The organism is Streptomyces sp. NPDC039736 (assembly GCF_055596485.1).
In genome coordinates this window covers 353,874-742,084 of the sequence record NZ_JBVIUQ010000004.1, presented here as the reverse complement: position 1 = coordinate 742,084, position 388,211 = coordinate 353,874, and the positions used below count along the sequence as shown (strand labels likewise).

The following is a 388,211-nucleotide window of genomic DNA, read 5'->3' as shown; positions in this document are numbered from 1 at the left end:
ACGCCCGGTTACATTCCGAACCCGGAAGCTAAGCCTTTCAGCGCCGATGGTACTGCAGGGGGGACCCTGTGGGAGAGTAGGACGCCGCCGAACAAGTTTTGATACGGGAAAGCCCCGCACCAGTCATGGTGCGGGGCTTTTCTGCGTTCACGGGTAATAGGGAACCTTCTCGGGTATCCCCGTCCGTCGGTTCTCCGGGAAATGGCAAAGTCCTAGAGACGGCCCGCAGCCTTCAGTGCCAGATAGGCGTCGGCCAGAGCAGGGGCCAGCTCGTCGGGGGTGGCATCGACGACCGTGACGCCGTATCGCCTGAGCTTCTCGGCGGTTTGCTCCCGCTGTTCCTGGGACTGGGCACCGGCAGCGGCCTCGTACACGGAATCCACGGAGCCGCGAGCTGCGGCCATTTCCGCAATGCGGGGGTCGGCCACGGAGGCGACCACGACCGTGTGGCGCTTGGTGAGCTGCGGCAGGACCGGGAGCAGGCCCTCCTCCACAGGCGCGGAGTTGATGCCGGTGAGGAGCACGACCAGAGAACGGCGGGGAGCGCAGGCGAGGACGGCGGCGCTGAGGCCGCGTGTGTCCGTTTCGACGAATGCGGGTTCCAGCGGCGCCATCGCGTTGACCAGCGCGGGAAGGAGCTCACCCGAGGAGCGGCCCTGCACCTGGGTGCGGATGCGGCGATCGTGGGCCAGGAGGTCGACCCTGTCGCCGGCCCGGGAGGCGAGGGCCGCCAGCAGGAGAGCAGCGTCCATGGAAGCGTCGAGCCGGGGGACGTCGCCCACGCGGCCGGCGGACGTGCGGCCGGTGTCCAGGACCAGGAGGATGTGGCGGTCCCGCTCGGGTCGCCAGGTGCGTACGGCGACCGAGTTCTGGCGGGCGGTCGCGCGCCAGTCGATGGAACGGGTGTCGTCGCCGGGAACGTAGTCGCGAAGGCTGTCGAACTCAGTGCCCTCGCCACGGGTCAACACGCTGGTACGGCCGTCGAGTTCACGCAACCGGGCCAGCTTCGACGGGAGGTGCTTGCGGCTGGCGAACGAGGGCAGGACGCGGACGGTCCAGGGGACGAGGTGACTGCCTTGGCGTGCGGCGAGTCCCAGCGGACCGTACGAGCGGACGGTGATGCGGTCGGCTTGGCGGTCACCGCGACGGCTGGGGCGCAACTCCGTTGTGAGACAGCGGCGTTCACCTGCGGGAACGGTGAACTCGTGGCGGGATGCCGCGGCCTCGGTGGCGGGGGGCCGGCTACTGGGCGGCCAGGCGTCGCGCAGGTGGGCGCGCAGGCGTCGGGGGGAGGGGTTGGTGACGGTCAGTTGGACGGTGGCGGTTTCGCCGAGTCGAACGGATGTATCACCAGATCGGGTGAATTGGAGCTTTCGCACTGGCGCGGCCAGTGCGAAGTCGCACAGGATTGCGAGTGTCAGGGGTGCATTGACCGCGAGGATTCCTGACCAGCTCGGCGCGAGGATGCCGACGGGAAGTGAGCCGAGGGCCGCGAGCAGGGCGGTTCGTCCGGTGAGGGCCATGAGATCGTCGCCCGTCTCAGCGAGGGACGGGGACGTGGGAGAGGACGGAGGTGATGACGGAATCGGCGGTGACGCCTTCCATCTCTGCTTCGGGGCGGAGTTGGACGCGGTGACGCAGCGTCGGGAGGGCGAGGGCCTTCACGTCGTCGGGGATGACGTAGTCCCTGCCGGTGAGCCAGGCCCAGGCGCGGGCGGTGGACAGCAGGGCGGTGGCGCCTCGCGGGGAGACGCCGAGGGTCAGTGAGGGGGAGGTGCGAGTGGCACGGCAGATGTCGACGACGTAGCCGGTGATCTCAGGGGAGACCGAGGTCTTGGCGACCGCGGACCTGGCGGCTTCCAGATCGTCGGGGCCGGCGACGGGACGTACGCCCGCTCCCTTCAGGTCCCGGGGGTTGAAGCCTTCGGCGTGACGGGTCAGGACGTCGATCTCGTCCTGGCGGCCGGGGAGGGGGACGGTGAGTTTCAGGAGGAAGCGGTCCAACTGGGCTTCCGGGAGAGGGTAGGTGCCCTCGTACTCGACGGGGTTCTGGGTCGCTGCGACGAGGAAGGGGTCGGGCAGGAGGCGGGGCACGCCGTCGACCGTGACCTGGCGTTCCTCCATCGCTTCGAGGAGGGAGGACTGGGTCTTGGGGGGCGTGCGGTTGATCTCGTCGGCGAGGAGGAGGTTGGTGAAGACGGGACCGGGCTGGAAGGAGAACTCGGAGGTGCGCGCGTCGTAGACCAGGGAGCCGGTGACGTCGCTGGGCATCAGGTCGGGAGTGAACTGGACGCGCTTGGTGTCGAGTTCGAGAGAGGCGGCCAGGGCGCGGACCAGGAGCGTCTTGGCGACGCCGGGGACTCCTTCGAGGAGGACGTGGCCGCGGCAGAGGAGCGCGACGACGAGGCCGGTGACCGCCGGGTCCTGGCCGACCACGGCCTTGGCGATCTCGGTGCGCAGGGCCTCCAGGGAGGCGCGAGCGCTGTCGGGGGTCTCGGCGGGGATCTCTGCGTGCTGGGCGCTCATGAGGCGCGGACCTCTCTTTCGAGGGCGTCGAGTTCGTCGGCCAGGTGGATGAGGCCGGCGTCATGGGACGGGACGGGACCGAACAGGAGGGATGCGAGGTCCCTGTCGGAGTGCGGCAGGCGTGCGGAGACGGCGGGCAGGAGGGCCGTCGCGGCGTGGGAGTGGGCGGTGGGGACGCCCAGGAGGGAGGAGAGGCGGGTGCGGGTCGCCGAGCGGAGGGCGGAGGCGGCGCGGTCGCGGGCGTTGGCCCGACGGTAGAGGCGGGCGCGACCCTCGGTGGTTTCGGAGGCGCGAATGGCGACGGGCAGGCGCTCGGTCACCAGGGGGCCGAGGCGGCGGGCCCGCCACAGGGCGGCGAGCAGGGCGGCCAGGGCGAGTTGGGCGGTTCCCCAGATCCAGCCGGGCGGGACCTGGGACAGGAAGCCGCCGGTGGTGTCGTCGGACGCGGGGCGGCCACCGGTGGCGGAGGGGTCGTCGAGCGAGGGGAGGTACCAGGTCAGACGGGGGCGGGAGCCGAGGAGTTGGAGGGCGAGGGAGGCGTTGCCCTGTTGGGCGAGGCTCTCGTTGAGGAGGAAGTCGGGGGCGCCCAGGAGGACGGTGTCGCCGCCGGCGGGGGTGTTGAGGCGGAGCAGCGAGGCGCGGCCGTCGACCGGATAGCAGGCGTCCGGGCGGCCGGAGCCGGGGAGGGAGGCTGTGGGGGAGTAGAGGTGGCCGCCCAGGTCGGCGGAGCCGGCGGCGGTGGCGGCGGGCAGGGTGCAGCGGGGGGCCAGGGCCTCGACCGGTGCGGGCTGCGGGGCGACGCGTACTCCTGGGGCCAGCGCGGAGAGGGCGGTGGAGGAGGGGGCGATGAGGACGGTGCGGCCGCCCGAGGGGGAGGTCGCCTGGTGGAGGCGGCGCTGCTGGGCGGCGGTGAGGAGGTTCGGGGAGGTGACCAGGAGGGTGGTGTCGGGCCCCGCTGTGGACGTGGCTTCGGCGAGGGTGGCGACGACGCGGGTGGGGACGCCGCGCTCCTTGAGGAGTTCCGCGACGGCGCGAGTGCCGGCGGGGGCGGCGGAGCGGGGGTCGAGGACGCCGTGGCGGGAGCCGGACTGCAGAGCGGCGAGGACGATGCCGGTGAGCAGGATCAGGGCCAGGGCCAGCAGGGGGCCACGGGCGCGGGCCCAGAGCTGGCCGGTGGTGGGGGAGATCGAGGTGGCGGGCGGCGCGGTCGTCACAGGGCGGCCCACTCGGAGGACGGGGGCGGGGTGTCGGTCAGGGAGGGCCTGGTGCGTTCCAGATCGAGGTCCAGGTCGCGCAGGCGCAGGTATGCGGCCTCGTCGGCGGTGCGGTCGCCGTAGGTGACGTCGTCGAAGGAGCGGGCGGCGGCGTGCAGGCGGGCGGCGTGGTCGGGCAGGGTGCGGCCGGCCTCCGCTGCGGCTTCGTCGGCGGTGCGGCCGGGGCGCGGGTCGAGGAGGGCGCGTTCCTCCAGGGAGCGGACCACGGCGCGCATGCGCTCCTGGACGGCGGGGTTCCAGCGCTGGGCGGCGGCGTGGGCCTCGGCGGCGGCGCGGTGTTCGGCGGAGCTGCGCGGGCGGTCGTCGAAGAGGGAGGCGGGGGAGGAGGGAGTACGGGTGGGAGTGCCGAGGCGCCACCACAGGCCGGCCAGGAGCAGGACGACGACCAGGGCGATGACGGCCAGGCCGAGCGGGCCTCCGGGAGTCGCCCCGGAGGCCGCGTGGAAGAGGTCGCCGATCCACTCCCAGAAGCGGTCGAGGGCCCGCTGGAGGGGGTTCGGGTCGTGCTCGTGGTACGCGGGCTCGGACAGTTCGCGCTCCGCCGCTTCGCGGGCGGGCAGGCGCGGGATGTCCAGGGGCGGATCGTCGCCCGTGCGTGTCCGGAGCCGGACCGTGGCAGTGTCCCCCGTCACCGGCACCGCCGCATCAGCTCCCTGGGGTCTGGTCGGCCGAGTGCTCCGTGTCGTAGCCGGAAAGGCCCGCGGCGCGGGCGAGGTCCAGGTCGAGGGCCTCGCGGCGGATGCGCTGGTCGATGTAGAGGAGTACCGAAACGCCCGCGGAGATCGGGTACGTGATGCAGGCGGCGATCACCGCGCCGACGCCGCTGATGATCAGGAACGCCCAGCCGAACTCCGCGCTGGCGCCCTTCATCAGGCTCTCCAGGCCGCCGCCGTCCGCGAGCAGGGCCAAGAAGGTGAACACCATCACGATGAGCATCGAGACGACGGCCGTCAGCACGGCCGTCAGGAGCTGGATGCCGAAGACCCGCCACCAGGAGCCCTGCACCAGCTTCGCGGAGCGGCGCAGCGATCGGCCGATCGACTGACGTTCCAGCATCAGGGCAGGCGACGCCAGCGAGAAGCGCACCCACAGCCAGATCACAAGGATGGAAGCCGCGAGCACGCCGAGCGCGGAGAGCAGCGCACCGCCGACCGACCCGAGCAGCAGACCCGGCAGGGCGGCCACCGCCAGGATCGCCATGGAGCCGACGGTCAGCAGCAGAGTCAGGCCCAGCAGGGGCAGCAGACGGGGCTTGGCCTCGCGCCACGCGTCGCCCAGCGACACCGGGCGGCCCAGCACCGAGCGGCTGACCACGACGGTCAGCAGCGCCGTCGTGAAGAGGGTGCCGATCGCAGTGATCAGCAGGGTGGGCACCGTGGAGAACAGCTCGGCCTGCGCGGCCTCCACACTCTGGCGCAGCGCCTCGTTCACGTCGGCCCCCGGGTCGGCCGTGGTGGCCGGGGGCGTCGGCAGGACGAACCGCTGCAGGAGCATGACGGCGATCTGGACGAGCACGGCGACGACCACCGTGACGCCCAGCACCGTCCGCCAGTGCGCGCGGGCCGTGGACACCGAGCCGTCGAGGATGTCGCCCAGGCCCAGCGGACGCAACGGGATCACCCCCGGCTTGGCGGCGGGCGGGGGACCGCCCCAGCCGCCGGGACCGGGAGCTCCCCAGCCACCGCCCCGCGGGGCGCCGTTCCAGCCCTGCCGGGGCGGGGTCTGGGCGTGGCTGCGCGGTGCGGCGGAGCCCGGCGCGGACCACTGGCCAGCCGGCGGCTGCTCCTTCGACCACTTCGATCCGGAGGGCTCGGAAGGCATGGACTCGGGCGCCCCGTCGGCGGGCCCGGTCCCACCGGAGTTCTCCGGGGGACGGCCGTCGGAGGGGGCGGGTCCGGGCGAGGCCCAGCCCGGAGAGTCGTTCATCGTCGCTCCTTCACGGTGCCGGACCGCGGATGCGGCGGCTGGTTGCCAGCCATCGTGCCATGGGGGGTGTCCCCGTGGACCTGCCCCCGTCCTTCCTTACTGCCCTCCGCACCTTCAATTACCGGGGTCCCCCGGGGCAGACTGGGCGGATGGCTGATCACGACGCGCACAGCACGGTGGGCGCAGAACCGCCCACGCTGCCCTCGCTTCGATGGGAGGAGCCCCCCGAGGGCCCGGTCCTGGTGCTCCTCGACCAGACCCGGCTGCCGGTGGAAGAGGTCGAACTGGTCTGTACGGACGTGCCGGCGCTGGTGGGGGCCATCCAGCGACTCGCCGTGCGGGGAGCCCCGCTGCTGGGCATCGCCGGGGCGTACGGAGTGGCGCTGGCCGCCCGGCGGGGCTTCGACGTGGAGGAGGCCGCCGGGCAGCTCGCGGGGGCGCGGCCCACCGCCGTCAACCTCGGGTACGGGGTGCGGCAGGCGGCCGGGGCGTATGCCGCCGCGCGCGAGAAGGGGCTCGGCGAGGAAGGGGCGGCGCAGGCCGCGCTGGACGCCGCGCGGGCACTGCACCGGGCGGACGCCCTGGCCAGTGCCGCCATGGCCCGGCACGGCCTCGCCCTGCTGGACGAGCTGCTGCCCGGCGGCAGCCACCGCGTCCTCACCCACTGCAACACCGGGGCGCTCGTCTCCGGCGGTGAGGGCACCGCGTTCGCCGTGGCGCTGGCCGCGCACCGGCAGGGGCGGCTGCGGCGCCTGTGGGTGGACGAGACGAGGCCGCTGCTCCAGGGCGCGCGGCTCACCGCGTACGAGGCGGCCCGGCACTCCATGGCGTACACCCTGCTGACGGACAACGCGGCGGGCTCCCTGTTCGCGGCGGGCGAGGTGGACGCCGTACTGATCGGGGCGGACCGGATCGCGGCGGACGGTTCGGTGGCGAACAAGGTGGGGAGCTATCCGCTGGCGGTCCTCGCCAAGTACCACCATGTGCCGTTCGTCGTGGTCGCCCCGCTGACCACGGTCGATCCGGCGACGCCGGACGGTGCGGCGATAGAGGTGGAGATGCGTTCCGGGCTCGAAGTGACGGAGTTCACCGGAGGGCTGCCGGCGGCGGGCGCGGAGGGGGGCGGCGGGCACGCCGTGGCACCGCTCGGGACCCAGGCGTACAACCCCGCCTTCGACGTCACACCGCCGGAACTGGTGACGGCGCTCGTCACCGAGGAGGGGGTCGTGTCACCGGTGACCGGGACCGCTCTCGCGGAGCTGTGTGCCAGGTCACCACGGACAGCGATGAGCTAATGGGATGATGGCGTTTATGAAAGGTCGCGTTCTCGTAGTTGACGACGACACCGCACTTGCCGAGATGTTGGGCATCGTGTTGCGTGGAGAAGGTTTTGAGCCGTCGTTCGTCGCCGACGGCGACAAAGCGCTGGCTGCGTTCAGGGAGGCGAAGCCCGATCTGGTACTGCTGGACCTCATGCTGCCCGGACGGGACGGCATCGAGGTGTGCAGGCTGATCCGGGCGGAGTCCGGAGTGCCGATCGTCATGCTGACGGCGAAGAGCGACACCGTGGACGTGGTGGTGGGCCTCGAGTCCGGCGCCGACGACTACATCGTCAAGCCGTTCAAGCCCAAGGAGCTCGTCGCCCGGATCCGGGCGAGGCTGAGGAGGTCGGAGGAGCCCGCGCCGGAACAGCTGGCCATAGGTGACCTGGTCATCGACGTCGCCGGGCACTCGGTGAAGCGGGAGGGGCAGTCGATAGCGCTGACTCCGCTGGAGTTCGACCTGCTGGTCGCGCTCGCCCGCAAGCCGTGGCAGGTGTTCACGCGTGAGGTGCTGCTGGAGCAGGTCTGGGGGTACCGGCACGCCGCGGACACCCGGCTCGTCAACGTCCACGTCCAGCGACTGCGCTCGAAGGTCGAGAAGGACCCCGAGCGCCCCGAGATCGTCGTGACCGTGCGCGGCGTCGGCTACAAGGCCGGACCGAGCTGACATGAACCGTGGCAGTGCTGCTCCGAAGCCCGGGGAGCCGGGAAGCCGTACGGAGCGGGCTGCCGCAGCGGACCGCCCCGCGCGGGGCCCCAGGAAGGACCCCCCGCCGGGCGTCTCCGGCCACCCGGGACGCCGTACGTCCCGGGCCGGCCGGCTGCGCGAAGGCGGCCGGCTGCTCCAGGACGCGGCCCCCGGCGGCCCCGTCCTGCGTCTCGTCGTACGTCTCGTACGACGGCCCCTGCTGCCGGCGATACGGCTGTGGCGGCGCAACATCCAGCTCCGCGTGGTCGCCACGACGCTGCTGATGTCCCTCGGGGTGGTGCTGCTGCTCGGCTTCGTCGTCATCAGCGCGGTCAGCAACGGACTGCTCAAGTCCAAGGTCGAGGCCGCCCAGAACCAGGCCCGCGGCGGTTTCGCCGTCGCCCAGGAACGGGCCAACGCGCCCGCCGACCCCGGCGGCAGGGACGGCGGGGAGAGCGACAACGCCGGGCGCAACGCCGCCAACTGGCGCTCCGACCTGGTGGAACAGCTCGCCAGCGGCGGCCAGAAGGCATTCAACGTGGTCGCGCTCAGCGTCGCCAACGACGCGTCCGAGAGCCAGCGCGGCCCGCGCGCCTCCGGCGGCGTCGACCCCCAGGCGAGCGTGCCGCAGGAACTGCGCGAATCCCTCGACCGGGACTCCGAGACCTACCAGGTCAACTGGCGCATCGTGTACAGCAACGACGCCCAGCCCTCCGAGCCCGGCCTGGTCATCGGCAAGCGGCTCAACGACATCAGCGGCAGCCCGTACCAGCTGTACTACCTCTTCCCGCTGACGCAGGAGGAGGCCTCCCTCAAGGTCGTCACGAACACCCTGCTGACGGCGGGAGTGTTCGTCGTCGTGCTGCTCGGGGCCATCGCCTGGCTGGTCGTGCGCCAGGTCGTCACCCCGGTGCGGATGGCCGCCGGCGTCGCCGAGAGGCTCTCCGCGGGACGCCTCCAGGAACGCATGAAGGTCACCGGCGAGGACGACATCGCACGCCTCGGCGAGGCCTTCAACAAGATGGCGCAGAACCTCCAGCTCAAGATCCAGCAGTTGGAGGACCTGTCGCGGATGCAGCGGCGCTTCGTCTCCGACGTCTCGCACGAGCTGCGGACGCCGTTGACGACGGTACGGATGGCCGCCGACGTCATCCACGACTCCAAGAGCGACTTCGACCCGGTGACGGCGCGCTCCGCCGAACTGCTGGTCGGACAGATCGACCGGTTCGAATCGCTGCTTGCCGACCTGCTGGAGATCAGCCGCTTCGACGCCGGAGCCGCCGCGCTGGAGGCCGAACCGATCGACCTGCGCGAGGTCGTACGGCGCGTGATCGACGCGGCGGAACCGCTCGCCGAGCGCAAGGGCACCGTCGTCCGGGTCGTCGGCGACGAGCAGTCCGTGGTCGTCGAGGCCGACGCACGGCGCGTCGAGCGGGTGCTGCGCAACCTCGTCGTCAACGCCGTCGAGCACGGCGAGGGACGCGACGTGGTGGTACGGCTGGGAGCGGCGGGCGGCGCCGTCGCCGTGGCGGTACGGGACTACGGCGTCGGCCTGAAGCCCGGCGAGGCCACCCGCGTCTTCAGCCGCTTCTGGCGGGCCGACCCGGCGCGGGCCCGCACCACGGGCGGCACCGGGCTCGGCCTGTCCATCGCCGTGGAGGACGCCCGGCTGCACGGCGGCTGGCTCCAGGCGTGGGGCGAGCCGGGCGGCGGATCGCAGTTCCGGCTGACCCTGCCGCGCACCGTGGACGAGCCCCTGCGCGGGTCGCCCATCCCGCTGGAGCCGGAGGACTCGCGCCGGGCACGCGCCCGGTTGGCGGAGGCGGAGCAGGCGGCCGGGCGGGACGCCGCGAACGCGCGGATCCCCGTACAGCAGACCGGGGAGCGGCGGGGCGGGCCCCTGCCCGCGCCGCGGACGGCGGCCGTCCCCACGGACCCGACGGCGCTGCCGGGCAACGGCGCGCGGGTCGTGTCGCGCAGTCTGGGCGACGAGGCACAGGACGGGCGCGCCGGGGCGGAGAACGGCGCCGGGGCCGAGGACGGCGCCGGGGGCGGCGGACCCGGCGGGAGCGGACCGCGCGACAGTGCTGCGGACGGCGCTGCGGACGGCGCTGTGACCGGGAAGGCGCGCGAGGGCCGCGGCAGCGCTGCGGACGGCAGCGGGCGGGACGTGCGCGGTGGGCGCGACAGTGGCGTGGACGACGGCGACGGGGATGCACGCGGAGGGCGCGACAGCGGTCACCGGGCGCCCCGCGACAGGGACCGGGAGGACAGCCCGCGTGGGCGTTGAGGGGCACAGCCGCAGCAGGAAACACACGAACACGAGCCGGACCGTCCGGGCACGCGGGCTGAGGGCGGTCGCCCTGGTCGCCGGCGCGGGCCTGCTGCTGACCGCCACCGGCTGCGGGTCCATGCCCGACCACGGCAACGTGCAGGAGGTCAAGGCGTCACCGCAGGTCGACACGCAGGTCCGCGTCTACAGCGTGCCGCCGCGGCCGGGGGACGCGCCCCGGGCCATCGTCGACGGGTTCATGGAGGCCATGACCAGCGACGACCCCGGCTTCGACACCGCGCGCAAGTACCTGACCCGCGAGGCGTCGAAGACCTGGAACCCCGGCAGCACCACCATCCTCGACGGCGCGGTGCCGAACCCCGCGGACACGACGTCCGGGCACGACGGCGGCTCCCGCACCTTCCGGATCTCCGGGGAGCGGATCGCCGAGCTCGACAAGCAGAGCGCGTACACACCGCACACGGGGGCGTACGAGCAGACGCTGCGCCTGGTCAAGGAGAAGGGGCCGGGCAAGAAGGACAGCGCGGAGTGGCGCATCGACAGCCCGCCGCAGGGACTGGTGCTCGGCGAGTCGGACTTCCAGCGCATCTTCCGGTCGGTGAACAAGTACTACTTCGCCTCCACGGCGGGGGAGTCCAACCTGCTCGCTCTCGTCGCCGACCCCATTTACGTACGCAAGCGCACCGATCCGCAGACCCGGCTGGACCCCGTGGCGCAGGCGGTGAAGGCGGTCATGGACGGGCCGTCCGCCTGGCTCAGGAAGTCGGTCCGCTCGCGCTTCCCCACGAAGTCGGCGCTCAGGAACGGCACCAAGTCGCTGCCGATCGGCGACCACAACTCGCTGAAGGTGCCGCTCAACCCGGAGTCGGCGAACGCCGTCAACCAGAAGATGTGCACGGACATGGCGGCCCAACTGCTCTTCACGTTGCAGGACCTGACGTCCTCGACCCGGGTCGACCAGGTGGAGATGCAGCGGCCCGACGACTCGCCGCTGTGCAAGCTGCACAAGAACAACGCCGCCGACTACGTGGCGGGCGGCGTCGTCGCGGCGGCCAGCTACCAGTACTTCCTGGACGGCGAGCGTCGCCTCGTGCGGGTGCGCAGCACCAGTGAGAGCGGGCCGGCGGAGCCAGTGCCGGGAATCGGCGAGCAGAAGCTGACGGTGCGGTCGGCGGGGATCTCGCGGGACGAGACCGTCGCGGCGGCGGTCTCGGACAGCGGGCACGAGATGTACGTCGCGCCGATGACGGCGGGCCGTGACGACTACCGGACGCCGTACCGCAGCGAAAAGGGAGCCAGGGAGACGCTGTCCGCGCCGAGTTGGGACGGGATGGGCGACCTGTGGTTCGCCGACCGGGACCAGCGGCGGCCGCGCGTGGTGCGGCTGGTGGACGGCGGCGGCACGGCGCAGGAGGTCCAGGTGGAGAGGCTCGGCGACGGGTACGTGGACTCGTTGCGGGTGTCGGCGGACGGGGTGCGGGTGGCGCTGCTGATCGTCGAGAAGGGCCGCAAGACGCTCAAGATCGGACGGGTGGAGCGCACCAGGACGGCCGCGGGCGAGAAGGTCATGATCGTGGGTCTGCGGCCCGCGGCCCCGCAGATGGAGGACGTGACGGCGATGTCCTGGGCCGGACAGAGCCGGCTCGTGGTGGCCGGGCGCGAGGCCGGGGGAGTGCAGCAGATGCGGTACGTCCGTACGGACGGCTCCAGTTCGGCGGAGGGGCTGCTGCCCGGCGCCAACCAGGTGACGGCGGTCGCGGCGTCGGACGCCGAGGGGGCGGCGGTGCTGGCGCAGACGAAGGAGGACGGCATCGTGCGGCTGCCGCCGGGGGCCAACTGGAAGACGCTGGTGAAGGTGGGCTCGATGCCGGTCTACCCGGGGTAGCGGCGGAAGGTTCCTCCGGGGCGCGCGCGTGCCTCGGTGGCCGGTGACGGTGTCGGTGACGGCGGGCTCGACCCCTGGTTTTCCACAGGGAGTTGGGCCCGCCGTCGTGTGTTTTCCACAGGGGTGGCGGGAGGGTGGGGGCCCCGGCACAGTGGGGGCATGAAGCGATTACGGGGAGTTTGGCGGGAATTCGCCGCTCTGGTCCTGCCGGTGGCCTGCGCGGGCTGCGGCAGACCGCGGGAGCCGTCAGCGGTGTGCGCGGAGTGCGCCGAGCTGCTGCACGGGGGCGGGCCGGGGCGCGTACGGCCCTCGCCGCAGCCGCCGGGGCTGCCGGTCGTGCACGCGGCGGCCCGGTACGAGGACGCCCCGCGGGCGGTGCTCCTCGCGCACAAGGAGCGCGGCGCGCTCGGCCTGGCGGGCGAGCTGGGGCGGGCGTTGGCGGGGGCGGTGCGCGGCGCGGTGGGGGAGGTGGGGGCGGGGTGGGGGTGGGGTGGGGAGGGAGGGGAGGGGGAGCCCCCGGGAGCGTATCCCCCGGGCAGTTGGGTAAGTGCACCCCCAGTGGACGCGACGCAGGAAGTGGTTCTGGTGCCCGTGCCGTCCGCGCGGCGTTCGGTCGCCGTGCGGGGGCAGGACCCGGTGCGGCGGATCGCCTTCGCGGCAGCGGGTGAGCTGCGGCGGGGCGGGTTGGTGGCCCGGGTGGCTCCGGTGCTGCGGCAGTGCCGTCCGGTGGGCGACCAGGCCGGCCTGACTGCCCGCGAGCGGCTGGCGAACCTGTCCGGCGCCCTGGAGGCGGTCCCCGGCGCCGAGAGGCTGCTCACGGGCCCCCGGGCGGGTTTCGAGGACGTCTTCCGAGAGGTCCCGGCGGGTTCCCGGCCGGGCTCCGACGCCGGAGACGCCCCGGCGGGCGTCCGGGAGACCGGCCCGGCAGGCGCGGGGGCGGGTGTGACGGTGGTCCTGGTGGACGACCTCATGACCACCGGCGCCTCGCTGGCCGAGGCGGCGCGTGCGCTGCGGGCCTGCCGTGGTGCGTACGACAGGCGTCGGAGAAGACCCGGAAGGCCGGGGGAGTACTTACGTACCTCTGGGGGAAGGCCCGGCAATAGCGGATTCCCGACGATCGCGGCAGCGGTTGTCGCAGCTCCGCCGAAATCTTTCGAAATAAACTGGAACTGAGCGGGAACGTGCATCGTTGCAGGTAGCGAGAGGGAAAAACCACCTGAACGGAGGTACGCGCCGGTAGCGGGTGCCGATACCCCACCGGGCGGGCTATGTTCATAAGTGAGGAATGGCGGTCGCTGTGCCTCACTTATTGCACTGCCGTGCTGGTTTTCCCTCGCGCCCCGAAAATTGGAGGGTGTGGATCTTCCCCACGGGGGAGGAGGAGAGGAAGTCGCCTAGTCCGAGACTCCGGGACTGATCCGGAGTCTGGTGCAAAAAGGGAGACGCTCCGCAGCGAGCGGAGCAATCCGGGAACGGAGTTCTGCGTGGACATCGTCGTCAAGGGCCGCAAGACAGAGGTACCCGAGCGGTTCCGCAAGCACGTGGCGGAGAAGCTCAAGCTGGAGAGGATCCAGAAGCTCGACGGCAAGGTGATCAGCCTCGACGTGGAGGTGTCCAAGGAGCCCAACCCGAGGCAGGCGGACCGGTCCGACCGTGTGGAGATCACGGTGCACGGACGCGGTCCGGTGATCCGGGCCGAGGCGTCGGCGGGCGACGCGTACGCGGCGCTCGACCTGGCGACCGGCAAGCTCGAAGCGAGGCTGCGCAAGCAGCACGACAAGCGGCACACCCGCCGCGGCACCGGCAGGCTCTCGGCCGCCGAGGTCGGTGCGGCGGTACCCGACGCGGCCGTCATCGACGGCGACGGCCAACTCGTCGTGGACCACGGCGAGTCGGACGACGGTGTGCCCACCAAGAAGATCGGTTCGATCGAGGTGCAGGGCGAGGGACCGCTCGTGGTCCGCGAGAAGACCCACGTCGCCGCCCCCATGTCGCTCGATCAGGCGCTGTACGAGATGGAACTGGTCGGACACGACTTCTATCTCTTCGTCGACGCGGAGACCAAGCAGCCCAGCGTCGTCTACCGGCGACACGCGTACGACTACGGCGTCATCCACCTCGACACCGACCCGCTGGCGGAGTCCGAGGTCGGCGGCGCGGGCGGCGCACTCGGCGGCTGAGCGCCCCGCGGCGGCGTGCGGTGCGCCGCACCCCGCCTGAAGGTGGTGTCCCCGGAGGGCGTTCGCGCCCCCGGGGACACCGGTGCGTGCACCCTGAAGCGAGTCCTGAAGCGACCGTTCCGTCGCCGGGGCATGGAATCATGGCACCGCAAGTCAAGAAGTGCTCTGCGGACCGTGGTTGGCGCAGCACACGAACTTCGGGCCATGGCCTCAGGGGGAGGAACGATGGCGGACAGCTTCGGTCCGGTGCACGGCGGCGACTACGCACGGAATCTCGACCGCGGACCCGGGTCCGGACCGGGCCCCGGCCGTGACGGCGACCCGGACGAGGGCGCGTTCCGCAAGGAGCCGATCAGGGTGCTGGTGGTGGACGACCACGCGCTCTTCCGGCGCGGACTGGAGATCGTCCTCGCCCAGGAGGAGGACATCCAGGTCGTCGGTGAGGCCGGGGACGGCGCGGAGGCCGTGGACAAGGCGGCCGACCTGCTGCCGGACATCGTGCTGATGGACGTGCGGATGCCCCGGCGCGGCGGCATCGAGGCGTGCACCTCCATCAAGGAGGTGGCCCCCAGCGCGAAGATCATCATGCTGACGATCAGCGACGAGGAGGCCGACCTCTACGACGCGATCAAGGCGGGGGCGACGGGTTACCTGCTGAAGGAGATCTCCACGGACGAGGTGTCCACGGCGATCCGGGCGGTGGCCGACGGGCAGTCGCAGATCAGCCCCTCGATGGCGTCCAAGCTGCTCACCGAGTTCAAGTCGATGATCCAGCGCTCCGACGAGCGCAGGCTGGTGCCCGCGCCGCGGCTCACCGACCGGGAGCTGGAAGTGCTGAAGCTGGTGGCGACCGGGATGAACAACCGGGACATCGCCAAGGAGCTGTTCATCTCGGAGAACACCGTGAAGAACCACGTGCGCAACATCCTGGAGAAGCTCCAGCTGCATTCGCGCATGGAGGCCGTGGTGTACGCGATGCGGGAGAAGATCCTGGAGATCCGCTAGAGGCCCCCTCGCGGTCTCGGGCCCTCCCGGGGGTCCTCTCCTCGCCGGTCCCGGGCCCTCCCGGGGGTCCTCTCCTCGCCGGTTCCGGACCCTTCCGGGCGCTCTCTCGCGGTCCCGGTCCCCTTCCAGGAGCTCCCCCTCCGGTGCTACGCGTCCAGCGCCGCCCGCAGCGGGGCGTGCAGTTCCGGGGGTGTCGTGCGGTCCAGGCGGATCTCCGTGCAGCCGACCCAGGACGCCGCCTCCCACAGGGCCCTGGCCATGTCCGGGACCGCCTTCGCGGACTCCAGCGAGACCTGCTTGGCCACCAGCACCGAGCCCTCCCGGGCCGGGTCCACGCGCCCCAGCAGCCTGCCGCCCGCCAGCAGCGGCATCGCGAAGTACCCGTGGATCCGCTTGGGCCGGGGGACGTACGCCTCCAGGCGGTGCGTGAAGCCGAAGATCCGTTCCGTGCGCGGCCGGTCCCAGATCAGTGAGTCGAAGGGCGACAGCAGGGTCGTGCGGTGCCGTCCGCGCGGGACCGCGGCCAGGGCCTGCGGGTCCGCCCAGGCGGGCCTGCCCCAGCCCTCGACCTCGACCGGCACCAGGCCCGAGTCCGCGATCACCGCGTCCACCTGGGCGTTCTTCAGCCGGTGGTAGTCGGAGATGTCCTCCCGGGTGCCGACCCCCAGGGAGCGGCCGGCGAGGGCGACCAGGCGTCGTACGCACTCCGTGTCGGAGAGGTCGTCGTGCTGGTGGGCGGCGGGGACGGCGCGCTCGGCCAGGTCGTACACCCGTTTCCAGCCGCGCCGCCGTGTGCACACCACGTCGCCGTGCATCAGGGCGCGCTCGACGGCGACCTTGGACTCCGACCAGTCCCACCACTCGCCGCCGTTCTTCGCGCCGCCCAACTCCGTCGCCGTGAGCGGGCCTTCGGCGCGCAACTGCTTGATCACGCGCTCGTACGCGCCGTCGGTGAGCTCGTGGTGCCACTGCGGGCGGGCCCGGTAGGCACGGCGGCGGAACGCGAAGTGCGGCCATTCCTCGACGGGCAGGATGCAGGCCGCGTGCGACCAGTACTCGAAGGCGTGCGCGGGCTCGCCGTCGGGGGACCAGTAGGCGTCCTCGACCGTGCGCCGGGGCACCGCGCCCAGGCGGGCGTACGGAATCAGCTCGTGCGACCGGGCCAGCACGGAGATCGTGTCGAGCTGCACCGCGCCCAGGTGGCGCAGCACGCCCCGCACCCCGGCCCGGCGGTCGGGAGCGCCCAGAAGTCCCTGGGCGCGCAGGGCGATCCGGCGGGCTTCGTCGGCGGAGAGGGCGACCGATGCGGGCGGCTGGAAGGTCATGACGGAAGACTAGAGGGCGGCACTGACATCGCGGGCGGGCGGCTCCGGCGCGGGCAGGTAGGGGTGCGGGGCGGGCAGCCCCAGGTCCGAGGGGAGCAGCGAGGCGCTCCAGGCGTCGCGGGTGGTCCCCTGGTGGAGGATGGCCGCGCGCCGCACGCCCTCCATGGTGAAGCCGAGCCCGAGGGCGAGCTCGCGCGAGGGGTGGTTGCCGACCAGGGCCTGCCAGCAGAGCCGGTCCACGGGCTGCGTCGTGAGGGCCCAGCGGACGGCCGCGCCGGCGGCCTCGCGGACGTAACCCCTCCTGCGGTGTTCGCGCACCGCCCAGAAGCCGAGCTCCCAAGTGCCGGGTTCCTGGAGGACGCCGATGCCCACCGCGGCGAGCAGCGGCCCGCCGCCCCGGGGGCGCACCGCGAAGTGGAAGCCGGTGCCGGTGCGCAGGCCCCGGGCCGAGATCTGCTCGACGAAGTACACCGCGTCCTGGCGTCCGTACGGGGAGGGAAGGGTCACCCAGCGCTGGATGTCGGGGTCCTGCGCCGCGTGGAACACCTCGTCGGTGTCCTCGGTGGCGAAGGGCCGCAGTTCCAGCCGTTCGGTGTGCAGCGCGAAGGGTTCCATGCACGGATTCTGGTCACCGTGCGCACCGGGGGCGAACACTTTTCGAGTGCTGCCCGGCACCTTCGGGACGCGCGGGGCGTTCACCATGTTGACGCCGGTGCGCCTTCGCGGCGGCGGACCTCCCGGGGCGGCTTGGTCCTCGCTTACGATGGCCGTTGCGGTGGGGCCCGCCTGCCGTGCCCGCGCCAAAGTCAGTACCGACCCACACAGTCACACCGACCCAGTGCACAGGCCCGACCGGCAAGGAGACCAGCCTCAGTGTCCGTCTTCAACAAGCTCATGCGTGCAGGCGAAGGCAAGATCCTGCGCAAACTGCACCGCATCGCGGACCAGGTCAACTCCATCGAAGAGGACTTCGTCAACCTCTCCGACGCCGAGTTGCGCGCCCTGACCGACGAGTACAAGCAGCGTCACGCCGACGGCGAGAGCCTCGACGACCTGATGCCCGAGGCCTTCGCGACCGTCCGCGAGGCGGCCAAGCGCGTCCTCGGCCAGCGTCACTACGACGTCCAGCTGATGGGCGGCGCGGCCCTGCACCTCGGTTACGTCGCCGAGATGAAGACCGGTGAGGGCAAGACCCTCGTCGGCACGCTTCCCGCGTATCTGAACGCACTGTCCGGCAAGGGCGTGCACCTGATCACCACGAACGACTACCTCGCCGAGCGTGACTCCGAGCTGATGGGCCGGGTGCACAAGTTCCTCGGCCTGGAGGTCGGCTGCATCATCGCGAACATGTCGCCGGCCGAGCGCCGCGCGCAGTACGCCTGCGACATCACGTACGGCACGAACAACGAGTTCGGCTTCGACTACCTCCGCGACAACATGGCCTGGTCGCAGGAGGAACTGGTCCAGCGCGGCCACAACTTCGCGATCGTCGACGAGGTCGACTCCATCCTCGTCGACGAGGCCCGTACGCCGCTGATCATCTCCGGTCCCGCCGACCAGGCCACCAAGTGGTACGGCGACTTCGCGAAGCTCGTGACCCGCCTGAAGAAGGGCGAGCCGGGCAACCCGCTGAAGGGCATCGAGGAGACCGGCGACTACGAGGTCGACGAGAAGAAGCGCACCGTCGGCATCCACGAGCCGGGCGTCGCCAAGGTCGAGGACTGGCTGGGCATCGACAACCTCTACGAGTCGGTCAACACCCCGCTCGTCGGTTACCTCAACAACGCGATCAAGGCCAAGGAACTCTTCAAGAAGGACAAGGACTACGTCGTCATCGACGGCGAAGTCATGATCGTCGACGAGCACACCGGCCGTGTGCTCGCGGGCCGCCGCTACAACGAGGGCATGCACCAGGCGATCGAGGCGAAGGAAGGGGTGGACATCAAGGACGAGAACCAGACCCTCGCCACGATCACCCTGCAGAACTTCTTCCGCCTCTACGACGGCCTGTCCGGCATGACCGGTACGGCGATGACCGAGGCCGCGGAGTTCCACCAGATCTATAAGCTGGGCGTCGTGCCGATCCCGACCAACCGGGACATGGTCCGCATCGACCAGTCGGACCTGATCTACCGCACCGAGGTCGCCAAGTTCAACGCGGTCGTCGACGACATCGCCGAGAAGCACGCCAAGGGCCAGCCGATCCTGGTCGGCACCACGTCCGTCGAGAAGTCCGAGTACCTCTCGCAGCAGCTCTCCAAGCGCGGCATCCAGCACGAGGTGCTCAACGCCAAGCAGCACGACCGGGAGGCGCCGATCATCGCCCAGGCCGGCCGCAAGGGCGCCGTGACCGTGGCCACCAACATGGCCGGCCGCGGTACGGACATCAAGCTCGGCGGCAACCCGGACGACCTCGCCGAGGCGGAGCTGCGCCAGCAGGGCCTGGACCCCGAGGAGCACATCGAGGAGTGGGCGGCCGCGCTGCCCGCCGCCCTGGAGCGCGCCGAGGCCGCCGTGAAGGCGGAGCACGACGAGGTGAAGGCCCTCGGCGGGCTGTACGTCCTGGGCACCGAGCGGCACGAGTCGCGCCGCATCGACAACCAGCTGCGCGGCCGTTCCGGCCGTCAGGGCGACCCGGGCGAGTCCCGGTTCTACCTGTCGCTGGGCGACGACCTGATGCGTCTGTTCAAGGCGGCCATGGTCGAGCGCGTCATGGCGATGGCCAACGTTCCCGACGACGTGCCGATCGAGAACAAGATGGTCACCCGTGCCATCGCCTCGGCGCAGTCGCAGGTCGAGCAGCAGAACTTCGAGACCCGCAAGAACGTCCTGAAGTACGACGAGGTCCTCAACCGGCAGCGCGAGGTCATCTACGGCGAGCGCCGCCGCGTCCTGAAGGGCGAGGACCTGCACGAGCAGATCAAGCACTTCATGGACGACACGATCGACGCCTACATCCAGGCCGAGACCGTCGAGGGCTTCGCCGAGGAGTGGGACCTGGACCGCCTGTGGGGCGCGTTCAAGCAGCTCTACCCGGTGAAGATCACGGTGGAGGACCTGGAGGAGGCCGCGGGCGACCGCGCGGGGATCACCGCCGAGTTCATCTCGGAGTCCATCAAGGACGACATCTACGAGCAGTACGCGGCCCGCGAGAAGCAGCTCGGCTCGGAGATCATGCGCGAGCTGGAGCGCCGCGTGGTGCTGTCCGTGCTGGACCGCAAGTGGCGTGAGCACCTCTACGAGATGGACTACCTCCAGGAGGGCATCGGTCTGCGCGCCATGGCGCAGAAGGACCCGCTGGTGGAGTACCAGCGCGAGGGCTTCGACATGTTCAACGCCATGATGGACGGCATCAAGGAGGAGTCCGTCGGCTACCTGTTCAACCTGGAGGTCCAGGTGGAGCAGCAGGTCGAGGAGGTCCCGGTGCAGGACGGTCCCTCGCTCACCAAGGAGGACGCGGTGCCGGCCGGAGCGTCGCGCCCGGAGATCCGCGCGAAGGGCCTGGAGGCCCCGCAGCGGCCGGACCGGCTGCACTTCTCCGCGCCGACCGTGGACGGCGAGGGCGGCGTCGTCGAGGGCGACTTCGAGAACGCCGGCGCTGACGGCCCGACCCGCTCGGAGTCCGACGGCCTGACCCGTGCCGAGCGCCGCAAGGCGCAGAAGGCCGCGGGCGGCCGTCGCCGCAAGAAGTAGCCTTCGCCGTCGCGCCGCCGGGCGCGCGCTCCTTCCGGGGGTGCGCGCCCGGCGGCGTTTCCCGGTGGGCCGGGGCGGTCGGTCGGTGTTCTCCGGCGCTCTGGGGCGGCCGGCCGGTGTTCTCCGGCGCGCCGGGGCGGGCGGGTGGTGCTTCCTCGGTGTGCTCGGGTGCCGGCGGTGGGCTCAGACCCGCGCGGGGGCCCTCTCGCCGCCCAGTTCCAGGGCGGTGCAGCGCCAGCGCCGGTCGGGGCTCTGCTCCAGCCGGTAGGCCATGGCGCGCACCTGCTCGCCCGCGCCGATCCCGGCGCACGCCTCGATGACGCCGGGGCGGGGGCTGAAGCCGCGGCAGTGCCGCACGACGGGGCGCGGGCCCCGGGTGCGGAAGGGCGTCCGGGGCGCGAGGTCGACGAGCTGGTCGTAGGCGTCGCGGAACATCAGGTTCAGCATGCTGTGCGCCGGGCGCTGTCCGCTGAGCACCGCGAGCAGGAGTTCCGCGAACTGCTGCTGAGGGGTGCGCGGGGTGCGCGGCCGGGTGCGGACGGCGGTGCCCGTGCCGGGGCCGCGTGAGTCGCGACGGGCGGCGCCGGGCCGGGTCGTCGTGCCGTGCATAAAGATCGCCCCGCTCTGCCTGGCCGGTGTGGTACCCGGCGGTAACTTCTGGTGAAGGATCTTGTACGGTGCCGGACCGCGCGGTGGCAAGTGGCGTCCGCACCGCCCGCGCGCGGTCCGCCGAACCACCCATCAGGGTGAGAGCACGCCCCGGCGCCGGGACGGGCCCGGGGCCGCGCGGCGCGGGGTGGACGGCCGTGCGGGGGGACCGCCGCCCCGATGGGGGACCCGGAACGTACCCTGGAGGCCCTGCTGAAGCCCTGTCGAGAAGCCCTTCCGGCCGGGGAAGCGACGACGAAAGCGGCACCGATGCGCCTCTACGTACCTACGACACTTCCTGGACTGGCCGCCGCGTACAAGGCCGGCGAGCTGGGGCCCGGTCCGCTCGTCGCCTACGCGGTGACGCCGGGCCTGCGCGAGTGGTACGTCTCGGACGACATGGAGGAGCTGGAGTACGCGGCCCTGGGGCGCGCGGCCGCCGCCTCGCTGCGGCTGGTCGCCGGGGACCCGGCCGCCGAGCGGCGCCGGGTCGTGGTCGCCGTGGACGTGGCGGACCACCTGGTGGTCGTCGACCCGGACGGGCGGGGCATGGACGCCGGGGCCATCGGCGAGGTGCGTGTGGAGGGGGCCGTACCGCTGAAGAAGGCGGCGGCCGTGCACGCGGACGCCGACGACGCGCGGGACGACGTGACGGCCGCCGCCGCCGCGCTGGGGGCCGCGGACCTCGGCGACGACGACGCGCAGTTCGTGGTGGACGGGGCGGAGGACCACGAACTGCTGTGGTTCGGGGTGCAGGAGATCGCCGGGCTCATCGGCTGAGCAGGGCGGGAAGCCGGGGAGCCGGGCCGGAATCCGGCGGGAGTTCCAGGTCAGTGGCTTTGTCAGTGGCGGTGGGTAACGTTCTTTCATGAGGACGCACCTGGTCTGGGACTGGAACGGCACACTGCTCGACGACATCACCGCGGTCGTCGGGGCATCCAACGCCGCGTTCGCGGAGATCGGCCTCCCGGCGATCACCGTGGAGCGCTACCGCGAGCTGTACTGCATACCGATCCCCAAGTTCTACGAGCGGCTGATGGGCCGGCTGCCCACCGACGCGGAGTGGCTCGTCATGGACGCCGCCTTCCACCGCCACTACGTGGAGCTGCGGGCGGCCTGCGGGCTGACCGACGGGGTCGAGGAGATACTCACCGGCTGGGGCGCCGCCGGGCGCAGCCAGTCGCTGCTGAGCATGTACGGGCACGACGAGCTGCTGCCGGTGGTGCGCGGCTACGGCATCGAGCGCCACTTCGTGCGGGTCGACGGCCGCACGGGCCCCTCCGGCGGCACCAAGGCGGCGCACATGGTGCGCCACCTCGCGGCTCTGGAGGGCGTCGACCCGTCCCGCGTCGTGGTCATCGGCGACGCCGTCGACGACGCCCTGGCGGCGGCGCACGTGGGGGCGGGCGCGGTGCTCTACACGGGCGGCTCGCACAGCCGGGCCGTGCTGGAGGCCGCCGGGGTGCCGGTGGTGGACTCGCTGGCGGACGCGGTGCGCATCGCGCAGGACCTGGCGGCCTGACGAGGGGCCGCAGGCCGTACGGCGGGAGGTGTACGGCCCCCGGCCGGCGGGAGGCGCAGGGCAGGGACCGCAGGGCCGGGTGCCGTACGGCGGGAGGCGTAGGGCCGGGGGCCGCACGGTCGGCGATCCGTACGGCCGACGGCCCGTACGGGCGCCGTGTCCGGTCGTACGGCGGCGCCCAGGTCGCCGGGGCCTTCGTCCGCGGCGCGGCCAGGAACTCGTGCGGCCCGGGGGCGCGGCTCTTGGCGAGGGGGCGTGCGCGGGCCGGGTCCCGCCGCCGTGAGCACCGGTGCGTACGGGGCCCCTGTGCCGGAATGGACAAAACGTCGACCTTCTCCGCACTTTGTCCAACGTCCCGCGAATAACGCCTGCCGCCGAAGGAGGGATAGCCTGGTGCCGTGATCAGCGCGATACGACGCCTCGGGGGCGGTGCAGCCCCCGGCCTTCGCCCGGCGCACCACCGTGCCCGGGCCTTCGCTGATTCTCCGACCCCGGACACAAGACCGCACACGCCGAAAACGGCGCACGTCGGCACGGGCGTCATCGGTTACCCATTTCCCGGCACACCGTCGACAGCGACCGGAAACCCCGTGTCGCGGCGCTGTGTCATCTTCACCACCTACGTCACGCAACGGCGCGCGACAGGAGCCAGAGGACATGCAGACCAAGCTGGACGAAGCCAAGGCCGAGCTGCTCGCACGGGCGGCCCGGGTAGCTGAGAACAGCCCGGCGGGGGGACTAACTCCGACTGGGTCCGAGGGCGAAGGGGCGCCCGACCAGGACGCACTGCTCGCGTATCTCCAGCGCTACTACCTCCACACGGCGCCCGAGGACCTCGGCGACCGTGACCCGGTCGACGTCTTCGGAGCGGCGCTCTCGCACTACCGGCTGGCGGCGAACCGCCCGCAGGGCACGGCGAACGTACGGGTGCACACCCCGACCGTGGAGGAGAACGGGTGGACGTGCAGTCACTCGGTCGTGGAAGTCGTGACGGACGACATGCCCTTCCTCGTCGACTCGGTGACCAATGAGCTGTCCCGTCAGGGCCGGGGCATCCACGTGGTCATCCACCCGCAGGTTCTGGTCCGCCGGGACGTGACCGGCAAGCTCATCGAGGTGCTCGCCAAGCAGATCACCGGTGAGCTGCCGCACGACGCGATCGTCGAGTCGTGGATCCACGTCGAGATGGACCGCGAGACCGACCGCGGCGACCTCAAGCAGATCACCGCCGATCTGCTGCGCGTGCTGTCCGACGTCCGCGAGGCCGTCGAGGACTGGGAGAAGATGCGCGACTGCGCGCTGCGCATCGCCGACGGGCTGCCGGGCGAGCCCAAGGCCGCCGACCTCCCCGACCAGGAGGTCGAGGAGGCCCGCGAGCTGCTGCGCTGGCTGGCCGCCGACCACTTCACCTTCCTCGGCTACCGCGAGTACGAGCTGACCGGCGAGGACTCCCTCACCGCCGTGCCCGGCACCGGCCTCGGCGTCCTGCGCTCCGACCCCCAGCACCACGAGGACGACGAGACGCACCCCGTCTCCCCGTCGTTCTCCCGGCTGCCCGCCGACGCCCGCGCCAAGGCCCGTGAGCACAAGCTCCTGGTGCTCACCAAGGCCAACAGCCGCGCCACCGTGCACCGCCCCTCGTACCTCGACTACGTCGGGGTGAAGAAGTTCGACGCCGACGGCAACGTGGTGGGCGAGCGCCGCTTCCTCGGCCTGTTCTCCTCCGCCGCGTACACCGAGTCCGTACGGCGGGTCCCGGTCATCCGGCGCAAGGTCGCCGAGGTCCTCGAAGGCGCCGGCTTCACCGCCAACAGCCACGACGGCCGCGACCTGCTCCAGATCCTGGAGACCTACCCGCGCGACGAGCTGTTCCAGACCCCCGTCGACCAGCTCCGCTCCGTCGTCACCTCGGTGCTCTACCTCCAGGAGCGCCGCCGGCTGCGGCTGTACCTGCGCCAGGACGAGTACGGACGCTACTACTCGGCGATCGTCTACCTGCCGCGCGACCGCTACACCACGGCCGTGCGGCTGCGCCTGATCGACATCCTCAAGGAGGAGCTCGGCGGCACCAGCGTCGACTTCACCGCCTGGAACACCGAGTCGATCCTCTCCCGGCTGCACTTCGTCGTCCGCGTCGAGCCCGGCACCGAGCTCACCGCCCTCACCGAGGCCGACGTCGAGCGCATCGAGGCCCGTCTCGCGGAGGCCGCCCGCTCCTGGTCCGACGGCTTCGCCGAGGCCCTCAACGCCGAACTCGGCGAGGAGCGCGCCGCCGAACTGCTGCGCCGCTACGGCCACGCCTTCCCCGAGGGCTACAAGGCCGACCACTCGCCGCGCGCCGCGGTCGCCGACCTGGTGCACCTGGAGCAGCTCACCCAGGGCGTCAAGGACTTCGCGCTGAGCCTGTACGAGCCGGTGGGCGCCGGCCCCGGCGAGCGCCGCTTCAAGATCTACCGCACCGGCGAGCAGGTCTCCCTGTCCGCCGTGCTGCCGGTGCTCCAACTGCTGGGCGTCGAGGTCGTCGACGAGCGTCCGTACGAACTGCGCTGCGCGGACCGCACGCACGCCTGGATCTACGACTTCGGGCTGCGGATGCCGCAGCTCCCGGGCGGCGGCGACTACCTCGCCGACGACGCCCGCGAGCGCTTCCAGGACGCCTTCGCCGCGGTGTGGACGGGGGCCGCCGAGAACGACGGCTTCAACTCGCTGGTGCTGCGCGCCGGGCTGACCTGGCGGCAGGCCGTCGTGCTGCGCGCGTACGCGAAGTACCTGCGCCAGGCCGGTGCCATGTTCAGCCAGGACTACATGGAGGACACCCTCCGCAACAACGTCCACACCACCCGGCTGCTGGTCTCCCTGTTCGAGGCGCGCATGTCGCCGGAGCGGCAGAAGGCCGGCACCGAGCTCACCGACGGACTGCTGGAGGAGCTGGACGGGGCGCTCGACCAGGTCGCCTCGCTGGACGAGGACCGCATCCTGCGCTCCTTCCTCACGGTCATCAAGGCGACGCTGCGGACCAACTTCTTCCAGCGGGCGGACGACGGCAAGCCGCACGCGTACGTGTCGATGAAGTTCGACCCGCAGGCGATCCCCGACCTCCCCGCGCCGCGTCCGGCGTACGAGATCTGGGTGTACTCGCCGCGCGTGGAGGGCGTGCACCTGCGCTTCGGCAAGGTGGCCCGCGGCGGTCTGCGCTGGTCGGACCGGCGCGAGGACTTCCGCACCGAGGTGCTCGGCCTGGTCAAGGCGCAGATGGTGAAGAACACCGTCATCGTGCCGGTCGGCGCCAAGGGCGGCTTCGTCGCGAAGAACCTCCCCGACCCGTCGGTGGACCGCGACGCGTGGCTGGCCGAGGGCATCGCCTCCTACCGGACGTTCATCTCGGCGCTGCTGGACATCACCGACAACATGGTGGCGGGCGAGGTCGTGCCGCCGCGCGACGTGGTCCGGCACGACGAGGACGACACGTACCTCGTGGTCGCCGCCGACAAGGGCACCGCGACGTTCTCCGACATCGCCAACGAGATCGCGATCGCCTACGACTTCTGGCTCGGCGACGCCTTCGCCTCGGGCGGCTCGGTCGGCTACGACCACAAGGGCATGGGCATCACCGCCCGCGGCGCCTGGGAGTCCGTCAAGCGGCACTTCCGCGAGCTCGGGCACGACACCCAGTCCGAGGACTTCACGGTCGTCGGCGTCGGCGACATGTCGGGCGACGTGTTCGGCAACGGCATGCTGCTGAGCGAGCACATCCGGCTGGTGGCCGCGTTCGACCACCGGCACATCTTCATCGACCCGACCCCGGACGCGGCCGTCTCCTACGCCGAGCGCCGGCGTCTGTTCGAGCTGCCGCGCAGCTCCTGGGCCGACTACAACACCGCGCTGCTCTCGCAGGGCGGCGGCATCCACCCGCGCAGCGCCAAGTCCATCCCGGTGAACGCCGCGATGCGCGAGGCGCTGGGGCTGGCGGCGGGCGTCTCCAAGATGACCCCGGCCGACCTGATGCAGGCCATCCTCAAGGCGCCGGTCGATCTGCTGTGGAACGGCGGCATCGGTACGTACGTCAAGTCCTCCGCCGAGTCCAACGCCGACGTCGGCGACAAGGCGAACGACGCGATCCGCGTCAACGGCGAGGACCTGCGGGTCAAGGTCGTCGGCGAGGGCGGCAACCTGGGCGCCACCCAGCTCGGCCGCATCGAGTTCGCCCGCGCGGGCGGCCGGATCAACACCGACGCCATCGACAACAGCGCCGGCGTGGACACCTCCGACCACGAGGTGAACATCAAGATCCTGCTCAACGCGCTGGTCACCGACGGCGACATGACGGTCAAGCAGCGCAACAAGCTGCTCGCCGAGATGACCGACGAGGTCGGCGCCCTGGTGCTGCGCAACAACTACGCGCAGAACACCGCCCTGGCGAACGCCGTCGCCCAGTCGCCGTCGCTGCTGCACGCGCACCAGCGCTTCATGCGGCGCCTCACCCGGGACGGCCACCTGGACCGGGCGCTGGAGTTCCTGCCCAACGACCGGCAGATCCGGGAATTGTTGAACAATTCCAAGGGGCTGTCGCAGCCGGAGCTGGCCGTCCTCATGGCGTACACGAAGATCACCGTCGCGGACGAGCTGATCTCCACCGGGCTGCCCGACGACCCGCACCTGCGGGTGCTGCTGCACGAGTACTTCCCCGCGCCGCTGCGGGAGAAGTTCGCCGAGCAGATCGACGCGCACGCGCTGCGCCGCGAGATCATCACCACGGTGCTGGTCAACGACACCGTCAACACCGGCGGCTCGACCTTCCTGCACCGGCTGCGCGAGGAGACCGGCGCGTCCATCGAGGAAGTCGTACGGGCGCAGTTCGCGGCGCGTGCGATCTTCGGCCTCAGCGAGGTCTGGGAGGCCGTCGAGGCGCTCGACAACCAGGTCGCGGCGGAGGTCCAGACGCAGATCCGGCTGCACTCGCGGCGGCTGGTCGAGCGCGGCACCCGCTGGCTGCTGGGCAACCGGCCGCAGCCCCTGGAGATCGGCGAGACCGTCGAGTTCTTCCGGGCGGGCGTGGCACGCGTCTGGGACGACCTGCCGAAGCTGCTGCGCGGCGCGGACCTGGAGTGGTACCAGGGCATCCTGGCCGAGCTCACCGGCGCCGGGGTGCCGGAGGGCCTGGCGCTGCGCGTGGCGGGCTTCTCCTCGGCCTTCCCGATCCTCGACGTGGTCGCCATCGCGGACCGGCTCGACAAGGACCCGATGGACGTCGCCGAGGTGTACTACGACCTCGGCGACCGGCTCGGCATCACGCAGCTCATGGACCGCATCATCGAGCTGCCGCGCGCCGACCGCTGGCAGTCCATGGCCCGCGCCTCCATCCGCGAGGACCTGTACGCCGCCCACGCCGGCCTGACCCAGGACGTGCTGTCCGTCGGGAACGGCAGCTCCACCCCGGAGCAGCGCTACAAGGCGTGGGAGGAGAAGAACGCGGCCCTGCTGGGACGCGCGCGGTCCACCCTGGAGGAGATCCAGGGCTCGGACGACTTCGACCTGGCCAACCTGTCGGTGGCGATGCGCACCATGCGCACGCTGCTGCGCAACCGGGTCTGACGCCTGGACCGAAGGGGCCCGCCTCCCGGTGGCGGGCCCCTTCGGGCTTTCTAGGACGCGGGCCGGGCGACCGTCGACGCCCACAGCCGGCGGCAGGCCAGCAGCGCGGCCGCCACCAGCAGTCCGTTGCGCACGAGCATCAGCAGGCAGCCGTACACCGTCCCGGTGGTCACCTGCCCGTACGCCAGGGGATACGCGAGGGTGCTCACGAAGCACGCCAGCAGCAGGAGCTTCACCACCGGGCGCAGCACGCTCTCGCGCAGCGTCATGCACACGGCCGACAGCCCGATCAGCCAGATCATGTACTGCGGGCTGATCACCCGGCTGGTGACCACGAACAGCAGCACCGCGCACAGGGCCGCGTCGCACGCCGTCGCCGCGTTCCAGCGCCGCGCCCGCACCCGCCACAGCAGCAGCCAGCCGAACGCCAGCACCGTCAGGGCCAGGGAGGCGTGCGCGACGGTGGACACGTACGGGCCGAGGTACTCCATCGCGCCGTAGCGGTACTCGACCCGGTACGCCCCCTCGTACGGTGCGCCGACGAGCCGGGCGAGCGCCAGCGCGGTGCCGCCCAGCGACTCGATCTGCACCCCCCGGTTGCCCTGCTGGCGCAGGAAGTCGAAGGTGTGCGAGAACGCCAGCGCCAGCACGCCCAGGAGGGCCGCGGCGGACACCGCGGCCGATCCCCAGGCCGCCCGGGTGGTGCGTCCCCGGGGCGCGCCCAGGAGCGCCAGCGCCGGCCACACCTTCACCAGGGCGCCGACGGCCGCCAGCGCCCCGGCCGCCACCGGCCGCCGGCGCAGGGCGAGCAGCGCGAGGACGGCCAGCGCGGTCACCTGGACGTCGTAGCGCACGAGCGGCACGTGCAGCAGCAGCGGCAGCCCCGCCACCCACACCCACGCCCCCGCCAGACGGCCCTGCCGGCGTCCCGCGCGCACCAGCGCGGCGGTGACCACGGCGTCGACGAGCAGGGTGAGCGCGACGAACGCCTGGAAGTAACTGAGCCCCGGCACCAGTGCCGGTGACAGGATCACCAGGGCGGCCCCCGGCGGGTACTGCCACATCACGTCGTCCAACGGGAAGGCGCCGGAGAGCAGTTGCTCGTACCAGGTGCGGTAGATCCGGTGGACCTCCCCGTTGATGCCGTCGCCGACCCGGCCGAACACCTCCGAGACCAGCAGGACCTGGAGGGCGCGGGTGAGGATCCACACGACGGCCGGACGGACGGGCGAGGACCCGCGAGGGGCCCCGGGGGCCTGCGGGGCGGCCGGGGTGCTGGGGGCGAGCTGCGGGGACGTCATCGCCGGGATTTTAGAACGCCCGTGCCGGAAATCCCCGCCACCCGCCGCCGAGCCGTGAACGCCGTCACCAGGAACGGCACGGAGTCGGCGGCATGGTCCGTGGCGCCCATCGGATCGCCGAGGGCAGGAAGACAGGAAGACACCCACATGGATGACCTCGCGAAGGCCGCCGTCGCCGCGCTCAGCGGGTGAATCGGCAGGTCACGCGCGGCAGATGGGGTAAATCGAGGGTGAGCGACGCGCACACCGGGCGGACGGCAAGAATGGGGGCGCCGTCGTGTGCGGCATCCTCCATGAGTTGACGTCACAGGGAGAGAACCATGCACCAGTCCGCTTACGACCAGATGGCGCTCTGCGTGAAGGAGTACATGCCCCTGACCAAGCGACACCGTGTCGTCGACCTGGGGTCGCGGATCTCGCCGGGGCAGAGCCTCACCCACCGGGCCCTGTTGGCGGACCACAAGGTCGACTACGTGGGCATCGACGTCCTCGACGGGCCGAACGTGGACCGGGTCATGACCGACCCGTACCGCATCCCGTTGAAGTCCCGCAGCGCCGACGTCGTCATCTCCGGCCAGGCCTTCGAGCACATCCCGTTCTTCTGGGCCTCCATCATGGAGATCGGCCGGGTGCTGCGGCCCGGCGGGCACGCGTTCATCACCGCGCCCTCGCGCGGCAACGCCCATGACGCGCAGGACTGCTGGCGCTACTACCCGGACGGCTTCCGGGCGATGGCCGCGTACTGCGGACTCGAACTGCGCGAGGCCTTCACCGACTTCCCGCCCATGAAGGGCATCCGGCACGACTACCAGGCCATCGACGCCAAGCACGCCTACTGGGGCGACTCCGTCGGCGTCTTCCGCAAGCCGCGCCAGGCGCCGCACCTGCCCTACCGGATCTCGCGGGCGATCGTGCGCGAGGTGACGATCCGCTGGGCCAACCACATCGGCGGCGTCGAGGGCATCCCCGTCCCGGGCGCCCACCCGGACCGCAAGCTGGCCGGGCGCCCCAAGCAGGTGCCGGCGCCCGCCGCCGAGCCCGTGCAGTAGCCGCCCCGGGCCGCCGGGCGCGCCCCGCCCGGCGGTCACCCGGATGCCCGCACGTCGCATCCGGAGGCCGCCCACCGGCCCGTTGCAGGGTGACGGGGACATCGAATTCCTCCGGAGGGCGACCCCGCATGGCCACCGCATCCCCCACGGCCTCCCGCACCGTGCCCCCCGGCCCGCCCCCCGCGGCCCCCCGCCCGCCCCGGCCCGCCGGGACACGGCTGCCCCGGCCGCCGGACCTGGTGCTCGCCGGCTTCGTCTGCTTCCTGATGTGCGTCGCCTGGCGGCTGCCCTGGCTCGGCGACCTGGGACAGCACGCCGCGGTGATCGAGCGGCTCACCCAGGACCTCACGGACCCCGGCAGCCCCCTGGTGAAGCGCCCCGGCGACAGCAGCCCGTACTACACGCCGTACACCGTCCTGGCGGCCCTCCTCGCGCGCCTCACCGGCCTGTCGGCCTTCGCGACGCTGAGCGTGTGCGCCGGCGTCAACGGCCTCGCCCTCGTCGTCGGGCTCCGCTGCTTCGTGCGGACCTTGTCGCGGAGCCCCTGGGCGCCCGTGTGCGCCGTCCTGTTCATGGTCTTCCTGTGGGGGACGCACCTGTTCCTGTGGAGCGGCCACACGTCCCTGTCGGCGCTGTGCCTGTCCCTGTCGTATCCGTCCACCTTCGCCTTCTCGCTCGGGCTGTACCTGTGGGCGCGCCTGATGCGGGCGACCCGCGGACGCGCCGGTGTGCGGCACTGGGCGCTCACCGGGCTGCTCACCGGCACACTGGTGCTCATTCACCCGGTCATGGCGATGGGGGCGCTGATCGGCTGCGCGGCCGTGTGCGCCGGTACGGTGCGCGGGCGCGGTCGGCACACCCTCGCGCGCGGTGCCGCGGCGACCGCCGGCGCGGTCCTCCCGCTGCTGCTGTGGCCGTACGGGAACGTCCTGTCGGTCCCCGACTCCTCGGCGCTGGACCACTTCCACGTCTCCGCCTACCAGGCCGTGCCCGAGCGGTACGGGCTGGCGCTGCTCGCCGTGCCCGTGCTGCTGCTGCGCCTGCGGCGCTCCCGGCGCGACCCCCTGGTGCTGCTGTGCCTGGGCACCGCGGCCGTCGCCGCCGCCGGGTGGTGGACGGGGCACTACACCTGGGGGAGGGTGCTGCCGTACCTCATGCTCGGGCTCCAGTGCGCCCTCGCCGTGGAGGTGTGCGCACCGTGGCCGCGCGCGCGGGCCGCGAGGACGGGCCGCGCCCTGCTCGCCGCCCTGCTCGCCGTGGCGCTGCCGCTCGGCGCGTGGGCGCAGGCGGGGACGCTGCTCCACCTGCTGCCCGCCGGGGCGCTGCCGCGCGCGTTCACCGCCCGGGTGCAGTTCCTGCCGACCTGGCCGGGGTGGGAGTGGGCGATGCGCCATGTGCGCCGGGGCGACGTGGTGTTGACCAACCACTACCTGGCGTCGCGGATGCTGCCCGGCTACGGCGCGTATACGGTGATGCCCGCCTGGCCGCAGCCGGAGATCCCGGCGGCGGAGAGCGCACGCAGAGCCACCGACGTGACCCGCGCGCTGAATGGCCGAACAGATGCGTTTCTTCGCCGAAAAGCCGTGTGCGGCGCTAAGGCCGACTGGCTGCTGTTGACCTGGAACCAATCAATTCCCCCTGGTCAGGGCTTCTTTACCGTGGCCACAGGTCCGGACAAGTCACGTCTCGTACGGGTGGATCTGCACTGTTGACGCACATAGGACATGTGTCCGGATTCTGACGGGACAGAGGCGCACGACACTATTTCCGCGTACTGTCCGTGCGCATGGTATGGCGTAACGCCGTGAATGGCGTCCTTCAGCAACTGACCGGCTACCAGCTGCGACGCGTCCCGGTTCCAGGCCAACGTCCCCGCCCGGGGGCCCGCCCCGCGGCGTCCGTCCCGGCCCCCGCGCCCAAGCCGCAGACCAGCCCCAAGCCCAAGGTCCTCGAACTGCCCGCCGACTACGACGACGGGGCGAAGGAGATCATCCGTGCGGTGAAGCCGTACTCGATGACCTCTCCCGAGCGGCTCAACGCCTTCATCCTGGCCACCCGGCACGTCGTCAAGCACGACATCCCCGGTGCGATCGTGGAATGCGGCGTGTGGCGCGGCGGCTCCATGCAGGCCTGCGCCAAGACCCTCCTCGCCGAGGGCGTCGAGGACCGCGAGCTCTACCTCTTCGACACCTTCGAGGGCATGACCCCGCCCACGGAGGAGGACAAGCGCCTCGACGGCAAGTCCGCCGCGCAGCTCCTGGAGGTCTACGGCAAGGACCGTCCGATCTGGGCCGTCGCCTCGCTGGACGACGTCAAGTCCGGTTTCGAGAAGGTCCCTTACCCGGCCGAGCGGCTGCACTACGTGCAGGGCAAGGTCGAGGACACCGTTCCCGAGCAGGCCCCGGAGCAGATCTCGATCCTGCGTCTGGACACCGACTGGTACGCCTCGACGAAGCACGAGCTCAAGCACCTGTACTCGCGTCTGGTGAGCGGCGGCGTGCTGCTCATCGACGACTACGGGTACTGGCAGGGCTCGCGGCAGGCCGTCGACGAGTTCCTGGAGGAGACCGGCGAGCAGTTGCTGCTGCTGCGCATGGACGAGGGGCGCATCGCGGTCAAGCCGTAACCGCGCGCAGGACCGGATCGGCCGTGGGGCCCGGCGGACGTCCGCCGGGCCCCGTCGTGTCCGCGCGCCCGGTTCAGCGCAGCTCCGCCGGGAGCAGGTCCGCGACGGCCTGCGCGGTGGTCCTGGCGTCCTGCTGGGCGGGCAGCACGGAGTCGGGGCGGGCCGGGTGGCCCGCGCCGGGGAAGCCGCTGCCGGGTGTGCTGCCGGGTGCGCTGCCGGGCGCGGGGGCCGGAGTGCGGTCCTTGAGCGGTACGCAGTGGGGCAGGCCCCCGGTCTGGCCGAGGAAGACACGGCGGACCACGCGCTCCGCCGCGTGCCCGTCGTCGTACGGGCAGAACCGGGCGCGGAAGGCCGCGCGCAACTGCGCCGAGCGGGAGCCCCGCCAGTGGCCGCTGCGGAAGATGTCGATCAGCTCGTCCTCGGTGCGGGCGACCGCGCCGGGCGGGAAGGCCCGGATGTCGAAGTACGTGCCGCGGGCGGCCTCGTAGGCCTCCAGGTCGTCGATGTGCAGGACGATCGGGCGGTCGAGGTTGGCGTAGTCGAACATCAGCGACGAGTAGTCCGTGATCAGGGCGTCCGAGGCCAGGCAGAGCGACTCGATCGAGTGATGTTCGCTCACATCGACGATGCGGGCCGAGCTGTGGGAACCCGGCCGGTGCAGCGGACCGTTGGCGAAGTAGTGGGCACGGGTCAGGATCACGTGCCGGGGCCCGAGGGACCGGGCGACGCGTTCGAGGTCGAGCGTCAGGCGCTGGGTCCGCCGGTAGTCGCGGTGCGTCGGAGCGTAGAGGACGGCGGTGGAGCCTTCGGGGATGTTCAGCGAGGCGCGGATGCGGGCGACGTCGTCGGCCGTGGCGCTCTGGAAGACGTCGTTGCGCGGATAGCCGTGTTCCAGGGTCGTGTAGGCGGAGGGGTAGGCCCTTCCCCAGACGAGGGAGGAGTGGCGGTTGGAGGACAGCAGGTAGTCCCACTTGTCGGTGTTCGCGAGCAGCTTCTCGAAGTCCATGGCCGCGGCGGGGCGGTCCTGGAGGTCGAGGCCCATCGACTTCAGCGGAGTGCCGTGCTGAGTCTGGAGGAGGACCTGGCCGGGGCGCTTGACGAGACGGTGGTCGAAGTTGACGTTGTTCACCAGGTACTTGGCGCGGGCCAGCGCGCTCCAGTACGCGGCCGAGCCGGGACGCAGCCGGCGGGTGCCGACGGGCACGGTGTGGGCGTGCGCGGGACCGGTGATCCACGCGGTCCTTACGTGCGGGGCGAGTTCGCGGACCTTCGCCTCGATCGCGGCGGGGTTGCAGGAGTAGCCGCGGTTCCAGTACGCCGCGAACACCGCCTGGTTCTCGCGGACCGGCAGCCGCAGTTGGACGCGGTAGTGCAGTCGCATGGCGGCCGACCGCAGGACGCGCAGCAGGGCGCGGGCGCGGGAGCCGACCGTGCGGCGGACGGTCTGGACGACGGCGAGCAGGCGGTACGTGCGGTGGCTGCCCCGCCGGACGAGCGCCTGCCGCAGCCGGGTGCGGGTCGAGGGCGGGGCGAAGCGCGGGGCGGCGGGGGCGGTGGTGCTGCGGAAGGCGGCGGCCGGCCCGACGGCGCCGGGCCCCGGGGCGGCGGCCAGGCGCAGGGCGGCCGCGTCTTCGGCGGCGGTGCCGGGGACGGTATGCGGGGATGTTCGGCGGGAGCGGGGGGAGGGGGGCGCGGGGGACGCGGGGGTGTTCGGGGTGGTGCTGGCGGTGAATGCGGTGCTGCCGGTGAGGGGGGTGTCACCGGTGAGGGAGATGCCGGTGAGGGGGCCGGTGCCTCCGAGGGGACCGGTGCTGTCGGCCGGGAGCGGGGCCGGGGCCTCCGCGCCGGGGCGGAGGCCGGCGGCGGCCTCCGAGGGCCGAGGGGTGGCCGTACGGCCGGAAGCCGGAGCGTCCGACCCGGGTGAGCCGGGGGCCTGCGCACCCGTGACCGAGGCCGCCGCTGCGTCCGCGCCCGGTCCCGCCTCCGCGCCCGTACCGGCGCTGCCGCTGCCGCTGCCGCTGCCACTGTCGGCGGAGGCGAGGCGGCGGGCGGCGGCGGCCGCCGCGCGGCGGGCGGTGGCGGCCAGGGTCGCGGCCCGGCGGGCGGCGGGACGGCGCTTGCCCGGGGCTGCGGGACGGGTGCCCGCGTCCGACCCGACGGAAGCCGAGCCAGATCCGGCGGAGGCCGAGCCCGTGCCGGTGGAATCCGACTCTGTGTCGACGGAGGCCGACCCCGTGCCGGCACCGGAGTCCCCGGCTGCCGGGACCTCCGCGGCCTCCGCGGCTCCCGTGCGCTCCACGGCCCCCGGGACCTCCACGGCCCCCGGTACCTCCGTGCCCTCCGCGGCCCCGGCGCACTCCGCCCGTTCCGGTGCCCCCGCCCGGCGGGCCGCCGAGCTGCGGGCGGCGATGCCGCGGGGGTGGGCGGGGAAGCGGGAGGTGCTGTCCGGGGTGCGGTACCGGCGGCAGTGGGCGCGGGCCCGCCGGAAGAACTCCGGGCGGCTGCCCCGGGGAAGCCGCCCCGGGCGGCTGAAGACCGTGCCGAAGTGGTCGATCATGCGGCGGTAGACGACCGGCCGCCAACCCGCCAGCTCCGGCCGGGAGTCCAGGAAGGCGAAGACCCGGTCGTACTGGTCGAACAGGTCGAAGTGCCGGCGGGAGGCGGTGGAGAGGATGTTGCCCCGCCGGCGCTGCCGGTGGTGCACGCACACCTCGTCCAGCGTGGCGACGGTGGCCGCCGACAGCAGGACCGGGTAGGTCCAGGGGGTGTCCTCGTAGTGGCCGGGCGGGAAGGTGAGGCCCTCGCGCTCGACGAAGTCCCTGCGGTACGCCTTGTTCCAGGCCACCATCAGGACCCGCAGGAGGCCGGGGCGGTCGGAGAGGGGGAAGGGCGCCGGGCCCTCCTCGTGCAACTCCCTGCTGAGCTGGTTGCGTTCGACCTCGCCGGTCCAGTACGTACGGGCGTAGTCGAAGACCAGGACGTCGGGCGAGTCCGTCTCCTTCAGCCGGTCCGAGACGGACTGGAGGGCGCCGGGCACCAGGGTGTCGTCGCCGTCGAGGAAGAGCAGGTAGTCGCCGCGGGCCTGTGCCATGCCGAGGTTGCGGGCGTTGCCCAGACCGCCGTTCCGCGCCGCGTGCAGGGGGCGTACGCGCGGGTCCCGGGCGGCGTACTCGTCGATGAGGTCGCCGCACGCATCCGGCGAGCAGTCGTCCACCGCGATCAGCTCGAAGTCGTCGAAGGACTGGGTCAGCACCGAGTCAAGGCACTCCTCCAGATATTCCTGGACCTGGTAAGCGGGCACGATCACGCTGAACCGGGGCACGGCACATCCATGGGGTCGACGCGGGCAGGACCGGCCGCGCCCCGACAGCGCGGGCAGGCCGTACGCCCGGCAACGGACCGCGCGCGAAGCGGGTTACGCCGGATGCGGCATACGGGGGAACTTTCCACCGGAGCCGACACGAACGGGTGGTTCTTCCGCCTCAAGGGGCTGACACAGAAGGGTGGTTCGGCCGTGAAGGCCGAACCACCCCTGTCACACGCGTACTTGCCGTGCCCTACTTCACCGCTCCCGCCATCACCCCCGACACGAACTGCTTCTGGAAGGCGAAGAAGACGATCAGCGGGATGACCATCGACACGAAGGCGCCCGGCGCCAGCACGTCGATGTTGTTGCCGAACTGGCGGACCTGCTGCTGCAACGCCACCGTGATCGGCGGATTCGTGGCGTCCGCGAAGATTAGCGCGATCAGCATGTCGTTCCACACCCACAGGAACTGGAAGATCCCCAGCGACGCGATCGCCGGGCCGCCCAGCGGCATGACCACCCGCGTGAACAGCCTGATCTCGCCCGCCCCGTCGAGCCGCGCCGCCTCCAGGAGTTCACGCGGGATCTCCGCGAAGAAGTTCCGCAGCAGGAAGATCGCGAAGGGGAGGCCGAAGGCGACGTGGAAGAGGACGACCCCGAAGGTCGTCTCGAAGATGCCGACCACGCCGAACAGCTTCGCCACCGGCACGAGTGCCACCTGCACCGGCACCACCAGCAGCCCCACGACCACCATGAACCACCAGTCGCGGCCGGGGAAGTCCATCCACGCGAACGCGTACCCGGCGAGCGCGCCGATCACCACCACCAGCACCGTCGCCGGAACGGTGATCAGGGCCGTGCTGAGCAGGGAGTTGAGGACGGTCTCGTTCTGCAGGATCGACGAGTAGTTCTGGACGGTCAGCTCGGCGGGCTTGGTGAAGACCTGCCACCACCCGCTCGCCGCGATGTCCGCCGGGTCGCGCAGCGAGGAGATCAGCAGCCCGATCGTCGGCATCAGCCAGAACAGCCCGACCACGATCAGGAAGACCCGCATCACCCCGCCGCCGGCCGCCGCCGCGATCCGCGCCGCAGGGGACCGCTTCGCCCTGACGATGTCCGTGGAGTGCGTCATCGGCCCTGCTCCTTCCGCATACGACGGATGTTGAAGAGCATCACCGGGATCACCAGCAGCAGCAGGAACACCGCGATGGCACTGCCGATGCCGAGGTCCGCGTCGGTGCCGAACGACGACTGGTACAGCTGCAGGGCGAGGACGTTCGCGTCGTCCAGCGAGTTGCCGGGCGCGATGATGAACACCAGGTCGAAGATCTTCAGGACGTTGATCATCAGCGTGACGGTGACCACCGCGAGCACGGGTGCCAGCAGCGGCACGGTGATCCTGCGGAACACCTGCCACTCGTTCGCCCCGTCGACCCGCGCCGCCTCCAGCAGTTCACGCGGCAGACTCGCGAGTCCCGCAGCGATCAGCACCATCGCGAATCCGGCCCACATCCACACGTACGAACCGATGATGGCCGGGGTCACCACGTTCGGCCCGAGCCAGTCGACGCCGTTGTACTGCTCACGGAAGTTGCTCGCGGGCAGGCGCAGTTCGGCGCCGTCGGCCTTCGCGGAGAGCGAGAAGGCGCCGTCCGCCGCCGCCTTGGTGGAGTCGACGACCCTGCCGTCCTTGACCGCCTCGATCGTCAGTCCGCCCAGCCCGGACTCCTTGCTGTCGATGACGTTCGGCTTGCCGCCGCCACCGCGCGTGAAGTCCAGCCACGCCGTGCCGGTGACCCGGTCGGGCGCGGTCGCGGGAGCCTTCGCGAGCTGCGCGTCCTTCGGCATCTGGGCCGGGGCGACGCCGATCAGCGGCAGGTTGACCTGCTGTCCGAGCCGTACCGGCTCCTTGGTGACGTACGCGCCGCCGCCGGCGGCCTTCAGCGGATGCACCGGCAGCGGACGGGCCCTGGGATAGGTGGAGGACTCGGCGAAGGTGTCGTGGACGCCCACCCACACCGCGTTGGCCACGCCCCGGTCCGGGTCCTGCTCGTACACCAGCCGGAAGATGATGCCCGAGGCGAGCATCGAGATCGCCATCGGCATGAAGACGATCAGCTTGAACGCCGTTCCCCAGCGCACCCGTTCGGTGAGCACCGCGAAGATCAGTCCGAGGGCGGTGGCGACCGTCGGGGCGACGACCACCCAGATCAGGTTGTTCTTGATCGCGGTCAGGATGGTGTCGTCGGTGAAGAGGCGGACGTAGTTGTCGAGACCGGCGAAGCCGGTGCCGGCCTTGTCGAAGAAGCTGCGGTAGACGGAGAACCCGATCGGGTAGACCACGAGCGCGCCCAGCAGGATCAGCGCGGGCAGCAGGAAGCCGAACGCGATGATTCTGCGTGTGCCGGTCACGCTCTTGCGTTTGCCGGAGGTGGCGGGGGGCGGCGTCACGCTCGCCGCGCCCCCCGCTGTCGCTGCTTTCACGGCGTCAGTTCTTGTACGCGGCGGCCGCTTCGGTCTCCAGCTTCGCCTGCGTACCCGCGATGTCCTTCGGGTTGCGCACGAAGTCCTGGAGGATCTTCCACTCGCCCTTGCCGGGCGTGCCGCCGAACGACTGCGGCGCCTGGTCGGACATGTCGAAGCGGAAGTCGTCGCCCGCGCCGATCAGGGCCTTGGCGATGTCGCGCAGGGTGTCGTTGGGGTACGCCGACATGTCCACCGACTTGTTCGGCGAGATGAAACCGCCCGCGCCCGCCGAGATCTTCGCCGATTCGGTGGAGGCCAGGAAGGTCATCAGGGCCTTCGTCGCCGGGGTGTCCTTCAGCGCCACCGCGACGTCGCCGCCGGTCACCACCGGGGACTTGGCGCCGACCGCCGGGAAGGGGAACACCTTGGCGTCCGTGCCCAGCTTCGCCTTCGCCTGCTCGATGTTGACGGCCACGAAGTCGCCCTCGAAGACCATCGCGCCCTTGGGGGCGTCACCGGCGAAGGTGTTCTCCACCGACTTCGGGAACGCCGTGCCCACGGCCCCCTTCGAGCCGCCGACCAGGTAGTTCTCCTTGCCGAAGAGCTCCGCCATGGTGGTCAGCGCGTCCTTCACGGACGGGTCGGTCCACTTGATCTTGTGCTGGGCGAGCTGGTCGTACTTCTCCGGGCCTGCCTGCGAGAGGTAGATGTTCTCGAACCAGTCGGTGAGCGTCCAGCCGTCCGAGCCGCCCACCGAGACCGGGGTGACACCCGACTGGGAGATGGTCTCGGCCGTCGCCAGGAAGTCCTTCCAGGTCTTCGGCTCGGCGGCCCCCGCGTCCTCGAAGGCCTTGGTGTTGTACCAGATCAGCGACTTGTTCGCGGCCTTGTAGTACACCCCGTACTGGGTGCCGTCGACGGCCGCGATGTCCTTCCAGCCCTTGGAGTAGTTCTTGTCCAACTGAGCCTGGGTGCCCGCGTCGACGGGCTTGAGCCACTTGTTCGCGACGGCCTGCTTGAGCGCGCCCGGCTGCTGGAGCAGCGCGACGTCCGGGGGAGTGCCGCCGGAGATCTTCGAGCCGAGGTAGGTCAGCATGGCGTCCTGGGTCGGCACGTAGCTGACGGTCGCGCCGGTGCGCTTCTCGAACTCCTTGAGCACCTTCTGGAAGTTCTCCGCCTCGGCGCCCGTCCACACGGCGATGACCTGGAGTTTCTGGCCCTTGAGGTCGGGGAGCTTCAGCGCGTCGGCGGGCGGCTGCTGGGCCCCCGTGCCGCCCGACTCCTTCGGGTCCTTCGTGGCGCCGCCGTCGCCGCCGCAGCCGGTCAGGGCCAGTGCGCCCGCCGTCGCCGCGGCGAGAAGGATACGCCGGGTCCGCTGTCGCTGCGGACCTGTGAACATGCCTCGCTGTTTCCGCTGGTGCAGAGTTGTGCGCATTACCGCCCCGTCTCTCCCGTGCACGTACGACCGGCCGAGCGCCGCTCTTTCACTGTCCCGTGGACTTCTTTCCCGTGGGTCAGTCCTACGCCCGGCGGTGGTGGCCCGCAATAGTGCCTTCGGTGTCAACTCGGCTTTCGTTGTGGCCTCGTGACGTGCGCTTCGCCTGTGGTGCGGATGTGCGGAGAAGGGACTGCGGGGGTACGGCGGAGGGCTTCGGAAATCTTCCGGGGTACGAAGGAGGACGGCTTCGGGGCCGTCGACGGGAACGCAAAGGGGCTCGGCGCCCGCACGGCGGATGCCCGGGGTTCCCCGGTACATGCGCACGGTCCGCCGGAAACGCGGGAGTCGCGGCCCGCCCGCCCGCGCACTGCTCCGGGCCCGGGGGCGCGCGTACCGTCCTGTGCCCCGGTCAGCGGGCCCCCTGCGGAGACGCCAGCGGCGGCAGGGACGGGGCTTTGACCGTGCGCGCGGCCCGGTCCAGGGCGCTGGCCAGCAGTGCCAGGTCGGTCGGCCCGTTGCCCAGCTCGCGCACCGGGCGACGGGCCGGCGGGTCGCCCATCCGCTCCCACTCCAGCGGCACCACGGTCGGCCGCTGCGTCGCCGTGCGCGGAATGCGGCCCGTGACCCGGCCGCCCTGGAACGGCGTCACCGAACCGTCCGGGTACAGCAGCCGGCCCCGCCCCGGCGCGGGCTCCTCGGGCGCGGGCGCGGCGGGCGGCGGGTCGAGGACCACCCGCAACAGCCGCTCGCCGCGGGCCAGTTCGGTGTCCGCCGTGCGGTCCGGGCGTGCCGAGGCCGCCACCAGGTGCACCCCGAGCCGCTCCCCGTGCCGGGCGACCGCCTCCAGGGCCCGCACCACGGACCCCGCCGAAGGCCGCCCCGTACTGCCCAGCGCGGGCGCGACCAGCGCGTCGAAGTCGTCGACCAGCACCACCAGCCGGGGCAGTACGGACGGCCCGCCCTCGGCCTGCCGCGCCTGCCGTTCCCGTTCCCGCACGGCGGCGGGCCGCAGCCGCAGCGTCCCGGTGCTCGGGGCCTCTATGTCACCGGCACCGGTGCGCTGCGCGCCGATGTGGGGTTCCTGCTGACCGGGGCGCACGGGGGCCTGCGCCGTCCCCTGCGCGCGCGCCGCCGGCACGGACGGCACCGCCTGCTCCGGGCCCCGCCCGGCGTGCCGGTCCGCGAAGTCCAGCCCGCCCAGCACCTCCTCGCGGCGCTTCAGCTCCGCGCCCAGGGCCTGCGCGAACTCCCGCATCCGCACCGGGTCCGAGGCCACCAAGTGCGTCGAGACGTGCGGCAGTTCGGTGCAGGGCCGCAGGCCCTCGCCGCGCTCGCCGCCCGCCCCGTCGACCAGGATCAGCCCCAGCCGGTCCGGCCGGGCGGCCGCCGCGAGGGAGGCCGCCGCCGAACGCAGCAGTTCGGTGCGGCCGCTGCCCGCCGGGCCCTCGACCAGCAGGTGCGGCCCGTCCAGCGCCAGATCCGCGCAGACCGGCCCGCGCGGACCCGCGCCCAGCACCGCCCAGGCCCGCGTCGCCCCGGGGACCTGCTCGTCGTCGGCCGCCGCCGCCCACCGCGCCATCAGGGACGCGGGAGTCGCCCTGGCCAGCCCCAGCTCGTCCAGCAGCCGCGACGTCGGCGGCAGCGTCGCCGCCGACAACCGCCCCGCAGCCCGCCCCTGCCCCGGCGGCCCGCCGGGCCCGAGGTCGGCGGCGTCCGTGCGCAGCGGGGCCAGCGCCCGCGCGAAGCGCTCCGCCCAGGCCGCCGAGACCGCGTCCACCGCGCCCAGCGTCCCGTGCCCGGCGCTGCGCCCGCCCGCCGTGCGCAGCACCCGCACCGCCGTGGCCACGTCGCCGCTCAGCAGCGCCACCGCCCCGCACTCGCGGAACGCGGGCGCGCTCGCGCACGCCAGGTCATACGTGGTCTCCACCGGCGACAGCGGGGACGCCGCCGGGGTCTCGGCCAGGCACAGCACGTGGATGCCGTGCGCCGCGCCGTGCGCCGCGAGCCGGGCGGCGGCCTCGCGCAACCCCGCCGAACCGGGGTCGCCGTCCATGACCACCACCGTGCGCGGCGCGTCCGCCTCCAGCGGCCCCTCCTCCGTACGCCGCGCCAACTCGGCCACCCGCGCGGCCGCCTGGTCGCGGTCGTAGGCCAGCAGCAACCGGCAGTCCTGCCCGTGCGCCGGGCGCAGATGCGGCAGCCAGCCCAGCCAGCCCCACTCGCGGGTCCGCTCCTCGTCGGGCCGGGAGCGGTCCGCGCTGATCAGCACGATCTCCAGGTCGGTGGGGGAGTGCAGCGCGGCCAACTGAGCCACCACCGAACGCGCCAGCCCGGCCAGCCGTGCCCGGGGCCCCGCGAGCCCCAGCGAACCCGCCTCTTTGAGGCTCACCGTCACCGGCACCGACGGCAGCAGCCCCGCGCCGTCGGGCGCCGGCCGGTCGGCGGTGCCCAGGCGCACCACCAGCGCCTCGGGGTGCGCGGGCCCGCGCTCCCACAACCGGGGGCCCGGCTGGAGCGCGGTCAGCAGCAGCGCCGCCGCGTCCGGCCAGGGGTCGGGCACGGCGTGGGCGGGGACGGGCGCGGGCTGCGCGGGGGCGGCGGCCGGGGCGTGCGGAGCCGTCGGGGCGGGCGGCTCGTCCGCGTAGTCGTGCGTCGCCTCCCGGCCCCCGGCCAGGCGGCGGGCCCAGCCCCCTATCCCGCCGCGCCTGCGCGGTTCCTCCCGGCGGGCCTGCGCCTCCGGCCCGCCCCGGGCCGTGCGGTCGCCGCTGTCGATGACGCGTCCCGCGCCGTGCGTCCGGTCGGGCGCGTCGGCGAAGGGGCTCCGGCCCTGGTGGGGGGCGGAAGACCGGGGGGCGGGCGCGGTGTGCCGGGAGGCGTCGCCGTGACCGCCGGGGGCACCGGGACCGCCGGGGGTGTCGTTGTGGTGGTCGTACGGTCCGGGGTCAGGGGTGCTTCCCGCGTGCCCGTACGCCCCCTGCGCGGGCACCGCGGCCTGCGGCGGGGCCGCGTCGGCCGGGGGCCGCCCGCTGACCCGGTGGTGCGGGGCACCGCCCCCGTACCGCCCGGCGGCCGGGGCGGGCGGGGTGCGCGGCACCCGCAGATGGCCCTCGCCGTCCGGGGCGGTGGGCAGCGCCCCGCCGTGCGCGCCCGGCGGGGCGAGCCGCAGGGCGGACTCGCCGACCCGCAGCAGCGCGCCGGGGGCCAGCCGTACGTCCCGGCGGCCGACCTCGCGGCCGTCCAGCGTCGTGCCGTTGGTGGAGCCGAGGTCGGCGACGGTGACCCGGCCGTCCTCGGCGAGCGTCACCGTGCAGTGCAGCCGGGACACGTCCGGGTCGTCCAGCGGCACGTCCGCGTCGGCGGAGCGGCCGACCCGGATCGGCCCGCCGTGCAACAGGTGCACGCCGCCCGCGTCGGGGCCCGCCACCACCTGGAGCTGCGTGAGGTCGGACAGCTCGGGGGCGTCCTCGTCGGCGGGCGCCTGGAGGGAGAGCACCGCCCCGTCGACCAGCGGCGGCTCGCCCAGGGCGCACCGTTGCGCGTCCAGGCGCTCGCGCCCGGCGTACACCACCACCGCGCCCGTGGTCTCCGAGCCGCCCGGCCCCTGCACGGCGGCCGCGAGCCCGGAGGCGACGGCGGCCAGCGCGGTCCCGGCGGGGGCGGTGACGAGCACGTCGCAGACCGCCGGGCCGGCTCCGGGCACCGGGGATCCCGGCACCGGCGCACCCGGCACCCGCGCTCCGGACACCGCCGGCGCTCCGGGCGCTCCCGGCGCGGGGGCGCCCTGCGGGGCGGTTCTGCTCTGGCCGCTGCGCGGCGCGAGGACGGTCAGCCGGATCTGCATCGCGTCAGCGGTCCCTTCTGCGCGAAGCGCCGGCGAAGGGCCGCCGGGAAGCCGCGCAATCCGCCGCCCCCGCGAGGTCCCCCCACCCGGCGCGGACGCGTCGTCCGGTACAGGTCGGCACCCACCGTGGGGTGTTGAGGGCTTCGTGCGCCCTCGCGTACCCCAGAGGTCTGTGCTGATGGCATCCTCGCACCTGCCACTGACAACCTGCCCGCCGCCCGCCCCCAAGTGATCTTGAATGGTCGGCTGTGGGCGCAAAAGAGCCTGTATGGGGCAGGCTCGGACAGGGCGCGCGGAACCCGGTCCACGCGGCCGGGGCGGCCCGCCGAACGGCGGTGACGCACCCCGCACGGGCGTGCGGCAACCATCGGCCCGGCGGGCGCGTCTTTCCCGGGAACACGTGTACGGAGCGACTTCCGCCCCCGATCCGACGGACGCGACGCGTGTTCGGCCGGTGCCCCGTTCGGCGGCACTACAGTTGGGCAACCAGAAAAGCGGAAGGCCGGGCGGCCGGAACACCGGCGGCCCGCACAGGAACCACGATCAGGTCAGTCACCGACCAGCAGGGAGTGCATGACGTGCGGCCGGTAGGCAGTAAGTACCTGCTTGAGCAGCCGCTCGGGCGCGGCGCCACGGGCACCGTCTGGCGCGCCCGCCAGCGGGAGACGGCGGGCGCCGAGGCGGCCGTCGCGGGCCAGCCCGGAGAGACCGTCGCGATCAAGGTCCTCAAGGAGGAGCTCGCGAACGACGCGGACGTGGTGATGCGCTTCCTGCGCGAGCGCTCCGTGCTCCTGCGGCTCACCCACCCCAACATCGTGCGCACCCGCGACCTCGTCGTGGAGGGCGACCTCCTCGCCCTGGTCATGGACCTGATCGACGGCCCCGACCTGCACCGCTACCTCCGCGACAACGGTCCCCTCACCCCCGTCGCCGCCTCCCTGCTCACCGCGCAGATCGCCGACGCGCTCGCCGCCAGCCACGCGGACGGCGTCGTGCACCGCGACCTGAAGCCCGCGAACGTGCTCCTGGACGAGCGCGACGGCGCGATGCACCCGATGCTCACCGACTTCGGCATCGCCCGCCTCGCCGACTCCCCGGGCCTCACCCGCACCCACGAGTTCGTCGGCACCCCCGCCTACGTCGCGCCCGAGTCCGCCGAGGGCCGCCCGCAGACCTCCGCCGTCGACATCTACGGCGCGGGCATCCTGCTGTACGAGCTGGTCACCGGCCGGCCGCCGTTCGCGGGCGGCACCGCCCTGGAGGTGCTGCACCGGCACCTGAGCGAGGAGCCCCGGCGTCCCAGCACCGTCCCCGAGCCCCTGTGGACGGTCATCGAGCGCTGCCTGCGCAAGGAGCCCGACGAGCGTCCCAGCGCCGAGAACCTGGCCCGCGCCCTGCGCGTCGTCGCCGCCGGCATCGGGGTGCACTCCACCTCCGCCCAGGTCGAGGCGGCCCTGGGCGTGGGCGCCCTGCTCGCCCCGGACCCGGCCCCGGCGCCCGTCCCCGACACCGGGGCCGGCGCGTCCGGCGACGCGGAGCCGACGCAGGTGCTGCCGAGCAACGCGGGCTCGTACGACCCGGGCGCCGCCACCAGCGTGCTGCCCTCCACCGGCGCTCCCGGCGGCCCGCACGGCGGCGCCGACCCCACCGCCGTCATGCCCCCGGTGCCGCCGCGCCCGGCGGGCGCCCCGGCCGGCGCCGGACCCGAGGACCCGCACCCCTGGCAGAGCCAGCTGCGCGCCGCCCGCGATCGCAACGAGCAGACGCAGATGCAGTACCTGGACCCGGACCAGGACCCGCTGCGCCGCCGCCCCCAGCGCCAGCCGCAGCGCGACCGGCAGGGCCAGGGACAGTACGGCCAGGGACAGGGTCAGGGGCAGTACGGCCAGGGTCAGGGCCAGCAGGGTCCGTACGGACAGCAGAACCAGGGCGGTTACGGCTATCCGCAGCAGCAGCCCCAGCAGCGCCCGCCGCAGCGCCCCCAGCCGCAGCAGAACCACGCCCCCCAGCGCCGCCGGCCCCAGGCGCCGCCCCCGCAGCAGCAACAGCAGCGGTACGCGCCGCAGCCGCAGCAGCCCCCGGCTCCGGCTCCGGCCCCGGCCCCGCCCGCCCCGCGCGAGCCTCGCCCGCCGAGGGAGCCGCGCCGGCGCAGCGCCAACCCGATGCGCATCCCGGGGCTCGGCTGCCTCAAGGGCTGTCTGTTCACCGTCGTGCTGCTGTTCGTCGCGGCCTGGCTGATCTGGGAGCTGACCCCGCTCCAGGAGTGGATCGGCACCACGAAGGGCTTCTTCGCGCAGCTCGGCGACTGGTGGGACAGCGCCGTGAAGTTCTTCAACGACCTCGGTGGCTCCACGCCCTGAGGGGCGGTGAGCAAGGAGACATGTCGACTTCCGGGGTGCGTTTCGTCCCCGGAAGTACGGAATGACGTCGTACAGGGGCCATCCTGTGCACTCAACGCTTCGTCGGCGGCGTACTTTGAGGACCGACGCCAGCCGCTGAGGGAGCAGTCTTGGCACGGAAAATCGGCAGCCGGTACACCGCCCACCAGATCCTCGGGCGAGGCAGCGCGGGCACGGTGTGGCTCGGCGAGGGACCCGAGGGGCCCGTCGCCATCAAGATGCTGCGCGAAGACCTCGCCTCCGACCAGGAGCTGGTCGGCCGCTTCGTCCAGGAGCGCACCGCCCTGCTCAAACTGGACCACCCCCATGTGGTCTCGGTGCGCGACCTCGTCGTCGACGGCAACGACCTCGCCCTCGTCATGGACCTCGTACGGGGAACCGACCTGCGCACCCGCCTGGACCGCGAGCGCAGGCTCGCCCCCGAGGCGGCCGTCGCCATCGCCATCGACATCGCGGACGGCCTGGCCGCCGCGCACGCCGCCCAGATCGTGCACCGCGACGTCAAGCCCGAGAACGTGCTCCTGGACATGCAGGGACCCCTCGGCCCCGGCGGTGCGCACCCCGCCCTCCTCACGGACTTCGGCGTCGCCAAGCTCATCGACACCCCGCGCCGCACCAGGGCCACGAAGATCATCGGCACGCCGGACTACCTGGCCCCCGAGATCGTCGAGGGCCTGCCGCCGCGCGCCGCCGTCGACATCTACGCGCTCGCGACCGTCCTGTACGAGCTCCTCGCGGGCTTCACGCCCTTCGGCGGCGGCCACCCGGGCGCCGTGCTGCGCCGCCACGTCACGGAGACGGTGGTTCCCCTCCCGGGCATCCCGGAGGAGCTGTGGCAGCTCATAGTGCAGTGCCTCGCCAAGGCCCCGGCCTCCCGGCTGCGCGCCTCCGAGCTGGCGGCCGGCCTGCGCGAACAGCTCCCCTCGCTGGCCGGGATGCCGCCGCTGGACGTGGACGAGCCGGAGTCGGAGGCCTCCGTCCCGACCGTCTCGATGACGTACGAGGACGAGGCCCCCGCCCCGGAGCCGGTACGCCGCAAGGGGGCCGTGCCGCTGGTCCCCGGCGGGTCCCTGGACTCCTCCAACCGCGACACCCACACCTCCATGCGCGTGCCCGCGCCGGACGAGCTGGCGGGCGGGCCGCTGGGCACCGCCCGGGTGCCCCGCGCCTCCGGCGACCGGCGCCCCGGCTCCGCGCGGCACCGCTCCGAGGTGCGCCGCCGCCGCCTCATCATGACCACGGCGGGGGTCGCCCTCCTCGCGGCCCTCGGCGTGGGCGGCTGGCTCGCCGTCACCTCCTCCGACGAGGACCCCGCGCCGCCGCCCACGCACTCCTCCCCGGCCCAGCCCTGAGCCGCGCCCCGGACCCTTCGCGGGGACCCGGGGCACGGCTGAGCCGGTACCCGTTAGGCTGGTGCACGTGGCAGTCGTCGATGTATCCGAAGAGCTGAAGTCCCTCTCCTCGACCATGGGGTCGATCGAGGCCGTCCTGGACCTCGAAAAGATGAGGGCCGACATCGCCGTGCTCGAAGAGCAGGCCGCGGCACCGTCCCTCTGGGACGACCCCGATGCCGCCCAGAAGATCACGAGCAAGCTCTCCCACCTCCAGGCCGAGCTCCGCAAGACCGAGGCCCTGCGCGGCCGCATCGACGACGTCGCGGTCATGTTCGAGCTCGCCGCCGACGAGGACGACGCGGACGCCCTCGCCGAGGCCGAGAACGAGCTGGTCTCCGTGCGCAAGGCGCTGGACGAGATGGAGGTCCGCACCCTCCTGTCCGGCGAGTACGACGAGCGCGAGGCGCTGGTCAACATCCGCGCCGAGGCCGGCGGCGTCGACGCGTCCGACTTCGCCGAGCGGCTCCAGCGCATGTACCTGCGCTGGGCCGAGCGGCACAACTACGCCACCGAGGTCTACGAGACCTCCTACGCGGAGGAGGCGGGCATCAAGTCCACCACCTTCGTGGTGAAGGCGCCCTACGCCTACGGCACGCTCTCCGTCGAGCAGGGCACGCACCGCCTGGTGCGCATCTCCCCGTTCGACAACCAGGGCCGCCGCCAGACCTCCTTCGCGGGCGTCGAGGTCCTGCCGGTGGTCGAGAAGACCGACCACATCGACATCGACGAGACCGAACTGCGCGTGGACGTCTACCGCGCGTCCGGCCCCGGCGGCCAGGGCGTCAACACCACCGACTCCGCGGTGCGCCTGACCCACATCCCCACCGGCATCGTCGTCTCCTGCCAGAACGAGCGCTCCCAGATCCAGAACAAGGCGAGCGCCATGAACGTCCTGCAGGCCAAGCTCCTCGAGCGCCGCCGCCAGGAGGAGCAGGCCGCCATGGACGCCCTCAAGGGCGACGGCGGCAACTCCTGGGGCAACCAGATGCGTTCGTACGTCCTGCACCCCTACCAGATGGTCAAGGACCTGCGCACGGAGTTCGAGGTCGGCAACCCGCAGGCGGTCCTCGACGGCGAGATCGACGGCTTCCTGGAGGCCGGCATCCGCTGGCGCAAGCAGCAGGAGAAGTAAGAGACGGCACAACGCCGACGAAGGCGCCGGGCCCGCACGGGTCCGGCGCCTTCGCGCGTTGCGCGGCGGGCGCCGTACATGTCACAGCCCGGTGTGCATCTCCCGGGCAAGTGCCCGTATAACCGGGCATCGCGCCCGGAACGTTCTTGACGCCCTTCTCGCGGCTGGGGGAGTGTGGCGGGCAGCATGCGTATGTCTGGGGCGGGTGTGAACGGGGGCCCGTGGACGGGCCCTTGAGGGGCGGTCCGGTGAAGTGGCGTCCCCGCCAAGGCCGTTGCCCCTGCATGGCTGCTCCAACGACTCGATTTCCAAGAGCTCGCCAGCTACTGGGGGTAGCAACCAGATGACCAACAAGATGCGGGTGCGTGTCGCGCGGATCGCCGCAGGCGCGGTGGTCGCCGCCGGAGCCTCGCTGACCGTCGCGGGCGTCGCCCAGGCCGCGGGATCCGGCGGTGCGCCCAAGGAGAAGGTCGGCGTCCAGCTCGACACCGGTGTGGTGCAGGCCGACGCCGGCGTCGACGCGGCCGACCCGGGCGGCAACGCCGCGGGCGACCCGGCCGCCGCCGGGGGGAACGCCGCGGGCGACCCGGCCACGGCCGGAGGCAACGCCGCGGGCGGCGCCGACCCGGGCGGCAACACGACCACGAACGGCGGCCCGACCACGACGGGCGGTCCCACCACGACGGGCGGTCCCACCACCACGGGCGGACCGACCACGACGGGCGGCCCCACCACCACCGGTGGTCCCACCACGACGGGCGGCCCCACCACCACCGGCGGCCCGACCACGACCGGCGGTCCCACCACCGGCGACCCGACCACCACGGGCGGCCCCACCACGGGCGGCCCCACCACGGGCGGCCCCACCACGGGTGACCCGACCACGACCGGCGGTCCCACCACGGGCGGTCCCACCACCGGCGGACCCACCACGACCGGTGGCAGCACCGCCGGCGGCCCGACCACGACCGGCGGCACCCCCACCACGGGCGGCACCACGGAAGGCAAGCCCTCCGGCGGCAACACCACGGGGGAGACCCCCACCACCGGCGGTACCACCGGCGGCGAGGACCCCTCCACACCGCCCACCGACCCGACCACGGGCGGCAGCGGCACCGACGCGGGCACGGGCACCGGCACCAACGCCGGCACGGGCACCGGCACCGGTGACAACCTCGACGTCGACTCCGTCGCCAACCGGCCCGTCGAGCAGGCCACCCCGAAGGACGAGCTGGCCGCCACCGGCGCCGGTGACACCACGCTCCTCATGGTCGGCGCCGCGACGATGATCGCCGGCGGCGTCGCCTTCCGCTTCCTGCCCCGCCTGGGCGGACGCACCCCCGCGGCCTAGATCCGGCCCTCGGCCGTACGCGCGCGGAGCACCGCCCGTACGCACGGGGCGACAGCACGAAGGAGAGGGGCCTGGGACGCCGTCAAGCGCCCCGGGCCCCTCTCCCTCGTTCTCCCTCGTGTTCCCCGTACCGTACGAACTCTTACGCGGCCTGGTGGGCCAGCAGGGCCATCGCCGCCACCAGCACCACCAGCAGCGCCAGCAGCGTCGCGGGATTGAGCTGAGCGAACGGGCCCTCGCGCTGCTCCAGGCGCTGCCTGCTCGCCCGGCAGGTCGCACAGCGGCCCTCGGCCACCGGCCCCGCGCAGTTCGCGCACACCAACCGGTCATAGGTCATGCGCTGTCCTCCTCCGGTCACCGGCCGCACACTCCGCGCCACCTGGATGCACATCCCGAATACTTCGCGTTCTCTCCCCCTAACGCACGGGGAAACGCATCCGTTCCCCTCCACTGTGCCAGCCGCCCGCCCGACGTGCGCGGCCCGGGTGCAAAGGGACGGCCCACGGGCACCCGCAGACACCCACGGGCACCACCGGACACCCCACGGTCACCCGCTGCCGCTCCGCAAACCGGAGCAAACCCCTCATCGCGGGGAAGCAGCCTGCACGGCCGGGGCCGGGTCGCGTATGGTCACGCACACCTACTCCCGGCGACCGTGGTGCACCTGTGATCCGATTCGACAACGTGTCCAAGTCCTACCCGAAGCAGAACCGCCCCGCCCTGCGGGACGTCTCCCTGGAAGTCGAGAAGGGCGAGTTCGTCTTCCTGGTCGGTTCCTCGGGTTCCGGCAAGTCCACCTTCCTGCGGCTGCTGCTGCGCGAGGAGCGCGCCAGCCAGGGGCAGGTGCACGTCCTGGGCAAGGACCTCGCGCGCCTGTCCAACTGGAAGGTGCCGCAGATGCGCCGCCAGCTCGGCACCGTCTTCCAGGACTTCCGCCTCCTGCCCAACAAGACGGTGGCCGAGAACGTCGCCTTCGCGCAAGAGGTCATCGGCAAGCCGCGCGGCGAGATCCGCAAGGCCGTCCCCCAGGTGCTCGACCTGGTCGGCCTCGGCGGCAAGGAGGACCGGATGCCCGGCGAGCTCTCCGGCGGTGAGCAGCAGCGCGTGGCCATCGCGCGGGCCTTCGTCAACCGTCCGATGCTGCTGATCGCGGACGAGCCGACCGGCAACCTCGACCCGCAGACCTCCGTCGGCATCATGAAGCTGCTGGACCGCATCAACCGCACCGGCACCACTGTGGTGATGGCGACCCACGACCAGCAGATCGTCGACCAGATGCGCAAGCGCGTCATCGAACTCGAGAAGGGCCGTCTCGTACGCGACCAGTCTCGCGGCGTCTACGGCTACCAGCACTGAAAGGACGCCGATGCGCGCCCAGTTCGTCCTGTCGGAGATCGGTGTCGGTCTCCGCCGGAACCTCACGATGACCTTTGCCGTCATCGTCTCCGTCGCTCTCTCCCTGGCACTCTTCGGCGGTGCCCTGCTGATGCGCAACCAGGTCAGCGAGATGAAGAGCTTCTGGTACGACAAGGTCAACATCTCCATCTACTTCTGCAACAAGAACGACGCCGAGACCGGCGTGCCGCAGTGCGCCAAGGGCGCCGTCACGGCGGAGCAGAAGCAGCAGGTCAAGGCCGACCTGGAGAAGATGGACGTCGTCGAGAGCGTCTTCTACGAGGACGCCGACCAGGCGTTCAAGCACTACAAGGAGCAGTTCGGCGACACCGCGATGGCGAACGTCATCACGCCGGACCAGATGCAGGAGTCCTACCGGGTCAAGCTCAAGGACCCGCAGAAGTACAAGGTGGTGGCCACCGCCTTCCAGGGCAGGGCGGGCGTGCAGTCCGTGGAGGACCAACGCTCCATCCTGGACCAGCTCTTCGAGCTGATGAACGGCATGAACGTCGCCGCGCTCTTCCTGATGGGGCTGATGCTCGTCATCGCGCTGATGCTGATCGTGAACACCGTGCGGGTCTCCGCGTTCAGCAGGCGGCGCGAGACCGGCATCATGCGGCTCGTCGGCGCGTCCAGTTTCTACATCCAGGCGCCGTTCATCATGGAGGCCGCCGTCGCCGGCCTCATCGGCGGCGTGCTCGCCTGCGTCCTGCTGGTGCTCGGCCGCTACTTCCTGATCGACCACGGCCTCGCGCTCGCCGACAAGATGGAGTTGGTGCAGTTCATCGGCTGGGACGCGGTGATCACCAAGCTGCCGCTGGTGCTGGCGATCAGCCTGTTGATGCCGGCGCTCGCCGCGTTCTTCGCGCTCCGGAAGTACTTGAAGGTGTAACCCGGGCACCTTCCGGCGCCCCCCGAACCATGTGCCCCGTACGGCATCCCGCCGTACGGGGCACGGCGTTTGTCCTAGACTTCTCGCCATGCCAGGCCCGGAATTCGGTATCCGGCCCCGCGGCCTGTGCCGCGGGGCAGCCCTGACCTTGGTCTTCGCGGGGGCGCTGGCCACCGTCTCGACGACCGGTCCATGGGTGTACGACGACGAGCCGCAGCCCGCTTCCGCGGTGCGGCCCGCCACCGCGCACGCGTCCCGCGGCGAAGCCGCCCGGGCGTCCGCGGACGCGGTGGCCCGCGCGGCGGCCGACGCGGTCGCCGACGGCAAGTCGGGCAAGAAGGCCGCCGAGGCGGCGGTCAGCCGCAGCGGCGACCGGTGGGGCGCGGTCTACGGCCCGGCGGAGTACGAGGACTTCGAGCAGTCCCTGGACGGCGAGTACACGGGCGTCGGCCTGGTCGCCAAGCGGTGCGCCGACGGCCGTGTCCAGGTCGAGCGGGTGCGCCCCGGCGGCCCTGCCGCGCGGGCGGGCCTGCGGCGCGGGGACGCGCTGCGCGGCATCGACGGCCGGGCGGTGGACCGCCGTCCGGTCACCGAGGTGGTCGCGCTGCTGCGCGGCGACGGCCTGGGCGCCGCGGCGGGCACCCCCGTACGCATCACGCTCCAGCGGGGCGCGAAGGTGTGGACGCAGGAGGTGCGGCGGGCGAACCTGCCCACCGACGCGGTCACCGTGGAGAACCTCGCCGACGGAGCGGTGCTGATCAAGGTGACGTCCTTCACCCGGGGCTCCGGGCAGCGGGTGCGCGAAGCCGTGCGCGGGGCCCCCGCGGGCAAGGGCGTCCTGCTGGACCTGCGCGGCAACGAGGGCGGGCTGGTCGACGAGGCCGTCACCGTGGCCGCCACCTTCCTGGACGGCGGGCTGGTGGCGACGTACGAGGACCACGGCAGGCAGCGGGCGCTGCACGCCGAGCGCGGCGGTGACCTGGCGCGACCGCTGGTCGTGCTCGTCGACGGCGGCACGATGAGCGCCGCCGAGCTGGTGACGGGCGCGCTGGCGGACAGGGGCCGGGTGCTGACCGTCGGCTCGCGGACCTTCGGCAAGGGTTCGGTGCAGAAGCCGCGCCGGCTCGCCGACGGCTCGGTCGCCGAACTGACCGTCGGCCACTACCGCACTCCCGCCGGGCGCGATCTGGACGGCCGGGGCATCACACCCGACCTGGTGGAGACCGAGCGGGCCCGGGAGCGGGCCGAGGCGGTATTGAGTGGCCTCCAGGGGGGCTCGTAGTGCGAAAATGACCGCACTATGGCAAAGGAAAAGGACCCCAAGCGCAAGATCATCGCGCAGAACAAGAAGGCCCGGCACGACTACACCGTCCTCGACACCTACGAGTGCGGGCTCGTGCTGATGGGCACCGAGGTGAAGTCCCTGCGGCTCGGCAGGGCGTCGCTGGTGGACGGCTTCGTGCAGATCGACGGCGGCGAGGCCTGGCTGCACAACATCCACGTTCCGCTGTACTCGCAGGGCACCTGGACCAACCACGCCGCACGGCGCAAGCGCAAGCTGCTGATGCACCGGGCGGAGATCGACAAGCTGGAGTCGAAGTCGAGCGAGAGCGGCCACACGATCGTTCCGCTCGCCCTGTACTTCAAGGACGGCCGGGTGAAGTGCGAGATCGCGCTCGCCAAGGGCAAGAAGGAGTACGACAAGCGGCAGACGCTGCGCGAGAAGCAGGACACGCGGGAGACGAACCGCGCGATCGCGGCGGTCAAGCGCAAGGAGCGCGGGTACCTGTAGCGGGTGTCCGGCGGGTACGGGCGCCGGTGGCCCGCGCCCGGCGGGAATTGACTGGCCTTGCCGGACGTCGGTCACGTACGATGGCTACTGCACCCCACTTGGTGAGGGGCGCACCTTGAAAAATCAACATGGGGATGATCGGTTTCGACAGCGGATGTCGAAGCAGGGGAAGCGTGTCGAGGAAGCGGCAATGATCTCGTAAACCATATGTCGCAACCAATAATCGCCAACACCAAGCGCGATTCCTTCGCCCTCGCTGCCTAAGTAGCGACTTGCGAAGTGTCAGCCCGGGGGTGATCCCGACCCGGATCCTGGCATCATCAAGGGATCTAAACTCACCGTCCCGGTCACGGGGACGGTGAGGAAACCAAACAGTGACTGAGCCCGTCGGAGACTTGTCTGCGTGATCTCCGGGGCCGAGAAAATCGCAGCAGACTGCACACGGAGAAGCCCTGATTCTGCACCGTTGGACGCGGGTTCGATTCCCGCCATCTCCACAGTTCCCATGTGAGGCGAAGGCCCGGCTGCTTGAGGCAGCCGGGCCTTCGTCGTGTCCGGACCGGTCCGCCCGGCGGGCGCGGAGCGGTGCGCGGGGTCGCGTGAGGCTCGCCATAGGGGGCGGCGCGGGGCCCTCGGGGGACGCGCTGTCGTATGCGTCACGTGATGTCTTATCTGCGCTAGAGATTGGGGGTAAATGGGTCTAATCGGACTCGGAACGATCCATTCCGGCTCGGGATATGTCATTGATGTGTGACAAGAGTGCACTCGCGAGAAGTGCTGTCACCCGCGTGCGCTACATTCGACGTCCGGGTGCAGTGTGATAGGGACGCTTGGACGGGTGGGGGCCCGGGCCGATGACGGATCCTGCTGGTCGCGCGCGCCCACCGATGAGCCAGTCAGTGGGGGATGTGCGAAGAGCCGTGAAGAACACTCCTGAGGGTGCCCAGACCGGGCAGACCCGCCAGATACGCCAGATACGCAACGCCGACGACCGGACGATGCAGCTCGACTCCGTCGGGCCGCACCTCGGCCAGCGTCGGCACGACCCTCCGCCGCTGCCCGAGCTGTCCACGGAGAGCCCCGACGGTCCCGTCTTCGTCGACGAGAGCGGCCGGCGCGGCAAGAAGCTCCGCAGGATCGGCTGGGTGCTCGGCGCGATATGCGCCTGTTACGCCGCGATGCTCATCGTCTCCCTCATCGGCGGCAACTCCCTCGCCCCGGGGCTGCCGATACCGGACTTCGCCTCCGACAAGACCGCGGAGAAGGTCAAGTCCGAGCCCGACCCCACCCCGTCCGTGCCCAAACCGGACGGCGTCCCGCCGGTCAGCGGCAACGAGGTCCCCGACGGCACCCAGCAGACCACCGGTGCCACCACCGGCAAGGTCCCCGCCGGCGGCACCAAGAAGGACGAGCCCAAGGACCCGAAGGACCCCACGAAGAAGCCCCCGGCCAAGGACCAGCCCGAGAAGCCGGGCGGCAACCAGCCCGGCGGCACTCCGGGCGGCACTCCCGGCGGCACTCCGGGCGGCAACCAGCCCGGTGGCACCCCGGGCGGCACTCCCGGCGGCACGCCGGGCGGCGATCCCGGCGGCACCCCGGGCGGCACTCCCGGTGGAACCCCCGGCGGCACTCCGGGCGGCACTCCCGGTGGAACCCCCGGCGGCACTCCGGGCGGCACTCCCGGTGGAACCCCCGGCGGCGACCCCGGCGGCACCCCGGGCGGCGTCGACGCCGGAGGCAACACCACCGACCCCAACGTTCCTGACCCGGTCGATCCGGCGAAGTAGAAGGCACGGCACGTAGATGTCCAACCCTCGCAGGCGTTCCTCCCAGGGCGCCCGCCGCTCCGCCGCGCGCGCACGCACGCCGCGCAACCGGCGGCGCTGGTTCCCCATGCGGTATCTGTTGCCGTCGCTGGTCCTCGTCGCCCTGATGGCGATGCTGCTGCTGCGCGGCTACGTACACAACGAGATCGACTCGGACCAGACCGGCGCCCGCCCGCCGGTCGACCAGGGCACGGTGCCGGAGGTCATCCGCAAGGGCGGCCCGGTGCTCGACACCCGGGACCCGAAGAAGCCCGAGGCGCGGCACGTCAAGGACAAGCACGTCGTCATCACCTTCGACGACGGCCCGGACCCGAAGTGGACGCCGAAGGTACTGGACAAGCTGAAGGAGTACGGCGCCCACGGCGTCTTCTTCGTCGTCGGCTCCAACGCCACCCGCTACCCCGAACTCGTCAAGCGCATCGTGGACGAGGGCCACGAGCTGGGTCTGCACACCTGGAACCACCCCGACCTCTCGTACAAGACGCGCGACGGCATCGACTCGCAGTTCTCGCGCAACCAGCTCGCGATAGCCGGCGCGGCCGGGGTGCACACCTCGCTGTTCCGGCCGCCGTACTCCTCCTTCGCCTACGCCTTCGACGACGCGAGCTGGCCGGTCGCCAAGTACGTCGGTGAGCTCGGCTACCTCACCGTCGTCAACGACACCGACTCCGAGGACTGGAAGCGGCCCGGCGTCGCGGAGATCATCAAGCGCGCCACGCCCAAGACCACCAAGGGCACCGTCGTGCTGATGCACGACTCCGGCGGCGACCGCACGCAGACCATCGACGCGCTGGACCAGTTCCTGCCGGACATGCAGAAGCGCGGCTTCAAGTTCACCAACCTCACCGAGGCGATGGGATACCCCTCCGCCCACTCCCCGGTGACCGGCGTCGAGCTGTGGAAGTCCAAGGCGTTCCTCGCCGCGATCACCGTCTCCGACGGCATCACCGACGTCCTGACCTACGGTCTGGCGCTCGTCGGCTCGCTCGTCATCGCGCGCTTCGGCCTGATGCTGATCCTCTCCTTCGTGCACGCCCGCAAGGTGCGCAAGCGAGGGTTCCGCTGGGGGCCCGAGATCACCAGACCGGTCACCGTGCTGGTTCCCGCGTACAACGAACGCGAGTGCATCGCGAACACCGTGCGCTCCCTGATGTCCAGCGACCATCCGATCGAGGTCATCGTCATCGACGACGGCTCCACGGACGGCACCGCCGACATCGTCGAGCAGATGCGCATCCCCAACGTCCGGGTGGTCCGCCAGCTGAACGCGGGCAAGCCCGCCGCGCTCAACAACGGCATCCGGCACGCGCGGTACGACATCATCGTGATGATGGACGGCGACACGGTCTTCGAGCCGTCCACCGTCCGCGAGCTGGTCCAGCCCTTCGGCGACCCGCGCGTCGGCGCGGTCGCGGGCAACGCCAAGGTCGGCAACCGCGACTCCCTCATCGGCGCCTGGCAGCACATCGAGTACGTGATGGGCTTCAATCTGGACCGCCGCCTGTACGACATGCTCGGCATCATGCCGACCATCCCGGGCGCGATCGGCGCGTTCCGCGCGGAGGCCCTGCACCGGGTCGGCGGCATGAGCGAGGACACCCTCGCCGAGGACACCGACATCACGATGGCCTTCCACCGCGAGGGCTGGAAGGTCGTGTACGCGGAGAACGCGCGCGCCTGGACCGAGGCGCCGGAGTCCGTGCAGCAGCTGTGGTCGCAGCGCTACCGCTGGTCGTACGGCACCATGCAGGCGATCTGGAAGCACCGCCGCGCGATCATCGAGAAGGGCCCCTCGGGCCGCTTCGGGCGCGTCGGCCTGCCGATCGTCTCGCTCTTCATGATCGTGTTCCCGCTGCTCGCGCCGCTGATCGACATCTTCCTGATCTACGGCCTGGTCTTCGGCCCGACCGGCAAGACCGTCATCGCGTGGTTCGGCGTGCTGATGCTCCAGGTGGTCTGCGCGGCCTACGCGTTCAGGCTGGACAAGGAGAAGATGACGCACCTGCTGTCCTTCCCGCTCCAGCAGATCCTGTACCGCCAGATCATGTACGTCGTCCTGCTCCAGTCCTGGATCACCGCGCTCACCGGCGGCCGGCTGCGCTGGCAGAAGCTGCGCCGCACCGGTGTGGTCGAGGCGCCGGGGGCCCTGCCGGGCCAGCGGCGCGAAGAGGAGAGGTGGCCGGTCGGATGAGCCACGGTTATCCGGGCCCGAACGGCAGCAACTACCCCGAGGAACAGGGGTACGGCCCCGAGTACGACGCGGACGGCTTCCCGCTGCCGCAGCAGTCCGGCGGCCCCGCCCCCCAGCAGGGCGGCGGCTGGCCGACGGTCCGCAACAACCCGGGGCCCGCACTGCCCTCGTCCTCCTACGGCCAGGGCCAGACCTCGGGCTACCCGCAGGCCTACCCGCAGACCGGCGGCTACCAGCAGCAGCCCCAGCAGGGCGGCTGGCCGCAGCAGGGCGGTTACGCCCGGCAGGGCAACGCCGGTTACGCGGAACCCGGTTTCGCCGGGCCCGGCTCCGGGGACGCCACCACGGCGTACCCCTCGGCCGGTGACGGCTACGGCGTTCCCGGCGTCCCGGGCGTGTCCGGCGGGCGCCAGGAGGAGACTCCCGCGTTCGCCAGGTCCGCCGTGGGCGCGCCGACCCGCCAGCAGCCCGCCTGGGGCCGCGACGGGACGGCCGAGGACACGTACGGACCGGAGACGTCCGCCTGGCCGGAGACGGCGGGGGAGGACGGCCTGGACCTGAAGAAGTCCCCCGAAGGCCCCGAAGGGCCGCAGGGCCCGGAGGAGGCCCCGGAACCGGCGGCGCCCAAGAAGGGCGGCCGCGACCGCTACCTGGACCTGCTGCGCTCCGTCGCGCTGGTCCGCGTCGTGCTCTTCCACGTCTACAACCAGGCGTGGATGACGATCGTCTTCCCGTCCATGGGCGTGATGTTCGCGCTGGCCGGCTCGCTGATGGCGCGTTCGCTGGGCGCCAGGTCCGCGGGCCAGGTCATCAAGAGCCGCATCCGGCGACTGATGGTGCCGGTGTGGGTGTTCGCGATCGTCACCCTCGCGCTGATCTTCAACGGCGGGTGGAAGCCCACCGCCGGCGAGGACGGCGAGTCCATCATCTGGTGGTGGGTCAGGCTCGCCTGGTGGTTCGTGCCGGTGGGCGCGGCGAGCGGTCCCGCGGAGGTCGGCTCGCCGGGCGGTCTGCTGGACGTCAGCTGGGCGGCGCAGACCTCGGGTCCGCTCTGGTACATCCGGGCGTACCTGTGGTTCGTGGTCCTGTCGCCGCTGATGCTCAAGGCGTTCAAGAAGCTGCCCTGGGTGTCGATCCTGGCGCCGCTGGTGCTCTCGGTCGTCATCGGCATGGAGTGGTTCGCCATCCCCGGTGAGACCGGCAACGCCATCAAGGACTTCACGACGTTCGCCTCCTGCTGGATGCTGGGCTTCGCCCACCACGAGGGCACGCTCAAGAAGCTCAAGGCGTACATGATCCCGTCGTTCGCGGCGGTGCTGATGGGGCTCGGCCTGTGGTGGGCGGGGACGCATCCGGGCGAAGTCCCCTGGAACTTCGACGAGATCGCTCCCGCCAACGCCCTGTGGTCGCTGGGCTTCTGCGCGGTCCTGCTGCACTACTCGCCCTCGTGGCAGGAGCTGCCGGGCAAGCTCAAGGGCTTCGACACCCCGATCACCCTGGCCAACAACCGGGCCGTGACGATCTACCTCTGGCACGAGATGGCGATCATGCTGGCGATCCCGATCATCGACCAGATGTGGTCGCTGGGGTCGCTGCCGGTGGTGGGGGAGCTGATCAACTCCAACCTCGGCAAGCTGTACCAGGTGCTGATGTTCATCCTGGCGTGGCCGTTGATCGCGGCGGCGATCGCCGGGTTCGGCTGGGCGGAGGACGTCGCCGCCAAGCGGAAGCCGAGGCTGTGGCCGAACGGGGCCAAGAAGAAACCCCGGGCCTGATCCCCCCCCGCTGTGCGCGCAGTGCGCTCGCCCGTCCCCGTCGCCGGGGGCGGGCGGGCGCTGCTGCGTACGGGGGCGGGGCGGTCGTTCCGTGCGGGTGCGCGGTGGCCGGCCGCGCGGTTCCCCGCGCCCCCGGGACGCCTCCCCCCGCCCGGTACGGGCATCGCGGCCCGTGCGGCGGCCGAAGGGCGGTACCGGGGCTTCCGGTCGGGCGCGGGGGCGGGCACTCTGGAGGGATCGGGAAGCACCGGCCACCCCCGGGAGGGCATCGGCATGGGCGCGAACGGCACCGGCACAGGGTCCACCGGAACACGCCCCTCCTGGTGGTTCGACTCCGGACGGGTCTGCCTCGACCTCCTCGCCACCTGCGCCCGGGGCCGGGAACTGCTTCCCGGCGCGGAGGAGTTGGCCCGGTGGGCCGCGGGGGCCGGGCTGGTGCCCGCCGGGACCGCCCTGCCCGCCGACCCTGCCTGGGTGCCCCGCTTCCACCGCCTCCGCGCCCACGTCGCCGCCGTGCTCGACGGCGACCGCGGCCCCGCCCTCGACGCGGTCAACGCCCTCGCCGCCCTGCCCCCGCCCGCCCCCCGCGCCGTCCGCGCCCCCGACGGCTCCCTCGCCTGCGTCCTGGCCGCCGAGCCCCGCTGCGAACAGCTCCTCGCGGTGCTGGCCCGGGACGCCGTCGTGCTGCTCACCGACCCCGCCGCCCGGGCCCGCCTGCGCCGCTGCGAGGGCGACACCTGCGACCGCGTGTACCTGGACACCTCCCGGGGCCGGCGGCGCCGCTGGTGCTCCAGCGAGACCTGCGGCAACCGCGAGCGCGTCGCCCGCCACCGCCGCCGGGCCGCGGTCCCGGCGGCGCCGGCCTGAGCGGTCGTACGAGAAGAATCTCGCGCCCCCGTTGAGTCGCGCGCACCCGCCCGTCCGTATGGACCGTCGAGGAAGGCGTGACAGGGCTCGACCGGGAGGTGGCAGGTGCGCGAGGATGCGGCCGTGGCCGATGACCGTCCGCGGCGCCGGGCGCGGCACCGCGGCACCGGACGGAGCGTCAGCAGCCCTTCCCCGGAGGAGGAGTTGATGCGCTCGCTGTACCGCGAGCACGCCGGTCCGCTGCTCGGGTTCGTGCTGCGGCTGGTCGCCGGCGACCGCCAGCGTGCGGAGGACGTCGTGCAGGAGACGCTCATCCGCGCCTGGAAGAACGCCGGCTCGCTCAACCGGGCGACCGGCTCCGTCCGCCCCTGGCTGGTGACGGTCGCCCGTCGCATCGTCATCGACAACCACCGCAGCCGGCAGGCCCGGCCGCAGGAGGTCGATCCGTCGCCGCTGGAGGTCCTGCCCGCGGAGGACGAGATCGACAAGGCGCTGTGGTTGATGACGATCGGCGACGCCCTCGACGACCTGACGCCCGCCCACCGGGAGGCGCTCGTCGAGACCTACTTCAAGGGACGTACGGTCGGCGAGGCGGCCGAGATCCTCGGCGTGCCCAGCGGGACCGTGCGCTCCCGGGTCTTCTACGCGCTCCGCTCGATGAAGCTGGCCCTTGAGGAACGAGGTGTGACGGCATGAGCGCACAGGACGGCGGCGCACGCGACGGCGACTCGGTCCACGACGCCGTCGGCGCGTACTCCCTCGGCGTTCTGGACGGGCCCGAGGCCACCGCCTTCGAAGCCCACCTCGCGGTCTGCGGCCACTGCGCCGCCCAGCTGGCGGACCTCGCGGGCATCGAGCCGGTGCTCGCCGCGCTCGCCGGACCCCCGGGCCCGCCACGGGAGCCGGCGCCGCCGGGCCCCGCCCTCCTGGCGAACCTCCTCGACGAGGTCGCCGGGCGGCGGGAGCGGCAGGCCCGCCGCAGGCGCCGCGGGCTGCACCTGGCCGCGGCCGCCGCCGCGGTGGTGATCGGCGGCGCCGGCGTCGCGGTGCTCGCCGCGGACGGCGGCCCGCCCGCCGTGACGGCCCTGCCCGGCCCGCACCCCACCAGCCCCGCCGAGGACGCCTTCCACCACCGCATGACGCACAAGAAGCAGGCCACCGACCCCGTCACCCGGGTCACCGCCGTCGTCGGCACCGAGCGGAAGGGCTGGGGCACCGACGCCGTGCTGGAGCTCAAGAACGTCAAGGGGCCCCTGAAGTGCAGCCTGATCGCCGTCTCCACCAAGGGCGAGGAGCAGGTCGTGAGCAGTTGGTCCGTCCCGAAGTGGGGGTACGGCGTCCCCGACAGCCCGCACGAGGCCGCCCGCAGCCCGCTCTACGTGCACGGCGGCGCGGCCATGGACCCGGGCGAGATCGACCGCTTCGAGGTGCGGACATTCGACGGCAGACCGCTGGTGAAAGTCGAGGCCTGACACAGCGGTCCCCTTCGCGTACGGTGGACGGCTGCCCAGTGCACGTCAGAAGGGGGCCTCGGTGGCCGCGCAGGATGCCGCTGTCGATTCGGTCCGCGACCGTGAAATCGGCGTGGAACAGGATCATCTGGATCAGGTGTACCGCCGTCTTGAGGAGAAGATCCACGAGGCCGAGTTCCTGATGAACGACGCCGCCCAGCGGGGTCAGGTCGGCACGCCCGGCGCGCTCGCCGAGCGCGACGCGCAGGTCTTCCGGGCGGGGGTGCACCTCAACCGGCTCAACAACGAGTTCGAGGACTTCCTCTTCGGCCGGATCGACCTGCTGCACGGCAAGGACGGCAAGAAGGGCCCCGACGGCGCGTTCACGTCCGTCGAGCCCGCCGACGACGCCGTACGCGAGGACCTGACCGCCGACATCGGCGAGACCCTGCACATCGGCCGCATCGGCGTGCTGGACTCCGACTACGCGCCGCTGGTGATCGACTGGCGCGCGCCCGCCGCCGCGCCGTTCTACCGCTCCACGCCCAAGGACCCGGGCCGGGTGGTGCGCCGCCGCGTCATCCGCTCCAAGGGGCGTCAGGTCCTCGGCGTCGAGGACGACCTGATGCGGCCCGAGCTGACCGCGCACCTGGACGGCGACAGGCTCGCCGTGGTCGGCGACGGCGCGCTGATGGCCGCCCTCGGGCAGGCCCGCAGCCACACCATGCGCGACATCGTCTCCTCCATCCAGGCCGAGCAGGACCTCGTCATCCGGGCCCCCGCAGCCTCGGTCACTGAGGTCGCGGGCGGCCCGGGCACCGGCAAGACCGCCGTCGCCCTGCACCGCGCCGCCTACCTCCTCTACCAGGACCGCAGGCGCTACGCGGGCGGCATCCTGATCGTCTCGCCGACCCCGCTGCTCGTCTCGTACACCGAGGGCGTGCTGCCCTCGCTCGGCGAGGAGGGCCAGGTGGCGATCCGGGCGCTGGGCTCGCTCGTGGACGGGGCCGAGGCCACCACGTACGACGAACCGGGCGTCGCCCGCGTCAAGGGCTCCTCCCGGATGCTGAAGGTGCTGCGCAACGCCGCGCGCGGGGCGCTGGAGTCGCCCGGCGCGCCCCGGGCCGAGGAAGCGGGCCAGCTCTCCTTCGGCGACCCGGAGGAAGAGCCCCCGCAGGCGGTACGGACCGACCTGCTGCGCGTCGTGGCCTTCGGCGCGCGCCTGGAGCTGGAGGCGGGCGACCTCCAGCGCGTCCGCAACACCGTCCTGTCCGGCACCGCCCCGGTCAACCTGCTGCGCCCGCGCGCCCGCAAGCTCCTGCTGGACGCGCTGTGGGCCAAGTCCAACGGCCGCGCCCGCTACACCGACCCGGAGCTGGCCGCCGAGCTGCGCTCCACCTTCGACGACGACGTGTCCAACGAGGACTCCTTCCTGGCCTTCCTGGACGCCTGGTGGCCGGAGCTCACCCCGCGCGGGGTGCTCGCCGAGATGGCCGACGAGAAGCGCCTCGCCCGCTGGGCCCGCCGCGTCCTCAACCCGCGCGAGGTCCGCCAGGTCGCCCGCTCCCTGCGGCGCGAGGAGCTCTCCGTCCACGACGTGGCCCTCCTGGACGAGCTCCAGCTCCTGCTGGGCACGCCCGCGCGCCCGAGGAAGAAGCGCGAGTACGACCCGCTGGACGCGCTCACCGGCCTCGAGGAGCTGATGCCGCAGCGCGAGGAGACCCAGTGGGAGCGCGCCGAGCGGCTGGCCGCCGAGCGCACCGAGTACGCGCACGTCATCGTCGACGAGGCGCAGGACCTCACCCCCATGCAGTGGCGCATGGTCGGCCGGCGCGGGCGCACCGCGACCTGGACGATCGTGGGGGACGCCGCCCAGTCCTCCTGGACCGACCCCGCCGAGGCCGCCGCCGCCCGCGACGAGGCGCTGGGCTCGCGCCCGCGCCGGAAGTTCGAGCTGACGGTCAACTACCGCAACCCGGCCGAGATCGCCGAGCTCGCGGCGAAGGTCCTGGCGCTGGCCGCGCCCGGCATGCGCTCGCCGCGCGCGGTGCGCTCGACGGGCGTGGTGCCGCGCTTCGTGGCCGTACGGGACGATCTCGAGTCGTCGGTGCGGGAGGAGGCCGGGCGGCTGCTGGAGCAGGTGGAGGGCACCGTCGGCGTCGTCGTCGCGATGAACCGCCGCGCCCAGGCCCGGCGCTGGCTCGCCGGTCTGGGGGAGCGGGTGGTAGCCCTGGGCAGCCTGGAGGCCAAGGGGCTGGAGTACGACGCGACGGTCGTGGTGTCGCCCGCGGAGATCGCCGAGGAGTCCCCGGCGGGGCTGCGGGTGCTGTACGTGGCGCTGACGCGCGCGACGCAGCAGCTCACGGTGGTCTCGGGGAAGCGGGACGCCCCCGACGGGAACGGGGTTCCGGCGCTGCTGCGGGACTGAATCACAGTCAACCGCTCCGTCGGGAATCACTTCCCGGGAGGGTTTGTTAGTCTCGAATGTGACACCGGCTCGATCCAAGCCCCCGGGCCCAACCTTAGTCGCTTCGAGCGACCACTTGCCGCGAGGCGAGCATGGCGGGCCGGTGTCGCCCTCGTGCATGAAGAAGAGGTCCGGAGCGCTCGTGCGAGCGCTCCGGACCTCTTCTGTTTGGGTTCTGTTCGGGGCCCGACCGGGTTCCCGTCCGGAGTGCCCGTGGAGGATTCCTCCATGCCTTTCGGGGGTTCCGCCAGGGAAGTGTTTCTCGTATGGTGGAAAACAGTTTCCGAAACGGGAGCACCCATTAACCGGTACCCGCCGGTAGGTGCGACGATCGGACCACGCTGCCCGGTTTCGGAACCGGGCGGCGTAGCAATGAAGCTAGGGAAAGCAGAGGAAGTCGGCCATGGCAACGGCGCCCAGCGTCTCGTACTCGATGACGGTCCGGCTGGAGGTCCCCGCGAGCGGGACCTCGGTCAGCCAGCTCACCTCGGCCGTCGAAGCCTCCGGCGGCTCCGTGACCGGCCTCGACGTCACCGCGTCCGGCCACGAGAAGCTGCGGATCGACGTCACGATCGCAGCCTCCTCCACCTCGCACGCCGACGAGATCGTCGAGAAGCTGCGCGGCGTCGACGGGGTCGTGCTCGGGAAGGTCTCCGACCGTACGTTCCTGATGCACCTCGGCGGCAAGATCGAGATGGCGTCCAAGCACCCCATCCGCAACCGTGACGACCTCTCGATGATCTACACGCCCGGCGTCGCCCGGGTCTGCATGGCCATCGCAGAGAACCCCGAGGACGCGCGCCGCCTCACCATCAAGCGCAACACCGTCGCGGTCGTCACCGACGGCTCCGCCGTGCTCGGCCTGGGCAACATCGGCCCGATGGCGGCCATGCCCGTGATGGAGGGCAAGGCGGCCCTCTTCAAGCGCTTCGCCGACATCGACGCCTGGCCGATCTGCCTGGACACCCAGGACACCGACGCCATCGTCGAGATCGTCAAGGCCATCGCCCCCGGCTTCGCGGGCATCAACCTGGAGGACATCTCCGCGCCGCGCTGCTTCGAGATCGAGGCCCGGCTGCGCGAGGCCCTGGACATCCCGGTCTTCCACGACGACCAGCACGGCACCGCGATCGTGGTCCTCGCCTCCCTGACGAACGCGCTGCGGGTCGTCGGCAAGTCGATCGGCGACGTCCGCGTCGTCATGTCGGGCGCGGGCGCGGCGGGCACGGCCATCCTCAAGCTGCTCATCGCGGCGGGCGTCAAGCACGCCGTCGTCGCCGACATCCACGGCGTGGTGCACGCGGGCCGCGAGGACCTGGTCTCCGCGGACGCTCCCGGGGCCGGCGGCGCCGCGCTGCGCTGGATCGCCGACAACACCAACCCCGAAGGGGTGACGGGCACCCTCAAGGAGGCCGTCGTCGGCGCCGACGTCTTCATCGGCGTGTCGGCCCCCAACGTCCTCAACGGGGACGACGTGGCCGCCATGGCGGAGGGCTCCATCGTCTTCGCGCTGGCCAACCCCGACCCGGAGGTCGAGCCCGCGATCGCCCGTCAGACGGCGGCAGTCGTGGCCACCGGCCGCTCGGACTTCCCCAACCAGATCAACAACGTGCTGGTCTTCCCCGGCGTCTTCCGCGGCCTGCTGGACGCGCAGTCGCGGACCGTCAACACGGAGATGATGCTGGCCGCCGCGGCCGCCCTCGCCGACGTCGTCACCGAGGACGAGCTGAACCCGAACTACATCATCCCGTCCGTCTTCAACGACAAGGTCGCGGGGGCCGTCGCGGGCGCCGTCCGCACCGCCGCCAAGGCCGCGGGCGCCACTGTGACGGGTCCCACGTCCGCCTGACGTGCGGCGCGTCGCGGGTCGCGGCACATCCGGGGCACCTCTAGGGTGGCGGGCTATGAGCCTGCGGAACCCGGTCGCCCCGGGGGCCGCGGCCCGTAAGCAGTCCGCGACAGGGAAGTCGACGGAGCGTCACGACACGAGGCAGTGACGCTCTCCAGGTGGCCTTCGGGTGACTCCGCCGGGTGCCGGATTGGCTTTCCCGCCGCTGGTGGGGGCAGGATGCGTAACCGGGCGCGAGGGTCTGAGCACCAGACCCGGTCCGGGGACTGTCCTAGAGCCCTGGCAGCATCGGCTTCGCTGTGCCCCAACACGCGGCTCCGCCGCGTGGCACGCCTCACAGGCAAGAAGAACACGGGAGTAACAACATGAACCGCAGTGAGCTGGTGGCCGCCCTGGCCGACCGCGCCGAGGTGACCCGCAAGGACGCCGACGCCGTGCTGGCCGCGCTCGCCGAGACCGTCGGCGAGATCGTCGCCAAGGGCGACGAGAAGGTCACCATCCCCGGCTTTCTGACCTTCGAGCGCACCCACCGTGCCGCTCGTACCGCTCGTAACCCGCAGACCGGCGACCCGATCCAGATCCCGGCCGGCTACAGCGTGAAGGTCTCCGCGGGCTCCAAGCTCAAGGAAGCCGCCAAGGGCAAGTAACACCGCCAGGCGACACAGGCTGAACCTTTCAGGGGGCGGCCGTCCGGAATACGACGGACGGGCGCCCCCTGTGGTGTGTCCGCGCGTCCTGCGGGGTTCCCGCGCTCCGTGGCACCGCCTACGGGGTTCCCGCGATCCGTACGTCCTCCAGGGAGGCGTAGAGGTACGTCCTGGGGCCCGGCTCGATCCCGGGGACCGACGGGACCGCCAGCAGCCCGCAGCCGGCCGCCAGGGCCGCCTGCGCGCCCGTGGGGGTGTCCTCCACGGCCAGGCAGTCCGCCGGGTCCGCGCCGAGCGCCCGGGCGGCGGCCAGATACGGGTCCGGGTGGGGCTTGCCGCGCCCGGTCTCGCCCTGGGCCACCGACGCCGCGAAGCGCTCCGCGCCGAGCCCCTCCAGCACCAGGTCGGCGACCTTGCGCTCGGAGGCGGTGACCAGGGCGACGGGGACGCCCAGTTCCGCGGCCCGGTCCAGGAGCCGCAGCGCCCCCGGCTGGACGCTCACCCCGGCGGCCACCAGCGCGGTGAACTCCCGGTCCAGGCGCCCGGCCGTGCCGAGGACGCCGTGCCGGTCGGCGAGGAGGGCGGCCGCGGTGTCGATGGCGGCCCCGGCGAAGGGGGCCAGGGCGTCGGGCGTCGGCTCGACGCCGTGCTCCGTCAGCAGGGCGGCGACGACCGCCAGCCACTGGTGCTCGGTGTCGACGAGGGTGCCGTCCATGTCGCAGAGCAGGGCGGCGGGGCGGGCGAGCGCGGGCGGGTTCATGGGCGGCCTCGGCCTCTCGGGTTCGGTGATCGGTGCGCGCAGTGTGCCGGGCCCACGTGAACACCTGGTGGGCGCACGGGACGGGACAGACGGAACAAGGGGCCGGCCGCCCGGGCCCCGCCGGCCCCGCCGGACGTCTCGGACCCGCCCGGTCCGCCCGGAACGTGCGCTCTCGGAATCCGCCCGGTCCGCCCGGGGCGTGCGGCCCCGGACCCGCCCGGTCCGCCCGGGACACGTGCACCGGGTACTGACACGCCGACGGGGGCGCCCCCCGCGCGATGGCGGTGGGCGCCCCCGGTGACGTACGGGACGATCCGTCAGACGAGCGCGCCGCCCGGCAGTTCGACCTTCGCGCCGAGCTTCTCGAGCTTGTCCATGAAGTTCTCGTAACCGCGGTTGATCAGGTCGATGCCGTGCACGCGGCTCGTGCCCTGGGCGGCGAGCGCCGCGATCAGGTACGAGAAGCCGCCGCGCAGGTCGGGGATGACCAGATCGGCGCCCTGGAGCTTGGTCGGGCCCGAGACGACCGCCGAGTGCAGGAAGTTGCGCTGCCCGAAACGGCAGTCGGAGCCGCCCAGGCACTCGCGGTAGAGCTGGATCTGCGCGCCCATCTGGTTGAGCGCGGAGGTGAAGCCGAGGCGGGACTCGTAGACCGTCTCGTGGACGATGGACAGGCCGGTGGCCTGGGTGAGGGCGACGACCAGCGGCTGCTGCCAGTCGGTCTGGAAGCCCGGGTGGACGTCCGTCTCCAGGGCGATGGACTTCAGCGCGCCGCCGGGGTGCCAGAAGCGGATGCCCTCGTCGTCGATCTCGAAGGCGCCGCCGACCTTGCGGTAGGTGTTGAGGAAGGTCATCATCGAGCGCTGCTGGGCGCCGCGCACGTAGATGTTGCCCTCGGTGGCCAGCGCCGCCGACGCCCAGGAGGCCGCCTCCAGGCGGTCCGGGAGGGCCCGGTGGGTGTAGCCGTCCAGCCGGTCGACGCCCGTGACGCGGATGGTCCGGTCGGTGTCCATCGAGATGATCGCGCCCATTTTCTGCAGGACGCAGATCAGGTCTTCGATCTCCGGCTCGACGGCCGCGTTGGAGAGCTCGGTGACGCCCTCGGCGAGGACGGCGGTGAGCAGCACCTGCTCGGTGGAGCCGACCGAGGGGTACGGGAGGCGGATCTTGCAGCCGCGCAGCCGCTGCGGGGCCTCCAGGTACTGGCCGTCGGCCCGCTTCTCGATGGTCGCGCCGAACTTGCGCAGCACCTCGAAGTGGAAGTCGATGGGGCGGCCGCCGATGTCGCAGCCGCCGAGACCGGGGATGAACGCGTGGCCCAGACGGTGCAGCAGCGGGCCGCAGAAGAGGATCGGGATGCGCGAGGAGCCCGCGTGCGCGTCGATGTCGGCGACGTTCGCGGACTCGACGTGGGAGGGGTCCAGGATCAGTTCGCCCGGCTCCTCGCCGGGGCGGACGGTGACGCCGTGCAGTTGGAGGAGCCCGCGTACGACGCGTACGTCGCGGATGTCGGGCACGTTGCGCAGTCTGCTCGGCCCGCTGCCGAGGAGGGCCGCGACCATCGCCTTGGGGACGAGGTTCTTGGCGCCGCGGACGCGGATCTCGCCCTCCAGCGGAGTGCCGCCGTGGACAAGCAGTACATCGTCAGTGCCGGTCATGTATCTCGCGTTCCGGAATCGTCGGGCAGGGGGCCAAGAGGAAAGGGTAATGGGCTGATGCCCCGGTTCAGCGTGTGCGAACGCGATGGACGTAGGTCATGAATTCGCCACAACACGTTCTGTTTTCCGTGCATCAGCGGAGGGTCACGGTTCAGTTGTGTGCGGTGGTGCGCGCTCCCGTTGCTGCCGTGCGCCCTGAGCTGGGGACCTGTCGGGCGCCGACGACTCCCCGCGCGGGACGAAACTGCGGGATCATGTGGCGCATGACGGAGGTGTCCTCGCTCACAGGGCGGCTGCTGGTGGCGACCCCGGCACTCGCGGACCCGAATTTCGACCGTGCCGTGGTGCTGGTCATCGACCACGACGACCAGGGCTCGCTCGGCGTGGTGCTGAACCGGCCCACCGCGGTGGGCGTCGAGGAGATCCTCGCGCCCTGGGCCGGGCTGGCGGGCGCGCCCGGGGTGGTCTTCCGGGGCGGCCCGGTCTCGCAGGACTCGGCGCTGGGGGTGGCGGTGGTGCCGGGGGCGGACCCGGCGGGGGCCCGGGCGGGGGCGTGGGCGGGGGGCGGCCCCATGGGGTGGCGGCGGGTGCACGGGGCGATCGGCCTGGTGGACCTGGACGCGCCGCCGGAGCTGCTGGGGGCGGCCCTGGGGTCGCTGCGGATCTTCGCCGGGTACGCGGGGTGGGGGCCGGGCCAACTGGAGGAGGAGCTGGGCGAGGGGGCCTGGTACGTCGTCGAGTCGGAGCCGGGGGACGTGTCCTCGCCGCGGCCGGAGGGGCTGTGGCGGGAGGTGCTGCGGCGGCAGCGCAGCGGGCTGGCGATGATTGCGACGTATCCGGACGATCCTTCGCTGAACTGAACGCGGGTGCGTGGGTACCCTTGGGTGCCATGAGCACTCTTGAGCCCGAGCCCGAGCGCGGGGCAGGTACGGGGACACTTGTCGAGCCGGTTCCGCAGACGTCGCGCGGCGACGGGGACCACGAGCGGTTCGCCCACTACGTCCAGAAGGACAAGATCATGGCGAGCGCCCTGGAGGGCACTCCCGTGGTGGCGCTCTGCGGCAAGGTGTGGGTCCCGGGCCGCGACCCGAAGAAGTACCCGGTCTGCCCGATGTGCAAGGAGATCTTCGAATCCCTTGGCGACAAGGGTGGCAAGGGCGGCAAGGACGGCAAGGGCGACAAGAAGTAGCCCCGGAGTCCTGCCGGATTCTTTTGCCCGCGGGGCCCCCGGGTCCCGCGGTGCTGTTGTGGGAGGGCAGCCCCCTCGTGGTGCGTTGACGCGCGCCGCGAGGGGGCTGTTCTGCGTTCTGAGCCGTTCGGAGCTGTCCGGAGCCGTCCGGGGGTGCGCTTCGGGGCGTGCGGGGCCGTTCGGAGCCGTTCGGGGGTGCGTTTTCGCGGCGGCCGGGGCGTTCGGAGGTGCCTTCGGAGCCGTTCGAGGGAGCCTGCCGAGCCCTTCGGATGTGTCTGGCGAGGTGATCGAAACCGTTCGGGGGTTGTTCACGGTCCGGGTGCCGCCTACTCTCCTGCCTGTTGTGTTGTGCAGTACGAAACGTGCGTTGCGGAGAATGCAACGGCGCTTACTCGACAGGGGTTTCCGTACATGAAGCGCATCGTCCGAACGTCCCTGCCCGCGGCGGCACTTGTCCTGAGCGGTGTGCTGGCGGCGAGCGCCTGCGCACCGCAGACCTCCGGCGGGGGCGGCGCCAAGAGCGACGAGAAGAGCGGCACGCTGAGGGTGTGGCTGTTCCAGGAGGTCGGCAACGACCCGAAGAAGAAGGTCGTCGACTCCGCCGTCGCCGCCTTCGAGAAGGCCCACGCGGGCACGGAGGTCGAGGTGGAGTACATCCCCGTCGACACCCGCGCCCAGCGCATCAAGGCCGCCTTCAACGACCCGAAGAGCGCCCCCGACGTGATCGAGTACGGCAACACCGACACCGCCGGGTACGTCCGCGACGGCGGACTCGCCGACGTGAGCGCCGAGTTCGGGGCGTGGAGCGAGGCCAAGGACACCGACCCGACGGCCAGGCAGTCCGTCACCGTCGACGGCAAGGTCTACGGGTCGCCGCTCTTCGTGGGCGTGCGGGCGCTGTACTACCGCACGGACGTCCTGAAGGAGGCCGAGGTGGACGTCCCGACGACGCAGGCAGAGTTGATCACCGCCGCGAAGGCGCTGCACAAGGCGAAGCCGGACATGTACGGGCTGGCCGTGGGCGGCGCGTACACCTACGGGGCGATGCCCTTCGTGTGGGCGAACGGCGGTGAACTCGCCACCGGCAGCGGCTCCTCGTACAAGGCGGCCATCAACAGCGAGGCCTCCCGCAAGGGCATCGCCGCGTACACCTCGCTCTTCGGCGACGACAACTGCCCGGCCGCCAAGTGCGCCAAGATGGGCGGCAACGACGTCATCACCGCCTTCGCCGCCGGCAAGGCCGCCATGGCCGTCGGCGGCGACTTCAGCCACGCGGCCGTGGAGGCGGGCCCGGCGAAGGGCAAGTACGCGGTCGTGCCGCTGCCCGGCGTCGAGAAGGGCTCCGTGGCGCCGGCGTTCGCGGGCGGCAACAACATCGGCGTCCTCAAGTCCAGCCCCCGCCGCACGCTGGCCGTCGACCTGATGAAGTCGCTGACCTCGAAGAAGACCCAGGGCGAACTCTTCGACGCGATGGGCTTCCTGCCGACCTTCAGCGACGTGCGGGCGGCGGCGGCGAAGAAGGAGCCGTTCGTCGAGCCGTTCGTGAAGACGCTGGACGCCGGAACCAAGTTCGTCCCCGCGTCGCCCGGCTGGGGCCAGGTCGACGCGTCCCTGGTCCTGCCGACGATGTTCCAGCAGATCGTCAGCGGCAAGAGCGACGTCGTGAAGGCGTCCGACGAGGCGGCGAAGAAGATGGACGAGGCGTTCGGAGCGGCCGCCAAGTGAGCGCCGCACCTGTGACCGCGCCCCCCGTGGAGAAGCACGGGGCGCCTTCGACGGGGCGTGGCGGGGGCGGACCCGCGCGCGGGCGGCGCCCGTCGCCGCGCGGGCGCGCCGGGTGGACGCCGTGGCTCTACCTGGCCCCCGCCCTGGTCGTCCTGGCCGCCCTCCTGCTCTACCCGATCTACCAACTTGGCCTGATCTCGTTCCTCGAATACACCCAGGCTCAGGTCAGCGGTGGCGAACCGACCACCTTCCAGGGCTTCGGCAACTACTCCGCCCTCTTCGGCGACGGGCAGTTCTGGCAGGTGCTGGGCGCGACGGTGGGCTTCGCCGCCGCGTGCGTCGTGACGACCCTGGCGGTGGGGTGTGCGCTGGCCGTACTGCTGACGCGGGTGCGGGCGCTGCCCCGGCTGGCGCTGATGCTGGCGGCGCTGGGGGCGTGGGCGACGCCCGCGATCACCGGGTCCACGGTGTGGGTCTTCCTCTTCGACCCGGACTACGGGCCGGTCAACCGGCTGCTGGGCCTCGGCGACTTCTCCTGGACGTACGGCCGCTACAGCGCCTTCGCGCTCGTCCTCCTCGAAGTGGTCTGGTGCTCCTTCCCGTTCGTGATGGTCACCGTGTACGCGGGCATCCGGGCGATTCCGGGGGAGGTGCTGGAGGCGGCGGCGCTGGACGGGGCGTCCCAGTGGAAGATCTGGCGGTCCGTCATGGCGCCGATGCTGCGGCCGATCCTGGTCGTGGTCACCATTCAGTCGATCATCTGGGACTTCAAGGTCTTCACCCAGATCTACGTCATGACGGGCGGCGGCGGCATCGCCGGCCAGAACCTCGTGCTGAACGTGTACGCGTACCAGAAGGCCTTCGCCTCCTCCCAGTACAGCCTCGGCTCGGCGATCGGCGTCGTCATGCTGCTGATCCTGCTGGCGGTGACGCTTGTGTACTTGCGGTTGATGAGGCGTCAGGGGGAGGAACTGTGAGCGCGGTGGACGGGGTTTCGCTGAGGGGGCGCCTGCGGGTGCGGCGGCCGTGGCGGCTCTTCGCCGAGGCGTCGGCGCTGCTGGTGGCCGTGGTGGTGGCGTTCCCGCTGTACTGGATGGTGCTGTCGGCGTTCAAACCGGCGGGGGAGGTGCAGTCGACGGAGGCGAAGCCCTGGACGCTGGCGCCGTCGCTGGACTCCTTCCGGAGGGTGTTCGCACAGGAGGACTTCGGGCGGTACTTCCTCAACAGCCTGCTGGTGGCGGGGTCGGTGGTGGTGCTGTCGGCGCTGATCGCGTTCCTGGCGGCGACGGCGGTGACCCGGTTCCGCTTCCGGTTCCGCACCACGCTGCTGATCATGTTCCTGGTGGCGCAGATGGTGCCGGTCGAGGCCCTGACGATTCCGCTCTTCTTCCTGATGCGGGACTTCGGGCAGCTCAACACGCTGGGCTCGCTGATCCTGCCGCACCTCGCCTTCTCCCTGCCCTTCGCGGTGTGGATGCTGCGGGGGTTCGTGAAGGCGGTGCCGGAGGCGCTGGAGGAGGCCGCCTACCTGGACGGGGCCTCCCGGACCCGCTTCCTGTGGCAGATCCTCTTCCCGCTGGTCTTCCCGGGCCTGGTGGCGACGAGCGTCTTCTCCTTCATCTCGACCTGGAACGACTTCCTCTTCGCGAAGACCTTCCTGATCAGCGACGTCTCGCAGTCGACGCTGCCGATGGCGCTGCTGGTCTTCTTCAAACCCGACGAGAACGACTGGGGAGGGATCATGGCGGCCTCGACGGTGATGACGGTCCCGGTCCTGGTCTTCTTCGTACTCGTACAACGCCGCCTGGTCTCGGGACTGGGCGGGGCGGTCAAGGACTGAACCGATGTCCCGGGCGGGACTGATGGGAGTGATGGGCGTGACGGACCAGATACCGGTGATTCCGGCCCCGGCGACGGTGGAGCGGTCTTCGCCGGAGGGCTTCGTACGGCTGGACGCGGCGGCCACCGTGCACGCGGCCCCCGGCACCGAGGGCACCGCTCGCTGGCTGCGCGGTGTGCTGGGCGCGGCGTTCGGCCTGCCGCTGGACCCGGCCGGGCGTGCCGAGGACGCGGTCGTACGGCTGGCGCTCGACGCGTCGCTGGCGGCGGAGGCGTACCGGCTCGACATCGGCCCCGACGCGGCCGTGCACCTCACCGGCGGCGGCCCGGCCGGCGTCTTCTGGGGCGCCCAGACGCTCCGGCAGCTCCTGGGGCCGGAGGCGTTCCGCAGCGCGCCGGTGACGGCGGGGCCGACGGGGCTCGCGGAGCCGGCGGGGCTGGCGTACCAGCGCATCGAGGACGCGCCCCGCTTCGGCTGGCGCGGCATGATGCTCGACGTGGCCCGGCACTTCATGCCGAAGAACGACGTCCTGCGCTACCTCGACCTGCTGGCCGCGCACAAGCTGAACGTCTTCCACTTCCACCTCACCGACGACCAGGGCTGGCGCATCGAGATCAAGCGCCACCCCCGCCTGACCGAGGTCGGGTCCTGGCGGCCGCGCTCCAAGTGGGGCCACCGGGCGTCCGAGTCGTGGAACGACACCCCGCACGGCGGCTTCTACACCCAGGACGACATCCGCGAGATCGTCGCCCACGCCCACGCCCGGCACATCACCGTCGTCCCCGAGATCGACATCCCGGGCCACTCGCAGGCCGCCATCGCCGCCTACCCGGAACTCGGCAACACCGACGTCGTCGACACCTCGGCGCTGGGCGTCTGGGACACCTGGGGCATCAACCCCAACATCCTCGCCCCCTCCGACCGTGTGCTGCGCTTCTACGAGGAGGTCTTCGAGGAGGTACTCGCCCTCTTCCCCTCGCAGTTCGTGCACATCGGCGGCGACGAGGCCCCCAAGGACCAGTGGAAGCGGTCCCCGGCCGCGCAGGCCCGGATCGAGGCACTCGGCCTGGCCGACGAGGACGAGCTCCAGTCCTGGTTCGTCCGGCACTTCGACACCTGGCTCACCGAACGCGGCCGCCGCCTGATCGGCTGGGACGAGATCCTGGAGGGCGGCCTCGCCCCGGGGGCGGCGGTCTCCTCCTGGCGCGGCTACCAGGGCGGCATCGCCGCCGCCAAGGCCGGCCACGACGTGGTGATGTGCCCCGAGCAGCAGGTCTACCTGGACCACCGTCAGCACGACGGCCCCGACGAGCCGATGCCCATCGGTTACGTCCGCACGCTGGAGGACGTCTACCGCTTCGAGCCCGTCCCGCCGGAGCTCTCGGCCGACGAGGCCCGGCACGTCCTGGGCACCCAGGCCAACGTGTGGACCGAGGTGATGGAGAACCGCGCCCGGGTCGACTACCAGGTCTTCCCCCGCCTCGCCGCCTTCGCCGAGGTGGCCTGGTCGTCCCTCCCGGCCCCCGCCGAACGGGACTTCGCCGCCTTCGCGTCCCGGATGACCGCGCACTACGCCCGCCTGGACGCCCTCGGCGTCGACTACCGGCCGCCCACCGGGCCCCGGCCCGAGCAGCGGCGCCCCGGAGTGATCGGACGCCCGATCGAGGGGTCGCCCCCGAACGTGTGAGCCGCACGGGCGGCGGCGCGTCCTGCGCGCCCGGCCCCGGGACCGTTCCCCGCGACCGTCCCGGGGCCTTCGCCGTGCCCCCGTCCCCGCCTTCCGCCACGCCGCGACCCGTGCCGGGGCCCGGCCCGGCCGGCCGTGCGGCGACGCCTCGAACAGCACCCCGAACGCCGGCCCGAACCACGCCCTGAACAGTGCAATGTTGAACAACAGCCGTGAAGGCTGCGGTGCGGCCCGAACGATCCAAAACACCCCGTTCCGGTCAATCCGGCCCGGGCGGGAGGAGCGGGTCAAAGGGGCGACGTGCCTGCGCACCGGGCGGGAAGTCCTCGGGCGGACCCTCGCGTCGGGCCGATTCGAAGATGTGCCAGAGTTGCCACCTCCGGGCCGGGAGCACGTACCGTACGGCGCAACAAGGCGGGAGACCGGGAAGGGGCAGCTGGGTTGACCACGCACGCACCGCAGGCGGCGCACTCGGTGACGCTGCCTGCCTCGCTCGACGAGGCGGTGGCGGCTCTCACCGCCATGCCCGCCGCCGTGCCCGTCGCGGGCGGCACCGACCTGATGGCCGCCGTGAACTCCGGGCACCTGCGCCCCTCCGGACTGGTCGGCCTCGGCCGGATCAGCGAGATCCGGGGCTGGCAGTACCAGGACGGGCACGCCCTCCTGGGCGCCGGTCTCACGCACGCCCGGATGGGCCGCCCCGACTTCGCCGCCCTCATCCCCGCCCTCGCGGCCGCCGCCCGCGCGGCGGGCCCGCCGCAGATCCGCAACGCCGGAACCCTCGGCGGCAACATCGTCACCGCCGCCCCGACCGGCGACTCCCTTCCGGTCCTGGCCGCCCTGGAGGCGACCCTGGTCGTCGCCGGTCCCGGCGGTCAGCGCGACGTCCCGGTCTCCCACCTGCTGGCCGGGCGCGCGATGCTGGAACCCGGCGAGCTCATCGCCTTCGTCCGCGCGCCCCTGCTGCACGCCCCGCAGGTCTTCTTCAAGGCCACCGGACGCACCGGCCCCGGCCGCGCGACGGCCTCCGTCGCCCTCGTCCTGGACCCGGCCCGGCGCGGCGTGCGCTGCGCGGTGGGCGCGATCGCGCAGATGCCGCTGCGTCCGCTGGAGGCCGAGGCGTGGATCGCCTCGCTCATCGACTGGGACGGCGAGCGGCGCCTCGCCCCGGAGGCCTGCGAGGCGTTCGGCGAGTACGTCGCCGCCGCCTGCATTCCCGACCCGCCCCAGCCGACCGACGGGACGGAGGCGCCGCCGCTGGCCCCCGCCGTACTGCACCTGCGGCGCACGGTCGCCGCGCTGGCCCGACGAGCACTGGGGAGGGCGCTGTCGTGACGGACAACACCGAGCACACCGAGCGCGCGGAGCACACTGAGCACGCGGGCTACGCCGAACGCGCGGGGTACGCCGAACAGGCGGAGCACGCCGAGCAGGCGGGGGAGCCGGGGAACGCCGGCGGGCCCGACCATCGGACGCCGCACGCCCCGGCGCTGGGCCTGGTCTCGCACGGCTGGCAGCCGACGCCGCAGAGCGGGGAGTACGACGCCGACGCCACGGCGTTCGTCCAACTGCCCGAGGGCTTCGACCTCGGCCGCACCGGCACCCCGCTCGCCGCGCCCGGCCACGACTACGTGCCCCCGCACATCACGGCCCCCCTGGAGACCGGGACCTGGAACGTCCACCTCCATCAGGACCCGCCGCCCTACCAGGACCCGCTGCCCTACCAGGGGCCGCAGGACCGGGGCACGCAGTCCTACGGCACGCCGCCCCATGGCGTACCGGGGTACGAGGCTCACGGCGCGCAGGAGGCTCCTGGGGTTCAGCCCCACCAGGCACCGGCCGCTTCCGGCTGGCCCGAGGCGGGGCACGACGCCGGTGCGACCAGTCAGTGGAACTTCACCGAGACCCTCGGCCCGTCCTCCTCCCCGACCGCCGCGGGGGCCGCCGCTCCCGGCCGGGTCTCCGCGAACGACGGGATCGGCTCCGCCACCGACGGCACCGACGGCGTCGGCACCGCTGCCGGCGCACCCACGGGCCAGTGGGCCGTGCCGTTCACGGGCGAGGACTCCCGGGACGACTCGGGCGAGTACCCGGCGTTCGGGACCGTCCCGCCGACCACGGAAGCCGAGGCCGAGACCGCAGCCGCAGCCGGGGCCGCGACTGCACCGCACGCGCCCGGTGAGCCAGGCGCACCGGCCGGCCCCTCGGACCACCCGGCGGGGCCGCACGCCCAGGCAGGCCCGGCCCCCACGGCCGCTCCCGTCCCCCCGGCGACGCCCTGGCAGATGCCCGGCACCCCCGCGACCCTCCCCGGCGGCGCCCCGGCGCCCTGGGCGATCCCGCCCGTCCAGCCGGCCGGTACGACCGAACCCTCCTCGGGCGACGGTGCGCACCTCGGCGACGGCGCCCGCGCCACCGATGCCGCACCCCTGGGGAACGGTGCGCACCCCGGCGACGATGCCCGCGCCACCGATGCCGCACCCCTGGGCGACGGTGCGCATCCGGCCCAGGAGGCCCCCTTCGACGGTCCCCAGGAGCCCGCGTTCGGCACTCCCGCCGCGGGGACGCCCCTCCCGGCCCCGGACGCCTTCGCCCCCGACGCGGAGGCCGACGCCCCCGGTCCGGCCGAGACCCCCGACGCACCTGCGACGGAGCCCGCCCCGGAGGCTCAGGACACCGCCACCGAGCTCGGGGGCGCCCCCGGCGACGGACTTCCCGCGGACGAACTCTCCGTGGAAGGACTTCCGGGGGACGGACTCCCCGGCGACGGCACCCCCGCCGACGTTGACCCCGCTGACGGTGACCCCGCCCCCTCCGCTTCCGAACCGGCCGCCGAGGCAGCAGCCCACGATGCCGAAGGAGCCGCCGCGCCCGAGGCGGCCCTCGCGTCCGAGGCGGCCCTGGCCCCCGAAGGAGCCCTCGCACCCGAGGCCGCCCCGGACCCGAACTCGGCGGACCTCCCGGACCTCCCGGGCTCGCCGACCGCTCCGGCCGACGACCCGGAGGCGGCCCCCGCAGCCCTTCACGAGGCTCCGTCCGGTGACGCGCCGGCCGCGGCCCCGGAGCCCGAGACCGGTTACGGCGCCGAGCCCGCCCCGGACTCCGGCCTCGTGGCCTCCCCGGAGGCGGCCTTCGCCCCGTCCTACGCCGCCCCGCACGAGCCCCCGCCCTTCCACGACGCGCCCAGCGAACACCCCAGCGCCTCCTACGTCCTGCGGGTCAACGGCGCCGACCGGCCCGTCACCGACGCCTGGATCGGCGAGTCGCTCCTGTACGTACTGCGCGAGCGTCTCGGCCTGGCCGGAGCGAAGGACGGCTGCTCCCAGGGAGAGTGCGGCGCCTGCGCCGTCCAGGTCGACGGACGCCTCGTCGCCTCCTGCCTGGTGCCGGCCGCCACCACCGCCGGCTCCGAGGTCCGTACCGTCGAGGGGCTGGCCGCCGACGGCGAACCCTCCGACGTCCAGCGGGCCCTGGCCAACTGCGGTGCCGTCCAGTGCGGCTTCTGCATCCCCGGCATGGCGATGACCGTCCACGACCTCCTCGAAGGCAACCACGCGCCGACCGAGCTGGAGACCCGGCAGGCCCTGTGCGGCAACCTCTGCCGCTGTTCCGGCTACCGGGGCGTCCTGGAGGCCGTACGCGACGTCGTCGCCGAACGCGAAGCCGCCGCCGAGGCCGCCGCCACCGGTCACGCCTCCGACGAGGCCCGCATCCCGCACCAGGCGCCCCCCGGCGCGGGCAGCGCCCAGCACACCCTTCACCACCCGCACGACGGAGGCATGGCGTGAGCAACGACGCGGCCACCGCGACCGCAGCGCTCGGCGGCACGCAACAGGAACAGCCCGCCCACGGACTCGGCGCCTCGCTCCCCGCGGCCGATGCCCGCGCCAAGACCGAGGGCACCTTCCCGTACGCGGCCGACCTGTGGGCCGAGGGCCTGCTGTGGGCGGCGATCCTGCGCTCGCCGCACGCGCACGCCCGGATCCTCTCCGTCGACACGACCGCCGCGGCCGCCATGCCCGGCGTGCGCGCCGTCGTCACCCACAGCGACGTACCCGGGGACCCGCACTACGGCCGCAAGGTCATCGACCGTCCGGTCTTCGCCTACGACCTGGTCCGCCACCACGGCGAGCCGATCGCCGCCGTCGCCGCCGACCATCCCGACACCGCCCGGCTGGCCGCCGCCGCGATCGCCGTTGAGTACGAGGTCCTCGAACCGGTCACCGACCCCGAGCAGGCCTTCGCCGCCGAACCCCTGCACCCCGACGGCAACCTGATCCGGCACATCCCCCTCAGCTTCGGCGACCCCGAGGTCACCGGCGAGGTCGTCGTCGAGGGCCTGTACCGGATCGGCCGTCAGGACCCCGCCCCCGTCGGTGCCGAGGCCGGGCTCGCCGTGCCGCGGCCCGACGGCGGCGTCGAGATCTACACCGCCTCCACCGACCCGCACACCGACCGCGACCTGGCCGCCGCCAGCTTCGGCCTGGACCGCGAACGCGTGAAGATCGTCGTCACCGGTGTGCCCGGCGCCACCGGCGACCGCGAGGACGCGGGTTTCCAACTCCCGCTCGGCCTGCTGGCCCTGCGCACCGGCTGCCCGGTCAAGCTGGCCGCGACCCGCGAGGAGTCCTTCCTCGGCCACGCCCACCGCCACCCGACCCTGCTGCGCTACCGCCACCACGCGGACGCGGAGGGCCGCCTGGTCAAGGTGGAGGCCCAGATCCTGCTGGACGCGGGCGCGTACGCGGACGACTCGTCGGAGTCCCTGGCCGCCGCCGTGTCCTTCGCCTGCGGCCCCTATGTGGTCCCGCACGCCTTCGTCGAGGGCTGGGCCGTCCGCACCAACAACCCCCCGTCCGGCCACGTCCGCGGTGAAGGCGCCCTCCAGGTGTGCGCCGCCTACGAGGGACAGATGGACAAGCTCGCCGCGAAGCTGGGCCTGGAGCCCGCCGAGCTGCGCATGCGCAACGTCCTGGCCACCGGCGACCTGCTGCCCACCGGGCAGACCGTCACCTGCCCCGCCCCCGTCGCCGAACTCCTGCGCGCGGTACGGGACTTCCCGCTGCCCACCCTCCCCAAGGACTCCCCGGAGGAGGGCTGGCTGCTGCCCGGCGGCCCGGAGGGCGCGGGTGAACCCAGTGCGGTGCGCAGAGGCGTCGGCTACGCCCTGGGCATGGTGCACATGCTGGGGGCCGAGGGCGCCGACGAGGTCTCCACCGCCACCGTGAAGGTCCACGACGGCATCGCCACCGTCATCTGCGCCGCCGTCGAGACCGGCCAGGGCTTCACCACGCTGGCCCGTCAGATCGTCCAGGAGACCCTGGGCATCGACGAGGTGCACGTGGCCTCCGTCGACACCGACCAGCCCCCGGCCGGGCCGGCCACCCACGGCCGCCACACCTGGGTCTCCGGCGGTGCGGTCGAGCGGGCCGCCAAGATGGTCCGCACCCAGCTCCTCCAGCCGCTGGCCCACAAGTTCGGCATGTCCACCGAACTGCTCTCCATCGCCGACGGCAAGATCACCTCCTACGACGGCGTCCTGAGCACCACCGTCACCGAGGCCCTGGACGGCAAGGAACTGTGGGCCACCGCCCAGTGCCGCCCGCACCCCACCGAGCCCCTGGACGACACCGGGCAGGGCGACGCCTTCGTCGGACTCGCCTTCTGCGCGGTGCGCGCGGTCGTGGACGTCGACATCGAACTCGGCTCCATCCGGGTCGTGGAGATGGCCGTGGCCCAGGACGTCGGCCGGGTCCTCAACCCGGCGCAGCTCGCCGCCCGCATCGAGGCCGGGGTGACCCAGGGCGTCGGCGCCGCCCTGACGGAGAACCTGCGCACCCCGCGAGGTCTGGTGCGTCACCCCAACCTCACGCACTACGCCCTGCCGACCTCCCTGGACGCCCCGGACATCCGGATCGTCAAGCTGGTCGAGGAGCGTGACGTCGTCGCACCGTTCGGCGCCAAGGCTGCCAGCGCGGTGCCCGTCGTGACCTCGCCGGCCGCGGTCGCCTCGGCGGTGCGGGCCGCCACGGGCCGACCGGTCAACCGGCTGCCCATCAGGCCCCAGGCGGCCGTGAGCAACCCGTAGTCGTGGAGCCGCGCGGGTGACCGGACCGAGTACCGGTCACCCGTGTCGGCCTGACCGCCGGTATTCGCTCCGGCCCGCCCGTCGGCCACCTGTGCCAGGCCCGCCTGCCGGTCACACGCTTCCGGGCCGTCCGCCGGTCGTACGCTTCCGGCTCGTCCGCCGGCAACCCGCGCCCGGTCCGCCTCGTGCGGGCCCGAGCCGCCTCGTGCGGGCCCGAGCCGCGTCGTAACTCATGAGACGCGTACGGCAGTTCTGGATACGGTCCTTTCATGGTCGATTCCACAATGGCAGAACTGGACTCCGCCGTCGTTCTCGTGACGGGTGCGATGGCCGCGGGGAAGTCGACCGTCGCCCAGGCGCTCGCCGAACGGCTGCCCCGCGCCGCCCACGTCCGCGGGGACGTCTTCCGGCGGATGGTGGTGACGGGGCGCGTCGAGATGACCCCCGACGCGGGCCAGGAGGCGCTGGCCCAACTCCGGCTCCGCTACCGGCTCTCCGCCGGCACCGCCGACGCGTACGCGTCGGAGGGGTACACCGCGGTCGTGCAGGACGTCGTCCTGGGGGAGGAACTGGAGAGGTACGTCGGTCTGGTGCGCACCAGGCCGCTGTACGTCGTTGTCCTCGCCCCGGACGCGGATGCCCTCGCCGCCCGGGAGGAGGGCCGGGCGAAGACCGGGTACGGCGAGGGCTGGACCCCGGCGCTCATGGACCGGGGTATGCGGGAGACCACCCCGAGGATCGGGTTGTGGCTGGACTCGTCGGGTCTGACCCCCGAGGGCACGGTGGACGAGATCCTGGCGCGGCTGGACGAGGCGCGGGTGAGCGGGGCGCGGCCGAGCGGGGCGCTGTCGAGCGGGGCGTAGAGCCTCGGGGGCTCTGCCCGTTTTCCCTATGCAGTTCACAAGGAACTGGTCGCCACAGCGACTCCGCACCGACATCCACGGCACCGACATCCGTGCGTGGAAAAGAGTGTTGCACCCGGGTCTGACAACCGGCCTCTCACTGGCTCGGCACCTGGTCCTGCACCGTTTTTGGCACGCGTCCGCTCTTCTCCGCCCTCCGGAGCACCGCCTGCGTGGCCCCTTGCCGCCGCCCAGTGGTCCACGCCACCATGCGGAGCGCGACACGACGTGCCGGCGGGACGGGAGAGGCGTGAGGGACTTCATGGGTGAGAAGCATGCGGTGGACGGGGTGGACACGGCGGGCGGGGCGGGTGAGGTCCGTACCAGGAGGAGCCCAGAAGCGGCTCTGAGCCGACGAGAGCTGGGTTTCCTCGCAGGCGCGGGGCTCGCGAGCCTGGCCCTGCCGGGGTCCGCGTACGCGGAAGCACCCGCTCCGACCGGTCTCACCGCCGGTTTCGCCAGTTCCGCAGGTCCCGCAGGTTCCGCCCGCTCCTCCGACTCCGCCCGCTCCTCCGACTCCGCCCGCTCCTCCGACTCCGCCCGCTCCTCCGACTCCGCCGGCTCCGACGGCCCCGCCCCCACCGCGCTGCGGGCCGCGTTCCTCGGCACGTACACCACACAACCCGGCGGCGGCACCGGCATCGGCCTGGCCACCTACCGGCCCGGCCGGGGTGAGCTGGCCTCGACGGGCGTGTTCCCCGGGGTTGCCAACCCCTCCTACCTCGCCCTTTCGCCGGACCGGCGCACGTTGTACGCCGTCAATGAGCAGACGGAAGGAGCCGTCACCGCCGTCCGTGTCGGTCCCGGCCGCCCGCCCGAGCTGCTCGGATCCAGGCCGGCGGGCGGAGCGGACCCGTGCCACCTGTCGGTGCACGGAAGGTTCCTGCTGAGCGCCCACTACACGAGCGGCAGCATCTCCGTGCACCCCCTCGGACGCGACGGGGCGCCAGGGGCGGTCAGCGACGTCGTACGGCACGAAGGCTCCGGACCCGACCCGGAACGGCAGGAAGGTCCCCACGCGCATCAGGTCGTCACCGACCCGGCGGGCCGGTACGTCCTGGCCGTCGATCTCGGCACGGACACCGTGCACACGTACCGGCTCGACGGCCGGAAGGGGACGCTCCGTGAGACGAGCCGCGCTTCGCTGCGGCCCGGCGCGGGTCCGCGTCACCTGGTCTTTCATCCGTCGGGGAGGTACGTCTACCTCGTCAACGAGCTCGACAGCACTCTCGTGGTGTGCGCGTACGAACCCCGAACCGGAACGCTCACCCCCGGAAAACGACAGCCGACCCTCCCGCGCGGAACAGCGCTCAACGAGCGCAATTACCCAGCCGGAGTGATCATTTCGGCGGACGGGCGCTTCGTGTACGTGTCCAACCGGGGCCACGACAGCATCGCCGCATTCGCGGTCCGGCGAGGCGGGGCCGAGCTGCGTCCCCTTTCCCTGACGCCTTCCGGCGGTTCGTACCCGAGGCACATCGTCCTCGACCCGACGGGTCGGCTGCTGTTCGCGTCCAACCAGAAGTCGGGAAAGGTGACGACTTTTCGCGTGGACCGGGAGACGGGGCGTCTGAGCTCTGCCGGCGCGGCTCTGGAATTGCCTGTTCCGGTCTGTGTACTGCCGCTCTGAGCAAGGGATTTGGGGTGCTCGCGGTCGATTGTCAGTGGCGGCGTCTAGTCTTTTTCGTACGCGGAGATCCTGCGCGGGAAAGCCAGTGAGGGAGGTGCGGACAAGAGGCCGTGATCGGAATCGAACCGACGTAACTCGCTTTGCAGGCGAGCCCCTGAGCCACTCGGGCACACGGCCGTGTGCGGAGCAGGCTCACGGAGGAATCGACGTGGCGCCGACTGCTCCCCGGAGAGCGTGTTCCTTGGCAACTCCAGAACGGTAGAACGGAAAGGGAAGCCCCCTCAAGGGGCGTCGGCAGCGTGCAATACGACTGCCACATCCCGTTCACAGAGCGCTGTACGCATCGCCGGGAGGCGGCGGTCGGGTCGGCCGTGAGGTCAGCCGTGCTCCGCCCCGCCGGAGGGCGGCCGGTCCTACGACCAAGGGCGGACCCCGGTTACCTCCTGGAGACAGGGGTCCATGCCGGGATTGGCCCTTACCCTGAGGCCATGACCGTGCTGGGGCCCCGCGACGCCGATGTCGCACCGACCGACACTCCCGACACCCCCTACGAATCGCCTTCCGGCACGCCGACGACATCCAAAGCGACAGCCGCCGGGGCACGCACCGACGGGCCTGGCACTCCCGCGATGGCGGCCGAGGCGTCCCAGGAGCCGGGGGACGCCGCCGGGGCGATGCCGGGGGGCTCGCCTGCCGAGGGCGTTGGGGTCGGGCCGATCGGGCGGGCCGGGCCGAACGGGTCAGTCGAGACGGCCGGATCGGATGGCTCGGCAGGTTCGGATGGCTCGGCAGGTTCGGCCGGGGCGAGCGCGCCGGCCTCGCCATCCGTGCCTGAGGGGGTGCTGGGCAAGACGCACCGGGCGCTGAGCATCGGCATCGTGTCGGTCGTCCTGCTCATCGCCTTCGAGGCGACGGCCGTCGGTACGGCGATGCCGGTCGCGGCGCGTGAGCTGCACGGCATTCCGCTCTATGCCTTCGCGTTCTCGGCGTACTTCACCACCAGCCTCTTCGCGATGGTGCTGTCCGGTCAGTGGGCCGACCGGCGGGGCCCTCTCGCACCCCTGACCACAGGCATCGTGGCGTTCGCCGCAGGGCTGCTGCTGTCCGGCACGGCGCAGTCCATGCTGCTGTTCATTCTGGGGCGGGCCGTCCAGGGGCTCGGCGGCGGACTGGTGATCGTCGCCCTGTACGTGGTGATCAGCCGTGCTTATCCGGAGCGGTTGCGACCCGCGATCCTGGCCGCGTTCGCCGCGAGCTGGGTGATCCCCTCGGTCGTCGGGCCGCTCGCCTCCGGGGCGATCACGGAGAACCTCGGCTGGCGCTGGGTGTTCGTCGGCATTCCGGCCCTGGTGGTGTTCCCGCTGGCGCTCGCCCTGCCGGCGATCCGGCGGATGGCCGCCGGGCCCGCCGACCCCGAGGCGCCGGTACCGCCCTTCGACCGCAAGCAGATCCGGTTGGCGCTGGGTATCTCGACGGGTGCCGGACTGCTCCAGTACGCGGGCCAGGACCTGCGGTGGCTGTCGCTGCTGCCCGGTGCGGCGGGAGCCGCGCTGCTGGTGCCAGCGGTCCTCGGGCTGCTGCCCAGGGGCACCTACCGGGCGGCACGCGGGCTGCCGTCGGTGGTGCTGCTGCGCGGGGTCGCTGCCGGCTCGTTCATCGCGGCGGAGTCGTTCGTGCCGCTGATGCTGGTGACCGAGCGGGGGCTGTCGCCGACGATGGCGGGGTTGTCCCTGGCGGTGGGCGGAGCGACATGGGCCTTCGGATCGTTCGTCCAGTCGCGGCCGCGCATGGAGCCCTACCGGGAGCGTCTGGTCTCGTTGGGCATGGTGCTGGTCGCGGCGGCCATCGCGGCTGTGCCGACGGTTCTCCTTCCGGGGGTCCCGGTATGGGTCGTCGGGGTCGCGTGGGGCTTCGGGTGCTTCGGGATGGGCATGGTCATCGCCTCGACCAGCGTCCTGCTGCTGAAGCTCTCCGCCCCCGAGGAGGCGGGCAGCAACTCGGCCGCCCTCCAGATCTCCGACGGCCTGTCCAACGTGATGCTGCTGGCGGTCGGCGGTGCGGTCTTCGCCGGCCTCGGCGGTGGTTCGGTGGCGGCGCACTCCACGGTCGTGGGCGCGGCCGGGGGCTCCCACCCGACGGCGTTCGCCGCGGTGTTCCTGCCGATGGCGTGCGTGGCGCTGGTGGGGGCCTGGGTGGCGACGCGGCTGCGCGAACGGGACGCCGCGTAGGGCCCGGCGGGCCTGCGGCGTATGCCCTGCCAGGACGTTCTCGGCCCAGCCCGGATGTCTTGGCGGCGCGACACCGACCCGAACATTCTGGCGGCATGACACCGGCCCGCCTGGACCGGCGGGTGTGGGGGTCGGGGGCGGCTCCGGAGTGGGCCGGGAGGGGCAGTGGCGGGTCCCGGGCAGGGTCGGCAGGTCCGCAGGCCGGCGGCGGCCCCGGGACGGGCCGGTGGCGGGTCCGGGCCGGGCTGGTCGGCGCGGAGATCGGTGGCGGGTTCCGGCTGGCCGGGCTGGGCCGGCTCGCCGGCAGGTCGGCAGTGGGACCGGTCCTACCTGTCGGGCCAGGTTGTGAGCTGGGTCCCACGGAGGCCGTCCGGACGTGCTCGCCGCACGTTGCGGGTGGAGCGCCGGTAAGGTGGCCCGGTTGTCGTACGGGCCCCGGAAGTCATCCGGCCGGTTCTCCGCGGCAACCGCCACGTACCCGACGCTGCGACCGGAGACCGTGACTACTACCACCTCCCACCACCTCTCACCCGCCTTTCCCGGCCGTGCTCCCTGGGGCACCGCCAACAAGCTGCGAGCCTGGCAGCAGGGGGCGCTGGAGAAGTACATCCAGGACCAGCCGCGCGATTTCCTCGCGGTGGCGACGCCCGGCGCCGGCAAGACGACCTTCGCGCTGACGCTCGCCTCGTGGCTGCTGCACCACCACGTGGTGCAGCAGGTCACGGTGGTCGCCCCGACCGAGCACCTGAAGAAGCAGTGGGCGGAGGCCGCCGCCCGGGTAGGGATCAAGCTGGATCCCGAATACAGTGCGGGACCGCTCAGCAAGGAGTACCAGGGCGTCGCGGTGACGTACGCCGGCGTCGGCGTACGCCCGATGCTGCACCGCAACCGGTGCGAGCAGCGCAAGACGCTGGTGATCCTCGACGAGATCCACCACGCCGGCGACTCCAAGTCGTGGGGCGAGGCGTGCCAGGAGGCCTTCGACCCCGCGACGCGCAGGCTGGCGCTGACCGGCACTCCCTTCCGGTCGGACACCAACCCGATCCCCTTCGTCCAGTACGAGGAGGGGAACGACGGAATCAGGAGGTCCTCGGCCGACTACACCTACGGCTACGGCAACGCGCTGGCCGACGGCGTCGTGCGGCCCGTGATCTTCCTCAGCTACAGCGGCAACATGCGGTGGCGGACCAAGGCGGGCGACGAGATCGCGGCGCGGCTCGGCGAGCCGATGACCAAGGACGCCATCGGGCAGGCCTGGCGGACGGCCCTCGCGCCGACAGGCGAGTGGATCCCGAACGTCCTGGCCGCCGCCGACAAGCGCCTGACCGAGGTCAGGAAGGGCATCCCGGACGCCGGCGGACTGGTGATCGCCACCGACCAGGACTCGGCCCGCGAGTACGCCAAGATCCTGAAGAGGGTCACTGGCGAGAAGCCCACCGTGGTCCTCTCCGATGAGAAGGCGGCGTCGAAGAAGATCGACCAGTTCAGCGCGGACGAGTCCCGCTGGATGGTCGCGGTGCGCATGGTGTCGGAGGGCGTCGACGTGCCGCGCCTCGCGGTCGGGGTGTATGCGACGACCATTTCCACACCGCTGTTCTTCGCGCAGGCCGTCGGGCGTTTCGTGCGGTCGAGACGACGGGGCGAGACGGCGTCGGTGTTCGTGCCGACGATCCCCATGTTGCTCGACTTCGCGAACGAGATGGAGGTCGAGCGCGACCACGTCCTCGACAAGCCCAAGAGCGGCAGCGAGGAGGAGAACCCCTTCTCGGAGGAGGACAAGCTCCTCGCCGACGCGGAGCGGCTGGAGGACGAGGAGACCGAGGACCAGTTGCCGTTCGAGGCGCTGGAGTCGGACGCGGTCTTCGACCGGGTGCTGTACGACGGGGCCGAGTTCGGGATGCAGGCGCACCCGGGGAGCGAGGAGGAGCAGGACTACCTCGGGATTCCCGGCCTGCTGGAGCCGGACCAGGTGCAGCTGCTGCTCCAGAAGCGGCAGACCCGGCAGATCGCGCACAGCCGGCAGAAGCCCGCCGCCGAGGCCGACCTGCTGGAGAAGGCCGCCGAGGCCAGGCCGGTCGTCACCCACAAGCAGCTGCTGGAGCTGCGTAAGTCGCTGAACACGATGGTCGGGGCGTACGTCCATCAGAGCGGCAAGCCGCACGGTGTCATCCACACCGAGCTGCGCCGGGTCTGCGGCGGCCCGCCGAGCGCGGAGGCGACGGCCGGACAGCTCAAGGAGCGGATCAAGAAGGTCCAGGAGTGGGCCACCCGGATGCGGTGAGACCCGCACCCGCACCCGCACAAGGGAGACAGGGGAGAGGGCGAGGCCTCGGGAGCGACTGCGGGCAGGCCCCCGGGAACGGCCGAGAACGGGTCCCCGGGAATGGTCGAGGGCGGGACGCATGGTTGAGGGCGGGACGCCGGGAACGGCTCCGAGCAGGCTTCCGGGGAACGGCGTAGGGCGGGTCCCCCGGAAGGACTGCGGGCAACGGCGCAGGGCGGGTTCTCCGGGAGGACTGCGGGCGGGATCCGGAGCTGTGCGCGTTCCGGGTCCCGCCCTGCCGTCCCGCAGGACGGGATCACGCCCGAGGGGCGGCCCCCACGGTCGGCCCTCGGCGTGTTCGTCACACTATTGCGCTGGTCAGCGCGGGTATATGCCCGAAAGTCCTACCCGTCCATGACTTTGGACCCGAGCCGTTCCTCCGGTGCTCTCCGCTGCTCTCCGGTGGATCGCGGACGGATCTCGGCGGGTTCCCGAAGGGGCCTTGGAGTGTCCCGAGTGGGTCCGCACCGGCCCTCGGAGGGCCCCGGGTGGGGGATTGCGGCGGGTTTCGGCGGTTCGGGGCCGGAGGTGCGGAGGGGGCAACTCCCTTTCCGCGCCCGGATTCTGGACGAGGTCTTCCGCTGAGCGGAGTGGATCGCTACCTTTCCGGCAACGCATAACGCCCCGTGGCAGCGCCGCCTCGGAGCGCAGCCGGTGCCAGGGCCTGCCGGCGGCCTCTGCGCGCGTTGCCGACGGAACCGGTGACGAGCTCGATGCGCAGGAGGACCGCCCGCACTCACCACGGAGGAGTGGGCGTCGTGACCGCGGAGACTTCCCAGACGCTCGACAGAGGACTACGGGTCCTCAAGCTGCTCGCCGACACGGACCACGGTCTGACGGTCACCGAGCTGTCCAACAAACTCGGTGTCAACCGCACCGTGGTCTACCGGCTGCTCGCCACCCTGGAACAGCACGCCCTCGTACGCCGTGACCTGGGCGGTCGTGCCCGGGTGGGCCTCGGGGTGCTGCGACTGGGACGGCAGGTGCACCCCCTGGTGCGGGAGGCCGCGCTGCCCGCGCTGAGGTCCCTCGCCGAGGACATAGGGGCCACCGCCCACCTCACCCTCGTCGACGGCGCGGAGGCCCTCGCCGTCGCCGTGGTCGAGCCGACGTGGACGGACTACCACGTGGCCTACCGGGCGGGCTTCCGCCACCCGCTCGACCGGGGGGCGGCGGGGCGGGCGATCCTGGCCGCCCGCCAGAGCGTCCTGATCGAGCCCGGCTACACCCTGACCCACGGCGAGCTGGAGGCCGGGGCGAGCGGGGCCGCCGCACCGCTGATGGGCGTCACCGGGGTGGAGGGAAGCGTCGGGGTCGTCATGCTCTCCGATTCGGTGCCCGAGCGTGTGGGGCCCCGGGTGGTCGACGCGGCCCGCGAGGTCGCCGACGCGCTCAGGTAGGGGGCCCGACTGGGGGCGGGCCCAGTAGGAGGTGGGCCGGCAGGAGACGGGCCCCGTAGGAGACGGCCCGGCAGGGGAGGGGCGTGCGGGGCGGCCGATAGATTAAGGGCGTGCTCCCTCTTCTCTCTCGGCTCTCCCGCAACAGCCGTCTCGCCCTCTGCGCCCTGCCCGTCGTCGCGCTGCTGGGGGTGGCGGCCCTGGCACCGCTGCCGTTCGCGGTGGCCCAGCCCGGGTCGGCCACCGATGTCCTGGGCAAGGACAGCAAGGGCCGCCCGGTCATCAACGTGACCGGGGTGCCGGCCCGGGAGACCGAGGGAAAGCTGCGGATGACGACCATCGTGGCGACCGGCCCCTCCATCGACCACCGCTTCGGCGACCTGGTCGACGCCTGGTTCCGGGACGACCGGGCGGTCATGCCGCACAGCGTGGTCTACCCGGTCGGCGGTGACGACAAGGAGATCTCCGAGTACAACCAGGGCGAGATGGTGAAGTCGCAGAACAGCGCCGTCTCCGCCGCCCTCGGCTACCTCGGGGACAAGGGGAGGGGCGCCAAGGTCACCCTCAACCTCGCCGACATCGGCGGACCCAGCGCGGGGCTCCTGTTCACCCTCGGCATCATCGACAAGATCGACGGGAACGGCGCGGGCGGTGACCTCACCGGCGGCCTCGACGTCGCCGGTACGGGGACCATCGAGGCCGACGGCACGGTCGGCCAGGTCGGGGGCGTACCGCTGAAGATCAAGGGCGCGAAGGCGGACGGCGCGACGGTCTTCCTCGTACCGAAGGCGGAGTGCGAGCAGGCGGCGTCCGACCTGCCGGACGGCATGCGCCTGGTGCCCGTGAGCACCCTTGACGACGCGGTGTCCTCGCTCAGGGAGCTGGCGAAGAAGGACGGGGCGCGGAAGGTGCCGAGCTGCTGACCGGAGCCGCCGCCGGGTCTGCCTCCGCCGTTCCCGTCGGGCCCGCCCCCGGATTCGCTTCCGCCGTACTCGTCAGACCCGCCGCCGGACTCACCCCCGCCGTATTCGTCAGACCTGCCCCGGACTCGCCTCCGCCGTTCTCGTCAGGTCCGTCCCCGGACTCGCCCCCGCCGGCCCCTCCGGGGTCGGTGTGTCGTCCATGGTGCGCCAGGACGGGAAGACCAGTGGGCTCAGCGTCGCCAGGAAGTAGAGCCCGCCGACCAGCAGCAGCGCCGTCCTCAGGCCCGCGCCCTCGACCAGGAAGCCCGCCGTCAGGCCGCCCAGCGGGATCGTCAACTGGCAGCCCGCCATGATGATGCCCGAGACGCGAGTGCGCAGTTCCAGGGGTACGCGCTCGAAGATGACCGTGGACAGGATCGGGTTGAGCGTGCCGACCAGCAGCCCGCCGAGCGCCAGGGTGACCGCCAGCGGCAGCGTGCCGTCCGTCAGCGCGGCGACCAGGAAGCGCGGCACCTCGCCCACGACGAACGCCGCCGTGAAGACCGCCCGCCGCGAAAAGCGGTGCCCCACCGCCCCGTACAACAAGGCCCCCAGCAGCGCGGCGCCGCCGAACAGGGCGCTCAGCAGGCCGAGTTGAGCGGCCCCACCCAGGTTCTCCCGGGCGTGCACGGGGAAGAGAACCGAACTCCAGGACTGGTTCAGCCCGTTGGTGAGCATCACCATCAGGACGACGGCCGTCAGCAGCCCGCCGGAGGCCACGTACGCGTACCCCTCCCGCAGGTTGCGGCGGTACGTACGGAAGGAGGGCCGGGCCGTCGACCGCATCGGCTCCGCCGCCCGCACCCCGCGCACTCCGGCCGCGACCAGCGCCGCCGAGACGGCGAACGTCGCCCCGTCCAGCAGCAGAACGGCCTCCGCGCCGAGCACCGCGATCAGCACCCCGGCCAGTGAGGCACCGGCCATCCGGGCTCCGCTCGACGCGGCCTCGAAGAGGGAGGCGGCCCGCGCCAGGCTCGTCCCGGCGTGTTCGGCGAGGTCGGGAACGAGGACGGAACGCGAGGTCATCCCGGGCGTCGCGACCAGCCCGCCGAGCGCCATCAGGGCGCACAGCATCCAGAACTCCAGCACCCCCGCGTAGTGCAGCACGGGGATCGCGGAGACCGTGAGGCCGCAGATCAGATCCGTGACGACGCTGGTGCGTCGCCGTCCGAACCGGTCGATCAGCGGCCCGCCCACCAGCGCGGCCACCACCACCGGCAGCGTCGCGCAGAACGCCACCACGCCGGCCCGGCCCGCGCTGCCGGTGGTCTGGAGCACGAACCAGGGCACGCCGATCAGGGTCAGCGAGTTGCCGGCGGTGGAGACGGTGTGCGCGGCGAGGAGGGCGCCGAGGGGCCGCCGGTCGGGCCCGCCGCTCGCGCTCGGGGGAGCGCTCACGAGACGCGGGCCGTACGGAGCCGGGCGTCGTCGGCGGTACGGACGAGACGCAGCCCCAACTCGACCAGTGCCCAACCCAGTTGGGTGCGCACATCGCGGTGGCCCGGGAGGCCGGGGTGCTGGGCCTCGGCGGCCCGGCGGTGGGCGCCGGCCTCGCGCCGGAGGTCGGCGGAACGGGCGTGGTGCAGGCGGTGGAAGGTGTCGGGGTGCATGGCGGTGCTTCCTCTCGGTCGTGGTGGTGCCGGGGGAGGGGGAGGCCGTGCTGTGCGGGTCATGAGGGTGCGCCGGGTCGGCCGGTGGCGGCGGGCATGCCGAAGCGACCGGTGGCGGGTGCGGAAGGTGCGGTGGGTGCGGAAGGCGCGGTGGGTGCTGAGGGTGCCGGGTGCCGTCCCCGGGGAGTCTCAGGTCCTGGGCAGGGGGAACCCGTGCAGGTGGAACCGGTACTGCCGGGTGCCTTCCGGCAGGTCCTCACCGTCGTCCGCAGGGCGGTAGCTCTCGATCAACTGGTTCAGACGGGCGTTCAGTTCGCGTGCCGACTCCGGGGTCATGGCCATGGTGAAGTCGCTCATCTCGGTGGACCGCCGCCATTCCTCCGGCCAGTCGCGCGAGGTGGCGATCCAGGTGCTGAGTTCCTGCGTGTGCTGGTTGGCGACCTCGTGCACGAAGAGATCCGCCGCGCCGCGCACCGCCGGGTCCGGGCTGTTGGCCAGCGAGGAGTCGAAGGTGGTCCCGTCGTGGCTGGCCCGCCACCAGCGCTCGCGGCCCTTGCCCCGCTCGGGGGCGTCCTCCACGAAGCCGTACGCCGCCAACTGGCGCAGGTGATAGCTGGTCGCCCCGCTCGACTCGCCCAGTTTCTCCGCGAGTTGGGAAGCGGTGGCCGGTCCGGTCAGCCGCAGGGCGCGCAGGAGCTGGATGCGCAGCGGGTGGGCGAGGCCGCGCAGGGTGCGGGCGTCGAGGGCGTGAATCCTCCGCTCGGTGGTCGGCTCCGGCGAGGCAGATGCGGACGTGGGAGCGGGGGCGTTCGCACCCTCAGGAGTGCCGGGGGAGTGGGGGGCGTCCGGAGCGTCGAGTTCGGGCATGCCTCTACCGTAAAGTTGCAAAGAACCCCTTGCAAGGGTTTTTCTGCAACTACTTCTTTGCAACTCGGCCTCTGTCCTCGAAGGGCCGGGTCAGGTCAGCCCGGACGCCTGCTCCACCAGCGGGATGATCCGCAGCGGAACGGGATTCTCCATGACGATCGCCGTGGAGGCCCGAACGATCCCGTCAAAACCCACCACCCGGTCGATCACCCGCTGAAGATCCGCGTTCGAGCGCGCGACCAGCCGGCACAGCATGTCCCCGTGCCCGGTCGTGGTGTGCAGTTCCAGCACCTCCGGCACCGAGGTCAGATGGGCCCGTACGTCCGCCCCCTGCCCCTGTTTGATCTCCAGTGTCGCGAACGCCGTCACCGGGTAGCCGAGCGCCGCCGGGTCCACGTCGGGGCCGAACCCCCGGATGACGCCATTCGACTGAAGCCGGTCCATCCGCGCCTGTACGGTCCCGCGCGCCACCCCGAGCCGCCGCGACGCCTCCAGCACGCCGATCCTCGGCTCGCGCGCCAGCAGCACGATCAGCCGCCCGTCCAGTTCGTCCACTGCCATGCCCGCCCCCGGGGGGTTGTGGTCCTGTGCGAAGTGCCCGGCCATCCTGGCCTGCCGCCGGGCGGATCGGCCAGTCGGCACGGGTGCTGTGCGTGTTGACGGTGGTCATCCTGTACAGATAGCCCGCCCTTACCCGCTCACTGCTGAGCACATTGTCCAGTGTTTGTGCGAACTATTGCGCACCTTGCGAAGTGGCGGGACGCTCCCCCCATGACTGAGACCACGACTGAGCCCACCGGGCACGCCACCCCCACCACCGCGCGCGAGGCCGACCCCTTCCCGGTCAAGGGAATGGACGCGGTCGTCTTTGCCGTCGGCAACGCCAAGCAGGCCGCGCACTACTACTCGACCGCCTTCGGCATGAAGCTCGTCGCCTACTCCGGACCGGAGAACGGCAGCCGCGAGACCGCCAGTTACGTCCTCACGAACGGTGCGGCCCGCTTCGTGTTCACCTCCGTCATCAAGGCGGCCACCGAGCACGGCCGCTTCATCGAGTCCCACGTGGCGGAGCACGGCGACGGCGTCATCGACCTCGCCATCGAGGTCCCGGACGCCCGCGCCGCGTACGCCTACGCCACCGAGCAGGGCGCCACCGGCCTCACCGAGCCGTACGAGGTCAAGGACGAGCACGGCGTGGTCGTGCTGGCCGCCATCGCCACGTACGGCAAGACCCGCCACACCCTGGTCGAGCGCAAGGGCTACGACGGCCCGTACCTGCCCGGCTTCGTCACCGCCTCCCCGATCGTCGAGCCCCCGGCCAAGCGCACCTTCCAGGCCATCGACCACTGCGTCGGCAACGTCGAGCTCGGCAAGATGAACGACTGGGTCGGCTTCTACAACAAGGTCATGGGCTTCACCAACATGAAGGAGTTCGTGGGCGACGACATCGCCACCGAGTACTCCGCTCTGATGTCGAAGGTCGTCGCGGACGGCACCCTCAAGGTCAAGTTCCCGATCAACGAGCCCGCGATCGCGAAGAAGAAGTCGCAGATCGACGAGTACCTGGAGTTCTACGGGGGCGCGGGCGTCCAGCACATCGCCCTCGCCACCAACGACATCGTCTCGACGGTGCGCACCATGCGTGCGGCCGGTGTCGCCTTCCTCGACACCCCCGACTCGTACTACGACACGCTCGGCGAGTGGGCGGGCGAGACCCGGGTGCCGGTCGAGACGCTGCGCGAGCTGAAGATCCTGGTGGACCGGGACGAGGACGGCTACCTGCTGCAGATCTTCACCAAGCCGGTCCAGGACCGGCCGACCGTGTTCTTCGAGATGATCGAGCGGCACGGGTCGATGGGGTTCGGCAAGGGGAACTTCAAGGCGTTGTTCGAGGCGATCGAGCGTGAGCAGGAGAAGCGGGGCAACCTGTAATTCCCCTGCGGGGCCGGCATCTTCCCCTCGCGGCCCCTCATTCCCGGTGGCCCCACGGACCTGCCCCGTGGGGCCACCGCCCGTCCCCTCCCACGCCCGCCGTCCCGTGCAGCGCGCTCCCTGCGTCACCCCGCCCCCGAGCCACCGCAGCCGCCCTGCCTCCCCCGTCCCCTCGGACTTCCCCCTCAGCCCTCTTGGGCGACGGGGCCGCCCCAAGGGGGCGAGGGGGGTACCCCCTGCTCGAGCGAAGCCGAGAGCTTGGGGGAGGGCGGGCAAGGGGGCGGCCCCTCCCGCTCCCGGCCCACCCGGGTGCCGCCCCCTACGTAAGCGCCTGCACCGGCTGCGCGACCCCGCCCAGGCCGAGAGCTCAGCCCCGGCATTGGGCCAGACAGCCCCCTCCTGCTCAGGCAGAGAGGCCCCGGACCCGCCCCTTTCCCTAAAGCGCTCGCCGCGCGGCTGCCGCCGGTTCCCGTGCAGGAGCGTCGTGGCTGGTCGCGCAGTTCCCCGCGCCCCTGAAGGGGCACCACCCCCGGTGGGAAACGTGCGGGAGCGTTGCTGGCTCCTCGCGCAAGCCCCCGCCCCCGAGCAGGGGAAATCAGCGCCGCCGAGGCCCGTTCGACGTCGCGCGTGAGCCGGAAGTGCCGGCCGACGGCGACTTCGCCCGGTACCCCCACACGTTCCGCGGACCGCCCTCCACCGGCTCCCCGAGCCGGTCCAGGGCGGTCCGGGCGCGCGGCGCCCACAGCGGGGAGAACGCCGGGTGCACCCGCAGCGCCTCCGTCACGTGCCTGCGGGCCGCCCCGTACTCGCCCAGCGCCCGCTCGATCTCCCCCCGGTGATAGAGGAACAGCGCGTTCCGCGCCCCCTCCTTCACCGCCCTGCGCGCGTACTCCAGCGCCGCCTCGTCATCCCCCGTACGGTGCAACGCCCACCCCAGCGCATCCGCCACCTCCGCCCCCGGATGCCGCGAGAACTCCTCCCGCAGCAGCTCCACCGCCGTCTCCGCGTCCCCGTGATCGGCCTCCAGCCGCCCCAGGACCAGGTTCCCGCGCACCCCCTGCCTGCGGTTCCACTCCACCTGCGCCCGCGCCACCCCGTACTGCGGGTCTCCGTCCCCCGTCGCCGCCTCCAGCAACTCGCCGAGTTCCAACGCATATTCGGGCCTCGGCAGGCGGACGAGCGCCGACTTGTACGCCTTCACCGCCTCCGCCGTGCGCCCCAGCGCCGCCAGCGCCCTGGCCCGTCCCGCGACCGCCGCCCCCTGCCCCCGCTCGATGCCCAGCGAGGCGTCGTAGTACCCGAGCGACTCCGTCACATCGCCCCGCTCCCACGCCAACTCGCCTGCCCTGCGGAGCTGTTCCGCCTTCTGCGGTCCGCCGTCCGCCGCGGCCACCGCCTCCGTCGCCAGTACGGCCGCGTCCTCCCGCCAGCCCTTGTCGCGGTACGTCTGCGCCGTCCAGCCCAGCGCCGCGGCCCCGCCGCGCCTCTCCATCAGCTCCTCGGCCGTGCGCGTCGCCGCCTTCGTGTCACCGAGGCGGCCGTACGTGTCGATCAGCAGCGGATACGTCTCCCACGCGTCCGGCGTTCGTTTCCGCACCGCCTCCGCCGCCCGCCCGGCCGCCGCGAAGTTCCCCCGGGCGTGGTCGAGTTCCGCCATCGCCAGCAGCGCCCGGACGTTCCCCCGCTCCGCCGCCCGCACCTTCAGCGAGTGCCGCAGCGCACCCTCCGCCCTCGGGTAGTACACGGCGTCCGCCGTCCGCACCCCCCGCGCCACCAGCGCCGCCCCGAGCTCCGCCCAGGCCCCGTCGTCCCGGGGACGCGCCCGCGCCCGCGCCTGGAGCCCCGCCAGCGCCGCCGCCGACCCGGGCGCCCCGGCCGCCGGCCTCGGCGCGGGCTCCTCCTCGGGCTCCGCCCCCAGCACCACCACAGCCCCGGCCGCCAGCACGGCCACCCCCGCCGCCGCCCCGATCCGCCGCCCCCACCGCCCGCCCCGCCCGCGCCGCGGCGCGGTCCCGCCGGTACCGCCCGACCCAACACCCTGCTCCGGCTCCCTGGCATCCATGCCGCCACCATGCGCCAGTACGACGAGCACACCCGCGTACCCCTCTCCGTTCCGCAGACGGGTTCACACCGATGGCCCCGAGTGCCAGGCTGGCCCCATGCCCCTGGACGATCTTCAGGCCCTGCTCCGCGCCGGCCTCCCCGACGACGCCCTGGTCACCGACCCCGACGTCGCCGCCTCGTACGCCCACGACATGGCCGGCTTCTGCGCGGCGGGCACCCCCGCCGCCGTCGTCCTGCCCCGCACCGTCGAACAGGTCCAGCACGTCATGCGCACCGCGACCGCGCTGCGCGTCCCCGTCGTCCCGCAGGGCGCCCGCACCGGTCTCTCCGGGGCCGCCAACGCCACCGACGGCTGCATCGTGGTCTCCCTCACCCGGATGGACCGCATCCTCGACATCAGTCCCGTCGACCGCGTCGCCGTCGTCGAACCCGGTGTCGTGAACGCCGTCCTCTCCCGCGCGGTCGCCGAGCACGGCCTCTTCTACCCGCCGGACCCCTCCAGTTGGGAGACCTGCACCATCGGCGGCAACATCGGCACCGCCTCCGGCGGCCTGTGCTGCGTGAAGTACGGAGTCACCGCCGAGTACGTCATCGGCCTGGACGTCGTCCTCGCCGACGGGCGGCTGCTGCGCACCGGCCGCCGCACCGCCAAGGGCGTCGCGGGCTACGACCTCACCCGGCTCTTCGTCGGCTCCGAGGGCAGCCTGGGCATCGTCGTCCGCGCCGTCCTCGCCCTGAAACCCGCCCCGCCCGTCCAGCTCGCCCTGGCCGCCGAGTTCCCCTCCACGGCGGCCGCCTGCGCCGCCGTCTGCGCGATCATGGAACGCGGACACGCGCCCTCGCTGCTGGAACTCATGGACCGCACCACCCTGCGCGCCGTCAACGCCATGGCCCGCATGGGCCTCCCCGAAACCACCGAGGCGCTCCTCCTCGCCGCCTTCGACACCCCCGACCCGGCCGCCGACCTGGCCGCGCTCGGCGCGGTCTGCACCGAGTTCGGGGCCACCGAGGTCGTGCCCGCCGACGACCCGGCCGAGTCCGAACTCCTGCTGAAGGCGCGGCGGTTGTCCCTCACCGCCCTCGAAGCCGTCAAGTCCGCCACGATGATCGACGACGTCTGCGTGCCCCGCTCGAAACTCGCCGCGATGATCGACGGCACCGCCGCCATCGCCGAGAAGCACGACCTCACCATCGGCGTCTGCGCGCACGCGGGCGACGGCAACACGCACCCCGTCGTCTGCTTCGACGCCGCCGACGCGGACGAGTCCCGCCGGGCCCGCGAGTCCTTCGACGAGATCATGGCGCTCGGTCTGGAACTGGGCGGCACCATCACCGGCGAACACGGCGTCGGCGTCCTCAAGAAGGAGTGGCTGGCCCGCGAACTCGGCCCGGTCGGACTGGAGATGCAGCGTGGCGTCAAGGCCGCCTTCGACCCGCTGGGCATCCTCAACCCCGGAAAACTGTTCTGATCCGCACGGACCGGACCCGATGACCACCGGGCGCGACAGGGACCGGACCCGGTGGCCGCCGGGCGCGACCCCGACGGCCACTCCCGCCACCTCGTCATCCACCCCGACGTGACCGATCAGCCCTCCCCCTCCTGCTGCGCGGTCGCCAACAGCTCGGCCAGCGCGTCGTCCAGGCCGAGCTGCCCCCGCTCGCTGCCCAGCGGCACGACGTCGAGCGTCCGCTCCACCCAGGCCGACACGGCCGGCGACGACGCCTCGAGCAGCGCGTCGCCGTCCGGCGAGGCCAGTGCCAGACACACGACCGAACGCCCGTCGACCTTGGTCGGCCAGATCCGGACATCTCCGTGTCCGCAGGGCCGAAAGACCCCGTCGACCAGCAGTTCACGGGCGAACGTCCAGTTGACGGGGTAGTCCGAACCGATGTGGAACGTCACATGCGCGGCGTACGGGTCACTCGTCCGGTAGACCAGCCGTGCCGGTACGGGGATGGTGCGTTCGGGGGACAGAACGAGGTTCAGCTCCAGCTCTCGTTCCACGACGGTGTGCTGCACGGGGTTCCGCATGGGGACGCGCTTCCTTTCCGGTACGGGGCCCAGGGGCGGGCCGTACAAGGTGAGAGCGCGCACTCCGCTTCCCATTACGCGACTTCGGCGAAAGTTTTTCCCGACGACCGGCAATGACCGGAAAGTGGTGCATCCGGGCGGAGCGGCCCGGTGGCGGGCGGCCGTCTGGTAGATGTGGACCCCGGAAATCAAGACAACGAGGCCACTCACAGATACGGGACACGGTGATGAGCGCCCCCACACCGGCCAACGGCGAGAACGCACCCGGCCACGGCTTCTATCCCGACCCGTCCATCCCCGGCTACGTCCGTTACTGGAACGGCAGTTCCTGGGTGCCCGGCACCAGCCGCCCGGCCCCCGCGCCCGGCGAGCCGATGCCCGTCCCGCCCCCGGGCGCCGTCCCCGTCGCCTCGCCCGCGGCCTCCGCCGGCCTCCCCGACCTGGCTCAGGTCCCGGCCCCCGCCCCCCGGATGGAGGAAACGGGCCCCTTCCCCTCGGCGACCGAGGAGCCGGGCCCTTACCGTTCCGCCGTGGGCGAGCCGGGCCCTTTCCGTTCGGCCGTGGACCGGCGGGGCCCCTTCCCCTCCGCGGCCGAGGAGACGGGCCCCTTCCCCTCCACGGCCGAGGAAGCCTTCCGTTCCCCCGCGAACCGGAGAGGCCCCTTCCGGTCCGCCCCGGACGAGACCGGCCCCTTCCCGCCCGCGGTCGAGGAAACCGGCCCCTTCCCGCCCGCGGTCGAGGAGACCGGCCCCTTCCCGCCCGCGGTCGAGGAGACCGGCCCCTTCTTCTTCGACGAGGACGAGCAGCCCGCCGCCCAGCACCCGGCCCGCCCCGCGTCCTCCTCCCCTTCCCCGTCCACCCGGCCCGCCGCCACCGGTCCGGCCCGTGAGACCCCGCCCGGCGCCGGCCACGAGGTCCAGGTCCGCCGCGCCCCCGAGTCCCCGGTCGCCTGGCAGGCCGACACCTCCCGCCAGTCCGGCTTCGGCGGCGACCACGACCGCCGGGTCTCCTGGGGCTCCCCGTCCGACGCGGCCCCGGCGGCCGCCGCTCCCGCCGCCTCCTCCGGTACGTCCCCCACGCGCCCCGCGTCCGGCGCCTCCCGCCCCGCCGCGCCCCTCACTCCCGCCCAGGACCGCGCCCCCGGCCCCCGCGACCCCCGCACCCCGGCCGACGCGCTCCCCGCCCGCGCGGAACGCCCCGCCCTGGAGCCCACCCCCGCCGCCGAACCCGACGGGCGGCGGGGCCGCCCCCAGGGGGCGAGCGGGGCATCCCCCGCACAGGCTGAACCGGGTCCTCGGGGAGGAGGGGCCGAGGGAGCGCCCCTCGCCTCCCCCCGCCCCGCCCCGGAGAACGCCGCACCCCGGACCCCGGCCCCCGCGCCCGCCCCCACCCAGGCCGCCCCCTCCCGCGACGGCACGATGACCATCCGTTCCGTCACCCCCGACACCCGCCCGCCCGCGCAGACCGCCCCCGCCCCCCGGGGCCCCGCCGCAGGACAGGCCCCGGCCGGGTCGCAGGCCCCGGCCCAGTCGCAGGCCCAGACCCGCGTCGCCCCCTGGAAGCCCCCGGTCGAGGACCCCTTCACCCGCGCCGCCCGCGAGCAGGGCAACGCCCGCCCGGCCGGCCTCGGCCGCCGTCTCGCCGCCCGCCTCCTCGACACCCTCGTCCTCGGCGCCGCCGTGGCCGCCGTCGCCGTGCCGCTGGTCACCCGGGCCGTCGACCACATCGAGGAGAAGATCCGCGCCGCCAAGCTGTCCGGCACGACGGTCACCGTCTACCTCCTCGACAGCACCACCCTCGGCATCCTGGGCGCCGTCCTCGGCGCCTTCCTGCTCCTGGGGCTGCTCTACGAAGCGGTCCCGACCGCCAAGTGGGGCCGCACGCTGGGCAAGAAGGTCTTCGGCCTCCAGGTCCGCGACATCGAGGAGCACGAGCCGCCCCGCTTCGGCGGTGCCCTGCGCCGCTGGCTGGTGTACGGGGTGCTGGGCGTGCTCGGCATCGGCGTCCTCAACGTGCTGTGGTGCCTCTTCGACCGCCCCTGGCGGCAGTGCTGGCACGACAAGGCGGCCCGCACCTTCGTCGCCGGCAGGCCGGGCAGGCCGGGCGGCCGCTGAAGAAGTCCCCCCGCCGGCCCCGCCCGTCCCCCGAACGGCGTCCGACCCGTTGCGGGCCCCGGACGCCGGGGGTCGACTGCCGGTATGAGCACCGACCAGCCGCCGCCCGGCGTGCCGCCTGAGAACGACCCGTTCCGGAAGTACCCGCCACCCCCTCCGCAGGGCGGCGCCGGCAGCCCGTACGACCAGGGAAACGCCGGCAGCCCGTACGACCGGGGCGGCGCCGGCAGCCCGTACGACCGGGGCGGGAACCTGCCCCCGTACGGCGGCGGCCCCTATGACGGCGGGGCCGGCGGTTTCGGCGGCGCCGGTGGCTACGGCGGTGCCGACCCGCTCGCCGGGATGCCCCCGCTGGCCTCCCTCGGCAAGCGCTTCGTGGCCCGCCTCATCGACATGCTGATCGTCGGCGTCCCGATGGGCCTTCTGGGCATCCCGTTCGGCTCCTACGAGCGGGTCACCGAGACCACGGACGACTTCGGCGACACCTTCACCCAGGTGACCTCCGGCAAGAGCCTGCTCTGGTCGGTCGTCGTCATCGCCGTCTACCTGGCGTACGACACGATCCTCACCGTGAAGAACGGCCAGACGATCGGCAAGCGCGTGATGGGCCTGCGGGTCGCCGTGCTGAACGACGGCCGCACCCCGACGACCGGTGTGGCGCTGCTGCGTGCCGCGGTGCTGCTGGTACCCGCGCTGGTCTGCTGCTACTGCCTGTGGTGGCTGGTCAACCTGGTGATGGTCGCCGTCGACAAGCCCTACCGGCAGGGCCTGCACGACAAGGCGGCGAAGACCGTCGTGGTCACCACCGCCTAGTACGAGGTGCGGAGGGCGTCCCCTCCGGGCAGCCTCCCGCGTCTAACCGCGCAGCGAGTGCTCGCCCACCGGGGCCGCCGAGGGGCGTGCGCGCGGACCGGGGACCCGGACCTCGCCGTACGCCTCGGTGGCGGCGGGCGCGGGACCGGCGACGGTCGTGCGCGCCGCCGCCGCGGTTTTCCGGGCCCCCCGCGCCCCCGGCATCGGCACCGTCATCGCCACCAGCACCCCCAGCCCCAGCGCGGCACACGCGATGACCGCGACCCAGGCCCCCGACGTGGTCTGCGAGAGCAGCAGCATGGCGAGGGTGGAGAGCACGGTCGTGAGGGCGCCGTACGCGCACTGGGCGACGGTCGGCGTCGTGAGCTGGATCCGGTGCGGAGTCTGGCGCGTGAGCTGCATGGCAGTTCCGTCCTCGGAGCACGGGGGGCGGGGTCGCGGGGTCCGGGCTGACCCTACGACCATGAGGTTCCCTCGTGGAACGTCAAGTAAGCGTGACCTCACACACGGTGCCGGTGCATGGGGGGCGCACGGTGTCATGCGCCCGTCCGCCCTGTGAGACGCGAGCGCCGGTACGGCCCGGGCCGCCCGGCCGCCTCCCCAACTGCCTAGCGCTTACATCCATTTGATGTCAAGGACTGTCTTTTCTTCGCCAACTCCGGTCGAATGGCGTCACTTGTGACGCGCGCCGCGAACGGTACCCCTCCTACCCCATCGGGATCGGCCGGCGGCCGCGGGGGAGGAACCACCAAGTGAGCAGCAAGAGACAGGTCTTCCGCGGCACCGCGATACTCGCGGCCGTCGCCGCGACGGCGGCCACCGCCTCGGTCCACGCCACCGCGCGGGCCGACGAACGGACACCGGCGCCCATCGAGCGCCAGGACCCGGCGCACACGGAGACCGGCAAGGGCCAGGGCAGCGGCCACGACCACGGTCACGGCGGCAAGGGCCACCTGATCGACGGCCCCTTCACCGCCCAGCAGGCCCAGCAGCGGCAGACCGCGCTGGAGCAGGTGCTCAGCGGCAGGGCCAGGACCGAGAAGCGCGGCAGCTCGCAGGTCGTCAAGCTCGGCGACAAGAAGTACGTGGAGCTCGGCCGCGAGCGCACCGACCAGATCTTCACCATCCTGGTCGAGTTCGGCGACAAGGTCGACAACACGACGATGTACGACCCGGACGGCGACGGCCCCAAGCCCCCCGTCCCCAAGTACGGCGGGACGCCCGGCCCCCTGCACAACCGGATCCCGGAGCCGGACCGTACGAAGGACAACTCCACCGCCTGGAAGAAGGACTACAACCAGGCGCACTTCCAGAACCTGTACTTCGGTTCCGGCAAGGGCCCCGACGGCAAGCCCGTCGACTCCCTGAAGACCTACTACGAGAAGGCCTCGTCGGGCCGCTACTCGGTCGAGGGCAAGGTCACCGACTGGGTCAAGGTCGAGTACAACGAGGCCCGTTACGGCTCCAACTACTGCGGCAGCGACAACTGCCCCAACGTCGAGGACCTGGTCCGCGACGGCGTCAACGCCTGGGTCGCCAAGGAGAAGGCGGCCGGGAAGACGGACGCGCAGATCAAGGCCGACCTCGCCAAGTACGACCAGTGGGACCGCACCGACCACGACAACGACGGCAACTTCAACGAGTCGGACGGCTACATCGACCACTTCCAGGTCGTGCACGCCGGTGAGGACGGCTCGGCCGGCGGCGGCGCACAGGGCGGCGACTCCATCTGGGCGCACCGCGGCTACGCGTACAGCCGCGACGACGGCGAGACCGGCCCCGGCGGCTTCAAGGCGGGCGGCGTGCCCGTCGGCGACACCGGCATCTGGGTCGGCGACTACACCGCGCAGCCCGAGAACGGCGGCCTCGGCGTCTTCGCCCACGAGTACGGCCACGACCTGGGCCTGCCCGACCTCTACGACACCACCAACCAGGCCGAGAACTCGGTCGGCTTCTGGTCCCTGATGTCGGCGGGCTCCTGGCTCGGCACCGCGAAGAACGAGATCGGCGACCTCCCCGGCGACATGACCGCCTGGGACAAGCTCCAGCTCGGCTGGCTGAAGTACGACAAGGCGAAGGCCGCCACGACCTCCCTGCACAAGCTGGGCGTCTCGGCGTACAACACCGAGAACCCGCAGGCCGTCGTCGTCGAACTCCCCAAGAAGAACGTCACCACCGAGGTGGTCGCGCCCGCCGAGGGCAGCAAGCAGTGGTGGTCCGACTACGGCGACAACCTCTCCAACACCCTCTCCCGCGACGTGGACCTGACCGGCAAGAAGTCGGCGTCCCTGGAGCTCAAGGGCTGGTGGAACATCGAGAAGGACTACGACTACCTCTACACCCAGGTCTCCACCGACAACGGCGCGAGCTGGAAGACCATCGACGGCAAGGCCGACGGCCAGACCATCCCGCGCGACGGCGGCGACAAGCCGGCCCTGACCGGTGACTCGACCACGTACAAGAACCTGGTCTACCCCCTGGACGCCTACGCCGGCCAGAAGATCGGCATCCGCTTCCGCTACAAGACCGACGGCGGCGCGGGCGGCAAGGGCTTCGCGGCCGACGCGATCACGGTCAAGGCCGACGGCGCGGCCGTGTTCACCGACAACGCCGAGACCGAGGGCGACAACGGCTGGACCGTCCGCGGCTTCTCCAAGGTCGGCGCCTCGATCAACGGCGACTACCCGCAGTTCTACCTGGCCGAGAACCGCCAGTACGTCTCGTACGACAGGACCCTGAAGTCCGGCCCGTACAACTTCGGCTGGCGCAAGGCCGGCGACCCGAAGTACAACTGGGTCGAGCACTACGCCTACCGTCCCGGCCTGATGATCTGGCAGTGGGACACCTCGCAGCGCAACAACAACGTCTCCGAGCACCACGGCAAGGGCCTGCTGCTGCCCGTCGACGCCAACGCCAAGCCCCTGAAGTGGGCCGACGGCAAGCTGCTCAGCAACAAGATCCAGCCCTACGACGCCGCCTTCTCCTGGTGGCCCTCGGCCGGCTTCACCCTCCACAAGCAGGGCGTCCCCACCAAGATCCCCGGCCACCTGGGCACCCCGGTCTTCGACGACCGCAAGGGCACCTACTGGTACAAGGAGAACCCCACCGGGAGCGTCCAGACAACTGACACCAACACCCGGATCTCCATCGTCAGCCAGCCCCTGGACGGCCGGACGATGACCATCCTGGTCGGCAAGAGTGGTCGCTGACGACGACTTTTAGGCCATTCCCCCAGGTCAGAGCATGATCGGCCGTCGCCCCTCTAGCGGGCGGCGGCCGATCACGTTTAGATGCCTCTTACGTACTCGCTATTGACGCGACGTCTTACGGACTTCCTCTCCGGGGTCCTGCGGCGTCGCACGGGGGAGTGTTCGACATGTCCGCAGGAGGTTTCAACAGACTTCCGAACGGGAGCGTGGTGGTGGCCCTGACCCTGCCGCGCCCCGGTCCCTCCGGCACCAAGGTCCGCATCCTGGTCCTCGCCGCGAACCGCGCGAGGGCGCTGACGAGGCTGCGCAACCTCGGCCTCCGCGCCGTCTACCTCCGCGGCAACACGGAACCCCCCACCCCCGACGAGATCACCGCCGTCCTCCACCACCCCGACGGCCTCCTCTGGCGCACGGCCCCCCAGTCCCGCCAGGAACTCTGGCACCCGATACGCAGCCTGATGCGCCCGGCGACCTGAGCCCCGGGTAGCGGACTCAGACCACCGGCTTGCCCGTGAGGGTCACGCCGGCGTCCCGCAGCTCCGTCAGGGCCTGCTCCGTGGTCGTCGCGGAGACGCCCGCCGTCAGGTCCAGCAGGACGTGGGTCGTGAAGCCCTCACGGGCCGCGTCCAGGGCCGTGGCGCGGACGCAGTGGTCGGTGGCGATGCCGACCACGTCGACCTCCGTCACGTCGTGGGAGCGCAGCCAGTCGGCCAGGCCGACGCCGTTCTCGTCCGTGCCCTCGAAGCCGCTGTACGCCGCCGAGTACGCCCCCTTGTCGAAGACGGCGGCGATCGACCCCGAGGCCACCGCAGGGGCGAAGTTCGGGTGGAAGCCCACGCCCTCCGTGCCCGCGACGCAGTGCACCGGCCAGGAGTCCACGTAGTCCGGGGTGGGGGAGAAGTGGGCGCCCGGGTCGATGTGGTGGTCACGGGTGGCGACCACGTACCGGTAGCCCGCCTGGGACTCGCCGACCAGGTCGGTGATCGCGGCGGCCACGTCCGCGCCGCCCGCGACCGCGAGGCTGCCGCCCTCGCAGAAGTCGTTCTGCACGTCGACGACGATCAAGGCGCGGTGCATGTGTCTTCCTCACGTGGTGGGGCGGCGGAGTGGCGTACTCCCGCTACCGAGGGTAGGGATCGCGGCCCGCCCGCGGGAGGGGGCGTCCGCGGGCGGCCCGGGTCAGACGTACTCGGTCGGGATCACCGGCTCGCCCCGGGAGAGCTGCACCGAGGACATGGGGAGGGCTCCGCGCGCCGCCGTGTGGCGGGCGCGGGCCGCGTCCAGGGGCTCGCGGGCGACGACCTCGCCGGAGCGGACCAGTTCGACCTGGAGCCGGTGGTCGGCCAGCTCCGCCGGGACCGTCCCCGTGCCGATGACCTCGGCCTCCGCGATGCCGTACGCGTCCGGGCGGCGCGCCGCCCACTTGCGGCCGCCGCGCGAGGACTTCGCGCCCATCGACTTCTTCGCGACGGGGATCAGGGGGTCCTGGGGGTCGGCGGACCGGGCGCGGGCGACCAGTTTGTAGACCATCGAGCAGGTGGGGTGGCCGCTGCCGGTGACCAGCTGCGTTCCGACGCCGTACGCGTCCACCGGCGCCGCCGCGAGCGAGGCGATGGCGTACTCGTCCAGGTCGGAGGTGACGACGATCCTGGTCTTGGTCGCGCCCAGCTCGTCGAGCTGCTGGCGGACGCGGTGGGCGACCAGGAGGAGGTCGCCGGAGTCGATGCGTACCGCGCCGAGGTCGGGGCCGGCGATCTCGACGGCCGTACGGACGGCCTCGGCCACGTCGTACGTGTCGACCAGCAGCGTCGTGCCGCTGCCGAGCGAGTCCACCTGGGCCCGGAAGGCGTCGCGCTCGGTGTCGTGGAGCAGGGTGAAGGCGTGCGCGGAGGTGCCGACCGTGGGGATGCCGTAGCGGAAGCCCGCCGCCAGGTCCGAGGTCGAGGCGAAGCCGCCGACGTAGGCGGCGCGCGCGGAGGCGACGGCGGAGAGCTCGTGGGTGCGGCGGGCGCCCATCTCGATCAGCGGGCGGCCGCCGGCGGAGGCGGACATCCGGGAGGCCGCCGCCGCGATCGCCGAGTCGTGGTTGAGGATCGAGAGGATGACCGTCTCCAGGAGCACGCACTCGGCGAAGCTGCCCTCGACGCGCAGGATCGGCGAGCCCGGGAAGTAGACCTCGCCCTCCGGATAGCCCCAGATGTCCCCGTTGAAGCGGTACGAGGCCAGCCACTCCAGGGTCGGCTCGTCGACGATGCCCTGCTCGCGCAGGAAGGCGAGCAGGTCCGCGTCGAAGCGGAAGTTCTCCACGGCGTCCAGCACCCGGCCCGTACCGGCGACCACGCCGTAGCGGCGGCCGGAGGGGAGCCTGCGGGTGAAGACCTCGAAGACGGAGCGCCGGTCGGCGGTGCCCGCGCGCAGGGCCGCCTGGAGCATGGTCAGCTCGTACTGGTCGGTGAAGAGCGCTGTCGACGGGACGTCCACCGGCAGGCCGAGATCCGCTGTGTTCATACGACGGATGCTACCCCTGATCTCGTCAGAGTGACGAAATCTAAGGACGGAAGTGGGGCCGTTTGTGCGACGGGCCCGGTGCGGTGGCAGCATGGGAAGGGTGAGTGTCGCCCCCGTAGAGATCGAACGCCCCGAGTCGGCCGAGGAGACCTTCCTGGTCCCCGAGCCGGACACCCCCTGGGTGACCCTGGTCCACAACGACCCGGTCAACCTGATGAGTTACGTGTCGTACGTCTTCCAGACGTACTTCGGGTATTCCAAGGAGAAGGCGAAGAAGCTGATGCTCGACGTCCACCACAAGGGGCGCGCGGTCGTCTCGGCGGGCAGCCGCGAGGAGATGGAACGCGACGTGCAGGCGATGCACGGGTACGGACTGTGGGCGACCCTCTCCCAGGACCGCGGCTGATGGCCGGTTACTTCGAGGCGGTCCCCGGCGGCGGCGCGGCCATCGCCCTGGACACCGTCGAGACCTCCATCCTGCGCTCGCTCGCCGTGCAGCTCCTGGAGATGATCGGCCCCGGCGACGAGCCCGTCGAGGGCGCCGACCCGCTCGCCGCGCTCTTCGCGGAGGGCCCCAGCGAAGCCCCGGCCGACCCGGCGCTGGCCCGGCTCTTCCCCGACGCGTACGCCGATCCGCGCGGCGAGCCCGACGAGGAGGCGCGGGCCGCCTCCGCCGAGTTCCGCCGCTTCACCGAGAACGACCTGCGCACTCGCAAGCGCGAGGACGCCCTGTCCGTCGTGCGGAACCTGGACGCGCTGGCCCCGGCGGCGGGCGAGCCCGCGCTCGTGCTGAAGCTGGCCCCCGAGGAGTCCCGGCGCTGGCTCGGGACGCTGAACGACCTCCGCCTCACCATCGCCTCCCGCCTCGACATCACCGACGAGGACGAGAGCGAGGAGCTGTACCGGCTGCCCGACGAGGACCCGCGCAAGCCGATGGTGATGGCCTACCTGTGGCTGGGCGGGATGCAGGAGACGCTCGTCGAGACGCTGATGCCGTAGCCGCACATCGAGGCCGTATCAAGGGCTGGACAGTACGTGTTCGCTCAGCGGACGCTCAAATCCGAATAACGGTTAGGTCAAACTCCCCTGCACGCTTTGCCGTCGCAGGGGAGTTTTGTCCGCTTTTCCCTGTGCAATAGGGCACAAAGCGACGAACGATCACCTCCGCGTCCGTGATAAATCTGCACGACCACCCACGGACGCCACCCCTGTCCCGTGGGGGCGCTCACGCCGGCCGAACCCGGCGATGCACTCCATCCAACATCCGGGGGCACCCGCCCTGACTCAAGGATCGTCACAGTCGGTCCGAGCCGCGCACCGCGTGCGAGAACGGCCGGATCGCATGGAGAAAGGCGCACGATCATGACCTCAGTGCAGGTCGACAAGAAGCACGGCGACGGCAGTGGGGCCGAGGGCACGGGCGCGACCGAGGACGGCTCGGGCGAGGGTTACCAGCGAGGACTCGGCGCCCGCCAGATCCAGATGATCGCCATCGGCGGCGCCATCGGAACGGGCCTCTTCCTCGGCGCGGGCAAGGGCATCTCCAAGGCCGGCCCCAGCCTGATCCTCGCGTACGCCATCGCGGGCCTGGTCATCTTCTTCATCATGCGGGCGCTCGGCGAGCTGCTCATGTACCGCCCGGTGTCGGGCTCCTTCTCGGAGTACGCCCGCGAGTTCCTCGGCCCCTTCTTCGGGTTCGTGACCGGCTGGACGTACTGGCTCTTCTGGGTCGTGACCGGCATCACCGAGGTCACCGCCGCCTCCGAGTACATGCAGTACTGGACCAAGGACGCCACCGGCTGGATCAACCAGCCGCAGTGGGTCTTCGCCCTGATCTTCACCGTGATCCTCTTCGGCGCGAACCTGATCTCGGTCAAGCTCTTCGGCGAACTGGAGTTCTGGTTCTCGATGGTCAAGGTCACCGCCATCATCGGCATGATCCTGATCTGCGCCGGCATCCTGACGATCGGCTTCTCCGACGCGGGCGACACCGCCTCCGTCTCCCTCCTGTGGTCCGAGGGCGGGTTCTTCCCCAAGGGCGTCGGCTCGACGCTGATGACGCTCCAGATGGTGATGTTCGCCTTCCTGGCCGTCGAGCTGGTCGGGGTGACCGCGGGCGAGTCCAAGGACCCCAAGACCGTCCTGCCGAAGGCCATCAACACCGTCCCGTGGCGCATCGCCGTCTTCTACGTCGGCGCGCTGATCATGATCCTCTCGGTCGTCCCGTGGACGCACTTCCAGCCCGGCATCTCCCCGTTCGTCGCGGCCTTCGAGAAGATGGGCCTCGGCGTCGGCGCGGCGATCGTCAACTTCGTCGTCCTGACGGCGGCCCTGTCCTCCTGCAACTCGGGCATGTACTCCACCGGCCGCATGCTGCGCGACCTCGCGCTCAACGGCCAGGCCCCGAAGTTCTTCACCAAGCTGACCAAGCGCGGGCTGCCGCTGGCTGGCACGTCCTTCTCGGCCGCGCTGATGCTGGTCGGCGTGTGGATCAACTACCAGTGGCCGGGCGAGGCGTTCGACTACGTCGTCTCCTTCGCCACCATCTCCGGCATGTGGGCCTGGATCATGATCCTCTGCTCGCAGATCAGGTACCGCCGGATGTCCGACGCGGGCCTGCTGCCCAAGTCGTCCTTCCGGGCGCCGGGCGCCCCGTGGACGAGCTGGTTCGCGCTGGGCTTCATCGGCCTGGTGATCGTGCTGATGGGCATCGACGAGGACGCCCGGATCTCGCTGGTCTGCGCGCCGTTCTGGGCGCTGCTGCTGGGCGTCTCGTACCTGGTCATGAGGGCCCGGAACCCGGAGAAGTTCGCCGCCAAGAAGTAACCCCGTCCAGCATGCGGTCCCGCTCGTACCACCCCTCGGTACGGGCGGGACCCTTTGCTTATCCTGGCCGCATGCTGACCATTTCCCGGACCGTCTACGACCAGATCGTGGCCCACGCGCGCGCCGACCACCCCGACGAGGCGTGCGGCGTGGTCGCCGGTCCCGAGGGCACCGGCCGCCCCGAACGCTTCGTCCCGATGCTGAACGCGGCCCGCTCGCCCACCTTCTACGAGTTCGACTCGGGCGACCTGCTGAAGCTGTACCGGGAGATGGACGACCGGGACGAGGAACCGGTGATCGTCTACCACTCCCACACGGCGACCGAGGCGTACCCCTCCCGCACGGACGTCACGTACGCGAACGAGCCCGGCGCGCACTACGTCCTGGTGTCGACGGCCGACGCGGACGGCCTCGGCGACTTCCAGTTCCGCTCGTACCGGATCGTGGACGGGGTCGTCACGGAGGAAGAGGTCGAGGTGGTGGGGTAGCGGAGCGCCCGTCAGTAGTGGTGCCGGGCCTTGAGGATTCTGACTTCCTTCTCGTCGACCCGGTACACCAGCCTGTGCTCGTCGTCGATCCTGCGTGACCAGTAGCCGGAAAGGTCGGCCTTCAGCGGCTCCGGCTTGCCGATGCCGCTGAAGGGGTCACGCTGAATTTCGTTGATGAGGCGAGCAATCCTCCGGGCGGCCTTGAGGTCCGCCCCGAGCCAGTACTGCAGGTCTTCCCAAGCGCCGGGTGAGAAGTGGACGCTCCTCACTCCTCTCCGCCGGTCATGGCGCGGAGCTCGTCCATATTCCGGATGACGCCGGGCTCCCCGGACCGATCCCAGGCGACGGCCTCCATGAGGCGACGCGCGTTCTCCGGGGAGCGCAGCAGGTAGACCGTCTCCTGCCAGGAGTCGTAGTCGTCGGCCGACATCAGGACGGCGTCCCCGGCCTTGGACGTGATGCGCACCGGGTCGTGGTCGGTGTTGACACGCTCTATCAACGGAAACAGGGTCTTCCGGGCCTCGCTGGCGCTGATGGACATGGCGCATCCCATCCTTTCAGGGTGAACTGCCAAGGTACCCGTCTGGTACCAGGTTCCGGTACCGGAGCCGGATGGGCGGCCCGTCCCGCCCGGGTGAGACACTGTGCCCGACTTGGGCGGCAGGACCCAGGAAGCCGGTGCGAATCCGGCGCGGTCCCGCCACTGTGACCGGACGCCACCCGCGTCCGGGAGCCAGGAACTGACCTGCCGCCTCACCATCCGCACCAGGGGACGAGGAAATCCCCGGAGGAGGCCTTCCGCATGCCCGTCCGCCGTGCCCGCACCGCCCTCGTCATAGCCGCGGTCCTGCTGCCGCTCACCGCCTGCGGAAGCGGGCAGCAGGGCCGCGGCCAGGACGAGCCGCAGGCCGCGTCCGCCAAGGGCTTCCCGTACACCGTCGAGAACTGCGGGGTGAAGACCACCTTCACCAAGGCCCCCGAGCGCGCCCTGCCCATGAACCAGCACGCGACGGAGGTCCTGCTGGAGCTGGGGCTGGCGAAGTCCGTCACCGGCACCGCCTACCTGGACGACAAGGTCCTCCCGAAGTACGCCGCCGACTACGCGAAGATCCCGGTCGTCGCCGAGGAGTACCCCTCCAAGGAGAAGCTCCTCGCCGCCGACCCCGACTTCGTCTACGGCGGTTACGCCTCCGCCTTCGACGCCAAGCAGGGCCGCAGCCGCGAGGACCTCGCGAAGTCCGGCATCCGGACCCGCCTGAACATCGAGTACTGCACGAAGGGCTCCAGCGCGGTCGACGACATCTACCGCGAGGTCGCCGAGACCGGCCGCACCTTCGGGGTCGGCGAGCGCGCCGACACCTGGGTAGCCGCCGCCAAGAAGACCGTCGCCGACACCGAGGCCCGGCTCAAGGGCGTGCGGCCGGTCAGCGTCTTCGCGTACGACAGCGGCGACAAGACCGCCTCCACCACCGGCGGCAAGGGCATCGCCAACGAGATGATCACCCGTGCCGGCGGCAGGAACGTCATGGCCGACGTCCCCAAGTCCTTCACCGACGCCTCCTGGGAGCAGGTCGTCACCCGCAAGCCGGACGTGATCATGATCATCGACTACGGCTCGACGACCGTCGAACAGAAGAAGAAGCGGCTGCTGGAGGACCCCGCGCTCCAGGACGTCCCGGCGGTCAGGAACAAGAAGTTCGCGGTCATGCCGCTGTCCGAGCTGGTCGTCGGCGTCCGGGCCCCCGCAGCCATCGAACGGCTCGCCCGCCAGCTCCACCCCGAGCTCGCGAAGTAGCGCAAGCCGTGAGCTGCAAGACCCCGCCCGCCCGCGGGCCGCTGCGCTACACCCTCGTCCTCGCGGTCCTCGCCGCCGCCCTCGCGGCGGCGATGACCGCGGGGCTCGCCCTCGGGCAGGTCCGCATCCCGGCGTCCCAGGTCCTCGACATCGTCACCGGGAACGCCGGCCCCAGCCCCTTCCGCACGATCGTCCTGGACGTGCGCATGCCGCGCGTCCTGCTCGGCGCGATCGTCGGGGCCGGGCTCGCCGTGGTCGGCACGGTCCTCCAGGCCCTCGTCCGCAACCCGCTCGCCGACCCGTACCTGCTCGGGATCTCCTCCGGGGCCTCGGCGGGCGTCGTGCTGGTCATCGTCTTCGGGCTCGGCAGCGGGCTCGGACTCGCGACCACCGTGACCATGCCCGCCGGCGCCTTCGCGGGGTCGCTGCTCGCGCTCGTCCTCGTCTACGCGCTGGCCCGGCGGGGCGGGCAGATGACCGGGACCCGGCTGGTGCTGGCCGGGGTCGCCGTCGCGTACATCCTGTCGGCGCTGACCAGCCTGATCATGGTGACCTCCGCGAAGCGCGAGCACTTCCAGGAGGCCATGTACTGGACGCTGGGCGGGCTCGGGAGCGCGCGGTGGGACGCGCTGCCGCTGCCCGCCGTGGTGCTCGTGGCCGGGACGGCGCTGCTCGTCGCGCTGGCGCGTCCGCTCGACCTGATGCTGGTGGGGGAGGAGGGGGCCACCGTCCTCGGACTCGACACCTCGCGCTTCAGGGCGGGCGTCTTCGTGCTGACCTCGCTGGTCACCGGGGTGCTGGTGTCGGTGTCCGGGGCGATCGGGTTCATCGGGCTGCTGGTGCCGCACGCGGCGCGGATGCTGGTGGGGGCCTCGCACCGGACGCTGCTGCCGGTCGTCGCGCTCGCCGGGGCCGCCTTCCTGGTCCTCGCCGACCTGGGAGCGCGGGTCGTCGCCGAGCCGCAGGACATCCCGGTCGGCATCCTCACCGCCCTGATCGGCGGGCCGTTCTTCCTGTGGCTGCTGCGGCGGAGGCCGGAGGGGGCGCCCTCGTGAGGGCGGGGACGGGGCGCCGTTCCGGCCGCCGTGCGGGGCGGCCCTCCCCTCTCCCGTCCCTTGACTGACGCGCCTGCCGCGTAGCGGTGAGCGGTTCCCCGCAGGGGAGCGGGCGACCGGTCGCGCGGTTCCCCGCGCCCCGAGAGCACTCCCCGCGCCCCGGGGAGCCGCCGAAGCCGTACCCCCCCCCGACGATTCCGAAGGAGCCCCCATGAGCCACCTCCGTACCGAAGGACTCTCCTACGGCGTCGACGGCCGGCACCTCGTCGACGCCGTCGACATCGAGGCCCGCCCCGGCGAGACCGTCGGCCTCGTCGGGCCCAACGGCAGCGGCAAGACCACCCTGCTGCGCTGCGTGTACGGCACCCTCGCCCCCACCCACGGCCGCGCCCTGCTCGACGGCGAGGACCTGCGCACCATGGGCGCCAAGAAGCGCGCCCAGCGGCTCGCGACCGTGCCGCAGGACGGGCAGACGGTGTTCGAGCTGACCGTCCGCGAGGTCGTCGCCATGGGCCGCTCCCCGCACAAGAAGTTCTGGGAGGCCGACACCGCCGCCGACCAGGAGCACGTCCGCCGGGCCCTCGACCGGGTCGGCATCGGCGCGCTCGCCGACCGCGCCTTCCCCTCCCTCTCCGGCGGTGAGCGCCAACGCGCCCTCGTGGCACGGGCGTTGGTGCAGGAGCCCGCCCTCGTCGTGCTCGACGAGCCGACCAACCACCTCGACATCCGCTACCAGCTCGAAGTCCTCGGCCTCGTACGCGCCATGGGCACCACCAACCTCCTCGCCCTCCACGACCTCAACCTCGCGGCCTACTACTGCGACCGCCTCTACGTCCTCGACGCCGGCCGCGTCGTCGCCGACGGCACCCCCGCGGAAGTCCTCACCCCCGACCTCCTCAAGCGGGTCTACGGGGTGAACGCCGAGGTCAGCACGCATCCCACCACCGGCGCGCCCACGGTCGTCTACCTCCCGCCATCGCGCTGAAGTCCGCCTGGCGGACGCATTCGTCTCGGCAGGCGAGATCACATGCCGGGATCCGGGCCGGGAATCTATACGATGACCGCATGGTTGCCCACGACGTGACAGCGAAGACGACGCCGAGCACAGTGCTGCTCGTGGCGCGCCTGCACGTCGACCTGTGCCGGCTCGACAGCGCCATCTGTACCGCCGCCTGACCCGCACCGACGCCACACCGAGACGTACGCCCCCCGCGCGGGGGACGAGAATGCCGCGCGCCCTTCCCGCCGACGTACCCGCGTCCACGTACGCACGCACTCCCGAACAGGAGCCCACGCCATGGCCATCGAGGTCCGCATCCCCACCATCCTCCGCACCCACACCGACGGCGCGAAGGCCGTCGAGGGCAACGGGGCCACCCTCGCCGACCTCTTCGCCGACCTGGAGACCCGCCACACCGGCATCCAGGAGCGCATCGTGGAGAAGGACAAGGGCGAGCTGCGCCGCTTCGTCAACGTCTACCTCAACGACGAGGACGTCCGCTTCCTCGACGGCATCTCCACCAAGCTCGCCGACGGCGACAGCGTGACGATCCTGCCCGCCGTCGCGGGCGGCTCCCGCTGACATGCGGTACGACTCCCCGCTCGCCGCCGTCGGCAACACCCCCCTGGTCCGCCTGCCGCGCCTCTCGCCCTCCGACGACGTCCGCATCTGGGCCAAGCTGGAGGACCGCAACCCGACCGGCTCGATCAAGGACCGCCCCGCGCTCCACATGGTCGAACAGGCGGAGAAGGACGGGCGGCTGACCCCCGGCTGCACGATCCTGGAGCCCACCAGCGGCAACACCGGCATCTCGCTGGCCATGGCCGCGAAGCTCAAGGGCTACCGCATCGTCTGCGTGCTGCCCGAGAACACCTCCCAGGAGCGCCGCGACCTGCTGGCCATGTGGGGCGCGGAGATCATCTCCTCCCCGGCGGCGGGCGGCTCCAACACGGCCGTCCGCGTCGCCAAGGAGCTGGCCGCCGAGCATCCGGACTGGGTGATGCTCTACCAGTACGGCAACCCCGACAACGCGGGCGCCCACTACGCCACCACCGGCCCGGAGATCCTCACCGACCTCCCCTCGGTCACCCACTTCGTCGCGGGGCTCGGCACCACCGGCACCCTCATGGGCGTCGGCCGCTACCTGCGCGAACACAAGCCGGACGTGAAGATCGTCGCCGCCGAGCCGCGCTACGACGACCTCGTGTACGGCCTGCGCAACCTGGACGAGGGCTTCGTCCCCGAGCTGTACGACGCCTCCGTCCTCACCACCCGCTTCTCCGTGGGCTCCGCCGACGCGGTCACCCGCACCCGGGAACTCCTGGCGCAGGAAGGCATCTTCGCGGGCGTCTCCACGGGCGCGGCCCTGCACGCCGCGATCGGCGTCGGGAACAAGGCCCGCAAGGCGGGGGAGAGCGCCGACATCGTCTTCGTCGTCGCCGACGGCGGCTGGAAGTACCTCTCCACCGGCGTCTACACGGCCCCCACCACCGAGGCCGCCATCGAGACCCTGCACGGCCAGCTCTGGGCCTAGGGGTCTTCGTACGGTACGAGGAGGGGCCCGCGCCGAATCCCACGGCGCGGGCCCCTCCTCGTACTCCCACGGCGGTCAGCGCACCGGTGCCGACCCCGCCCGCGCACCCTCCGCGGCCACCGTGGGCGGCACGTCCGGTGCGGGACCGCCGACCCTGCGGCGCAGGCGCTGCGGCATCCTCCGGTTCAGCCACTGCGCGGCGGGCTCCTCCACGTACCGGAACAGCGCCCACGACAGCGCGATCACCACGACCGCGCAACCGATCATGTCCAGCAGCACGCTGTTGTCGTCCCCGGCCCGGCCCCACGCGTAGGTGGCCAGGCGCGAGATGGAGTGGTGGATGAGGTAGAAGCCGTACGACCAGGCGCCCAGCAGGATCAGCGAGGGCTTGTTCAGCACCCCGCGGTGGCCGTTCACCTCCCGCTGCACGAACGCCAGGATGATCAGCATCGACAGCACGGCGATGACCGGCCGGATCGTGTAGTCGAGCTGCGCGACGACCGGCGCCGGCAGGTTGGCGCGACCCGTGTAGTACCCCCACACGTACAGCGCGAGCAGCACCACGGGGACGAACGGGCGCATCGGCAGCCGCCAGCCGCGCCGCACGGCCAGCGCGACGGTCATGCCCAGCAGGAACTGCGGCAGGTAGACGAGCGGGTTGCGCATGATCCAGCCCTCGAAGGAGGGCTGGAAGGTGGCCGCCGCCCACCAGTTCACCGCCCACATCCCGACCAGGCCGGCCGCCGTCGCGAGCGCCAGGGTGCGGGTGCGGTGGCGCACCGCGATGCGGGCGGCCAGCGGGAACAGGGCGTAGAAGAGCAGCTCGACGCTGAGCGTCCAGGTCACCTCGTTGCCGGGCAGGGTGGGCGTCACGCCCGGGAACCAGGTCTGCACCAGGAACAGCGAGGCGATCACGCTCGGCCAGTCGACGTGCTCGTGCGCGGCGACGTAGTAGGCGTAGAAGCCCAGGACCGCCGCGGCCAGCGAGGCCGGCCAGATCCGGGCCATGCGCCGCCAGTAGAACGCGACCGGATGCTCCTGCGGCTTGAACACCCAGGTCAGCAGGAAGCCGGAGAGCACGAAGAAGAAGGTGACCCCGTGCCCGCCGATCATCGAGTACGGGAAGATCGCGGGCGCCGTGCCGTAACCGGTCTTGTTGCCGAGACCCGTGAAGTGGTGGGCGAACACGGCGAACGCGGCGAAGAATCTCAGGCTGGTGAGGGAGTCCAGCCGGTTCGGCAGCGCCGAGGAACGGACGGCCGACCGGAACGGGGCGGGGACGAGGCCGGGGCGTGGAGCGGTGAGCGTCGCAGTCACAGGCTTCTCATGGCGTCGGGGGCGGGGGGCGGGCGCCGTGCGGAGCGGCAGCGGTCGAGGCGGTCGGGGAGGGCCGGTCGGCCGACCGGGCTCTTGCCCGCCTGTCCGGACCTGTCCGTACCTGTCAGGCCTGGCCAGGTGGGACACCTGTCATGACGTCTGCCGCACGTGCACAACGCCACGGTTGGGGACGAGGCTACCGGGGCGGCAGAGGTGTTCACTCACGCGAGTGAACTACGGGAACGCACGTGCGCTTCGGCCTTCCGGCGGCGGGTGTGCCGGGGACGCGCGCACCCGCCGCCGATCCGGCACGGACCCCGTGCCCTGTCCCGGGACGCCCGGGTGGCGGACCCGGTGTGCGCCCCGCCCTGGGACACCGGGCGGCGGACCCCGCGTGTGCCCCGTCCTGCGAAGCCGGGTGGCGGACCCGCTGCGCCCTCCTAGGACGCCAGGTGACGGACCTGGTCCCACACCGTCGGGTCCGCGACGCCGACCCGGCGGCGGAAGTCCTCCAGTGCGACGTCCCGCAGCTCGTCCGTCTCCAGGAAACTGGGGCGGCCCTGGGCGTCGCCCACCGAACCCGGCGGCAGCGGGATGACGCCCTGCCGCTCGTGGTGCCACTTGCTGGTGATCTTCGCGACGAGGACGTCGTCGCCGCGCACGCCCAGCACCAGGCACGGGCGGTCCTTCGACCCCGGCCCGTCCTCGTACGGCACGTCCGCCCACCAGATCTCACCGGGCTGCGGCAGCCGCTCGGGCCGTCTGCCGGGCCTGCGCCGGGGGCCCTCCGGCCTGCCCGGCGGACGGGTCCGGCCGCCGGGCCGCCTGCCGGGCCTTCGGCCTCGGCCCCAGCCGTCGGACAGCGCGGCCATCAGTGCCAGCACGACCACGCCGAGCAGCGCCAGCCACCACGAGGTATCCATACCCCGACGCTACCGGCCCCCTCCGGCCCCGGCACGCCTCCACCCCCCTGTCGCCTCCGCCCCCTGCCCGCCCCCCGCCCGCCCCCCGCCCCCTCGAACGCCCCACCTCCCCTCCTCTTCCTCCCGGCCCCCCGAGCAGCGACCCGCCCTCCCCTCCGTGCCCCCGTTCCCCGGCGGCCCGAGCGCCCACCGCCCCAACACCGCCCTCCGCGCCCCCAGTTCACGCCCCCCGAACCGGTGACGCCCCAGGTGAGTTGCCCCACAACGGCACACGGCCGAGGAGCGAGCACCCTTCCCGCGCCTTACGCTCGAACCCATCCCGCACCTCCCGCCCGCACCCACGGAGGCCCCGCTCAATGAAGCTCACCGTCGTCGGCTGCTCGGGGTCGTTCCCCTCCACGGAATCGGCCTGTTCGAGCTACCTCGTCGAGGCCGACGGCTTCCGGCTGCTGCTCGACATGGGCAACGGCGCCCTCGGCGAGCTCCAGCGCCACATCGGTCTGTACGACCTGGACGCGGTCTTCCTCAGCCACCTCCACGCCGACCACTGCATCGACATGACGGCGTACTTCGTCACCCGGTACTACCGCCACGACGGCGGCATGGCCCCCGCCCTCCCGGTGTACGCCCCCGAAGGCGCCGAGGAACGCCTCACCACGGCGCACGGCGCGACCCCCACCCCCGACTCCATGAGCCGGGTCTTCGACTTCCGCACCCTCAAGTCCGGCAGCTTCGACATCGGCCCCTTCACCGTCCGCACGGAACAGGTGCGCCACCCCGTCGAGACGTACGGCATCCGGCTGGAGCACGGCGGCCGCACCCTCACGTACTCCGGCGACACCGGCCCCTGCGAGGCCCTGCACGAGCTGGCCGCCGGCGCCGACCTGCTGCTGTGCGAGGCGTCCTTCCTGGACGGCAAGGAGGACATCCCCGACCTGCACCTCAACGGCCGCGAGGCCGGCGAGCACGCCGCCCGCGCGGACGTCGGCCGGCTGGTCCTCACCCACATCCCGCCGTGGACCGACGAGGAGCAGAACCTCGCCGACGCCCGCGCCGCCTACCCCGGTCCCGCCGAGGTGGCCCGCCGGGGCGCGGTCTACGAGGTCTAGCGCCGGGAACGACACGAAGAAAGGGCCCCGGAACCGATCCCTCGGTTCCGGGGCCCTTCGTCAGGCGTGGTGCGGGCTACTTGGCCTCCGCCTTCTGCAGCTCCGCCAGCTCCTCGTCGGACTCGCGGCCCGGCGTCGGAATGTTGAACTTCGTGATCGCGAAGCGGAACAGGAAGTAGTAGACCACCGCGAAGCAGAGGCCGACCAGGACCAGCATCCAGGGCTTGGTCGCGATGCCCAGGTTGAGCAGGAAGTCGATCGCGCCGGCCGAGAAGCCGAAGCCGTCCTTCATGCCGAGCGCCCAGGTCAGGGCCATCGAAACACCGGTCAGCACCGCGTGGACCGCGTACAGCGCCGGGGCCAGGAACATGAAGGTGAACTCGATGGGCTCGGTCACACCGGTCACGAAGGCGGTCAGCGCCAGCGAGAACATCATGCCGCCGACGATCTTGCGGCGCTCGGGGCGGGCGCAGTGGACGATCGCCAGGCAGGCCGCCGGGAGGGCGAACATCATGATCGGGAAGAAGCCGGTCATGAACTGACCCGCGTTCGGGTCACCCGCCAGGAAGCGGGCGATGTCGCCGTGCTTGCCGTCGAACTCGCCGGCCTGGAACCACGGGAAGGAGTTCAGCAGGTGGTGCATGCCGACCGGGATCAGCGCACGGTTGGCGACACCGAAGATGCCCGCGCCGACCGCGCCGGAGCCGACCAGCCACTCGCCGAAGTTGTGCAGCGCCGAGCCGAGGACCGGCCAGATGTAGCCGAAGACGATACCGACGACCAGGCCCGCGAAGGACGAGAGGATCGGGACCAGCCGGCGGCCGCCGAAGAAGCCCGCCCAGTCGGGCAGCTTGGTCCGGTAGAACTTCTGGTACAGCAGGGCCACGATCAGGCCCATCACGACGCCGCCGAGCACACCGGCGTTGACCGGGGCCTCGTTCATGACGATCTTGCCTTCGACGACCGCGGCGACCTTCGGCAGGTTGCTGTCGGTGAAGGTGGCGAGCACCTTCTGGAAGACCAGGTAACCGGCGACGGCGGCCAGCGCGGTCGAGCCGTCCGACTTCTTCGCGAAGCCGATCGCGATGCCGACGGCGAACAGGATCGCCATGTTGCCGATGATCGCGTCGCCGCCCGCGGCCATGAAGGTCGCGATCTTGTTGACGAACGCCCCGAAGGACTCACGGCCGAGCATGTCGGGCTGGCCGAGGCGGATGAGCAGCGCGCCGGCGGGCAGCACCGCGACCGGCAGCATGAGGCTGCGGCCGATGCGCTGCATGACCGACATCACGCCCGCGCCCTTCTTCTTCTCGGCCGCGGGGGCGGCGGCGCTGGCCTTGGGCATCTGATCCTCCAGGGGGGCAAGGCGCCGCCAGGGGACAGGAAAGAAGAGGGGACGGCGGCGTCTCCGGGGGTACGCGGCCCGAGGACTTCGGGGTCGCGTGGTCTAAACCACTCAGTGGTTTAGACCAGTTGTAACACGATGAGGGCGAGATAAGGAACCGCCGATTCCGGGGAGCCCTCCATAGCGCAAGAAAGCAGACAAAAGCCCCCGGACCGCAAGGGTCCGAGGGCCTGGGGGAGGAGGGGAGGAAGCCCCTAACCCGTTGCCATGTGCAGTTACTTGGCCGGTGTCCGCGGCGGGTGCGCCGCCGTGGTCACTTCGTGTTCTCCTTCTCCAGTTCCTCCTCCAGCTCCTCGGGCTCGCGGCCCGGGGTCGGCAGGTTGAACCTGGTGATCGCGAACCGGAAGAGCACGTAGTACACGACCGCGAAGCACAGTCCGATCGGGATGATCAGCCAGGGGTTCGTCGCCAGCTTCCAGTTGAGCAGGTAGTCGATCAGCCCCGCCGAGAAGGTGAACCCGTCCTTCACTCCGAGCGCCCACGAGACCGCCATCGACACACCCGTCAGCACGGCGTGGATCGCGTACAGCACCGGGGCGATGAACAGGAACGAGTACTCCAGCGGCTCCGTGATGCCGGTGACGAACGACGTCAGGCCCACCGACAGCATCAGACCGCCGACGGCCTTGCGCCGGTGCGGCTTGGCGCAGTGCGCGATGGCCAGCGCCGCCGCCGGGAGGGCGAACATCATGATCGGGAAGAAGCCCGTGGTGAACTGGCCCGCCGTCGGGTCGCCCGCCAGGAACCGTCCGATGTCCCCGTGCGCCTCGGTGCCGTCCGGCTTCTCGTAGCTGCCGAACTGGAACCAGATCGGCACGTTCAGGAACTGGTGCAGGCCGATCACCAGCAGGGCGCGGTTGGTGACGCCGAAGATCCCCGCGCCGATCGAGCCGAGCCCGATCATCCAGTCGCTGAAGCTCTCCAGCGCGTTGCCCACCGGCGGCCACACCCACAGGCACACCACGGCGAACAGGACCGCGACGAACGACATGATGATCGGCACCAGCCGCCGCCCGTTGAAGAAGCCCAGCCAGTCGACGAGCTTCGTGCGGTGGTACTTCTGCCAGAAGTACGCGGCCAGCAGCCCCATGACGATGCCGCCGAACACCCCCGGATTCTGGTACGTGAAGGCGCTCACCGTGCCGTCCGCCGCCTGGCACCCGGTGGCCGCGGCCTTCGCGCCGTCCACGCAGTCCTTCGGGAACTGGCGCAGCACGTTGTAGTACACGAGGAAGCCCGCCACCGCGGCCAGCGCGGTCGAGCCGTCCGCCTTCTTGGCCATGCCGATCGCGACACCGATGCAGAACAGCAGGGGCAGCCCGATGTTGGCGTCCAGCAGGGCGCCGCCCGCTCCGGCCATCACCTTGGCGACGTTGGTCCACCCGAGCCCGTCGTCGCCGAAGACGTCCGGCTGGCCCAGCCGGAGCAGGATTCCCGCCGCGGGCAGGACCGCGATCGGCAACTGGAGGCTGCGGCCCATCTTCTGGAGCCCCTGGAAGAGGCCGTTCCACCACTTCGGCGACGATGCCGTCGTGCTCTGCACACTCATGGGCGTCCTCCCGGAACAAGCCGACCTGCACGGGTGTTGCACACTGGTGTAGACCAGTTGCGATACGGTCCCCGGAGTACGACCGACCACGCACCACCGGTGATCGTCATCTTTCGTCACCGCCCGCACGTGCGCCCGAGAAGTTGGGCCAACCGTGGGTTAACGTGACAAAGCGGCCAACGCTGGGCCGACGCAGCGTGACGCAGCGACCTGTGACCACTCAAGGAGAAACACCATGGCCACCAAGGCTGAGAAGATCGTCGCCGGGCTCGGCGGGCTCGACAACATCGAAGAGGTCGAGGGCTGCATCACGCGCCTGCGCACCGAGGTCGTCGACCCCGAGCTCGTCGACGAGGCCGCGCTGAAGGCCGCCGGCGCCCACGGCGTCGTCAAGATGGGCACCGCCATCCAGGTCGTCATCGGCACCGACGCCGACCCGATCGCCGGCGAGATCGAAGACATGATGTGAGCCGCTGAACTCCTCGCCGTGAGGGCCCGTTTCCAGCCACGGAAACGGGCCCTCACGCATGCGCGGAACAGCCCCCTCACCCGCACCCACTAGGCTCGGCCCCATGTCTCGAATCGACGGCCGCACCCCCGAACAGCTCCGCCCGGTCACCATCGAACGCGGATGGAGCAAGCACGCCGAGGGCTCCGTCCTCGTCTCCTTCGGCGACACCAAGGTCTTCTGCACCGCCTCCTTCACCGAGGGCGTCCCCCGCTGGCGCAAGGGCAGCGGCGAGGGCTGGGTCACCGGCGAGTACTCCATGCTGCCGCGCGCCACCAACACCCGCGGCGACCGCGAGTCCGTCCGGGGCAAGATCGGCGGCCGCACCCACGAGATCAGCCGCCTGATCGGCCGCTCCCTGCGCGCCGTCGTCGACTACAAGGCCCTCGGCGAGAACACCGTCGTCCTGGACTGCGACGTCCTGCAGGCCGACGGCGGCACCCGCACCGCCGCCATCACCGGCGCCTACGTCGCCCTCGCCGACGCCATCGCCTGGGGCAAGTCCAAGAAGCTCGTCAAGCACAACCGCCAGCCCCTCACCGGCACCGTCGCCGCCGTCTCCGTCGGCATCGTCGACGGCGTCCCCCTCCTCGACCTCTGCTACGAGGAGGACGTGCGCGCCGACACCGACATGAACGTCGTCTGCACCGGCGACGGCCGCTTCGTCGAGGTCCAGGGCACCGCCGAGGCCGAGCCCTTCGACCGCAAGGAGCTCAACGCCCTCCTCGACCTCGCCGCCGGCGGCTGCGCCGACCTCTCCGCGCTCCAGGCACGCGCGCTGGCAACCGTGGACACCCCCGACGCGTCCTGACAGGTACGGGCGTACGGCCTCAACCCCGTACGCCCGTCCAGCCGCCGCAGTCCCTCGGGGGAGGAACCGCTTCCATGCAGTCGTACGCACGCCGCACCGCCCTGGCCCTGGCCGCCACCACGCTCACCCTCGGCGCGCTCACCGGCTGCGAAGCCGTGAACAAGGTCCTGGACTGCGCCGGCACGGCCGCCACCATCGCCGCGAGCGTGGACCGCCTCCAGACGGCCGTCTCCAACGCCGCGAACGACCCGCTCGCCTCCCAGCAGGCCCTCAACGACATCGACCGCGAGCTGAAGTCCCTCGGCGACAGGACCGACAACGCGGACCTCGCCAAGGCGGTCAAGGACCTCGGCACCGGCGTCGACAACGTCCGCAAGGCCGTCGACGGCGGCGACCCGACCCCCGACCTCACCCCCGTCACCAGCGCCGCGGGCGAGATCGGCAAGATCTGCACCCCGTAACTTGGGACGCATGACGACCCGCCTCATCCTCGCCACCCGCAACGCGGGCAAGATCACCGAACTCCGCACGATCCTCGCGGACGCGCAGCTCGGGTACGACCTGGTCGGCACGGACGCCTACCCCGACATCCCCGACGTCAAGGAGACCGGCGTCACCTTCGCCGAGAACGCCCTCCTGAAGGCCCACGCCATGGCTCGCGCGACGGGCCTGCCCGCCGTCGCCGACGACTCGGGCCTCGCGGTCGACGTCCTGCACGGCGCCCCCGGCATCTTCTCCGCCCGCTGGTCCGGCACCCACGGCGACGACCGCGCCAACCTGGACCTCCTGCTGGCCCAGCTCGCGGACATCGGCCCCGGCCACCGCGCCGCCCACTTCGCCTGCGCGGCCGCCCTCGCCCTCCCCGACGGCACGGAACGCGTGGTCTCCGGCACGATGCCGGGCACCCTGCGCTACGCCCCGGCGGGCACGAACGGCTTTGGCTACGACCCGATCCTCCAGCCGGACGGCTACGACATCACCTGCGCCGAACTGACCCCCGCCGAGAAGAACGCCATCTCCCACCGCGGCAAGGCGTTCCGGGGACTGGTCCCGGTGCTGCGGGAGTTGTTGGGCTGAGCGGCTTGTCTGCTGGTACGCCGAAGGGCCGCCCGTACCCGACGAGCGGCCCTTCGTGCTGTGTGCGGCCGGGGGGACTCGAACCCCCACGGGTTTTACCCCACTGGGACCTAAACCCAGCGTGACTGCCAATTCCACCACGGCCGCCTGCGCGCCCCCATCGTAAGGTGCGCGCACCGCCGGGCGGTGCGGACCGTCAGAACTTCGGCTCGCGGGCCTGGGCCTCGACCAGTTCCGCCGCCTCCTCCTTGGTCCCGACCGAAGGGGGCGAGCCCTCCAGGGGCTGCTGGGCGGTCTCCTTCATGCAGGCCACCGCGATGATGCCGACCAGGGCCGCCGCCATCGAGTAGTAGGCCGGCATCAGGTTGTCGCCGGTCCAGGCGATCAGGCCGGTGACCACCAGCGGCGTCGTGCCGCCGAAGATCGAGGCGGAGAGGTTGTAGCCGACCGACAGGGAGCCGTACCGGACCGGGGTCGGGAAGAGGGCCGGGAGGGCGGCGGACATCGTGCCCAGGAGGCAGACCAGGGAGAGGCCCAGCATCAGCAGGCCCCCGACGACCGCCGGGATGCTGCCCTGGCCCAGCAGGAGGAAGGCCGGCAGGGAGAGGACGAAGAAGCCCACCATGCCGGTCATCAGGAGCGGCTTGCGGCCGAAGCGGTCGCTCAGCCTGCCGACCTGGCTGATGATCACCATGAGGAAGGCCATGACGGCCAGGAGGATCAGGAGGCCGTGGGTCTCCGAGTAGCCCAGCTCCTTGGAGAGGTAGGTGGGCATGTAGGAGAGCAGCATGTAGTCGGTGATGTTGTACGCGCCGACCAGGCAGATGCAGAGGATGAGGGTGGGCCAGTAGTCGCGGAAGATGCGGCCGAGGTCGCCCTTGGTGGACTTCTCGACGGCGTCGGCGGCCTCCGAGGCGCGGGCGTTCTCGGCTTCGAGCTTCTGGAAGGCCGGGGTCTCGTCCAGCCTCATCCGCAGGTAGAGCCCGATGAGGCCCATCGGCGCGGCGACGAGGAACGGGACGCGCCAGCCCCACTCGCGCATGACGTCGTTGCCCAGGAGCGCGGTCAGCGCCGTGACCAGGCCGGCCGCGCCGACGTAACCGGCGAGCGTGCCGAACTCCAGGAAGCTGCCGAAGAAGCCGCGGCGCTTGTCGGGCGCGTACTCGGCGATGAAGGTGGACGCGCCGCCGTACTCGCCGCCGGTCGAGAAGCCCTGGAGCATGCGGAAGAAGATCAGCAGGATCGGCGCCCAGACGCCGATGGAGTCCCAGGACGGGATGAGGCCGATGGCGAGCGTGCCGACCGACATCAGGATCATCGTGAGGGCGAGGACCTTCTTGCGGCCGATCTTGTCGCCCATCGGGCCGAAGAACATGCCGCCGAGCGGCCGCACCAGGAAGGCCACCGCGAAGGTCGCGAAGGAGGAGAGGAGCTGGGCCGTGTCGTTCCCGGACGGGAAGAAGACCTGACCGAGGGTGACCGCCAGGTAGGAGTAGATGCCGAAGTCGAACCACTCCATGGCATTGCCGAGGGAGGCGGCCTTCACGGCTCTCTTCACGGCCGCTTCGTCGGTGACGGTGATGTCGGAGCGGCGCAGCGGCGGGTTCCTGCGGCGGTTCAGGGCGCGGAAGAGGACGCGGTGACGCTTGACCGCCTCGGGGTCCTCGGCCCGGTGGGGGGCGGTGGGCGTCATGGTCGGGTCCTCCTGGGGCAGGTGATGCGGGTGGTCCAGGAGGTACGTCTGCGCGATTGCGCCGGGGGCAAACAAAAATCCCACCGCCCGGCGGTGGGATTTCCATCACGCGGTTCTTACACAGGGTGATAAGGGTCAGATCTTCAGGTCCTTCATGATCTTCGCGACATGGCCCGTGGCCTTGACGTTGTAGAAGGCGTGCTCGACCTTGCCGTCCTCGTCGACGACGACGGTGGAGCGGATGACGCCGGTCACCGTCTTGCCGTACAGCTTCTTCTCGCCGTACGCGCCGTACGCCTCCAGCACCGTCTTGTCCGGGTCGCCGACCAGGGTGACCTTCAGGGACTCCTTCTCGCGGAACTTCGCGAGCTTCTCCGGCTTGTCGGGGGAGACGCCGATGACGTCGTACCCGGCGGCGGCCAGCACGTCGAGGTTGTCGGTGAAGTCGCAGGCCTGCTTGGTGCAGCCGGGGGTCAGGGCGGCCGGGTAGAAGTAGACGACGACCTTGCGGCCCCGGTGGGAGGCGAGGGAGACGTCCTTGCCGTCGGCGTCGGGCAGGGTGAAGTCGGGGGCGGTGTCGCCGGGCGCGAGGCGCTCGCTCATGAGGACTCCCGGGAGGGGGTAGGGGGCGGGTGACTGCTTGAGCGTAATGGGGGTGCCGATGGGTGCGAGCGCCCGGGAGCTGACAGACTGTCGTGACGGATTACCGGACCGGACCACGGAGGCGGCGCAGTGTCGGAAGCCAGGACCCCTGCGCAGATCGAGGCGGACATCGTCCGCAGGCGCGACCAGCTCGCTGTGACGCTGGACGAGATCGGTGTACGGCTGCACCCCAGGACCATCGTGGGGGACGCCAAGGCGAAGGCGAGGTCGGCTGTCGACGAGACCGCCGGGCGGGCGTTCGTGGCCGTGAACCGCAAGGTCACGGAGGTGCGGTCGCAGTTCGTGGACGCCGACGGCGCGCCCCGCGTCGACCGGCTGGTGCCGGTGGCGGTGGTCGCGGTGGCGGTCGTGGGGCTGCTGCTGGTGTCCTCGCGCCGTCGTAAGGGCTGACCCGCTCTCGGCCGGCGCCGGTCCGCAGAGGTAGGTTCGTGGCGTGAGCGAGAAGAACCAGCACGACGACAAACTGCCCATCCGGATGCTGCACGACCGTGTGCTGGTCTCCTCGGACACCCCCGAGGGCGAGCGCCGTTCGGGCGGCGGCATCCTGATTCCGGCCACGGCGGCCGTCGGCAAGCGCCTGGCGTGGGCCGAGGTGGTCGCCGTCGGGCAGAACGTGCGGAGTGTGGTGCCCGGCGACCGGGTGCTGTACGACCCGGAGGACCGGGCCGAGGTCGAGGTGCGCGGCACGGCGTACGTGCTGATGCGCGAGCGCGACCTGCACGCGGTGGCGTCGGAGCGGGTCTCCGAGGACGCGACGGGGCTGTACCTGTAGAGCCGTACCGCTGGAGCCGTACTTCCGGAGCCGTACCTCCAGAACCGTGCGCCGAGGGCCTGGTGACCGTTGTCACCAGGCCCTTTCGCATGCCCTTTGCTACCGTGGAGGGACCCCGACGAGACGCGCCGTACCGGGACGGGCCCTGGGCTCATCGCAAAGACGACGCACCCGTGAGTTGTTCCGCGTTCTCGTTCTCGGAGGTGCTGTCATGGCATGGGTCCTGTTGGTCGTCGCCGGTCTGCTCGAAGTCGCCTGGTCGATCGGGATGAAGTTCACCGACGGGTTCACCCGGCTGTGGCCGAGCGTGTTCACCGGCGCCGGGATCGTCGTCAGCATGCTGCTGCTCTCGCAGGCCGCCAAGACGCTGCCCATCGGCACGGCGTACGGCGTGTGGGTCGGGATCGGTGCGGCCGGTGCGGCGGTGGTCGGGATGATCGTGCTGAACGAGCCCGTCACCGCCGCCCGGATCTTCTTCGTCTGTCTGCTGCTGGTGGCCGTGGTCGGCCTGAAGGCGACCTCGGGGCACTGACGTCAGCGCGGCGGCGCGTTCCCGTCGGCCGCCGGGCGGCGGCCCTGTTCGCCGCCGCCGATCAGGCCGCCGACCGGGTCGGGGATGCCGCCGTCGCCGCCCCCGTTGTCGCCGCCGCCCTGGTCGCCGCCTCCGTCGGCGGCGGCGCCGCCGACGTTGCCGCCGGTCGGACCGCCGCCGGTGTCGTTGCCTCCGTCGGCGGCCGCACCGCCGTTGTCGCCGCCGCCCTGGTCGCCGCCGGTGGCCGCCGCGCCGCCGGTCCGGCCGCCCTGCTGGCCGCCGTCCGCCGCCGCGCCGCCGTTGTCGGTGCCGGGCCGCTGTCCGCCCGTGTCCTCGCTCGGCGGGGGCGCGACGGGCGGTGCGACCGGCGGCGGGACGACCGGGGCCTCGGAGCCCGCCTCGACCTCCAGGTCGAACTCCTTGGCCTCCTTGTCCTCGAGAGCGGCGGCCGTGTACTGCGCCCAGGTCTCGGCGGGCGCGCCGCCGCCGTTGATCCGGTCCTGGCCGAGCGCTCCGTACAGCGGCTTCTGGACGGCCGTGTCGGGGTCGGCCCCCATGACCGCCACGACGGTCGCCAGGTCCGGGGTGTAGCCCGCGAACCAGGCGGCCTTGTCCTCCTCGGCGGTGCCGGTCTTGCCCGCCGCCGGGCGTCCCGCGGCCTTCGCCGCGGCGCCCGTGCCGCCGTCGACGACGCTCCGCAGGATCGAGGTGGTGGTGTCGGCGGCGGTCCGCGAGACGACCTGCTTGGTCTCCTGCTGGGGCAGGGGCAGGTCCTCGCCGTTCTTGGAGATCTTTTCGACGAGTGAGTACGTGCCGCGCTTGCCGTGGTTGGCCAGGGTGGCGTACGCCTCGGTCATGTCGAGCACGCTCGCGGTGGCGACGCCGAGCGCGATGGAGGGGTACGCGTTCAGCTCGGGCGTCTCCTCCGGCAGGCCCAGCGCGACCGCGGTCTCCTTGACCTTCGTGGGGCCGACGTCCACGGCCAGCTGCGCGTACACGGCGTTCACGGACTTGTCGGTGGCGGTGCGCACGGAGATGTTCCCGTACGACACGTCGTCCTCGTTCTCGGGCGCGAAGGGGATGGCGCTGCCGACCACGGGCCGCCTGTTGGTGCCGTCGTACACGGTGTTGGGGGTGATGGGCGTCCCGGCCTGGGTGGTGGAGCCGTTCTCGACGGCCGCGGTGAAGACGAAGGGCTTGAAGGTGGAGCCGACCTGGAAGTCGCGCCGGGTGGCGTTGGAGACGTACTGCTTGGTGTAGTCGATGCCGCCGTACAGGGCGACGACCTTGCCGGTGACCGGGTCGATGGAGGCGCCGCCGACGCGCACGTTGCGGTCGGCCCTGCGCTTCGCGGCGTCGGCCTTCTTCATGACGTTGTCCTCGACCGCCTGCACGAAGGCGTCCTGGCGGGGCTTGTCCAGGGTGGTGGTGATGCGGTAGCCGCCGGAGTTGAGGGTCTCGTCGTCGATGACCTTGTGGGCGGTCAGGTAGTCCTCGACGGCCTGCACGATGTAGCCGCGCTGCCCGGAGAGCCCGGCGGCGGGCCTGGCCTGCTGGGGCTGCGGGAACGTGATCTTCGTCCGGGCGGCCTGCTTGAGCCAGCCCTCCTTGACCATGCCGTCCAGGACGTAGTTCCAGCGGCCGAGCGCCTTGCCCCGGTTCTCGGGGTGGGTGGCGACGTCGTAGGCGTTGGGGGCGTTGAGCAGGGAGGCCAGGTAGGCGCCCTCGGGGGCGCCGAGCTGCTCGATGTCCTTGCCGTAGTAGGCCTGGGCGGCGGCCTGGATGCCGTAGGCGTTGCGGCCGAAGTAGCTGGTGTTGAGGTAGCCCTCCAGGATGTAGTCCTTGGACTTCTCCCGGTTGAGCTTGATCGCGATGAAGAACTCCTTCACCTTGCGGGTGACGGTCTGTTCCTGGGCCAGGTAGTAGTTCTTCACGTACTGCTGGGTGATGGTGGAGCCGGACTGCTTGCCCTTGCCGGTGGCGGTGTTCCAGGCGGCGCGGATCATGGCCTGCGGGTCGACGGCGGGCTCGCCGTAGAAGCCGCGGTCCTCGGCGGCCAGGACGGCGTGCTGGATCGCCTTGGGGACCTGGGAGAGCTGGACGTTCTCCCGGTTGACCTCGCCGTCGCGGGCCAGCGGGGTGCCGTCGGCGTACAGGTAGACGTTGGACTGGGCGGTCGCGGTGTCGTTGGCCGCGGGGATCTTGACCATGGTGTAGCCGGCGACGAACGCGCCGCAGAGCAGCACCGCGACGAGCAGGAACGCGGCGAGCAGCATCCGCCAGGTGGGGAGGAGGCGCCGCCAGCCGGTGCGCCGGGGGCGCTTCTTCTTGCCCGGGGCGTCCTCGGGAGCGTCGGGGCCCGGCCCCCGATCCGGGTCCGGGTCCGGGACGGAGGGGTCCCGGGGGGCCCAGCCCGGCTGCTGCTGCGGCTCGTCGCTCATGCCTGTGGAGACTCCTCGGACGCGGCCAGAGGTTCACACTCCGGCATAACGGTGTCGTGTCGGGCGATTCGCATGTTCTCCCATGAAACACCGTGTTCCACCGCGAATCCCACTCGTCCTCACGGGGGGCGAGTAATCGCTCGCGGGCGGTGACCCCGTTGGGCTAGGGTCGTGCGCTTCGGTGCCGGGCGGCCTGCGGTGAGCCAAGTGGCACAACGAGCGAGGGGGTGGGGAGGTGCGGGTGCGCTCGCGGCTGTACGCACTGGTGGCCGCCGGCGGGTTCCGCCGGTACGCCACCTACCGCGCGGCGACCTGGGCGGGGGTCTTCACCAACACCGTCTTCGGCTTCATCCTCGCGTACACGTACACGGCCCTGTGGACCCAGCGTCCGCACCTGGGCGGCTACGAGCTCCCCCAGGCCCTCGCGTACGTGTGGATCGGCCAAGCCCTGCTGGCCGCGGCCTCGTTGATGGGCGGCGGCTTCGAGAACGACCTGATGGAACGCATCCGCACCGGCGAGATCGTCACCGACCTCTACCGGCCCGCCGACCTCCAACTCTGGTGGCTGGCAGCCGACTTGGGCCGCAGCGCCTTCCAGCTCCTGGGACGCGGCGTGGTGCCGATGGCGGTCGGCTCGCTCGCCTTCGAGGTGGCCGTGCCGTCGCCGTGGTGGCGCTGGCCCGCCTTCCTGGTCTCCGTCTTCCTGGGGTTCGTGGTGAGTTTCGCGCTGCGCTACCTGGTGGCGCTGAGCGCGTTCTGGCTGCTGGACGGGGCCGGGGTCAGCCAGCTCTCGTGGCTGGCGGGGATGTTCTTCTCCGGGATGCTGCTGCCGCTCAACCTCTTCCCCGGAACGCTGGGCGAGGTGGCGCGGGCGCTGCCGTGGTCCGCGCTGCTCCAGGTCCCGGCGGACGTGTACCTGGGGATGCGCTCCGGATGGGACCTGCTGGTCGCGTACGCCTTCCAGGCGGGCTGGGCGGTCGCGCTGTTGACGGTGGGGCGGCTGCTGCAGGCGGCGGCGACCCGGCGGGTGGTGGTGCAGGGTGGCTGAGGAACGGCTGGTGCCCGCGCGCGGGCGGGCGGCGCTCGCGCGCGACGGGTTCCGTGCGTACGGGCTCATCGCGATGATGTGGATCCGCTCCACGATGGCCTACCGGACCTCCTTCGCGCTGACGACCGTCGCGCACTTCGCGGGGACCGGACTCGACTTCGTGGCCGTGCTGCTGATGTTCGGGCACGTGGAGCGGCTCGGCGGCTTCTCCCTGGGCGAGGTGGCCTTCCTGTACGGGGTGGCGGGGGCGGCCCTGGGGATCGGCGACCTGGCGATGGGCACCATGGGCCGGGTGGGCCAGCGGGTCCGCGACGGCACGCTGGACACGCTGCTGGTACGGCCGGCGCCGGTGCTGGCGCAGCTCGCGGCGGACCACTTCGCGCTGCGCAGGATCGGCCGGATCACCCAGGGGCTGGCCGTGCTGGCGTACGCGATCACACAGTTGGACGAGGTGGAGTGGACGCCGCTGAAGGCGTTGCTGGTACCGGTGATGATGCTGAGCGGCGGGGCGATCTTCGCGGCGCTGTTCACGATGGGCGGCGCGTTCCAGTTCCTGGCGCAGGACGCGGCGGAGGTGCAGTCCGCGTTCACCTTCGGGGGCAACACGCTGCTCCAGTACCCGCCGACGGTCTTCGCGAAGGACCTGGTGCGCGGGGTGACCTTCCTGCTGCCGCTGGCGTTCGTGAACTGGATTCCGGTGATGTACGTGCTGGGGCGGCCGTATCCGCTGGAGGTGCCCGGGTGGTTCGCCTTCCTGTCGCCGGTGGTGGCGGTGGGGTTCTGGGTGGCGGCGGGGCTGTTGTGGCGGCTGGGCCTGCGGTCGTACCGCAGTACGGGGAGCTGACTTCGGGTGGAGGCGGGATGGATCTCATCGAACTGGACAACGTCGAGAAGGTCTTCGACGTACGCCGCAAGAAGGGCTTGCTGCGCAGGGAGAAACGGCAGGTCAGGGCGGTCGACGGGATCAGCTTCACGATTCCGCGCGGTGAGGTGGTCGGTTATATCGGCCCCAACGGGGCGGGCAAGTCCACCACCATCAAGATGCTCACCGGCATCCTCACCCCCAGCGGCGGCCGGCTGCGGGTCGCGGGCATCGACCCGGCGCGGGAGCGCACCCGGCTCGCCTCCCGGATCGGGGTGGTCTTCGGACAGCGCACGACGCTGTGGTGGGACCTGCCGCTGAAGGACTCCTACCGGCTGATGCACCGCATGTACCGCATCCCGGACGCCCGGTTCGCGGCGAACCTGGCGCGGTGCGTGGAGCTGCTGGACCTCGCCGAGCTGCTCGACGTTCCGGTACGGCAGCTCTCGCTCGGGCAGCGGATGCGGGGCGACATCGCGGCGGCGCTGCTGCACGACCCCGAGGTGCTGTACCTGGACGAGCCGACGATCGGACTCGATGTCGTCTCCAAGTCCAAGGTCCGCCAGTTCCTGCGGGACCTGAACGCGGAGCTGGGCACGACGGTGCTGCTGACCACCCACGACCTGACCGACATCGAGCAGCTCTGCAAGCGGGTGATGGTCATCGACCACGGGCGGCTGATGTACGACGGGGCGCTCGCCGGGCTGCACGAGGTGGGGGAGAGCGAGCGGACGCTGGTGGTGGACCTGGAGCGGGAACTCCCGCCCCTGGTCACGCGGTTGGCGCGGGTGGTGAAGGTGGAGGGCCCGCGGCAGTGGCTCGCCTTCCCGGCGTCCGTTTCGGCGGCCCCGCTGGTGGCCGAACTGGCCGCCGCGTACCCCTTGTTGGACCTGTCGGTGCGCGAGCCGGACATCGAGGCGGTGATCGCGAAGATGTACGCGGGCGGGGCGGACGGGGCGCGGGGAGCACGGCTAACCTGACCGGTATGACGAGTGCTGGGGACCACCACCTGCCCGAACTGCGTTCCGAACTGCGGGCTTCCGACGCCGACCGCGAGCGGGTGGCCGAGGTGCTGCGCGAGGCCGTCGCCGAGGGGCGGCTCGACATGGAGGAGTTCGACGAGCGTCTCGGCGCGGCGTACACGTCCCGTACGCAGGGGGAGTTGCAGGTGCTCGTACGGGACCTGCCGGCCGCCGCCGGGACGGCGCCGATGGTGCTTCCCGGGGAGCGGGGGGACGCCTCCCCGGCGTCCTGGGCCTCGCGGATCGGGGTTCCGGCGACCTCGAAGGGGGCGTTCGCCTTCTGGGGCGGCTTCAAGCGGTGGGGGCAGTGGAGCGTGCCGCGGGTCTTCACCTCCTTCGCGATGTGGGGCGGCGGGGAGATCGACCTGCGCGAGGCGCGGTTCGCGGAGCGCGAGGTGACGATCCGGTGCGTCACGATCATGGGCGGCATCGTGGTGAAGGTCCCCAACGACCTGCACGTGGAGGTGCGGGGCGTCGGCATCATGGGCGGCTTCGACGACAAGGCCACGGGCGAGGGCACACCGGGCTCCCCGCGCGTGACGGTGACGGGCTTCGCCCTGATGGGCGGCGTGGGCGTCGAACGCAAGCTCCGCCGCGCGGAGAAGGAGAGGCTGCGGGGGGAGCGCCGCAAGGAACTCTAACGGGGGTTCGCTGCCGCGGAGGCCGGGAGGGCTGCCGACGACACCCCCCTCCCGGCCTCGGGCTCCCCACCCCGTCCCTCCTGGGCCAACGCAGCCGCCCTCGCCCCGTCCCCTTGGCCCCCTTGGCCTCCTTGGGCGACGGGGCCGCCCCATGGGGGCGAGGGGGGCACCCCCTGCTCAAGCGAAGCCGAGAGCTTGGGGGAGGGCGGGCAAGGGCGTGGCCCCTCCCGCTCCCGGCCCACCGGGTGCCGCCCCCGCCCCAGCGCCTGTGCCGGGTACGCTCCTCCGCCAAGGCCCGGACCCCTGCCCCGATACCGGACGCGTCAGCCCCGCCCGGCTCGGACAGAGCGGCCCCGGACCCTTCCCCAAGCTCTCGACTCCGTTCGAGCAGGGGAGACCCCGTCCTTTCCCTGAAGCGCTCGCCGCACGGCCGCCTCCGGTTCCCGTGCAGGAGCGTCGTGGCTGGGCGCAGTTCCCCGCGCCCCCGGCGGGGCGCATCGCCGGACAGGAGCCGTGCAGGCGCGTCGTGGCTCAGCGCGCAGTTCTCCGCGCCCCTGAACAGGGCTCCGCCCCCGGGCGGGCCCCGGGCCGGGAGGTCAGGAACGTAGCGGCGAAGTCTCCGGGCGGCCCGCCCGCAGGGTCCGCCAGTCCAGCGTCAGCCCCATCCGCCGATACCCCGCATCGCTCGGATGCAGATGGTCCCCCGAGTCGTACACCGCCGCCATCCGCACCCCCTCGACCCCCTCCCCCCGCACCGCCCGGTCGAAGTCGACCACCGCGTCGAAGACCCGCCCCGCGCGGATCTCCGCGTTCACCGCGCCCCGCACCGCCTCCCGCTCCCAGGTCCACGCCGGATGCCCGCCGAAGGGCAGCAGCGTTCCGCCGATCACCCGCTGCCCCCGCGCGTGCCCCTGCCGCACCAGCTCCCGCAGCCCGGCCACGATCCGTCCCGCGTCCCGCTCGTGCGGCGGCGCGATGATGTCGTTGATCCCCAGCAGCACCACCACCGCCTTCACCCCCGGCCGGCCCGCCGCGTCCGCCTCGAAGCGGGTCAGGCCCCGCGGGCCCCGGCCGTCCGTCAGGAGCCGGTTGCCGCTGATGCCCTGGTTGAGGACGCCGTAACGCGGCGCCCCCGGCTCCGCCCGCAGCCGGTCCGCGAAGACGTCCGGCCAGCGGCGGTTCGCGTCCACCGTCGACGTCATGCCGTCGGTGATCGAGTCGCCGAACATCACCACCGCCCCTTCGGCGTCCGCGTTCAGCACGTCCACGCCGGTCAGGTAGCGCCAGTTGTTCGTCCGCGTCCGGTACCCGGCGCCGGACACGTCCTCGGTGTGGTCGCCCAGCGCGCTGTACCCGGTCTGCTGGGCGTGCGGGTGGTACGTCACCGAGCCGCTCGGCTGCGGCGAGTAGGTCGTCACCAGCAGGTCCCCGTCGTACGGCACCCGGAGCGCCGTCCGGTCGCCGACCACGCTCCCGCCCGCCGGGACGGTCACGGACGGTTTCCCCCCGAAGGTGACCTGCCGCATGGTCCCCGGCGCGGCCGCCGGAGCGCCCTGCTGGGCGGCCACGGCCACCGAGGCGTGCGATATGAGGAGCGGCCGGTCCCCGAAGCGGTTCGAGAGGGTGATGCGGGCACTGGTGCCCCCGATGCTGGTGTGCACCACGTTGCGTACGGAATGACCGGCCAGCCCTCCCGCGGTCCGCGGCTCGGGGCCCACCGGGGAGGCCGCCCACGTCCCGATCCACCGCTCGGAGCCGGCGGGCCGCGACCCGGCCCCGCCGTGCTGCCCGGCGCGCGCGGAGCCGTCGCCGACGAGACCGGTGAGGGCGAAGATGCCGCAGGAGATGAGCACGACCACTGCCGCCAGAGCGGCCAGCAGGGTGCAACCGTGGCGCCGGGTCATGCTGGTGGGCACTCCTCGTATCGCTGTCCGTACGTTCGTGATCTCCGCACGGTTCGTGCGGTTCGTGCGGGATCGTCCGAGCACCATGATGCGGTACGCCGACGAGGACCGGGAGGTCGGGAACTCGGCGCGCGTTCCGGGAGTAGGACAGGTAAGGACGGTACGGGGGAGTCTTCGGGTACGGAGGTCTCCCTCCGCCCCGCGGGGCCGCGCCCCGCGCGTACGCGGGCCGGGACACGGGAACCGGAAGCAGGACGGCAACGGGCCGGGACGGCGAAGGGCGACGGACGAAGCGCATGGACGAACGCAACGACAACGGGCGGACGGAGCCCGCACGGGCACCGGGGAGCGGCGCTTCCCGGACCGACGGGCCTGCCCACGCCACCCCGCCCGCCGCTCCGCCCCCCACTCCCCGCCAGCCCTTCGCGTTCAGCGAGGCGGACGCGGAGAAGCAGCGGGGCGTACGCCGCATGAAGGCGACGGCGACGGGTCTGCTGCTCTTCGTCGCCCTGGTCTACGTCCTGGCCAAATGGGCGCAGCACAGCGGGCTCGGCGGCTGGGCGGGCTACGTCGCGGCGGCGGCGGAGGCGGGGATGGTGGGCGCGATGGCGGACTGGTTCGCCGTCACGGCGCTCTTCAAGCACCCGCTCGGCCTCCCCATCCCGCACACCGCGATCATCCCCACCAAGAAGGACCAGTTGGGGGTGTCCCTCGCGGACTTCGTCGGCGAGAACTTCCTCTCCGAGGACGTCATCCGCGCCCGCCTCGCCCCCCTCGACCTGGGCGGCCGGCTGGGTGCCTGGCTGGCCGATCCGGCGCACGCCGACCGGGTCACCGAGGAACTCGCCACGGCGCTGCGCGGAGCCCTCACCGTCCTGCGCGACTCCGACGTGCAGGCGGTCGTGGGCGAGGCCATCACCCGCCGCGCGGAATCGGCCGAGATCGCCCCGGGCCTGGGCAAGGCCCTGGGCAAGGCCCTGGACAAGGTCGTCGCCGACGGCGCCCACCACCGCGCCGTGGACCTGATCTGCACCCGCGCCCACGACTGGCTCGTCGAGCACGGCGACTCGGTCATGGACGCGGTCCAGGGCGGCGCCCCCGGCTGGACCCCACGCTTCGTGGACCGCAAGATCGGCGACCGCGTCTACCGCGAGCTGCTGCGTTTCGTCACCGAGATCCGCGACATGCCCACCCACCCGGCCCGCGGCGCCATCGACCGCTTCCTCGCCGACTTCGCCACGGACCTGCAGTCGGACTCCGAGACCCGCGCCCGCACCGAACGCCTGAAGTCCGACATCCTCAACCGCCCCGAAGTCCAGGACGTGATCGCGTCCGCCTGGTCCGCCGTCCGCGCGATGATCATCGCCGCCGCCGACGACGACCGCTCGGAACTGCGCCTGCGCGTGCGCGCCTCCCTCATCTCGCTGGGCACCCGCCTGGCCACGGACGACCGCCTGCAACGCAAACTCGAAGGCTGGGTCGAAGGCGCGGCGGTCTACGTCATCACCACCTACCGCTCCGAGATCACGTCCCTCATCACCGACACCGTCGCGGGCTGGGACGCGACCCACACCTCCCGCAAGATCGAGGCGCACATCGGCCGCGACCTGCAGTTCATCCGCATCAATGGAACGGTGGTCGGCGCGCTGGTGGGGCTGGTGATCTACACGGTCTCCAAGGCATTCGGAGCCTGACCCCGCCGCCGGCGAGGCCGGGCCGGGCGCCCCTCGCTCACAACCGGGCGTCCCTTACTCACAGCACCGACGGCCCCGGGTCGCGGCCCACGAAGCGACGGCGACCCCGCCCGCCACCGCGAACACGGAGGGCCACGCCCCGACCTTCTTCGCCAGCGGATGCGACCCGGCGAACCCGGCGACGTACAGCCCGGTCAGCCCGGCCGCGACCTTCCCCCCGGCCTCCTGCTGCCACTGCCGCGCGGCCACGGCCCCCGCCGCCGCCAGGGCCACACCCCCGAGCGGCCGCTTCTTCGTCCACCGGGCCACCCCGTACCCACCGACGAGCCCGGCGGCGGCGACGAGGGATGCGGGCACCTTGACCATGACTTCTGCCTCCAGCTGTGACACGAACGTGTGTACTGCGAGGCTAACGGGACCCCCGGCCGGGCCGCCCGCACCCCCGTCCCACGACCGCATCACCGGCGTCCGGGAGCACCGCGCACACCCGCGGGGCTCGGCACGGGACGCGCCCCGGCCGGTGCAGGATCGGCGCATGCAGAACACCGCGAAGTCCCGCGCCCGCTTCCGCAGGCCGCTCGCCTTCGGAACCGGCCTGGCCGCCTCGCTCGCCGCCTTCGCGTTCGCGCCCGGACTCCCCGGGGTGATCGACGCGGGAGCGCTGGTGGTGTCCGCGGGGGCGGGGGCGCTGACGGCATGGGTCTGCGGGCGGCGGTTCGGTCCGCACCGCTGAGCCGTACCCGCCGCCGTGCGACGCCGTGCTCCTACCGCTCGCAGGCGACCCCGTCGCCGTCGCGGTCGAGGTGGGCGCCGAAGCCCGGCTGGCCCGTGCGGATCGGGGCGGCGCCGGCGGCGCGTACGGCGGCGCAGTTCTTGTAGGTGAAGCCGGTGCCGGTGCCGCCGGAGGCCTTCTTGGGCGTACCGGCCGCGCCGGACCCGTCCGTCGTCCGGGCGGGCTTCCTGAGGGGCTTCTTGGTGGGCTTCTGGGCGGGCTTCTTCGCGGAGGAGGGCGCGGGGGTGTTCATGGTGACGCGTACGACGGCCGTGCCCTCGACGGGCTTGGCGCCGACGGGCTTGCCCTTGAACTCCTTGACCTTCACCTCGTACATGAAGTCGTCCTCGCCCACATAGGCGGCGGACGGCGTGTACGTGACGCGGGTGCCGTCGACGACGGCGGACCCGTGCCGGGGCTTGCTGTGCAGGGTGAGCTCGTACCCGGACTCGTCCACAGCGCCGAGGAAGGGCGCGGCGGGCGTGCCGGCCGGGGAGAGGGTGTCGTTCTTGAGCACGTCGACGACGACCTTCTTGCCGCCCTCGGTGTCGTCGGCGTCGTCGACGAGCTGCATCCAGGGCGGCCCGGCCTTCGCCGCCTGCGCGACGACACCGTCACTGGTGCCCGCGGTGGGCTTCGCGGCGCCCGCGTCCTTCTCGCAGGCGACCAGGGCTGAGGCCATGCCCATGACAGCTCCACCGACGACCACGGACCGCCGAAGGGCGGCACCTCTCACCCACTGCATGTGCCCCCCAGGGCATTCGATCCGGAACGCGGTATTCGTCCGGAGGTTCGAAAGCGAATCAAGAGGCTGATGATGACAGTGTGACGGGGGCGCGGGCAGGGCCGGGGCGGCTCAATGACCGAAAGTCGCCGCTCGAAACCCCCAAAAAGGACACCCGCCCCCTTCGCTCTCCCCTCCCGACCGCGCTCCCGCAACCCCGGCGGCACGATTTCTCGCCACTGGGGCCGCGAGGCCGATGGGCCACCGGGACGTGCGAGACCTTCAGGGCCTGCATACGGCCCACGCGGGCCACGAAACCTACGTGGCCCGCGTCGGGCCGACCCCGCCGGTACTACTACTCGCAGCCGACCCCGTCCCCGTCGCGGTCGAGGTGACGCCCGTACCCGGGGTCGCCGCGCCGGATGGGCGCGGCACCGGCGGCCCGCACGGCGGAGCAGTTCTTGTACGAGACACTCCCGCCGCCCCCGGACCCACTGCCGCCGGAAGCCGACCCGCCGCCGGAAGCGGACCCGCCCCCGGACCCACTCCCGCCACCGGATCCGGTCCTCCCCTCATTGGCCTCGCAGCCGACCCCGTCCCCGTCCCGGTCGAGGTGCGGCCCGTACCCGGCCTGCCCCTCCCGGATCGGCGCGGCCCCGGCCGCCCGTACGGCGGAACAGTTCTTGTAGGACGCCTTCACTGGCGGCTTCTTGGGCTTGGCGGGAGTCTTGACCGGTGCGGGCTTGGCCGCGGCCACCTGCAACCGCACGACCGCCGTCCCGCTCACGTCCTCGGCGCCGCCCGCACCGTCGACGGTGACCTTGTACGTGAACTCGTCCTCGCCGCCGAACCCCGCCTGCGGCGTGTACGTGAAGCTGTTCCCGCCGGCCCCGACCACGGCGGTCCCGACCTTGGGCGCGACCTCCACCGCCAGCGTGAACTTCCCCTTCCCCACGGCTTCCTTGAAGGCCTCGGCGGCACCGCCCGCCGCCTTGAAGGTGTCGTTCACCAGCACATCCACGACCACCGGCCGGACACTCTTCACGCTTGCGGTGTCGTCCACGGCCCCGACCACCCCGGCCGCGGCCGCGGTCTCGCTGGGCGACGGCGTCGCCGTCACGCTCCCCGTCGCCGTCGGCGTGGACACACCCCCCACCGGCTTCGCGCCGACCGCACTGCCACCCCCGCACCCGGCCAGGGCCACCGCCGCCACGACGGCGACGGCACCCCCCACCGCTCCACGCTGCCGCACCCCACCTGCACGTATCCCGAACAACATGAGCCCCCCAAGGCACCAGAAACAACCGAGACGCCGATGATGACAGTGGTGTGGAGGCCAGGTGCCCACACTGTGAACACTTGGCTTGAAGCAGCCGTTTGGCTCGCGCAAGGCCTCTTGTCCGGCACCTCGCCGGCCTTGCTCGGCCTCACCTCATGCCTCTTGTCCCGATTCACGCCCAAGCCTCATCTGCAGGGCTTCTCGTGGCCCTCCTTGTGGAGCGCTGCGACGGACCCGCCGGAGCGGTGGAACGACGCGTCGAAGCGCCTGCCGTCGCTTTCGATACTCAGGACCGTGCCGCCCGGGGCGTGGACCAAGGAAATGTTTGAGTGGCTCTCGACCGGGACGGTGACGCTGTACTCGACGAGCTCTGTCGGCTCCTCCGACTTTGCGAGCATGCAAATAGGCCTTTCTAGTAAATATACTACTTAATGTAGTTTTCTAGGCGAAAAGTAAGTATGTCCATATTTTCTCTCCTAGAACTCCTGTCTACAAGATCTCAGTTCGCGTCCACCTTCTGGTCGCTGTGTGGTGCCCGGGAGGTATCTTGGTGAAGTTTCTTGGGGCGAGACCGTACGCCTGTACGGGCGTTGTGGGTAGCGAGAAACCCCTTCAAGGCACTGATGCGAGTCGGTTTGATTGACTCTGCGGGTCGGTAAATGCATTTATGTCTGCTTTGCGTGCCACTTAAAGCGTGAATTTTTGATTCTTTGCGACCGGTGAAATTTGATCTGTATGATTTGTAACCGCATCGGCGAGAGGAGTGGCACGTGCCGCAGGACTTTGCGGACTGGTTGACTGGGATGCTGCGTCAGAGGCGGATGTCGCAGAAGGATCTGGCGCTCCGCCTGGGAGTTACTCCTGCGGCCGTGAGTGCCTGGGTGAAGGGGCGAGCCGTACCGCGGTACGAGAAGATCGAGGCGGTGGCGGAAGCGCTCGGAGTCGCCGTCGAGGACGCGGTCAGTCGTCGTACGCCTGAGAGTGCACCGTCGGATCTCGGGTGGACCTTTCAACCCGCCCCGGTCGACGGCAGTAGGACCGGTGGAAACGCGGCCGCGTACGCGTTCGCTGCCAACCTGGAGGTTCTCGCCCGCGAAGCCACGCAGAACAGCCTCGACGAACGGTACGACGGGGACGCCCCGGTCACCTCCCGTTTCGTTCTTCACGAACTCACTGGCAGGCACCTCGAAGACTTCCTGACCGCTCTCCGTTGGGGGACGATCGAGCCGCACCTGCGAAGTGCTGCCGATCGGCGACAGAAAGCGGGACGCGTACTCCTCGACGGCCTGGCCGAGTTGGAGCGGACAGGGCGACTGGTACTCCTCAGGATCGACGACTACAACGCTCACGGCCTCACGGGGCCGGAGTACGGGGACGGTCGATTCGCCCGCGTGATGCGTAGGACTCTGGACAGTGGCAAGGCAGGTGCGCAGGGCGGTTCGTACGGCCTCGGCAAGGCCGCCCTGTGGGCAGCGAGTCGTTTCGGGCTGGTGCTGGTGAACAGCACCTTGTCCAAGGAACAGGACGGTCGCCACGAGCGTCGCATGGCCGGTAGGCTCGAACTTCCTTGGCACAGCCTTGGCGACGTCGAATTCGCCGGACCTGCGTGGTTCGGAGTTCCGGATCCGGAGCGCGACGGTGTTGCACGTTCCTGGTGGGCCGACAACACGACAGCCGAGAGCCTCCACCTCGAGCGGGTGGATTCGTCGCCCGGCACCTCGTTCCTGGTGGTTGGTGCCTATGACGGTTCCGGGGACACAGAGGATCTTGAGGAGTTGTACGAACAGCTGACCACGGGGGTCGCCGGCAATTTCTGGGCCTCAATGGTGGGCGGCGAGCGGAACGGGCCCTTGCTACGAGCTTCGGTGGCAGCCTGGCGCAATGGGGAGATGGTCAAACCCGAGCGTCTTATCGATCCGCACTCCTATGAGCCGGCACGCTCGCGCGCGGTGAAGGCCTTCCTTGATGGACGCACCACTTCCACGCTCACCTCGCGCGAAGACGTGTTGCAGGAGACCGTGACGCTGAAGCTGCCGGCGCGCAAGGCGCGGGAACTCGCAGCCGGCCCACGGGCCGAGTCGCACGAGGCGGTTCTTCTGATCACCCCGACCCGTGACGACGATCCGAGGCCCGACCAAATCTCCTACATGCGAGCCACTCGCATGGTGGTCAGGAACAAGAAGGTCAGTGACCTTCCCTTGGGGCATCGACGGTTTCAGGCGGTCCTATTGACCGGTGTTGCCACAGGCCGCGAGTCCGCAGATGCGGTGGAGGCCGAGGAATTCTTGCGGACGGCCGAGCCCCCGGACCATAACGACTGGACGAGCACCGAAGACCTCACCGCCACTTATGTGCGCGGAGCCCGTCAGAGCATCCTCAACTTCAAGCGGGCTGCCGAACAGGCCGTACGCGACCGGCTGAAGGGGCAGCAGGAGGAGAGCGATGCCGACGAGGGACCGCAGGTGTTGCGGGACCTTCTGACGCTGGACTCTCCGGCGAAGAACAGGACCCAGGGATTCCCCGTGGTGCACGCCGTCCAGGGGGAAGTGCTGACCAACGGTGCTTGGAGCGTCCGGGTGGTCGTCAAGCTTCCCGTCAGGGAAGAGCCCTGGGTGATCGCTCCCGTCGCCCGGTTCGTCGTGCGATCCGGTTCCAACATCCCTGTCGAGTGGGCGGGAACCCTGGTTCCCGAACGGGCCTGCGAGTTGACGAAGAAGGGAAATCTGGTCATCCGGGATGGTGCCACGAGGGCAATCTTCAGAGGTGTCACGGACGTGTCCAGCCATCCGGTGGCGGCGGGCATGTCGTGTATCGAGGTGGACGTGCCCAGGGCCAAGGAGACAGTCGAGTGAAAACGGCATTTCCGTATCCGATTCTGGTCGGAGACGTCAAGCTTGTCGCGGACAAGGTGTGGGTGGACAATCATCCCTTCGCTTTCGAACTCGTCTCCGACGAGGAAAAGATGATTGCTCTGCACTCCGTGAAGCGGGACTGGGAAGAGATTCGGGTGAAAATCTCGGTCGAGGTGGACCCGGAAGAGCTGGCGGCGGGACCGTGGAAGAATCCGCACTGCATTGCGATCGTGCGTAATCGAAAGACCAATGTACGGTTGTCTTTTCCGCTCGACCTAAATTCTCCTGGTTGCTGGAGCGGAGAGGTCGAGCTGCGTCGGGGCGAGCATGTGGGCAGTTGCAGCATCGACGCCTGGGTCGTGGCGGAGGTGTCGGGTCTTGAGGGACGCTTCATTGGGCGAGCCGATTCGGCGTGGAGCGCCGACCTCGAAGCGAAGGAGCCCGTGCGGCAGAAGAGTATCAAAACACTCTGGCGTGACTTTGTGACTCATTCTGCTCTTGTGGAATTCCGCGACGATCCCTGGATGTTGGATGCCGAGGCCGGAGAGCCGGTTCTTTACCTCAATTCCTCGCTCGAGGGATTCAGGGCGGTCATGGACAGTCCGTCGAGTGCTGAGCAGAAACTCGTGCGGGACGTCCTGGCGAACCAGATCGCTTCCGAGGTCTGGTCGGCAATGTTCGGAACAGCCCTGTACGCAAGTGCGGTTGAGGCAGGCGAACCACGGTGGCCGGGGGGCTGGCAGGAGGACGTTCTGCGTCGCATGTTGCCCGATTTTTTCCCCGACGTCGCACCGGACGAGGCGCTGGTCGAGCTGGTCGGCCGCCGGCAGCGCGGCGAAAGTGGATCGGATCTGCACGCGCGACTGATGCACGCGGCGAGTCTGCGGTCCAGGAAACAAAGGGCGGTGACGGACGCCGTGCGCACTTTGGGGCGAATGGCCGAGAAGGACAAGGAATCATGAGCAGAGCGGAAAGAGTGGATTTTGCGCCCCGTTTGGGACGCCTGCCTGACGCCGTCGCCGCGCGAGCGATCACCCCCCGTGTTCTCCAGGGGTACGAGACGCTCGTTCCCTCTGCTTTCCGGGAGAAGGTGGAGGAACCCGTTGATGTGAGCGGGCGCTGGGAAGCCCGGCCCGTTCGGGACTTGCTGGACGAAGCCATGCGCAGATTCGCCGTGACACCGACCGCGAGCGATGCCTGGCTGGCCCCCCGACTCCACTACACCCTCCGGCTGACACGTGCCGAAGCTTCGGACACGACGGTGTGGAATTATCTCGGGCTGTGTCTGGCACCGGATTTTGTCCGGTGGCGGTGGGGGCGAGGGGAAGAGAGAAAGGCAGTGGGACAGGCCGCTCGATTCGCGGGACGCTGGGATCTCCAGTGTTTCGCAAGACTTTGGTGGGCCGCAGAGCTTTTCCGCGACGGAAAGAATTACGCTCCGGTCGAGTTGGCTTGTGAGAACCAGGATATTTTGAATACGGTCCTGCGGCAGCAGATGATTCAACATCGGCCTGTGGCACAGGCCCTTTTGAGATTGACGAAACGTGGATCGGTCCGCACCGGGCGGGACGTCAACGCCGCAGCGTCCGCAGCCAACGCAGCAGCAGCCACGGTGGTGTACGAAGTCATTGCACCCGACGAACTGCCGGACGCCGAGCTGTACCAGGAATGGGTTCTCAGCGCGGGCGAAGGATCGGGTGTGCAGTTCGAAACCTTGCCGGAAGGTCCGAACGACGGAAGTGTTTCCCACCAGTCGGCAGAGACTCTGACCGATTGGTTCGAGAGGCTTTTCGCCGATGCTCCTGTGCGTGGCAAGTCCTCCGAGCAGGAGGAGAATTGGGCGGGGACAGGCACGTAATTTCGGCTCAGTACGCCTTTTCTGTCAGTCGCTCGTAGATGGCCTGGGCCAGCGCACGGCCCAGGCCGATCGGAACAGCGTTTCCGATCTGCCGCGCAATTTGGATCTTGCTGCCGAACCACTTGAAGTCCTTGGGAAACCCCTGGATGAGCGCGGCTTCGTAATGCGTAATGGGTCGATTTTCCGTCGGGTGGAGGTAACGTCCCTTCTCCGGCTTGTAGAACTCGGTACGGATGGTCACGGAGGGGCGCCCCTTGTGCATGCGTCCCATCACATCTCCCGAACCGGAGTTGTGGCTGTCCCAGCTGACCGTCGAGAGTTCGACGGTCTCACCGTTGATCTTCGCCGTTTTCCCTCGGAGGTCGTGACGATTGCCGCCGGCGGGAATCTCCTTGTAACGCGCCTTTGACAGGTCGGTGGGGGTGCGTCCGATGTGCAGATCGGTTGTGGTGTAGGGGCCGGGAAGCTCGACATCGAGGGGGGAGCCGGTCCGCTTCGGCAGATCGGTGACAGGGGCGTCCTTGGGGGTGATGTCGAAGACGACTTCGTCGACAGCCACCCATTCTTCCAGGGCAGGCGTGCTGCCATCGACCTGGCTGTCGAGGGTCGGCTGCAAGGCCGACGGGTTCCGCGAATGAGTCGGTGCCGGGTGTTCCAGCGGGTCACCAAGATCCTTGCGGGTGGCGATGACGATGGCGCGCCTGCGTGCCTGCGGTACCCCGTAGTCCGCAGCGTTCAGGATTTTCCAGCGCAGCGAGTAGGCGGAGAGCTCCCCACCGTCCTCGGTGGCACTCTTCAGGTCCTCGAACTGTTGCGATTTCAGGAAGCGGTCCACGTTCTCGAGTACGAAAATTTTCGGCTTGATCGTCGTGACCACCCGCATGTACTCGCGCCACAGAGAGTTCCGTGGGTCATCGGCATTGGGTGCCCGATTGGCCCTGTTCAGCCCGGAGAAGCCCTGGCACGGGGGGCCACCCATGACTACGTCCACCTGGTTTTCGTAGGGGGTCGCATCCCAGTGCGTGATGTCGACGTGCGCCACGTGGGAGGAACCGAAATTTGCCGCGTACGTCGCGGCTGCGGCGGCATCGAACTCGACCGCTGCCACCGATTCGAAGGGGGAGGACCCCTCACCGTTCGGCTCATAGGTGCGGAAGCCCGCAGAGAAGCCACCCGCGCCTGAGAAGAGGTCGACCACCTTGATCTTGGGATCCGTCACTGAGGGTCCTTGGTGGTCTTGGTCGAGGTGGTGGCCATGGTGACAGAGTCTACTGTGCGGCGGCCGGGCCGAACGGAACGGCCTGCGCGTACTCGATCTGCTGTCTCTGCGCCAAGAGCCCGGACAACGCTTGTCAGGCGTCCGTCTGTGACTGCTTCAAGGCGGCCAGGATCCGGTGCCCCAGGGCGGTGGCAATCGGCGGTGGAGTCGTCTGACTGATCTGGCGGTACGCGGAGGTCTTCCGGCCGCAGATCTGCCAATCCGCCGTAAATCCCTGCAATAGGGCGACTTGGGGAACGGTGATCTTTGCCAACCCGTACTTCGGTTCGATCTCACGGTTCAGCCTGAAGTCGGGGCCGGGAACGGTGTCGCCCACGGTCCCGCCGTGAATCCCCCAGCGGGCCCAGATGGCCTTGGCGCGACTTGCACCGAGGTCGGCCCCGCCCCGCCCGGTCGCACCGCCCATGATCAAGGGAGCCGGCTCCGAGGCCTGAGCAGCCCAGGAAGCGGCTTCGGGCCAGCCCGCGGACGCCATGGTCTCGTGCAACGTCTCACCGAGAGTCGGGCAGGGGGCGGGATCGGCCGTCGGCCATACGAAGTGCTTCAGGTCCTCGGGGCTCATCGCGACCATGAATCCGTGACTGCGGTGCTGCGGAACTCCGAAGTCGGTGGCGGTGAGCACCGCCGTAGCCAGTTCGTAGCCGAGGTCCTTGACGGACTCCTTCACAGCTTGACGTTCGGTTGCGAACTTCGGCGTGCGCAGAAAGGTGGGGATGTTCTCAAGGAGCAGTACCCGGGGCCTGATGTAGGACGCCATGTCCAGAGTGGCCCGCAGCATGTCCCGACGGTCGGCCGTGGCGAGCTGCTTGCCCGCGATGCTGTAGGGGGAACGGGGCAGGCCGCAGCTCAGCACATCGGCGTGATCCAGAGGGGAGTGATCGGCGGGGTCGAGCTCCTTCAGGTCGGCCTGGAGCGTGTACCAGTCAGGACGGTTTGCGGACAGGGTCGCGCAGCTGTCCTTGTCGATGTCCACGGCGGCGACGATGTGGAAGCCCGCCCGCTCCAGCCCGAGGGCCTGCCCGCCCACCCCTGCGCACAACTCAACGACGCTAAAAGGCTTTTCCTGCATATGGCTGCCCCTCCCATGAAGTACTCATGTTAAGGGATCACCGATGTGCTCCCAGGGTCGTACAGTCCTGTTCGTCCTGCCGTACGACCCCGGTCGACCGGCCCTACTCCTCTCGGGAGTCGATGGTGGTGAAGCGGACGACCTGGCCGTCATGGCTCCGTGCAGAGGCGGGTGCCACGAAAGTAAAGGCCATGACCAGCTTGGCCGGGTCGATTCGACCGGAGGCCTCGAGCTCTGGACGGTGTTCGGGCTCCACGACCGGGTAGAGCGAAATCACTCCACGTCGTTCGGAGACGAATTGCTCGGTGGTGGCGTTTCCGCCGTACGGCAACGCACCTGCGATGCGAAGGGCAGGCGCGCGGTGTTTCGGCTCGCTGATGGCACCGAAGACCGCACCCCGTCGACGTGTGCGGCCGAACCAAGAGAAGGTTCGTGAGCCGGATCCGAGCGGGATCCGCCTGCTGCCGGTTGCATGCTGCGGTGCGAGGACCACCCAGTCGTTCACCTTGGCCGGACTGGAGGAGGTGATCTCCTCCAGATAGGAGAGGTGCGGGACGAACCGCCCTGGGGCGTCCCACGTCAAGGTCTGGAAGATCTCGAGCATGTCCTTTGCGGAAACAAGGCCGGCGTGGGCATGGAAGCGGTGCTCGACAGAGGACTCGTCGAACTGGTACGCAAAGGTGCTCGTGGACGCAGAGAGTGACTCGAGGACGGGGGACCACAGGTCGGTGTTGCCGCGCAGTGCGGTGGCGCTCGAAGGGTAGGCGCTCGGCTCCTCCCACTTGCCGGCGGATCGGATCTCGACCAACCGTGCATTGTGCATCTTGTTTGTGCTCGCTGGTTTCAGCCATGCGAGATGCTGGGAGACCAGTGGCGGAATCCGGGCCGGCGTTACCTGAGGTTTTCCGTCGACGAGGACGGAGTACTGCTGGAGCTGTTCGCGGAATGTCTCTTCGTCCCGGCAGATGGCCTCGAAGGCTTCGTAGAGATCGATGTCCTTGGCGCCCATCGACTCCTGCCGGCCGAGATACAGGCGTACCAGATCCTGGTACCCCTTACGAAATCCGAACCAGCGACCCATCTGCATCAGAGTGGAGGCGTTGTTGGTGCGACGCCGGTAGTAGGTGACCGTGAGGCCCTCCACGGTGAATCCCCGGGCGAGCTTCTGTCCTCCGATGAGGATCTTCCAGATGGGACGCTTGTCGAAGTCGGCGTCGCCCCCGGCCTTGAGGTCGACGTCCCCGTTGACGACGATGATCGGTTGGTCGTCCCCTCCGATACGGATCGCGGCTGCTCCCACGTACGGGGACAGATCGTCGTAACTCGAAGGGACGGCGAATCCGTCGGCACGGACCCGTGAGACCGGCTCCAGGTCGGTGTCGAAGAGCTTCCGCAGACGATCGTGTCCGGAGGGGCCCGTATAGCCCGACGACCACCACAATTTGTTGATTCTGCCGTGCAGTTCCCGGTGGTCCGCCGTCCTGACGGATTCGTGAACGAGCATGGTGTGGTGTTGGAAGAATCGGTCTCCCAAGCCGTTCGCTTCTCGGTACAGTTTCATCGCGGCGGTCAGAACGAACATGTCCATTGCCTTCTGAAGGGCCGTGTCGTCCTCGTCCGATTCCAAAAAGATGTCCCGTACGTGGGCTTTCTCGTTGGAGTTCCCGAAGGTGCGGTCCTCCAGTGGAACTGGCGAGTCCAAGTCGTGGAAGTCCTGCACGCCCATGTAGCCGACAGGACGCGGCAAGGAGACGATGAAATCCTTCGGAAAAATGTCCTCGGCGTCACTGGGGTCGATGAAGACATTGGCGAAGGGCGTCGCAGTGTAACCAACGTACTGTGCGCGGGGAAGCAGGCGCAGGAGTTCGGAGATCTTCTCGTTGATGGCGGTCCGCTCAGCGTCCGGTTTTCCGCGGTCGGCCGTGTTGACGGATGCCTCGTCCGACTCGTCGTCGATGATCAGAACCGGAATCTCCGCCAGCGGAGTCTTGATCTTGTTGAGGTCCTTGACCAGTTTGGCCAACACCGACTTGTTCTTCTTCACCACCATCAGACGCGCCGAGGACCGGTGCAGATTCCTGGGGTCGTAGAGCGGGAGAGCCGGTTCCTGCTTCTCGAACTCGAGGGCGACGATTCCCTGGAGCAGACTTTTGTAGTCGTTGTCCCTGGTGGTCATGCGAACGATGTCGAAACCCCCGAGCGCCGATGGCAGACCACGGTGAGAAAGGAACTTCCCTTTGGCCCAGGCAGGGTCGTCCGCATAGTCCGATTCATACTCGGCAGCCCCACGCAGGATGTTCTCGCGGCCGACGAGCTCCATGTCGAGGCGCCGCTGAGTCTGAGCGCGCAGCAGATTCAGCGTGCCACCCAGCACGATGACCAACCGGTAGCCGGCGTCCACGGCCTTGGCGATCACACCGGTGAAGTTGGCGGTCTTGCCCGACTGCACGTACCCGACCACAAGGCCCTTGGACTGGTAGGCGCTTTCGGACGTCGGGTCGGCGAGACGCTCGACCACGCGGTCCGACGAATCGTCCAGGGCGGCCACCGCCGATTCCGGCCAACCCTTTTCCGAAAGGTGGCTGCGGTATGCGGGCCAGTACCAACTGCGACCCTGCAACGTCTGAGGGGTGTACCAGGGAGAGAATTCCTCACTGATCACGATCGGCCCGGTGCTCCGAGGGACGGGGATCAGGGAGTTGATGATGCTCTGTGTGCTCTCGGACAGGTCAAGAAGCCCGAACACCTCGCTCCGACGCGCATCGGAACGAGCCTCGGTAGACGACCAATTCGGTCTGTCCGCGTAGTCCCACATCGTGAGCTGCTTCCGCCACAGTTCTACCAGTTGGTCGGTTGCGTGCGCAGTGTTGAGGAAGACCCGGAAGTCGGACTCGCTGGCGAACAGGTCGGCCCCGGGGCCTTCCTCCTCGGACTGGTAGGACAACGCGCGGACGAGATTCTTCGGGCGATTGGCCATGCCGGCGAGAGCCGAGGCATGCAGCGTGAGCCGGACTGCGGAAGTGACGTTCATTCGTGGTCCTCGGGCTTACGGGAGACGGAGATCGGCCAGCGCACCCGGTGGGCAGGGGTCCGGCGTGAGGCCGGTCAATTCCAGCGTGTAGTCGACATGACGAACATGCTCCCGAAACGGGGCTGGGACGGAGTTGATGTCGAGCCGGGGGAACGTGTCGTTCACCTGGAACAGGGCCGGTGCGGAGCGGATGTGCCACCTCTCGTCGTCGGGGAAGTCCGGGTTCCAGCCTGCCGCAGCCAGTATGCGATCCAGCCGGTCCACCGATGCGGGAGCATGTTCGGCAACGTCGTGTCGCACCGTCCGGACGCAGTCGTAGAGTGTCCTGCCATCGGTCCCGCCACGAGTGAATTGCAACGAGACCATCCACAGAGGGCGATCGGCGGTCGGGGTCAACTGGGCCAACCCGTGTACCGTGTGCCGCCGCTGGTCGGAGGAAGTGGACTTCACCTCGGCGTCGAAGCCCGGCAGGCCGAAGTCGTGTTCCTCACGGTCCGAGCCCTTCCAGGCATCCAAAGCGGTGGACCACCCATACGTTCTGGAGATCGAACCGAGAGCGGCGATCTCTCCCATGAGCCCGATTCGTCGCTCGGCGCTCAGAGCGCGGGGCCGTCCGAGCAGGGTGCTCCAAGCCCGTACGGTCTCACTGAACGCCTGTTCCAGGGTGCGGTCGTGAGCGACCATGCGTCCTGCCACGGCATTGAGCAGGTCATGGAAGTCGCGGACGAGATCTTCCTGAGTGGTCCGAATACGGGCCATACGCAGCCCTCGTTCCACGATCTGATCGATTCGGATCATAGGGAGCGGTGAGAGTGGAGGCCGGTGCCGTCTGTCGAGTTCGACATGCAGTGCGATTTCCCGTCCGCCGTCACTCACTACGTAGGAGACCTCGGGATGGGCGGACGGTGCTGACAGCCGGTAGGACGTGGACTGGCCCACACCGAGGAAATGCTCGACGGAACTCCAGGGAACGTGGGGTTCGTCATTCACCGTCAGCCACCCGATCCAGTTCCGAACGGGCGGCAGACACGAGAATGGCCTGCCACAATTGCAGGTTGTCCTTTTCCCTGCTCCCGCTGTACTCCTTCTCGAAGACCTGGTGAAGGAGTATGTACATCAAGGATTTTATCAGCGGGGCATCGTTCAAGCCGCCTTGTCGACCGCCGAGGATAGCTGCGCGATAGTGCTGGTTCAGCACGATCGCGCGTCCTTCGCGTTCGATGTCGAAGAAGACCTCGTTTTCAAGCTTTTTCCAATGGATTGAAATCGGGTCCTCGCCAGGGGCGACGGGCAGTTCTTCGACCACGGTTTCCCGTACGGCCGGATCGATTCCTTCGCCTGGAGGAATCACCGGTTTGCGAGTGGTGCCGGAGCGCCTGCGAGCGTCGCGATAGACACCCTCGGCAGCGGCCAAGTAGTCGAGGAAGCGCTCGCCGGAAGGGGCGACCGCGTCCTCCAGGGCAGAGGTGAACTCGGGCGAGGCTTCGACACCGGACTTCTTCACTGTCAGACGGAATACGGCGTCTGCATCGTCCGGGAGGTCCACTGCGATGCGCGCGAGCGACAGATGTTGTTCCGGTTGGCGGAAGTTGTTCCAACCACCGGCCTGAACGAGACGGCCATGGCGGTAAAAGTAGAAGCCCTGACGGTCCATGACGGAGCCCACAGCTTTGTACTCGTCGAGGTTGGACTTGGGCGGCCAGACATGGGAGTCGAGGATCACCTCGCCGATGGAAGGAAGCTGGGCGACGAACTTCTTCGGGTGGTCCGAGCTGCCGGAAACCGGGTAACCGAAGGGATCGAGCGGCTCGACCCCGAAGTTCATGTAGACGGTCCTCGTGCGTACGTCCTCGACCGCAATGGTGATGTTGAAGTCGTCACGGGCCAGGAACCGATGCAGGTGGAGGCCGAGGTGCAGACCCAACTTGTTGATGGTCCGATGCAGGTAGCGGTCCGTCTGCCCACCACCGCCGTGCTTGGGGAAGTTGTTCACCCCGTCCCATCGAACGACGGTGCCCTGCCAGGCGATGGGGCGGTTGTTGTCATACCTGTCGATGAGCTCCTGTGCGTAGACCGGGTCGACGATGTCGCACTGGAATCCGGAGAGGGCCCGTTTCATCACCCAGCGGCGACCGACGGAGCGAGTGCGCTTGGTCGTGCTGACGACGGTGACGGCGGACGCGTGACTGAGCGACGCCGACTTGAGGCCGGTGCCGAACATCCCTAGAGCCGTCGGAGCGTAGTCGCGTCGACCGCCGACCGTCATGGCGACATCGAGGGCGGTGTCGTCCATCCCCTTGCCGTCGTCCACGACCAGAAGGCTCACCAGTTGGTCTCCGTCCCGCAGGAAATGGATGACCACGTCGCGGGCCCCGGCGTCGATGGAGTTGTCCACCAGGTCGGCGATGGCTACCTCGAAGCCGTATCCCTGACTGCTGAGCGCCTCCATGTACCGCGCGTCGGGTGGGAGGGTCTTGCTTCCCGCGACAGGGACCTCGAACTGCCAGTCTTGTGTCATTTCCTCGCCTCGGTGACCAAAGGGTTCTCGCGCTGATCAATGGTGACCGTAGTGCAGGAGCAAGACAAAGGGACGGGGATCAGTCACATGGCTTGGGGGACTCCGCAGGATGGTGCGGAGCGCGTCCCAACGACTCCCTGACGCGTGACACCTCTTCGGCGACGGTCTCGGGGAGTTCGTGCTCCCAATACCGCAGTACGGTCCAGCCCGCCGCTCGCAGGTGCTCGGTCGTCTCCCGGTCACGCGCCATGTTCTTGTCGAGCTTGGTGCGCCACCACTCGGCGTTCGACTTCGGGCGGGTGGCGTGTTCGGGGCAGCCGTGCCAGAAGCAGCCGTCGAGGAAGACGGCGATCTTGGCGGGGCCGAAGACGATGTCGATGGTCCGGCGGGGCTTTCCGGGGACCGGGACATTGACGCGGTAGCGCAGGCCTGCGGCGTGGAGGAGTCTGCGGACCGCCAGCTCGGGGGTGGTGTCGCGAGAGCCCTGACGGCTCATGCGGGCGGAGACCGCGGGGGAGGAGGGGACGGGATCGGGCACGGGAGCATTGTGCCGGTGGGCGGCCCCGCGCGCGCAGCGGGGTGGGGCCGCCCCGGCGGCCGGGGTCAGACCGCTTCCGGCGTCCCGTGGCAGCTCCGGTACGTGTCGCCCGAGCCGCACCAGCAGTCTGTCGTCGCCGTCGGGGGCCACGGGAGGGCGCGGCCGCGGGCGGCGAGGGTGGTGGCGTATTCGGCGAGGAGGGAGGGGGAGTCGGGGGAGGTGCGTTCGGAGGCGGCGAAGGCCTCGTAGGAGGGGATGGAGCCCGTGACGATGCCGAGGTTGGGGGTGCCGGCCGCGGCGAGTTCGCGGAGGGAGGACTCCAGGGCGGACAGGTGCTCGGTGTGCGTGGCGGGGTACTCGGCGGCCAGGGCGGGGTGGGCGGCCAGCAGCTCGGCGTACTCCGCGGCCGGCCAGTGCAGCAGGGCGACCGGGAAGGGGCGGGAGAGGGCGGCGCGGTAGGAGCCCAGTTCCGCCTGGAGGCGGGTGATCTCGGCGCGCAGTTCGGCGGGGTCGGAGGAGCCCAGGGCCCACAGCCGCTTCGGGTCGTGCAGCTCGTCCAGGGGGACCGGGCCCGGGTTGACCGTGTCCGCGAGCGCGTCCCAGCTGTCGTGCGCCTTGCCGAGCATCCGGCGTACGCGGTGGCGGCCCGTGAGGAGGGGGCGAGTGGAGTACTGGACCTCTTCGGCGGGGTCGACGAGGAGGGTGAGGGCGGTGGTGTACGCCTCGTGGGCCTGAGGGAGTTCGTCGTGGTTCTCCAGCGCCTCGGCCAGGACCACCCAGGGCTGGGGGGTGCGCGGGGCCGAGGTGCGGATGCCGTCGATGATCGCGCGGGCCTCGGCCTCGTGGCCGTACTCCCATAGGTTGGCCGCCTTGAGGGCCTTGATGAGCGGCGTGCCCTCGGGGGAGGGCGCGGTGAGGAGCTGGTCGTAGAGGGTCGCGGCGCGGGCGCGGGCGCGGTCGCCGGCGAGCTCCAGGTGGGCCGCTGCTTGCAGGAGCAGGGGCTCCTGGTCCTCCGGGTACTGCGCCGCGGTGCGCAGCAGACGCTCGGCTTCGGTCGTGTGGTCGGCGGGCGAAGGCGTGTCGGGGCGCATGGGGGACACCGTACTGCGGTAGGGGGCGCGGGTGAGAGGGAGCTGCGCGGGCGGGTTCGGGGCGGGAGCGGGGGTGTGCATGCCGGGAGCGTTCCCCGGTGGGGAGGCGGCGGAACGTGGTTTTCGGGGTGGTGAGTTGCGGGGGCGGGGGCTATCTTGCGGGGCGGTTGTGGGGGCCCGTCCGGGTACGGGGGCGGGTGCGTGGACCGGTTCGCGTGTGGGTGCGGGTACGGGTTCGTGGACCGGTTCGCGTCCGTGCACGGGTGCGGGTTCGTGGGCCGGTGCGCGTACGGGAGGGCCGGTGCCTCCGGTGACGGGCAGGGACCGCTCCCTGCGGAGGGGGCGGGCCGGTGCATCCGGTACGGGCCGGCCCGCCCCCTGCGGAGCCAGCGGGCCGAGGCGTGGTGAGCCGGGAGGCGGTGGGGTGCGGGTGAGGAGCCGGGGGCGGCCCGCGTCGGGGGTCAGGGTGCCGGGCGGGGGCCGGCCGGTGCCGGGGGTGCGGGCGGGGAGGGGGGCCGCCCGGCGGGGAGGGGGCCGTCCCGGGCGGCGTACCGGACTCGCCCGGTGCCTGTGGGGTGCCGCCGAGGCCGTCGTCACCTGCGGGGTCGTGCTGCTGCTCCTCGTCGTGCACCAGGTGTGGTGGACGAACCGGGAGGCCCGGGCCGGGGCCCAGGAGGCCGTACGGTCCCTCGTGCGGGAGTGGGAGGACCCGGACGGCGGGGCGCCCGCCCCGGAGGGTCCGGGAGAGCAGGCACGTCCGGAACTCCCCGGGGACCTTCCCGAAGACCTCCCCGGCGGCCCTCCCGAGCAGACCGCTCCCGGCGGCCGGGCCGCCCCCCGCCCCCACCCCGTCGGCAAGGTCCCCCAGCCCCCCGACGCGCCCCGCTGGGACCAGGCGTACGCGGTGCTGCGCATCCCCGGGCTCGGCGTCGTCGCCCCCGTCGCCCGGGGCGTCGCCAAGCGCGGGGTCCTCGACAAGGGGTACGTCGGGCACTACCCCGGCACCGCCCTACCCGGCCGGGCCGGGAACGTCGCGCTCGCCGGGCACCGCAACACCCACGGCGAGCCCTTCCGGCGCCTCGACCGCCTGAGGAAGGGCGACGAGGTCGTCGTCGAGACGCGGGACGCGGTCCACACGTACGTCGTCAGCGGCGGCGTCCCGCAGACCTCCGCCCGGGACGTGGGCGTCATCGCCCCCGTGCCGCGCAGCGCGGTGCATCCCGGGCGCGGCTTCAGCGAGCCCGGCCACTACCTCACCCTCACCACCTGCACCCCCGAGTTCACCTCGACGCACCGCCTGGTGATCTGGGCGACGTTGGCCAGGACGACGCCGAAGTAGCGGCTAGGGTCACCCGCGTGGCGAGTGACGATCATCGTGAAGAAGGCCCGGGAACCCGGCGCGGGCGGCCGCAACTGCTGTGGCTGGCCGTCCCCTACGTCCTCCACCTCGGCGCGCTGCCCCTGGTGAACCGGGTGCGGCCCGTCGTGTTCGGGCTCCCCTTCCTGTTCGTGTGGCTGCTGGGAGCGACCCTGCTCACGCCCGTCGCCGTGTGGCTGACCTGGCGGGGGGACCACAGGCGATGAGTTCCGCAGCGGTGGCGACCTCCGTCTTCGGCGTCTTCATGGCCGCGACGGTCGGGCTCGGCCTGCTCGCCGTGCGCGGTCGCGGGGGCGGTCAGGGAGGGCTCGCCGAGTGGTCGGTCGGCGGGCGCAGCCTCGGGGCCGTCTTCATCTGGGTGCTGATGGCCGGCGAGGGCTACACGAGCTTCAGCTATCTCGGCGCCGCGGGCTGGGGGTACAACTACGGGGCTCCCGTGCTGTACGTCGTGGCGTACATGTCCTGTGGTTACGCGGTCGGTTATGTCGTCGGGCCGATGCTGTGGAGTTACGCGCGCAGGCATTCCCTCGTCGGCATCACGGACATGGTGGCCCACCGGTACGGAAAGAAGTGGGCCGGGGCGCTCGTCGCGATTCTCGCCTCCGTTTTCCTGCTGCCGTACATCCAGTTGCAGATCACCGGAATGGGGGTGGTCGTGTCGACGATTTCGTACGGCACCATCAGTCTCGACTGGGCGTACTTCATCGGCTTCGCGGTGACCGTCGGGTTCGTGGTCGTCAGCGGGCTGCGCGGAAGCGCCTGGGTCTCCGTGCTGAAGGACGTCCTGGTGATCCTCACCCTCGGATTCCTGGCCGTTTACGTACCCCTCCACTATTTCGGCGGATACGAGAACTTCCTCGACCGGATCGTGACCGAGAAGGCGGACTGGCTCACGCTTCCCGGGCACGGGGAGAGCGGGTTCGGGCAGTGGTGGTTCATCACCACGTCGTTCCTGAACTCGCTGACGGTGGTCATCTTCCCGACCACCGTGGCCGGATATCTCGGCGCGAGGTCCGCCGACGGCCTGCGGCGCAACGCCATGTGGCTGCCCGCCTACAACGTGCTGCTCTTCGTGCCCATGCTGCTCGGCATGGCCGCGCTCTTCGTCGTCCCCGGGCTGACCGGCGCGGACTCCAACCTCGCCCTCTTCAAGCTGGTCGTCGACTCGCTGCCCGCCTGGCTGGTGGGGGTCGTCGGGGTCGCCGCCGCCCTCTCCTCGATCGTCCCGATGGCGGTGTTCATGCTGGTCATCGGCACGATGTGGGGACGCAGCGTGCTCGGGCCCATGCCCCGGTGGCGGGGGCGGGAGAAGACCGCGTCGCAGATCGTGGTGGTCGTCGCCGGGACCCTCGCGCTGGTCCTCACGTACACCGCGCCCACCACGCTCGTACGGCTCTCGCTCATCTCGTACGAGGGGATGGCCCAGCTCCTGCCCATGCTGCTGCTGGGGCTGCTGTGGCGGAAGATCACGCTCGCCGGGGCGCTCAGCGGGCTCGTGGTGGGGGTGGGGGCGGTGTGCGCGCTGGTGTTCACCGGGAACGACCCGCTGTGGGGGACCAACGCGGGAATGGTGGCGCTGGCACTCAACCTTCTGGTCGCGCTCGCCGTCTCCTACGGTGGGTCGGCCGACAGCGACGGCCGGCCCGACGACCAGGTGCTCGCCCGCGACCCGCTGGCGGAGCCACTGGCCAAGGACGCCGGACCCGTGGCACGCTGAGCCGCACCGTACGAGGAACAGAAACACCGTACGAGGAACAGAAAGAGGAGGGGTGGGAGTGGTCGGGAACGTGGCGCGTGCGCGCGGTGCGCTGCTGATGTTCTTCCTGCTCGCCCAGGTCCTCTTCGACCTCGGCGGCTTCGGCTTCGCGGGCGCCGTCGCGCTCGCCGCCACCGCCACCGCGGGCGCCGCGCTCATCGCCTGCGCGCTCCTCGCCGGGCGCACGGCCCCCGCCGTGCCGCGGACGAAGGTGCGCACCGCCCTGCGCGACCGGGAACGGCGCACCGCCTTCCTCGCCCAGCGCGACCCCGACGCGGCGGGCCGGGCCCGCCCCAGGGCGCCGGGGCAGCTGTCTCCGACGGCCGCGTAGGGGACTCGTACACACACCGCCCGATCCGTGAGAGCCCCCTCGTGGGCCGTCTGCCGACGCGCGCTTTCGCGCGCTTCTCATCCTCGGTACGACGAGACCCCCGGAGGGCTCTTTCCGTGTTTTCCCTTTTCGCTTCCCTGGTCGAAATCCTCGCCCGCGTTCTTGAACCGCTGTTCGCCGCATCGGCGACGGCCGCCGCCATCGTCGTCTTCACGATGCTGGTGCGCATCGCCCTGCATCCGCTGTCCCGCGCCGCGGTGCGCGGTGAGAAGGCGCGGCAGGCGCTCGCCTCGAAGGTCGCCGCGCTGCGGAAGAAGCACGCGAAGGATCCCGAGCGGATGCAGAAGGCGATTCTCGCGCTGCACGCGGAAGCGAAGGTGTCGCCGTTCTCCGGAATGCTGCCGATGCTGGTGCAGTTGCCGGTGTTCTTCGTCATGTACCACGTCTTCTCGTCGGCGGAGGTCGGCGGAGAGGCGAACGAACTGCTCGGGCACCGGCTTCTCGCCGCGCCGCTCGGCTCGCGGTGGAGCGACGCGCTGGCGCACGGCGGGGTGTCCGGTGCGCAGGGGCTCGTCTACCTCGCGCTCTTCGCGGTGATCGCGGGGGTGGCGACGTGGTCGTTCCGGCGGGCGCGGCGGAACGCGGCGGCTTCGGAGTTCGCGCAGATGGCGAGCGCGTCCGGGGGGACTCCGGGGGCCGGGATGTTCAAGTGGCTGCCGCTGCTGTCGTTCGGGACGGTCGTCACGGCGGCCATCGTGCCGCTGGCGGCCGGGCTCTACCTGGTGACGACGACGGCGTGGACGGTCGCGGAGCGGGCCTGGCTGCAACGGGAGCGGCCCGTCGCGGGTGCCGCTTCGACCGGATGAGGGCTGTTTCGCGGTGTATGGGCGGTCGGTCCAGTCGGTGAACGAGGGCTTGCGGAGCGGGCGTCGACCTTGGAGGATCGAACAATTCTCCGGTGGCCGGGCCGCGGCGTGCGAGCGGTCGGGTTGGGCGCGACCTTCGACCACGAGGAGATCGTCAGTATGAAGCTGCTGCGTGTGGGGCCCGTCGGTGCGGAACGTCCGGCGTTGCTCGACGAGGACGGCGTGACCGTACGGGACCTGTCCGGGGTCGTGACGGAGATCGACGGAGCCCTGCTCGCCGACTCCGCCGCGCTGGAGCGTGTCCGCGCGGCCGCGCGGGCGGGAACGCTGCCCGTGCTGGACACGGCCGGACTGCGGATCGGGGCGCCGCTGGCGCGGATCGGCAAGGTCGTGTGCGTCGGGCTGAACTACTTCGACCACGCGAAGGAGGTCGGGGCGGAGATTCCGGCGGAGCCGATCCTCTTCCTGAAGGCCCCCGACACGGTCGTCGGCCCGAACGACACCGTCCTGGTGCCGCGCGGCAGCGTGAAGACGGACTGGGAGGTCGAGCTGGCCGTCGTCATCGGGCGGACCGCGCGGTACGTGGAGAGCGCGGAGGCCGGTCTGTCGTACGTCGCCGGGTACGCGACCTCGCACGACGTGTCCGAGCGGGAGTGGCAGATCGAGCGGGGCGGGACCTGGGACAAGGGCAAGAACTGCGAGACGTTCAACCCGCTGGGGCCGTGGCTGGTGACGGCGGACGAGGTGCCGGACCCGCAGGGGCTGACGGTACGGCTGTGGGTGAACGGGGAGCTGAAGCAGGACGGGACGACGGCGGAGCAGATCTTCGGGGTGGGGGAGGTGGTGCGGTACGTGTCCCAGTTCATGACGCTGTACCCCGGGGACGTGATCAACACGGGGACGCCGGCGGGGGTGGCGATGGGGCAGCCGGAGCCGAAGCCGTTCCTCCGGGAGGGGGATGTGGTGGAGCTGGAGGTCGGGGGGCTGGGCCGCCAGCGCCAGTCCCTGAAGGGCGCCTGAGGCCCCTGCGGGGGTGCCTGGTGCCTCGCCAGGGCGCGGGGCCCGCACACTTCTCCTCCGGGGGGCGCCCCGTTCAGGGGCGCGGGGAACTGCGCGACCAGCCACCCACTCACCCGCACGGGAACCGTTCCCCTTGGCCGCGCGGCGAGCGCTTTAGGGAAAGGGGCGGGTCCGGGGCCTCTCTGCCTGAGCTGGGCGGGGCTGAGGCGTCCGGTACGGGGCTGAGCTCTCGGCCCTTGCGGAGGAGCGTGCCCGGCACAGGCGCTTGCGCGGGGGCGGCACCCGGGTGGACCGGGAGCGGGAGGGGCCGCCCCCTTGCCCGCCCGTTCCGCCCCCTTGGGGCGGCCCCGTCGCCCAAGGGGGCGGGGGAGTGGGGGGAGGGGCGGCCCCGTCGCCCAAGGGGCGGGGGTGGCAAGGTGGCTGCGAAAGCCCAAGGCGGCGGGGGTGGCAGGGTGGCTGCGAAAGCTCAAGGGGGCGGGGGTGGAGCAGGAGCTGCGTCGATCGAAGGGGCTCGGGGGTGGGGCCCAGAATCCCAGGGGTCCCGGGCCCAGGAGCCCGAGGGGGCCCCGGGTCCCCGGGGCTCAGGGGAGAGGGACCACGGTTCCCGTCGTGGCCGAGTGCCTGGCCGCCTCCAGGACCGCGAGCGTGCCCGCCGCCTCCCCCGCCGTGACCGGCGGCGCCCCTCCGCTCAGGAGAGCCTGCGCGACCCCCGCGTAGTAGGCGCGGTAGTCACCCGGGACGGTGGGGACCGGCGTGCCGCCCCCCGTGAGCGGGGACTCCCCGGCGCCCAGCCGCCCCCAGAGTTCCTCGGGCTCCTCGCCCCACGCCTCCGGGTCCGACGGCCGCCTGCCCTCCCGCAGCGCCGCCTCCTGCGGGTCGAGGCCGTACTTCACGTACCCGGCCCGTGATCCGAGGACCCGGAAGCGCGGCCCGAGCTGGGCCGTCGTCGCGCTCACGTAGAGGTGGGAGCGGACCCCGCCCGCATGGGTGAGCGCGATGAAGGTGTCGTCGTCCGCCGCCGCGCCGGGACGGCGGACGTCGGACTCCGCGTACACCTGGGTGACCGGACCGAAGAGGGTGAGCGCCTGGTCGACGACGTGGCTGCCCAGGTCGTACAGGAGCCCCCCGATCTCCGCCGGGTCGCCGGACTCGCGCCAGCCGCCCTTCGGCTGCGGCCGCCACCGCTCGAAGCGGGACTCGAAGCGCTGTACGTCGCCCAGCTCGCCCTTCTCGACGAGTGCGCGCAGGGTGAGGAAGTCGTTGTCCCAGCGGCGGTTCTGGAAGACGGAGAGCAGCAGTCCCCGCTCCTCGGCGAGCGCGGCCAGCTCGCGGGCCTCGGCCGCCGTGCCGGCGAGCGGCTTGTCGACGACCACCGGCAGCCCCGCCCCCAGGGCGGCCCGCGCCAGCGGTACGTGCGTCTTGTTCGGGGTGGCGACGACCACCAGGTCCAGCTCGGCGGCCCGCGCCCACACCTCGTCCGGCGAGCCGGCGAACGAGACGTCCGGGAACTCCTCCCGGGCCTGTGCCCTGCGCTCCTCGTTCGAGGTGACGACCGTGTCGAGCACCAGGCCCTCGGTCGCCGCGATCATCGGCGCGTGGAACACGGAACCGGCCAGCCCGTATCCGAGCAGTGCCACTTTCAGGGGTGCGGCGGAAGACGGATCGGACGAGGTGGGAGCAACTGTGGACGTCATGGTTTCCACTTAAACAACACGCCTGGACAAGTGCAAAAAGGACCCGGAACGCCTCCTCGGGTTCTTCAGGGTTCCGGGCTGCCGCACGAGACGTCTCTCCGCTATTCACACGGGCGGAAAATAGGCTGATGGAGGGGCTTTCGCCCCGAATTGGGCCATACGGGTGTGTGGTGCTGTGAGCGCCGGCCGCCGACGGGGCAGGTACACCGAGGCATGCCCGACCCCCGGGACCGGACCGCGCGCACGCGACCGTCCGCTCCGCCGTCCGGCCCCGCGACCAGAAGGACCCCGCCCATGCGACTGCGTGACGCACTCGTCCTGACAGTCGCCGCCGCCACCCTCGCCGCGGCACCGGGCGCGATCGGGTCCGCCGCCGCCCTCCCACCGCGCCCCCACCCCCAGGAAGCCGCGGCCCCGAGACTCCTCGCGGCCGGTGCGCGGCCGACCGCCACCCCCGTCTGCGGCGACCCGGGCAGCGCCGGCTTCCCCCTCACCACCCGCATCCACCGGGCCCCCGCCGCCTATCGCGCCGGCGGCGACAGCGCCGCCTGGGACCTGGACCTCGCCAACACCACCGACAGGCCGTGCGCGGGCGTGCACCCCGTACTCGTCCTCGTCGACGAGGCCCGCACCCTGCGCCCCGAACACATCGCCGCCGCCTTCCACGCGGACGGCGCCTGGCACCGCGTCCCCTTCGTCCGCACCGACCACGACGAACTCATCGGGGTCTTCGCCGAGGACCTCCCCGGTTTCGCCGTGGGGCCGGGAGGGACGCACACCGTACGGGTGCGGCTCGGGTTCGCCGAGGGGGCGCGGGCCACCGGCGTCGTCGCCAACGCGGCGATCGTGCAGCGCGACGGCGACGACGGCGACTGGGTCGGTCAGTCCGACGACTACCGGTTCGCCGTCACCGACTCGCCCGAGCCCGAGCAGGAGCAGGAGCAGGAGCAGGAGCCCGAGCAGGAGCAGGAGCCCGAGCACGAGCAGGAGAGCGGTGACGCGGCGGACGCCGACAGCGTGCGCCGGCTCGCCCAGTCGGGTCCGGGCCCCCTGCTCGGACTCGGGGGCACCGCCGTCGCCCTCCTCCTCGGCGGCGGCGCGCTCGTGGCGGGTTCCCGCCGGACGCGCGCACCCGCGCGGCGCTGAGCAGCCGCCCCCGCCGCCCGCCGCCCGGTCGCCCTGCCGTCCCCGCCGCCCGGCGGCACGGCTCCCCGTACACCGTCGTCTGCGACGATCCCTGTCGTGGACTACCCGAACACGCACCACCAGGACCCCGGCGCGCCCGTCCGGTCCGGCATCCCGGAGCACGGACGCATCCCCAAGTACTACGCCGTGAAGGCCCGTCTCGCCGAGCTGCTCGGGGAGTTGGCCGAGGGCGAGCCGCTGCCCACCGAACGCGACCTCGCCGTCCGTTACGAGGTCGCCCGGGACACCGTGCGCCAGGCCCTGCGCGAACTGCTGCTGGAGGGGCGGGTGCGCCGGCAGGGGCGGGGCACGGTGGCCGCCGGTCCGAAACTGGAGCAGCCCCTGGCGTTGGCCAGTTATACAGAAGGCGTACGCCGGCAGGGCCGCCGCCCGGGCCGCAACCTGATCGGCCTGGAACGCTTCCCCTGCCCCGCCGCCCTCGCCCCGGACGTCGGCGTACGGCCGGGTGCACCGGTCTGGCACCTGGAACGGGTGCTGCTCGCCGACGACGAGCGGGTGGGGCTGGAGAGCTGTTACGTCGCGGTGGAGCGCGTCCCGCGTCTCGACGTGGACTTCGCACCCGACTCCTCCTTCTACGCCTACCTCGGCGATGAGGTCGGGATCGGCCTGGGGAAGGCGGGGGAGCGCATCGAGACCGTCCTCGCCACCCCGCGCGAGGCGCTGCTGATCGGCACCCCGCCCGCCCTGCCGATGCTGCTGCTGCACCGGTGGACGCGCGACGTGACGGGCCGGCCGCTGGAGCGGGTGCGGACGCTCTTCCGGGGCGACCGGTTCAGCTTCTCCACCCAGCTCGGCGGCTAGCGGGCCGGGGTGGCGCGGCGCGGTGACCCCGAGGCGTTTCGATAACGGAAACATAACGGGTCTGAGCCAGCCTTGGGGGGCTGTTCACCATGCCGTTGCCGGGCGGATTCGGCCGCGTCACCCGTCCCGAGGACCGTGGCGGCCGTGAGAGTCATAGTCGTTGGAGCCGGCGTGGTGGGAACCATGCACGCCTGGCACGCAGTGGAACGCGGCCACGAGGTCGTACAGATCGAGCGCGAGAGCGAGGCACGCGGCGCGAGCCTGCGCAACTTCGGCCAGATATGGGTCAGCGGGCGGGCCGGTGGCGAGGAACTCGACACCGCGCTGCGGGCCCGCGAACTGTGGGAGGGCATCGGGGCCCGCGTCCCCGGCCTGGGCTTCCGGCCCAACGGGTCGCTCACCCCGGTCCGCACCGAACTCGAACTCGCCGTGGCCGAGGCGGCGCTGACCCGCGACGACGCACCGGCGCGCGGCTACAAGCTGCTCACCGCCGACGAGGCGCGGGGCCTCAACCCCGCCCTGCGCGGCGACTTCCGCGCCGCCCTGTGGTGCGAGCGGGACGCGGCCGTCGAGCCGCGCACCGCGCAGCTCGCCCTCAAGGAGGCCCTGCTGGCGTCCGGGCGGTACACCTTCCTCGGCGGGCGTGAGGTCCGTGAGGTGGTCGGCGACGCCGCCGTCCGCGACGACCACGGCGACGTGCACCGGGGCGACGCCGTCGTGCTCTGCACCGGCGCCTGGCTCGGCGGACTCGTCCGCGAGCTGGCCCCCGAGCTGCCGGTGCGCCGGGTGCGCCTGCAGATGATGCAGACCGAGCCCCTCGGCGAGACCCTCACCACCTCCGTCGCCGACGCGGACAGCTTCCGCTACTACCCGGCGTACGCGGGCGGCGCCCTGGACGCCCTCAACGCCGGGCAGGACCAGACGCCCACCGCCGCCGCCCACAGGATGCAGCTCCTCATGGTGCAGCGCCGGGACGGCGGACTGACCATCGGCGACACCCACGAGTACGAGCACCCCTTCCGCTTCGATCTGGAGGAGGAGCCGTACGAGCACGTCGCAGCCGTGGCGGAGAGCTTCCTGGGCCGTCCGCTGCCGAGGATCCGACGGCGCTGGGCCGGGGTGTACGCCCAGTGCGTCGACACCGGCCGCGTCGTGCACCGGCAGCAGGTGCGGGGCGGCGCCTGGCTGGTGACCGGGCCGGGCGGGCGCGGGATGACCTGCTCGCCCGCCATCGCCGAGCAGACCGCGAACGAACTGGGCTGGTGACGGGAAACATGAGCAGCAACCGCGTGAACCTCGTCGTACTCGACATGGCCGGCACCACCGTCGCCGACGGCGGCCTGGTCGAGCAGGCCTTCGCCGCGGCCGCCGAGAAGCTCGGCGTCGTGGCCGGGACGGCCGACTTCGACAGCAAGCTGGACTACGTCCGCGCCACCATGGGCGAGTCCAAGATCTCCGTCTTCCGGCACCTCTTCGCCGACGAGGCGAAGGCCCAGCGGGCCAACACCGCTTTCGAGGAGGCGTACGGGGACCTGGTCGACGGCGGCCGGATCGCCGGCCTCCCCGGGGCGCGGGAAACCGTCGAGCAACTGACCGCCGACGGCCGCACCGTCGTCCTGACCACCGGGTTCGCCCGGGTCACCCAGGACGCGATCCTCACCGCGCTCGGCTGGCAGGACCTGGTGGAACTCACCCTGTGCCCCGCCGACGCCGGCGGCCGGGGCCGCCCGTACCCGGACATGGTGCTCACCGCGTTCCTGCGCACCGGCGCGGTGGCGTCGGTCGCCGACGTGGCCGTCGTCGGCGACACCTCGTACGACATGCTCAGCGGCACACGGGCCGGGGCGGGCGTCGTCGCCGGGGTGCTGACCGGCGCGCACGGCCGCACCCGCCTGGAGGCGCACGGGGCCGGTCACGTGCTCGGCTCCGTCGCCGAACTCCCCGGCCTGCTCGCGGAGCTGGGACGATGAGCAGCGGCATCCGCTTCGACGCGGTGTCGGTGGCGTACGGGAAGAACGTCGTCCTGGACCGCCTCGACCTGACCGTCGAACCCGGCGAGGTCATGGCGCTGCTCGGGCCCTCCGGCTCCGGCAAGACCACCGCGCTGCGGGCGGTCGCGGGCTTCGTGAAGCCGGCCTCCGGGCGCGTCTTCATCGGGGACCGGGACGTCACCGCGCTGCCCCCGTACCAGCGGGGCATCGGGATGGTCGTCCAGAGCTACGCGCTCTTCCCGCACCTGCGGGTCGAGGACAACGTGGCCTTCGGGCTGAAGGCGCAGAAGGCCGACAGGGCCGGGATTCCGGCGCGGGTCGCCGAGGCGCTGGAGATGACCGGGATGGCGTCCTACGCCCGGCGCTACCCCCGGGAGCTGTCCGGCGGCCAGCAGCAGCGCGTGGCGATCGCACGGGCGTTGGCGATCCGGCCGGGGGTGCTGCTGCTGGACGAGCCGCTGTCGGCGCTGGACGCGCAGCTCAGGTCCGGGATGCTGGCCGAACTGGCCCGGCTGCACCGGGAGTTGCCGGACGTGTCGATCCTCTACGTCACGCACGACCAGGTCGAGGCGCTGACGCTGGCGGACCGGATCGCCGTCATGGACAAGGCGCGGCTCCAGGACTGCGGAACCCCGCAGGAGCTGTACCGGCGGCCCCGGACGGAGTTCACGGCGTCCTTCGTGGGCAACGCGAACCTGCTGCCGGTGGAGGTGGGCCCGGGGGGAGTCCGCTTCGACGGGATCGAGCTGACGGTCGACACCGGGAGCCTGTCGGCCGGGACCACGGCCACGCTGTGCGTCAGGCCGCACCTGGTCGGGCTCGGGGAGGGGCCGAACGCCCTGCGCGGGACGGTCGGCGAGGTGCAGTGGCGGGGGTCCACGCACCGGCTGTACGTGGACGTCGCCGGGGGGCGGCACCGGGTCAAGGCGGATGTGCGGGAGCTGCGGGAGACACCGGCGCTCGGGTCGGACGTGGTCCTCCACTTCGCGGCCGAGGACGCGGTGCTGCTCGGGGCGGGGGTGTCCGGTGGCTGAGGTCGACGTGGACCGGGGCCCGGCCCCCGCCGCCCCGGCGGACGGCCGGACCGCCCCGGGGGCGCAACGGCAGGGCGCCCGGACGGTCTCCGGCGAGGCCGCGTCCCCCCGTACCGGGACGGCTCCCGGGGAAGCCGCACCTCCCCGCACCGGTGCGCCTCCCGGCCCGCCCCCGCGCACCTCGCGCGGTGTCCCCCGCTGGGTGTGGGCCCTGCCGCCGGTGGCCGTGCTGGCGCTGGTGTTCCTGTACCCGCTCGCCCTCGTCGTGCGGCAGTCGTTCACCTCGGACACCGGCGAGGTCTCCCTCGCCCCCTACGGTGACGTCTTCGCCTCCGAGGCGTTCCGGGAGGCGTTGACCACCACCGTCTGGCTCGCGCTCGGCGCGACCGTCGGATGCCTCGTCCTCGGCTTCGCCCTGGCGCTGGTCATCGCCTTCGTGCCCTTCCCCGGCGGGAAGGCCGTCGCGAAGTTCATCGACGTGTTCCTGTCCTTCCCGTCCTTCCTCATCACGCTCGCCCTGCTGTTCGTCTACGGCACCGTGGGCATGGCCAACGGGGTCTGGACCGGGGTGACCGGAGCCGCCGAGGGGCCCTTCCACTTCCTCACCACCCCCTGGGGCGTCCTCCTCGCGGAGATCACGTACTTCACGCCCTTCGTGATGCGCCCGCTGCTCGCCGCGTTCTCCCAGATCGACCCCGCGCAGCTGGAGGTCGCCTCCTCCCTCGGGGCGCGGACCTGGCGGATCGTGCGGCAGGTGATCCTGCCCGAGGCGCTGCCCGCGCTCGCCGCCGGCGGAGCGCTCGTCCTGGTGATGTGCCTCAACGAATTCGGGATCGTGCTCTTCACCGGGGCGAAGGGCGTGACGACCCTGCCGATGCTCGTCTACGGCAAGGCGATCCTGGAATCCGACTATCCGGCCGCCTGCGTGGTCGCCGTCGTCAACATCGCGATATCCGTGGGACTCTACGGAACGTACCGGGTGGTGAGCCGTCGTGTTGGTGCATAGCCGCACCGGGAAATGGGCGACCTGGGCCGTCTTCCTCCTCCTCTTCCTCCCGCTGTTCGCCCTGCCCCTGCTGGTGATCCTCGCCGCGTCCTTCGCCACCCACTGGTCCGGCGCCTTCCCGTCCGGGCCGACCGTCGAGAACTACGGGGCGGCCGTGCGCGGCGAGTCCCTCCAGGCGCTGACCACCAGCCTCGTCACCGCGCTCGCCGCCAGCGTCCTCGCGCTGGTCCTCGGGAGCTGGGCGGCGCTCGCCGCCGCCTCCTTGCGGAAGGGCGGGAAGCGGGTCCTGGACGCCCTGTTCATGCTGCCGGTCGCGGTGCCGTCGGTGGTCGTCGGACTCGCGGTGCTGGTCGCCTTCTCCCAGCCGCCGTTCCTGCTCAACGGCACCCGCTGGATCGTCATCCTGGCGCACACCGTTCTTGTCACGGCGTTCGCCCACCAGTCGGTCTCGGCCGCGATCGTACGACTGGACCCGATGTACGAGCAGGCCGCCGCCTCCCTGGGGGCCCGGCCCGCGTACGTCCTGTGGCGGGTGAAGCTGCCGCTCCTGCTGCCGTCCCTGAACGCGGCCGCCGGACTCTGCTTCGCCCTGTCCATGGGCGAGCTGAGCGCCACGATGATGCTCTACCCGCCGGACTGGATGCCGCTGCCGGTGCAGATCTTCACCGCCACCGACCGGGGCTCCCTCTTCGCCGGATCGGCCGTCGCGGTCGTCCTCATGGGCACCACGCTGCTCGTCCTGCTCGCGGTCTCCCGCATCCGCACCAAAGCCTCCTTCCGCTGAGCCCTCTTCCGCCGACCCCTGCCCTGGAGACACGAAACGCCATGCACCGCACCCTCAAGCCGCTCGCCGCCGTCACCGGCAGCCTCGCCCTCGCCGCCTCCCTCTCCGCCTGCGGCGGGTCCTCCGCCGCCTCCTCCGACGAGAAGACCGTCACCGTCTACAGCGCCGACGGCCTCAAGGGCGAGAAGGGCGACGGCTGGTACGACAAGGTCTTCAAGGACTTCGAGAAGAAGACCGGCATCAAAGTCAAGTACGTGGAGGGCGGCTCCGGCGAGATGGTGCAGCGCGCCCTGCGCGAGAAGTCCAACACGCAGGCCGACGTCATCGTCACGCTGCCGCCGTTCATCCAGCAGGCCGACTCCAAGGGGCTGCTCCAGGCGTACAAGCCCGTCAACTCCGACATGGTCGAGCCCGCCAACAAGTCGGCCGACGGCAAGTGGACCTCCGTCGTCAACAACTACTTCGGGTTCATCAAGAACAAGAAGGAGCTCCCCGGCGACAGCCCCGAGACCTGGCAGGACCTCCTCGACCCCAAGTTCAAGGGCAAGATCCAGTACTCGACGCCGGGCGTCGCGGGCGACGGCACCGCCGTCGTCATCAAGGCCATGCACGACTTCGGCGGCAAGGACGCCGCGATGGCGTACCTGAAGAAGCTCCAGGCCAACAACGTCGGCCCGTCCTCCTCGACCTCCAAGCTGGCGCCCAAGGTCGACAAGGGCGAGATCCTGGTGGCCAACGGCGACGTGCAGATGAACTTCGCGCAGTCCAAGTCCGCCCCCAACCTGGGCATTTGGTTCCCGGCGCGGGCGGACGGCGTCAAGCCCACCACCTTCGCGCTGCCGTACGCCGCGGGTCTCCTCGACAAGGCCCCGCACGCCGAGAACGGCAAGAAGCTCCTCGACTTCCTGCTGTCCGACGCGGCCCAGCAGGAGGTCAGCTCCATCGGCGGCGGCTTCCCGTCGCGCGCGAACGTCCAGCCGAACGACGCCAACGCCCGCGCACTCGGCCGGATCCTCGACGGCGTCGACGTCTTCACTCCGGACTGGGCCGACATCGACAAGAACCTCAAGGAGTACGTCGACGCCTGGAAGACCGCCACCGGCAGCTGACCCGGACGCCGTCGGCAACCGTCCGGCCGCGCTCCGCCCCGAAGGTCCGGACCCGGCCCTCTGATCACACAAAGGTAACGGGTCTGGTCCAGACCCTCACGCCCCCGGAGGAGCCCCGACGCCCCGGGGACGGTGCCTCGCCCCCGCCCCCTGCTCCCCGCCCACGCGCCACCCGTCTCCCTGGAGAAAGACATGCCCCGAGGCATCCCGCGCCGCGCCGTCCTGCTCGGCGCCGCCGCCGTCGCCGCCACGGCGGGCCCGCTCGCCGCCACCGCCCGGGCGGCCGCCGCCGAGTCCGCCGCCCGGGCGGCCAGGACCCCGAAGGTGCTGGTCATCGGCCTGGACGGGGCGATGATCCGCCGGATCAAGGACGCCGACACCCCGCACCTGGACGCGCTGATGGCCGCCGGGATCACCGCGCCCTCCAGCATCTACAGCAACCCGATGGCGCCGACCTCCTCCGGTCCCGGCTGGACCACCCTCATCACGGGCGTGTGGCCGGACAAGCACAAGGTGGTCGACAACGACTTCACCGGCCACGACCTGGCCCGGTACCCGGACTTCCTGACCCGCGCCGAGACCGCCGATCCGGCCCTGAAGACGTACGCGGTGGCGTCCTGGAACCCGGTCACCGACGTCATCTTCTCCGCGAAGGTCGACCAGCGGGTCTCCACCCCGTCCGCCGAGTACGACACGGGCACCACCCGGCGCGCCGTCGCCCGGGTCGCGACCGACGTCGACGCGGTCTTCGTGCACCTCGACAACGTCGACCACGCGGGCCACGGCCACGGCAGCGCCAGCCGGCAGTACCTGGACGCGCTGCACGCGGCCGACACCCAGGTGGGCGAGATCCTCACCGCCGTGCGGTCCCGTCCGACGTACGCCGGCGAGGACTGGCTCGTCATGATCACCGCCGACCACGGGCACACCGCGGCCGGCGGCCACGGCGGCGACAGCTGGGACGAGCGCCAGACCTTCCTGATCGCCACCGGCGCCGGCCTGCCCGCCGGCGTCACCCGCCACGACGTGAGGATGCCCGACGTCGCCGTCTCCGCCCTGCACCACCTGGGCGTCGCGATCAGCCCCACCTGGAACCTGGACGGCCGCCCCGTGCAGCAGCCCGTCCCCGATGCCTTCGACGCGCTGCGCGGCTCGCTCCGCCAACGCGTGGACGAGACCGGGATCGGCACGGACGTCCTCGGCTTCACCCATGTCGCGCCCAGCGGCTGGTCCGTGGACAACTCCCGGATGGGCACGGGCGGCGTCACCGAGTGGCGCGGCTGGTCCTTCACCACCGACGAGTTCTGGACCAGGGCCGAGAAGGGCCAGCAGCGCGAGCTGAACGTCCGGGCCCGCAACGTCTTCGCGGTCTGCGACGGCGACGAGTGGGCCGACAAGACCTTCACCGGCGCCTTCGACTCGACGCTGGTCAGCCCGGAGTTCCCGGTGACCCCGGGGGCGTCGGCCACCCTCACGTACACGACGTACTACCGCCACGAGTCCCCGCAGCGGGCCGAGGTCCTCGTGGCCTATGGCGACGCGGCCCCGGTCGCGGTGAAGACGTACACCGCCGACACCCCGTCCCGCGTCGAGAGGATCACGCTCCGGGTCCCGGCGGGCGCCACCACCGCTCAGGTCCGCTTCCGCTACACCGGCGGCAACAACTGGTACTGGACGATCGACGGCGTCTCCGTCACCGCCTGAGACTAGGCTGGGGGCGTGCACAGGGTTGTGCGCGCCCCTTGTCTCATGTGTGTACGTACGGCGGGAGTCCCACCAGATGGCAGAGCGCAAGCCGATCGAGTCCTGGCTCACCGACATGGACGGAGTCCTCATCCACGAGGGCGTCCCGATCCCCGGCGCCGACGCCTTCATCCGCAGGCTCCGCGACACGGAGAAGCCCTTCCTGGTCCTGACGAACAACTCCATCTACACCGCCCGTGACCTGCACGCCCGCCTCGCCCGGATGGGCCTGGACGTGCCGGTGGAGAACATCTGGACCTCGGCGCTGGCCACCGCGCAGTTCCTGGACGACCAGCGCCCCGGCGGCACCGCGTACGTCATCGGCGAGGCGGGCCTGACCACCGCCCTGCACGACATCGGGTACGTCCTCACCGACCACGAGCCCGACTACGTGGTCCTCGGCGAGACCCGTACGTACTCCTTCGAGGCCCTCACCAAGGCGATCCGCCTGATCAACGGCGGCGCCCGCTTCATCTGCACCAACCCCGACGAGACCGGCCCCTCCGCCGAGGGCCCGCTGCCCGCCACCGGCGCCGTCGCCGCCCTGATCACCAAGGCGACCGGCAAGAAGCCGTACTTCGCGGGCAAGCCCAACCCGCTGATGATGCGCACCGGCCTCAACGCCATCGGCGCGCACTCCGAGACCAGCGCCATGATCGGCGACCGGATGGACACCGACGTGCTGGCCGGTCTGGAGGCCGGGATGGAGACCTTCCTGGTCCTCACCGGGCTCACCGGCAAGGACGACATCGACCGGTACCCGTTCCGGCCGTCCTGGGTGGTCGACTCGATCGCGGACCTGGTCGAGCGCGTCTGAGCCGGCCCCCCTTATCACCCGCGGGGGCCCGTACGGCGCAGTGACGGGCCCCTGCGGATGCGCAATCACCCCTATGCGTGGATCTTCTGAAGTACCAGGAGGTTCACTATGCGCTCAGCACGACTCACCCTGTGTGCGGGTGCGGTGCTCGCGGCGGTACTCGCCCCCGCGCCCATCGCCCTCGCCGCAGCCGGACCGGCCGCACCCGCGCCGGCCGCCGTGGCCAACAATGACGAGTCCCACGGCACCGTCACCGTCACCCCGTCCACCGTCGCGGCCGGCGGGGAGGTGGATCTGCGGGTCGACGTGTGCGAGGGCAGGAAGGCCATCGGCACATCGGAGGCGTTCTCCTCGCCCGCCCACTTCAGCCCCGCCGCCGACGGCGGTCTCTTCGCCGAGGCCCACATCCGCTCGGACGCGAGGGGCCGCGACTACGGCATCACCGTCAAGTGCAAGGACGGCTCCGGCTCCGCCAACGGCAACGTCACCGTCGTGCACCACCGGGTCGACCCGACCGCCCCGGTCCGCGCGGGCGGCGGCGGCACCGCACTGGCCGCCGAGTCCGCGGGACCCGGCACCCGGCACACCCTGATCGGCCTCGGCCTCGCGGGTGCGGCGGCGGTCGCCGTCGCGGCCCGGTCGGCGCGCAAGCGCCGCAACGGCACGCACTGACGGCGCCGGGAACCCGGGACCGTCCGTCCCTCGACACGCACAGGGGAGTGACATGACCACCGACCGAGCGCCCGGCAAGGGCCGCGCCCTGACGGGCACCGCCTGGGCGGTGCTGCTCCTCGGACTGTGGCTGTGGGGCCGCGACATCACCGACGCGCCGGGCGGCCGGGCCGCACCGACCACCGGTGACGTGGCCGCGGTGGGACGCCCACTGCTGCAGGTCGAGCTCCCCGAGGCGCACGAGCCGGTCGCGGGCGTGCGCCCGGCCCGCGTGGAGATCCCCTCGCTCGGCATCACCGCCCCCGTCAGCGCCCGCGGGCTCGACGCGACGGGGGCGGTCGATCCGCCGCCGTACGACCGGCCCCGCGAGGTCGGCTGGTTCCGGGACGGCGCCCGCCCCGGCGCGAGCGGGGTGGCGCTGATGGTCGGGCACGTGGACACCCGGAGCAAGCCGGCCGTCTTCTACGGCCTCAGCTCCGCCCGCCCCGGCGAGCGGGTCGAGGTCACCGCGGCGGACGGCTCCGTGACCGAGTTCACCATCGACGACGTCCAGGTCTTCAGCCGGGACAGGTTCGACGCGAAGAAGGTCTACGGCCCCCGCGAGGACGGCCGCGCCGAGCTGCGGCTGATCACCTGCGGCGGCACCTACGACCACGAGGCCAAGCACTACACGGCCAACGTGGTCGTCTCCGCCTACCTGACGGACGCCGCGGAGGCCCCGGCCAGGTCCTGAGCGCCGCCGGGGGAACCCGCCCCCCGCCGCCACCGCCGCCGTTCGCCGCGGGCACCTGGCCCGGCCGACTGCTCGCTCCCCCCGGAGCTGTCGGCCGGGCCGGTCCTCGACCGCGTGCGCACGAACTGCGGGAGAAGCCCGGCGCCGACGCGGGAGGCCGGGTGGCAGAGCCGACTCGGATGCCCGGGCCGGGGGCCGGGGCCGCATTCCCACTGTAGAGCGGCCAAGTCCCGTTCTCCAGAGGGCTTCTGACGTGAAGTCACGGAAAGGCCGCGGGGCGTGTCCCGGGCCGCGGGTCCGGCTGCCGCCGGGTCCGCCGCGCGGGCCCGCGCCGCCGCCGCGTGCCCGGGGCGGGCCACCGGGCCGAAGAAGCAGGTTGCGCGGGGTGCGCCGGCGTCCGTACGAACGGGAACGCACCGAGTGGGGCACACGTTCCATGTGGAAGGATTGGATTCGACCGGCTGTGTCCGGGCAGGGGCGGCTGGGGGGCTGCCTCGGGAACTTCTTTCATCTTCGAGACAGTCAGTCACTTTGAGACGTTCATTCATTTCGAGCAGTCACTTCGAGACGGTCAGTCCTCGGCAGGCGCCCAAGGGGGAGTCGATGTACGGCAGTAACAACGGACGTGTGCGCACACTCGGGGCGGTGGCGGTGGGGGCCGCCCTGCTCCTGACGGGCTGCACCTCGGACGGCGGCGGCGACGCCGGGGGCGCCGGCGGCGAGGCCCCGATCACGCAGCTCCCCAAGGGCGACGACCCGTACTGGGTCAATCCGCAGGCCAAGGCCGCCAAGGCGCTCGCCGAGGAGGGCGACCCGGCCAAGAAGGAACTGATCAAGAAGATCGCCCAGCAGCCGGCCGGTGAGTGGCTGATCCCGGAGAACGCCAAGGAGCAGGCCCAGGGCTTCACCGAGGCCGCCGCCAAGGCCGACCGCGAGGCCATCCTCGTCCTCTACAACATCCCGCACCGTGACTGCGGCCAGTACTCCGGCGGCGGCGCCGCCGACGGCAACGCGTACCGGAAGTTCGTCAAGGAGGTCGCCGAGGGCATCGGCGACCGCCCGGCCACCGTCATCCTGGAGCCGGACGCGGTGCTGCACATGGTCGACTCCTGCACCCCGGGGAAGTTCCACGAGGAGCGCTACGACCTCCTCAAGGGCGCCATCAAGACCCTCAAGCAGCAGCCGAAGACCAAGGTCTACCTGGACGCGGGCAACGCGGGGTGGGGCAAGCCGGACCAGATCTTCGAGCCGCTGAAGTGGTCGGGCGTCGACCAGGCCGACGGCTTCTCGGTGAACGTCTCGAACTACTACACCACCGAGGCCAGCAAGAAGTACGGCAAGGAGCTCTCGGCGAAGGTCGGCAACAAGCCCTTCGTGATCGACACCAGCCGCAACGGCAACGGCCCGTACACCAAGGGCGACCCCAAGGAGCGCTGGTGCAACCCGCCGGGACGCGCTCTCGGCGAGGCCCCCACCACCGAGACCGGCGATCCGCAGGTGCACGCCCTGCTCTGGGTGAAGCGCCCCGGCGAGTCCGACGGCACCTGCAAGGGCGGCCCGGAGGCCGGCCGCTGGTACGGGGACTACGCGCTGGGCCTGGCCAAGAACGCCAAGTAGGTCCCGTACGGGAAAGCAGCCGGGAAGCAGCCGGGAGAACAGTAAGGGGCGCCCTCCAGGGAGGGCGCCCCTTACGCGTGCCTACTGCCGGATGCCTACTGGACGTCCACCCAGACCGCCTCGGAGGGCGTGCCCTGGTCGTCCGTCACGAAGAGCATGTAGTACCCGGAGGGCACCAGCGCGCGGTTCTTCGGGACGGTGACGGAGACGCCGTCGGCCGTCTTCTTGAACTCCAGCGCGATGCTGCGCTGGTCCATGTCGGTCATGTGCGTCACCGCGCTCGGCCGCATCAGCTTCGCCGTCTTGATGGACGAGGCCTGCGCGGACTTGAAGGTGGCGGTGGCGCCCCGCTTGATCTCCTTGGGTCCTTCGGTCAGCTTCGGCCGCGAGTCCCGGTAGAGGTAGGGCGGGGTGTAGATCTCGATGCGCTGCTCGAAGACGCCCGGCCGGGTGTTGGCCTTGTCCGAGAACAGGGAGTCCGAGCCCGCGCTCATCACCCGGCCGTCGGGCAGCAGCACCGTCTGCGAGTGGTAGTTGCGGCCCACGTTCGGGTCGGCGACCTGCTTGAACTTGTTGGTCTTCGGGTCGTAGATGCGCGCCTCCTTGACGTTGGAGTCGCTGCGACCGCGGTAGTCCTCCGAGCCGCCGGACACCAGCACGGTGTCGTCGGGCAGCAGGGACGCGCTCGGGTACCGGGTGCCCTTGGCCAGCGAGGGGCCGTCCTTGAAGGCCGGGTTCGGCTCGGTGGCGTCGACCAGGCGGGTCTTCTCGCTGGACTTCTCCGACTCGCCGACCCCGCCGCCGCCGATGACCATGAACTTCTGGTCCTGCGCCGGGGGCAGCATGACCGAGGCCGAGGTCTCCAGCTGGTCCGGGTCGCTCATGCCCGGGATCTTCTGGAACTTGTTGTTGGACAGGTCCCAGATGCCGGGGTCACGGCCGACGTCGGCCGGGCCGTATCCGGCGTTCGAGCCGGTGTAGATCAGCTTGCCGCTGCCCAGCAGGAAGAGCGACGGGTACGTCGGCAGCCGCCGCTCGAAGCCCGTGTACTTCCAGGTCTTCGTCTTCGGGTCGTAGATCTCGTCCTTGCCCGGGACGATCTGGCCGATGTCGTCCAGGCCCGAGGTGGCCAGGACCTTGCCGTCCTTGAGCGTGGTGAGCGAGGGGTACCAGCGGGCCTCGTTCATCGGGTCGACGGTGATGTACTTCTCCGCCACCGGGTCGAACTCGTAGGCCTCCCGGATGCCCTGGAAGTCCTTCTTGTCCAGCGCGAGCTTCTCGGCGACGCCGTAGGTGTTCTGGGCTTCCTTGCCGGTCAGCGAGGGGATCGCGTAGTTGTCCTGGGCGCCCGACTCGTACTGCTTGCCGGACTGCTGCGCCTCGACGTAGGTGCGTCCCAGGCCCGCCTCGGTGCGCAGGAACTTGCCCTTGTTGGGCCCGGAGGTGGCGAAGACCTTCTTGGCCTTCTCCACCAGGACCGGGTCCTTGGAGACGAACGTCTTGCCGTTCTTCTTGCCCTTGAAGACGGTCCCGGCGGGGATGGTGATCGGCTTGTCCGGGTTCTCGTTGTGCACCACCATCAGGCCGCCGGCCTTGGTGACGTCGCCTTCGAGCTTCTCGTACCGCTTGGTGCCGCCGGCGACGAGCAGCTTGCCGTCGCCCAGCTGCGTGTGACCCGAGCAGAACATGTCCTTCGGGGTCTTGATCATCTTGTACGTGTTGTTCTTCGGGTCCCACAGGACCGACTCGAACTTGCCCGCGTCGAAGTTCTTCTGGTTGTTGCCGGAACCCGCGATGAGCAGGACCTTGCCGGTGTGCAGCAGTGCCGAGTGAATCGTGTTGATCTTGAACTTGGTCGGGACGTCCAGGAAGTCCCAGTGTCCGTTCTCCGCCTTGTACTCGGGGCGGTTGATCTTGTACTCGTGGTACTGCTCCGACCCGAAGCGGTACAGCGCGGGCCCGTTGAACGCCGCCACGGCGACGACCACGGCCGCCGTGATGGAGAGTCGCTTGGCCCGGCGGCTCGGACGGAAACTCATTTCTTACGTCCCCCAAGGGAAGAAATCTGCATGGTCTGGTCGGCCGGGGCCCAGCTCGGCCGCTGCTGCGGTGCGTGGCCGCCGTCGCCGTACTGACCCGGGTACTGACCCTGGTTCTGGCCCGGGAAGGCCTGCTGGTCGCCGTACTCCGGGGCGCCGCCCGCGGAACCGGGACCCTGCTGCGGGCCGGGCCTGCCGTTCTTCTTCTCCATCCGCATGCCGATCCGCCAGGCGATGATCGGCGCCGCCGTGACGAGCATGGCGAGCGTCGCCCAGGTGACCATCGCCGGGTGCGAGTGGCCGCGCCAGAACGAGACGCCGATGGAGCCCGCGAAGATCGCGATGAAGAACAGGTGGATGCGGAAGGTGCCGAAGAGGGTGTCGGGGCTGGCCGACTCGCCCTTGGGCGTCACCACGAAGCTGGACTTGCGGCGCAGCACGGAGTCCATGAGGGCGCGCGCGTACAGCGGCGCGGACATCGCGGACATCGCCATGCCGGCCAGACCGCCGGAGCCCTCGGGCTCGTGCGGGGAGACGTTGTGGCGGCGGTTCCAGATGTAGAGGCCGACCTGGAGGGCCGAGGCGTTGCCGTACAGCATCATCCAGATGACCGGGTCGATCTGGACGCCCGAGGCGCCCATGCCCAGGAACAGCGCACAGGAGAGCGCGGCCAGGATCCAGTTCATGGCGGACATCGGGTAGAAGATGATCATCATCGTGTAGTTGAAGAGCTTGCCGGGGGGAAGCGTGCCCCAGCCCCTCCAGTACTGCTTGAGGATCGTCTCGTAGGTGCCGCGCGACCAGCGGAGCTGCTGGGTGAAGAAGTCCGTCCAGGCGGACGGGCCCTCGCCGACGGCCAGCACGTCCGGGGTGTAGACCGAGCGCCACTTCTTTCCCGTCGCCGGGTTCTTGGCGCGGTGGATCTCGAAGCCGGTCGCCATGTCCTCGGTGATCGAGTCGTACAGACCGCCGATCTGCTTCAGCGCCTTGATGCGCACGGCGTTGGAGGTGCCGACGAACATCGGCGCGCCGTAGCGGTTGCCCGCGCGCTGGATCAGGGCGTGGAAGAGGAACTGCTGCGACTCGGCGGCCTTGGTGACGAAGGAGTCGTAGTTGCCGTAGACCTGCGGGCCGATGACGAAGCCGACGTCCGGGTCGCGGAAGTAGCCGAGCATGCGCTCCAGGTAGTTCGGGAGCGGGATGTGGTCGGTGTCGACCGAGGCGAAGTAGTCGTAGTCGTCGCCGTGCGCGTCCAGCCACGCGTTGTAGTTGCCGTGCTTGGTCTTGGCGCGGTGCGGACCCTTCTTCTGGTTCCACTTCGCGACGCCCTTGCGGGAGAAGTGGTGCACGCCGAGGCGCTCGCAGACGGCCTTGACCTCGGGGTCGTCGCCCTCGTCGAGCAGCCAGATGTGCAGCAGGCCCCGGTGGCGGATCTTGACGGCCGCCTCCAGGGTCTTGGTGACCATCTCCAGCGGCTCCTTGCCGGGCACGAAGGAGGTCATGAAGGCGACCCGGGTGCCGGACTCGGGGACGACCGGGATCGGGTCACGGGCCACCAGGGTGGCGTGCGCGTTGGAGATCACGTTCATCGTGCGGAAGAGCTCGATGAGGCCGATCGCCACGAGCATGACGACGTCGAGCGCGCGCAGCAGGTCGTCCTGCAGGTTCGGGTCGCGGTCGGTCCAGTGGCCCGGCTGCATCAGCCAGATGAAGAGACCGAGGGAGAGCAGCGGGGCGGCGCCGAGGAGGAGCGCGGCACGTATGCGGTGCGGCTCCTGGGAGATCAGCGAGCGGTACTGGACCTTGTACGGCCTGGAGGGGTCCGGCTGGGTCAGCGGACCGGCCAGCCGGCTGTAGTGCTCGTAGTCGTACTTGGGCAGCGCCTTCTGCTGTCGGCGCCCCTGTCCGCCGGACGGAGGCGGCGGAACCCGCAGCTGCGTCGTCTGGGTGGGGTCGTGGGTAGGGTCGTGGTACTGCCCGGCGCCGCTCGGCGTCGACGTCATGAGTCATCCCCCCGCACGCAAGACTGGCTGCGTGAGTTCGTAGGTCTCTTCGCTCGCTGGCGGTCCCCCTCGACCGTCCCGAACGCATCCATGGGCAGGCCGCCATCACCACAGACACAGGACGACAACCTTCCGGTTGCATGATGCCCGCCCTGACATCGGTCGGCGAAAGGGGCCCCTCTCCATTCTGGGGGAGGGGCACGCTGACGCGTCCCGCATGGCCCGGCCGTCCCCCCGTCGGCTGTCCGAGCCTCAACTCGGCGAACCGTCCGCCCCATTGGAGCCACTGGCTCCAGGATAGATTCCCCGACTCTTCATGTGATCGCAAGGGTCGCTGATCGCACGGGTCGCCGGGACCCGGGGCGGGCCCGGGGAGGGCCCGGACCCGTGGGAACGACCGAGACCCTCCCACCGGTGGTGGGAGGGTCTCGGTTGCGCGTGCGCCGCCAGGGACTCGAACCCCGGACCCGCTGATTAAGAGTCAGCTGCTCTAACCAACTGAGCTAGCGGCGCCTGCTGACATCGAGAACTCTACCGGATGTTCGAGAGTGGTTTGAACCAGCGAGTGTCCAGGATGTCTTTCATGAGATATTTCACTCCGTCAAGATGCGGTATGTCCGGGCAGTTGGGACACTCGGCGTGTGATCCAGTTCGAGGAAATTCAGCCCGCCGCCGACTGCCCCTGCGCCGGATGCGCCGCCCGTCGGCGGGAACGCCGGTCGGGCGGACCTTGTGCACGTGACGGGGGTCACGCCGCGCGGACGGCGCTGGTACTGGTCACCGCGGCCGGAGCGGTGCTGGGCGGCGGGGGTGCGGCCGGGGCCGCACCGTGGACGCCGGCGGCGACGGAGCGGGTTCCCCACGACCAGCGTGACAAACGCGACAGAAGTCATAAAAGCAACCACCACGACCACGGTACGCACCGGACCGAGCGGGCCGAGGAGAGGCGGGCCGGGGAGGAGCGGGCCGGGGCGGCCGAACGGGCGGAACGGCGGAAGGGCGGCCGGGCCGAGCGGCGGAAGGACGGCCGGGAGGCGCGCGACGTGCCCGTTCCGCAGGGCCGCACCGCTCCCCTGTACGGCGGTTCCGCTTCCGCTTCCGCTTCTGCCTCCCGGGTGCCCGGGGCGACAGGCACCCCCGGCCCCTCCGGGGTGGCCGCCGCGCCGAAGCTGAAGCCCGCCACCCGGGCCCAGATCATCAAGCGCGCCCAGACCTGGGTGGCGGCCGGAGTGCCGTACAGCATGGACAAGTACTGGAGCGACGGCTACCGGCAGGACTGTTCGGGGTACGTCTCGATGGCCTGGGGACTGCCCGGCAACGAGTGGACCGGCAGCCTCGCCCAGTACGGGGTGCGGGTGCCCCGCGACCAGCTCCAGCCCGGTGACATCCTGCTCTTCCACAACACCAGGGACCCGCACGACGGCTCCCACGTCACCATCTTCGGCGGCTGGACCGACTACACCCACGACCACTACCTCGCCTACGAGCAGACCCGCCCCAAGACCCGCCACCAGGCCACCCCGCTCGGCTACTGGAACAACGCGGACCGCTATCTGGCCTACCGCTACAAGGGCCTCGTCGGCGGCGCCCAGGTGCAGGGGGCTCCCGGCGCCCCCGTCTACCCGGGCGCGCGGTACTTCCGGCCCGGCCAGTCCAACGCGTACGTCAAGCAGCTCGGGCAGCGGCTGACGGAGAAGGGCTTCGGCCGGCACTACACGGTGGGCCCCGGGCCCCGCTGGACCGAGGCCGACCGGCGCAACGTCGAGGCGTTCCAGCGGGCCCAGGGCTGGCGGGGCGCGGAGGCCGACGGCTACCCGGGACCGGAGACCTGGCGGCGGCTGTTCGCCACGACGGCGACGACGGAGGGTGCGCGGTGACGACCGATTCCACGAGTACGAGTACGGGAACGGAGGCGGCCGGCGTGGTGAGCGCCGCGAGCCGCCACTCGGTGATCAGGAACGAAGCCACCACCGAGATCCCGGTGCACCTGCTCTTCCGCGACGAGACGGAACGGACGGGCGCGCCCGCGCCGCGCGCCGCCGGGACCGCGGACCGGGTGCCGGTGGAACGGCCGGGACCGGCGGGCCCCGGCTGGGCGGCGGTCGCCGTGGGGCTGGCGGCGCTGGCCGGGTGCGCGGCGGTGCTGTGGTGGGCGGGGCTCGCCCCGGGGCCGGTGCGGGGAGTGCTCGGACTGCCCCCGCGCCGTTACGACGGCATGGGAACCGCCGCGTGGGGGGCGCTGGCCGGGCTTTTCGTGGTCGGGCTGGGCGCGTTCGGCGGGCTGACCCGGGGGAGGGAGGGGCAGGCGTCCGTGCTCACCCTCTTCGGGGCGTACCGGGGGAGCGTGCGGCGCACCGGGCTGATGTGGCTGAACCCGCTGCTGGTGCGCCGCCGGGTGGACGTCACGCTCAAGCACTGGCGGAGCGAGCCGCTGCCGGTGGCCGACCGCAGCGGCATTCCGCTGCGGGTCGTCGTGCTGGTGGTGTGGCGGGTCGCGGACACCGCGCGGGCCACCCTCGCGGTGACCGACCACGCCGGGCACCTGCGCGGCCAGGTCGAGGCGGGGCTCGCCCGGGTGTTCTCGCGGCTGCCCGCCGACGCGTTCGGGACCAAGGGGGGCGGCGAGGTGCGCACCGTGCGGGACGCGGCGGCGGTCGGGGACGCGCTGACCCGGCAGGTGGCGGCGCGGGCGGCGGCGGCCGGGATCGAGGTGTTCTCGGTGCAGCCGCTGCGGATCGAGTACGCGCCGGAGGTGGCCGAGACGATGCGCCGCAGGAGGTTCGCCGCCCTGGACGCGGCGGACCGGGAGCGGGCCCTGGCGGGCGCGGTCGACGCGGTGGAGGACACGGTGCGCGGGCTCACCGGGCGCGGGCTGGTGGGGGAGCTCGACGCCTACGAACGCCACGCGCTCGTCCGGGAGTTGACGGTCGCGTACCTCGGCGGGAGGTAGCACGGGAGGCGTCGGTTCCGGACGAGTTCCGGCAAGTCTCCTCGAGTTCGGACATTGGTCTGGACATGTCCAACTGGCGTCCCTACATTGGGCCTTGGTCTAGACCGCAATCCCCAAGGCCGTCATCCTCAGCAGTGCCACGCGCGCGTGTCCGTACCTCCTGTACAGCTCACAGAGCCCCCCCACGTTCTCCTGGAGCGATCATGCGTAAAAGGGCACTCAGTGCTGCCGTCGTAGGACTCGCCGTCGCGGGCAGCGCCGTGCTGGCCACCGGCAGCGCCACCAGCCACGGGTACACCGACTCACCCATCAGCCGGCAGAAACTCTGCAGCAACGGCACCGTCAAGAACTGCGGCTCCATCCAGTGGGAGCCGCAGAGCGTCGAGGGCCTCAAGGGCTTCCCGGCGGCGGGACCGGCCGACGGCCGGATCTGTGCGGGCGGCAACAGCCAGTTCGCCCAGCTCGACGACCCGCGGGCCGGCGCCTGGCCGGCCACGAAGGTGACCGGCGGGCAGGGCTACTCCTTCCGCTGGCAGTTCACGGCGCGGCACGCCACGTCGGACTTCCGGTACTACATCACCAAGCAGGGTTGGGACCCGAACCGGCCGCTCACCCGGGCCTCGCTCGACCCGCAGCCGTTCCTGAACGTGCCCTACGGCGGCAAGCAGCCGCCCGCGACGCTGACCCACCAGGGGACGATCCCCGCCGGCAAGTCGGGCCGGCACGTCGTGCTGGCGGTGTGGAACGTCGCGGACACGCCGAACGCCTTCTACGCGTGCTCGGACGTGCAGTTCTGATTCGTCGCGGCACCGGGCGCACGTCATCTCGCGTGCGTCACCCGGAGCACGTGCGGGCCGCCCCCGGAACCGACCGGGGGCGGCCCGCCCCGTTTCCGGCCCCTTCCCCGAAGCGTTCGCCGCGCGGCCGGTGCACGGTTCCCCGCGGGCGCGTCGTGGCTGGTCGCGCGGTTCCCCGCGCCCCTGAAGGGGGCGCGGCCCCGGGCCTCCGCGTGAGGAGCTGTCGTCCGGCCGGTACGCTCGGGGGCGTACGCGATCGGTCCCGGAGACCAGTGACCCATGAACATCCTTCTCACCGGCGGCGCCGGCTTCATCGGCTCCGCCTATGCCCGGCTCCTGCTCGGCGGGCGGATTCCGGGGCGTGAGCAGGACCGGGTGACCGTGCTCGACCTGCTCACCTACGCCGGACGCCGCGACAACCTCCCCGCCGAGCACCCGCGCCTCACCTTCGTGCACGGCGACGTCTGCGACCGGTCCCTGCTGCTTGACCTCCTCCCCGGGCACGACGCCGTCGTCCACTTCGCCGCCGAGTCCCACGTGGACCGCTCCATCGACTCCGCCGCCGCCTTCGTCCGTACGAACGTCCTCGGCACCCAGACCCTCCTCGACGCCTGCCTGCGCACCGGCGTCGGGCCGGTCGTCGTCGTCTCCACCGACGAGGTCTACGGGTCGATCGACCACGGGAAGTGGACGGAGGAGTCCCCGCTCGCCCCCAATTCCCCGTACGCCGCGTCCAAGGCGAGCGGGGATCTCGTCGCCCGCGCCTACGGGCGTACGCACGGACTCGACGTCCGGATCACCCGGTGCTGCAACAACTACGGGCCCCGCCAGCACCCCGAGAAGCTCATCCCGCACTTCACCTCCCGCCTCCTCGCCGGCGAGAGCGTCCCGCTGTACGGCACCGGACGAAACGTCCGCGAGTGGCTGCACGTCGACGACCACGCGCGGGCGGTGGACCTGGTGCTGGCCAAGGGAGCCCCGGGGGGCGTCTACAACATCGGAAGCGGGGACGCCCTGACCAACGCCCGGCTGGCCGCCCTGCTGGTCGAGCTCACCGGGGCCGACCCGGGCCTGGTGCGGCGGGTGGCGGACCGCAAGGGGCACGACCTGCGGTACGCGCTCGACGACAGCCGGATCAGGCGGGAGCTGGGGTACGCCCCCGAGATCCCCTTCGTCGAGGGCCTCGCGGCCACCGTCGACTGGCACCGGGCCCACCCCGCATGGCGGTAGGCGGAGCCGGCGGACGGCGACGCGAGGAGGCCCGGTACCGAATGCGTTCGGTACCGGGCCTCCTCGTCAAGTGCGCCGCCAGGGACTCGAACCCCGGACCCGCTGATTAAGAGTCAGCTGCTCTAACCAACTGAGCTAGCGGCGCTTGACTCATCAATCGTACCTGGTCCGAGCGGGTGCTCGCGACCACGGGCCCGCCGGCGGCTCAGAGGGAGAGTGAGAGCGCCATCGGGGTCGCCCGCCGGTTCAGCGCGTCCGCCGCCTGGCGCAGGCGGTGCGCGTGCTCCAGCGGGAGCGAGAGGGCGAGGCAGCCCACGGCGGCGCCCGCCGTGAGGGGGACCGCCGCGCAGACCGTGCCCAGCGCGTACTCCTGGATGTCCAGCACCGGAACGGTCGGGGGCTGGGCGTCCAGCGCGGAGAACAGCACGCGTTCGTCGGTGATCGTGCGGGAGGTCAGGCGGGCCGTCCGGTGCCGGGAGAGGTGGTCGCGGCGGCCGTCCCGGTCGAGCTGGGTGAGCAGGCACTTGCCGACCGCGCTGGCGTGCGCCGAGGAGCGGAAGTCGACCCACTCGTTGACCTTGGGGGTCAGCGGGCCCTCCGCGACCTGGGTCACCTTGATCTCGCCGTCCACGTAACGCCCCAGGTATATGGCCGCGCCCACCGAGTCGCGGAGCTGGTCCAGGGCCTGCTGGAGCCGCTGCTCGACCAGCTCGCGGCGGGTGGTGCCGGGCGTGCCGACGAGTTCGAGGGCCTCGCCGGACACATAGGCGCCGTCGGCGAGCTGTCCGACGTACCCCTCGCGGCGGAGCATCAGCAGCAGGGGGCGCAGTTCGGCGGGGTCCAGGCCGGTCTCGCGGGCGATGCGGTCGGCGGTGGTGCCGCCGCCGTGCCGGGAGACCGTCTCCAGTACGCGCAGGGCGTGCCGCACCTGGCGTTGCGGGCTCTGCGGCGTGGTCGGCTCGGGCTTCAGCGCCACGGTGTCCCCCTACGGCAGGTGAGGTATGGCTGCGGGTCGGCTGCGGCTGCGTCGGTCGTGCGTCGTCACGCGCCACGATAGCCGCCAACCACCGCCGACGGGACGGGGGTTGACAAATTGACTCCGGGAGGCGTGGCGCGGTCACCCCGGTGACCTGCGGTGCGCTGCTCCTGGCATATGCCGGAGGCAGATCACGATTTCGGGCGGAGGGGGACGCGCGAGGGTTCCGAGGGGGCCCTTCCCGGCCAGGAAGGAGTCCTGCACGCCGGGCGCGCATGCGGCGTGAGGGCTCGGGCACCCGAACTCAGCGCCGCAGCAGGGAAGTTGAACGGCGCGCGCCGTGCCGCCGACCGCCTCTGGAGGAGCTCGCGATGTCCACCGCGTACCCCGATGCCCCCGACACGTCCGAGGACGGATCCGACCTGGGCTTCGACTGGGAGGCGGAGCGGCGGTGGAGCGACAACATGGGGGTCCTGCTGGGGGTCGTGGCGGGACTCTGCGTCCTGGCCGTCGTGTTCGCGGCGCTGTTCCTGGACCTCGCGTACGTGGTGGGGTTCAGTGTCGGGGCGGTGGTCCTGTGGGGCGGGTGCGCCTGGGCCGGACGGCGCCTGCGGCACAGGTGGAGCGAGGAGATGGGGGTGCCGCCCGCCGCGGTGCCGGTGCTCTCCCGCCGCCTGGCCAAGGAGCGCATCCCGCAGTCGGCGCGGGCCCGCGCGGCGATGGCGGTGCTGGCGCGGCGGACCGTGCCGAACCCACTCATGCTGAAGTGGCTGTACCCGGTGATGATCGCCCTCTTCCTGCTGAGCGCCGTATTCCGGGGCCTGGACGGGGAGTGGGCGTGGATGGGCTACTGGCTCGCCATGGCGGCCGTGCAGGTCGCGGCCTGGATCTCCGTGCGCCGCGCACGCGGGCGGGCCCTGCGCGTGCTGGCGGAGCTGGAGGGGGCCCGCTGACGGCGGGCGGACACGGGTCCGCCCGGCGCCGGTTCCCGCCCCGGCCGGCTCACGGCCCGACCGGCACCGCCCGGACCCACGCCCTGGCCGGGTCCACGTACCCCGTCACGGACAGCCCCGCCTCCTCCAGCGCCGCCTCGAACTCCGCGTCCGTCAACGCGCACGACAGGTAGGTCTGCGTCCACTTCGCGTCGGGGTACGTGTACTCGCACAGCAACTGCCGCGCCCCCGGCCGCCCGACCCCCTCCGGCGGCCGGGACGACGAGATCCGGATGAGCCCCTCGCCCTCCCGCCGCTCGTACGGCAGCTTCGCGTCCTGCTCGGCCGGCTTCCGCTGGATCACCACGACCCCGCCCTCGGCGACGTGCCGCCGGCAGGTCCGCAGGATCGCCTCGCGCACGCCCTCGGTTCCCGCGTGCACCAGGAAGGAGGCGAGCAGGACGACGTCGAAGCGCTCGACGCCGCCCGCCCCGCCCAGCTCCAGGTCCTCGATGGAACTGCGTACGGTACGCACGCCCGGCAGGGCCTCCCGCACGGCGGCGAGCATCTCCGGCGACTCGTCCACGGCGGTCACCTCGAACCCCAGCTCGATGAGCGGCCGGGTCAACCGGCCCACCCCGCAGCCGAGTTCGAGCAGCCGCAGCCCCCGGGTCCGCTCGCCGACCGCCCGGGCGATCCACTGCGGCTCGTCCCTGACCCCGATCCGCCGGTACAGCTCCACGGCGCACCCGTCCGGGGTGATCGCCCCGGGTCCGGTGCCCTGGTATCCCTCGCGCACGATGTGGTTCATGGGGCGCATCGCAGCACGGCGGGCGCGGTGGGGGAAAGGCGTTCTCCAGCCGTTCGGAACAGCTCCGGGAACCCGTTCCGCCCGAGGGGCCGGTACGGCTGATCTGCGCAGGTCCGCCAAGGGGTGGGGGGCCGGTGGAGCAATCGGGGGAACGGTGTCGGTCGGGCGTGCGTGGAGAATCCTGCCGGCGATCGGCGGCGGGGCGGTGCTGCTGGTCGTCGCCGCCCTGCGGCTGCACACCCAGTTGACCGGAGTCGAAGGCTCCCTCACCGGGGTCCGCTGCCAGGGCTCCGACACGTCCGACAGGGACGACCCCGCCTACACGTGCGCGGGTTCCTTCCACCCGGCGGACCGCACCTTCTTCATCCCGTACCTGGAGGTCGGCACGACCTTCCCGACGGCGAAGCCGCAGGAGCCGGTCACCGTGCTCGTGGACGGCCCCGGCGCGGACACGGCCGTCGTCCCCGGCAAGGAGGCGTGGCTCCCGCAGGGCCTGGCGGGCCTGGTGCTGCTGCCCGCCGGGATCTTCATGGCGGTGCGCGGCGGAGGGCGGCGCATGCCCGAGGTGGCCTGAACCCGCCCCCGCGCCGCCCGCGCGGATGACCACGTGGTGGGAAATCCCGGCGCAGGCCGTGCCCCCGGGCCCGCTCATTCGTCAGGCGGGGTAGGCGACATTCTCGTGTGGCCGCCCGACCTGGACATGGGGAGCAGCACCGTGAAAACCGTTGACACCGAGCAGACCGTGGTGAACCGGGCCGGCGGCGCGACCGGCCGCTTCCGGAACGTACCGCGTCCGCACCCGAGGAACCCCCGGCCGCGCCGCGCCCCGGTGCTCGCCGTGACGGCCGCCGCCACCGCCTCCTCGGTGCTCGCCGCCGGAGTCGCGGCCGCCCCCGCGCAGGCCGCCCCCGTGCCCGCCGTCGCCGTCGGAGCCCCGGCGGCCGCTCCCCGGGCCCCCGCCGTCACCGCCAGGGGCGCCTTCCTGATGAACGCGGGAAGCGGCCGGACCCTCTACGCCAAGGCCGCCGACAGCCGCCTGCCCACCGGCTCCACCACCAAGATCATGACGGCGAAGGTGGTCCTGGAGTCCAAGGGCCTCGACCTCGATTCCAAGGTCGTGGTCCAGAAGGCGTACAGCGACCACATCGTCAAGAACACCGCCTCGTCGGCCCGCCTCATCGTCGGCGACAGGGTCACCGTCCGTCAGCTCCTGTACGGGCTGATGCTCCCCTCCGGCTGCGACGCCGCGTACGCCCTCGCCGACACGTTCGGTACGGGAAAAACCCGCGAGGCCCGGGTGAAGTCCTTCATCGGCAGGATGAACGCCTCCGCCCGCTCCCTCGGCCTGAAGAACACCCACTTCGACTCCTTCGACGGACTCGGCGGCAACGGCAACTACTCCACCCCCCGCGACCTCACCCGGCTCGCCGTGAGCGCGATGAAGAACACCACCTTCCGGGCGGTGGTCGCCACCAGGTCGACCACCCAGCGCACGGTCACCAAATCCGGCGGCCGCCGCGACATGAAGTGGACCAACACCAACCCGCTGCTCGCCAGTTACCGCGGCACCCTCGGCATCAAGACCGGCTCCGGGCCCTCCGCCAAGTACTGCCTGGTCTTCGCCGTCAGGCGCGGCTCCACGACCCTGTACGGAACCGTCCTCGCCGCGTCCTCCGACGTGAACCGCGCCAAGGACGCCGGCAGGCTCCTCGACCACGGCTTCAAGGGCTAGCCGCCCCCCTGGCCTCAGACCCCTGCCGCTCCCGCCACCCCCGCCCCGTACAGCGCGTGCGCCACGCGCAGGACCAGGGCGTCGTGGTGGCGGGCCGCGACCAGTTGCACCCCGACCGGCAGACCGGCGGCGTCCGTCCCGCAGGGGACCGTCGCCGCGGGCTGCTGGGTGAGGTTGAAGGGGTACGTGAACGGGGTCCACCCCGTCCACCTGCGCTTCCCGAGCCGCCGCGGCACCTCCGTCCCCGCCTCGAAGGCCGTGACGGGAAGGGTCGGGGTGACCAGCACGTCGTACGTCCGGTGGAAGGCGCCCATCCGCCGCCCCAGCTCCATCCGCGCGTCCACCGCCGCCAGGTAGTCGAGGGCGCTCATCCGCGCCCCGGCCCCGGCGATCTCCCGCAGCCCCGGGTCGAGCGCCTCCCGCTGCTCGCGGTTCAGGCGCTGCGCCACCCGGGCCGCGCCGCTGAACCACAGCACGTGGAACGCCTCCACCGGGTCCGCGAAGTCCGGGTCCGCCTCCTCCACGTACGCGCCGAGCGAAGCCAGCGCCGCGACCGCGTTCCGCACCCGGGCCGCCACCTCCGGGTGCACGTTGACCTGTCCGCCCAGCGTGGCGGAGTAGGCGACGCGCAGGCCCCGTACGCCGTCGTCCAGGCCGGTGCGCACCCCGTCGTCCGTCACCGGGGACTGCGACCAGTCGCGGTGGTCCGCCTCCCCGGCCATCACGTCCAGCATCAGCGCCGCGTCCGCCGCGTCCCGCGTCATCGGCCCCGCGTGCGTGAGCGTCCCGAAGGGGGAGGACGGATAGAGCGGGACGCGGCCGTGGGTGGGCTTCATGCCGAAGACGCCGCAGAACGACGCCGGTATGCGGACCGAGCCGCCCCCGTCCGTGCCCACCGACAGCGGTCCCGCCCCCGCCGCGACCGCCGCCGCGCTGCCGCCGCTGGAACCCCCTGCGGTACGGGACGGGTCGTGCGGGTTGCGGGTGATCCCGAAACGGGGGGAGTCGGTGACGCCCTTCCAGCCGAACTCCGGTGTCGTCGTCTTGCCCACGAACACCGCCCCGTGCTCGCGCAGCCGGGCCACCGAGGGGGAGTCCTCGTCCCACCTCCCGTCGGCGGACGTGGAGTACGAACCGCGCAGCGTCGGCGTGCCCCGGGTGAGGAGGAGGTCCTTGACCGTCACCGGCACCCCGTCCAGCAGCCCCTGCGGCTGCCGCCTGCGCCACCGCTCCTCCGACGCGCGGGCCTGGGCGAGGGCGCCCTCCCGGTCGATCGACACGAAGGCGTTCAGCGCGGGCTGGATCTCCTCGGCCCGGTCCAGGACGGCCCGGGCGGCTTCGACGGGCGACAGCTCCCCCTTCTCGTAGGCGGCGAGGAGCCGACGGGCGGTGAACGCGGTCAGGGCGGTCGGTTCAGTGGGTTCCGTCATGCAGGGGGACGTACCCAACATTCTTGTCGACTACATTCGGAAGCGGCTTCCCGGCCGCCCACAGGTCGAACAACTCCAGGAACTGGCGGGCCAGTTCGTCACGCCGTCCCACCACGTCCCCGCTCATGTGCGGCGAGACCACCAGCCCGGGGGCGTCCCACAGCGGGCTGTCGGGGGGAAGGGGCTCCCGCTCGAAGACGTCGAGTGCGGCCCCGCCGATCCAGCGCCTGCGCAGCGCGGCCAACAGGTCCGCCTCCACCACGAGTTGACCGCGCCCGACGTTGATGAAGTACGCGCTCGGGCTCATCGCGCCGAATGCCCGCGCGTCGAACATCCCCCGTGTCGTACCGGTGAGCGGCGCCGCCGCCACCACCCAGTCCGCGCCGGCGAGCAGCGGCAGGAGGTCCTCGGGTCCGTGCACCCCCGCGCGGGCCGTGCGCCCCGTCAGCGCCACCTTCACCCCGAGGCCCTTCAGGGTGCCGGCGACGGCCCGCCCGACCGGGCCCGCACCGACCACCACCGCCCGCGTCCCGGCCACCCTGCGGGTCTCCCGGTGCTGCCAACGACGCCCGCGCTGCGCCTCGTCGGTGCCGCGGAAGTCCTTCGCCGCGGCCAGGACCAGCCCTGCCACGTACTCGGCGATCGGCGTCTCGAAGACGCCCCGCGCGTTCGTCACGACCGTGTCCGACGCGGTCAGCTCCGGGCACATCAGGTGATCCACCCCGGCGCTCGCCGTGTGCACCCAGCGCGGCCGCGCACCGGGCCCCGGCCAGGCGCGCCGTACCGCGTCCGAGAGGAAGTCCCACACCAGCACGGCGTCTGCCTCGGGGAGCCAGCGGGCGAACGTCGCCTCGTCGCCGTGCAGGACGCGGACCCGTCCGGTGAGGCTGCCCAGGCGGGGCGGCGGCTCGGCGTCCAGCACGAGAAGGGTCACGTCGCGCGCGCCGGGCGCGGGGGCCGCGTCGTTCACAGCTGTCATGGCGGAGGAACCGTTTCGTCGCGTCCGGCTTGCACGGATGGCGTACGGATCGACCACACCCGTACCCGCACTCCACGGTCGCCGACACCCGGCGTCCCGTCCTGGCGGTCACCTGTTCCGCACCGGCCGTACGCCCTCGCCGGGGCCGCGAGCCCAGCCCCGTGCCGGACGCTTCAGCCCGTGCCGCTCAGGCAGGAGAGGCCCCGGACCCGCCCCTCTCCCCGGAGCGCTCGCCGCGCGGCTGCCACCGGGTCCCGTACGGGAGCGTCGTGGCTGGTCGCGGAGTTCCCCGCGCCCCCGAAGGGGCGGTGCCGTCCCGCGGCGGGGAATATCCGGAGTCGGCCTCCTGTTGGCCGGGGGACGACGTTCGAACGAACCGCCCCGCACCCCGCAGGAGGAACCCCGGTGGAAACCGCCCCCCACCCCGTCCGCGCCACCCCCCAGGGCTCCGCCCCCACCCCCCTCTCCGTCCTCGACCTCGCGACCGTCGGCGTCGGCAGCACCCCCACCGCCTCCCTCCGCACCAGCGTCGAGATCGCCCGGCTCGCCGAAGCCCGCGGCTTCCACCGGTACTGGGTCGCCGAGCACCACTCCATGCCCGGCGTCGCCAGCTCCTCCCCGGCCGTGATCCTGGCCCACCTCGCCGCCCACACCACCCGCATCCGCCTCGGTTCCGGCGGCGTCATGCTCCCCAACCACGCCCCGCTCGTCATCGCCGAGCAGTTCGGGACGCTGGAGGCGATGGCCCCGGGACGGGTGGACCTCGGCCTCGGCCGCGCCCCGGGCACCGACGGAGCCACCGCCGCCGCCCTGCGACGCACCCAGAACCCCCACGAGGGCGCCGACGAGTTCCCGCGGCAGCTCGCCGAGCTGACCCGCTTCCTCGAGGACGACTTCCCCGACGGGCACCCCTACTCCCGCATCCACGCCGTCCCCGGCCCGGTGCAGGGCCACGGCAACACCCCCCAGATCTGGCTCCTCGGCAGTTCCGGCTTCAGCGCCCGCCTCGCCGGCACCCTCGGCCTGCCCTTCGCCTTCGCGCACCACTTCTCCGCGCAGAACACCGTCCCCGCCCTCGACCTCTACCGCGAGTCCTTCCGCCCGTCGGAGGTCCTGGACGCCCCGTACGCGGTGATCGGCGTCTCCGCCCTCGCCACCGAGGACGAGGCCGAGGCCCGCCGCCAGGTGCTCACCGGCGCGCTCAACATGCTCCGGCTGCGCACCGGCAGGCCCGGCCTCATCCCGACGCCGGACGAGGCCGCCGCGTACCCGTTCAGTTCGCTGGAGCGGGAGTTCGTGGACTCCTGGCTCGGCAACGTCGTCCACGGCACCCCCGACGCCGTGCGCGCCGGACTCGACGACCTCGCCAAGCGGACCGGGGCCGACGAGCTGATGCTCACCGCCAACGCCCACACCGGCGCCGTCCGGCTGCGTTCGTACGAGCTGATCGCCGACGCCTACGGACTGCCCCGCGACTAGCCCCGCGCGGTCAGCATCGCCGCGATCCGGTCCGGCGTCGCCGGGCGCGAGTACAGCCAGCCCTGGCCCGTGTCGCAGCCGATGCGGCGCAGCCGCGCCGCCTGGCCCGCCGTCTCCACGCACTCCGCGGTGACGGTGAGGCCCAGGCGGTGCGCGAGCTGCACCAGCGCCTCGACGATCGTCTCGTCGGCCGGGTTGGGGTGCGCCTCGTCCTGGAAGCCGCGGACGAAGGAGCCGTCCAGCTTGAGGACGGAGACCGGCAGCCGGCTCAGGTAGGCGAGGTTCGAGTAGCCGGTGCCGAAGTCGTCGATGGCGATGAGGACGCCCATGTCGCTCAGCGCCTGGAGCGCCTGGAGCGGCCGGCCCGCCGAACCCATCACGGCCGATTCGGTCAGCTCCAGTTGCAGCAGACCGGGTTCGAGGCCGGTCTCGGCGAGGATCTCCGCCACGTCCGCCACCAGGTCGGAGTCCCAGACCTGCCGCACCGCCACGTTCACCGACACGAACAGGGGCTCCGCCTCCGGGTGCTCCAGTTGCCACCGCCGCGCCTGCCGGCACGCCGTGCGCAGCACCCAGCGGCCGAGGTGGACGATCGATCCGTCCTCCTCCGCGATGCCGATGAACCGATTCGGCGCGAGCGTCCCGAACTGCGGATGCCGCCACCGCACCAGGGCCTCCACTCCCCGTACGAGCCCGCCCTCCAGGTCCACCAGCGGCTGGTACTCCAGGACGAACTCGCCCCGCTCCAGGGCCGGGCGCAGCGTCGAGGACAGGGCCTGGCGGGTCATCCGGTGCGCGTTGCGCTCCGGGTCGAAGAGGGTCCAGCGGCCCTTGCCGTCCGCCTTCGCCCAGTACAGCGTCGTGTCCGCCGCCTGCATCAGGCCGGTCGCCGTCGTGCCCACCGCCGGGCGCTCCACCACCCCGATCGACGCCGACACCGACAGCCGCTGCCCCGCCAGGTCGAAGGGCTGCTGAAGCGCCGTCAGGACGGTCTGCGCCAGCTCCGCGAGCTGGTCCGTCCCCGTCGAGTCCTCCACCAGCAGCGCGAACTCGTCGCCGCCCAGGCGCGCCACCAGATGGCCGCCCCCGGGGCCGTACCCGTTCTGCTCGGCACACCGCGTCAGCCGCGTCGCGACGGCGGTGAGCAGCCGGTCGCCGACCCGGTGGCCGAGCGTGTCGTTGACCGCCTTGAAGCCATCCAGGTCCAGGTAGCACAGCCCGACCCGCCCGGTCCCGCCGCGCTCGTACGTCGACGCCTCCAGCGCGGCCGACAGCCGCTCGAAGAACAGCGCCCGGTTGGGCAGCCGGGTCACCGGATCGTGCATCTGGAGGTGCCGGAGCCGCGCCTGCAGCTCGCGCCAGTCGCTGATGTCGGACACCGACAGCAGGACGTTCGCACTGTCCGGTACGGGTGCCAGCGCGACCTCCACCCAGAGGGCGTGCCCGTCGTGGTGCTTGAGGCGGCGCGTGCAGCGGAACCGGGGGCGACGGCCGTCCAGGACCTCCCGGTACGCCTGCCAGGTGCGGGCGTCGGAGGCCAGGTCCACCAGGTCGGCGGCGTCCGTGCCGTTGAGCTGCGCCGGGTCCGCGCCGAGCAGCGCGCCCAGCGCGGCGTTCGCGGCGACGACCGTGCCGCGCGGGGTGACCAGAGCCATCGCGGCCTGTGCGGCCCGGAAGGCGGCCCGGTAGTCGCGGGCCCCCGCGTCCGTCCGCGGATGGGGCTCCAGGGGGAGCCCGAGCAGCCCCTCCGGATCACTCACCAGCACGCCCGCCCTCTCACTCTCCGTAACGAACGCTGGGGCGAGTGAGGCGGAAGGGGCGAGGTCGGGCCCACAGCCGGACTCTTCGGGATTTCCGCTCACCGTGTGCTCCCGCAGGGCGATTGAGTCGTACAGGTGTCGTCGCGTGATGTCAGGGGTCCTGATGGTCGGCGTTGCCGGGGGCGGAACGGACGAAGGGTGATCGCAGGGGACCGGGGGGATCGGACGAGGAATCCACTGCCCTGGAACGGATTCCGCGCGGGAAAGTGTGCCGATCATAGAGGCTGCCGTGAGGGCCGATCCAGCTCTGTGCCCGCGTTATCGCCGTCCGGTACGGACCCGCCGCCCGCCCCGCGCCCTCCGGCTGATCGTTTCTGCACGGGTCTGCCTTGACCTGCCGCCCTCCTGACCATTTGTGACTTTCCGTGAGGTGTCGGAGTGTCGCGGCAGGTTGCCCCGGGCACTCGAGTGGCGCACCGTAACAGGGCATACCCTCCTCAAACCCCACATTGTGGGCGAGATGTCCCGAATTCCACCGCGGAGGACCCGGAGGTCGATGTGCAGGACGAGTTGACGCCCGGCGCAGCCGAGCCCTCCCGGGCCGGCGCCACGGACCACCGGGCGGCAGACGCCGCACTCTCCTCCGCACATCCCGGGGCCGGGGCCGGGCCCGCGCCCAGAAGCGAGACCGGGGCCGGGTCCGGCGGCGAGACCAGGGCCGGGGACGCGGACGGGGAGCAGGGCCGGGGTCCGGGCCCGGCCGCGAACCGGCAGCGGGGCCGGGACGGCGGCCCGGGAGCGGGCCGGGGTGCGGGCCAGGGGCGGGGTCCGGGCCGGAACGGGAGGCGGCGCCGGGACCGCGCGCACGGGTGGTCGCGGGTGCGGCTGCGGGGTTCGGCCGCGTTGCTGACCGCGCTGGCCGCCCTCGTCGCCACCGGGCTCGTCGCCGGGCCCGCCGCCGCCGACGACCGGCAGTCCGGGCGGTGCGCCCTGCCGCGCACCTCCGCCCACCACTCCCTCGGCGTCGACACCTGGAACGAGGACTACCCCCGCCCCGCCCGGTCCCTCGACGCGGTGATGATCTTCCTGTCCTTCCCCGACTCCGAGCCCCTGCTCACCCCGCGCGAACTCGCCTCCGACCACTTCCCCGCCACCAGCGACTTCTTCCGCCGCGCCTCGTACGGCAAGTTCGCCCTGCGGCCGCACCCGCTGCCGGGCTGGGTCCCGATGCCGGCCGACTCCACCTCGTACGCGATACAGCGCGACTGGAGCGCCGAGAACCGCACCGCCTATCTGCGGGACGCGGTGGCCGCCGCCGACTCCCGGGTCGACTTCTCGCAGTACGACATCGTTTACCTGGTCGCCGACCCGGACGCCCCGGGCGTCGACTCCGACGCGACGAAGGTGGTCAACTTCGACACTGCGCTGCGGGCCGACGGCACCGACATCCGGCGCGTCGTCACCGTCTTCGAGAAGCACCCCCCGGACCGCCACGTCCTCGCCCACGAGACCGGCCACGTCTTCGACCTGCCCGACCTCTACCACCGCCCCTCCGACGGCAAGGGCGACTGGGACACCCACGTCGGCGACTGGGACCTCATGGGCAGCCAGTTCGGGCTGGCCCCCGACCCCTTCGGCTGGCACAAGTGGAAGCTGGGCTGGCTCGACGCCGGCCAGGTGGAGTGCGTCCCGTGGGGCACCACGAGCCGCTTCACCCTCGACCCGCTGTCCGCCCCGCCCCCGGCGGGCGGCCAGCGCGGCAACGCGCGCCTGGCGGTCGTCCGTACCGGAGAGAACACCGCTCTCGCCGTGGAGGCCCGCGACAGCACCGGCAACGACCGGGGAGCCTGCTCCGAGGGCGTCTTGATCTACCGGGTGCGCAACGGCACCGCCTCCGGCGGCGGCCCCATCGAGGTCGTCGACACCCACCCGCGCACCGAGGCCTGCTGGGACAGCTCGGTCTACCCGCCGCTCGCGGACGCGCCGCTGGGCGTCGGCGAGCGGTTCACGGTGGCGCCGGAGGGAGCGCGGGTGGAGGTGGCCGAGCGGACCGGGTCGGGCGGGTGGACGGTGCAGATCACCACGGGCTGAGCCACGGCGATCCGTACCGGACGCGAAAGCCCCGTACCGGACACGAGGGAGCCCCGTACCGGACACGAGAAAGGCCCCCGAGCCGAAGCTCGGGGGCCTTTCCTGTCGGTGCGCCGCCAGGGACTCGAACCCCGGACCCGCTGATTAAGAGTCAGCTGCTCTAACCAACTGAGCTAGCGGCGCCTGCTGACGTCGTAGACATTAGCACCCTGATCGGCGGGGAGAAAAATCGATAACCGCGAGGCCCGCACACACGCCCAGAACAGCACCTCAGGACCCGGCAGCCAGGGGTGCCGCACGTCGGGCGCGACCACCCAGCGCGGCTCCTTCTCCGCCGCCCCGGGCCGCAGCGCCGGCACCGTCACCGCGTCGCCCGCCCCGTGGCACAGGAGCGGCGGTACGGCGTCCGCCCGCCGCTCCCACGCCAGCAGCGCGGGCAGCCGCTGGGCCGTCCCCGGCGCGGCGAACAGCAGCATCCGCCCCCGCTGCCCGGCCACCGGACCCGACCCCGGCCCCTCCGCCCACAGCGCGTCCAGCATCCGCCGCCCGAACACCGCCGGCACGTTCACCACGTCGAAGACCCTTCCGCAGGGCAGCACGGCCGGGGCGCCGGGCCGGGACTCCCAGGCGGACAGGGTGCTGCGCGGATACGCGGTCGCGGACACCAGCCAGGCGGCTCCGGCGTTCGTGACACGGTCGAGGGGCGGGGACGTGGGGACGGGGGCGTGTGTGGTCATACGCCCAGGTGTACTGGCGGTAAGCGCACCGTTTCCGAGAGTTGTCGGAAACGGGGACAGCGGGGCGGACGGAGGCGTATCTTGCCCGCCCGCACAAGGCGGCGGCATATGCCTCGCACGCGTGTTCCTGCGGCGGCCGGTCCGCGCGGGGCCCGCCGCCTACGTCACGGGCCTCTCGCGCAGCAGCCCCCGCCCGAACTCCACCATCTTCTCGGCGTAGTCCTCGGTCCACCCCGCCCGCTCGGCGATGTCCCCCACCGCCAGCCGGTCGAACCGCTTCGGGTCCGCGAGCTGCGCCGCCGCGACCGCCTGGAACTCCACGGCCCGGTCCGTCGCGGCCCGGAACGCGTGCGTCAGCTCGGTCGCCCGGGCCAGCAGCTCCTTGGGGTCCTCCATCGACTCCAGGTCGAAGAAGTGGTCGGGGTCGGCGGCGGCCTCGGCAGGCTCGAAGAGCAGCGGTGCGGGACGCAGCCGCCGTTCGGTCCGCTCGGTTTCCGCCATGTGCTTCCTCCTGATCGGGCCGTCCAGGGGTCGGACGGCCACCCTCCATTGTCCGGATGCGCGCAAGTACGCCTCGGGCGCCCACCGCACCCGGCGCCCGGCACGGTCCGCCGTCACGGCGCCCGCCGCACCCGGCGCCCGGCGCGGTCCGCCGTCAGGGCGTCCACCGCACCCGGTGCTCGCCCAGGTGGGCCAGCACCGAGTGGTTCGCCTCCCACCCGTCCGGGAACTTCACCGTCACCCCCAGTTGCACCGGCTCCGTCGAGGGGTGCTCGTCCAGCAGGTCCGTCACGCCCTCCCGGCACACCACGACGCACGCGTGCCGGTGCCGGGAGGCCAGGACGCACAGGCGGCCCGTCTCCAGGTGGAAGGCCGTCGCGTCCGGCCGGCCCGACAGCGGGTGCAGGACGACCGTGACGTCGAACTCCCGCCCCTGGAGCCGGTTCGCGGTGTCGACCGCGACCCCCGTCACCCCGAGTCCGGCGAGCGCCGCCCGTACCGCGGCCGCCTGGTCGCGGTGGGCGGTGCCGACCGCGACGCGGTCCGCCGTCAGCGGGGCGGGCGTCTCGGAGCGCTCGCTGAGCGCGGCCCCGCCCCGGTCCAGCAGACGGCGCACCACGGCCGCGACGGCCCCCACCGCCTCCGGGTCCGTGCGCGGGGTGTGCCGGGCGGGCAGCTCCAGCAGCCCCCACCCGGAGTGCGCGGCCTCGTCCACCACCCGGTCCACGGCCGACCCGTCCGACGGCACCCCGAAGGTGAGCCTCCGGTCGCCCGGGCCCGTACCGCTGCGGAAGGGCGTGTACGGGTAGAACGCGTCCGAGACGAGCGGCGCGGCCGACGCGGGCAGCCGCCAGGACACCGGCAGCCGGTGCTGCGGCAGCTCCGGGTTGTGCGCGAGGAGCGTGGAGACCGCGCTCGCGGACGGGTCGTACGACAGCCCCGCCCACTGCTCGGCCCCCACGATCGAGAACGGGTCGAGCTGCCCCGGGTCGCCCACGAACAGCGCCCGCTCGAACAGGCTCGCCACCGCCAGCAGCGCGTCCGACCGCATCTGGTACGCCTCGTCCACGATCGCGTGCCGCCACGGCTCGACCCCCTTGACGTGCGCCCACTTGGCCGCCGTCGAGATCACCACGTCCAGCCCGGCCAGATCGGCCGCCTTCGCGGACTTCTTCACCTGGGGGAGGTCGTCCAGCGCCTTGTCGTACGGGTCGGGGTCGGAGCTGTGCAGCCGCCCCACGGGGAGGCCGGGGCGCTTCTCGGCGAGCCGCAGCACGAGGTCGTCCACCTGGGCGTTGGTCTGCGCGACGACCATCAACGGTCGCCCGGCGTCGGCCAGTTCGAGTGCGGCGCGCACCACAAGCGTCGACTTCCCGGCCCCGGGCGGCGAGTCCACGACCACGCCCCGGTGGGTGCCGTGCAGGGTGTCGTGCAGGATCGCGGCGGTGGCGCGCGCGGCCTCGGCCCCGGGGTCGAACCCGGTGCGGTCGCTGGAGTCGGGGGAGTGGTTCATGGCTCTTCCTCGGGAGGGGCGGGGCGGGGGCGGCGGAACGGGGCGGGAGGCGGGGCGACGCGGACGCACCCGGCCGCGACGCACCCGTACGGGAACCGCGCGTGCTGACGCGGGCTCAGGTGGCGGGGCGGCGCCGGTGACTCCTCGCCCGGACCGGCCGGACCCGCCCGCCCGGCACCGGGCGGACCGGCACTCCTGTCCGCCCCCACCGCCCCCGCCGGGTCACAGCAGGTCCTCCGACGTCACCGGATCGGGACGCTCCGCCAGGACCACGCCGTCCGGCGCCGCGTCCGGGGGGCCGCCGTGGGTCCAGGGGGTCTCCTCCGGGTCGGGCAACCGGGCCCCGCCGCGCGGCTCGTGCTCGAACAGGGTCCAGCAGATCCGGTCCCCGGCCTCCGGCACGGTCCCGGGCGCGGGCTCCTTGCCGCGCCCCATCCCGTTGACGACGCGCAGCACGAGCCGCCCCCCGTCCGCCCGCCCCACGAACTCCGCGGCCTGCGCCTTCCCCTCCAGCGACCGGTACACCTTCTCGCCGCCGCCGAGCTGCGGCAGGTCGTCGGTGGTGACGGTCACCAGCGGCCGGGGACTGGGCCGCCTGCCCTCGCTCCAGCTCATCTCCACCGCCACCACCTCACTGGTGAACGCCTCCCCGGCCAGCCGCCGCGCCGCCATCGCCAGCGGGTCGTCCAGCGCCTCCTGGGCCTCCAGCCGGGCCTGCTCGGTCTCCCGCGAGGCCAGCTTCTGGGCGGCCCCCACCGCGCTGTCCCGCCGGGGCTGCGGCGGCTCACCGGCACGCACCCGGTCCCGGTGGGAGGTGTACGACCACCGGTCCCGCGTCCAGCGCTCGCCCGCCCGCACCCCCTCGGGCAGCCGCCGCATCACGTCCAGGGCCTGCCACACCGCGTCCCAGGTGGGCCGCAGCTGCGCGGCCAGCAGTTCCCTGATGCGGCGCTCGGCGGCGGCCAGTTCGCCCAGCCGCTCGTCGGCCGCCCCGCCGTCCTCGGCGGCGGCCAGCCGCTGCCGGGCCAGGTCGTAGGCGTCGATCGCGGGCGCGAGCAGCGCGTTGTCGAAGGCGGGATCGGTGGCGGGCCCGGCCGGCGGGCACACCAACTGCCCCGCCGCGTCCCGCCCGTTCTCGGCCCGCAGCGCGGCCTCGGCCCCGCTCCACCCCTCGGGCGGGTCGATCCAGGCGAGCAGCGCACCGAGGTGCTGGTCCTCCAGGTTGCTCTGCCCGGTGGCCCAGTGCCGCCCCAGGAGGTCGGTGGCGGACAGCAGCAGCGAGGACCCGGGCACCCGGGCGCGCTCCCCGTAGTGCGTCAGCCAGCGGCCGAGCAACGGAATGTGCGGCGGCGCGGGGTAGGGCGTGTCCGGATCCTGCTCGGCGGTCCGCCGGAACCGCGTCGACCGCCCGAGCAGCCGCACGTACGCGACGCCCGCCCGGCTGGGCACGACGATCTGCGGCGCGTCCCGGCACAGCTCGACCTCCACCGTGACCCGCTTCCCGGTCTCCGGGTCGGTCTCGGTGCGCTCGGCGGGCTCGACGTCGTCGGCACAGGAGTCCAGGTACGGCAGGACGGTTCCGGCCAGCTCGGCGAGGAACGCGAAGCGCAGTTCCCGGTCGCGCGGCTGCGGGACCGTCAGCAGCCGGGGGCTGTCCCGGTCGGTCCCGACGAGCGCCCCGAGCGGGGCCCCGGCCTCACCGGCGGTGGTCAACGGGACGAGGACCAGGGGCCGGTGGGACAGATGCCGGTGCCGGACGGTGGCGAGCGGCTGCGCCCGTCCGCTGCGGGCCGCTTCGAGCCGGGCGAGCGTGGTGATGAGGGACATGGGAGTGCGGTGCCTGGTTTCTAGTCGGTACGGAGACGGGTGCGGGGCCGCGCCCCGCCGGGGGGCGCGGGGGCGAGCGGTCGTGTCCGGGGCCGGGGCCTCACACGCCCGCCCCCGCCGGGGCCGCCGCCCCGCCGAGGGCCTCGGCCCGCAGCGCCGCCGCCCGGCGCAGCGCGGCGACCGTGGGGTCGGCGGGGTCGCCGGCCCGTCCCTCTGCCGCGTCCAGCACCGCCGCGACCGTCGTCAGGCCGCCCAGTTCGCCCCGCACCCCCCGGCCCAGCGTCTCCACCGCCCCGGCCTCCCGCGCCCGCTCCCGGCAGTGGAAGGCCAGTTCGCACGCCGACAGGCACTCGGGGGCGTAGGCGGCCTCCACCGCCTCGACCGCCGCCGCCAGTTCCGACGGCTCCTTGGACGGGTCGAAGGTGGTCCCCGGCGGAAGGGCGGACGCCAGCTCCGCCACCCCGCGCATCCGCCGCAACTGCCGCACGGTCACCGAGCGTTGCTTGCGCACGTCGACCAGTGAGGCGGTCGGCAGGTTGGAGAAGTCCTTCGGGCACACCAGCAGCACCCGGTGCCCGACCTCCGCGCCCGCGACCCGCTCCGCGATCCGCTCCAGCGCCAGTACGTACACCGCCGCCTGCCGGGCCGCCGCCCCCACCTTCGCCGGGTCCGCCGAACCGTCCAGCATCGGGAAGGACTTGATCTCCACGACCGTCCACCGCCCGTCCGGGTGGACGACCACCGCGTCCGGCTCCAGATAGGCGGGCGTGCCCGCCACCTCCAGCGCCAGCATCGGATGGTCCAGCAGCGTCCAGGTCTTCTCGGCCGTCGCCTCCCGCAGGGCGAGCGCGGTCCGCGCCGTGCGCCCCTCGGGGCCCGCCGCCGACACGTCGGGCGTGCGCGCGGCGGCCGGGTCGTCGGCGCCCAGCAGCCGCAGCAGTTCCGTGCCCCCGTCGGACTTCACCCGCGCCTCGAAGGCGTTCCCGCGCATGAAGGCGAACTGCGACTGCCCGTACGCCGCGGGGGAGCCCAACGCCTGTGCCAGGGCGGTCTTGTTCACCCCCGCCCCGTCCAGCAGCGCCCGCCGTTCGCACCCCGGGTTCGCGGCCAGCGCCGCCAGCGCGCGGGCGTCCATCGGGTGCGGCGCGACGGCCGGGCCTCTCAGCTCGGCGAGTCTCTGACGTACGGGAACGGCAGCCGCGCCGGAAGCCGGAACGGCCGTTTCACGACGTGCGTGCGGAGGCTGGGGATCGGGTCCGCTGCCCAGGGTTGCGTTCACCCTCGGAAGTCTCCCATCCGCCACTGACAACACCCCCGCACCGGCCCTCCCACCCCGTGAGCGATGATGGAACCGGCCGGCCCCAATCCGGCTCGTACGCCGCAAACAGGGAGAGATCGCCATGGCACCCCGCATCCTGCTGGCCCGGCACGGTCAGACGGAGTGGTCGCTGTCCGGCCAGCACACCGGCCGGACCGACATCCCGCTCCTCGACGAGGGCCGCGACGGTGCGAAGTTGCTGGGCGAGCGACTGCACCGCGCCCCCTGGAACGGCCTGCCCGACGTCGAGGTCCGCACCAGCCCCCTGCTGCGCGCCAGCGAGACCTGCGCGATCGCGGGCTTCGGCGAGCGCGCCGAGAACTGGGACGCGCTCATGGAGTGGGACTACGGCGCGTTCGAGGGCCTCGCCCCGGACGCGATCCAGGCCCGCCGTCCCGGCTGGCAGGTCTGGCGCGACGGCGCCCCCGACGGCGAGACGCTCGCCGACGTCACCGCCCGCGTGGACGAGGTGATCGCGTGGGCCCGTTCCGCCGACCGCGACGTCCTGGTGTTCGCCCACGGACACGTCCTGCGCGCCCTCGGCGCCCGCTGGCTGGGCCTGGACGTCGGCTTCGGCGCGCACCTGCGCCTCGACCCGACCTCGCTGTCGGTCCTCGGCTGGGCGTACGGGGAGCCCGCCGTCGAGCGGTGGAACGACACCGGCCACCTGGACGCCCGCCGCTGAGCCCGGCATCCGCTCAGATCCGCCGCACCGTGTTCGCGTGCCGGGCCAGGAACGCCCCGATCACCGGGGAGCGACGGTGCGGCAGCAGCGTCCGGATGGTCTGCGCGAGCATGGTGTGCACCCGCGAGGACTGCACCTGATCCAGCAGGTCCAGCACCTTCTGCCCGACGGCCGCCGCCTCGTCCGGCACCCCCGACCTGGCCAGGTCGTCGGCCAGTTCGGCCTGGTAGAGCGCCAGGTTGCGGGCGAAGTGCGGGTCCTGGAGGGCGGCGGCCCGGTGCGCGAACCGGGCCGCCCTGCGCCAGTCGCCCAGCGCCGACCAGCACTGCGCCTCCAGGCCCGCCAGCTCGGCCGCCCCGAAGAAGCTCATCCACTCCGGGTCGTTCTCCGAAGCGCCGCACTGGAACAGCGACTTCGCCCGGACGAGCGCCTCCACACAGCCCGTGCGGTCGCCGAGCGCCGCCCAGCCGGCCGCCTCCCGCAGCGTCAGCAACGACATCAGCCGCATAGAGCCGAGCCCGCGTGCCGCCCGCTGCCCGGCCTGCGCCGCCCGCAGCGCCTCCCGGGGCCGGCCCGCGTCCCTGGCCAGGAACGACGTGTTGCAGAAGGCGTGCGCCTCCAGCGCCGGGTCCCCGGCCATCCGGGCCGTCGCGAGCGCCTCCGCGTAGTGCGAACGGGCCTCCTCGAAGCGCCCCGAGTCGTGCGCCAACCAGCCCACCGACAGGGCCAGTTCCCCGGTCCCGGTGTGCAGGCGGTCCGACACCGCGCGCCGCACCGTGCCCGCGTCCAGCAGGGCGTACGCCGCCTGGAGCGGCTTGCCTGCGTGCCGGTACAGGGCGTCCGCGCCGTGCCGGTCGTCCAGCAGACGGATCTGCCGCACCGCCTCCTCGACGGCGGCGGCCTCGGCCGTGCCGGCCTGCCGGACCCCTCTGCCCGTGGCCGCCCGGGCCCGGTCCAGCGGGCCGAGCGGACCCAGCGGCCCCAGGGCGGCGGTGGCCGCCACCGTGGCGGACCCGTGTGCGATGAACGCGCGACGCAGCACGTCGCTCTCCTCGTCGGTATGGGACGGATGGGGTGGACGAGCACCGGGCACCGAAAGACGTGCGGCAGGATCCGCGTCGGGCGTACCGGGGTGCGCCGGCAGGCCGGTGCCTCCGCGCGCCCCGCGTCCGCGCACCTCCTCCCGGGCCGTGAACCCCAGGTCCGTCAGGGCCAGACCGGGGAACATGTGCAGGAACACCCGCTCGTACGCGTAGTTGGGGCAGCGGATCTCACCCGCCTCCACCCGTCCGATGTACCGGGCGTCGCACGCCACCTGTTCGCCGATCTCCCGGGCCGCGCGCCGCACCGCGGCGGCGAACTCACCGGGCGAGCGGTGTCCCCGCAGGGCCCGGAAGACGAGGTTGGGCTCGCCCCGCCGGGGGAGGGGCCCGGGACGCGCGGACGCGGTGGGCCGACGATTCGCCGGTGACGACGCCATGGCCACGCCCTCTCGTGCGGATGGTGCCGTGGTGCTCTCCGGGACGGATGTGCTCGCCCCGGACGGGGCACGAACGTACCGGCTGTGACGGGTCGGACACACGGAGTTCGCTGACAAACCGGAAATCTCATCCACGATCTGCCATGAACTGCCATCCTTTGCGGCGGCGCGTTGCCGTAGCCGTTGACGCCGTCGCGGCGTTGACAGGGAACGGAGGGGGTGCGGCTCCCTCCCGAACGAGGAGAGTTCCCTTGTTGGAGGCCGGCATGGAGACCGTTGTTCCGGATGCTTCGGGGCCCGCTGAGGGGCGCGCGGGCCGTACGGGCGCCCCGGACGCAGCGGCACAGCAGTGGCCGGGCCCGCGGCCCGGCGCGGCTCCCGGGGCCGAGCCGCTCGACCTGGTCACCGTGCCCGCGCGGCAGGGCCTGGAGGCGGTGGACATCCTGCGCAGGGCGTCGGCGGTGTCCGGCGAGGTGGGACCCGTGCTGCACGACGGGCCGTGCGACACGGTCGGCTTCCTGGTCCCGCCGGGGACGGCCGACGGCTGGGACATGCCGGGCAGCGCGTGCACGCAGACGCTCGGGCGCGGGATGTCCCTCGCCGTCCCGGCCCCCGGGCAGGAGCCGGCCCCGGCCCCCGCGCACGTCCCCGAGCCGCCCGTCACGGGCACCGGCTGGCTGCTGCCCCCCACGGACGCGGTCCCGGTCACCGACCCGGACGCGCTGCGCCGGGCCCTGGGCGAGGCGGCCCGCCTCATCGAGGCCGCCGACCGCTGCCGCTGAACCCCTCCCGCACCGGGCGGGAGCGCGGCCCCCGGCCCGGGTGACGCGCCCGCACCCCCGGAGGGACGCATTCCGCGCGGGGGCGGGGGCGCCGGGCGGCGTCGATACTGGGGGCGTGGCCAAGAAGAACTCCCCGAAGTCCCGGGCCCGCGGGACCGCCCCCGACGCCGTCGTCGAGAAGGTGGACGGCGGTCTCGCCGAGCTCATACCCGACCGGGACCGCCCCCGCTCCTGGACCCTGCTCCTCGACGGCGCCCCCCAGTCCCACGTCGACCTGGACGACCCCGCCCGCCTCGACTTCGCCTACCAGCGCCGCCTCGGCCACGTGGTCGACCTCGTCGCCCCCGCCAAGCAGCCGCTGACGGTTCTGCACCTCGGCGGCGGCGCCTTCACCCTGGCGCGGTACGTCGCCGCCACCCGGCCCCGTTCCACCCAGCAGGTGGTGGAGATCGACGTGCCGCTCGCCCAGTTGGTGCGCAGGGAACTCCCGCTGGACCCCGGGGCCCGCATCCGGGTGCGGGGGGCCGACGCCCGCGAAGGGCTTGCCAAGGCCGCCGGCGGGTGGGCGGACCTCGTGATCGCCGACGTGTTCAGCGGGGCCCGCACCCCCGCCCACCTCACCAGCACCGAGTTCCTGGCCGACGTGCGACGCGTGCTGAAGCCGGGCGGGCACTACGCCGCGAACCTGGCCGACGGGCCGCCGCTCGCCCATCTGCGGGGGCAGATCGCCACCGCCGCCGCCCTCTTCCCGCAGCTCGCGCTCGCCGCCGACCCCGCCGTGCTGCGCGGCAAGCGCTTCGGGAACGCCGTGCTGCTCGCCTCCGCGTCCGCGCTCCCCGTCGCCGAGTGGACCCGGCGGGTCGCCACCGACCCCCACCCGGGCCGCGTCGAGCACGGGCGCGACCTCGTCGACTTCACCGGAGGGGCCGCCCCGGTCGTGGACGTGAGCGCCCAGCCCTCGCCCGCACCCCCGTCGTCCGTCTTCAAGTGACCCTGGCGCACGTGACGCGACGGACTCCTGAGGCGGACGTCAAGCCTCCGACGCCGCGCAACCACCCCCGTACGGCTAGGACTTGACGACCTCCACCAGCGGCGGGTGGTTGTGCCACGAGCAGAAGACCGACAGCCGGGCCGTCCCCGCGGTGAACTCCACCCGGATCCAGGACGGGTTCTTCCACACCTGCATCGCCCACCCGGAGTTCGGAGTCGCCGACTCCAGCGTCGCCGAGTCCGCCTCCAGGGAGAACAGCACCCGCCCCGCCTCCGTGTTCACCGGCTTCAGCCGGCCGGAGGAGGAGGAACCCGCCGGCGGGGAGGGCGGCGCGGGGGGCTTCGGGCTCTTCCGGGCGGCGGGCGGAGTGCGGCGTTCCGGCGGCCGGGACGGCGTCCGCCGCGCGGCGGACGGCTCCGAGGGGCGGTGCGTGGAGGAGGACTGCGGGGGCGCGACCTCGGCCAGGCTGCCGCGCTCCGGGGCGGCGCCCGGGATCGGCAGGGCGCGCGGCGGGTCGTACGCCGTACCGGACATCACCGTGTGCACGCCCCACCACGACAGGGTGACCGCGGCCCCGGTGGCCAGCAGCCACGCCCCGGTGTGCAGGAGTCCTCGTCGCATCCGTGTCATCCTGCACCACGCGTCACCCGGCCCGCGGCAGGGGGGCCGCGCACCGGGTCACGGGGCGGTCGCGGCCGCCGTCCCTGGGGGCGTCCGGCGGACGCCGATGGCGTACGGTGCGGCCCATGGCAAGTGTGCTCGTGGTCGAGGACGACCAGTTCGTGCGCTCCGCCCTCATCCGGCACCTGACCGAGGCGTCCCACACCGTGCGGAGCGTCGGAACGGCCCTGGAGGCGTTGCGCGAGGTCGCCCATTTCCGCTTCGACGTGGTCGTACTGGACCTCGGACTGCCCGACCTGGACGGGGCCGAAGCGCTCAAGATGCTGCGCTCGATCACCGACGTACCGGTGATCATCGCGACCGCGCGGGACGACGAGGCCGAGATCGTACGGCTGCTGAACGACGGCGCGGACGACTACCTGACGAAACCTTTCTCGGTCGAGCACCTGTCCGCCCGCATGGCCGCGGTGCTGCGCAGGTCGCGTTCCTCCGCGAGCGCCGAGCCCGCGCCCAGCGTGCTGCGGGTGGGCGCGCTCGCCATCGACCCGCTGCGCCGGCAGGCCGAGCTGGACGGCGTGCGCCTCGACCTGACCCGGCGGGAGTTCGACCTGCTGACCTTCCTCGCCGGGCGGCCCGGCGTCGTGGTGCCGCGCAAGGAACTCCTCGCCGAGGTCTGGCAGCAGAGCTACGGCGACGACCAGACCATCGACGTGCATCTGTCCTGGCTGCGCCGCAAACTGGGCGAGACCGCCGCCAACCCCCGCTATCTGCACACCCTTCGGGGGGTCGGCGTCAAACTGGAGCCTCCCGCGTGAGGTGGGCGCTGGTGAAGGTCTGCCTGGCCGTCACCGCCATGGTCGTGGTCGCCTTCGCGGTGCCGCTGGGCCTGGTGGTACGGGAGATGGCCGGCGACCGCGCCATCACCGGCGCCGAGCGGCAGGCCGCGTCCATCGGGCCGACCCTGTCCATCACCACCGACAGCGGGCCGCTGGAACGGGCGATGGCCATCACCGAGCCCGGCAGCAGGGGCTGGATGGCCATCCACGTCCCCGCGGTGCGGGAGGCGGGCCGGGTGGTGCGCCCCGAACAGGAGATCGGCACGGGCCGGTCCTCCGCCGAGGACGTCGCCGCCACCCGGCGCAGCGGACGCGCGTACACGGCCGCCGTCCCCGGCGGCTCGGTGCTCCTCCAGCCGACGGCGCTGGCCGGCGGCAGCATCGCCGTCGTGGAGGTCTTCGTCCCCGAGTCGGACGTCAGCAACGGCGTCGCCACGGCGTGGCTGGTACTGGCGGGCGTCGGTCTCGCACTGATCGTCGGATCGGTGGCGGTCGCGGACCGGCTGGGCGTACGGATGGTCCAGCCCGCCCAGCGGCTCGCGGGCGCGGCGCAGGACCTGGGCGAGGGGAAGCTCGGCGCGCGGGTGCCGGAGGAGGGGCCGGCCGAGCTGAAGTCGGCCGCCGTCGCCTTCAACTCCATGGCCGACCAGGTCGTACAACTGCTGGAGAACGAGCGGGAGCTGGCCGCCGACCTCTCGCACCGGCTCCGCACCCCGCTCACCGTGCTGCGGCTCAACGCGGCCTCGCTCGGGGACGGCCCGGCGGCCGACCAGACGCGGGCCGCCGTCGAACAGTTGGAGCGGGAGGTCGACACCATCATCCGCACCGCGCGCGAACACCGCCCGCGGACGCTCCCGGTGGGGGCGGGCGCCGGGTGCGACGTCTCGGAGGTCGTCCGGGAGCGGATGGAGTTCTGGTCGGCGCTCGCCGAGGACGAGGGCCGCGAGGTGCGGCTCGCCGGTGTGGACCGTCCGGTGCGGATTCCGGTCGCCCGGCCCGAACTGGTGGCGGCGCTGGACGCGCTCCTGGGCAACATCTTCCGGCACACGCCCGAGGGCACGCCCTTCTCCCTCGACGTCCACAACGGGGAGGACGCGGTGATCGTGCTGGTCTCGGACGCGGGCCCCGGCATCGCCGACCCCGAGGCGGCGCTCGCCCGCGGCAACAAGGGCGACCGGGCGGGCTCGACGGGCCTGGGCCTGGACATCGTCCGCCGGGTGGCGGAGTCGACCGGGGGCGACCTGCGGATAGGCCGCTCCGTGCTCGGCGGTACCGAGGTCCGCATCTGGCTCGCCCTGGGAACGGGGCGCGGACCCCGCTCCGCCCGGCGCGGGCACCGGGTGGTGCGCCGCGCCTCCCGGCTGCGGCGGCGGGGAGTCGCCGGGCCCCACTGACCCGGCACGGGGCCCGCGCGGGGGCGGCCGTGGCCTTCGTCCCGCGCGGGCGCGCCGTTCCCGCACCCCCCGTCGGCCTGCCCGCCGGGAAGCCGTCCCCGTCCCGCTCGCCCGGGCCCCGTACCGGACGCGTCACTCCCGGACCGGCGGCGGCAGCACCCCCGTCCGTGCCAGCTCCCCGTACCAGCGCGCGCTCGCCTTCGGCGTCCGCTTCTGGGTGGCGAAGTCCACGTACACCGCGCCGAAGCGCTTGCTGTAGCCGTACGACCACTCGAAGTTGTCCAGCAGCGACCACAGGAAGTAGCCGCGCACGTCCGCGCCGACCGCCAGCGCCCGCCGCACCGCCTCCAGATGGGCGTGCAGGTAGGCGATGCGCTCCGGGTCCTGGACCGTGCCGTCGGCCTCCGGCTTGTCGTCGTACGCCGCCCCGTTCTCGGTGATGTACAACGGCACCCCCGGTGCTTCCCGCCCGTACTGGACGAGGAGTTCGTACAGCCCGGACGGGTCGATGGACCAGCCCATCGCGGTGCGCTCGCCCGGCGGCTGGTGGAAGGCGACGGAGTCCGCGCCCGGCCAGGGGGAGTGGTCGCTCGCCCCGTGGCCGTCCGAGCGCGGCACGTCGCCGCCGGGGGCGTGCGAGACGAGCGCCGGGGTGTAGTAGTTGATGCCCAGCCAGTCCAGCCGCTGCCGGGCCAGCTTCGCGTCGTCGCGGCCGACGAAGGACCAGTCGGTGATGCCGGCCGTGTCCGCGAGGAGGTCGTCGGGGTAGGCCCCGTGCAGCAGCGGGCCCGTGAAGACCCGGTTGGCGAGGGCGTCGATGCGGCGGGCCGCGTCCACGTCCGCCGCCGACGACGGGTCCAGCGGGCGTACGACGCTGGGGTTGAGGCTGATCCCGATCCTCGCCCGCGCCGGGAGGCGGGAGCGCAGCGCCTGGGCGCCGAGGCCGTGCGCGAGGTTGAGGTGGTGGGCGGCCCGCAGGGCGGCGAGGGGCTCGGTGCGGCCGGGCGCGTGCACCCCGGACCCGTAGCCCAGGAAGGCGCTGCACCAGGGCTCGTTCAGGGTGGTCCACAGGTCGACCCGGTCGTCCAGGGCCCCGGCCACCAGGTCCGCGTACTCCGCGAACCGGTACGCGGTGTCCCGCTCCGGCCAGCCGCCCGCGTCCTCCAGTTCCTGCGGGAGGTCCCAGTGGTAGAGGGTGACGGCCGGGGTGATGCCGTGCTCCAGGAGGTCGTCGACCAGGGCGCGGTAGAAGTCCAGGCCGCGCTGGACGGCCGGGCCCCGGCCGGTCGGCTGCACGCGCGGCCAGGAGACCGAGAAGCGGTAGGCGTTCAGGCCCAGGTCCGCCATCATCGCGACGTCGTCGGCCCGCCGGTGGTAGTGGTCGCAGGCCACGTCACCGGTGTCGCCGTTCTCGGTGCGGCCGGGGGTGTGCGAGAAGCGGTCCCAGATGGAGGGCGTGCGGCCGCCCTCCGCCGCCGCCCCCTCGACCTGGTAGGCGGCGGTCGCGGACCCCCACAGGAAGCCGGACGGAAAGCTGCCAGAAGACCTGTCAGAAGACATGGTTCAACTCCGTTGGAAGGAAGGGGTGGTGGGGGCGCGGCGGGCGGCTCAGCCCTTGACCGCGCCCTGCATGATGCCGCCGACGATCTGCTTGCCGAACAGCACGAAGGCGATCAGCAGCGGCAGCGTGCCCAGCAGCGCGCCCGCCATGATCACCGACTGGTCCGGGATGAAGCCCCGGCCGAGCCCGGTCAGCGCCACCTGCACGGTCGGGCTGCCGTTCTGGGTGAGCGCGATGATCGGCCAGAAGAAGTCGTTCCAGGCCATCACGAAGGTCAGCATCCCGAGCACGGCCATCGCCGGTCTGGCCGCCGGGAAGACGATGTGCCACATCACCCGGATGCTGCTCGCCCCGTCCACCCGGGCCGCCTCGATCAGCTCGGTCGGCAGGGCCTCCGTCAGGTACTGCCGCATGAAGAACACCCCGAAGGCGCTCACCAGCGTCGGCAGGATCACGGACTGGAGCTGGTCGGTCCACTCCAGCTTCGCGATCATCATGTACAGCGGTACGACGCTGAGCTGCGGCGGCACCATCATCGTGCCGATCACCAGCAGCAGCAGCAGGTTCTTGAAGCGGAACCGCAGCTTGGCGAAGGCGAACCCGGCGAAGGTCGAGAAGAGCACCGTGCCCGCCGCCACCGAACCCGCCACCACCGTGGTGTTCAGCAGCGCCGTGCCCATGTTGGCGTCGGTCCAGGCGATGCCGAGGTTCTTGAACAGGTTCCCGCCGAACCAGAACGGCGGCGGGGTCTGCGCCAGCCGGGTGTTGTTGCGGGACGCGGCGATTGCCGTCCACACCAGGGGGAACAGCGAGCCGAGGGTGAAGACGACCAGGATCGCGTACGTCAGCTTCCCCGCGTACCGCTGCCGCCCGGCCTGGTGCACCCCGCGCGCCCCGCGGGCCCGCCCCGGTTTCCGGTCACCGGTCTTCCGCACCTCTTCGCGTACGGCCGTCGCGCTCATGACCGGCTCCCCTTCTCGCTCTTGGTCAGACGGCGCGAGATCAGCCAGTTGACCACCCCGATCAGCACCAGGATCAGGAACATCGTCCAGGCGATGGCCGAGGCCCGCCCCAGGTGCAGGTTCACCCACCCCTGCTCGTACAGGTACAGGCCCAGCGTCTGGAACTGGTGCTCCGAACCGCCGGTGGCCCCCGCGCTGCCGCTGAACAGCAGCGGCTCGCCGAAGAGCTGCGTGGCGCCGATGGTGGAGACGACCACCGTGAACAGGATCGTCGGCCGCAGCGACGGGATCGTCACATGCCGGAACTGCTGCCAGCGCGAGGCCCCGTCCAGCTCCGCCGACTCGTACAGGTCGGGCGAGATGGCCTGCATCGCGGCCAGGTAGATCAGCGCGTTGTACCCCGTCCAGCGCCAGATGACGATGGTCGAGACGGCCAACTGCGAGGTCCAGTCGCCGTTCTGCCAGTCGACCGGGTCGATGCCGACCATCCCGATCGCCCAGTTGATCATTCCGTAGTCGCGTCCGAAGAGGAGCACGAAGACCAGGGTGGCCGCCGCGACGGACGTGGCGTACGGAGTCAGCACCGCGACCCGGAAGAACGACGAGCCGCGCAGCTTGAAGTGCAGCAGATGGGCGATCCCCAGGGCGATCACCAACTGCGGGACGGTGGACAGGATGCCGATGGTGACGGTGTTGCCGAGCGCGTTCCAGAAGAACTCGTCGCTCATCAGCCTGCTGAAGTTGCGCAGGCCCACCCAGTTCATGTCGGTCGGCGCGGTCAGCTCCACCTGGTGGAGCGAGGCCCAGCCGGTGTAGAGGAGCGGGAAGAGGCCGAAGGCGACGAAGAAGACGAAGAACGGCGCCACATAGGCGTACGGACTGAACTTCATGTCCCACCGGTAGCGGCGGCTGCGCCACGCGCCGCGCGCACCGGCGGACTTCGCGGCGCCCCGCCGGGCGGCCCCGCCTTCCGCCCCCTCGGGGGAGGGGGAGGACGGGGCCTGGACGGACTTGATGCTCGGGCTGCTCATCACAGGTGTCCGCTCACTGGTCCAGTGCGTTGTCGATCGCCTTCACCGCCGCGTTCCAGCCGTCCTCGGACGAGCGGCCCTTCTGGTCGACCTGGAGCATGCCGATGTCCGCGAGGTTCTGCGCGATGACGAGGTCCTTGGGGCCGAGGATCTGCACCGGCACGCCCTTGGCGGCGGCCGAGAAGATCGTCCCGATGGGCGCGTCGTTGAAGTACGCGTGCTTGGCGCCGGACACCTCCGGCATCGTGTACGCCGCCTGGGCGCTCGGGAAGCTGCCGCGCTCGGCGAAGAACTTCGCCTGCTGCTCGGGCGCGGTCAGCCAGGCGGCGAGCTTCGCCGCCGCCGCCTTGTTCTTGCCCGCCTCGGGCACGGTCAGGAACGCCCCGCCCCAGTTGGAGGGCTTCGGCGCGGCCGCCACGTCCCACTTGCCCTTGCCCGCGTCGCCGGCCTTGTCCTGGATGTAGCCGAGCATCCACGGCGGGCAGGACACGGTGGCGAACTGGCCGTTGGCGAAGCCCTGGTCCCAGCCCTTCTGGAACTGCTGGTGCTTGGCCGTCAGGCCCGCCCCGGCGGCCTCCGCCGCGATGTCCCAGGCCTCCTTGACCACCGGGTTCGTCTTGTAGACGACCTTGCCGTCGGCGTCGTAGTACCGCTGCTCGGAGCCGCCCGTGACGGCCGCCATCAGCCCGGCCGCCGAGTCCAGGAACTTCGTCCCGTCCGGCGCCTTCGCCTGGTACCGCTTGCCGACCTCCAGGTACTTCTTCCAGTCCCCGGCCCACAGCTTGCCGACCGCCTCGCGGTCCGTCGGCAGACCGGCCTTCTCGAAGAGGTCCTTGCGGTAGCACAGGCCCATCGGGCCGACGTCGGTGCCCAGCCCCACCGTCTTGCCGTCCTTGCTGGTGCCCTGCGCCCACTTCCACGGCAGGAAGGCGTCCTTCCGCACCCCCGCGACCTTGCCCAGGTCCATCAGCTTCGCGGACTGGGTGGCCGTGATCTCGGCGATGTTGTTGATCTCGACGGCCTGGATGTCGGAGAGGCCGCTTCCGCTGGTCAGGTGATTGAGCAGCTGCGGGTAGTAGTTCTCGTTGCGCTCGATGGAGTTCTGCTCGATGACGACGTCCGGGTTCTCCTTCATGTACTGGTCGTACAGTCCGGCCTCCTTCAGGCCGAAGGCCCCGAAGACCCCGACCTTCAGTACGGTCTTGCCCTTCTGCCCGGCGGCCGAGCTGCCGGTGCCCCCGGCGGGGCCGGGGTCGTCCGACGCGCAGCCCGACAGCAGCGCGCCGCCCAGCAGCACGGCGGCGGACGTCCACGCGACGGCGGTCCTGGAGCGGTTCCTGCGTAGAGCGGTGATCCTGGTGATCTGCATTGCGTCCTCCTGAAGCCCGACGGGTCAGGTACGGTGGGAGCGCTCCCACGGGTGATGTGTTGAAGGTTCGCGGCTCCCCCCGGGGGTGTCAAGGCAACGGACAGAGAGACTTGGCGTCACAACCGTGCGGACACGTCCTACCATCGGGCGTCCGGTACGCGCGGACGGGCCGGGAGGGGTCGATCAATGGCGATACGGGAAACGGGCGGCCGGAACGCGGCACGCGGCACACGCGGCGGCCGCCGCCCCACACTGGAAGAGGTCGCCGCACGGGCGGGCGTCGGCCGGGGCACGGTGTCCCGCGTGGTCAACGGCTCGCCAAGGGTCAGCGAACGCACCAGGGCCGCCGTCGAGGCCGCCGTCGCGGAACTGGGCTACGTGCCCAACCGGGCGGCCCGCGCCCTGGCCGCCAACCGCACCGACGCCATCGCCCTGGTGGTCCCCGAGGTCGAGAACCGCTTCTTCGCCGAGCCGTACTTCTCCGACATCCTGCGCGGCGTCAACAGCGCCCTGGACGACACCGAGATGCAGCTCCTGCTCACCATCGTCGGCAACGACCGCGACCGCGCCCGCCTCGCCCACTACCTGGCCGGCCACCGGGTCGACGGCGTCCTGGTCGTCTCGCTGCGCGCCGACGACCCGCTGCCCGACCTGCTCGCCGAACTGGGCATCCCGGCCGTCATCAGCGGCCGCCGCTCCGCCGCCGAGCCCCTGCCGTGGGTGGACGCCGACAACGTCTCCGGCGCCCGCCAGGCCGTCGCCCACCTGGCCGCCCGGGGCCGCCGCCGGATAGCCACCATCACCGGCGGCCTGGACATCTACGGCGCCCAGTGCCGGCTGGCCGGCTACCGCGACGGCCTCGCGGAAGCGGGCCTGGTCGCCGACGAGGCGCTGATCGCCCCGGCCGACTTCACCGAGGAGGGCGGCCGCCGCGCCATGGAGACCCTGCTGGGCGTCACCCCCGCCCCCGACGCGGTCTTCGTCGCCTCCGACGTGATGGCCGTCGGCGCCCGCCAGGTCCTGCGCGAACACGGCCTGCGGGTCCCCGAGGACCTCGCCATGGTCGGCTTCGACGACACGTCGATCGCCCGCCAGATGGACCCGCCGCTCACCAGCGTGCGCCAGCCCATCGAGGAGATGGGCCGCCTGATGGCGGTCACCCTGCTCTCCGAGCTGGCCCGCGCCTCGCTCCCGGTGGGCGTCCCGCGCCCGCCGCAGCCGCAGTTGTTGCTCCCGACGGAACTGGTCGCCCGCACCTCGTCCTGAGCGGCCGGCCCGGAGAACGACCAAGGCCCCGATGCGAGGAAATCGCATCGGGGCCTTGACCCTTCAGGGTGAGTGACGGGACTTGAACCAGTTTTGTGACCCATTCTTGACCTGCGGCGATGCCCAATACTCGGACATTCGGGTGCAGTTCGATGTCGGTCAGTGCTGGTTCGTGCTGCTTGACGCGGCCATCTGTTCCCGTGGGAACAGTCCCGATAGCAAGATCATAAGCCACCGCAGGGGTGAGTGCAAAGCACCCCAACCGCCGAACGCAACAGTGCCCCCGACTGATCAGGTCGAGGGCACAGTGCACCTCACCGGACCGCCTGGGGAGCAGGTGCCGGGAGGTAGTCAGCGGAGTGGGGGATGAGGGTGCTCCTATCCGCTCCTGCGGCGAGCACCCGTACAACCACTCGGAAGGGTGAAGAACTGTTTGACCTATTTCCACATCGCGAGAAGTGCTGTAAACGCTACAGACTTTTGATCTTGCGCTCGATGGCATTGACGGGTGCCACCCACCGAAAGGCCCGACTGGGTACTCACCCGACGCCAGGCCATCGGCGACAACATCCGCGCCGCCCGCCGCGCCGCCGGCCTCACACAAGAGGAAGTTGGTCTCCGGACGGGTATCGAGCGCAACAACATCAACCGGATCGAGCGGGCCCATGTCAGCGCCCGCCTCGACTCCCTGCTCCTCATCGCCGAAGCGATCGGCGTCCCGCTCGCCGACCTCGTCCGGTAGGCCGGCGGTCCGCAGGAGGTCGGCGCTGCGAACCGCCGGGGTACAAGGGCTACTCCTCGGGCTCGTCCGGGGGAGCCGCAGGGGTGAGGTCGTCGGCGGTGATGGGGTCGCCGTTCCACAGCAGCGTCACCCCGTGCTCGTCGCAGTACGCGCCGGTCTCGTCTTCGTCGGGGAACTGGTGGCCATTCCCGGCACGGCTCGGGCACCGCGTCATGATGCCTCCGGGTTGCTCACCAGGATTCGGCGCCCACTGACCGCCGCGTACGTCGCCTCGCCGCGCTCATTGCAGTACTGGGTCTGCCAGTACCGTTCGTGGTCGCCCATATCGAGCAGCAGCGCCACGGAGAACGCTTCGGACACCTGACCTGGCCGGACAGGCCGCGACCAGAACAGTGCGCTGCTGGACGTGGTGCGACCGGGGTGCGGCAGGATCAGGTGCTCGTCGGGCGGGACGAACGCGCCGAGCCCGTCAGGGTCGCAGCGCTGGTACCACTTCGGACCCGTCGGCCGGATGAGCGCGAGGTACCAGCCGGCGGCCGGGGCGCAGACGACGGCCCCCTCCATGAACCGGTCGAGGTACCGGGCGACCGCGCGGGGGTCGGCAGTACGAGCAGCCGCGTGCACCAGGGCGGCGGGCATCCGGACGGCGTCGTACTCGACCCCCAGGCCCGGCCAGACGTGCTGGCCGGTCGGCCAGCCCCCGGCCTGCGCGCGGGCGGCGTCCCCGTGGCCCAGCAGCCAGGCGGCGGCGGAGTCGGCGGTAGAGGTAGGCGTGCTGAGAAGGGTGGTGGTGGTCATGCTGCCCGCACCCCCCACGGCCGGGTGGCGTCCCACGCTGCCATCAGCCGCTCGCCCTCCGAGCACTGCGTGCCCGCCATACACGTGGCGCACGCGCACCCGTGGCCCATCAGCGCGTCGTACTCCGGCGGGATCTCGGCGCGCTCCAGGATCATGCGGTGCTCGGCATCCATCACCCGCACCGCCCCTCTGCCAGGCGGGTAGCTCCGACCGCGACCAGCTCGTCCACGGCCACCCGCTCGCAGAGCCGGCCCGGGGTGTCTGGGGCGACGGCCCAGTGCAGTCCGGGCGGGCCGAGCTGGTCGACGCGCGGGACGGCGAGGTACTCGCCGATTCCCAGGCACCTGCGCACACGCGTAGGACGCGGGACGGGGCCGCCGGGTTCGACCAGGGCGTACAGCCAGGCGTCGCCGTCGTAGATCACGGGCCCGGCGAGCAGCCCGGGCAGCACGCGGCGGATCACGTCCTGGTTGTTGGTTTCGAGTGCCGCGTGCATGACGTCGGTGGGGAAGCTCACCGCGTCGAAGTGGACGCCGAGCGGCAGCATTGCCATCCTGCGCTCCGCCCACTCCTGGTGAGCGGTCGCCGGATCGGTGTGCGCGCGGGCCAGCCACTCAGCGACGGATGTTCGGCTGTCGGATCGGGTGTGCACGGGGGCCGCCTCTGCGCTCGTAGTTCGCCGGTGGTCTCCCATCGTGATGCCGACAAACGTCCCATTGAAGGCCGTAAAGAGGACGTCTATAGGACTTCAAAGGGCCTTACCTTCACCCGGGTTGGCATCTACCGTGGAGGTAGGAGCTACCTGGAGGTCTGCATGCCCCGCCCCAACGGCAACACCGCGCTGAAGGCCGCCCGCGTCGCCGCCGGGTACGCCACCCAGCAGGCGCTTGTCGACGCACTCAACGCGGCAGGCCCGCGACTTGGCCTCGGCCACCTGGAGATCAGCCTCCGACAGGTACGCCGCTGGGAATCCGAAAAGCCACCGTGGCCACAGGCCCACTACCAGCGCGTCCTACAACACGTGCTGGGCAGCACGAGCATGGCAGACCTCGGCTTCAGCCCCGCATGGGGAGCAGCCTCCTCGGAGGACATCCCTCGCGGTTCGCTGCCCGTCGTCGGCGGAATTGGCCCGGCCCCACTTCCTCTCCCCAGCGGAGCTGGAGGATTCCAGCCAGACAGCGTCGCTGCGGACTACGCCCTCATCACCGCCAGCCACCGGCGTCTCTACTGGACCGTGCAGCCCACCCAGATGCACCCCACCGCCGTCGAGCACACGAGGCTGGGCACGGCCCTGATGTCGGAGACCGCCGGCCGCGCGCGCATCACCCTCGCACGCGCCCTCGCCGAGTCCGGCCTGATGGCCGGACGCATCGAGTTCTTCGACCTCCAGAACCCGGACGCCGCGGGCGACACCTACGTCCGCGCGCTCCAGGCTGCCGCTGAGGCGGACGACACGCTTCTCGGGTCAGCGATCCTCGCCCACACCGCGTTCATCCCCGGGTGGGCTGGCGACCGTCCCACGGCGCAGGAGCGGATGAGAGCGGCGCGCTCCTACGCCCGTCGCGGATGCCCGTCGAACGAGTTCCTGGCCTGGCTCGATGCCGTCGAGGCGGAGTGCGAGACGAGGTGCGGGCACCCGCGCACGGCTCTGGCCTTGATCGACCACGCGGAGACGATCCTCGCCGCGGAGAGCGAGCACCGGTCGCCCGAGTGGATGGACTGGTTCAGCCCCGCCCGCTTGGCCGCGTTCAAGGGCAACACCCAGCTCAAGGCGGGGATGTTCGCGCAGGCGCGGCAGACGCTCGTCGAGGTGCTCCACGATCTCCCGCCGGACGCGGGCAAGCAGCGCGCCGTGATCCTCGGAGACCTCGCCGCAGCATCCGCGGGGGAGCGGGAAATCGAGGCCGCGTGCGACTGGGCGAAGCAGGCCCTGGGGCAGCTCTCCGTCACCTGGTACGCGACCGGGATGAACCGGGTTCGCGACGTACGGAACACCCTTCAGCCGTGGAGCGACCACCCGTGCGTCGTCGAACTGGACGACGCGATGCACGGGTGGCGGGCAACCGTCAGTGCGCTTCAGCGTTGAACTTGGCGACCAGATCGGGGAGTTCGGTGAGGCTGTCGACGCGGAACGTCGGCAGCCTCTTCGCCTCGTCGGTGTTCCACTGGATCGTGGCCCACGGGCCCCGGTGGACGAGCGCGGTCGGCATGCCTGCGGCGACGGCCGGGCGGAGGTCGTTGTCGACGCGGTCGCCCACGTAGAGGATCTCCTCCGGGGCGAACGGGACGACCTCGGCGACGCGTTCGAAGAAGAGCGGATCCGGCTTGGACGCGCCCCAGTCGTCCGAGGTGCCGATCAGGTCCACGTCCTCGGTGAACAGGTCCCGGAGGATGCCGCCGGCACGAACGGTCTGATTCCCGGCGATGCCGAGCCACAGGCCCGCTTCGCGCAGCGCTGCCAGCGCAGGGCGCACGTCCGGGTACAGGTCGGACTCGTCGAAGTGTTCCGGTTGCCCGGCATCCGCACGGGCCTGACGCTGCTCGTACAGGTCGAACCCGGGCTGAAACTCTTGGAAGGTCTCCCGGTAGTCCCGGCCCTGCGCGATGACCGCGCCGAACATCGCCGCGAACGTGTGCCGGGGAACGCCGAGCCAGTCGGCCCATGTGCCGTACTCCCGCGTCTCGTCGACCAGGCACTCACCGACGTCGAAGACCACTGCGCGAATCATGATCGGAAGGATAGGCCGGGGCCCGGACATGACGAAAGCCCCCTCCCGCCCGAAGGCGAGAGGGGGAACGTCAGACTCCAGTGCGGTTGTACTCGTCCACCCGGTCAGGCGGCGCCGGCGGCTCGATCCTGTGCTCCCGCATCTGCCCGGTGAGCTGAGCCACGTACCAGCTGAATGACCGCACGAGCGAGGTCAGGCTGTCGATTCGCCGATCGGCGTGATCTACCCGCCGCTCCAGGTTCTCCCGGATCTCCCGGAACGACGCCAGATCCGCCTGCCGCTGAGCAGGCTCCGCAGCCACCGCCGCGGTCATCCGCTGAGCCTCCGCCGTGGTGCGGGCCGCGGCCTTCGTCGCCCGCGCCGCGAACAGCCCGGCGCCGAGCAGCGCGACCGCCCCGAGCACGGAGCCGATGATGCCTGCCGCTATGCCCCATCCACCTGTCATCTACGGCGCTCCCTCCGCGCGAGGTGCGGCACGGAGTGCTCGGGCACCGTGGAGATCCACAGGATGAGTACGACGTGGCCGATCGCGTACCAGGCCGCGATGGCCAGGCCGCGCGGGTACTCCCCGATGAACGCGCCCCACGCGAAGGCGGCGCCCCATACGAACGGGGGGATCAGGGCTGCGACGAACCCCCACCCGTCGCGGCCGATGCGGAGCCACGCGCATCCGAACGTGATGGTCCCGCAGATGATCCATACCGAGGACCAGCAGCGGATGTCCGCCCACCTGGTCAGCAGTCCCAGCCCGACTGGGTGGGGGTCCGGCTGAAGCGCGTACCCGAGGCCGAAGCTGATTTTCGCCAGGCCGAGGATGATCAGTGCGGCGCCCCGGCGGCCCACCGTTGCGTGCATCCGCCGGACCGCCAGGCGCAGCACTCAGGCCGCCTTCACCACGCTCGACTGCTCGATGCGCAGGTGAGCAATCGGCGCAGTGACCTGCGGGCGGACGACGAACAGGGCGATCGCGCCCTCGATGGCGATTGCCCACAGAGTCTGCTGCTCGACAGACATGTCCCGGCCGAGCGCCAGGTAGAGCGCGACGCCGGCATGGCCGAGGTTCACGAGCGCCGCGAACGCGGCACCAGTGCGGAGGATGAACGCCTCTGCCACGGCGACGATGCAGGCGAGGGCCACCATGACCGCGGTCTGGAGTTCGACCGAGAGGTCGAGACCGTAGGCGGCGCCGAGCTTCAGGGTGATGGCGATGAACGCCAGGATGACGACGGGTTCGCGGCCGAAGATCTTCATCGGGGCGTCCTCACTTCAGCTTGATGGTCTGGCCCGGCGTGATGACGTCCGGGTCCTTGATCTTGTTGAGCGCGACGAGCGCCTGCACGGTCGTGCCGTACCGTCGCGCGATCGCGCCGAGAGTGTCGTTGGAGCGCACCGTGTACGTACTCGGCGCGGACGGGCGGCCCTTCAGCCGGTCGGCGACGTTCTCCCGGAAATCCGCCAAGTCCTCGAAGGGCTTGCCGCGCGGGTCGACCTTGTCGTCCGACCACTCCCGGTGCCCGATCACCGACCGGGCCGACCACCCGTGCGCCCGGCACACCGCAGCCGCGGCACGCTCCATCGCCTCGACCTGAACCGCTGGCCACGGGTCCCGGCCGTCGCCGAGGTTCTCGCACTCGAACCCGTAGAAGCGGGCGTTGCCGTCGACACCATCCGCGTTGCCCTTGGTCGGCGCGGGCGGCCGGCCGCCGTAGTCCTCCGCGATCACCCGAGCGAGCACGCGAGGATCCCCACCGCCGGCGTGGTTGGTGCGCCCGTACCCGACGACGTGAACGACGCCGTCCTTCGTGATGACGCCGTGGCACAGCGGGCCTTGCAGCCCGGTGTACCCGGTGCGGCACATCGCCACCGGGTCGGTCGGCCGCTTCGTGACGGTGTGGTGGATCATCACCCCGTTCACCGGCCCCCACGGGCGGCCGGACGCGGTGCGGGTGTGGTGCTCGGCGTCGCCGACCACGCGCACGGTGAGGCCCTCGGCGCGTAGTGCTGCGACGAAACGCGCGAAGGACAAGGGAGCGGCCATCAGACGCGCTCCGGCCAGTGCCAGGAGCCGCCCTCGTACGAGCCGTCGCCCTTGGGCTCACCATTGGTCACCTCGCGGTTGAAAAACATGCCCTCCGGGTTAAGCACCGCGAGATCCACGAGGAACGGCCCGTGCACAGCGGTGATCACGGCGGCCCGACACTGCGAGCTGTACTCGCCGCCGGGTGTGCCGTAGCTGACGTAATGGACGATCCGTCCTACAGACGGGTGATCGGACATGGTGCCTCCAGACATGACGAACGCCCCGGCCGGATCGGCTCGGGGCGGGAAGAGGTAAGGGTGGGTCAGGCGGCTTCGTAGGTGATCTGGAGACGGATCGACGCGCCAGCAGCCCACGAGTACGCGGGCGGGTTGGCGCCCGGGCCCGCCAGGGCCATGTCGCTCTGGCGGATGATGAACGCCCCGAGCAACGTCGAGCTGGGCTGGATGATGCACATCATCGCCCGCCACGCGCTGCCGTCACCGGGGCTGAACCGGCCCGTCCCCTGCCAGCCGCCCGGCGCGAGGGCGCCCGCGGAACTGGTCACCGGCAGCGACGCCGAGATCGACCCCGTGCCCAGGGTGCTGCCCGTCCCATACGCGAGGCACGCGATCACCTCGATGGTGTCGCCGATACGAGCCCACCGGCCCGTCGAGACGGACGCCCCCAGGGCCGTCAGCCCCGTCCACGCCGGCGCGTACGGGGTCCACACCCCGCTGATATCGGCCAGCCGCTGCGCGGTGATGCGCTGCCCGGCCAGCCACGGCGCGTACGCCACAGATGCCTCCTCAGAGTGCGGTGATCGAGGGCTGCGCGAGACGCACGTCCGTGCCCGCGGAATGGGCCTTGACGATGCCGTTCGCCGAGCGAGCCACGGTGAACCGCTGCGGCGAGACGACCTCGAACTGGTCGTACCGCAGCGACGGGTTGACGTTGGTGATGCCCGCGAACGCGGACCCGGTCAGCCCGACAGCGCCGGCCGGAATGGTGTTCGCCACGATGGTCTCCGTCAGATGCCACACCAGCGGCTCCGCCGTACCCACCGGCCAGACCCGCATCTGGATCTGGTGGCCGGCCAGCACCACACGCACTTCGAACTCGTCGCCCGCGGTGTACGTGTACGGCAGGCTCTGCGTGCCGCCGACCTGGGTGGTGTCCCGGGAGACGGACGCGGACATCGCCCCCGCGAGGCCGAAATGAACGCGGGCCCGGTAGTACGTCGTGCCGTTGACGTACCGCAGGAGCACCGCAGGGATCATCGACGCCCCCGTAGCGACCGCGGAGACGGACATCCGTACGCGGACCTCGCAGTCCCCGAGGTCGCCGTCGGTGACCTGGAACCGCACCGTTCCCGGGTTCGCGGGCAGAGCGATCACCCCGCGCGCGCCGTCCACGGACCGGTCCGCCGCCACCCCGCCGGTCTCCGTCCAGGCCCGCCCGGAGAGCGACGTCCCCCACGTGCCGGTCGCTGTCCGGCCGAACACGTCCCAGTTCCACGGCTCGATCCCCGCCGCGTCCACCACCTCCCCGCCGACAAGGACGTCCACCGGCAGTTCGACCGGCATGCCGCCCGGGAGCGCCGGCCGGAGGGTGAGGTGATCCGCCCACAGAATGTCCGTTGACGGTGGGAAGTTCGGCACGGTCGCTGCGAGGTTGCCGGACACGGCGCCTACGGGCGCGGTCGCTGTGAGCTCGAACCACGTCCAGGTGAACGCTGTGACGGCGACATCATTCGAGGACGTCGACAGGTAAACCGACCCGGCGGAGAACCAGTTCAGGTTCAAGGCCACCGTCCGGGATCGTGCACACCGAAGCCACCCGGAGATGACGTACGACTGGCCCGACGTGACAGGGATCTGCACGGACGCGATGTTCGGGTACTGCGCCACGCCGTTCGGTACGAGCTGCCCCGACCACTCGCCCGTCGTTGGCGACGGCAGCGGTGTCCGTACCCGCGTCAGGGTGCCGCCGTCACCGCTCCACCCCGCCAGGTCCTCCTCGAAACCCGCGTTGGCGGACACGGGCGGCGACGCCTGCACCCATTGGGGGCCGACCGTGACGGCCACCGGCAGGCTCGTCGCTGAAGCCGTCACCGGCGCCGCGAGCACGCTTCCGTCGGTGTCCGCCCGGCCCACGGTCGGGTTGTCGACCTCGCCCACCGTCCACGGCGCGCCCGGCGAGCAAGTGAGCACGACGTCCCAGGTGCGGACGCCGATCTCCTCCCGGTAGCCCTCCACGATCAGGTCCAAGGTGCCGCCGCCCACCCACATGGGCGCGTGGATGATCCGCACCAGGTCCCCGACGTCCAAGGCGAGGACGGCCGGGATCAGGTGCGGAACGGCGTGCAGTTGGACGTGCACCGTCGGGACCCGGACCCCCTCCACGGTGCCCAGGTAGAGCCGCCACGCCGCCTGCTGGGCGGCCTGCTCGTCCTCGTACAGCGACAGGGTCACCGACTCGTCGTACAGCCCCACACCGTCGGGCGGCGGCTGCACGGACAGCGGCCCCGACTCCAGCACCACCCGGGCAGCGCTTCCGCCCTCGCGGGTGACGGTGATGTCGTTGCGCAGGCGGGAGTCGTCCTCCACCGGCTCCAGCGGCGGGGCGACCTCCCGCTCCGTGTAGTCCAGGACCAGGGCGGGCGTCTGCCCGTAGAGGCTGGCCCGGTCCCGGTAGCGCAGTCCGAGCCGGTCGCGTTCCTCGTACAGGACACCGCCGTCCGACTCGGCGCACTCTTCCAGCAGCTCCAGGATGGTCGCAGGGCGCTGCGGGCCCAGTCGCTCAGACGAGATGGTCGTGTCCCCGTCGTAGACGCGCAGCGGCAAGGCCTCCTCCCAGGCAAGTCGCTCCAACCGGTTCAGAGCGGTCTCGCCCTGGTAACCGTCGTCGGCCCCGTCGTAGATGGTCACCCCAGGCCGTGGTGGGAGCGGGGTGGCGGTTCCGGTGACACCGGTCCACACGCCGAGGTGCCCGAAAACGAGGCCGTCGGCCCACGCGCCCCAGGCTGCGCTGACCCCGACGGCGCGGCCCTGCGCCCCGGTGTAGGTGGCGCGGACGTAGGCCCAGGCCCCGGTGACGACGTCGCGCCAGGCGGCGACCAGGTTCATGGTGGCGCCATCCATGGCGGTGTAGAACTGGACTCGGTTCCACCCGGCGGTGAAATACGCCAGCGCGGCGGGGTCGGCGTAGTTGGCGAACTGCAAGATTTGGTCGTCGGCGTCGCGGATCTCCACCCGGATGCCGCCGGTCCCGACCTTGAGGACGGCCCACGCCATCCCGGCGCCGGTGACCTGTACGCGGAGCATCTCCTGCTGGGCGGCGGGCAGGGCGGTGAGCCGGTAGGCCATCTCCACGTGCCAGCCGGTGCCCGAGCCGGGCACCCGGCCGGAGAACGCTGCGGCCGCCCCCGCTTTCGGGAGGGCGGCGGAGCCGAGGAGCGAGTCCTCCGCCCCGAACTCCACCCCGCTGATCCGAAGCGGCAGTACGCCGGCGATCGGCGAGTACGCCTGGGTGGCGTTCCGTGCCTCCTCCAGCGGCCAGTACGCCGTCGGGTTACCGGACGGGACGCGGCGCCGGAGGGTGCTGTCGAGCGGCTTCTTGCCCTGTCCGTACCGGCGCAGGATCCCGGACGCGGTGACCGGCACCCACGCCGACTTGCCGGACGTGGTCCAGCGCGGCGGCCATGCCGACACCTCGCCCAGAACGCGGACGCTGCGGTTGGTGATCTCGGCCGGCGCCGTGACGCTCCACGCGCGGCCGGCGGCGTCCGTGAACGCCGTGGCACCGGGGGTCAGCGGGCGCAGGTCAGGGTTGGCGACCACGGTGCCGTCGATCCCGGAGCGGAGCTCCATGCGGTGCATCTGCCCGTCGAACCCGATCATCTGGAGAGGGGCCGTGCCCGCGTGGATGGAGGTCACGCCTGCTGCGGAGAAGGTGCTGATCAGGGTCCAGGGCCCGTCCAGGCTGTGGGCCCAGTAGAAGCGCGCCGTGAGCCCGCCCGCCCCGTTGTCGACGTCTAGGGTGACCCGTACGGCCGCGCGGCGGGGCAGGGACGGCATGCCCGTGTTCACGAAATAGTTCGTGATGCCGTTCGTGGACCACTGGAACTGTAGGAAGCGGCCGTTCGCGAGCAGCAGGTAGCTGCGCTGATTGCCGATGCTGTCCCACTTGTACGCGATGTACCGCACCCCCGACTGGTCCCAGTCGAAGGTCACTTCCGCCCGGATGTCGAGGTCCCCGGTGATGTCGAGGGCGGCGGCATCAGGTGTGGTGGCCGCTGCGACGAGCGACCCGTCGAGCTGGAGGTACGACTCGGGCCCGGGGACGCTCACCCGGAGCGGGGTGTTGCGGCCGATGAGCCCGTAGTACGGCGACAACGGGTTCCTCGGGCTGTACTTCCCGTCGAGGTTGTTCAGCGTCATCGTGCACTTCGCCGGGTCCGTACGGGCGCCCTGGTCCGGGCGCCCGCGGTCGTGCGTGATGACGTCCCGGAGCAGCACATCGGACGTGATGTCCGTCCAGGTGTCGCCCACCTGCATTTCGATGCGGGTGCCGAGCGGGTCGGTCGGGAACGCCACGGTTACCCCCTCCTGCCGAATGCGGTCTGGACGTCGCCCCGGCCGTCGTTGGCGACGATCGTTCGGATGATCTTCTTGACCGCTTCGGGCCCGGCCACCTCGATACGGACGGTGACGGATTGCGATCCGGACGCCGATCCGGACGATCCGGATCGGGTTCCACCTGCGGTGATGCCGATCTGAGCGGACCCGGGGGACACCAGTCCGGCCATGGTCCGGTCCACTGCGGACTGTCCGGACTCGATGCCGGACACCACGCCGGCGGGAATCCACCGGCCGACTTCGCGCGCCATGACCTTGGACGGGGAGGCGATGCCGAGCGCCTTCGCGATCGGGCCGGGGATCAGGTTGCGGGCCCAGCCCATCAGGGTGTCCTTCAGCCAGCCGCCCATCGACTTGATGCCGTTCCACAGGCCGCGGACGATGTCCATGCCCTTGTTGTAGAGGAGCGAGCCTAGGTTCCCGAGGGCCTTCACGATGCGGCCGGGGATGCCGTGCGCCCAGATGATGAACTGGGCGGCCTTCGTGATGGCCGCGATCTTGAACCGCTCGAACGCGGTGCTCGCCGCCCGCCACAGCGTGGCTCCCAGGCCGGAGATCGCGCCCCAGATCCGGCCGGGCAACCCCGCCACCCAGACGACCATCTCGACGAACTTTCGGACGAGCCAGTCCTTCGCGTCACCCACCCAGCCGCCGATCTTGCCAGGGAGCTGGCCCAGCCATTCGATCGCCGCGAGCACCCCATCGACTGCCCACTTCGTAGCTGCGGTGATCGCACCCCAGACGGTAGACCAAAGGGTTTGAAACCAATTCGTTTTGGTGGCAATCAGTACAATCACCGCGATCACGGCGGCGATGGCAATCACGATCCACGTGATCGGGCTGGCCAAGAAGGCGCTGTTCAGGAGCCACTGAGCCGCTGCCCAGATCTTCGTGGCACCGGCGACGACCGCCCCGTACAACGCCCAGAGCTTCATGCCGATGACGATCGCCGCGATGGCCTGCGCCAGGCCGTTCACGACCCCCGGAGGCAACGCGTTGACGATCTCCGCCAGTTTGAGGGCGAGCATCGTCGTGATACCGATCAGCGGCGCCAGCGCCACGATCACCGACAGCGCCGCACGCGCGAGCGTCCCGAGAGTGGCCCCGCCCTGCCGGGCCAGCTCCATGAACTGCCCGAATCCGGTACTGCCCTTGAGGCTCGTGCCCCAGGCGGCGAACGCCCCGGTCATCGAGACGAGGCCGCCCGTGACTCCCGCCGACGCCGGGGCGAACGCGGCGAGGAGCCCCCCGAACCCGACGGCCAGGTTCTTGATGACCGTGAGAAAGGAATAGAGGGCCTTGCCAGCGCCGGCAGCCATGGTCTCGGCCCACGCCTGGATCCCGCCGCCGTCCACCCCGGCCTGGATGTCGCCGATGAACTGCTTGAACGCGCCCGCCGCCGCCTGGACGAACGGAGTCAGCGACGGGAGCAGCGACCGCAGGAGCGTCAACCCGTCGGTGAGGACCGGCATTGTCGTGTCCGACAGGCCGTCCGACCAGTCCTTGTACGCGCCCTTCAGCCCCGCGAACGCCTTCGCCGTAGCCTGCGTCGCCGGCGGCAGCCCCGCCATCTGCGCCTCGGCCGCCGCGTCGGCCTCCTTCGCGGCCTTCGACGCGGCGGCGACTTCGGTCAGCGCCTGCTTGTACGCCTTCCCGCCCTTGGCCGCCAGCTTGGAGGCCATCTCCTTCTTGAGGAGGACCTTCTCGTGCGCGTCGTCGGCTGCCTCCGCCGCCTCCGTCGCTGAGGCGACGTCTTCCATCTGCGGTTTCACCGCCGCGGTGAAAGCCTTCACCGCGATACCCGCGCCCACCGCACCGGCGGCGAGACCACCGAGCGCCGTCGTCATCGCGGCGGCGGCGGGGACGCCCGCTCCGAGCGCCAACCCCGCCTTCCCCGCCACGAGGAGACCAGCGCCGGCGGCGCGCGCACCTTCGGCGATGTTGTCGCCGTACGCCCGCCGGGCCAGGCGGCCCGCCTGGAAGAACGCAGCGCTGATGTCGCTCAGCCGGCTGCTGGTCGTGCGCTGGAGGTCGGCCATCTGCGCGCGGGCAGCGCCGACGCCCGCACTCCACCCGCCGTCCTCGGCACGGATGACGGCGACGAGCTCCCCCAAGTTGAGGGCCATGGTGCACCCCCTCGGGTCTCGCTAGCGCGCTGTGGAGTTGTCAGGTGGTGCGAAGTGCCGGCTGAGCCGGGTGTCCGAGCTCAGCAGGCCGAGGATGCGCAGCCGCAGCCACCGCCAGGAGCGGGCGCGGAGGATGCCGCTGTCGACGTCGATTCCGTACGTCTCGTGGAGGTCCGTCTCGATGAGCCCCCACTGCTCCAGCAGCGCCGACCACGTCAGGTCCGAGCGGCCCTGCGGGCGCGACTGGTAGCCCGCGGGGTACTCGTACCACTCTGCGAGCCCCGTGACGGGGTCGATTTCGCCGCACGGGATGAGCTGCGGCGCTCCGCCCTGTTCGGGGCCTGCTGAGGGTCCCCGTCCGCCTCCCAGAACGCCTCGGCGGCGGGCAGCCCCTGGGAGATCCAGATCACTGCGGTGAGGGCGACATGGCGCAGGCGGGGCCACGCGAGGTGCTGCACGGCCTCTTCGTATGCGGTCCCGAGGGCTACTCGGTAGAGGTCCATCTCCGCAGCGTCATCGAGAACTTCGGCGTCCGGCTCGGCTCCGGAGGCCGCCATCCGTAGTCCGGTTTCCATGAGCTTCTCAACGCGGAGGCCATCCTCGGCGGAGCACGGGGGGATGTGGAAGGTACGGATCTGCCCGTCCACACAGCGCACGGGCAGGTCGAGGGAGTCGCCGAGGAACTCGTCCAGGACCTTGAAGTTGCCCGCCATCAGGGGGTCACCGGGTTCGTGATCGGGGTGAGCGGGCCCGTGCCGACGAGCGTCACCTGCACCTGGTCGAGGTCGGTCGACTCACCGCCCTGCGGCTCCCACTTCGGCAGGGCCCGGCCCCGGTACGCCTCCGGCAGGCCGTTCCTGTCGAAGAAGCGGACGTCGACCTCCGAGGCGTCGCCGTACGCGAAGGCGGCCAGCCGGACGGCCTCGTGTACCGGGCTGTACGAGGTGCTGTCCTTCGAGACCTTGCGGTTGAACGTTGCTTCGACCTCCCACTCCTGGCCGGTCTTCGTGTTCTCCTTCCACCCATCGGTGTCGTAGGTGGTGCTCTCCTCGTGGTTGGGGTCGGCCGTCCAGGAGAACTCGGTGATCGCAGGCCACAACTGCCAGTCTGGTGCCTCGTAGGTGGCCATGTTGAGTTCAATGCGCCAGCGGCGCGCGAGCGCAGTGACAGGGGTAGGCGTCGACATGACGACCTCCTATTCGTACAGGTGAGACGCGGGCCTGCTGACCCGCGCGTAGTAGTTGGCGGCCAGCTCCATGCGCCCGTGCGCGTCCTGGCCCATCAGGTCCTGCGACTGCCGCCACAGCAGCGCCACCCAGACGCCGCCGAGGCTGAGGGACTGCCGGTTGTGGAGCAGGTCGAAGACACCGTCCGCGAGGTCGGTGACGGCGCGTGGGTCACGGCCGGCGCGCATGCGGATCTGGATGCCGGTGACCGCGTCGGAGAGGTCGCCGTCCTCGACCGGGTAGGCCGTCAGGCACATGGCCCGGTCGGGGGTGTCGGGGAGGACGGAGACGGTGATGCCGGTCTCGGCCGGGGTGTAGATCCCCGACGGCCGGTAGGTGCCGAGGCCTGCGTCCGCGAGGAGCTGGGCGAGGCCGCCGATGAGGTCGTTGGTGTAGCCCACCGGTCACCTCCGAGACGAGAAGGGGCGGGCAGATGATCAGCCGCGGAGCCAGCGACGCAGGCCCACAGCCATGAGCTGGAGCATCACGTCCCGCTCGCTGTTCATGGGCCGTTCCAGGTACTTCGCCGTCCGGCCGGGCAGGTGCTTCCAGGTCAGTTCTTCGTGCTGGCGGACGGCGTAGACGGTGTCGAAGCTGATCGCCCCGTTGAGGCCGTCGATGTCGACTCGGCCGGAGCGCTCCAGCGTCCCCTCCTCCAGCGGGATCAACTTCTTGGCCTCGCCCAGAGTGTGCTCCAGCGCCCGCTGGAGACCCTCGGACGCGAGCCGGCGCCCGCGTGAGCCCCATAGTCGATCGCCCTGCCAGGACATGCGCGTGTACTGCGTCACTTGAGCTGCACCTCCAGGTGATCAGGGGTCGGAAGCCCGCTGCCATCCCGCCGCAGGGCTGCGATGACGGTGGTCTGGCGGCCGTCGGGGAGGCTGACGCGCGACCCCGGCGGGGCATGGGCCCCCAGCGGGGCGTAGGCAGTCGAGGACGAGGTGATCTGTTCGCCGCCGGGGCTGCGCACCATCCGGGTCTGCTCGTCGAGGAAGCAGCGCACCACCACCGGGGGCCCGTACTGGGGCCCGTACGGCCCTTGCCCCAGCAGCGGTTCGATGGTCACCTGGTGTCGCATGAAGCGGCGCGGCATGGCACCCATCAGCAACTCCAGCCGGTCGTAACGGTGTAGTGGAAGTCCTTGTGCAGCAGCGCCGCGAGCGCCCGGTAGACGCGCTCGGGTACGTAGGTGGGCCCGGACCGGTCCGCGCCTGCCCCGTACTGGAGCGACACCGACCCGATGCTGACGTTCTGCACCGGGCCCGTGGTGTCGGCGTCCTCACCGACCTCGCCCCAGTACTCGACCACCGCGCACGTCGCCTCTGCGAACGCCGCGGCGACTGTCGGATTCGTGGGGCGGGCCGCGTCGTCGACGGCGTACCAGGCGCCGCGCAGCACCTGCGAATCGAGGAGGGTTGTGGCCCGCTCCAGGAGCCGGTCCGCGTCCAGCGGCGGAGCCTTGTGCAGGTAGTTCGCTAGCTGGGTGCTGGTGGCGTACGAGCGCCCGCCCGCGCGCGGGCCCGGTGCCGGACCGACTGCGACCTGCTGCCCTTCCACGGACGCCCCGGTCCCGGTCACCGCCCAGGCGAGCGTCCACACCCCGGCCACCGTGTACACCACCGGCGCCGACCACGTCGCCCCGCCGTCGGCCGTCGTGACTACCGGCATCGACGCCGTACCGTCCGGCGCGTACACCGTGAGCGTCGCCGCCGTGGTGGCGTCGTACGGGTCGACGCCGAGGGTCGCGGTGACCCGGTCACCGGCATCGGGCATGTCAGCCTCCGTCCGTCGTACGGGTGGTGAGGGTGGGCCCGGCGGTGCCGAGCGTGAGCCGCGGGCCCGTGGTGGACGCCACGAGGTGATCGGCGGGACGCTGCCGCACTCCGACCAAGGCCAAGGCCGTGCTGGTCTCGACCGCCGGGCCGAGGCGGGCGTACGGGCCGATCCGTGCGGCGCTGATCTCCACGGCCGTGCCGAGGAGTTGCCGGCGCACCCTCCCGAGCGGGCGGGCCGTCTCGACCGACGCCGCCGGGACGAGGGTGTCGGCCGCGCTGCCTTCGAGGAGGAGAGCGGTGCTCGTCTCGGCTGCTGTACCGAGCTGCTGCGCGGACGCCCCCACGAGCGGCTGGCCGGCCGCCGTCTCCTGTGCGGTCGGCAGGGGGCGTGCCCTGCGACGGCCGAGCGGCAGTGCTGCTGTTGTGTCAGCGGCTGTACCGAGCGGCCGCACCTTGGCCCGGCCGAGCCCCAGGGCTTCATCGACGACTGGGGCGAGGGCGAGGTTGGCCCGCTTCGCGCGCCCGAGTAGGCGCGCGCTGCTGGTCTCGTCCGCTCGCGGTATGTCCGTCGACGACGTGGCGGACAGCGGGCGCGCCTGTGCTGTCTCCTCTGCGGTGGTGAGGGAGCGCCGCTTGGCCCTGCCGAGCGGGCGCGCGGTGTCCGTCTCGGGCGCCGTGTCCGCCGGGCGCACGGTGGCCGCGGTGAACGGCTGCGCGGCGGCGACTTCCACGCTGAGGCCCAGCAGGCGCGCCTTGACCCGGCCGAGTGGCCGCGCCGCCTCCGCCTCCGCCGCAGGGAGAACGGCTTTCGACTTCCGGCGGAGCAGCGGCTGCCCGGCGTCGACCACGGTCGAGGTCTCGGCCGTCCGCCGCTTCACCCGCCCGAGCGGGCGCGCGGTCTCCATCTCCGTTGCTGGCGCGAGCGCCTTCCGCTTGCCACGGCCGAGCGGCTGCGCTGTGTCCGTCTCCGTACCGCGGGCCAGCGCGCGCGTCTTGGCCCGGCCGAGCGGGCGCCCCGTGTCGGTCTCCACGACCGTGGTCAGCGCGGCCGCCGTACCGGGAGTGGCGTTGAGGTCGTTGAACTCCGCGACGTCGGGGGTGCCGCCGTCGCGGTGCGCGATCAACTGGAGTTGCAGGTTCGTGTTGCCCACCCAGGCCGGGGATGCCTCGGTGTGCCGGGTCACCCATGCCAGGCCGTCCGCGCTGGTGTCCCAGTACAGGGTGCCGCCGGTCTCCCGGATGCGGAGCCAGGCGTGGTCCGTGGGCGAGTACGCGAGGGTGGCCTGCCCCGGGTCGCCGTATCCGACGCGGGCCGCCATGACCAACATGCCGGTCGCCGCGTTCACCTCGAAGATCGCATCCGTGCCGAGCGTCGCCGTCTGGATAAGCACCTGCGCCCACGCCTCAGCGACCGCACCCCCGGCGGCCGGCGGGTAGACCCGTACGCGCACCGACGACTCGCGCAGCCGGTACGCGTCCGCGGACGCGAGCGCGTTGTAGCCGGTGGTGCAGGCGACCTGTGCCCGGCCGCCGGCCTCCGCGAAATTGCCGGGGTCGTAGGCGTCGGGCCACAGCACCGGGTCGACCACCCCGTCGTCGAACCGGTCGACGAGGGTCTCGATGGGGGAGCCGACGAACGCGGTGAGCGGCTGTGCAGCCGTCGTCTCCACGGCCGTCCCCAGGGCGACCGTGGTCACCGGCACTGTCTCGACCAGGGCCCACAGCGTGGATACCCGCCGCACCGTGGCCTGGGAGACGTTCGCCCGGTAGCCGATCTGCGCGGTGTCGAGGAGCGCCGTCGTCCACGGGCCGCCCGCCTGCGGGTCGGTGTACGAGGTGAGCTGGTGAATGTACGGTGCCGCCGACTTGTGGGTGGCCCACCCGTTCAGGGCGACCGACACCGACGCGGACTCCAGAACGGTCCCGGCGGTCTGGCTCTTGATCCGGTAGACCAGGCTCGCCGCTGTCGCCGCGGTGGAGCCGACCCGGCCGCCGACCGCGACGAGGGTGACCCGCTGCCCGGACACCCCGGCCGCTGCCGTGGAGCCGAGGTTGAAGTCGTCGATGGCCGTCGTCCCGGCCGCAGCGGTCGAGTTGTAGGTCGTCGCGTCGTCCGGGGTGGTCTCGCTGACCCGCTGCCAGTTCGACGTGCCGCCGACGGTGGTCGTCCACCCGGTGTTGTCGCCCGCGCTGTCGGGGCGCAGGTGGACCACGTTGCCGGGGCCCGGCAGATCGTTCTGCACGGTGCCGGCCGTGCTGTTGACGGCGATGTCGTCGATGTACATGTCCAGGCCGCTGACGGTGCTGGACGCGCCCGCGCGGATGCGGGAGAACCCGTTGATGTTGGAGCAGGTGGCCGAGGATTGAAGGACGCCGTCCAGGTACAGCTTGAAGGGGCTCACGAGGGACCCGGCGGTGGCCGCGATGTCCTCGTAGTCCAACTCGACCCGATACCAGCGGCCGAGCGTCAACGGGGCTGTGGGCGTCCCGAGATCCAGCCCGGTCTGCCCATCGTGCAGAGTGAGCGCGCCGGCGGCCGTCAGCCGCAGCAGGCCAGGGAAGTACGAGTTCTGGCCGATGCTGTAGATCGTCACCGTGGCGCTGGGAAGAGCGTCCACCCGCAGGTACACGCGGTGGAGGGTCCGCATGACGACGCCGGCCGTCAACTGGTGCTCGAAGTAGGCGCTGGCCGCGGTCGGCTGGACTCGCATGGACGCCGCGCCCGCGCGTTTCACCGTGGTGGAGATCGTCGGCGCCCCGGTCACGATGGCCACCTCGACGCCGGCGGTCATCGACTGGGACTCGAACCCGCACGTCCACAACCGGGCCATCGGGCACCTCCTGCCGGTCGGGTCAGGTCGCGGAGGACGCGCGCGCGAAGTCCGCGATCGTCAGCGTGAAGTCCGACCCGTCGGGGGTCATCGTCACGTCGTGCTTGCTGATCGGGATCAGGTCCGCGTCGGTGCCGCCGGTGGTGTCCGGGTCGTAGCAGATGACCACCGCGCTGATCGGGTTGCCGGTGGCGGCCGTCCACGTGATGTCGGCCGCGTCGATGTTCACGCGGTCGTTCGCGTTGTCGACGGTGACGGTGACCCCGGACAAGGTCTTGCGGCCCATGGTGACCTGCTCGTTCGACGCGCCCGCGAGGAGCGCGGCGAGGTCGGCGTAGTCCCGCATGACCGCGTCCGTGACGATGCCTGCGGTCTCGATGGGGACGGCGATCAAGGCGTCGTTGGTGGCGGGCAGCCCCGCCAGGTAGGCGATGCGCCCGAGGGCGGTGTTGAAGACGATGTTCGCCATCGCGGCGTCCTTTCAGGAGGGGCCCCGCGCCCCGGCCGCACTCCTGCGGCCGGGAGCCGGACATGAAGAAGGGGAGGCCGCAGCCTCCCCGCACGCGCGCCTGCGGTTATGCGGACGCGCCGATGATGACGATGTCGTACGTGACCGCAGACCCGGCGGCGCTGTTGGTGACCTTCAGCAGGTCGCCCGTACTGGCCGTGACGCCGTAGCACGTCGGGTCGGCCACCCCAGCGGCCAGGGCGAGCGAAGCACCGGGACGAAGGGTGATGGTGCCCGTGGCGTTGAGCATGGTCGCCCACGCGTTGGTCGACGCTGCGCCCACCACCACGTTGTTGGTATTCGCGGCGGCCGCACTGATGAACAGGCCCTTGATCCGGGCGAACGTGATCGCGGCCCCGAACGCATCGAGGAGCACCCCGGCCAAGTCGAGATCCTCGGTGGCCGAGGCAGCCAGGGTGCGCCGGTCGGAGAACACCTTGTCGGCCTTGCCCGCCCCGGTGCCCGACGCGAAGGCGGACACCTTGCGTACGGCCAGCGGGGCGGTGCCCGTAGTGAGGTCCAGCGCGGTTGACAGCTCGGCGTTCGCGGCGATGGAGATGCTGCTGGTAAGCGGCATGATGACCTCCGGTCAGGTGGCGATGACCAGCGGAACCTGGCGCTTGAACGCCGGGCTTGCGATGGTCACCGGAGCGGTGCCGGTCAGAGACGACCCGGACGTCTGCGCCAGGTTGCTCTCCCCGGTGAGGAAGGGCTTCGCGCCCGTGCTCCCCACCAGAGTGGGCACGGTACTCGCCGTCACGGACAGCGCCGCGTAGTAGATCCCCGACCGAGTGATCCGCTGAGGTGTCGCCAGGGCGAACGTCTTGGCGGAGTCCGCCGCCCACGCCTCAGCGGTCTTGTCGGCCGACTGCGCCATCAGCGCGCCGGCCCCGTTGTAGAGCGCGGCGAACTGGTTCGTCAGGGTGGCACCGGCCGTACCTGCGGAGAGGAACGTCAGGTTTGAGATGAGGTCGCCGTCCTGGAGGTACAGGGCGACGGAGCACATCACCCCGGTCGCCGCGGCCGGGACGTCGTCCAGGCCCACGCGGGGTAGGTTCGCCCGGTGGAAGGTGACGTCCGGATCGGGGCGGCCGGCGGAGTTGAACCAGCCGAGGTCATTGCGGGGGTTGCCCTTGAAGGTGCCGAGGAGCGTCATGCCGACTGTCCCTTCGCGTCGGTGGCGCCGCTCTGCGGCACGGGGGTGGTCTTCCGCTCGTAGGCGGCGATCTGCTTGCGGTCCTTGCCTGCGGCCTCGGCGGCCTTCACGCGCTGGACCTCGTTGTCGTCGGCGCTGTCGAGGTAGGCGATGACCTCGTCCTGGCCACGCTTGGACGGGTCGAAGTCGACCGGGGTGACCGGCGGCCCGTCGGCGGTGCCGAGCCCGAAGCCGACCGAGGGAGCGGCGCCGTGGCCGAGGTTGGTCAGCGCCTCGTCCGCGTGCGTGCCGGACGCGGCCTGGGTGTGGTTCTCGGTGACCTCGTCGGTGGGGAAGACGCCGTAGGACTGGCGGCGGAAGTACTCGATGGCCGCGCGGCCCTCCTTGGTGGAGTCGTCGACGTAGCCGGTGCCCTTGTTGAAGGAGACGCCGACAGCCTCCCCGGTGTAGCTGCGGACGGGGGCCTCAATCCGGAACTTGTTCATGCTGATCACCGCACCTTCACGTTACGCAGGACGCCGCAGGACTTCGTGTTGCGCAGGACGGCCGCCACCGGGCCCATCTCGACTTCGCCGGATTTGACGGCGCCGGGCTGGGTGAAGTCGGGCAGGTATGTCTCGACGAGCGGGGCGCCGGCCATCGAGGCACCGTGGAACGCGTCCAGGCCGAGGCTGACGGCGTAGATGTCGGTCAGGCCGGTGATGACGCCGCCCGCGCCTCCACCATCGGTGTCCGCGGAGCGGATGGGGATGATCGGAGCGGCACCGTCGGCACGGTCGCCGAGGTCGACGAGCGCCCAGTCGCCGTAGCGCTCGACGAGGACACCCAAGTCGTCGCGCTCCGAGGTGAACTGCGATGCGCGCCGGGCCAGGGCCTTGATGCGGGCGATGGACTTCGTGTTGCCGAGGATCGCTTTGACGCCGGGCGGAATGGATCCGGCCGCACCGGTGTCCCCGGAGCCGGTCTGGGAGCCCATGATCCGCGAGAGGAAGTCGTCGAACGCGTCGAACGCGCTCATGGCGATGTCCTCGCTGTTCACCGTCGCCGGAGACCAGTCCAGGTAGCCGGTGGCTACGCCCTCGTTCAGCGGCAGGTACTCGGTGGACTGTCCGGTGAGGGCCTTGTCGAGGCCGTCGAATCCGGCGTCGTCCACAGCGGTGTCGCCAAGGATGAGTTCCTGCTGGAAGCGGGTCCGCATCGAAGTGAGCTTCTGCGCGAGCTGGAAACCGATCTCGTTCGACGCGGCCGGGCCGAGACGGGCGAGCTTGCGGTCGATCGTGAACGCGCCGCCCAGGGGGTGGAGCTCCACGCTCTTGCGCTCGCGGGACGCCTGGTTGGGGACGTATTCCTCGTTGAACCGGCGGAACGCCGCCGCGGACGGAGCGAGGAGCCGGGTGTAGCCGTAGGTCAGGGAGCTGTCTCCCGTGCCCGGGGTCGCGGTGTCGTCCCACACGAAGTTGTTGAACAACCACGAGTTGCGGCGGAGGTTGTCGATGACGGCGAAGTCGATGTCCGCCTGGGTGTTGAGCTGCGCCTGAGCGAGCGTCACGGGCATGGGTTACTCCTGGTGGTGTCAGGTTTGGTAGTGGTGTGCGATCGCCCCGGACAGGGAGCCGGTGCGGCGCTTCGCGGTGTCCTCGCCGGTGCCGCCGGAGAGGTCGGTGCCGCTCTTGCCGGCGGTCTGCGCGGCGAACACGGCGGGGTTGTCCTTCACGGCAGCCTTGATGGCGTCGTCGAGTGCGGAAGCGAAGGACTTCGCGGCCGGGTCGAGGTCGGCGATCTTCTCCCGGAAGCTGACGGAGTCGAGGAGGGCTGCGGCCTTCGCGCCGTGCGTCTCGGCGCGCTCGCGCACGGCGTCGCGTACGGTCAGCTCGCGCAGCCGCGCGTCCCGCTTCTCGATCTCGGCCTGGGCCTCCTGCGCGGCGGCCGTGCGGCCTGCCTTCTCCGCCTCGGCTACGGCCTTCTCCTGCTCGGTCATGCTCGCGGCCCGCAGCTTCTCCAGCTCGGTGGCCGCGCTGTTGTTGGCCTTGGCCCGCTTCTCCCACTCGCGGGAGTGGGCGAGGATCTCCTTGTACTTCGCCTCCCAGTCCGTCCCGCTGCTCGCACCGGATCCGGACTGCCCGGATTCCGTTGCGGACTGCTGTCCGCCCTGGTCACTGGCCTTGCCGGAGGAGTCGGATCCGGGCTGTCCGGACTCGCCGGACGGGGATGCGGATTCGGATCCGCCGCCGTCCTCGCCGCTGCCACCCGCGATGGGGTGAATCGGTGCGCCGTTGCGGCGGTAGCCGAGCACGTCCAGCGGGGAGTGTGTCGCGAGGGGGTGCGTGAAAGGGACGTTCATGGGTGTCTCCCGTTTCGGGTTGCCCGGCTGCCGTGCGGCGCCGGAAGTCTCGGTTCAGCGGGCAGAGGTGATCTGCTCGCGCTGAGGCTTGCGCTTGAGGGCGTCGTGGGCGGCGACATGCTCGCGGGCCTTCTTCTGCCACTCGCGGACCTTCGCCCCCGCGGCCTTGCGGGCGGGCTCATCCACGGCCGCCGCCTGCCGGCGCTTCCAGGCGCGGATGTTCCGCTCGATCGCACGCTGGCGCTGGGTGTCCTCATACGTGGTGCCGGGCGTCTCGTGGCGCGGTGGGCGCGTGGTCACACCCGGCAGGTACGCGGACTCGGAGTGGCGGCAGTTCGGGTGGAACAGGCCCTTCTGGCGGGCCTCGGCGAGCGACCCGGCCACCTGCACCGTCACCATCCGCGTGGGCGCGAACAGCCCCCCGTTCTGGATCGCGTGCTCGGCCTGGATCGTGCGTACTCCGGTCTCCGGGCCCAGCGTGAGCACCTTGCCCTCCCACACCGCGCACAGCGGGCACTCCAGCGGCGCATCCGACACGATCACCAGACCCACCCGGATCTCCGCCAGGGTGTCGATGTGCCCGTCGATCGCGGCGCGGGCGGTCACGGACCGCACGGCCATCTCGGCGTAGGAGGCCATGTCCCATGAGCGGCCGGCCTTGTCGACGAACCCGGTCACGCCCTTCTTCGCGAACTCGTCCAGCGCGCGCTGCGCGGCCTGCCGCCGGGTGAGTCCGCCCAGGAGCACCACCCCGGACACCCGGGTGATCACCGAGCGGAACACGTCCAGGACGGCGCGGGTGATGCGGAGGTAGAGGGGGCGGGTGTCGCGGGCGTACGACAGGGCCAGCCGGTCCACGGCGGGTGCGTTCGGCAGGGCCCGGCGGGCGGCCAGTTCACGGCCGATGTCGAGACCGCCCATCTCCGCGACAGCCGCCTGCCGTCCCCGGGTGTACGCCTCCATGAGCGCTGCGGCTACCGCCCCGGTCGCATCCTGCTCCAGCGCCTGGGCGATCTCCTCGACAGCCCGGCGCAGATCGCCGACCGCCGCGAGCTTGAGTTCCGCCCACCGGGGGCTGTCGATGTCCTGCGCCAGGGCGCGCGCGAGGTGGCCCAGGAGGGCGTACTCGGCCTCCTCGTACAGCTCACGCACCTTCGCCGCGAGGTCCTCCGCCATCGCTGGGGAAACCGGCATAACCGTCCTCCCCTTCCGCCCCGGTCATCGCCGGGTCTGCGACAGCACGGCCGGACTCCGCCAGGACCCGGTCGACCTCCTCGCGCTGGGCCCGCTCGTCCAGGTCCGGGCGAGTGAGAGCAACGAGGGTCGCGGTCGACGCGGCCTCGGCACGCCGCAGCAGCTCCGCGGTCTCGGCGAGGGTCTTGATGTCGTCCTGCACGCTGTCCTGGAACGCCACATCCGGCCGTACGACCTCGACCGCGGGCGCGCCGCGGAACAGGCCCGAGGCCAGCAGCATCAGCCACGACTCGGTGATGTCCGCGATACCCGGTGCGGCGAGTTCGGCTTTCCGGGCCCGGGTGGTCATGCTCCGGGCGGTACGGGCCTTGATCTCGGTCGCGGTGACCGCCGCACCGTCGCCGTCGTCGCCGAACGTGCCGCCGGAGTAGCCGGCGTTGCGGATGACCTTCCCGGTCCAGTCCTCGATGGTGGCCCGGTGCTCCTCGTGCCGGATCTTGAACTGGCTCAGGGTGATGCCCTGATCGCCGGTGGGCGGCATGTTCAGCGCGGAGAACACCTCCCGGTCCTCCCATACGGAGCCGCTACCGGGGCCGTTGGAGTAGAGGAAGCCGGCCGGGACGATGATCCTGGACTTCGCGAGGCGGATGTCCCGCATCCAGGAGGTGTACGCCTCGTCGATCGCCGAGAGCAGCGGTTCCGCACCCTGGTAGTCCGAGGTGCCCAGCCCTGCCGCGCCGGGGATGTCGACCCAGTCGGGGGCGTCCATCGTGTTCGGCAGGTAGGCGACGAGGAGCCGCTGCTCCATCCCCGCCGGGAGAACCCGGGCGGGCAGGAGTGACCTGGTGGCCGCGAAATCGGCGAGCGGGCGGGGCTTGCCGAGGTTGTCCTCCGTGCCCTCGTACACCCCGTGCAGGACTACGCCCGGCTCGTGCCGCTCCAGGTGCCGGATGACCCTCTGCCCATCGGTCTCCAGGACTGTCCAGAACGTGATCGCGCGCAGCTTCTCCCCGTGCGCGAACTCCGGCACCCCGGCATCGGCGCGGACGCGGCCGATCCACGGCAACGGGCTGATGGCGTCGTCCCACACGATCCGCAGGTAGGACCCGCCGAGAGCGGCCCCGGTCTCACCGGCGGCGATCAGAGTGCGCTTCAGCCCGGTGTCGAGGAGGTTCTCCAGCACGGCCTGGGTGCGCGGGTCCTCGACCTTGAGGGCCGGCGGTTCGGAGTACAGCAGGTCACTGCTGGTGCGGGCGATGTCCCGGGCGAGCGGCATCAGCAGGTTCGCGCGCTTCTCACCGAGCGGGGTGGGCTCGCCCCAGAACCAGCGGGACATCCGACCGACGACTCCGCCCCGGTACTGCGAGGGCCGGGTGGCGGTCCCGAACCGGGCCTGGTCGCGATGCCGGTTGCGGTAGCGGTAGGCGAGGCGGTCGGGGTTCGAGGCGAGCCAGGCGGACCAGTCGGCCATGTCGGACTGGATGGCGGGGTGGATGGGCGGCCACCTGGTGCCCTTGTCAGGCAGGGGCATCATCCACCTCCTCGTCGGGCGTCTCGATGTAGTCGGCCGTGGCGCGCAGCAGCCCGGCGAGGGCGGGCCGCACATCGAACTCGTCCTGGGGGACGGCCGGCGTCGGGTCGCCGCTGAGACGGAGACGGACGGGGACGTCGAGGGTGCCGATCTCGCACTCATCTCCGTCCTCGCCGACGCGCAGGAAGACCGGCAGGGGCACGGTGGCGGGCATCAGGCGGCCTCCTCCATCTCGGTGCGCAGCAGCCCACGCCACTCGTACGCCGAGGAATGCAGGGCGTACCGCAGGGCGTCCACGCTGTGGTCGTCGCGCTTCACGGGCTTGTCTTCTCCGCGCTGCGCGGCCTGCTCGTCCCAGGCGTACGACGGGATCTCGGAGAGGAGCCCTTCGCACGAGCGGTGGACGGACAGCAGGCCGGCGCCGAGGGCGACGCCGACGCTGCGGATCCCGTTCAGCACCTCGTTGTTGGCCGTGGCGACGCCGGGCACGCCGTCCGACCACAGTTGCGTGGTGAAGGACGCGGCACTGGGGTCTACGAAGATCCATTCCGGGCGTACTCCCCGCTCACCACCATGCCGGTACGAGCTGAGCCACTCCTGCACTGCTCGGCTGTACTGGGCGTCGGTCATCTGGCGGTGAGACTTCCGGGAGTCGTACCGGTACTCCGAGGCCACATAAAGGCGTTGGTCCACACCGATGCCCAGGAGCAGCGCGGAGAACGGGTTGACAGTGCCGTAGTCCACACCGACGCACATCCACCGCTGCATAGCCGGGAGGATGTCGACGACGTGTTTCGCGTCGTCCCACGTGTCGAAAACGACGCCCTCGGCCAGGCACCACTCACCGAGGATGAACCGCCGGTACCACAGGCCCGTGTACTGCGCCTTGAGGCGGCTGATGAATCCGGCGTCGAGGCTGGGGTTGTCGTCCATGGTGAAGTGCCACGACGTCAGCCCGACCTCGCCGGCCTTCAGCATGAAGTCCTTGCGGAGCCAGTGGAACGGCCCGTCAGGGTTCGTCGTGGCGAGGAGCTTCGACTGGCTGCCGACCCGCAAGCGGGAGAGCAGCATCATCCAGAACGACTGCGGTACCAACGTGGCTTCGTCGACGTAGGCGAGGGCGATCGTAGAGCCGCGGATACGGCCCTCGGCCCTGCTGTCGGACGCGCCGATCAGATGGACGGTGCGGCCCAGGACGACTGCGGTGGTCGACCCGGTGGTGTGGTGGACGTGGCGAGCGAGCGGCCCGAAGAGGTGCGTGGACTGGAGCGGGTCGAAGATGTTCCGCTCGATCGTCTGCAATGTGCGGCCCACGACGACGATCAGCCCGTGATCGGGGGCTGTGGTGATGCCGATCAGGAACGCGACGATGGACGCGATGGTCTTGCCGCTGGAGACCGCACCGGACCACAGGGCCAGAGGTGCGTCCTGCGCCTCCACGATGGACGCGATCTGCTTCGGGGACAGCGGGAGGCCGAGGTCACGGAGCATCACCGGCCCCCTCGTCCACGGCAGCCTGGTGCTGCTCCCGGTAGATCGTGTTCAGCCCGGTCAGGAGCTGGCCGACCATGCTGCGCGCCTCGTCGGCGCCGCCGTCGTTGTCGACGGCCTCCAGGCGGGCGGCGGACGCGGTGGCCCCGCTGATCGCGGCCACGAGCGCTTTGCGGTCGTGTGCCGGCAGCCGGTCTGCCTGGTAGCGGACGGGCTTGCCGACGGACACTTCGACGAGGTCGTACGGTCCTGTCTGGCGGAGGTAGGCGAGTTCGTCCTCGGCGACGTCGTAGAGGCCCTCGATGATCGCCGCGCGGCGCGCCTTGGCGTCGATGACGCGGGCCTGGGTGGCGACGGCGGTGGCGGTGCGGTCGAAGTCGAGGCCCATGTCGGCTGCGAGGACGCTGATCGTGCGGGGTGAGCGCCCGAGCCGGCGGGCGATCTCGTTGCGGCCGTGGCCCTCGGCGTGGAGGCGGCGGACGTCGGCACGGGTTTCGTCGGTGACCGGGCGTGCCTTCTTGGCGGGCATGGGCACCTCCTGGCGTGCGAAGGCCCGGCCGCGCGCGGGTGAAGGCAGCGGCCGGGCCGGTATGGGGGGATCCGTCAGCGGCGCCGGAAGACGCAGATGAGGGCGGTGCGGTCACCGGAGAGTGCCTTGCCCTCGGCGGCGGCCATGTTGCTGAGGGTCCAGCCCTGCCGCTCGATGGCTTCGATCTGCTCGCCGACGCCGGACATGAGGCCGGTGCTGCGGTGGGTCGAGTTCGCCTCAATGATCTTGAAGGTGAGGATGAATCGGCCGGCCTGGTACGCGTCCGCGGCGACCTTCTCGGCGCTGTCGGCCTTGGCCTGGTTGATGAACCCCATGGTGTGACCCCTGTGTTGTGGTGACGGTGGGGTCAGCGTGGCAGGAAGGCCCGCGCCGGGGGCGGGTGTTGCGGTCCTGTGACATGCGTCAGCCCCGCGCGGTGGCGGGGCTGTTGTTTCCGGGCACGCCGGATCTGCGGCTCATGATGGGGCATGATCGGCCGGAACGCAACTACGGACGTAGTGGCTACGCGAATGGCACCTGGAACTCGGGCGGGTCGCACAGCTCGACGTCGTTCCTCTTCAAGCCGCGGCGCTGTAGCAGCGCCGCGAGGCTCTCCTCGGACAGTGCTAGGTGATCGGAGTCGTACAGGAACCCGAGCCACTCCCCGGTGGATATCACGCGGACGTGCTTCGTCGAAGCGGTGTTGCCCTCGTAGGTGCCAACCGTGTCGAGGGTGTACCCGGTGCCCTTCACCACGTTGGCAGCTCGTTCGCCAAGACCTTCCAGTTCCTCCTGAGTGGGCCTTCCGTCCCAGTGGAAGTACGCGGCGATGACGTTGTCTCCACGATCCGCCGCGTGCTCGGCGGAGATGCGCGCATCGGCGAGCGCGGTCAGTGCATCCTCGCGGCGGTCGACGGGACCGGACAGCAGGGCGAAGGGAGTACCTCGGACGTCCATGGGATGAGGCTACGGCGGTGGCCGGCTGGCGTCTTGGGAACGTGACAAGGCCCCGTCGCGACGGGGGTGTTCCGCGGCGGGGCCCTGAGGCCAGTGTGATGGTGCTACCCGACTTCGTCTTCGAGTCCGAGGATCTCAGTCAGCCGAGACATCGCTTCGAGCGCACGCTCCTGATGTGCAGAGATGATCCGCTCGCGGTCCGCCGGGGGCAGAAGAGGGTCAACCTGGGTCATGAGGTTCACGTACTCGTGGGCGATCTGGACGTTCAGGTTGGCGAGTTGCGCGGCCTGGCGATGGACGGGGTCGTCGGGGTTGAGGTTCGCCTCGAAGAGGTTGAGGGCGTCTTCGAGGACGGAGACTCGATTCTGGCTGAGAGTGCCTGGCGAGGGTCGCTTGTCCATACCTCAGTGTGGCGGGTCAGTGGCCGCAGTGAGGGCGGGTCCACCATCCGCAGCTCTCGCAGAAGTCGAGTTCGATGACAGCCAACAGGTAAGTGATCATGCTTTGTTCACCCCCTCGCCGTGCCAGCGGACGGTGTGCCGGTGGGGGTTCCCCGGGTCGTCTCGGATCTCGTAGGAGCGGCCTGTAGGTGTAGGTGTAGGAGTCCCTGTAGGCGGTTCCTGACCTGCGGTTCCTACACCTCCTACGGCACCCGGGGGAGGGTTCGGAGAAGGGGCGGGGAGGGCGTCCAGGCGGACCCCTGTGGAGGGGCTGCGGCCGGGCATCCGGACGCCGTCGACTACGGGCACGCCCACGTTGCCGCACACCCGGCGCACGTCCGCCGAGGACCATGGGCTCTTGGTCGCTTCGGTGAGGTGCTCGGCGAGGACGGTCAGGTGCGCGCCCTTCCCATCGCCGATCGCTGCGTGCAGGTGGTCGATGAACTCGCACGCCATGAGCGGGGCGGGGCCGTCGGCCGTCGGGGCTTCCGGGGCAGCGCTGGCCGCAACGGGAGGCTCGGGGGTGTCGCTGCGGGGCTGGTTGTGGCTGCGGTACGCGGCGATGCACCATCCGATGGTGACCGGCCAGAGGAGCCACGCGAGGCGGTCGGAGTGCTGTGCGAGGGACCCGAGGAGTCCGCCTCCGACCCGGCGGACGACCAGGGCGAGGACCAGGAGGATCCCGGCGCGGAGGCACCACTCCCAGCCGCTGGCCGCGCCCAGCCAGCCGCGGATGCCGCCGGCCCACCGGCGGACAACCTGGGCGCTGCGGCGTCCGAGGGCCCAGCAGAGGTACCCGGAGCCGCGTCCGATGCGCCGGCAGGCCGTGCGGAGCCACTGGGTGGTCGTCACACCAGCCCCCCAAGGTCGCCCGTGGTGATTGAGGTGATCGCCCATGCGCCGACCGAGTTCGCCCCGGGGACGACGAGGTCGCCGACGATGGCGAAGATCCCGGTGCCGATCGCGAGGAGTGCCCCGCAGAACACCCCTTTCTTGAACTTGCCTTTCGAGTCCTTGGGGAACTTCTTGCGCATCAGGAACAGGACGAAGACGAGGACGACCACGACGATGGCCCCGTTGCCGTCGAGACGAGGAGCGGATGAGGCGGCGACGGTGGAGGGGCTCTGGCCGGTCATCCAGGACATGACGAGCCCGCCGAGACCGTTGCCGCCCCAGCGCAGTACGCCGGAGGCGTAGCCGAGGAGGCCGGCGGGGCAGGCGACCATGAGGGTCCCGAAGGTCATGCCGAACCAGAACGGGATCAGGGCCTTCGGGTCCTTGGCTTTTCCTCCGCCGGGGGGTGCTCCGGCTGCCGCTGCGCCGCCGCGCCACCAGGTGATGTGCTCGACGGTGAGGAGCCCAACGCCGAGGGCAAGCCCGGCGCTTGTGACGGTGTAGGCGGCCATGCCGTCGAGGCCGGCCGCGAGGGTGACGGTCATGGGCGTACTCCCGTCAGGACGTAGACGACGGTGAGGAAGGGCAGGGCGACGGCGGTGGCGATGAGTGCGGACCACAGCAGCGTCCGGGCGGCGGCGGCGCGCACCTTCGGGAGCCACAGCTCGTCGGCGGCCCCGGCCGCGGCGACGCGGTACACCTGGTCGGCGAACGTCAGGATCGCGAGCGGGATCAGGGCGATTACCCAGGCCCCGGCGAGTCCGGCCTCGTCGCGGGCGGCGCCGAGGACGTTCGTCCACCAGGTGGTGACCGGGGATCCGGCGAGGATGCACAGCGCGTTGTAGAAGGGGCGGCACTTGGTCCACCACGCCGGGCCGGGTTCCGGCTCGGGTACGGCGGGCAGGCCGGTGAAGACGTAGTGCGTGTGGAAGTGAACTTCGCGCGTGGGCGTGGGCGGCACGGCTGGCGGTGCGGCAGGCGGTGGGGCGGGGCGGGGCCAGGCGGCTGGTGGCGTTGGGGGAGGCGGGGGCGGGGCGGTGGGTTTCGGGGGGGCGGGCAGGGGGTGGCCGGCGGGGATGATCCGGGTGGGGGTGATTGGGTCGGTCACCACTGGCTCCCGAAGATCAGGGCGATCAGCAGGGCGACGAGAACGGCGCCGATTGCGGTGTCGCGCCGCTTCTGGGAACGGGTGATGAGGGCGACGATCAGGGCGAGGAGCCCGGCGCCGAGGTACAGGTAGATCATGTGTGGCTCCAGAGGAGAACGCCGACGATCGTGCCGAGGGTGAACCCGGCCACGGCCGCCATGCCGTGAAGCGTGTAGCGGAGGCGGCCGCGAGGATGGGTGGCGACGACGCCGAGTGCGGCGAGGATCGTGAGCGCGGGGAAACCGATCAGGGCAGCGAGGGCCATCACGCGCCGACCTTCAGCGCGCGGACGTACCGCTTCACGGTGTCGGGGGAGACGGCCTTGCCGAGGGCATCGCTGGCGCACCGGCGGATCGTGTCCTCGTCGCGGAGTCCGCTGTCCCACGCGGTCCGGACCGCGTCCTTCGTGGTCAGCGCCCCGGAGACGAGGGGGAGGATGTCGGCGTCCGGATCGTCCGCGGACTCGTCCGACCGGTCCGGATCGGCGTCCGGGCTGGTCCGGAGTGCTGCGGCTTCGGCGGCGATCTGGTGCTCGGCGCGGAGGAGTTCGCGGCGGACGGCGATCATCGCGAGGCGCCCGCCGGACTCGGCGCGCTCCTGGGTGACCCACTGCTGGGTGCGGGGGTCGAGCGGGGTGGCGTGCTGGCTGAGGACGATCGCCCACAGCCCTTTCGCGAGCCCGGACACGGCTGCGCCGACGATGCCGATCGCGAGTACGCCAGCGAGGTGGCCGTGCGCGGCGACGGCGCCCATGGCGAGGGCGAGGGCGACGTACCCGGCGCGGCGGGGCAGGGTGGCGCGCTTCGGGTCGTAGCGGGCGAGCCACTCGGCGGCCAGGCAGGCGATCCACGCGAGGTCGAAGACCACCGCGGCGGCGTACGCGGCCGGCGCGATGGTGACGCGGGCGAGGAGGTCGCCGATGGACGCGGTGGACCAGGTGACCGAGGCGACGAGGACGACGGCCGCGGCGATGGTGAGGCCGGTACGGACGAGCTGATCCCAGTCGCGCGGGGGTTCCGGGTGGACGATCTCGTACTCGTCGTCGACAAGGCGGGTCTTCCCGTTGACGGTGTGCGGGACCTTGCGGGTGGCGATGGTGGTGCGGGTCTTCACGGAGCAGCTCCGGGAGGAGAAGGGGCCGGACCGCTGCGGCGGGCGGCCCGGCCGGGTGGGTCAGCGGCGGCGGTCGGCGCGGGCCTGCTGCTTCGCGGACGTGGTCCGGTCGGCGGCCCCGGCCTCGTAGTCGCGGCGGCACGCGGCCGGCGTCGCGGGCTCGTCGGCGGTGGTGTTCGCGCGAAGGCGGCGGTCGGGCCGCTCGTCGGCGCTCACCGGGCCGCCTCGGTGATGGAGTACGTGGCCTTGTCGAGGACGAGCGCGTACTCGCCGCGGGTGGTGGGCGTCCAGATGCGCGGGGCGACGTCGAGGATCTCCGCGACCCCGGTCGTCGCGGTGGCGCTGGCCGCGTTCGCGAGGGCGAGCCGTCCGGCGTCGTCCAGGGGGTCGCCGGGGTGCTGGCGGCACATGGTCGCCATGGTGGCGAGCGCGGCCCGGACACGGTCGCGGGATGCCGGCGACGCGGCGTGGACGCGGCGGAGCCCTTCATCGGGCTGGGTGGCACAGATACGATCGGTCACGGTCATCTCCTGGTCAGGTCAGGTGGTGGCTGGCCCCGGCCATGTGGCGTCGCAAGCGCCGGCCGGGGCCGTTCTTGTTGTTGCCCGATCCAAGGTAGCGACTTCCTAGCCATATGGCTAGGAAGTCAGAGAGAATGGTGCCCATGGCCGAGGCCGAAGGAGGGCCGGACATGGTTTCGTTCCGCGAGCTCGCGCGTCGGCTGGTGGAGGACGGCGTCGTCGCCTCCATCAGTCACCAGCGGGTGTCACAGCTCCACCGGGAAGACCCGGACTTCCCCGCCGTCGTGCCGGTGGGCCGATCGAAGGCGGTCGACTACCGGCTCGCGCGCCCGTACTTCGCGGCGCGGAAGTCACGGCAGGGGGAACGTACGGACCTCAAGGACCGACCGGTCGGGTAGACGCCCGTGCACGCGCGAGGCCCCCGCCGGGTCGTGGCGGGGGCCTCGCGCTGTGCAGATACGATCCGCCGGTGGCTATCGAACTCTCTGAAGACCTGATCGAGCTGGAGCGCACCGCCTGGGCGGAGATCCAGGCCGGCACTCTCACTCTGGCAACCGCGGTCGCGGTTCACGAAGCGACCGTCGCGCACGCTGAAGCGACGGAGCAGCCGCGCATCAAGGTCGAGCAGGAGCTGAAGCGACGCGTCCGCCACCCAGCCCCCGAGGCGTAGCTGTCCGGGCTCGTCCGGGGCGGCGGCGGGCGCACGGACGGAGCCCCGATACCTACGCGGCCGCGCTCTCGCCGTCGGTCCACTGGGATCGGCACCCTGAGCACGATGCGCGAGCGCCCTGCATCGTTACCTGCCCGCCGCACCGCGGGCACGGGAGCGCGAGGGTGAGCCCGGCGTGGACGCCCTTGTCGAGGGCCTGCTCCGCTCGCCACAGCGCAGTGCGCACGTAACCGCGGACGATCTCGTGGTCGGCTTCCTCAAAGAACCGGAACGGGCCCGGCTGCCCGGCCTCGCGCGCGGTGAGCCAGCTCATCGCAGTCTCCATCGGGAGCGGGGCGCCGATGGGCCACCGGCGCGGGTCGGCCGCATCGCGCGCCGCCTCGGCCTTCCGACGCGCGGCCTTGCCGGGCGGCAGGGCGAGCCCGTGGGGTGCGGCGAGGATCGGGGCGACCTGGACGCGGGAGGCGATCACGTCGGCGCAGTCCCGCATGTCCACGGTGATGTCCTGCATGGCGGCGAACACGGTGAGGTCGAGGGGAATGGGCCGCTGTCCGATCTGGTCCGGCCGGCGCTCCAGGGCGCGGAGGCTGGGGGTTGGGTCGTCGTCGGGGTCGCGGGTGTCGGCGAGGTGGTGGCGGATGCCGACGCCGTACCAGGAGCGGTTGGTGCCGATGGTGAGGCTGTCGTTGAGGTCGGCCCAGCGGAGGGTGAGGAGGTGGAGGGCGGCGCGGGTGGTGGTCATCGTGGCTCCTGGGGTGCGGGGCGGTACGGTGATCAGCACTGGTGGGGCGTGCCTGGTCTGGGGAGACGAGAGGCGCGCCCCTTCTGCGTGTTTAGCGGCGGTGGCGTGGCGGCGGGCCGTAGGGGGACTGCCAGGCGGGCCGGTCGGAGCGGACGAGCTTGCCCTGCTCGTCGACCAGCCCGGATGTCTGCACCGCGCGGGCGAACGCTGTGAGGGCTTCACCCGCGGTCCGTACGGCCTGCTCGCAGTTGCGGACCATCTGCTCGATCACCGCTTTCGTGGCGGCCTGCCGGTCGGCTGTGGCCGCCGGAACCTGGGCGAGGGCTGCCCGGAGCGGTTCAATGTCGGGCTCGATCTCGATGGACGTGACGCCGTCGACTGTCTGCCATGCGCCCGTCTCGTCCTGGATCTGGAGGACGGTGTCTGGGCCGTGGAAGGTGGTGGGTTGGCTGCGCATGGCGTCCACGCTGACGGTCCAGTCGCTGACTGCGTCGTCGATCTGGGTCAGGATGTCGTTGGTGCGGGCCATGGGTCAGTCCTCCGTCGTCTCGGCGGCCGGTGCGCCCTCGCAGCGCCCGGTGTACGTGTGGCCCTCCGCGCACGCGGGCCCGCAGTGCCGGGCCAGGTATTGGGTGTGGAGGCGGATGCGCCGGTACTTCTCCTCGGTGCTGTGCCCGTCCCACTTCGCGCGCGGGTCGTCCGCCGTCGCGAGGGGCACGTCCGTGAAGAGGTCGGCGTCCCGCGGGTGGATGTGCCAGGACGCCTGCCGGCCGCCGATGGTCAGGTAGGCGATGTGCCAGCCGGGCTCGTCGACGTCGGAGGCCGGCGCGAGGACCGCGCCGTCGGTCATGGCGGCGAGGAGCGCGACGAGGTGGGCGCGTTCCCGGTAGACGGTGTCCCGCTCCCCGGCCGCAGTCCCGGCCTGCTGCTCCCAGTACTTCGCGGCCTCCGCGAGCTGGCCGCGGGACGGCTTCTCGAAGGGCCGCCAGTGGTCCGGGGGTTCGGCTACGAGGGGTACCTCTGCCCGTTCAGTGACAGCGTGTCCGTCGGGGCCGGCGTAGAAGTGGCCCGTCTCGTCGCGGACGAAGATCTCGTAGTGCAGGACCCGGGTCCCGTTCGGGGTGGTGCGGATGGTGATGTCGGAGTCGCGCGGGACGTGGTTGGGGTTGACGTGGTTGGCCTGGAGCCAGGCGGCGGTGGTCTCGCGGTAGGTGTTGGCGGTGGCCACGGTCAGCGCTCCATGTAAGTCGGGGAGTTGGTCTCTTCGGTCCCTGCCGCGGTGGGCGGGTTGATGGCTTCGGCCCACTCGTAGTCGCAGCGGTCGCAACTGCGGGTGAGCTGCTCGCCGTGGTGCGCGATGTCCTTCCACTCGGTGCGGGCACCGGCGTTGGAGCACTTGGGGCACTGGGCGTAGTCGCCGGAGAACGGCGGGAGAGGGTCAGGCACGGCTGGTCTCCGTGGGGCCGGTGAGGATCACGTGCTGGCCTTCGACGCAGTGCGAGGACACACACTTGCTTGCGCTGGCGGTGTCGGGCGCTGCGGATGCGTGTTCAGCGCGCTGCTCCGCGGCGAACGCGCGGCCGCGCTCGTCAGCGGCCAATTGCGCGGCGGCGAGGAGACGGCGCTCGGCCTGCTCGGCGCGCCCCTGCTCGTGGGTGAGGCCTGCGAAGAGCTGCTTCACTTCCGCGCGAAGCACCGCGGCCTCGGCGGGGAGAAGTCGGCCTTCGGCGGCGCGGTCGACGAGGTGGAGCAGCCGTTCGGCGGTGGGCTCGGTCATGCTGCTCGTTCCTTCCGAGCGCGGGTGGATCGGCCGCTGTACCAGGGGAGTGCCAGGCCGTCGTTCTCTGTGCGGGGCACGAGGTGTACGTGGAGGTGGAACACGGACTGGGTTGCTTCCCGGCCGCGTGAGGTGATCACGTTCATGGGCCGATCCGTCCACCGCATGAGCTCTGCCGCTCGGCGGGAGGTGGCTGCGTAGACCTCGGGGTTCTCGGCGAAGTCGCGCACGTGCACCTTGGGCACGATCAGGCAGTGCCCTTCGGTGATCGGGCCGCGCGGTGCGAAGGCCACTGCGTCGTCCCAGGTGTCGGGGTCGACGATCCATTTGGCCTCGGCTCGGCCTGCGATGATCTCGCAGAACGGACACGGCTGCTCGGTCATGCTGCTCGGTCCTTCCGGGCGCGGGTGGCGCAGGTGGCGGTGTGGCTGTCGCCGAGGGAGGTCCAGAACCCTTCGCAGCACGCGGCGTCGAGGTCGCACATCGCGGTGTCCATGCCCGCGGGGCAGGAGGCGGCGTGCACGGACTGGGTCTCGCCCCACGGGATGCAGCACGCGGTGAAGACGCCGTCCCCGGCGTCGGCCGGGCGAGCGACACGTTCGGCTGCCTCGGCGCGCCGACGGGCGAGGAGGTGGGAGTCCCTGCTCTGGGCGGACGCCCCGACGAGGAACATCGCGATCGAGCCGCAGAGGACTGCGTGCCAGGGGAGGCCGGAGCGGACGCAGGCGACGGCGGAGAGGCCGCAGCCGGCGGCGAGGGTGGCGAGGAGGGTCTGTGTGCGGACGTACGGGGTCATCGGTGGCCTGCCTTCCAGCAGTTGGGGCAGATGTCGCGGCCCTTCGGACGGGTGTGCCAGCCGTCGGGGCGGCGGAGGCGGCGGAGTTCGGTGACGGTTTTCGCGAACGGGTGGGTGATCTCCGCGCCACACTCCGCAGGTCCGTCGCACTGGATCGCGGGGTAGTTGTCGGCGGTCATCGGCGGTTGTCCTTCCAGATCAGCACGAGGGCGAGGGCCGTCCCGAGGAGGAGGAGGACGAGCGCGCCGATCGCGAGCAAGGCGAAGGCGGTCAGCGGGTCGATCACCGGTCCTCCTTGGTCGTGCGGGTCCAGGGCAGGGGCGGCGCGAGGTGGCCGCAGATGTGCAGTGCGCAGAGCACCATGACCGCGCCGGCCACGAGGACCGGGCCCGGGGCGGGTAGCGAGGCGAGGGTGTGGAGGAGCGCGTCGAGGGCGGTGGTCACGAGGTGCTCCCCTCGGCGGTGTCGGCCAGGCGGCGGAGCTTCTTCAGGGCGGCCTCGTCTTCGTCGGTGAACTCGTCGCCACGCGAGGCCATCTGCTCGGCGGCCAGGTCGAGGGCGAAGGAGAGGAACTGCCGCTCGGCGTCGGTGAGCCCGGCGACCCGGTCGGCGGCCGCGGGCTCGGCGGTCGGCGGGACGAGCGCGTCGTGCAGCTCGGCGAGGCGCTTGTCCCACCAGCGGGTGATGATCGTGCCGAGCGGGGGCGGCCCGGCCTGCACCCACTGCTCGTACAGGGCGGTGACGCGGGCGACGTCGGCCTCGGCGGACTGGTGGAGTCCGGCGAAGACGCGGGCGGTCGTCTCCAGGTCACCCGGCACCGACGCCAGGGCGGTCATCGCCGAGTCCAGCAGATCCCGTACGAACGGCGTCTCCTCGGCGGCGGTCAGCGCGTCGGCGTGACGGCGCAGCGCGTAGGCCGCGGGGTCGGGGATGTTGGCGTCCCAGCGGGCAGCGAGGGTGTCGGCGTGGTGGGCGAGAAGCCCAGCCATCTGGGCTCGGTTGAGGGTGACGCGGTCGGCGGGCTGCTCGGGCATGTGCTGCTCCTCGGTGGTGGGTGGTGCGAGGGTGAAGTCATCGGGGCTGGCGTTGGCGGCGGTACGGACGGCTGCGACGAGGTGGGCGAGGACGGCGCCGAAGTCGGTCACTGCTGCTCCTCGGGGTGTTGCGGGGGTGGGGCCGCGGTGGTGGCCGGCCCCACAAGGACGGACAGGTCAGGCGTTGGGGTGATCGCCGCCGACGTCGGACAGCAGGACCGTGAGGTCCTTCATGCCGCCGGGGCCGAGCTCGTTCGCGGCCGTCATGGCGTTGCGCGTCCAGTCCGCGAGCGGCGCGACCTTCTCCGCGGCCAGGAGAGCGGCCTGCTCCGTCTCGAAGCTGGCCAGGGCCGCACCTTCGTGGTGCGCGAGAACCCACCGGTACGTGGAGCCAGTGCTGACCCCGTCAGGGATCTTGTAGACGTGGAGTCCGGGCAGGGGCTCGGTGGCGGTGACGGTGGCCGGGCCTGCGTTGGTGGGGATGGTGATCTCGGGCATGTGGGTCTCCTGGTGGTGTGGGTCGTAGCGCGCGGGGCCGGCGGGAACCGGATGTCCGCGGTCAGGCGGCGTCGTGTGGGTGGGTGCCTGTGGTGGGGTCGCAGCCGAGATGTGTGGTGTAGCCGCGCTTGGCCCAGTCGGTGTTGAGGGGGCGCGCGCATTCGTCACATACGGGGCTGGTGTTGCTGGGGGATTCTTCGTGTTCCCCCACACCTCCCCCCTCCCTAGAGGGGGAGCGGGGGGAGGGAGTTTTTGATGGGCCATCCCCCGGACCTCCCCCAAGGCTTGGGGGGAGGTCTGACCTGGGGTTTTGTTGGAACTCCCCCGAACTCCCCCCTTGATCGTGGGGGAGTTCGTGTTCAAGATCGCGGGGGAGGTTCGGGGGGAGGTCATTTCGGGCGTCGTGGAGCTCGTCGAAGGAGCCCCTCCGCTTGCGTGCCCGGACGGCTTCCTCGATCTTGTCCTTGCGCATCTGGATGCCTCGCTCGCGGCACCACTCAATGACGCGGGGGCTGCCCCAGCGGATGTCGACGCGGTCGGTGTCGAGGCGGCGGATGAGCCACTCCGGGGTGCCGATCGCGGGGACGTTGGGGCGTGCGTCGCGGGATTCCAAGACGACGGAGGTGACGGGCCGGCCGTCGGGCTTGTGCTCACCGTCGAGGGTGACGACCTTGAGGCCGAACTGGAGGTCGGTGCCTTCCTCGGAGTCCTTCTGTTTGCCGACCTTCATGGTGACGACGATGTTGCGGGCGTTGTCGCCCTTTTTGGAGACGTGCATCTCCGACTGCAACGCACCCTTGGCGGCGGAGGCCCCGCGGCCGTGTTCGCCGATGTGGCCGGTGTGGTGGATGAGCAGGACGCACGCTTCGGTGGCGCGGCGGAGGTCGTCCATTCGCTCGATGACGATGCCGAGTTCGGTGTTGGAGTTCTCCTCGACGCCGACGGAGACGCGGGCCTGGGTGTCGATGACGATCATCGTGGGGCGCAGGCGGCGCATGGCCTCGATCAGGACGTCCCACTCGGGGCCGCGGGCCTGGACGGGGCGGGGCAGGAAGAGGACGTTCTTCATCTTCATGCCGTGGTGTTTCTCCCACGCGCGCACGCGCTGGCGGATGCCGCGGGCGCCTTCGGCGACGAGGTAGACGACGGTGCCCTGTCGTACGTACTGGCCGTGCCACTTCTTGCCGGTGCCGACGTGGGCCGCGATGTCGATGGTGACGAACGACTTCATGTGCCCGGACGGGCCGATGATGCGGGCCAGGGTGTCCAGGTGGAGGAGGTCCCCGACGAGGGGCTCCAGGGTGGGCATGTTGTCGAGGCTGGACGCGTCGAGGAGTTCGGCGAGGAGGGCGTCCGCGGGGTCGCCGGAGCGGCCGGCGGCGCGTTCCTTCTGCCGGGTGAGGTAGTCGTCGATGAATGTGACGACGCGACCGGGTTCGGCGTCGTGGGCGGTGGCGGTCTGGACGATGCGGCGGCCGAGGTCGGCCTCTGCGCGGAGTTCAGCGCGGGCCCGGACCTGCTCGGCGTAGTACTGCGGGGCGCCGGACGCGTAGTCGGCGAGGTGGTTGACGTACGGGGCGCCGCCCGCGCGCTTGAGTTCGTCGCGCTTTTCCAGCTCCAGTTGTACGGCGAGAGGGTTGGTGGGCTGGCCGTCGTCGTAGAGGCGTCCGAGGGTGTCCCAGACCAGTTCGTGGGCGGGGTGCTCGAAGTCGCTGCGGTCGAGGGTGGTGCGGAGGGTGGGGATGTGGTGGGCGTTGTGCATGCAGTCGCCGAGGACGTACCGCTCGGCGTCGAGGTGTTCGGGGCCGTGCGGATCCGCCGAGTCGCGCGGGAAGGGGCGGACGTTCTCCACGTGCAGGGCTCCGATCAGAAAAGGGTGGTGGGCTCGGCCGGTGGGCACTGGTGGTCGGTGACGTGGGGGTGGGGGCAGTCCGGGGGGTGCCAGGTGCCGGTCCAGCGGAGGCGGGGCGGGGTGTGGGGGCCCGCCCGGTAGAGGCACCAGATCAGCCGGTTGGGACCGCGTAGGGCGGCCTGTTCGGCGGGGGTGAGCGGCCGCAGGTCGGCGGTGACGGTGAGGGCGGCGGTGCGGCCGACGAGCTGGGTGAGGGTGGGGGCGCGGCAGGCCGGGCAACGGGCGCTGTCCGGCCTGCGCGCCCCGCCCATCAGGCGCTCCGCTGCTCGGATTCGAAGAGGGTGCCGCCGGAGGTGCGCCGGTCGTACATCTCCCGCTGGAGGCCGCGGAGTCGGCCGCCGCTGATCTCGTCCCCGGCGACCTCGATGGAGGTGATCCTCACCTTCACGGAGGGGGCCTTGTCCTCCTCGGGGCCGGGCTCGGTGCGCTCGACGTGGGACAGCTCGACGACGGCCATCCACCGGCCGGCGCGCTGCTTGAACATCTGGGTGGCGAAGGGTTCGAGGGCTTCGGCGACGTCGGTGAGGACCTTGGAGTCGACCTTGACGTCGGCGTCGATGTGGAGGGTCATGCGGCGTGTGCTCCTTGCTGGGCGGGGTGCCCCGGGCAGGTGGCCCGGTGGGTGTGGCGGATGGTCTGGACGAACGCGGTGACCGCGTGGGCGCCGGAGACGGGGCCCTCGGTGGTCTCGCAGAGCAGGCACTCGTACTTCGCGGCGGGCTTCTCGATCCACCGGCCGTCGCGGATCTGCTGGCCAAGGCGGACGGTGAGGGCTCCGGTGATGGTCCTGCCGTCGGGCAGGGGGTAGGCACTCACCTCACGCCCCCGGCGAGCTGAGCGGCGGCCTGCTCGCCGAGGAACCGGGTGTAAGCCGGTGGGATGGCCTCGGTGAGTTCTTCGTGGACGTCGGTCCAGTCGATACCGAGGGCCGCCTGCATCTCGGGCACGGTGGCCTTCCCGCCGCCCTTGCCGTACACCGCGAGGTATTCGCCCTCGTGGAATTGGCCGTGCCTCCAGCCGCGGACACGCCCCTTGTGCGGGGTGTGGGGCAGGCCCATGGGGGTCCAGCCGTGGACCTCGAAGCGGCGGTGCCGCAGGATCGGCAGCCCGAACTGGGTTCCGCACAGGACGATGTCGGGCCGAGCGGCCGAGGTTTCGATCACGAAGGGGCGGCCGGTAGCGAGCATGGCCGCACGCCCGGCTGGCAAGAGGTTGGCGTACTGGTCTCGCAGGTGCGCGTTGGTTCCCCGGGTGATCGCTGCGTCGTACTGGCACGGCCACGAGGCGTGGAGGAAGTCGTACCGGTGGCCGTGGGCGGTGACGTACTCGATGGCGTCGGCCTGGACGAAGTCGTACGGGTAGCGGGGGCGCGGGACGATGTCGACGCCGGTGATGTCGAAGTAGTCCGCGTAGCCGGCTGCGGCGCCGCCAGAGCAGCAGCAGAGGTCAAGGAGAGTGGGCTTCATGCTGCCACCGCCACGACGTCGGGCCACTGGCACTTGGTCAGGACGGCGGTTTCCCGCTCTGGCACCGCGGCGAGCGGGTGGCCGAGGTGGTGCAGCCCCATGGCCATCGCGGTGTACGCGTCGGCCTGGTCGTAGCGGCCGACGCCCTCGGTGTGGTGGCCGAAGCGCTCGGCGACACCAGAGCGGACCTCGCCCTTGGTCGCGTTGCCGCGCCCGGCCGCGTACAGCTTCAGGCAGGACGGCGGGACGACGCCGTACGGGATGCGGTGCCGGTAGCAGTACTGCCGGATGAGGACGCGGAGGCCGGCGAGGTCTTCGTGTCCGGCGAGGGCGCCGTGTCCGTAGGAGGGGCCCTCCATGACGACGAGGTCCGCCTGCTTGATGTAGTCGCCGACGGCCATGGTGAGGAAGTGGAGCCGGTCGTCGCCGCGCCGCTTCGTACGGACGATCTCCGACCACCCGGCCCCGGCGACGCCGGTGCAGGTGAGGGAGAGGTCGAGGCCGATGACGAGGGGGGTGGGCCCTGCGGCCGGGCGGGGGGACAGCCCGGCCGCAGGAGTCGTGACGTCGAACAGGGTGGTCACAGGGCGCCGCCCTTGACCTTGTCGGCCCGGCGTTCCTGCCAGGAGGTGCCGAGATCGAGGTCCGGGTGGTCGAGACCGACGGCCATGTCCAGGCGGGCCTGAAGCGCGCGGCACCGGCGGTCGGCGGCGGCCAGATCGCGGCGCAGCCGTACGACCGCGTACGCGAGGCGCGCGAGGCGCTGCTGGTACCGGGACAGGGCGGCGGTGTACCGGCGGGCGTCGAGGTCGGCATGCCCGGCGACCGTCGACATGCTGGAGACGGCGGCGATCCGGTGCGCCTTCTCGACGTCGCGCTGCTCGACGAGGCGCTCGACTCGCGCCTCCAGCTCGGCGATGCGACGAGTTCGTGTGCTGAACATCAGTTGCCTCCAGCCTGGTACGGAATCAGGGGCCACTCGGTGCGGACGCCGTCGGCCTGGTGCTCCTTACCGGGCGTGCGCCGGAAGTGGTCGGCGAGGCTTTCGGCCTGCTCGCGCGCCCAACCGACCTGCGCGGCGTGCACCTCGTCGAGGCTCTTGCCGCCGATCTGCTGCTTCGTCGACGCGATCCGCCACGCCACCCGGCACGCAGCGATCGCGTCGGCGTCCGCCGAGTGCGCACCGTCGAGGCGAACCTGGTAGGTGCGGCAGAGGTCTTCGAGCTTCCGTCCGCCGCGCCGGTACCGATCGACGGCCTTGTCCAGCACCCGCGGGTCGATCACACGGAGCTCGTCACCGACTCGGTCGGCCAGCGGCATCACCCGGTGCCGGCGCGCCTCGCGGTCGAGGAGGGTGAGGTCGAAGCTGGCGTTCATCGCGACGATCGGGATCCCGGAGAGGACGACCTGCACGAGGGCGGCCACCACCTGCTCGACGACCTGCCCGACGGGCTGACCTTCGGCGCGGGCCTGCTCGGTGGTGATGCCGTGGACCTTCGCGGCGCCCTCGGGGATGTCCACCCCGGGGTCGGCGAGCCAGGTCGCGGACTGGGTGGGGTGCTTGCCGCCGCACTGGACGACGCACGCGGTGACGATGCGGTCCGACTCGACGTCGATGCCGGTGGTTTCCAGGTCGAAGCCGCACATGCGGCCGAGGTGCCAGCTCATGCGCGGGCCCCCTTCAGCGAAGCCAGAAAGCGGCGGAGCGCGGCTGGCGGGGCGGTCGCGGGGAGCTGGCCGCCGTTGGTGCGGGCGAACTCGGACTCGACCTCGTCGGTGGTCATGCCGTGGGCTCCGGCGGCGGCGATGATCTGGAACCAGATCGCCTCGACGTCGTCGTCCTCGACAACCTCCGCCTCCACGGCGCCGTCTTCGTCCGGCACCTGCTCCGGTACGGCCGGGGCCGGGGGCACGTTCGGTGTCGGCTTCGGCTTCAGCGCCTCACCGCGTGCGGTCAAGGTCGCGGCGAGTGCCTCGTCCATGTGCCCGGCGGCCACGGCCTGCCGGTACAGGTCCGCGACCGCACCGGACGTCGTGGCCACAGCAGCGAGTGCGGCGTAGTCCGGGCGCCCGCCGGTGATCGCGACGCGCTCCGGCCCGGACGCGACCGCCGGGGTACCCCCGTTGATCTTTCCGGCCATCAAGGCGGTCGGGGTGATCTCGACGTCCAGGGTGGGGACCATGAACCGGGCCGGGCCTTCGTCGCGCTGGACGAGCTTCTCCTCCATGCCGAGCCACCCGGCGACGTATCCGCCGGCCTGCGCCAGCAGCTCGGCGGCGGGCGGGAGGGTGACCGCGGCGTGGTACCCCTTGGAGACGAGCAGCCACTGGCCGAGCGCGGGGACGTCGCGGAGCATGACGTTGACCCGGGTGGTGATGGCGCACTGCCGGTTGTCGGGGTTGCACATGCACGGCTTGTCGCTCTTGTGCTCGGTCTGTCCATCGCAGCGGCGCAGGCACTTCGACCCGGCGTACAGCTCGTACCACTGCGACACCGCGTCCCGTGGCGGGATCAGGACGGGCAGCCGGTTGGTGGTGGAGAACACCTCGAACTCGGAGGGCCCGCCGTTCGCGGGGGTCCAGGGCTTGACCTCGCCGCCGTACAGCTCGGCGACGGTTGCGAGGATCTCGCGGGACGCCGAGGTGAAGCGGAAGTGGTTGAGCTTCTCCGGACGGAGGATCGGCTTGCCGGTCTTCTGCGAGACGCGGCCGGTGTCCACGGCGCGCCCGAGGCGGATCTCGCCGAGCTGACGCATCCGCATCTGGAGGTCCAGGATGGGCATCAGACGGCCCTCTCTTCAGTGGTGGGGAGGATGAGTGCTTCACCTACGACGGACTTGGCCAACACCCGCTGGAACTCGGCGACCTGCTGGACGTGGAGGAACGCCTCGTACACGTCGTCGCCGCACTTCAGTGGCATCGGCCGGTAGCCCTCCGGCCGGAGGTGAAGAACGATGCCGACGCTGTGCGCCAGGGGCATGGGGATCTGCGTCCCGTCCCGCAGCCACGCCACTTCAGCCCGCCGGTACGCGGACATCTGCGCCCCCGCTTCGGGGTAGACACCCTTCTCGTCGAGCTCGCCGCCGGTCTTGGTGTCCCCGATGAACAGCGTGTCGGCGGGGAGGCCGAGCACGGCAGCGATGCGCGGGGAGCGGAACAGGAAGTCGAGCTTCCCCGCCCATCCGTCGGTGAAGTTTCCGACGGTCATCTCCGATGCCTCGAAGGTGACGTCCCACTCGGCGACGAACCGGAGGAAGTTCTCCAGGTACGGGGCCATCTGCTCGTCGGACAGGAGCGCCTCGGGGAGCGGGTTGCCCAGGACGTGGGCTTCGACGAGGTCGTGGACTGCTCTACCGATTTCGCCGCGCTCGTCCTTCTTGCGGGTGTGGCCCTTGCGGAGCCAGTCGTAGGCGGCCTCCTTGTCCTCGGTGCGCAGGGAGGCGCGGACGAGGGCGGGGAGAGTGGCGAATGCGTCGGCGGCGGTGAGATTGGCGGCCCAGAACACGAGTTGGGGCTTGGGGAAGCCCTGGCCGAGGATGGTGGTGACGCGGCGGAGCTTGATGTCCGTGCCGGGCACGCGGTACCAGCCCTGTGAGGGCTTGGGAATGCGGTCGGCGCCGGTGGGCGCGGGGGCCGGAGGCTTGCGCCTGCGGCCGGCGGCCGGGGCCGAAGCCCCGGCCTGCACGGTGGTCTGCATCAGGCGTCCGCCTTCGCATAGTTCGGGGTGTACGACCGGCGCCCGGCACGGTCGTGCTCGATCAGGTAGCCGATCGCGGCCAGGTGCTGGAGTGCGTGCCGGGCGGCGAGCCGCGTCACCCAGGGGTCGACCTCGGCGGCCAGCCAGTGGTGGGCCTTGCCGGTGGTCCACTCGCCGCCGGCGCCGAGGATGTGGTCGGCGAGACGGCCGAGCCGCTCGTCCACGTCCTTCTCGGGGAGCAGCCAGCGGCCGACCTTGGCCCGGGTCTCCGGGTCGAGGAGCAGGGCGACCGGGGTTCCGTCCTCGGCGATGCACCCGATGGTGAGGAGGGGCTCCTCCTCGAGTGCGGGCTCAATCGCGGTGTCGAAGCGGGACACCACCAGAGGAGTGGCCGTCGCGGCCGAAGCCGTGGCCTTCTCCTCGGCGAGCCGCATCTGAAGCCGGTCCACCTCGGCACGGAGCCGTGCCAGCTCGGACAGCCCGGTCTCGTTGTCGCGAACGGCGCCGCGGCTGAGCTTGTCGGCCATGCTTCCGACGGCTCTGGCTGCGGCCCGGTTCTCACGGTTGGAGACCCCGTACTCAAGGGCCTTCTTCGTGAGCCACGCGATGGTCTGCGCGTCGCGCTCGGCGATGACCTCGGCGCGCAGCATGGCCACGTGGTCGTGGTCGTCGCGGGTGCAGCCCACGGCGATTGCCTCGATCAGGTGCTCGGCGGCGCTCATGCGGCACCGTCCTCGTCCACCGGCGGCATCCCACGTGCAGCCCGATACTCGGCAATCGCAGCAGAGCAGCAGTAGGGCTCGCCCTCGGCGCTGTACCGGTCCTGCCGATTCGCAGCAACGGCCGCCTTCTCGGCGGTCAGCGCGTCGTACGTCAGGCCGCACAGGGTGCAGATGGTGACCTCGTCGCCAGTGAACGCGATGTCGATCCCGTTGCCCCACATGTCGCGGATGAACTGCTGCACCGCAGGCATGATCTCGTCGCGCAGCGTCGCCGTCTCGGACGCGTGGTCGGCAGGCGTCCAGTGGCGACCGGAGCGCGGGGTGATGACCAGCAGGCCGTTAATTTCCACGGTCTTCTTCACGCGACACCGTCCAGACGCTGCACGGCCTTCGGCTGGCCGATCTCCTGGAGCCGGTTCGCGAGCCGCAGCACCTGCACCCCGTACACCGGGATGCGACCGCCGTCGACCAGCTCGGCGAGAAGGGTCTCCACGCAGGTGTCCCGCTGGTGCCCGGCATGCGAGTCAGGCCCCTGATGGCCGGCCGACCGGTCCAGCCCGGCGATGTGCCGGAGGTCGTCGAGGACCGACTGCCCGTCCTCCTCGGCCGCGTGGGCGAGGGAGACGATCAGGGTGTGGAGGTAGTGCGAGATGTCGAGCGTGGCCCCGGCGGGGATCGCCTCGACGTGGATGCGGAACGGTCCGTCCACGGTGGGCATACGGTCCTCGGTCATCGGTTCCCCCGGTGGGTCATGTCGTAGTGGGTGTCGTCGAGGCCGAGCGCGCAGAACGCGACGAGCACGGCCAGCGACACGACGGCGAGGATCTGGAGGACGATCACGAGGCGTCACCCCGCTGACGGGCCAGCAGCTCCCGGAGCCTGGCCACCCGCGGGCTGAGCTCCTCCGCGCTGACGGCGGCCATGCGCTGATGGAACTCACAGACGGGGCACGGCATGTCGTGCTCGTGGCCCGCCCCGCAGGTCCCGCAGGTCTGGATCGGCGACGGGGTCACGGCCTCCAGCTCGGCGACCCGGGCCCGCAGCGCGGCCAACTCGGCGCCGGTCTCCGGGTCCTGGAGGAGCTGCGCCGAGTCCAGCGCGCACGCGATCCCCGCGGCCGTCTGCCGGCCCTGCTCCATCGCGGCCTGAATCACGCCGGCCGCGCTGTTCACACGGTGCGCGTTCACGCGGTCACCGCCGTCGGCACCCCGGACCACGCGTGGACCTGGACTCCGGAGACCACGCCGTCGGCGCGGACCTCGGGACGGCCGTCGGCACGCATGGTCTCGGACACGACGAGCTTGAAGGTCTCGCCGAAGAGGCGGACCGCGTCGGGCTCCTCGAAGAAGTGGAGCATCAACTCCAGCCGGTTCACGGACCACGGCATGCAGCGCGTCTCTAGCGCGGTCGGGATGACCGGCGAGGCGCTCATGATGTGCTCGGCGACCGACAGGGCGGCCATGTGCCCGTCCCGTTGGGCGGTCTCCGTGGAGACCTCGCTGACGGGAGCGACTAAATTGATCGTCACGGTGTCCTCGCTTCTGCAATGGGTGAGGTACTGCCGAGGGGCTGCTGTGGACCTGGACCGTCCGCGCGGCCCCGACTTCGTGGTGGATCAGGCGATGCGGACCGGGGCGCCCCGGGGCGGCAGCGGCTTGAGCTGCGCCAGCGGGTGAGCGGCGGTCGTCGCGGGAGCAGCAACGGTGAGGGCGAGCGGCCCGGACGTCGGCTCGTGGTGGAACAGCTCGTCGATGCGGTCGAGGTCGGCGTCCGTGAAGGTCACGACACGGCCGCGCTTCGAATGCGGGAGCTTCTTGATGTGTCGGCGGAGCCACGTCTCCTCGACGCGGAGGATGGCGGCCGCCTCGGGGTAGGTGTGGCGCTTCATGCCGGTACCGCTTCCGGGTCGTACGCCGGAGCGGGGACTGCGCGGCCGACCGGCGCCCAGAGGACCAGATGGTCGACTCCCAGCCGCCTGGCAATTGCCAATGCCTCGGTGTGCGCGGCGGTCTTCCGCTCTCCGGTGCGCAGGTGCCCGATCTTGCTCGGGTGCACTCCCGTGGCCTCGGCCAGTTCTCGGACGCTGATCTCCGAGCCGTCACCGGTTCGCTCCATGAGGAGGACCAGCAGGTCAGGGCTGACGAGGAGATCACGTTCCTCAATGGCAGGCATGTATCACCTCCGTGAACAGAGTGTGCGTTTCTGTGAACAAGAGCGACAGTACACCGCCGTAGACGAACTGTCTACGTGCGTGAACAAGCGACGCGAATGCGCCTCACACCCCGTGCGCTCTATCGCACCCGGGGCGTTTCCGTAGACACTTTGTCCGGGGGCGTGGACAGGCGGGTGCGATGATCAGGGCGTATATGCAGGACGCCCCACGCGCCACGTAGACACCAGTCGTGCGACAGGGGAGCGAGCAGGCAGGATGAGCCTCATGGCTGAGCAGGTACAGAGGACGCAATTGGGTGACCTGGTACGCCGTCGTCGCGCCGAGCTGGGCATCAGTCTTCGCGCAGTGTCGGAGGGAGCGTTCGACCGGCAGACGGGCGAGCAGGCCAAGTACGGATGGATCTCCAAGCTGGAGAACGGCAAGCCGACGGACGCCCCATCGGCGCCGATGCTGAGGGCGCTCGCGGCCGGCCTGGAGTTGCCGCTCAGGGTCGTGCAGGAAGCGGCCGCGGCGCAGTACCTCGGCATGGGGGAGGTGCGTTCCGAAGACGGGACGGCGCGGCTGCTGATCGCCCGAATCGAAGAGATGGACCCGGAAGACGTACGCCAGTTGGCCGCCATTGCGGAAACGTTCGCAACTCGGGGCAAGGGTTAACCCTGCGTCAGGGCTGATACTACTTTTGACTACTTACGGGTTAACCCTGGTCACGATGTGGTCCGTGTGGCAACGTAGTTGATCCGCCTGGGGGGCGAATCGGTAGGCTCAGTGCATCCGTGCGCTCGAACAAGCGCACGATTATTGATGCACCCGTGCAAGGGGGCTCGATGGCGGACAGCACGCAGGCTCACGTACGTATCGAACTCGTCGACACCCTGCCAGGTGGACGGACCTGCTTCCCAGCAGAAAACGATCAAGGCGAGTTCACCTGGCTGATCCTCCGCTCGGAGATGACCGAGCGACTGGCCGACGAGATGGCCGAGTACCTGAACTTCCTCGTCGGTGAAGCCCGGCGGTGGACGCAGAACTGGGACGGCCCCGCGGGGGAGCCGCCCCAGATCAAGAGAGCGTCGTAGCCGCCGGATCACACCACCCGCCTCAGCCCAGACCCCGCTGGGGCGGTACCCATCGCAGCCTCGACCGCCGCCGTGATCTCTCCGTCCAGGGCGCGTACGAGGTGTCCGTACCGGTCAACTGTCGTTGTGATCGACTCGTGGCCCAGCCGGATCTGGATCGCCGGAAGCGGGATGTTCGCGCCGATCAGCCACGACACGTGAGTGTGCCGCAGGTCGTGCAGGCGCGGCTTCTTCGTGAGGCCCTTCTTCGTGGCCTCCTTGATCGCCCGCTCCCACTTCCGGTGGTAGAAATTGGAGTGCCGCCACGCCTTGCCCTGGCCGCCACGGAAGATGAAGTCCTCCGGGCCCCGGCCGGCCATGTGCCTGCGCAGCATGTCCATCTGCGCCGCGGTCAGGGCCAGTACCCGGCGGGCCTTCTTCGTCTTGGGTGGGCCGATCTCGAAGGTGTTGTCCTCCTGCCGCTTCCATGCGCGCTGGACGCTGACGGTCCCGGTGCGGAGGTTCACGTCCCGCGTCTGAAGTGCAGACGCTTCGCCCCAGCGCATGCCGGTGCCCACGAGCCAGTCGCAGAGGTCGGCCGCGGCCGGGTCGAACTCGCGCATCTCGCCGACGATCCGCGCGTACTCGTCGTGCTCCAGGAACGTCATCTCCTCCTCGGTCCCGGAGTCCGTGCGGGGAAGGCTGGTCTTCGCGCACGGGTTGGTGGCGCGGATCGGTGGCGTCGCGTCCAGCGCGGCCTGGAAAATGCACCAGAGGAGCCCGTGGCGGTTGGCGATGGACTTGGGGCTGGCCTTGCGCCACAGGGTCCGTGAGGGGTCGTCAGGGTCCTGGACGGTGGTCTCCTGCGCGCGGACCCAGTCGGTCACGTCGTCCTGCGTCACGTTGCACAGGGTGGCCGGCGCGCGGGCGCCGGAACGGTCGGTGTGGACGAGGCCGCCGTACGTCATCACGGACCCGTCGCGTCGGGTGTGTGTGGCCGGCGCGAAGTGGTTGTTGATGTCGCGCTTGTAGTCCTTGCGGGTGCGCTCGTCGATCCCGGTGAGCCGGTCGGCGTAGCGGTGCGCCCACTCCGTGAAAGGGACGTCGTCGGGGTTGGTGTCTGGCTCGACGAAGCCGCGCCCGCGTACCCAGCCGTGCGGCCAGGTGCCGCCATGGGCCTCGACGAGCTTCTTGAAGGACTCCGCGGAGTCGATGTCCCCGAAGCGCTCGGACTGCCAGGCGCCGCCCTCGCGCCACTTCACCTGGAAGGTGCTGTCGCCGCCCTTCTTGGGGCGTTTCACGATGCTTGCCATGGGGCGAGAGTAGGACTCAGATCACATGATCGGTTCCCGTTGTGTTCCCAAGACCCGAAAACAGATCAAGGGCTGACCTGTTTTACGAGGTCAGCCCTTGATCATTCAGGGTGAGTGACGGGACTTGAACCCGCGGCCACCTGGACCACAACCAGGTGCTCTACCAACTGAGCTACACCCACCATGACCGGTCTTCTTGCTGCGTTCTTCCGACCGGCTGAGAAAAAGTGTACAGGGTTCGCGGGGGTGCTCGCGCCCAGGTTTTCCGGGGCCCGCGGCGGGGCCCCCTCAACCTCCTACTTGCCCCCCTCACCAGGGATGACGTACTTGGCCGCGATCTGCTTCGCGGTGTCCGAGTCCGGTCCCGGCCGCGGTACGAAGACCGCCTCCCGGTAGTAGCGCAGCTCCGCGATCGAATCGCGGATGTCGGCCAGCGCCCGGTGGTTCCCGTTCTTGTCCGGACTGTTGAAGTACGCCCGCGGGAACCAGCGCCGCGCGAGCTCCTTCACCGAGGACACGTCGACGATCCGGTAGTGGAGGTAACCCTCCAGCTCCTTCATGTCCCGCGCCAGGAAGCCGCGGTCGGTGCCCACGGAGTTCCCGCACAGCGGGGCCTTCCCGGGTTCCTTCACGTGCTCCTTGACGTACGCGAGGACCTGCTCCTCGGCGTCGGCCAGCGTCGTCCCGCCCGCCAGCTCGTCCAGCAGCCCGGAGGAGGTGTGCATCTGCCGCACGATCTCCGGCATGGTCTCCAGGGCGGCGTCCGGCGGGCGGATCACGATGTCCACGCCGTCGCCGAGCACGTTGAGCTCCGAGTCGGTGACCAGTGCGGCCACCTCGATAAGTGCGTCGTCCGTCAGCGAGAGCCCGGTCATCTCGCAGTCGATCCACACCATGCGATCGTTCATGCGCCTCACCCTACGGGGCGCCCGGACCTCCCGGGACTGCGCGGTGCGCCCCGGGCCCCGCCGGGCCCGCCCCGGCGGAGGCGGACCGGAGGCGGACCGGGGACGGGCCCGTACCGGGCCCGCCCCCGGCCTCCGCCGTGTCAGCCGCGCCGGGCGTACGCCTCGGGCTTGCCCGGCTCGGACGCCGCGGCGGAGGCCCCCAGGGACAGCGAGGCCGAGGCGGCGGCCGCCCGCCGCACCTGCTGCGGCACGGCCTCCGTGAGGGGCGCGCCCAGCGACACCGCGTCGCCCGCGGGCCGCCGGGCCCGGTAGGCGGCCCGGTACGCGGCGGGGGAGGACCCCAACTGCCGCCGGAAGTGCCCGCGCAGCGCCACCGGAGAACGGAACCCGCACCGCCCGGCGACCTCGTCGACCGAGTAGTCGGAGGTCTCCAGGAGCCGCTGCGCCTGGAGCACCCGCTGGGTGATCAGCCACTGCAGTGGAGCGCTCCCAGTGAGCGACCTGAAGCGCCGGTCGAAGGTCCGCCGGCTCATGTACGCCCGTGCGGCGAGCGTCTCCACGTCGAACTGTTCGTGCAGGTGCTCCAGTGCCCAGGCGACGACCTCCGCGAGCGGATCCGCCCCGATCTCCTCGGGTAAAGACCGGTCGAGGTAGCGCTCCTGACCGCCGGTGCGCCGGGGCGGCACGACCAGCCGGCGCGCCAGCGCGCCCGCGGCCTCCGTTCCGTGGTCCGTGCGCACGATGTGCAGGCACAGGTCGATCCCGGCGGCGGTGCCCGCCGACGTCAGCACGTCGCCGTCGTCGACGAACAGCTCCCGCGGATCGACGTGCACCGACGGATAGCGCTTGGCGAGCGTCGGCGCGTACATCCAGTGCGTGGTGGCGGGCCGGCCGTCGAGCAGGCCGGCGGCGGCGAGCACGAAGGCCCCCGTGCACAGCCCGACGATCCGGGCGCCCTCCTCGTGCGCGCGGCGCAGCGCCTCCAGCGCCTCCGCCGGCGGCGGCGAGGTGATGGAGCGCCACGCCGGCACGACGACCGTTCCGGCGCGGCTCATCGCCTCCAGGCCGTAGGGCGCGGAGAGTTCGAGTCCCCCTGTGGTCCGCAGGGGTCCTTCCTCGCCGGCGCACACCAGCAGCCGGTAGCGCGGAACGCCCGCGTCCTGGCGGTCGATGCCGAACACCGAGAGCGGAATGGAGCTCTCGAAGATGGGCCCCCCGCTGAAAAGCAGCACCGCTACGATCTCCCGGCGGCGGCGCCCGGAGAGCTTCCGGGCGGCCTCCGGCGGTGCGGCCAAGTCCTGGCTCATGGCGCTAAGCCCCCCTCGCTGGTCGCGGCTCCCTGTTCGTGACGGGCCTGTCGCTCCTGCACACTGCTCCTCGAAGTCGCAGTCCCTCTAGGTCCTGCACGGTTCCCCCGCCGTCGAATAACCCATGATCGAATCTACTGTGTTGCATGGCGCCGCCGTGACAAGTTCCCCGAGCGCCGCTATGTCGACATGGCAACTTGGCGTGAAGCATTCGATCAGGAAGCGTTCCACTCCCGAGCGCCGCAGGGAAGTGCGCCTCTCACTCATGGCCCGTCCCCGTAGGGTGCGCGGGCCGCCTGCGGTCCTTTCTTCCCTGGTGGCACCAGGGTTGGCGGGCCATTTCGCCAAGGGTACGGATGGCCGGAGAAGTTGGCTGAAAAACTACGGGCGCGCATGTGCGATCCCGTCACTCACCCGACGCACGAGCCCGCTCAGAGGGCGGGATTCCGTTGATTCTTCACGCATTGTTCTCGATGCGGGCTCGAGTGGATCTCCAGTGGAACTCGGCTGGGACTCGACCGAAACCAGGCTGTTGGGCAGACGTCCGCCGGACAGCTCCTACCGGCCGCCGCGATGCGCCCCGGAGCCGGTGCGGCTGTGCCGTCCGCGGTGGGTGCCCGTCTGGAGTTCCTCGGCCGCCGCGCGGGCCGCGAGCCGCTCGGAGCGGCGCAGCAGGAACCGGCAGACGGCGGTGACTCCGCCGAGCCCCACCGCCGCGAGCGCGGCACCGCCGGGCGGGGCTCCGTACCCGAGGAGGACGAGGGGGACGAGCAGACAGCTGAAGGCCGCCCAGCGGACGAGATCCGCCACCGAGCGGGAGACGGCCGCCGGTGAGGAATCCGTACCGGCGGACCAGTGGTCCCCCGGGGGGCCGGAGGGCGCGTGCGTGGCGTGGGGGATGTGAGGGGAGTGGGAACTGCGGGGATCGTGGGTGTCGTGGGACACATGCGTTTCGTGCGCGCCATGGGGGCCGTGGGCGTCGTGGGGCGCATGGGTTTCGTGCGTGCCGTGGGCCCGGTGCGTCCCGAGCGCCCTGTGCGTCCCGTGCGCCGTGTGTGTCCCCTGCGCCCCCTGCGCTCCGTGGGAGGGGTCGTACGGAGAGGGGAAGGGCAAGGGGCCGGGCACGGGGCGACCTCCTCCGGGGAGCGGGGCGGAGCCTGACCAACGAACGGGTCACCCGTACGGTCACGTTCCGCGGCGTCCGTACGGACCAGCGGCAGACGCCTGTACGGGGCAGCGGGCATTGCGGTACGGCCCCACGTCGTGCATGCTCCAGGAACCCCGCGGCCAAGTGGGGGCTGGGCAGTGGAGGAGTGCGGTCGTACCCTTGGGGGTATGGGCCCGGGAAGACGATTCCCGGACAGCTCCGCCGCCGCGGGGCCGCCGCCCGTCCCGCCGCACCAGTTGTTCCGCCGTCCCTTCCACCCGCTCCTTATGTCAGCTCCCTGAGGATTCAGACGCCGAGACACCGATGGCCGGTCACGAAACTCCCGAACCCGCGGACCGCAAGCAGGTCGCCGATCCCCGCGCCGAGCACGGCGCGGAACGCGGCGGCGACCTCTACGCGCTGGCAGAGCCGCGACACTCCTGCGATCCCGCCTTCCGGCACGGTGTCGTCGTCGGCTTCGACGGCTCCACCTCCAGCGAGCGGGCCCTCGCCTACGCCATCGGCATGGCCCGCCGGCTCGGCCAGGGGCTGATCATCGTCCACGTCGCCAACCGGCTGCCGACCACCGTGTGGGCGGGCTGCGAGCCCCCGGTCTTCGTGGACGTCCCCGACCACCGCACCGAGGTCCTCGGACTCGAACTGGCCTGCGCGGACTACCTCGCCGAGGTGCCGTGGATCCTGGTCGAGCGGGGCGGCGACATCTGCCACGAGCTGGAGGAGGTCGGCCGCGAGTACGAGGCCGACGCGATCGTGGTGGGCTCGACCCAGGGCATCGTCGGGCGGCTCTTCGGCTCGGTCGCGGGACGGCTGGCCAAGCGGGCGCAGCGGCCGGTCGTGGTCATTCCGTGACGGTTCCTCAGGAGGCGTCCCCTGCCCGGCGGTCGGCGGCTCCCCGCCCTTGACGGCGTGCGGCGGTTCCTGCGACCTGCCGCCCTATGAAGGAGCGGAAGGGCCCCGTACGGCCGCGGTGGCGGCGTACGGGGCCCTTCTTCGTACCGTGTGCCGGGACTACTCGACGGTGACGGACTTCGCCAGGTTGCGCGGCTTGTCGATGTCGCGGCCCATCGCCAACGCGGTGTGGTAGGCGAGGAGTTGCAGCGGGATGCCCATCAGGATCGGGTCCAGCTCCGGCTCGTTCTTCGGGACCACGATGGTGTGGTCGGCCTTCTCCTGCTCGCGGTGCGCGACCGCCAGGATGCGGCCGCTGCGGGCCTTGATCTCCTCCAGGGCGGCGCGGTTCTTCTCCAGCAGGTCGTCGTCGGGGACGATGGCGACCGTCGGCAGGGCGGGCTCGATGAGGGCGAGCGGGCCGTGCTTGAGCTCGGAGGCGGGGTAGGCCTCGGCGTGGATGTAGGAGATCTCCTTGAGCTTCAGGGAGGCCTCCAGGGCGACCGGGTAACCGCGCACGCGCCCGATGAACATCATCGACTGGGCGCCGGCGTACGCCTCGGCGATCTCCTTGACCTTGTCCTCGTCGGCGAGGATCTCGGAGATCTGCTCGGGCAGCCTGCGCAGGCCCTCGATGATCCGCTTGCCGTCGGAGACCGACAGGTCGCGGATGCGGCCCAGGTGCAGGGCGAGCAGCGCGAAGGCGACGACGGTGTTGGTGAAGCACTTGGTGGACACGACGCAGACCTCGGGCCCGGCGTGCACGTACACGCCGCCGTCGGCCTCGCGGGCGATCGCCGAGCCGACCACGTTGACGACGCCGAGCACGCGGGCGCCCTTGCGCTTCAGCTCCTGCACGGCCGCCAGCACGTCGTACGTCTCACCGGACTGGGAGACCGCGATGTAGAGGGTGTCGGGGTCCACGACCGGGTTGCGGTAGCGGAACTCCGACGCGGGCTCGGCGTCGGCGGGGATGCGGGCCAGGGACTCGATGAGCCCGGCGCCGATCAGACCGGCGTGGTACGACGTGCCGCAGCCGAGGATCTTGATCCGGCGCACCCCGCGGGCCTCACGGGCGTCGAGGTTGAGGCCGCCCAGGTGCACGGTGGAGAAGCGGTCGTCGATGCGGCCGCGCAGCACGCGGTCCACCGCGTCGGCCTGCTCGCTGATCTCCTTGTGCATGTACGTGTCGTGGCCGCCCATGTCGTACGACTCGGCCTCCCACTCCACGGTGGTCGGCGTCGAGGAGGTGGTCGAGCCCTCGGTGGTGTACGTGCGGAAGTCGTCGGCCTTCAGGGTGGCCATCTCGCCGTCGCCCAGGGTGACGATCTGGCGGGTGTGCGAGACCAGGGCGGCGACGTCGGAGGCGACGAACATCTCCTTCTCGCCGATGCCGAGGACGACCGGGGAGCCGTTGCGGGCGACGACGATGCGGTCGGGGAAGTCGGCGTGCATCACGGCCAGGCCGTAGGTGCCCTCGACGTGGCGCAGCGCCTCGCGGACCTTCTCCTCCAGGGTCTCGGCCTGGGCGCGGGCGATCAGGTGCACGACCGTCTCGGTGTCCGTGTCGGAGGCGAAGACCACGCCGTCGGCGAGCAGCTTGGCGCGCAGGTCGTCGGCGTTGTCGATGATGCCGTTGTGGACGACGGCGACCTTGGACTCGGCGTCCAGGTGCGGGTGCGAGTTCTCGTCGGAGGGCGCGCCGTGGGTGGCCCAGCGGGTGTGCGCGATGCCGGTGGTGCCGGCGAAGCGCTTGGGGACCTTGGCCTCCAGGTCGCGGACCCGGCCCTTGGCCTTGACCATCCGCAGGGCGGGGGCCTTGGGGGTGTTGATCACGACGCCCGCGGAGTCGTAACCCCGGTACTCCAGGCGCTGGAGGCCTTCGAGCAGCAGGGGCGCGACGTCACGCTTGCCGATGTAACCGACGATTCCACACATAAAGGTCTGTTCCTCCGAGTTTCAGGGGTGCTGCTCAGCCGTAGACGATGCGCCGGAGCTGGCGCAGCGAGAGCTCCGGGGGAGCGACCGCGCGGTGCGGCAGCTCGGCGGCGATCCGGTCGAAGATCTCCGTGTTCACGAGGCCGCCGGACTGGAGCTCGCGGTGGCGGCGGCGGACGAACCCCTCGGTCGTCTCGTCGAAGTACGCCAGCACGTCGAGCACGACCCGGGCCGCCTCACCGCGCGGCAGGGCGGTGGAGCGGACCAGATGGTCGACGAGATCGGCGTGGGAGTAGGACGACTCCGCAGGCGTACGGCGTTCAAGCACCTGTCGATAGTGGGGGAGCGTGTCCTCTTGTGCAAGAATCCTGCCCGATATCGGGCAGGATTCTTCTTGATCGCGCTACGTTTCTCCCTTGGTCTGGACCTTGACCCCCTCCGGGAGCGGTCACAGCCGCTTCAGGACCGCCTGCTTCGCCAGCGTGAACTCCTCCTCGGTGAGGATCCCGGACCGGTGCAGCTCGCCCAGTTCCCGCAGCCGGCGCAGCAGGACGTCGTGGTCCTCGGCGGCGGGCGCCGCGTCCCGCGCGGCGGCCTCCAGGGCGGCGGGCGTCTCGGGCGCCGTGTCCTCGGCCGCGTGCGGGTGCGGCATCCGGGCGGCCACGGCCGCCGCGGCCAGTGCCATCAGGGGGTCCTTCTTGAAGCCGTACACCTCCACGGCGAACCGGTCGAGGCTCGCCCGGAGCGCCGGCGGCGACTGGGCGGTGCGGAAGCGCAGGTACCCCTCCTCCAGGCCCATGGCGGGCAGCCACTCCACGGCCAGCACGTCCTTCAGGGCGATGGTCTGCGGGCCGCCGGAGGACTTGGCCTCGTCGGTCTTCCAGTTCCACTCCAGCCGGACCGTTTCGCCGTCGAAGGTGAGCACGCCGTCGCCCGCGCCCACGGTCAGCGGGACGTGCGGGCCGCGCAGGAGGTAGCGGTCCACCGGGCCCTTATCGACCTGCTCCAGCAGCAGGGCGTTGCGCACCGCGTCCACGAAGTACTCGGCGGCGCCCTGGAGGTCCTTGCCGACCGTCAGCAGGTAGGGGTTCGACACGTCGTCCAGCCGCCCGCCCGTGATCTGGGTCAGCGCGCACGCGCCCTCGCGCATCCGCAGCTTCAGCCGCCCGGTCTTGCGCCCCGGTTCGAAGGAGGCGCCCGCCAGCGCCTCCAGCGGTACGACCACCTCGCCCAGCGTCCGGCGCAGCAGGCCGACTCCCTTGTCGCCGCTCGGCTCGATCCGGACCGCGTCGCCGTCGAAGGTCCAGGTGCCGTCTTTCGAGAAGATCTCCGCCATCGCCATACGGGGGATTCTCCCACCGGGCGGATTGGGCCAGTGGTGTGGGGAATTGGTCTACACCCTTGACCCGGGGTGAGGGGGCGGGTAGCCATGAATCCTGCCAGACACGTGCCACGTACATGCCACATCCGCGATGCCCGTCGAAGGGACGCTTTGTGAGACACCGTCGTACGCTCCCCCGCCTGCTCGCCCCGATGCTGCTGGTCGCCGTCGCGGGCACGGCCGCCGTCGGCGCCGCGCCCGCCCCCGGGGCGGCCGAGCCGCCCCGCCCGCTGGGCCAGATCGTCCCGGCCCCGTCCGAGGTGCGGCCGGGCGGCCAGGCGTACACGATCGACCGCGCGACCGACATCCGGGTGGGCCACTCCCGGGAAGCCCGCCAGGTCGGCGAGGCGCTCGCCCGGGTGCTGCGCCCGTCCACCGGCTACCGGCTGCCGGTCACCTCGCGCGAGGGCCACGGCGGCATCCGCCTGAAGCTTGCCGACGAGAGGTCCCTCGGCGACGAGGGCTACCGCCTGCAGTCCGGCCGCGGCGGCGTCACCATCACCGCCCGCAGGGCCGCGGGCCTCTTCCACGGCGTCCAGACGCTGCGGCAGCAACTGCCCGCCGCCGTCGAGAAACCGACGAAACAGGCCGGGCCCTGGCAGGTCGCCGGCGGCACGATCAAGGACGTCCCGCGCTTCGCCCACCGGGCGGTGATGCTCGACGTCGGACGCCACTTCCTCTCCGTGGAGCAGGTCAAGCGGTACATCGACCAGGCCGCGCTCTACAAGATCAACACCCTGCGGCTGCACCTCACCGAGGACCAGGGCTGGCGCATCGCCGTCGACTCCTGGCCGAGGCTGGCCACGTACGGCGGCTCCACCCAGGTCGGCGGCGGCCCCGGCGGCCACTACACCAAGGCCCAGTACAAGGAGCTGGTGACGTACGCGGCCTCCCGCCGGATGGACGTCATCCCCGAGATCGATATGCCCGGCCACACCAACGCGGCGCTCGCCAGTTACGCCGAACTGAACTGCGACGGCGTCGCGCCGCCCCTCTACACGGGCACCGAGGTCGGCTTCAGCAGCCTGTGCGCGAGCAAGCCGGTCACGTACCGGTTCATCGACGACGTGGTGCGGGAGATCGCGGCGATCACCCCGGGCAGGTACCTCAACATCGGCGGCGACGAGGCGCACTCCACCAGTGACGCCGACTTCGCCAAGATCATGAACCACGCGCAGAAGGTGGTCGGCAAGTACGGCAAGAAGGTCATGGGCTGGCACCAGCTCGTCGGCGCCGACCAGGTCGAGGACAAGGTCGTCCAGTACTGGGGCTACGACAAGACGAGTGCGGCCGAGCGGCAGAAGGTCGTGGACGCCGCGAAGGGCGGCACCCGGCTGGTGCTCTCCCCGGCCGACCGCAGCTACCTGGACATGAAGTACCACAAGGACACCCCGCTCGGCCTGAAGTGGGCGGGTTACGTCGAGGTCCGGCGCTCGTACGACTGGGACCCCGGCACCTACCTGGCGGGCGCGCCGGAGTCCTCGGTGCTGGGCGTGGAGGCCCCGCTGTGGACCGAGACCCTCGCCACCAGCGACCAACTGGAGTTCATGGCGTACCCGCGGCTGCCCGGTATCGCCGAGCTGGGCTGGTCGCCGAGGTCCACGCACGACTGGGAGAAGTACCGGCTGCGGCTGGCGCAGCAGGGGCCGCGCTTCGACGCGCTCGGCATCGACTACTACCGGTCGGCGCAGGTGCCGTGGCCGGCGCGGTGAGGTGATCCCGTACGGGGGGAGGGGCGCGCCGGGACCGTCCGGCGCGCCCCTCCCTGCTCATGGGGGTTACGACACCTCGTGCTCGGAGGTGGCCTCGCGGAGGCCGTCCTCGGTGAGGCCCTGGCGCCAGTAGCCGGTGAAGGTGATGCGGCGGCGGTCGACGCCGCGGTCGTTGACGAAGTGCCGGCGCAGGGCGCGCACACAGGAGGCCTCCCCGGCGATCCAGACGTACGGGGCGCCGGGGGCGTCGATGCCGGCGGCGGCGATCGCCTCGACGGGGGCGGGGGCGTCCTCGTCCCGGACCAGGTAGGTGATCTCGGCCCGGTCGGGCGCCGTCAGCTCCATGGCGTCGCCCCGGTGCTGGACGGTGATCCATGCCTTGACGGGCAGGTCGGCGGGGAGCTGCTCCAGGGCGGCGGAGGCGGCCGGGAGCGCGGTCTCGTCCGCCCAGATGACGACGTGGCCGGTGTCGTCGGCGGGCCGGAACCGCACCCCGGTGTTGTCGGCGGCGGTGGGGCCGAGGACGGCCACGCGCTGCCCGGGCGCGGCCTGCTGTGCCCAGCGGCAGGCGGGGCCGCCGTCGGGGTGGAGGGCGAAGTCGATGTCCAGCTCGGGCCCTGCGGGGCCGTCGCGGTGGGCGCGGGCGGTGTAGGAGCGCATGACGGCGCGTATGCCGTCGGGCATGTTCCGGTACGAGGTGAACCAGTCGGGGTCGGTCTCCGCGGGGAGGGCGGGCTCGTCCTGGCCGGGGTGCGGGAGGAAGAGGGAGAGGGACTGGTCCCGGCCACCGGAGACGAAGCCGCTGAGCCCGGGTTCGCCGTGACCGCCGAAGGTGACGCGGAGGAGGGAGGGGGAGAGGGGGGCGGTGCGCAGGACGCGGAGCGCGAAGAGACGGAAGGGGACGGTCACGGGGGCCTCCTGGCGGTGTACGGGAACCGGCCGGAGGCTACCCGGCCGGGGGTGACGCCCCTTCAGGGGCGCGGGGAACTGCGCGACCGGCCACGACGCTCCCGCGGTGAACCGGAGGCAGCCGCGCGGCGAGCGCTTCAGGTGGAGGGGCGGGTCCGGGGCCTCTCCCGCGTGAGCAGAACGGGGTTGACGCGTCCGGTGCCGGGGCTGGGCTCTCGGCCTTGGCGGAGGAGCTTGCCCGGCACCGGCGCTTGCGCGAGGGGCGGCACCCGGGCGGGCCGGGAGCGGGAAGGGCGGCCCCGCCGCCCAAGGAGGGCTGGGGCGGCGGGGGACGGCTGCCCGGAGGGCATGCCGTCGCGGGCGCGAGCAACCACGACGTGCCCGCACGGGATCGAGGTCACGGCCGTGTCCGTGCGGGGCGAGGCCCGAGGGCGGTACCCGGCGTCGGGGACGTTCCGTCAGGAGACCTTCTTGGCGGATTCGATCGCCTTCGCCAGGTCCTCCAGGACCGGAGCGCACTTCGCGTAGGAGTAGATCGGCTCCGTCACCCGCGGGACGACCTGCCCCGCCTTGACCGCCGGCAGCCCCGCCCACGTCGGCTTGTCCGCGATGTCCTGGGGCTGGAGGACCGCCGACCGGTTGTCCATCATGATGATGTCGGCCTGGTACTTCCCGACGTTCTCCCAGCTCAGCGCCTCGAAGAAGCCCGCCTTGTCCACCTTCGGCTCGACGAACCGCACGCCCAGTTCCTGGAAGTACAGCGTGTCCGCGCTCATCTTGGCGAGGGAGACGTAGAACAGCTCGGCGGAGGCGGAGCCGATCAGCACCTTCACGTCGGGGTGCGCCTTGGCCGCCGCCCGCAGCCGCGCGGCGGCCTTCTCGAAGCGGGACTTCGCCGCCACGGTCTTCGGGGCCTTCAGGTCCGCGCCCAGGGACGCGGCCAGGGCCGCCCGGCGCGCGAGGGCCTTCTCCATGTTGGTCTGCGAGGCCCACAGCGCGACCTGCGGAGCGAGCGAGGCGATCTTCGCGGCGGACTTCTCCGGCACGTACCAGAGCTTGTCCTTCTCCCACATGTCGGAGATCAGCAGCTCGGGCACCAGCTTGGCGTACTTCTCCACGTCGAACTCGCCGAAGGTGTTGCCGATGATCTCGACCTTGGAGATGTCCAGGTCCCCGGCCTGCACGTCGGCCTTGCCGTCCTTGCCCCTGGTCGGGCCGAAGACGCCCTTGACCTCGACGCCGTAGTCGTGGAGGGCGGCGGCCATGCCGGTGAAGGCGACGATGTTCCTGGGGAGGGACTTCGTCCCGGCCTTCGTCCCGCGGTCGTCGGTGAAGGACCAGGGGCCGGACTTCTCGCCCGCGCCGGTGCCGGACGCACCGCCGGAGGACTTCCCGCCGCACGCGGCCAGGGCGGCGCCGACGCCGAGCGCACCGCCGACGGCGAGCAGACCGCGGCGGGTGGGACGGGAAGGACGGGGCGAGGGGGACGAGGAGGACATGGCGGAGTCTGCTTTCGTACGGGCGAAACCATGGACGACGGAACCGGAACCGGGAAGTCCAGGTCAGGTTAGCCTAACCTTCCAAGATCCCCGGGCCCGTCCGCCTTCCGCCCGTACGAAAGCATCCGAAAGCCACCGAAGAGCCACGCGTCAGGCAGGCAGGCCCAGCTCCCGCGCGATCAGCATCCGCTGCACCTCGCTGGTCCCCTCGCCGATCTCCAGGATCTTGGAGTCCCGCCACATGCGGGCCACCGGGTACTCGTTCATGAAGCCGTACCCGCCGTGGATCTGCGTGGCCTCCCGCGCGTTGTCCACGGCGACGGTGGACGAGTACAGCTTCGCGATGGCCGCCTGCTTCTTGAACGGCTCGCCGTTCACCAGCCGGGAAGCCGCGTCGTACCAGCCGATCCGGGCCATGTGCGCCCGCATCTCCATGTCGGCGATCTTGAACTGGACGGCCTGGTTCTCGCCGATCGCCCTGCCGAAGGCGTGCCGCTCCTTCGCGTACCGCAGCGACTCGTCCACGCACCCCTGGGCCAGCCCGGTGGCGAGCGCCGAGATGGCGACGCGGCCCTCGTCGAGGATGCGCAGGAACTGGGCGTACCCCCGGCCCTCCTCGCCGAGCAGGTTCCCCGCCGGGACCCGGACGTCGGAGAAGGACAGCTCCCGGGTGTCGGACGCGTTCCAGCCGACCTTGGAGTACGGCGCCGCGACCGTGAAGCCGGGGGTGCCGGAGGGGACGATGATCGAGGAGATCAGCGGCTTGCCGTCGGGCTTGCGGCCGGTGACGGCGGTGACCGTGACCAGGGCGGTGATGTCGGTGCCGGAGTTGGTGATGAAGCACTTGGAGCCGTTGATCACCCACTCGCCCGTCGCCTCGTCCCGGACGGCCGTCGTCCGGGTCCCGCCCGCGTCCGACCCGCCGTCCGGCTCGGTCAGCCCGAACGCGCCCAGCGCCTCCCCGGCGCACAGCCTCGGCAGCCACTCCCGCTTCTGCTCCTCGGTGCCGAACCGGAAGATCGGCATCGCGCCGAGCGAGACACCGGCTTCGAGGGTGATGGCGACGGAGGAGTCGACCCGGGCCAGTTCCTCCAGGGCGATGCCGAGGGCGAGGTAGTCGCCGCCCATGCCGCCGTACTCCTCGGGGATCGGCAGGCCGAACAGGCCCATCCGGCCCATCTCGCGGACGATCTCGTACGGGAACTCGTGCCGCTCGTACAGGTCGCCGATCTTCGGGGCGACGACGTCGTGCGCGAACTCCTCGACGGTGCGCCGGAGTTCTTCGTGCTCGGGGGTCAGGCGGTGGTCCATCGTCAGTCCTAGGGGGTGTCAGTCCTGGTGGGACAGGGCGCGAACGGTGCGGGACGGGCTGGGTCGGCCCAGGTGCTCCGCCATCCACCCGCTGGTGGCGGTGAGGCGGGAGAGGTCGACGCCGGTGTCGATGCCGAGGCCGTGCAGCATCCACACCAGGTCCTCGGTGGCGAGGTTGCCGGTGGCGGACTTCGCGTACGGGCAGCCGCCGAGCCCGCCGGCGGAGGCGTCGACGGTGGTGACGCCGTGCCGCAGGGCGGTCAGGGTGTTGGACAGGGCCTGGCCGTACGTGTCGTGGAAGTGGACGCCGATGCGGTCGGTGGGCACCCCGGCGGTGTTCAGGGCGGTCAGCAGGGAGGCGACCTGGCCGGGCGTGGCGACGCCGATGGTGTCGCCGAGGGAGAGCTCGTCGCAGCCCATGTCGATCAGCGCCCGGCAGACCCGCACGACCTGTGCCTCGGGCACGGCCCCTTCCCAGGGGTCGCCGAAGCACATCGACAGATAGCCCCGGACCCGCGCCCGCTCCGCCTTCGCCCGGGTGACGACCGGCTCGAACATGGCGAGCGCCTCGTCGACCGTACGGTTCAGATTGGCCTTCGCGAAGGACTCGGTGGCGCTGGCGAACACGGCGACGTGCCGCGCGCCGAGTGCCAGCGCACGGTCGAGCCCGCGCTCGTTGGGGACGAGGACGGGCAGGTCGACCGTGTCCCCGAGGTCGGCCAGCAGCGGGAACAGGTCCTCGGCGTCGGCGAGTTGGGGCACCCACTTGGGGTGCACGAAGCTCGTCGCCTCAATGGTGGTGAGGCCGGACGCGGCGAGGCGGTGGACGAACTCCGCCTTGACGCCGGTCGGGACGACGCCCTTCTCGTTCTGGAGCCCGTCGCGGGCCCCGACCTCGTGGATCCGCACCCGGGAGGGAAGCCGGGGGTCGCGCACGACCATGGGAAGGGTCATTTCTGCTCGTCCTCCTCGTCGGGGGCCACCACGGCCAGCACCTGGTCCATGGCGACGGTGGCCCCGGCCGTCACGTCGAGTTCGGTGACGGTCCCGGCGTGGGGGGCGGAGATGACGTGCTCCATCTTCATCGCCTCCACCACGAGCAGGCTCTGCCCCGCGCCGACCCGGTCCCCGACGGCCACCTTCACCACCGTCACCGTGCCCGGCATGGGCGCGGTGAGCGCGTCCGCGCCGCCGTGCGCGGCACCGGTGAGGCCGGCCGCGACGGGGTCGTACGCCGGCAGGTGCCAGGCGTCGCCGTCCCGGCCGAACCAGTCTCCGTGGTGGTGGAGGGTGTGGGTGAGCCCGCCGACCTCCACGGTGAGGGCGCGCTGCCCGTGCGGGGCGCGCGCGATGCGGGCCGGGAGGGCCTCGGCGGCGTCGACGCGCACCTCGCCAGCCCGGACCCGTACCGTCACCGGCTCCTGGCCGGACGCCTTGACGTGGTGCGCGGTCCACGCGGGCGTGCCCCCGAGCCGCCATCCGCTGGGCGCGTCGAAGGGGTCGGCCCACGCCTGCGCCGGGGGCGACAGCTCCGCCTGCGCCAGCAGGCCCGCCGCCGCGTACACCTCGGGCGGGACGGGCGCCTCGGCCAGCGACTGCGCGTCCCGCTCGACCAGCCCGGTGTCCAGGTCGCCCGCGACCACGTCCGGGTGGGCGAGCAGCCGGCGCAGGAAGCCCGCGTTGGTCTGGACGCCCAGGGTCACCGTCTCGGCCAGCGCCGCGCGCAGCCTGCGCAGGGCGGTGGGGCGGTCGGGACCGTACGCGATGACCTTGGACAGCATCGGGTCGTACAGGCTGCCGATCTCGGTCCCCACGGACAGCCCGGAGTCGGTCCGCACCCCGTCGCCCTGCGGCTCGTGCAGGGCGAGGATCGTGCCGCCGGAGGGGAGGAAGCCCCGGGCGGGGTCCTCGGCGCAGATCCGGGCCTCGACGGCGTGCCCGGTGAGGGCGATGTCGGCCTGCGCGAAGGGGAGTTCGGCCCCCGAGGCCACGCGCAGCTGCCACTCCACCAGGTCGATGCCGGTGACCAGCTCGGTCACCGGGTGCTCGACCTGGAGGCGGGTGTTCATCTCCATGAAGTAGTACGAGGACGGATCGTCGCCCGGCACGATGAACTCCACCGTGCCCGCCCCGCTGTAACCGCACGAGCGGGCCGCCTGCACGGCCGCCTCGCCCATCGCGGCGCGCGTCGCCCCGTCCAGCAGGACGGACGGGGCCTCCTCGATGACCTTCTGGTGGCGGCGCTGGAGGGAGCACTCGCGCTCGCCGAGGTGGACGACGTTGCCGTGCCCGTCGGCCAGGACCTGGATCTCGATGTGCCGGGGGCGGTCGACCCACCGCTCCACCAGGAGGGTGTCGTCGCCGAAGGAGGACCGGGCCTCGCGGCGGGCGGCGGCGATCTCCTCGGCGAGCAGGGCCTCCTCTCGGACCAGCCGCATGCCCTTGCCGCCGCCGCCGGCGCTCGGCTTGAGCAGGACCGGCATGCCGATCTCCCGTGCCGACGCGGCGAGCTGGGCGTCCGTCAGCCCGGAGCCCGAAGAGCCGGGGACGACGGGCACGCCCGCCGCCCGCACCGTCTCCTTCGCCCGGATCTTGTCGCCCATGAGCGCGATCGCGGACGGCGGGGGCCCGATGAAGACCAGCCCGGCGGAGGCGCACACGGACGCGAACTCGGCGTTCTCCGCGAGGAATCCGTACCCCGGGTGGACGGCCTGCGCGCCCGAGCGCACCGCCGCCTCGACCAGGCGGTCGGCGCGCAGATAGCTCTCGGCGGCGGCGGGCGGCCCGATGCGCACCGCCGTGTCCGCCTCGTGCACGTGCCGCGCGTCGGCGTCGGCGTCGCTGAACACGGCGACCGAGCGGATGCCCAGTGCGCGCAGCGTGCGGATGACGCGGACGGCGATCTCGCCACGGTTGGCGACCAGCACGGTGTCAAAAAGCGAAGTCATCACGTCTCACATCCGGAAGACGCCGAAGGCGGGGTCGGCGAGCGGGGCGTTGGCGCAGGCGGTCAGGGCGAGGCCGAGGACCTGCCGGGTCTCCAGCGGGTCGATCACGCCGTCGTCCCACAGGCGGGCGGAGGCGTAGTAGGCGTTGCCCTGGGTCTCGTACTGGGCGCGGATCGGGTCCTTGAACTCCTCCTCGGCCTCGGCGGACCACTCCTCGCCCCGCCCCTCGATCTGGTCGCGCTTGACGGTGGCGAGGACGGAGGCGGCCTGCTCGCCGCCCATCACGGAGATCTTGGCGTTGGGCCACATCCACAGGAAGCGGGGGGAGTAGGCGCGCCCGCACATCGAGTAGTTCCCGGCCCCGTAGGAGCCGCCGACGACGACGGTCAGCTTCGGCACGCGCGTGCAGGCGACGGCGGTGACCATCTTCGCGCCGTGCTTGGCGATGCCGCCCGCCTCGTAGTCCCGGCCGACCATGAACCCGGAGATGTTCTGGAGGAAGAGCAGCGGAATGCCGCGCTGGTCGCACAGCTCGACGAAGTGCGCGCCCTTCTGGGCGGACTCGGAGAAGAGGATGCCGTTGTTGGCGACGATGCCGACGGGGTGGCCGTGGACCCGGGCGAAACCGGTGACCAGGGTCTGCCCGTACTCCGACTTGAACTCCTGGAAGCGCGAGCCGTCCACGATGCGCGCGATCACTTCGCGCACGTCGTAGGGGGTGCGGGAGTCGACGGGCACCGCCCCGTACAGCCCGGCCGGGTCGGCCTTCGGCTCCTCCACGGGCGTGACGGACCAGGGCAGCGGGCCGCGGCCGGGCAGCGTGGCGACGATGTTCCGCACGATCCGCAGCGCGTGTGCGTCGTCCTCGGCGAGGTGGTCGGTGACGCCCGAGGTGCGGGAGTGGACCTCGCCGCCGCCCAGCTCCTCGGCGGTGACGACCTCGCCGGTGGCCGCCTTCACCAGCGGCGGCCCGCCGAGGAAGATCGTGCCCTGGTTGCGGACGATCACGGCCTCGTCGCTCATCGCCGGGACGTACGCCCCACCGGCCGTGCAGGACCCCAGCACGGCGGCGATCTGCGGAATGCCGGCGCCCGACATGCGGGCCTGGTTGTAGAAGATCCGCCCGAAGTGCTCGCGGTCGGGGAAGACCTCGTCCTGCATCGGCAGGAAGGCGCCGCCGGAGTCCACGAGGTAGAGGCACGGGAGGCGGTTCTCCAGCGCCACCTCCTGCGCCCGCAGGTGCTTCTTCACCGTCATCGGGTAGTACGTACCGCCCTTGACGGTGGCGTCGTTGGCGACGACGACGCACTCGCGGCCGCTCACCCTGCCGATCCCGGCGATCACCCCGGCGGCCGGGGCCCGGCCGTCGTACATGCCGTCCGCGGCGAAGGGGGCCAGCTCCAGGAAGGGCGAGCCGGGGTCGAGCAGGGTGTCCACCCGGTCTCGGGGCAGCAGCTTGCCGCGCGCGACGTGCCGGGCCCGGGACTGCTCGCCGCCGCCGAGTCGGACGGCGGCGAGGCGGGTGCGGAGGTCGTCCGCGAGGGCCTGGTGCGCGGCCTCGTTGGCCTGCCAGGCCGCTGAGGACGGGTCCGCGGTACTGGTCAGCACCGGTGCTTCCTGCATGGTGTCGAGCTCCCTTGCCCGCGTGGTGCGCGGGATGCGCGCGAAGTTAGTGACCGTTAACGTCACTGCGAGGTTAACGAGCGCTAACGAGTCTGTCCAGGGCGGCCGGGGGGCGACCCGGCGGCGACCGCGGGGCGGGGGAGGGGTGTCGCGGGCGGGCCGGGGACCGGAGTGGCGGCGGCGCCTCGTGCCGGGCCGGGGAGAACGGGCGCCGACGGCTGCTCGCGCCGGGCGGGGGCACCCTGCGCCGGTGGCCACTCGTGCCGGGCCGGGGGAACGGGTGCCGGTGATCGCTCGCGCCGGGCCGGGGCCGGGATGCGTGCGGGGCGGGCCCGTCAGGGATCATTCGGCGCATGAGCACGCATGACGCGACGGGGATACCGGCCGGTGCCCCGGCCCCTGGCCCCGACCAGAGACCGCAGCACCCCTCGGCCGCCGCGACGGCTCCGGCCCCGCGGGTGCCGCAGACCTCGCAGGACCCGCAGGCCCCACGCACCCCGCAGGACCTGCCGGGCCCGCACACCTCGCAGGACCCGCAGGCTCCGCACACCTCGCAGGTCGCGCAGGATCCGCAGGACCCGTCGAGCCCACGGATCCCGCATCCCGCGCAGGCCCCGCATCCCGTGCAGGCCCCGCACCCCGCGCAGGCCCCACACGCCCCACACGCCCCCCAGACCCCGCAGGCCGCGCCCCCGGGCCACGTCCCCGCCGGTGTCTTCGGGCCGCCCCCGAGCCCGGTGGGGCCCGGTCCGTACGGGGGTCCGGCGGCCGGGGGCGGTCAGTGGCCCCCGCACCCCCCGGCCCCGGCCCGGAAGGCGCTGCCCGCGCTGCCCGTGCCCCGGCGGATCGTCGAGGTCGACGCCCTGCGCGGGTTCGCCCTGCTCGGGATCCTGCTGGTCAACGTGTTCGTGATGAGCGGTGCGGCCGGGATCGGCGGCGGCACCGGGGCGGTCGCCACCGCGCCGGGCGCCGGCGGCGGCGACGCGACGGGCGCCGACTCCGTGGTGACGTGGCTGGTGTCGTTCCTCGCGCAGGGGAAGTTCTACCTGCTGTTCGCCTTCCTCTTCGGCTACAGCTTCACCGTCCAGATGGCCTCCGCCGAGCGCTCCGGGGCCCGCGTCGTGCCCCGCACCCTGCGCCGCACCGCCGGGCTCCTCGTGCTCGGCCTGCTGCACGCCGTGTTCCTCTTCGCCGGGGACATCCTCACCTCGTACGCGCTCCTCGGCCTGATCCTCCTCGCCTCCCGCAACGCCTCCCCGCGCGGCGCCCGCACCGCCGCGTACTGGGTGTGGGGGGCCTTCGGCGCCCTGCTGCTCCTGCTGTCCGCGCTGATGGCGCTCGTCCCGCCGACCGCCGCCGACCTCGCCGGCACGGACGCCGAGTCCGCCGCGCTCGCCACCGCCTACCGGGGCTCCTCCGCCGACGTCGTCGGCGCCAACCTCGACCAGCTCCCCCTCGTCGTCCTCGTGGCGGTCCTGGGCGCCGGAACGGTCGTCCCCGCCTTCCTGTTCGGGCTGGCCGCCGGGCGCTCCGGCTGGTTCGACCGCACGGACCCGGCCGGGCTGCTCCGTACCGTGCGCGTCGGACTCGCCGTCGGCCTGCCCGCCGCCGCGCTCGCCGCGACCCTGGAGCTGGGCGGCGGGCGCTGGTCGACGCTCGGCTCGGCGCTGGGCATGCTGACCGCCCCGGCGCTCACGGCGGCGTACCTCTGCGGCATGCTCCTGTTCTTCCGCACCCGCCCCGGCCGCCGCGCCGTCGCGGTCCTGGCCCCCGCGGGCCGCATGTCGCTGACGAACTACCTCACCCAGTCCCTGGTCATGGCCCTGGTCTTCACCGGGTACGGCTTCGGGCTGTACGGCGAGCTGGGCGTCGCCGTCCCCGTCCTGATCGCCCTGCTGCTGTACGCGGTCCAGCTCGCGGTCAGCGGACCGCTGATGCGGCGCCACCGGCACGGGCCGGTGGAGTGGCTGCTGCGCGCGGTCACCCTCGCGGGCCGGCCGGGCGGCGCCCGCACCGGCGCCGGTCAAGTTAACGAGCGCTAACGCGCCGGTCTAGAATGCTGCCATGAGCACCCAAGCCGCCCCCGGCGGAACGTCCCGGGTCGCGGCCCCCACCCGCCGCGAGCAGATCCTCAGGGAAGCCGCCCGCCTCTTCGCCGAGCGCGGCTTCCACGGGGTCGGCGTCGACGAGATAGGCGCGGCGGTCGGCATCAGCGGCCCCGGCCTCTACCGGCACTTCGCGGGCAAGGACGCGATGCTCGCCGAGCTCCTGGTCGGCATCAGCGAACGCCTCCTGGAGGGCGGCCGGGCCCGGGTCGCCGCAGCCCCGGACGACCCCGCCGCCCTCCTCGCCTCCCTGGTCGACGGCCATGTCGACTTCGCGCTCGACGACCGCCCCCTGATCACCCTCCACGACCGCGAACTGGACCGGCTGCGCGAGAGCGACCGCCGCCGGGTGCGCCAACTCCAGCGCCAGTACGCGGAGCTGTGGGTCCAGACGGTCCGGGACCTGCACCCGGCGACCCCCGAGTCCGAGGCCCGGGCCGCCGTCCACGCCGTCTTCGGCCTCCTCAACTCCACCCCCCACCTGGGCTCGGGCCTGCCGGACCGGGACGCGACGGCGGCACTGCTGCGCCGCCTGGCCCACGGCGCGTTCGGGGCGCTCGGCTCCTGAGCCCGCCCGCGGGCCCGCCCGGCAGAATGGACCCCATGCCCATACTCAGCCGTGCCGCCCTCGTCGAGCACCTCGTCCGCACCCGCATCGCCGGGGACGTGGCGACCCCGCGCGACAACAACCTCTCCCACTACCGCAAGCTCGCCAACGGCGACCGTCACTACTGGCTCGGCATCGAGCTCGGCGACCGGTGGACGGACGAGCAGGACGTACTGGCCGTGATGGCCGAGCGGTGCGGGGTGAGCGACGACCCCGAGCACCGGCACGGGCAGGACACCATCGACCCCGAGCTGACCGTCGACGCCCTGGACCGGGCCGCCGCCCGCCTGCGCAAGGCCGCCGCCGACCGGCAGCGGGTGCTGTTCGCGACCGGGCACCCCGGCTCGCTGCTCAACGTGCACGGCGCGACCGCGCGGGCGCTGCGGGACGCGGGGTGCGACGTCGTGCGGATCCCGGGCGGGCTGACGGCGGACGAGGGGTACGTGGTGCAGTTCGCGGACGTGGCCGTGTTCGAGCGGGGGGCCAGCCTGTGGCACACGCACTCGCCCGCGCCGATGACCGCGATCCTGGACGGCCTGGAGCGCAACGGCGAGGCCCGCCCCGACCTGGTCTTCGCCGACCACGGGTGGGCGGGGTGCGCCGGGCAGCGCGGCATCGACGCCATCGGGTACGCCGACTGCAACGACCCGGCCCTCTTCCTCGGCGAGGCGGAGGGGACCATGGCCGTCACGATCCCGCTGGACGACCACGTCGTGGACCCGTTCTTCTACGAGCCGATGACCGCCTACCTGCTGGACGCGGCCGGTCTGCGCTGATCCGGGCGACCGCCTACCCGCCGGACGCGGCCGGCCGGCGCCGGCCCCGGCGCGGGGTCGGGTCCAGATAGACCCGGGCGACGGCCGGATAGCGCTCGCGGAGCTGCGCCTCCGCCTGCTCGCAGGCCCATTCCACCTCGGCGGCCGACGCCACGTCCCGGAAGTCGATCTTCGCGGCGACGAGGACCTCGTCCGGGCCCTGGATGAGGGTGGTCAGTTCGATGACGTCCGCGATGTGGGGTACGGAGAGCAGCTCCTCCCGTACCCCCTCCCGCATCTGCGCCGGCACGGCCCGCCCGATGAGGAGCTGGGCGTTGCTGCGGCCCAGGACCCAGGCGACGTACGCCAGCAGCAGGCCGATCAGGACGGAGGCGAGGCCGTCCCACACGCCCGAGCCGGTGAGCCGGCCCAGGAACAGGCCCGCCGCCGCCAGCAGCAGGCCCGCGAGGGCCGCGGAGTCCTCCATCACGACGGCCTTGACCGCCGTGTCGGGGGTCAGCCGGAAGTAACGGCCGACGGGCGCGCCCAGCCGGGCGGCCTCCGCGCGGACCTGCTTGACGCCGGTGCGCAGCGAGTAGCCCTCCAGGAGGAAGGCGACCGCGAGGACGATGTAGGAGACGAGGGGGTTTCCGAGTTCCTCGCCGTGGGTGAGGGTGTGGACGCCGTCGTAGACCGAGAAGACCGCGCCGCCGACGAAGGTCGCGACGGAGGCGAGCATCGCCCAGATGTAGCGCTCCGGGCCGTGGCCGAGGGGGTGCGTGGCGTCGGCGGGTTTCCCGCTGCGTTTGAGGGCGGTCAGCAGGAGGAGTTCGGTGACCGTGTCGGCCACCGAGTGCGCCGCCTCCGACAGCATCGCGCTGGAGCCGCTGATGACTCCCGCGACCGCCTTCGCGACCGCGATGCCGAGATTGGCGACCGCCGCGACGACCACCGTGAAGGTGCTCTCGCCCCCGGGCTTTTCCGTACCGTTGTCTGTCTTGCCGTGCTCCGCCATGCCTCGGACCGTATGCCCGATCAGCGCGGTACGCGAACCACGCCCTCCTGGATGACGGAGACGGCCAGCCGCCCGTCCTGGGTGTAGATCCGCGCCTGGCCGAGTCCGCGCCCGCCCGACGCCGACGGCGACTCCTGGTCGTACAGCAGCCACTCGTCCGCCCGGAAGGGGCGGTGGAACCACATCGCGTGGTCGAGGGACGCCCCGACGACGTCGCCGGTCGCCCAGCCGCCCCGGCCGTGGGCGAGCAGCACGGAGTCCAGGAGCGTCATGTCGGAGACGTAGGTGGCGAGGCAGATGTGCAGCAGGGGGGCGTCGGCGAGTTTGCCGTTGGTACGGAACCAGACCTGCGAGCGCGCCTCGCGCGGCTCGCCGACCGTGGCGTACGGGGGCGGGTCGACGTAGCGCAGGTCGATCGCGGCGCGGGCCTCCAGCAGGCGGTCCACCGTGGCCGGGTCGACGAAGCGGCCGGCGTGGCGGGGCAGGGCCTCGGCGGCCGTGGGCAGCGTCGCCGGGTCGGGGGAGACCGGCATCGGGGCCTGGTGCTCCAGGCCCTCCTCGTACGTCTGGAACGACGCGGAGAGGTGGAAGACCGGCCGGCCGTGCTGGACCGCGACCACCCGGCGGGTGGTGAAGGAGCGGCCGTCGCGGATGCGGTCGACCGTGTAGACGATCGGGGCGGACGGGTCGCCGGTGCGCAGGAAGTAGGCGTGCAGCGAGTGCGGGAGGCGGTCCTCGGCGACCGTGCGCCCGGCGGCGACCAGGGCCTGGGCCGCGACCTGGCCGCCGAACACGCGCGGGACGATCGCCGAGCGGCTCACGCCCCGGAAGATGTCCTGCTCGATCCGCTCCAGGTCGAGCAGATCGAGCAGGGAATCGAGTGCCTTGGTCATGGGAGGGGCAGCGGGTGGCTGCTACAGGCCCATGTCCTTGGCGATGATCATCTTCATGACCTCGCTGGTGCCGCCGTAGATGCGGTTCACCCGGTTGTCGGCGTACAGGCGGGCGATCGGGTACTCGTTCATGAAGCCGTAACCGCCGTGCAGCTGGAGGCACTTGTCGATCACGCGGTGGGCGACCTCGGTGGTGAACAGCTTCGCCGAGGCGGCCTCGGCGGCCGTCAGCTCGCCGGCGTCCAGCGCCTCCGTGGCCCGGTCCACGACCGCCTCGGCGGCGTCCACCTCGGCCTGGCAGGCGGCCAGCTCGAACTTGGTGTTCTGGAAGGCGGCCACCGGCTTGCCGAAGACCGCGCGGTCCTTGACGTACTGCTTGGTGAAGCGGATCGCGGCCTTCGCCTGGGCGTACGCGCCGAACGCGATGCCCCAGCGCTCGGAGGCCAGGTTGTGGCCGAGGTAGCCGAAGCCCTTGTTCTCCTCGCCCAGCAGGTCCTCCACCGGCACCTTCACGTCCACGAACGCCAGCTCGGCGGTGTCGGAGGTGCGCAGGCCCAGCTTGTCCAGCTTGCGGCCGACCGAGTAGCCCTCCAGCTTGGTGTCCACGGCGAACAGCGAGATGCCGAAGCGGCGGTCGTCCTCGCGCGGGGGCGCCGTGCGGGCGCAGACGATCACGCGGTCCGCGTGCACGCCGCCGGTGATGAAGGTCTTGGCGCCGTTGAGGACGTAGTGCGTGCCGTCCTCGGAGAGCTTGGCGGTGGTCTTCATGCCCGCCACGTCGGAGCCGGTGCCCGGCTCGGTCATGGCGAGCGCCCACATCTCCTCGCCGGTGACGAACTTCTCCAGGTAGCGCTTCTTCTGCGCGTCGGTGGCGAGCATCTTGATGTACGGCAGGCCCAGCAGGACGTGCACGCCGGAACCGCCGAAGGTGACGCCCGCACGGGCGGTCTCCTCGTACAGGACGGCCTCGAACTTGTGCGACTCCATGCCGGCGCCGCCGAACTCCTCGGGCACGTTGATGCCGAAGACGCCCAGCTCGCCGAGCTTGTAGTAGAACTCGCGCGGCGCCTGTCCGGCGGCGAACCACTCGTCGTAGACGGGCACGACCTCCGCCTCGATGAAGGCCCGCAGGGTCTCCCGGAACGCCTCGTGGTCCTCGTTGAATACGGTACGGCGCACGTGACGCTCCCTCTGCGAGTGGTGGTTCCCTGTCCTTGAGCGAGGCCCGCCCGGCCGCGACCGCTAAGCGCTTGCTCAGATACCCGGCAAAAGTTACCGGCCGGTTCTGGGGGTGTCCAGGGGGGAGGGGTGTCGGAGGGGCCACAGGGGGCCGTCCGGGGGGTGCGGGCGGGGTGGACGCCCGGCAGGGGGCGGGTCCCGCGCGGCGGCCTGTTCTGTCCTTCGCGTACAGGTGCCGGGGCCTCTTCATCCATCCGTACATGTGCGGAATCCGTCGTGCTGCCTACGCTCGGAGCCATGAACACTCCCTCTTCCGAGCCCCGCGGCCCCGTCGACTCGTCCCGCATTCCCCGGTACGCCGGTCCGGCGACGTTCGCCCGGCTGCCGCGCCTGGACGAGGTCGGTGGGCGCACGGATGTCGCCGTCGTCGGCGTTCCCTTCGACACCGGCGTCTCCTACCGGCCGGGCGCCCGCTTCGGCGGCAACGCCATCCGTGAGGCCTCGCGGCTGCTGCGGCCCTACAACCCGGCGCAGGACGCCTCCCCGTTCGCGCTGGCGCAGGTCGCCGACGCCGGGGACATCGCCGCGAACCCGTTCAACATCAACGAGGCCGTCGAGACCATCGAGGCCGCCGCCGACGACCTGCTCGGGTCCGGCGCGCGGATGATGACGCTGGGCGGCGACCACACCATCGCGCTGCCGCTGCTGCGGTCGGTGGCGAAGAAGCACGGGCCGGTCGCCCTGCTGCACTTCGACGCGCACCTGGACACCTGGGACACGTACTTCGGCGCGGAGTACACGCACGGAACGCCGTTCCGGCGGGCCGTCGAGGAGGGCGTCCTCGACACCGAGGCGCTGTCGCACGTCGGCACGCGCGGCCCGCTGTACGGCAAGCAGGACCTGCGGGACGACGAGAAGATGGGCTTCGGCATCGTGACGTCGGCCGACGTCATGCGGCGCGGCGTGGACGAGGTCGCCGACCAGCTCCGGCAGCGGATCGGGGACCGGCCGCTGTACATCTCGATCGACATCGACGTGCTGGACCCGGCGCACGCCCCCGGCACGGGCACGCCCGAGGCCGGCGGCCTCACCTCGCGGGAGCTGCTGGAGATCATCCGGGGGCTCTCGTCCTGCCACCTGGTGTCGGCGGACGTGGTCGAGGTCGCGCCGGCGTACGACCACGCCGAGATCACGTCGGTGGCGGCCTCGCACACGGCGTACGAGCTGACGACGATCATGTCGCGGCAGATCGCCGCCGCGCGGGGCTGAGCGGGGTCCCGTGCGGGGCTGAGCGGGTCCCCGTGCGGGGCTGAGCGGGTCCCCGTGCGAGGTGGAGGCGGTCTCTGTCCCGTGCGGGGAGGTGGGTGGCCCCTGTCCCGTGCGGGGGCGTCGTGGCTGGGCGCGCAGTTCCCCGCGCCCCTGACGGCACGCCCTCCGGGCAGCCGTCCCCGCCCCGGCACGGGCCCGCCGCCGCACCATGCGCCAAGCTGGGGTGCATGACCCACGATCACGACCTCGTCCTGCGGCCCACCCCCGCGCAGACCGCCGCCGCCCTCGCCCCGCCCGCCGGGCGCACCGGTGGGGACCTGGTCGTGGAGACCCTGCGGGGGCTCGGGGCCACCACCGTGTTCGGGCTGCCCGGGCAGCACGCCCTGCCGCTCTTCGACGCCCTGCGGCGCTCGCGGCTGCGGTACGTGGGGCTGCGGGTCGAGAACAACGCCGGGTTCGCCGCCGACGGCTACGGGCGGATCACCGGCGAGGCCGCCCCGCTGTTCCTGTCCACCGGGCCCGGCGCGCTCACCGCCCTCCCCGCCCTCCAGGAGTCGGCCGCCGCCTCCGCGCCCGTGCTGGCGATCTCCAGCCAGGTGCCGGTGGACGGGCTGGGGGGCCACCGGCGTGGCCACCTCCACGAACTGCGGGACCAGCAGGCCTCGTTCCGGGACGTCGTGAAGTCCGTGCACATCGCCCGTACGCAGTCCCAGATCCCGTCCGTGATCGCCGAGGCGTGGGAGTCCGCGCTGAGCGCCCCGCACGGGCCCGTCTGGGTCGAGATCCCGCAGGACGTGCTGGCGGCCGAGACCTCCGTGCCGGTCGTCGTCGCCCCGGACGGCATCCCGCACGAACTGCCGCCCCGCCCCGAACTCACCGCCGTGGCGGCCCACCTGCTGTCCACCGCCGCGCGCCCGGTGATCGTCGCGGGCGGCGGAGTCGTGCGGTCCGACGCCTCGAAGAAGCTCAGGCAGCTCGCCGAGCGGCTCGACGCGCCCGTGGTCACCACCTTCGGCGGCAAGGGGGCCTTCCCCTGGCACCATCCGCTCTCCCTCCAGTCCTGGCTGGAGGACCGGCACCTGACCGACTTCCTGGAGGAGGCCGACGTCCTGCTCGTCGTCGGGTCCGGGCTCGGTGAACTGAGCACCAACTACCGGACGTTCGCCCCGCGCGGGCGGATCATCCAGATCGACGCCGACCTCGGGAAGCTCGAAGCCAACTACCCGGCCCTCGGCATCCACGCCGACGCCCGGCTCGCCCTCACGGCCCTCCTGGAGACCGTCGAGGAGGCGCGGGCGGACGACGGCGCCGCCGCAGCCGTACGGGACGTACTCGACCGGATCCGTCAGCGCATCGACGGGCAGGGGCTGCGGCTGGAACAGGACGTCCTGGCCGCCGTACGCGAGGCGCTGCCCGCCGCCGCCCCCAGCTTCTGGGACATGACGATCCTGACCTACTGGGCCTGGTCCGCCTTCGACGCCGGCCGGCCCAACACCATGCACTCCGCGCAGGGGGCGGGCGGGCTCGGCTACGCGTTCCCGGCCGCCCTCGGCGCGGCCGTCGCCGACCCCGACAGCCCCGTCCTCGCCGTGTCCGGGGACGGCGGCGCCCTGTACTCCGTCGCCGAGCTCGCCACCGCCCGCCAGCACGACCTGCCGGTGACCTGGCTCATCGTCGACGACGGGGGGTACGGCATCCTGCGCGAGTACGCGGGCGAGGCCTACGGCGAGCCGTTCGGCACCGAGCTGTCCCGGCCGGACTTCGTCGCCCTCGCCGAGTCCTTCGGGGTGCCCGGGACCCGTACGACACCCGAGTCCCTGGCCACCGACCTCGCCGCCGCGCTGAAGGCCCCCGGGCCCTCGGTGGTCGTGCTGCCGGCGCGGCTGCGGATGTTCGGGGCGACGCACACGCAGGCGACCTAGGCCTGCGCTGCCACCGTGACCTCGGGCGGCCGGTCCTGGCGGTCCGGAGCATCGGCGGCCGGGGTTTCACCGGCCGGGGCCCCGGCGAGGGGCTGGAACTCGACCGTCCAGGTGTCGCCGCTCAACCGCATCGTCAGTGCGGCCTCCAGGGCCAGCGCCAGCCGGCCCAGCAACGGCAGGGTGGGCACGGTTCCGCCCAGTTCCATCTTCGAGAGCTGGGGCTGGGACATGCCCGCCCGGCGGGCCAGCACGGTCTGCGAGAGCCCGAGTGCGGTGCGCCTGTCATAGATGATCTGCCCGAGGTCCCAGGCGAGATCGCGCTCCTTGCGCCGCCGCTCCCGCTCCGGGTCCTCGGCAATCCCCTCGACGACCTTGCGGTCCCGGGATCGCTTCCACTCCGCGTGACTGACCATGGGGTCATCCTCTCTCAATCGGTACGACGAAATTCCTGTTCCGCGGGATCGTGCTCGGCCTCGCACTCGGTCTTGGCGCGCCGCGCACGGGCCACTTCGGCGGTCTCCCGCTGCCGCGTCTTGCGAAAGACGGTCAGCATGACCACCCGGCGGCCGGGGGCGAGCCAGTACGTGATGCGGACGGACCTGCGGTCGTGGCCGATGGTGAAGCGCAGTTCACGGACGCCGTCCCCCAGGTAGCGGGAGTAGGGCTCCCGCAGGGTCGTGGCGTTGTGGCGGAGGCGTTCCGCCGCGTCCTCGACGGCCTCGTAGTCCTCGGCCGGCAGATTCATCAGCCACAGCCGAACCTCCGCCTCGATCTCGATCTCGAATGGATCACTCATGTCTGGGACCGTATAGATCGCCAGAAGTATATATCCGGGAACGGCTAGAGGGCCCCTCGAAGGTGTGAACCCTCCCTTCCCGCTGACGCCACTCCCCCTTCCCCCCACGGCGTACAACCTTTTCCCTCCCCCCGAGTCCTCTGTGGCGGGGAGTGCCGCACAGCCGCTCCCGGGCCGCCGGTACCCAGCGCGGTCCAGCCAGCAGAGTCCAGGGGACGGATACGCATGCCCATACGCACCAGCGCCACCACCACGCACCGCTGCATAACCAGAGGCCTCACCGCCGCCGCCCTCGCCGCCGGCGTCCTCCTCCCGGTCGCCGCCGCGGGCCCCGCCACCGCCGCCGCACCCCGGGTGACGTGCAGCTCGAACAAGGCCGGGCTTGCCAAGAAGCTCACCGCCGACCTCACCGCCGCCCTGCGCGGCCGGCCCGGCGCCCCCGCCCTCGCCGTCCACGAGCGGGCGACGAACACGTACTGCACGCTGCGCGCCCAGGACTCCTACGACTCCGCCAGCATCGTCAAGGTCACCGTCATGGGCGCCCTCCTGTACGACGCCCAGAAGCGCGGGCGCGCCCTGACCGCCCGCGAGCGCGACCTCGTCACCGCCATGATCACCACGTCCGACAACAACGCCACCAGCACCCTGTGGAAGCAGCTCGGCACGGGCAAGGTCAACGCGTTCCTGAAGGCCGCCGGGGCCACCCGCACCAAGCCCGGGGCGAACGGCTACTGGGGCCTCACCCAGGTCAACGCCGCCGAGCAGAGCAAGATCCTCGACCTGTTCACCCGGACCAACGCCGTCCTCACCGCCGCCTCCCGCGCCTACGCCCTGGACCGCATGGCCCGCGTCGTGCCCGCCCAGCGCTGGGGCGCCCCCGCGGGCGCGCCCCGCACCGCGAAGGTCCACGTCAAGAACGGCTGGCTGCCGCGCGCCACCAAGGGCTGGCGGGTGCACTCCCTCGGCGTCTTCACCGGCCAGGGCCACGACTACACGATCACCGTCCTCACCCACGGCAACACGACGATGCGGCAGGGCGTCGACACCGTCCAGGCCGTCTCCCGCGCCGTCCACCGCGACCTGAACCCCGCCGCGAAGGCCGCCCACACCCTCCAGGCCCCCGAGGTCGTGCCCCCCGCCGTCCCGCGGGAAGTGATCCCGCCGACCCCGGAGAACCCCGCCCGGCGGTGACCGGGGGCGGCTCCGGCGCACCGGACCGCCGCCCGCGCCCCCGCCCGGACCCCGCGGCGGGATGAAATCCGCAGCTCGCGGCGTTGGTGCCTTCCGGTGGGACGAGAACCAACGGGAGGCACCGCGTGGCAGACCAGGAACAGAGGGCCGTCGGGGCCCGCAAGGCGGGCTGGGCCCGGCGGCTGACCTCCTACGCCTGGCGCTACCGCGCCAACGTCCTGCTCGCCCTCGGCTCCTCCCTCGGCGGCATGGCCGTCATGGCCCTCGTCCCGCTCATCACGAAGATCGTCATCGACGACGTGATCGGGAAGGGCACCCGGTCGCTCGCCGTGTGGACCGGGCTGCTCATAGCCGCGGCCGTCGTGGTGTACGTGCTGACGTACATCCGCCGGTACTACGGCGGCAAGCTCGCCCTGGACGTCCAGCACGACCTGCGCACCGAGATGTACGGCACGATCACGGGGCTCGACGGCCGCCGCCAGGACGAGCTGTCCACCGGACAGGTCGTCGGCCGCGCCACCAGCGACCTCCAGCTCATCCAGAGCCTGCTGTTCATGCTCCCGATGACCATCGGGAACATCCTGCTCTTCGTCATCTCTCTCGGGATCATGGCGTGGCTCTCACCGCTGCTCACCCTGGTCGCCCTCGCCGTCGCCCCCGCCCTGTGGTTCATCGCCCGGCTCAGCAGGAAGCGCCTCTTCCCCGCCACCTGGTACGCCCAGGGCCAGGCCGCCGCCGTCGCCGGAGTGGTCGACGGGGCCGTCTCCGGGGTGCGCGTCGTGAAGGGCTTCGGGCAGGAGGAGCAGGAGACCGGCAAGCTGCGCGAGGTCTCGCGGCGGCTGTTCGCGGGCCGCCTGCGGACGGTGAAGCTCAACTCCCGCTACACCCCCGCCCTCCAGGCCGTCCCCGCCCTCGGCCAGGTCGCCATGCTCGCCCTCGGCGGCTGGCTCGCCACCCGGGGACAGATCACCCTCGGCACCTTCGTCGCCTTCTCCACCTACCTCGCCCAGCTCGTCGGCCCGGTCCGGATGCTCGCCATGGTGCTCACCGTCGGACAGCAGGCCCGGGCGGGCGTCGAGCGCGTACTGGAGCTGATCGACACCGAACCGTCCCTCGTGGACGGGACGAAGGAACTCCCCGCGGACGCCCCCGCCACCGTCGAGTTCGACGCGGTCGCCTTCTCGTACGAGGAGGGGCGCCCGGTCCTCGACGGGTTCTCGCTGGAGATCCGCGAGGGCGAGACCGTCGCCGTGGTCGGCTCGTCCGGCAGCGGCAAGTCGACCGTCTCGCTGCTGCTGCCGCGCTTCTACGACGTCGAGCGCGGCGCGGTCCTGGTCGGCGGCCACGACGTGCGCGAGCTGACCCTGGAGTCGCTGCGGGACGCCATCGGGCTGGTGCCCGAGGACAGCTTCCTCTTCTCCGACACCGTCCGCGCCAACCTCGCCTACGGCCGCCCCGACGCCACCGACGAGCAGATCCGCGCCGCCGCCCGCGCCGCCCAGGCGGACCGCTTCATCGACGAGCTGCCGAACGGCTACGACACCCTGGTCGGCGAACAGGGCCTCACCCTCTCCGGCGGCCAGCGCCAGCGGCTCTCGCTGGCCCGCGCCATCCTCACCGACCCCCGCCTGCTCCTCCTGGACGACGCCACCTCGGCCGTCGACGCCCGGGTCGAGCACGAGATCCACGAAGCGCTGAAGTCCGTGATGGCGGGCCGCACGACGCTCCTCATCGCGCACCGCCGCTCCACCCTGAACCTCGCCGACCGGATCGCCGTCCTCGACCGGGGCCGCCTCGCCGACATCGGCACCCACGCCGAACTGGAGCGCCGCTCGGCCCTCTACCGCCGTCTGCTCACCGACCCCGACGAGCTCGGCGGCGTGTCGCCCGGGCACGTGCTCCAGCAGGCGCCGGTCCAGGACGACCGGTCCGTGCAGGCGGAGCTGGACGCCGAGTTCGACGCCGAGCGCGGCATCACCCCCGCCCTGTGGACACGGGACGGGAACGACCCGGCCGAGGACACCGGCCACGCTCCCGGCATGCCCGCCACGCCCGAGCTGCTGGCACAGGTCGAGGCCCTGCCGCCCGCGCACGACGTCCCGGACATCGACGAGGCCCGCGCGGTCGCGCCCGAGGACTCCTACAACCTCCGCCGGCTGCTGCGCGGCTTCGGGCTGCCGCTGCTGGTCAGCCTCGGCCTGGTCGCCGTCGACGCGGGCATGGGCCTGCTGCTGCCGGTCCTGATCCGGCACGGCATCGACGAGGGCGTCACCCGGCTCGCGCTCGGCGCGGTCTGGACGGCCGCCGGGCTGGCCCTGCTGGCCGTGCTGGTGCAGTGGGGCGCGCAGGTCAGCGAGGCCCGGATGACGGGACGCACCGGCGAGCGGGTGCTGTACTCGCTCCGGCTGAAGATCTTCGCGCAGCTCCAGCGGCTGGGACTCGACTACTACGAGCGGGAGCTGACCGGGCGGATCATGACCCGGATGACGACGGACGTCGACGCGCTCTCCACCTTCCTCCAGACCGGCCTGGTCACCGCGTTCGTGTCCGTCGTGACCTTCCTCGGCGTGCTGGTGGCGCTCGTGGTCATCGACGTCGAACTGGCGCTGGTCGTCTTCGCGACGCTCCCGCTGTTGGTCGTCGGCACGTACTTCTTCCGCAGGAAGAGCGTCCAGGCGTACGAACTGGCCCGCGACCGGGTCTCCGTCGTCAACGCCGACCTCCAGGAGTCCGTCGCCGGGCTGCGCGTCGTGCAGGCCTTCGGACGGGAGCGGGCGGGCCGCGAGCGGTTCGCCGAGAACAGCCGCGACTACCGGCGGGCCCGGGTGCGCGGCCAGTGGCTGATCTCGGTGTACTTCCCGTTCGTACAGCTCCTCGCGTCCGTCGCGGCGGCCGCCGTCATGATCGTCGGGGCCGGGCGGATCGAGGCCGGGACGCTGACGCCGGGCGCGCTGGTGGCGTACCTCCTCTACATCGACCTGTTCTTCGCGCCGGTGCAGCAGCTCTCGCAGGTCTTCGACGGGTACCAGCAGGCCACCGTCTCGCTGCGGCGCATCCAGGAGCTGCTGCGGGAGCCCACGTCCACGGCCGGCGCGGCCGCGCCGAAGGACGTTCCGTCGCTGCGCGGCGAGATCGCCTTCGAGGACGTGTCGTTCAGGTACGGAGAGGAGGAGGAGGCGCTCTCGGACGTCTCCCTGCGCATACCGGCGGGCCAGACCGTCGCCTTCGTCGGCGAGACCGGCGCGGGCAAGTCGACCCTGGTCAAGCTGGTCGCCCGGTTCTACGATCCGACCTCGGGCCGCGTCACCGCCGACGGCCTGGACCTGCGCGACCTCGACATGACCGCATACCGCCACCGCCTGGGCGTCGTCCCGCAGGAGGCGTACCTCTTCGCCGGGACGGTCCGCGACGCCATCGCCTACGGGCGGCCCGACGCCACCGACGCCCAGGTCGAGGCGGCGGCCCGCGCGGTCGGCGCGCACGACATGATCGCCACCCTGGACGGCGGCTACCTGCACGAGGTCGCCGAGCGCGGACGCAACCTCTCCGCGGGCCAGCGCCAGCTCGTCGCGCTCGCCCGCGCCGAGCTGGTCGACCCGGACGTGCTGCTCCTCGACGAGGCGACCGCCGCGCTCGACCTCGCCACCGAGGCGCAGGTCAACCGGGCCACCGACCGGCTCACCGGCCGGCGCACCACCCTGGTCGTCGCGCACCGGCTGACCACGGCCGCCCGCGCCGACCGGGTCGTGGTGATGGACCGCGGGCGGGTCGCCGAGGACGGCACCCACGACGAGCTGCTCGCCCTGGACGGGCGGTACGCCCGGCTGTGGCGCACGTTCGTGGGGGAGGACGAGCCGGCGGCGGTCTGAGCCGGGGGCCCCGCGGCCCGGCCGGCCCGGCCCGTTCCCGCCCCTCGGTGCCGGTCGCCCGCTTTGCCCGTGCAACCGTTGTGGGCCCCCGGGCGTCGTACGTGCATACGACCCCCGGGCCGCCGGGGGTGCGGGTGTTCGACGGTGCGGGGGTGTTCGGTGGGGAGGGGCGGGGCAGGCGTGGGTCCGATGGGACGGATGAGGCGAAGAGTGACCGGTGTGCTGGCGGTGACGGTCGCGGCCGGGCTGCTGACCGTGGGCGGCCCCGCCGTCGGCCGGGCGGACGCGGCGGCCGGCGCCTGCGCCGGGACACGTGTCAAGACGTACGGCTTCGCGACCGGCGAGGTCCGCGTGCACCGGAACGGCTCCTACGTGTGCGCCATGACGGTCGCCAAGCGGCCGGGCGTGCGGCAGAGGATGCGGGTCGGCGTGCAGGCGCGCGGGAGCAGGGCGGCCGTCGACTCGGGGACGTACGCGCGACGGGCGGGGCCGGTGACGGTGTACGCCAGGGCACGGTGCGTGCGGGTGGAGGGGGCGGTGGCCGGGCGGGGGACGGCCTCGGGCTGGATCCTGTGCTGAGACCGGCCCGGACCGCGGATTCTTCCGTCCGGTTGCCGGTGTGGCGCACATTCGTCCAACTTCCCTGGTGACAAAGGGGTTTGCGGGACACTAGGTTCCCCCTGTTGTCCGTGTGCCGACAGGGGAGTGGTTCATGCGCAAGACGTTCCGGGCAGTGGTCGCGGGAGCGGTGCTCATAGGCACCGTCGGAGCGACCGGGGGCGCCGTCCAGGCCGCGCCCGCCGAGCCGAGACCCGCCGCACGGCCGGCCGCCGCCGACATCAGGGACCGCATCCTCGCGGTACCGGGCATGAGCCTGATCGAGGAGAAGCCGGTCGACGGCTACCGCTTCTTCGTCCTGAACTTCACCCAGCCGGTGGACCACGCCCGCCCCCGGAAGGGCACCTTCCAGCAGCGCCTGACCGTCCTGCACAAGGACGTGGACCGGCCCACCGTCTTCTCCACCAGCGGTTACGACCTCTACACCGACCCGTCGCGCAGCGAGCCCACCCGGCTCATCGACGGCAACCAGGTGTCCATGGAGTACCGCTTCTTCACCCCCTCCCGCCCCCGGCCCGCCGACTGGTCCAAGCTCGACATCGAGCAGGCCGCCGACGACCAGCACCGCGTCTTCACCGCGCTGAAGAAGATCTACGGCAAGAAGTGGCTGTCCACCGGCGGCTCCAAGGGCGGCATGACGGCCACCTACTACGAGCGCTTCCACCCCCGCGACATGGACGGCGTCGTCGCCTACGTCGCCCCGAACGACGTGGACAACCGCGAGGACTCGGCGTACGACCGCTTCTTCCGCACCGTCTCCACCAAGGAGTGCCGCGACAAGCTCAACGCCGTGCAGCGCGAGGCCCTGGTGCGGCGCGGACCGCTCACCGCCAAGCTGAAGAAGTGGGCGGCGGAGAACGGGGCGACCTTCCGCACCGTCGGCAGCCTCGACAAGTCCTACGAGTCCTCGGTGCTCGACTTCGTCTGGGCCTTCTGGCAGTACAGCGACGAGTCCGAGTGCGCGGACGTCCCCGCCGCGGACTCCTCCGACGAGGTCATCTACGACTACGTCGATTCCAAGTCGCCGTTCTCCTCCTACACCGACCAGGGCCTCGACCCGTACACGCCGTACTACTACCAGGCCGGCACCCAGCTCGGCGCGCCCCAGTACACGTACCCGCACCTCAAGGGCCTGATGAAGTACGGCCCCGACTACTTCCAGCCGCGCGCCTTCGTGCCGCGCGAGATCCCCATGCGGTGGCAGGAGGGCGTCATGAAGGACGTCGACCGCTGGGTGAACCGCAACGCGCACCGGATGATGTACGTCTACGGGGCCAACGACCCGTGGGGCGCGGAGCGCTTCCGCCCCGCGCGCGGCGGCGACAACCACGTCTACACCGTGCCGGGCGCCAACCACGGCGCGAGCATCGCGGGCCTGCCGGCCGATGAGCGGGCCGCCGCCACCGCCCGGCTCCTCAAGTGGGCCGACGCGGCGCCCGCCGCCGTCCAGGCCGACCCGTCGAAGGCCGAGCGGCTCACCGCGTACGACGCCCGGCTCGACCGGACGGAGCTGAACAGGGAGCGGACGCTGCGCCCCTGACCCCTACACCGGCCGGGCGCACCCCACCGGCTTCCCGCCGCCCAGCTGCACGTACAGCCGGGTGGCGGGAGGGCACTCGGGGCGGGCGTCCACGGCGCGGCTCACCCGGTACTCCGGGGAGCGCCCGCCCGAGCCGTCGCAGGGGGTCTCCTCGACCTGGCCGCCGCCCGCCCCGTACAGGCAGTCCCCGACGATCGTGTGCGGGCCGCCGCCCCCGCCGGGGTCGCCCGGGTGGGGGTCGGTGAGGTTGCGCATGCAGGCGTAGCCGCGCGGGACGACGCCGTCGCCGTTCTCGTCGCCCCGGGTGTCGCCGGGCGGGCGCGCCTCCGAGATGTGCAGGACGAAGTCGGTGGTGGCGGGGCACGAGGGGCCGTTCCCCGCCTGCCCGTTGTAGCGGGCGGTCACCTTCGCGGCGGCGCGCTCGCTGCGGCAGGAGACCTCGCGGGGGGCCCTCCCGTACGAACTGCACTCCCGTACGTCCAGGAAGACGGCCCCGTGGCCGGACGGCGCGGCGGGCAGCGAGTCGGCGGCCCGGGCCGGACCGCCGCCGGTGGCGCCGTTGCCATTGCCGTCGCCGTCGCCGGAGAAGGGGTTCTGGCAGCCGGTCAGCACGGTCGCGGCGAGGAGGGCGGCGACGGCCCAGACCCTGGGCGAGGGCCGCGTGGCCCGGGTCTGTTCGCCTGCTCTCCGTGCCCCGGTCGTGCTGGACGTCCTCGTCGTTCCTTTTGTCCTGCGCATGCAGCATCCCCCCGAAAGCCTCCGCACCTGTGCCCAGAGTGGGCCGTCCTGGTGGGCGCACGCCAGGCTCACGGGGGCGAATTACGTCGTACGGGGCGGCGGCGGGGCCTTCCGGCCCGCGGAACGGCCCCGTGTTCGACCACATCCGTCACTCCGCGCGCCCGCTGTCGCTCCCGTACCGGCTCCGGTAAAAACCATGGAATCCGGGGAACCCGGCCGCGACCCGCTCCGTCCCATCGCCGTACTGCTGGTGAGTCTCCGCAGAGCGGTGTCGGCCCACGCTGCTGGCCGCGTTCGCCGACTCCCCTCTCCAACCGCCTGCGGCCGGCAGCACGGCCGCCACCGGTGCGCCCCCTGACGTATGCGCCGGTGGCGGCCCCCTCTCTCCTCCCCCCTCCGGAACCGCCGACTCCGTTCCCCCGCACGGCTCTTGACGGGTACTTAGTTTCAGGGAAGCGTGACCCCGCTGGAAGTTTCCGTCAAGGACCGCCGCGTCCGTCGAGGGCTTCATGGAGGGGTACCGCGATGTCCGAGAACACCTTCGAGCCGTCCCGCCGCGCACTGCTGGGCGCGAGCGCCGCCGCGGTGGCCGCCGCCGCCACCTCCGTCGCGCCCGTCGCCGCCGCCGAACGGCCCACCGCGTACTCCGACGCCCGGCTCGGACGGATCATCTCCGGCATGACGCTTCCGGAGAAGGTCGGCCAGCTCTTCGTGATGCGCGTGTACGGGCACTCCGCGACCGCCCCCGACCAGGCCGACGTGGACGCGAACCTCAAGGACCTGGGGGTGCGCGACGCCGCCGAGCTGATCGCCAAGTACCACCTCGGCGGGATCATCTACTTCGCCTGGGCGCACAACACCCGCGACCCGCACCAGATCGCCGACCTGTCCAACGGCATCCAGCGGGCGGGGCTGGCCGAACGCCACCGCGTCCCGCTGCTCGTCTCCACCGACCAGGAACACGGCATCGTCGCCCGCGTCGGCAAGCCCGCCACCCTGCTGCCCGGAGCCATGGCGCTCGGCGCGGGAGCCTTCCGGCGGGGCACCCGGGACGCCCGCGAGGCCGCCCGGATCGCCGGGGCGGAACTGCTCGCCATGGGCATCCGGCAGAACTACGCGCCGGACGCGGACGTCAACGTCGACCCGGCGAACCCCGTCATCGGGGTGCGCTCCTTCGGGTCGGAGCCGCGCGCGGTGGCGGAACTGGTCGCGGCGCAGGTCCGCGGCTACCAGGGGGCCGGCGTCGCCACCGCGGCCAAGCACTTCCCCGGGCACGGCGACACCAAGGACGACAGCCACGACCAGTTGCCGCACATCGACCACACGCGCGAGGAGTGGGAGGCCCTGGACGCCCCGCCGTTCCGGGCCGCGATCGCCGCCGGGATCGACTCGATCATGACGGCGCACATCGTCGTGCCGTCCCTCGACCCGGCGCTGGACCCGGCCACCCTGTCCCGGCCGATCCTCACCGGCGTGCTGCGCGAACAGCTCGGCTACCGGGGCGTGGTCGTCACCGACTCGCTCGGCATGCAGGGGGTGCGCACCAAGTACGGGGACGACCGGGTGCCGGTCCTCGCCCTGAAGGCCGGCTGCGACCAGCTCCTCAACCCGCCGAACCTGGCGGTGGCGTGGAACGCGGTGCTCGCGGCGGTCAGGAGCGGCGAGCTGACCGAGTCCCGCCTCGACGAGTCGATCCTGCGCATCCTGCGCCTGAAGGCCCGGCGCGGCCTCTTCGACCGCCCGTACGTCACCCACCGGGGGGTCGACCGGACCGTGGGCGTCCGCAGCCACCTCGCGGCGGCGGACCGCATCGCGGACGCCACGACGACGCTGCTGGTCAACGAGGGCGGCCTGGTTCCGCTCTCCCGGCGCGAGCACCGCGGGGTACTGGTCGTCGGGGCCGACCCGGCCTCGCCCTCCGGCACGACGGGGCCGCCGACAGCCGTCCTGGCCCGGCTGCTCGGGGAGGCGGGCTTCACGGCGACCGCCCTGTCCACCGGGTCGGCCCCCACCCCCGCGAAGATCGCCGAAGCGGTGGCGGCGGCGCGGGCGGGCGCGGATGCGGTGCTGGTCGCGACGCGGAACGTCTCGGCGACGAGCGCCCAGCGGACGCTGGTGAGGGAACTGGCGGCCACCGGGCTGCCGGTGGCCGTCCTCGCCCTCCAGAACCCGTACGACGTCGCGCACCTGGCCGGAACGGGAGCGCGGGCCCACCTGGCGGCGTACTCCTGGACGGACGTCGAGCTGGGCGCGGCGGTACGGGTCCTGACCGGCCGGACCCGCCCGGCCGGGCGGCTGCCGGTGCCGGTCCAGCGGGCGGACGACCCCACGAAGGTGCTCTTCCCGGTGGGCCACGGCCTGCGCCGCTGACGCGGGGCGGGGCGTGCCGCCGCGCCCCTCCCAGGAGCCGGGGTCCGGAAGCCGCCCCCGGTCTCCCGCGCCCCCGGCCGCCTACGCCGCCGGCGCCCGCAGCGCCAGGAACTCCCGCCCCGCCACCAGCAGCCCCGGCAGCTCCGCGGCCTCCGGATACCACCGCTTCTCGTACTCCCAGCACACCCACACGTCGTCATCGGCCCCGGTGGTGCCGGGGGCGGCGTCGGACCCGCCGAGCTGCGCCAGGCACTCGTCCAGCGGCAGCACCCCGCTGCCCAGCGCGAGCGGCGTGGTCACATCCCCGGAGGCGATGTCCTTCACCTGTACGTAACCGAGGTGCGGCGCGAGCACGCCGTAGGAGGTGACGGGGTCCTCCCCGCCGAGCCACGTGTGCATGACGTCCCACAGCACCCCGACGTTCTTGTGCCCGACCGCCGCCACCACCCGGGCCGCGTCCACGCCCGTGCGGTGCGAGTCGTGCGTCTCCAGCAGGATGCGCACGCCGTACTCGTCCGCGCTCTCCGCCGCCGCCCCGAGCCGCCGCGCCGCCCGCTCGTCGCCGCCCCCGACGTCCTCGCCCGCCCCGGGGAAGACCCGCACGTACCGGGCCCCCAGGTCCCGCGCGAGCTCCAGCAGCCCCCGCACCTCCTCCAGCACGGGCCCGTCCTCGCCCTCCGCCGCGACCTTCGCGTACCCGGCGACCGTCAGGATCTCGACGCCCGCGGCGGCGAACGTCTCCACCACCTCCGCCCGCTCCTTCGCCCCGATCCCCGGATGCACCGGCTCCTCCGGGTGCGCACGCAGCTCCACCCCCTGGAACCCGCACGTCTGCGCCAGCGCGGCGACCTCCGACATCGGCATCCCGGGCACCCCGAGGGTGGAAAAGGCGAGCTTCACCGTCTGAACAACTCCTTCGATCCGTGTGCGTGCGCTGCATCCGGTGTCCGTGCGCCGCATCCGGTGCGCGTGCGCCGCGTTCCGTACGCGGGGGCCGCGACCTGCACGTCATCGGGTGCGCCCTTCCCTCCCGGTACCCCTGTCAGCGGTCCGAAACCGCCCGCACCCGCCGTCGCCGCGTAGCCGCGCCCCGCACGGGGCAGGGAACGGCCATGACCCCTACCGCAGCCACGCCCTGGCAATTCACCGACTCCCGCGGCCAGTTGGTGACCGCGCCGGCCCGCCCGGCCCGTATCGCCGCCTACATCCAGGCGGGCGCGACCCTGTACGACCACGGCCTGCGCCCCGCCGGGATCTTCGGCTCCTACCACGACGGCCCCGCCCCCGACCCGGCCAAGGCGGGCAGCCTGCCGCTCTCCGAGGTCGCGTACTTCGGCGCGGGCCAGGCACTGGACCCCGACGCGGTCCTCGCCGCCGGAATCGACCTGCTGGTCGCCGTCAGCTACGGCGGCAGCGCGGTCTACGGCATGGAGCCGGACACCGCCAAGCACCTCGAACAGCACATCCCCACCGTCGTCCTGGACATCGGCCAGGGCCGCTCCCTCTCCGAGGTCCGCGACACCTTCCACGCCCTCGCCGAGTCCCTCGGCAGCACCGAGCCCCCGGAGGCCGCGCACGCCCTGGCCGACGCGCAGGCCAAGCTGAAGTCCCTGATCAGCTCCACCACGCCCGCCCTGCTGGCGCTCTCCCCGGCCGACGCCGCCGACGTCCACCTGGCCCGCCCGCACGCCTGGCCCGACCTGCGCGCCCTCACCGCCCTGGGCGTCCCCCTGCTGGACCCGCCCCCGGAGGGCGGCGCGAACTGGTCGACGGTGCCGTGGGAGCGGGCCGCCGGACTCGCCCCGCAACTGGTCCTCGCCGACGTACGGGCGAACGCGGCCCCCTTCGAGGCGGGGCGAATCGGCCCGGACGTCGAGGTCGTCCCCTGGAACCCGGAACTCCCGGCGAGCGCGACGGCCCACACGGCCTTCTTCGAGTCCATCGCCGAAGCCCTCCACGAGGTCTGAGGGAACCGCCTCAGCGGTGCGGGGGAGACCTGGGGTGACGGCGCGGGGCCGAGGGCCTGGAGGCGGAGCCCCGGCGGCGACCGCACCCCACCCACCCGCACAACGGACCCGCCCCCCGAGGGATCATGGACGGCGCGCGACGCACCGACCCGCCAGGAGGCCCCATGTCCCGCCCCATCACCCTCGTCACCGGCGGCAGCCGCGGCATCGGGGCCGCCACCTGCCTGCGCCTGGCCGCCGACGGCCACGACATCGCCCTCGCCTACGCCCAGGACGAGAGCGCCGCCCGGACGGTCGCCGCCCAGGTCCGCGAGGCCGGGGCCCGCGCCCTCGCCGTCCGGGCCGACACCTCCCACGAGCCCGACGTCGACCGCCTCTTCGACACCGTCGCCGCCGAGCTCGGCCCCCTCACCGGCCTGGTCAACAACGCCGGCGTCACCGGTCTGCTCAGCCCCCTCGCCGAGGCCTCCACCGACGACCTCCGCCGCGTCCTGGACGTCAACGTCCTAGGCACCCTCCTGTGCTGCCGCCGCGCCGTCCGCGACATGACCGCCTACGGCACCCCGGGTGCGATCGTCAACGTCTCCTCCGGCGCCGCCACCCTCGGCAGCCCCGGCGAGTACGTCCACTACGCCGCCTCCAAGGCCGCCGTCGACACCGTCACCCTGGGCCTCTCCAAGGAGCTCGGCCCCGACGGCATCCGCGTCAACGGCGTCGCCCCCGGCCTCGTCGACACCGACATGCACGCCACCATGGGCGACCCGGACCGCCCGGCCCGGATGGCGCCCGGCATCCCGCTGCGCCGGGCGGCCGACCCGTCCGAGATCGCCGCGGGCATCGCCTGGCTCCTGTCGGAGGACGCCTCGTACACGACCGGCACCGTGCTGCGCATCGCGGGCGGCCGCTGACCGGCCCGCCGACGAGCACCTACGCGACCGGCGGGGCGACGTCCGTCCTGGCGGACCGGCTCAGCCCAGCCAGCGTTCCCGCTCCGCCCGCAGGGCGTCGCCGACCGTCGCCGGTTCGGCGTCCCACACCCGGGTGGCCCGGCCCGCACGGGTGTAGCGCGGCCAGTCGGCGCCCGGGTCCAGGTCCCGGACGAAACCGACCCACGCGCCGTGCATCGCGTCCGCGAGCGACTGCGGCGGAGTCGGGCCCGCGACCTCAACGACGTTCTCCGCGTCCAGCGCGTCGAAGGAGAACGGCAGGTCCAGGCAGTGGAAGGCCTGCCCCGCGAACGGTCCCGCGGCCTTCGTCTCCCACCGGAACTCGTAGAACCAGGTGGGCAGTTCGCGTGCCGCGCGGCCCTCGGCGATCGTCAGGCCGGGCCGGCGGAAGACGGCGTCGGTGAGGGCGGAGCCGCCCATCGCGTCGAACTCGTCGCGGGTGAACCCCAGCATCAGCGGCTGCTCGCCGACGCCCGCGCCCGCACCGCCGTCGGCGAGCGCCTCGGTCACGGGCACGGGGATCAGCCCGCCGTCCGCGAAGGGGGCGAGGGCGAGGCCCTGGGGCAGGCCCTCGCGGTCGTCGCCCGGCGCGTCCAGGGCGTCCTGGAAGTCGTACAGCGTCCCGTACGGCAGGTCCCGCAGCGCGGCGGCCGTCGCCGGGACCCCGGTGCGGGCGGTGAACAGCCGGGCGACGCCCTCGCCGGCGGCCTTGTCCTGCGGCCGCATCACCGCGCCGGACACCGAGATCGCCGCCCGGAACAGGCCCTGGGCGCGCGGCGTGGCCAGCAGCGTCTGGACGGCGCCGCCGCCCGCCGACTGCCCGGCCACCGTGACCTTCGCCGGGTCGCCGCCGAACGCGGCGATGTTGTCGCGCACCCACTCCAGCGCGGCGATCCAGTCGAGCACCCCCCGGTTGTCGGGGGCGTCGTCCAGGTGCAGGAAGCCCTCGATGCCGAGCCGGTAGCCCACCGACACCAGCAGGACGCCGTCCCGGTTGAAGGCGGCCCCGTCGTACCAGGGGCTGGCGGCCGAGCCCGCGACGTAACCGCCGCCGTGGATCCACACCAGCACGGGGAGCCCGCCCCGCTCGGGGGCGGCCTCGGCGCGCGGCGTGAAGACGTTCAGGTTGAGGACGCCCTCGCCCGGGATCGTCGGCTCGGGAATGACCGTCATCTCGGCGAAGGCGCGGCGCTGGGCGGTGGGTCCGTACGCGGTGGCCTCCAGCGGCCGGGTCCACGGCCGCGGCGGCACGGGCGCGGCGAACCGCAGGTCGCCGACCGGGGGTTGGGCGTACGGAATGTTGAGGAAGCGGTCGCCGCCGGCCCGGCGTTCGCCGCGTACGGGGCCGAGGGCGGTGGTGACGACGGGGGCCTGGGCGGACATGGCACTGCCTCTCCTGGGGCGCGCACCGGCGTCGTGGCCGACCGGAGCGGGGGGTGCTGCGCGGGGTGGACTCGCTGCTCCTCAGCAGGTTCCGCTTCCGCCCCATTTAAGTCAAGGGTTGAAATAAATGCGGTGGCCGCCCCCGCACCCCCCGTCGGGCCCCACCGGGCACAATCGGCGGGTGCCGCACACCACGCCCGCCCCCGTCCCCCTCGACTCCGCCTCCGTACGCCGGCGCAACCTCGCCCTGGTCCTCCAGCACATCGCCGCCCACGGCCCCTGCTCCCGCAGCCGCATCGCCGCCGCCGTCGGGCTCGTGCCCGCGTCCGTCACCGGTCTGGTCGCCGATCTGGCCGCCCGCGGCCTCGTCCAGGAGGAGGCCGGCGGAACCGGGGGAGGGCGAGGCCGCCCCGGCCGCCCCGTCCGGCTCGCCCCCCGGCGCGTCCTGGCCGTCACCGTCCAGATCACCCTGGAACAGCTCCGCACCCAGGTCACCGACCTCGCCGGCGCCGTCATGAGCCGCGCCGACACCCCGCACCGCGTTCGGCACGGCGACCCCGCCCCGCTGGCCCGCGCCGTCGCGGCCGTCGTGCGCGAGGCGGAGGACCGGGTCCGGTGCGTTCCCGGTGCGCTGCTCTCCCGCGTCGTCGTCGCGATGGCGGGCCCGGTCACCTCCGACGCCTCGCACGCCGTCCTGGCCGCCACCGACTTCGGCTGGACGGCCCCGGTGGACCTCGGCGCCCTCGTCACCGCCGAACTGCCCTCCCTGGGCTGCCCGTTGGAGGTCGTCAACGACGCCAACGCCGCCGCCCTCGCCGAGTACCAGGCGCTGGCCGCCGACCGGCCCCGCCCGCCCCTCGGCCTCGCCTACCTCAAGGCGGACACGGGCGTCGGCGGCGGCCTCGTGGTGGGCGGCCGCATCGTGGACGGCAGTCACGGCGCCGCCATCGAACCCGGCCACCTCCCCGTCGCCCTGGACGGCCCGCCCTGCGCCTGCGGTGCGCGCGGCTGCCTCGCCGTGTACGCGGGCCCGGAACCCCTCCTGACGGCCGCGGGCCTTGCCGCCGCACTCCGTACGGACGGCAAGGACGCGGCGCTCGCCGCACTCGACCGGGCCCTGCACGCCGGCGACCCGGCCGCCCTCGCCGCCCTCGCCGCGGCGGGCGAGGCGGTGGGCGCGGCGATCCTCGGCATGGTCGCGCTGCTGGACGTCGAAGAGATCGTGCTCGGCGGCTACCTCGCGGACTGGCACCGCTGGCTGGCGCCCGCCATCGACGCCCGCCTGGCGGGCCGCCGCGCCCTCGCCGCCCCCTGGATGCCCCGCCTCACCCCCAGCACGCTCGGCACCGGCGCCACGCTCCACGGCGCCGCCGCCCTCGCCCGCGCGGCCGTCCTCGACGACCCGGGCGCGATTCCGCCGCTGTCCCCGTGACCCCCGCGAGCGCCGGGCCCGGCCCGCCCCCTCACCCGGCGCGCACCACCCCCGTCGAGCCCCGCACCACCAGCTCCGCCGGAACCACCTCCACGTGCCCCGCCGCCCCCGCACCGGCGGCGAGCGCCCCCGCCCTCGCCCCCGCCTCGTACAACGGCAGCCGTACCGTCGTCAGCGCGGGCACCGCGTCCGTCGCCGACGGCAGGTCGTCGAACCCGGCCACCGACAGATCCTCCGGAATCCGCAGCCCCCGCTCCCGCGCCTCCGCGCACACACCGAGCGCGATCGTGTCGTTCGCGGCGACGATCGCGGTCAGGTCCGGGGCGGCGGACAGGAGGCGGGCGGCGGCCGCCCGGCCGCTCGCGCGGTCGTACGAACCGTGCAGGACCAGCGCCGGATCGTCGGCGGCCCCCGCCGCCGCGAGCGCCTCCCGGTGCCCCTCCAGCCGGTGCCGGGTGGTGGTCCGCTCGGCCGGCCCGGCGACGTAACCGATCCGCCTGTGCCCGAGGGAGAGCAGGTGCCCGGTGAGGCGGCACGCCCCGGCCCGGTTGTCGAAGGAGAGCGTCGCGTGGACGAACTCCGCCCCGCCCAGCGCCGGCCGCCCGCACAGCACGATCCGGGTGCCCGCCTCCGCCAGCCTGGCCAGCTTCGCCGCGACCGCCGCCGAGTGCTCGGCGTCCTCGATCGCACCGCCGGTCAGGATCACGGCGGCCGCGCGTTGGCGCTGGAGGAGAGTGAGGTAGGTGAGCTCCCGGGCGGGCGAGCCCCCGGTGTTGCAGACGACGGCCAGCCGCTCGGCGTTCGTACGGATCGGGGCCGAGGCGTCCGACGGGGTGTTGAGATGGGCCTGCGCCGCCCCCGCCATGATCCCGAAGAAGGGGTCCGCGATGTCGTTGACCAGGATGCCGACCAGGTCGGACGTGGCGGCGGCGAGCGCGCTGGCCGGGCCGTTCACCACGTAGTCGAGCTCCGAGACGGCGCGCAGGACGCGCTCGCGGGTGGCCGCCGCGACGGGGTAGTTCCCGTTCAGCACTCGGGACACCGTCGCGGGGGACACCCGGGCGTGCGCCGCCACGTCCGCCAAGGTCACTGTCATCGCGCAGTCCTCATCAAGCCCTCATCCGTCCGTCCCGGTCCGCCGGGTCCCGCCCGCCCGCTCGCCGGGACCAGGTGCCCGGTCCCGGGTCTTGTCGCATCGCCGTGCACAGGTTAGCTTCTTGCCTCACAGCGTATAGAAAGCGCTTTCTACAGGGTGGGGCCGCCGAGCGCGGCCGTACGAAGGGACTGACGTGACACGCAAGACAGTGCGGATCGCCATGAACGGCGTCACCGGGCGCATGGGCTACCGCCAGCACCTCGTACGGTCCATCCTGGCGATCCGCGAACAGGGCGGCCTCGACCTCGGCAGCGGCGAGATCCTGTGGCCCGAGCCCGTCCTCGTCGGCCGCCGTGAGCACGCCCTGCGGGCGATGGCCGAGCAGCACGGCATCGAGGAGTGGTCCACGGACCTGGCGGCCGTCCTCGCCGACGACTCCGTCGACGTCTACTTCGACGCCCAGGTCACCTCGGCCCGCGAGGACGCCCTGAAGCAGGCGATCGCCGCCGGAAAGCACGTCTACACCGAGAAGCCGACCGCCACCGGCACCGAGGGCGCCCTCGAACTCGCCCGCCTCGCCCGGGCCGCCGGGGTCAAGAACGGCGTCGTCCAGGACAAGATCTTCCTCCCCGGCCTGCTCAAGCTGAAGCGCCTCGTCGACGGCGGCTTCTTCGGCGACATCCTCTCCGTCCGGGGCGAGTTCGGCTACTGGGTCTTCGAGGGCGACTGGCAGGCGGCGCAGCGCCCCTCCTGGAACTACCGCTCCGAGGACGGCGGCGGCATCGTCGTCGACATGTTCCCGCACTGGGAGTACGTCCTGCACGAGCTCTTCGGCCGCGTCACCTCGGTCACCGCCCAGGTCGCCACGCACATCCCCGAGCGCTGGGACGAGAACGGCAAGCCCTACCCCGCCACCGCCGACGACTCCGCCTACGGCATCTTCCAGCTCCAGGGCGGCGCGATCGCCCAGATCAACTCCTCCTGGTCCGTCCGCGTCCACCGCGACGAACTGGTCGAGTTCCAGGTCGACGGCACCCACGGCTCCGCCGTCGCGGGCCTGCGCAACTGCCGCGTCCAGCACCGCTCGGCCACCCCCAAGCCGGTCTGGAACCCCGACCTGCCGGTCACGGAGTCCTTCCGCGACCAGTGGCAGGACGTCCCCGACAACGCCGACTTCGACAACGGCTTCAAGGCCCAGTGGGAGCTCTTCCTGCGCCACGTCGCCCTCGACGAGCCCTACACCTGGGACCTCCTGGCGGGCGCCCGCGGCGTCCAGCTCGCCGAGCTCGGCCTCAAGTCCTCCGCCGAGGGCCGCCGCTACGACGTCCCGGAGCTGTCCCTGTGAGCACCGTGCTCCTCCCCCTCGCCGGAGGCGGAATCCACGCCCACACCCCCCGCACCGAGACGTCCTCGTACGTCCCCGGCGGCAGCCCCCTGGTCTCCCGTACGGTCTTCTCCGCAGCCCACGTCGTCGCCGACCCCTGCGCCGACACGAGCCCCGACTCCCCGGCGGCCGTCGACTGGGACGCCACCCTCGCCTTCCGCCGCCACCTGTGGTCGCACGGCCTGGGCGTCGCCGAGGCGATGGACACCGCCCAGCGCGGCATGGGCCTGGACTGGGCGGGCGCGGCGGAACTCATCCGCCGCTCGGCCGCCGAGGCGAAGTCGGTCGACGGCGCGATCGCCTGCGGCGTCGGCACGGACCAACTCCCCCCGGGGGCACACGACCTGGCGACGGTCACGGCCGCGTACGAGCAGCAGCTCGCCCTCGTCGAGTCCACCGGCGCACAGGCCATCCTGATGGCATCGCGCGCCCTGGCGGCGGCGGCCCGTGGCCCCGAGGACTACCTGGCGGCGTACGGGCACCTCCTGCGGCAGGCCACCGAACCCGTGATCCTGCACTGGCTGGGCCCGATGTTCGACCCCGCCCTGGAGGGCTACTGGGGCTCGACCGACCTGGACGCGGCGACCGAGACCTTCCTCCAGGTCATCGCCGCCCACCCCGAGAAGGTCGACGGCATCAAGGTGTCCCTCCTCGACGCCCGGCGCGAGATCGACCTGCGCCGCCGCCTCCCGGAGGGTGTGCGCTGCTACACGGGCGACGACTTCCACTACCCCGAGCTGATCGCGGGCGACGAACACGGCTTCTCCCACGCCCTCCTGGGCATTTTCGACCCGCTGGGCCCACTGGCGGCGGAAGCGGTGCGGGTCCTCGACACGGGGGACCGGGACGGTTTCCGCAAGCTCCTCGACCCGACCGTCGAACTCTCCCGGCACCTCTTCCGGGCCCCCACCCGCTTCTACAAGACAGGCGTCGTCCTCCTCGCCTGGCTGGCGGGCCACCAGTCCCACTTCACGATGGTCGGCGGCCTCCAGTCCGCCCGCTCCCTGCCGCACCTGGCCCGCGCCTACCGACTCGCGGACGGAGTGGGCCTGTTCCCGGACCCCGCCCTTGCCGCGTCCCGTATGCGCTCCCTGCTGACCGTCCACGGAGTACCCCAGTGACGACCCCCGACCCGACCCGCCTCAGCATCAACCAGGAGACCATCAAGCAGTGGTCCCTGGAGGAACTGGCCACCGGCTGCACGGCCGCGGGCATCTCCCACGTCGGCCTGTGGCGGGCCCCCGTCCAGGAGTACGGCGTGGAACGCGCCGCCAAGCTGATGCGCGCCTCCGGCCTGGCCGTCACCAGCTTGTGCCGGGGCGGCTTCCTCACGGCCACCGATCCGGAGCAGCGTGCCGCCGCCCTCGACGACAACCGCCGCGCGATCGACGAGGCGGCCGTCCTGGGCACGGACACCCTTGTCCTGGTCTCCGGCGGACTGCCCGACGGTGAACGGGACTTGACGGCCGCCCGCGAACGCATCGCCGACGCGCTCGCCGTCCTCGCCCCCTACGCGGCCTCCTGCGGCATCCGCCTCGCCATCGAGCCCCTGCACCCGATGTTCGCCTCGGACCGCTGCGTGGTCTCCACCCTGGGCCAGGCCCTGGACCTGGCCGAACGCTTCCCCGCCGACCAGGTCGGGGTGGTCGTGGACACCTATCACATCTGGTGGGACGACCAGGCTCCCGCGCAGATCGCCCGGGCGGGTGCGTCCGGCCGCCTCCACTCCTTCCAGGTGGCGGACTGGATCACTCCGCTTCCGGCGGGTGTCCTGCTCGGCCGGGGCCGGCTCGGTGACGGCAGCATCGACATGCGCGCCTTTCGTGAACTGGTCGATGCGGCGGGCTTCGTGGGGGCGATCGAGGTCGAGATCTTCAACGAGGAGCTCTGGGGGCGTCCCGGGGCGGAGGTCCTTGGGGAGGTCGTGGCCCGCTTTACGGAGCACGTGCTGTGACATCGGGCTGTACGAGTGGGTCCCGCCCCCTTGGTAGTGGTGCTACCGGGGGTGGTCCCGTTTCGGGAGGGTGGACGAGGTCCCGGAGTGGGGTGGGGCCTGGTCGGGTGTGCGGGAGAGATCGCGGGGTGGGGTGGGGTGGGGCCGGGTCGGGTGTGCGGGTGGGGGCGGTGGTTGATGGGCCCGGATCGGGTGTTGTGGGGGCCGTCCTCTTGTCCGGAGTGTGGCGCTTGCGGGGAGCCCGTCAAGGGCGCTCCTTCGTCGCGTCGGCTTCGCCGATGTCGCGTGCGCTCCACCCTTGACTGTCTCCCCTCCAGCGCTGGTTTCGTGGTGCGGAGGACGGCCCAGAAATGGCCCCGGAGGAGGCCGGGAAGTGGCCGTTCGCCGTTGCCGGGTGCGAGTGGGTGGGTGGGGGCGCCGGGAAGTGGTCCGGGTTGCTCGCTGCCCGTCGGTGGGTGGGTGGGGTGTCGGCTAGTGGTGGCGGGTGCGTGCGCCTGATGCCGCCGGTGGGGGTGCGCCGACTTGAATGGGGCTGCCGGTCTGGGTTTCGCGGGTGCGGGCCGTCGTGGGGCCGGTGCACAAGCTGGTGGCTGAGGTGAGTGGGTGGATTCAAAGGAGAAACGACAGGCGTAGGTGTGCTGGGACATATGCATTGGGCGCACATATCGCCACCCGCCCTCCTGTCTCCTGGTGCCCGCCGTGTCTGACGTCTCGGGGGAAGAGGTCGTTCGTCAAAACAGGGGCGGGCGGGGGAGTAGTTGATGGGGTGGCTCGTGCGGCGCGGAAGCGGCCGGGGCGCGGCGGGTCATCGCAGAAGTGGGACACATCTGCGCTCGTGTGTCCCACTTCGCGGCCCACGAGCACCCGCAATTCCAGCGGAGCACAGACAAACGGGGAACACCCTTTGCCCCGCCGTCCCACACCCGTCCCGCATCCGTCACATGTCCGAATGTGCCCGCATACCGGTCCTGCTGTTCGCTCATGTGGTGAAGGCGTCCCAGAAGTAGGACACTTCCGCGTCTATGTGTCCCACTTTCGGAACGCACCCCCCGCGAACCCGCTCTGCGAAGCGCCCTCCCGACCCGCCCACGCGGACCAGGCCCGGCACCGTACAGGCCTCCAGGAGGGTAGGTAGTGATATGTGCGTCCAATGCAGATGTCCCAGCACACCTACGAACACCGATGAGCTGGGAATCCACCCACTCACCTCAGCCACCAGCTTGCGCACCGGCCTAACGGCGGGCCGCACCCGCCGATGTGACGCCCACAGCCCCATTGAGGTCGGCGCACCCCCACCGGCAGCATCAGGCGCACGCACCCGCCACCCATAGCCGACACCCCACCCACCCACCCACCGACGGACACACCCAGTACATCGGCCACTTCCCGGCGCCCCCACCCACCCACTCGCACCCGGCAACGGCGAACGGCCACTTCCCGGCCTCCTCCGGGGCCATTTCTGGGCCGTCCTCCGCACCACGAAACCAGCGCTGGAGGGGAGACAGTCAAGGGTGGAGCGCACGCGACATCGGCGAAGCCGACGCGACGAAGGAGCGCCCTTGACGGGCTCCCCGCAAGCGCCACACTCCGGACAAGAGGACGGCCCCCACAACACCCGATCCGGGCCCATCAATCACCGCCCCCACCCGGGCTACTTCTTGCCGCCTCCCAGCACCTGACCCAGCAGATCACCGAGCCCGCCCCCCGCGCCGGACGCCGCCCCCACCGCCCCGGGGTTCCGCTTCTCCGTGGCCCGCTTCGTCACCACCGCCAGGACCACCGGCAGCGCGATCTCGATCGCCCGCGTCACCGACGCCTCGGGCAGCCCGGTCTTCTTCGCGACAGCACTCGCCACCGGCTTGGCCATCTTGCCGAGCATTCCGGCCATCATTCCGCCGCCGAGCAGACCACCCAGGCCGCCGCCCAGCGTGGCCACGCCCTGGAGCGGCGGATCCGCAGCCTCCGTGAGGGCGGCCCGGACCTCCTCGGCCTCCTCGGGCGAGGCGTTCTCGGCCTTCTCCGTGAGCCCTCCCGCGAAAGCGTCCGCGGTGGACGCGACGACGCCCTGGGCGCCGGCCGCGTCCGTACCGAGCAGTCCGGCGATCTCGGCGAGCTTGTCGTCGCCCAGTTCGTTGAGCACGTCCTTCTGAAACGAGTCGTCGTTCATATCGGAAACGCTACGTCTGCACCCAAATGTCGGCACCTTATGACCACCCGAAGAAAACCCCCCCACCGCCGTACAACCCTTGGCCGCCCTCGCGGGTCTTACGTGACATCAGGGCTTCCGGGGGGAATCTGGGGGGATTCGAGGGAGGCCTGACACGGGGAGGGGGACATCGAAGGGCCCGGTCGACGGACCGGGTCCTTCGACTTCCACGGGGAAGCTGTGCGGGGGAGTTCCCTCGATGCCGCGTCTTCAGGCAGTCAGTCTGCCGCTCCGCACCGCGCCCACGAAGGACGACCGGCCCTCGACGGACAAGCGGGCAAGCGGACGACCGGGCCACGCGCCGCCGGGCCCGTCCCCGGCACGGACGTCCCCGGTGAACCCCACCAGGCGCCTCGCCAGAAGTCCTCCCTTCGAGCAGAAGGCGAACGGTTCACAAGACCCCGGCCCGCGCCCGCCCTAGCATGGGCGCTCCCGGCCCCGACCGCCCGCAGAGGAGTTGACCATGGTGTTCGCCGTTGACCCCGAGGCGTGCGAGAGAACGGCGGATGCGGTGCGTGTCGCGCTGCAACGACGCCCCGACTGGCTCCAGGCCTTCGAGCAGGACTGGCTGAGCGCCGCCGCGGACTTCGACAGCGAGGCCCTGGAGCGCGTGGTCGACAAGTGGTTTCCGTTCGCCTGCGCCTGTGCCACCCCCGGCTACCTGGACGAGGTGGAGCACACCGTCAAGCGGATGACCGAGGGGGACACCGAGGGCATGGTCTTCTTCGACGACGACGGCAACACGTACGACGCCGACAACAGGCCGGTGGACGCCAGGGGACACGGATGAACGACGTGTACGCGATCCGGTACGCCGACCGGGCCGCGCGGTGCAAGGCGACTCTCACGGCACCCCGGGCCGCGTCCCTCGCGGCGCTGGAGAAGCAGTTGGCCCGGAACCCCTTCGGGCCTCCGGCGACCAGCAACCGGGACAACAGTTGGTCCGCCGCCTTCACCGGCGGCTTCGTGACGTACATCGTCTCCAACCGTCACGTCGTGGTGAACGTCGTGGATCTCGTCGCGCTCTGACCCGGGCCCCGGCCCGGACCTTCGTCCACAGCCCCGCACACGTTGTCGGACCCCGGCGGTAGCGTCGTCCCATGTCCAGCACAGGCAGCGCGGCAGGCGCACAGGGCGGTCCGGTCAACAAGGCGGTTCTCGAAGGCGTCCTGGAGCGGATCACGTACGCCAATGAGGAGACCGGTTACACGGTCGGCCGTGTCGACACCGGGCGCGGGTCCGGCACGGGCGACCTGCTGACCGTCGTCGGCGCGCTGCTCGGCGCGCAGCCGGGGGAGTCCCTGCGGATGGAGGGGCGCTGGGGGTCCCATCCGCAGTACGGCAAGCAGTTCACCGTCGACAACTACACGACGGTCCTGCCCGCCACCATCCAGGGGATCAGGCGCTATCTCGGTTCCGGGCTGATCAAGGGCATCGGGCCGGTCATGGCCGACCGGATCACCACCCACTTCGGCGTGGACACCCTCGACATCATCGAGCAGCAGCCGAAGCGGCTGGTGGAAGTGCCGGGGCTCGGGCCGAAGCGGACGAAGATGATCGCCGTCGCCTGGGAGGAGCAGAAGGCCATCAAGGAGGTCATGGTCTTCCTCCAGAGCGTGGGGGTCTCCACCTCCATCGCCGTCCGCATCTACAAGAAGTACGAGGACGCCTCGATCTCCGTCGTGAAGAATCAGCCGTACCGCCTGGCCGCCGACGTCTGGGGCATCGGCTTCCTCACCGCCGACCGCATCGCCCAGGCCGTCGGCATCCCGCACGACAGCCCCGACCGGGTGAAGGCGGGCCTGCAGTACGCCCTGTCCCAGTCCTCCGACCAGGGGCACTGCTTCCTCCCGGAGGAGCGCCTCATCGCCGACTCGGTGAAGCTGCTCCAGGTCGACACCGGGCTGGTCATCGACTGCCTCGCCGAACTGGCCGAGGACCCGGAGGGCGTCGTACGGGAGAAGGTGCCCGGTCCGGAGGGGCCGGGCGGAGAGCCGGTCACCGCCGTGTATCTGGTGCCCTTCCACCGGGCGGAACTCTCCCTCGCCGGGCAGGTGCTGCGCCTGCTGCGCACGGAGGAGGACCGGATGCCCGGCTTCCGGGACGTGGACTGGGGGAGGGCGCTTTCCTGGCTGGCCACGCGGACCGGGGCCTCCCTCGCCTCCGAGCAGGAGGCCGCCGTCAAGCTCGCGCTGACGGAGAAGGTCGCGGTGCTGACCGGCGGCCCCGGCTGCGGGAAGTCGTTCACCGTGCGGTCCGTGGTGGAGCTGGCGCGGGCGAAGCAGGCGAAGGTGGTGCTGGCCGCGCCCACCGGGCGGGCGGCCAAGCGGCTGTCCGAGCTGACGGGGGCCGAGGCGTCCACCGTGCACCGGCTGCTGGAGCTCAAGCCGGGCGGGGACGCGGCGTACGACCGGGACCGGCCGCTGGACGCCGACCTGGTGGTCGTCGACGAGGCGTCCATGCTGGATCTCCTGCTCGCCAACAAGCTGGTCAAGGCGGTGGCACCCGGTGCCCACCTCCTCCTGGTGGGGGACGTGGACCAGTTGCCGTCGGTCGGGGCGGGGGAGGTGCTGCGGGACCTGCTCGCGGCGGGCGGCCCCGTGCCGCACGTGCGGCTCACCCAGATCTTCCGGCAGGCCCAGCAGTCGGGCGTCGTCACCAACGCGCACCGGATCAACTCCGGGGAGCACCCCCTCACCCAGGGCATGAAGGACTTCTTCCTCTTCGTCGAGGACGACACCGAGGAGGCGGGCCGGCTCACCGTGGACGTCGCGGCCCGCCGCATCCCGCAGAAGTTCGGGCTCGATCCCAGGACGGACGTGCAGGTGCTCGCCCCCATGCACCGCGGCGCCACCGGGGCCGGAAACCTCAACGGGCTGCTCCAGCAGGCCGTCACCCCCGCCCGCCCGAACCTCCCCGAGAAGCGGTTCGGCGGCCGCACCTTCCGCGTCGGCGACAAGGTCACCCAGATCCGGAACAACTACGACAAGGGGGAGAACGGCGTCTTCAACGGGACCGTCGGCGTCGTCACCGCGCTGGACCCGGTCGAGCAGACGCTGACCGTGCGTACGGACGAGGACGAGGAGGTCGCGTACGACTTCGACGAACTCGACGAGCTGGCCCACGCGTACGCCGTCACCATCCACCGCTCCCAGGGGAGTGAATATCCGGCCGTGGTGATCCCGGTCACCATGAGCGCCTGGCCCATGCTGCAACGGAACCTCCTGTACACCGCCGTCACCCGGGCCAAGAAGCTGGTCGTCCTTGTCGGCTCCCGCAAGGCCATCGGCCAGGCGGTGCGCACGGTCTCGGCCGGTCGCCGGTGCACCGCGCTGGCCCACCGGCTCGCAGGCGGAACGTACGTGCCGACCCCGCGTCAGTCCTCCCGGTCAATCTCTGCGGGCCATCGGTGGGAAACATCACCCGGGGCTTCCGGAACCGGGGCGAAGGGGGCAGTATGAGCAGGTTGGCGGCACTCAGTGCCGCGAACTGGCCTGTTGGCCGACCCCGAGTGCACTCTGCTGAGCCAAGTGGGGGATGGTAGAGACAGTCAGGGCACCTCGAAGAAGAGGCACTACGTCGGTGAGGGATGACGTGAGCGAGAGCGACAACTCTGTAGTACTGCGGTACGGCGATGGCGAGTACACCTACCCGGTGATCGACAGCACCGTCGGCGACAAGGGCTTCGACATCGGGAAGCTCCGGGCCCAGACAGGACTGGTGACCCTCGACAGCGGCTACGGCAACACCGCCGCCTACAAATCCGCGATTACCTACCTCGACGGCGAGCAGGGCATCCTGCGCTACCGCGGGTACCCGATCGAGCAGCTGGCGGAGCAGAGCAGCTTCCTGGAGACCGCCTACCTGCTGATCAACGGCGAGCTTCCGAAGGACGACGAGCTGTCGACCTTCAAGAACGAGATCACCCAGCACACGCTGCTGCACGAAGACGTCAAGCGCTTCTTCGACGGCTTCCCCCGCGACGCGCACCCGATGGCCATGCTGTCCTCGGTCGTCTCGGCGCTGTCCACCTTCTACCAGGACAGCCACAACCCGTTCGACGAGCAGCAGCGCCACCTGTCGACGATCCGTCTGCTGGCCAAGCTGCCGACGATCGCCGCGTACGCGTACAAGAAGTCGATCGGCCACCCGTTCGTCTACCCGCGCAACGACCTCGGCTACGTCGAGAACTTCCTGCGGATGACCTTCTCGGTGCCCGCGCAGGAGTACGACCTCGACCCGGTCGTCGTCGCCGCGCTGGAGAAGCTGCTCATCCTGCACGCGGACCACGAGCAGAACTGTTCGACCTCCACCGTGCGCCTGGTCGGTTCCTCGCAGGCGAACATGTTCGCCTCGATCTCCGCCGGCATCTCCGCCCTGTGGGGCCCCCTGCACGGCGGCGCGAACGCGTCCGTGCTGGAGATGCTGGAGGCCATCCAGGCCGACGGCGGCGACGTGGACGCCTTCATCCGCAAGGTGAAGAACAAGGAGGACGGCGTCCGCCTGATGGGCTTCGGCCACCGGGTGTACAAGTCCTTCGACCCCCGCGCGAAGATCATCAAGGCTGCGGCGCACGACGTCCTCTCGGCCCTCGGCAAGTCCGACGAGCTGCTGGACATCGCGCTGAAGCTGGAGGAGCACGCGCTCTCCGACGACTACTTCGTCTCGCGCAACCTCTACCCGAACGTGGACTTCTACACGGGTCTGATCTACCGGGCGATGGGCTTCCCCACCGACATGTTCACCGTGCTCTTCGCGATCGGCCGCCTGCCGGGCTGGATCGCGCAGTGGCACGAGATGATCAAGGAGCCGGGTTCGCGCATCGGCCGCCCGCGCCAGATCTACACCGGCGAGGTCCTGCGCGACTTCGTTCCGGTCGAGGGCCGCTGACCTCTTCGCCTCCGGGCCGCGACAGCGAAAAGCGCCCCGCCGCCGATCCCCCCACGGGTCGACGATGCGGGGCGCTTCCCTGTTTCCCGGATCGGATTCCCCCCACGGGATCCCCACCGGGCCGTCTGACGGCTTGCGCCGCCAGAAGTCTCTGGGTCGTGCGTCCTGCTCGGTCCTGCTGTGCGTGCGTACCGCTCGTACGTCCTGCCCCGTGCGCGTCCTGCGTACCGCTGCGGTCCGCCAGGACACGTAACGGACGGGAGGGCCGCTCAAAGCTCCCCGGCGTACGTGTCCCGGCCAACGCTTGCCGGGGACGTCCCCCAAGACATCCCGCGAACGTCCCCCAAGACGTTCTTGGCATCGCTTCTTGGACTCGCGAACCCGGCCAATGGTTACCCCCTCAACACAGTGATCTGCGTCACTCCACCATGCACTGTAGTTGCGACGCGTTCGTGTGTGTTGGTGTACGTCATGTGAAGGTACGGAGCCGGAGGCTGTTTGTCACTACGAAGACGGAAGAGAACGCCATCGCGAATCCCGCGATCATCGGGTTGAGCAGCCCGGCAGCCGCCAGCGGGAGTGCCGCGACGTTGTAGCCGAAGGCCCAGAAGAGGTTGCCCTTGATGGTCGCCAGGGTCCGCCGCGACAGCCGGATCGCGTCCGCCGCGACCCGCAGGTCGCCCCGGACGAGCGTCAGGTCGCCGGCCTCGATCGCCGCGTCCGTGCCGGTGCCCATGGCCAGGCCCAGGTCGGCGGTGGCGAGCGCCGCCGCGTCGTTCACGCCGTCGCCGACCATCGCCACCGTGCGGCCCTCGCCCTGGAGGCGGGCGACCACGGCCGCCTTCTCCTCGGGCAGGACCTCCGCGTACACCTGTGCGGCGTCGATCCCTACCTCTGCGGCCACCGCGTCGGCTGCCCGACGGTTGTCGCCGGTCAGCAGCACCGGTACGAGACCGAGGGCGCGCAGTTCCCGCACCGCCTGGGCGCTGCTCGCCCGCACGGTGTCCGCGACGGTGAGCACTCCGCGCGCCTCGCCGTCCCAGGCCACCGCGACGGCGGTACGCCCCCGGGCCTCGGCGGCGGCCTTCGCGTCGGCCAGCCGCGGCGGCAGCTCGATCGCGGCGTCGGACAGCAGCTTGGTCCGGCCCACGAGGACGGCGTGTCCCTCGACCTCGCCCCGCACGCCGAGCCCGGGGACGTTGGTGAAACCGGAGACGGGCGGGTGGTCCCGGCCCGCGCCGCCCTCCGTGTCCGACGCCGCGGCCACCCGCGCCACCGCCCGCGCGATCGGGTGCTCGGACGCGTGCTCCAGCGCCCCCGCGAGCCGCAGCAGCTCCGCGCGCCCGACCCCGGGGGCCGGGAACACGTCCTTCAGCTCCATCCGGCCGGTGGTCACCGTGCCCGTCTTGTCCAGGACGACGGTGTCCACCCGGCGCGTCGACTCCAGCACCTCGGGCCCCTTGATCAGGATGCCGAGCTGCGCGCCCCGCCCCGTCCCCACCATCAGCGCGGTCGGCGTCGCGAGGCCCAGCGCGCACGGGCACGCGATGATCAGCACCGCCACGGCGGCGGTGAACGCGGCCGTCACGTCGTCCGTGACCAGCAGCCACCCCACCAGGGTGCCCAGCGCGATCAGCAGCACCACCGGCACGAACACGGCCGAGATCCGGTCCGCGAGCCGCTGCACCCGCGCCTTGCCGTTCTGCGCGTCCTCCACGGCCCGCGCCATCCGGGCCAGTTGCGTGCCGGAGCCGACGGAGGTGGCCTCGACGACGATCCGCCCGCCGGCGTTCACCGTCGCCCCGGTGACCTTCTCGCCCGGACCCACGTCCACCGGCACCGATTCACCGGTGAGCATCGAGGCGTCGAGCGCCGCACGGCCCTCGACGACCGTGCCGTCAGTGGCGACCTTCTCCCCGGGCCGTACGACGAACCGGTCGCCCACCGACAGCAGCCGGACCGGAATCCGCACCTCCTGGCTGCCGCGCAGGACGGCGACGTCCGTGGCGCCCAGTTCCATCAGCGCGCGCAGCGCCGCGCCCGCCCTCCGCTTGGAGCGGGCCTCCAGCCAGCGGCCGAGCAGGATGAACACGGTGACCCCGGCGGCCACCTCCAGGTAGACCGCGGACGCCCCGTCCGAGCGGCCCGCCGTCAGGTCGAAGCCGTGCCGCATCCCCGGCATCCCCGCGTCCCCGAGGAACAGCGCCCACAGCGACCAGGCGAAGGCCGCCAGGGTGCCCGTCGAGACGAGGGTGTCCATGGTGGCCGCACCGTGCGTGAGGTTCGTCCAGGCGGCCCGGTGGAAGGGCAGCGCCCCCCACACCACGACCGGCGCGGCCAGCGCCAGGGACAGCCACTGCCAGTTGTCGAACTGGAGGGCGGGGACCATGGACAGGAGGACCACGGGAGCGGCGAGCAGCGCGCAGACGACCAGCCGCTGCCGCAGGGCGAGGAGGTCACGGTCGGCCGGCTGCTCCCGCGCCGCCTCCTCGGGGGCCGGCGCGGCGGGCTCCTCGGCGGTGTACCCCGTCCGTACGACGGTGGCGATCAGGTCCGGCACGCCGACCGCCGCACCGTCGTACGCGATCCGGGCCTTCTCCGTCGCGTAGTTGACGGTGGCGGCCACCCCCTCCATCCGGTTGAGCTTCTTCTCGACGCGGGCCGCGCAGGAGGCGCAGGTCATGCCGCCGATGGCCAGCTCGACGTGCGTGTCCAGAGGGGCGGGCGGGGTGGCGCTGTTCATCGGGGCTCCAGACAGCGGACGGGCCGTACCCGTACCAGTATGGGGAACCGGCGGGTACGGCCCGGCAGGGCGCGGGGGCGGCGGGTCAGCGGGTGCCGACCAGCTCGTACCCGGCCTCGTCGACGGCGGCGCGGACGGCCTCCTCGTCCAGCGGGGCGGCGGAGACCACGGTGACTTCGCCGGTCGAGGCGACCGCCGTGACCGAGGCGACGCCGGAGAGCTCCGAGATCTCGGCCGACACGGCGCCCTCGCAGTGGCCGCAGGTCATGCCCTTGACCTCGTACACCGCGGTGACGGAACCGACCGCCACGTCCGCCGCGCCGGCGGAACCACAGGAACCGGACGGCGAGCAGCAGGAGCCCGAGGCGGCCTGGGGGGTCTCGGCGGCGGGGGTCTGAGCAGTCATGTCGGTGCTCCTCTTCGAAGGACGTACGCGGCACATCCGGGCGGTGTCGCGCGACTGTGGTGCTCAGGGAGGGCGCGGGGCTGCCGTGACTCCCTGACACGGCACACACTATACCCCTAGGGGGTATCAAATCCAGCGTGGCCCGGCGACACGCCGGGCACGGCGACGACCGCCGTCGCCGTCGGCGGCAGAGCGGCGGCCGAAAGCGAGGCGGGCAAGTCGGATCGGTGGCGGTGGCGGTGGCGGTGGCGGAGCCGGGGTCGGAGGCGGCGTCGGAGGCGGACGGAGCCTCAGTGGGTGGGCCGGCCCCGGTGGACGGCCCACTCCCGGGCCAGGATCGACATCCGCGTCGCGTCGGCCCAGCCGTCCCGCTCGTCCCACAGGGCCTCGCGCTCGACCCCCTCGGCGACGAAGCCGACCTTCTCGTAGGCCCGGCGGGCGCGCGGGTTGAAGTCGTAGACGCCGAGCCCGACCCGGTTGAGGCCGAGCACGTCGAAGGCGTACGTCACGATCAGGCGGCAGGCCTCGGTGCCCAGGCCCCGGTCGCGTCCCGCGGGCCCGAGCAGGGTGCGGAAGGAGCAGCTCCGGTTGGCCGGGTCCCACTCGTTCAGGACCACCTCGCCGACGCACGTGCCGGTGGCCCTCTCGACGACCGCCAGGTCGAGCCGGTCGGTCTGCCCGGCGCGGGTCAGGTACCAGGCGCGGGTGCGGTCCACCTCGTCCTCGGTGAAGGCCGGGGAGCCGGTGAAGCGGGCCACCTCCGGGTCCCGGAGCGCCGCCAGCATCGCCGGGAGGTCCCCCTCGGTGAAGGGGCGCAGCAGGGTCCGCCCGCCGGTCAGGGTCGGCTTGACGGAGAGGTCGGCGTGCGGGGCGGCGGTCATGCGGTGATCCTCCGCGCCGCGCGGGAACGGCGGCAAGCGAAATTCGGGGGGAGGAAGGGGGCGGGCCCCGCACCGACGGCCTGGATGCGGCCGGGTGCGGGGCCCGCGGGCGGCGGAACGGTCAGCCCCGGCGTCCTCTGTTGCCGGGACGGCGGGACACCCAACTGCGGATCGTGTCCGCGTACCAGTACGGCTTCCCGCCCTCCACGTGGTCGGGCGGCGGCAGCAGGCCGTGCTTGCGGTACGAGCGCACGGTGTCCGTCTGCACCTGGATGTGTGCGGCGATCTCCTTGTACGACCAGAGCTTGTGGTCCGTCGTCATCGGTGCACCTCCCTGCGACTGCCCGCAGCCACGGCCGGGGGGCCGTCGGGGGAGCTGCGGCTGTCGCTTGGCGATCACTCAGCCTCTGCCCCGTGAACGACGCTGCGTGACCAGGAGGGAGGGGCTGTCGTGTGCCTGTGACCGAAGGCCCGCGTAATGGCGACAAGTGTGACGCAAAGGACATCTCTGTGACGGAAGTGGTGCGGGGACAGAGGCGACACACCGGCCGGGCCGGACCGATGTGCTCGGCCCGGCCCGGCCGGGGGTGATAGGGGAAGCGCCCTGGCGGCGGCCTTCCGCTCCACTCCTCCGGCCGCGCCCGCGCCCCCGCGCCCCGCTACGCCCCGCACCCCCGCAGGAACGCCCGTGTCCGGCGCGCTATCGGCAGCGGCGCCTCCGGCGCGCACGGGTACATGTCCTGCTCGACGATCGCGAACAGGTCGCCTCCGCGCGCCTCCGCGAGGCGCCGCGCCGCCGCCAGCACCGGTGCGAGATCGGGCACCCCGCGCGGCGGTTCGCACATCACCCCGAGCCCGACGGCGGGGCCGAACGGCAGCCGTTCCTCCCGCACCCGTGCCAGCACCGCCGGGTCCACCTGCTTCAGGTGCAGATAGCCGATGCGCTCCCCGTACGTCTCGATCAGCTCGACGCTGTCGCCGCCGCAGTAGGCGTAGTGCCCGGTGTCCAGGCACAGCGACACCAGTCCGGCGTCGGTGCCGTCCAGCAGCCGTACGACGGCCTCCTCGCCGTCGACGTGGGTGTCCGCGTGCGGATGCACGACGACCTTCAGCCCGAACTCCTCGCGCACCTGCCGCGACAGCCGCTCCGTCTGCGCGGTGAGCGTGCGCCACTGCGCCGGGGAGAGCGTCGCGCCCTCCAGCACCTCGCCCGTCCTGTCGTCCCGCCAGAACGCCGGAATCATCACCAGGTGGTCCGCGCCCACGCCCTGCGCGAGGCGGGCCACCGTCGACACGTGCGACCAGGTCGACTCCCAGTGCCGTACGCCGTCGTGGTGCAGCGCGGTGAAGACGGTGCCGGCCGAGGCCCTGAGGCCGCGCGACCGGAGCTCCGGCAGCAGGGCGGCGGGCCGCGGCGGCAGATAGCCGTACGGGCCCAGCTCGATCCACTCGTACCCCGCGCCCGACACCTCGTCCAGGAAGCGCCGCCAGGGAACCTGCCGTTCGTCGGAGGGGAACCAGACACCCCAGGAGTCCGGGGCGGAGCCGATCCTGAGGCGCGGGTGGCGTGCGTCGGGAACCATGGGGGAAGGGTCCGGGCAGGCCGAGAGGGGTGTCAAGGGGGAGGCGGGGGAAGGCGGTCGGGGAAGCGGCGCAGGCCGTGCGGTCCGTATGTCCTGACACACCATTGACAGTGTTCCGGGCCCGCGGATAGACCTGGGACCGCCGCCGCCGGCCCGAGGAGGTGCTCATGTACGACCTGATCGTGATGGGCCGCCTCGGGGTGGACCTGTATCCGCTGAGCGCGGGCGTGCCGCTGGACCGGGTCGAGACCTTCGGCCGGTTCCTCGGCGGCTCCGCGGCCAACGTGGCGGTCGCGGCGGCCCGGCTGGGGCCGCGCACGGCACTCGTCTCGCGCACCGGGGCCGACCCCTTCGGGGCGTACCTGCGGCGCGAGCTGGCGGCCTTCGGCGTCGACGCGCGCTGGGTGACCGAGGTGGCCGCGTACCCCACGCCCGTCACCTTCTGCGAGGTCTTCCCGCCGGACGACTTCCCGCTGTACTTCTACCGGCGGCCCCGCGCCCCCGACCTGGAGATCCGGCCCGGCGAGAGCGACCTCGACGCGGTGCGGGCCGCCCGCCTGTTCTGGGCCACCGGCACCGGGCTCTGCGCCCAGCCCAGCAGGGACGCCACCCTGGAGGCCCTCGCGGCCCGTTCGCGCGCCCCGCACACGGTGTTCGACCTGGACTGGCGGCCCGTGTTCTGGACGGAGCAGGACCCGCGCCCATACTACCGGGAGGCCCTGCGGCACGCGACGGTGGCCGTCGGCAACCTCCAGGAGTGCGAGATCGCCACCGGTGCGCGGACGCCTGCCGAGGCGGCGGCGGAACTGCTCGCCGCGGGGGTGGAGCTGGCGGTCGTGAAACAGGGCCCCGAGGGGGTGCTCGCCGCGCACCGGGACGGGACCCGGGTGCGCGTGCCGCCCCTCGAGGTGACCGTGCTCAACGGGCTCGGCGCGGGGGACGCGTTCGGCGGCGCGCTGTGCGAGGGGCTGCTGGCGGGGCGTCCGCTGGAGGAGACGCTGCGCCGGGCGAACGCGGCGGGGGCGCTGGTGGCGACCCGGCTGGAGTGCTCCTCCGCGATGCCCTACGCACACGAGATCGACGCACTGCTGGCGACAGGGGGCACCGGGCATGGCTGAGCACCCGCACGAACCCCGACGGGGGGCGCCGGGCACGGCCGGGCACCTGCACGTACCGGCGGGCGGCGCGGCGCACGGACCGTACGCGCTGGACATCGGCCCCGAACGGGCGGGCTGGACGTACGCGTCGCTGCGCGTGCTGGAGCTGCGGCCCGGCGGGTCCCACCACCTGGCCACCGGGGACGCGGAGTGGATCGTGCTGCCGCTGGCCGGGGCGTGCGACGTCCTGGTCGACGGGCAGGCCGTCGGACTGCGCGGCCGGGAAGGGGTGTTCGCCTCGGCCACCGACTTCGCGTACCTGCCCCGGGACGCCCACGCTCGGATCGCCTCCGGCACGGGGGGCCGGTTCGCCCTGGCCGGGGCGAGGTGCGAGCGACGGCTCCCCGTCCGTCACGGACCGGCGCCGGACGTGCCCGTGGAGTCGCGGGGGAGCGGCCGCACCGCGCGCACGGTGCGCAACTTCGCGTCCGCCGACGCCTTCGCCTGCGACCGGCTGATCGCGGTGGAGGTGGTCACCCCGCCGGGGAACTGGTCCTCCTACCCGCCGCACAAGCACGACGAGGCGGTGGCGGGGAAGGAGTCGGTGCTGGAGGAGATCTACCACTTCGAGCTCACCGGCGTCGGCTACCAGCGCATCTCGCCGTCCCGGCCCGGGGGATCGGACCTCCTGGCGGAGGTGCGCTCCGGGGACACGGTCCTGGTGCCCGACGGCTGGCACGGCCCGTCGATCGCGCCGCCGGACGGGCCCCTGTACTACCTGAACGTCATGGCGGGCCCGGTCCGCTCCTGGGAGATCACTTTCCGGGAGGGGCACGGCGGGGCCTACCGCTGACCAGCCCGTGCGGGGCGGGCGCGCGGTGTCCGTCCCGTGCGGGAGCGTCCGGCCGGTCGTACGCCTGACGGCAGGCCGTCCCCGTCCCGAACCCCTCCCGGAGGAGGACCCCGATGCCCGCCACCGCCACCACCCGCCGCCTGACCACCGCCCAGGCCCTCCTCACCTTCCTCACCCACCAGTTCACCCCCGCCCGCACCCGCCTCGTCTCCGCCACCTGGGGCATCTTCGGGCACGGCAACGTCGCCGGCGTCGGCCAGGCCCTCACCGAACTCGGCCCCGCCGCCATGCCCTTCCTCCAGGGCCGCAACGAGCAGGCCATGGTCCACGCCGCCACCGCCTACGCCCGCCAGAGCCGCCGCCTCTCCACCCACGCCGTCACCACCTCCATCGGCCCCGGCGCCACCAACCTCGTCACCGGAGCCGCCCTCGCCACCGTCAACCGTCTGCCCGTCCTCCTCCTGCCGGGCGACACCTTCGCCACCCGCCCCGCCGACCCCGTCCTCCAGCAGCTCGAAGTCCCGTACGCGGGCGACGTGTCCGTCAACGACTGCCTGCGCCCGGTCTCGGCGTACTTCGACCGCGTCACCCGGCCCGAGGCCCTGATCCCCGCCGCCCTGGCCGCGATGCGCGTCCTCACCGACCCGGCCGGGACCGGCGCCGTCACCCTGTGCCTGCCGCAGGACGTCCAGACCGAGGCGTACGACTGGCCGGAGGACTTCTTCCGCGACCGGGTGTGGCGGGCGCGCGCCCAGGAGCCGGACGCGCACGCCCTGGACCGGGCCGTGGAATGGCTGGGAGCGGCCCGCCGCCCCCTGATCGTGGCCGGCGGCGGCGTCCGGCACGGCCGCGCCGAGGACGCCCTCGGCCGCTTCGCCGAGCGCACCGGCATCCCCGTCGCCTCCACCCAGGCGGGCAAGGGCTCGCTCCCGTACGACCACCCCTGCGACGTCGGCGGCGTCGGGCACACCGGCACCGCCACCGCCAACCGCCTCGCCCGCACCGCCGACCTGGTGCTCGGCGTCGGCACCCGCTGGAGCGACTTCACCACCGCCTCCCGCACCCTCTTCCAGCACCCCGGCGTCCGCTTCGTCAACCTCAACGTGACCGACGCCGACGCCCACAAGCTGAACGCCCTCGCGCTGGTCGGCGACGCCCGCAAGGGGCTCCTGGCCCTCGGGGACGAGTTCAGCGGCCGTACGCCGGAGACCTACCGCACCGAGTTCCGCACGGCAAAGGCGGAGTGGGAGGCCCATGTGAGCGCCGTGTACGCCGCCCGCGACGACAAGGCCGCACCCACCCAGGCCCAGGTCCTGGGCGTGCTCGACGCGCTGGTCGACGAGCGGGACGTCCTGATCAACGCGGCGGGTTCCCTCCCCGGCGACCTCCACCGGCTGTGGCGGACCCGCTCGCGCGACCAGTACCACGTCGAATACGGGTACTCCTGCATGGGCTACGAGATCCCCGCCGCCCTCGGCGTCCAGCTCGCCGCCCCCGGCCGGCCCGTCTGGGCGCTGGTCGGCGACGGAACGTACCTGATGAACCCCACCGAGATCGTCACCGCCGTGCAGGAGCGCCTGCCGGTCAAGGTGGTGATCCTCGACAACCGCGGGTACGCCTCCATCGGCGGCCTCTCCGAGGCCGTCGGCGCGGAGCGCTTCGGCACCGACTACCGCTTCCGCGCCCCCGACGGCACGTACACGGGAGCGCCCCTGCCGCTGGACCTCGCCGCCAACGCGGCCTCGCTCGGCATGCGGACCCTGCGCGCCCACACCATCGCTGACCTGCGGGAAGCCCTCGCCGACGCGCGGGCGAGCACGGTTCCCACATGTGTCTACGTCCGGACCGAAACGGGCGACACAGTGTCGGGCCCCTCCGGCGGCGACGCGTGGTGGGATGTTCCCGTGGCCGAGACCGCGACCCGCCCGTCGGCGGCCCGGGCACGCGCGCAGTACGACCGGCACGTCGCAGCCCGACGCCACCACCTCTGAAGGAGTGCAGTTCATGAAGACCGTCAACCACTGGATCGGTGGCAGGACCGTCGAGGGCGCGTCGGGCAACTGGGGCCCCGTCACCGACCCGGCCACCGGCGCTCCCGACACCCGCGTCGCCCTGGCCTCCGTCGAGGAGGTGGACGCCGCCGTCGCGTCCGCCAAGGCCGCGTACGCGACCTGGGGCACCTCGTCCCTCTCCACCCGCACCGCGATCCTCTTCCGCTACCGCGCCCTGCTCGACGCGCACCGCGACGAGATCGCCGCGCTGATCACCGCCGAGCACGGCAAGGTGCACTCCGACGCGCTCGGCGAGGTGGCCCGCGGCCTGGAGATCGTCGAGCTGGCGTGCGGCATCACCACGCAGCTCAAGGGCGAGCTGTCGACGCAGGTGTCCAACCGGGTGGACGTGTCGTCGATCCGGCAGCCGCTCGGCGTCGTCGCCGGCATCACGCCGTTCAACTTCCCGGCCATGGTGCCGATGTGGATGTTCCCGATCGCCGTCGCGTGCGGCAACACCTTCGTGCTGAAGCCCTCCGAGAAGGACCCCTCGGCCTCGCTGCGCCTCGCGGAGCTGGCCACCGAGGCCGGTCTGCCGGACGGCGTGCTGAACGTCCTGCACGGTGACAAGGTCGCCGTCGACCGCCTCCTGGAGCACCCGGACGTCGCCGCGGTCTCCTTCGTCGGCTCGACCCCGATCGCCCGCCGCATCCACCAGGTGGCCTCCGCCAACGGCAAGCGGGTCCAGGCCCTCGGCGGCGCCAAGAACCACATGCTGGTCCTCCCGGACGCCGACCTGGACGCCGCCGCCGACGCGGCCGTCTCCGCCGCGTACGGCTCGGCGGGCGAGCGCTGCATGGCCGTCTCCGCCGTCGTCGCGGTCGGTTCGATCGGCGACGAACTCGTCGCGAAGATCGTCGAGCGCGCCGAGAAGATCAAGATCGGCCCGGGCAACGACCCCGCCTCCGAGATGGGCCCGCTGATCACCGCCGCCCACCGCGACAAGGTCGCCTCGTACGTCACGGGCGCGGCCGCCCAGGGCTCCACCGTCGTCCTCGACGGCACGGGCCACACCGTCGAGGGCTTCGAGAACGGCCACTGGATCGGCCTCTCGCTCCTGGACCACGTCCCGACCGACTCCGACGCCTACCGCGACGAGATCTTCGGCCCGGTGCTGTGCGTGCTGCGCGTCGACACATACGAGGAGGGCGTGGCCCTCATGAACGCGTCGCCGTTCGGCAACGGCACCGCCATCTTCACCCGTGACGGCGGCGCGGCCCGCCGCTTCCAGCTGGAGATCGAGGCGGGCATGGTCGGCGTCAACGTGCCGATCCCGGTGCCCGTCGGCTACCACTCCTTCGGCGGCTGGAAGGACTCGCTCTTCGGCGACCACCACATCTACGGCAACGACGGCGTCCACTTCTACACCCGGGGCAAGGTCACCACCACCCGCTGGCCGGACCCGGCGGACGCGCCCTCGGGCGTCGACCTGGGCTTCCCCCGCAACAACTAGCCCGTACGGTTCCGCTCCCGCACCCCGCCCCACCTCGACGGCCCCGCCCCCGCTCCCCGGGGCGGCGGGGCCGCCCCGGGGGTGGAACGGGCAGGCAAGGGGGCGGCCTCTCCCGCTCTGGGCCCACCCGGGTGCCGCCCCCGCCCCGACACCGGCCGCTCCCGAGCCCCTCCCCGTGCCCCCCACCCGCTACGGATACATCCCCCCGGCCCTCACCCCTCGCGCCCCCACCACCCGCTCCACCGACACCAGCGTGAACCCCCGCTTCCGCAAGCCGTCCACCACCTCCGCCACGGCCGCCCCGTCCGCCCCCTCCCGCACCCGCACGATCCCTCCCGCCCCCCACCCCACCTGCACCAGCCCCAACTCCCGGCACACCGCCCCCACCTGCCGGTTCGTCAGCCCCTGCGGCGGCCGCATCAGCCGCGGCCGACGCCCCGTCACCTGTTCGACCACCCGCTGCGTCTGCGCCAGTTGCCGCCGCGCCTCCGCCACCGGCACGTCCGTCAGCCGCGGCTGCGTCCAGGTGTGGTTGCCCACCTCGTGACCCTCGTTGGCCATCCGCCGCACCAGCTCCGGATACCGGAAGACGGGCCCCCGCCCGGCGACGAAGAACGCCGCCGGGGCGTCCTTCCGCGCCAGCACGTCGAGCACCGCTCCCGTGCGCGGCCCCGGCCCCCCGTCGAAGGTCAGCGCCGCGCACGCGACGACCCGGCAGTCCACCGGGTCCGCCGTCGTGCCGCCCGCGAAGCCGGTCAGCAGGGCGGCGCCCACCGCGGCGGCGGCGGCGATCAGGGAACGGCGCGGTTTCGTCACCGCACACCGGTACCAGCGCGGGCCCCCCGCACAAACGCCCCGCCCGCCCCGGGTCACCCGGTCAGCGCGGCGACGTCCCCACGGCGACCGTCGCGCCCGTCTCCTCGTCCTCCTCCACCCGTGCGGCCAGCCCGCCCCGCGCCATCGCCGTCACCGTCCGCCCGGCCTGCCGCTCGCTCGTCTCGATCAGCAGGCTGCCGCCCGGAGCCAGCCAGCGCGCCGCCCCGGCCGTTACCCTGCGCTGCACGGCCAGGCCGTCCGCGCCGCCGTCGAGCGCGACCCGGGGCTCGTGGTCGCGGGCCTCGGCGGGCAGCAGGGGGATGTCGTCGGTGGGGACGTAGGGGGCGTTGGCGATGAGGACGTCCACCCGGCCCCGCAGCGCCGTCGGCAGGGGCGCGTACAGGTCGCCCTCGTGGACCCGGCCGCCCAGCGGCTCCACGTTGCGCCGCGCGCACCGGACCGCCGCGGGCTCCACGTCGGCCGCGTGCAGCTCGGCGCCGGGCAGCCGCGCCCCCAGCACCGCCGCCACCGCCCCCGAACCGCAGCACAGGTCCAGGACCACGGCCCCCGGCTGCCGGGCCGCGGCCAGCGCCAGCGCGTGCCGGACGAGGAACTCCGTACGCGGCCGGGGGACGAAGACACCCGGGTCGACGGCGACGCGGTGACCGCAGAACTCGGCCCAGCCGAGCAGGTGTTCCAGCGGCAGGCCGGCCACCCGCCGGGCGACCAGCGCGGCGAGGTCCGGGCCGGTGCGTCCGGTGGACAGGAGCAGCCGTGCCTCGTCCTCGGCGAACACGCAGCCGGCGGTGCGCAGTCGGGCGACGAGGGCGGTGAAGACGGAGGGGGAGAGCGCGGTGAGGGACATGGGAGAGCCTTTCGGAATGCTTACCGAGGGCGCTCTCCGGTCGAAATCCGTTACGACGGGACCGATGACGGTGTCATCGGGCGACGGCTACGGCGACCACGGGGCGAGAGCACCCGACCTGCGACAGCGGTAATGGGTCTCACCTCCTGAGGTCCGGGCCCACACACCGGTGGTGGGCAACGCGGTCCGACCGTACCCGAGCAGGTCAACCGGTGTACAGGCCGGTGGACGACCGGGCCGTCGGGCGGGCGCCACCGGTGACGGCGGGCGGCGCGCCGCCCGCGCGGCGCCCGCCGAGCGAGCGCGCGGTACGCGGCCGCCGGGAGGCCCGCGTCGACGACCGGCGGAGCCGGGCTCCGCGACAACGGGTGCGGCACACGGGCGGCGCGGAAGACCGGCCGGCGGGGGAGGCCGGGCGCTCCGCGGTCACCCCCACCGCGCCGGGCCCGCCGAAGGGGCCCCGTATGCCTCCGGGCCGGGCACTGGACGCGCGCCGGGCCCGCGTGCCTCCGGGTGCCGGGCGTTGGACGCGCGCCGCCGGTGTGCCGTCGGCGGGCTACTTGCCGGCGGCGAAACGCATCAGGGCCTGCTCGTCGCCCTGCTTGATCTTGCCGGTCTGGTTGATGACCTCGAGCTGCCAGTTCGGCCCGTTGCGCACCGCCTTGGCGACCGCGCAGCCGTTGTCGCTGGTCAGCAGCGAGGGCCAGATGTCGGCGACCTGCTGGACGCTGCCGCCCGTGGCGTCGTACACCTTGAAGCTGATGTTGCGCGCCTTGGAGAAGGAGCTGCTCTTCTTGAAGGCGGCGGCGACGAACACGATCGACGTGACGTTCGGCGGCACCTTGGAGAACTCGACGGTCACCGTCTCGTCGTCGCCGTCGCCCTTGCCGGTCTGGTTGTCACCGCTGTGCACCAGGCCGCCGTTGCCGAGCGGGTCCAGGGAGTCCAGGCCGGCCAGGCGCACCGGGTCGCCGCCCGACATTGCGACGGCGATCAGGTCCAGGTCCGTGCCGACCGTCCGCAGGAGCTTGCCCAGGACACCGCCGCTGCTGCCGGAGGTGGGGTCCCAGGACACCCCGATGGACATGTGGGTCACACCGGCCAGGTCCGCCGGTCCGTCTTCCTTGCTGAGCGTGATCATGTGCGATCCCTTTGCTGGTGGACAAGTGAGTACAAAGTCTGCATCGAACACTGCAACGATCTCCGGGCGGGGTTGGTTCCAGCGCGGGCGCACCGGACCCGGCGGCCGCGGTCCGCCGTCCGGGGCGTACAGCGGTCGCGGTAGGGCGGCCGGGCGGTCTACTCCCGTCGGAGGGGCACGAGTTCCACCCGGCGGCGGCCCGGGGCTGCCGGGGCGGACCGTAGGGTCGTCAGCATGGAGAATCCCCTTCGCCGACTTCCGCGCGGACGCCCGCGCGGGCGTCGGCTCGCCGCCGTGGCCGCGGTGCTCGCCGTGTCGCTGGGCGGAGGCGTCTGGGCGTCCGTCGCCGCCGCGGACGACCCCGTACCGGTGCACAGGTCCGACCGCATGCTGGAGATGCCCGGCGCACGCGTCGACACCTCGTACTTCGTCGGCGACGGCGGCGGCCGCCGCCCCGCCGTCCTGATCGGGCACGGCTTCGGCGGGTCAAAGGACGAGGTCCGCGCCCAGGCCGAGCAGCTCGCCCGCGACGGGTACGCCGTCCTGACCTGGTCCGCCCGCGGCTTCGGCAGGTCCGGCGGGAAGATCGGCCTCAACGCGCCCGACGCCGAGGTCGCCGACGTCACCCGGCTCGTCGACTGGCTGGCCGGCCGGAAGGAGGTCCTGCTGGACGAGGACGGCGACCCCCGCGTCGGCGTCACCGGCGGCTCCTACGGCGGCGCGGTCTCCCTGCTGGCCGCCGGCCACGACCCCCGCGTGGACGCCGTCGCCCCCCGGATCACGTACTGGGACCTCGCCGATTCCCTCTTCCCCGACGGGGTGTTCAAGAAGCTCTGGGCCGGGATCTTCGTCACCACCGGCGGCGGCTGCCACCGCTTCGAACCGAAGCTGTGCGAGCTGTACGAGAGGGTCGCCGTCACCGGAAAGCCCGACGACGCGGCGCGCGCCGCCCTCCGGGCGCTCAGCCCCGCCGCCGTCGCCGACCGCATCAAGGTGCCCACCCTGATCCTGCAGGGCCAGAGCGACTCCCTCTTCCCCCTCGGCCAGGCCGACCGGATGGCACGGGCGATCACCGGCAACGGCGCCCCCGTCGCCGTCGACTGGCTCTCCGGCGGACACGACGGCGGCGACCCGGAGACCGCCCGCGCACAGCGGCGCGTCACCGCCTGGTTCGACCGGTACCTCAAGAAGGACACCTCCGTCGACACCGGCCCCGCCTTCCGGGTCAGCCGCACCGGAGGCGTCGACTCCACCAACGGCGCAGCCCGGCTGCGCGGCGCCTCCGCCGACGTCTACCCGGGCCTGCGCGGCGGCGCCCGGGCCGTCCCCCTCACCGGCCGCAAGCCCGAGCAGACCTTCGGCAACCCGGCGGGCGGCAACCCGCCCGCCATCTCCGCCGTGCCCGGCGCGGGCGCCCTCTCGCAGCTCTCCGGGCTCGGCGTGGGCCTCTCCCTGGACTTCCCCGGCCAGTACGCCCGTTACGACTCCGCGCCCCTCGACGAGGGCGTCCAGGTCACCGGAACGCCCACCGTCAAGGTCAGGGTGAAGTCCACCAGCGACGACATGGTCCTCTTCGCGAAGGTCTACGACGCCGCCGCCAACGGGCGGCAGGTGCTCCCGCGCCAGCTCGTCGCCCCCGTCCGCGTCACCGGCGCGAAGGCCGGGAGGACCGTCGAGCTGACGCTCCCCGCCGTCGACCACACGTTCCAGGCCGGACACCGGATGCGGCTCCTGCTCACCGCGACCGACCTCGGCTACGCCTCCCCGGCCGAGCCCGCCGCGTACACCGTCTCGCTCGCCGACGGCACGCTGAGCGTCCCCACCGACGCGGAGCTCGCCACCGCCGCCGCCGGGCTCGCCCGGTGGGTGTGGGGACTGCCGCTCGCCGGCGCGCTGGTCGCGGGACTCCTGCTGCTCAGCGCCCGGCGCCGGACGGCCGCCCCGGCGCCGGACCCGGCGCTCGCCGAGGTCCCCCTCCAGATCACCTCCCTGAGCAAGCGGTACGGCAAGTCCGGCGACCGGTACGCCGTCCGCGACCTCTCCTTCCGGGTCGAGAGGGGCCAGGTGCTGGGCCTGCTCGGCCCCAACGGCGCGGGCAAGACCACCACCCTGCGCATGCTGATGGGCCTCATCACCCCCGACGGCGGCGAGATCCGCGTCTTCGGGCACGCCATCCGGCCCGGCGCGCCGGTGCTCTCCCGGGTCGGCGCGTTCGTCGAGGGCGCGGGCTTCCTGCCGCACCTCTCCGGACGCGCCAACCTCGACCTGTACTGGCAGGCCACCGGGCGGCCCGCCGAGGACGCGCACATCGACGAGGCCCTGGAGATCGCCGGCCTCGGCGACGCCCTCCAGCGCGCCGTACGGACGTACTCCCAGGGCATGCGCCAGCGCCTGGCCATCGCCCAGGCCATGCTGGGCATGCCGGACCTGCTGATCCTGGACGAGCCGACCAACGGCCTCGACCCGCCGCAGATCCGCGAGATGCGCGACGTGATGATCCGGTACGCGGCCGGCGGACGCACCGTCATCGTCTCCAGCCACCTCCTGTCCGAGGTCGAGCAGTCCTGCACCGACCTCGTCGTCATGGACCGCGGCAGACTCGTCCAGGCCGGGCCCGTCGCCGAGATCATCGGGTCCGGCGACACGCTCCTGGTCACCGTCGCCGGCGACGTCACCGCGGCGGCCGTCGAGAAGGTCGCCGCGCTGCCGGGCGTGGAGACGGCGGTACGCGCCGAGGGCGGCCTCCTGGTCCGGCTCGACGGCGCGAGCGCACAGCAGCTCGTCGCGGAACTGGTGCGCCTGGACGTGCCGGTGACGGGCGTCGGCCCGCACCGCCGCCTGGAGGACGCGTTCCTCACCCTGATCGGAGGCTCCGCATGAGCACAGCAGGCCCCGCCGCGGCGGACACCGCCCCCGGCTACCGCCCCGGCCGCACCCTGCCGCTGCGGGTGGAGGCCCGGCGCCAGTGGCGGCGCCGGCGCACACTGGTCATGGCGGTGATCCTGGGCGCACTGCCCTTCGTCCTGATCGCCGCCTTCGCCATCGGCGGCACCCCCGCCGAGCGCGGCAGCGGCGCCAACAACCGCATCAACCTGATGGACACCGCCACCGCGTCCGGCGCGAACTTCGCCGCCACCTGCCTCTTCGTCTCGGCGGGCTTCCTCCTGATCATCCCGGTCGCGCTGTTCTGCGGCGACACCGTCGCCTCGGAGGCCAACTGGTCCTCGCTGCGCTACCTGCTGGCCGCCCCGGTGCCCCGCGCCCGCCTGCTGTGGAGCAAGCTGGCGGTGGCGCTCGCCTTCAGCCTCGCGGCGATGGTCCTGCTGCCGCTGGTCGCCCTGGTCGCGGGCACCGCGGCCTACGGCTGGGGGCCCCTGGAACTCCCCACCGGAGGCGCCCTGGCGGCGGGCACGGCCCTGCCCCGCGTCGCGATCATCGTCGGCTACCTCTTCGTCTCCCAACTGGTCACCGCGGCGCTGGCCTTCTGGCTCTCCACGAAGACGGACGCCCCGCTGGGCGCGGTCGGCGGCGCGGTCGGCCTGACCATCGTCGGCAACGTCCTGGACGCGGTCACGGCGCTCGGCGACTGGCGCGACTTCCTGCCCGCGCACTGGCAGTTCGCCTGGGTGGACGCGCTGCAACCGCAGTTGGAGTGGGGCGGCATGCTCAAGGGCGCGTCGGTCTCGGTGACGTACGCGCTGGTCCTCTTCGCCCTCGCCTTCCGGGGCTTCTCCCGCAAGGACATCGTCTCGTGACGTAATCGAAGCTGCGGCGGGCGGTCGGCTCCGTACATCATGTGCGGCATGTCAACTCTTCTGCTCGCCCTGGCAGTTGTCTCCGCCGGCCTCTACGCGGGCATGATGCTCGTCTTCCGGACGGGCGTCATGCCCGCACTCGCGCGGGTGCCGGACGACCAGTTCGCAGCGGTCATGCGGCGCATCAACGAGGAGGTGCCGCGCGCTGTCTTCGTCACGACGATGTTCGCGTCGGTGCTCTTCCCCGCCGCCGCCCTGTTCGTCCCCCCGGAGGGCGGCCGCACCTCCCTCCAGCTCTGGCTGCTGATCGGCGGCCTGGCCCTCACCGTCCTCAACCACGCCGTCACGGCGGGCGGCAACGTCCCCCTGAACAACGCCCTCGCGTCCGCCGAGAACGGACCGACGACGGACATGCAGGCCCGCGCGGCCTTCGAGACCCGCTGGAACCGCCTGCACGCCGTCCGCACCCTGTGCGCGGTGGCGGGCTTCGCGCTGCTGGTGGCGGGCGCGGTGGTGACCGGCTGACGCGGGCCCCCGGTTCCGTCCGCCCCGCGCGGGCTGTTCATTCCGGCAGGTGTGATCGCGGTGCCGGGCGCCGGTACGGCGACACCAAGGGTTCAACCATGCGGAAAAGCGGAATTCCGGAGTCCTCAAGAGGCGATCTTCCTTCGAAGGGGGGAGGGTGAGCATCGGGTCGATTCGCCGTCGCGCACGCCACGTTCTCTACCCATGGAGGAAAGAGAGAGTGTTTTCGGAATCCGCTTCATTCCGTGCCGCATGGATTACTCGCGGCCTGTCCGGGCATTTCGGCACCGGAGGCCGCGAGCCGGCCGAAGAGTGCCCGCCGCCGGCGCGCCGGCCGGTGCGGCGTCGCACCCGCGCGGGCGTGGTGGCGCTGGTGCTCGCGGTCACCGGGGGCGCGCTGCTGCCCGTGGCGGCGGCCGGCGCCGCTGCGGCCGCCCGGCCGGCCGAACCGCTGCCACCGGCGCCGCAGTACGTGCCGGGTCCGCCCCCGGCCCACCACGCGAGCCCCCCGCCGTCCGGTACGTACACCATGCCGCCGCCGTCCTGGCACACCGCCCCGCAGGGGGCGCCCGACGGGCCCTCGCCCCGCCAGGCGGCCGCCCGGGCCACGCCGAGCCAGGTGGCCACCGCCTTCGTGCGGTTGCTCAACCGTGAGCGGGCGGCCGCCGGATGCCGTCCGGTGCGCACCCAGCGGACGCTCACGTACGTGGCGCAGCAGCACAGCGCGTACCTGGCGAAGAGCCGCACCCTCACCCACACCGACGCGTACAACCGGGACGTGGGAGAACGGCTGAACGCCGCCGGGTACCGCTGGCGGCGCGCCGCCGAGAACCTGGCCGTGGCCTCCTACGACGCGCCGTCGGCGCTGCGGGAGTGGAAGGAGAGCCCCCGGCACCGCCGGTCCATGCTCACGTGCGCGTTCCGCCACGCGGGGGTGGGAGCCGTCCGGTCCGGCGGCCGCACCTGGTGGACGCTGACCCTGGCCGTGCCGGCCCGCTAGGGGCCGCACGTGCGTGACCGGCCGCACCCGCGGCGGCGGGCCGGTCGCGCACGGCGCTCCGCAGTCGGCGAATTCAGGGCCGCAGTGCGGAACCTGCGCGCGTTTTTCGACGACGCGCACCCGGGCGGGGGCGGACGGCGGATTCCGTCGGGCGGAACAGCGGTGGCAATTCCACATCGGCACGTGAAGCGCCCCCGGTTGCGGAGCCTTTGCACTCGACGACATCGGCGGGCCCGCCCTCCCACGCGCCGTTCACCGCATTGCCCGTCCTCCGCCCGGTGCGGGGAAAACCCCTCGAACGGGAATTCCGCACGACGTTGTTGACGTGGGCGTCGTCGTCGGGGAGGGCGGGGCCCGGCGGTTCGGGAACGGGCCCCGCTGCCGGGTGAGGCCGCTCTGCGGGCCCGCGGGTGCGGCGACGGCGCGTCGCGCTGCCCGGGTGGCGGCGGTGCGCGCGAAAAAGGCCCTCCCCGGAAGGGAGGGCCCGAAGGTTTCGCGCGGTGCGCCCCCGGCAGGACTCGAACCTGCGGCCAAGCGCTTAGAAGGCGCCTGCTCTATCCACTGAGCTACGGGGGCCGGGCGGTGGGCCTGGTGGGGCCCGGGTCGGCCGGTGGGGCCGTTGCCGGGGACAAGGATAGGGCTCCGATCGCCTTGGCCCGGCTGCTTCACCTGCGTGGCACGATGTGGAGGTTCAGTGAAGCGCCCCCGATAATCGCAGGCAAGTGCGAATCCCGCACCGCTTTTGGCGTCCCGTACCCCGGGTGTTGTGCACTCGTTATGCCTGTGCCCCACTCGTCCCAAGTGTCCCGGGGTGCGCATTGTCACCGATTGGGGGGATATCGGCGCGCAGAAGCCCTCTATACGCTTCTAAAAAAGGTCATAATTGGGCATTCTTCGTATGTGGTGACCTTGGACGTACGGCCTCAGCTGCTCGACGCACTTTCCGCCCTGCGCGACCGTGTCGCCGCCGTGCGCCTCCCCTTTCCGCTGCCGGGAGCGCCCAGGGCCCGGCAGACGCGGGTGGAGCTTCTCGCACAGCTCGACGACTACCTGGTGCCCCGGCTGCGCGCCCCCGAGGCACCGCTGCTCGCCGTCATCGGCGGCTCCACCGGGGCCGGCAAGTCGACGCTCGTCAACTCCCTGGTGGGCAGACGCGTCACCGAGGCCGGTGTGCTGCGGCCGACGACGCGCACCCCGGTCCTGGTGTGCCACCCCGACGACCACCACTGGTTCGCGGGACAGCGCGTCCTGCCGCAGTTGACGCGCGTGTGGCTGCCGGAGCGGTGCGAGGAGGAACGGGAGGACCAGGACGCCAGGGGCGACGGGAGCGAGGAGCAGGAGAGCGGGGTGCTGCGGGTGGAGACCTCCGCGTCGCTCCCGGCGGGACTCGCCCTCCTCGACGCCCCCGACATCGACTCGCTGGTGTCCGCCAACCGGGTGCTCGCGGCCGAACTCCTCTGCGCCGCCGACATCTGGGTGATGGTGACGACGGCGTCCCGCTACGCCGACGCGGTGCCGTGGCACCTGCTGCGTACCGCCAAGGAGTACGGCGTGACGCTGGTGACCGTTCTCGACCGGGTGCCCCACCAGGTGGTCGGCGAGGTGTCGCGGCAGTACGCGGCGCTGCTCACCCGCGCCGGGCTCGGCGCGGTGCCCCGCTTCACCGTCCCCGAACTCCCCGAGTCGGCGGGCGGAGGCAACGGGCTGCTGCCGTCCACGGCGGTCGCCCCGCTGCTGGAGTGGCTCACCCACCGGGTGCGCGACCCCGCCGCCCGGCAGCAGGCCGTCGCGCGCACCGCGTGCGGCGTCATGGACTCCCTGAACGCCCGGATGCCGGAGCTGGCGGGCGCGGTCGCCGCCCAGTATGCCGCCTCCGTACGCCTGACGGGGGCCGTGGAGAACGCGTACGCGAAGGAGGGCGCACGGGTGCGCGGGCGGCTGGAGAGCGGTGCGGTGCTCTCCGGTGACGCCCTCACCCGCTGGCGGGCCCACCCCGCGGACGCCACCGACGGGGAGCTCCTGGAATCCCTGGTGGACAGCCTCACCGCCCTGTTGCAGTGCGCCGTCGCCGCCGCGGACGAACAGGTGCGCGCCGTGTGGGGCGCCGAACCCGCGGCCCGGGCGGTGGTTCCGGCCGGCCCCGACCCCGAGTCGGGCGAGCGCATCGGCCTGGTCGTGCGGCGCTGGCGGCGGGTGCTGGAGGAACTGGCGGAGGAGGAGGTGCGGGAGCTGGAGCTGGAGCGGCCCGCGGCCCCCGACCCCGAGGCCGTCGCCGCCCTCCTCGCCGCTTCCCTGCTGGGCGGCAGGCGGGCCCGTTCGGCCGGGGAGCGGCTGGCGGAGCGCATCGGTGCGCAGGGCGCGCTGCGGCTGCGCGACCGGGGCGGCGAACTGGTGACGACGTACATCGAAAGGGTCCTGCACGCCGAGCGCGACCGGCGGCTGGCCCCCCTGGACGCGCTGGACGTGACGCCCGAGCCGCAGGCCGAGCTGATCGCCGCGCTGTCCGTGACGAAGAAGGAGAGGTGACGGCGATGGGCGCGGAGACGGGTGCGGACGCGGCGGACGCGGCGAGGGCGAACCGGAGCGGCTGGGACGACGGGCTGATCGCCCGGCGGGCGGCGGACCGGCGGCCGGGCGACGGCCCGCGCGGGCGGGTGCCGCGGGCGCGGGCGCTCGAAGGGCCGCGGGACTTCCCCGCGGACGAGTTCGGCGACCTGCCGCCGGGCGGGGGCGAGTACGGGGCCGACCTGTCCGTACGGCTGGACGCGCTGCGGGAGTTGCTGGGGCTCTCGCGGACCCGGCTCGCGGACGACGCCCTGCACGAGGCCGGGCGGGTGCTGGACGAGGCGGTGGCACGCCGGCGGCTGTCCGCCCAGCACACGGTCGTCGCCGTCGCCGGCGCGACCGGAAGCGGCAAGTCCACGCTCTTCAATTCCCTCGCGGGAGTGAGGATCTCCGAGACCGGGCTCAAACGGCCCACCACCTCCGCGCCGATCGCGTGCAGTTGGACCGACGGCGCGGCGGGGCTCCTGGACCGCCTCGGCATCCCCGGACGGCTGCGCCGGCGCCCCTCCCCGGCCGGTACCGGCGCCGGCGGCGACGAGGGCCTGCGCGGACTGGTCCTGGTGGACCTGCCCGACCACGACTCGGCCGTCACCGCGCACCGCGAACAGGTGGACCGGGTGCTGGCCCTGGTGGACGCGGTGATCTGGGTCGTCGACCCGGAGAAGTACGCGGACGCCGCCCTCCACGAGCGCTATCTGCGGCCGCTCGCCGGGCACGCCGAGGTCACCTTCGTCGTCCTCAACCAGATCGACCGGCTGCCCGGCGATTCCGCCGACCTGGTCCTGGACGACCTGCGCCGCCTCCTCGACGAGGACGGCATGGCGCTCGGCGAGCACGGCGAACCCGGGGCCGTCGTCCTCGCGCTCTCCGCCCTGACGGGTGAGGGGATGGAGGAACTCCGCGAACTGCTGCGGGCGTTCGTCACGGAAAGGGGCGCGGCGGGCCGGCGGCTCGCGGCGGACGTGGACGCGGCGGCGGCCGGGCTGCGCCCGGTGTACGTGGCGGAGGGCCGGGCGGGACTGGGCGAGCGGGCACGGGCGGAGTTCACGGACCGGCTGGCGGCGGCGGTCGGCGCGGCGGCGGCCGGAGAGGCGGCCGAGCGGGAGTGGCGGCGCAACGCGGGCAGGGCGTGCGGGTCGCCGTGGCTGCGGCTGTGGCGCTGGTACGAGGCCCGGCGCGTCCCGGGCGGCGGCGCGGTGGGGCCGGAGCAGGCGGCCGTGCCGCCCGCGGACGTGGAGGTGACCGCGCGCCAACGGGTCGAGCAGGCGGTGCGGACCCTCGCCGACGCCGCGACCCACGGGCTGCCCGCTCCCTGGGCGCAGGCCGTACGGGAGTCCGCGGTGCGCGGGGCGAAGGGGCTGCCCGAGGAGCTGGACGTGCTCGTCCTGGAGGCCGGGGTGCCGCGCGGCAACCCGCCCAGGCCCGCCTGGTGGCCCGCCGCGGTGCTCGCCCAGGCGGCGATGACGCTGCTTCAGGTCTACGGCGGGCTCTGGCTGCTGGGCCAGGTCCTCGGGGTGCTGGAGCCCGACCTGCTGCCGCCGGTCCTGCTGATGCTGGCCGGGGTGGCCGGCGGGCCGGTCGTGGAGTGGGGCTGCTGGGCCGCGGCCAGGGGGCCCGCGCGGCGGTACGGGCAGGACGCCGAGCGGCGGCTGCGGGAGGCGGCGGCGGGCTGCGGCCGCGCCAAGGTCCTGGACCCGGTCTCGGCGGAGCTGCTGCGCTACCGGGAGGTGCGGGAGCGGTACGCGGTGGTGACGGGGGCGGGGCTGGGCTGACGCGCCCGTTCCGTGTCGTGCGGGCTGCTCGCGCGGCCCTCGCGGAAGGCCCCGTCACCCCGTCGGGTGACGGGGTTCTCCCCATCCGGCCCGTTGTCCACAGGCCCCGGCGGGAATCGCGGAAACCGGTCAGCATGACGACAGGCGCCTTACGACAGGCGCCGCACGGCAGGCAGAGAACGGGGGAGAAGCGATGAACGACACGATGGTGACCCTGGTGGGCAACGCCGCCACCGCACCCGTCTTCATGGAATCGGCGCTGGGCACGGGATCGGTACGGCTGCGGCTCGCGGTGACCGCCCGGCGCTTCGACCGCGGGCAGGACGCCTGGGTCGACGGCCCCACCAGCTTCTACACGGTGTGGGCCAGGCGCTCGCTCGCCGGGAACCTGGCCGGTTCGGTGGACGTGGGCGATCCGCTGGTCGTCTACGGCCGGCTGCGGGTCAAGGACGAGACGAAGGACGACCGGCGGTGGCTCTCGGCGGACGTCGACGCCGTGGCGGTGGGGCACGACCTGTCCCGGGGGACCTCCGCCTTCCGGCGGGTGGCCAGGGCGGACCCCCGCCTGGTGGAGCCGGCCTCCGTCCGCGAGGCCGCCGCCGCCGGGAACGGCGGAGCGCCCGGGGCGGGCTCGCCCGCGGTCGTGGGGTGGGGCGGCGAGATCCCGGTGACCTGGGCGGCACGCGGGGCCCCGGACGGGACGGGCCCGGACAGGACGGCCCCGGACAAGGCGGTTTCGGACAAGGCGGTCCCCGGCGGTGGGAGGACTCCGGACGTGAAACCCGCCCGCAGGCCCGGCCGCCCCGTGGGGGCCGCCTCCTGACCCGGCGTCACCACGCAACGTGGCCAAGCACAAAGGAACGGTCACCGACGATAACGATTCCGATGCTAAATCGGACGTCCGGACGCAAGGCGGGGAGCTGTTCGGCGGAGCGTCCATAGGATTCCCGGATACCCATGGGGCTCTTGAGGTTGCAGGCGAGGCACTCCCCACACGCGCACCATGCGAAAGAACCTCGCCCGGAGGGGACTTGCATGTTTGACGAAGCGCCCGCTTCGGAACGAAGGCGCCGCACCGCTCGCGCGCCCCGCACCACCACCAGCACCGACTGCACCACGAGACCGACCAGTACCGACCGCACCACGAGAACCGGCCGCACCAGCAGAACCGCCCGCGCCGTCCGCGGGCTCGCCGTCGTCGCGCTGGCCCCCGCGCTGCTCCTGGCGGGCCCGGCGGCCGGCACCCCGGCGGCAGCAGCCGAGAAGCCGCGCAACCCGGGAGGCGCGGCAGCCACCCTCGGCAGGCTCACCGTCCACGGCACGGTCACCATCCGTGACGCGGGCCAGGAGTGGAAGACCGAGGCCGGCCTCTACGAGATGACCGTCACCGGCGGCGGAACCCTCCAGAGCTACGGCGTCGACCTGCGCAGCGCGGCCCGCACCGGGACGACGTACAAGGAAGTCGGCTGGGACGAGTCCTCGCTGCACAAGAACAAGAACGCCGGGAAGATCCGCTGGATCCTGGAGCACTCCTACCCCCAGGTCAACAACCTCTCCGAGCTCGCCGAGGCGGCGGACGTGAAGTCCCTCGACGACACGTCCGCCGCGGCCGGCACCCAGGCCGCGATCTGGCACTTCTCCGACAACGTGGAGGCGGTGCCGGCCGGCCGCAGCGCCCGCAGGCTCGCCGCCTACCTCACGCGGGCCGCCGAGCGCGCCGCGGAGCCCGAGGCCTCGCTCGCCCTGGACCCGCCCGCCGTCGCGGGCCGGGCCGGGGAACGGGTCGGCCCGGTCACCGTGCGCACCCGGGCGGACCGGGTCACCGTCGCCCCGTCCGGCGACGCACCGCACGGGATGCGGATCGTCGACGCCGAGAACCGGCCGCTCCGGGACGTCGGCCGGGGCGCCCGCCTGTACTTCCAGCCGCCCGCGGACGTCCCCTCCGGCACCAGCGCGCTCACCGTCCAGGCGGACGCCCGGGTGCCGATCGGGCGGGCCCTGGTCAGCGACACGCACAGCCAGACCCAGATAGTGGCCGGTTCCAGCTCCTCCACCGTCACCGCCGAGGCCACCGTCACCTGGGCCGAGAAGCAGGCCGCGGGCGCGGTCCCGGCGCTCTCCGCGAAGCGGGACTGCGCCAACGGCGGCATCGCCCTCACCGGCACCAACGCGGGCGACGCCCCCTTCACCTTCGAGCTCCTGGGCGCCCGGCACACCATCCCGGCACGCGGCTCGCGCACGGTGACCGTCCCGCTCCAGGAGGACCAGGCGTACGACCTCACCGTGTCCGGTTCCGCCGGCCCCCCGGCCCCCCACGGCTCCGCCGATTCCGGCAGCCCCGTCGCCCTGCGGATGAACGTCAGGGGCGTCCTGGACTGCGAGATCGCGGGCGCCGCCGCCATCGGCACCGCCGACGCCCCCGCCAACCGCCCCACCCCGGCCACCGGCGGCAGCGCCCCCCTGGCCACGGCCCCCGGCGACAACCTGGCCGAGACCGGCGCCTCGGGCGCCACCACCGCGATCCTCTACTCCGCCCTGGGCCTGCTGGTCCTGGGCACCGGAGCGGTCGTCCTGCTCCGCAAGAAGGAACCCGCCCCCGCCCCCGACGGGAACTGACCGCCCCCGGCAGACCCACGGCACCCCCGGGGGCCTGCCAGGACAGGCCCCCGGCCCCCCGCGCCGGGCCCCGCGTCCGGCACCCCGGCAGTTATCCGGTTACCGCCGGGGGAGTGACGTCAGGCAAGATGGGGTGTATCTGCCCACCCCACGATCTGCCGGACGGTTTCTCTTGGCTGAGTTCATCTACACCATGCGCAAGGCGCGTAAAGCGCACGGCGACAAGGTGATTCTCGACGACGTCTTCCTGAACTTCCTGCCCGGCGCGAAGATCGGTGTGGTGGGCCCCAACGGTGCGGGCAAGTCCACCGTTCTCAAGATCATGGCCGGTCTGGAGCAGCCGTCCAACGGCGACGCGTTCCTCTCGCCCGGTTACAGCGTCGGCATCCTCATGCAGGAGCCGAAGCTCGACGAGTCGAAGACCGTGCTGGAGAACGTCCAGGACGGCGCCGCCGAGCAAATGGGCAAGCTCAAGCGCTTCAACGAGGTCGCCGAGCTCATGGCGACCGACTACAGCGACGAGCTCCTGGAGGAGATGGGCAAGCTCCAGGAGGACCTGGACCACTCCAACGCATGGGACCTCGACGCCCAGTTGGAGCAGGCCATGGACGCCCTGGGCTGCCCGCCCGGCGACTGGCCCGTCACCAACCTCTCCGGTGGCGAGAAGCGCCGCGTGGCGCTGTGCAAGCTGCTCATCGAGGCCCCGGACCTGCTCCTCCTCGACGAGCCCACCAACCACCTGGACGCCGAGTCGGTGAACTGGCTGGAGCAGCACCTCGCGAAGTACCCGGGCGCCGTCGTGGCCGTCACCCACGACCGGTACTTCCTGAACAACGTCGCCGAGTGGATCCTCGAACTCGACCGCGGCCGTGCCATCCCCTACGAGGGCAACTACTCCACGTACCTCGACAAGAAGGCCACCCGCCTCAAGGTCGAGGGCAAGAAGGACGAGAAGCGCGCCAAGCGCCTCAAGGAAGAGCTGGAGTGGGTGCGGTCCAACGCCAAGGGGCGTCAGACCAAGTCCAAGGCCCGTCTCGCCCGGTACGAGGAGATGGCGGCCGAGGCCGACAAGATGCGGAAGCTGGACTTCGAGGAGATCCAGATCCCGCCGGGCCCGCGACTGGGCTCGATCGTCGTCGAGGTGGAGAACCTCTCCAAGGCCTTCGGCGACAAGGTCCTCATCGACGACCTCAGCTTCACCCTGCCGCGCAACGGCATCGTGGGCGTCATCGGCCCGAACGGCGCCGGCAAGACCACGCTGTTCAAGATGATCCAGGGCCTGGAGAAGCCGGACAGCGGCTCCATCAAGGTCGGCGACACCGTCAAGATCAGCTACGTCGACCAGGGCCGCGCCAACATCGACCCGAAGAAGTCGCTGTGGGCCGTCGTCTCCGACGAGCTGGACTACATCAACGTCGGCCAGGTCGAGATGCCCTCGCGCGCGTACGTCAGCGCCTTCGGCTTCAAGGGCCCGGACCAGCAGAAGCCGGCCGGCGTCCTCTCCGGCGGTGAGCGCAACCGCCTCAACCTGGCGCTGACCCTCAAGGAGGGCGGCAACCTGCTCCTCCTCGACGAGCCCACCAACGACCTCGACGTCGAGACCCTCTCCTCGCTGGAGAACGCGCTCCTGGAGTTCCCCGGCGCCGCGGTCGTGATCTCCCACGACCGCTGGTTCCTGGACCGGGTGGCGACGCACATCCTCGCGTACGAGGGCGAGTCCAAGTGGTACTGGTTCGAGGGCAACTTCGAGTCGTACGAGAAGAACAAGGTCGAGCGGCTGGGCGCCGACGCGGCCCGCCCGCACCGCGCCACCTACAAGAAGCTGACCCGAGGCTGATAGCCAGTGGCACGCCACATCTACTCCTGCCCCCTGCGCTGGTCGGACATGGACGCCTTCGGGCACGTCAACAACGTCGTCTTCCTGCGGTACCTGGAAGAGGCGCGGATCGACTTCATGTTCCGGCTCGCGCCGGGGGAGGGCAGCGCGTCCTTCACGGGCGGGTCCGTCGTCGCCCGGCACGAGATCGACTACGTGCGGCCCCTGGTGCACCGGCACGAGCCGGTGCGCATCGAGTCCTGGGTCACGAAGATCGGCGCGGCGTCCCTGACGATCGCGTACGAGATCAAGGACCCCGAGCAGGTGTACGTCCGGGCGTCCACGGTCGTCGTCCCGTTCGACCTGGCGGCGGGCCGGCCGCGGCGGATCACCGCCGAGGAGAAGTCCTTCCTGCTGGAGTACCTGGACGACTCCGCGACGCCCGCCGACGTCACCGGCCGCGGCAAGGCCGTGGCGGCGTGAACGTGCGGGCGGGAGCCCTGACGCTGGAGCTCGAAGGACCCGGGGAGGCGGCGGACCTCGCCGCCTTCCTGGGCCGTCTGCTGCGGTACGACCGGGCCGCCGCCGTCCGCCTCCAGGCGCACGGCGGCGCGCTCGCCGTCTTCGGCCGCCCGCCGTCCTTCGACGTCCTCGCCGTCCGCGCCGCGCGCCTCGCCCGGCCGGCGGACCTGGACGTCACCGTCTCCGCCGGTGAGCTCCTCGACGGCATCGAGGACGCCGCGCCCGCGGTACGGGTCCCCCAGGCCGTCACCGGGCCGCCGTGGGCCGGTCTGCTCCCGCCGCGCGGCGGCTGGCACCGGGTCGAGGGCGTCCCGGACGCCGGGGCCATGCGGGGCGTGGTCGCGGCGGCCGTCGCCGAGTTCCGCGCCCGGGACGAGGAGCTGGGGGAGGCCGGGCGCACCCGTCAGGCCCGGGACCGGATCGGGGCCGACATCTGGTCGCGGACCCTCGCCGGCACCGAACTGCCGCTGCGCGCCGTGCACGCGGCCCAGTCGCTGGGCTTCCTGCGCCCCGGGGTGCCGGTGGCGCTCTTCGCGGCGGGCGCGTGGCTGCGGCTGCGCACGCCCTACGGGGAGATCGCCCTGCGCGGGGTCACGGGCGGACTGGGCGCGCTCCAGGTCACCCCCGCCTGAAACCCCGCGCCCCCCAGGGAGGCGCCGGAGGCCGGCCCGTTACTTCTGGTCGTCCGGCCACACCCCGATGTGGTCCGACTCCAGCTCCAGCATCACCCGGTGCCGCATGTCCAGCGACTCCGTGTACTCCTGCGGGAGCTGCAGCCGCCCGGCCCGGTCCAGCATCGCGTACTCGCGTGCGACCACCGACTCCTGGCCGGTCGCGGCGTCCACCTCCGTGCGGCGCAGCACCTCGGTCGAGGTGCGGCCGTCGCGGATGGCGACGGTGCGCCGGACCTCGTCGGCCACCGTCTGGTCGTGGGTGACGATGACGACGGTGGTGCCCAGCTCCTCGTTCGCCCGCCGGAACGCGGCGAAGATCTGCTCGGCGGTCACCGAGTCCAGCTCGCCGGTCGGCTCGTCCGCGAGCAGTACGGACGGTTCGTTGGCCAGCGCCACCGCGATGGCCACCCGCTGCTGCTGGCCGCCCGACATCTGCGCGGGCCGTCGGTCGCGAAGTTCGGCGACCTCCATCATCGCCAGCAGGTGGTCCACCCGGGCGACGCGCTCCGCGTTCTTGCCGCGCCCCTTCAACTGCATGGGCAGCGCCACGTTCTGGGCCGCCGTCAGGTACGGCAGCAGGTTGCGGGCGGTCTGCTGCCAGATGAAGCCGACCACGTTGCGCCGGTAGTGCAGCCGCTCCTTGGCGCCCATCGCCAGCAGGTCGCAGCCCGCCACCTTCGCCGCGCCGGCCGTTGGCTCGTCCAGCCCGGCGAGGATGTTCATCAGCGTCGACTTGCCGCTGCCGGACGCGCCGACCAGGGCCATCAGGTCGCCCTCCTGGACCAGCAGATCGAGCCCCTGGAGGGCCTGCACCTCCACCCCGTCGGTGGTGAACACCCGCACCAGCCGGTCGCAGGCGATCAGCGCGTCATGCCCGAACGCGGGCTTCGCCCGCCGGGAGGCGGCCGCCCGCTCCAGATCCGCCAGGGTCGTCGCCGTACCGGACCCCGTGCCGGAGGCCGTACCGGAAGTCGCGCCGGTCATCGCATCGGTCATCGAGCGTCTCCTGCCCTGAGTTCTGTCGTCGTGGTGCGCCGCGTGGACCACCACGCCTGGAGGGCCGCCACACCCGTCGCGATGCCCACCACCGCCACGGCCGGCACCAGCAGCGACCAGCCGTCCGTGCGCAGCGGGGCCGCGGCGGTGCCCACCCAGTGCGTGTGCGTGGCCAGGGCCAGCGTGGCCAGGTCGATGCTCGGGGACAGCAGGGCGATCGCCGTCCAGCCCACCAGCGCCCCGCCGCAGGCCGCGAGCAGCGCCTGCGGCAGCGACTCGAAGACCAGCAGCCGTCTGCTCTGCCTGCGGGTCAGGCCCATCGTGCGCAACCGCGCCAGCAGCGCGCCGCGCTCCGGGGAACTCTGCAGCAGCGACAGCAGCACGGCCAGCACCGCGAAGCCCGCCCCGGCCGCGATCGCCGCCGTGTACACCTGCTCGGCACCCCGCTGCAACGGCGGGTCGCTGAGCTCGGCACGGGCCTCGGTGCGCAGTGCGACCACCGCGTCCCGGCCCGCCAGCGCCCGCAGCGCCTTCTTGTCCAGGCCGCTGCCCGTGATCATCAGGGTGGACGGCCTGAAGCCCGGGAGCGCCGCCTTGTCGATCACCAGGAACTCCCGCTCGTCCATGACGGGCGTCGCCGACAAGGTGCCGCCCAGGCGCGTCGTGAAGGAGCCGAGGACGACACTGCGCAGCGCCAGGTCCTTCTTCCCCGCCAGCCGCGCGGCCGTCTTCGGCGAGGCGAGCACGGGGAACACCCGGCCCCGCGGGGCCAGCGCCTCCGGGTCGAACTCGCCGATGCCGGTGTGACGGGACAGCTTCGCGTACGAGTCCGGGTCGACGGCGACCAGCGTGACGTCGGGCTGCCGGTCCTGGAGCGACAGGCGGTAGTCGACGCCGACCGGGCTGACGTCCCGCACCCCGGCCGTCCGCCGCACCTCGGCGACCGTCCCCGCGTCGAACGAGCCCACGTTGCGGCGCAGCATGGCGTCCGCGCCGACCGTCACCGTGGCGGCCCGGTCCCGCGAGTCCGACACCCCGGCCAGGACGGAACCGCCGAACGCGGCCGTGGACAGGGCGATCAGCAGGGCCAGCAGCGGCAGCGTCGCCGTGGCCGGGGCGCGCCCCGACCGGGCCGCCGCCAGGAACCCGACGGCCCCCCGGCGCCGGGCCGCCGGACGCGCCGCCAGCCGCAGGGGCAGCGGGTACAGCCGTACGAGGACGAAGGAGGCGATCACCGCGACGAGCACCGGAGCCGCACTGACCAGCCCGTCGGCGCCGCTCCCGGTGCCGCGGCGGCTCAGCGCGGCGATCGCGCCCGCCGTCAGGGCGACGAAGGTGAGCTCGACGACGGTGCGCCGCCGGGACGGCTTCGCCCGGACCAGGTCGGCGCGCTCCCCGTGGGTCCTGGGCCGCAGGTGGGCCACGGCGGCCCGGACCGGCAGTCCCGCCACCGCGGTCGCCGCGACGGCCGCCGCGGCCAGCACCGACGCCGTGGTGCGCGCGCCCGGCAGCAGCAGCCAGGCGGCCAGCCAGCCGACGGCCGCCGCGGGCACCGCCACCACGGCCAGCTCGGCGCACAGCCGCCCCGCCATGCCCCGCACCGAACCGCCGCGGGCCCGCAGCAGGGCCAGTTCGCCGTGGCGGCGGGCGGAGGCGAGCGCGCCCATCATGAGCAGGACGACCCCGGCGACCGTACCGATGCCGTATCCGGCGACGGCGGCGACCGGGTCGATGGTGGCGCGGCTGGCCAGATGACGGGCGACCAGGGTCTCCAGGTCGGTGGTGAGGACGGTCGTCACCCGGGCCCGCTCGCGCAGCAGGCTCTGCGCGGGGCCGCTCTCCAGGGAGGCGACCGCGCTGGTCAGCGGCCCGGCGTCCGGTGCGGTGAGGGCGTCCGTGCGGGGCGCGAGGTCCCAGAAGGGGGCCGGTTCGGTCCGTCCGGCGGGCAGGTCGGGCCCGGCCTCCAGCGGCAGCAGCACCTCGGCCGACCAGAAGTCGGTCTCGCCCGACATGTCGGCGGCCTTGACCACCGGGGTGTGCAGGCTCGGGCGGACGTCCCAGTACATGGACGCGGGGCGCAGCGGCTCGACGATGCCGGTGACGCGCACCGCCGTGTCGCCCCCGCCGCTCTTCTGGGCGAGATGCAGCACCGCGCCGACCTTGATGCGCAGGTCACGGGCGGTCGCCCGGGTGACCACGCCCTCCAGCGCCACCTCGGGGCCGTCCGCGGTGAAGTCGTCCCCGGTCCCGGCCCCGGCCCCGGACGGCGGGTGCACGGCGGCCCGTCCCTCGACCAGCCGGGAGTGCCGGGCCAGGTCCGAGCGCGTGGACAGGGCGAGTTCGGCCGGCGCCAGGCTGAGCCGGGGCAGCCACTTGTCCTGGCCGACCAGCGGCTGGTGGGCGCGGACCCCGTACGCGGAGTCGGCGAGGTCCGCCGTCAGCGGCGCCGGGAGCGTGCGCACGATCTCCTGGAGCGTGCCGCGGAGCTTCTCAGGCGTCCTGACCAGCCGGCCGTCCGGGACGGACGAGGGGTCGAGGGTGACCTGCACGGCCCGCTGCTCGGACGGCGCGGTGCCGAGGGCGTGACGCAGCCCGGCGTCCTGGTACCGGTCCACCGCCCGGGGATAGGCGGCCGCGAGGAAGGCCGTGACCAGGACCAGCACGCCCAGCGCGACGGCGGCGCCGGGCGCGGTGCGCAGCCGGGTGCGCACCCAGGGGGCGACAGCGCGGTGGCTCATCAGTTGCCGCCTCCTTGGAAGCGCAGGGTGGTGGCGGGGTCGCCGCGGCGCAGCGCGAGCAGCAGGACCACCAGCAGCGGTACGGCGACGACGCCCGCCAGCAGCACGGCGACCTGCCCGGCGGGCAGGTGCACCAGGACGTGGGGCAGCGGCTGGGTGGCCTGCCCGGTCAGCACGATCAGCGGGACCACCGCCCGGGTCAGCACGGCGCCCAGGGCCACGCCCACGACCAGCGCGACGCCGATCAGCAGGGACTGCTCGGCGGCGATCAGCCGGGCCAGTTGCCGCGGCGGCGTGCCGAGCGCCCGCAGCACGGCGAACTCCGCGGTCCGCTCCCGCAGCGAGCCCATCGCGCCGACCGCGAAGCCGACCGCGGCGAGCAGCGCCGCCACCACGGCCACCGCGAGGAGGGCCGCCTGGGGGCCCGCCCCGAGCGGGTCGTCCGCCAGCTCGCGCAGGGTCTCGTCCCGCACGACCACCTGGGAGGGGTCGAGGTCGGGGCGCTCGCGCAGCTCGGCGGCGGCCTGCGCGGCCCGGCCCGGTGCAGCGGCCAGCCACCATTCGTCGGGCTGCGGGGTCGTCGCCTGCTGCCGGGTCAGCTCCCGGTTGAGGGCGTTCAGGTCCAGCAGCAGGCCGCCGCCGTCGCGTTCGGCCTCCTTCGGGCTGCCGCCCGGCAGGGTGGCCGGGCCGGTGGTGGGCAGTTGCCGCAGGGTGCCGGCGACGCGGACGGTCAGGGTGGTGCCGGACAGGTCGAGGTCGATGTCGGAACCGGCCCTGGCGCCGGCCGACGCCAGGAAGGAGTCGGTGGCCAGGGCCCGCAGCGGGCCCGGCCGGGGGCCGGTCGCGCTGAGCCGCACGGTGGACACGGGGATCTGGGCGGAGAAGGCGTCCTCGGGCTTGTTCGCCCCGGTGTCGAAGGCGGCCCGCAGCAGCGAGGCGCCCGGCTCCCGGACGGCGACGCCGGCCTCGGCGTGGGGGTTGGCGCCCGCCGCGTCGTTCTCCGCCCCCACGGCGACCGAGGCGCCCGTCCAGTCCAGCCGGGCCGGCCGGGGCACGGCGGTGCCGTCCGCGGCCCGGACCGCCGTCAGGTCCAGGTCCAGGTACTCCGGCTTCCCGGCGGGCCTCGGGAGCGTCGCCTCCAGCCCCGTCACGTACAGGGGCCGGGGCGGGTCGCCCGCCGCGGCCAGGTCCGCGGTCAGCACGTGGGGGCGCGTGTCGGCGGTCAGCGCCCCGGCGGGCAGCCGGTGGGCGGTGCCGTACCGGTCCTCCACGACGACCTGGATCTCCGCCCGGGTCGTGGAGGCGGCGCCGGACGAGCGGCCGAGCGTCAGGTCCAGCCGGAACCGGTCGCCCGCGGGGACCGGGACGCCGTGGCGCTTCAGGTCGCTGCCGCGCAGGGCGGCGGTCAGCGTGCCGACGGCCGGGGCGCCGCCCTCGACGAGGTCCTCGCGCAGCAGCAGGCCCTCGTCGGCCTGCGCGGTGTCCAGCGCCAGCAGGGTCGCCGTCCGGTCGCCCGACAGCGGAACCGTGCGGCGCACGGCGGGCGCGGCCGAGGTCACCCCGGGGGTCTTCAGGTACGCGGCCCCCGCGCCCGAACCGGAGTCGGTGCTGCCGGTGATCCGGAGGGAGGCCCCGGCGCGGAAGTCCGCCTGGTCCTCCTGCGAACGGTTCCAGGACGCGCCCTGCCCGATGGCGAGCATGCCCATCGCGACGGCCAGCACCAGCAGCAGCACGGGCCCGGTCCCGCGCAGCGGCCGCCGGCTGAGCTGCCAGCCGGCCAGCGCCACGGGCAGCGCACGGCCGCTCGCCGCCCGTTTCTCCGCCAGTCGGGCCAGCGGCGGCAGCAGCCGCAGCGTCAGCACGGTTCCGGCCAGCAGGGCCAGCGCGGGCGCGGCGACCAGCAGCGGGTCCACGCCCAGTTCGCCGGTGCGGTCGCCGGACAGCGGTCCGGCGCCGGAGGTCTGCCGGTCCAGTTGCCAGTAGGCGACGGCCGCGATCACCAGCAGGGCCACGTCCGCGCCCGCCTTCATCGGCGCGGGCACCGAACGGCCCTTCTTCTCGCGGCCCGCGGCGAGCGCCGGGGCCACCACGGCGAGCGCGCACCCGACGCCCACCGCGATGCCGACGGCCCAGATCCCCGGCGTCGGGCCCGCCGCCTCCAGCGAGAGCCCGATCCGCCCGAGTGCGCCCTGCTCCGAGAGCAGCCGGGCCAGCGGGCCCGCCAGCAGCGGCGCGAGCACGGCGGCGGGCAGCGCGAGCAGCGCGGCCTCGATGGCGGACAGACCCACGACGCGCTGCCGGGAGCCGCCCCGCGCGATCAGCAGCGAGGTCTCGCCCGCCCGCTCGGCGCTCAGCAGCCGCGCGACGAGCAGCAGCGCGTAACCGGCCAGCAGCATCAGTTGCAGGGAGACGATCAGCAGCGTCGAACGCGACACCAGCAGGGCCCGCTGCGCCTGGTCCAGCACCTGGGGCAGCCCGTTGGCGACGGCCACCGCCCCCTTGAACGGCGCGGTGGCCTCGACGTACGCGGCGCCCCCGACGGCGGCCTCCCGCAGCGCGCCGATCCGCCGGGTGTCCACGGCGCGGAAGTCCGCGGTGACCATCCAGGCGACGCTGCCGAAGGACACGGTGGCCGAACGCAGCAGGGCGGGGTCGGCGAGCAGCGGCCCGTAGGCGGTGAAGGTGGCGCTGCGGATGCCGCGCCCGTTCAGCTCCTCCAGCTTCCAGTACGGGTCGGAGGGCTTCCGCGGCTCGTACAGGCCGGTGACGCGGATCTTCCGGGCGGGGCCCGAGAGGCGGTCGGTGAGGGTGACGACCGCGGGGCCCGGGGTGAGCTTCAGCACCTTGGCAGCGTTGTCGGGCAGCGCCACCTCGATGACGGTGCCGCTGTCCGCGCTCTTCGGCGCGGCCCCGGGCCAGGTCCCGGCGGTCAGCCGCACCCGGTCCCGGTCGAGCCCGGCGAACCTGGTGAGGCCGGGTTCGCCGCCCGGGGACGCGGCGGGGCCCAGGGTGCGCGGGAGCGCGTAACTCCCGGACTGGTTCAGGGCGTCGACGCGGGTCGGCAGTCCGTCGAAGGTGCGCCGCGCCGCCTCCCGCACCACCTCGTCGGCGTCGGCGCGCCGCGCTTCGGTGACGGCGCTGCTGGTGACGGTCAGCGCAGCCGCGGAGGCGTCGCGGGAGCCGAGCGAGCGGCGCAGTCCCGCGTCCCCGATGGAACCGGAGAAGGCGGTCAGCGCCGCCAGCACCGCGGTGGTCAGCAGGACCGCGAGCAGCGCCGCCGCGAGCAGCAGCCGGTGCGCGCGCACCCGCAGAAAGACAAACCCCGTCACCTGTCCCCCTGACCCGCCGCGTGGGAGGGCTCCGTGGAACCCTCCCGGGATGCTGTCAGAGGAACAGAGGGACGGAAACCGCTTGCCGTTCCGCCTTGACCTGATCGTGATCGTATTCCGGCGGCGGATCACCGCATGCCGGTCAACGGCGGGCGGATTCGTCCAACTCTGCGGTCACCCGGGGTGGTTCAGCCCTCCGTGTTGACCATGGAGGCGGCGGCGTACGTCATGTAGTTCCACAACTGCCGCTCGTGCTCCGCGGCCAGGCCCAGCTCGTCGACCGCGTCTCGCATGTGCCGCAGCCACGCGTCGTGCGCCGCCCGGTCCACCCGGAACGGCGCGTGCCGCATCCGCAGCCTCGGATGCCCGCGCTCGTCGCTGTACGTGCGGGGGCCGCCCCAGTACTGCATCAGGAACAGCCGGAAGCGCTCCTCGGCCGGACCGAGGTCCTCCTCCGGGTACATCGGCCGCAGCAACGGGTCCTCGGCGACGCCCCGGTAGAAGCGGTGCACCAGGCGACGGAAGGTCTCCTCCCCGCCGACCTGCTCGTAGAAGGTCTGCTCCTGAAGCGTTCCCCGCGGAATCTCGTTCACCTCTCCATCGTCTCAGACGCCCCGGCCGAGGACTCGGGTCCTAGGGCCCTCTCGCCAAGGGGGCGGTGCCCGCGCCACAGTGGGCACATGGGCGCAACAGCGGAGTCCGGCGGCTCCCACCCGTACGCCGACGAGCGGGCCGCCCTCGTCACCGAGATCGCCGCGGCCGGAGCACTGAAGGACCCGGCCTGGCGGGCCGCCTTCACCGACGTGCCCCGGCACCTGTTCGTGCCGTACTGGTTCCGCCCGGGGCCCGGCGGGTACGAACGCCTGTGGTCCGAGGACCCCGACCCGCGCCGCCGGGCCCGCTGGCTGCGCGGCGTCTACGCCGACGTCCCGCTCGCCACCCGGGTGCGCGACGGCGTCCTGCTCTCCTCCAGCAGCCAGCCCTCGCTGATGGCGCGGATGCTGGACGAACTGGAGGTGCGCGACGGCCACCGCGTCCTGGAGATCGGCGCCGGCACCGGCTACAACGCCGCCCTGCTCGCGCACCGCCTCGGCGAGGAGCAGGTCACCTCCGTCGACCTCGACCCGGAGACCGCGGACGCGGCCCGCTCGCACCTGCGCCGGGCCGGCTGGGCGCCGACGGTCGAGACCGGCGACGGCGCCCGGGGCTGCCCGCGGCGCGCCCCCTACGACCGGATCATGGCCACCTGCGCGGTGCCGTCGGTGCCCCCGGACTGGCTCAGCCAGTGCGTGCCGGGCGCGCGGATCCTGGCGCCGCTGTCGACGGGCCTGATCGCGCTGCGGGTGCGCGACGCGGGACACGCGGAGGGGCGCTTCCTGCCCACCCCCGCGTACTTCGTCCCGCTGCGCGGCGGACTCATGGCGCCGGCCCCGCGCTACACGGGAGGCCTGCCGCGCACGGCGCTCGACGACGACCTCTTCCGCTTCCTGCTCTCGCTGAGCACGAACAGCCTCGACCCGCACGAGGCGCTCGCCCTCTGGCACCTGGAGAGCCGCCCGCGGCGCGAGCGCTTCGGGGTCACGGTGACGCCGAGCGGCCAGTGGGCCTGGCTGGACGACGCGGCGGGCCCGTACGCGTGGCCGCTCCTGGGGTCCGGGGGCTGAGCCCCGGACCCCGGGGGCCTCAGCCCCGGTGGATGCGGATCGTCGTCCAGGCGCCGACGTGCACCCGGTCTCCGTCGTTCAGGGGGACGGGCACGTACGGCTGGATCGGGTCCTCGCCGCCGTTGATCGTCGTGCCGTTCGTCGAGTTCTGGTCGACGACCGCCCACGACCCGTCCGGCTGCTCCACCAGCACCGCGTGCTGGTGCGAGACGCCCGGGTCCTCCGGCGGCACCGCGAGGTCCACGTCCGGGGACTCGCCGGTGGAGTGCCGGCGCCGCCCGATGGTGATCTGGTTGCGGCCGCTGAGCTGGATCTGCTGCTCGGGCGAGTACGCGGGCAGGTTGAGGCCGCCCGCCTCCGGGCCGCTGCGCTGCATCATCGCCATGAAGTAGTCGCGGTCCGGGCTCACGGTGGCCGACCACTGCCCGCCGCCCTGCTGGCCCTGCTGCGGGTACCCGTAGCCGCCCTGCTGTTGCTGCTGCGACGGCGGCGGCAGCATCCAGTCCTCGTCACCGCCCCCGCCGTGCTGCTGGCCGTGGCCCTGCTGCCCGGGAGGCCCCTGCTGCTGGTACTCCTGCTGGTAGCCGCCCTGCTGGTACGGCTCGGCGGGGCGGTTCAGCTGCGAGGGCCGGGACCCCTGGTACTCGTACGGGTCGCGCCCCTGCTGTCCGTACCCCTGCTGCTGCATGTGCTGCTGCGGCGGCTGCGCGTACGTCGCCTGCTGGGTGAGGAAGTTCCACCGGCACTCCTCGCAGTACGGCGCCATCGGCTCGCGCGGCGTGCGGCACTGCGGGCAGAGCTCGGCCTGCGCGGTGGCGTCCGGGCCGTACCCCGGGTCGGGCTGTGGATATCCGTAACCGGGCGGCGGGGGCGGCGGCGCGGCGCCGGCCATGCGATGGCCGCAGACCTCGCACCAGTCGTCGGAACCCGACTGGTGTCCGTTCGGGCAGGTCGGCATGTCGGCGCTTCCCCCTCTCCTCGTCCGGCCCGCAGGCCGTACACAGTCTCGTGAAATCCGTGGATCCCTTGAGACAACTCGTGATCGAAAACGGTTGTACTGGATTTACTTCTTTACTCGGACGGTCTTCGTGGACCGGGTTTCGAGAGTCATCTCGTCCGCTTCCGCGACCTTCGCCTTCAGCCGCACAGTACCCGTCGCCTCGTCGACGACGTCCACCACCTTCGCAAGCAGTTTCGCAGTATCCGCGTTCCCCGAGGCCGCCGCGAGCTGCACCGCCCGTCCCAGTTTGGCCGTGGCGCCGTCGAAATCGCCCGATTTCCGGGCATCCAGCCCCTGTTGGATCGCCTGCGCGAGTTCCGCCTGACCCGTGTAGTGGGCGACCTGCGGATTGATCGAGGTGGAGGCCGCCATGTCGTCCGTCCACACCGCGCGCACCAGCCCCTGCGACAGGGTCGTCGGGGCGCCGCCCGCCGCGTCCGGGAGGATCAGCGAGACCCGCGCGGCCAGCATCTCCTGGCCCACACCGGCCTGCGGCACCGTCACGCACACGTGGTAGTCGCGCGACTCGTCGCCCCAGGAACCCGTCGGGTAGTCTCCGGCGCGGGGACCCGCCTCGCTCCTGCGGGAGGTCAGCTCCTCGACCGTCGGGGCGACCTGCTTGACGAACTTGATCTCCACGCCGACCGGGGTCCACAGCCGCAGGTTCACGTCCGCGACCTCCTTGCCCATCGCGTTCTCCATCATCCGCGTGAAGTCCGCGGCGAGCCCCGCCGGGTCCGCGACGATGTCCGCCGTGCCGAGGAGCGCGGAGGCGATGCCGGTGACCTCCTTCACCTCCCAGTCCGTCCCCACCCCGCGGGCGTCGCAGGTGAAACGGCCCGCGACGGCCTCCAGCGCGGCGGCCAGGTCCTGGGGCGACTCGTGCTCGTTGCGGCCGTCGGTCAGCAGGATGCCGTGCCGGATCGGGGCCTGCGAGGTGGCGAGGAGCCGGTCGGCCAGCCGCAGCCAGGTGCCGATCGCGGTGCCGCCGCCCGCGGTGAGCGAGCGCAGCGCCCCCTGGGCCTGGGCGCGGGTGGTCGCGTCGGCCACCGCCAGCCTGCCCTGCCCCGGGTAGACCTCCTTGGCCAGATGGGTGCCGCCGACCACCGCGAAGGCGGTCCCGTCGCGCAGCGCGTCGATCGCCGCGGCCGTGGCGTCCCGGGCGCCGCGCATCTTCGTCGGCGGGTAGTCCATCGAACCGGAACAGTCCACCATGATCACCACGGCCGCCGCGGGGTCGGCTCCGGGTATCGCGGAGGGCGCGCCGGACGCACCCGTCAGGGGTGCGCCGCCGCTGGTGCCGCCGCCGGTCGAGGTCACCGTGACGATCGCGTTGACCTCCCGGCCGCCCTCCGGCAGGAACTCGTTCTGGTACACGTCGACGGAGAACTGCGGCACGTTGGACTTGGCGAAATTGGCCATCGAATCGGCTCCTGGTGAGTCCTGCGGAGAGTGCGAACCTGCGGAATCCTGTGGGTGGGGGGCGAGGGGCGGCCGGCCCGGCGACGGGCGTCCGTGGGGGACGCCCGCCTACGCGTAGGCGGAGCCTGCCCCCTGCGACGGCATTGGGAACGGCACGACCGCCACTGTTACGTTGTCGTGGCCCCCGCCGTCGAGCGCGTGCCCGACCAGCACCTGCGCGCTGTGCAGCGGCCGGGTCCCGGCGTCGGGGGGGACCGCCCGCGCCATCTCGTGCGCGGACTCCGCGTAGTTCCACAGCCCGTCCGTGCAGACGACGACCACTCCCGGCCGGTCCGGCTTGAACGAGGCGGTGTGCGGATCGATCTCGTACGCGTCCGCGCCCAGCCAGCCGGTGATCGCGTGCGCCCGGTCGTCGGCGTACGCCTCGGCCTCGCCCATCAGACCCGCCGCCACCATCTGCGCCGCCCACGAGTCGTCCTCGGTGAGCCGGGACGGCGGGGCGGAGCGGTCGTCGGGCACCCAGTACACCCGGCTGTCGCCGATCCAGCCGACGACCAGCAGGCCGCCGGCGACGATCGCGGAGACCAGGGTGCAGGCGGGCGCGTTCTGGTGGCGGTGGGGATCGTGCTCCATGGGCTGCGCCTGCTGCGCGGCGAGCGTGTTGACCGCCTCGGCGGCCGCCAGGATCGCCTCGTGCAGGGCCTGCTGGGGGTGCGTGCCGCGGGGCAGCGCCGCCCGGAGCGAGGCGTCGGCTGCGGCCGCTGCGGCGGCGGACGCCTCGTCGGGGCGGGTCGCGGAGGACACCCCGTCGCAGACCACGGCGATCGTGGCGGTCGAGCCGTCCGCGAGCGCCGCCTCCGAGACCGCGAATGCGTCCTCGTTGCGGTGGTGGCGCAGCCCCCGGTCGCTGACCGCGGCGACCGTGCCCAGCTCGTACTCCTGGTGGTCGCGCTCGCGGGGCTGGGCGTGGCCGCAGTTCTCGCAGTAGCCGTCGGTGTCGATGCGCCCGGCCCGGCAGGCCACGCACACCTTCTGGGCGGCGGCGGGCGCGGGGGCGGGCAGGGGGTAGTCGTCGCCGGCCGGCCGGTCCGGCTGCTCCACGACGGGCATGTCCGCGGTCTCCTCGCCGCCGTCGTCGTCCGGCACGCCGGAGCCCTGCGGGTGCCCGGAGCCCTGCCCGTGTCCGGGGCCCTGCGGGTCTGCGGCGGCCTGCGGGTGCCCGGGGCCCTGCGGGCCTGCGGCGCCCCGCGGGTGCCCCGGGCCGAAGTCCGGTGCGGAGGCGTCCCGGGTCGGCGGATGCGCGGGCTGCCCGGCGCCCGCGTACGCCCCGGCGGCCGGCTCCGTGCCCGCGGGGCGGTCCGTGCCGCCGCCGTCGGCCCCGCGCCCCGGCGCCGGGGACCCGGGCCCGTACGGTCCCGGGTCGTGGCTCCCGACGGCCACCGTCGGCCGGTCGGCCGGGGGTTCCGGCACCGCCGTCAGGTCGTACCCGCACTCCTCGCAGAACGAGTCGCCCGCTTCCAGCGGCTCCTCGCAGCGGGGGCAGGCCGACAACTGGTGCGTCTGCGACATCATCACACCCAAGTCCGGGGGCGGAGGCGGTTGGCCCGCTCCACCAGGTCGATCCTCTCGTCGCCGCGCTGCGCGAGCCGTGCGAGCACCCGGTACGAGCGTTCCAGCCCGAAACGCAGGCCCCGTTCGTCCAGCGGGCTGCCGAGCAGCGCGGTCTGCACGGGGCGGGCCCCGTGCCCACCGGAGAGTACCCAGTCCAGCGCCGTACCCAGCACCTCGGTGGCCAGCTGTTCCCGCCGCACGGCGTCCAGGCCGAACCCCTGGAGGGCCTCCACCTGCGCCGCCGATGCCAGCAGGTCGTCGATCAACGGCTCGTGCGCGGCGCGCCGCCGCAGCCTCGCCCGGACGGCCGCCACCCGGGCCGCCGTGTAGTGGATCGACGCCTCGGGCACCGACTCCAGCGTCCGCACGGCCCCGGTCCGGTCGCCCGCCGCGAGCTGCACCCGGGCCAGGCCGAAGGCGGCGCTCACGAAGGAGGGGTCCGTCGTCCACACCAGGCGGTAGTACTCGGCGGCGTTGTCCAGTTGGCCCAGCACCTCCGCGCACACCGCGAGCGCCAGCTTCGGCGCGGCCTCGCCGGGGAACGCGTCGTAGACCGCGTCGAAGGACAGGGCGGCCGTCTCGTTGTCGCCGGCCGCGAGGGCGGCGACGCCCCGGTACCAGACCACCCGCCAGTCGTCCGGGTAGGCGGCCTCCAGGTCGGCCAGGGTCTGCGCGGCGGTGGGCGCGTCGCCCATCTCCAGGCGGGCCCGCAGCTCGCGCAGCCGCCGCTCCACCGAGTCGCCCGGCGCCTGCTGGAGCGCCGTGAGCAGCTCGGCCGGGGCGGAGGCCATCAGACCCGCCAGGAACCCGGCGTTGGGGTCGTTCGGGTCCACCCGGGGCACCGGCAGGGCCAGCGCGGTGGTGGCGGAGTGCAGGGACACCAGGTACGAGGGCGCGTTCTCCGGCGCGACGGAACCGGCCGCGCCGGCCGCGACCGGGGCGGCGCCGGGCGGGGCCTGCGGCGCGGGCGGCGCGCCGGGGGCCTGCGGCGGCAGGGGGAGCGCGCCCTGCGTGGGGGCGTACGCGGCGGCCTGCGCCGGGAGCGGCGCGCCCGGCCGGCCGGCCGGGGCGCTCTGCGGGGCGGAGGGGGCGGGCGGCGCGCCCTGCTGCGCCGGGACCGGCGCGGGGGCCCCCTGCCGCCGTGCCGCGCCCCGCCCGGTCCGGCGCGGCGCGGGCAGCGACCGTACGCCCAACTGCGAGACGGAACCCGTCAGTTCCGCGAACAGTCCGGTGTCCGTGACCCGCAGCTCCGGGCCGAACAGCGTGGACAGCGACGGCCGCGGCCTGCCCGTCTGGAGCGCCACGACCTCCCGCAGCACCCCGGTCAACTGGTCGGCCATCTCCGAAGCGGAGGCGAACCGGCGGGCCGGGTCGGGGTCGGTGGCCCGTACGAGCAGGCGGTAGAAGGACTCGTACTGGTGGAAGACCGGAATGTTGTCCGGGTCCGGGAGGCAGTCCACGAAGACGTTCGTGTAGCCCTGGAAGTCGAAGGTGAGGACGGCGAGCGTGCGCGCCACCGTGTACAGGTCCGAGGCGACCGAGGGGCCGAGCTCGGCGACCTCGGGGGCCTGGTAGCCGACCGTGCCGTAGATCGCGGACTCGTCGTCGTCCATGCGGCGCACCGCGCCCATGTCGATCAGCTTGAGCTGGTCCTGCTGCTGGATCGCGTTGTCGACCTTGAAGTCGCAGTAGAGCAGGTTGCGGCTGTGCAGGTGGCCCAGGGCCTCCAGCGCCTCGATGCCGTACGCGCAGGCCTGCTCGACCGGCAGCGGGTCGCGCTTGCCGCCGGCGTCGCGGCGCTCGTTGGCGATCTCCTTGAGCGACTTGCCGCCCACGTACTCCATGACGATGTAGCCGTCGAGGGAGCCGGTGCGGGTGTCCAGGTGCTCCACGAAGTTGTAGATGCGCACGATGTTGGAGTGCTCGATCTCGGCGAGGAAGCGGCGCTCGGAGATCGCGGCGGCCATCGCGTCCTGGTCGCCGGTGTCCAGGAGGCCCTTGAGGACCACCCAGCGGTCCGAGACCGCCTTGTCGACGGCGAGGTAGACCCAGCCCAGGCCGCCGTGCGCCAGGCAGCCCACGACCTCGTACTGGCCGTGCACCACGTCACCGGCGTTCAGCTTCGGCACGAAGGAGTACGGGTTGCCGCACTTGGTGCAGAAGCCCTCGGTGCGGCCCGTCCTGGCGCCGCGCGAACGGCCCACCGGCGCACCGCACTCCGAGCGCGAGCAGAACCGCTTGCGCTCCGGCACCTCCGGATTGTCCATGATCGCCGTGCGGGGGTCGGGGCGCGGCACCTCGGGCACGCTGACCAGGCCCGCGCCGAGCCGGCTGCGGCCGGAGGCGGCGGTCGACTTCCCCGAGGAGCGCACGGACACCGAGCGGGACGCCGTCGAGCCGGTGAGCGCGCGCGAGAGCCTGCCGGACACCGAGCGGCGGGAGGTCGACGAGCGCGACGAGCGGGACGCCTGCGAGGAGGCGCGCGACCCGGACTGCGCCGAGCCGCTGCCCGAGCCCCGGGACGACGCCCTGCCGCCGCCGGTGACGCCGGTGGCGGTCGGGGCGATCATCCCGTTCGGCGACACCACGGGGGCCAGCCCGCAGGTGTCGCAGTACAGCTCGCCGCCGCCCATGTCCTCGTAGGCGCCCCCGCAGCCGGGGCGCTGGCAGGTCGTACTCATCGGTTTCCCCCGTCGGTGCGGTCGTTGGGCTCGTACGTGGCAGCCGGGGCGGGGCCGGTCGCGGAACGCGCGGCGGGCCCGGCCGGGCCGGGCGCGAGGACGTCCCGCGCCGTCTCCTGGTAGCGCAGCACCGCCTGCTCGGCGACCCGCAGGTCGCAGGGCGCGCTCCACAGCATCCGGCGGGCCGCGTCGTAGCGCTCGACGAGCTGCGGGTCCTCGGCCATGCCGTGCCGGGCCACCTTCGCCCGGTACGCGTCCAGCCTGCCGCGCAGCTCGGCGCGGACCGCCAGCGGGGCGGTCACGGCCGTCAACGACTCGCGGGCGCGCAGCAGTTCGTTCTCGGCGTCCCGCTCCAGCGATTCCAGCAGCGGCGACAGCCGGTGCCACTGGGCGCGCCTGCGGTACTCGGCGGCCGTCGCCAGGAGCTCCTGCAGGGCGGTCGGCGGGCCGCTCACCGCGGGCACCTCGGAGGCGGCGATCTTCGCGAGCACCTCGCCGCGCGCGGACCGCGCCTCGGCGAGGGTGCGGTCCGCCCGCGAGAGCACGTCCCGCAGCCGTACGAGACGCTGCTCGGCGTCCTGCCGTACGGTCAGCACCGCGTCGACCTCCCGGCGCACGTCCTCCAGGGCGCGCGCCGCACGGTCGTAGCGGTCGGTGTCGGGGCGGCCGCCGCCGGGCGCCGAACTGCCGGGCGCGGGGCGCCAGAAGGCCAGCGGGTCCGACACCACCTGGGCGCGCAGCGCCGCCAGCTCCCGGGTGATCGACTCCAGGTCGTCGCCCGCCGGGTGCTCCCCGGGACGCACCCCCACCGAGTGCGCCAGCGAACGCGTGCGGTGCAGCTCGGCCGCCAGCAGGTCTATCCGGGCCGGCAGCGCCGACCACACCGCGTCGGCCGCCACCACCATGTCCAGGGACGCGGCGTACAGCTCGTTCATCCGGGCGACCAGATCGGCGAGCGAGAACTGCTCGGACAGCTTCGCCGGGCCGTTGACCGACGGCGGGGCGCCGTGCGCGTGCGCGCCGCCGGAGACGGTGACGCCCGTGCCGGTGAGGACGTCGGTCAGCTCCACCAGGTCCTCGCGGCTCGGCCAGCGCCGCCGCGCCCGTACGTCACGGGCGTGGGCGAGCGCCGCCGCGTACGCGTCGAAGTACGTCCACAGCAGTGCGATCGACTGCTCGGCGGACGCCCACCGGTCCTTGGTGACCCCGGTCAGCTCCGCGCCCTCCAGCAGGCGCCGGCCCGCATGGTCCTGGAGGGCGAGCAGTGACGTCTCGATCGCCTCGTGCTCGGCGCCGAGCCGCGCCAGCGCGCGGTCGGCCAGGTCCCGGTCGAACACCGGGCCCCGGGCGCTGCCCGCCGGGCCGGGGGACGATCCCGCGACGCCCATCGATCACCTCTCCTGCTTCCGGTGTGCCTGGTGCTGCGTGTGGTGCCGGTACGGCGCTCTCCCGCCCGGGGCTCAGTCGAGGAACTTCGGTTCCGGCGGCCCGGTGAGCCCCTTGAGGTCCTCCGACAGCCACGCGCGGTACGACTCCTGCCACGGCCCCTTGCCGTAGGCGGCCAGCACCTTGTTGATCCGGCGCACCAGGTCGGAGGCCTCCTTGTTCGTCGCGACGGCGTAGAACTCCTCGGTGAACGGCTCGGTGCCCTTGAGCTCGATCGCCGGGTCCTGCGCCGCCTGGCTCGCCGCCAGCGCGTTGTCCGTGACGATCGCGTCGACCTGGCCGAGCTGGAGCCGCACCAGGCAGTCCAACTGGTTGGGGACGAGCAGCTCGGGGGTGTTGAAGAGCGCCCCGTACGACTCCTTCTTCATGGCGTCCAGGGCGGTGGAGCCCCTGGCCGTGCAGACCTTCTTGCCCTTCAGGGAGGCGTCGTGCCCGGTGATCCCGGACTCCTTGGGGGCCAGCACCTGCTGGCCGGCCTGGAAGTAGGCGTGGGAGAACGCGACCTTCCGGATCCGGTCGCAGTTGACCGTCATCGTGCGCACCACGATGTCGATCTTCCCGGCCTCCAGCAGCGGAATGCGCTGGTTGGTGGGTATCGCCCGGTAGATGACGTCGTTCTCATCGCCCAGCACCTCCTTCGCGATGGCCTTGACGATGTCGATGTCGAAGCCTTCGAGCCGGCCGGTGGCCGGATTGCGGTAGCCCCACCGGAAGCTGTTCTGGTCGACGCCCGCGATCAGCTTGCCGCGCGCCTTGATCTTCTCGATCGTCGGGCCGTCCGCCGAGTCCGCACGCAGGCTCCGCTCGGGATTCTGGCAGTCGGGGGCCTTCGCGGCGGCCGCGGCCGCGGTGCCGTGCGCGGCCGTCACCGTGTCCGGACCGGCCTGCGCGGGCAGCGGCAGCACCGCGGCCCCCGCGGTGAGGGCCACCGCCGCCCCCAGCGCGACGAGCCCGAGCCGCCAGCCACCGCGCAGGGTGCGGGCGGCGGGGTGCGGTGCGCTGTCGCCCGCGTGCGGGGAAGCGGCTCCCGGGCGGGGCGCACCGTCGCCCGCGGGCAGCGCGCGGGCCCCCGCGGGCGGCGAACCGTCGCCGTGCGTACCGGTGTCGTCGGCGCCGGACCCGGCTCCGTGCCTGCTCATCGCACTCCCTGTGGCCGCCGCGTCCTCGTGCGCGCCGTGCGCGTCGCGTCCCCTCATCCCCCTCATCACCTGTACTCCGAAAGCCTGCGCCCGATGCCCAGCAGCGCCGCGGCGGCGGCCAGCACGGCCAGCACGGCCGCCCCGGCCGCCAGCCCGGACAGGGCGCCCCGGCCGTCCTCGGCCGCCTCGGTGAACTCGCGCCGCTCCCACTCCAGGGCCGCCGCCAGCGCCTGGTCGACCTTGCCGAAGGACTGGCCGGTCGAGTCGCTCGCGCCGATCACCTTCTCCAGCGCCGCGTCGTAGTCGCCCTGGTCGTCGGTCGCCCGGGCGTCCTTGTGCTGGGTCTTCCAGACCTTCACGCTCTCCGCGGCCTTCTGCACCGGGCCCTTGCCCCCGTCGTCGTCGGCGAGCTGCCCGGCCCGGGTGAGCTGCTTCTCCAGGTCGGCCATGCCGCTCGTGTAGTCCGCCTCGTACTTGTCGCCGCCGGCCGCGGTGGAGACCGCGCCGCGCGAGACCAGGGTGAGGTTCTCGTTCGCCCGGGCCTGGAGCGAACTGATCCGGGCGTCGCTGAGCACCTTCAGCGACTCCTGCCCGTACGTCCTGGAGTCGTCCAGCCCGGACGACGCCAGCGCGTGCCCGACCGCGAGCCACAGCAGTACGGCGAGCGAGGCGACGGACGCCCCGAGCAGGCCGTGGTTGAACACCCGGTTGGTACGGCGGTAGTTGCGCAACTGCGCCCAGCCGAGGCCGCCCAGCGCCAGCACGCCGAGCCCGAGCGCCACGAACGGCCAGGCCGTCGCGTCGTCGTAGTCCCGGTAGAGGCGGTCCGTCTCCTCGTCGTACAGCTTCTTCGCGGCGGGCAGCAACTGCGTCGTCATCCGCTCGTTCGCGTACCGCAGGTAGGCGCCGCCCAGCGGCAGGCCCTGGCGGTTGTTGGCGCGGGCGCGCTCGACGAGGCCCGTGTACGTGGGGAGCAACTGGTTGAGCCGGGCGATCTGCCGGCCCGAGGTGCTCGCGCTGGAGGTGTTGGCCGCGGCCTTCACCAGCAGGCCGGAGGCCTCCGCGATGTCGTCGTTGTACTGCTTGATCACCGACGGCGGTTCCTGTGCGCCCGCGAGGAAACCGCTGGCGGCGGCCGTGTCGGCGGCGGCCAGCGCGCGGTAGATGCTCGCCGCGTCGGCGGACAGCGGCTGGCTGCGCACCACCACGTCGTCGGCGGCGGACTCGCGGTCGGCGACCTGCCAGGCCGTCACCGCCCCGAACGCGATCACCAGCGCGGCCAGCGCGGCCCCGATGATCCGCAGCCGGCCGGGCTCGGTCGTCGCGGCGGCGCGCAGCTTCTCCACGCCCTCGGACCAGGCGGTGCGGCGGGCGGGCGGCGGGTGGTGCGGCGGCAGCGGCCCGGACGGGCCGGAGGCGGCCGCTCCGGGTGCCGGCGGTCCGGACGCGGGCGCGCCGGGTGCGGGCGCCCCGGGCGCGGTCGGCGTCACAGCCACGGCGGTCCCCCCTGGGCCGCCCGTCGGCGGGTGTGCCACGAGACCTCCCCCTCGGTCGTGGACGGCTGGCCCGCCCTCCGGCAGGCCCCCTCGACATGAATACGTCGCAGAGATCCGTTTGGTTCCCGTACCGAACCCGGGAGGGGGTCCGTTCGTTGCCCAATTCGCGCCAGGGACATGCCACTTCACGTCCGATCCTATGCGCCGATCCGCCCCCGGACCATGCCCCCTGCCCCCTTGGGCCTCGCAGCCTCTCCAGCCCCTCGGGCAGCGGGGCCCCCGGGAGCGAGGGGGGTGCGCCCTGTTCGAGCGAAGCCGAGAGCTCGGGGGAGGGCGGGCAAGGGGGCGGTCCCTCCCGCTCCCGGCCCACCCGGGTGCCGCCCCTCGCGTGAGCGCCTGTGCCGGACGCCCGTCCAGGAAGCCCCGGCCCGTCCCCGTACCCCCGTACCCCCTACGCGAAGTGCTCCCGCACCACCCGCCGCACACCGCCCCCCGCCCCCACGGCGTCCAGCCCCAGCAGCGCGGCCCCCAGCACCGGCGCCGCCGTCACCACCCGCACCTCCGCCTTCGGCGCCCGCTCCGCCAGCAGGGCGCGGATCCGCGTGTCCAGCTCCGGATGCCGCGCCGCCAGCACACTCCCGCCGAGCAGCACCGGCGCCTCGTCCTCCAGGAGGTCGAGCCGCTCCAGCGCCACGGACGCCATCGCGACCACCTCGTCCCCGAGCCGGTGCACCAGCCCGCGCGCCACCGCGTCCCCCGCGGCGCTCACCGCGAACACCAGCGGCGCCGCCTCGTGCAGCCGCACCGCGGGGATGCGCCCCAGGTGCAGCGCCTCCACCAGGGCGTACATCGACTCCACCCCGTAGTGCGCGGGCAGCACGGTCGCCAGGGCCGTCGGCTCGCCCCGCCCGTCCTCCGCCCGCGACGCGGACCACATCGCCTCGTCGGCGAGACCCCCGCCGCCGCCCCAGTCCCCGGAGATCTTCCCGATCGCCGGGAAGCGGGCCGTGCGTCCGTCGGGCAGCATGCCGACGCAGTTGATGCCCGCCCCGCACACCACCGCCACACCGCGCGGCTCGTCCACCCCGGCGCGCAGGATCGCGAAGGTGTCGTTGTACACCTCCGTCGTGCGCCCCCAGCCGCGCGCCTGCACCGCCGTCGCCAACTCCCGCTCCTCCACCGGGAGGTCCGCGTTGGCCAGGCACGCCGAGACGTGGTCCACGCCCGGCACGCCGGCCGTCGACAGCGCCTGCGCGACCGCCCCCGCGAGCACGTCGACCGCCACCTGGACCCCCACCAGGGGCGGCTGGAAACCGCCGCCCCTGCCGGTGCCCAGGACCCGGCCGTCCGCACCGATCACGGCGACGTCGGTCTTGCTGTTGCCCGCGTCGATCGCGAGGACGCTGCCGTCCTCGAACCGGTGCGGGGGAGTGCTCACGCCCACGCCAGGTGCTCCCTGTTGTGCGCGATCAGTCTGTCCGTGAGCGCCTCCGCGTACTCGATCTGCCCCACCAGGGGGTGCGCGAGCAGTGCCTTGAAGACCCGCTCGCGGCCGCCGTGCAGCGCGGCCTGCAGGGCGAGGTCCTCGTACGCCGTGACGTGCGCGACGAGCCCCGCGTACATCGGGTCCAGCGGCGGCGTCCGGAGCGGCGTCGCCCCGCCCGCGCCGATCCGCGCCTGCGTCTCGATCACCGCGTCGTCGGGGAGGAAGGGCAGGGTGCCGTTGTTGTACGTGTTGACCACCTGCACCGGTGATCCGCCGCCGCCCAGCAGCCCGGACGCGAGGTCCACGGCCGCCTCCGAGTAGAAGGCGCCGCCGCGTCCGGCCAGCAGCTCCGGCTTCTCGTCGAGCGCGGGGTCGCCGTACAGCGCCAGCAGCTCCCGCTCCATCGCGGCCACCTCCGCCGCCCGCGAGGGCTTCGTGCCCAGCTCCCGTACGACCTCGTCGTGCTGGTAGAAGTAGCGCAGGTAGTACGAGGGGACGACGCCCAGGCGGTCGACGACCGTGCGCGGCATGCGCAGGTCGGCGGCGATGGCGTCGCCGTGCTCGGCGATCAGCTTCGGCAGCAGGTTCTCGCCGTCCGGGCCGCCCAGCCGTACCCCCAGCTCCCAGGTGAGGTGGTTGAGGCCCACGTGGTCGAGGTGGATCTCGGCGGGGGTGACGTCGAGCAGCGCGGCGAACTTCCGCTGGAAGCCGATCGCCACGTTGCACAGGCCGACCGCCTTGTGCCCGGCGTTCAGCAGGGCGCGGGTGACGATGCCGACGGGGTTGGTGAAGTCGATGATCCAGGCGTCCGGGTTCCGGCGGCGCACCCGCTCGGCGATGTCCAGGACGACCGGGACCGTGCGCAGCGCCTTCGCGAGGCCGCCGGCGCCGGTCGTCTCCTGGCCGACGCAGCCGCACTCCAGCGGCCACGTCTCGTCCTTCTCGCGGGCCGCCTGGCCGCCCACCCGGAGCTGGAGCAGCACCGCGTCGGCGTCCGCGACGCCCGCGTCCGGGTCGGAGGTGGTGGTGATGGTGCCCGGGTGGCCCTGCTTGGCGAAGATCCGGCGGGCCAGCCCCCCCACCAGGTCCAGGCGGTCGGCCGCCGGGTCGATCAGGACCAGCTCGGAGATCGGGAGCGTGTCCCGCAGCCGGGCGAAACCGTCGATCAACTCGGGGGTGTAGGTGGAGCCTCCACCGACTACTGCGAGCTTCATGAGTGTGATGACCTAGCCCTTCACTCCGGTCAGCGTGACACCCTCGACGAACGCCTTCTGGGCGAAGAAGAAGACGAGGATCACGGGGGCCATGACCAGGACGGTCGCGGCCATGGTCAGATTCCAGTTGGTCTGGTGCGCGCCCTTGAAGGACTCCAGGCCGTAACTCAGCGTCCACGCCGCCGGGTTCTCCGAGGCGTAGATCTGCGGGCCGAAGTAGTCGTTCCACAGGGCGAAGAACTGGAACAGGGCGATCGCCGCGATGCCGGGCTTGGCCATCGGCAGCACGATGCGGACCAGCGTGCGGAATTCGCCGCAGCCGTCCACCTTCGCCGCGTCCAGGTACTCGTTGGGGATGGTCAGCAGGAACTGCCGCAGCAGGAAGATGGAGAAGGCGTCCCCGAACGCGAGCGGAATGATCAGCGGCCACAGGGTGCCGGTGAGGTCGAGCTGCTTCGACCAGAACAGGTACATCGGGATGATGACGACCTGCTGCGGCAGCATCATCATCGAGATCACCAGCAGCAGCGACAGATTGCGCCCGCGGAAGCGGAACTTGGCGAGCGCGTACGCGACGGGGACCGAGGAGACCACCGTCAGGACGGTGCCCAGGCCCGCGTACAGCAGGCTGTTCTTCCACCAGGTCAGGAAGCCCGGCGTCTCGAAGACCTTGACGTAGTTGCTCCACTGCCAGGTGTGCGGCACCAGGTCGCTGGTGAGCGCCTGCGCGTCGCTCATCAACGAGGTGAGCAGCAGGAAGACGAACGGCAGCACGAAGAACAGCGCGACCGCGATGCCCAGGGAGTGCACGCCGATCCAGTGCAGCGCCGCCCTGCGGCGGGCGGTGCGGTGCGCGGGGGTGGGGGCGGGCTCGGGGGTCTTGAGCGGTCGTTCGAGTGTCGAGGTGGACACGGACATCAGTCACCTGCCTGGAGGAGGCCGCCACGACGTCGCATCAGGAGGGCCGTGAAGGCCATCGCGAGGACGAACAGGACGAGTGCGGCGACCGCGGCGGCGCCGTAGTCGAAACGCTGGAAGCCGAGGTTGTAGACGAGCTGCGGGAGGGTCAGGGTCGACTTGTCGGGGAAGCCGGGCTCGAACTGCTGGCCCGAGTTCCCGATGACGCCGGAGGCGACCTTTCCCGCCACCAGGGGCTGCGTGTAGTACTGCATCGCCTGGATGACACCGGTGACGACGGCGAACAGCACGATGGGCGAGATGTTCGGCAGCGTCACGAAGCGGAACCGCTGCCAGGACGACGCGCCGTCCAGCTCCGCCGCCTCGTACTGCTCCTTCGGCACGTCGAGGAGCGCGGCCATGAAGATGACCATCAGGTCGCCGATGCCCCACACCGCGAGGACGGTGAGCGCCGGCTTCGACCAGGCCGGGTCGGTGAACCAGTTCGGCGCGGGGACGCCGAGCGAGGACAGGATCTCGTTGACCGGCCCGGTGCCCGGGTTGAGCAGGAACACGAAACCGAGCGTGGCGGCCACCGGGGGCGCCAGGTACGGCAGGTAGAAGAGGGTGCGGAAGACTCCCGTACCCGTCTTGATCTTGGTGATGAGCAGGCCGACGCCGAGGCCGAAGACGACCCGGCACAGCACCATCACGACGACCAGCCACAGCGTGTTGCGCATCGCCGGCCAGAAGTTCGGATAGTCCTGGAAGACGTAGCTCCAGTTGTCGAGTCCGTTGAAGACCGGGACGCCGAAGCCGTCGTACTTGGTGAACGAGAAGTACACGGTGGAGACCAGCGGGTACGCGAAGAACACCGCGAAGCCGATCAGCCACGGGGACATGAAGGCCGCCGTGCGCAGGGCCGCCTTCCGGCGCTTCGCGGCCAGGGCCGGCGCCCCGCGCTTCGTGTCGAGCGTGTGGGTGGTCATGCGCGGACTACTTCGCCTTCGCGATGTCGGTGTCGATCTGCTTCGCGGTGCGCTCCAGACCGGCCTTCAGGTCCTTCTCCGCGCCCTTCTCGTACTGGAAGCCGAACTCCTGGAGGGTGTTGAGGTACGAGGCGCCGTTGACCGCGCCCGAGGGGGTGTTGGACTTCGCGTGCTGGGCGATGTCCAGGAAGGTCTTGAACGCCGGGTCGTTCTTCAGGTCCGGCGACTTCAGCGCCTCGAACGTCGAGGGCACGTTGTGGATGCCGTTGGAGAACTCGACGACCGCCTTGGTGTCGGTCGTCATGAACTTCACGAGTTCCCACGCGGCGTTCTGCTTCTTGCTCTGCGGGGCGATGCCCAGCACCGTGCCCGACAGGAAGCCCTTGCCGTAGTCGCCGACCCGGTTGTCCGGCACCGGCATCGGCGCGACACCGATCTCGAAGGGCACCTTGGCGTCCTTCGCCATCCCCAGCCGCCACTCGCCGTCCAGCTGCATGGCGACCTGGCCGGTGTGGAAGGGGTGCTTGGCGCTGAACTCGTCGCCGAAGGTGTTGCGGTACTTCTCCAGCTTGTCGAAGCCGCCCAGCCCGTCCACGAGCTTCTTCTGCGCCGTGAACATCTCCGCGAACGCCGGGTCCGTCGCCACCGCCGACTTGCCGTTCTTGTCGAAGTACGCCGGGCCCCACGAGCCGAGGTAGTGCTCGGTGGTCGTCTCGTAGCCGTGGTAGTTCGGCATGAAGCCGAGCTGCTCGTAGCTGTCGCCCTTGGTCTTCGTCAGCGCCTTCGCCGTCGTCAGGAGCTCCGAGTACGTCTTCGGGGCCTCCTTGATGCCGGCCTTCGCGAAGGCGTCCTTGTTGTAGTACAGGCCGTACGCGTCCGCCAGCAGCGGCAGCGCGCAGCGCTTCCCCTCGAACTGGGTGTAGTCGAGCATGACCTTCGGGAAGGTCTTCTCCAGGTCCAGCTTCGACTTCTCGATGAACGGCTTCAGGTCCGCGAACGCGCCCGAGGAACAGAACTTCCCGACGTTGGACGTGGTGAACGACGACACCACGTCCGGGCCCTTGGAACCGCCGCTGCGCAGCGACTGGTTGAGCTTGTCGTCGTTGACGTTGCCGACGACGTTCACCTTGATGTTCGGGTGCGCCTTCTCGAACCGGTCGACGTTCTCCTTGATCGCCTTGACCTCGCTGGGCGCGCTCCAGCCGTGCCAGAAGTTGATCGTGGTGTTGGCGTTCGGGTCGTCCTTCGCCACGTTCTCGGCGGAGCCGGTACAGGCGGTGGCGAGAACGGAGATCGACGCGACGGCGACGGCGGCGGCGGTCAGACGGCGGTTTCTGCGCATGGCAAAGCTCCCAGGGACAGGACGGGGCAGGACGGGACGAGGCGGGCAGGGACGGGGGACTAGCGGGAGGAGGTGTCGAACACTTCGTCCCGGGTGGCCTCCAGGGCGCTCTGCAGCGCACCTCTCAGCACGGGGCTCCGGTGGATCTCACCGAGCACCAGACGGGGGCGGGGCGCGGCCAGGTCGGCCAGCTCCGTCTGCACGAGCGAGCGCAGGGGTTCACCGCCGGCGACGGCCAGCCCACCGGACAGGACGATCAGTTCGGGGTCCAGCACCGCCACCACGGACGCCAGCCCCACCGCCAGCCGGTGCGCGTATTCGGGCAGCAGTCCGCACAGCCCGGCCTCCCCGCACGCCGCCCGCTCCAGCAGGTCCACGGCGACCTCCACGGCGGGCTGCTCCGGCGTCTGGTGCCCGAGGCCCTTGGCGATCCTCGGTACGGCGACGGCGCCGGCCAGCTCCTGGAAGCCGCCGCCGTTGGCCTGCGCCACCCGGCGGATCAGCGGGGCGCCGGGCACCGGCAGGAAGCCGACCTCGCCCGCGCCGCCGGTCCAGCCGCGGTGCAGCCGCCCGCCCAGCACCAGGGCGGCGCCGAGACCGGCGTCGGCCCACAGCAGGACGAAGTCCCCGTGGCCCCGGGCCGCACCGAGCCGCTGCTCGGCGACCGCCGCCAGGTTCACGTCGTTCTCGTACTCCACCGGCATCGGCAGCGCCGCCGCCAGCTCGTCGAGCAGTGTGGGGGAGTGCCAGCCCGGCAGGTGCGAGGCGTACCGCAGCCGCCCGGTGCTCGGGTCGAACGCGCCGGGGGTGCCGATGACGACCCGGTGCAGGCCGGCCGTGGTCAGGCCGGCGTCCTTCGCGGCGCCCTCGACCGCCTGCGTCACCTGGCTCACGACCCCCGTCGACGCCCGTCCGGGGGTGGCCAGTTCGAAGCTGCCCACCGTCTCGCCGGTGAGGTCGGCGACGGCGGCCCGGATGCGGCCGGGGTCGACGTCCAGGGCGGCGACGTGCGCGGCGCCCGCGTTGACCGCGTACAGCTGCGCGCTGGGTCCCGGGCGGCCCTCGGTGGTGCCGGTGGCGACGACGAGCCCGGCGGCCTCCAGGCGGGCCAGCAACTGGGAGGCGGTCGGCTTGGAGAGCCCGGTGAGCTTGCCGATCCGGGTGCGGGAGAGCGGGCCGTGCGCCAGCAGCAGATCGAGCGCCGCCCGGTCGTTCATCGCGCGCAGCACACTCGGTGTGCCCGGAGTCGTGGCCATGACGCCCTCACCCGCCTTTCGGCTGCCTGCTCCCCAACCACGTTGTTAGGAAAGTTTCCTATTCGGTGCGAGGAACGTAAGGCGCAGGTGAAAGGCCCGTCAATGGGAAGCGCCCCCGAGGCAACCAAAGCGTTACCTGCGGGGGCGCAGAAAGGTGTTCCTGGGGCTGTTGTGCCTTTTGCGCTTTTCGCGCGGTACGACACCGGGCGGGCCGGTACCTACTTGTTCAGGTTCGGCTGCGCGGCCGGCGCCGGAGCCGGTGCGGCCGGGCCCGGGCCGGGCGTCGCGCCGGCGGGCGGGATCGGGTTGGCCGCCATCGACTGCGGGGACAGCGGGTTGGCCATGGCGGACGGGGCGGCGACACCCGCCGACGGGTCGGCCGCCTCCGCCTCGGGCACCGCCTCGGGGCCGCCGACGATCCGGATGCCCGCCTTGTCGAAGGCCGCCTTGACCCGCCAGCGCAGCTCGCGCTCCACGCCCAGCGCCTTGCCCGGCATCGTCTTCGCCGACACGCGCACGATCATCGACTCCAGCAGCACCGAGTCCAGGCCCAGGACCTCGATGGGACCCCACAGCCGCTCGTTCCACGGCTCGGCCTTCGCCATCTCGTCGGCGACCTCGGCGAGCACCTCGCGGATGCGCTCCAGGTCCTCCGTCGGGCGGACCTGGACGTCGATGCCGGCGGTCGCCCAGCCCTGGCTCAGGTTGCCGATCCGCTTGACCTCGCCGTTGCGCACGTACCAGATCTCGCCGTTGTCGCCGCGCAGCTTGGTGACGCGCAGCCCCACCTCGATGACCTCGCCGCTCGCCACCCCGGCGTCGATGGTGTCGCCGACGCCGTACTGGTCCTCCAGGATCATGAAGACGCCGGACAGGAAGTCGGTGACCAGGTTGCGGGCGCCGAAACCGAGCGCCACGCCCGCGACACCCGCGGACGCCAGCAGCGGTGCCAGATTGATGTTCAGGGCGCCCAGCACCATCAGTGCCGCGGTGCCCAGGATCAGGAACGACGCCACCGAGCGCAGCACCGAGCCGATCGCCTCGGAGCGCTGCCTGCGGCGCTCGGCGTTGACCAGCAGCCCGCCGAGCGCGGTGCCCTCCACCGCCTGCGCGCTGTTGTTCATGTGCGTTATGAGCTTGGTGATGGTGCGCCGGATGACCGTCCGCAGCACCGTCGCGATGATCACGATGAGCAGGATGCGCAGGCCCACGTTCAGCCAGGTGGACCAGTTCTGCTCCACCCAGCTCGCGGCGTTGCCGGCCTTCTCCGCCGCCTCGTCGAACGTGCCGGGATCGGCGGGCGGACCTGCGGCCAGTAGGGCGGACCAGGACACCTCGGGCACCTCCATGCGATGTGGCAGGCCCACCACACTAACGGGGCAAGGTGGCACACCTTGTTGACATCGGGGCGCCGGGCCTGTGGTTCCGGACACCTCCGCGGCCGGTTCCCCGCTGTGGCGCACAACACGTCGGGCCCATTACCCGGACGTGGTGGCGCCACGACCAGGCATGAGGGGAGACTGTTCGGGAATCGTCCCGGCGCGAGCCACGCGCCGCCGGCGTACAAGGAGGCATCCGTGCCGCATGTCCTGGTACTCAACGCGTCGTACGAGCCCCTCGGCGTCGTACCGCTCCGCCGCGCGCTCGTCCTCGTCCTGGAGAACAAGGCCCTGTGCCTCGAGGAGTCCGGCGCCTTCCTGCACAGCGCGACCCGGGCCGTCCCCGCGCCCAGCGTGGTCCGGCTCAAACGCTTCGTGCGGGTCCCCTACCGGGGGCCCGTTCCGCTCACCCGCCGTGCGCTCTTCGCCAGGGACGGCGGGCGCTGTATGTACTGCGGTGGCGTCGCAACCAGCGTCGACCACGTCATTCCGCGCAGTCGCGGCGGACAGCACGCCTGGGAGAACGTGGTGGCGGCCTGCCGTCGCTGCAATCACGTCAAGGCCGACCGGCACCTGCTGGAACTCGGCTGGCGCCTGCGCCACCAGCCCGCCCCGCCGTCGGGGCTGGCCTGGCGCATCATCGGGACGGGGCACCGCGATCCGCGCTGGCTGCCGTACCTCCAGCCCTTCGGCGCGGACGACGCCCTGGCCCGGATCGACGGCGTCTCCGCCTGAGACCGGGCTCTTTCGTCGGCGCTCGCCCACCCGCCGTGCGGGGCGGGTGAGCGTTCACTCACCACGGGCTTGAGGTGAGTGAACGCTCACTCGCGTGGCCCGGGTGGAGGGTGAACGCTCACTCGCCCGGCGCGGTCGGAGGGTCAACGCTCATCCACCCCTGCCGGACCGCAGGCGAACGCTCACTCACCCGGCCCGGTCGGAGGGTGAACGCTCATCCACCCCTGCCGGACCGCGGGCGCACGCTCACTCACCCCGCTCGCGCCCCCGCTCCCGCTCCTCCTCCGCCACCGCGTACACCTCGACCGACCACAGCGAGTACCCGAACCGGGTCGCCCGCCTGTCGCCCTGCACCCGGACGAACCTCACGTCCCGTGCGTCGAAGCGCACCGTCTCCGCACCCCCGCGGCCGTCCCGGACGGTGGCCGCCGTGCGCCAGGTGCGGCCGTCCGCCGACACCTGGACGCGGTACGCCGTCGCGTACGCGTCCTGCCAGCGCAAGGACACCAGGCCCACCCGCGTGGGCCGCGCCAGCTCCGCCTGCCACCAGGCGCCCGCCCCCGCCGGCGACGACCAGCGCGTGCCGGCCCTGCCGTCCGCCGCGGCCGACGCCGGGAAGTCCGCCGTCTCGTCCCCCGAGGAGGAGATCCGCGCCGTACGCGCCAGATCGGGCCCCGCCGTACGGGGAGCCGCCCGCACGACGAGCGTCTGCTCCGCCCCCTCGCCGAAGGACACCGGAATCCGGTACTCGCCCGCCGGGGCGTCCTTCGCGACCCTGACGTCCAGCGGCACCGAGGCGTCCGTGCCGCGCGGCACCACCGTCGCCTTCGGCGCGAGCACCTCGATGCCCCGGGGAGCCCTCGCGACCAGCTCCCCGCGCACCTCGCCGGGCCGCTGCCCGGTCAGCGCCGCCCGCACCCGCACCGGCGGCCCGCCGATCTCCGCGTCGATCTCCGCCCGCGACAGCGCGAGCCTGGCCTCCGGCTCGTCCGCGTACCACGGCACCACCCGCTGCACCCGGGGAGCCTGCCGCTGCCAGGCGAGCCGCACCGCGTCCACGCGCGTGCCGCCCACCGGCGTCTGCGTCCAGCCGTCCGCCGTGAGCGCCCCGGCCCGCCGCCACCCCTCGCCGGGGACGTGCACCTCCACGGCGGCGTCGGTGGCACCGGGGGCGGCCATCGTCGTGACCGTCGACACCGGACGCGCCCGGCCCAGCCGCACGGTGTACGTGCCGGGCCCCTCGGTCACCTGCCCCGGCTCGCGGTCGGCGCCGGTCCAGGCCGCGCCCTGCCGCACCGCCTTCGACAGGAACGGGTCCAGCACGCCCTTGCCGACGGTCACCCGGGGCGCGCTGAGCGCCTTCCGGGAGGCGTCCAGGGCCCGCGAGTGCCGCCAGGCGCCCGCGCCGTCCCCGGCGGCCTGCGCCTGGAGCATGTCCACGGCCTGCTCGCCCGCCTGCCCGTACCGGGCGAACCGCTCGATCCACGGCCGCACCTCGTCGTCGAAGGCGCCCTGGGCGGCGGCGCCGAGCCGCCGCGGGGTCTCCCGCATCACCGTGAAGGCGGCCCGCAGCCGCTGTGCCGCCGCGTTCCGCGGACCGGCGTCGGCCGACGAGCGCGACGCCCAGAACGCGTCCATCAAGGGACGCAGGTACGCCGACTCGTGGTGCGGGTCCAGGATCGAGGAGGCGTGGTTCCCGGCGAACGCCCGCATCGCCTCCCGGGCCTGCGCGTCGTCGCCCGCCAGGTCGTCGACCGCCGCCCGCCAGGACTCCTGCGGCCGGTAGCCGCGTGGGTTCCAGGCGAAGTCGGCGGCCGTGAACAGCGGAATGCGGGACGCGGAGGGCTGCTCCATGGCGTTCGACAGCAGCGCGGCGCTGCGGCCCGCCACGGCCGGTTCGCGGCCGGTGTAGGGGCCGAGGAAGATGCGGTCCTGCGCGTAGTCGTTGACCGGGTAGTTGTCCATCGTCACCAGCGGATGGCCGAACGCCTCCCGGGTGGTGACCAGTTCGCGCCCGCTGATGGTGCGCGGCACCACGCCCACCCCGGTCCACGCCACCTGCACCCGCCCGTCCAGCTCGGCGGCCAGCGCGCGCCGGTACTCCGTGGCGCCGTCCTGGTAGAACTCCGTCGGCATCAGCGACAGCGGCTCCGCGCCCGGATGCCGGTCCGCGAGGTGGCGGGCCACCGCGCTCGCCACCCGCGCGTGCGCCTTCGCCGCGGCCGCCGGGCCCGACCCGAACACGTCGGCGTCCTGACCGCAGTGCCACTCGCTGTAGCTGACGTCCTGGAACTGGAGCTGGAAGACCCGCACCCCCAGCGCCCACATGGCATCCACCTTGCGGGTGAGGGCGCGCACGTCCCGGTCGTCGGACATGCACATCGCCTGCCCCGGCGCCACCGCCCACCCCAGCGTCACGTGGTTGCGCCGCGCGTGCTCCGCGAGCACCCGGAAGGAGGCGCGCTCGGCGACCGGGTACGGATCGCGCCACAGCGCCTGGCGGTACGGGTCGTCCCCGGGCGCGTACAGGTAACGGTTCTGCTTGGTGCGGCCCATGAAGTCGATCTGGGCGAGCCGCTGCTCGGTGGTCCACGGCCGCCCGTAGAAGCCCTCCGTCATGCCGCGCACGGCCGTCCCCGGCCAGTCCCGCACGACGACGCCGGCGACGGCGGTGCGCGCGCCGTCCGTGCGGACCAGCTGCCGCAGGGTCTGCGCCGCGTGGAAGACGCCGTCCGCGCCGACGCCGTCCAGCGCCACCGTGTCGCGCCCCCCGAACCGGCCCACCGCGATCCGGTAACCCCCCCGCGGGAGATCGGCCGTCGCCGGCGCGCGCAGCGCCGCCATCGCCTCGTCGGCCGCCCCGGCCCGTACGACCAGACCGCGCGGCGGCAGCGGCTCGCCCGGGGCCACCTCGTAGAGGGTGTGCGCGCCCGCGCCCCGCAGCACGCTGCGCAACGCGTTCACCGCGTACGCGTCGGTGCCCGGCGCGACCACCAGCACCGCCTCGTCGCCCACCGGAACGGCGGGGCCGGCGGCACGCACCGTCTGCGGGCGCGGCCACACCGCCGGCGGCGCGCCGTCGCTGTCCTGGTCCCGCGACGCGGGGGCGGGCAGGTCCGGGGCGGGCGGAGCGGCCGCCGCGCCCGGCGCACCGCCGAGCAGGCCGCCCATCACGGCGAGCGCGACGGCGGTCGCGCCCCTTCTGCGCCCCAACTGCACCCCAGTACTCCTCTGTGCTCACGTGCCGCGCGCCGCCGCGGCGGACGGCCGCGGCGCATCGCCGTCGCCGCCCGTCCGCGCCCGCGCCGGCGTGCGGCATTGATCGTTCCGTTACCCGCGCGCGCCGAGCCCATCACCCGTGTGCCGACAGTGTCAATGCGGGCGCCACCGGCGTTCCGCCCGCGCACGGCGGATGTGCCGGACAGTCTGCGGCCGTGCGTCCGATTCCTTCCACTTCTTGCGCCGACTGCCCATCGGAGGAAGTAATGTGACCCGGATCACGTTCCCGTACGGGAAAGGTCTGCGGCTCCGCCCGGTGGGTAGAGACGCTGAAGTCCGCGTCCCCCACCGAGGGAGGCCTCCGTGGCCGCTTCCGCCCAGCTCCTCCTGTCCGCCCTGTCCCCACAGGTCTCGGGCCCCGACTCCGTCCTCGACGGGTCCTGCGCCTGTGGCTGCGGCGCCGAGCCGCTCCTGACCAGCGAGCCGCCCCTCGCCGACGCCGCGCCGCTCACCAGCGAGCCTCCGCTCACCGACGCGACGCCCCTCACCAGCGAACCGACCTCGTACGGCACCGCGTCCGGCACGGAGTACCAGCACCCGGGGATCTGAATGACCGCAGCAGGGGGAACGGCGCCCGACGACCGGCCGCCGGTTCCGCGCGACACGCCCGGGGCGCCCGACGCGCCGGGACAGCCCGACCGGGCCGGCCAGAGCCGTGCGCCCGGCACACCGCCGGCGGAGCCGCGCCCGGCCCCGGCGCCACCGCCCCGGCCCGCCGCCGACCCGCCGGAACCCCCGGCCGCGGACGCCCGGCCGAACGGCGCCGCCGGGCCGGACCCCGCGCCCGGCGGACACCCGGACCCGGCCGCGGCGGACCCGCCGCCCGTCTCCGGCACGCCCTTCTCCGCGGCACCGGCTGATCCCGACCGGCCCGCCGCCCCCCACCCGGCCGCCACCGCGTCGTCCGAGGCTCCCGACGCGCCCACGGCGCCCGGCCCCTCCGACGCCCCCGCCGTCGCCGCCCCGCTGGCCCGGCTCGCCGCCCTGCACGGCGTCGCCGTCTCCTACGCGCCCTCCGAGGGCCGCACCGTCCACGTCCCCGAGGCCACCGTCGTCGCCGTGCTCGCCGCCCTGGACGTCGACGCACGCACCCCCGAGGCCGTGGACGCCGCGCTCGCCGCCCACGACGCCCGCGCCGACAGCGCGGTGCTCCCGCCCACGCTCGTCCTGTGGCAGGACGCCCAGGAGCCCCCCGGGGCCCTCACGGCGCTCCCCGGAGGCACCGCGCTGCGCGTCAGCACCGAACAGGGCGAGACCCGCACCTGGTCCGTCCCGGCCCCCGCCCGCCGCGACAGCTCCGCCCCCGCCGCCGGGAGCGCCCCCTGGGCCGAACTGCCGCCCGGCGTCCACCGGTTGTCGGCCGTCCTGCCCGACGGCCGCGAGTCCTCCTGCCACCTCGTCGCCGCGCCCGCCCGCACGGTCGCCCCCGAAGGCCCCCGGCACGGCTTCCTGGTCCAGCTCTACTCGCTGCTGTCCACCCGTTCCTGGGGCATGGGCGACCTCGGCGACCTCGCCGAACTCGCCGCCTGGGCCGGACGGTCCGTCGGCGCGGGTTTCGTGCAGGTCAACCCGCTGCACGCCGCCGTCCCCGGCGCCCCGACCGACCCCTCCCCCTACCGTCCCTCCTCCCGGCGCTTCCCCGACCCGGTGCACCTGCGGATCGAGGACGTCCCCGAGTTCGCTCACGTCACCGGCCCCGGCGACCGCGCCCGCCTGGACGGCCTCGTCGCCCGGGCCGCCGCCCTGCGCGACGGGGTGCTGTCCGAGGGCGCCCTGCTCGACCGGGACGCCGTCTGGGCGCTCAAGCGCGAGGCGCTGGAGATCCTGTACACGGTGCCGCTGGGCCCCGGCCGACGCGCCGCCTACCGCGACTTCCTCGCCGAACAGGGCACCGCCCTGGAGGACCACGCCACCTGGTGCGCCCTGGTCGACACCTACGGCCCCGACCGCGCCCGCTGGCCCGGCGCACTCGCCGACCGCGCCTCCGCCGACACCGCGCGGGAGCGCGCCGCGCTGGCCGGCCTGGTCGACTTCCACTGCCGGGCCGTCTGGGACACCGACCGCCAGCTCGCCGCCGCCCAGCGCGCCGCCCGGGAGGCGGGCATGGCCGTCGGCCTGGTGCACGACCTGGCCGTCGGCGTGCACCCCGACGGCTCCGACACCTGGGCGCAGGCCCAGGCGTACGCGTCCGGCATGTCGGTGGGCGCGCCCCCGGACGCCTTCAACGCCCACGGCCAGGACTGGGGCCTGCCGCCCTGGCGGCCCGACGTGCTCGCCACGACCGGCTACGCCCCGTACCGCAGTCTGCTGCGCAACCTCCTGCGGCATGCCGGCGCCGTCCGCATCGACCACGTGATGGGCCTCTTCCGGCTCTGGTGGGTGCCCGCGGGCCTGCCGCCCACCGAGGGGGCGTACGTCCGGTACGACGCCGAGGCCATGCTCGCCGTCCTCGTCCTGGAGGCGCACCGCGCCGGGGCCGTCGTCGTCGGCGAGGACCTCGGCACCGTCGAGCCCGGCGTGCGCGACGCGCTGGCCGCGCGCGGCGTGCTCGGCACCTCCGTGCTGTGGTTCGAACGGGACTGGGCCGGCACCGGCCGCCCGCTGCCCCCCGACGCCTGGCGCGAGGGCTGTGTCGCCACCGCCACCACCCACGACCTGCCGTCCACCGCCGCCCGCCTCACCGGCGACCACGTCGCCCTGCGCCACCGCCTCGGCCTGCTCACCCGCCCCCTGGAGGAGGAGCGGGCCGAGGACGCCGCGGAAGTCGCCGACTGGCTCACCTGTCTCACCCGGCTGGGCCTGCTGCCCGAGGGCGGGGGGGACGAGGAGGCCGCGATCCGGGCCGTGCACCGCTTCCTGCTGCGCACCCCCGCCCGCATGGTCGGCATCTGGCTGCCCGACACCGTGGGCGACCGCCGCCCGCAGAACCTGCCCGGCACCTGGGACCAGTACCCCAACTGGCGGCTGCCCCTCGCGGACGCCGCCGGCCGTCCCCTGACCCTGGAGGAACTGGTCGCCTCGCCCCGGCTGCACGCCCTGATGGAGGTGTTCCGCGAGGCGTCCGGCACCGGCACGGAAGCGGGGGCGAAACCCCTTACGGCACCCCCGGGCGAGCGCCCCGCTTAGTCGTTCGCTACTTTTGCACCGTGGACAAGAAGAACGCTCTGCGCGCCGGCGCTGTCGCGACCGGTACGACGCTGATGATGCTGCTCCTGTCGTCTCCCGCGCTCGCGGCCGTACGGGACGACGGTGACGACCCGGGCAAGGGCCTGAGCGTCGCGGAGACCCTCGGTCTCTTCGTCGCCGCCCCGATCGGCCTGTTCGTGGTCATCGCCGGCCTGGTGATGGTGCTCGACAAGTCGCGCAAGCAGGCCTGACACCGGACTTCGCCTCTCCGAGGGCGGCGGGGGGGCGGCAAAAAAGGGGGGGGGGGAGAGGCGCCGCCCCTCTTTTTCCTCCCCCCCCCCCTCCTTTGTTTTCCCCCCCAGCCTAGGTTTACAACCTCACC

General features: G+C 72.3%; 344 protein-coding genes, 7 tRNA genes, 1 rRNA gene, 1 other RNA gene, 3 pseudogenes and 2 riboswitches. Of the genes and pseudogenes, 163 read left to right on the top strand and 193 right to left on the bottom strand.

Going from position 1 to position 388,211, the window contains the following annotated elements; all coding sequences use genetic code 11:
• Positions 1-93, top strand: a 5S ribosomal RNA gene (gene rrf, locus ACZ56L_RS16645); the annotation flags it as partial.
• 119 nt (positions 94-212) lie between these two features.
• Here rrf and ACZ56L_RS16640 read toward each other — a convergent pair.
• From ACZ56L_RS16640 to ACZ56L_RS16620, 5 genes are read right to left on the bottom strand one after another with little or no spacing between them, the layout of a single operon-like run.
• Positions 213-1,523, bottom strand: coding sequence for a DUF58 domain-containing protein (locus ACZ56L_RS16640; protein WP_471064677.1), 1,311 nt, complete (start codon positions 1,521-1,523; stop codon positions 213-215).
• A 16-nt stretch (positions 1,524-1,539) separates the two neighbouring features.
• Positions 1,540-2,526: an AAA family ATPase gene (locus ACZ56L_RS16635; protein WP_471064675.1), complete on the bottom strand. Its 987-nt coding sequence runs from the start codon at positions 2,524-2,526 to the stop codon at positions 1,540-1,542.
• Entirely contained in the window at positions 2,523-3,740 is a 1,218-nt protein-coding gene (locus ACZ56L_RS16630; protein WP_471064673.1) for a DUF4350 domain-containing protein, read from the bottom strand. The genes ACZ56L_RS16635 and ACZ56L_RS16630 overlap by 4 nt, the downstream gene beginning before the upstream one ends.
• Positions 3,737-4,438 (bottom strand): DUF4129 domain-containing protein, encoded by a 702-nt coding sequence (locus ACZ56L_RS16625; RefSeq protein ID WP_468687989.1) that lies wholly within the window; start codon positions 4,436-4,438, stop codon positions 3,737-3,739. Before ACZ56L_RS16625 ends, ACZ56L_RS16630 begins: the two co-directional genes overlap by 4 nt.
• A 7-nt stretch (positions 4,439-4,445) precedes the next feature.
• Positions 4,446-5,726, bottom strand: coding sequence for a DUF7847 domain-containing protein (locus ACZ56L_RS16620; protein WP_471064671.1), 1,281 nt, complete (start codon positions 5,724-5,726; stop codon positions 4,446-4,448).
• Positions 5,727-5,875: 149 nt separating this feature from the next.
• Between ACZ56L_RS16620 and mtnA the strand changes: the two genes are divergently transcribed.
• The 7 genes from mtnA (at position 5,876) to ACZ56L_RS16585 (ending at position 15,099) form a co-directional block, all read left to right on the top strand.
• Complete coding sequence (gene mtnA / locus ACZ56L_RS16615) at positions 5,876-7,021, top strand: S-methyl-5-thioribose-1-phosphate isomerase (protein WP_345222368.1); 1,146 nt, start codon at positions 5,876-5,878, stop codon at positions 7,019-7,021.
• Positions 7,022-7,025: 4 nt separating this feature from the next.
• Entirely contained in the window at positions 7,026-7,715 is a 690-nt protein-coding gene (gene mtrA / locus ACZ56L_RS16610) for a two-component system response regulator MtrA (protein ID WP_189823911.1), read from the top strand.
• Between the two features lies 1 nt (position 7,716).
• The gene (gene mtrB / locus ACZ56L_RS16605; RefSeq protein ID WP_471064668.1) at positions 7,717-10,026 is read left to right on the top strand and encodes an MtrAB system histidine kinase MtrB; all 2,310 of its coding nucleotides are present in this window, start codon (positions 7,717-7,719) and stop codon (positions 10,024-10,026) included.
• Complete coding sequence (locus ACZ56L_RS16600) at positions 10,016-11,914, top strand: LpqB family beta-propeller domain-containing protein (RefSeq protein WP_471064666.1); 1,899 nt, start codon at positions 10,016-10,018, stop codon at positions 11,912-11,914. The genes mtrB and ACZ56L_RS16600 overlap by 11 nt, the downstream gene beginning before the upstream one ends.
• Before the next feature lie 252 nt (positions 11,915-12,166).
• Complete coding sequence (locus ACZ56L_RS16595) at positions 12,167-13,087, top strand: ComF family protein (protein ID WP_468687980.1); 921 nt, start codon at positions 12,167-12,169, stop codon at positions 13,085-13,087.
• 311 nt (positions 13,088-13,398) lie between these two features.
• Complete coding sequence (gene hpf / locus ACZ56L_RS16590; RefSeq protein ID WP_345222384.1) at positions 13,399-14,094, top strand: ribosome hibernation-promoting factor, HPF/YfiA family; 696 nt, start codon at positions 13,399-13,401, stop codon at positions 14,092-14,094.
• A 225-nt stretch (positions 14,095-14,319) separates the two neighbouring features.
• Entirely contained in the window at positions 14,320-15,099 is a 780-nt protein-coding gene (locus tag ACZ56L_RS16585) for a response regulator transcription factor (protein ID WP_345222386.1), read from the top strand.
• 146 nt (positions 15,100-15,245) lie between these two features.
• Here the strand turns inward: ACZ56L_RS16585 and ACZ56L_RS16580 are convergent, their stop codons facing one another.
• Both ACZ56L_RS16580 and ACZ56L_RS16575 read right to left on the bottom strand, forming a co-directional pair.
• Positions 15,246-16,424, bottom strand: coding sequence for a winged helix-turn-helix domain-containing protein (locus ACZ56L_RS16580; RefSeq protein WP_468687974.1), 1,179 nt, complete (start codon positions 16,422-16,424; stop codon positions 15,246-15,248).
• Between the two features lie 9 nt (positions 16,425-16,433).
• Complete coding sequence (locus ACZ56L_RS16575; protein WP_471064663.1) at positions 16,434-17,039, bottom strand: GNAT family N-acetyltransferase; 606 nt, start codon at positions 17,037-17,039, stop codon at positions 16,434-16,436.
• Positions 17,040-17,297: 258 nt separating this feature from the next.
• Between ACZ56L_RS16575 and secA the strand changes: the two genes are divergently transcribed.
• Positions 17,298-20,117: a preprotein translocase subunit SecA gene (gene secA / locus ACZ56L_RS16570; RefSeq protein ID WP_345222395.1), complete on the top strand. Its 2,820-nt coding sequence runs from the start codon at positions 17,298-17,300 to the stop codon at positions 20,115-20,117.
• Between the two features lie 183 nt (positions 20,118-20,300).
• Here secA and ACZ56L_RS16565 read toward each other — a convergent pair whose 3' ends face one another.
• A complete protein-coding gene (locus ACZ56L_RS16565; RefSeq protein WP_345222398.1) occupies positions 20,301-20,726 on the bottom strand; it encodes an Rv3235 family protein in 426 nt (141 codons plus the stop codon).
• 309 nt (positions 20,727-21,035) lie between these two features.
• Between ACZ56L_RS16565 and ACZ56L_RS16560 the strand changes: the two genes are divergently transcribed.
• The 3 genes from ACZ56L_RS16560 (at position 21,036) to ACZ56L_RS16550 (ending at position 27,879) form a co-directional block, all read left to right on the top strand.
• Complete coding sequence (locus ACZ56L_RS16560; protein WP_345222400.1) at positions 21,036-21,545, top strand: DUF6912 family protein; 510 nt, start codon at positions 21,036-21,038, stop codon at positions 21,543-21,545.
• 88 nt (positions 21,546-21,633) lie between these two features.
• Positions 21,634-22,287: an HAD family hydrolase gene (locus ACZ56L_RS16555; protein ID WP_345222402.1), complete on the top strand. Its 654-nt coding sequence runs from the start codon at positions 21,634-21,636 to the stop codon at positions 22,285-22,287.
• 657 nt (positions 22,288-22,944) lie between these two features.
• Positions 22,945-27,879, top strand: a complete 4,935-nt coding sequence (locus ACZ56L_RS16550) for an NAD-glutamate dehydrogenase (RefSeq protein ID WP_471064659.1) — start codon at positions 22,945-22,947, stop codon at positions 27,877-27,879.
• A gap of 50 nt (positions 27,880-27,929) precedes the next feature.
• Here ACZ56L_RS16550 and ACZ56L_RS16545 read toward each other — a convergent pair whose 3' ends face one another.
• Positions 27,930-29,180 carry a glycosyltransferase 87 family protein gene (locus ACZ56L_RS16545; RefSeq protein ID WP_345222409.1) on the bottom strand — a complete coding sequence of 417 codons (1,251 nt, stop codon included), beginning with the start codon at positions 29,178-29,180 and terminating at the stop codon, positions 27,930-27,932.
• A 320-nt stretch (positions 29,181-29,500) separates the two neighbouring features.
• Between ACZ56L_RS16545 and ACZ56L_RS16540 the strand changes: the two genes are divergently transcribed.
• The 3 genes from ACZ56L_RS16540 (at position 29,501) to ACZ56L_RS16530 (ending at position 32,855) form a co-directional block, all read left to right on the top strand.
• A complete protein-coding gene (locus tag ACZ56L_RS16540; protein ID WP_345222419.1) occupies positions 29,501-30,229 on the top strand; it encodes a methyltransferase domain-containing protein in 729 nt (242 codons plus the stop codon).
• Between the two features lie 128 nt (positions 30,230-30,357).
• Positions 30,358-31,941, top strand: coding sequence for a hypothetical protein (locus ACZ56L_RS16535; RefSeq protein ID WP_471064657.1), 1,584 nt, complete (start codon positions 30,358-30,360; stop codon positions 31,939-31,941).
• A 74-nt stretch (positions 31,942-32,015) separates the two neighbouring features.
• Entirely contained in the window at positions 32,016-32,855 is an 840-nt protein-coding gene (locus ACZ56L_RS16530) for a TylF/MycF/NovP-related O-methyltransferase (RefSeq protein ID WP_401761074.1), read from the top strand.
• 73 nt (positions 32,856-32,928) lie between these two features.
• On the opposite strand, the gene ACZ56L_RS16525 is transcribed toward ACZ56L_RS16530, so the two are convergent.
• From ACZ56L_RS16525 to ACZ56L_RS16505, 5 genes are all read right to left on the bottom strand, one after another.
• Positions 32,929-36,177 carry a bifunctional glycosyltransferase/CDP-glycerol:glycerophosphate glycerophosphotransferase gene (locus ACZ56L_RS16525; protein ID WP_471064655.1) on the bottom strand — a complete coding sequence of 1,083 codons (3,249 nt, stop codon included), beginning with the start codon at positions 36,175-36,177 and terminating at the stop codon, positions 32,929-32,931.
• 235 nt (positions 36,178-36,412) lie between these two features.
• Complete coding sequence (locus ACZ56L_RS16520; protein WP_345222429.1) at positions 36,413-37,294, bottom strand: carbohydrate ABC transporter permease; 882 nt, start codon at positions 37,292-37,294, stop codon at positions 36,413-36,415.
• Positions 37,291-38,646 (bottom strand): carbohydrate ABC transporter permease, encoded by a 1,356-nt coding sequence (locus ACZ56L_RS16515; RefSeq protein ID WP_471064653.1) that lies wholly within the window; start codon positions 38,644-38,646, stop codon positions 37,291-37,293. The genes ACZ56L_RS16520 and ACZ56L_RS16515 overlap by 4 nt, the downstream gene beginning before the upstream one ends.
• A 4-nt stretch (positions 38,647-38,650) precedes the next feature.
• On the bottom strand, positions 38,651-40,027 hold the full coding sequence (locus ACZ56L_RS16510; protein ID WP_471064651.1) for an ABC transporter substrate-binding protein: 1,377 nt from the start codon (positions 40,025-40,027) through the stop codon (positions 38,651-38,653).
• 448 nt (positions 40,028-40,475) lie between these two features.
• A complete protein-coding gene (locus ACZ56L_RS16505; protein ID WP_471064649.1) occupies positions 40,476-43,907 on the bottom strand; it encodes an FHA domain-containing protein in 3,432 nt (1,143 codons plus the stop codon).
• Positions 43,908-44,485: 578 nt separating this feature from the next.
• Here ACZ56L_RS16505 and ACZ56L_RS16500 point away from each other — a divergent pair.
• The 4 genes from ACZ56L_RS16500 to ACZ56L_RS16485 all read left to right on the top strand — a co-directional run bounded on the left by ACZ56L_RS16500 (position 44,486) and on the right by ACZ56L_RS16485 (position 50,183).
• Positions 44,486-46,267 (top strand): serine/threonine-protein kinase, encoded by a 1,782-nt coding sequence (locus tag ACZ56L_RS16500; protein WP_471064647.1) that lies wholly within the window; start codon positions 44,486-44,488, stop codon positions 46,265-46,267.
• 149 nt (positions 46,268-46,416) lie between these two features.
• Positions 46,417-47,658 (top strand): serine/threonine-protein kinase, encoded by a 1,242-nt coding sequence (locus tag ACZ56L_RS16495; RefSeq protein WP_471064645.1) that lies wholly within the window; start codon positions 46,417-46,419, stop codon positions 47,656-47,658.
• Between the two features lie 67 nt (positions 47,659-47,725).
• Positions 47,726-48,832: a peptide chain release factor 2 gene (prfB, locus tag ACZ56L_RS16490; protein ID WP_345222441.1), complete on the top strand. Its 1,107-nt coding sequence runs from the start codon at positions 47,726-47,728 to the stop codon at positions 48,830-48,832.
• A gap of 343 nt (positions 48,833-49,175) precedes the next feature.
• Positions 49,176-50,183: a hypothetical protein gene (locus ACZ56L_RS16485; protein ID WP_471064643.1), complete on the top strand. Its 1,008-nt coding sequence runs from the start codon at positions 49,176-49,178 to the stop codon at positions 50,181-50,183.
• A 142-nt stretch (positions 50,184-50,325) separates the two neighbouring features.
• On the opposite strand, the gene ACZ56L_RS16480 is transcribed toward ACZ56L_RS16485, so the two are convergent.
• Positions 50,326-50,520 (bottom strand): hypothetical protein, encoded by a 195-nt coding sequence (locus ACZ56L_RS16480; protein WP_345222445.1) that lies wholly within the window; start codon positions 50,518-50,520, stop codon positions 50,326-50,328.
• A 329-nt stretch (positions 50,521-50,849) separates the two neighbouring features.
• On the opposite strand from ACZ56L_RS16480, the gene ftsE reads away from it, so the two are divergent.
• The 14 genes from ftsE (at position 50,850) to ACZ56L_RS16410 (ending at position 67,335) form a co-directional block, all read left to right on the top strand.
• Entirely contained in the window at positions 50,850-51,539 is a 690-nt protein-coding gene (ftsE, locus tag ACZ56L_RS16475; RefSeq protein WP_189823941.1) for a cell division ATP-binding protein FtsE, read from the top strand.
• Between the two features lie 10 nt (positions 51,540-51,549).
• Positions 51,550-52,470, top strand: coding sequence for a permease-like cell division protein FtsX (gene ftsX, locus ACZ56L_RS16470; RefSeq protein WP_345222449.1), 921 nt, complete (start codon positions 51,550-51,552; stop codon positions 52,468-52,470).
• A gap of 88 nt (positions 52,471-52,558) precedes the next feature.
• Positions 52,559-53,752: a S41 family peptidase gene (locus tag ACZ56L_RS16465; protein ID WP_345222450.1), complete on the top strand. Its 1,194-nt coding sequence runs from the start codon at positions 52,559-52,561 to the stop codon at positions 53,750-53,752.
• Positions 53,753-53,770: 18 nt separating this feature from the next.
• Complete coding sequence (gene smpB, locus ACZ56L_RS16460; protein WP_401761089.1) at positions 53,771-54,262, top strand: SsrA-binding protein SmpB; 492 nt, start codon at positions 53,771-53,773, stop codon at positions 54,260-54,262.
• A 130-nt stretch (positions 54,263-54,392) separates the two neighbouring features.
• Positions 54,393-54,762: a transfer-messenger RNA gene (ssrA, locus tag ACZ56L_RS16455) on the top strand.
• 420 nt (positions 54,763-55,182) lie between these two features.
• On the top strand, positions 55,183-56,049 hold the full coding sequence (locus ACZ56L_RS16450; protein ID WP_468687913.1) for a DUF2975 domain-containing protein: 867 nt from the start codon (positions 55,183-55,185) through the stop codon (positions 56,047-56,049).
• A 106-nt stretch (positions 56,050-56,155) separates the two neighbouring features.
• Positions 56,156-58,279 (top strand): bifunctional polysaccharide deacetylase/glycosyltransferase family 2 protein, encoded by a 2,124-nt coding sequence (locus ACZ56L_RS16445; RefSeq protein WP_345226431.1) that lies wholly within the window; start codon positions 56,156-56,158, stop codon positions 58,277-58,279.
• Entirely contained in the window at positions 58,276-60,054 is a 1,779-nt protein-coding gene (locus ACZ56L_RS16440; protein ID WP_471064639.1) for an acyltransferase family protein, read from the top strand. Before ACZ56L_RS16445 ends, ACZ56L_RS16440 begins: the two co-directional genes overlap by 4 nt.
• A gap of 273 nt (positions 60,055-60,327) precedes the next feature.
• Positions 60,328-60,921 (top strand): CGNR zinc finger domain-containing protein, encoded by a 594-nt coding sequence (locus ACZ56L_RS16435; protein WP_471064637.1) that lies wholly within the window; start codon positions 60,328-60,330, stop codon positions 60,919-60,921.
• A 105-nt stretch (positions 60,922-61,026) separates the two neighbouring features.
• On the top strand, positions 61,027-61,617 hold the full coding sequence (locus ACZ56L_RS16430; RefSeq protein ID WP_471064635.1) for a sigma-70 family RNA polymerase sigma factor: 591 nt from the start codon (positions 61,027-61,029) through the stop codon (positions 61,615-61,617).
• On the top strand, positions 61,614-62,393 hold the full coding sequence (locus ACZ56L_RS16425; RefSeq protein ID WP_471064633.1) for a zf-HC2 domain-containing protein: 780 nt from the start codon (positions 61,614-61,616) through the stop codon (positions 62,391-62,393). Before ACZ56L_RS16430 ends, ACZ56L_RS16425 begins: the two co-directional genes overlap by 4 nt.
• 61 nt (positions 62,394-62,454) lie before the next feature.
• Complete coding sequence (locus tag ACZ56L_RS16420) at positions 62,455-64,800, top strand: HelD family protein (RefSeq protein ID WP_471064631.1); 2,346 nt, start codon at positions 62,455-62,457, stop codon at positions 64,798-64,800.
• 442 nt (positions 64,801-65,242) lie between these two features.
• Positions 65,243-66,688 carry an NAD-dependent malic enzyme gene (locus ACZ56L_RS16415; RefSeq protein ID WP_401761099.1) on the top strand — a complete coding sequence of 482 codons (1,446 nt, stop codon included), beginning with the start codon at positions 65,243-65,245 and terminating at the stop codon, positions 66,686-66,688.
• A 365-nt stretch (positions 66,689-67,053) separates the two neighbouring features.
• On the top strand, positions 67,054-67,335 hold the full coding sequence (locus ACZ56L_RS16410; RefSeq protein WP_003954777.1) for an HU family DNA-binding protein: 282 nt from the start codon (positions 67,054-67,056) through the stop codon (positions 67,333-67,335).
• Positions 67,336-67,453: 118 nt separating this feature from the next.
• On the opposite strand, the gene ACZ56L_RS16405 is transcribed toward ACZ56L_RS16410, so the two are convergent.
• Positions 67,454-68,095: an HAD family hydrolase gene (locus ACZ56L_RS16405; RefSeq protein WP_401761101.1), complete on the bottom strand. Its 642-nt coding sequence runs from the start codon at positions 68,093-68,095 to the stop codon at positions 67,454-67,456.
• A 317-nt stretch (positions 68,096-68,412) separates the two neighbouring features.
• Entirely contained in the window at positions 68,413-69,753 is a 1,341-nt protein-coding gene (murA, locus tag ACZ56L_RS16400) for a UDP-N-acetylglucosamine 1-carboxyvinyltransferase (protein WP_345222473.1), read from the bottom strand.
• A 263-nt stretch (positions 69,754-70,016) separates the two neighbouring features.
• Between murA and ACZ56L_RS16395 the strand changes: the two genes are divergently transcribed.
• From ACZ56L_RS16395 to ACZ56L_RS16345, 11 genes are all read left to right on the top strand, one after another.
• Positions 70,017-70,613, top strand: coding sequence for a YqgE/AlgH family protein (locus ACZ56L_RS16395; RefSeq protein WP_345222477.1), 597 nt, complete (start codon positions 70,017-70,019; stop codon positions 70,611-70,613).
• A gap of 29 nt (positions 70,614-70,642) precedes the next feature.
• On the top strand, positions 70,643-70,942 hold the full coding sequence (locus tag ACZ56L_RS16390; RefSeq protein ID WP_189823955.1) for a DUF3039 domain-containing protein: 300 nt from the start codon (positions 70,643-70,645) through the stop codon (positions 70,940-70,942).
• Between the two features lie 411 nt (positions 70,943-71,353).
• Positions 71,354-72,667, top strand: a complete 1,314-nt coding sequence (locus tag ACZ56L_RS16385; RefSeq protein ID WP_401761104.1) for an extracellular solute-binding protein — start codon at positions 71,354-71,356, stop codon at positions 72,665-72,667.
• Between the two features lie 26 nt (positions 72,668-72,693).
• Positions 72,694-73,644: a carbohydrate ABC transporter permease gene (locus tag ACZ56L_RS16380; RefSeq protein ID WP_345226432.1), complete on the top strand. Its 951-nt coding sequence runs from the start codon at positions 72,694-72,696 to the stop codon at positions 73,642-73,644.
• A complete protein-coding gene (locus tag ACZ56L_RS16375; RefSeq protein ID WP_345222483.1) occupies positions 73,641-74,507 on the top strand; it encodes a carbohydrate ABC transporter permease in 867 nt (288 codons plus the stop codon). The genes ACZ56L_RS16380 and ACZ56L_RS16375 overlap by 4 nt, the downstream gene beginning before the upstream one ends.
• Positions 74,508-74,511: 4 nt before the next feature.
• On the top strand, positions 74,512-76,194 hold the full coding sequence (locus ACZ56L_RS16370) for a beta-N-acetylhexosaminidase (protein WP_471064626.1): 1,683 nt from the start codon (positions 74,512-74,514) through the stop codon (positions 76,192-76,194).
• A 441-nt stretch (positions 76,195-76,635) separates the two neighbouring features.
• The gene (locus tag ACZ56L_RS16365) at positions 76,636-77,529 is read left to right on the top strand and encodes an FAD binding domain-containing protein (protein WP_345222487.1); all 894 of its coding nucleotides are present in this window, start codon (positions 76,636-76,638) and stop codon (positions 77,527-77,529) included.
• Entirely contained in the window at positions 77,526-79,982 is a 2,457-nt protein-coding gene (locus ACZ56L_RS16360; RefSeq protein WP_471064624.1) for a (2Fe-2S)-binding protein, read from the top strand. The genes ACZ56L_RS16365 and ACZ56L_RS16360 overlap by 4 nt, the downstream gene beginning before the upstream one ends.
• Positions 79,979-82,282 carry a xanthine dehydrogenase family protein molybdopterin-binding subunit gene (locus ACZ56L_RS16355; RefSeq protein ID WP_380837359.1) on the top strand — a complete coding sequence of 768 codons (2,304 nt, stop codon included), beginning with the start codon at positions 79,979-79,981 and terminating at the stop codon, positions 82,280-82,282. The genes ACZ56L_RS16360 and ACZ56L_RS16355 overlap by 4 nt, the downstream gene beginning before the upstream one ends.
• A 269-nt stretch (positions 82,283-82,551) precedes the next feature.
• Positions 82,552-83,145 (top strand): AAA family ATPase, encoded by a 594-nt coding sequence (locus ACZ56L_RS16350; RefSeq protein WP_468687892.1) that lies wholly within the window; start codon positions 82,552-82,554, stop codon positions 83,143-83,145.
• 301 nt (positions 83,146-83,446) lie between these two features.
• Positions 83,447-84,814 carry a lactonase family protein gene (locus ACZ56L_RS16345; RefSeq protein ID WP_471064621.1) on the top strand — a complete coding sequence of 456 codons (1,368 nt, stop codon included), beginning with the start codon at positions 83,447-83,449 and terminating at the stop codon, positions 84,812-84,814.
• A gap of 105 nt (positions 84,815-84,919) precedes the next feature.
• Here ACZ56L_RS16345 and ACZ56L_RS16340 read toward each other — a convergent pair.
• Positions 84,920-84,991: transfer RNA gene (locus ACZ56L_RS16340), tRNA-Cys, on the bottom strand.
• Between the two features lie 452 nt (positions 84,992-85,443).
• Between ACZ56L_RS16340 and ACZ56L_RS16335 the strand changes: the two genes are divergently transcribed.
• From ACZ56L_RS16335 to ACZ56L_RS16320, 4 genes are all read left to right on the top strand, one after another.
• Positions 85,444-87,042 carry an MFS transporter gene (locus ACZ56L_RS16335; RefSeq protein WP_471064704.1) on the top strand — a complete coding sequence of 533 codons (1,599 nt, stop codon included), beginning with the start codon at positions 85,444-85,446 and terminating at the stop codon, positions 87,040-87,042.
• 499 nt (positions 87,043-87,541) lie between these two features.
• Complete coding sequence (locus tag ACZ56L_RS16330) at positions 87,542-89,323, top strand: DEAD/DEAH box helicase (RefSeq protein ID WP_345222500.1); 1,782 nt, start codon at positions 87,542-87,544, stop codon at positions 89,321-89,323.
• A gap of 800 nt (positions 89,324-90,123) precedes the next feature.
• Positions 90,124-90,765 carry an IclR family transcriptional regulator gene (locus ACZ56L_RS16325; protein ID WP_471064619.1) on the top strand — a complete coding sequence of 214 codons (642 nt, stop codon included), beginning with the start codon at positions 90,124-90,126 and terminating at the stop codon, positions 90,763-90,765.
• 110 nt (positions 90,766-90,875) lie between these two features.
• Positions 90,876-91,685: a S16 family serine protease gene (locus tag ACZ56L_RS16320; RefSeq protein ID WP_345222505.1), complete on the top strand. Its 810-nt coding sequence runs from the start codon at positions 90,876-90,878 to the stop codon at positions 91,683-91,685.
• A gap of 108 nt (positions 91,686-91,793) precedes the next feature.
• Here ACZ56L_RS16320 and ACZ56L_RS16315 read toward each other — a convergent pair whose 3' ends face one another.
• The 4 genes from ACZ56L_RS16315 to ACZ56L_RS16300 all read right to left on the bottom strand — a co-directional run bounded on the left by ACZ56L_RS16315 (position 91,794) and on the right by ACZ56L_RS16300 (position 94,762).
• Positions 91,794-93,122, bottom strand: a complete 1,329-nt coding sequence (locus ACZ56L_RS16315; protein ID WP_471064617.1) for an MFS transporter — start codon at positions 93,120-93,122, stop codon at positions 91,794-91,796.
• On the bottom strand, positions 93,119-93,334 hold the full coding sequence (locus tag ACZ56L_RS16310) for a hypothetical protein (protein WP_468687885.1): 216 nt from the start codon (positions 93,332-93,334) through the stop codon (positions 93,119-93,121). The genes ACZ56L_RS16315 and ACZ56L_RS16310 overlap by 4 nt, the downstream gene beginning before the upstream one ends.
• 189 nt (positions 93,335-93,523) lie before the next feature.
• On the bottom strand, positions 93,524-94,201 hold the full coding sequence (locus ACZ56L_RS16305) for an ArsR/SmtB family transcription factor (protein WP_471064614.1): 678 nt from the start codon (positions 94,199-94,201) through the stop codon (positions 93,524-93,526).
• Positions 94,202-94,291: 90 nt separating this feature from the next.
• Entirely contained in the window at positions 94,292-94,762 is a 471-nt protein-coding gene (locus ACZ56L_RS16300) for an Lrp/AsnC family transcriptional regulator (RefSeq protein ID WP_189823968.1), read from the bottom strand.
• A gap of 210 nt (positions 94,763-94,972) precedes the next feature.
• On the opposite strand from ACZ56L_RS16300, the gene hppD reads away from it, so the two are divergent.
• Positions 94,973-96,133 carry a 4-hydroxyphenylpyruvate dioxygenase gene (hppD, locus tag ACZ56L_RS16295; RefSeq protein WP_468687880.1) on the top strand — a complete coding sequence of 387 codons (1,161 nt, stop codon included), beginning with the start codon at positions 94,973-94,975 and terminating at the stop codon, positions 96,131-96,133.
• 595 nt (positions 96,134-96,728) lie between these two features.
• Here the strand turns inward: hppD and ACZ56L_RS16290 are convergent.
• Complete coding sequence (locus ACZ56L_RS16290) at positions 96,729-98,195, bottom strand: tetratricopeptide repeat protein (RefSeq protein WP_471064612.1); 1,467 nt, start codon at positions 98,193-98,195, stop codon at positions 96,729-96,731.
• A gap of 97 nt (positions 98,196-98,292) precedes the next feature.
• Between ACZ56L_RS16290 and ACZ56L_RS16285 the strand changes: the two genes are divergently transcribed.
• The gene (locus ACZ56L_RS16285) at positions 98,293-99,666 is read left to right on the top strand and encodes an FAD-binding oxidoreductase (RefSeq protein WP_345222522.1); all 1,374 of its coding nucleotides are present in this window, start codon (positions 98,293-98,295) and stop codon (positions 99,664-99,666) included.
• A gap of 116 nt (positions 99,667-99,782) precedes the next feature.
• Here ACZ56L_RS16285 and ACZ56L_RS16280 read toward each other — a convergent pair whose 3' ends face one another.
• A complete protein-coding gene (locus ACZ56L_RS16280) occupies positions 99,783-100,229 on the bottom strand; it encodes an SsgA family sporulation/cell division regulator (protein ID WP_345222524.1) in 447 nt (148 codons plus the stop codon).
• Between the two features lie 227 nt (positions 100,230-100,456).
• Here ACZ56L_RS16280 and ACZ56L_RS16275 point away from each other — a divergent pair, with 227 nt between their 5' ends.
• Together ACZ56L_RS16275 and ACZ56L_RS16270 are read left to right on the top strand one after the other, a co-directional pair.
• A complete protein-coding gene (locus ACZ56L_RS16275; protein WP_471064610.1) occupies positions 100,457-102,343 on the top strand; it encodes an RDD family protein in 1,887 nt (628 codons plus the stop codon).
• Between the two features lie 84 nt (positions 102,344-102,427).
• Positions 102,428-103,156, top strand: a complete 729-nt coding sequence (locus ACZ56L_RS16270) for an RDD family protein (protein ID WP_471064608.1) — start codon at positions 102,428-102,430, stop codon at positions 103,154-103,156.
• A 42-nt stretch (positions 103,157-103,198) separates the two neighbouring features.
• On the opposite strand, the gene ACZ56L_RS16265 is transcribed toward ACZ56L_RS16270, so the two are convergent.
• Positions 103,199-103,558: a hypothetical protein gene (locus ACZ56L_RS16265; protein WP_471064606.1), complete on the bottom strand. Its 360-nt coding sequence runs from the start codon at positions 103,556-103,558 to the stop codon at positions 103,199-103,201.
• Between the two features lie 350 nt (positions 103,559-103,908).
• Between ACZ56L_RS16265 and ACZ56L_RS16260 the strand changes: the two genes are divergently transcribed.
• Together ACZ56L_RS16260 and ACZ56L_RS16255 are read left to right on the top strand one after the other, a co-directional pair.
• Positions 103,909-106,365, top strand: coding sequence for an immune inhibitor A domain-containing protein (locus tag ACZ56L_RS16260; protein WP_471064604.1), 2,457 nt, complete (start codon positions 103,909-103,911; stop codon positions 106,363-106,365).
• 167 nt (positions 106,366-106,532) lie between these two features.
• Positions 106,533-106,841: a hypothetical protein gene (locus ACZ56L_RS16255; protein ID WP_380837362.1), complete on the top strand. Its 309-nt coding sequence runs from the start codon at positions 106,533-106,535 to the stop codon at positions 106,839-106,841.
• Positions 106,842-106,857: 16 nt separating this feature from the next.
• Here the strand turns inward: ACZ56L_RS16255 and ACZ56L_RS16250 are convergent, their stop codons facing one another.
• Both ACZ56L_RS16250 and ACZ56L_RS16245 read right to left on the bottom strand, forming a co-directional pair.
• Positions 106,858-107,442 (bottom strand): isochorismatase family protein, encoded by a 585-nt coding sequence (locus ACZ56L_RS16250; RefSeq protein WP_471064602.1) that lies wholly within the window; start codon positions 107,440-107,442, stop codon positions 106,858-106,860.
• A 102-nt stretch (positions 107,443-107,544) separates the two neighbouring features.
• Positions 107,545-108,873, bottom strand: coding sequence for a nicotinate phosphoribosyltransferase (locus ACZ56L_RS16245; RefSeq protein ID WP_345222542.1), 1,329 nt, complete (start codon positions 108,871-108,873; stop codon positions 107,545-107,547).
• Positions 108,874-108,964: 91 nt separating this feature from the next.
• On the opposite strand from ACZ56L_RS16245, the gene clpS reads away from it, so the two are divergent.
• From clpS to ACZ56L_RS16225, 4 genes are all read left to right on the top strand, one after another.
• Entirely contained in the window at positions 108,965-109,279 is a 315-nt protein-coding gene (gene clpS, locus ACZ56L_RS16240; protein WP_345222545.1) for an ATP-dependent Clp protease adapter ClpS, read from the top strand.
• Positions 109,279-109,872 (top strand): DUF2017 domain-containing protein, encoded by a 594-nt coding sequence (locus ACZ56L_RS16235; RefSeq protein ID WP_401761132.1) that lies wholly within the window; start codon positions 109,279-109,281, stop codon positions 109,870-109,872. The genes clpS and ACZ56L_RS16235 overlap by 1 nt, the downstream gene beginning before the upstream one ends.
• Positions 109,873-110,235: 363 nt before the next feature.
• A complete protein-coding gene (locus tag ACZ56L_RS16230; protein WP_471064599.1) occupies positions 110,236-111,699 on the top strand; it encodes an amino acid permease in 1,464 nt (487 codons plus the stop codon).
• 71 nt (positions 111,700-111,770) lie between these two features.
• Positions 111,771-112,187 (top strand): M67 family metallopeptidase, encoded by a 417-nt coding sequence (locus ACZ56L_RS16225; protein ID WP_468687858.1) that lies wholly within the window; start codon positions 111,771-111,773, stop codon positions 112,185-112,187.
• Between the two features lie 11 nt (positions 112,188-112,198).
• Here the strand turns inward: ACZ56L_RS16225 and ACZ56L_RS16220 are convergent, their stop codons facing one another.
• Together ACZ56L_RS16220 and ACZ56L_RS16215 are read right to left on the bottom strand one after the other, a co-directional pair.
• Complete coding sequence (locus ACZ56L_RS16220; protein ID WP_471064596.1) at positions 112,199-112,456, bottom strand: Txe/YoeB family addiction module toxin; 258 nt, start codon at positions 112,454-112,456, stop codon at positions 112,199-112,201.
• On the bottom strand, positions 112,453-112,728 hold the full coding sequence (locus tag ACZ56L_RS16215; protein WP_345222557.1) for a type II toxin-antitoxin system Phd/YefM family antitoxin: 276 nt from the start codon (positions 112,726-112,728) through the stop codon (positions 112,453-112,455). The genes ACZ56L_RS16220 and ACZ56L_RS16215 overlap by 4 nt, the downstream gene beginning before the upstream one ends.
• A gap of 104 nt (positions 112,729-112,832) precedes the next feature.
• A riboswitch (cobalamin riboswitch) is annotated at positions 112,833-112,950 on the top strand.
• A gap of 39 nt (positions 112,951-112,989) precedes the next feature.
• Between ACZ56L_RS16215 and ACZ56L_RS16210 the strand changes: the two genes are divergently transcribed.
• From ACZ56L_RS16210 to ACZ56L_RS16185, 6 genes are all read left to right on the top strand, one after another.
• Positions 112,990-113,982 (top strand): ABC transporter substrate-binding protein, encoded by a 993-nt coding sequence (locus tag ACZ56L_RS16210; protein WP_471064594.1) that lies wholly within the window; start codon positions 112,990-112,992, stop codon positions 113,980-113,982.
• Positions 113,983-113,990: 8 nt separating this feature from the next.
• Positions 113,991-115,037, top strand: coding sequence for a FecCD family ABC transporter permease (locus ACZ56L_RS16205; protein ID WP_345222563.1), 1,047 nt, complete (start codon positions 113,991-113,993; stop codon positions 115,035-115,037).
• Positions 115,038-115,248: 211 nt separating this feature from the next.
• Positions 115,249-116,022 (top strand): ABC transporter ATP-binding protein, encoded by a 774-nt coding sequence (locus ACZ56L_RS16200; RefSeq protein ID WP_471064592.1) that lies wholly within the window; start codon positions 115,249-115,251, stop codon positions 116,020-116,022.
• 80 nt (positions 116,023-116,102) lie between these two features.
• A complete protein-coding gene (locus ACZ56L_RS16195) occupies positions 116,103-116,213 on the top strand; it encodes a putative leader peptide (protein ID WP_318299655.1) in 111 nt (36 codons plus the stop codon).
• Between the two features lie 121 nt (positions 116,214-116,334).
• Positions 116,335-116,619, top strand: a complete 285-nt coding sequence (locus ACZ56L_RS16190) for a MoaD/ThiS family protein (protein ID WP_266653394.1) — start codon at positions 116,335-116,337, stop codon at positions 116,617-116,619.
• Position 116,620: 1 nt separating this feature from the next.
• A complete protein-coding gene (locus tag ACZ56L_RS16185; RefSeq protein ID WP_471064589.1) occupies positions 116,621-117,571 on the top strand; it encodes a PLP-dependent cysteine synthase family protein in 951 nt (316 codons plus the stop codon).
• A gap of 75 nt (positions 117,572-117,646) precedes the next feature.
• Here ACZ56L_RS16185 and ACZ56L_RS16180 read toward each other — a convergent pair whose 3' ends face one another.
• Entirely contained in the window at positions 117,647-118,888 is a 1,242-nt protein-coding gene (locus ACZ56L_RS16180) for an acyltransferase family protein (RefSeq protein ID WP_471064587.1), read from the bottom strand.
• 440 nt (positions 118,889-119,328) lie between these two features.
• Complete coding sequence (locus ACZ56L_RS16175; protein WP_345222585.1) at positions 119,329-119,811, bottom strand: type II toxin-antitoxin system PemK/MazF family toxin; 483 nt, start codon at positions 119,809-119,811, stop codon at positions 119,329-119,331.
• 356 nt (positions 119,812-120,167) lie between these two features.
• On the opposite strand from ACZ56L_RS16175, the gene ACZ56L_RS16170 reads away from it, so the two are divergent.
• Positions 120,168-120,920 carry an MBL fold metallo-hydrolase gene (locus ACZ56L_RS16170; protein ID WP_468687850.1) on the top strand — a complete coding sequence of 251 codons (753 nt, stop codon included), beginning with the start codon at positions 120,168-120,170 and terminating at the stop codon, positions 120,918-120,920.
• A gap of 76 nt (positions 120,921-120,996) precedes the next feature.
• Here ACZ56L_RS16170 and ACZ56L_RS16165 read toward each other — a convergent pair whose 3' ends face one another.
• The gene (locus ACZ56L_RS16165) at positions 120,997-122,265 is read right to left on the bottom strand and encodes a PTS transporter subunit EIIC (protein ID WP_345222589.1); all 1,269 of its coding nucleotides are present in this window, start codon (positions 122,263-122,265) and stop codon (positions 120,997-120,999) included.
• Between the two features lie 313 nt (positions 122,266-122,578).
• Positions 122,579-123,874 carry a PTS transporter subunit EIIC gene (locus ACZ56L_RS16160; RefSeq protein WP_345222592.1) on the bottom strand — a complete coding sequence of 432 codons (1,296 nt, stop codon included), beginning with the start codon at positions 123,872-123,874 and terminating at the stop codon, positions 122,579-122,581.
• Positions 123,875-124,070: 196 nt separating this feature from the next.
• Between ACZ56L_RS16160 and ACZ56L_RS16155 the strand changes: the two are divergent.
• The 4 genes and pseudogenes from ACZ56L_RS16155 to rdgB all read left to right on the top strand — a co-directional run.
• Positions 124,071-124,343: pseudogene (locus tag ACZ56L_RS16155) on the top strand (PTS sugar transporter subunit IIB); the annotation flags it as partial.
• 103 nt (positions 124,344-124,446) lie between these two features.
• The gene (gene rph / locus ACZ56L_RS16150; RefSeq protein ID WP_468687848.1) at positions 124,447-125,193 is read left to right on the top strand and encodes a ribonuclease PH; all 747 of its coding nucleotides are present in this window, start codon (positions 124,447-124,449) and stop codon (positions 125,191-125,193) included.
• Positions 125,194-125,267: 74 nt separating this feature from the next.
• On the top strand, positions 125,268-125,654 hold the full coding sequence (locus tag ACZ56L_RS16145; RefSeq protein WP_345222596.1) for a hypothetical protein: 387 nt from the start codon (positions 125,268-125,270) through the stop codon (positions 125,652-125,654).
• A 10-nt stretch (positions 125,655-125,664) separates the two neighbouring features.
• Positions 125,665-126,270: an RdgB/HAM1 family non-canonical purine NTP pyrophosphatase gene (rdgB, locus tag ACZ56L_RS16140; RefSeq protein ID WP_345222599.1), complete on the top strand. Its 606-nt coding sequence runs from the start codon at positions 125,665-125,667 to the stop codon at positions 126,268-126,270.
• Between the two features lie 63 nt (positions 126,271-126,333).
• On the opposite strand, the gene ACZ56L_RS16135 is transcribed toward rdgB, so the two are convergent.
• The 3 genes from ACZ56L_RS16135 to bcp form a co-directional block, all read right to left on the bottom strand.
• Positions 126,334-126,417, bottom strand: a tRNA-Leu gene (locus tag ACZ56L_RS16135).
• Positions 126,418-126,466: 49 nt separating this feature from the next.
• The gene (gene proP / locus ACZ56L_RS16130; protein ID WP_471064583.1) at positions 126,467-127,963 is read right to left on the bottom strand and encodes a glycine betaine/L-proline transporter ProP; all 1,497 of its coding nucleotides are present in this window, start codon (positions 127,961-127,963) and stop codon (positions 126,467-126,469) included.
• Positions 127,964-128,098: 135 nt separating this feature from the next.
• Positions 128,099-128,566 carry a thioredoxin-dependent thiol peroxidase gene (bcp, locus tag ACZ56L_RS16125; protein ID WP_345222603.1) on the bottom strand — a complete coding sequence of 156 codons (468 nt, stop codon included), beginning with the start codon at positions 128,564-128,566 and terminating at the stop codon, positions 128,099-128,101.
• A 129-nt stretch (positions 128,567-128,695) separates the two neighbouring features.
• Between bcp and ACZ56L_RS16120 the strand changes: the two genes are divergently transcribed.
• From ACZ56L_RS16120 to ACZ56L_RS16110, 3 genes are all read left to right on the top strand, one after another.
• Positions 128,696-129,016 (top strand): DUF3618 domain-containing protein, encoded by a 321-nt coding sequence (locus ACZ56L_RS16120; protein ID WP_345222605.1) that lies wholly within the window; start codon positions 128,696-128,698, stop codon positions 129,014-129,016.
• Positions 129,017-129,101: 85 nt separating this feature from the next.
• Positions 129,102-129,398, top strand: coding sequence for a GroES family chaperonin (locus tag ACZ56L_RS16115; protein ID WP_345226434.1), 297 nt, complete (start codon positions 129,102-129,104; stop codon positions 129,396-129,398).
• Between the two features lie 87 nt (positions 129,399-129,485).
• Positions 129,486-129,570: riboswitch (guanidine-III (ykkC-III) riboswitch) on the top strand.
• 39 nt (positions 129,571-129,609) lie between these two features.
• Positions 129,610-129,930, top strand: coding sequence for a DMT family transporter (locus ACZ56L_RS16110; RefSeq protein ID WP_345222607.1), 321 nt, complete (start codon positions 129,610-129,612; stop codon positions 129,928-129,930).
• A gap of 2 nt (positions 129,931-129,932) precedes the next feature.
• Here the strand turns inward: ACZ56L_RS16110 and ACZ56L_RS16105 are convergent, their stop codons facing one another.
• Complete coding sequence (locus ACZ56L_RS16105) at positions 129,933-132,371, bottom strand: transglycosylase domain-containing protein (RefSeq protein ID WP_471064580.1); 2,439 nt, start codon at positions 132,369-132,371, stop codon at positions 129,933-129,935.
• 241 nt (positions 132,372-132,612) lie between these two features.
• Between ACZ56L_RS16105 and ACZ56L_RS16100 the strand changes: the two genes are divergently transcribed.
• Genes ACZ56L_RS16100 through ACZ56L_RS16085 form a run of 4 tightly spaced genes read left to right on the top strand, consistent with a single transcriptional unit; the run spans position 132,613 to position 135,944 of the window.
• A complete protein-coding gene (locus ACZ56L_RS16100; protein ID WP_468687840.1) occupies positions 132,613-133,419 on the top strand; it encodes an ABC transporter permease in 807 nt (268 codons plus the stop codon).
• Positions 133,412-134,263, top strand: a complete 852-nt coding sequence (locus ACZ56L_RS16095; RefSeq protein ID WP_345222615.1) for an ABC transporter permease — start codon at positions 133,412-133,414, stop codon at positions 134,261-134,263. Before ACZ56L_RS16100 ends, ACZ56L_RS16095 begins: the two co-directional genes overlap by 8 nt.
• 17 nt (positions 134,264-134,280) lie before the next feature.
• Positions 134,281-135,261, top strand: coding sequence for an ABC transporter ATP-binding protein (locus ACZ56L_RS16090; protein ID WP_468687837.1), 981 nt, complete (start codon positions 134,281-134,283; stop codon positions 135,259-135,261).
• Between the two features lie 50 nt (positions 135,262-135,311).
• Positions 135,312-135,944: a DUF1707 SHOCT-like domain-containing protein gene (locus ACZ56L_RS16085; RefSeq protein WP_345226435.1), complete on the top strand. Its 633-nt coding sequence runs from the start codon at positions 135,312-135,314 to the stop codon at positions 135,942-135,944.
• 596 nt (positions 135,945-136,540) lie between these two features.
• Here ACZ56L_RS16085 and ACZ56L_RS16080 read toward each other — a convergent pair.
• Complete coding sequence (locus tag ACZ56L_RS16080; RefSeq protein ID WP_471064577.1) at positions 136,541-137,848, bottom strand: SGNH/GDSL hydrolase family protein; 1,308 nt, start codon at positions 137,846-137,848, stop codon at positions 136,541-136,543.
• A 296-nt stretch (positions 137,849-138,144) separates the two neighbouring features.
• On the opposite strand from ACZ56L_RS16080, the gene ACZ56L_RS16075 reads away from it, so the two are divergent.
• Complete coding sequence (locus ACZ56L_RS16075; protein WP_471064575.1) at positions 138,145-139,542, top strand: DUF445 domain-containing protein; 1,398 nt, start codon at positions 138,145-138,147, stop codon at positions 139,540-139,542.
• Between the two features lie 54 nt (positions 139,543-139,596).
• Here the strand turns inward: ACZ56L_RS16075 and ACZ56L_RS16070 are convergent, their stop codons facing one another.
• Positions 139,597-139,908: a hypothetical protein gene (locus tag ACZ56L_RS16070; protein ID WP_471064702.1), complete on the bottom strand. Its 312-nt coding sequence runs from the start codon at positions 139,906-139,908 to the stop codon at positions 139,597-139,599.
• Between the two features lie 169 nt (positions 139,909-140,077).
• On the opposite strand from ACZ56L_RS16070, the gene ACZ56L_RS16065 reads away from it, so the two are divergent.
• On the top strand, positions 140,078-140,275 hold the full coding sequence (locus ACZ56L_RS16065; RefSeq protein WP_471064573.1) for a hypothetical protein: 198 nt from the start codon (positions 140,078-140,080) through the stop codon (positions 140,273-140,275).
• 31 nt (positions 140,276-140,306) lie between these two features.
• Here ACZ56L_RS16065 and ACZ56L_RS16060 read toward each other — a convergent pair whose 3' ends face one another.
• From ACZ56L_RS16060 to ACZ56L_RS16050, 3 genes are all read right to left on the bottom strand, one after another.
• On the bottom strand, positions 140,307-141,002 hold the full coding sequence (locus ACZ56L_RS16060) for an excalibur calcium-binding domain-containing protein (protein ID WP_471064571.1): 696 nt from the start codon (positions 141,000-141,002) through the stop codon (positions 140,307-140,309).
• Positions 141,003-141,393: 391 nt separating this feature from the next.
• Positions 141,394-142,272 carry an excalibur calcium-binding domain-containing protein gene (locus ACZ56L_RS16055; protein WP_471064569.1) on the bottom strand — a complete coding sequence of 293 codons (879 nt, stop codon included), beginning with the start codon at positions 142,270-142,272 and terminating at the stop codon, positions 141,394-141,396.
• 230 nt (positions 142,273-142,502) lie between these two features.
• The gene (locus ACZ56L_RS16050) at positions 142,503-142,715 is read right to left on the bottom strand and encodes a hypothetical protein (protein ID WP_471064567.1); all 213 of its coding nucleotides are present in this window, start codon (positions 142,713-142,715) and stop codon (positions 142,503-142,505) included.
• Between the two features lie 372 nt (positions 142,716-143,087).
• On the opposite strand from ACZ56L_RS16050, the gene ACZ56L_RS16045 reads away from it, so the two are divergent.
• The 3 genes from ACZ56L_RS16045 to ACZ56L_RS16035 are packed head-to-tail and all read left to right on the top strand — an operon-like array spanning position 143,088 to position 147,027.
• Positions 143,088-145,169 carry a helix-turn-helix transcriptional regulator gene (locus tag ACZ56L_RS16045; protein WP_468687827.1) on the top strand — a complete coding sequence of 694 codons (2,082 nt, stop codon included), beginning with the start codon at positions 143,088-143,090 and terminating at the stop codon, positions 145,167-145,169.
• Positions 145,166-146,131: a hypothetical protein gene (locus ACZ56L_RS16040; protein ID WP_468687825.1), complete on the top strand. Its 966-nt coding sequence runs from the start codon at positions 145,166-145,168 to the stop codon at positions 146,129-146,131. The genes ACZ56L_RS16045 and ACZ56L_RS16040 overlap by 4 nt, the downstream gene beginning before the upstream one ends.
• Positions 146,128-147,027: a DUF6339 family protein gene (locus ACZ56L_RS16035; RefSeq protein ID WP_471064565.1), complete on the top strand. Its 900-nt coding sequence runs from the start codon at positions 146,128-146,130 to the stop codon at positions 147,025-147,027. Before ACZ56L_RS16040 ends, ACZ56L_RS16035 begins: the two co-directional genes overlap by 4 nt.
• Positions 147,028-147,034: 7 nt before the next feature.
• Here the strand turns inward: ACZ56L_RS16035 and ACZ56L_RS16030 are convergent, their stop codons facing one another.
• The 7 genes from ACZ56L_RS16030 to ACZ56L_RS16000 all read right to left on the bottom strand — a co-directional run bounded on the left by ACZ56L_RS16030 (position 147,035) and on the right by ACZ56L_RS16000 (position 156,553).
• On the bottom strand, positions 147,035-148,246 hold the full coding sequence (locus ACZ56L_RS16030; RefSeq protein WP_471064563.1) for a DNA cytosine methyltransferase: 1,212 nt from the start codon (positions 148,244-148,246) through the stop codon (positions 147,035-147,037).
• Positions 148,247-148,379: 133 nt separating this feature from the next.
• Entirely contained in the window at positions 148,380-149,375 is a 996-nt protein-coding gene (locus ACZ56L_RS16025) for a DNA cytosine methyltransferase (protein ID WP_471064561.1), read from the bottom strand.
• A gap of 103 nt (positions 149,376-149,478) precedes the next feature.
• Positions 149,479-152,406 carry a Z1 domain-containing protein gene (locus ACZ56L_RS16020; RefSeq protein ID WP_468687815.1) on the bottom strand — a complete coding sequence of 976 codons (2,928 nt, stop codon included), beginning with the start codon at positions 152,404-152,406 and terminating at the stop codon, positions 149,479-149,481.
• Positions 152,407-152,421: 15 nt separating this feature from the next.
• On the bottom strand, positions 152,422-153,396 hold the full coding sequence (locus tag ACZ56L_RS16015) for a PD-(D/E)XK motif protein (RefSeq protein ID WP_468687814.1): 975 nt from the start codon (positions 153,394-153,396) through the stop codon (positions 152,422-152,424).
• Positions 153,389-154,924: an ATP-binding protein gene (locus tag ACZ56L_RS16010; protein WP_468687811.1), complete on the bottom strand. Its 1,536-nt coding sequence runs from the start codon at positions 154,922-154,924 to the stop codon at positions 153,389-153,391. Before ACZ56L_RS16010 ends, ACZ56L_RS16015 begins: the two co-directional genes overlap by 8 nt.
• A gap of 79 nt (positions 154,925-155,003) precedes the next feature.
• The gene (locus ACZ56L_RS16005; protein WP_471064700.1) at positions 155,004-155,420 is read right to left on the bottom strand and encodes a very short patch repair endonuclease; all 417 of its coding nucleotides are present in this window, start codon (positions 155,418-155,420) and stop codon (positions 155,004-155,006) included.
• A 107-nt stretch (positions 155,421-155,527) separates the two neighbouring features.
• Positions 155,528-156,553, bottom strand: a complete 1,026-nt coding sequence (locus tag ACZ56L_RS16000; protein WP_471064558.1) for an SEC-C domain-containing protein — start codon at positions 156,551-156,553, stop codon at positions 155,528-155,530.
• A 607-nt stretch (positions 156,554-157,160) separates the two neighbouring features.
• Between ACZ56L_RS16000 and ACZ56L_RS15995 the strand changes: the two genes are divergently transcribed.
• From ACZ56L_RS15995 to ACZ56L_RS15970, 6 genes are all read left to right on the top strand, one after another.
• Positions 157,161-157,892: a class E sortase gene (locus ACZ56L_RS15995; RefSeq protein ID WP_471064556.1), complete on the top strand. Its 732-nt coding sequence runs from the start codon at positions 157,161-157,163 to the stop codon at positions 157,890-157,892.
• Between the two features lie 17 nt (positions 157,893-157,909).
• Entirely contained in the window at positions 157,910-158,137 is a 228-nt protein-coding gene (locus tag ACZ56L_RS15990) for a DUF3311 domain-containing protein (RefSeq protein WP_345222640.1), read from the top strand.
• Positions 158,134-159,648: a sodium:solute symporter family protein gene (locus tag ACZ56L_RS15985; protein WP_471064554.1), complete on the top strand. Its 1,515-nt coding sequence runs from the start codon at positions 158,134-158,136 to the stop codon at positions 159,646-159,648. The genes ACZ56L_RS15990 and ACZ56L_RS15985 overlap by 4 nt, the downstream gene beginning before the upstream one ends.
• A gap of 97 nt (positions 159,649-159,745) precedes the next feature.
• A complete protein-coding gene (locus tag ACZ56L_RS15980) occupies positions 159,746-160,018 on the top strand; it encodes a DUF6412 domain-containing protein (RefSeq protein ID WP_345226438.1) in 273 nt (90 codons plus the stop codon).
• Positions 160,019-160,134: 116 nt separating this feature from the next.
• Positions 160,135-160,884: a YidC/Oxa1 family membrane protein insertase gene (locus ACZ56L_RS15975; protein WP_471064552.1), complete on the top strand. Its 750-nt coding sequence runs from the start codon at positions 160,135-160,137 to the stop codon at positions 160,882-160,884.
• Positions 160,885-161,043: 159 nt separating this feature from the next.
• Positions 161,044-161,904, top strand: a complete 861-nt coding sequence (locus ACZ56L_RS15970; RefSeq protein ID WP_471064550.1) for a fumarylacetoacetate hydrolase family protein — start codon at positions 161,044-161,046, stop codon at positions 161,902-161,904.
• 581 nt (positions 161,905-162,485) lie between these two features.
• Here ACZ56L_RS15970 and ACZ56L_RS15965 read toward each other — a convergent pair.
• Positions 162,486-163,598, bottom strand: a complete 1,113-nt coding sequence (locus ACZ56L_RS15965) for a Gfo/Idh/MocA family protein (protein WP_401761183.1) — start codon at positions 163,596-163,598, stop codon at positions 162,486-162,488.
• Positions 163,599-163,892: 294 nt separating this feature from the next.
• On the opposite strand from ACZ56L_RS15965, the gene ACZ56L_RS15960 reads away from it, so the two are divergent.
• The 13 genes from ACZ56L_RS15960 (at position 163,893) to ACZ56L_RS15900 (ending at position 177,111) form a co-directional block, all read left to right on the top strand.
• Positions 163,893-164,744, top strand: a complete 852-nt coding sequence (locus ACZ56L_RS15960; protein WP_471064547.1) for a hypothetical protein — start codon at positions 163,893-163,895, stop codon at positions 164,742-164,744.
• Between the two features lie 96 nt (positions 164,745-164,840).
• Positions 164,841-165,605: a GntR family transcriptional regulator gene (locus ACZ56L_RS15955; RefSeq protein ID WP_401761186.1), complete on the top strand. Its 765-nt coding sequence runs from the start codon at positions 164,841-164,843 to the stop codon at positions 165,603-165,605.
• Between the two features lie 144 nt (positions 165,606-165,749).
• Positions 165,750-166,871 carry a TIGR03364 family FAD-dependent oxidoreductase gene (locus ACZ56L_RS15950; protein WP_471064545.1) on the top strand — a complete coding sequence of 374 codons (1,122 nt, stop codon included), beginning with the start codon at positions 165,750-165,752 and terminating at the stop codon, positions 166,869-166,871.
• Positions 166,872-166,879: 8 nt separating this feature from the next.
• Positions 166,880-167,575 (top strand): phosphonatase-like hydrolase, encoded by a 696-nt coding sequence (locus ACZ56L_RS15945; RefSeq protein WP_471064543.1) that lies wholly within the window; start codon positions 166,880-166,882, stop codon positions 167,573-167,575.
• A complete protein-coding gene (locus ACZ56L_RS15940) occupies positions 167,572-168,630 on the top strand; it encodes an ABC transporter ATP-binding protein (RefSeq protein ID WP_468687787.1) in 1,059 nt (352 codons plus the stop codon). The genes ACZ56L_RS15945 and ACZ56L_RS15940 overlap by 4 nt, the downstream gene beginning before the upstream one ends.
• Entirely contained in the window at positions 168,623-169,636 is a 1,014-nt protein-coding gene (locus ACZ56L_RS15935; protein ID WP_471064541.1) for a 2-aminoethylphosphonate ABC transporter permease subunit, read from the top strand. The genes ACZ56L_RS15940 and ACZ56L_RS15935 overlap by 8 nt, the downstream gene beginning before the upstream one ends.
• A complete protein-coding gene (locus ACZ56L_RS15930; RefSeq protein WP_401761192.1) occupies positions 169,623-170,420 on the top strand; it encodes an ABC transporter permease in 798 nt (265 codons plus the stop codon). The genes ACZ56L_RS15935 and ACZ56L_RS15930 overlap by 14 nt, the downstream gene beginning before the upstream one ends.
• A 41-nt stretch (positions 170,421-170,461) precedes the next feature.
• Positions 170,462-171,529 carry a 2-aminoethylphosphonate ABC transporter substrate-binding protein gene (locus tag ACZ56L_RS15925; RefSeq protein WP_345222664.1) on the top strand — a complete coding sequence of 356 codons (1,068 nt, stop codon included), beginning with the start codon at positions 170,462-170,464 and terminating at the stop codon, positions 171,527-171,529.
• 192 nt (positions 171,530-171,721) lie between these two features.
• A complete protein-coding gene (locus ACZ56L_RS15920; protein WP_345222666.1) occupies positions 171,722-173,233 on the top strand; it encodes an alkaline phosphatase family protein in 1,512 nt (503 codons plus the stop codon).
• A 76-nt stretch (positions 173,234-173,309) separates the two neighbouring features.
• Entirely contained in the window at positions 173,310-174,089 is a 780-nt protein-coding gene (locus tag ACZ56L_RS15915) for an HAD-IIA family hydrolase (RefSeq protein ID WP_345222668.1), read from the top strand.
• A 108-nt stretch (positions 174,090-174,197) separates the two neighbouring features.
• Entirely contained in the window at positions 174,198-174,761 is a 564-nt protein-coding gene (locus ACZ56L_RS15910; protein ID WP_345222670.1) for a hypothetical protein, read from the top strand.
• A 52-nt stretch (positions 174,762-174,813) separates the two neighbouring features.
• Positions 174,814-175,494 (top strand): class F sortase, encoded by a 681-nt coding sequence (locus ACZ56L_RS15905; RefSeq protein WP_471064537.1) that lies wholly within the window; start codon positions 174,814-174,816, stop codon positions 175,492-175,494.
• Between the two features lie 603 nt (positions 175,495-176,097).
• A complete protein-coding gene (locus tag ACZ56L_RS15900) occupies positions 176,098-177,111 on the top strand; it encodes a glycoside hydrolase family 6 protein (RefSeq protein WP_345222675.1) in 1,014 nt (337 codons plus the stop codon).
• 95 nt (positions 177,112-177,206) lie between these two features.
• Here ACZ56L_RS15900 and glxA read toward each other — a convergent pair whose 3' ends face one another.
• The 3 genes from glxA to ACZ56L_RS15885 form a co-directional block, all read right to left on the bottom strand.
• On the bottom strand, positions 177,207-179,150 hold the full coding sequence (gene glxA, locus ACZ56L_RS15895) for a radical copper oxidase GlxA (RefSeq protein ID WP_345222678.1): 1,944 nt from the start codon (positions 179,148-179,150) through the stop codon (positions 177,207-177,209).
• Positions 179,147-181,153, bottom strand: a complete 2,007-nt coding sequence (locus ACZ56L_RS15890; RefSeq protein WP_345222680.1) for a glycosyltransferase family 2 protein — start codon at positions 181,151-181,153, stop codon at positions 179,147-179,149. The genes glxA and ACZ56L_RS15890 overlap by 4 nt, the downstream gene beginning before the upstream one ends.
• 439 nt (positions 181,154-181,592) lie before the next feature.
• Positions 181,593-181,666 (bottom strand) — tRNA-Lys (locus ACZ56L_RS15885).
• Between the two features lie 128 nt (positions 181,667-181,794).
• Here ACZ56L_RS15885 and ACZ56L_RS15880 point away from each other — a divergent pair.
• The 4 genes from ACZ56L_RS15880 (at position 181,795) to rfbB (ending at position 186,130) form a co-directional block, all read left to right on the top strand.
• The gene (locus ACZ56L_RS15880) at positions 181,795-183,030 is read left to right on the top strand and encodes a peptidoglycan-binding protein (protein ID WP_471064534.1); all 1,236 of its coding nucleotides are present in this window, start codon (positions 181,795-181,797) and stop codon (positions 183,028-183,030) included.
• Positions 183,027-184,103 (top strand): SPFH domain-containing protein, encoded by a 1,077-nt coding sequence (locus tag ACZ56L_RS15875; protein WP_471064532.1) that lies wholly within the window; start codon positions 183,027-183,029, stop codon positions 184,101-184,103. Before ACZ56L_RS15880 ends, ACZ56L_RS15875 begins: the two co-directional genes overlap by 4 nt.
• Before the next feature lie 203 nt (positions 184,104-184,306).
• A complete protein-coding gene (locus tag ACZ56L_RS15870; protein ID WP_345222688.1) occupies positions 184,307-184,900 on the top strand; it encodes a lytic polysaccharide monooxygenase auxiliary activity family 9 protein in 594 nt (197 codons plus the stop codon).
• 279 nt (positions 184,901-185,179) lie between these two features.
• On the top strand, positions 185,180-186,130 hold the full coding sequence (gene rfbB / locus ACZ56L_RS15865; RefSeq protein WP_471064529.1) for a dTDP-glucose 4,6-dehydratase: 951 nt from the start codon (positions 185,180-185,182) through the stop codon (positions 186,128-186,130).
• Positions 186,131-186,201: 71 nt separating this feature from the next.
• On the opposite strand, the gene ACZ56L_RS15860 is transcribed toward rfbB, so the two are convergent.
• Positions 186,202-186,275: transfer RNA gene (locus ACZ56L_RS15860), tRNA-Lys, on the bottom strand.
• Between the two features lie 60 nt (positions 186,276-186,335).
• Positions 186,336-187,106 (bottom strand): IclR family transcriptional regulator domain-containing protein, encoded by a 771-nt coding sequence (locus ACZ56L_RS15855; RefSeq protein WP_345222692.1) that lies wholly within the window; start codon positions 187,104-187,106, stop codon positions 186,336-186,338.
• A 371-nt stretch (positions 187,107-187,477) separates the two neighbouring features.
• Here ACZ56L_RS15855 and ACZ56L_RS15850 point away from each other — a divergent pair, with 371 nt between their 5' ends.
• A complete protein-coding gene (locus ACZ56L_RS15850; RefSeq protein WP_471064527.1) occupies positions 187,478-188,059 on the top strand; it encodes a hypothetical protein in 582 nt (193 codons plus the stop codon).
• A 49-nt stretch (positions 188,060-188,108) separates the two neighbouring features.
• Here ACZ56L_RS15850 and ACZ56L_RS15845 read toward each other — a convergent pair whose 3' ends face one another.
• The gene (locus ACZ56L_RS15845) at positions 188,109-188,837 is read right to left on the bottom strand and encodes a class I SAM-dependent methyltransferase (protein WP_471064698.1); all 729 of its coding nucleotides are present in this window, start codon (positions 188,835-188,837) and stop codon (positions 188,109-188,111) included.
• A gap of 166 nt (positions 188,838-189,003) precedes the next feature.
• Between ACZ56L_RS15845 and ACZ56L_RS15840 the strand changes: the two genes are divergently transcribed.
• On the top strand, positions 189,004-189,423 hold the full coding sequence (locus ACZ56L_RS15840; protein ID WP_471064525.1) for a hypothetical protein: 420 nt from the start codon (positions 189,004-189,006) through the stop codon (positions 189,421-189,423).
• Between the two features lie 255 nt (positions 189,424-189,678).
• Positions 189,679-190,581 (top strand): D-alanyl-D-alanine carboxypeptidase family protein, encoded by a 903-nt coding sequence (locus ACZ56L_RS15835; protein WP_468688000.1) that lies wholly within the window; start codon positions 189,679-189,681, stop codon positions 190,579-190,581.
• 14 nt (positions 190,582-190,595) lie between these two features.
• Here the strand turns inward: ACZ56L_RS15835 and ACZ56L_RS15830 are convergent, their stop codons facing one another.
• Together ACZ56L_RS15830 and ACZ56L_RS15825 are read right to left on the bottom strand one after the other, a co-directional pair.
• Positions 190,596-192,011 (bottom strand): amidase, encoded by a 1,416-nt coding sequence (locus ACZ56L_RS15830; RefSeq protein ID WP_401761209.1) that lies wholly within the window; start codon positions 192,009-192,011, stop codon positions 190,596-190,598.
• Positions 191,995-192,990, bottom strand: a complete 996-nt coding sequence (locus tag ACZ56L_RS15825; protein WP_471064523.1) for a D-2-hydroxyacid dehydrogenase — start codon at positions 192,988-192,990, stop codon at positions 191,995-191,997. Before ACZ56L_RS15825 ends, ACZ56L_RS15830 begins: the two co-directional genes overlap by 17 nt.
• Before the next feature lie 405 nt (positions 192,991-193,395).
• Between ACZ56L_RS15825 and ACZ56L_RS15820 the strand changes: the two genes are divergently transcribed.
• Complete coding sequence (locus ACZ56L_RS15820) at positions 193,396-194,469, top strand: LLM class flavin-dependent oxidoreductase (protein WP_471064521.1); 1,074 nt, start codon at positions 193,396-193,398, stop codon at positions 194,467-194,469.
• Here ACZ56L_RS15820 and ACZ56L_RS15815 read toward each other — a convergent pair.
• Positions 194,466-196,124, bottom strand: a complete 1,659-nt coding sequence (locus ACZ56L_RS15815; RefSeq protein ID WP_425578689.1) for a putative bifunctional diguanylate cyclase/phosphodiesterase — start codon at positions 196,122-196,124, stop codon at positions 194,466-194,468. The two genes, ACZ56L_RS15820 and ACZ56L_RS15815, sit on opposite strands and share 4 nt — an antisense overlap.
• A 984-nt stretch (positions 196,125-197,108) precedes the next feature.
• Here ACZ56L_RS15815 and ACZ56L_RS15810 point away from each other — a divergent pair.
• Positions 197,109-198,320 (top strand): M6 family metalloprotease domain-containing protein, encoded by a 1,212-nt coding sequence (locus tag ACZ56L_RS15810; protein ID WP_471064519.1) that lies wholly within the window; start codon positions 197,109-197,111, stop codon positions 198,318-198,320.
• Between the two features lie 109 nt (positions 198,321-198,429).
• Here the strand turns inward: ACZ56L_RS15810 and ACZ56L_RS15805 are convergent.
• The 6 genes from ACZ56L_RS15805 to ACZ56L_RS15780 all read right to left on the bottom strand — a co-directional run bounded on the left by ACZ56L_RS15805 (position 198,430) and on the right by ACZ56L_RS15780 (position 204,177).
• Positions 198,430-198,503, bottom strand: a tRNA-Lys gene (locus ACZ56L_RS15805).
• On the bottom strand, positions 198,494-199,057 hold the full coding sequence (locus tag ACZ56L_RS15800; protein WP_345222707.1) for a bifunctional DNA primase/polymerase: 564 nt from the start codon (positions 199,055-199,057) through the stop codon (positions 198,494-198,496). The genes ACZ56L_RS15805 and ACZ56L_RS15800 overlap by 10 nt, the downstream gene beginning before the upstream one ends.
• 159 nt (positions 199,058-199,216) lie before the next feature.
• Positions 199,217-199,558, bottom strand: a complete 342-nt coding sequence (locus ACZ56L_RS15795; protein WP_345222710.1) for a hypothetical protein — start codon at positions 199,556-199,558, stop codon at positions 199,217-199,219.
• 154 nt (positions 199,559-199,712) lie between these two features.
• Positions 199,713-201,071: an AAA family ATPase gene (locus ACZ56L_RS15790; RefSeq protein ID WP_471064517.1), complete on the bottom strand. Its 1,359-nt coding sequence runs from the start codon at positions 201,069-201,071 to the stop codon at positions 199,713-199,715.
• 222 nt (positions 201,072-201,293) lie between these two features.
• Entirely contained in the window at positions 201,294-202,898 is a 1,605-nt protein-coding gene (locus tag ACZ56L_RS15785) for a hypothetical protein (RefSeq protein WP_471064515.1), read from the bottom strand.
• Between the two features lie 100 nt (positions 202,899-202,998).
• On the bottom strand, positions 202,999-204,177 hold the full coding sequence (locus ACZ56L_RS15780) for a hypothetical protein (RefSeq protein ID WP_471064513.1): 1,179 nt from the start codon (positions 204,175-204,177) through the stop codon (positions 202,999-203,001).
• A 121-nt stretch (positions 204,178-204,298) separates the two neighbouring features.
• Between ACZ56L_RS15780 and ACZ56L_RS15775 the strand changes: the two genes are divergently transcribed.
• Positions 204,299-204,901 carry a histidine phosphatase family protein gene (locus ACZ56L_RS15775; RefSeq protein WP_345222718.1) on the top strand — a complete coding sequence of 201 codons (603 nt, stop codon included), beginning with the start codon at positions 204,299-204,301 and terminating at the stop codon, positions 204,899-204,901.
• Between the two features lie 13 nt (positions 204,902-204,914).
• On the opposite strand, the gene ACZ56L_RS15770 is transcribed toward ACZ56L_RS15775, so the two are convergent.
• Positions 204,915-206,381: a tetratricopeptide repeat protein gene (locus ACZ56L_RS15770; protein WP_471064511.1), complete on the bottom strand. Its 1,467-nt coding sequence runs from the start codon at positions 206,379-206,381 to the stop codon at positions 204,915-204,917.
• A gap of 266 nt (positions 206,382-206,647) precedes the next feature.
• On the opposite strand from ACZ56L_RS15770, the gene ACZ56L_RS15765 reads away from it, so the two are divergent.
• Both ACZ56L_RS15765 and ACZ56L_RS15760 read left to right on the top strand, forming a co-directional pair.
• Positions 206,648-207,163 (top strand): hypothetical protein, encoded by a 516-nt coding sequence (locus ACZ56L_RS15765; protein WP_471064509.1) that lies wholly within the window; start codon positions 206,648-206,650, stop codon positions 207,161-207,163.
• Between the two features lie 181 nt (positions 207,164-207,344).
• Positions 207,345-208,154 (top strand): spermidine synthase, encoded by an 810-nt coding sequence (locus tag ACZ56L_RS15760; RefSeq protein WP_471064694.1) that lies wholly within the window; start codon positions 207,345-207,347, stop codon positions 208,152-208,154.
• A 75-nt stretch (positions 208,155-208,229) separates the two neighbouring features.
• On the opposite strand, the gene ACZ56L_RS15755 is transcribed toward ACZ56L_RS15760, so the two are convergent.
• Complete coding sequence (locus ACZ56L_RS15755) at positions 208,230-208,775, bottom strand: hypothetical protein (RefSeq protein ID WP_471064507.1); 546 nt, start codon at positions 208,773-208,775, stop codon at positions 208,230-208,232.
• 125 nt (positions 208,776-208,900) lie between these two features.
• Between ACZ56L_RS15755 and ACZ56L_RS15750 the strand changes: the two genes are divergently transcribed.
• Together ACZ56L_RS15750 and ACZ56L_RS15745 are read left to right on the top strand one after the other, a co-directional pair.
• Positions 208,901-209,590, top strand: coding sequence for a response regulator transcription factor (locus ACZ56L_RS15750; protein WP_345222727.1), 690 nt, complete (start codon positions 208,901-208,903; stop codon positions 209,588-209,590).
• Positions 209,587-211,005, top strand: a complete 1,419-nt coding sequence (locus ACZ56L_RS15745) for a HAMP domain-containing sensor histidine kinase (protein ID WP_345222729.1) — start codon at positions 209,587-209,589, stop codon at positions 211,003-211,005. The genes ACZ56L_RS15750 and ACZ56L_RS15745 overlap by 4 nt, the downstream gene beginning before the upstream one ends.
• Positions 211,006-211,137: 132 nt before the next feature.
• Here the strand turns inward: ACZ56L_RS15745 and ACZ56L_RS15740 are convergent, their stop codons facing one another.
• The 4 genes from ACZ56L_RS15740 to ACZ56L_RS15725 are packed head-to-tail and all read right to left on the bottom strand — an operon-like array spanning position 211,138 to position 215,928.
• Positions 211,138-212,565 (bottom strand): GH1 family beta-glucosidase, encoded by a 1,428-nt coding sequence (locus ACZ56L_RS15740; RefSeq protein WP_471064504.1) that lies wholly within the window; start codon positions 212,563-212,565, stop codon positions 211,138-211,140.
• A gap of 48 nt (positions 212,566-212,613) precedes the next feature.
• A complete protein-coding gene (locus tag ACZ56L_RS15735) occupies positions 212,614-213,528 on the bottom strand; it encodes a carbohydrate ABC transporter permease (RefSeq protein WP_345222734.1) in 915 nt (304 codons plus the stop codon).
• Entirely contained in the window at positions 213,525-214,559 is a 1,035-nt protein-coding gene (locus ACZ56L_RS15730) for a carbohydrate ABC transporter permease (protein WP_401761223.1), read from the bottom strand. The genes ACZ56L_RS15735 and ACZ56L_RS15730 overlap by 4 nt, the downstream gene beginning before the upstream one ends.
• A gap of 13 nt (positions 214,560-214,572) precedes the next feature.
• Entirely contained in the window at positions 214,573-215,928 is a 1,356-nt protein-coding gene (locus tag ACZ56L_RS15725) for an ABC transporter substrate-binding protein (RefSeq protein WP_345222739.1), read from the bottom strand.
• A 186-nt stretch (positions 215,929-216,114) separates the two neighbouring features.
• Here ACZ56L_RS15725 and ACZ56L_RS15720 point away from each other — a divergent pair, with 186 nt between their 5' ends.
• Both ACZ56L_RS15720 and ACZ56L_RS15715 read left to right on the top strand, forming a co-directional pair.
• Positions 216,115-217,194, top strand: coding sequence for a LacI family DNA-binding transcriptional regulator (locus ACZ56L_RS15720; protein ID WP_345222742.1), 1,080 nt, complete (start codon positions 216,115-216,117; stop codon positions 217,192-217,194).
• A gap of 508 nt (positions 217,195-217,702) precedes the next feature.
• The gene (locus tag ACZ56L_RS15715) at positions 217,703-217,936 is read left to right on the top strand and encodes a helix-turn-helix domain-containing protein (RefSeq protein ID WP_471064500.1); all 234 of its coding nucleotides are present in this window, start codon (positions 217,703-217,705) and stop codon (positions 217,934-217,936) included.
• A 49-nt stretch (positions 217,937-217,985) separates the two neighbouring features.
• On the opposite strand, the gene ACZ56L_RS15710 is transcribed toward ACZ56L_RS15715, so the two are convergent.
• Genes ACZ56L_RS15710 through ACZ56L_RS15695 form a run of 4 tightly spaced genes read right to left on the bottom strand, consistent with a single transcriptional unit; the run spans position 217,986 to position 219,287 of the window.
• Complete coding sequence (locus ACZ56L_RS15710; RefSeq protein ID WP_471064498.1) at positions 217,986-218,150, bottom strand: hypothetical protein; 165 nt, start codon at positions 218,148-218,150, stop codon at positions 217,986-217,988.
• A complete protein-coding gene (locus ACZ56L_RS15705; RefSeq protein ID WP_471064496.1) occupies positions 218,147-218,734 on the bottom strand; it encodes a hypothetical protein in 588 nt (195 codons plus the stop codon). Before ACZ56L_RS15705 ends, ACZ56L_RS15710 begins: the two co-directional genes overlap by 4 nt.
• Positions 218,731-218,907 carry a hypothetical protein gene (locus ACZ56L_RS15700; protein ID WP_471064494.1) on the bottom strand — a complete coding sequence of 59 codons (177 nt, stop codon included), beginning with the start codon at positions 218,905-218,907 and terminating at the stop codon, positions 218,731-218,733. The genes ACZ56L_RS15705 and ACZ56L_RS15700 overlap by 4 nt, the downstream gene beginning before the upstream one ends.
• Positions 218,907-219,287, bottom strand: a complete 381-nt coding sequence (locus tag ACZ56L_RS15695) for a hypothetical protein (protein WP_471064492.1) — start codon at positions 219,285-219,287, stop codon at positions 218,907-218,909. Before ACZ56L_RS15695 ends, ACZ56L_RS15700 begins: the two co-directional genes overlap by 1 nt.
• 261 nt (positions 219,288-219,548) lie before the next feature.
• On the opposite strand from ACZ56L_RS15695, the gene ACZ56L_RS15690 reads away from it, so the two are divergent.
• Entirely contained in the window at positions 219,549-220,820 is a 1,272-nt protein-coding gene (locus tag ACZ56L_RS15690) for a transcriptional regulator (RefSeq protein WP_471064490.1), read from the top strand.
• On the opposite strand, the gene ACZ56L_RS15685 is transcribed toward ACZ56L_RS15690, so the two are convergent.
• The 38 genes from ACZ56L_RS15685 to ACZ56L_RS15500 form a co-directional block, all read right to left on the bottom strand.
• Positions 220,801-221,463 carry an HAD family hydrolase gene (locus ACZ56L_RS15685; RefSeq protein ID WP_471064488.1) on the bottom strand — a complete coding sequence of 221 codons (663 nt, stop codon included), beginning with the start codon at positions 221,461-221,463 and terminating at the stop codon, positions 220,801-220,803. The genes ACZ56L_RS15690 and ACZ56L_RS15685 overlap by 20 nt on opposite strands.
• Positions 221,464-221,533: 70 nt before the next feature.
• Positions 221,534-221,908 carry a hypothetical protein gene (locus ACZ56L_RS15680; protein WP_471064486.1) on the bottom strand — a complete coding sequence of 125 codons (375 nt, stop codon included), beginning with the start codon at positions 221,906-221,908 and terminating at the stop codon, positions 221,534-221,536.
• Positions 221,905-222,318, bottom strand: a complete 414-nt coding sequence (locus ACZ56L_RS15675; protein WP_471064484.1) for a hypothetical protein — start codon at positions 222,316-222,318, stop codon at positions 221,905-221,907. The genes ACZ56L_RS15680 and ACZ56L_RS15675 overlap by 4 nt, the downstream gene beginning before the upstream one ends.
• A gap of 24 nt (positions 222,319-222,342) precedes the next feature.
• Positions 222,343-222,714, bottom strand: a complete 372-nt coding sequence (locus ACZ56L_RS15670; protein WP_471064482.1) for a hypothetical protein — start codon at positions 222,712-222,714, stop codon at positions 222,343-222,345.
• 10 nt (positions 222,715-222,724) lie between these two features.
• On the bottom strand, positions 222,725-223,501 hold the full coding sequence (locus ACZ56L_RS15665; RefSeq protein WP_471064480.1) for an N-acetylmuramoyl-L-alanine amidase: 777 nt from the start codon (positions 223,499-223,501) through the stop codon (positions 222,725-222,727).
• Positions 223,501-223,740, bottom strand: a complete 240-nt coding sequence (locus tag ACZ56L_RS15660) for a hypothetical protein (protein WP_471064478.1) — start codon at positions 223,738-223,740, stop codon at positions 223,501-223,503. Before ACZ56L_RS15660 ends, ACZ56L_RS15665 begins: the two co-directional genes overlap by 1 nt.
• Positions 223,741-223,805: 65 nt before the next feature.
• The gene (locus ACZ56L_RS15655) at positions 223,806-224,279 is read right to left on the bottom strand and encodes a hypothetical protein (protein WP_471064476.1); all 474 of its coding nucleotides are present in this window, start codon (positions 224,277-224,279) and stop codon (positions 223,806-223,808) included.
• Positions 224,280-224,289: 10 nt separating this feature from the next.
• Positions 224,290-228,078 (bottom strand): hypothetical protein, encoded by a 3,789-nt coding sequence (locus ACZ56L_RS15650; protein ID WP_471064474.1) that lies wholly within the window; start codon positions 228,076-228,078, stop codon positions 224,290-224,292.
• A gap of 2 nt (positions 228,079-228,080) precedes the next feature.
• Positions 228,081-230,246, bottom strand: coding sequence for a phage tail protein (locus tag ACZ56L_RS15645; RefSeq protein WP_471064472.1), 2,166 nt, complete (start codon positions 230,244-230,246; stop codon positions 228,081-228,083).
• 215 nt (positions 230,247-230,461) lie between these two features.
• Entirely contained in the window at positions 230,462-230,959 is a 498-nt protein-coding gene (locus ACZ56L_RS15640; protein ID WP_471064470.1) for a DUF7426 family protein, read from the bottom strand.
• Positions 230,959-231,432: a phage tail tube protein gene (locus ACZ56L_RS15635; RefSeq protein WP_471064468.1), complete on the bottom strand. Its 474-nt coding sequence runs from the start codon at positions 231,430-231,432 to the stop codon at positions 230,959-230,961. Before ACZ56L_RS15635 ends, ACZ56L_RS15640 begins: the two co-directional genes overlap by 1 nt.
• A gap of 9 nt (positions 231,433-231,441) precedes the next feature.
• Entirely contained in the window at positions 231,442-231,873 is a 432-nt protein-coding gene (locus ACZ56L_RS15630) for a minor capsid protein (protein ID WP_471064466.1), read from the bottom strand.
• Between the two features lie 36 nt (positions 231,874-231,909).
• Complete coding sequence (locus tag ACZ56L_RS15625; RefSeq protein ID WP_471064464.1) at positions 231,910-232,260, bottom strand: hypothetical protein; 351 nt, start codon at positions 232,258-232,260, stop codon at positions 231,910-231,912.
• Positions 232,257-232,574: a hypothetical protein gene (locus ACZ56L_RS15620; RefSeq protein ID WP_471064462.1), complete on the bottom strand. Its 318-nt coding sequence runs from the start codon at positions 232,572-232,574 to the stop codon at positions 232,257-232,259. The genes ACZ56L_RS15625 and ACZ56L_RS15620 overlap by 4 nt, the downstream gene beginning before the upstream one ends.
• A complete protein-coding gene (locus ACZ56L_RS15615) occupies positions 232,574-233,245 on the bottom strand; it encodes a hypothetical protein (RefSeq protein WP_471064460.1) in 672 nt (223 codons plus the stop codon). The genes ACZ56L_RS15620 and ACZ56L_RS15615 overlap by 1 nt, the downstream gene beginning before the upstream one ends.
• A gap of 1 nt (position 233,246) precedes the next feature.
• Complete coding sequence (locus ACZ56L_RS15610; protein WP_471064458.1) at positions 233,247-236,078, bottom strand: hypothetical protein; 2,832 nt, start codon at positions 236,076-236,078, stop codon at positions 233,247-233,249.
• 22 nt (positions 236,079-236,100) lie between these two features.
• On the bottom strand, positions 236,101-236,547 hold the full coding sequence (locus ACZ56L_RS15605) for a hypothetical protein (RefSeq protein WP_471064456.1): 447 nt from the start codon (positions 236,545-236,547) through the stop codon (positions 236,101-236,103).
• Between the two features lie 106 nt (positions 236,548-236,653).
• The gene (locus ACZ56L_RS15600) at positions 236,654-237,163 is read right to left on the bottom strand and encodes a hypothetical protein (protein ID WP_471064454.1); all 510 of its coding nucleotides are present in this window, start codon (positions 237,161-237,163) and stop codon (positions 236,654-236,656) included.
• A gap of 12 nt (positions 237,164-237,175) precedes the next feature.
• Positions 237,176-237,742, bottom strand: a complete 567-nt coding sequence (locus ACZ56L_RS15595) for a hypothetical protein (protein ID WP_471064452.1) — start codon at positions 237,740-237,742, stop codon at positions 237,176-237,178.
• Positions 237,739-238,227: a hypothetical protein gene (locus tag ACZ56L_RS15590; RefSeq protein ID WP_471064451.1), complete on the bottom strand. Its 489-nt coding sequence runs from the start codon at positions 238,225-238,227 to the stop codon at positions 237,739-237,741. The genes ACZ56L_RS15595 and ACZ56L_RS15590 overlap by 4 nt, the downstream gene beginning before the upstream one ends.
• Before the next feature lie 5 nt (positions 238,228-238,232).
• Complete coding sequence (locus tag ACZ56L_RS15585) at positions 238,233-239,297, bottom strand: major capsid protein (RefSeq protein WP_471064449.1); 1,065 nt, start codon at positions 239,295-239,297, stop codon at positions 238,233-238,235.
• A gap of 18 nt (positions 239,298-239,315) precedes the next feature.
• Positions 239,316-240,083, bottom strand: coding sequence for a hypothetical protein (locus ACZ56L_RS15580; protein WP_471064447.1), 768 nt, complete (start codon positions 240,081-240,083; stop codon positions 239,316-239,318).
• A gap of 54 nt (positions 240,084-240,137) precedes the next feature.
• Positions 240,138-241,277, bottom strand: a complete 1,140-nt coding sequence (locus ACZ56L_RS15575; RefSeq protein ID WP_471064445.1) for a phage minor capsid protein — start codon at positions 241,275-241,277, stop codon at positions 240,138-240,140.
• A complete protein-coding gene (locus ACZ56L_RS15570) occupies positions 241,228-242,808 on the bottom strand; it encodes a phage portal protein (RefSeq protein ID WP_471064443.1) in 1,581 nt (526 codons plus the stop codon). The genes ACZ56L_RS15575 and ACZ56L_RS15570 overlap by 50 nt, the downstream gene beginning before the upstream one ends.
• Entirely contained in the window at positions 242,795-243,022 is a 228-nt protein-coding gene (locus ACZ56L_RS15565) for a hypothetical protein (protein ID WP_471064441.1), read from the bottom strand. The genes ACZ56L_RS15570 and ACZ56L_RS15565 overlap by 14 nt, the downstream gene beginning before the upstream one ends.
• Entirely contained in the window at positions 243,022-244,299 is a 1,278-nt protein-coding gene (locus ACZ56L_RS15560; RefSeq protein WP_471064439.1) for a PBSX family phage terminase large subunit, read from the bottom strand. Before ACZ56L_RS15560 ends, ACZ56L_RS15565 begins: the two co-directional genes overlap by 1 nt.
• On the bottom strand, positions 244,289-244,828 hold the full coding sequence (locus ACZ56L_RS15555) for a helix-turn-helix domain-containing protein (RefSeq protein WP_471064437.1): 540 nt from the start codon (positions 244,826-244,828) through the stop codon (positions 244,289-244,291). Before ACZ56L_RS15555 ends, ACZ56L_RS15560 begins: the two co-directional genes overlap by 11 nt.
• Before the next feature lie 74 nt (positions 244,829-244,902).
• Positions 244,903-245,163 (bottom strand): hypothetical protein, encoded by a 261-nt coding sequence (locus ACZ56L_RS15550; protein ID WP_471064435.1) that lies wholly within the window; start codon positions 245,161-245,163, stop codon positions 244,903-244,905.
• A gap of 187 nt (positions 245,164-245,350) precedes the next feature.
• The gene (locus ACZ56L_RS15545) at positions 245,351-245,785 is read right to left on the bottom strand and encodes a hypothetical protein (protein ID WP_471064433.1); all 435 of its coding nucleotides are present in this window, start codon (positions 245,783-245,785) and stop codon (positions 245,351-245,353) included.
• Positions 245,786-245,889: 104 nt separating this feature from the next.
• Positions 245,890-246,186 carry a hypothetical protein gene (locus ACZ56L_RS15540; RefSeq protein WP_471064431.1) on the bottom strand — a complete coding sequence of 99 codons (297 nt, stop codon included), beginning with the start codon at positions 246,184-246,186 and terminating at the stop codon, positions 245,890-245,892.
• Between the two features lie 96 nt (positions 246,187-246,282).
• Positions 246,283-247,077, bottom strand: a complete 795-nt coding sequence (locus ACZ56L_RS15535; protein ID WP_471064429.1) for a hypothetical protein — start codon at positions 247,075-247,077, stop codon at positions 246,283-246,285.
• Complete coding sequence (locus ACZ56L_RS15530) at positions 247,074-247,664, bottom strand: hypothetical protein (RefSeq protein WP_471064427.1); 591 nt, start codon at positions 247,662-247,664, stop codon at positions 247,074-247,076. Before ACZ56L_RS15530 ends, ACZ56L_RS15535 begins: the two co-directional genes overlap by 4 nt.
• Entirely contained in the window at positions 247,661-248,080 is a 420-nt protein-coding gene (locus ACZ56L_RS15525; protein WP_471064425.1) for a hypothetical protein, read from the bottom strand. Before ACZ56L_RS15525 ends, ACZ56L_RS15530 begins: the two co-directional genes overlap by 4 nt.
• Positions 248,081-248,223: 143 nt before the next feature.
• On the bottom strand, positions 248,224-248,364 hold the full coding sequence (locus ACZ56L_RS15520) for a hypothetical protein (RefSeq protein WP_471064423.1): 141 nt from the start codon (positions 248,362-248,364) through the stop codon (positions 248,224-248,226).
• A complete protein-coding gene (locus ACZ56L_RS15515) occupies positions 248,361-248,531 on the bottom strand; it encodes a hypothetical protein (RefSeq protein ID WP_471064421.1) in 171 nt (56 codons plus the stop codon). The genes ACZ56L_RS15520 and ACZ56L_RS15515 overlap by 4 nt, the downstream gene beginning before the upstream one ends.
• On the bottom strand, positions 248,531-249,379 hold the full coding sequence (locus tag ACZ56L_RS15510) for a protein transporter Sec31 (protein WP_471064419.1): 849 nt from the start codon (positions 249,377-249,379) through the stop codon (positions 248,531-248,533). The genes ACZ56L_RS15515 and ACZ56L_RS15510 overlap by 1 nt, the downstream gene beginning before the upstream one ends.
• A 60-nt stretch (positions 249,380-249,439) precedes the next feature.
• Entirely contained in the window at positions 249,440-249,595 is a 156-nt protein-coding gene (locus ACZ56L_RS15505) for a hypothetical protein (protein ID WP_471064417.1), read from the bottom strand.
• A complete protein-coding gene (locus ACZ56L_RS15500) occupies positions 249,592-249,900 on the bottom strand; it encodes a hypothetical protein (protein ID WP_471064415.1) in 309 nt (102 codons plus the stop codon). The genes ACZ56L_RS15505 and ACZ56L_RS15500 overlap by 4 nt, the downstream gene beginning before the upstream one ends.
• Before the next feature lie 170 nt (positions 249,901-250,070).
• Here ACZ56L_RS15500 and ACZ56L_RS15495 point away from each other — a divergent pair, with 170 nt between their 5' ends.
• Together ACZ56L_RS15495 and ACZ56L_RS15490 are read left to right on the top strand one after the other, a co-directional pair.
• On the top strand, positions 250,071-250,298 hold the full coding sequence (locus ACZ56L_RS15495; RefSeq protein WP_471064413.1) for a hypothetical protein: 228 nt from the start codon (positions 250,071-250,073) through the stop codon (positions 250,296-250,298).
• Between the two features lie 71 nt (positions 250,299-250,369).
• Complete coding sequence (locus ACZ56L_RS15490; protein WP_471064411.1) at positions 250,370-250,570, top strand: hypothetical protein; 201 nt, start codon at positions 250,370-250,372, stop codon at positions 250,568-250,570.
• 52 nt (positions 250,571-250,622) lie between these two features.
• Here ACZ56L_RS15490 and ACZ56L_RS15485 read toward each other — a convergent pair whose 3' ends face one another.
• The 28 genes from ACZ56L_RS15485 to ACZ56L_RS15350 all read right to left on the bottom strand — a co-directional run bounded on the left by ACZ56L_RS15485 (position 250,623) and on the right by ACZ56L_RS15350 (position 265,386).
• Positions 250,623-251,312, bottom strand: a complete 690-nt coding sequence (locus tag ACZ56L_RS15485; protein WP_471064409.1) for a hypothetical protein — start codon at positions 251,310-251,312, stop codon at positions 250,623-250,625.
• 91 nt (positions 251,313-251,403) lie between these two features.
• Positions 251,404-251,841 carry a hypothetical protein gene (locus ACZ56L_RS15480; protein ID WP_471064407.1) on the bottom strand — a complete coding sequence of 146 codons (438 nt, stop codon included), beginning with the start codon at positions 251,839-251,841 and terminating at the stop codon, positions 251,404-251,406.
• Positions 251,842-251,844: 3 nt separating this feature from the next.
• Positions 251,845-252,540, bottom strand: a complete 696-nt coding sequence (locus ACZ56L_RS15475; RefSeq protein WP_471064405.1) for a hypothetical protein — start codon at positions 252,538-252,540, stop codon at positions 251,845-251,847.
• Between the two features lie 2 nt (positions 252,541-252,542).
• Positions 252,543-252,758, bottom strand: a complete 216-nt coding sequence (locus ACZ56L_RS15470) for a hypothetical protein (RefSeq protein ID WP_471064403.1) — start codon at positions 252,756-252,758, stop codon at positions 252,543-252,545.
• On the bottom strand, positions 252,751-253,089 hold the full coding sequence (locus tag ACZ56L_RS15465; RefSeq protein WP_471064401.1) for a hypothetical protein: 339 nt from the start codon (positions 253,087-253,089) through the stop codon (positions 252,751-252,753). Before ACZ56L_RS15465 ends, ACZ56L_RS15470 begins: the two co-directional genes overlap by 8 nt.
• Positions 253,086-253,472: an HIT family protein gene (locus tag ACZ56L_RS15460; protein ID WP_471064399.1), complete on the bottom strand. Its 387-nt coding sequence runs from the start codon at positions 253,470-253,472 to the stop codon at positions 253,086-253,088. The genes ACZ56L_RS15465 and ACZ56L_RS15460 overlap by 4 nt, the downstream gene beginning before the upstream one ends.
• On the bottom strand, positions 253,469-253,885 hold the full coding sequence (locus ACZ56L_RS15455; protein ID WP_471064397.1) for a hypothetical protein: 417 nt from the start codon (positions 253,883-253,885) through the stop codon (positions 253,469-253,471). The genes ACZ56L_RS15460 and ACZ56L_RS15455 overlap by 4 nt, the downstream gene beginning before the upstream one ends.
• Positions 253,882-254,064: a hypothetical protein gene (locus ACZ56L_RS15450; protein WP_471064395.1), complete on the bottom strand. Its 183-nt coding sequence runs from the start codon at positions 254,062-254,064 to the stop codon at positions 253,882-253,884. The genes ACZ56L_RS15455 and ACZ56L_RS15450 overlap by 4 nt, the downstream gene beginning before the upstream one ends.
• Positions 254,065-254,167: 103 nt before the next feature.
• The gene (locus ACZ56L_RS15445; protein ID WP_471064393.1) at positions 254,168-254,329 is read right to left on the bottom strand and encodes a hypothetical protein; all 162 of its coding nucleotides are present in this window, start codon (positions 254,327-254,329) and stop codon (positions 254,168-254,170) included.
• Positions 254,326-255,030, bottom strand: a complete 705-nt coding sequence (locus ACZ56L_RS15440) for a hypothetical protein (RefSeq protein WP_471064391.1) — start codon at positions 255,028-255,030, stop codon at positions 254,326-254,328. The genes ACZ56L_RS15445 and ACZ56L_RS15440 overlap by 4 nt, the downstream gene beginning before the upstream one ends.
• 66 nt (positions 255,031-255,096) lie before the next feature.
• Complete coding sequence (locus ACZ56L_RS15435) at positions 255,097-255,417, bottom strand: hypothetical protein (RefSeq protein WP_471064389.1); 321 nt, start codon at positions 255,415-255,417, stop codon at positions 255,097-255,099.
• Positions 255,418-255,478: 61 nt separating this feature from the next.
• Positions 255,479-257,269, bottom strand: a complete 1,791-nt coding sequence (locus ACZ56L_RS15430) for an AAA family ATPase (RefSeq protein WP_471064387.1) — start codon at positions 257,267-257,269, stop codon at positions 255,479-255,481.
• A gap of 14 nt (positions 257,270-257,283) precedes the next feature.
• The gene (locus tag ACZ56L_RS15425; protein ID WP_471064385.1) at positions 257,284-257,580 is read right to left on the bottom strand and encodes a hypothetical protein; all 297 of its coding nucleotides are present in this window, start codon (positions 257,578-257,580) and stop codon (positions 257,284-257,286) included.
• Positions 257,580-257,900 carry a hypothetical protein gene (locus ACZ56L_RS15420; protein WP_471064383.1) on the bottom strand — a complete coding sequence of 107 codons (321 nt, stop codon included), beginning with the start codon at positions 257,898-257,900 and terminating at the stop codon, positions 257,580-257,582. The genes ACZ56L_RS15425 and ACZ56L_RS15420 overlap by 1 nt, the downstream gene beginning before the upstream one ends.
• Positions 257,897-258,145: a hypothetical protein gene (locus ACZ56L_RS15415; RefSeq protein WP_471064381.1), complete on the bottom strand. Its 249-nt coding sequence runs from the start codon at positions 258,143-258,145 to the stop codon at positions 257,897-257,899. The genes ACZ56L_RS15420 and ACZ56L_RS15415 overlap by 4 nt, the downstream gene beginning before the upstream one ends.
• On the bottom strand, positions 258,142-258,795 hold the full coding sequence (locus ACZ56L_RS15410) for a class I SAM-dependent methyltransferase (protein ID WP_471064379.1): 654 nt from the start codon (positions 258,793-258,795) through the stop codon (positions 258,142-258,144). Before ACZ56L_RS15410 ends, ACZ56L_RS15415 begins: the two co-directional genes overlap by 4 nt.
• Positions 258,792-259,379: a hypothetical protein gene (locus ACZ56L_RS15405; protein ID WP_471064377.1), complete on the bottom strand. Its 588-nt coding sequence runs from the start codon at positions 259,377-259,379 to the stop codon at positions 258,792-258,794. Before ACZ56L_RS15405 ends, ACZ56L_RS15410 begins: the two co-directional genes overlap by 4 nt.
• Positions 259,376-259,738: a hypothetical protein gene (locus ACZ56L_RS15400; RefSeq protein ID WP_471064375.1), complete on the bottom strand. Its 363-nt coding sequence runs from the start codon at positions 259,736-259,738 to the stop codon at positions 259,376-259,378. The genes ACZ56L_RS15405 and ACZ56L_RS15400 overlap by 4 nt, the downstream gene beginning before the upstream one ends.
• A complete protein-coding gene (locus tag ACZ56L_RS15395; protein WP_471064373.1) occupies positions 259,738-260,463 on the bottom strand; it encodes an exonuclease domain-containing protein in 726 nt (241 codons plus the stop codon). Before ACZ56L_RS15395 ends, ACZ56L_RS15400 begins: the two co-directional genes overlap by 1 nt.
• On the bottom strand, positions 260,460-261,578 hold the full coding sequence (locus ACZ56L_RS15390; protein WP_471064371.1) for a recombination directionality factor: 1,119 nt from the start codon (positions 261,576-261,578) through the stop codon (positions 260,460-260,462). Before ACZ56L_RS15390 ends, ACZ56L_RS15395 begins: the two co-directional genes overlap by 4 nt.
• A complete protein-coding gene (locus ACZ56L_RS15385) occupies positions 261,578-262,492 on the bottom strand; it encodes a hypothetical protein (RefSeq protein WP_471064369.1) in 915 nt (304 codons plus the stop codon). The genes ACZ56L_RS15390 and ACZ56L_RS15385 overlap by 1 nt, the downstream gene beginning before the upstream one ends.
• The gene (locus tag ACZ56L_RS15380) at positions 262,492-263,214 is read right to left on the bottom strand and encodes a hypothetical protein (protein ID WP_471064368.1); all 723 of its coding nucleotides are present in this window, start codon (positions 263,212-263,214) and stop codon (positions 262,492-262,494) included. The genes ACZ56L_RS15385 and ACZ56L_RS15380 overlap by 1 nt, the downstream gene beginning before the upstream one ends.
• Complete coding sequence (locus tag ACZ56L_RS15375; protein WP_471064366.1) at positions 263,211-263,576, bottom strand: hypothetical protein; 366 nt, start codon at positions 263,574-263,576, stop codon at positions 263,211-263,213. The genes ACZ56L_RS15380 and ACZ56L_RS15375 overlap by 4 nt, the downstream gene beginning before the upstream one ends.
• Positions 263,573-263,947, bottom strand: coding sequence for a hypothetical protein (locus tag ACZ56L_RS15370; RefSeq protein WP_471064364.1), 375 nt, complete (start codon positions 263,945-263,947; stop codon positions 263,573-263,575). Before ACZ56L_RS15370 ends, ACZ56L_RS15375 begins: the two co-directional genes overlap by 4 nt.
• A 103-nt stretch (positions 263,948-264,050) precedes the next feature.
• Positions 264,051-264,401 (bottom strand): hypothetical protein, encoded by a 351-nt coding sequence (locus ACZ56L_RS15365; RefSeq protein ID WP_471064362.1) that lies wholly within the window; start codon positions 264,399-264,401, stop codon positions 264,051-264,053.
• Positions 264,398-264,742, bottom strand: a complete 345-nt coding sequence (locus tag ACZ56L_RS15360) for a hypothetical protein (protein ID WP_471064360.1) — start codon at positions 264,740-264,742, stop codon at positions 264,398-264,400. Before ACZ56L_RS15360 ends, ACZ56L_RS15365 begins: the two co-directional genes overlap by 4 nt.
• Before the next feature lie 87 nt (positions 264,743-264,829).
• Positions 264,830-265,102 carry a helix-turn-helix domain-containing protein gene (locus ACZ56L_RS15355; protein WP_471064358.1) on the bottom strand — a complete coding sequence of 91 codons (273 nt, stop codon included), beginning with the start codon at positions 265,100-265,102 and terminating at the stop codon, positions 264,830-264,832.
• Positions 265,099-265,386 carry a helix-turn-helix domain-containing protein gene (locus ACZ56L_RS15350; protein WP_471064356.1) on the bottom strand — a complete coding sequence of 96 codons (288 nt, stop codon included), beginning with the start codon at positions 265,384-265,386 and terminating at the stop codon, positions 265,099-265,101. Before ACZ56L_RS15350 ends, ACZ56L_RS15355 begins: the two co-directional genes overlap by 4 nt.
• Positions 265,387-265,651: 265 nt before the next feature.
• Here ACZ56L_RS15350 and ACZ56L_RS15345 point away from each other — a divergent pair, with 265 nt between their 5' ends.
• Together ACZ56L_RS15345 and ACZ56L_RS15340 are read left to right on the top strand one after the other, a co-directional pair.
• On the top strand, positions 265,652-266,041 hold the full coding sequence (locus tag ACZ56L_RS15345) for a helix-turn-helix domain-containing protein (RefSeq protein ID WP_471064354.1): 390 nt from the start codon (positions 265,652-265,654) through the stop codon (positions 266,039-266,041).
• A 119-nt stretch (positions 266,042-266,160) separates the two neighbouring features.
• The gene (locus tag ACZ56L_RS15340; protein WP_471064352.1) at positions 266,161-266,460 is read left to right on the top strand and encodes a hypothetical protein; all 300 of its coding nucleotides are present in this window, start codon (positions 266,161-266,163) and stop codon (positions 266,458-266,460) included.
• An 8-nt stretch (positions 266,461-266,468) separates the two neighbouring features.
• Here the strand turns inward: ACZ56L_RS15340 and ACZ56L_RS15335 are convergent, their stop codons facing one another.
• From ACZ56L_RS15335 to ACZ56L_RS15315, 5 genes are all read right to left on the bottom strand, one after another.
• A complete protein-coding gene (locus tag ACZ56L_RS15335; protein WP_471064350.1) occupies positions 266,469-267,752 on the bottom strand; it encodes a tyrosine-type recombinase/integrase in 1,284 nt (427 codons plus the stop codon).
• 109 nt (positions 267,753-267,861) lie between these two features.
• A tRNA-His gene (locus ACZ56L_RS15330) sits at positions 267,862-267,934 on the bottom strand.
• A 114-nt stretch (positions 267,935-268,048) separates the two neighbouring features.
• Positions 268,049-268,660 carry an oligoribonuclease gene (gene orn, locus ACZ56L_RS15325; RefSeq protein WP_345222744.1) on the bottom strand — a complete coding sequence of 204 codons (612 nt, stop codon included), beginning with the start codon at positions 268,658-268,660 and terminating at the stop codon, positions 268,049-268,051.
• Between the two features lie 140 nt (positions 268,661-268,800).
• Positions 268,801-269,967: a helix-turn-helix domain-containing protein gene (locus tag ACZ56L_RS15320; RefSeq protein WP_345222745.1), complete on the bottom strand. Its 1,167-nt coding sequence runs from the start codon at positions 269,965-269,967 to the stop codon at positions 268,801-268,803.
• A 558-nt stretch (positions 269,968-270,525) separates the two neighbouring features.
• Positions 270,526-270,912, bottom strand: a complete 387-nt coding sequence (locus ACZ56L_RS15315) for a hypothetical protein (RefSeq protein ID WP_471064348.1) — start codon at positions 270,910-270,912, stop codon at positions 270,526-270,528.
• Positions 270,913-271,438: 526 nt separating this feature from the next.
• Between ACZ56L_RS15315 and ACZ56L_RS15310 the strand changes: the two genes are divergently transcribed.
• Positions 271,439-271,984 carry a universal stress protein gene (locus ACZ56L_RS15310; protein WP_345222748.1) on the top strand — a complete coding sequence of 182 codons (546 nt, stop codon included), beginning with the start codon at positions 271,439-271,441 and terminating at the stop codon, positions 271,982-271,984.
• Between the two features lie 159 nt (positions 271,985-272,143).
• Here the strand turns inward: ACZ56L_RS15310 and glmS are convergent, their stop codons facing one another.
• The 3 genes from glmS to ACZ56L_RS15295 form a co-directional block, all read right to left on the bottom strand.
• On the bottom strand, positions 272,144-273,961 hold the full coding sequence (gene glmS, locus ACZ56L_RS15305; protein ID WP_345222751.1) for a glutamine--fructose-6-phosphate transaminase (isomerizing): 1,818 nt from the start codon (positions 273,959-273,961) through the stop codon (positions 272,144-272,146).
• Positions 273,962-273,995: 34 nt separating this feature from the next.
• The gene (locus ACZ56L_RS15300) at positions 273,996-274,289 is read right to left on the bottom strand and encodes a hypothetical protein (protein ID WP_345222753.1); all 294 of its coding nucleotides are present in this window, start codon (positions 274,287-274,289) and stop codon (positions 273,996-273,998) included.
• A 120-nt stretch (positions 274,290-274,409) separates the two neighbouring features.
• Positions 274,410-275,297 (bottom strand): DUF4429 domain-containing protein, encoded by an 888-nt coding sequence (locus tag ACZ56L_RS15295; protein ID WP_471064692.1) that lies wholly within the window; start codon positions 275,295-275,297, stop codon positions 274,410-274,412.
• A gap of 122 nt (positions 275,298-275,419) precedes the next feature.
• Here ACZ56L_RS15295 and ACZ56L_RS15290 point away from each other — a divergent pair, with 122 nt between their 5' ends.
• Positions 275,420-277,054, top strand: a complete 1,635-nt coding sequence (locus ACZ56L_RS15290) for a beta-N-acetylhexosaminidase (protein ID WP_471064345.1) — start codon at positions 275,420-275,422, stop codon at positions 277,052-277,054.
• A 66-nt stretch (positions 277,055-277,120) separates the two neighbouring features.
• Here ACZ56L_RS15290 and ACZ56L_RS15285 read toward each other — a convergent pair whose 3' ends face one another.
• The 6 genes from ACZ56L_RS15285 to ACZ56L_RS15260 form a co-directional block, all read right to left on the bottom strand.
• Positions 277,121-277,963 (bottom strand): siderophore-interacting protein, encoded by an 843-nt coding sequence (locus tag ACZ56L_RS15285; protein ID WP_471064343.1) that lies wholly within the window; start codon positions 277,961-277,963, stop codon positions 277,121-277,123.
• A gap of 458 nt (positions 277,964-278,421) precedes the next feature.
• A complete protein-coding gene (locus ACZ56L_RS15280; RefSeq protein ID WP_471064341.1) occupies positions 278,422-279,462 on the bottom strand; it encodes an ABC transporter substrate-binding protein in 1,041 nt (346 codons plus the stop codon).
• A gap of 150 nt (positions 279,463-279,612) precedes the next feature.
• Positions 279,613-280,779: an acyl-CoA dehydrogenase family protein gene (locus tag ACZ56L_RS15275; RefSeq protein ID WP_471064690.1), complete on the bottom strand. Its 1,167-nt coding sequence runs from the start codon at positions 280,777-280,779 to the stop codon at positions 279,613-279,615.
• Between the two features lie 12 nt (positions 280,780-280,791).
• A complete protein-coding gene (locus ACZ56L_RS15270; RefSeq protein ID WP_468691792.1) occupies positions 280,792-281,727 on the bottom strand; it encodes a hydroxymethylglutaryl-CoA lyase in 936 nt (311 codons plus the stop codon).
• Positions 281,724-283,721, bottom strand: a complete 1,998-nt coding sequence (locus tag ACZ56L_RS15265) for an acetyl/propionyl/methylcrotonyl-CoA carboxylase subunit alpha (protein WP_471064339.1) — start codon at positions 283,719-283,721, stop codon at positions 281,724-281,726. Before ACZ56L_RS15265 ends, ACZ56L_RS15270 begins: the two co-directional genes overlap by 4 nt.
• A gap of 6 nt (positions 283,722-283,727) precedes the next feature.
• Positions 283,728-285,344, bottom strand: a complete 1,617-nt coding sequence (locus ACZ56L_RS15260; protein WP_471064337.1) for a carboxyl transferase domain-containing protein — start codon at positions 285,342-285,344, stop codon at positions 283,728-283,730.
• A gap of 353 nt (positions 285,345-285,697) precedes the next feature.
• On the opposite strand from ACZ56L_RS15260, the gene ACZ56L_RS15255 reads away from it, so the two are divergent.
• Genes ACZ56L_RS15255 through ACZ56L_RS15245 form a run of 3 tightly spaced genes read left to right on the top strand, consistent with a single transcriptional unit; the run spans position 285,698 to position 288,832 of the window.
• Entirely contained in the window at positions 285,698-287,386 is a 1,689-nt protein-coding gene (locus ACZ56L_RS15255) for a DUF418 domain-containing protein (protein ID WP_471064335.1), read from the top strand.
• A gap of 22 nt (positions 287,387-287,408) precedes the next feature.
• Positions 287,409-288,017, top strand: coding sequence for an SACE_7040 family transcriptional regulator (locus tag ACZ56L_RS15250; RefSeq protein ID WP_468691801.1), 609 nt, complete (start codon positions 287,409-287,411; stop codon positions 288,015-288,017).
• A gap of 35 nt (positions 288,018-288,052) precedes the next feature.
• Positions 288,053-288,832, top strand: a complete 780-nt coding sequence (locus tag ACZ56L_RS15245) for a phosphatase (protein ID WP_345222778.1) — start codon at positions 288,053-288,055, stop codon at positions 288,830-288,832.
• A gap of 13 nt (positions 288,833-288,845) precedes the next feature.
• Here the strand turns inward: ACZ56L_RS15245 and ACZ56L_RS15240 are convergent, their stop codons facing one another.
• The 3 genes from ACZ56L_RS15240 to ACZ56L_RS15230 are packed head-to-tail and all read right to left on the bottom strand — an operon-like array spanning position 288,846 to position 291,898.
• Positions 288,846-289,826, bottom strand: a complete 981-nt coding sequence (locus tag ACZ56L_RS15240) for a cation diffusion facilitator family transporter (protein WP_471064333.1) — start codon at positions 289,824-289,826, stop codon at positions 288,846-288,848.
• Positions 289,827-289,846: 20 nt separating this feature from the next.
• Positions 289,847-290,719 carry an acyl-CoA thioesterase gene (locus ACZ56L_RS15235; RefSeq protein ID WP_471064331.1) on the bottom strand — a complete coding sequence of 291 codons (873 nt, stop codon included), beginning with the start codon at positions 290,717-290,719 and terminating at the stop codon, positions 289,847-289,849.
• Between the two features lie 21 nt (positions 290,720-290,740).
• Positions 290,741-291,898, bottom strand: coding sequence for an acyl-CoA dehydrogenase family protein (locus tag ACZ56L_RS15230; RefSeq protein WP_468691805.1), 1,158 nt, complete (start codon positions 291,896-291,898; stop codon positions 290,741-290,743).
• A gap of 297 nt (positions 291,899-292,195) precedes the next feature.
• Here ACZ56L_RS15230 and speB point away from each other — a divergent pair, with 297 nt between their 5' ends.
• Both speB and ACZ56L_RS15220 read left to right on the top strand, forming a co-directional pair.
• Entirely contained in the window at positions 292,196-293,167 is a 972-nt protein-coding gene (gene speB, locus ACZ56L_RS15225) for an agmatinase (protein WP_345222789.1), read from the top strand.
• A 227-nt stretch (positions 293,168-293,394) separates the two neighbouring features.
• Complete coding sequence (locus ACZ56L_RS15220) at positions 293,395-295,089, top strand: thiamine pyrophosphate-binding protein (RefSeq protein WP_468691806.1); 1,695 nt, start codon at positions 293,395-293,397, stop codon at positions 295,087-295,089.
• On the opposite strand, the gene ACZ56L_RS15215 is transcribed toward ACZ56L_RS15220, so the two are convergent.
• Together ACZ56L_RS15215 and ACZ56L_RS15210 are read right to left on the bottom strand one after the other, a co-directional pair.
• Positions 295,086-295,502, bottom strand: a complete 417-nt coding sequence (locus ACZ56L_RS15215) for a helix-turn-helix domain-containing protein (RefSeq protein WP_345222793.1) — start codon at positions 295,500-295,502, stop codon at positions 295,086-295,088. The genes ACZ56L_RS15220 and ACZ56L_RS15215 overlap by 4 nt on opposite strands.
• Before the next feature lie 14 nt (positions 295,503-295,516).
• A complete protein-coding gene (locus tag ACZ56L_RS15210) occupies positions 295,517-295,885 on the bottom strand; it encodes a type II toxin-antitoxin system RelE/ParE family toxin (protein WP_471064327.1) in 369 nt (122 codons plus the stop codon).
• Positions 295,886-296,110: 225 nt separating this feature from the next.
• Here ACZ56L_RS15210 and ACZ56L_RS15205 point away from each other — a divergent pair, with 225 nt between their 5' ends.
• The 4 genes from ACZ56L_RS15205 (at position 296,111) to ACZ56L_RS15190 (ending at position 303,103) form a co-directional block, all read left to right on the top strand.
• On the top strand, positions 296,111-297,076 hold the full coding sequence (locus ACZ56L_RS15205) for a serine hydrolase (RefSeq protein ID WP_471064325.1): 966 nt from the start codon (positions 296,111-296,113) through the stop codon (positions 297,074-297,076).
• A gap of 125 nt (positions 297,077-297,201) precedes the next feature.
• Positions 297,202-300,945, top strand: a complete 3,744-nt coding sequence (locus ACZ56L_RS15200) for an ABC transporter ATP-binding protein (protein WP_471064323.1) — start codon at positions 297,202-297,204, stop codon at positions 300,943-300,945.
• A 198-nt stretch (positions 300,946-301,143) separates the two neighbouring features.
• Entirely contained in the window at positions 301,144-301,524 is a 381-nt protein-coding gene (locus ACZ56L_RS15195) for a hypothetical protein (protein WP_401761243.1), read from the top strand.
• 133 nt (positions 301,525-301,657) lie between these two features.
• Positions 301,658-303,103, top strand: a complete 1,446-nt coding sequence (locus ACZ56L_RS15190) for an aminopeptidase (RefSeq protein ID WP_471064321.1) — start codon at positions 301,658-301,660, stop codon at positions 303,101-303,103.
• A gap of 3 nt (positions 303,104-303,106) precedes the next feature.
• Here ACZ56L_RS15190 and ACZ56L_RS15185 read toward each other — a convergent pair whose 3' ends face one another.
• Positions 303,107-303,841 carry a hypothetical protein gene (locus tag ACZ56L_RS15185; RefSeq protein ID WP_471064319.1) on the bottom strand — a complete coding sequence of 245 codons (735 nt, stop codon included), beginning with the start codon at positions 303,839-303,841 and terminating at the stop codon, positions 303,107-303,109.
• A gap of 525 nt (positions 303,842-304,366) precedes the next feature.
• Between ACZ56L_RS15185 and ACZ56L_RS15180 the strand changes: the two genes are divergently transcribed.
• On the top strand, positions 304,367-306,211 hold the full coding sequence (locus tag ACZ56L_RS15180; RefSeq protein WP_471064317.1) for a glycoside hydrolase family 3 protein: 1,845 nt from the start codon (positions 304,367-304,369) through the stop codon (positions 306,209-306,211).
• 81 nt (positions 306,212-306,292) lie between these two features.
• On the opposite strand, the gene ACZ56L_RS15175 is transcribed toward ACZ56L_RS15180, so the two are convergent.
• On the bottom strand, positions 306,293-307,111 hold the full coding sequence (locus ACZ56L_RS15175; protein WP_471064315.1) for a sugar phosphate isomerase/epimerase family protein: 819 nt from the start codon (positions 307,109-307,111) through the stop codon (positions 306,293-306,295).
• Positions 307,112-307,323: 212 nt separating this feature from the next.
• On the opposite strand from ACZ56L_RS15175, the gene ACZ56L_RS15170 reads away from it, so the two are divergent.
• Complete coding sequence (locus tag ACZ56L_RS15170) at positions 307,324-308,178, top strand: ABC transporter substrate-binding protein (protein WP_471064313.1); 855 nt, start codon at positions 307,324-307,326, stop codon at positions 308,176-308,178.
• A 164-nt stretch (positions 308,179-308,342) separates the two neighbouring features.
• On the top strand, positions 308,343-309,086 hold the full coding sequence (locus ACZ56L_RS15165; RefSeq protein WP_471064311.1) for an SDR family oxidoreductase: 744 nt from the start codon (positions 308,343-308,345) through the stop codon (positions 309,084-309,086).
• 60 nt (positions 309,087-309,146) lie between these two features.
• On the opposite strand, the gene ACZ56L_RS15160 is transcribed toward ACZ56L_RS15165, so the two are convergent.
• Complete coding sequence (locus ACZ56L_RS15160) at positions 309,147-310,508, bottom strand: carboxylesterase/lipase family protein (RefSeq protein WP_471064309.1); 1,362 nt, start codon at positions 310,506-310,508, stop codon at positions 309,147-309,149.
• A 181-nt stretch (positions 310,509-310,689) separates the two neighbouring features.
• On the opposite strand from ACZ56L_RS15160, the gene ACZ56L_RS15155 reads away from it, so the two are divergent.
• On the top strand, positions 310,690-311,940 hold the full coding sequence (locus ACZ56L_RS15155; RefSeq protein ID WP_471064307.1) for an ROK family protein: 1,251 nt from the start codon (positions 310,690-310,692) through the stop codon (positions 311,938-311,940).
• A gap of 31 nt (positions 311,941-311,971) precedes the next feature.
• Here the strand turns inward: ACZ56L_RS15155 and ACZ56L_RS15150 are convergent, their stop codons facing one another.
• Positions 311,972-313,036: a LacI family DNA-binding transcriptional regulator gene (locus tag ACZ56L_RS15150; RefSeq protein ID WP_471064305.1), complete on the bottom strand. Its 1,065-nt coding sequence runs from the start codon at positions 313,034-313,036 to the stop codon at positions 311,972-311,974.
• Between the two features lie 193 nt (positions 313,037-313,229).
• Between ACZ56L_RS15150 and ACZ56L_RS15145 the strand changes: the two genes are divergently transcribed.
• The 3 genes from ACZ56L_RS15145 to ACZ56L_RS15135 are packed head-to-tail and all read left to right on the top strand — an operon-like array spanning position 313,230 to position 316,374.
• The gene (locus ACZ56L_RS15145) at positions 313,230-314,381 is read left to right on the top strand and encodes a Gfo/Idh/MocA family protein (protein WP_468691830.1); all 1,152 of its coding nucleotides are present in this window, start codon (positions 313,230-313,232) and stop codon (positions 314,379-314,381) included.
• Positions 314,378-315,541: a dihydrodipicolinate synthase family protein gene (locus ACZ56L_RS15140; protein WP_471064303.1), complete on the top strand. Its 1,164-nt coding sequence runs from the start codon at positions 314,378-314,380 to the stop codon at positions 315,539-315,541. Before ACZ56L_RS15145 ends, ACZ56L_RS15140 begins: the two co-directional genes overlap by 4 nt.
• Positions 315,538-316,374 (top strand): sugar phosphate isomerase/epimerase family protein, encoded by an 837-nt coding sequence (locus tag ACZ56L_RS15135; RefSeq protein ID WP_401761261.1) that lies wholly within the window; start codon positions 315,538-315,540, stop codon positions 316,372-316,374. The genes ACZ56L_RS15140 and ACZ56L_RS15135 overlap by 4 nt, the downstream gene beginning before the upstream one ends.
• 1,651 nt (positions 316,375-318,025) lie before the next feature.
• Here ACZ56L_RS15135 and ACZ56L_RS15130 read toward each other — a convergent pair.
• Entirely contained in the window at positions 318,026-318,541 is a 516-nt protein-coding gene (locus tag ACZ56L_RS15130) for a DUF937 domain-containing protein (protein ID WP_471064301.1), read from the bottom strand.
• A gap of 502 nt (positions 318,542-319,043) precedes the next feature.
• Here ACZ56L_RS15130 and ACZ56L_RS15125 point away from each other — a divergent pair.
• From ACZ56L_RS15125 to ACZ56L_RS15110, 4 genes and pseudogenes are all read left to right on the top strand, one after another.
• Positions 319,044-319,370 carry a hypothetical protein gene (locus tag ACZ56L_RS15125; protein ID WP_345222833.1) on the top strand — a complete coding sequence of 109 codons (327 nt, stop codon included), beginning with the start codon at positions 319,044-319,046 and terminating at the stop codon, positions 319,368-319,370.
• On the top strand, positions 319,367-319,609 hold the full coding sequence (locus ACZ56L_RS15120) for a hypothetical protein (protein WP_345222835.1): 243 nt from the start codon (positions 319,367-319,369) through the stop codon (positions 319,607-319,609). The genes ACZ56L_RS15125 and ACZ56L_RS15120 overlap by 4 nt, the downstream gene beginning before the upstream one ends.
• A 71-nt stretch (positions 319,610-319,680) precedes the next feature.
• Positions 319,681-321,939: pseudogene (gene recD2, locus ACZ56L_RS15115) on the top strand (SF1B family DNA helicase RecD2); the annotation flags it as partial.
• 235 nt (positions 321,940-322,174) lie between these two features.
• Positions 322,175-323,470 (top strand): citrate synthase, encoded by a 1,296-nt coding sequence (locus ACZ56L_RS15110; RefSeq protein ID WP_345222840.1) that lies wholly within the window; start codon positions 322,175-322,177, stop codon positions 323,468-323,470.
• Between the two features lie 469 nt (positions 323,471-323,939).
• Here ACZ56L_RS15110 and ACZ56L_RS15105 read toward each other — a convergent pair whose 3' ends face one another.
• From ACZ56L_RS15105 to ACZ56L_RS15085, 5 genes are all read right to left on the bottom strand, one after another.
• Positions 323,940-326,213, bottom strand: a complete 2,274-nt coding sequence (locus tag ACZ56L_RS15105; RefSeq protein WP_471064298.1) for a heavy metal translocating P-type ATPase — start codon at positions 326,211-326,213, stop codon at positions 323,940-323,942.
• 85 nt (positions 326,214-326,298) lie between these two features.
• A complete protein-coding gene (locus tag ACZ56L_RS15100) occupies positions 326,299-326,619 on the bottom strand; it encodes a heavy-metal-associated domain-containing protein (RefSeq protein WP_345222845.1) in 321 nt (106 codons plus the stop codon).
• A gap of 290 nt (positions 326,620-326,909) precedes the next feature.
• Positions 326,910-327,500, bottom strand: coding sequence for a GNAT family N-acetyltransferase (locus ACZ56L_RS15095; protein WP_471064295.1), 591 nt, complete (start codon positions 327,498-327,500; stop codon positions 326,910-326,912).
• A 121-nt stretch (positions 327,501-327,621) separates the two neighbouring features.
• Positions 327,622-327,822: a helix-turn-helix transcriptional regulator gene (locus ACZ56L_RS15090; RefSeq protein ID WP_345222850.1), complete on the bottom strand. Its 201-nt coding sequence runs from the start codon at positions 327,820-327,822 to the stop codon at positions 327,622-327,624.
• A gap of 337 nt (positions 327,823-328,159) precedes the next feature.
• A complete protein-coding gene (locus ACZ56L_RS15085) occupies positions 328,160-329,083 on the bottom strand; it encodes a sugar phosphate isomerase/epimerase family protein (RefSeq protein ID WP_471064292.1) in 924 nt (307 codons plus the stop codon).
• Between the two features lie 167 nt (positions 329,084-329,250).
• On the opposite strand from ACZ56L_RS15085, the gene iolC reads away from it, so the two are divergent.
• From iolC to ACZ56L_RS15065, 4 genes are all read left to right on the top strand, one after another.
• Entirely contained in the window at positions 329,251-330,201 is a 951-nt protein-coding gene (iolC, locus tag ACZ56L_RS15080; RefSeq protein WP_471064290.1) for a 5-dehydro-2-deoxygluconokinase, read from the top strand.
• Positions 330,194-331,033 carry a 5-deoxy-glucuronate isomerase gene (iolB, locus tag ACZ56L_RS15075; RefSeq protein ID WP_471064289.1) on the top strand — a complete coding sequence of 280 codons (840 nt, stop codon included), beginning with the start codon at positions 330,194-330,196 and terminating at the stop codon, positions 331,031-331,033. Before iolC ends, iolB begins: the two co-directional genes overlap by 8 nt.
• A 113-nt stretch (positions 331,034-331,146) precedes the next feature.
• Complete coding sequence (iolD, locus tag ACZ56L_RS15070; RefSeq protein WP_471064287.1) at positions 331,147-333,024, top strand: 3D-(3,5/4)-trihydroxycyclohexane-1,2-dione acylhydrolase (decyclizing); 1,878 nt, start codon at positions 331,147-331,149, stop codon at positions 333,022-333,024.
• Between the two features lie 13 nt (positions 333,025-333,037).
• The gene (locus tag ACZ56L_RS15065) at positions 333,038-334,537 is read left to right on the top strand and encodes a CoA-acylating methylmalonate-semialdehyde dehydrogenase (protein WP_345222857.1); all 1,500 of its coding nucleotides are present in this window, start codon (positions 333,038-333,040) and stop codon (positions 334,535-334,537) included.
• A 189-nt stretch (positions 334,538-334,726) separates the two neighbouring features.
• On the opposite strand, the gene ACZ56L_RS15060 is transcribed toward ACZ56L_RS15065, so the two are convergent.
• The 3 genes from ACZ56L_RS15060 to ACZ56L_RS15050 all read right to left on the bottom strand — a co-directional run bounded on the left by ACZ56L_RS15060 (position 334,727) and on the right by ACZ56L_RS15050 (position 337,359).
• Positions 334,727-335,353, bottom strand: coding sequence for a polysaccharide deacetylase family protein (locus ACZ56L_RS15060; protein WP_471064286.1), 627 nt, complete (start codon positions 335,351-335,353; stop codon positions 334,727-334,729).
• Between the two features lie 61 nt (positions 335,354-335,414).
• Entirely contained in the window at positions 335,415-336,218 is an 804-nt protein-coding gene (locus ACZ56L_RS15055) for a putative protein N(5)-glutamine methyltransferase (protein ID WP_471064285.1), read from the bottom strand.
• A 556-nt stretch (positions 336,219-336,774) separates the two neighbouring features.
• Positions 336,775-337,359: a TerD family protein gene (locus ACZ56L_RS15050; RefSeq protein WP_345222863.1), complete on the bottom strand. Its 585-nt coding sequence runs from the start codon at positions 337,357-337,359 to the stop codon at positions 336,775-336,777.
• Positions 337,360-337,593: 234 nt separating this feature from the next.
• On the opposite strand from ACZ56L_RS15050, the gene ACZ56L_RS15045 reads away from it, so the two are divergent.
• The 4 genes from ACZ56L_RS15045 (at position 337,594) to ACZ56L_RS15030 (ending at position 342,639) form a co-directional block, all read left to right on the top strand.
• Positions 337,594-340,239: an alpha/beta fold hydrolase gene (locus ACZ56L_RS15045; RefSeq protein WP_471064284.1), complete on the top strand. Its 2,646-nt coding sequence runs from the start codon at positions 337,594-337,596 to the stop codon at positions 340,237-340,239.
• On the top strand, positions 340,236-341,114 hold the full coding sequence (locus ACZ56L_RS15040) for an ABC transporter permease (protein ID WP_345222868.1): 879 nt from the start codon (positions 340,236-340,238) through the stop codon (positions 341,112-341,114). The genes ACZ56L_RS15045 and ACZ56L_RS15040 overlap by 4 nt, the downstream gene beginning before the upstream one ends.
• A gap of 48 nt (positions 341,115-341,162) precedes the next feature.
• Positions 341,163-341,639, top strand: coding sequence for an anthrone oxygenase family protein (locus tag ACZ56L_RS15035; RefSeq protein ID WP_471064282.1), 477 nt, complete (start codon positions 341,163-341,165; stop codon positions 341,637-341,639).
• Positions 341,640-341,976: 337 nt separating this feature from the next.
• Positions 341,977-342,639: a CAP domain-containing protein gene (locus tag ACZ56L_RS15030; protein WP_471064280.1), complete on the top strand. Its 663-nt coding sequence runs from the start codon at positions 341,977-341,979 to the stop codon at positions 342,637-342,639.
• Between the two features lie 503 nt (positions 342,640-343,142).
• Here the strand turns inward: ACZ56L_RS15030 and ACZ56L_RS15025 are convergent.
• Positions 343,143-343,215: transfer RNA gene (locus ACZ56L_RS15025), tRNA-Arg, on the bottom strand.
• Positions 343,216-343,548: 333 nt separating this feature from the next.
• Here ACZ56L_RS15025 and ACZ56L_RS15020 point away from each other — a divergent pair.
• From ACZ56L_RS15020 to ACZ56L_RS14990, 7 genes and pseudogenes are all read left to right on the top strand, one after another.
• Positions 343,549-345,165 carry a dynamin family protein gene (locus ACZ56L_RS15020; protein WP_471064688.1) on the top strand — a complete coding sequence of 539 codons (1,617 nt, stop codon included), beginning with the start codon at positions 343,549-343,551 and terminating at the stop codon, positions 345,163-345,165.
• Positions 345,166-345,170: 5 nt separating this feature from the next.
• On the top strand, positions 345,171-346,976 hold the full coding sequence (locus ACZ56L_RS15015; RefSeq protein WP_471064278.1) for a GTPase: 1,806 nt from the start codon (positions 345,171-345,173) through the stop codon (positions 346,974-346,976).
• Positions 346,977-347,169: 193 nt separating this feature from the next.
• Positions 347,170-347,577 (top strand): annotated as a pseudogene (locus tag ACZ56L_RS15010) (single-stranded DNA-binding protein); the annotation flags it as partial.
• Between the two features lie 434 nt (positions 347,578-348,011).
• On the top strand, positions 348,012-349,592 hold the full coding sequence (locus ACZ56L_RS15005; RefSeq protein ID WP_471064276.1) for a TQXA domain-containing protein: 1,581 nt from the start codon (positions 348,012-348,014) through the stop codon (positions 349,590-349,592).
• 172 nt (positions 349,593-349,764) lie between these two features.
• On the top strand, positions 349,765-351,429 hold the full coding sequence (gene ettA / locus ACZ56L_RS15000) for an energy-dependent translational throttle protein EttA (RefSeq protein ID WP_345226458.1): 1,665 nt from the start codon (positions 349,765-349,767) through the stop codon (positions 351,427-351,429).
• 6 nt (positions 351,430-351,435) lie between these two features.
• Positions 351,436-351,891, top strand: a complete 456-nt coding sequence (locus ACZ56L_RS14995) for an acyl-CoA thioesterase (RefSeq protein WP_345222878.1) — start codon at positions 351,436-351,438, stop codon at positions 351,889-351,891.
• Between the two features lie 2 nt (positions 351,892-351,893).
• The gene (locus ACZ56L_RS14990; RefSeq protein WP_401761408.1) at positions 351,894-352,562 is read left to right on the top strand and encodes a DUF8010 domain-containing protein; all 669 of its coding nucleotides are present in this window, start codon (positions 351,894-351,896) and stop codon (positions 352,560-352,562) included.
• Positions 352,563-352,601: 39 nt separating this feature from the next.
• Here ACZ56L_RS14990 and ACZ56L_RS14985 read toward each other — a convergent pair whose 3' ends face one another.
• The 4 genes from ACZ56L_RS14985 to ACZ56L_RS14970 all read right to left on the bottom strand — a co-directional run bounded on the left by ACZ56L_RS14985 (position 352,602) and on the right by ACZ56L_RS14970 (position 360,260).
• Positions 352,602-353,600, bottom strand: coding sequence for an ABC transporter ATP-binding protein (locus tag ACZ56L_RS14985; protein WP_401761287.1), 999 nt, complete (start codon positions 353,598-353,600; stop codon positions 352,602-352,604).
• On the bottom strand, positions 353,597-356,338 hold the full coding sequence (locus tag ACZ56L_RS14980; protein WP_471064273.1) for an FtsX-like permease family protein: 2,742 nt from the start codon (positions 356,336-356,338) through the stop codon (positions 353,597-353,599). The genes ACZ56L_RS14985 and ACZ56L_RS14980 overlap by 4 nt, the downstream gene beginning before the upstream one ends.
• A complete protein-coding gene (locus ACZ56L_RS14975; RefSeq protein WP_471064271.1) occupies positions 356,338-359,667 on the bottom strand; it encodes an FtsX-like permease family protein in 3,330 nt (1,109 codons plus the stop codon). The genes ACZ56L_RS14980 and ACZ56L_RS14975 overlap by 1 nt, the downstream gene beginning before the upstream one ends.
• A 188-nt stretch (positions 359,668-359,855) precedes the next feature.
• Complete coding sequence (locus tag ACZ56L_RS14970) at positions 359,856-360,260, bottom strand: globin (RefSeq protein WP_345222882.1); 405 nt, start codon at positions 360,258-360,260, stop codon at positions 359,856-359,858.
• A gap of 87 nt (positions 360,261-360,347) precedes the next feature.
• Between ACZ56L_RS14970 and ACZ56L_RS14965 the strand changes: the two genes are divergently transcribed.
• On the top strand, positions 360,348-361,331 hold the full coding sequence (locus ACZ56L_RS14965) for a methyltransferase domain-containing protein (protein WP_471064269.1): 984 nt from the start codon (positions 360,348-360,350) through the stop codon (positions 361,329-361,331).
• 19 nt (positions 361,332-361,350) lie between these two features.
• On the opposite strand, the gene ACZ56L_RS14960 is transcribed toward ACZ56L_RS14965, so the two are convergent.
• From ACZ56L_RS14960 to ACZ56L_RS14895, 14 genes are all read right to left on the bottom strand, one after another.
• Positions 361,351-362,289, bottom strand: a complete 939-nt coding sequence (locus tag ACZ56L_RS14960; protein ID WP_345222885.1) for an FHA domain-containing protein — start codon at positions 362,287-362,289, stop codon at positions 361,351-361,353.
• A gap of 105 nt (positions 362,290-362,394) precedes the next feature.
• Complete coding sequence (locus ACZ56L_RS14955; protein ID WP_345222886.1) at positions 362,395-363,753, bottom strand: vWA domain-containing protein; 1,359 nt, start codon at positions 363,751-363,753, stop codon at positions 362,395-362,397.
• Between the two features lie 108 nt (positions 363,754-363,861).
• Positions 363,862-365,322, bottom strand: a complete 1,461-nt coding sequence (locus ACZ56L_RS14950; protein ID WP_471064267.1) for a protein phosphatase 2C domain-containing protein — start codon at positions 365,320-365,322, stop codon at positions 363,862-363,864.
• A gap of 2 nt (positions 365,323-365,324) precedes the next feature.
• Positions 365,325-368,045, bottom strand: coding sequence for a serine/threonine-protein kinase (locus ACZ56L_RS14945; protein ID WP_471064265.1), 2,721 nt, complete (start codon positions 368,043-368,045; stop codon positions 365,325-365,327).
• Positions 368,042-369,433, bottom strand: coding sequence for a coiled-coil domain-containing protein (locus tag ACZ56L_RS14940; protein ID WP_401761300.1), 1,392 nt, complete (start codon positions 369,431-369,433; stop codon positions 368,042-368,044). The genes ACZ56L_RS14945 and ACZ56L_RS14940 overlap by 4 nt, the downstream gene beginning before the upstream one ends.
• 72 nt (positions 369,434-369,505) lie before the next feature.
• Entirely contained in the window at positions 369,506-370,630 is a 1,125-nt protein-coding gene (locus ACZ56L_RS14935; RefSeq protein WP_471064263.1) for a glutamate ABC transporter substrate-binding protein, read from the bottom strand.
• Between the two features lie 65 nt (positions 370,631-370,695).
• Complete coding sequence (locus ACZ56L_RS14930; RefSeq protein ID WP_401761410.1) at positions 370,696-372,120, bottom strand: hypothetical protein; 1,425 nt, start codon at positions 372,118-372,120, stop codon at positions 370,696-370,698.
• Positions 372,121-372,577: 457 nt separating this feature from the next.
• Positions 372,578-373,564, bottom strand: coding sequence for an N-acetylglucosamine kinase (locus ACZ56L_RS14925; protein ID WP_471064261.1), 987 nt, complete (start codon positions 373,562-373,564; stop codon positions 372,578-372,580).
• Entirely contained in the window at positions 373,561-374,826 is a 1,266-nt protein-coding gene (locus ACZ56L_RS14920) for a 6-phospho-beta-glucosidase (protein WP_471064259.1), read from the bottom strand. The genes ACZ56L_RS14925 and ACZ56L_RS14920 overlap by 4 nt, the downstream gene beginning before the upstream one ends.
• 12 nt (positions 374,827-374,838) lie before the next feature.
• Positions 374,839-375,738: a carbohydrate ABC transporter permease gene (locus ACZ56L_RS14915; RefSeq protein WP_345222899.1), complete on the bottom strand. Its 900-nt coding sequence runs from the start codon at positions 375,736-375,738 to the stop codon at positions 374,839-374,841.
• Positions 375,739-375,743: 5 nt separating this feature from the next.
• Complete coding sequence (locus tag ACZ56L_RS14910; protein WP_345222902.1) at positions 375,744-376,712, bottom strand: carbohydrate ABC transporter permease; 969 nt, start codon at positions 376,710-376,712, stop codon at positions 375,744-375,746.
• A 7-nt stretch (positions 376,713-376,719) separates the two neighbouring features.
• Positions 376,720-378,054 carry an ABC transporter substrate-binding protein gene (locus tag ACZ56L_RS14905; protein WP_345222904.1) on the bottom strand — a complete coding sequence of 445 codons (1,335 nt, stop codon included), beginning with the start codon at positions 378,052-378,054 and terminating at the stop codon, positions 376,720-376,722.
• A 59-nt stretch (positions 378,055-378,113) separates the two neighbouring features.
• Positions 378,114-379,310, bottom strand: a complete 1,197-nt coding sequence (locus ACZ56L_RS14900; protein ID WP_345222909.1) for an ROK family transcriptional regulator — start codon at positions 379,308-379,310, stop codon at positions 378,114-378,116.
• Positions 379,311-379,528: 218 nt separating this feature from the next.
• Complete coding sequence (locus ACZ56L_RS14895; RefSeq protein WP_471064256.1) at positions 379,529-380,644, bottom strand: mechanosensitive ion channel family protein; 1,116 nt, start codon at positions 380,642-380,644, stop codon at positions 379,529-379,531.
• A gap of 243 nt (positions 380,645-380,887) precedes the next feature.
• Between ACZ56L_RS14895 and ACZ56L_RS14890 the strand changes: the two genes are divergently transcribed.
• Positions 380,888-381,424, top strand: coding sequence for an HNH endonuclease (locus ACZ56L_RS14890; RefSeq protein WP_345222915.1), 537 nt, complete (start codon positions 380,888-380,890; stop codon positions 381,422-381,424).
• Positions 381,425-381,670: 246 nt separating this feature from the next.
• Here the strand turns inward: ACZ56L_RS14890 and ACZ56L_RS14885 are convergent, their stop codons facing one another.
• On the bottom strand, positions 381,671-384,643 hold the full coding sequence (locus ACZ56L_RS14885; RefSeq protein ID WP_471064253.1) for a beta-N-acetylglucosaminidase domain-containing protein: 2,973 nt from the start codon (positions 384,641-384,643) through the stop codon (positions 381,671-381,673).
• A gap of 363 nt (positions 384,644-385,006) precedes the next feature.
• On the opposite strand from ACZ56L_RS14885, the gene ACZ56L_RS14880 reads away from it, so the two are divergent.
• From ACZ56L_RS14880 to ACZ56L_RS14870, 3 genes are read left to right on the top strand one after another with little or no spacing between them, the layout of a single operon-like run.
• Positions 385,007-385,252: a hypothetical protein gene (locus ACZ56L_RS14880; RefSeq protein WP_345222917.1), complete on the top strand. Its 246-nt coding sequence runs from the start codon at positions 385,007-385,009 to the stop codon at positions 385,250-385,252.
• Positions 385,253-387,829 carry a 4-alpha-glucanotransferase gene (malQ, locus tag ACZ56L_RS14875; RefSeq protein WP_471064251.1) on the top strand — a complete coding sequence of 859 codons (2,577 nt, stop codon included), beginning with the start codon at positions 385,253-385,255 and terminating at the stop codon, positions 387,827-387,829.
• Positions 387,830-387,849: 20 nt separating this feature from the next.
• Entirely contained in the window at positions 387,850-388,080 is a 231-nt protein-coding gene (locus ACZ56L_RS14870; RefSeq protein ID WP_345222919.1) for a hypothetical protein, read from the top strand.
• Positions 388,081-388,211: the final 131 nt, after the last annotated feature.

Excerpts from the sequence above, each read along its gene's own strand:
- ACZ56L_RS16305 (WP_471064614.1), bottom strand. The coding sequence starts at position 94,201 with ATGCCCGAACTCGACGCTCCGGACGCCCCCCACTCCCCCGGCACTCCT.
- ACZ56L_RS15530 (WP_471064427.1), bottom strand. The coding sequence starts at position 247,664 with ATGACCGTCACCCTCGCGGCCGGCCTCGACGGCATGGCCGCCTACACC.
- ACZ56L_RS15960 (WP_471064547.1), top strand. The coding sequence starts at position 163,893 with ATGCGACTGCGTGACGCACTCGTCCTGACAGTCGCCGCCGCCACCCTC.
- ACZ56L_RS15170 (WP_471064313.1), top strand. The coding sequence starts at position 307,324 with ATGACCCCTACCGCAGCCACGCCCTGGCAATTCACCGACTCCCGCGGC.
- ACZ56L_RS16080 (WP_471064577.1), bottom strand. The coding sequence starts at position 137,848 with ATGACCCGGCGCCACGGTTGCACCCTGCTGGCCGCTCTGGCGGCAGTG.
- ACZ56L_RS15345 (WP_471064354.1), top strand. The coding sequence starts at position 265,652 with ATGGCTGAGCAGGTACAGAGGACGCAATTGGGTGACCTGGTACGCCGT.
- ACZ56L_RS16170 (WP_468687850.1), top strand. The coding sequence starts at position 120,168 with ATGAAGCTCACCGTCGTCGGCTGCTCGGGGTCGTTCCCCTCCACGGAA.
- ACZ56L_RS16510 (WP_471064651.1), bottom strand. The coding sequence starts at position 40,027 with ATGTTCACAGGTCCGCAGCGACAGCGGACCCGGCGTATCCTTCTCGCC.
- ACZ56L_RS16385 (WP_401761104.1), top strand. The coding sequence starts at position 71,354 with ATGAAGCGCATCGTCCGAACGTCCCTGCCCGCGGCGGCACTTGTCCTG.
- ACZ56L_RS15670 (WP_471064482.1), bottom strand. The coding sequence starts at position 222,714 with ATGAAGATCTTCGGCCGCGAACCCGTCGTCATCCTGGCGTTCATCGCC.
- smpB (WP_401761089.1), top strand. The coding sequence starts at position 53,771 with ATGGCAAAGGAAAAGGACCCCAAGCGCAAGATCATCGCGCAGAACAAG.
- ACZ56L_RS15825 (WP_471064523.1), bottom strand. The coding sequence starts at position 192,990 with ATGACAGCTGTGAACGACGCGGCCCCCGCGCCCGGCGCGCGCGACGTG.
- ACZ56L_RS15575 (WP_471064445.1), bottom strand. The coding sequence starts at position 241,277 with ATGCCGGTTTCCCCAGCGATGGCGGAGGACCTCGCGGCGAAGGTGCGT.
- ACZ56L_RS16025 (WP_471064561.1), bottom strand. The coding sequence starts at position 149,375 with ATGCAGGAAAAGCCTTTTAGCGTCGTTGAGTTGTGCGCAGGGGTGGGC.
- ACZ56L_RS15400 (WP_471064375.1), bottom strand. The coding sequence starts at position 259,738 with ATGTTCAGCACACGAACTCGTCGCATCGCCGAGCTGGAGGCGCGAGTC.
- ACZ56L_RS15045 (WP_471064284.1), top strand. The coding sequence starts at position 337,594 with ATGGAGAATCCCCTTCGCCGACTTCCGCGCGGACGCCCGCGCGGGCGT.
- ACZ56L_RS16435 (WP_471064637.1), top strand. The coding sequence starts at position 60,328 with ATGGGCGCGAACGGCACCGGCACAGGGTCCACCGGAACACGCCCCTCC.
- ACZ56L_RS15105 (WP_471064298.1), bottom strand. The coding sequence starts at position 326,213 with ATGAACAGCGCCACCCCGCCCGCCCCTCTGGACACGCACGTCGAGCTG.
- ACZ56L_RS15915 (WP_345222668.1), top strand. The coding sequence starts at position 173,310 with ATGGCAGAGCGCAAGCCGATCGAGTCCTGGCTCACCGACATGGACGGA.
- ACZ56L_RS15600 (WP_471064454.1), bottom strand. The coding sequence starts at position 237,163 with ATGCCGCTTACCAGCAGCATCTCCATCGCCGCGAACGCCGAGCTGTCA.
- ACZ56L_RS16075 (WP_471064575.1), top strand. The coding sequence starts at position 138,145 with ATGGACGAACGCAACGACAACGGGCGGACGGAGCCCGCACGGGCACCG.
- ACZ56L_RS15765 (WP_471064509.1), top strand. The coding sequence starts at position 206,648 with ATGGAGACCGTTGTTCCGGATGCTTCGGGGCCCGCTGAGGGGCGCGCG.
- ACZ56L_RS15790 (WP_471064517.1), bottom strand. The coding sequence starts at position 201,071 with ATGAACCACTCCCCCGACTCCAGCGACCGCACCGGGTTCGACCCCGGG.
- ACZ56L_RS15685 (WP_471064488.1), bottom strand. The coding sequence starts at position 221,463 with ATGATTCGCGCAGTGGTCTTCGACGTCGGTGAGTGCCTGGTCGACGAG.
- ACZ56L_RS15570 (WP_471064443.1), bottom strand. The coding sequence starts at position 242,808 with ATGCCCCTGCCTGACAAGGGCACCAGGTGGCCGCCCATCCACCCCGCC.
- ACZ56L_RS15015 (WP_471064278.1), top strand. The coding sequence starts at position 345,171 with ATGGGCGCGGAGACGGGTGCGGACGCGGCGGACGCGGCGAGGGCGAAC.
- ACZ56L_RS14955 (WP_345222886.1), bottom strand. The coding sequence starts at position 363,753 with ATGGCCAATTTCGCCAAGTCCAACGTGCCGCAGTTCTCCGTCGACGTG.
- ACZ56L_RS16545 (WP_345222409.1), bottom strand. The coding sequence starts at position 29,180 with ATGACGTCCCCGCAGCTCGCCCCCAGCACCCCGGCCGCCCCGCAGGCC.
- ACZ56L_RS16285 (WP_345222522.1), top strand. The coding sequence starts at position 98,293 with ATGCCCCTGGACGATCTTCAGGCCCTGCTCCGCGCCGGCCTCCCCGAC.
- ACZ56L_RS16110 (WP_345222607.1), top strand. The coding sequence starts at position 129,610 with ATGGCATGGGTCCTGTTGGTCGTCGCCGGTCTGCTCGAAGTCGCCTGG.
- ACZ56L_RS16395 (WP_345222477.1), top strand. The coding sequence starts at position 70,017 with ATGACGGAGGTGTCCTCGCTCACAGGGCGGCTGCTGGTGGCGACCCCG.
- ACZ56L_RS15040 (WP_345222868.1), top strand. The coding sequence starts at position 340,236 with ATGAGCACAGCAGGCCCCGCCGCGGCGGACACCGCCCCCGGCTACCGC.
- ACZ56L_RS14950 (WP_471064267.1), bottom strand. The coding sequence starts at position 365,322 with ATGTCGCAGACGCACCAGTTGTCGGCCTGCCCCCGCTGCGAGGAGCCG.
- ACZ56L_RS16160 (WP_345222592.1), bottom strand. The coding sequence starts at position 123,874 with ATGAGTGTGCAGAGCACGACGGCATCGTCGCCGAAGTGGTGGAACGGC.
- ACZ56L_RS15290 (WP_471064345.1), top strand. The coding sequence starts at position 275,420 with ATGCCACATCCGCGATGCCCGTCGAAGGGACGCTTTGTGAGACACCGT.
- ACZ56L_RS15485 (WP_471064409.1), bottom strand. The coding sequence starts at position 251,312 with ATGACCACCACCCGCGCCGCCCTCCACCTCCTCACCCTCCGCTGGGCC.
- ACZ56L_RS16235 (WP_401761132.1), top strand. The coding sequence starts at position 109,279 with ATGGCCGGTTACTTCGAGGCGGTCCCCGGCGGCGGCGCGGCCATCGCC.
- ACZ56L_RS15260 (WP_471064337.1), bottom strand. The coding sequence starts at position 285,344 with ATGCAGGAAGCACCGGTGCTGACCAGTACCGCGGACCCGTCCTCAGCG.
- iolB (WP_471064289.1), top strand. The coding sequence starts at position 330,194 with ATGGCTGAGCACCCGCACGAACCCCGACGGGGGGCGCCGGGCACGGCC.
- ACZ56L_RS14980 (WP_471064273.1), bottom strand. The coding sequence starts at position 356,338 with ATGAGCCACCGCGCTGTCGCCCCCTGGGTGCGCACCCGGCTGCGCACC.
- ACZ56L_RS15645 (WP_471064472.1), bottom strand. The coding sequence starts at position 230,246 with ATGGCCCTCAACTTGGGGGAGCTCGTCGCCGTCATCCGTGCCGAGGAC.
- ACZ56L_RS15520 (WP_471064423.1), bottom strand. The coding sequence starts at position 248,364 with ATGATCTACCTGTACCTCGGCGCCGGGCTCCTCGCCCTGATCGTCGCC.
- ACZ56L_RS15185 (WP_471064319.1), bottom strand. The coding sequence starts at position 303,841 with ATGCGCAGGACAAAAGGAACGACGAGGACGTCCAGCACGACCGGGGCA.
- ACZ56L_RS15850 (WP_471064527.1), top strand. The coding sequence starts at position 187,478 with ATGTCCACCGCGTACCCCGATGCCCCCGACACGTCCGAGGACGGATCC.
- ACZ56L_RS15220 (WP_468691806.1), top strand. The coding sequence starts at position 293,395 with ATGACCCACGATCACGACCTCGTCCTGCGGCCCACCCCCGCGCAGACC.
- ACZ56L_RS16300 (WP_189823968.1), bottom strand. The coding sequence starts at position 94,762 with ATGGCAGTGGACGAACTGGACGGGCGGCTGATCGTGCTGCTGGCGCGC.
- orn (WP_345222744.1), bottom strand. The coding sequence starts at position 268,660 with ATGAACGATCGCATGGTGTGGATCGACTGCGAGATGACCGGGCTCTCG.
- ACZ56L_RS15295 (WP_471064692.1), bottom strand. The coding sequence starts at position 275,297 with ATGGCGGAGATCTTCTCGAAAGACGGCACCTGGACCTTCGACGGCGAC.
- ACZ56L_RS15635 (WP_471064468.1), bottom strand. The coding sequence starts at position 231,432 with ATGTCGACGCCTACCCCTGTCACTGCGCTCGCGCGCCGCTGGCGCATT.
- ACZ56L_RS16370 (WP_471064626.1), top strand. The coding sequence starts at position 74,512 with ATGTCCCGGGCGGGACTGATGGGAGTGATGGGCGTGACGGACCAGATA.
- ACZ56L_RS16550 (WP_471064659.1), top strand. The coding sequence starts at position 22,945 with ATGCAGACCAAGCTGGACGAAGCCAAGGCCGAGCTGCTCGCACGGGCG.
- ACZ56L_RS16200 (WP_471064592.1), top strand. The coding sequence starts at position 115,249 with ATGAGCCACCTCCGTACCGAAGGACTCTCCTACGGCGTCGACGGCCGG.
- ACZ56L_RS15710 (WP_471064498.1), bottom strand. The coding sequence starts at position 218,150 with ATGACGCGGTGCCCGAGCCGTGCCGGGAATGGCCACCAGTTCCCCGAC.
- ACZ56L_RS15795 (WP_345222710.1), bottom strand. The coding sequence starts at position 199,558 with ATGGCGGAAACCGAGCGGACCGAACGGCGGCTGCGTCCCGCACCGCTG.
- ACZ56L_RS16345 (WP_471064621.1), top strand. The coding sequence starts at position 83,447 with ATGGGTGAGAAGCATGCGGTGGACGGGGTGGACACGGCGGGCGGGGCG.
- ACZ56L_RS16290 (WP_471064612.1), bottom strand. The coding sequence starts at position 98,195 with ATGGATGCCAGGGAGCCGGAGCAGGGTGTTGGGTCGGGCGGTACCGGC.
- ACZ56L_RS16580 (WP_468687974.1), bottom strand. The coding sequence starts at position 16,424 with ATGACCTTCCAGCCGCCCGCATCGGTCGCCCTCTCCGCCGACGAAGCC.
- ACZ56L_RS15270 (WP_468691792.1), bottom strand. The coding sequence starts at position 281,727 with ATGACCCTTCCCATGGTCGTGCGCGACCCCCGGCTTCCCTCCCGGGTG.
- ACZ56L_RS15925 (WP_345222664.1), top strand. The coding sequence starts at position 170,462 with ATGCACCGCACCCTCAAGCCGCTCGCCGCCGTCACCGGCAGCCTCGCC.
- ACZ56L_RS15335 (WP_471064350.1), bottom strand. The coding sequence starts at position 267,752 with ATGGCAAGCATCGTGAAACGCCCCAAGAAGGGCGGCGACAGCACCTTC.
- ACZ56L_RS14945 (WP_471064265.1), bottom strand. The coding sequence starts at position 368,045 with ATGAGTACGACCTGCCAGCGCCCCGGCTGCGGGGGCGCCTACGAGGAC.
- rdgB (WP_345222599.1), top strand. The coding sequence starts at position 125,665 with ATGACGACCCGCCTCATCCTCGCCACCCGCAACGCGGGCAAGATCACC.
- ACZ56L_RS14905 (WP_345222904.1), bottom strand. The coding sequence starts at position 378,054 with ATGCGCAGAAACCGCCGTCTGACCGCCGCCGCCGTCGCCGTCGCGTCG.
- ACZ56L_RS16250 (WP_471064602.1), bottom strand. The coding sequence starts at position 107,442 with ATGCACCGCGCCTTGATCGTCGTCGACGTGCAGAACGACTTCTGCGAG.
- speB (WP_345222789.1), top strand. The coding sequence starts at position 292,196 with ATGAACACTCCCTCTTCCGAGCCCCGCGGCCCCGTCGACTCGTCCCGC.
- glxA (WP_345222678.1), bottom strand. The coding sequence starts at position 179,150 with ATGAGTTTCCGTCCGAGCCGCCGGGCCAAGCGACTCTCCATCACGGCG.
- ACZ56L_RS15190 (WP_471064321.1), top strand. The coding sequence starts at position 301,658 with ATGCGCAAGACGTTCCGGGCAGTGGTCGCGGGAGCGGTGCTCATAGGC.
- ACZ56L_RS15695 (WP_471064492.1), bottom strand. The coding sequence starts at position 219,287 with ATGGCAATGCTGCCGCTCGGCGTCCACTTCGACGCGGTGAGCTTCCCC.
- ACZ56L_RS15770 (WP_471064511.1), bottom strand. The coding sequence starts at position 206,381 with ATGGCGTCGTCACCGGCGAATCGTCGGCCCACCGCGTCCGCGCGTCCC.
- ACZ56L_RS16165 (WP_345222589.1), bottom strand. The coding sequence starts at position 122,265 with ATGCCCAAGGCCAGCGCCGCCGCCCCCGCGGCCGAGAAGAAGAAGGGC.
- ACZ56L_RS15160 (WP_471064309.1), bottom strand. The coding sequence starts at position 310,508 with ATGTCCGCCCAGGCCCCCGTCGTCACCACCGCCCTCGGCCCCGTACGC.
- ACZ56L_RS16210 (WP_471064594.1), top strand. The coding sequence starts at position 112,990 with ATGCCCGTCCGCCGTGCCCGCACCGCCCTCGTCATAGCCGCGGTCCTG.
- ACZ56L_RS16270 (WP_471064608.1), top strand. The coding sequence starts at position 102,428 with ATGAGCACCGACCAGCCGCCGCCCGGCGTGCCGCCTGAGAACGACCCG.
- ACZ56L_RS16445 (WP_345226431.1), top strand. The coding sequence starts at position 56,156 with ATGCGGTATCTGTTGCCGTCGCTGGTCCTCGTCGCCCTGATGGCGATG.
- ACZ56L_RS15390 (WP_471064371.1), bottom strand. The coding sequence starts at position 261,578 with ATGCCCATCCTGGACCTCCAGATGCGGATGCGTCAGCTCGGCGAGATC.
- ACZ56L_RS14965 (WP_471064269.1), top strand. The coding sequence starts at position 360,348 with ATGGGCGCAACAGCGGAGTCCGGCGGCTCCCACCCGTACGCCGACGAG.
- ACZ56L_RS15550 (WP_471064435.1), bottom strand. The coding sequence starts at position 245,163 with ATGGGGTTCATCAACCAGGCCAAGGCCGACAGCGCCGAGAAGGTCGCC.
- ACZ56L_RS15730 (WP_401761223.1), bottom strand. The coding sequence starts at position 214,559 with ATGAGCAGCCCGAGCATCAAGTCCGTCCAGGCCCCGTCCTCCCCCTCC.
- murA (WP_345222473.1), bottom strand. The coding sequence starts at position 69,753 with ATGACCGGCACTGACGATGTACTGCTTGTCCACGGCGGCACTCCGCTG.
- ACZ56L_RS15385 (WP_471064369.1), bottom strand. The coding sequence starts at position 262,492 with ATGCAGACCACCGTGCAGGCCGGGGCTTCGGCCCCGGCCGCCGGCCGC.
- ACZ56L_RS15100 (WP_345222845.1), bottom strand. The coding sequence starts at position 326,619 with ATGACTGCTCAGACCCCCGCCGCCGAGACCCCCCAGGCCGCCTCGGGC.
- ACZ56L_RS14940 (WP_401761300.1), bottom strand. The coding sequence starts at position 369,433 with ATGGGCGTCGCGGGATCGTCCCCCGGCCCGGCGGGCAGCGCCCGGGGC.
- ACZ56L_RS14960 (WP_345222885.1), bottom strand. The coding sequence starts at position 362,289 with ATGCCGACCTGCCCGAACGGACACCAGTCGGGTTCCGACGACTGGTGC.
- ACZ56L_RS15970 (WP_471064550.1), top strand. The coding sequence starts at position 161,044 with ATGAAGCTGCTGCGTGTGGGGCCCGTCGGTGCGGAACGTCCGGCGTTG.
- ACZ56L_RS16535 (WP_471064657.1), top strand. The coding sequence starts at position 30,358 with ATGGCCACCGCATCCCCCACGGCCTCCCGCACCGTGCCCCCCGGCCCG.
- ACZ56L_RS15455 (WP_471064397.1), bottom strand. The coding sequence starts at position 253,885 with ATGACCCCGTACGTCCGCACACAGACCCTCCTCGCCACCCTCGCCGCC.
- ACZ56L_RS15700 (WP_471064494.1), bottom strand. The coding sequence starts at position 218,907 with ATGGATGCCGAGCACCGCATGATCCTGGAGCGCGCCGAGATCCCGCCG.
- ACZ56L_RS15180 (WP_471064317.1), top strand. The coding sequence starts at position 304,367 with ATGTCCGAGAACACCTTCGAGCCGTCCCGCCGCGCACTGCTGGGCGCG.
- ACZ56L_RS16225 (WP_468687858.1), top strand. The coding sequence starts at position 111,771 with ATGCTGACCATTTCCCGGACCGTCTACGACCAGATCGTGGCCCACGCG.
- ACZ56L_RS16575 (WP_471064663.1), bottom strand. The coding sequence starts at position 17,039 with ATGGAACCCTTCGCGCTGCACACCGAACGGCTGGAACTGCGGCCCTTC.
- ACZ56L_RS15965 (WP_401761183.1), bottom strand. The coding sequence starts at position 163,598 with ATGACGTCCACAGTTGCTCCCACCTCGTCCGATCCGTCTTCCGCCGCA.
- ACZ56L_RS15235 (WP_471064331.1), bottom strand. The coding sequence starts at position 290,719 with ATGACCAAGGCACTCGATTCCCTGCTCGATCTGCTCGACCTGGAGCGG.
- ACZ56L_RS15370 (WP_471064364.1), bottom strand. The coding sequence starts at position 263,947 with ATGACCGAGGACCGTATGCCCACCGTGGACGGACCGTTCCGCATCCAC.
- ACZ56L_RS15920 (WP_345222666.1), top strand. The coding sequence starts at position 171,722 with ATGCCCCGAGGCATCCCGCGCCGCGCCGTCCTGCTCGGCGCCGCCGCC.
- ACZ56L_RS15870 (WP_345222688.1), top strand. The coding sequence starts at position 184,307 with ATGCGTAAAAGGGCACTCAGTGCTGCCGTCGTAGGACTCGCCGTCGCG.
- ACZ56L_RS15775 (WP_345222718.1), top strand. The coding sequence starts at position 204,299 with ATGGCACCCCGCATCCTGCTGGCCCGGCACGGTCAGACGGAGTGGTCG.
- rph (WP_468687848.1), top strand. The coding sequence starts at position 124,447 with ATGTCTCGAATCGACGGCCGCACCCCCGAACAGCTCCGCCCGGTCACC.
- ACZ56L_RS15425 (WP_471064385.1), bottom strand. The coding sequence starts at position 257,580 with ATGGGCGGGGCGCGCAGGCCGGACAGCGCCCGTTGCCCGGCCTGCCGC.
- ACZ56L_RS14900 (WP_345222909.1), bottom strand. The coding sequence starts at position 379,310 with ATGGCCACGACTCCGGGCACACCGAGTGTGCTGCGCGCGATGAACGAC.
- ACZ56L_RS14920 (WP_471064259.1), bottom strand. The coding sequence starts at position 374,826 with ATGAAGCTCGCAGTAGTCGGTGGAGGCTCCACCTACACCCCCGAGTTG.
- ACZ56L_RS16090 (WP_468687837.1), top strand. The coding sequence starts at position 134,281 with ATGGATCTCATCGAACTGGACAACGTCGAGAAGGTCTTCGACGTACGC.
- ACZ56L_RS15245 (WP_345222778.1), top strand. The coding sequence starts at position 288,053 with ATGCCCATACTCAGCCGTGCCGCCCTCGTCGAGCACCTCGTCCGCACC.
- ACZ56L_RS15350 (WP_471064356.1), bottom strand. The coding sequence starts at position 265,386 with ATGCCTGCCATTGAGGAACGTGATCTCCTCGTCAGCCCTGACCTGCTG.
- ftsX (WP_345222449.1), top strand. The coding sequence starts at position 51,550 with ATGCGCGCCCAGTTCGTCCTGTCGGAGATCGGTGTCGGTCTCCGCCGG.
- ACZ56L_RS15130 (WP_471064301.1), bottom strand. The coding sequence starts at position 318,541 with ATGAACGACGACTCGTTTCAGAAGGACGTGCTCAACGAACTGGGCGAC.
- ACZ56L_RS15125 (WP_345222833.1), top strand. The coding sequence starts at position 319,044 with ATGGTGTTCGCCGTTGACCCCGAGGCGTGCGAGAGAACGGCGGATGCG.
- mtrA (WP_189823911.1), top strand. The coding sequence starts at position 7,026 with ATGATGGCGTTTATGAAAGGTCGCGTTCTCGTAGTTGACGACGACACC.
- ACZ56L_RS16620 (WP_471064671.1), bottom strand. The coding sequence starts at position 5,726 with ATGAACGACTCTCCGGGCTGGGCCTCGCCCGGACCCGCCCCCTCCGAC.
- ACZ56L_RS15150 (WP_471064305.1), bottom strand. The coding sequence starts at position 313,036 with ATGACAGTGACCTTGGCGGACGTGGCGGCGCACGCCCGGGTGTCCCCC.
- ACZ56L_RS15580 (WP_471064447.1), bottom strand. The coding sequence starts at position 240,083 with ATGAACGTCCCTTTCACGCACCCCCTCGCGACACACTCCCCGCTGGAC.
- ACZ56L_RS15420 (WP_471064383.1), bottom strand. The coding sequence starts at position 257,900 with ATGACCCTCCACATCGACGCCGACGTCAAGGTCGACTCCAAGGTCCTC.
- ACZ56L_RS15690 (WP_471064490.1), top strand. The coding sequence starts at position 219,549 with ATGCCCCGCCCCAACGGCAACACCGCGCTGAAGGCCGCCCGCGTCGCC.
- ACZ56L_RS15005 (WP_471064276.1), top strand. The coding sequence starts at position 348,012 with ATGTTTGACGAAGCGCCCGCTTCGGAACGAAGGCGCCGCACCGCTCGC.
- ACZ56L_RS16190 (WP_266653394.1), top strand. The coding sequence starts at position 116,335 with ATGGCCATCGAGGTCCGCATCCCCACCATCCTCCGCACCCACACCGAC.
- ACZ56L_RS15720 (WP_345222742.1), top strand. The coding sequence starts at position 216,115 with ATGGCGATACGGGAAACGGGCGGCCGGAACGCGGCACGCGGCACACGC.
- ACZ56L_RS14910 (WP_345222902.1), bottom strand. The coding sequence starts at position 376,712 with ATGACCACCCACACGCTCGACACGAAGCGCGGGGCGCCGGCCCTGGCC.
- ACZ56L_RS15055 (WP_471064285.1), bottom strand. The coding sequence starts at position 336,218 with ATGTCCCTCACCGCGCTCTCCCCCTCCGTCTTCACCGCCCTCGTCGCC.
- ACZ56L_RS15395 (WP_471064373.1), bottom strand. The coding sequence starts at position 260,463 with ATGAGCTGGCACCTCGGCCGCATGTGCGGCTTCGACCTGGAAACCACC.
- ACZ56L_RS16555 (WP_345222402.1), top strand. The coding sequence starts at position 21,634 with ATGAGGACGCACCTGGTCTGGGACTGGAACGGCACACTGCTCGACGAC.
- ACZ56L_RS16465 (WP_345222450.1), top strand. The coding sequence starts at position 52,559 with ATGCCAGGCCCGGAATTCGGTATCCGGCCCCGCGGCCTGTGCCGCGGG.
- ACZ56L_RS15165 (WP_471064311.1), top strand. The coding sequence starts at position 308,343 with ATGTCCCGCCCCATCACCCTCGTCACCGGCGGCAGCCGCGGCATCGGG.
- ACZ56L_RS16350 (WP_468687892.1), top strand. The coding sequence starts at position 82,552 with ATGGTCGATTCCACAATGGCAGAACTGGACTCCGCCGTCGTTCTCGTG.
- iolC (WP_471064290.1), top strand. The coding sequence starts at position 329,251 with ATGTACGACCTGATCGTGATGGGCCGCCTCGGGGTGGACCTGTATCCG.
- ACZ56L_RS15785 (WP_471064515.1), bottom strand. The coding sequence starts at position 202,898 with ATGTCCCTCATCACCACGCTCGCCCGGCTCGAAGCGGCCCGCAGCGGA.
- ACZ56L_RS16115 (WP_345226434.1), top strand. The coding sequence starts at position 129,102 with ATGCTGCACGACCGTGTGCTGGTCTCCTCGGACACCCCCGAGGGCGAG.
- ACZ56L_RS15980 (WP_345226438.1), top strand. The coding sequence starts at position 159,746 with ATGTTCTTCCTGCTCGCCCAGGTCCTCTTCGACCTCGGCGGCTTCGGC.
- ACZ56L_RS15050 (WP_345222863.1), bottom strand. The coding sequence starts at position 337,359 with ATGATCACGCTCAGCAAGGAAGACGGACCGGCGGACCTGGCCGGTGTG.
- ACZ56L_RS16530 (WP_401761074.1), top strand. The coding sequence starts at position 32,016 with ATGGTATGGCGTAACGCCGTGAATGGCGTCCTTCAGCAACTGACCGGC.
- ACZ56L_RS16335 (WP_471064704.1), top strand. The coding sequence starts at position 85,444 with ATGGCGGCCGAGGCGTCCCAGGAGCCGGGGGACGCCGCCGGGGCGATG.
- ACZ56L_RS15620 (WP_471064462.1), bottom strand. The coding sequence starts at position 232,574 with ATGGGTGCCATGCCGCGCCGCTTCATGCGACACCAGGTGACCATCGAA.
- ACZ56L_RS15215 (WP_345222793.1), bottom strand. The coding sequence starts at position 295,502 with ATGGTCAGTCACGCGGAGTGGAAGCGATCCCGGGACCGCAAGGTCGTC.
- ACZ56L_RS15705 (WP_471064496.1), bottom strand. The coding sequence starts at position 218,734 with ATGACCACCACCACCCTTCTCAGCACGCCTACCTCTACCGCCGACTCC.
- mtrB (WP_471064668.1), top strand. The coding sequence starts at position 7,717 with ATGAACCGTGGCAGTGCTGCTCCGAAGCCCGGGGAGCCGGGAAGCCGT.
- ACZ56L_RS15910 (WP_345222670.1), top strand. The coding sequence starts at position 174,198 with ATGCGCTCAGCACGACTCACCCTGTGTGCGGGTGCGGTGCTCGCGGCG.
- ACZ56L_RS16640 (WP_471064677.1), bottom strand. The coding sequence starts at position 1,523 with ATGGCCCTCACCGGACGAACCGCCCTGCTCGCGGCCCTCGGCTCACTT.
- ACZ56L_RS15085 (WP_471064292.1), bottom strand. The coding sequence starts at position 329,083 with ATGGTTCCCGACGCACGCCACCCGCGCCTCAGGATCGGCTCCGCCCCG.
- ACZ56L_RS16480 (WP_345222445.1), bottom strand. The coding sequence starts at position 50,520 with ATGACCTATGACCGGTTGGTGTGCGCGAACTGCGCGGGGCCGGTGGCC.
- ACZ56L_RS16415 (WP_401761099.1), top strand. The coding sequence starts at position 65,243 with ATGGCAACGGCGCCCAGCGTCTCGTACTCGATGACGGTCCGGCTGGAG.
- ACZ56L_RS15255 (WP_471064335.1), top strand. The coding sequence starts at position 285,698 with ATGAGCACGCATGACGCGACGGGGATACCGGCCGGTGCCCCGGCCCCT.
- ACZ56L_RS15755 (WP_471064507.1), bottom strand. The coding sequence starts at position 208,775 with ATGCGACGAGGACTCCTGCACACCGGGGCGTGGCTGCTGGCCACCGGG.
- ACZ56L_RS15675 (WP_471064484.1), bottom strand. The coding sequence starts at position 222,318 with ATGCACGCAACGGTGGGCCGCCGGGGCGCCGCACTGATCATCCTCGGC.
- ACZ56L_RS15900 (WP_345222675.1), top strand. The coding sequence starts at position 176,098 with ATGTACGGCAGTAACAACGGACGTGTGCGCACACTCGGGGCGGTGGCG.
- ACZ56L_RS16020 (WP_468687815.1), bottom strand. The coding sequence starts at position 152,406 with ATGAACGTCACTTCCGCAGTCCGGCTCACGCTGCATGCCTCGGCTCTC.
- ACZ56L_RS16560 (WP_345222400.1), top strand. The coding sequence starts at position 21,036 with ATGCGCCTCTACGTACCTACGACACTTCCTGGACTGGCCGCCGCGTAC.
- ACZ56L_RS16405 (WP_401761101.1), bottom strand. The coding sequence starts at position 68,095 with ATGAACCCGCCCGCGCTCGCCCGCCCCGCCGCCCTGCTCTGCGACATG.
- ACZ56L_RS16310 (WP_468687885.1), bottom strand. The coding sequence starts at position 93,334 with ATGCACCCCGACACCTTCCACCGCCTGCACCACGCCCGTTCCGCCGAC.
- ACZ56L_RS15660 (WP_471064478.1), bottom strand. The coding sequence starts at position 223,740 with ATGTCCGATCACCCGTCTGTAGGACGGATCGTCCATTACGTCAGCTAC.
- ACZ56L_RS15410 (WP_471064379.1), bottom strand. The coding sequence starts at position 258,795 with ATGAAGCCCACTCTCCTTGACCTCTGCTGCTGCTCTGGCGGCGCCGCA.
- ACZ56L_RS16540 (WP_345222419.1), top strand. The coding sequence starts at position 29,501 with ATGCACCAGTCCGCTTACGACCAGATGGCGCTCTGCGTGAAGGAGTAC.
- ACZ56L_RS15495 (WP_471064413.1), top strand. The coding sequence starts at position 250,071 with ATGGTTTCGTTCCGCGAGCTCGCGCGTCGGCTGGTGGAGGACGGCGTC.
- bcp (WP_345222603.1), bottom strand. The coding sequence starts at position 128,566 with ATGAGCGAGCGCCTCGCGCCCGGCGACACCGCCCCCGACTTCACCCTG.
- ACZ56L_RS15310 (WP_345222748.1), top strand. The coding sequence starts at position 271,439 with ATGGCCGGTCACGAAACTCCCGAACCCGCGGACCGCAAGCAGGTCGCC.
- malQ (WP_471064251.1), top strand. The coding sequence starts at position 385,253 with ATGACCGCAGCAGGGGGAACGGCGCCCGACGACCGGCCGCCGGTTCCG.
- ACZ56L_RS15515 (WP_471064421.1), bottom strand. The coding sequence starts at position 248,531 with ATGGCCCTCGCTGCCCTGATCGGTTTCCCCGCGCTCACGATCCTCGCC.
- ACZ56L_RS15890 (WP_345222680.1), bottom strand. The coding sequence starts at position 181,153 with ATGACGTCGACGCCGAGCGGCGCCGGGCAGTACCACGACCCTACCCAC.
- ACZ56L_RS16185 (WP_471064589.1), top strand. The coding sequence starts at position 116,621 with ATGCGGTACGACTCCCCGCTCGCCGCCGTCGGCAACACCCCCCTGGTC.
- iolD (WP_471064287.1), top strand. The coding sequence starts at position 331,147 with ATGCCCGCCACCGCCACCACCCGCCGCCTGACCACCGCCCAGGCCCTC.
- ACZ56L_RS16255 (WP_380837362.1), top strand. The coding sequence starts at position 106,533 with ATGTCCGCAGGAGGTTTCAACAGACTTCCGAACGGGAGCGTGGTGGTG.
- ACZ56L_RS15465 (WP_471064401.1), bottom strand. The coding sequence starts at position 253,089 with ATGACCGAGCCCACCGCCGAACGGCTGCTCCACCTCGTCGACCGCGCC.
- ACZ56L_RS15435 (WP_471064389.1), bottom strand. The coding sequence starts at position 255,417 with ATGCCCGAGATCACCATCCCCACCAACGCAGGCCCGGCCACCGTCACC.
- ACZ56L_RS16010 (WP_468687811.1), bottom strand. The coding sequence starts at position 154,924 with ATGACACAAGACTGGCAGTTCGAGGTCCCTGTCGCGGGAAGCAAGACC.
- ACZ56L_RS15195 (WP_401761243.1), top strand. The coding sequence starts at position 301,144 with ATGAGGCGAAGAGTGACCGGTGTGCTGGCGGTGACGGTCGCGGCCGGG.
- ACZ56L_RS16035 (WP_471064565.1), top strand. The coding sequence starts at position 146,128 with ATGAGCAGAGCGGAAAGAGTGGATTTTGCGCCCCGTTTGGGACGCCTG.
- ACZ56L_RS15985 (WP_471064554.1), top strand. The coding sequence starts at position 158,134 with ATGAGTTCCGCAGCGGTGGCGACCTCCGTCTTCGGCGTCTTCATGGCC.
- ACZ56L_RS15595 (WP_471064452.1), bottom strand. The coding sequence starts at position 237,742 with ATGACGCTCCTCGGCACCTTCAAGGGCAACCCCCGCAATGACCTCGGC.
- ACZ56L_RS15610 (WP_471064458.1), bottom strand. The coding sequence starts at position 236,078 with ATGGCCCGGTTGTGGACGTGCGGGTTCGAGTCCCAGTCGATGACCGCC.
- ACZ56L_RS15450 (WP_471064395.1), bottom strand. The coding sequence starts at position 254,064 with ATGACCGCCGACAACTACCCCGCGATCCAGTGCGACGGACCTGCGGAG.
- ACZ56L_RS15380 (WP_471064368.1), bottom strand. The coding sequence starts at position 263,214 with ATGAGCGCCGCCGAGCACCTGATCGAGGCAATCGCCGTGGGCTGCACC.
- ACZ56L_RS16175 (WP_345222585.1), bottom strand. The coding sequence starts at position 119,811 with ATGGATACCTCGTGGTGGCTGGCGCTGCTCGGCGTGGTCGTGCTGGCA.
- ACZ56L_RS16275 (WP_471064610.1), top strand. The coding sequence starts at position 100,457 with ATGAGCGCCCCCACACCGGCCAACGGCGAGAACGCACCCGGCCACGGC.
- ACZ56L_RS16410 (WP_003954777.1), top strand. The coding sequence starts at position 67,054 with ATGAACCGCAGTGAGCTGGTGGCCGCCCTGGCCGACCGCGCCGAGGTG.
- ACZ56L_RS16635 (WP_471064675.1), bottom strand. The coding sequence starts at position 2,526 with ATGAGCGCCCAGCACGCAGAGATCCCCGCCGAGACCCCCGACAGCGCT.
- ACZ56L_RS16145 (WP_345222596.1), top strand. The coding sequence starts at position 125,268 with ATGCAGTCGTACGCACGCCGCACCGCCCTGGCCCTGGCCGCCACCACG.
- ACZ56L_RS15615 (WP_471064460.1), bottom strand. The coding sequence starts at position 233,245 with ATGCCCGATGCCGGTGACCGGGTCACCGCGACCCTCGGCGTCGACCCG.
- glmS (WP_345222751.1), bottom strand. The coding sequence starts at position 273,961 with ATGTGTGGAATCGTCGGTTACATCGGCAAGCGTGACGTCGCGCCCCTG.
- ACZ56L_RS15355 (WP_471064358.1), bottom strand. The coding sequence starts at position 265,102 with ATGAAGCGCCACACCTACCCCGAGGCGGCCGCCATCCTCCGCGTCGAG.
- ACZ56L_RS15565 (WP_471064441.1), bottom strand. The coding sequence starts at position 243,022 with ATGCCCGCCACCGTGCCCCTGCCGGTCTTCCTGCGCGTCGGCGAGGAC.
- ACZ56L_RS15120 (WP_345222835.1), top strand. The coding sequence starts at position 319,367 with ATGAACGACGTGTACGCGATCCGGTACGCCGACCGGGCCGCGCGGTGC.
- ACZ56L_RS15480 (WP_471064407.1), bottom strand. The coding sequence starts at position 251,841 with ATGGCCCGCACCAACGACATCCTGACCCAGATCGACGACGCAGTCAGC.
- ACZ56L_RS15545 (WP_471064433.1), bottom strand. The coding sequence starts at position 245,785 with ATGGACGTCCGAGGTACTCCCTTCGCCCTGCTGTCCGGTCCCGTCGAC.
- ACZ56L_RS16440 (WP_471064639.1), top strand. The coding sequence starts at position 58,276 with ATGAGCCACGGTTATCCGGGCCCGAACGGCAGCAACTACCCCGAGGAA.
- ACZ56L_RS15265 (WP_471064339.1), bottom strand. The coding sequence starts at position 283,721 with ATGACTTCGCTTTTTGACACCGTGCTGGTCGCCAACCGTGGCGAGATC.
- mtnA (WP_345222368.1), top strand. The coding sequence starts at position 5,876 with ATGGCTGATCACGACGCGCACAGCACGGTGGGCGCAGAACCGCCCACG.
- ACZ56L_RS15800 (WP_345222707.1), bottom strand. The coding sequence starts at position 199,057 with ATGACCACACACGCCCCCGTCCCCACGTCCCCGCCCCTCGACCGTGTC.
- ACZ56L_RS16485 (WP_471064643.1), top strand. The coding sequence starts at position 49,176 with ATGACCAACAAGATGCGGGTGCGTGTCGCGCGGATCGCCGCAGGCGCG.
- ACZ56L_RS15065 (WP_345222857.1), top strand. The coding sequence starts at position 333,038 with ATGAAGACCGTCAACCACTGGATCGGTGGCAGGACCGTCGAGGGCGCG.
- ACZ56L_RS16050 (WP_471064567.1), bottom strand. The coding sequence starts at position 142,715 with ATGCTCGCAAAGTCGGAGGAGCCGACAGAGCTCGTCGAGTACAGCGTC.
- ACZ56L_RS15555 (WP_471064437.1), bottom strand. The coding sequence starts at position 244,828 with ATGCCCGCCAAGAAGGCACGCCCGGTCACCGACGAAACCCGTGCCGAC.
- ACZ56L_RS15815 (WP_425578689.1), bottom strand. The coding sequence starts at position 196,124 with ATGGCTCTGGTCACCCCGCGCGGCACGGTCGTCGCCGCGAACGCCGCG.
- ACZ56L_RS15680 (WP_471064486.1), bottom strand. The coding sequence starts at position 221,908 with ATGACAGGTGGATGGGGCATAGCGGCAGGCATCATCGGCTCCGTGCTC.
- ACZ56L_RS16195 (WP_318299655.1), top strand. The coding sequence starts at position 116,103 with ATGGTTGCCCACGACGTGACAGCGAAGACGACGCCGAGCACAGTGCTG.
- ACZ56L_RS16000 (WP_471064558.1), bottom strand. The coding sequence starts at position 156,553 with ATGCGCCCCGACACGCCTTCGCCCGCCGACCACACGACCGAAGCCGAG.
- ACZ56L_RS15280 (WP_471064341.1), bottom strand. The coding sequence starts at position 279,462 with ATGTCCTCCTCGTCCCCCTCGCCCCGTCCTTCCCGTCCCACCCGCCGC.
- ACZ56L_RS16265 (WP_471064606.1), bottom strand. The coding sequence starts at position 103,558 with ATGCAGCTCACGCGCCAGACTCCGCACCGGATCCAGCTCACGACGCCG.
- ACZ56L_RS15640 (WP_471064470.1), bottom strand. The coding sequence starts at position 230,959 with ATGGCGGGCAACTTCAAGGTCCTGGACGAGTTCCTCGGCGACTCCCTC.
- ACZ56L_RS15725 (WP_345222739.1), bottom strand. The coding sequence starts at position 215,928 with ATGCAGATCACCAGGATCACCGCTCTACGCAGGAACCGCTCCAGGACC.
- ACZ56L_RS15605 (WP_471064456.1), bottom strand. The coding sequence starts at position 236,547 with ATGGCGAACATCGTCTTCAACACCGCCCTCGGGCGCATCGCCTACCTG.
- ACZ56L_RS15460 (WP_471064399.1), bottom strand. The coding sequence starts at position 253,472 with ATGACCGAGCAGCCGTGTCCGTTCTGCGAGATCATCGCAGGCCGAGCC.
- ACZ56L_RS15590 (WP_471064451.1), bottom strand. The coding sequence starts at position 238,227 with ATGAACAAGTTCCGGATTGAGGCCCCCGTCCGCAGCTACACCGGGGAG.
- ACZ56L_RS14935 (WP_471064263.1), bottom strand. The coding sequence starts at position 370,630 with ATGAGCAGGCACGGAGCCGGGTCCGGCGCCGACGACACCGGTACGCAC.
- ACZ56L_RS15940 (WP_468687787.1), top strand. The coding sequence starts at position 167,572 with ATGAGCAGCGGCATCCGCTTCGACGCGGTGTCGGTGGCGTACGGGAAG.
- ACZ56L_RS16280 (WP_345222524.1), bottom strand. The coding sequence starts at position 100,229 with ATGCGGAACCCCGTGCAGCACACCGTCGTGGAACGAGAGCTGGAGCTG.
- ACZ56L_RS16060 (WP_471064571.1), bottom strand. The coding sequence starts at position 141,002 with ATGGGCATGGCCTCAGCCCTGGTCGCCTGCGAGAAGGACGCGGGCGCC.
- ACZ56L_RS16215 (WP_345222557.1), bottom strand. The coding sequence starts at position 112,728 with ATGTCCATCAGCGCCAGCGAGGCCCGGAAGACCCTGTTTCCGTTGATA.
- ACZ56L_RS15090 (WP_345222850.1), bottom strand. The coding sequence starts at position 327,822 with ATGACGACGGACCACAAGCTCTGGTCGTACAAGGAGATCGCCGCACAC.
- ACZ56L_RS16425 (WP_471064633.1), top strand. The coding sequence starts at position 61,614 with ATGAGCGCACAGGACGGCGGCGCACGCGACGGCGACTCGGTCCACGAC.
- ACZ56L_RS15560 (WP_471064439.1), bottom strand. The coding sequence starts at position 244,299 with ATGCTCCGTGACCTCGGCCTCCCGCTGTCCCCGAAGCAGATCGCGTCC.
- ACZ56L_RS15665 (WP_471064480.1), bottom strand. The coding sequence starts at position 223,501 with ATGGCCGCTCCCTTGTCCTTCGCGCGTTTCGTCGCAGCACTACGCGCC.
- ACZ56L_RS16230 (WP_471064599.1), top strand. The coding sequence starts at position 110,236 with ATGACCTCAGTGCAGGTCGACAAGAAGCACGGCGACGGCAGTGGGGCC.
- ACZ56L_RS15585 (WP_471064449.1), bottom strand. The coding sequence starts at position 239,297 with ATGCCCGTGACGCTCGCTCAGGCGCAGCTCAACACCCAGGCGGACATC.
- ACZ56L_RS16065 (WP_471064573.1), top strand. The coding sequence starts at position 140,078 with ATGCAGAACACCGCGAAGTCCCGCGCCCGCTTCCGCAGGCCGCTCGCC.
- ACZ56L_RS15210 (WP_471064327.1), bottom strand. The coding sequence starts at position 295,885 with ATGAGTGATCCATTCGAGATCGAGATCGAGGCGGAGGTTCGGCTGTGG.
- ACZ56L_RS15740 (WP_471064504.1), bottom strand. The coding sequence starts at position 212,565 with ATGTCTTCTGACAGGTCTTCTGGCAGCTTTCCGTCCGGCTTCCTGTGG.
- ACZ56L_RS16565 (WP_345222398.1), bottom strand. The coding sequence starts at position 20,726 with ATGCACGGCACGACGACCCGGCCCGGCGCCGCCCGTCGCGACTCACGC.
- ACZ56L_RS16585 (WP_345222386.1), top strand. The coding sequence starts at position 14,320 with ATGGCGGACAGCTTCGGTCCGGTGCACGGCGGCGACTACGCACGGAAT.
- ACZ56L_RS15830 (WP_401761209.1), bottom strand. The coding sequence starts at position 192,011 with ATGACGGAACCCACTGAACCGACCGCCCTGACCGCGTTCACCGCCCGT.
- ACZ56L_RS16005 (WP_471064700.1), bottom strand. The coding sequence starts at position 155,420 with ATGAGCCGTCAGGGCTCTCGCGACACCACCCCCGAGCTGGCGGTCCGC.
- ACZ56L_RS15240 (WP_471064333.1), bottom strand. The coding sequence starts at position 289,826 with ATGGCGGAGCACGGCAAGACAGACAACGGTACGGAAAAGCCCGGGGGC.
- ACZ56L_RS15540 (WP_471064431.1), bottom strand. The coding sequence starts at position 246,186 with ATGGACAAGCGACCCTCGCCAGGCACTCTCAGCCAGAATCGAGTCTCC.
- ACZ56L_RS15205 (WP_471064325.1), top strand. The coding sequence starts at position 296,111 with ATGCCCATACGCACCAGCGCCACCACCACGCACCGCTGCATAACCAGA.
- ACZ56L_RS14985 (WP_401761287.1), bottom strand. The coding sequence starts at position 353,600 with ATGACCGATGCGATGACCGGCGCGACTTCCGGTACGGCCTCCGGCACG.
- ACZ56L_RS16520 (WP_345222429.1), bottom strand. The coding sequence starts at position 37,294 with ATGACGCACTCCACGGACATCGTCAGGGCGAAGCGGTCCCCTGCGGCG.
- ACZ56L_RS15905 (WP_471064537.1), top strand. The coding sequence starts at position 174,814 with ATGACCACCGACCGAGCGCCCGGCAAGGGCCGCGCCCTGACGGGCACC.
- ACZ56L_RS15945 (WP_471064543.1), top strand. The coding sequence starts at position 166,880 with ATGAGCAGCAACCGCGTGAACCTCGTCGTACTCGACATGGCCGGCACC.
- ACZ56L_RS16070 (WP_471064702.1), bottom strand. The coding sequence starts at position 139,908 with ATGGTCAAGGTGCCCGCATCCCTCGTCGCCGCCGCCGGGCTCGTCGGT.
- ACZ56L_RS15320 (WP_345222745.1), bottom strand. The coding sequence starts at position 269,967 with ATGAGCCAGGACTTGGCCGCACCGCCGGAGGCCGCCCGGAAGCTCTCC.
- rfbB (WP_471064529.1), top strand. The coding sequence starts at position 185,180 with ATGAACATCCTTCTCACCGGCGGCGCCGGCTTCATCGGCTCCGCCTAT.
- ACZ56L_RS16390 (WP_189823955.1), top strand. The coding sequence starts at position 70,643 with ATGAGCACTCTTGAGCCCGAGCCCGAGCGCGGGGCAGGTACGGGGACA.
- ACZ56L_RS16505 (WP_471064649.1), bottom strand. The coding sequence starts at position 43,907 with ATGCAGATCCGGCTGACCGTCCTCGCGCCGCGCAGCGGCCAGAGCAGA.
- ACZ56L_RS16105 (WP_471064580.1), bottom strand. The coding sequence starts at position 132,371 with ATGAGCGACGAGCCGCAGCAGCAGCCGGGCTGGGCCCCCCGGGACCCC.
- hppD (WP_468687880.1), top strand. The coding sequence starts at position 94,973 with ATGACTGAGACCACGACTGAGCCCACCGGGCACGCCACCCCCACCACC.
- proP (WP_471064583.1), bottom strand. The coding sequence starts at position 127,963 with ATGACGCCCACCGCCCCCCACCGGGCCGAGGACCCCGAGGCGGTCAAG.
- clpS (WP_345222545.1), top strand. The coding sequence starts at position 108,965 with ATGGGAAGGGTGAGTGTCGCCCCCGTAGAGATCGAACGCCCCGAGTCG.
- ACZ56L_RS15750 (WP_345222727.1), top strand. The coding sequence starts at position 208,901 with ATGGCAAGTGTGCTCGTGGTCGAGGACGACCAGTTCGTGCGCTCCGCC.
- ACZ56L_RS15095 (WP_471064295.1), bottom strand. The coding sequence starts at position 327,500 with ATGACCGCCGCCCCGCACGCCGACCTCTCCGTCAAGCCGACCCTGACC.
- ACZ56L_RS16245 (WP_345222542.1), bottom strand. The coding sequence starts at position 108,873 with ATGAACACAGCGGATCTCGGCCTGCCGGTGGACGTCCCGTCGACAGCG.
- ACZ56L_RS15035 (WP_471064282.1), top strand. The coding sequence starts at position 341,163 with ATGTCAACTCTTCTGCTCGCCCTGGCAGTTGTCTCCGCCGGCCTCTAC.
- ACZ56L_RS15735 (WP_345222734.1), bottom strand. The coding sequence starts at position 213,528 with ATGAGCGCGACGGCCGTACGCGAAGAGGTGCGGAAGACCGGTGACCGG.
- ACZ56L_RS15250 (WP_468691801.1), top strand. The coding sequence starts at position 287,409 with ATGAGCACCCAAGCCGCCCCCGGCGGAACGTCCCGGGTCGCGGCCCCC.